This window comes from Arthrobacter sp. U41 (genome assembly GCF_007679325.1).
Taxonomy (GTDB): domain Bacteria; phylum Actinomycetota; class Actinomycetes; order Actinomycetales; family Micrococcaceae; genus Arthrobacter.
This window is the reverse complement of sequence record NZ_VEGI01000004.1, coordinates 1-324,254: the sequence shown is the minus strand read 5'-3', so window position 1 is coordinate 324,254 and position 324,254 is coordinate 1. Positions and strand designations below refer to the sequence as shown.

At 66.3% G+C, this 324,254-nt stretch carries 299 protein-coding genes, 3 tRNA genes, 3 pseudogenes and 3 riboswitches; of the genes and pseudogenes, 170 read left to right on the top strand and 135 right to left on the bottom strand.

The features are described from left to right. Nucleotides 1–171 precede the first annotated feature (171 nt). A complete protein-coding gene (locus tag FS787_RS14325; protein ID WP_144673296.1) occupies nucleotides 172–672 on the top strand; it encodes an SRPBCC domain-containing protein in 501 nt (166 codons plus the stop codon). Nucleotides 673–836: 164 nt separating this feature from the next. On the opposite strand, the gene FS787_RS14320 is transcribed toward FS787_RS14325, so the two are convergent. Then, a complete protein-coding gene (locus tag FS787_RS14320; RefSeq protein ID WP_144673294.1) occupies nucleotides 837–1,868 on the bottom strand; it encodes a LacI family DNA-binding transcriptional regulator in 1,032 nt (343 codons plus the stop codon). Between the two features lie 2 nt (nucleotides 1,869–1,870). Further along, on the bottom strand, nucleotides 1,871–3,652 hold the full coding sequence (locus FS787_RS14315) for an alpha-amylase family glycosyl hydrolase (RefSeq protein WP_144673292.1): 1,782 nt from the start codon (nucleotides 3,650–3,652) through the stop codon (nucleotides 1,871–1,873). 336 nt (nucleotides 3,653–3,988) lie between these two features. On the opposite strand from FS787_RS14315, the gene FS787_RS14310 reads away from it, so the two are divergent. The 5 genes from FS787_RS14310 to FS787_RS14290 all read left to right on the top strand — a co-directional run bounded on the left by FS787_RS14310 (nucleotide 3,989) and on the right by FS787_RS14290 (nucleotide 11,624). After that, a complete protein-coding gene (locus tag FS787_RS14310) occupies nucleotides 3,989–5,287 on the top strand; it encodes a maltose ABC transporter substrate-binding protein (RefSeq protein WP_144673290.1) in 1,299 nt (432 codons plus the stop codon). Between the two features lie 133 nt (nucleotides 5,288–5,420). Then, entirely contained in the window at nucleotides 5,421–7,079 is a 1,659-nt protein-coding gene (locus tag FS787_RS14305) for an ABC transporter permease subunit (RefSeq protein ID WP_144673288.1), read from the top strand. Further along, on the top strand, nucleotides 7,076–8,059 hold the full coding sequence (locus FS787_RS14300) for a sugar ABC transporter permease (protein ID WP_144673286.1): 984 nt from the start codon (nucleotides 7,076–7,078) through the stop codon (nucleotides 8,057–8,059). Before FS787_RS14305 ends, FS787_RS14300 begins: the two co-directional genes overlap by 4 nt. 2 nt (nucleotides 8,060–8,061) lie before the next feature. Further along, nucleotides 8,062–10,197: a glycoside hydrolase family 13 protein gene (locus FS787_RS14295; RefSeq protein WP_260982565.1), complete on the top strand. Its 2,136-nt coding sequence runs from the start codon at nucleotides 8,062–8,064 to the stop codon at nucleotides 10,195–10,197. 59 nt (nucleotides 10,198–10,256) lie between these two features. Further along, on the top strand, nucleotides 10,257–11,624 hold the full coding sequence (locus tag FS787_RS14290) for an FAD-binding oxidoreductase (protein WP_144673284.1): 1,368 nt from the start codon (nucleotides 10,257–10,259) through the stop codon (nucleotides 11,622–11,624). 66 nt (nucleotides 11,625–11,690) lie between these two features. On the opposite strand, the gene FS787_RS14285 is transcribed toward FS787_RS14290, so the two are convergent. From FS787_RS14285 to FS787_RS14270, 4 genes are all read right to left on the bottom strand, one after another. Then, nucleotides 11,691–13,127 carry a DUF4032 domain-containing protein gene (locus FS787_RS14285; RefSeq protein ID WP_144673282.1) on the bottom strand — a complete coding sequence of 479 codons (1,437 nt, stop codon included), beginning with the start codon at nucleotides 13,125–13,127 and terminating at the stop codon, nucleotides 11,691–11,693. Nucleotides 13,128–13,262: 135 nt separating this feature from the next. Beyond that, nucleotides 13,263–14,345 carry an ABC transporter ATP-binding protein gene (locus tag FS787_RS14280; RefSeq protein ID WP_144673280.1) on the bottom strand — a complete coding sequence of 361 codons (1,083 nt, stop codon included), beginning with the start codon at nucleotides 14,343–14,345 and terminating at the stop codon, nucleotides 13,263–13,265. Nucleotides 14,346–14,604: 259 nt separating this feature from the next. Next, the gene (gene otsB, locus FS787_RS14275) at nucleotides 14,605–15,417 is read right to left on the bottom strand and encodes a trehalose-phosphatase (protein WP_144673278.1); all 813 of its coding nucleotides are present in this window, start codon (nucleotides 15,415–15,417) and stop codon (nucleotides 14,605–14,607) included. After that, nucleotides 15,407–16,927 (bottom strand): trehalose-6-phosphate synthase, encoded by a 1,521-nt coding sequence (locus FS787_RS14270; RefSeq protein WP_144673276.1) that lies wholly within the window; start codon nucleotides 16,925–16,927, stop codon nucleotides 15,407–15,409. Before FS787_RS14270 ends, otsB begins: the two co-directional genes overlap by 11 nt. A 178-nt stretch (nucleotides 16,928–17,105) precedes the next feature. On the opposite strand from FS787_RS14270, the gene FS787_RS14265 reads away from it, so the two are divergent. From FS787_RS14265 to FS787_RS14225, 9 genes are all read left to right on the top strand, one after another. Next, nucleotides 17,106–17,996 (top strand): DsbA family protein, encoded by an 891-nt coding sequence (locus FS787_RS14265; RefSeq protein WP_144673274.1) that lies wholly within the window; start codon nucleotides 17,106–17,108, stop codon nucleotides 17,994–17,996. A gap of 153 nt (nucleotides 17,997–18,149) precedes the next feature. Beyond that, nucleotides 18,150–18,223 (top strand) — tRNA-Thr (locus FS787_RS14260). 251 nt (nucleotides 18,224–18,474) lie between these two features. Next, complete coding sequence (locus FS787_RS14255) at nucleotides 18,475–19,248, top strand: ATP-binding cassette domain-containing protein (RefSeq protein ID WP_186329202.1); 774 nt, start codon at nucleotides 18,475–18,477, stop codon at nucleotides 19,246–19,248. Then, nucleotides 19,245–20,036 carry an ABC transporter ATP-binding protein gene (locus FS787_RS14250; RefSeq protein WP_144673270.1) on the top strand — a complete coding sequence of 264 codons (792 nt, stop codon included), beginning with the start codon at nucleotides 19,245–19,247 and terminating at the stop codon, nucleotides 20,034–20,036. The genes FS787_RS14255 and FS787_RS14250 overlap by 4 nt, the downstream gene beginning before the upstream one ends. A gap of 220 nt (nucleotides 20,037–20,256) precedes the next feature. After that, nucleotides 20,257–21,783: an ABC transporter substrate-binding protein gene (locus FS787_RS14245; RefSeq protein WP_144673268.1), complete on the top strand. Its 1,527-nt coding sequence runs from the start codon at nucleotides 20,257–20,259 to the stop codon at nucleotides 21,781–21,783. Continuing rightward, nucleotides 21,780–23,552: an ABC transporter permease subunit gene (locus tag FS787_RS14240; protein WP_260982564.1), complete on the top strand. Its 1,773-nt coding sequence runs from the start codon at nucleotides 21,780–21,782 to the stop codon at nucleotides 23,550–23,552. The genes FS787_RS14245 and FS787_RS14240 overlap by 4 nt, the downstream gene beginning before the upstream one ends. 39 nt (nucleotides 23,553–23,591) lie before the next feature. Beyond that, the gene (locus FS787_RS14235; RefSeq protein WP_144673266.1) at nucleotides 23,592–24,083 is read left to right on the top strand and encodes a GyrI-like domain-containing protein; all 492 of its coding nucleotides are present in this window, start codon (nucleotides 23,592–23,594) and stop codon (nucleotides 24,081–24,083) included. A 142-nt stretch (nucleotides 24,084–24,225) separates the two neighbouring features. Beyond that, nucleotides 24,226–24,528, top strand: a complete 303-nt coding sequence (locus FS787_RS14230; protein ID WP_056741192.1) for a DUF4193 domain-containing protein — start codon at nucleotides 24,226–24,228, stop codon at nucleotides 24,526–24,528. 258 nt (nucleotides 24,529–24,786) lie between these two features. Continuing rightward, nucleotides 24,787–25,332 carry a hypothetical protein gene (locus FS787_RS14225; RefSeq protein WP_144673264.1) on the top strand — a complete coding sequence of 182 codons (546 nt, stop codon included), beginning with the start codon at nucleotides 24,787–24,789 and terminating at the stop codon, nucleotides 25,330–25,332. Between the two features lie 41 nt (nucleotides 25,333–25,373). On the opposite strand, the gene FS787_RS14220 is transcribed toward FS787_RS14225, so the two are convergent. From FS787_RS14220 to FS787_RS14205, 4 genes are read right to left on the bottom strand one after another with little or no spacing between them, the layout of a single operon-like run. Continuing rightward, nucleotides 25,374–25,781, bottom strand: a complete 408-nt coding sequence (locus tag FS787_RS14220) for a flagellar assembly protein FliW (protein WP_144673262.1) — start codon at nucleotides 25,779–25,781, stop codon at nucleotides 25,374–25,376. Then, nucleotides 25,778–26,701: a flagellar hook-associated protein FlgL gene (flgL, locus tag FS787_RS14215; RefSeq protein WP_144673260.1), complete on the bottom strand. Its 924-nt coding sequence runs from the start codon at nucleotides 26,699–26,701 to the stop codon at nucleotides 25,778–25,780. The genes FS787_RS14220 and flgL overlap by 4 nt, the downstream gene beginning before the upstream one ends. A gap of 4 nt (nucleotides 26,702–26,705) precedes the next feature. Next, nucleotides 26,706–28,118, bottom strand: a complete 1,413-nt coding sequence (flgK, locus tag FS787_RS14210; protein ID WP_144673258.1) for a flagellar hook-associated protein FlgK — start codon at nucleotides 28,116–28,118, stop codon at nucleotides 26,706–26,708. Nucleotides 28,119–28,128: 10 nt separating this feature from the next. Continuing rightward, nucleotides 28,129–28,611 carry a flagellar protein FlgN gene (locus FS787_RS14205; protein WP_144673256.1) on the bottom strand — a complete coding sequence of 161 codons (483 nt, stop codon included), beginning with the start codon at nucleotides 28,609–28,611 and terminating at the stop codon, nucleotides 28,129–28,131. 276 nt (nucleotides 28,612–28,887) lie between these two features. On the opposite strand from FS787_RS14205, the gene FS787_RS14200 reads away from it, so the two are divergent. The 16 genes from FS787_RS14200 (at nucleotide 28,888) to FS787_RS14125 (ending at nucleotide 42,550) form a co-directional block, all read left to right on the top strand. Next, nucleotides 28,888–29,718, top strand: coding sequence for a flagellin (locus tag FS787_RS14200; protein WP_144673254.1), 831 nt, complete (start codon nucleotides 28,888–28,890; stop codon nucleotides 29,716–29,718). Between the two features lie 188 nt (nucleotides 29,719–29,906). Next, nucleotides 29,907–31,244 carry a flagellar filament capping protein FliD gene (gene fliD / locus FS787_RS14195; protein WP_144673252.1) on the top strand — a complete coding sequence of 446 codons (1,338 nt, stop codon included), beginning with the start codon at nucleotides 29,907–29,909 and terminating at the stop codon, nucleotides 31,242–31,244. Next, entirely contained in the window at nucleotides 31,241–31,780 is a 540-nt protein-coding gene (gene fliS / locus FS787_RS14190; protein WP_144673250.1) for a flagellar export chaperone FliS, read from the top strand. Before fliD ends, fliS begins: the two co-directional genes overlap by 4 nt. Then, complete coding sequence (locus FS787_RS14185; protein ID WP_222124075.1) at nucleotides 31,773–32,192, top strand: hypothetical protein; 420 nt, start codon at nucleotides 31,773–31,775, stop codon at nucleotides 32,190–32,192. The genes fliS and FS787_RS14185 overlap by 8 nt, the downstream gene beginning before the upstream one ends. A gap of 176 nt (nucleotides 32,193–32,368) precedes the next feature. After that, nucleotides 32,369–32,710 (top strand): flagellar basal body rod protein FlgB, encoded by a 342-nt coding sequence (flgB, locus tag FS787_RS14180; RefSeq protein WP_056424328.1) that lies wholly within the window; start codon nucleotides 32,369–32,371, stop codon nucleotides 32,708–32,710. Next, nucleotides 32,710–33,102 (top strand): flagellar basal body rod protein FlgC, encoded by a 393-nt coding sequence (locus tag FS787_RS14175; protein WP_144673246.1) that lies wholly within the window; start codon nucleotides 32,710–32,712, stop codon nucleotides 33,100–33,102. Before flgB ends, FS787_RS14175 begins: the two co-directional genes overlap by 1 nt. Next, nucleotides 33,102–33,407, top strand: coding sequence for a flagellar hook-basal body complex protein FliE (fliE, locus tag FS787_RS14170; protein WP_144673244.1), 306 nt, complete (start codon nucleotides 33,102–33,104; stop codon nucleotides 33,405–33,407). The genes FS787_RS14175 and fliE overlap by 1 nt, the downstream gene beginning before the upstream one ends. Continuing rightward, nucleotides 33,407–35,014: a flagellar basal-body MS-ring/collar protein FliF gene (gene fliF / locus FS787_RS14165; protein WP_144673242.1), complete on the top strand. Its 1,608-nt coding sequence runs from the start codon at nucleotides 33,407–33,409 to the stop codon at nucleotides 35,012–35,014. Before fliE ends, fliF begins: the two co-directional genes overlap by 1 nt. Then, a complete protein-coding gene (gene fliG / locus FS787_RS14160) occupies nucleotides 35,011–36,027 on the top strand; it encodes a flagellar motor switch protein FliG (protein WP_144673240.1) in 1,017 nt (338 codons plus the stop codon). Before fliF ends, fliG begins: the two co-directional genes overlap by 4 nt. Further along, complete coding sequence (locus FS787_RS14155; RefSeq protein ID WP_144673238.1) at nucleotides 36,017–36,670, top strand: FliH/SctL family protein; 654 nt, start codon at nucleotides 36,017–36,019, stop codon at nucleotides 36,668–36,670. The genes fliG and FS787_RS14155 overlap by 11 nt, the downstream gene beginning before the upstream one ends. After that, nucleotides 36,667–37,995 carry a FliI/YscN family ATPase gene (locus tag FS787_RS14150; RefSeq protein ID WP_144673236.1) on the top strand — a complete coding sequence of 443 codons (1,329 nt, stop codon included), beginning with the start codon at nucleotides 36,667–36,669 and terminating at the stop codon, nucleotides 37,993–37,995. Before FS787_RS14155 ends, FS787_RS14150 begins: the two co-directional genes overlap by 4 nt. Continuing rightward, nucleotides 37,992–38,426 carry a flagellar FliJ family protein gene (locus tag FS787_RS14145; RefSeq protein WP_144673234.1) on the top strand — a complete coding sequence of 145 codons (435 nt, stop codon included), beginning with the start codon at nucleotides 37,992–37,994 and terminating at the stop codon, nucleotides 38,424–38,426. Before FS787_RS14150 ends, FS787_RS14145 begins: the two co-directional genes overlap by 4 nt. A 2-nt stretch (nucleotides 38,427–38,428) precedes the next feature. After that, complete coding sequence (locus FS787_RS14140) at nucleotides 38,429–39,118, top strand: C40 family peptidase (protein ID WP_260982570.1); 690 nt, start codon at nucleotides 38,429–38,431, stop codon at nucleotides 39,116–39,118. Further along, nucleotides 39,115–40,902, top strand: coding sequence for a flagellar hook-length control protein FliK (locus FS787_RS14135; RefSeq protein ID WP_144673230.1), 1,788 nt, complete (start codon nucleotides 39,115–39,117; stop codon nucleotides 40,900–40,902). Before FS787_RS14140 ends, FS787_RS14135 begins: the two co-directional genes overlap by 4 nt. Before the next feature lie 18 nt (nucleotides 40,903–40,920). Next, complete coding sequence (locus FS787_RS14130; RefSeq protein ID WP_144673228.1) at nucleotides 40,921–41,355, top strand: flagellar hook assembly protein FlgD; 435 nt, start codon at nucleotides 40,921–40,923, stop codon at nucleotides 41,353–41,355. A gap of 31 nt (nucleotides 41,356–41,386) precedes the next feature. Then, nucleotides 41,387–42,550 carry a flagellar hook protein FlgE gene (locus FS787_RS14125; RefSeq protein WP_144673226.1) on the top strand — a complete coding sequence of 388 codons (1,164 nt, stop codon included), beginning with the start codon at nucleotides 41,387–41,389 and terminating at the stop codon, nucleotides 42,548–42,550. An 81-nt stretch (nucleotides 42,551–42,631) separates the two neighbouring features. On the opposite strand, the gene arr is transcribed toward FS787_RS14125, so the two are convergent. Next, on the bottom strand, nucleotides 42,632–43,057 hold the full coding sequence (gene arr, locus FS787_RS14120) for an NAD(+)--rifampin ADP-ribosyltransferase (RefSeq protein WP_144673223.1): 426 nt from the start codon (nucleotides 43,055–43,057) through the stop codon (nucleotides 42,632–42,634). 61 nt (nucleotides 43,058–43,118) lie between these two features. Here arr and FS787_RS14115 point away from each other — a divergent pair, with 61 nt between their 5' ends. Beyond that, on the top strand, nucleotides 43,119–44,099 hold the full coding sequence (locus FS787_RS14115; protein WP_144673221.1) for a putative zinc-binding metallopeptidase: 981 nt from the start codon (nucleotides 43,119–43,121) through the stop codon (nucleotides 44,097–44,099). A gap of 33 nt (nucleotides 44,100–44,132) precedes the next feature. On the opposite strand, the gene FS787_RS14110 is transcribed toward FS787_RS14115, so the two are convergent. Further along, nucleotides 44,133–45,644, bottom strand: coding sequence for a GGDEF domain-containing protein (locus FS787_RS14110; protein WP_144673219.1), 1,512 nt, complete (start codon nucleotides 45,642–45,644; stop codon nucleotides 44,133–44,135). 217 nt (nucleotides 45,645–45,861) lie between these two features. Between FS787_RS14110 and FS787_RS14105 the strand changes: the two genes are divergently transcribed. The 13 genes from FS787_RS14105 (at nucleotide 45,862) to FS787_RS14045 (ending at nucleotide 56,552) form a co-directional block, all read left to right on the top strand. Then, nucleotides 45,862–46,152: a flagellar FlbD family protein gene (locus tag FS787_RS14105; protein WP_144673217.1), complete on the top strand. Its 291-nt coding sequence runs from the start codon at nucleotides 45,862–45,864 to the stop codon at nucleotides 46,150–46,152. A 3-nt stretch (nucleotides 46,153–46,155) separates the two neighbouring features. Next, entirely contained in the window at nucleotides 46,156–46,971 is an 816-nt protein-coding gene (locus FS787_RS14100; protein WP_144673215.1) for a motility protein A, read from the top strand. Next, the gene (locus FS787_RS14095) at nucleotides 46,968–47,795 is read left to right on the top strand and encodes a flagellar motor protein MotB (RefSeq protein WP_144673213.1); all 828 of its coding nucleotides are present in this window, start codon (nucleotides 46,968–46,970) and stop codon (nucleotides 47,793–47,795) included. The genes FS787_RS14100 and FS787_RS14095 overlap by 4 nt, the downstream gene beginning before the upstream one ends. A gap of 86 nt (nucleotides 47,796–47,881) precedes the next feature. Beyond that, nucleotides 47,882–48,778 carry a flagellar motor switch protein FliM gene (locus FS787_RS14090; RefSeq protein ID WP_260982563.1) on the top strand — a complete coding sequence of 299 codons (897 nt, stop codon included), beginning with the start codon at nucleotides 47,882–47,884 and terminating at the stop codon, nucleotides 48,776–48,778. Then, the gene (gene fliN / locus FS787_RS14085; protein WP_144673211.1) at nucleotides 48,775–49,503 is read left to right on the top strand and encodes a flagellar motor switch protein FliN; all 729 of its coding nucleotides are present in this window, start codon (nucleotides 48,775–48,777) and stop codon (nucleotides 49,501–49,503) included. Before FS787_RS14090 ends, fliN begins: the two co-directional genes overlap by 4 nt. After that, on the top strand, nucleotides 49,504–50,073 hold the full coding sequence (gene fliO, locus FS787_RS14080; RefSeq protein WP_144673209.1) for a flagellar biosynthetic protein FliO: 570 nt from the start codon (nucleotides 49,504–49,506) through the stop codon (nucleotides 50,071–50,073). After that, entirely contained in the window at nucleotides 50,070–50,936 is an 867-nt protein-coding gene (fliP, locus tag FS787_RS14075) for a flagellar type III secretion system pore protein FliP (RefSeq protein ID WP_395940352.1), read from the top strand. The genes fliO and fliP overlap by 4 nt, the downstream gene beginning before the upstream one ends. After that, nucleotides 50,933–51,208: a flagellar biosynthesis protein FliQ gene (gene fliQ / locus FS787_RS14070; protein WP_056424389.1), complete on the top strand. Its 276-nt coding sequence runs from the start codon at nucleotides 50,933–50,935 to the stop codon at nucleotides 51,206–51,208. Before fliP ends, fliQ begins: the two co-directional genes overlap by 4 nt. 1 nt (nucleotide 51,209) lies before the next feature. Beyond that, nucleotides 51,210–51,968: a flagellar biosynthetic protein FliR gene (locus FS787_RS14065; protein ID WP_144673207.1), complete on the top strand. Its 759-nt coding sequence runs from the start codon at nucleotides 51,210–51,212 to the stop codon at nucleotides 51,966–51,968. Further along, nucleotides 51,968–53,047, top strand: coding sequence for a flagellar biosynthesis protein FlhB (locus FS787_RS14060; RefSeq protein WP_144673205.1), 1,080 nt, complete (start codon nucleotides 51,968–51,970; stop codon nucleotides 53,045–53,047). Before FS787_RS14065 ends, FS787_RS14060 begins: the two co-directional genes overlap by 1 nt. A 37-nt stretch (nucleotides 53,048–53,084) precedes the next feature. Continuing rightward, nucleotides 53,085–55,133, top strand: coding sequence for a flagellar biosynthesis protein FlhA (locus tag FS787_RS14055; RefSeq protein WP_144673202.1), 2,049 nt, complete (start codon nucleotides 53,085–53,087; stop codon nucleotides 55,131–55,133). Continuing rightward, a complete protein-coding gene (locus FS787_RS18020) occupies nucleotides 55,111–56,187 on the top strand; it encodes a hypothetical protein (RefSeq protein ID WP_186329201.1) in 1,077 nt (358 codons plus the stop codon). The genes FS787_RS14055 and FS787_RS18020 overlap by 23 nt, the downstream gene beginning before the upstream one ends. 74 nt (nucleotides 56,188–56,261) lie before the next feature. Beyond that, nucleotides 56,262–56,552 carry a carbon storage regulator gene (locus tag FS787_RS14045; protein WP_144673200.1) on the top strand — a complete coding sequence of 97 codons (291 nt, stop codon included), beginning with the start codon at nucleotides 56,262–56,264 and terminating at the stop codon, nucleotides 56,550–56,552. A gap of 69 nt (nucleotides 56,553–56,621) precedes the next feature. Here FS787_RS14045 and flgN read toward each other — a convergent pair whose 3' ends face one another. Beyond that, the gene (gene flgN, locus FS787_RS14040) at nucleotides 56,622–57,197 is read right to left on the bottom strand and encodes a flagellar export chaperone FlgN (protein ID WP_144673198.1); all 576 of its coding nucleotides are present in this window, start codon (nucleotides 57,195–57,197) and stop codon (nucleotides 56,622–56,624) included. A gap of 225 nt (nucleotides 57,198–57,422) precedes the next feature. Here flgN and FS787_RS14035 point away from each other — a divergent pair, with 225 nt between their 5' ends. Both FS787_RS14035 and FS787_RS14030 read left to right on the top strand, forming a co-directional pair. After that, the gene (locus FS787_RS14035; protein WP_056424411.1) at nucleotides 57,423–58,241 is read left to right on the top strand and encodes a sigma-70 family RNA polymerase sigma factor; all 819 of its coding nucleotides are present in this window, start codon (nucleotides 57,423–57,425) and stop codon (nucleotides 58,239–58,241) included. A 213-nt stretch (nucleotides 58,242–58,454) separates the two neighbouring features. After that, nucleotides 58,455–58,934 (top strand): Dps family protein, encoded by a 480-nt coding sequence (locus FS787_RS14030; protein WP_144673196.1) that lies wholly within the window; start codon nucleotides 58,455–58,457, stop codon nucleotides 58,932–58,934. 74 nt (nucleotides 58,935–59,008) lie between these two features. Here the strand turns inward: FS787_RS14030 and FS787_RS14025 are convergent, their stop codons facing one another. Further along, nucleotides 59,009–60,550: an MFS transporter gene (locus FS787_RS14025; protein WP_395940355.1), complete on the bottom strand. Its 1,542-nt coding sequence runs from the start codon at nucleotides 60,548–60,550 to the stop codon at nucleotides 59,009–59,011. A 215-nt stretch (nucleotides 60,551–60,765) separates the two neighbouring features. Between FS787_RS14025 and FS787_RS14020 the strand changes: the two genes are divergently transcribed. From FS787_RS14020 to FS787_RS13995, 6 genes are all read left to right on the top strand, one after another. Beyond that, nucleotides 60,766–61,305 (top strand): TetR/AcrR family transcriptional regulator, encoded by a 540-nt coding sequence (locus FS787_RS14020; protein WP_144673192.1) that lies wholly within the window; start codon nucleotides 60,766–60,768, stop codon nucleotides 61,303–61,305. Nucleotides 61,306–61,515: 210 nt separating this feature from the next. Beyond that, nucleotides 61,516–61,614, top strand: a riboswitch (glycine riboswitch). Between the two features lie 158 nt (nucleotides 61,615–61,772). Continuing rightward, nucleotides 61,773–64,661: an aminomethyl-transferring glycine dehydrogenase gene (gene gcvP / locus FS787_RS14015; RefSeq protein WP_395940351.1), complete on the top strand. Its 2,889-nt coding sequence runs from the start codon at nucleotides 61,773–61,775 to the stop codon at nucleotides 64,659–64,661. Between the two features lie 12 nt (nucleotides 64,662–64,673). Further along, the gene (gene gcvT, locus FS787_RS14010) at nucleotides 64,674–65,822 is read left to right on the top strand and encodes a glycine cleavage system aminomethyltransferase GcvT (RefSeq protein WP_144673188.1); all 1,149 of its coding nucleotides are present in this window, start codon (nucleotides 64,674–64,676) and stop codon (nucleotides 65,820–65,822) included. A gap of 542 nt (nucleotides 65,823–66,364) precedes the next feature. Beyond that, a complete protein-coding gene (gene gcvH / locus FS787_RS14005) occupies nucleotides 66,365–66,748 on the top strand; it encodes a glycine cleavage system protein GcvH (RefSeq protein ID WP_144673186.1) in 384 nt (127 codons plus the stop codon). Then, on the top strand, nucleotides 66,745–68,064 hold the full coding sequence (gene glyA, locus FS787_RS14000; RefSeq protein WP_144673184.1) for a serine hydroxymethyltransferase: 1,320 nt from the start codon (nucleotides 66,745–66,747) through the stop codon (nucleotides 68,062–68,064). Before gcvH ends, glyA begins: the two co-directional genes overlap by 4 nt. 168 nt (nucleotides 68,065–68,232) lie before the next feature. Then, a complete protein-coding gene (locus FS787_RS13995) occupies nucleotides 68,233–69,645 on the top strand; it encodes an L-serine ammonia-lyase (protein WP_144673182.1) in 1,413 nt (470 codons plus the stop codon). 24 nt (nucleotides 69,646–69,669) lie between these two features. Here FS787_RS13995 and FS787_RS13990 read toward each other — a convergent pair whose 3' ends face one another. After that, entirely contained in the window at nucleotides 69,670–70,224 is a 555-nt protein-coding gene (locus FS787_RS13990; RefSeq protein WP_144673180.1) for a TspO/MBR family protein, read from the bottom strand. Nucleotides 70,225–70,339: 115 nt separating this feature from the next. Between FS787_RS13990 and FS787_RS13985 the strand changes: the two genes are divergently transcribed. Beyond that, the gene (locus FS787_RS13985) at nucleotides 70,340–71,413 is read left to right on the top strand and encodes a peptidoglycan bridge formation glycyltransferase FemA/FemB family protein (RefSeq protein WP_144673178.1); all 1,074 of its coding nucleotides are present in this window, start codon (nucleotides 70,340–70,342) and stop codon (nucleotides 71,411–71,413) included. A gap of 31 nt (nucleotides 71,414–71,444) precedes the next feature. Then, entirely contained in the window at nucleotides 71,445–72,941 is a 1,497-nt protein-coding gene (locus FS787_RS13980) for a threonine/serine exporter ThrE family protein (RefSeq protein WP_144673176.1), read from the top strand. Between the two features lie 34 nt (nucleotides 72,942–72,975). Here the strand turns inward: FS787_RS13980 and FS787_RS13975 are convergent, their stop codons facing one another. After that, nucleotides 72,976–73,815: a siderophore-interacting protein gene (locus FS787_RS13975; RefSeq protein ID WP_144673174.1), complete on the bottom strand. Its 840-nt coding sequence runs from the start codon at nucleotides 73,813–73,815 to the stop codon at nucleotides 72,976–72,978. 62 nt (nucleotides 73,816–73,877) lie between these two features. Then, the gene (locus FS787_RS13970; RefSeq protein WP_395940350.1) at nucleotides 73,878–74,663 is read right to left on the bottom strand and encodes a uracil-DNA glycosylase; all 786 of its coding nucleotides are present in this window, start codon (nucleotides 74,661–74,663) and stop codon (nucleotides 73,878–73,880) included. 123 nt (nucleotides 74,664–74,786) lie between these two features. On the opposite strand from FS787_RS13970, the gene FS787_RS13965 reads away from it, so the two are divergent. The 6 genes from FS787_RS13965 to FS787_RS13940 all read left to right on the top strand — a co-directional run bounded on the left by FS787_RS13965 (nucleotide 74,787) and on the right by FS787_RS13940 (nucleotide 80,896). After that, on the top strand, nucleotides 74,787–75,104 hold the full coding sequence (locus tag FS787_RS13965; RefSeq protein ID WP_144673170.1) for a DUF3263 domain-containing protein: 318 nt from the start codon (nucleotides 74,787–74,789) through the stop codon (nucleotides 75,102–75,104). Nucleotides 75,105–75,184: 80 nt separating this feature from the next. Then, nucleotides 75,185–75,823, top strand: coding sequence for a LytR C-terminal domain-containing protein (locus FS787_RS13960; protein WP_144673167.1), 639 nt, complete (start codon nucleotides 75,185–75,187; stop codon nucleotides 75,821–75,823). A gap of 231 nt (nucleotides 75,824–76,054) precedes the next feature. Beyond that, a complete protein-coding gene (locus tag FS787_RS13955; RefSeq protein ID WP_056426478.1) occupies nucleotides 76,055–76,258 on the top strand; it encodes a cold-shock protein in 204 nt (67 codons plus the stop codon). After that, the gene (locus tag FS787_RS13950; protein WP_260982561.1) at nucleotides 76,258–77,676 is read left to right on the top strand and encodes an ABC transporter substrate-binding protein; all 1,419 of its coding nucleotides are present in this window, start codon (nucleotides 76,258–76,260) and stop codon (nucleotides 77,674–77,676) included. Before FS787_RS13955 ends, FS787_RS13950 begins: the two co-directional genes overlap by 1 nt. A gap of 314 nt (nucleotides 77,677–77,990) precedes the next feature. After that, complete coding sequence (gene groL, locus FS787_RS13945) at nucleotides 77,991–79,628, top strand: chaperonin GroEL (protein WP_144673165.1); 1,638 nt, start codon at nucleotides 77,991–77,993, stop codon at nucleotides 79,626–79,628. Nucleotides 79,629–79,888: 260 nt separating this feature from the next. After that, nucleotides 79,889–80,896, top strand: a complete 1,008-nt coding sequence (locus FS787_RS13940) for a ribonuclease HI family protein (protein ID WP_144673163.1) — start codon at nucleotides 79,889–79,891, stop codon at nucleotides 80,894–80,896. Between the two features lie 27 nt (nucleotides 80,897–80,923). Here FS787_RS13940 and FS787_RS13935 read toward each other — a convergent pair whose 3' ends face one another. From FS787_RS13935 to FS787_RS13925, 3 genes are all read right to left on the bottom strand, one after another. After that, nucleotides 80,924–81,211 carry a WXG100 family type VII secretion target gene (locus FS787_RS13935; protein WP_144673161.1) on the bottom strand — a complete coding sequence of 96 codons (288 nt, stop codon included), beginning with the start codon at nucleotides 81,209–81,211 and terminating at the stop codon, nucleotides 80,924–80,926. Nucleotides 81,212–81,370: 159 nt separating this feature from the next. Beyond that, nucleotides 81,371–82,894: a cell wall metabolism sensor histidine kinase WalK gene (locus tag FS787_RS13930; protein WP_144673159.1), complete on the bottom strand. Its 1,524-nt coding sequence runs from the start codon at nucleotides 82,892–82,894 to the stop codon at nucleotides 81,371–81,373. A 6-nt stretch (nucleotides 82,895–82,900) separates the two neighbouring features. After that, nucleotides 82,901–83,611, bottom strand: coding sequence for a response regulator transcription factor (locus FS787_RS13925; protein WP_144673157.1), 711 nt, complete (start codon nucleotides 83,609–83,611; stop codon nucleotides 82,901–82,903). A 212-nt stretch (nucleotides 83,612–83,823) separates the two neighbouring features. On the opposite strand from FS787_RS13925, the gene FS787_RS13920 reads away from it, so the two are divergent. Together FS787_RS13920 and FS787_RS13915 are read left to right on the top strand one after the other, a co-directional pair. Continuing rightward, nucleotides 83,824–84,084: a hypothetical protein gene (locus FS787_RS13920; RefSeq protein WP_144673155.1), complete on the top strand. Its 261-nt coding sequence runs from the start codon at nucleotides 83,824–83,826 to the stop codon at nucleotides 84,082–84,084. 2 nt (nucleotides 84,085–84,086) lie between these two features. Next, the gene (locus tag FS787_RS13915) at nucleotides 84,087–84,962 is read left to right on the top strand and encodes an FHA domain-containing protein (RefSeq protein WP_144673153.1); all 876 of its coding nucleotides are present in this window, start codon (nucleotides 84,087–84,089) and stop codon (nucleotides 84,960–84,962) included. A gap of 47 nt (nucleotides 84,963–85,009) precedes the next feature. On the opposite strand, the gene FS787_RS13910 is transcribed toward FS787_RS13915, so the two are convergent. Genes FS787_RS13910 through FS787_RS13900 form a run of 3 tightly spaced genes read right to left on the bottom strand, consistent with a single transcriptional unit; the run spans nucleotide 85,010 to nucleotide 89,398 of the window. Further along, a complete protein-coding gene (locus tag FS787_RS13910; RefSeq protein WP_144673151.1) occupies nucleotides 85,010–86,665 on the bottom strand; it encodes a DNA repair helicase XPB in 1,656 nt (551 codons plus the stop codon). After that, nucleotides 86,662–89,154 carry a helicase-associated domain-containing protein gene (locus FS787_RS13905; RefSeq protein ID WP_144673149.1) on the bottom strand — a complete coding sequence of 831 codons (2,493 nt, stop codon included), beginning with the start codon at nucleotides 89,152–89,154 and terminating at the stop codon, nucleotides 86,662–86,664. Before FS787_RS13905 ends, FS787_RS13910 begins: the two co-directional genes overlap by 4 nt. Before the next feature lie 10 nt (nucleotides 89,155–89,164). Then, nucleotides 89,165–89,398, bottom strand: coding sequence for a hypothetical protein (locus tag FS787_RS13900; protein ID WP_144673147.1), 234 nt, complete (start codon nucleotides 89,396–89,398; stop codon nucleotides 89,165–89,167). Nucleotides 89,399–89,576: 178 nt separating this feature from the next. Between FS787_RS13900 and FS787_RS13895 the strand changes: the two genes are divergently transcribed. The 3 genes from FS787_RS13895 to FS787_RS13885 are packed head-to-tail and all read left to right on the top strand — an operon-like array spanning nucleotide 89,577 to nucleotide 92,044. Further along, a complete protein-coding gene (locus tag FS787_RS13895; RefSeq protein ID WP_056426482.1) occupies nucleotides 89,577–89,960 on the top strand; it encodes a cold-shock protein in 384 nt (127 codons plus the stop codon). A 9-nt stretch (nucleotides 89,961–89,969) separates the two neighbouring features. Next, nucleotides 89,970–90,677 carry a DUF3027 domain-containing protein gene (locus FS787_RS13890; protein ID WP_144673146.1) on the top strand — a complete coding sequence of 236 codons (708 nt, stop codon included), beginning with the start codon at nucleotides 89,970–89,972 and terminating at the stop codon, nucleotides 90,675–90,677. 41 nt (nucleotides 90,678–90,718) lie between these two features. After that, nucleotides 90,719–92,044 carry an MFS transporter gene (locus tag FS787_RS13885; protein ID WP_144673144.1) on the top strand — a complete coding sequence of 442 codons (1,326 nt, stop codon included), beginning with the start codon at nucleotides 90,719–90,721 and terminating at the stop codon, nucleotides 92,042–92,044. A gap of 49 nt (nucleotides 92,045–92,093) precedes the next feature. Here FS787_RS13885 and serC read toward each other — a convergent pair whose 3' ends face one another. Beyond that, nucleotides 92,094–93,221, bottom strand: coding sequence for a phosphoserine transaminase (gene serC, locus FS787_RS13880; protein WP_144673142.1), 1,128 nt, complete (start codon nucleotides 93,219–93,221; stop codon nucleotides 92,094–92,096). A gap of 263 nt (nucleotides 93,222–93,484) precedes the next feature. Between serC and FS787_RS13875 the strand changes: the two genes are divergently transcribed. The 8 genes from FS787_RS13875 to FS787_RS13835 all read left to right on the top strand — a co-directional run bounded on the left by FS787_RS13875 (nucleotide 93,485) and on the right by FS787_RS13835 (nucleotide 104,194). Further along, complete coding sequence (locus tag FS787_RS13875; RefSeq protein WP_144673140.1) at nucleotides 93,485–94,180, top strand: metal-dependent transcriptional regulator; 696 nt, start codon at nucleotides 93,485–93,487, stop codon at nucleotides 94,178–94,180. Nucleotides 94,181–94,300: 120 nt separating this feature from the next. Further along, nucleotides 94,301–94,539: riboswitch (cyclic di-AMP (ydaO/yuaA leader) on the top strand. A 4-nt stretch (nucleotides 94,540–94,543) separates the two neighbouring features. Next, complete coding sequence (locus tag FS787_RS13870; RefSeq protein WP_144673138.1) at nucleotides 94,544–95,365, top strand: M23 family metallopeptidase; 822 nt, start codon at nucleotides 94,544–94,546, stop codon at nucleotides 95,363–95,365. 122 nt (nucleotides 95,366–95,487) lie between these two features. Next, a riboswitch (cyclic di-AMP (ydaO/yuaA leader) is annotated at nucleotides 95,488–95,671 on the top strand. 309 nt (nucleotides 95,672–95,980) lie between these two features. Continuing rightward, on the top strand, nucleotides 95,981–96,781 hold the full coding sequence (locus FS787_RS13860; protein ID WP_144673136.1) for an NlpC/P60 family protein: 801 nt from the start codon (nucleotides 95,981–95,983) through the stop codon (nucleotides 96,779–96,781). Between the two features lie 222 nt (nucleotides 96,782–97,003). After that, nucleotides 97,004–97,504 (top strand): HNH endonuclease, encoded by a 501-nt coding sequence (locus FS787_RS13855; RefSeq protein ID WP_144673134.1) that lies wholly within the window; start codon nucleotides 97,004–97,006, stop codon nucleotides 97,502–97,504. A 105-nt stretch (nucleotides 97,505–97,609) separates the two neighbouring features. Beyond that, complete coding sequence (locus FS787_RS13850) at nucleotides 97,610–98,590, top strand: DUF6457 domain-containing protein (RefSeq protein WP_144673132.1); 981 nt, start codon at nucleotides 97,610–97,612, stop codon at nucleotides 98,588–98,590. Next, nucleotides 98,587–100,089, top strand: a complete 1,503-nt coding sequence (locus tag FS787_RS13845) for a molybdopterin-binding protein (RefSeq protein WP_144673130.1) — start codon at nucleotides 98,587–98,589, stop codon at nucleotides 100,087–100,089. The genes FS787_RS13850 and FS787_RS13845 overlap by 4 nt, the downstream gene beginning before the upstream one ends. Nucleotides 100,090–100,164: 75 nt before the next feature. Further along, nucleotides 100,165–101,037, top strand: a complete 873-nt coding sequence (gene fdhD, locus FS787_RS13840) for a formate dehydrogenase accessory sulfurtransferase FdhD (RefSeq protein ID WP_144673128.1) — start codon at nucleotides 100,165–100,167, stop codon at nucleotides 101,035–101,037. Nucleotides 101,038–101,170: 133 nt separating this feature from the next. Then, nucleotides 101,171–104,194, top strand: a complete 3,024-nt coding sequence (locus FS787_RS13835) for a glycoside hydrolase family 38 C-terminal domain-containing protein (protein ID WP_144673126.1) — start codon at nucleotides 101,171–101,173, stop codon at nucleotides 104,192–104,194. Nucleotides 104,195–104,459: 265 nt separating this feature from the next. On the opposite strand, the gene FS787_RS13830 is transcribed toward FS787_RS13835, so the two are convergent. Genes FS787_RS13830 through FS787_RS13820 form a run of 3 tightly spaced genes read right to left on the bottom strand, consistent with a single transcriptional unit; the run spans nucleotide 104,460 to nucleotide 106,659 of the window. Beyond that, nucleotides 104,460–105,194, bottom strand: a complete 735-nt coding sequence (locus FS787_RS13830; protein ID WP_144673124.1) for a hypothetical protein — start codon at nucleotides 105,192–105,194, stop codon at nucleotides 104,460–104,462. Further along, a complete protein-coding gene (locus FS787_RS13825; protein ID WP_144673122.1) occupies nucleotides 105,191–105,916 on the bottom strand; it encodes a hypothetical protein in 726 nt (241 codons plus the stop codon). The genes FS787_RS13830 and FS787_RS13825 overlap by 4 nt, the downstream gene beginning before the upstream one ends. Continuing rightward, nucleotides 105,913–106,659: a hypothetical protein gene (locus FS787_RS13820; RefSeq protein WP_144673120.1), complete on the bottom strand. Its 747-nt coding sequence runs from the start codon at nucleotides 106,657–106,659 to the stop codon at nucleotides 105,913–105,915. Before FS787_RS13820 ends, FS787_RS13825 begins: the two co-directional genes overlap by 4 nt. Before the next feature lie 228 nt (nucleotides 106,660–106,887). On the opposite strand from FS787_RS13820, the gene abc-f reads away from it, so the two are divergent. Next, nucleotides 106,888–108,558: a ribosomal protection-like ABC-F family protein gene (gene abc-f, locus FS787_RS13815; RefSeq protein WP_144673117.1), complete on the top strand. Its 1,671-nt coding sequence runs from the start codon at nucleotides 106,888–106,890 to the stop codon at nucleotides 108,556–108,558. After that, entirely contained in the window at nucleotides 108,555–110,468 is a 1,914-nt protein-coding gene (locus tag FS787_RS13810; RefSeq protein ID WP_144673115.1) for an ABC transporter ATP-binding protein, read from the top strand. The genes abc-f and FS787_RS13810 overlap by 4 nt, the downstream gene beginning before the upstream one ends. A 42-nt stretch (nucleotides 110,469–110,510) precedes the next feature. On the opposite strand, the gene FS787_RS13805 is transcribed toward FS787_RS13810, so the two are convergent. The 3 genes from FS787_RS13805 to FS787_RS13795 all read right to left on the bottom strand — a co-directional run bounded on the left by FS787_RS13805 (nucleotide 110,511) and on the right by FS787_RS13795 (nucleotide 111,510). Beyond that, complete coding sequence (locus FS787_RS13805) at nucleotides 110,511–110,930, bottom strand: NUDIX domain-containing protein (protein WP_144673113.1); 420 nt, start codon at nucleotides 110,928–110,930, stop codon at nucleotides 110,511–110,513. After that, nucleotides 110,927–111,436 (bottom strand): DUF6314 family protein, encoded by a 510-nt coding sequence (locus tag FS787_RS13800; RefSeq protein ID WP_222124074.1) that lies wholly within the window; start codon nucleotides 111,434–111,436, stop codon nucleotides 110,927–110,929. The genes FS787_RS13805 and FS787_RS13800 overlap by 4 nt, the downstream gene beginning before the upstream one ends. 1 nt (nucleotide 111,437) lies before the next feature. Beyond that, a tRNA-Arg gene (locus tag FS787_RS13795) sits at nucleotides 111,438–111,510 on the bottom strand. A gap of 86 nt (nucleotides 111,511–111,596) precedes the next feature. Between FS787_RS13795 and FS787_RS13790 the strand changes: the two genes are divergently transcribed. Continuing rightward, a complete protein-coding gene (locus tag FS787_RS13790) occupies nucleotides 111,597–112,364 on the top strand; it encodes a DUF998 domain-containing protein (protein WP_144673111.1) in 768 nt (255 codons plus the stop codon). Nucleotides 112,365–112,392: 28 nt separating this feature from the next. Here FS787_RS13790 and FS787_RS13785 read toward each other — a convergent pair whose 3' ends face one another. The 4 genes from FS787_RS13785 to FS787_RS13770 all read right to left on the bottom strand — a co-directional run bounded on the left by FS787_RS13785 (nucleotide 112,393) and on the right by FS787_RS13770 (nucleotide 116,913). Next, the gene (locus FS787_RS13785; protein WP_144673109.1) at nucleotides 112,393–112,797 is read right to left on the bottom strand and encodes a hypothetical protein; all 405 of its coding nucleotides are present in this window, start codon (nucleotides 112,795–112,797) and stop codon (nucleotides 112,393–112,395) included. A 9-nt stretch (nucleotides 112,798–112,806) separates the two neighbouring features. Beyond that, nucleotides 112,807–114,312, bottom strand: a complete 1,506-nt coding sequence (locus FS787_RS13780; RefSeq protein WP_144673107.1) for a hypothetical protein — start codon at nucleotides 114,310–114,312, stop codon at nucleotides 112,807–112,809. Further along, on the bottom strand, nucleotides 114,309–115,241 hold the full coding sequence (locus FS787_RS13775; RefSeq protein WP_144673105.1) for a hypothetical protein: 933 nt from the start codon (nucleotides 115,239–115,241) through the stop codon (nucleotides 114,309–114,311). The genes FS787_RS13780 and FS787_RS13775 overlap by 4 nt, the downstream gene beginning before the upstream one ends. Before the next feature lie 148 nt (nucleotides 115,242–115,389). Then, complete coding sequence (locus FS787_RS13770) at nucleotides 115,390–116,913, bottom strand: chitinase (protein ID WP_260982560.1); 1,524 nt, start codon at nucleotides 116,911–116,913, stop codon at nucleotides 115,390–115,392. A 269-nt stretch (nucleotides 116,914–117,182) separates the two neighbouring features. On the opposite strand from FS787_RS13770, the gene FS787_RS13765 reads away from it, so the two are divergent. From FS787_RS13765 to FS787_RS13755, 3 genes are read left to right on the top strand one after another with little or no spacing between them, the layout of a single operon-like run. Further along, on the top strand, nucleotides 117,183–119,528 hold the full coding sequence (locus FS787_RS13765) for a glycosyltransferase family 2 protein (RefSeq protein WP_144673103.1): 2,346 nt from the start codon (nucleotides 117,183–117,185) through the stop codon (nucleotides 119,526–119,528). Next, a complete protein-coding gene (locus FS787_RS13760) occupies nucleotides 119,525–119,977 on the top strand; it encodes a hypothetical protein (protein WP_144673101.1) in 453 nt (150 codons plus the stop codon). The genes FS787_RS13765 and FS787_RS13760 overlap by 4 nt, the downstream gene beginning before the upstream one ends. Beyond that, nucleotides 119,967–121,502 carry a bifunctional diguanylate cyclase/phosphodiesterase gene (locus FS787_RS13755; protein WP_144673099.1) on the top strand — a complete coding sequence of 512 codons (1,536 nt, stop codon included), beginning with the start codon at nucleotides 119,967–119,969 and terminating at the stop codon, nucleotides 121,500–121,502. The genes FS787_RS13760 and FS787_RS13755 overlap by 11 nt, the downstream gene beginning before the upstream one ends. An 81-nt stretch (nucleotides 121,503–121,583) precedes the next feature. Here FS787_RS13755 and FS787_RS13750 read toward each other — a convergent pair whose 3' ends face one another. Then, nucleotides 121,584–121,769 (bottom strand): hypothetical protein, encoded by a 186-nt coding sequence (locus FS787_RS13750; protein WP_144673097.1) that lies wholly within the window; start codon nucleotides 121,767–121,769, stop codon nucleotides 121,584–121,586. A gap of 210 nt (nucleotides 121,770–121,979) precedes the next feature. Here FS787_RS13750 and FS787_RS13745 point away from each other — a divergent pair, with 210 nt between their 5' ends. Beyond that, nucleotides 121,980–122,999 carry a hypothetical protein gene (locus tag FS787_RS13745; protein ID WP_144673095.1) on the top strand — a complete coding sequence of 340 codons (1,020 nt, stop codon included), beginning with the start codon at nucleotides 121,980–121,982 and terminating at the stop codon, nucleotides 122,997–122,999. A gap of 207 nt (nucleotides 123,000–123,206) precedes the next feature. Here the strand turns inward: FS787_RS13745 and FS787_RS13740 are convergent, their stop codons facing one another. Beyond that, nucleotides 123,207–123,860 carry a hypothetical protein gene (locus tag FS787_RS13740; RefSeq protein WP_144673093.1) on the bottom strand — a complete coding sequence of 218 codons (654 nt, stop codon included), beginning with the start codon at nucleotides 123,858–123,860 and terminating at the stop codon, nucleotides 123,207–123,209. 104 nt (nucleotides 123,861–123,964) lie between these two features. Here FS787_RS13740 and FS787_RS13735 point away from each other — a divergent pair, with 104 nt between their 5' ends. From FS787_RS13735 to sucD, 5 genes are all read left to right on the top strand, one after another. After that, complete coding sequence (locus tag FS787_RS13735) at nucleotides 123,965–124,822, top strand: inositol monophosphatase family protein (RefSeq protein ID WP_144673091.1); 858 nt, start codon at nucleotides 123,965–123,967, stop codon at nucleotides 124,820–124,822. A gap of 335 nt (nucleotides 124,823–125,157) precedes the next feature. Beyond that, nucleotides 125,158–127,686, top strand: a complete 2,529-nt coding sequence (gene pcrA, locus FS787_RS13730; protein ID WP_395940354.1) for a DNA helicase PcrA — start codon at nucleotides 125,158–125,160, stop codon at nucleotides 127,684–127,686. A 127-nt stretch (nucleotides 127,687–127,813) separates the two neighbouring features. Then, nucleotides 127,814–128,521: a hypothetical protein gene (locus tag FS787_RS13725; protein ID WP_144673087.1), complete on the top strand. Its 708-nt coding sequence runs from the start codon at nucleotides 127,814–127,816 to the stop codon at nucleotides 128,519–128,521. 224 nt (nucleotides 128,522–128,745) lie between these two features. Continuing rightward, nucleotides 128,746–129,915 (top strand): ADP-forming succinate--CoA ligase subunit beta, encoded by a 1,170-nt coding sequence (sucC, locus tag FS787_RS13720; RefSeq protein ID WP_144673085.1) that lies wholly within the window; start codon nucleotides 128,746–128,748, stop codon nucleotides 129,913–129,915. Nucleotides 129,916–129,927: 12 nt separating this feature from the next. Next, entirely contained in the window at nucleotides 129,928–130,830 is a 903-nt protein-coding gene (gene sucD, locus FS787_RS13715) for a succinate--CoA ligase subunit alpha (RefSeq protein WP_144673083.1), read from the top strand. Nucleotides 130,831–131,081: 251 nt separating this feature from the next. Here the strand turns inward: sucD and FS787_RS13710 are convergent, their stop codons facing one another. Then, the gene (locus FS787_RS13710) at nucleotides 131,082–131,564 is read right to left on the bottom strand and encodes an SRPBCC family protein (RefSeq protein WP_144673081.1); all 483 of its coding nucleotides are present in this window, start codon (nucleotides 131,562–131,564) and stop codon (nucleotides 131,082–131,084) included. Continuing rightward, nucleotides 131,561–131,956 (bottom strand): helix-turn-helix transcriptional regulator, encoded by a 396-nt coding sequence (locus FS787_RS13705; protein ID WP_144673079.1) that lies wholly within the window; start codon nucleotides 131,954–131,956, stop codon nucleotides 131,561–131,563. The genes FS787_RS13710 and FS787_RS13705 overlap by 4 nt, the downstream gene beginning before the upstream one ends. A 252-nt stretch (nucleotides 131,957–132,208) precedes the next feature. Here FS787_RS13705 and FS787_RS13700 point away from each other — a divergent pair, with 252 nt between their 5' ends. The 9 genes from FS787_RS13700 (at nucleotide 132,209) to FS787_RS13660 (ending at nucleotide 142,736) form a co-directional block, all read left to right on the top strand. Beyond that, the gene (locus tag FS787_RS13700) at nucleotides 132,209–132,613 is read left to right on the top strand and encodes a tautomerase family protein (RefSeq protein ID WP_144673077.1); all 405 of its coding nucleotides are present in this window, start codon (nucleotides 132,209–132,211) and stop codon (nucleotides 132,611–132,613) included. Between the two features lie 242 nt (nucleotides 132,614–132,855). After that, entirely contained in the window at nucleotides 132,856–133,857 is a 1,002-nt protein-coding gene (iolC, locus tag FS787_RS13695; RefSeq protein WP_144673075.1) for a 5-dehydro-2-deoxygluconokinase, read from the top strand. Nucleotides 133,858–133,886: 29 nt separating this feature from the next. After that, nucleotides 133,887–134,831 carry a deoxyribose-phosphate aldolase gene (locus tag FS787_RS13690; protein ID WP_144673334.1) on the top strand — a complete coding sequence of 315 codons (945 nt, stop codon included), beginning with the start codon at nucleotides 133,887–133,889 and terminating at the stop codon, nucleotides 134,829–134,831. A gap of 39 nt (nucleotides 134,832–134,870) precedes the next feature. Continuing rightward, complete coding sequence (iolD, locus tag FS787_RS13685) at nucleotides 134,871–136,799, top strand: 3D-(3,5/4)-trihydroxycyclohexane-1,2-dione acylhydrolase (decyclizing) (RefSeq protein ID WP_144673073.1); 1,929 nt, start codon at nucleotides 134,871–134,873, stop codon at nucleotides 136,797–136,799. A gap of 57 nt (nucleotides 136,800–136,856) precedes the next feature. Continuing rightward, nucleotides 136,857–138,371, top strand: coding sequence for a CoA-acylating methylmalonate-semialdehyde dehydrogenase (locus FS787_RS13680; RefSeq protein ID WP_144673071.1), 1,515 nt, complete (start codon nucleotides 136,857–136,859; stop codon nucleotides 138,369–138,371). 31 nt (nucleotides 138,372–138,402) lie between these two features. Next, a complete protein-coding gene (locus tag FS787_RS13675; protein WP_144673069.1) occupies nucleotides 138,403–139,314 on the top strand; it encodes a sugar phosphate isomerase/epimerase in 912 nt (303 codons plus the stop codon). 28 nt (nucleotides 139,315–139,342) lie between these two features. Next, the gene (locus FS787_RS13670; RefSeq protein WP_144673066.1) at nucleotides 139,343–140,356 is read left to right on the top strand and encodes a Gfo/Idh/MocA family protein; all 1,014 of its coding nucleotides are present in this window, start codon (nucleotides 139,343–139,345) and stop codon (nucleotides 140,354–140,356) included. Nucleotides 140,357–140,439: 83 nt separating this feature from the next. After that, nucleotides 140,440–141,315 (top strand): sugar phosphate isomerase/epimerase family protein, encoded by an 876-nt coding sequence (locus FS787_RS13665; protein ID WP_144673064.1) that lies wholly within the window; start codon nucleotides 140,440–140,442, stop codon nucleotides 141,313–141,315. Continuing rightward, nucleotides 141,312–142,736 (top strand): sugar porter family MFS transporter, encoded by a 1,425-nt coding sequence (locus FS787_RS13660; RefSeq protein WP_144673062.1) that lies wholly within the window; start codon nucleotides 141,312–141,314, stop codon nucleotides 142,734–142,736. The genes FS787_RS13665 and FS787_RS13660 overlap by 4 nt, the downstream gene beginning before the upstream one ends. Nucleotides 142,737–142,786: 50 nt before the next feature. On the opposite strand, the gene FS787_RS13655 is transcribed toward FS787_RS13660, so the two are convergent. Beyond that, a complete protein-coding gene (locus FS787_RS13655) occupies nucleotides 142,787–143,236 on the bottom strand; it encodes a MarR family winged helix-turn-helix transcriptional regulator (protein WP_144673060.1) in 450 nt (149 codons plus the stop codon). A 170-nt stretch (nucleotides 143,237–143,406) separates the two neighbouring features. Here FS787_RS13655 and FS787_RS13650 point away from each other — a divergent pair, with 170 nt between their 5' ends. The 7 genes from FS787_RS13650 to FS787_RS13620 all read left to right on the top strand — a co-directional run bounded on the left by FS787_RS13650 (nucleotide 143,407) and on the right by FS787_RS13620 (nucleotide 150,945). Continuing rightward, nucleotides 143,407–144,648 carry an MFS transporter gene (locus tag FS787_RS13650; RefSeq protein ID WP_144673058.1) on the top strand — a complete coding sequence of 414 codons (1,242 nt, stop codon included), beginning with the start codon at nucleotides 143,407–143,409 and terminating at the stop codon, nucleotides 144,646–144,648. A gap of 272 nt (nucleotides 144,649–144,920) precedes the next feature. After that, nucleotides 144,921–145,916 (top strand): substrate-binding domain-containing protein, encoded by a 996-nt coding sequence (locus FS787_RS13645; protein WP_144673056.1) that lies wholly within the window; start codon nucleotides 144,921–144,923, stop codon nucleotides 145,914–145,916. Between the two features lie 52 nt (nucleotides 145,917–145,968). Continuing rightward, complete coding sequence (locus FS787_RS13640; RefSeq protein ID WP_144673054.1) at nucleotides 145,969–147,024, top strand: ABC transporter permease; 1,056 nt, start codon at nucleotides 145,969–145,971, stop codon at nucleotides 147,022–147,024. 15 nt (nucleotides 147,025–147,039) lie between these two features. After that, nucleotides 147,040–147,957, top strand: coding sequence for an ATP-binding cassette domain-containing protein (locus FS787_RS13635; RefSeq protein WP_144673052.1), 918 nt, complete (start codon nucleotides 147,040–147,042; stop codon nucleotides 147,955–147,957). Between the two features lie 32 nt (nucleotides 147,958–147,989). Beyond that, nucleotides 147,990–149,120 (top strand): Gfo/Idh/MocA family oxidoreductase, encoded by a 1,131-nt coding sequence (locus FS787_RS13630; protein ID WP_144673050.1) that lies wholly within the window; start codon nucleotides 147,990–147,992, stop codon nucleotides 149,118–149,120. Next, nucleotides 149,120–149,914: a TIM barrel protein gene (locus tag FS787_RS13625; RefSeq protein WP_144673048.1), complete on the top strand. Its 795-nt coding sequence runs from the start codon at nucleotides 149,120–149,122 to the stop codon at nucleotides 149,912–149,914. Before FS787_RS13630 ends, FS787_RS13625 begins: the two co-directional genes overlap by 1 nt. Continuing rightward, on the top strand, nucleotides 149,911–150,945 hold the full coding sequence (locus FS787_RS13620) for a Gfo/Idh/MocA family oxidoreductase (RefSeq protein WP_144673046.1): 1,035 nt from the start codon (nucleotides 149,911–149,913) through the stop codon (nucleotides 150,943–150,945). The genes FS787_RS13625 and FS787_RS13620 overlap by 4 nt, the downstream gene beginning before the upstream one ends. Before the next feature lie 118 nt (nucleotides 150,946–151,063). Here the strand turns inward: FS787_RS13620 and iolB are convergent, their stop codons facing one another. The 3 genes from iolB to FS787_RS13605 form a co-directional block, all read right to left on the bottom strand. Then, on the bottom strand, nucleotides 151,064–151,960 hold the full coding sequence (gene iolB / locus FS787_RS13615; protein ID WP_144673044.1) for a 5-deoxy-glucuronate isomerase: 897 nt from the start codon (nucleotides 151,958–151,960) through the stop codon (nucleotides 151,064–151,066). Nucleotides 151,961–151,985: 25 nt separating this feature from the next. After that, complete coding sequence (locus FS787_RS13610) at nucleotides 151,986–152,726, bottom strand: GntR family transcriptional regulator (RefSeq protein WP_144673042.1); 741 nt, start codon at nucleotides 152,724–152,726, stop codon at nucleotides 151,986–151,988. A 139-nt stretch (nucleotides 152,727–152,865) separates the two neighbouring features. Further along, on the bottom strand, nucleotides 152,866–153,702 hold the full coding sequence (locus tag FS787_RS13605; protein WP_144673040.1) for a gamma-glutamyl-gamma-aminobutyrate hydrolase family protein: 837 nt from the start codon (nucleotides 153,700–153,702) through the stop codon (nucleotides 152,866–152,868). Nucleotides 153,703–153,754: 52 nt separating this feature from the next. Between FS787_RS13605 and FS787_RS13600 the strand changes: the two genes are divergently transcribed. Both FS787_RS13600 and FS787_RS13595 read left to right on the top strand, forming a co-directional pair. After that, nucleotides 153,755–154,249 carry an SRPBCC family protein gene (locus FS787_RS13600; protein ID WP_144673038.1) on the top strand — a complete coding sequence of 165 codons (495 nt, stop codon included), beginning with the start codon at nucleotides 153,755–153,757 and terminating at the stop codon, nucleotides 154,247–154,249. 9 nt (nucleotides 154,250–154,258) lie between these two features. Continuing rightward, on the top strand, nucleotides 154,259–155,392 hold the full coding sequence (locus FS787_RS13595) for an LOG family protein (RefSeq protein ID WP_144673036.1): 1,134 nt from the start codon (nucleotides 154,259–154,261) through the stop codon (nucleotides 155,390–155,392). A gap of 4 nt (nucleotides 155,393–155,396) precedes the next feature. On the opposite strand, the gene FS787_RS13590 is transcribed toward FS787_RS13595, so the two are convergent. After that, the gene (locus FS787_RS13590) at nucleotides 155,397–156,305 is read right to left on the bottom strand and encodes a matrixin family metalloprotease (protein ID WP_260982559.1); all 909 of its coding nucleotides are present in this window, start codon (nucleotides 156,303–156,305) and stop codon (nucleotides 155,397–155,399) included. Continuing rightward, a complete protein-coding gene (locus FS787_RS13585) occupies nucleotides 156,305–157,516 on the bottom strand; it encodes a VIT1/CCC1 transporter family protein (protein ID WP_260982558.1) in 1,212 nt (403 codons plus the stop codon). The genes FS787_RS13590 and FS787_RS13585 overlap by 1 nt, the downstream gene beginning before the upstream one ends. Before the next feature lie 263 nt (nucleotides 157,517–157,779). Here FS787_RS13585 and FS787_RS13580 point away from each other — a divergent pair, with 263 nt between their 5' ends. Then, on the top strand, nucleotides 157,780–158,016 hold the full coding sequence (locus tag FS787_RS13580) for a hypothetical protein (protein WP_144673032.1): 237 nt from the start codon (nucleotides 157,780–157,782) through the stop codon (nucleotides 158,014–158,016). 140 nt (nucleotides 158,017–158,156) lie between these two features. Here FS787_RS13580 and FS787_RS13575 read toward each other — a convergent pair whose 3' ends face one another. Continuing rightward, complete coding sequence (locus tag FS787_RS13575; protein WP_144673030.1) at nucleotides 158,157–159,680, bottom strand: sodium:solute symporter; 1,524 nt, start codon at nucleotides 159,678–159,680, stop codon at nucleotides 158,157–158,159. Nucleotides 159,681–159,990: 310 nt separating this feature from the next. Here FS787_RS13575 and FS787_RS13570 point away from each other — a divergent pair, with 310 nt between their 5' ends. From FS787_RS13570 to FS787_RS13520, 11 genes are all read left to right on the top strand, one after another. Then, the gene (locus FS787_RS13570; RefSeq protein ID WP_056424651.1) at nucleotides 159,991–160,566 is read left to right on the top strand and encodes a helix-turn-helix domain-containing protein; all 576 of its coding nucleotides are present in this window, start codon (nucleotides 159,991–159,993) and stop codon (nucleotides 160,564–160,566) included. Nucleotides 160,567–160,721: 155 nt separating this feature from the next. Continuing rightward, nucleotides 160,722–161,810, top strand: coding sequence for an agmatinase (gene speB, locus FS787_RS13565; protein WP_144673028.1), 1,089 nt, complete (start codon nucleotides 160,722–160,724; stop codon nucleotides 161,808–161,810). Further along, nucleotides 161,807–163,471 carry a thiamine pyrophosphate-binding protein gene (locus FS787_RS13560; protein ID WP_144673026.1) on the top strand — a complete coding sequence of 555 codons (1,665 nt, stop codon included), beginning with the start codon at nucleotides 161,807–161,809 and terminating at the stop codon, nucleotides 163,469–163,471. The genes speB and FS787_RS13560 overlap by 4 nt, the downstream gene beginning before the upstream one ends. 201 nt (nucleotides 163,472–163,672) lie before the next feature. Then, entirely contained in the window at nucleotides 163,673–164,152 is a 480-nt protein-coding gene (locus FS787_RS13555; protein WP_144673024.1) for a MarR family winged helix-turn-helix transcriptional regulator, read from the top strand. Nucleotides 164,153–164,162: 10 nt separating this feature from the next. Further along, a complete protein-coding gene (locus FS787_RS13550; RefSeq protein ID WP_144673022.1) occupies nucleotides 164,163–165,866 on the top strand; it encodes an MFS transporter in 1,704 nt (567 codons plus the stop codon). A 160-nt stretch (nucleotides 165,867–166,026) separates the two neighbouring features. Next, nucleotides 166,027–167,760, top strand: a complete 1,734-nt coding sequence (locus FS787_RS13545) for an ABC transporter ATP-binding protein (RefSeq protein ID WP_144673020.1) — start codon at nucleotides 166,027–166,029, stop codon at nucleotides 167,758–167,760. Continuing rightward, a complete protein-coding gene (locus tag FS787_RS13540; RefSeq protein ID WP_144673018.1) occupies nucleotides 167,757–169,838 on the top strand; it encodes an ABC transporter ATP-binding protein in 2,082 nt (693 codons plus the stop codon). The genes FS787_RS13545 and FS787_RS13540 overlap by 4 nt, the downstream gene beginning before the upstream one ends. An 80-nt stretch (nucleotides 169,839–169,918) precedes the next feature. Further along, complete coding sequence (locus tag FS787_RS13535) at nucleotides 169,919–170,347, top strand: thioesterase family protein (protein ID WP_144673330.1); 429 nt, start codon at nucleotides 169,919–169,921, stop codon at nucleotides 170,345–170,347. A gap of 137 nt (nucleotides 170,348–170,484) precedes the next feature. After that, nucleotides 170,485–170,742 carry a hypothetical protein gene (locus FS787_RS13530; protein WP_144673016.1) on the top strand — a complete coding sequence of 86 codons (258 nt, stop codon included), beginning with the start codon at nucleotides 170,485–170,487 and terminating at the stop codon, nucleotides 170,740–170,742. 76 nt (nucleotides 170,743–170,818) lie between these two features. Continuing rightward, on the top strand, nucleotides 170,819–173,050 hold the full coding sequence (locus FS787_RS13525; RefSeq protein ID WP_144673014.1) for an McrB family protein: 2,232 nt from the start codon (nucleotides 170,819–170,821) through the stop codon (nucleotides 173,048–173,050). After that, nucleotides 173,037–174,305, top strand: a complete 1,269-nt coding sequence (locus tag FS787_RS13520) for an McrC family protein (RefSeq protein WP_260982567.1) — start codon at nucleotides 173,037–173,039, stop codon at nucleotides 174,303–174,305. The genes FS787_RS13525 and FS787_RS13520 overlap by 14 nt, the downstream gene beginning before the upstream one ends. A gap of 21 nt (nucleotides 174,306–174,326) precedes the next feature. Here FS787_RS13520 and FS787_RS18210 read toward each other — a convergent pair whose 3' ends face one another. The 3 genes from FS787_RS18210 to FS787_RS13505 form a co-directional block, all read right to left on the bottom strand. Beyond that, nucleotides 174,327–174,620, bottom strand: coding sequence for a hypothetical protein (locus FS787_RS18210; protein WP_260982557.1), 294 nt, complete (start codon nucleotides 174,618–174,620; stop codon nucleotides 174,327–174,329). A gap of 115 nt (nucleotides 174,621–174,735) precedes the next feature. Further along, nucleotides 174,736–175,167: a very short patch repair endonuclease gene (locus tag FS787_RS13510; protein ID WP_144673012.1), complete on the bottom strand. Its 432-nt coding sequence runs from the start codon at nucleotides 175,165–175,167 to the stop codon at nucleotides 174,736–174,738. Nucleotides 175,168–175,228: 61 nt separating this feature from the next. Continuing rightward, entirely contained in the window at nucleotides 175,229–175,663 is a 435-nt protein-coding gene (locus tag FS787_RS13505; RefSeq protein ID WP_144673010.1) for a pyridoxamine 5'-phosphate oxidase family protein, read from the bottom strand. 203 nt (nucleotides 175,664–175,866) lie between these two features. Here FS787_RS13505 and FS787_RS18290 point away from each other — a divergent pair, with 203 nt between their 5' ends. Next, nucleotides 175,867–176,523 (top strand): DUF6318 family protein, encoded by a 657-nt coding sequence (locus FS787_RS18290; protein WP_222124073.1) that lies wholly within the window; start codon nucleotides 175,867–175,869, stop codon nucleotides 176,521–176,523. 331 nt (nucleotides 176,524–176,854) lie between these two features. Next, nucleotides 176,855–177,466: a hypothetical protein gene (locus FS787_RS13500; protein WP_260982556.1), complete on the top strand. Its 612-nt coding sequence runs from the start codon at nucleotides 176,855–176,857 to the stop codon at nucleotides 177,464–177,466. 28 nt (nucleotides 177,467–177,494) lie between these two features. On the opposite strand, the gene FS787_RS13495 is transcribed toward FS787_RS13500, so the two are convergent. After that, nucleotides 177,495–178,823 carry a helix-turn-helix domain-containing protein gene (locus FS787_RS13495; RefSeq protein ID WP_144673322.1) on the bottom strand — a complete coding sequence of 443 codons (1,329 nt, stop codon included), beginning with the start codon at nucleotides 178,821–178,823 and terminating at the stop codon, nucleotides 177,495–177,497. Nucleotides 178,824–179,023: 200 nt separating this feature from the next. Between FS787_RS13495 and FS787_RS13490 the strand changes: the two genes are divergently transcribed. The 3 genes from FS787_RS13490 (at nucleotide 179,024) to FS787_RS13480 (ending at nucleotide 183,173) form a co-directional block, all read left to right on the top strand. Further along, entirely contained in the window at nucleotides 179,024–180,814 is a 1,791-nt protein-coding gene (locus FS787_RS13490; protein WP_144673007.1) for an NAD(P)/FAD-dependent oxidoreductase, read from the top strand. 150 nt (nucleotides 180,815–180,964) lie between these two features. Further along, nucleotides 180,965–182,023 (top strand): 2,3-butanediol dehydrogenase, encoded by a 1,059-nt coding sequence (locus FS787_RS13485; protein ID WP_144673005.1) that lies wholly within the window; start codon nucleotides 180,965–180,967, stop codon nucleotides 182,021–182,023. A gap of 79 nt (nucleotides 182,024–182,102) precedes the next feature. Continuing rightward, nucleotides 182,103–183,173: an alkene reductase gene (locus tag FS787_RS13480; protein WP_144673003.1), complete on the top strand. Its 1,071-nt coding sequence runs from the start codon at nucleotides 182,103–182,105 to the stop codon at nucleotides 183,171–183,173. A 413-nt stretch (nucleotides 183,174–183,586) separates the two neighbouring features. Here FS787_RS13480 and FS787_RS13475 read toward each other — a convergent pair whose 3' ends face one another. Further along, nucleotides 183,587–187,210 carry a bifunctional RecB family nuclease/DEAD/DEAH box helicase gene (locus FS787_RS13475; RefSeq protein ID WP_144673001.1) on the bottom strand — a complete coding sequence of 1,208 codons (3,624 nt, stop codon included), beginning with the start codon at nucleotides 187,208–187,210 and terminating at the stop codon, nucleotides 183,587–183,589. Between the two features lie 171 nt (nucleotides 187,211–187,381). Here FS787_RS13475 and FS787_RS13470 point away from each other — a divergent pair, with 171 nt between their 5' ends. From FS787_RS13470 to FS787_RS13455, 5 genes are all read left to right on the top strand, one after another. Continuing rightward, nucleotides 187,382–187,987: a heme-binding protein gene (locus FS787_RS13470; RefSeq protein WP_144672999.1), complete on the top strand. Its 606-nt coding sequence runs from the start codon at nucleotides 187,382–187,384 to the stop codon at nucleotides 187,985–187,987. A gap of 152 nt (nucleotides 187,988–188,139) precedes the next feature. Further along, entirely contained in the window at nucleotides 188,140–190,593 is a 2,454-nt protein-coding gene (locus FS787_RS13465) for a Tex-like N-terminal domain-containing protein (RefSeq protein ID WP_260982566.1), read from the top strand. A 182-nt stretch (nucleotides 190,594–190,775) separates the two neighbouring features. Then, nucleotides 190,776–192,170, top strand: coding sequence for an OFA family MFS transporter (locus tag FS787_RS13460; protein WP_144672995.1), 1,395 nt, complete (start codon nucleotides 190,776–190,778; stop codon nucleotides 192,168–192,170). 1 nt (nucleotide 192,171) lies between these two features. Beyond that, a complete protein-coding gene (locus tag FS787_RS18015) occupies nucleotides 192,172–192,315 on the top strand; it encodes a hypothetical protein (RefSeq protein WP_186329200.1) in 144 nt (47 codons plus the stop codon). A 76-nt stretch (nucleotides 192,316–192,391) separates the two neighbouring features. Beyond that, nucleotides 192,392–194,155, top strand: a complete 1,764-nt coding sequence (locus FS787_RS13455; protein WP_144673320.1) for a gamma-glutamyltransferase family protein — start codon at nucleotides 192,392–192,394, stop codon at nucleotides 194,153–194,155. A 5-nt stretch (nucleotides 194,156–194,160) separates the two neighbouring features. Here the strand turns inward: FS787_RS13455 and FS787_RS13450 are convergent, their stop codons facing one another. From FS787_RS13450 to FS787_RS18010, 5 genes are all read right to left on the bottom strand, one after another. Continuing rightward, nucleotides 194,161–195,225, bottom strand: coding sequence for an alpha/beta hydrolase (locus FS787_RS13450; protein ID WP_260982554.1), 1,065 nt, complete (start codon nucleotides 195,223–195,225; stop codon nucleotides 194,161–194,163). A gap of 71 nt (nucleotides 195,226–195,296) precedes the next feature. Continuing rightward, nucleotides 195,297–197,009: an AarF/ABC1/UbiB kinase family protein gene (locus FS787_RS13445; RefSeq protein WP_144672993.1), complete on the bottom strand. Its 1,713-nt coding sequence runs from the start codon at nucleotides 197,007–197,009 to the stop codon at nucleotides 195,297–195,299. A gap of 5 nt (nucleotides 197,010–197,014) precedes the next feature. Next, nucleotides 197,015–197,557, bottom strand: a complete 543-nt coding sequence (locus FS787_RS13440) for a PadR family transcriptional regulator (RefSeq protein WP_144673316.1) — start codon at nucleotides 197,555–197,557, stop codon at nucleotides 197,015–197,017. Between the two features lie 160 nt (nucleotides 197,558–197,717). Then, nucleotides 197,718–198,059: a hypothetical protein gene (locus FS787_RS13435; protein ID WP_186329199.1), complete on the bottom strand. Its 342-nt coding sequence runs from the start codon at nucleotides 198,057–198,059 to the stop codon at nucleotides 197,718–197,720. A 30-nt stretch (nucleotides 198,060–198,089) separates the two neighbouring features. Further along, nucleotides 198,090–198,686: a hypothetical protein gene (locus tag FS787_RS18010; protein WP_186329211.1), complete on the bottom strand. Its 597-nt coding sequence runs from the start codon at nucleotides 198,684–198,686 to the stop codon at nucleotides 198,090–198,092. 45 nt (nucleotides 198,687–198,731) lie between these two features. Here FS787_RS18010 and FS787_RS13425 point away from each other — a divergent pair, with 45 nt between their 5' ends. Beyond that, entirely contained in the window at nucleotides 198,732–199,301 is a 570-nt protein-coding gene (locus tag FS787_RS13425) for a hypothetical protein (protein ID WP_260982553.1), read from the top strand. 20 nt (nucleotides 199,302–199,321) lie between these two features. On the opposite strand, the gene FS787_RS13420 is transcribed toward FS787_RS13425, so the two are convergent. The 4 genes from FS787_RS13420 to FS787_RS13405 all read right to left on the bottom strand — a co-directional run bounded on the left by FS787_RS13420 (nucleotide 199,322) and on the right by FS787_RS13405 (nucleotide 202,415). Beyond that, nucleotides 199,322–200,101 (bottom strand): YqjF family protein, encoded by a 780-nt coding sequence (locus FS787_RS13420; RefSeq protein WP_144672989.1) that lies wholly within the window; start codon nucleotides 200,099–200,101, stop codon nucleotides 199,322–199,324. Continuing rightward, nucleotides 200,101–200,505, bottom strand: coding sequence for a DUF1622 domain-containing protein (locus tag FS787_RS13415; protein WP_144672987.1), 405 nt, complete (start codon nucleotides 200,503–200,505; stop codon nucleotides 200,101–200,103). Before FS787_RS13415 ends, FS787_RS13420 begins: the two co-directional genes overlap by 1 nt. 45 nt (nucleotides 200,506–200,550) lie before the next feature. Then, nucleotides 200,551–201,432 carry an SDR family oxidoreductase gene (locus FS787_RS13410; RefSeq protein ID WP_144672985.1) on the bottom strand — a complete coding sequence of 294 codons (882 nt, stop codon included), beginning with the start codon at nucleotides 201,430–201,432 and terminating at the stop codon, nucleotides 200,551–200,553. 80 nt (nucleotides 201,433–201,512) lie between these two features. Next, a complete protein-coding gene (locus FS787_RS13405) occupies nucleotides 201,513–202,415 on the bottom strand; it encodes an MSMEG_6728 family protein (RefSeq protein WP_144672983.1) in 903 nt (300 codons plus the stop codon). A gap of 214 nt (nucleotides 202,416–202,629) precedes the next feature. Between FS787_RS13405 and FS787_RS13400 the strand changes: the two genes are divergently transcribed. Continuing rightward, a complete protein-coding gene (locus FS787_RS13400; protein WP_144672981.1) occupies nucleotides 202,630–203,157 on the top strand; it encodes a hypothetical protein in 528 nt (175 codons plus the stop codon). Between the two features lie 132 nt (nucleotides 203,158–203,289). Here FS787_RS13400 and FS787_RS13395 read toward each other — a convergent pair whose 3' ends face one another. Together FS787_RS13395 and FS787_RS13390 are read right to left on the bottom strand one after the other, a co-directional pair. Then, nucleotides 203,290–203,964, bottom strand: coding sequence for a transglycosylase family protein (locus FS787_RS13395; protein WP_144672979.1), 675 nt, complete (start codon nucleotides 203,962–203,964; stop codon nucleotides 203,290–203,292). Between the two features lie 272 nt (nucleotides 203,965–204,236). Beyond that, on the bottom strand, nucleotides 204,237–206,870 hold the full coding sequence (locus FS787_RS13390) for an excinuclease ABC subunit UvrA (RefSeq protein ID WP_144672977.1): 2,634 nt from the start codon (nucleotides 206,868–206,870) through the stop codon (nucleotides 204,237–204,239). A gap of 48 nt (nucleotides 206,871–206,918) precedes the next feature. Between FS787_RS13390 and FS787_RS13385 the strand changes: the two genes are divergently transcribed. Next, nucleotides 206,919–208,025, top strand: a complete 1,107-nt coding sequence (locus FS787_RS13385) for an adenosine deaminase (protein WP_260982552.1) — start codon at nucleotides 206,919–206,921, stop codon at nucleotides 208,023–208,025. 100 nt (nucleotides 208,026–208,125) lie between these two features. Here the strand turns inward: FS787_RS13385 and FS787_RS13380 are convergent, their stop codons facing one another. Together FS787_RS13380 and FS787_RS13375 are read right to left on the bottom strand one after the other, a co-directional pair. Then, nucleotides 208,126–208,500: a winged helix-turn-helix domain-containing protein gene (locus FS787_RS13380; RefSeq protein WP_144672975.1), complete on the bottom strand. Its 375-nt coding sequence runs from the start codon at nucleotides 208,498–208,500 to the stop codon at nucleotides 208,126–208,128. Nucleotides 208,501–208,509: 9 nt separating this feature from the next. Further along, entirely contained in the window at nucleotides 208,510–209,556 is a 1,047-nt protein-coding gene (locus FS787_RS13375) for a TerC family protein (protein ID WP_144672973.1), read from the bottom strand. A 260-nt stretch (nucleotides 209,557–209,816) separates the two neighbouring features. Between FS787_RS13375 and FS787_RS13370 the strand changes: the two genes are divergently transcribed. Further along, entirely contained in the window at nucleotides 209,817–211,550 is a 1,734-nt protein-coding gene (locus tag FS787_RS13370) for a SulP family inorganic anion transporter (RefSeq protein WP_144672971.1), read from the top strand. A gap of 20 nt (nucleotides 211,551–211,570) precedes the next feature. Here the strand turns inward: FS787_RS13370 and FS787_RS13365 are convergent, their stop codons facing one another. Genes FS787_RS13365 through FS787_RS13355 form a run of 3 tightly spaced genes read right to left on the bottom strand, consistent with a single transcriptional unit; the run spans nucleotide 211,571 to nucleotide 214,328 of the window. Beyond that, a complete protein-coding gene (locus FS787_RS13365; protein WP_144672969.1) occupies nucleotides 211,571–212,005 on the bottom strand; it encodes a DUF2177 family protein in 435 nt (144 codons plus the stop codon). Then, the gene (locus FS787_RS13360) at nucleotides 212,002–213,870 is read right to left on the bottom strand and encodes a long-chain fatty acid--CoA ligase (RefSeq protein ID WP_144672967.1); all 1,869 of its coding nucleotides are present in this window, start codon (nucleotides 213,868–213,870) and stop codon (nucleotides 212,002–212,004) included. The genes FS787_RS13365 and FS787_RS13360 overlap by 4 nt, the downstream gene beginning before the upstream one ends. Beyond that, entirely contained in the window at nucleotides 213,867–214,328 is a 462-nt protein-coding gene (locus tag FS787_RS13355; RefSeq protein ID WP_144672965.1) for a MarR family winged helix-turn-helix transcriptional regulator, read from the bottom strand. The genes FS787_RS13360 and FS787_RS13355 overlap by 4 nt, the downstream gene beginning before the upstream one ends. A 166-nt stretch (nucleotides 214,329–214,494) precedes the next feature. Here FS787_RS13355 and FS787_RS13350 point away from each other — a divergent pair, with 166 nt between their 5' ends. Both FS787_RS13350 and FS787_RS13345 read left to right on the top strand, forming a co-directional pair. Further along, entirely contained in the window at nucleotides 214,495–215,361 is an 867-nt protein-coding gene (locus tag FS787_RS13350) for a DUF1295 domain-containing protein (RefSeq protein WP_144672963.1), read from the top strand. A 201-nt stretch (nucleotides 215,362–215,562) separates the two neighbouring features. Continuing rightward, nucleotides 215,563–216,465, top strand: coding sequence for a glycosidase (locus FS787_RS13345; RefSeq protein ID WP_144672960.1), 903 nt, complete (start codon nucleotides 215,563–215,565; stop codon nucleotides 216,463–216,465). Nucleotides 216,466–216,977: 512 nt separating this feature from the next. Here FS787_RS13345 and FS787_RS13340 read toward each other — a convergent pair. Both FS787_RS13340 and FS787_RS13335 read right to left on the bottom strand, forming a co-directional pair. Next, the gene (locus tag FS787_RS13340; protein ID WP_144672958.1) at nucleotides 216,978–218,753 is read right to left on the bottom strand and encodes an alpha-glucosidase; all 1,776 of its coding nucleotides are present in this window, start codon (nucleotides 218,751–218,753) and stop codon (nucleotides 216,978–216,980) included. A gap of 202 nt (nucleotides 218,754–218,955) precedes the next feature. Next, the gene (locus FS787_RS13335) at nucleotides 218,956–220,248 is read right to left on the bottom strand and encodes a mechanosensitive ion channel family protein (protein WP_186329198.1); all 1,293 of its coding nucleotides are present in this window, start codon (nucleotides 220,246–220,248) and stop codon (nucleotides 218,956–218,958) included. 189 nt (nucleotides 220,249–220,437) lie between these two features. On the opposite strand from FS787_RS13335, the gene FS787_RS13330 reads away from it, so the two are divergent. After that, nucleotides 220,438–221,148, top strand: a complete 711-nt coding sequence (locus FS787_RS13330; protein WP_144672956.1) for a hypothetical protein — start codon at nucleotides 220,438–220,440, stop codon at nucleotides 221,146–221,148. Nucleotides 221,149–221,152: 4 nt separating this feature from the next. After that, a complete protein-coding gene (locus tag FS787_RS13325; RefSeq protein WP_260982551.1) occupies nucleotides 221,153–221,938 on the top strand; it encodes a hypothetical protein in 786 nt (261 codons plus the stop codon). 78 nt (nucleotides 221,939–222,016) lie between these two features. On the opposite strand, the gene FS787_RS13320 is transcribed toward FS787_RS13325, so the two are convergent. The 3 genes from FS787_RS13320 to FS787_RS13310 all read right to left on the bottom strand — a co-directional run bounded on the left by FS787_RS13320 (nucleotide 222,017) and on the right by FS787_RS13310 (nucleotide 223,987). Continuing rightward, the gene (locus FS787_RS13320) at nucleotides 222,017–222,391 is read right to left on the bottom strand and encodes a helix-turn-helix transcriptional regulator (protein WP_186329197.1); all 375 of its coding nucleotides are present in this window, start codon (nucleotides 222,389–222,391) and stop codon (nucleotides 222,017–222,019) included. Then, nucleotides 222,354–223,628: an MFS transporter gene (locus FS787_RS13315; protein WP_144672954.1), complete on the bottom strand. Its 1,275-nt coding sequence runs from the start codon at nucleotides 223,626–223,628 to the stop codon at nucleotides 222,354–222,356. Before FS787_RS13315 ends, FS787_RS13320 begins: the two co-directional genes overlap by 38 nt. 95 nt (nucleotides 223,629–223,723) lie before the next feature. Beyond that, nucleotides 223,724–223,987 carry a YegP family protein gene (locus tag FS787_RS13310; RefSeq protein WP_144672952.1) on the bottom strand — a complete coding sequence of 88 codons (264 nt, stop codon included), beginning with the start codon at nucleotides 223,985–223,987 and terminating at the stop codon, nucleotides 223,724–223,726. A gap of 201 nt (nucleotides 223,988–224,188) precedes the next feature. Here FS787_RS13310 and FS787_RS13305 point away from each other — a divergent pair, with 201 nt between their 5' ends. Next, nucleotides 224,189–224,494, top strand: coding sequence for an acylphosphatase (locus tag FS787_RS13305; protein WP_144672950.1), 306 nt, complete (start codon nucleotides 224,189–224,191; stop codon nucleotides 224,492–224,494). Nucleotides 224,495–224,502: 8 nt separating this feature from the next. On the opposite strand, the gene FS787_RS13300 is transcribed toward FS787_RS13305, so the two are convergent. Next, nucleotides 224,503–225,306: an alpha/beta fold hydrolase gene (locus tag FS787_RS13300; RefSeq protein WP_144672948.1), complete on the bottom strand. Its 804-nt coding sequence runs from the start codon at nucleotides 225,304–225,306 to the stop codon at nucleotides 224,503–224,505. Between the two features lie 125 nt (nucleotides 225,307–225,431). Here FS787_RS13300 and FS787_RS13295 point away from each other — a divergent pair, with 125 nt between their 5' ends. The 6 genes from FS787_RS13295 (at nucleotide 225,432) to FS787_RS13270 (ending at nucleotide 230,783) form a co-directional block, all read left to right on the top strand. Then, nucleotides 225,432–225,767, top strand: coding sequence for a cupin domain-containing protein (locus tag FS787_RS13295; protein ID WP_144672946.1), 336 nt, complete (start codon nucleotides 225,432–225,434; stop codon nucleotides 225,765–225,767). 84 nt (nucleotides 225,768–225,851) lie between these two features. After that, complete coding sequence (locus FS787_RS13290) at nucleotides 225,852–227,192, top strand: diacylglycerol kinase family protein (RefSeq protein WP_144672944.1); 1,341 nt, start codon at nucleotides 225,852–225,854, stop codon at nucleotides 227,190–227,192. A 193-nt stretch (nucleotides 227,193–227,385) separates the two neighbouring features. After that, the gene (locus FS787_RS13285; protein WP_144672942.1) at nucleotides 227,386–228,288 is read left to right on the top strand and encodes an ABC transporter substrate-binding protein; all 903 of its coding nucleotides are present in this window, start codon (nucleotides 227,386–227,388) and stop codon (nucleotides 228,286–228,288) included. A gap of 6 nt (nucleotides 228,289–228,294) precedes the next feature. Then, nucleotides 228,295–229,332 (top strand): amino acid ABC transporter permease, encoded by a 1,038-nt coding sequence (locus FS787_RS13280; RefSeq protein ID WP_144672940.1) that lies wholly within the window; start codon nucleotides 228,295–228,297, stop codon nucleotides 229,330–229,332. Continuing rightward, nucleotides 229,329–230,096 (top strand): amino acid ABC transporter ATP-binding protein, encoded by a 768-nt coding sequence (locus FS787_RS13275; RefSeq protein ID WP_144672938.1) that lies wholly within the window; start codon nucleotides 229,329–229,331, stop codon nucleotides 230,094–230,096. Before FS787_RS13280 ends, FS787_RS13275 begins: the two co-directional genes overlap by 4 nt. A gap of 84 nt (nucleotides 230,097–230,180) precedes the next feature. Further along, nucleotides 230,181–230,783 carry a trans-aconitate 2-methyltransferase gene (locus FS787_RS13270; RefSeq protein ID WP_144672936.1) on the top strand — a complete coding sequence of 201 codons (603 nt, stop codon included), beginning with the start codon at nucleotides 230,181–230,183 and terminating at the stop codon, nucleotides 230,781–230,783. Nucleotides 230,784–230,818: 35 nt separating this feature from the next. On the opposite strand, the gene FS787_RS13265 is transcribed toward FS787_RS13270, so the two are convergent. Genes FS787_RS13265 through FS787_RS13250 form a run of 5 tightly spaced genes read right to left on the bottom strand, consistent with a single transcriptional unit; the run spans nucleotide 230,819 to nucleotide 234,087 of the window. Beyond that, complete coding sequence (locus FS787_RS13265; protein WP_144672934.1) at nucleotides 230,819–231,715, bottom strand: dihydrodipicolinate synthase family protein; 897 nt, start codon at nucleotides 231,713–231,715, stop codon at nucleotides 230,819–230,821. Nucleotides 231,716–231,720: 5 nt separating this feature from the next. Continuing rightward, on the bottom strand, nucleotides 231,721–232,437 hold the full coding sequence (locus tag FS787_RS13260) for an EamA family transporter (RefSeq protein WP_395940349.1): 717 nt from the start codon (nucleotides 232,435–232,437) through the stop codon (nucleotides 231,721–231,723). A gap of 29 nt (nucleotides 232,438–232,466) precedes the next feature. Continuing rightward, nucleotides 232,467–232,688: a hypothetical protein gene (locus FS787_RS18285; protein WP_395940348.1), complete on the bottom strand. Its 222-nt coding sequence runs from the start codon at nucleotides 232,686–232,688 to the stop codon at nucleotides 232,467–232,469. A 60-nt stretch (nucleotides 232,689–232,748) separates the two neighbouring features. Then, on the bottom strand, nucleotides 232,749–233,489 hold the full coding sequence (locus FS787_RS13255) for a B3/4 domain-containing protein (RefSeq protein WP_144672932.1): 741 nt from the start codon (nucleotides 233,487–233,489) through the stop codon (nucleotides 232,749–232,751). Beyond that, the gene (locus tag FS787_RS13250; RefSeq protein WP_144672930.1) at nucleotides 233,482–234,087 is read right to left on the bottom strand and encodes a helix-turn-helix domain-containing protein; all 606 of its coding nucleotides are present in this window, start codon (nucleotides 234,085–234,087) and stop codon (nucleotides 233,482–233,484) included. The genes FS787_RS13255 and FS787_RS13250 overlap by 8 nt, the downstream gene beginning before the upstream one ends. 150 nt (nucleotides 234,088–234,237) lie before the next feature. On the opposite strand from FS787_RS13250, the gene FS787_RS13245 reads away from it, so the two are divergent. The 3 genes from FS787_RS13245 to FS787_RS13235 all read left to right on the top strand — a co-directional run bounded on the left by FS787_RS13245 (nucleotide 234,238) and on the right by FS787_RS13235 (nucleotide 236,694). Next, entirely contained in the window at nucleotides 234,238–235,596 is a 1,359-nt protein-coding gene (locus FS787_RS13245; RefSeq protein ID WP_144672928.1) for an MFS transporter, read from the top strand. 203 nt (nucleotides 235,597–235,799) lie between these two features. Beyond that, a complete protein-coding gene (locus FS787_RS13240; RefSeq protein WP_144672926.1) occupies nucleotides 235,800–236,213 on the top strand; it encodes an ester cyclase in 414 nt (137 codons plus the stop codon). A gap of 100 nt (nucleotides 236,214–236,313) precedes the next feature. Then, nucleotides 236,314–236,694, top strand: a complete 381-nt coding sequence (locus FS787_RS13235; protein ID WP_144672924.1) for a VOC family protein — start codon at nucleotides 236,314–236,316, stop codon at nucleotides 236,692–236,694. A gap of 133 nt (nucleotides 236,695–236,827) precedes the next feature. On the opposite strand, the gene FS787_RS13230 is transcribed toward FS787_RS13235, so the two are convergent. Next, nucleotides 236,828–237,910 carry a glycerophosphodiester phosphodiesterase family protein gene (locus FS787_RS13230; protein ID WP_144672922.1) on the bottom strand — a complete coding sequence of 361 codons (1,083 nt, stop codon included), beginning with the start codon at nucleotides 237,908–237,910 and terminating at the stop codon, nucleotides 236,828–236,830. A gap of 360 nt (nucleotides 237,911–238,270) precedes the next feature. Here FS787_RS13230 and FS787_RS13225 point away from each other — a divergent pair, with 360 nt between their 5' ends. Then, complete coding sequence (locus tag FS787_RS13225; RefSeq protein WP_144672920.1) at nucleotides 238,271–238,690, top strand: ester cyclase; 420 nt, start codon at nucleotides 238,271–238,273, stop codon at nucleotides 238,688–238,690. Nucleotides 238,691–238,742: 52 nt separating this feature from the next. Here the strand turns inward: FS787_RS13225 and FS787_RS13220 are convergent, their stop codons facing one another. The 23 genes from FS787_RS13220 to FS787_RS13110 form a co-directional block, all read right to left on the bottom strand. Then, nucleotides 238,743–239,501 carry a DinB family protein gene (locus FS787_RS13220; protein ID WP_144672918.1) on the bottom strand — a complete coding sequence of 253 codons (759 nt, stop codon included), beginning with the start codon at nucleotides 239,499–239,501 and terminating at the stop codon, nucleotides 238,743–238,745. 56 nt (nucleotides 239,502–239,557) lie between these two features. Then, nucleotides 239,558–239,956 carry a type II toxin-antitoxin system VapC family toxin gene (locus FS787_RS13215; protein WP_144672916.1) on the bottom strand — a complete coding sequence of 133 codons (399 nt, stop codon included), beginning with the start codon at nucleotides 239,954–239,956 and terminating at the stop codon, nucleotides 239,558–239,560. After that, entirely contained in the window at nucleotides 239,953–240,219 is a 267-nt protein-coding gene (locus FS787_RS13210) for a type II toxin-antitoxin system Phd/YefM family antitoxin (protein ID WP_144672914.1), read from the bottom strand. The genes FS787_RS13215 and FS787_RS13210 overlap by 4 nt, the downstream gene beginning before the upstream one ends. A gap of 41 nt (nucleotides 240,220–240,260) precedes the next feature. Next, a complete protein-coding gene (locus tag FS787_RS13205) occupies nucleotides 240,261–240,842 on the bottom strand; it encodes a histidine phosphatase family protein (RefSeq protein ID WP_144672912.1) in 582 nt (193 codons plus the stop codon). Between the two features lie 68 nt (nucleotides 240,843–240,910). Then, nucleotides 240,911–241,378, bottom strand: coding sequence for an SRPBCC domain-containing protein (locus tag FS787_RS13200; protein WP_144672910.1), 468 nt, complete (start codon nucleotides 241,376–241,378; stop codon nucleotides 240,911–240,913). Nucleotides 241,379–241,450: 72 nt separating this feature from the next. Next, nucleotides 241,451–242,611, bottom strand: coding sequence for an NAD(P)/FAD-dependent oxidoreductase (locus tag FS787_RS13195; RefSeq protein WP_144672908.1), 1,161 nt, complete (start codon nucleotides 242,609–242,611; stop codon nucleotides 241,451–241,453). 38 nt (nucleotides 242,612–242,649) lie between these two features. After that, a complete protein-coding gene (locus FS787_RS13190) occupies nucleotides 242,650–242,949 on the bottom strand; it encodes a hypothetical protein (protein ID WP_144672906.1) in 300 nt (99 codons plus the stop codon). A gap of 90 nt (nucleotides 242,950–243,039) precedes the next feature. Continuing rightward, on the bottom strand, nucleotides 243,040–244,743 hold the full coding sequence (locus FS787_RS13185) for a response regulator transcription factor (RefSeq protein ID WP_144672897.1): 1,704 nt from the start codon (nucleotides 244,741–244,743) through the stop codon (nucleotides 243,040–243,042). A 199-nt stretch (nucleotides 244,744–244,942) separates the two neighbouring features. Further along, the gene (locus FS787_RS13180) at nucleotides 244,943–245,692 is read right to left on the bottom strand and encodes an SRPBCC domain-containing protein (RefSeq protein WP_144672896.1); all 750 of its coding nucleotides are present in this window, start codon (nucleotides 245,690–245,692) and stop codon (nucleotides 244,943–244,945) included. A gap of 40 nt (nucleotides 245,693–245,732) precedes the next feature. After that, a complete protein-coding gene (locus FS787_RS13175; protein ID WP_144672895.1) occupies nucleotides 245,733–246,626 on the bottom strand; it encodes a potassium channel family protein in 894 nt (297 codons plus the stop codon). 95 nt (nucleotides 246,627–246,721) lie between these two features. Then, on the bottom strand, nucleotides 246,722–247,075 hold the full coding sequence (locus tag FS787_RS13170) for a hypothetical protein (RefSeq protein WP_144672894.1): 354 nt from the start codon (nucleotides 247,073–247,075) through the stop codon (nucleotides 246,722–246,724). A gap of 226 nt (nucleotides 247,076–247,301) precedes the next feature. Next, nucleotides 247,302–248,675: an MFS transporter gene (locus tag FS787_RS13165; RefSeq protein WP_144672893.1), complete on the bottom strand. Its 1,374-nt coding sequence runs from the start codon at nucleotides 248,673–248,675 to the stop codon at nucleotides 247,302–247,304. Nucleotides 248,676–248,714: 39 nt separating this feature from the next. Next, nucleotides 248,715–250,190 (bottom strand): NAD-dependent succinate-semialdehyde dehydrogenase, encoded by a 1,476-nt coding sequence (locus FS787_RS13160; protein WP_144672892.1) that lies wholly within the window; start codon nucleotides 250,188–250,190, stop codon nucleotides 248,715–248,717. A 19-nt stretch (nucleotides 250,191–250,209) separates the two neighbouring features. Beyond that, the gene (locus FS787_RS13155) at nucleotides 250,210–251,460 is read right to left on the bottom strand and encodes an iron-containing alcohol dehydrogenase (RefSeq protein ID WP_144672891.1); all 1,251 of its coding nucleotides are present in this window, start codon (nucleotides 251,458–251,460) and stop codon (nucleotides 250,210–250,212) included. Between the two features lie 166 nt (nucleotides 251,461–251,626). Continuing rightward, nucleotides 251,627–253,597, bottom strand: coding sequence for a GAF domain-containing protein (locus FS787_RS13150; RefSeq protein ID WP_144672890.1), 1,971 nt, complete (start codon nucleotides 253,595–253,597; stop codon nucleotides 251,627–251,629). An 89-nt stretch (nucleotides 253,598–253,686) separates the two neighbouring features. After that, on the bottom strand, nucleotides 253,687–255,027 hold the full coding sequence (locus tag FS787_RS13145; protein ID WP_144672889.1) for a NosD domain-containing protein: 1,341 nt from the start codon (nucleotides 255,025–255,027) through the stop codon (nucleotides 253,687–253,689). 82 nt (nucleotides 255,028–255,109) lie between these two features. Beyond that, nucleotides 255,110–256,060, bottom strand: a complete 951-nt coding sequence (locus FS787_RS13140) for a carbohydrate kinase (RefSeq protein WP_144672888.1) — start codon at nucleotides 256,058–256,060, stop codon at nucleotides 255,110–255,112. A 145-nt stretch (nucleotides 256,061–256,205) separates the two neighbouring features. Then, nucleotides 256,206–257,789 carry a glycoside hydrolase family 32 protein gene (locus FS787_RS13135; protein ID WP_144672887.1) on the bottom strand — a complete coding sequence of 528 codons (1,584 nt, stop codon included), beginning with the start codon at nucleotides 257,787–257,789 and terminating at the stop codon, nucleotides 256,206–256,208. 40 nt (nucleotides 257,790–257,829) lie between these two features. Continuing rightward, a complete protein-coding gene (locus FS787_RS13130) occupies nucleotides 257,830–258,873 on the bottom strand; it encodes a LacI family DNA-binding transcriptional regulator (protein ID WP_144672886.1) in 1,044 nt (347 codons plus the stop codon). Between the two features lie 265 nt (nucleotides 258,874–259,138). Continuing rightward, a complete protein-coding gene (locus tag FS787_RS13125; RefSeq protein ID WP_260982550.1) occupies nucleotides 259,139–260,128 on the bottom strand; it encodes a carbohydrate ABC transporter permease in 990 nt (329 codons plus the stop codon). Continuing rightward, nucleotides 260,128–261,015 carry a carbohydrate ABC transporter permease gene (locus FS787_RS13120; RefSeq protein WP_144672885.1) on the bottom strand — a complete coding sequence of 296 codons (888 nt, stop codon included), beginning with the start codon at nucleotides 261,013–261,015 and terminating at the stop codon, nucleotides 260,128–260,130. The genes FS787_RS13125 and FS787_RS13120 overlap by 1 nt, the downstream gene beginning before the upstream one ends. A gap of 83 nt (nucleotides 261,016–261,098) precedes the next feature. Next, complete coding sequence (locus tag FS787_RS13115; protein WP_144672884.1) at nucleotides 261,099–262,379, bottom strand: extracellular solute-binding protein; 1,281 nt, start codon at nucleotides 262,377–262,379, stop codon at nucleotides 261,099–261,101. Nucleotides 262,380–262,749: 370 nt separating this feature from the next. Beyond that, a complete protein-coding gene (locus FS787_RS13110) occupies nucleotides 262,750–263,646 on the bottom strand; it encodes a serine hydrolase (RefSeq protein ID WP_144672883.1) in 897 nt (298 codons plus the stop codon). 232 nt (nucleotides 263,647–263,878) lie between these two features. On the opposite strand from FS787_RS13110, the gene FS787_RS13105 reads away from it, so the two are divergent. Together FS787_RS13105 and FS787_RS13100 are read left to right on the top strand one after the other, a co-directional pair. Continuing rightward, a complete protein-coding gene (locus FS787_RS13105; protein ID WP_144672882.1) occupies nucleotides 263,879–264,424 on the top strand; it encodes a hypothetical protein in 546 nt (181 codons plus the stop codon). Beyond that, nucleotides 264,408–264,818 carry a hypothetical protein gene (locus FS787_RS13100; protein WP_144672881.1) on the top strand — a complete coding sequence of 137 codons (411 nt, stop codon included), beginning with the start codon at nucleotides 264,408–264,410 and terminating at the stop codon, nucleotides 264,816–264,818. Before FS787_RS13105 ends, FS787_RS13100 begins: the two co-directional genes overlap by 17 nt. A 79-nt stretch (nucleotides 264,819–264,897) precedes the next feature. On the opposite strand, the gene FS787_RS13095 is transcribed toward FS787_RS13100, so the two are convergent. The 7 genes from FS787_RS13095 to FS787_RS13065 all read right to left on the bottom strand — a co-directional run bounded on the left by FS787_RS13095 (nucleotide 264,898) and on the right by FS787_RS13065 (nucleotide 273,540). Next, nucleotides 264,898–265,761 (bottom strand): TIR domain-containing protein, encoded by an 864-nt coding sequence (locus tag FS787_RS13095; RefSeq protein WP_144672880.1) that lies wholly within the window; start codon nucleotides 265,759–265,761, stop codon nucleotides 264,898–264,900. 458 nt (nucleotides 265,762–266,219) lie between these two features. Continuing rightward, the gene (locus FS787_RS13090; RefSeq protein WP_144672879.1) at nucleotides 266,220–267,857 is read right to left on the bottom strand and encodes an alpha-amylase family glycosyl hydrolase; all 1,638 of its coding nucleotides are present in this window, start codon (nucleotides 267,855–267,857) and stop codon (nucleotides 266,220–266,222) included. Then, a complete protein-coding gene (locus tag FS787_RS13085; RefSeq protein ID WP_260982549.1) occupies nucleotides 267,854–268,789 on the bottom strand; it encodes a carbohydrate ABC transporter permease in 936 nt (311 codons plus the stop codon). Before FS787_RS13085 ends, FS787_RS13090 begins: the two co-directional genes overlap by 4 nt. Continuing rightward, nucleotides 268,786–269,883 (bottom strand): carbohydrate ABC transporter permease, encoded by a 1,098-nt coding sequence (locus tag FS787_RS13080; protein ID WP_260982548.1) that lies wholly within the window; start codon nucleotides 269,881–269,883, stop codon nucleotides 268,786–268,788. The genes FS787_RS13085 and FS787_RS13080 overlap by 4 nt, the downstream gene beginning before the upstream one ends. Before the next feature lie 90 nt (nucleotides 269,884–269,973). Continuing rightward, entirely contained in the window at nucleotides 269,974–271,293 is a 1,320-nt protein-coding gene (locus FS787_RS13075; protein ID WP_144672878.1) for an ABC transporter substrate-binding protein, read from the bottom strand. Between the two features lie 134 nt (nucleotides 271,294–271,427). Continuing rightward, nucleotides 271,428–272,435: a substrate-binding domain-containing protein gene (locus FS787_RS13070; protein WP_144672877.1), complete on the bottom strand. Its 1,008-nt coding sequence runs from the start codon at nucleotides 272,433–272,435 to the stop codon at nucleotides 271,428–271,430. Between the two features lie 151 nt (nucleotides 272,436–272,586). Continuing rightward, entirely contained in the window at nucleotides 272,587–273,540 is a 954-nt protein-coding gene (locus tag FS787_RS13065) for a lipid kinase (protein WP_144672876.1), read from the bottom strand. Nucleotides 273,541–273,814: 274 nt separating this feature from the next. Between FS787_RS13065 and FS787_RS13060 the strand changes: the two genes are divergently transcribed. Then, nucleotides 273,815–274,102 carry a hypothetical protein gene (locus tag FS787_RS13060; protein WP_144672875.1) on the top strand — a complete coding sequence of 96 codons (288 nt, stop codon included), beginning with the start codon at nucleotides 273,815–273,817 and terminating at the stop codon, nucleotides 274,100–274,102. A gap of 103 nt (nucleotides 274,103–274,205) precedes the next feature. Here FS787_RS13060 and FS787_RS13055 read toward each other — a convergent pair whose 3' ends face one another. After that, nucleotides 274,206–275,879, bottom strand: coding sequence for a thiamine pyrophosphate-binding protein (locus FS787_RS13055; RefSeq protein ID WP_144672874.1), 1,674 nt, complete (start codon nucleotides 275,877–275,879; stop codon nucleotides 274,206–274,208). Nucleotides 275,880–275,999: 120 nt separating this feature from the next. Beyond that, complete coding sequence (locus FS787_RS13050) at nucleotides 276,000–276,503, bottom strand: Lrp/AsnC family transcriptional regulator (RefSeq protein WP_144672873.1); 504 nt, start codon at nucleotides 276,501–276,503, stop codon at nucleotides 276,000–276,002. A 93-nt stretch (nucleotides 276,504–276,596) separates the two neighbouring features. On the opposite strand from FS787_RS13050, the gene hisC reads away from it, so the two are divergent. The 6 genes from hisC to FS787_RS13020 all read left to right on the top strand — a co-directional run bounded on the left by hisC (nucleotide 276,597) and on the right by FS787_RS13020 (nucleotide 282,636). Continuing rightward, nucleotides 276,597–277,694 carry a histidinol-phosphate transaminase gene (gene hisC / locus FS787_RS13045; RefSeq protein WP_144672872.1) on the top strand — a complete coding sequence of 366 codons (1,098 nt, stop codon included), beginning with the start codon at nucleotides 276,597–276,599 and terminating at the stop codon, nucleotides 277,692–277,694. Nucleotides 277,695–277,744: 50 nt separating this feature from the next. Beyond that, the gene (locus FS787_RS13040) at nucleotides 277,745–279,157 is read left to right on the top strand and encodes an amino acid permease (RefSeq protein WP_144672871.1); all 1,413 of its coding nucleotides are present in this window, start codon (nucleotides 277,745–277,747) and stop codon (nucleotides 279,155–279,157) included. Nucleotides 279,158–279,417: 260 nt separating this feature from the next. Beyond that, nucleotides 279,418–280,065, top strand: coding sequence for a DUF4230 domain-containing protein (locus FS787_RS13035; protein WP_144672870.1), 648 nt, complete (start codon nucleotides 279,418–279,420; stop codon nucleotides 280,063–280,065). Nucleotides 280,066–280,235: 170 nt separating this feature from the next. Further along, nucleotides 280,236–280,493, top strand: a complete 258-nt coding sequence (locus FS787_RS13030) for a hypothetical protein (protein WP_144672869.1) — start codon at nucleotides 280,236–280,238, stop codon at nucleotides 280,491–280,493. Nucleotides 280,494–281,122: 629 nt separating this feature from the next. Further along, nucleotides 281,123–282,295 (top strand): ATP/GTP-binding protein, encoded by a 1,173-nt coding sequence (locus tag FS787_RS13025; protein ID WP_144672868.1) that lies wholly within the window; start codon nucleotides 281,123–281,125, stop codon nucleotides 282,293–282,295. 59 nt (nucleotides 282,296–282,354) lie between these two features. Beyond that, on the top strand, nucleotides 282,355–282,636 hold the full coding sequence (locus tag FS787_RS13020) for a hypothetical protein (protein ID WP_260982547.1): 282 nt from the start codon (nucleotides 282,355–282,357) through the stop codon (nucleotides 282,634–282,636). A gap of 217 nt (nucleotides 282,637–282,853) precedes the next feature. Here FS787_RS13020 and FS787_RS18205 read toward each other — a convergent pair whose 3' ends face one another. After that, complete coding sequence (locus FS787_RS18205; RefSeq protein WP_260982546.1) at nucleotides 282,854–283,801, bottom strand: hypothetical protein; 948 nt, start codon at nucleotides 283,799–283,801, stop codon at nucleotides 282,854–282,856. Nucleotides 283,802–284,267: 466 nt separating this feature from the next. Further along, nucleotides 284,268–284,489: pseudogene (locus FS787_RS18200) on the bottom strand (nuclease-related domain-containing protein); the annotation flags it as partial. Nucleotides 284,490–284,866: 377 nt separating this feature from the next. Here FS787_RS18200 and FS787_RS18005 point away from each other — a divergent pair. After that, the gene (locus tag FS787_RS18005) at nucleotides 284,867–285,115 is read left to right on the top strand and encodes a hypothetical protein (RefSeq protein WP_222124072.1); all 249 of its coding nucleotides are present in this window, start codon (nucleotides 284,867–284,869) and stop codon (nucleotides 285,113–285,115) included. Between the two features lie 106 nt (nucleotides 285,116–285,221). Here the strand turns inward: FS787_RS18005 and FS787_RS13005 are convergent, their stop codons facing one another. From FS787_RS13005 to FS787_RS12985, 5 genes are read right to left on the bottom strand one after another with little or no spacing between them, the layout of a single operon-like run. Beyond that, nucleotides 285,222–286,595: an RNA polymerase sigma factor gene (locus FS787_RS13005; RefSeq protein WP_260982545.1), complete on the bottom strand. Its 1,374-nt coding sequence runs from the start codon at nucleotides 286,593–286,595 to the stop codon at nucleotides 285,222–285,224. A gap of 29 nt (nucleotides 286,596–286,624) precedes the next feature. Then, nucleotides 286,625–287,356, bottom strand: coding sequence for a DUF4357 domain-containing protein (locus FS787_RS13000; RefSeq protein WP_144672866.1), 732 nt, complete (start codon nucleotides 287,354–287,356; stop codon nucleotides 286,625–286,627). Further along, a complete protein-coding gene (locus FS787_RS12995) occupies nucleotides 287,353–288,342 on the bottom strand; it encodes a PD-(D/E)XK motif protein (RefSeq protein WP_144672865.1) in 990 nt (329 codons plus the stop codon). Before FS787_RS12995 ends, FS787_RS13000 begins: the two co-directional genes overlap by 4 nt. A gap of 3 nt (nucleotides 288,343–288,345) precedes the next feature. After that, a complete protein-coding gene (locus tag FS787_RS12990) occupies nucleotides 288,346–291,081 on the bottom strand; it encodes a Z1 domain-containing protein (protein ID WP_144672864.1) in 2,736 nt (911 codons plus the stop codon). Further along, on the bottom strand, nucleotides 291,065–292,474 hold the full coding sequence (locus FS787_RS12985) for an ATP-binding protein (RefSeq protein WP_186329195.1): 1,410 nt from the start codon (nucleotides 292,472–292,474) through the stop codon (nucleotides 291,065–291,067). Before FS787_RS12985 ends, FS787_RS12990 begins: the two co-directional genes overlap by 17 nt. Before the next feature lie 178 nt (nucleotides 292,475–292,652). Between FS787_RS12985 and FS787_RS12980 the strand changes: the two genes are divergently transcribed. Together FS787_RS12980 and FS787_RS12970 are read left to right on the top strand one after the other, a co-directional pair. After that, nucleotides 292,653–293,474, top strand: coding sequence for a hypothetical protein (locus FS787_RS12980; RefSeq protein ID WP_144672862.1), 822 nt, complete (start codon nucleotides 292,653–292,655; stop codon nucleotides 293,472–293,474). Nucleotides 293,475–294,605: 1,131 nt separating this feature from the next. Further along, nucleotides 294,606–294,688, top strand: a tRNA-Leu gene (locus tag FS787_RS12970). 25 nt (nucleotides 294,689–294,713) lie between these two features. On the opposite strand, the gene FS787_RS18195 is transcribed toward FS787_RS12970, so the two are convergent. The 4 genes and pseudogenes from FS787_RS18195 to FS787_RS18275 all read right to left on the bottom strand — a co-directional run bounded on the left by FS787_RS18195 (nucleotide 294,714) and on the right by FS787_RS18275 (nucleotide 296,301). Then, on the bottom strand, nucleotides 294,714–294,863 hold the full coding sequence (locus FS787_RS18195; protein ID WP_260982544.1) for a hypothetical protein: 150 nt from the start codon (nucleotides 294,861–294,863) through the stop codon (nucleotides 294,714–294,716). 120 nt (nucleotides 294,864–294,983) lie between these two features. Continuing rightward, on the bottom strand, nucleotides 294,984–295,100 hold the full coding sequence (locus FS787_RS18190; RefSeq protein WP_260982543.1) for a transposase: 117 nt from the start codon (nucleotides 295,098–295,100) through the stop codon (nucleotides 294,984–294,986). A 565-nt stretch (nucleotides 295,101–295,665) separates the two neighbouring features. Continuing rightward, nucleotides 295,666–295,731, bottom strand: a pseudogene (locus FS787_RS18280) (hypothetical protein); the annotation flags it as partial. A 51-nt stretch (nucleotides 295,732–295,782) separates the two neighbouring features. Next, nucleotides 295,783–296,301, bottom strand: coding sequence for a helicase associated domain-containing protein (locus FS787_RS18275; protein ID WP_395940353.1), 519 nt, complete (start codon nucleotides 296,299–296,301; stop codon nucleotides 295,783–295,785). A gap of 516 nt (nucleotides 296,302–296,817) precedes the next feature. On the opposite strand from FS787_RS18275, the pseudogene FS787_RS18180 reads away from it, so the two are divergent. The 3 genes and pseudogenes from FS787_RS18180 to FS787_RS12940 all read left to right on the top strand — a co-directional run. Beyond that, nucleotides 296,818–297,409: pseudogene (locus FS787_RS18180) on the top strand (integrase core domain-containing protein); the annotation flags it as partial. A gap of 161 nt (nucleotides 297,410–297,570) precedes the next feature. Continuing rightward, on the top strand, nucleotides 297,571–299,247 hold the full coding sequence (locus FS787_RS12945; protein WP_144672858.1) for a restriction endonuclease FokI C-terminal domain-containing protein: 1,677 nt from the start codon (nucleotides 297,571–297,573) through the stop codon (nucleotides 299,245–299,247). Between the two features lie 332 nt (nucleotides 299,248–299,579). Further along, nucleotides 299,580–300,704 (top strand): DNA cytosine methyltransferase, encoded by a 1,125-nt coding sequence (locus FS787_RS12940; protein WP_260982542.1) that lies wholly within the window; start codon nucleotides 299,580–299,582, stop codon nucleotides 300,702–300,704. 726 nt (nucleotides 300,705–301,430) lie between these two features. Here the strand turns inward: FS787_RS12940 and FS787_RS12935 are convergent. Further along, on the bottom strand, nucleotides 301,431–304,034 hold the full coding sequence (locus FS787_RS12935; RefSeq protein ID WP_144672857.1) for a hypothetical protein: 2,604 nt from the start codon (nucleotides 304,032–304,034) through the stop codon (nucleotides 301,431–301,433). 28 nt (nucleotides 304,035–304,062) lie between these two features. After that, nucleotides 304,063–304,491, bottom strand: coding sequence for a hypothetical protein (locus FS787_RS12930; RefSeq protein ID WP_144672856.1), 429 nt, complete (start codon nucleotides 304,489–304,491; stop codon nucleotides 304,063–304,065). Between the two features lie 1,546 nt (nucleotides 304,492–306,037). Between FS787_RS12930 and FS787_RS18270 the strand changes: the two genes are divergently transcribed. Together FS787_RS18270 and FS787_RS12920 are read left to right on the top strand one after the other, a co-directional pair. Then, nucleotides 306,038–306,910, top strand: a complete 873-nt coding sequence (locus tag FS787_RS18270) for a uracil-DNA glycosylase family protein (protein ID WP_144672855.1) — start codon at nucleotides 306,038–306,040, stop codon at nucleotides 306,908–306,910. Nucleotides 306,911–306,949: 39 nt separating this feature from the next. Then, entirely contained in the window at nucleotides 306,950–307,717 is a 768-nt protein-coding gene (locus tag FS787_RS12920) for a hypothetical protein (protein WP_144672854.1), read from the top strand. 22 nt (nucleotides 307,718–307,739) lie between these two features. Here the strand turns inward: FS787_RS12920 and FS787_RS18175 are convergent, their stop codons facing one another. Together FS787_RS18175 and FS787_RS18170 are read right to left on the bottom strand one after the other, a co-directional pair. Further along, a complete protein-coding gene (locus tag FS787_RS18175) occupies nucleotides 307,740–307,877 on the bottom strand; it encodes a hypothetical protein (protein WP_260982541.1) in 138 nt (45 codons plus the stop codon). Next, a complete protein-coding gene (locus FS787_RS18170; RefSeq protein ID WP_260982540.1) occupies nucleotides 307,861–308,016 on the bottom strand; it encodes a hypothetical protein in 156 nt (51 codons plus the stop codon). The genes FS787_RS18175 and FS787_RS18170 overlap by 17 nt, the downstream gene beginning before the upstream one ends. A gap of 338 nt (nucleotides 308,017–308,354) precedes the next feature. On the opposite strand from FS787_RS18170, the gene FS787_RS12910 reads away from it, so the two are divergent. Continuing rightward, the gene (locus FS787_RS12910; protein WP_144672853.1) at nucleotides 308,355–309,203 is read left to right on the top strand and encodes a triacylglycerol lipase; all 849 of its coding nucleotides are present in this window, start codon (nucleotides 308,355–308,357) and stop codon (nucleotides 309,201–309,203) included. A gap of 31 nt (nucleotides 309,204–309,234) precedes the next feature. Here FS787_RS12910 and FS787_RS12905 read toward each other — a convergent pair whose 3' ends face one another. Together FS787_RS12905 and FS787_RS12900 are read right to left on the bottom strand one after the other, a co-directional pair. Continuing rightward, nucleotides 309,235–310,815, bottom strand: a complete 1,581-nt coding sequence (locus tag FS787_RS12905; RefSeq protein WP_144672852.1) for an alkaline phosphatase — start codon at nucleotides 310,813–310,815, stop codon at nucleotides 309,235–309,237. 152 nt (nucleotides 310,816–310,967) lie between these two features. After that, nucleotides 310,968–311,447: a hypothetical protein gene (locus FS787_RS12900; protein WP_144672851.1), complete on the bottom strand. Its 480-nt coding sequence runs from the start codon at nucleotides 311,445–311,447 to the stop codon at nucleotides 310,968–310,970. Between the two features lie 335 nt (nucleotides 311,448–311,782). Between FS787_RS12900 and FS787_RS12895 the strand changes: the two genes are divergently transcribed. Further along, nucleotides 311,783–312,988 carry an acyltransferase gene (locus tag FS787_RS12895; RefSeq protein ID WP_144672850.1) on the top strand — a complete coding sequence of 402 codons (1,206 nt, stop codon included), beginning with the start codon at nucleotides 311,783–311,785 and terminating at the stop codon, nucleotides 312,986–312,988. Between the two features lie 224 nt (nucleotides 312,989–313,212). Continuing rightward, nucleotides 313,213–314,256, top strand: a complete 1,044-nt coding sequence (locus FS787_RS12890) for a DUF6226 family protein (protein ID WP_144672849.1) — start codon at nucleotides 313,213–313,215, stop codon at nucleotides 314,254–314,256. 79 nt (nucleotides 314,257–314,335) lie between these two features. Here the strand turns inward: FS787_RS12890 and FS787_RS12885 are convergent, their stop codons facing one another. Together FS787_RS12885 and FS787_RS12880 are read right to left on the bottom strand one after the other, a co-directional pair. Beyond that, nucleotides 314,336–314,737, bottom strand: a complete 402-nt coding sequence (locus tag FS787_RS12885; protein WP_144672848.1) for a VOC family protein — start codon at nucleotides 314,735–314,737, stop codon at nucleotides 314,336–314,338. Nucleotides 314,738–314,775: 38 nt separating this feature from the next. After that, on the bottom strand, nucleotides 314,776–315,198 hold the full coding sequence (locus FS787_RS12880; protein ID WP_144672847.1) for a helix-turn-helix transcriptional regulator: 423 nt from the start codon (nucleotides 315,196–315,198) through the stop codon (nucleotides 314,776–314,778). Between the two features lie 267 nt (nucleotides 315,199–315,465). Between FS787_RS12880 and FS787_RS12875 the strand changes: the two genes are divergently transcribed. Continuing rightward, a complete protein-coding gene (locus FS787_RS12875; protein ID WP_024365339.1) occupies nucleotides 315,466–315,669 on the top strand; it encodes a cold-shock protein in 204 nt (67 codons plus the stop codon). A 112-nt stretch (nucleotides 315,670–315,781) separates the two neighbouring features. On the opposite strand, the gene FS787_RS12870 is transcribed toward FS787_RS12875, so the two are convergent. Both FS787_RS12870 and FS787_RS12865 read right to left on the bottom strand, forming a co-directional pair. Then, the gene (locus FS787_RS12870) at nucleotides 315,782–316,132 is read right to left on the bottom strand and encodes a DUF6176 family protein (RefSeq protein ID WP_144672846.1); all 351 of its coding nucleotides are present in this window, start codon (nucleotides 316,130–316,132) and stop codon (nucleotides 315,782–315,784) included. 144 nt (nucleotides 316,133–316,276) lie between these two features. Further along, complete coding sequence (locus tag FS787_RS12865) at nucleotides 316,277–318,097, bottom strand: SARP family transcriptional regulator (protein ID WP_144672845.1); 1,821 nt, start codon at nucleotides 318,095–318,097, stop codon at nucleotides 316,277–316,279. Between the two features lie 131 nt (nucleotides 318,098–318,228). Here FS787_RS12865 and FS787_RS12860 point away from each other — a divergent pair, with 131 nt between their 5' ends. Continuing rightward, nucleotides 318,229–318,423 (top strand): hypothetical protein, encoded by a 195-nt coding sequence (locus tag FS787_RS12860; protein WP_144672844.1) that lies wholly within the window; start codon nucleotides 318,229–318,231, stop codon nucleotides 318,421–318,423. A 211-nt stretch (nucleotides 318,424–318,634) separates the two neighbouring features. Then, entirely contained in the window at nucleotides 318,635–319,459 is an 825-nt protein-coding gene (locus FS787_RS12855) for an MBL fold metallo-hydrolase (RefSeq protein WP_144672843.1), read from the top strand. A 60-nt stretch (nucleotides 319,460–319,519) separates the two neighbouring features. Here the strand turns inward: FS787_RS12855 and FS787_RS12850 are convergent, their stop codons facing one another. Next, nucleotides 319,520–319,930 carry a hypothetical protein gene (locus FS787_RS12850; RefSeq protein ID WP_144672842.1) on the bottom strand — a complete coding sequence of 137 codons (411 nt, stop codon included), beginning with the start codon at nucleotides 319,928–319,930 and terminating at the stop codon, nucleotides 319,520–319,522. Between the two features lie 87 nt (nucleotides 319,931–320,017). Here FS787_RS12850 and FS787_RS12845 point away from each other — a divergent pair, with 87 nt between their 5' ends. After that, on the top strand, nucleotides 320,018–320,455 hold the full coding sequence (locus FS787_RS12845; RefSeq protein WP_144672841.1) for a VOC family protein: 438 nt from the start codon (nucleotides 320,018–320,020) through the stop codon (nucleotides 320,453–320,455). 116 nt (nucleotides 320,456–320,571) lie between these two features. On the opposite strand, the gene FS787_RS12840 is transcribed toward FS787_RS12845, so the two are convergent. The 3 genes from FS787_RS12840 to FS787_RS12830 all read right to left on the bottom strand — a co-directional run bounded on the left by FS787_RS12840 (nucleotide 320,572) and on the right by FS787_RS12830 (nucleotide 322,534). Next, nucleotides 320,572–321,129 carry a hypothetical protein gene (locus tag FS787_RS12840; protein WP_144672840.1) on the bottom strand — a complete coding sequence of 186 codons (558 nt, stop codon included), beginning with the start codon at nucleotides 321,127–321,129 and terminating at the stop codon, nucleotides 320,572–320,574. Between the two features lie 179 nt (nucleotides 321,130–321,308). Beyond that, nucleotides 321,309–321,491, bottom strand: a complete 183-nt coding sequence (locus tag FS787_RS12835) for a PspC domain-containing protein (protein ID WP_144672839.1) — start codon at nucleotides 321,489–321,491, stop codon at nucleotides 321,309–321,311. 149 nt (nucleotides 321,492–321,640) lie between these two features. Further along, nucleotides 321,641–322,534 carry a glucose 1-dehydrogenase gene (locus FS787_RS12830; protein WP_144672838.1) on the bottom strand — a complete coding sequence of 298 codons (894 nt, stop codon included), beginning with the start codon at nucleotides 322,532–322,534 and terminating at the stop codon, nucleotides 321,641–321,643. Nucleotides 322,535–322,734: 200 nt separating this feature from the next. Between FS787_RS12830 and FS787_RS12825 the strand changes: the two genes are divergently transcribed. After that, nucleotides 322,735–324,006 carry a plasmid pRiA4b ORF-3 family protein gene (locus tag FS787_RS12825; protein WP_186329193.1) on the top strand — a complete coding sequence of 424 codons (1,272 nt, stop codon included), beginning with the start codon at nucleotides 322,735–322,737 and terminating at the stop codon, nucleotides 324,004–324,006. The last annotated feature ends 248 nt before the right edge of the window (nucleotides 324,007–324,254 follow it).

Below are 324,254 nucleotides of genomic sequence, written 5' to 3'. Positions count from 1 at the left end.
GCCGATGGTACTGCACCCGGGAGGGTGTGGGAGAGTAGGTCACCGCCGGAACATCATTAAGGTCGAGGACCCCCAACAATGTTGGGGGTCCTCCCGCATTTAACCCACATTCCGGCACCGGCACCGGCCCTGAGCGGCCGCGCCGGCCGCCCGCGGGTAGAGTTGGTGCCCATGGATAACCTTTTCAGCCACGCACCCTCTGATGCCCCGGAGACGCCGGAACCGGCGCCGGGAGAGGGGCTGGACCCGTTCGTCCATACCGTCATTGTGCCGGGGGCCGTCGCCCGGGCCTTTGTCGGTTTCACCGAGCACACGCACCTCTGGTGGCCGCTGGAGGAGCACAGTGTGTTCGGGGCCGGCTCCTACGTGGAGTTCGAGGAGAACCTGATCCTGGAGAGCGCAGACGACGGCAGGACGGCCATCTGGGGATCCATCGACGACTGGCAGCCCCCGCTCTCCTTCCACGCGAGCTGGCACCCCGGATCATCCGCGGTGTGGTCCACGGAGCTGCGTGTGGCGTTCCGTGCCGTCGAGGGCGGTACGGAGCTGCGGCTGGTGCACAGCGGCTGGGAAGGCGCCGAGGACCCTGCGGCCACGCGGGCGGAGTACGCCGCCGGCTGGCCCGGGGTGCTGGACCGCTTTGTGCGCTTTATGGGCGGCGACGGCGCCTAGGAGCCACGCGCACAGTTGCGTGGCCGCGTTCCTGCCCGGTTGCTAAGCCGGCCGGTCCGCGGCAACCGGAGAACTCCCCGTCTTTCCGGGGGCTTCTGCCAGGACATCCGGGCTGAGGAAGAACTAACTGGGCAGGAAGGCGCCGCAGTGGGGAGCGTTAGCGCCTAGCGCGCCGGAGCCGGGTCCGCTGGCGGAACTGCCGTGCTGGAACGGATCACGAAGTGCGTCGGGAACTCGGTGTCGGCCGCCTCGGTGTCAGTACCGCCGTCGAGCCCGTCCAGCAGGCGCCGGACAGCCAGCGCACCCTGGCCGCGGGCGTCCTGGTCGATGGTGGTGAGCCCGAAGACTTCACCGAGTTCGTGGCCGTCAATGCCGATCACGGACAGGTCGTACGGCACGCGGAGCCCGAAGTCGCGGGCGGCCAGAATGGTGCCGATAGCCATTTCATCGGATGCGGCGAAGACCGCCGTGGGCCGCTCCACGGAGCTGCCCAGCAGGCACCGGGCGCTGGCGTAGGCACCCTGGATCGTGAAGTCGGCGGAGATCTGCCACTCGGGACGGACCGCCAGCCCCGCATCGTTCATGGCTTTCTTGAAACCGGCCTGCCGGGTGCCGGGAAGGCGGAAATCCTGCTCGTAGGCGGCATCGCCGGTCATATGGGCGATCTTGCTGTGGCCCAGCTGGATCAGGTGCCGCGCCGCGGCCTGGGCGATGCCGGAATCGTCGATCCGGATGGTCGAGGCCCCCGGCAGCGGACCGCCGATGCCGACGATGGGCCGATGGATGGCGAGCAGCTGCTGGATCTCGGCCTCGCTGAGTTCCAGCGACACCGCAATCACGGCATCCACCCGCTTGCGGAGCAGGAAGTCGTTGAGGACGCTGTGGCGGCGTTCCTGCCCCCCGCTGACGTTGTAGAGGGTGAGATCGTATCCCGCGTCCAGCAGGGTGGCCGAGACACCTTCCACCACCGACGAGAAGAACCAGCGGTGCACGGACGGAACCACCACGCCGACGTTGTGGTTCCGCCCGGAGGCCAGGCTGGAGGCGTGATAGGAGAGAACGAACCCGAGTTCGGCCGCGGCGTTCCGGGCGCGTTCACGGCTGCGGGCCGAGACGTTCCCTTTGCCGCTCAAGGCCCGCGAAACGGTGGCTATGGAGAGGCCAGCGCGCTCCGCGACGTCCTTGATGCCGGGCATTCTTAGCTCTCCGCGTCCTCGATGTAGATTTCCAGCCAAACAGTTTCTCCTGAGCCTAACCGATGCCCGGAGCCGGCCTCTCCAGATGACTCGGCCCTGTCCTCGGTGGCATCCTGGGAGCTGCGCAACAGCACCCGTCCGGCCGGAAGATCGACAGGTTCGTTCCCTGCGTTGACCACCACCAGGGTGGTGCCGTTCAGGAACGCCAGGCAGGTGTCCGTGCACCATTCCTCAGCCCAGGCGAGCGAACCCTGCCCGAGTCCCAGCTCGCGCCGCAGGGCAAGCATGCGCCGGTAGAGGTTAAGGTGCGACGACGGCGAGGCAGCCTGGGTGTCACGTGCCAGTTCCGCAAAGCTCGCCGGCTGCGGAAGCCAGGGCGCCGCGCCGTCGCCGAATCCGGCGTGGAGTTCGGCGGCGCGCCACGGCAGCGGCACGCGGCAGCCGTCACGGCCCAGCCGCTCGCCGCCCGTGCGGGCGAAGGTGGGGTCCTGCCGCTGGCTGTCCGGGATGTCGATCCCGTCGGGCAGGCCAAGCTCTTCGCCCTGGTACAGGTACGCGCCGCCGGGGAGTCCAAGCATGAACAGGGAGGCGGCCGCGGCCCGGGAGCGGCCCAAGGCCTCGTCCGGCTGCGGATCGAAGCTGCCGATTCCGTCGCCGTCGCGCGGGGCACGGCCGTCGTAGCCGAAGCGGGTGGCGTGCCGGACGACGTCGTGGTTGGACAAAACCCACGTGCTGGGTGCTCCGACGGAATCCAGCGCCGTCAGGGACTCCGTAATGACACCGCGCATGCGGTGGACGTCCAGTCCGACGTGCAGGTACGGGAAGTTGAATGCCTGATGCATTTCATCCGGCCGGACCCAGTCGGCCAGGCGGGGGAGCGGGTCCACGTTCGCCTCGGCGCACAGGATGCGGTCCGGGCCGTATTCAGCCAGGATCCGCCGCCACTTGCGGTAAATGTCGTGGAGGGCGGGCTGGCCGAACATCGGAGCGTCATGGCCCGGGAAGCCGTCGCAGCTGTTCCCGTCGGCGCGGCCGCCCCACTCGGGCAGGCCGGGAGCCTTGACGAGGGCATGCGCCACGTCCACGCGGAAACCGGACACGCCGCGGTCCAGCCAGAAGCGCAGGACACGCTCGAATTCCTCGTGCACGGCGTCGTTGTCCCAGTTGAAGTCCGGCTGGGAGGTGTCGAACAGGTGCAGGTACCACTGGCCGGGTGCGCCGTCCGGTTCGGTGATCCGGGTCCATGCCGGGCCGCCGAAGTGGGATTCCCAGTTGTTCGGGGGTTCTTCACCATAGGTGCCGCGGCCGTCGCGGAAGATGAACATGTCCCGTTCCGGGCTGCCGGCAGGAGCTGCCAGGGCTGCCTGGAAGGCGACGTGCTGGTCCGAGCAGTGGTTGGGCACGAGGTCCACGATCATCCGCAGGCCCAGCCGCGTGGCCTCGGCCATCATCGCGTCGAAGTCCGCGAGAGTGCCGAACAGGGGGTCGACGTCGCAGTAGTCGCTGACGTCATAGCCGGCATCGCGCTGCGGCGAACGGTAGAACGGGGAAAGCCAGACGGCGTCGATGTCCAGTTCGGCCAGTTGCGGAAGCTCGGCGGTGATGCCGGCGAGGTCGCCGATGCCGTCCCCGTTCAAGTCCCGGAAGGAGCGCGGGTAGACCTGGTAGATGACGGCTGAACGCCACCAGCCGGGAAGGTGATCGGCGGCGTGCACCGGTGTCAAGGGACCGGTCAGCGGCGCGGCTGCTACGGCGGGGGCGGTGAGTGCTGAGTCAACGGACATGCCGGTAATCGTAAGGCCGAACCGTGGAAAATGAAAACGCTTCCAGCTGGAATCGCCGCAAATCTTATTTAGCGTCACCGAGAGGCCGCGTGCCGCCCCGCGGCGCCAGCGCACTGAACTGCGGGTCCATCCCAGGGCACGGCTTCCGGGCGTTCAATTCGGCCGTATTCCATACTCGCCGGTAAGGTGACTTTCCAAAGTCATGTTCAGCATGTACCTTGGAAGCGCTTGCAGCTGTGAGCCACATCACCGACGATGCCACCAGGCCTCCGGAGTCTTCACCAGAGCCCGGACTCAGCCTTCAGCGTGGATGCAGGATTTATGAAAGGGACACCAATGAAGGTGCAGAACACCCTCACAACCGGGACCAGCCGCCGCGTATTCACGGCCGGCGCAATCTCCGTAGTTGCCGCGCTGGCGCTGAGCGCCTGCGGCGGCGCCGCAGCCACCGCCCCCGCCACGGCCACGGCCAAGCCGGACCTCAAGGCCTCCGGTGCCAGCACCATCACCATGTGGGTTGACGCCGAGCGCTCGCCCGCCCTGAAGGACATCACGGCGAAGTTCAAGGCTGAAACCGGAATCGACGTGAAGCTCGTGGTCAAGGACTTCGCGGCAGTCCGCGACGACTTCATCACCCAGGTTCCCACGGGCAAAGGCCCGGACCTGATCGTCGGCCCGCACGACTGGGTGGGCAAGTTCGTCCAGAACGGTGTGATCGCCCCGGTTGAGCTCGGCGACAAGACGGACTCCTTCCAGGATTCCTCGGTCAAGGCCATGACCTTCAACGGTTCCGTTTACGGCGTCCCGTACGCGATCGAAAACATCGCGCTGCTGCGCAACACGGCAATCGTGCCGGACGCCGCCAGCACCTTCGACGAAGTCATCGCCAACGGCAAGAAGGCCGTAGCCGACGGCAAGGCCAAGTTCCCGTTCCTGGTGGGCATGGACCCGAAGCAGGGCGACCCGTACCACCTGTACCCGCTGCAGGCCTCCATGGGCTCGCAGATCTTCGGCCAGAGCGCCGACGGCGGCTACGATCCCAAGCAGCTCCTCATCGGCGACGCCGCCGGCGTCGAGTTCGCCAAGAAGCTGGCCGCCTGGGGCGACGCCGGTGAGAAGATCATCAACTCCAACATCACCGGTGACATCGCCAAGGAGAAGTTCCTGGCCGGCGAGTCCCCGTACTACCTGACGGGCCCGTGGAACGTGCCGGACGTCCAGAAGAAGGGCATCAAGTTCGCTGTGGACGCGCTGCCGACCGCCGGCGACAAGCCGGCCCAGCCGTTCATCGGCGTCAACGGCTTCTTCATCAGCGCCAAGAGCGCCAACGCCCTGGCCACCAACGAGTTCGTGACCAACTACCTCACCTCCGAGGAAGCCCAGGACTCCATGTACAAGGCCGGAGGCCGTCCGCCGGCACTCAAGTCCTCGTTCGAGAAGGCCGCCAGCGACCCCGTCGTAGAAGCGTTCGGCAAGATCGGCGCAACCGGCGTCCCGATGCCGGCCATCCCGGAAATGAGCGCAGTCTGGGCTGACTGGGGAGCCACTGAGCTCGCCCTGATCAAGGGCCAGGGCAACCCGGCCGCCGACTGGGCCAAGATGGCCGCCAGCATCAAGACCAAAATCGCGGGTTAGTCCCCGCGCCGGATCCTGACGCTCCGATAATAATCCGGCACGCGTCACGAACCGGCACCGGGCCGGGCGGCAGCGATGCCGCCCGGCCCGTTCCTGCACCACCACCAGCTGCTCCCAAGGACTGTAGACAGCCATGACAGATACCGAACTCCGCCAGGCCGGCGACCAGGCCGCCGCAAAGGGCAGGGCAACAGCCCCGGACGGCGCCGCCGGGCGGCCCGCCCGTCCGGTCAAGAAGCGCCGACGCTTCGGCCCGGACACCACCAAGGGCACCGTCGCCAAGATCGTGCTGCTGGGCCTCGTGGACGCACTGGCCGTCTACGTCCTCATGATGCTTTTCCTGAGCGAGTCGTGGGGTGCGCTGGCAGTCTCCTCCGCCGTCGTGCTGGTGATCAACTGGATCTATCTGCGCACGGGCGGGCTCCCCGCCAAGTACCTGGCCCCCGGCGTCCTGTTCCTGCTGGTCTTCCAGGTCTTTGTGGTCATGTTCAGCGGCTACATCGCGTTCACCAACTACGGCGACGGGCACAACAGCACCAAGGATGATGCGATCGCCGCCATCCAGCTCACCGCGCAAAAGCGCGTCCCCGATTCCCCGGCCTACAAGGCCGCTGTCCTCGCCAAGGGCGATTCCTTCTACCTGCTGTTCACCGACCCGGACGGCAGGGTCTCGCTCGGCAACACGGAAACCCCCCTTGAGGAAATTTCCGACGCCGGCACGGATTCCACCGGCAAGGCCAACGCCGTTGACGGCTACCGGACCCTGAACTTCCAGGAGATCGTCGCGAACCAGCAGAGCATCCTGGCCATCACGGTCCCGGTCTCCGACGACCCCGCCGACGGGACACTCCGCACGGCGGACGGCAGCAACGCTTACCAGTTCAAGCCGGCCCTGACCTACGACGCCGCCGCGGACACCTTCACGGACACCGAATCCGGGACTGTCTACCAGGACAACGGCAAGGGCGCATTCGCGGCCAGCAACGGAGATACCCTGACCACCGGCTGGAAGATCGACGTCGGCATGGATAACTTCGCCCGCGCCTTCACCGATCCCAGCCTGCGCGGGCCGCTGCTGGGCGTCATCCTCTGGACCTTCACCTTCGCCGTCGCCTCCGTGGCGCTGACCTTCGCTATGGGCCTCTTCCTGGCGATGACCTTCAACCGGGAGGACCTGAAGGGCAAAAAGATCTACCGGATCCTGATGATCCTGCCCTACGCCTTCCCCGCCTTCCTCTCCGGGCTGGTCTGGTCCGGCATCCTCAACCCGCAGTTCGGCTGGCTCAACCAGACCCTGCTGGGCGGCGCCACCATCGGCTGGCTCACGGACCCCACCCTGGCCAAGATCAGCGTGCTGGTGGTCAACCTCTGGCTCGGCTTCCCCTACATGTTCCTTGTCTGCACCGGCGCACTGCAGTCGCTGCCCACGGAGCTGGACGAAGCCGCCCGGATGGACGGCGCCGGACCCTGGCGTGTGTTCCGCTCCATCAAGCTGCCGCTGCTGCTGGTCTCCATCGCGCCGCTGTTGATCTCCTCCTTCGCCTTCAACTTCAACAACTTCAACGTCATCTTCATGCTGACCGGCGGCGGCCCGCGCTTCGCGGACACCGACCGGGATATCGGAGCCACGGACATCCTGATCACGCTCGTGTACAAGGTGGCGTTCGGGCAGGGGACAGGGCGTGACTACGGCCTCGCCAGCGCCCTGGCCATCATCATCTTCATCATCGTGGCCACCGTTTCGGCCATCAGCTTCAAGCAGACCAAGGCACTCGAGGACGTGAACTCATGAACGGGTCAGCACCAGGCACCGTCAGCCCGGCGAAGGCTCCGGCCGCCGTCGACGACACCGCAACGGACCACACCGCAACGGGCCCTACAACGGCCCAGGACCTGAAGGCGCTGGCGCGCCGGCGTTCCTTCGGCGTCTGGTTCAAGGACAAAGGCTGGCGGCACCTCGTCGGCATCGCCGTAACCCTCTTCGCGATCTTCCCGCTGCTCTACGTCCTCTCCGCGGCGTTCAACTCCACCGGCACGCTGGTAGGCTCCAACGCGCTTTTCAGCCGGGTCGACTTCGGCAACTTCACCGCACTGTTCAACGACCCCTCGCGGCCCTACGCCCGCTGGTTCGTCAACACCATGGTGGTGGGCGTCGTAACGTCCGCGGCCACCGTGTTCCTCGGCGCCATGGCGGCGTACGCGTTCTCCCGGATGCGCTTCAAGGGCCGCCGGATCGGGCTGCTGAGCCTGCTCCTGCTGCAGATGTTCCCGCAGCTGCTCGCCGTCGTCGCCATCTTCCTCCTGCTCAGCGGCATCTCCGAGGTCATCCCGGCACTGGGCCTCGGCAGCCAGCTGGGCCTCATTATGGTCTACCTGGGCGGTGCCCTGGGCGTGAACACCTACCTGATGTACGGCTTCTTCAACACCGTCCCGCAGTCCCTCGACGAGGCAGCCAAGATCGACGGCGCCAGCCACACGCAAATCTTCTTCGGCATCATCATGCGCCTGGTCACGCCGATCCTGGCCGTTGTGGGCCTGCTGTCCTTCATCGGCATTTCCGGCGAGTTCGTGATCGCCAGCGTGGTGCTCACGGACCCGGACAGCCAGACACTCGCCGTCGGGCTCTATTCCTTCGTGGCGCAGCAGCGCTCCGAAAACTGGGGTGTCTTCGCCGCCGGCGCCGTGATCGCCGCGGTGCCCGTCATGGCACTCTTCCTCTTCCTGCAGCGCTACATCGTCAGCGGCCTCACCCAGGGCTCGGTGAAGGGCTAGGCATGACGGGGCTGGGCATGGCGATGCCGGGCATGCCAGGGCAGGGAATCGCAGGGCCGCTGCCGCACCACGACGGGTCCGGCCTGCACGCCCCGCAGCAGGTGGCACTCGGCGACGAGGCCCTGCTGCGGGTCCGGGTTCCCGCCGGCTGGGGACGCGCCACCCGGGTGTGGCTCCGCTCGATCCAGGACGGCGAACCCCGCTATGAGCCCTGCACGGAGTTGGGGGAGGCGGACGGCTGGGTCTGGTGGGAGGCGCCCATGACCGTCACCAACCCGGTGGCCCGGTACCGTTTCCTGCTGGAGGTGCCGGACGGGCACTTGGAGCCTGACGGCGGCGCGGCCGGCAACGCGGGCGGCGCGTCTGCTGCCGCGGCTTCCGGCGCTGCGGCCGGGGGGCTGCGCTACTGGAGCCTGAACGCACAGGGGATCTTCAGCCGGGACGTCTCCGACTACGCGGACTTCCGCCTCACCACGTTCCCGGCAGCACCGGAGTGGCTCCGCGGGGGCACGATGTACCAGATCTTCCCGGACCGCTTTGCCCGCTCCGCGGGGCCGGACGGGGGCGGTTCCCCGGAAGACCGGCGCGCGGAGCAGCCCGCTGGAGGCCACGGTTCCCCGGAAGACCGGGCCGCGGAGCAGCCAGCCGCGGACCAGGCAGTGCCGGACTGGGCGGTGCCGTGCAGCTGGGACACCACACCGGTGGAGGGCGCGGGCCCACGGACGCCGTACCAGTTCTACGGCGGGGACCTCGGCGGCATCATCGAAAAGCTCGACCATATCCAGCAGCTGGGCGCCGACGTCATCTATCTGACGCCGTTTTTCCCGGCGCGCTCCAACCACCGCTATGACGCCTCCACCTTTGCCTTCGTGGATCCGCTCCTCGGCGGCGATCAGGCTCTGGTGGAACTCGTTGAGGCGGCCCACGCCCGCGGCCTGAAAGTGATGGGAGACCTCACCGCCAACCACTCCGGCGACGCCCATGAATGGTTCCGGCGCGCCCTCGCCGACCCGGACTCCGAGGAGGCGGGCTACTACTACTTCAACGACGACCACACCGGGTACGAATCCTGGTACGGCGTCCCCTCGCTGCCCAAACTGAACTGGACCTCGGAGGGGCTCAGGGAAAGGTTCGTCCTGGCCGATGACTCTCCCGTGGCCCGCTGGCTCAAGCCTCCCTTCAACCTGGACGGCTGGCGGATCGACGTCGGGAACATGACCGGACGGCTCGGGGCCACGGATCTCAACCACGACGTTGCCCGGCTGATCGCTGACCGGGTCCGGGAGATCAACCCGGACGCGGCACTGCTGGCCGAGGCCACCAACGACGCCGCCCCGGACTTCAGCGGGGAACACTGGCACGGCGCCATGACGTATTCCAACTTCACCCGGCCGCTGTGGTCCTGGCTCGCCGGGGACGCCCCACACGTCAACTTCTTCGGCACCCCCTTGCCCGGCCCCAACCGGACCGGCGCAGAGGACTTCCTGGCCACCCACCTGGACCTGGCGGCCGCCTTCAGCTGGGACGTCCGGCAGCAGAACATGAACGCGCTGAACAGCCACGACACCGCCCGGGCCGCCACGGTCATGATCGACGGCGGCCAGCGGCTCGGCGCGGTGCTCATGTTCACCCTCCCCGGCGTCCCCGTGGTGTTCGCCGGCGACGAATTCGGGCTCAAGGGCCACAACGGCGAAGCCTCCCGGACGCCGATGCCATGGAACGATCCGGACCGGGTCCTGGCCGACCTCCGCGACGACTATGCCGCACTCGCCGGCCTGCGCCGGGACCAGCCCGCACTGACCGGCGGAGGCATCCGCTGGCTGTACGCACACGGGGACGCCCTCGCATTCGTGCGCGAGGCGGCAGGGAGCTCCGTGCTGGTGGTCGCCGCCCGCGACGCCGCGGAAGTGGCCCTGCCGGCGGGAACCCTCACCTGCGCCCAGCTCGAGGCCCTCGCGGAAGCCCCCGCATTCGCCACCGGTCTCATCGACACCGGCAGCGTCGACGCCGGTCTCGTGAACACCACTCCCGCCGCCAGCGGGCAGGTCACGGCGAATGGCGGAGCCCCATCCGCCCTGATCCGCACCCGCGGCCCCGCGGCAGGGGTGTGGGTGCTGCCCGGGACCGCCCTGCCCTAGCCCTTCGTTGGGGATCCGAGCCTTAGACTGAAGGCCGGATTCGACGAACTGGAGACCGCATGAGCATCATCGAAGAGCTCACCTCTGCCCTTGGCCCGGCGAAAGTAGCACTGGACGCGCCCACCCTGACCGCCTATGCCGTGGACCAGGCGCCGGTGCTGGACTACCAGCAGCCGCAGGCCGTAGTGCATGCCGAGTCGGTCGAAGACGTCCAGGCCACCGTCCGCGCCTGCGCCGCCCACGGCGTTCCGCTGGTGGCCCGCGGCGCCGGCACCGGCGTGTCAGGCGGCGCGCACGCCAGCAAGGGTTGTGTTGTGCTGAGCCTGGAACGGATGAACCGCATCCTGGACCTCAACCCGGATGATGAGACCGCCGTGGTGGAACCCGGGGTGGTCAACGCCGACCTCAACGCCGCCGCCGCGGTCCACGGCCTCATGTATGCTCCGGACCCTGCCAGCTTCCGGCAGTCCACCATCGGCGGCAATGTGGCCACGAACGCCGGCGGCCTGCGCTGCGCCAAGTACGGGGTGACCCGGGAGTCGGTGCTGGCGCTCGACGTCGTGCTGGCGGACGGCTCGGTCATCCACACCGGGCACCAGACGTTCAAGGGCGTCGCCGGCTACGACCTCACCGCGCTGTTCGTCGGCTCCGAGGGGACGCTGGGGATCGTTGTCGGCATCACCGTGCGGCTCAAGTACCTCCCGCAGGACGTGCACACGGTGGCCGCCTTCTACCCGGACTTCCGCAGCGCCGCGGCCGGTGTCCTCGCCGTGGGCAAGGCGCGCGTGCAGCCGGCCATCATGGAACTCCTCGACAGCGGCACCCTGGCCCAGCTCGATGAGATCCACGGCTCGGACCTCGCCGCGAGGGGGCAGTCGCTCCTGCTGATCCAGACCGACGGCTTCGGCGCGGCCGCGGAGGCGGCAGCCATCCGGCCCGTCCTGGCTGCAGGCGGGGCCGTGGTGACCATGGAGGCCAGCGCGGAGGCGGAGCAGCTGGTGGACCTGCGGCGCAACAGCCGGGGAGTGGAGGTCGACGACGAATACCGCGTGGGCGAGGACGTCGCCGTCCCGCGCTCCCGGCTGGTGGACTACGTCGCCGAGCTGGAGGCCATGGCGGCGGCGAACGGGGTCAAGCTCAAAGTGGTGGCGCACGCCGGCGACGGGAACCTGCACCCCACCTTCTGGGTGGACCGGGTGGACAACAGCGTCGACGCCGACGCCATGGAGCGGCTGGGCGCGGCACTGGACAAATCCATCACCGTGGCACTCGCGATGGGCGGCACCATCACGGGTGAGCACGGGATCGGACAGTTCAAGCTGCGCTGGCTCGGCCTGGAGCAGAAGGAGCCCGTTCGCGAACTGCAGCGCAGGATCAAAGAACTCTTCGACCCGGCCGGGATCCTGAACCCCGGCAAGGCGATCTAGCCCGGCACAGCGATCTAGCCCGGCTGTGCCAGAAACTTGCGGACCGGCGGACGGTCCGCTGGGAACCTAGTCGTCGGCGTCCGGGTATTCGTCGATGGATTCGTCGGCGCCGTAGCGCGACTCCTCGGTCTCGACTTCCAGGATCTTGAGCAGTCCCGTGTCCGGGTTCAGCATGATGGCCGCCTCGTCGCGGCGGTGGCGCAGCTCGGAGTCAATGTAGGACTGCACGGCTTCGGCCAGCGGGATGTGCCGGTTCTCCTTTTCGGACATGTACCAGCGGTGCTCCAGGATCTCGTGCACGGCCTCCGCCGGCTCCAGCTTCCCGGACAGGTCGCGGGGGATGGACCGGACAATCGGTTCGAAGATCTGGCTGACCCACAGGTGGGCGCTGTATTCCTCGTCCATTCCGGGGTTGTTGTCCGCCCGGAAGGAGTCCATGTCGTTCAGGAGCCGGCGGGCCTGGTTTTCCTGCGCATCCAGGCCGGTCAGGCGCAGCAGGCGGCGCTGGTGGTGGCCGGCGTCCACCACTTTGGGCTGGAGCTGGATGGTGGAGCCGTTCTGCGTCGTCTTGATTGCGTATTCCTCGACGTCGAAGCCAAGCTCGTTGAGCTTCCGGATGCGGGCCGCCACCCGCCAGCGCTCGCCGATCTCGAACGATTCCTTCTCGGTCAGCTCGGTCCAGAGGCGGCGGTAACTGTCCATGATGAGTTCGCTGGTGGCCACGGGGTCCACTTTTTCCTCGATGAGGCCGCCGTCGAGCAGGTCCATGAGTTCGCCGGCGATGTTAACGCGGGCGATTTCAAGATCGTATTCGCGCTGGCCCGTGGAAAGGTCCGGATACAGTTCGCCCGTTTCGGCATCCACGAGGTACGCGGCGAACGCGCCGGCGTCGCGGCGGAAGAGCGTATTCGACAGCGAAACGTCGCCCCAGTAGAAACCGATCAGGTGCAGGCGGACCAGCAGCAGGGCCTGGGCATCGATCAGGCGGGTGAGCGTGTCCTTGCGCAGCATCTGCGAGAAGAGCGCGCGGTACGGCATGGAGAACTTCAGGTGCCGGGTCACCAGCACCGGGTTCAACGGCCTCCCCTCCGGAGTGGTGCGCCCGGTGATAACGGCGACCGGTTCCACGCACGGGACGTCCAGCCGGGCGAGCTTGCGCAGCATGTGATACTCGTGGCGGGCCACGTGTTCGGAGGTTTCCTTGATGGCGATGACCGAGCCGCCCAGGTGGGCGAAGCGCACAATGTGGCGGGAGATGCCGCGGGGGAGGGCGGCGAGGTATTCCGCCGGCCAGTCCTCCAAGGCGATGTGCCACGGCAGGTCCAGGAGCTCCGGTTCGGTGGCGGCGGCCGTGATGCTCAGTGAACTTGAGGCCACGGAACCTTTGCTGTCATTGGCGCTGGCGGCCTCGAACCGGGGCAGCTTGCCGATCTGACCGTAGTCGGTGGGTTCGTCGTGCCACTGGGCGCCGTTGTCCTCGGTGCTGGAGTTTCGCTCGGTCATGTACCAATTCTTCCGTACTCAGGGCGCCGGCCCTAACGAAGGCGGGCAGCAGCGTCAGTTAACGCCCGACGGCGGCCCTCCAGTGAGGAGGACCGCCGTCGGATACATCACGCGGGGTAGGCCGGTGGGTGGGGATTAGTCGCCCAGGCGCAGACCCGTCTTGGTGTCGAACAGGTGAACGTGGCCTGACTGCGGGCGGACCCAGATGGACTCGCCCTTCATCGGGGGACGGCGGCCGTCGACGCGGGCCACGATGTCGTGGCTGGTGCCGTCCAGCGTGGTGTGGCCGTAGACGTAGGCGTCGGCGCCGAGTTCCTCGACGACGTCGACCTCAACCTGGAGGCCGTCGCCCTTGGCGACCTGCTCGAGGTCTTCCGGGCGGGAACCGAGCGTGACGGTCTTGCCGTGGGCCTCTTCGAGGACATTGCGCGGTACCGGGTACACGGTGCCGCCGAACTGCACGCCGCCGTCGACGACGGGCAGCTCAAGCAGGTTCATCGCGGGGGAGCCGATGAAGCCGGCCACGAAGACGTTCTTGGGCTTGTCGTACAGGTTGCGCGGGGTGTCGACCTGCATCAGCAGGCCGTCCTTCAGCACGGCGACGCGGTCGCCCATGGTCATGGCCTCGACCTGGTCGTGGGTCACGTAGACCGTGGTGACGCCCAGGCGGCGGGTCAGGGACGCGATCTGCGTGCGGGTCTGCACGCGGAGCTTGGCATCAAGGTTGGACAGCGGCTCATCCATGAGGAAGACCTGCGGGTTACGCACGATCGCGCGGCCCATGGCGACGCGCTGGCGCTGACCGCCGGAGAGTGCCTTCGGCTTGCGGTCCAGGTAGGGCTCCAGGTCCAGGAGCTTGGCGGCCTCGCGGACGCGCTCGGCGCGCTCTTCCTTGCTGACGCCGGCGATCTTCAGCGCGAAGCCCATGTTGTCCGCAACGGTCATGTGCGGGTACAGGGCGTAGTTCTGGAAAACCATGGCGATGTCGCGGTCCTTGGGGGGAACGTCAGTTACGTCGCGGTCGCCGATCAGGATCCGGCCGGCGTTGACGTCCTCGAGACCTGCAAGCATGCGCAGGGAGGTCGACTTTCCGCAGCCGGAGGGTCCAACGAGGACCAGGAATTCGCCGTCGGCGATTTCAATGTTGAGCTTGTCAACAGCGGGCTTTTCCGTGCCCGGGTACAGACGTGTTGCGTTATCAAAAGTAACTGTAGCCACAGTTATCAATCCCTTCACCGGCAGGTACGTGCCGGACGATCCGTAGTGAATGGTCTTATTGTTCAGTTGTTAATTCAGTTGTCAGCACCTGGTCGGGCGCATACTCCCCGGCCGAAGCCGAGGAGTATCCAATGACGCCGCACGGTACTTGTGCGCCACATCACAACCTAGAGTATGTCAGATTTTTGCCAAATGGGCCAAAATGTTGCAGATGTCACATGTGATTCGGCCAACTCCGGGCCCGGAATGAGTTATAGGGTCACACGCCGAGGGCGCGTTTCCGCTCCCGCAGCAGGGCCTCCAGCAGCTCGGCAACGTGCACCGGGGCCTCAATCCGGAACTGGGCCTGGGTGAAGTCCAGGCCCACCTTCACGCCGACGTCCCCGGGGAGCAGCCGGGCCAGGGCGTCCTCGTCAGTGGTGTCGTCGCCGGCGAAGATCGTGGCGGTCGCGCCGGCGGCCTGGCGCAGGAAGGCAATGCCCTCCCCCTTCGAGGCATGGATCACGGAGGTCTCCAGCACGCGGTTGCCGCTCTTCAGGAAAACGCCGGGCCGGTCCTGCAGGACGGCGCGGGCCGCCGCGACGGCGTCCGCGGCGACGGCGTCCGCGGCCAGCCGGGTGTGCAGTACGACGCCGGCAGGCTTGTCTTCCAGCAGGGTGCCCGGCGCCACGTCCACGATGCCCTCCAGCTCGCGCCGGACCTCTGCGAGCAGGGCTCGACGGTCGTCATCGAGTTCGAGCTCGGCGGACCCGGGGCCCATCCAGACCTCGGCGCCGTGGCTGCCGATCAACAGGGTCTTCTCAGGGGGAAAGGCGACCGCCCGCAGGCTGTCCAGCGCCCGGCCGGAGATGAGCGCCGTCGTCGTCCGCGGAAGTTCGGTGAGCGCGGCGAACGCCGCCGCCGAACGCGGAAGGGACCGCGCATCCCCGGCATGATCCACCAGCGGCGCCATGGTGCCGTCGAAATCCATCGCGACCAGCAGGTGCTCTGTCGCGGCGATGGCGCGGATGGCCGCCAGCAGGTCCGGGGACAGCGACAGGGGGGTCTGCTCCGGTGACAGCTCAGGAGTCATCGCGGATGACCTTTTCTTCCAGCGCGGTCAGGAAGTCGGAGGACCAAAGATCGACGTCGTGGTCCAGGATCTGCTTGCGCATGGAACGCATCCGGCGCGCGGCTTCCGCCGGCTGCATGTTCACGGCCTTCATGATGGTGTCCTTGAGGCCGTCGATGTCGTGCGGGTTCATCAGCAGGGCCTGCTTGAGCTGGTCCGCGGCGCCCGCGAATTCGCTCAGCACCAGGGCGCCGTCGTTGTTGGTCCGTGCCGTGACGTATTCCTTGGCCACCAGGTTCATCCCGTCCCGCAGGGCGGTGACCAGCATGACGTCCGCGGCCAGGTACAACGCCACCATCTCATCGATCGGGTAGTTGTGGTGCAGGTAGCGGACGGCGGTGTTCTGCAGGGTGTCGTACGTGCCGTTGATGTGGCCCACCGTGCCCTCAACCTCTTCGCGGAGCAGGCGGTACTGCTCCACCCGTTCGCGGCTGGGGCTGGCGACCTGGATGAGGGCGGCATCCTCCACCGAAACTTTGCCGTCCGCCAGGAGTTCCTCGTAGGCCTTGAGCCGGTGCCGGATGCCCTTGGTGTAGTCCAACCGGTCGACGCCGAGCAGGATCGTCTTGGGGTTGCCGAGGTCCTTGCGGATCTGCTTGGCGCGCTCGATGATTTCAGGCTTCCGGGCGAGTTCGCTGATCTGCTGGACGTCGATCGAGATGGGGAACGCCTGGGCGCGGGCGATATGGGTGGTTTCGCCGTCGCTGCCTTTGACGTGGACCTGCTGCTGCTTGACGCTGGCGCCGAGGAAACGGCGGGCGGAGCGCATGAAGTTGCCGGCGTCGCTGCTGCGCTGGAACCCCACCAGGTCGGCGCCGAGCAGCCCGTCGATGATGGCGCGCCGCCACGGCAGCTGCGCGAAGATCTCCGGCGGCGGGAAGGGAATGTGGTTGAAGAACCCGATCTTCAGGTCAGGGCGCGCCTCGCGCAGCATCTTGGGGACGAGCTGGAGCTGGTAGTCCTGGACCCAGACGGTGGCGCCGGGGCTGGCGTGGTGGATGACGGCGTCGGCGAACCGGCGGTTGACCTTCCGGTAGGAGTCCCACCAGGTCCGGTGGAACTCCGGCGGGGCGATCACGTCGTGATAGAGCGGCCAGAGCGTGGCGTTGGAGAAGCCCTCGTAGAAGAGTTCGATGTCACGCGTGCTCAGCTGGACCGGGACGAGGTCGATGCCGCCATGGCTGAAGGGCTGGACATGCTCATCGGGTGCGCCGTGCCAGCCGACCCAGGCGCCGTCGGTCTTGGTCATCATGGGTGCCAGGGCGGTGACCAGGCCGCCGGGGGAGCGGCGCCAGCCGTCCTCGCAACCTGGCTCGTCCGGGGAGCAGCGGTCCACCGGCAGGCGGTTGGACACCACCATGAAGTCATAATGCGCGTCCGGAGCGGTGTCGCTGCCGCCGCGTGCGGCAGTGCCGTGCGCGGATGCGCGTGCGGATTTTGGATCCGATTCGGCGTGTTTCGTGGCCTGCATTGGTGCCCCCTGGGGATTGCTCGTGGCTCTTCTCCACCCTAGCCGGGCGGAATCTTCTGTGCTATTCGTCCGTTGGGACGCGTGGGGGAAGGTTGAAAGCGCAACTTCCCAGTTTTCTCCCCTAAAATGATGAATTGCCACCCAGTGGATCCCACCGGCCGATCGACCCGAGGAACTAATGAGCCCCGCAAACGAACCCCGTCAGTCCAAATCAGAGCGAACTGCCGCGGCCCGCGAGAAAGCCCGTGAGATCCGCGAAGCGCAGCTGAAGAAGGACAAGCGCAACAAGCTGCTGATCGGCTGGGGCATTGTTGCCGCCGTCGTCGCCATCATTGTGGTGGTGGCACTGGTGGTCACCTCCAACATCCAGAACAACGCCCCGGTTGCGGACGAGGGACCCACCCCGGCCAACGGCAACGTGTACGGCGGCGTCACGCTACTGGCCAACACGGAAGTGGCGAAGACCGAACCGGCCACCGTCAACGTCGCCGACATTCCCGCCCCGGCAGCAACTCCGCCGGCGACGGTCACCGCGCCCGGTGCTGAAGCCGAGGCCGGCAAGCCGGTGAAGGTGGTCCTCTACATCGACTTCATCTGCCCCGTGTGCAAGAACTTCGAGACCCAGTACAACGAGACGCTGACGAGCCTTCGCAACGAAGGCAAAATCACCGTGGAGTACCGCCCGCTGGGCTTCCTGGACACCCGTTCCACCACTAACTACTCTTCCCGCGCGGCCAACGCGGCAGCCTGCGTCGTGAACGAATCGCCGGAGAAGTACGCCGACTTTGTCAATGTTCTCTTTGAGAAGCAGCCCGCAGAAGGCGGCGCCGGCATCTCCGATGACGACCTGAAGACGATGGCCACCGACGTCGGGGCCAAGAGCATCGAGACGTGCGTGGACGAGAAGACCTTCCGCCCGTGGGTGAAGTACACCACCCAGCAGGCTGCGTCCATCGGTATCACCGGGACGCCGACCGTGTTTGTTGAGGGCGAGCAGTGGGGCAAGGGCGAGAGCGCCCAGACCCCGTTCGAGGAATTCCTCCAGACGGCCATCGACGCCAAGAAGTAAGCGGCACACGACCCCTGCATAACCGCAGGCCCGGTTCCGGATACTCCCGGAGCCGGGCCTGTTTTTATCACCGGGCATCCGTGGGCTAACCTTATCTAGCGCCATGGCGCCGGGTCCCGCAACGTGGCCCGGTGACGGCCGGCGCCCAGGAATGCCTCCTTAGCTCAGTTGGCCAGAGCACCGCTCTTGTAAAGCGGGGGTCGTCGGTTCGAATCCGACAGGGGGCCCACATTGAACCGCGCCGCTACTGGGAATTATCCCGGTGGCGGCGCGGTTTTGTTTTGGCTGGACTCGGAGCCACGGGCCCGTCACCTACTGCCACGCCACGGTTGAGGCGCGCAAGATTGTTCTGCCCTCGCCGGGCGGATCACGGGCTAAGACGGAAGCTGACAGCCGATTCGACTCATTTTGAGAACCATGCTCATCATCAGTTACCCTTCATGAGAATGAGAATCGTTAGCAAATAGGGCGGTGCGTGGTGAGTCTTAACCTCAAGAGCCTTGCGGTCAGCATCAATGACCGCCCGGTGGTGAAAGATGTGTCGCTGTCGCTTGACCCCGGTGAAGTCGTGGCATTGGTCGGGGCCTCCGGTTCGGGCAAATCGCTGACGGCTTCGGCCCTCACGGGTTCGCTCCCGGGAAGCGCGAGGGCCAGCGGCTACCTGGAGGTTCAGGGTCAGGGCGTCCTTCTGGCGACGAGGATCCGCCCGGGTGTTGCCGCTGTCCGCCAGGATTCTCTGACGGCTCTTCACCCGCTGGTGCGCATCGACCGTCAGCTCATCCCTGTCCTTCTGCGATCGGGAGCGGCTGCGATCCGGGCGGCGGCTGCGACCCGGGCGGCGTCGATGCTTGAGGAGGTCGGGTTCGCTGATCCTCGGAGTGTCCTGCGGAGCTTCCCGATGGAACTCTCCGGTGGTCAAAGGCAACGGGTGTGCATCGTCCAGGCCCTTGCCTGCCGTGCGGCTTTCCTGATCGCGGACGAGCCGACGACGGCGCTCGATGTTGTCTCCCAGCAGCTTGTCCTAGCGGCTTTGCGCAGGGCCGCGGAGGCCGGCGCCGGCATCCTGCTGATCACGCACGACGTCGCTGCGGCGGCTACCCTGTGCTCCCGGGCTGTCGTCATCGATAACGGGACGGTGCTTGACCATGGTTCTTTTTCGCACCTTGCCGGTAGTAGCGCTCATGTTGATGCCCGTGCGCTGATGGAATCGGCACGGCATTCAGTCGCGCGTGGAAGGACCGCGACCGCATGACCTCAACCCTTACCGCCCGGGAAATAAGTCTTTCCCTGACGCGGCCCGGGCGGGCGTTCCGCCGCAGGGTGTCCACGGAAATTCTCCATGGTGTATCACTGGACGTTTCCCCCGGCAGCAGCCTTGGACTTGTTGGCAGTTCCGGATCCGGAAAGTCGACACTTCTGCGTACACTGCTGGCCCTCGAGACGCCGGACTCGGGTTCGGTGACCCTGCACGGCCGGATCATCCGCCCCGGCTCGCTGAAGTCATTGCGCTGGTTCCGGCGAGAGGTGCAATACGTGCCCCAGGACCCCGCAAGCAGCCTCGATCCACGGTTGACGGTCGAACAGCTCCTGCGCGAACCTCTCGTCTGCCTCGGCGTCGACGGACAGCACGCCGCACGGATCCGCGATGCGCTCGGCCGGGTGGAGCTCCCCGCGGCCGCCTCCGGTAGACGGCCGTTCGAGCTGTCCGGTGGCCAGAACCAGCGTGTGGCGATCGCCCGCGCCCTGGTGGTTTCCCCTGCGATCCTCCTCGCGGACGAGCTTGTGAGCGGACTGGACCTGCCGTTGCGCAACCAGGTGCTGGACGTCCTGCAGATGCTGATCAGTGAGCAGGGCCTGGGAGTGCTGTTTGTTTCCCACGACCTTGACGCCATTGCTGCCCTCTGCGCCAGGACCGCAGTGCTCGCCGACGGCCGGATCGTGGAAGAAGGACCGACCGGGCAGATCCTGAACAACCCGCAGCACGCGATGACACGCGAGCTTAATGCCGCACGGCTGGCCCAGGGCGCCGTCGTCCGATGATTGATACCGCTCCTCCGAGAAACGACGGTCTTCTTGCCAGTTGTGGCGGCGTCGCCGTGTTGCTGGGCAACAGTCTGATCGGAGTGCTGCGCGACACCCTTGGAAGCGGCTCCGGATGGATGCTCCTTGTCCTCCTTGCCGCCGCCGCAGCAGCATTCCTTCCCCGGTTCCTCCCCGTCCCACTTCTTTTTCCCGACCCCCTCTCTCGACAGGATCAGTCATGACCTACCGCCGCACTCCCGCCCTATTCGCCGTCTCGACCATCAGCTGCCTCGCACTGACGGGTTGCTTCTCGTCCGCATCGTCCGCGTCGGGTCCAGCCACGGGCAGGGACAGCGATGATCGTGTGTCCATCGCGATGCTCCAGCCACCCCGCTCGGGCCTCACCCCGTTGAGCGATGACGCTTTCAAACTCTCACGCTGGTCCACGGCGGAAACACTCGTCGTCCTCGATGAGCTCGGTGAGGCGCAGCCGGCGCTGGCAACGGAATGGGAGCAGACGGCACCGACGGAATGGACGTTCACCATCCGCGACGGGGTCAGCTTCCACGACGGGACCCCGCTGACTGCCGAGGACGTGGCACGCTCGCTCGCCGCGGCCGCAAAAGCGTCCCCTACTCCGCGGATCCTCGACGGCGTCGACCTGACCGCCGCCGCCACTGAGGAGATGACGGTAACTGTGACGACCGCTGTGGCGGATCCTCTCGTGCCGCAGCGCATGTCCAGCCCCCAGCTTTCCATCCTGGCTGCCAGGGCGTATGAAGGTGACGCGGTCGACCCTGTGGGCACCGGGACCGGCCCGTTCGTTCTCACCGCCATCGATGGCACGTCAGGGGCGACCCTGAACCGAAACGAGGACTACTGGGGTGCCTCCGCTGCCGCCGCCGGAATCGACGTCCAGTTCGTGCCGGACGGCACCGCCCGCGCCGCGGCACTGCGTACCGGGACCGCCGACGTCGTCGAAGCTATCCCTGTCAGCCAGGTGGCGCAGATCGATGAGGACCTCGTGTTCGAAGTGCCGATGCCACGCACGAACACCCTGTACCTCAATACAGAATCAGGGCCGTTCAAAGACCCCGCCGTGCGTGCCGCCGCCCGCGAGGCCATTGACCGGGCCACGATCGTGTCCAACGTGTACGAGGGACGGGCGGACGCCGCTGAAGGGCTCCTCGGCCCCGCACTGCCTTGGGCGTCGGCGCTACGCGACGACGACTACCAGGCCATCCTCGCGGAGCGGGCCGAACCGGCAGCGATCAGTGGGGCGCGGATCAGTCTGGGTACCTTTACCGACCGCGCAGAACTTCCCGAGGTCGCCGTGCAGCTCGAGCAGCAGCTCGAGGCGGCGGGCTTCATCGTCGAGCAGGACGTGCGCGAGTACCAGTTCATCGAGGCTGACGCCCTCGATGGTGCGTTCGATGCGTTTATCCTGTCCCGGGCCACAGTGCTCGACTCCGGTGATCCGGTGGCCTACATGTACAGCGATTTCGCGTGTGAGGGATCCTTCAACATCTCGCAGTTCTGCGATCCGGTGGTGGATGAGGCATTGCGGAGGGCGGCGGCACTGCCGGCAGGGGCCGAACGGCGGGAAGCGATCATCGCGGCCGAAGCGGAGATCCTCTCCCGCGACGCAGCTATCCCGATGCTGCACGAGCGTGTCATCCAGGGCGAGACGGCAGGCGTGGAGGGCGCCGCCCGCGACCCACGCGAGCGGACCCTCGTCACTGGCGACACCCGCGTCAAGCAGTGACGCGTCTTCCTGCCAGCGCCCTTCTGGTAGGCCTGTCACGGGCAGGGGCACTGCTGGCCGTCGTCGTGGTGATCGGCATGCTGCCCTGGCTGTCCGGACAACGCCCCGAGTACACGGTCCTCCGGGCCCGCTACGCCGACTTGGAAGCAACACCGGAAGCGCTGGCGATGGTCCGCGCCGAACTCGGTCTTGACCGGGGCCCGGTCCTGGTCTTCGTCGACTGGTTCTCCGGGGTCCTCACGGCAGACTTCGGCCGGTCCTGGATCTCCACCTCCCCTGTCCTGCCCGGAACACTCGCTGCGCTGGGTGTATCGGTGACGCTCATGATCTGCGCCGCCGCGGTGGCGCTCGCGGTCGCCGGGCTGTTCGCCCTACCTTCGTTGCTACGCGCCTCCAGGGGTGAGCGCCGCCGCGGAGCAGGACTGCTCGCGACGACGGCGACTTCCCTGCCTGAGTTCCTTCTGGCGTCTTTGTTCCTCGTCATCGGCGCGGCCTGGCTCGGCTGGTTCCCGCCGTCGGGGTGGTTGGGCCTGCACTACGCTGTCCTGCCGTCGTTGGCTATGGGACTGCCGGCCGGCGGGCTGATGGGCAAGCTGCTCGCCGACGCCGTCAGCTCAGCCGGCGACGAACAATGGGTCTCGGCATGGCTGTCCGCCCGCTTCACCCGCGGACAGATCGCCGTCGGACTCCTGCGACGGGCGTTACCTACCGTCTCCAGCCAGGCAGCCCTCGTCATCGTCGGACTTACCGGCGGCGCAGTGACCGTCGAGCGGGTCTTCGCCATCCCGGGAATTGGCCGGGCAACCCTCGGTGCCGCCACCTCGCAGGACATCCCCGTGCTGCAGGCCGGCGTCCTTGCCCTGCTCGTCCTGGCGATCCTGGCCGGGACGCTCGCGGCACTGGTCCGCCGGGCACTCCTGGGGCCTGCCGGGCGCCTGGGCGTCGTTCCCGTCGCCGTCGTGCCTCCCGCGTTCCACCGGCGCGAGCTCGCAGTGCCCCTCGGCGCCGCGCTGCTCCTCGGATTGATCACTCTTGCCGGTGTTCTTCGTGATCCCTTCGCCTCAGCGCATCCCCGCCTCGCGCCGCCGGGCTGGACCCTGCCCTTCGGGGCTGATGCCAGCGGACGTGATCTGCTGGCACGCGTGGGACACGGCACCGTCTCCACCGTGGGCACAGCCCTCGCCGTCGTCCTCGTATCGTTGGTGATCGGCATTCTGATCGGCTCACTGCCGCGCTTGGGAACAGGTCCCCTCGAGGTGGCCAACGCGGCGCCGCCCGTGATCACCGGGATCATCGTCGCGGCGATCTCCGGTGCATCCATCGGGGGTGCCGCCCTGGCCGTGGCGCTCGTGAGCTGGGCGCCTTTGGCCGCACACACCTCGGCCCTGACCCAACAGGCACGGACCCTGCCGTTCGTCGCGGTCCTGCCGGTTCTCGGCGTGGGACGGGCACGCATCCTGGTACGGCACATCCTGCCGCACATCATCGGACCTCTTTTCCGGCACGCGATGCTCCGCCTTCCTGGGACGGCCCTGGCCCTGGCAGCGCTGGGATTCCTCGGCCTGGGCGCGAACCCGCCCAGCCCCGACTGGGGGCTGGTCCTCGCTGAGGGAATGGCGTACGTCGAACGCGCCCCGTGGACCGTTTTCGCTCCGGCATCGGCGCTGACCCTCGCATCGGTCCTGGCCGTCTCCGTCTCCGGGCTCAGCATCCCACCAAAAACCAAGCGCCGACGGAAGACCGTGAAGGACGTGTCTGCGGGACGTTAGGCCCTAGACCGCGGAAACCGTGGAGCGGAGTGTGGGCTCATGACCGAAGCGAGTCCGGAAAAGACGCCGGAGATCAAATCCACCCAACTCGAGGAGCAACCGACGGCGGTGCTGCGCGAAACCGTGCCGATGAACGCACTGAAGGAGTTCTTCGGCCGCGCCTACCAGGCCGTGATGGCCGCGGCCGAGCAGCAGCAGGTCCAACTGGCCGGACCGCCTTTCGCTCTGTACCACGGCATGCCCACCGACGTCGTGGACGTGGAGGCGGGCTTTCCGGTGGCGGCGCCGCTTCCGTGGCCTGGCGACCACGGGGGAGTGACGGCGGGATCCCTGCCCGCCGGACGCGCCATGGAAGCCATGCACGTGGGGCCGTACGAGAAACTCCCCGAAACGTACAAAGCCATCACGGGGAAGATGCAGGCCGCGGGACTGACCCCGGGGAACGTGATGTGGGAGTACTACCTCACCGACCCGGCCGCCGAACCCGATCCGGGGGCCTGGAAGACACTGGTTGTCTGGCCGGTGGCGTGAGGCGCGCAGGCCGCAGGGCCCGGCCCAGTGACGCAAAGTGTCGGTTTCGCCACACTATTCTTCGGCCGCGTGCATAATGTCCTAAACTGCTTCACTGAGGTGCCTGAAATGGCGCTGCGCAGCAACGAAAGTGAACCCCCACATGGCTACCGATTACGACGCACCACGCAAGACAGAAGAAGAGTCTCCCGCTGAGTCGCTGGAGGCCCTTCAGGCGTCCCGTGGCGGCGGCGCGCAGACCGCCGTCATCGACGTCGACGAGAACGACACGGCAGAAGGCATCGACCTTCCCGGTGCCGATCTCTCCGGCGAAGAACTGACGGTCATTGTTGTTCCCGAGCAGTCCGACGAATTCACCTGCTCCTCCTGCTTCCTGGTCCGTCACCGGTCCCAGGTGGCCAAGGAAAAGAACGGCTTGAAGTACTGCCGCGACTGCGAAGGCTAGGGGACCTTCCACCGCGCGGCACCACTTCACAGTGCCACCACTTCGCAGCAATGCACCACGAAGCGCCGGAACCCGCAAGGGGTCCGGCGCTTCGCCGTTCCACGGCGCTTCCCGACAGGAGGACGACGGCGGCGCAACCGTCCCGTGACCGGGCGCGGCGCAGCCTAACGGTTGGGCGCCGATGCCGGATTGCCCCTCGATTCGGCGCGGGAACGCTCCTATTCTGGTGTTATCTCAACTCTTGAGGGGGCAGCCCACATGAAGAAGTTCCGGGTGTGGTTTATCGCAATCATGCTGGCGGTTGCATCCGGGCTCGTGGCGCCCGCTCCCGCATCGGCGGCTCCCTATTGCGGCCTCGTATGGGGATCGCTGGTCAAGGCGAAACCCGCCATGAGCCAGGCCCAAGTGACGAACGTGCGAACCGGCCAGCACTACTGCTTCGACCGGCTGGTCATCGACCTCAACGGGCGCGTTGGCGGTTATACAGTCCGCTACGTTCCGCAGGTGACGCAGGACGGCTCCGGCTTGCCGGTCCCGCTACGGGGCCAGGCCTTCATCCAGGTCACAGTCAACGCGCCGGCGTATGACCAGAACGGCAAGTCCACGTACAACCCGGCAAACCCTAAGGAACTGACCAACGTCACGGGCTACCAGACGTTCCGGCAGGTGGCCTGGGCAGGCAGTTTCGAAGGGTATTCCAGCCTGGGCATCGGGGTCCGGGCCCGGCTGCCGTTCCGCGTGTTCGCCCTGGCGGGACCGGGGGCGGGCTCACGTCTGGTGATCGACGTCGCGCATTTCTGGTGAGAGTCGCGCAATTCTGGTGAGGCCTGGCACCGGCGGGATCGCTAGAGGGAGTTGAGGTCCGCCCGGAGCGGGTACTCCCGGCCGTCCATGACCAGCTGGGCGCAGCGGCGGGTTGCCGGGTTCAGCACGATCGGGGCCATGAGGTTCACCGTGGTGGCTTTGGGGGAGTGGTTGAGCACCACCAGCACCTGGAGTTCTTGGTCCTGCTCGAGTTCCAGGGACTGCACTGTGGCCGCCGGAACCGGCGGCGCGTAGCCCGGCACAAACACGGCGGCGTCGGCGAGGAACAACCGGACCGGGCTGGGAGACGCAGCCTCAAGTGCGTAGAGGCCGCCGGCGCCTTCGACGCTGCGCAGCGTGAAGTCGTTGACGTTCTCCAGCCCCGGCATGGGCGCAGTGAACGTCACGGGGGTGCTGGTGACGGGGACATCGGCCACAGGCGTGTTCACCGCAGGAAGTCCATCAGCGTGGGCTGCAGGACCCGCGCCGTGGCGGCCAGGGCCACCTGGTAGTTGGTCTCCTGGAGCTTCAGGTCCATGATGACGCTGCCCAGGTCTGCCTTTTCAATGCCGGTCCGCTGGGCGTCCAAGGTGGCCTCCAAATCTGTGTTGACGGTGCCGGCGCGTTCCAGCTGCGCCTGGCGTGTTCCTATCTCAGCACGTCCGTTGACGATGTTCTTAAACGATGCCTCAAGGGGAGCAAGCTGCGAGGTGATGTCCCCGCCGCTGCGGAGCTGCGCGGCGATATTGGCCACCGTGGCGAAGACGGAGCCGGCATCGCTGCCGAAGATCGCTTCGCCGTCGGCGTCGACCCGGACTGTCTGGGTGGCGCTGATGCGCCGTTCCACCGGGCTGATCCCGGTTCCCTGGAAAACGGGCGGTGTGCCGGGGTCGGCCGGGTTGGCGGGGTCCCGCGCGGTGCCCGGCGTGAAGGCAGCGTCGGCATCGGAATTACCGGCAAAGATGTTCCGGCCCAGGTGCTTGCTGTTGGCGACCGAGACAAGGTCCTTGTTCAGAGCCTCCAGCTCGAGGGCGATGGCATCCTTGCCGGACTGGTTCAGCGAGCCGTTGCCGGCCAGCACGGTGAGGTCCTTGATGCGGTGCATCACGTTGGTGGCCTGCTCGAGTGCGGAGTCAGCAGCGGTGAGCCACGTGTTGCCGTCGTCGATGTTCCGGCCGTACTGCGCGGTGGCTGCGAGCAAGGAACGGGTTTCAAGCGCCTTGGCCGTAGCGGCGGGATCGTCCGAGGGACGGGAGATTTTGTTGAGCGTGGTGGCCTTGTCCTGCAACTCGGACAGCCGGGACTGTTGGGTCTGCAGCGTCCGCAGGGCGTTCGCGCTCATGGTGAGGTTTGTAACGCGGTTCAGCATGTGGCTACCTTCCTACCAATCCGGTGCGGTTGATCAGGACGTCCAGGGCTTCGTCGACGGCGGTCATCACGCGGGCCGCGGCCTGGTAGGCGTGCTGGTTGGTGAGCAGGCTGACGTTTTCCTCGTCCAGGCTCACGGATGACTGCGAGGCCCGGCTGGTCCGGGCGGAAGCCTGGGCGGCATCGGTGAGTGACTCGTGCTGCTGGGCTCCGCGGGACTGCACCCCAATGTCCGTGACGATCCCAGCCCAGACTTTGTCCGGCGAATTCGCACCGGTGCCGAGCTGCGAGATCTGGTCCGCGATGCTGGTGTCCAGGGCGCCGCCCGTTGAAGCTTTGAGGGCGATGGTGGTGGTACTGGTGGGGCCGGCGATGCTTAGCGCGGCTGGTCCGGTGCCGGTGGTGAAGAAGTCGACGTTGGTTGCGCCCGTGCCGGTGACACCATCCCGATGCACGGAGTTGACCGCCGTGGCGAGTGCGGTCGCAAACCTGTTGTACGACTCGGCTGCCTCAGCGATGGGGCCCCCGGATCCTCCGGAAGCGGGTGCCAGCACGGACAGGGCACCGGCGAGTTCGCCGCCGTCGAGGGCTGCCGTGCCGCCGGGGTTGGTCCATTCGACGCGCGGGGCGTCGGTTGCGGCGTCAGCCATGGCCGTCGCGCCGGCCAGCTTGAGCGTCCGGACGGAGCCGCCGGTGACGAGGGCGTTACCGCCCACCAGGACGTCCACGGTGCCATCGGGCTGTTCACGGACGGTGCCGCCGGCGAGACCGGCGATCTGGTCCGTGAGTTTCGCCCGGGCGTCGATCAGCTCGTTGGCCGATCCGCCGGCCGCCAGCGTGGAACGGATGGTGGTGTTGTAGGACGCTACCTGCGCGGCCGCCGCGTTGACGGCGGTGACCGCGTCCTGTGCTTCACTGCGCACACTGCTCCACTGCGAGTCGAGGGCCGTGTACGCGGAGGAAATCTTGTCCGTCACTGAGTTAGCGGCCGTCAGGAGCAGGCCCTTGGGTCCGGACTCGGTGGGCTGGTTGGCGGCGCCCTGCCACGCGGACCAGAAACCCTGCAGCGCGTTCGAAATACCATTGTCGCCCGGTTCCTGCAGGATGCCTTCGATGCCCTGCAGCGCCGAGGAGCGGACGGTGGCGTAGCCGGCCTGCGCGCCCGCCGAGCGGACCCCGGCGTCGAGGAAGCTGCTGCCGAGCCGTGAGATGGCGTTTACTGACACACCCTGGCCGGGCTGGAGCGCTCCGCCGCTGAAGAGTCCACGGGCGGGCGCTGCCAGGGAAGACTGATCGACGCGCTGCCGGGTGTAGCCCTCGGTGGCGGCGTTGGCGATGTTCTGGCCCGCCACGTTCATGCCCTGCTGGGCTGCGGTCAGCCCGCGGTAGGCGGTGTTCAGGGCGCCGAAGGTGCTCATGGTGGCTTCCTTAGAATTGCTTGTCGAAGATGCGGGAGCCAGCGGTGTCCCCGGTCTTGCCGTGTGCGTCGTAGGTGCCCGCGGCGGGGCGCAGATCGGCCAGCGACTCCTGGGTGGAGCGGACGGCGGTGCGCAGGTACTGCTCGTTGGAGTCGCGCAGTTCCTTGATGAGGGCGGTCTGGCGGGTCAGTGCGCTCAGGTGCGCGGTGAGGATCTCGGCCCAGGCGCCTTCCGGAGCCGCCGCGGCCAGTTCCGCCAGGGACGCGTCCGTGGGGAGGCCCCAGACCTCGGCGACGACGGCGGCCTCGATGGTACGCGCCAGGCTCGCCTGCGCCAGGTGCCCCAGGACCTGTTCAACTTCCCGGGTGCCGTGGGGCAGCCAGCGGGACTTGCCCGACGTGAGCAGCAGTTGCTCTTCCTCCAGCTTGAAGGTGAGAACGTCCAGGAGTTCACGCTCCCGCCACAGCAGGGCTGAAAGTTCGTGGATGGCCATGGTCCGGACGGCTCCCTCAAAGGTGACTAAAGCGGTGGTGCCGGGCATGCAGTACAAGGAGTCGGCTGCAGCCTTCAGCAGGGTTCGTAGAAACTATCGGCAGGGGACCGGGATCCGTTAGCGGGAATAAGGCTGATTACAGGCGGAATAGCTACTTAAAAGGTTCGGAAAAGAATTTCGCCATTTTCCTTACGTGTGTATCGGAAAGGGCGATAACTACTTCTGAAGGCCCACGGATGGGCCATCGCTTACAGTCCCACTCACGGAGGAAACATCATGGGCTTCCAGATCAACAACAACCTTGCGGCAAACAACTCTTACCGCAACCTCAACGCCACCCAGAACGATCTCTCCAAGTCCTTGGAGAAGCTGTCCACAGGCCTGCGCATCAACCGTGCAGCGGATGACGCAGCCGGCCTGTCCATCTCCGAAGGCCTGAAGTCGCAGGTCACCGGTTCGGCCCAGGCCGCCCGCAACGCCCAGGACGGCATCTCGGTCATCCAGACCGCTGAAGGCGCCCTGACCGAGGTCCACTCCATCCTGCAGCGTGTTCGTGACCTGGCTGTCCAGGCGGGTAACGACTCGAACAATGCTGATGCTCGCACGGCAATCCAGACTGAAGTAACCGCGCTGGGCGATGAGCTTACGCGCATCGGTGACGCCACAAACTTCAACGGCATCAAGCTGCTCGACGGCTCCGCCAGCCTCACCTTCCACATTGGTGCCGGCGATGACGCGAATGAGAACCAGATCACCGTTGCCCTGACCGCGGCCGATATCTCGACGTTGGGTGCGGATGTGAAGGCGCTGGCCTTCGATTCCGCAACGAGCGCTTCTGCCAGCATCCTGGCGCTGGATGGGAACATCAAGGACATCTCGACTGAGCGCTCGAAGCTCGGTGCAGCCCAGAACCGCCTTGAGCACACCATCAAGTCGCTGAACGTTGCCGGCGAAAACCTGCAGGCCGCTCAGTCCCGCATCGCCGACGTCGACATGGCTCAGGAAATGGTCAAGTTCACCAAGGCCAACATCCTGTCCCAGGCCGGCACCGCAATGCTGGCCCAGGCAAACCAGTCCAGCCAGGGTGTTCTTTCGCTCCTGCGCTAAACCGGTTTCCGGTAGCTCGGTAGTCCAGAAGTAGGGCTACCACCCTGATCGGACGAAGACTTAATCCCGATCAAGACACTGCGGAAGGGCCGGACGATGAGAGCAATCCATCGTCCGGCCCTTACGCGCAACATCTGAAGTTCCGAACACCAAGCACCAGCAGTCATGTGCGGCAATGAAAGGCAGCGATGGGAATCTCACTCGACGGACTAGCCAGCGGGCTCGATACCACTGCCCTCATCAGCTCCGTGATGCAGGTGGAGGCCATCCCGCAGACGCTGCTGAAGTACAAGTCCCAGGACCTCCAGTCCATGGTGTCCGCGCTGCAGGGACTCAACAGCAAGGTGGCCGCGCTCGCTACCCAGGCCACCGCCGCCGCCAAGCCCGGTGCGCTGGACCTCAACACCGCCACCACGACCAGTGACAAGGTCACTGCCACCACCACGGCAGCCGCCAAAGCCGGGTCCATCGACTTCCAGGTCACCAAGCTGGCCCAGACGCAGGTCACCGTCACACCCAAAGTGAACGCTGTGGTCGGCTGGCCCTACACCACCATGACCATCAACAGCGGCGGCCAGGCCTTCACGATCGAGCCGCTCACAAGCAACCTCGACGACGTCGTGACCGCTGTCAATGCGGCCGGAGCAGGCGTCACTGCCAGCAAGGTGGCCGTCGGCGCCGGGGAATACCGCCTGCAGTTCACCGCCACGAAGTCCGGCGAAGCCGGCGCCTTCACTATCAGCGATCCCGGCACCACGTTCACCGAGGTCAAGGCCGCGCAGGACGCCGAGATCGTGCTTTGGCCGACGAGCACACTCGCTGATCAGCAACCCATCAAGTCCGCGACGAATACCTTCACCGATCTGCTGCCAGGTGTCTCAGTCACCGCCAAGGAAGTAAGCGCCGCTCCCGTCACGCTCACCGTGGCCCGCGACGACGCCGGCATCACCAAGCTCGCCTCCAGCCTCGTGGAAGGCGTCAACGGCATCTTCTCCTACGTGGCCAGCAAGTCTGCCGTCACCAGCACCACCAACACGAGCGGCACCTCGACCACGGCCGGCATCTTCGCCGGCGACAGTGCGGTGCGCTCCGTGAACCAGAACATCCTCTCTGCCGCATCCCTGCCGGTGGGCACGCCGCCGCGGTCGCCGTCGGAAATCGGCATCAGCATCACCAAGACCGGCACCATGGAGTTTGACGAGAAGAAGTTCTCGGCAGCCCTCGCCGCGGACCCGGCAGGAACCGCCGCCAAGGTCCAGGAGATCGCCACGCGTGTGGCCGCGGCCGCGACCACCGCCTCGGACAAGTACGACGGCACGCTCACCAAGAAAATCACCGGCCAGCAATCCGAAGTCCGTGACCTGGCCGACCGGATCAGCGACTGGGACACCCGGCTCGAATCCCGCAAGGCCACACTGCAGCGCACCTACTCCGGTTTGGAAGTGGCCCTCAGCAACATGCAGGCGCAGCAGTCCTGGCTCACCGCCCAGCTGGGCGGCCTTTCTTCAGGAAGTAACTCAGCATGACCACCATGTCCTACGGCAATGGCTTCGGCAGTGCCGCCCAGCGGAACCAGTACCTCGCCGACTCCGTCCTCTCGGCGCCGCCGGCACGCCTCCTCACCATGCTCTACGACCGGCTCCTGCTGGACCTGGGCCGGGCCGAGACCGCGCAGCAGTCGGCCAACTGGCCGGTCGCGTCGGAGAACCTCCTCCACGGCCAGGCCATCATCGCCGAGCTGATCTCCTCGCTCAAGACGGACGCCTGGGACGGCGCCGACGGTCTCCTGGGCCTCTACAACTACGCCTTCACCGCCCTGGTCAACGCAAACATCCAGCGCGATCCGGCACTGACCCGCGAAGCCATCGAGCTTTTGGAGCCTTTGAGCCAGGCCTGGCATGAGGCTGCCGCCGCGGCTCCCGCGCCGTCGGCGGCCCCCGCAGCCACGGCAGCGGCCGGCTACGGACCCGCCGCAGCTTTCCCCGCCGCCACAGGGTTCTCCGCCGCCGGCGCCTGGAACACCCAGCCCGGAACAGGTGGCGGGAGTCTCGGTTTTGGGTAACCAGACGGATGTGGAGACCGGCTTAGGGGGAGCCGGCACCCAGCACTCCGAATCAACCCCGATGCCGCACACGGACACCGCCCTGGCGGCCTGGAATGCCATCCTGGATGTGCTGGAGATGGCCGTGGGCGCTGCCGAGCGCACCCTGAAAGACCCGCTGGGCCCGCTCTCCGTCGCGCCCCAAACAGGGGTGGAGCCCCTGCCCGAGAAGCGCTGGCAGCCGCCCGCGCCCCCGGGACCCCTTCCCGCCGGAGCCCGCCGCCGCGCGCTCGCGTTGTCCGCCGCGCAGGAGCGCGTCGCCAGGAAGCTCGAAGAAGCCCGGATGGACGTCGCCCGGCAGTTGCACGCGGTCTCTTCCGTTCCCGGCGTCGGGGATCCTTCCGGAGCCGTCTACCTCGACGTCAACGGCTGACCGCCCGGCAGGATGCCCGGCGAACGCCGGTAAAACACGCGGCGGAAAAACCTGCACAAAACCTTTCATATTTTCTGCTAACGCGCGGCTGACCAGTGCCGATAACCACTGATAGAGCACGGATCGCTCGTTTAACGGCCACGGATCGGCCACCCCACCATCCCAGGCAGGACTCTGTGCTCGAATCCGTGACTTCCGCCGCCTTGGCCAGCGCCATGGACGGCCTGGCGCTGCGCCAGCGCGCCATCGCGAACAACATCGCGAACGTCAACACGCCGAATTACCACGCTAAGCGTGTCAGTTTCGAGGCGGCCCTCGCGGACTCTGTCCGGTCCGGTGACGGCAGCGTGGGCGCCACCACGGGCACCTCGCTGGAGCCCACCGGGTTGAACGGCAACAACGTCAACCTGGACACCGAGACCCTGTCCAACATCGACACTGTGCTGCGCTTCCAGTTCGCCGCCCGGGCCATCGGCGGGGAATTCAATGCAGTCCGCGCCGCGATGAGGACCAACTAATGACGTTCGACGCAATCGGCATCGCCGGCTCGGCCCTGACCGTGCACCGCAAATGGCTCGACTCCGTTTCGGACAACCTTGCCAACATGAACAACGCCTCCCGCACCAACGGACCGGCGTTCCAGGCCAAGTACGTCGAGGCCGCAGAGGGCGCGGAAGGCTCCGGCGTCTACGTCAAGAGCACCCAGCTCGGCAACGGCGAGGGCCGGATCGTTCACCAGCCGGACCACCCCTTGGCGGACGCCGACGGCAACGTGAAGTACCCGGACATTGACATGGCCGAACAGATGGGCGCCCTCATCATCGCCCAGCGCGGCTACCAGGCAAACGCGCAGGTTGTGGACCGCGCCCGTGAAAGCTACCTGGCCGCCCTTGAGATTGGAAGATCCTGATGCCTGTTTCCCCGATCGCCCCCGTCCAGGGCGTTGTGCCCACCGACTATCTGTCCGGGGCGGGCGCCGCTACCGGCACTGACGGCTCCGCCTTCGGCGCGTCCCTCACCGGTGCGGTGGACAACCTCCAGCAGCTGCAGTCGGCGTCGAAAGAGCTCGCCGTCTCCGCTGTCACCGGCAACCTGGACGACATCCACAACGCCACCCTCGCGGCCAGCCGCGCGCAGATCACCCTTGAACTCGTGGCCACCATGCGCAACAAGGGCGTTGACGCCTTCAACGAGATTATGAGGATGCAGGCCTGATGCCTCCGCAGATTACCGTCTTCTTCCAGCGCTTCGGCGCCGGTCTCAAGGGCTTCACCGCCGGTCAGCGCACGATCGCCGCCATCGGCGCCGCGCTGCTGGTAGTGGGCATCATCGCGCTCTCGGCCTGGCTGTCCAAGCCTGCCCTGACGCCCCTGTTCTCCGGACTCAAGGACACCGACGCCAACGGCATCGTGGAGCAGCTGCGCGCGGACAATGTGCCGTATGAGCTCAGCGACGGCGGCTCCACCATCCTGGTGCCGCAGGACAGGGTCTACGACGAGCGCCTCAAGGCCGCCGCCGCCGGCTTGCCCACCGCGGCCGCCACCGGCTACTCCCTGCTGGACAAAATGGGAGTCACCTCGTCCGAGTTCCAGCAGTCCGTCACCTACAAGCGGGCCCTCGAAGGGGAACTCGCCAGCACCATTTCCGCGATGGACGGCGTGCAGACCGCCGCGGTCCGCCTCGCGATTCCGGAAAAGACCGTCTTCGTGTCCAAGACCCCGGACACTACCGCTTCCGTCTTCGTGGAGACGGCCCCCGGCTCCACCCTCTCCGGCGACAAAGTCCAGGCGATCGTGCACCTGACGTCGGCCGCCATCGAAAACCTCAAGCCCGCCAACGTCTCAGTTGTGGACTCGCAGGGCAATGTGCTGTCTTCCGTGGGCGGCGCCGCGGCGGGATCCGCGTCCAAGCAGGCCGCCGACTACCAGCAGCGCACCTCCGACGCCGTCAAGGCCGTGATGGACCGCGTCGTCGGCCCCGGCAACTCCACCGTGGCGGTGGCCGCGGACATCACAGGCGAATCCGCCCAGCAGAAAAGCGAAACCTTCACCAACGCCGAGGGCGCCCTGCCGCTCAGTGAGTCCACCAAAACCGAGAAGTACACCGGTACAGGAGGAGGTGCCGCGGGAGTCCTCGGCCCGGACAACATCGCCGTTCCCGGCGACACTGGCGGAAACGGCAGCTTCGACTCCTCCACCGAGACCAAGAACAACGCCGTCAACAAGATCACCGAGGACCGTGTGATCCCGGCCGGCGCCGTGAAACGGCAGACCATCTCCGTGGCCGTCGACCAGGCCGCCGCCGGCGGACTTAACGTCGCCTCGCTGACCTCGCTCGTCACCGCCGCCGCCGGAGTCGACGCCGCCCGCGGCGACGTCGTGACCGTCGAAGTGGTGCCGTTCAGCACCGCCGCGGCGGACCAGGCTGCCGCCTCCCTCGAAGCGGCCAAGGCCGAACTCGAAGCCCAGAAGCAGTCAGCGTTCTTCAGCACCCTCATCACGGCCGGCAGCATCCTGCTGGGACTGCTCATTCTGGCCCTCGTCATCGCCATCGTCCTGCGCCGCCGGCAGAAGCGCGAGCCGGTGGACCTCGGCGAACGCCTCGACCTGGAGATGATGCCGGTTATGCCCACCGTCACGGCGCTGCCCCCGGCACCCGCGACGTCGGCGATCCCGCTCACCGCGCTTCCCCCGATTGTGCCGCCGCCGGCCCAGGTGGAGGCCGAGCGCCGCCGCTTCGAGATCGACAGCATGGTGGCCTCCAATCCGGAGAAAGCGGCCGACTACCTGCGCGGCCTTATGGACGACAGGCAGCCGGTATGAAACTAGCCGATTCGACCCTCACCGGAACCCAACGTGCCGCCGTCGTTCTCATGCAGATGAGCCCGGACAACGCCGCCAAGGTGATGGCCCAGTTCAACGACGCCGAGGCCGAGGACATCGCCGCGGAAATCGTCCGCCTGCGGAAGGTGGATCCGGAAGTCGCCGAACAGATCATGAAGGACTTCCACGAAGCCGCGATGTCCAGCCCGCGGCAGGCCCGTGGCGGCCGCGAGCTGGCCGAGGGCCTCCTGGAGGCATCTTTCGGCTCGGAAAAGGCGGCCGGGCTGCTCAACCGGCTCACGGTCAACATGGCCGGCAAATCCTTTGAGTTCCTCGAGGACATTGAACCGGTCCAGATCCTGGCCCTGATCGACGGCGAACTGCCGCAGACCATCGCCCTGGTCCTGGCGCACCTGAGCCCCCGCAAGGCCTCGGCCGTGATGTCCGGGCTGCCCGGCTCGCTGCGGGCCGACGTCGCCCTGAGCATCGCGACCATGGGTTCGGGCGCGCCCGAGGCCATCGGGATTGTGGCCGACACCCTCAAACTGCGCGGCGGCGCGGCCGTCTCGCAGCAGGCGTCCAAGGTGGTGGGCGGCATCCAGCCGCTGCTGGAAATCATCAACCGGACCGACGCCGGCACGGAACGTTCCGTGCTGGACGGCCTGGACCTGCTGGATCCGGACCTCGCCGTGGAAATCCGCGCCCAGATGGTCACCTTCGATGACATCGTGAAGCTGGAACGCCGCGACGTGCAGCTGGTCCTCCGCGGCCTGGACGCGTCCGTGCTGGCCGTGGCCATGAAGGGCGCCTCGGAGCCGGTCCTGGAGACCATTACCACCAACGTTTCCGGCCGCAACCTCGAAATCCTCGAATCCGAGATCGCCGCCCTGGGCCCGCTGCGGGCTTCGCAGATCGAAGAAGCCCGTGCCGCCGTGGTGCGGTCCATCCGCGAGCTCGAAGCCGACGGCCAGATCACCATCCAGCGCGGGGACGAAGAGGACTATGTTTACTGACGGGGCCGCCACGGACAGCGCCCCGGCACGCATCGTCTTCCCCTCGCTCCGCGCGAGCGGACCCTCCAGCGAACAGGCCGGCTACACCGAAGGCCACGCCGCCGGCTATGCGGCCGGTGTCCGGGCCGCCGCCAAGGAACAGCGCCGCTGGCGCGACCGCATGTCCGCCGAGCAGGCCGCCTCGCTGGCCGCCGGGCAGCAGGACCTAGACCGGGCCGTCCGGGCCCTGGCCGTGGCGCGCACGGACTTCTCACACCGGAACGTCCAGGCACTGCACGACGCCGAGGAGGTCCTGGCCCGCACCGCGCTGGAACTCGCTGAGGCCATCCTGGGCTACGAACTGGCCGAGGGCAGCAGGACGGCCCGCGCCGCCCTGGACCGCGCCCTGTCCGGAAACGACGCTGCCACGGTACTGGCCATCCGGCTGAACCCGGCCGACATCGAGGTCCTCGCCAAGGAAGGCCAGGACCTGCCCGCTGGCCTGCCGCTGCTCGCTGACCCGTCGCTTAACCGCGGTGACGCCAAGGTGGAATATCAGCAGGGCTGGCTGGACGCGAGCCTCGGCAGCGCCCTGGCACGCGCCCGCGCAGCGCTTTTGGGCGACCAGGCCTGGGACCAGAATTTGCCGGGGGACCAGCGATGATCGCCGACTGGCGTCCCAAGGGACCCGACTACGCCGCGGCCCTGCGCGCCGCCGCCCCGCAACGCGTCGGCGTGGTGACCTCGGTCATGGGCCTTGGCCTTGAAGTGTCCGGACTGGACTGCGCCCTGGGCGATCTGGTGACCGTCGGCTCCAACCCGGGACTGGATGCCGAGGTGGTGGCTGCCCTGGACAGCTCCGTGCGCTGCATGCCGCTGGGCCGGCTGGCCGGCGTCGCTGCGGGCGATCCCGTCCGGGCCAAGGGCGGCACCGTCCTGGTCCCCACCGGAGCGGGGCTCTTCGGCCGCGTCATTGACGGCCTCGGCCGGCCCATCGACGGCAAGGGACCGCTCTCCAGCGGACCCCGCGTGCCGATCGACAACGAAGCCCCGAACGCCATGAAACGCGCCCGCATCAACACACCCCTGCAGACCGGCGTCCGGGTCCTGGACACCATGACCACCCTCGGCAAGGGCCAGCGCATGGGACTCTTCGCCGGTTCCGGCGTCGGAAAGTCCTCCCTGCTCTCCATGATCGCCCGCGGCACGGACGCGGAGGTTTCCGTGATCGCCCTCGTGGGGGAGCGCGGCCGTGAAGTCCGCGAGTTCCTCGAGGACGACCTCGGCCCGGCCGGGCTGGCCCGCTCCGTGGTCGTGGTCGCCACCTCGGACGAACCTGCCCTGATGCGCATGCGCGCCGCGTTCACCGCGACCCGGATCGCCGAGTCCTTCCGGGACAACGGCCAGGACGTGGTCCTGATGATGGATTCCCTCACCCGGGTAGCGATGGCGCAGCGGGAGATCGGCCTGTCCGCCGGCGAGCCCCCCGCGACCCGCGGCTATCCGCCGTCGACCTTTTCCATCCTGGCCCGGCTGCTGGAACGCGCCGGCACCGCCGAGACCGGCTCCGTCACGGGCATCTACACCGTGCTGGTGGACGGCGACGACCACAACGAACCGATCGCCGACGCAGCCCGCTCCATCCTGGACGGCCACGTGGTCCTGGACCGGAAGCTTGCCGTCACCGGGCACTTCCCCTCCGTGGACGTGCTCGGCTCGGTCTCCCGCGTCGCCACCAAGGTCAACGCCCGCCCGCACCTTGACGCGGCGGCGACCCTGCGGCGCGTCCTCGCGGCCCGCAAGGCCGCGCAGGACCTGATCGACGTCGGCGCCTACCAGGCGGGCACCAACCCGCTGGTGGACGCGGCCCTGAACCACGAGCAGGACATCAGCACCTTCCTGCAGCAGCCGATGGACGAATCCACCGCCCACCCCGAGTCCTGGCAACGGCTCACCCACCTCACCTCGATCCTGGGAGCAGCAGCATGAACCGCCAATTCCCCCTGGCAGGGCTCCTGCGCCTCCGCCAGCTCCAGCAAGACCAGGCTGCCACCGGGCTGGCCGGCGCACGCTCGCGCTCCAGCTCCGTGCGGGCCCGCGAAGCCGCGGCACGCCGTGATCTCGCCGAGGGGGATGCGCCCATTTCGAGCTCCGCCTCCCTGCGGGCAGTGGCCGCGGCGCGGTCCTCGTCCCACAGCATGCTCGCGGACCTGCAGAACCTCTCCAGGATCGCGGAGACCGAGGAGGCCACGGCGCGCCAGGAGTTCATCGCCGCCCGCACCCGGTCCGTTGGCTTGGAGAAGCTGCAGGCCCGCCACGACGCCGAGGTGCTCACTGCGGACCTGCGCGCCGAACAGTCGGCCCTGGACGAGATCGCTTCCACTGTCTGGCACCGCGAAGAGCAGGAGGTCAGGTCGTGAGTATGACCGAGGCCATTGGCCGGATGCAGGGCATCCAATCGATGATCGCTGAATTGTCACGCCCCGCAGGCTCGGAGGCCAACGCCTCCGCGCTGAAGTCGGCGGCGTCGACGTCGCTCGCCACCGGGACCGGAAACGGCGACGCCGGGTCCTTCACCGAGGCGCTGACCGCGGCCCTGGGTGGAACCAGCGCGACCAGCGGCCCCAGCGGGACCGACCTGTCCTCCCTCGCCAACAGCCTGGGCCTCGGCGGCACCGCCCCGATCGGTGCCCTGAAAGGCATCACGCCGCCGGCCACCGTTCCGGCATCCGGCGCCGCGACGGGCAACGACGTGGTGGCCGTGGCCAAGAAGTACATCGGCGTCCCCTACGTCTGGGGCGGAACCAACCCGGCCACCGGGATGGACTGCTCCGGCTTCACCCAGCGGGTCTTCAAGGACCTCGGCATTGAGATTCCCCGCGTGGTCAGTGACCAGATGCGCCAGGGTACTCCGGTGGCGTCCCTGGCCGAGGCAAAGCCCGGGGACCTGCTGGTCAGCTTCGGCGGGGACCACATCTCCATCTACCTGGGCAACGGCAAGGCCATCGACGCGCCGGTCCCCGGCAAAACCATCCAGATCCGCGATGCCTGGGAACAGCACTCCAACCTGACCTCCATCCGGCGCATCGTCCCGGCCGGGGCGGCGTCATGAAAGGCATGGATCTGGCTTCCGCGCTGGCCGCGCCGGTCCAGGGCCGCGCCCAGGAGGGCGCACGCTCGTCTTCCGACGGGAGCCCGAACACCACGGCGTTCGCGGCAATGCTCCAAGACGTTCAGGGTACGGCTGACGCCGCACAGGAACCCACCGCCGATGCCGGCAGTGCCGTGACCGACGGCGCCCAGATCAACACGCCGGCCGCCGCCGGTGCCGGGGGGCATGTCCAGCAGCCCGGCGGGGGAGCCGACGGCGGACCGGCCCCGGCGCAGGATCCGTCCGCCGTGACCACCGCCGCCGCCGACGCTGCTAACTCGGCGCCGCTCGCGGGCGCCCCCTACCTGGCAGCTGTCGGTCAACTGCCCGCCGCGGGCAGGGCCGGTCTGCCGCATGCCCTGCCGACTGTTCCCGGTGATACTTCCGTTCCCGGGGCTCCGGCGACCGGCAGCCGGGAGCACTCGCGGACGCTCGCCGCCGAGCCCGTGACGGCGACGCCGGCGCCGAAGTCCGGACTCGATCCCCGGTTTGCTTCCGTGGCGGGACAGCAGGCTGGAACCGTTCAGCCTGCAACTTCTCAGCCCGGGACCGTTCAGCCCGGAACCGTAGCACCCGGAACCGGGCAGACGGCAATGGCTGCTGCCGATGAGCTGGCCGGAGTACGCCCCGGCCAGCCACTTCCCGCTGCGGGTGGATCCGCTGCAGCTTCCGGCATGGGTGCCGTCGCTGGCGCAGGTGCCGCCGCCGGAGTGCCGGACGGCAGGACGGCAAGAGCTGCCATCCCGGCGCAGCAACCCGCCGGCACGCAGAACCGTTCTTCGGCTCCTTCCCATGCCCCAACGGCAGCGCCCGCGACACCTGCTCCGGTTCCGGGCACCACCGGCGCAGTCCGGGAGCCCTGGCCGGCGCAAACCGTTGCCCCCGCAGCTGCGGCACCTGCGGCAACTGCGGCCATCCCGGCCGGCACAACGGCCGCCACACCAGCGGCACCTGCGGGAACAGCAGCACCAGCGTCACCTGCCCCCGCCTCGGCACCGCCGACCGCCGTCGCGGCCACCGGCGCGGCCGCCAGCACCGCCGCATCTTTCCCGGGCGCCGGCCTCCCGGGCACTGCGCTCGCCGAGGGCGGCACGTCCGGCACCCGCACAGAAACCACCCCGGCAGCCGCTCCCGCCGCAGCATCGGCTGCTGCACCCGCGGCGGCTCCCGCCGACGCGCTCGCGGCAGCCGGAACCGCTGCCGCAGCACCGGTGAACCAGCCGACGTCGTCAGCCGCTGCCGCTCCACAACCTGCGGTTCCGGCCGCGCCCCAGCCGGGAGCGACGCTCCAGCCGCAGCTGGCGAAGCCGCTCTTCACCCTCGCCGGGGCGCCGCAGGGACAGCACATCATGACGCTGCAGGTGACCCCGGAGGACCTTGGCCCGATGACGGTCCGGGCGCAGATCGACGCCGCCGGGGTGCGAATCGAGCTCTTCGCCCCGGGCGACGCCGGGCGTGAGGCCATCCGCGGGATCCTGCCGGAACTCCGCAAGGAACTTGCTGATGCCGGATTCGGGGCAAGCCTGGACGTCTCCGAGCACAGCGGGCCGGGCAGCGCCGCACGGGACGGTACCGGCCAGGACTCCGGCACGGACGGGCGGAACTCCGGCTCCGCACCGGGTAACCGCAACGGCCCGGGCGATCAGCGCCCAGGCCACCGCTGGGACGCCCTGGCCGATGGCGCGGCACTGCGCAACGCCAGGATCCTGAACGGCCCCCAAACAACCCTCGACATTCTTGTCTGACACGAAGGAACGCGACTCATGACGATCCAGCCCATCGCCCCGCAGCCGGTCACAGCCGCGGGGGAGACCTCGCAGGCAGCCGCCGTGCGGGCACCCGTGCAGACCATGGATTCGGAGGTCTTTATGTCCCTCCTGGTAGCCCAGCTCAAGAACCAGAACCCGAGCGCACCCATGGACACCAACCAGATGATGAGCCAGACCATCCAGCTCTCCATGATGGAGAAGATGCAGGAACTGACCACCAACAGCCAGGAAGGGTTCTCCCTGCAGATGCGGCAGGCCGCAGCCCAGCTGGTGGGCCAGTCGGTTGACTACACGCTCGGTGACGGCACCACCGGCACGGGCATCGCCAGCTCCGTGTCCTACTCCGGAGCAGTTCCGACCGTCAAGGTCGGCGACCTCTCCATCCCTCTCGACTCCATCACCGGGCTCACCGCTCCGGCCGTTTCCTGACCAGTTTTCCACCCGTAGAAAGGCAGTTCCCATGCTCCGCTCGCTGTACTCCGGAATCTCCGGCCTCCGCGCCCACCAGACAATGCTGGACGTCACTGGCAACAACATCGCCAACGTCAACACGGCCGGCTTCAAGGCGTCGTCCACCCAGTTCCAGGACACCCTGTCCCAGATGACGCAGGGCGCCGCCGGCCCGCAGGCCGAAGCCGGCGGCAGCAACCCCGCGCAGATCGGCCTCGGCGTCCGCGTCGCCGGCGTCAGCACCAACTTCGCCCAGGGCTCCTCGCAGAGCACCGGCCGCGCCACGGACATGATGATCTCCGGCGACGGCTTCTTCGTCACCAGCAAGGGCGGCCAGCAGCTCTTCACCCGCGCCGGCGCCTTCAGTCCCGACGCCGCCGGGCAGCTGGTCAGCCCCGACGGCGGCATCCTGCAGGGCTGGACGGCCGTCAGCGGTGTGGTTAACACCGGCGGGCCGGTCGGTGACCTCGCCCTGAATGCCAACAACCTGGTGCCCGCAGTGTCCACGAACGCTGTCACCGTGGACGGCAACCTGCCGAGCGAGGGCGGCACGCTGGAACGCGTCGTCAAGGTCTACGACGCCACCGGCGCCGAGCGGAACCTCACCCTTACCTTCACCGGGTCGGGCAACAGCTGGAACGTGACCGGGGCGGACGAAAACGGCAGCACGGGAACGGCGACTCTGGGCTTCACCAACGGGAAGCTGACCAGCGGCGGCCCGCTGACGGTCGGCGGCATCACGGTCAACCTTCCCGAGGTCTCCTCCTTCGCCGGGATGACGTCCCTCGCGGTCAGCGGCCAGAACGGATCCGCCGCTGGCAAACTGGAGTCCTACACCCTCGGCAACGACGGCTCCGTGATCGGCTCCTTCAGCAACGGCGTGAAGCAGGTCCTCGCCAAGATCGCACTTGCCAATTTCACCAATCCCTCGGGTCTGGAGAAGACTGGCGGTTCCTCCTACGTCGCCACCGCCAACTCCGGTGGCGTGCAGCTGGGCGGAGCGGGCGACGCCGGCATCGGCAGCCTTTCCGGCGGGTCCCTGGAAATGTCCAACGTGGACCTTTCCCAGGAATTCACCAACCTGATCGTCGCCCAGCGAGGCTTCCAGGCCAACGCCCGCATCATCACCACCTCGGACGAGGTTCTGCAGGAGCTGGGCAACCTCAAGCGCTAACCGGCTGTCTCATGAGTGGCTCCGGCCCGAGTCTGCGGATCAATGTCCGCGGACTCGGGCCGGGTCGCGTTGCGCGGGGCTTCAGTTGATTGCCTCGATGCCGCGCCGCTTGAGTTCTTCCAGGTGGTTCCGCATGTTTTGAAGCGCCTCGGGGGAGTGCGGCTGCCAGTCCACCACCTCGTCAACCACCCGCAGCGGCTCCCTGGTGCGGTACGACCTCGTGGGGTTGCCCGGGAACTTCTTGTCCGTCAGATTGGGGTCATCCTCAAACGGGCCGGTGGGCTCCACCCGGTAGATTCTGCCGGGTCCCTCGCCCACTCCCAGTTCCGCGCCCCAGGTAGCGGCATCAAGGGTGGCGGTCAGATAGATGTAGTTGGCCGTCTTTCGCTCACCGAAATTCGAGCTATAGCCGGGCTCCAGCAAGTCCCCCGGCAACAGGCGAGCCTTCGTGCCGTGGAAAAAGGGCCCGGGGTCCCTGGCCTCGGACGGCAAAGAGTCGTTCTCCATGCACACCTCCTCGAAGTTGGCATCCACTCTAGCCCGGCGCAGGCAACGGTAGGATCGTGAGGTGAAAAAACAATCCTGCAGTGCCTGCGGCTCGGCCGTGTTCTTCGAAAATTCGGCCTGCCTGCGCTGCGGAACGAACCTCGGATACCATCGGGAGCTGCGCGCGATCGTCGCGGTGGACGGGCAAGGGCGGTACCGGGACTCCTCGGACACAGAGTGGTACATCTGCGCGAATCTCTTGCTCTCCGGTTGCACGTGGCTTGCCCCGACGGACGGCGGCCAGTGCTTCAGCTGCGACCTCACGCGTACCCGTCCCAACGACGGCGACGCCAAAGGCCTTTCGCAGTTCATGGTGGCTGAGCGGGCCAAGCGCCAGCTCATCTCCGAGCTGGCTGCGCTGGGCCTGCCGATCATCACCCGCGCGGAGGATCCTGACAAGGGCCTGGCGTTCGACCTGCTGTCCAGCGTCCACGAGAACGTGGTCATCGGCCATGCCGGCGGGATCATCACCATTGACCTCGCGGAGAGCGACGACGCCTACCGCGAAAGGATGCGCGCCCAGCTCGATGAGCCGTACCGCACCATGCTGGGTCATTTCCGGCACGAGGTGGGGCACTATTTTGAGGACGCTCTCGTCTTCAGCCATGACGAGCTGACCCGCGAGGCCCGGGATCTTTTCGGCGACGACACCAAGGACTACCAGGCAGAGATTGACCGCCACTACTCCGAAGGCGCCCCCGCGGACTGGGAACAGCGGTACATCTCGCGGTACGCCACCATGCACCCGTACGAGGATTTCGCCGAGTCCTTCGCCCACTATCTGCACATCTGCGACACCGTTGAGACCGCCCGGGAATTCGGCCTGATCCCGAAGGCACCGGAGGCTAACCAGTTCCGCGACCTCGTGGAAACCGAATGGTTGCCGCTCTCGGTTGCCCTGAACCAGGTCAACCGGAGCATGGGAAAGGACGATCTCTACCCGTTCGTCCTCCCAGACGGGGTGATCGACAAGCTTGAGTTCGTCCACGGGCTTCGCGCCTGACGATCCGCCAGCTCCCCGGCTTCAATCCGGCGGTCAGCTCGCGGCCGTAACGCCCAGAGGCCCGGTCTCCGCAGCGCTGCTGGTCTCCGGGTCCGTCACCGTACCCCGCAGTGCCTCCCAGAAGGACGTGGCCTCAGCCGGGCGCGGCACGTTGAGGATCTCCCGGAGGGTCAGCGAGTCGGTCCATTGCTGGACCAGTTCATGATGGAAGACGAACTCCTGAAGCGCAGTCCGCTCCGGAAGAAGCATTCCGGTGGGATGCGTGCCGGAGGGCAGCTGATCGATGGCGGCCAGCAGGGACTCCAGTGTCCGCCGTGCCGTCTCCGGCCCTCGGGTTTGTTCCGGCAGCCGGCCAACACGCTTGGCGGTGGCAATCTGGTCCCGCAGCCTCCTGGTGTACGCGGCCCAGGAACGGGCCTGGTCCGGCCGGACGCGCAGGGTGCAGCCGGAATCTGAAGTGCGCAGCCCGTCGTAGACGACATACCGACCCCTGCCGGCGTGCTTCGCCGCGTACATGGCCTGATCGGCCCACTCCAGCAGGTCCTCGATCTTTTCGGCGCCCGAGCCGAGCGCGACCCCCACGCTTGCTGTCATGTGGAGTTCCGTCCCGGCCACCTGGACCGGCTCCGCCACGGCCTTCATGACCCGACGGGCCATCCCCGCTGCCACGTTGCCGTCCGAACCAGGCAGCAGCAGGGTGAATTCGTCGCCGCCGGTCCGCGCCGCGGTGTCCCCGGCCCGGCAGCAGGCCTGGATGCGCCGTGCCAGCTCAAGCAACAGGGCATCACCGGCGGCATGGCCATAAGAATCATTCACGGGTTTGAACCCGTCGATGTCCACGGAGAGCACCAGCAGGGGCTCACCCCGGAGCGCGCCCGCTGCACTGGCGGCACTGAGCCGCTCGTGCAACAGCGTGCGGTTGGCCAGTCCGGTCAGCGGATCGTGCAGGGCCTGGCTGGCGAGCCGGTCCAGGAGGATGTTCTCCTCGGCCCGGGCCCGTTCGTGGATGGTCCAGTGCACAATGCTCGTGGCACAGATCGCGAGGAAGAGGGCACTGTGAATGAGCCCCCACGCCAGGGGATCCTGCAGCGCGGCAGGGTGGTTGTAGAGGTGGTGGGGTGCCAGAATCCCGACGACGCCGTGGTGGGCGAAGACCACCGCCGCGGCGGTGGCGAGCGGAGTCCAGTCCTCATAGAGGGCCACAATCGGCACCATGATGAAAAACAGAAAATGTGCTTCGATGGCGCCCGACGAGTGGACGGCACTGGCCGCGACCAGCATCAGTGCCACCGAGGTTAGGGAGGCACGGATCCGGCGGCCCCAGCGGGCGCTCCACGAAACGGCCGCCAACAGGACCGGCGCGGCCGCCTCCAGGAGCGCATGCCCGGGTTCGACGCCCTGGAACAAAGCAAAGACCGCGACGGCCAGGGAGGAGGCAAGGGCGAAAAGGACAATCATCCGGTGCCGGAAAGCCCACGCCCGCTGGGGCAGATTGGAGCCCCGCGGGACGAAGCTCCCGATCGCGCCAAGCCTCTGCGATGCCACGAAGACGCCCCCATGTTTCGGTAGTTTTGACGATTGTTCGAACCCGCATCGCCTGGTGTCGACAGCTTACTGTAGCCATCAGGCCCGAATGTGATGCGTATTACGGCACCAAGTCGCGTTTCCGGAGACGCAATCGGCCCACGCCTAACGGATATGCCCGGGATGCCGACAGTAACTACAAGAACACCGCCCCCTACTAACAGAGCAGAATCGGCCCATGATCGTCGTCACACGCCTCAACGGAACGCGCTTCGCGGTCAATCCGGATTTGATCGAGCGCATCCACGAGAGCCCGGACACCCATCTGGTGACCCTCGACGGCGCCGCGTACGTGGTGCTGGAAAGCCTCGCGGAGGTAGTCGAACTCATCGCCGACTACCGGGCGTACGTCCTGAGCAAGGCACGGGACTTTCCCGCCGTGACGGGATACCCGTTAAGCCTCGTGCCGCCGTCGGACCCTGACGACGGCGGCGGCCGCCGCCCCGCACCTGAGCCACCAAGAAAGTAATCCATGGATCCCGCAACAGTCATAGGACTGCTCCTCGCCTTTGGCTCCCTCATCGTGATGGTCCTGCTGGAAGGCGGCAGCCTCTCCTCGCTACTGCTCCCCGCCCCGATGATCCTCGTGTTCGGGGCCACCCTGGCCATCGGGCTGGCCGGGAACACCCTCAAAGACGTCATCCAGGCATTCAAGGCCGTGCCGGGAATGTTCATGGGGAAAACAGCGAAGCCGCAGGACAGCATCGACCAGATGGTCCGGTTCGCGGAAAAGGCGCGCAGCGAGGGCCTTCTGTCCCTCGAGGAAGAAGCGGCCAGCGTCAACGATCCCTTCCTGGCCCGGGCCCTGCAGAACATCGCCGACGGCACCGACGCCGAAGACCTCCGGATGCAGATGGAGGATGAGATCGACACAAAGGCGCGCAGCGACCATTCCGCGTCGAAGTTCTTCGCGTCCCTCGGCGGTTACGCCCCCACCGTCGGCATCGTCGGAACTGTCGTCTCCCTGACCCACGTCCTGGAAAACCTGTCCCAGCCGGACGAACTGGGGCACATGATTGCCGCCGCGTTCGTCGCCACGCTCTGGGGCCTGCTGTCCGCCAACTTCATCTGGCTGCCGTTCAGTTCCCGCCTGGCCCGGCTGTCCGAGCTGGACATTGAACGCCGGACGCTGCTGATGGAGGGCATGCTGGCCGTGCAGGCCGGCGCCCAGCCGCTGCTGCTTGCCGAACGTCTCCGCTCCATGGTTCCGGAGCACCAGCTCAAGAGCTCCGGAAGCGGCCGCAAGGCAACGGCCGGCGACGCCGAAACGATGGACAGCGCCGCGTGAGTGGCCGCCGTCGCCCCCGCAAGAAACCCGAAGAGCACCACGTCGACGAACGCTGGATGGCATCCTACATGGACATGGTCACGGTGCTTATGTGCCTGTTCATCGTCCTCTACGCCATGTCCACCGTGGATGCGAACAAATTCGAGAAGCTCCGCAATTCACTCGCCACCGGCTTTGGCGCGGTCGCGAGCGAAACCGTGGACACCGCCGAGGGCACGGTAGTCCCGCCGGAATTCGTGGACGAAAACCTTGAGGCCTTCGCCGCGCAGGCGGCGGCAAAGGAGACGCAAGCGCCCGACGCACTCGAAGCGGCCCTGAAGGAAGTGGACCGGCTGCGGGCACTTGAAGCGAAGATGAAGGCCGGCCTGGCCGCCGCCGGGCTCACCGAGAACGTTGAATTCCAGATCGACCAGCGCGGACTCACGGTCAAACTGGTCGGCTCGCAGACCTTTTTCGCACCGGACCGGCCGGAACTGACAGCGCGGGCCTCCCAGGTCCTGAAAATCATCTCGCCCATCCTCGGCCCGGCGGCCCTGGAGATCATGGTCGAAGGCCACGCCGCCAACGGGGTGACCGCCTACCCGTCAACCTGGGAGCTGTCCTCGGCCCGGGCCGTGAATGTGCTGCGCTTTATGGTCGATCGCGGCGGCATCGCCCCGTCAACCATCGGCGCCGTCGCCTTCGGCTCCGCTCGGCAGGTCAACGACGATTCCACGCCGGCGCTGATGGAGCGAAACCGCCGCGTGGACATCGTGATCATCTCGGACCAGCCCGACGTCGTCCGGGCACTGATCCCGGAAGTGCTCAAGCACAGCGAGAAATAGCGGCAGTTTTTGCCTGCTGTGTTTTGCCTGTTTTTGCCTGAGGCCAACTGCTTACGACGGCGGATCCCTTGCCGATAGTGGCAACCGTGAGTGTTTTGGATGAGCGGGAAGTGGCACGGGAGCGGACGGTCAGCGTCTACGACTTCCGGCGTCCCGCGACGCTCGCCCGCGAACACAGCCGCGTCCTGGAACTCGCGTTCGAAACCTACGCCCGGCAGTGGGGAACCCAGCTCACGGCCAAGGTCCGCGTTAAGTCCGTGGTGCGGCTCGAAGACGTCAGCATGCTCAGTTACGACGAATACGCCGCCTCCCTGCCCGCGGTCACCGCCATGGTGCTGTGCACGGTGGAGGGGCACGATTCCAAACTCGTGGTGCAGTTCCCCGCCCCGGCCGCCCTCGGCTGGGTCAACCGCATGCTGGGCGCCTCGAACGATGCGCCCATGCCGGACCGCAAGTTCACCCAGATCGAACAGGCCCTGGTCAAAGGCCTTATGGACGAGGCCCTTGAAGACCTCGGCTACTCCTTGGGGCCGCTGCTGAGCGAAACCATCCGCGTGGACACCATCCAGTACAACTCCCAGTTCGCCCAGGCCGCGGCCCCCAGCGAACTGATGATCGTCGCGGCGTTCACGATGAACGTCGGCGACATGAGCGCCCCCGCCACGCTGGCCGTCCCCGCCAGCATCCTGCTGGGCCGGCTCAAGAAGGTCAACCCGACGGACAACCGCGGGGACGCCGCGGCACGCGTCACGGCCCAGCTGGAACGGGTCCCGGTGGAATTGTCGGTCCGGCTGTCGACGTCGTTCGTCACCCCCAGCCAGGTCCTGGGCCTCGCCGTGGGCGACGTCCTGACCCTGCCGCACATGGAAAACCGCCCGTTTGACCTCACCCTGGACGGCACCCGGCTCGCCACTGCCGCCCCGGCCCGCAACGGGTCCCGCGCGGCCGCCGTCATTGTCACAATCGAGGAGAATCACCGATGAGCATCACCCTGACCAGGCACGAATCGTCGGCGGAACGGCTCGTTGAGGAACTGCCGAGCCCGGTAGCGCTCAAGGTGCTGGCCCTGGTGCCGGCCCGTGCCGCCGCGCCCTACGCCCGCCAGGCCGTCACCGCAACGTTCGTCGGCTCCGTCACCGCTGACCTCGCGCTGATGCTGAGCGACCGCACGTTCCTCGACGAAGCGGCCGGCGGCATGGCGGGGAGCCAGTCCGGCGTTGTTTCGGTGACCGACGTGCTGCGCCCGGCAATGGAAAGCGCCAGTTCCGTGTTCGGCGCCGGCGTCCTGAGCGACCTGCGCGAGTCCGACGCCTCCGGGCTGCTCTCAGACCCCGACACCGCTGTCTTCGAACTGTCCGACGGCGTCAACGCCGCCGCCTGGTTCGCCGTCCGTCTCCGGGAGCACAGCACCAACCAGGACCGTGCCGGCGATGTGTTCGCCGGCGGCGAGGCTGTTGCGGGACGGCTCGGGCGGATCAACAACATCGAAATGGCCCTGACCGTGGAGATCGGACGCACCCGCATGTCGGTGCGCGACGTCCTCTCGCTCGAACCGGGAAAAATCATTGAACTCGACCGCTCCGCCGGCGCCCCGGCGGACGTCCTGCTCAACGGCCGGCTGATTGCGCACGGCGAAGTGGTGGTGCTGGACCAGGACTACGCTGTCCGGATCACCCGCATCCTCGATGTTGCCGAGGGGCTCAGCTGAATGGACGCACTGATCCTCGGGCTGCGGGTATTCGTGGCCCTGGGCGCGGTGCTGGGCCTCATGTGGTTGCTGCAACGCCGGCTCGGCAAAGGCACGGGACGGCGGCGGGCTGACCGCGCGCTGACCATTGTCAGCCGGCAGAGCGTCGGCCAGAAAGCGTCCGTGGTGGTGGTCGACGCCGCCGGGCAGCGCTTCCTGCTGGGCGTCACGGAACACGCCGTCAACGTCCTGCACACCGGCGACATCCCGGCCGAGGCCGAAGAGCCGGCCGTGCAGGAAACCCGCCGCGGAGCAGGTGAATTCGCCCGGGTGCTGTCCGGCTTCGGCCCGCTGCACAGCGGGCAGTCCGCCTTCGAGGAGCTTCCCGTCGAGGGCAGCGACGAGTCCGCCGGCTCCGGCGGCGGAAACGCCCCGCTGTCCCGCCGCCGCACGCTGCACCGGGACTCCCATGCGCGGGGACCTGCGCTGCGCGGCAACGCGTCCGGCCACGCGCCCCTGCACGGTTCAATCCTGGCCGGCTCCACGTGGAAGCAGGCCGCCGCCGCTCTCAGGAGCGGACGCCGCAATTGACCCGCCCCCTCGCTTCCCGCTCCGCCTCCGCGCGCCCAGCCGCCGTCGGACCGGCCAGGACCATTGTCCTGGGCCTGGCCGCCGTCCTGTTCGCGGTGCTGCTGCTGTGGCTGAACGCCTCGGCCGGCCACGCCGCCCCCATCGACCCCATCCCGCCGGTCCCGCCGGCTGATCCGGCGAACCCCGGCGACGGAAGCGTCAACATCGAAATCAACGGACTGGACGGAAAACCGTCGACGGCGGTCCTGACCCTGATCGGCATCACCCTGCTCTCGGTGGCGCCGGCCCTGCTGCTGATGATGACGTCATTCACCAAGATCTTCGTGGTCCTGGCGATGACGCGCAACGCCCTGTCCCTACCGTCCATCCCGCCGAACCAGGTCCTCGCCGGGCTGGCCCTGTTCCTCTCGATTTTCGTTATGTGGCCGGTCATCAACGAGATGAACACGATCGGGATCCAGCCCTACCTCAACGGCACTCTGGACTTCAACGGTGCAGTCGGCGCTGCCAGCGGCCCGCTGCAGCAGTTCATGCTGGCCCACACCCGGGAAGAGGACATCGCCCTGATGTCCCGGGCCGCTGCCGCGGAGAACCCGGCCACCCCCGAGGCCGTCCCCATGCAGACCCTCATTCCCGCCTTTATGATTTCGGAACTGCGTGCCGCGTTCATCATCGGCTTCGTCATCTTCATCCCGTTCCTGGTGATCGACCTCGTGGTGTCCGCGGCCCTGATGTCCATGGGCATGATGATGCTCCCGCCGGTGATGATTTCGCTGCCCTTCAAGATCCTGCTCTTCGTCCTCGTGGACGGCTGGGGCCTGATCATCACCTCGCTCATCCAAAGCTACGCAGGCACCGGATGAACGCCAACGCCGTCCTGGATATCTGCCTCCAGGCAATGATCGTCGCTGCCAAGCTCTCCGCGCCCGTACTGGTGACAGCACTCGTGGTGGGGTTGGCCATCGCGCTGCTGCAGTCCATCACCCAACTGCAGGAAGCCACCCTCTCCTTCGTGCCCAAGGCCGCGGCCGTGGCGGTGGCCCTGCTGATCTGCGGACACTGGATGATCTCGGAGATGGTGGCCTTCACCAACGATCTCTTCGACAAGATCCCGGCCCTGCTCGGAGGCCTGTGAGGTGGGCATACCGATCGACCCGACGTGGCTGGAAGCGGTTCTGCTGGCCACCGTCCGGATGACGGCATTCCTGATCGTGGCACCGCCCTTCGCGTACCAGGCGTTCCCCGGCCGCGTGAAAGCCATGCTCGGGCTGGGGCTCGGCCTGGCGGTCTCCCAGTGGGTGTCCGCCGGCTACACGCCGCGCGATACGGCCGGTTTCCTCACGGGAGTGGTCCTGGAACTGGTCACCGGGCTGGCTCTCGGCTTCCTGGTGCTGGTGATCTTCTCTGCCGTCCAGTCCGCCGGCAGCCTGATCGACCTCTTCAGCGGGTTCCAGCTGGCGCAGAGCTTTGACCCCCAGATGAACGTCAACGGCGCACAGTTCACCCGGCTGATGCAGATGGCCGCCCTGGCGCTGCTGTTCGCCTCCGACGGCTACCAGCTGGTCATCACCGGACTCACGGGCAGCTTTGTGGCCCTGCCCCTGGCCGGCGGCATCGATCTGGCCCAGCCGGTCCAGGCCATGACCTCGGCGGTGACCGGCATGTTCCTCGCCGCCGTCCAGATTGCCGGTCCGCTGGTGGTGGTGCTGTTCCTCGCCGACGTCGGACTGGGCCTGCTGACCCGCGTGGCCCCGGCGCTGAACGCCTTCTCGCTCGGCTTTCCGCTCAAAATTCTCATGACGCTGATGCTGGCCGGATTCATGTTCCTGGCGCTGCCCAGGATCGTCTCCAGCCTCGCCAACCAGGCCGCCAAGACAGTGCTGGGGGTGGGCTGATGTCGGATTCACAGGAAAAAACCGAGGAAGCAACCGACAAGCGCATGAAGGAGGTCCGCTCCAAGGGCCAGCTTTCCCGCTCCCAGGACCTCACCGCGTGGGTGGGTGTCGGCGCCGCCGCCATCATGCTTCCGGCCACCATCGAACGGGCCTCCAGCGCCGCCACGGACCAGCTCTTCAGTGTCCGCGGCATCGTTGCCGCCCCGGAGCCGGGGAAGGCCGTGAAAGCCCTGGAGGACGGACTCGCCGCCATCGCCGGGATCATCGGGCCCATGCTGATTGTGGTCTTCATTGTGGTCCTCGCCGGGGCCGCGCTGCAGGGCGGCGTGCACATGAAGAAGTTCAAGTTGGACTTCGAGCACTTCAAACTGATCAGCGGCCTGAAACGCGTCTTTGGCACCCAGGCGATCTGGGGCGGCGTCAAGGCGCTGCTGAAGGCCACTGTGGTGGGCCTGGTCCTCTACAGCGTGGTGCAGGGACTGGTTCCGGTGCTCCTGACGGCCGGAGGAATGCCGGTCTCCGGGGTGGTGCAGGCCGCGGGCGGCGGGATCGCCTCGCTGGTCCAGTTCGCCGTGGCGGCCGGCATCGTGCTGGCGGCGGCAGACTTCTTCGTTGTTATGCGCCGCAACCGCAAGAAGACCCGGATGTCCAAAAAGGAAGTCCAGGACGAGAACAAGAGCAGCGAGGGCGACCCGCTGATCCGTTCGCAGCGCCGGGCGCGGCAGATGGCGATGAGCCGGAACCGCATGATCGCGGCGATCGGTGACGCCGACGTCGTGCTGGTCAACCCAACACACTTCGCCGTGGCGCTCAAGTACGAACCGGGAAAGTCCGCACCCCGCGTGGTGGCCAAGGGCTCCGGCCACATCGCCGCCAGGATCAGGGACGAGGCCGAGGCGAAAAACGTGCCGATGGTCCAGGACATTCCGCTGACCCGGGCGCTGCACAGCGCCTGCGAGCTCGGCCAGGAAATCCCGGTGGACTTCTACCGCGCGGTGGCAGGGGTCCTCGCCTTCGTCATGTCGCTCAAAGCCCGCGGCGCCGCCCGCGGCATGCACCGGATGGCCACCGCCTTATGACCACGTCTCCAGCCAACGTCTGTGAAAGGACCGCACCATGAAGAACAAGCTCGGTCCGCTGACAGTGCCCATCGGCATTGTCGGCATTGTGCTGCTGCTGGTTGTTCCGGTGCCGTCGCCGCTGCTGGACGTCCTTATTGTCTGCAACATTTTGCTGGCGCTGCTGGTGCTGCTGACCAGCATGTTCGTAAAGAAGCCGCTGGACTTCTCCGTCTTCCCGTCGCTCCTGCTGGTGGCCACCCTGTTCAGGCTGGGCCTGAACGTCGCCTCCACCAGGCTGGTGCTGGGGGAGGGGTACGCCGGGCAGGTCATCGAAGCCTTCGGCCACGTGACGGTGGGCGGGTCCATGATCATCGGCGCCGTCGTATTCCTTATCCTCATCGTCATCCAGTTCGTGGTGGTCACCAAGGGCGCCGAGCGCGTGGCCGAAGTCGGGGCCCGCTTCACCCTCGACGCCATGCCGGGCAAGCAGATGGCCATCGACGCCGACCTCAACGCCGGGCTGATCACCGATACCCAGGCCCGCGAACGGCGCGCCGAAGTCTCAGCCGAGGCCGACTTCTATGGCGCCATGGACGGCGCCTCGAAGTTCGTCAAGGGTGACGCCATCGCCGGGCTCATCATCATCATCATCAACTTCGTCGGCGGCATCGCGATCGGCATGCTGCAGCGCGGCATGGAGATCGGCGAAGCCGTAAACACCTACGGCCTGCTGACCATGGGTGACGGCCTCGTGACCCAGATCCCGGCCCTGCTCATGGCCGTCTCCACGGGCATGATCGTGACCCGCTCCAACGCGGAATCGGACATGGGGACCACCTCGTCCACCCAGCTGATGCAGTCGCCCAGCGCCCTGATGATCGCCGGCGTGGCCGCCATCGCGATGGCCCTCATTCCGGGCATGCCGCCCCTGCCCTTCATCCTGGTCGGAGCGGGGCTGCTGTTCGCCTCGCGCCGGATCGCGGCCCAAAAGGCGCAGGCGGAGAAGGCCCGGGACGCCGAGGCCAGCGCCCTCAGCCACCCGGAAATGGACCCGAACGAGAAGCTGCTCGAGGACATGCGTGTCCACCCGGTGGAGATCCTGCTCGCCCCGGATCTCGTGGACATGGTGTCCGGTGCCTCCGATGACCTGCTGGCCCGGGTGAGGTCCCTGCGGCACAAGATCGCCATGGAACTGGGCCTGGTCATCCCTCCCGTCCGCACCAGGGACAGTGTGGACCTGCCCCCGGCAAGCTACTCGATCCGGATCGCCGGAGTCGAGGCGGGCAGCGGCACCGCCCCCAGCGGGCAGATGCTGGCCCTGGGCGACAGCCTCGACTCGCTCCCCGGCGTCGCAATGATCGAACCCGTGTTCGGCCTGGCCGGGAAATGGATCCCCGCGGAAATGCGCCACAACGCGGAGATGACCGGCGCCACCGTGATCGACCGCGTCTCCGTCCTGGTCACCCACCTGTCCTCGATCGTCACGGCCAACGCCGCCCGGCTGTTGTCCCGCGAAGACGTCCGTGTCCTCACCGAGGGTGTCCGGAAACAGAGCCCCTCCGCCGTCGACGAACTGACGCCCGCGCTGCTTTCCCTCGCAGAGCTGCAGCGCGTGCTCCAGGGTCTGCTGGACGAGCAGGTGCCCATCAACGACCTCGCCAGGATTTACGAGGCGCTCACCCTCCGCGCCAAGGTCTCCACCGACCCGGAATCACTGGTCGAATCCGCGCGGCAGGCCCTGGGCCCGGCGCTGACGGCCAAATTCATGGACGGCCCGGTGCTGAACGTGATCATGATCGACCCCCTCCTGGAGCAGCACATGCTCGAGGACATGCGCCCCGCCGAAGGCGGCAGCCAGATCGTGATGGGACAGGACAGGCTGGACGCCGTGCTCCGCTCGGTGCGTTCCGCCGTCGACTCCGCAGCCGCAGCCAACCGCCCGGCCGTGCTGGTCTGCGCCCCGGCGCTCCGGCCCGCCATCCGCAGACTCGTGGGAGCGCAGCCCGGCTCGGTGCCGGTGCTGTCCTACCGCGAAGTCACGTCAGCCAACGTCCGGATCGAAACAGTAGGAGTCGTTCGCCATGCAGAACCGCTTTCGGCTTAAAGGCGCCTCGCTCGAGGAGATCCGCCGCAAGGCGGAACAGCAGCACGGCCCCGCCGCGCGCATCGTTTCCGCCGAGCGCGTCATCAGCCCCGGGATCGCCGGACTCTTTGCCGGCGACCGTTACGAGGCCATCATCGAGGTGGTCACGGGGCATGAGGTGGTCACCGGTGAGGTGGTTCCCGAACCCGACATCCTGGCCGAGGCGGACGGCCCGGGCAGTCCACCCGCGGGGCCCGCGCCCACCCACGCATTGAAAGGCGCCGCGATCGCGGCCCTGCTGGAGGAGGCCGACGCCACCGAAATGAGCCTGCACCGGCCCGGCAGCCCCGGACTTTCCACGGAGTCCCCGGACTTCGCCGAACTGCTCCAGCAGCTCGGCGACGGGCTTCGCGGCCCTGCCGGCACCCCCGCCGTCGAAGCGCAGCCTGCTGCCGCTGCCGCGGCCGCGGGCGCTGGACCGGCGACGACGGCAGCGGCGCCGGCCGTAGCGCCGGCTTCACCGCCTACTCCTGCTACGCCGGCGGCTTCTGCTGCACCGGCCGTTCCCTCGATGCGGCTGCGGGAGTCCGTGCCTGTTCCGCTGAGCGGAACCGGTGATCTGGTGGTGCTCATCGGGCTGGGTGACGACGCGCTGGACACCGCCCTGGCCATGTCCACCGCAGTCGGCGGCGCCGACGTGCGGACAGCCGGGAAGTTGTCCGCCTACGGCCATCTGCACGTGGACGGACGCCAGGACGCGACGGCGGCCCGCGCCCACGCCGTGATGACGGATCAGACCGTGCTCGTGGCCTTCGGCCTCGGCAGGGCCCGCGACGCCCTGGCGCGGCTCCAGTCCGTCGCCGCCCTGTCCGCCGACCAGCTGTGGGTGGTGGTCGACGCCGGGCGCAAGCAGGAGGACTCCGCACGCTGGGTGGGTGTGCTCGCCGCGCAACTGGACATCGCCGCCGTCGCCGTTGTGGGGGCGGCCGACACCGCCACCCCGGAAACCATCAACACGCTGGGGCTGCCGGTGGGCTGGATCGACGCCGGCCAGGCCCGTTCGGCCAGGATCTAAGATGCGCGGCACGAACCAGGTACAGGTGGCGGGACTCGTCACCGGCTCCGCGCAGCGAAGGGTAGATTGAGAGGATGCTGGTACTTACACGCAAGCCGGGCGAACAGATCATGATCGGCGACGGGATCGTCATCACGGTTCTGGAAGGCCGCGGCGACGGTGTTCGGATAGGCATAGAGGCCCCCCGCGGGGTCCCGATCCAGCGCCGCGAGGTCATCGAGGCCATTGCCGCGGCGAACCTGGCGGCCGCTGAAGCCGGAGCCGAGGCCGGTCAGGACGCGGAGGACGCGCTGCGCGGACTCCTGCCGCCGGCACCCGCCCCGAAACCGGCCCCGGCCGCGAAGCCGGCCCCCGCCGCGGACTGAACTCAGGCGCTCAGCCGGGCCCGGCGCTGCCGGGCGCAGCCAGTCACGCTCACCCGCAGCCAGGCGCACTCACTCGCGGTTGCCGCCTAGGTATTGCTCCAGGAGGGGCTGGGCCGTACGGCGGACCAGCGCCAAGGCGCGCTCGATGTTTCCCGCCGTCGTCAGCTGGTCAATAACCCCCGCGGTGTCCGCGGGCAGGGGAGCGGCGGCTTCGTCTTTACCCTGTCCGCCAGACGGGCCAGGCGCGCCGGATGCGCCGGATGCCGCCGGTGGGCTGAGGTTGCGCAGCGTGTCCTCGTTGGCGGTGGCGGCATCGTTGAGCTGCCGGAGCAGCGCGTGCAGGCCGTCCAGATGATCCTGCAGGACCTCGGGCCAGGCGCCCGGCGGTGCTCCCGCGGCGAGTTCATTCAGGGTCGCCTGGGCGGGCAGACCCCACTCGGCCGCCACCGCGGCTGACTCGACACTCCGGGCCAACGCTTCAAAGCGCAGGCGGTCAAGGACGCTCTCCACCTCGGAGGCCGTGAAGCTCAACCACTGGACGTTGCCGGCCAGGACATGGAGCCGCTGCGTCTCCAGCCTGAATAACAGCAATTCCAGCTGACGGCGCTCCTGCCAGAGAGCTGCCGAAAGATCACCTGCACTCATGGGCCCCATTCCCCTTGCCGCCCCGGCCGAGAAGCCTTACCGCATTTTCAGCCAAGCTTTTCCCTGAGGTTACACGCAGAGCGAGGATCAGGTGATAGGTTTCGTCTTGGGTGCTGCGCCCGGGTTTTTAACACCGACTTCCATGGGGGGAGCACGGGGCCCATTTCGGGTGCGGCTCCCGGTCGTTTAAGGCTGCCGGATCCTGTCTCATGGGGGGACACTCTATTGAATCGCGTGGAACGCAACGAGATGGTCACACAGCATCTTCCGCTGGTGGGCTACCTCGTCTCAGACTTGTGCTCAAAGGCGTCACACCTTTCCCGCGATGACCTGGCGTCAGCGGGCGCCATTGCCCTGATCACCTCGGCGGACTCGTTCGACCCGGACCTCGGCGTGCCGTTCGGTGCCTTCGCGCGCCGGCGGATCCTGGGCGCGTTCGCCGACGAGATGCGCGCCAGCGACTGGGCCACCCGCTCGGCGCGGCGCCGGATCAAAGAAACCATGTCGGTCCAGGAAACCCTCGCCGCAGCCCTCGGACGCACCCCCAGCGTCGACGAGATCGCCGCGGCCCTGGGTGTGCAGCAGAGCGTCGTAGAGGCAGCCCTCGCGGACGCCTCCCGGACCCTGACGCCGCTGGATGAAGCCGTGGTCGACACGCTGGCCGCGGAGACCCTGACCCCCGAACATTCCGTGCTCGCGGACGAGCGGCTCCAGTACCTCCGCGCGGCGGTGAAGTCCCTCCCCGAGCGGATGCGTTACGTCGTCGAGGAGATCTACTTCGGCGACAGGACCGTCAAGGACCTGGCAGCGGAACTTGGATCCACCCACGCCGCGGTTTCCCAGCAGCGGGCCGAGGCCATTCGGCTCATGCGTGACGGCCTCACCGCGCACTACTCGGACGATCCCGGGCAGGGTTTTGAACCGCAGTCCCGGATCACCCCGAAGCGCCGCAACGACTACCTCGCCCAACTGGCAGAGACCACCACGGGCGGCTTCACGCGGGCCATCTTCCCGCAGGGGCCGGTACTGAACGAGGCGGTCTGAGCGGTCCCGATGTCCTTCCCGGCAGTCCTTCCCGCCAAGTAGTAAGCCAACTTAGTAAGCTGACCGAGAAATTCTTTCCGGAGCGTCGCCCTCCACCTATGCCCTGGGGTAGCGTCAGAAGCATCGAATCCAGCGGTATCGAACGCTTCATCCTCGGTTGGGACAGTAGTTTCAACGGACGCGCAACGGTATCGGACCTACTCAGGAGGACGCATGAAAGCATCACCAACGCTCACGACGAACCTGCAGGCAGTGCTCGTGGACCTGATCGAACTTCACGTCCAGGGCAAGCAGGCGCACTGGAACATCGTCGGGACGAACTTCCGGGACCTCCACCTGCAGCTGGATGAGATCATCGACGCGGCCCGCGCCTTCGCGGATGACCTGGCAGAGCGCATGCGCGCCCTGCACGCCCTGCCGGACGGCCGCAGCTCCACGGTGTCCAAGTCCACCTCGCTCGCCGAATTCCCGGCCGGCCTGATCAACACGAAGGACGCCATCGAGCGGATCGTCGCCGCCCTGGAGGCCGCCGTCGGCACCATGCGCAAGGTTCACGACGAAGTGGACGAAGAGGACCCCACGACGGCGGACCTGCTGCACGAGTTCATCGCCAAGTTCGAGCAGTACGCCTGGATGGTCAACGCCGAGACGATGCGGGCGAACGCCAGCGTCTCCACGGCGGACAGCAAGTAAAGTCTGCTGACGCTTTCAGCGCCCGGCGCCGGTTCTCACCGGCGTCGGGCGCTTTGGCATTTAACCCCTCCGGGTCACCGCGCCGTTGGCACTTTCCGGAGGACGACGGCGGCGAGGACTGACGCTCCCGCCATCAGGACGAGTGCGATGGCCGCCGTGATGTGGACGCCTGAGTCAAAGGCGGCCCGGGCGGCTGTCATCACCGCGTCGGCCACCGGTCCCGGCAGTCCCTGGGCCAGTTCGACGGCGCCCGCGAGCGTCTCGCCGGCCTGGGCGGAAGCTTCCGCGGAGGCGGCCTCGGTGGCGCCGGCGGGAAGCCGGAGGTTTCCCTGGTAGGAGGCCGTCAGGATGGAGCCCAGGATGGCGGTACCCAGCAGGGAACCGATCTCATAGCCGGTCTCTGAAATCGCGGCCGCGGCACCGGATTTCTCCGCGGGGGCGGCGCCGAGGATCAGATCGTTGGAGATGGTTTCCGCGGCGCCGACGCCGAGGCACAACACCAGCAGGGCCGCCAGCAGCAGCGCCGGGCCGTTGCCGTGGTCGCCGAAGGCCACCAGGAAGTAACCGGCGGCGCTCAGCAGCAGCCCACCGGCCACCACAAACCCGGGACGGACCTTCTTCACCAGCGGCACCACCATCAGGCCAGCCGCCACGGTCGCGATAAGGGCGGGGACCATGGCGACGCCTGATTCCGAGGGGGACTGTCCCTCCAGCAGCTGCAGGTGCTGGGCGAGGAACAGGATGAAGCCGTTGAAGGAGAACAGCGCCAGCACGTTCGCGATGATGGCGGTGCTGAAGACCCGGTTGCCGAAGAGGCTGATATCCAGCAGGGGAGCAGGGCGGGCCCGTACCCCGGTGGTGCTCTGTGCCGGGCTACTTTGTACCGTACTGCTCTCTGCCGGTGCTGCCGGCAGCAGGTGCCGCTGGCGCCGGATGAACACGTAGCCCATCAGCAGCCCAAAGCCGATGGCGGCCAGCGGTTCCGCGGCCGGTCCGTGGGTGGCCAGGATCTTGATGCCGTAGACGACCGGCACCATCACCAGCAGGGACAGGATGATGCTGGGCACGTCCACCCGTCCCGGGTTCGGGTCCCGGGATTCCGGGATCAGGGCCGGCCCGAGGATCAGCAGCGGGAGGATGATCGGCACGGCCACCAGCAGGACCGCGCCCCACCAGAAGTTCTCCACGAGCCAGCCGCCGAAAATCGGACCCAGTGCTGCGCCGCCGGAGAAGCCTGCGGCCCAGATGGCCACGGCCAGCCGCCGCCGGTTGGGCTCGGGGAAGATGTTGCGGATCAGGGACAGCGTGGAGGGCATCAGCATGGCGCCGAAGAAGCCCAGCCCGGCACGTCCGGCAATCAGCCATTCGGCGCTGGGGGCAAAAGCGGTGGCGGCCGAGACGGCGGCGAAGCCCGTGCTGCCGATGAAGAGCAGCCGGCGGCGGCCGATCCTGTCGCCGAGGCTGCCCATCGCCACGAGCAGCCCGGCGAGGACCAGGGGATAGGCGTCGACAATCCAGAGCAGCTCCACGCCCGTGGCGTCGAGGCTGCGCGCGATCGCCGGCAGGGCAAAGGTCAGGGCGGTGTTGTCGACGGCCACGAGCAGCACCGGGAACATCAGCAGCGACAGCGCCAGCCAGTCACGCCACGGCGCGCGCGGTGCCTGGTCGGATGGTGCCCGGTTGGGCGTTTTTCCGGCGGCGCTTGTGACAACGGCGCCGGTGCTGCGGGTGATGGAAGTGTTGCTCATAGACTTAACTATACCGTCTGGACGGTATAGTTAAGAAATGGGGCGTTCGAGCGACAGCTCCGGCACGGGGCATGATGGGACGCATGGCCAGAAAACCCGTTGCCCGCGAAGCCGTCCTTGATGCGTTCGAATCCCTGCTGATCGAAGAAGGGGAGCGGGCCGCGACCCTGGATGCCGTGGCCAGGCTGGCCGGCGTCTCCAAGGGCGGGCTGCTGTACCACTTTCCCAACAAGGAGGCGATGATTTCGGTCCTGCTGGAGCGGCTGGACCGGCTGCTGGCCGAGGACCTCGCTGCCATGGCGGCCGCCCCGGAAGGTGCCGCCGCGTTCTTCATCAAGTCCTCGGTCTGGGCGGACACGCCACTGGACCGGGTCTTTGTGGCCGCCACCCGGCTCGCCGAAGTGGCCCACCAGGAAACCCTGCGGCGAATGGCCGCCGTCCAGGCGTCCTGGCTGGAGCTGCTGGCAGCCGACGTCGGTCCCGCCATGGCCAAGCCGGTCCTCTACATGGGGGACGGGCTGTACTTCAATGCCATGCTGGCACGCGGCCCGGGCGGGGCGCGCCCGGAGGTCGGCGCCGACGTCGAAAGTCTGCTCACCGCCCTCGGGCGGCTCCGCGGCTGAGCGCGGCACGGGACCCCCGCCGTCGAACTCGCCGGACGCGTGCGGGCTCGCCGGAACGTTCCGGCGACTGCGCAGCGGTCCCGCGAATGCGCGTCCGACGGCGGCCCGGCGCGTAACGCTCGCACGGGCCCGGCTCGCTGGTTTGCGGACGCGGGCCGGGCGTAGGACAATAAGAGCTGTGACTGTTGTCACGCCAAGTTAATATGCCTTTGATCTGCGGCGGGAGAGTTCTGCTTGTAGGTACAAGCAGGCGCCGTAGGAGCAAACCCTCCCCAGGAATCTCTCAGGCCCATGTACCGCCGCGGCAAGGCAACTCTGGAAAGTAGCAGGCATGTCTTTTGACATGCTGTGCTCACCGAAGGTGCAAGCGGAGCCATGCGAGAGCACGGCTACGCGGAAACTCTCAGGTCCAATACAGAGCGGGGAGGAACCCGAATCAATGTGGCGTACCCTGCGCCGCCTTAGTTATGGAGTTCCTTGTGACTGTTACCTCAGCCTCCACGTCCTTCGTTGACCGGCACATCGGCGCGCGCCGCCAGGCCGATGTCGACGCCATGCTGAAGGCTGTCGGCTACGACACCGTCGACGCCCTCGTGGACACCGCCGTTCCGAAGGACATCCGCCAGGACTCCCCGCTCTCGCTCGGCGCGGCGCTCAGTGAAGTCGAGGTCCTGGCCGAGTTGCGTCAGCTTGCCGCGAAGAACAAGACCGCCGTCCAGATGATCGGCCAGGGCTACTATGACACCGTCACGCCGGCCGTCATCCGCCGTAACATCCTCGAGGCCCCGGCCTGGTACACGGCGTACACGCCGTACCAGCCGGAAATCTCCCAGGGCCGGCTCGAGGCGCTGCTGAACTTCCAGACCATGGTCCAGGACCTCGTGGGCCTGCCGATCGCCAACGCCTCGCTGCTGGACGAAGCCACCGCCGTCGCCGAGGCCGTGCTGATGATGCGCCGCGCCAACAAGAACAAAACGGCCCACGACGGCAAGACCGTCCTCGACGCCGACTGCCTGCCGCAGACCATCGCGATCGTCAAGGGCCGCGCCGAGGCCCTCGGCTTTGAGGTGGAGGTCGCGGACCTCTCCCAGGGACTGCCCGACGGCGTTATCAACGGCGTCGTCCTGCAGCAGCCCGGCGTCTCCGGCCGGGTGTTCGACCACACCGCCGTGATCGCCGAGGCCAAGGAACGCGGCGCGCTCGTCACCGTCGCGGCGGACCTCCTCTCCCTGACCCTCATCACGTCTCCGGGCGAGCAGGGCGCCGACATCGCAGTCGGCTCCGCCCAGCGTTTCGGCGTCCCGCTGTTCTTCGGCGGCCCGCACGCCGCCTATATGGCGGTCCAGAAGGGCCTGGAGCGGTCCATGCCCGGCCGCCTGGTGGGCGTGTCCAAGGACAACGCCGGCGTTCCGGCCTACCGGTTGGCCCTGCAGACCCGCGAGCAGCACATCCGCCGCGAGAAGGCCACGTCCAACATCTGCACCGCCCAGGCGCTGCTGGCCATCGTCTCGTCGTTCTACGCCGTCTACCACGGCCCGGACGGCCTCAAGGCAATCGCCGAGACCACCCACGGCCACGCCCGGACCATCGCCGCCTCGCTCAAGGCCGCCGGCCTGGACGTCCTGCACACCTCCTTCTTCGACACCGTCACCGTCTCGGTCCCCGGCAAGGCAGCGGAGATCGTCGCCGCCGCCGAGGCCAAGGGCATCAACCTGCGCGGCATCGACGCCGACACCGTCGGCGTCTCCACCGATGAAGCCACGACGGGGACAAACGTCGCCGACGTCGTCGCCGCCTTCGGGGCTACGGTGGCCGACTCAGTAGAGGGCTTCGCGCTGGATGCCGCCGTCGAGCGCACCTCCGACTACCTCCAGCACCCGGTCTTCAACACCCACCGCTCCGAGACGCAGTTGCTGCGCTACATCCGCCGCCTCTCCGACCGCGACCTTGCCCTGGACCGCACCATGATCCCGCTGGGCTCCTGCACCATGAAGCTGAACGCCACGGCCGAGATGGAAGCCATCTCCTGGCCGGAGTTCGCCTCCATCCACCCCTTCGCCCCCGAGTCCCAGACCGCCGGCTGGCGCGAACTGATCACGGACCTCGAAGCGCAGCTGACCGAGATCACCGGCTACGACCAGGTGTCCATCCAGCCCAACGCCGGATCCCAGGGAGAGCTCGCCGGCCTGCTGGCCATCCGCGGCTACCACCACTCCCGCGGTGACGAGCAGCGCAACATCTGCCTCATCCCGGCCTCCGCACACGGCACCAACGCGGCCTCCGCCGTACTCGCCGGCATGAAGGTGGTTGTCGTCGCCACCGCGCCGGACGGGACGATCGACCACGCGGACCTCACCGCCAAGATCGAGCAGCACCGGGACGCCCTGTCCTGCATCATGATCACCTACCCGTCCACCCATGGTGTGTACGACGCCGACGTCCGCGAAGTCTGCGACGCCATCCACGCCGCCGGCGGCCAGGTCTACATCGACGGCGCCAACCTCAACGCGCTCGTCGGGCTGGCCCAGCCGGGCCTGTTCGGCGGCGACGTCTCGCACCTGAACCTGCACAAGACCTTCTGCATCCCGCACGGAGGCGGCGGCCCCGGCGTCGGCCCGGTCGCGGCCAAGGCGCACCTGGCACCGTTTATGCCCGGCAACGCAGCAGATCCGGCCAACGGCGAAAGCGGCACGCCGATCTCCGCCTCCCGCTACGGCTCCGCCGGTGTGCTGCCGATCTCCTGGGCGTACGTGAAGCTCATGGGCGGCCAGGGCCTGACCGAGGCCACCAAGTCGGCCCTGCTCGCGGCCAACTACATCGCCTCCCGCCTGAACGACTTCTTCCCGGTGCTCTACACCGGTGAAGGGGGACTCGTGGCCCACGAGTGCATCCTGGACCTGCGCGAACTCACGGCCAAGACCGGCGTCACGGCCGAGGACGTCGCCAAGCGCCTGATCGACTACGGCTTCCACGCGCCCACCCTCGCGTTCCCGGTGGCCGGCACGCTGATGGTCGAACCCACGGAATCCGAGGACCTCGGCGAGATCGACCGGTTCATCACGGCGATGATCTCCATCCGCGCCGAGATCGACCAGGTGGCCCACGGCGAGTTCACCGTGGAGCACAGCCCGCTGCGCAACTCCCCGCACACCGCCGCTGCTGTCATCAGCACCGACTGGACCCGGGAATACCCGCGCGAACAGGCCGTCTTCCCGGTCCACACGCTCAAGCAGGACAAGTACTTCCCGCCGGTCGGCAGGATCGACGGCGCCGCGGGCGACCGCAACCTGATTTGCTCCTGCCCTCCCCTCGAAGCTTTTGAAGATCACACCGACGATTCCGCCTCTAACAACTAGGGACAGCCAACGATGACTGAGAACTACACGGCACTTTACGAAGAGCACAAGAAGCTCGGCGCCTCCTTCACGGACTTCGGCGGCTGGCAGATGCCGCTCAAGTACAGCTCCGAACTCGCCGAACACCACGCCGTCCGCAGGGCCGCGGGCCTCTTCGATCTCTCCCACATGGGCGAGGTCTGGGTCACCGGACCGGACGCCGCGGCGTTCCTCGACTACGCCCTGGTTGGCAAGATCTCCGCGATGGCGGTCGGCAAGGCCAAGTACTCGCTGATCTGCAACGAGGACGGCGGCATCATCGATGACCTCATCACCTACCGGCGTGACGACGAGAAGTTCCTCGTGGTTCCCAACGCGGGCAACGCCAAGGTAGTCGCCGCGGCCCTGGCCGAGCGGGCCGGTTCTGCCCAAGAAGGCGGCTTCAACGTCACCGTCCAGGATGCCTCCGCCGAGATCTCGCTGATCGCCGTGCAGGGACCCAAGGCCCAGGAGATCCTGCTGCGTCTGGTTCCCGCCGCGCAGCACGAGCTCGTCACCGGGCTGAAGTACTACGCCGCCGTCGAAGTTCCGTTGATGTTCGGTGGCACCAGCCAGGAGCTCCTGCTGGCCCGCACCGGCTACACCGGTGAAGACGGCTTCGAAATCTTCGTCGCGAACGACGACGCCGCCGCCCTCTGGCAGGCTCTCGTCGCCATCGCCGAGGACGGCGAACTGACCCCCGCCGGGCTGGCGTCCCGCGACTCTCTCCGCCTCGAGGCGGGCATGCCGCTCTACGGCAACGAACTCTCCCTCGACGGTGACCCGTACGCCGCCGGGCTGGGCCCGATCGTCGCGCTGTCCAAGGAAGGCGACTTCGTCGGCAAGGCCGCCTTGGCCGCCAAGAAGGAAGCCGGCGCCGGATCCACCACGGGCCGCAAGCTCGTCGGCCTCAAGGGCCTCGGCCGCCGGGCCGGCCGCGGCCACTACCCGGTCCTCAAGGACGGAAACGTCGTCGGCGAAGTCACCTCAGGCCAGCCCTCACCCACCCTGGGCTACCCGGTCGCCATGGCCTACGTCGACGTCGAGTTCACCGAACCCGGCACCGCCCTGGACATCGACCTCCGAGGCAAGGCAGAGTCGTTCGAAGTTGTGGCACTGCCTTTCTACAAGCGCCAAAAGTAGCCCAACGAGTACCTCAGCGGGACCGGGTGCCTCAGCGGTACCCGGCCCTGGGGCCGGCAGGCCCCAGTTTTCACGCGTGCTGCTCCTTCGTCGCTTTGACGCACGCTTTCGAAAACCGCGGCCAGCCGGCCCCTCGAGTGCAGCTCACCTCTTGGACAACCGACCACCAGAGGACCAACGGGAACCGGCGGCTTTGAAAGCCGAAGGTGCTGGGAGCTGAACCACCTACCGAGGGTCGGCTCTAGAAGAATATGAACGGCCACGGTTCCTTTCCGGAACCGGCCGTCGTTAGAAATTGTTGACTCCTGAAAACTGAACTGGGCACTAGCGGTGGGGGCGCGGCATCCGGAAGCGTGCGTCTAAGCGAGTGCCCCATCGTCCGGGTTCCCTGACCGAGCTTGCGAGGTTAGGGGGACGGTGGGGTGTACGAGCGAGCACGCGGAGGATGGCGAACCCCGCCGCGTAACCCGACCACGGTCATCACGTAACCCAGCAACAATAGATTTAGCACCAAGACCACTCCGAGACTTAGGAAAAATCACATGGCAAGAGTTGCCCCCGAATTGCAGTATTCCGACGAGCACGAGTGGGTTGCGCGGGAGGCCGGGAACGTTGTGTCCATCGGCATCTCCGCCGTGGCCACGGACGCCCTCGGCGACATCGTCTACGTGGACCTGCCCGAGGTCGGCGCCACGGTGACCGCGGGGGAGACCTGCGGCGAAGTCGAGTCGACCAAGTCCGTCTCCGACCTGTACGCCCCCGTCACGGGCGAGGTCACCGAAACCAACCCCGCCGTCGTCGAGGACCCCTCCCTGATCAACAGCGATCCGTACGGCGCCGGGTGGCTCTTCAAGGTGGCCGCCGAATCGGACGGCCCGCTGCTCTCCGCCCAGGAGTACGCGTCCAAGAACGGTGGCGAACTGTGAGCGCTGCGCAGGTAACTACGTTTGAGCAGGTCGTCTCCCCGAGCCTGGACGCGGACCTGTCCGCCCTGGACCCGGAGATCGCCGCGAAGATCGACGCCGAACTCACCCGCCAGCGAGACGGCCTGGAAATGATCGCCTCGGAGAACCACACCGCCAAGGCGGTTATGCAGGCGCAGGGCTCCGTGCTGACCAACAAGTACGCCGAAGGCTACCCGGGCAAGCGCTACTACGGCGGCTGCGAGCACGTGGACGTCATCGAACAGCTTGCCATCGACCGGGTCAAGGCCCTGTTCGGCGCCGAGTACGCCAACGTCCAGCCGCACTCCGGCGCCCAGGCCAACGCGTCCGTAATGCATGCCCTGATCCGTCCGGGCGACACCATCATGGGCCTGAACCTGGCGCACGGCGGCCACCTCACCCACGGCATGAAGATCAACTTCTCCGGCCGCCTGTACAACGTCATCCCGTACCAGGTCCGCGAAGAGGACCACCGGATCGACATGGCCGAGGTGGAGCGCCTCGCCCAGGAGCACAAGCCGCAGCTGATCGTGGCCGGCTGGTCCGCGTACGCCCGGCAGCTGGACTTCGCCGAGTTCCGCCGGATTGCGGACTCGGTCGGCGCCTACCTGATGGTGGACATGGCCCACTTCGCCGGGCTCGTCGCGGCCGGACTGCACCCCTCCCCGGTGCCGCACGCCCACGTCACCACCTCCACCACGCACAAGACCCTGGCCGGCCCGCGCGGCGGCATCATCCTCTCCAACGACGCCGACATCGCCAAAAAGATCAACTCGGCCGTGTTCCCCGGACAGCAGGGCGGGCCGCTGGAGCACGTTATCGCCGGCAAGGCCGTGGCCTTCAAAATCGCCGCGTCCCCCGAGTTCAAGGAACGCCAGGAACGTGTGCTGGCCGGCGCCCGGATCCTGGCCGAGCGGCTGGTCCAGCCGGACGTCACCGCGAAGGGGATCAACGTGATCTCCGGCGGCACCGACGTTCACCTGGTCCTCGTGGACCTGCGCAACTGCGAACTGAACGGTCAGCAGGCCGAGGACCGCCTCGCGGAAATCGACATCACGGTCAACCGCAACGCCGTCCCGTTCGACCCGCGCCCGCCGATGGTCACGTCAGGGCTGCGGATCGGCACGCCCGCGCTGGCCACCCGCGGTTTCGGCGAGGCGGCTTTCGCGGAGGTTGCGGATATCATCGCTGAGGCGCTGATCGCCGACGCCGGCGCCGACCTGTCCGGTCTGCGCTCCCGGGTGGAGGCCCTCGCCGCCGCCCACCCACTCTATCCCTCGGTTGATAACCTCGCCTAAGGGACGTATTACAGAAGTAGAAGCAGTGCAGATCACGACGCCGGGCCGCCGCCACAAGCTGCCGCCCGGCGTCGTGCATCCGGCGGCACGCACCGCCAACCGGCGGCCGCACCGCCTTCCGGCAGAACCCTCTGCCGGGCCACAGTTAGCGCTAGTTAGGAACCGACAATGGCCGTTGGAGTCTTCGACCTCTTTTCCATCGGAATAGGACCGTCCAGTTCACACACGGTGGGTCCCATGCGGGCCGCCGCCGTCTTCGCCGAGGAGCTCAAGGCCTCCGGGGACCTGGACAAGGTGGCATCGCTGCGCGTTGACCTGTACGGATCCCTCGCCGCCACCGGCCACGGCCACGGCACCATGACCGCGATCCTGCTCGGCCTGGAGGGCTTCCACCCCGAATTGATCCTCCCCGAGGAAGTCGAGGAACGGCTCGCCGCGATCGCTGAGACCGGGAAACTGCAGCTGGCCGGTTCCGTCCAGCTTCCCTACGGCGTCCAGGACATGATCCTGCGCCCCCTGACCATCCTGCCCCGGCACACCAACGGCATGACCTTCACGGTTTCCGACGCCAGCGGCGAAGTCCTGCACCGCGCCACCTTCTTCTCCGTCGGCGGCGGCTTCATCGTGCGCGAGGGCGAGGAGGACGCGGCGCTGAAGGAGCTCGACGAATCCAAGAAGGAACTGCCGCTGCCCTTCCGCACCGCCGCGGAGCTGCTGGGCCGTTGCCAGTCCAAGGGCCTCTCGATCGGCGACATCATGTTCGTCAACGAGCGTGCCTCCCGGACCGAGGAAGAGATCCGCGACGGGCTTCTGCACATCTACTCCGTTATGGAAGGGTGCGTTGCAGTGAGCCTCAAGCGCGAAGGGCTGCTGCCCGGCGGACTCAAGGTCCGCCGTCGCGCGCCCGACTGGCACAAACGGCTCATGAAGGAAACCCGCGGCCAGGACCCCGACTACCGGGACCCGAAGTACTGGCAGGAATGGGTCAACCTGATCGCCCTCGCCGTGAACGAGGAAAACGCCTCGGGCGGGCGTGTGGTCACTGCCCCCACCAACGGCGCCGCCGGGATCATCCCCGCCGTCCTCTACTACGCCCTGCACTTCGCCCCCGGCATGGACAAGGCCACCCAGCAGGACCGCGACGACGTTGTGGTCAAGTTCCTGCTGACCGCCGCGGCCATCGGGGTGCTGTACAAGGAACAGGCCTCGATCTCCGGCGCCGAGGTGGGCTGCCAGGGCGAGGTGGGCTCGGCGTCGTCGATGGCCGCCGCGGGCCTGGCCGAAGTGATGGGCGGCACACCACAGCAGGTGGAAAACGCCGCGGAAATCGCGATGGAGCACAATCTGGGCCTGACCTGCGACCCGATCGGCGGCCTCGTGCAGATTCCCTGCATCGAACGCAACGCCATCGCGGCCGCGAAGGCCATCAACGCCGCCAAGATGGCGCTGTGGGGCGACGGCTCGCACCGGGTGTCCCTCGACGAGGTCATTGTGACCATGCGGGAGACCGGCCGGGACATGAGCTCCAAGTACAAGGAGACTGCGATGGGCGGCCTCGCCGTGAACGTGGTGGAGTGCTGAGTTCGGAGTAGTGCCGGCAGGGGGTCAGTTGTGCAGCGCCATCCAGAGGTTCAGCGACGAAGCGAACACGATCCAGGCCAGGTAGGGCAGCAACAGCAGCCCGGCCGTGCGGCTGATCGGCCCGAAGCGGACAATGGTCACGGACACCGCAACGGCCAGGGCGACGATGATAACGAAGGCGATCCAGAGGGCGGGTGTGCCTAGCAGCGGGTACAGGCCGAAGAATGCCGGTGTCCACAGCAGGTTAAGCACCAGCTGGACGGCGTAAGCGGTGAGGGCTGGCCTGGTCCCTTCGGCCTGGCGGCGCCAGACCAGCCAGGCGGCCACGGCCATCGCGGTGTAAAGCAAGGTCCAGACCGGTCCGAACACCCAGTTCGGCGGTGACCAGGGGGCCTTGTCCGCCGTGGCGTACCAGCCGTCGACGTTGTTGCCGGTGGCCAGCCCGCCGAGTCCTGCAACCAGAGCGGAGGCCGCGAGGAAGGCCAGCAGTCCCAGGATCTGGGTGCCTACCCCGGGCTGCCCGGACGGGCGGGCACGGCTTGCGGATGCTGCAGCTGGGGAGTTCTGATCTGGCGGCATGCTTCCAGCGTAGCGGCTCCGGTCCGGGCGGGAACATGGGGTGTGGCGGATAGACTTGAACGTGCATGTCCGCATGCCGCCGAAACTCGTACAGCAATGATTGGATACCGCACCCTTGCGTGAATTCACCGCCCGTTTTGCCTCTGCCGAAGAGATCGCCAACTGGGATGCCCACGTAACCGCGAACCCCAATGGCGGCAATCTCTTGCAGTCGGAGGCGTTTGCCGAGGTCAAGCAGTACTTCGGCTGGAAGCCCCTCCACCTTGTCTACGAAACGGCCGACTACACGAGCTACAACCTGGTCCTGGAGAAGTCGTTCCCGCTCCTGGGCAAGCTTTGGTACCTCATCAAGGGCCCTGATGTGGCCGCCGTTGAGGATATCCCGGGTATCGCTGCCGCCAACGCCGAGTTCGTCAAACGCGCCCGGCTGGGGGTCTTCGCCATCAAGATCGAGCCGGACATCGTGCTCTCCGAGTCCGCCAAGAGCGTCATCGAAGCTGCCGGCCTGGTTAAGACCCACAACCTGCAGCCCAACGACTCGACGGCCCTGCTGGACATTTCCCCGGAGGAGAACCAGCTGCTGCGCAACCTGCACTCCCGGGGCCGGAACGCCGTCCGCCGCGCCATCCGCGAAGGCGTGGAGGTGCGCAACGTGGAGCCCACCGAGGAAAACTTCCGTGCCATGTACGCCCTCATGACCACCACCGTGGAAGCCAAGTCCCAGGTGCGCGTCCGCGACTACGAGTACTACCAGCAGTTCTGGACCAACTTCATCAAGCGGGACCAGGGGCGGCTCCTGTTCGTCTACGAGAACGGCGTCCCCTCGGTGGGCGCCTTCGTGATCAACTACGGCCGCAAGGGCACCTATAAAGACGGCGGCTCGCTGCAGAAGCGCGGCCAGTACGGCGACTCCCACCTCGTGCAGTGGCGGGCCATCAACCAGCTCAAGGAACTCGGCTGCACCGAATACGATTTCTGCGGCACGCCGCCCAGCGACCAGCTCAAGGACACGTCCAACCCGTTCCACGGCCTGGGCCTGTTCAAGACCAGCTTCAGCAAGACCGTGACCGACTTCGTCGGTTGCTACGACCAAGTGCTGAACCCGTTGAAGTACAAGGCCTGGATGGCTGCGGGGGAGCGCATAGCACGCCAGCTCTACACGCGCCGCACCGGCCAGCAGTTCTACTAAACCGGCAGGCACGGACATCAAGGAAGCCGGAATGACCAAGGAATCCGACGGCCGCCGGAGGCCGCCCACGGACGCACTGCCCAAGACCGAACCGATGTCGGCCACGCAGGTGCGGCAGAACGTCGCCGCCAAGCGCATGCTCCGCCGGCTGGTCCAGGGGGAGAACCCGCCCACCGCCCCGATGAGCATCGTGGACCGCCTCGCAGGCAGCCCCTACGCGAACCCCATGATCCAGGTGGGCGGGGTGGACACCTCTGCCCGCAAGACCATCGACTTCGCGCTTCACCTGGCCGAGTCCATGTTCCGGTATGGTGCCGGCGCCCTTGAAGTGGAAACCAGCATCATCGCCGTGACGGCCGCGCTGGGTCTTAAACACATCGAGGTGGACATCACCAACCAGTCGGTGGCCATCAACTACGCGCCCAAGGATCAGACGCCCATCTCGCTGCTGCGTGTGGTCCGGTCGTGGACGAACAACTACGCCGGTCTCTCCGAGGTTCACCAACTGGTCACCGAGATTGTTGCCGGCGGTGTGGGCCGCGATGAGGCCGTGCGCCGGCTGGAGGAGATCACCCGCAGGTCCAAGCCCTTCCCGCGCTGGATGGTCACCGTGGCGTTCGGGGTCTTCTCCGCGGTCTTCGTCGGTGTCCTGGGCGGCGGTCCCGGCGCCTCCGCGGTGGCGTTTGTGTCCAACCTGCTGGTCAGCCTGCTGGCCCGGCAGCTGGGCCGCTGGCGCACCCCGGATTTTTTCATCACCGCCTCATGTTCCTTCCTGGTGACCTTCATCGCCCTCCTGCTGTGGCGGTTCGGCGGCCTCGTGGGGATCCAGATCGCCCCTGAGATCGTGGTGGTGGGCGGCATCCTGCTGCTCCTGCCGACCGGGCGGCTGGTCTCCTCGGTCCAGGACGCCATCAACGGCTTCCCGGTCACTGCGGCCGGCCGGTTCCTCTCGACAATGCTGACTTTCGGTGCTCTTGTGGCCGGCATCGCCGTGGGCTTTGTGGTGGTGGCGATGACAGGCATGGAGCCGATCGACGTCACTAAAACATTCCCGCCGGCGTATCCCTTGTGGGTGGTGGTCATCCTGATCGCCATCGCGGTGCTGATGATCGGCATCACCGAACAGACCGGCTGGACGCTCCTGCTGCCGACCGCGGCTGTGGGTGTCGTGGGCTACCTGGTCCTGATCGGGGCAGAGGCCGCGGGCATCGGGATGCGCTTTTCACCGGCGCTCGCCGCCGTCGTGATCGGACTTCTGGCCCGGGTGGTGGCCCTCCGGATGGGTGCTCCGCAGCTGGTGGTGGCAGTTCCGGCCGCGTTGATCCTGCTGCCCGGACTCACCATATTCCGTTCCATGTATGTATTGACGATTGAGGAATCGGAAATCCTGCTGGGCGCGGGGGGCATGCTCAATGCCGGTGCCATCGTGATGGGCGTCGCGGCCGGCATCGTGCTCGGTGACACCCTGGCCCGGCCCTTGACCCGCGGCCTGGCCAGCAACGAACGACGCCGGGCTCGCCGCCGCTAGCCCTCGTTTGCGGCACGCGGCCTGGATGTTGCTGTTAGATCTTCCCGATAGGGAGCTTCTTCTCGGCCTGGAAGTCATCCTCCACGCGGCCCTTGGCCCAGTAGCCGGACAGCGACACCTGGGAGCGATCCAGCCCGTGCTGCACGTAGAGCACATCGCGCAGGCTCTTCATGTAGCCCCGCTCGCCGTGCGCGAAGACCTGCACCCGCCCCTCAGGCCAGGCGGCGTCGCGCACTGCGGCGACCAGCAGTTCGCTGGCACCGGCCGGAACGCCGCCGCGTCGCAGCCAGCGCAGTTCGACGCCGGCCGGCGCGGCGATTGCCTGGATATCGGCGTCGCCGTCCACCTCGAGGAACGCCAGGCCGCGGGCGTCCTGCGGCAGCGATTCGATCGAGGCGCTGATGGCCGGCAACGCGGATTCGTCGCCCGCGAACAGGTACCAGTCCGCGGCCGGGTCCGGGTTGTAGCCGCCGCCCGGGCCGGTGAAAATGAGGGTGTCGCCGGGCCGGGCGGACGCGGCCCAGGGCCCCGCGAGGCCCTCGTCGCCGTGGATCACGAAGTCGATGGCGAGTTCCCCGGCGGCCTCGTCGACCCAGCGGACGGTGTAGGTCCGGGTATGCGGCCACTGATCCCGGGGCATGGTGTCCCGGATCTCCCAGAGGTCCAGCGGTTCCGGATAGGTGACCCCGGGCTGCGGAAACACGATCTTGACGTACCGGTCCACGAAGGCGTTGTTCACATAGCCGGCGAAGCCCGGGCCGCCGGCAACGATCCGGACCATGTGCGGGGAGAGCTGCTCGCGGCGCAGGACGGTGAGGTTGGTCTGCGGGCGGGATTTCCGGGTGGCCGAAGTGGCGGCGGGCACTGATGTCATGAGGCCAAGCCTAGCCAAGAAACCAGCCAAGACGGCCGGGCGGTCCCGGTCTGTGAAGCAGGCTACGGGAGTGGCGGCAGTTCCCAGTCCACAGTGCCGTCGCCCTGTTCCTGGAGCAGCGCATTGGCGTGGCTGAACGGCTTGGAGCCGAAAAATCCCCGAGCGGCCGAGAGCGGGCTCGGATGGGCGCTGGTGATCGCCGGCGTCGAACCCAGCATGGGCCGGACAGCTTCGGCATCCTTGCCCCACAGGATCGCCACGAGCGGAGCCGGCCCGCCGTCAGCGGTGATGCGGTTCGCCAGTGCGCTGATCGCCGCCGCAGTGATGGCTTCCCAGCCTTTGCCCCGGTGCGAGCCCGCCTCCCCGGCACGGACGCTGAGGACCCTGTTCAGCAACAGCACACCCTGGTCCGCCCACCGGCTGAGGTCCCCGTGGATCCGGGGCGGCAGTCCCAGGTCGGCGTCGAGTTCCTTGTAGATGTTTGCCAGGCTGCGCGGGATGGGCCGGGTGGAGCCGTCCACGGCGAAAGACAGCCCGACGGCGTGGCCCGGCGTCGGATACGGGTCTTGGCCCACAATGAGCACCCTGACATCCGCCAGCGGCTGCCGGAACGCCCGCAGGAGGTCCGACGGCGGCGGCAGGACCGCATGGCCGCCGGCATCTTCCCGGCCGAGGAATTCCAGGACGTCGCGCAACTGCCCCTCGACCGGCGCCAGGGCCTCGGCCCAGTCGGGGGCCACCAGCTCCTTCAGCGGCAGGCTAGCCAGCTCGGCGAAGCCGACGGCCCCGGCCGGGCCGGCCTCCAGTTCGAACAGGGCATCGGAGTCAAGGGAATCTGAGTTCGGCACAAGGCCCATTCTCGCAGGATGGCAAATGACAACCTTGTTATTCGCCCGTAGCATGGGGGAAGACTTTTCACCGGATCCGTCCGTAGCGGAACAATCCTCACCGTAACAAGCAGGGAGTGTGCAGTGGCCGAACAAGCGCAAGAGCACCTTTCGACGGCGGATTCGGTCGCCGCCGGCACCAGCCCCGCGTCGTCCCTGAGCAGCAGGGACCAGCAGATGCTGGCGCTGGAACGGCAGTGGTGGAAGTACGCCGGCGCCAAGGAGCAGGCCATCCGGGAGCTGTTCGACCTTTCCGCAACGCATTATTACCAGATCCTCAACGCGCTCATCGATACCGAGGCTGCGCTGGCCCACGATCCGATGTTGGTCAAGAGATTGCGTAGACTACGTACGTCACGCCAACGTGCGCGCACTGCCCGCCGCTTGGGCTCAGACGCGTAAAACACAGCCGGATGCGCGGATTCCCGCGCGACAGCCGGCGTCGACAATTCGTCAGAAATCAGCAAGGACGTCGTTTTACCATGACCAAATACGCTCGGGATGAATTTGATCGGGTCCCGGAGACCTCCACGCGACAGGGTGTCCACCGGGCCGTCGCGGAATCCCGCCGCCGCCGTCTGGCACCCATCCTGGCGGTCGGCGCCGCAGCCCTGGCCGTCGGCCTCGTGGCGTTCCTGATCCTGCCGAAGCTCGGGCTCTCCACCGGCGGAAACACCGCTGCGGTCTCGGCTGAACAGGGCGCCGGCAGCGCCCCCGCGGCCACAGCCTCCACTCCGGCCTCGCCCAGCGCGGCACCGCCCAGCCCGGCATCTCCCAGCGCAGCAGCCAGTGAGACGCCCGCCGCGTCCGCCACCCCCTCCGCCACGCCGACGCCGACTGCCGCCGTCGACAAGACCCAGCCGGTGGCGATCTTTAACGGCACCGCCACCGCCGGACTGGCGACCCGCGTGGGCGGCACAGTCTCCACCGCCGGCTGGACACTGGGCGAGCTGGGGAACTGGGGCGGCGTGCCTCAGCAGCGCTCGGTGGTCTTCTACAGCGGTGCTGCGCAGAAAGACAACGCGGAAGCACTCGGCCAGCTCCTTGGCATCGAGACCGTGGTGGACTCGGCCGAGTTCCAGGTGCCGCTGGTCGTTGTGCTGGCTCCCGGCTTCCAATAGCCGTTCCGGTTACGCCTGAATAACTATTCGGGGCCGAACCGGACCGCGCCGGCCGCTCCGGCCGGAGGCTGTGGGTACAGTATTTGCGGACTGTTTGTGCATCCGGCGGCCCGCAGCTGTCGCGCCTCCTGCATTCTGCATCCTGCGTAGCGCATTCTGCATTCTGCGCAGCGCATTCCGCGGCCCACATTGTGGTGGACCGCCCGCAAGCCAACTGAAAGTGTGGACACCATGGCATTGGGAACCGTGAAGTGGTTCAACGCCGAAAAGGGCTACGGCTTCATCACCGTGGACGATTCCGGCGCCGACGTCTTCGTGCATTGGTCCGCCATCGCCGGGGAGGGCTACCGTGCCCTGGACGAAGGACAGCGCGTGGAACTCGAAGTCGGCGAAGGCGAAAAGGGCCCGCAGGCCGAAAGCGTCCGGCCCGCCTAGTGACCTTCGCCGCAGCCGCAGCAGGGCAGGACCCGGCAGGAACCAGCCCCGCCGGAATGGACCCCGCCGGAATGGACCCGGCCGGAACGGGCCCTGCCGGAAAGAAACCCGGCCCTAAGGCCGCCGGCAGCACCGCACGACGGCGGACTGTGGCCCTGCGCCGGGGCAGGACCGTAGCGGTGCTGGCCGCTGCCGCGCTGACCACCACGGCGTGCCTGGGACCGGCGGGCGGTGCCCGCGTGGAGCAGGCCGACGCGAGCGGCGACGGAACCCTGCGGATCGGGCTGATCCTCGACAACACGGGCGCTCAGAGCTTCCTCAACGCCCCCCAACTTGCCGCCGCGAAACTTGCCGTCAAGGAAATCAACGCCGCGGGAGGCCACAAGGGCAAACCCGTGGAATTGCTGCCTGAGACCGTCAGCGGAGACACCGCAGTGCAGGCCAAAGCGCTGGTTGACGCCAAAGCAGACGTCGTCATCGGCCCGACCGACTCCAGCCGCGCGCCCGCCGCGATTGACGTCCTTTCCAACGCCAAAGTAGCCATGATTTCCCCCGCGAACACTGCCAGCGGACTCAGCGGTTATGAGAGCAACGGCTACTATTTCCGCACCTCAGCCGCCGACATTGCGCAGGCCCCCGTTCTGGTCAAGCTCGCCAAGGACGGCGGCGCGGCGACCATTGCCGTTGTGTACGAGGAAGGCAGTTACGGCAAGGACGTGTCCAACGCGGTGGCGGCCGCGGCGAAGGAGGCCGGGCTGGGGCCTGTTGCCGTCGCCGGGTTCGCCCCGGGCCAGGCGCAGCAGGCGGTTGCTGCCGCGAAGGCGGCGGCTCCCGACGCCGTCGTGCTGGTTTCCCGCGACGGTGCCCAGGGTGCCATCGCCGAACTGAACAACGCCGGGCTGTCCGGCAAGAAGCTCATCCTCAGCGACGGGGCTGTCAACCAGTACGGTTCCGGCCTGGGGTCCCGGGCACTGGACGGTGCGCGGGGGATCCTGCCGGGGACCTTTGCCTCTGCGCACTTCCAGGGCGAGCTGGTCTCTGTGGACCCGGAGCTGAAGGACATGACGTTTGCCGCCGAAACATACGACGCCGTCAACCTTGCCGCCATCGCGGCCGCCGCAGCGCAGGACGACGCCGGAACGTCCATTGCCGCCAGCCTGATCGCCGTCTCGGGCGGCAACGTGCAGACCCCAGGCAACGGCGGGCCCTCCGGCGAAGCCACGGTCTGCAAGACCTACCAGGAGTGCCTCGACGCCCTCCGGGCCGGCAACCGGCCCGACTATGACGGGGAATCCGGGCCGGTCGGCTTCGATTCCAACGGCGACGTCAGCTCCGCGAACTATGTCGTCTACACCTACGGTCCGGACAACACGGCCACCATGAGCGGCAACGAAACTGCCCGCACCAACGGGAGTTAATCGCCCGTAGCGTATTGAGCCGTGCTGGAGTGCGCCAGTACGCCGATGCAGGGCCCCTTCGGCCCATGCACTGCTTGCACTCTCCCCGGGGGAGTGCTAATTATTGATTTAGCACTCCCGCGTATTGACTGCTAAAACGACGCCCGGTTCACCGGCCGCGAAGTTGAAGCCGCCGATCCAGGAGCGAAGAAACACCTGGCTGAGGTGAGGTCCGGGTTCAGTGGCATACAGAGGCCACAGGGCCGGGATCGTCCGTCGCGGGCACCGCAGCAAGGTTCATTCTTAACGACTGTCCCGAAAGGACTACTGCCGTTATGGCCAAGATCATTGCATTTGATGAAGAGGCACGCCGCGGTCTTGAGCGGGGCCTGAACATCCTCGCCGACGCCGTCAAGGTCACCCTCGGCCCGCGTGGACGCAACGTCGTCCTCGAAAAGAAGTGGGGCGCCCCCACGATCACCAACGATGGTGTTTCCATCGCCAAGGAGATCGAGCTGGACGATCCTTACGAGAAGATCGGCGCCGAGCTGGTCAAGGAAGTTGCCAAGAAGACGGATGACGTCGCTGGCGACGGAACCACCACCGCCACCGTGCTGGCCCAGGCCCTGGTCAAGGAAGGCCTGCGCAACGTCGCGGCCGGCGCTGATCCCCTGTCCCTCAAGCGCGGCATCGAGAAGGCCGTCGAAGCGGTCACCCGCGAGCTCCTGGCCTCCGCCAAGGAAATCGAAACCAAGGAAGAAATTGCCGCCACCGCGTCCATTTCTGCCGGTGACAACGAGATTGGCGCCCTGATTGCCGAGGCCCTGGATAAGGTCGGCAAGGAAGGCGTCATCACCGTCGAGGAGTCGAACACCTTCGGCCTGGAGCTGGAACTCACCGAAGGCATGCGCTTCGACAAGGGCTACATCTCCGCTTACTTCGTCACCGACGCCGAGCGCCAGGAAACGGTCCTTGAGGATCCGTACATCCTGATCGTCAACTCCAAGATCTCCAACGTCAAGGAACTGGTTGCTGTCCTCGAAAAGGTCATGCAGTCCTCCAAGCCGCTGCTGATCATTGCCGAAGACATCGAGGGCGAGGCCCTGGCCACGCTGATCGTCAACAAGATCCGCGGCACGTTCAAGTCCGTCGCCGTCAAGGCTCCGGGCTTCGGCGACCGCCGCAAGGCGCAGCTCGCGGACATCGCCATCCTCACCGGTGGCCAGGTCATCTCCGAGGAAGTCGGCCTCAAGCTTGAGACCGCCGGACTCGAACTCCTGGGCCGCGCCCGCAAGGTGGTTGTCACCAAGGACGAGACCACCATCGTCGAGGGTGCAGGCGACGCTGACCAGATCGCTGGCCGCGTTTCCCAGATCCGTGCCGAGATCGAGAACTCCGATTCGGACTACGACCGCGAGAAGCTGCAGGAACGCCTGGCCAAGCTGGCCGGCGGCGTTGCAGTCATCAAGGCCGGTGCCGCAACCGAAGTTGAGCTCAAGGAACGCAAGCACCGCATTGAGGACGCTGTCCGCAACGCGAAGGCTGCTGTCGAAGAGGGCATCGTCGCTGGCGGTGGCGTGGCCCTGATCCAGGCCGGTGCCAAGGCATTCGCCAACCTGCAGCTCGCGGGCGACGAGGCAACGGGCGCGAACATCGTCCGCGTTGCCATCGACGCGCCGCTGAAGCAGATCGCCTTCAACGCCGGCCTCGAGCCCGGTGTTGTGGTCGACAAGGTCCGCGGCCTGCCCGCAGGACACGGCCTGAACGCAGCCACCGGCGAGTACGTCGACCTGCTGGCTGCCGGCATCAACGACCCGGTCAAGGTCACCCGCTCTGCCCTGCAGAACGCGGCGTCCATTGCCGGTCTGTTCCTCACCACCGAGGCCGTTGTGGCCGACAAGCCCGAGAAGGCCGGCGCCCCGATGGGCGGCGGCGACGACATGGGCGGCATGGGCGGCATGGGCGGTTTCTAACCACCCTGCTCCAGTGCTGCTCAACCAGCGTTGAACATGCAGTAAACAACGACGGCGGTCCCTCCTTCGGGTGGGGCCGCCGTCGGCGTTAACCGCGACCCAACACGCTCCCTCAGTTGTTGCAGCCCTTTGGCCGACGCTCCCTCACTTGAATCCGGACGTGCGGGAGCGTTGGGTGGTTTGGGGCCGGAGGTGCGGGAGCGTTTGATGGGCGGAGGTGCGGGGCGCCGGGCGGGGCGGAGGTCTGGCAGGATGGTGCAGTGACGATTACAGCAGCTGCCGACGGTTCGGCTCTAGGGAATCCCGGTCCGGCCGGATGGGCATGGTACGTGGACGACGACTGCTGGCGGGCCGGCGGATGGCCGCACGGCACCAACAACATGGGCGAGCTCATGGCCGTGCTGGATCTGTTCCGCTCCACTGCGCACCTGCCGGGCGAGGACCTGCACATCCTCTGCGACAGCCAGTACGTCATCAACTCCGTGACCAAGTGGATGCCGGGCTGGAAGCGCAAAGGGTGGCGTAAATCCGACGGCAAGCCGGTGATGAACGTTGAGCTGCTCAAGGAAATCGACCAGGCGCTGGTCGGCCGCAAGTACACCTTCGAATGGGTGCGCGGCCACGCGGGGCATGACCTCAACGAGGCGGCGGATGATCGCGCCAGGGCCGCTGCCACTGCCTTCCAGCAGGGCGTTGCCGTACGCCAGGGTCCCGGGTTCGGCGCGGCTGCCGAGGCCGCCATGGAGGCGGCCATGGAAGCCGTCGCTCCGGCAGCCCAGGCAACGCCCGCGGCGACGCGGGCAGGGTCCATGCCGGCACCGGCGGAGACCGGCCGGCGGCCGGCGTTCGGTGAACCGTCGCTCTTCGACGAACCGGATCTTTTCAGCGTTCTGGACGAGGACCCGACGCCCGCGCCGGGCACTGACGCGAGCCCGGAGGCCATCGTCGAGGCCCTGGAGCGGGAGCTCCTCCTGCCGGAGACGCGCTCCGACCTGGGACGTACCGGAGTGCTGCTGCACCCTGACTTCACCGAAATCGGGACCTCAGGCCGGATCTGGACCCGCGATGCCATGATGATGTCGCTGGAAGACAATCCAAGCGGCCCCACCGAGCTGGAAATACTGGGCGCTGACCGGCTGGGCGAGCAGACCATCCTCCTGACATACCGCAGCCACGCCCGGGCAGGGACGGCCCTGCGCAGCTCCCTGTGGGTCCATGACGGCGCCCAATGGCGGCTCCGCTTCCACCAGGGCACGCCCGAGGCCTGAGCCTCCCTGTGGCGCGCAGGAGGCCGGTCAGCTGAACCGTTGTGTGTTGGTCAGTTCGGCCTGGGCGTAACTGGCCGCAGCGGAGTTCAGTGCCAGGTTGATGGAGGCGAGCGATGCCTCCACCTTGCCCTGCGTCAGCGTCCATTCGGCGATAAGGGCCTGGAAGTTGGTGGCGGCCGAGCCGCGCCACGTGGCCTGCAACTCGTCCAGCCCCCGTTTCATCGCCTGGACGTCCGCGCCGATCCGGTCGACCGTGGCCTTGACGGTTGCTGACTTGAGCTGGAGGAGTTCCGTGTCGACGGAGATGATGCTCATGGGATGGCCTCTCGACAGTGCCTGCTCCGGGATTTCCGGACACTGCGAGCGTAGGCAGGTCGTGGGGGAACGGGGTTAGCCCGGCCACGGTATGTGGAAAAAGCGGCCGGACCTCCGGCGCATTACTCTCCCGGGGCCGCGATACTTCCCCGGGGCCCGTTACTTACCGGAGGCGCTGTCCGGGCCGGTCCCGGTCTTCTTGCCCGCAGCGGAGCCCGCACCGGCACTGGACGCGGTCTCCTCCGTGGCCGTGGACTCGTCCAGGAACGGAAGGCTGACCACCAGGGTGGCGCCGCCGCCGTCGGTTTCCTCCACCCGGACGGTGCCGGCATGCGAGCCGACGATGGCCGCGACGATCGCCAGTCCCAGCCCGCTGCCGCCGGTCTCCCGGGTGCGGGAGGTGTCCGCCCGGTAGAACCGCTCGAAGATCCGCGCCGCTTCCTCCGCCGGGACGCCGGGGCCGTGGTCGCGGACCTCGATAACGGACAGCCGGTTCCCGTCCTCCGCGGTGCGGGCGCCGACGGCGATTTCGATGGGCGTGCCCTCGGGGGTGTAGCGCAGGGCGTTGCCCACCAGGTTCCCAACCACCTGCCGCAGCTTGGCCTCGTCGCCCAGGACCGGCGCCGGTGCGGGCGCACCGCCGTCGAGCCCGGTCAGCGAGATGACACGGCCGCGGTCGCTCGCCTGGGTGTCCACCACCGCGTCGTTGGCGATCAACAGCAGATCGGCGGGTTTCTGCTGGAGCGGCCGTTGCTCATCGATCCTGGCCAGCAGCAGCAGGTCCTCCACCATGGCACCCATCCGCTTGGCTTCGCTTTCGATCCGGCCCATAGCGGTGGCCACGTCCTCCGGGGTGGACAACGCGCCCTGCCGGTACAGCTCGGAGAAACCGCGGATCGTCACCAGCGGCGTGCGCAGTTCATGCGAGGCGTCCGCGGCGAAGCGGCGCATCCGTTCCTCGGAAGCCATCCGGGCGGCGAAGGCCGTCTCGATGTGGGCCAGCATGGCATTGAGTGAACTGCCCAGCCGGCCCACCTCCGTATTGGGGTTTTCGATTTCGACGCGCCGGGACAGATCGCCCGCCGCGATCGCCGCCGCGGTCTTTTCAACCCGTGCCAGCGGCCGAAAGGACCGGGAAATGCTCCAGGTGGCGATGAAGAACGCCAGGACAAGGGTCAGCAGCCCGACGCCGACCACCACCAGGACGGCGTGTTCCATCACCGAATCGACCGGCCACAGTGGCAGCCCGATGACCACAACGGAGCTGCGCTCCTTGCTGTCTACAACGTTCAGGGCGACCACCCTCCAGTTCCGTCCGTCCGTGCCCCGGACCTGGAAAGGGGCCTGTTCGCGGGCAGAGACTTCCTCGGAGGTGATGCTGGGGATATCGGGGTGGAGTACCTTGTTGCCGCCGAACGGCACCGCCGGCTGCCCCGGCGCGAACAGCATCAGCGAATAGTCGGTGGGAACGCTCTGCGGTTGGTCCTGCAGCTGGCTGAACGACTGCTGCTGGCGCACCGAGGCAATCGCTGCCCGCAGCTTGTCGTCGACCTGCCCCTGCAGATAGCTGTGCAGCAGCGTCAGGGTCCCGGCGCCGGTGGCCGTGAGGGCCACCAGCATCAGTGCGGTCATAATCGCGACGAGCTGGGACCTCAGCGACGCCGACTTCCAACGGAGCAGCAACGGAGGTCAGCGCTTCTCGGCCGTCCGCAGCACGTAGCCGACGCCCCGTTTGGTCTGGATCAGGGCCGGGGCGTCCGGGTCAATGTCGACTTTGCGGCGCAGGTAGGAGATGTAGGACTCCACGATCGAGGCATCTCCGTTGAAGTCGTACTCCCAGACGTGGTCCAGGATCTGGGCCTTGGACAGCACCCGGTTGGGATTCAGCATGAGGTAGCGCAGGAGCTTGAATTCGGTGGGGGAGAGCTCGATCACCGTGCCTCCGCGGCGCACCTCGTGGGCATCGTCGTCGAGCTCGAGGTCATCGACGCGGATGACGGCGTCGTCATCCTGGAGCGGCTGCGTGCGGCGCAGCACGGCGCGGATGCGTGCCACGACCTCATCGAGGCTGAAGGGCTTGGTGACGTAGTCATCGCCGCCCACCGTCAAGCCCATGACTTTGTCTTCGGTGTCATCCTTGGCTGTCAGGAAGAGAACGGGGAAGTGCTTGCCCGCGGCGCGCAGCCGGCGGGTGACGGTGAAGCCGTCCATATCCGGCAGCATGACGTCCAGGACGGCCAGATCGGGGGAATGGAGATCGGCCGCCGCCAGGGCCTCGCGCCCGTTGGCCGCGGAGACGACTTCGAAGCCGGCGAAGCGCAGGGACGTGGACAGCAGCTCGCGGATGTTCGGCTCATCATCGACGACGAGCAGCTTGGCTTCGGGACCGTTCTTTTTCATGACTCCCATGATGCTCCCAGATTCTGGGAGTTTTCTGTACGAAAAATGTACGTTTGGTGGGTTCGGCTGCCTTCGGCGCTTATCTGGAGCTGTGCTGGCGCAAGTGGCTCGCCCAAGGCATTCCCCTCCGCGGGTACCGACATTAGAGTTGCCATATTGATCCACTCCACCGCACCGGCAGAAATGCCGGCAGCCAAGACAGAGGACATAACGTGACGACTGAAAGCAACGCAGCTAGCAGTGCAGGCGCCGCCGACCGAAGCATCCGCGACTGGGCGGACCTGGCTGAGGAGATGTGGTCTTACCTGACCGGCAAAGGCGCCGCGATCAACTACAACTTCATCGACATGACCATCGAAGTTCCCCGTGACATTGGCCCGGACGCGCCCCGCGCCACCTGGAAACTGAACGGAAGTCTCCGCGTGACCACCAGTGACAAGGACGCCTCCGGTTCCGACGAGAACAGGGCCTGACCATGCCCCCGCGGTTCAGGGCCGACATCGACCTGGACTTCTCCCTCCAAGAGGCTACCGGCGAGGAGGCCCGCGGGTCGGTGAAGGCATCCGGTACCGAAGTGGTCGTCTCGCTGGACCGCCTCGACGCTCTGCAGTCGCGGAGGCTTCCCTCCCTGGGCGACCTCAGGCCCCTCGCCAGGACACTCTCGGACCAAGGGCTCACCGTGGTGGTGGACGGCCCGGACGGAAGAATCATCAGCCTGGGCAACGTCGAGGCACCGGCCTCGCAGCGGATAATTACCAGGTCACCCCATATCAAGCTGGGTAAGCTGGGCGCGTTGGCGCCCATGCTCAAACGGGGTCGCCGCACGCCGGCACGGGAATTCAGCCTGCTGCCGCCCGGAACCCTCTTTCCGCTGTTGCCCACGGTCAAACGCAGAATTCCCCGGCGTATCACCACTACCCACTACACGAGCGGCGGCGGACGGCCGCGGTTGATTTTCGTCCAGGACTCGAAAACCTGGAACGGACAGTTACCGCGCGAGTTCAATCTCACGGCCGAGCGGATGAGTATCGGCAGCGATGAATCCGCTGACCTGCGGCTTGCAGGCCTGGACGGTGTTCACGCGGAGATTGTCCACAACGACCGGGATGAATATGTCCTGGTGCGGCACGGCAAAGTCAGCGGCAGCTTCGGCCCCGGGTCGGCGTCGGTCCTGCGTACTGGTTCCCGCCTGCAGATGGGCCAGTGGTGCCTGGCGTTCTTCCGGGAAGAATTTGCCGACCATGGTCGCCCTTTCGGCGGCCGCAGCGGTGGCGAGTTCGCCTACCAGCGCCCGCAGCGCGATCCGCGCACCGGTGCCTTGGAAACGGACGGTTCCACGTACACCCGGTAGCCCTCGGAGCGGGCGGCCCGGGCGCCCCGCCCGGGGTGTGCAGCCGATCAGTCGGTGGGCGAGCTGGTCCCGACGTCCTTGGCATCCATGATCCGGTAGGCGTACCCCTGTTCGGCGAGGAAGCGCTGGCGCTTGGCCGCGAAGTCCTGATCCAGCGTGTCCCTGGCCACCAGTGAGTAGAAGCGTGCGGCGCGGCCGTCTTTCTTGGGCCGCAAAAGCCGGCCGAGGCGCTGCGCCTCTTCCTGCCGGGAGCCGAAGGAGCCCGAGACCTGGATCGCGACAGAGGCTTCGGGCAGGTCGATGGAGAAGTTCGCGACCTTGGACACCACCAGTGTCTGCACGTCGCCGGCGCGGAAAGCATCAAAGAGCTTCTGGCGTTCCTTGACGGAGGTGTCGCCCTTGATCACCGGCGCCTGCAGGCGCTCGCCGATCTCGTCCAGCTGGTCGATGTACTGGCCGATCACCAGCAGCTGCTCGCCCGCGTGCTCGGCGACGAGCTGTTCCACCACCAGGGTCTTGGACTCTGACGTGGCGCACAGCCGGTATTTGTCCGCGTCCTCGGCCATCGCGTAGGCCACGCGTTCGTCGCGGGGCAGGTCGATGCGGACCTCGACGCAGTCGGCCGGCGCGATGTAGCCCTGCGCCTCGATGTCCTTCCACGGCGCGTCGTAGCGCTTCGGCCCGATCAGGCTGAAGACCTCGCCCTCGCGGCCGTCTTCACGGACCAGCGTGGCGGTGAGGCCGAGCCGGCGGCGCGCCTGCAAATCCGCGGTCATCCGGAAGATCGGCGCGGGCAGGAGATGGACCTCGTCATAGATGATGAGCCCCCAGTCGTTGCCGTCCACCAGCTCCAGATGGGGGTAGAGCCCGCCTCGTTTGGTGGTCAGGACCTGGTAGGTGGCGATCGTGACGGGCCGGACCTCTTTGACGGAGCCGGAGTATTCGCCGATCTCCTCCTCGGTGAGGGAAGTCCGCTTAAGCAGTTCGTCCTTCCACTGCCGGGCGGACACCGTGTTGGTCACCAGGATCAGCGTCGTGGTGGAGCTGGTGGCCATCGCGGCGGCACCCACCAGGGTTTTGCCGGCACCGCAGGGGAGCACGACGACGCCGCTGCCGCCGGCCCAGAAGTTCTCCATCGCCAGCTGCTGGTAGGGGCGGAGCTTCCAGCCGGACTCGTCGAGCATGATGGGGTGCGGCGTGCCGTCGACGTAGCCGGCCAGGTCCTCGGCCGGCCAGCCGATTTTCAGCAGCAGCTGCTTGAGCTGGCCGCGCTGGGAGGAGTGCACCACCACGGTCTCGCCGTCGATCCTTGGGCCCAGCAAGGGGGCGATTTTCTTGGCGCGGCTGACTTCCTCCAGGACCGGATAGTCGGAGGTGCGCATGACCAGGCCGTGCTGGGGGTCTTTTTCGAGCCGGAGCCGGCCGTACCGGGACATGGTCTCTTCGACGTCGATCAGCAGGGAATGCGGCACGGGGAATCGGGAGTACTTCAGCAGCGTATCCAGCACTTTTTCGGCGTCGAGCCCGGCGGCCCGGGCGTTCCAGAGGCCCAGCGGCGTCAGCCGGTAGCTGTGCACGTGCTCGGGGGCGCGTTCCAGTTCGGCGAACGCGGCGATGGCATGGCGTGCTTCGGTGGCCAGTTCGTGGTCAACTTCGAGCAGGATGGTTTTGTCACTCTGGACGATCAGCGGTCCGTCGGTCACTGGAGCAATTCCTCTGCGGCTTCTACGTCGATAATCCGGTGGATGGACAGGACGCGTTCGGTTTCCTTGTCCGGATCGAACACCCGGACCCGCCCACCGTTCACAGCTACCGGAACAACCGTCTCCCGCACGGCATTCCCCAGGCCGTCGACGACGTTCATCACCACACGCTGTTTGAGCCGTATCGCCTTCTGCAGGGTTTCCAGTCCCAGCTGGGTGGCCTCCTCGCTGCCGGGTGCCGCGGCGGGATGCCCGACGGCGGCGCCCGCGGCGGGCCGTTCGCTGCGCAGCACGGCCAGCTGGGCGTCGACGTCGGCGTCCGGAGGGGCCGTGCGCGGGGCGCTGTAGACCGGCCGGGCGCTGCCGGGCACCGCTGTGGTGCGGCGCAGCCGGATGCCGCCGGCCTCGGACTCCTCCACTGACGGGGACAACCCCAGGCTCCGGAGGACGTGAGCCGTGTCGCGCGGGGCCGCGTGCGAGACCAGCACGGTGGGTGCAAGCCGGACCAGGCCCAGGCCGGAGGCGCCGGGAGTGTTGAGCAGTTCGAGCAGGGCCGATTCGTCGTCGCTCTGGATGAAGCTCGCGGCAGCGCCCACCCGCAGCCTGGCATGGCGGGCGGCGGTGTCCTCGATCAGGTATTTCAGCGGCTGGGGGATGGCCGTTGCCGAGTGCAGGCCCAGGAACTCCAGCATGGCTTGGGCATCCTGGCCCGCGTCGAGCGCGCGCCGGACCGAGGCGGTCGAGAACCGGTAGATCGTGGCGGGGCCCTGGCCTTCGGCGTCGGCCATGGTGAGGAGCTTTTCGGTCAGGTCCGGTGCGAGGTAGCCGGGGGCCACGGCCGTGAGGTCCGCCTGGAGCAGCACGTGGTTCAGGGCTGCCGGCAGGTGTTCGCCCAGGATTCCCATCGCCTCGTCGGGCTGCTCGTCGGCAATCGCCGCCCCGATCTGGCTGAGCGCGCCCGAGCCGATCAGCCCCAGCATCTCGGCCTCGGCCAGGACTCCCCGGATGAGGGAACTGAAACGCCGGGCCATCCTCGGCTGGGTCCAGTCGGCCCGCTCCAACACGGCCGCGGCGTCCAGGACCGGCGCCTGCCCGTCCGCGGCGGCGGCCTCCCGGGTCAGTTCAGCCAGGATTTCGAGGATCCGTTTCCGGACCACCGGAGCGTCCGGGCGCTGGGCTTCGGCCGAGAGCGCGTTGATGGTGCTGACCGCAGCGCCGCGGTGGACGGCAGGGACGGTGGCCTGGCCGTTGACCGGCTGCCCGACGAGGGAGGGCGCCCGCTCGCTGGCGAGCCAGGCGTTGACCAGCCAGAGCCACTGCTCCTGCCGGGGAAGCGTCAGCCACTCCAGCTGCGGGGGCTGGACCCAGGCGGAACTGTCCACGTCCAGGCGGATGAGCCCGGCCAGGGCGCACATTTCCGCCAGCACACCGGCGTCGTGCACCTCGAGCCGGAGCCCCTCCGCCAGGCGCTTCAACTCCCGGACGCCCACGCCGCCGCTGCGCAGGGTGACGAGGGGCTGTTCCTGGACCACATGGAGCAGTTCTCCGACCAGCCGCAGGGTCTCCGCGATCGCGCCCAGGGCGGCGTTGCGGCGCAGCGCCGCAGAAGTGGACCCCAGCCGCGGGACCGGGGGAGTCAGGGCGAACTTCTCGATGACAAAGCCGCCGCGCAGGGAAACGCCGACGCTGTGCGGCAGCTCCACGTGGGCGGCGTCCAGCGGAACCAGCAGTCCGCGGGCGAGGAGCCAGTCCACCGGCCCGACGTCGGCGGCCTCGTGCAGCACGGACGCGCGGCGCTGGGCCTGGGGAACGGCGCCCATGGCCCAGTTCCCGAACCGTGCCAGGAGCGCTGCGGTGCGCTCCGGGGCGGTGTCCAAAATCTGCCGGAGGGATTCCGGCGTGGCCGTCCAGTGCTGCAGCGACAGGGCGGCCTCCATCGGCGTTGTCGCGGGTGAGACCGCCGCGCCACTGCGGTGCAGTTCGCCGACCAGCTGGACGACGCGCTGCGCAAAGGCCGGCTGGAGCCGCACAAGCTCGGTGTAGCTGCGTCCCAGCCCGGCCGGATAGATGCCGATCACGTCTTTGAGGCTGCCGACCGGCAGGTAATACCGCTGCTTCGGGCCGGCGGCCGGGGCGCCGTGCGGGGGTTCCGCCCGGTGGACCAGCGCCAGTTCCTGCAGGGACTGCAGCATCTTTTCAATCGAGGCCAGCGTGGAGCCGTTGATCAGCTTCTTCAGCATTGCCGCGGAGGCACTGTGCCCGGTGTCCGTGTTGGTGCAAAGGTGCAGGGTCTCAAGGACCTGCATTTCCGGGCGGTTGAGCCGTTCCAAAGCGCGCTGCACGCTGACCCGGCCGCTGGCCCGCGCGGCGAGGGCTGCGAAGTCCGGCACGCCGGGGCTCATGAGGTCCGGCCGCGCGGTGAACAAGGCCCGCAACGAATCATCGCTGCGTGCCTGCAGTTCCTTGCTGAGCGCGCGGATAAGGGACATCAGTGCAAGGCTACCTTTCGTCCGGGCCCCGCGTCCGGCGGCGTGCTGCCACGCCGTCGATCACGAGCAACAGCATCAGCAGGAACGCCACGGGCAGCCCATAGAGGGCCGTGGAGGTGATCCACACCGGCGACACGGCATTGTTGAAGGCCATTGCCATCACGACGCCGACGGCCGCGAGGGACAGTACGGCGGCCACGGCCGCGACGATCAGCAGCGGCCGCCGGAAGCGCAATGGAGTCATGGAGCTAACGCTAACAGTCCGGCTTGGTCCGCGCCCCAAACGGTCAAAATGGGCAAGGCAGGATAACCTTGAGGGAACAGACCAACACGGTCCGGGCAGTCATACCCTGAACCCGCATATCAATGCGGATGCGGTGACCGCCGGCTGTGTCACCAGCAGAACGAAGAGGGTTGATTACGTGCCTACCGGCAAGGTCAAGTGGTATGACAAGGACAAGGGCTTCGGATTCCTCGCGGGCGAGGACGGTCAGGAAGTCTTCCTGCCGAAGTCCGCGCTGCCGGAAGGCGTAACCGAGCTCAAAGCCGGCACCCGCGTTGAATTCGGTGTGGCCGACGGCCGCAAGGGCGCCCAGGCCCTGGGCCTGCGCGTGCTGGACAAAACACCGTCCATCGCCAAGGCCAAGCGGCCCAGCGCGAAGGACCTGGCACCGCTGGTGCAGGACCTCGTCACCGTACTGGACAACCTGTCCGGAACGCTGTCCGCGGGCAAGTACCCGGAAGGCAACAAGGGCAAGGCGATCGCCGTCGCCCTGCGTAAGGTTGCCGACGAGCTGGACGCGTAAGGCTCCCTGATGACTCCGGAGACTGATCAGACCGAGCCCACAGCCGTGGGAAGCAGCGCCGCCGGGGACAAGAAAGCCGGAACCAAGCGGGGCCCCAAGCCGCGCGCCGGGGTCCCCGTCTGGCGTACCGGCAAGCCGGATGCCTTCCTGGCTGCCGCCGTCGACGTCGCGCGTGCCGCCATTGAGGGCATCGCCCCCGCGGAGCAGATCGGCCGGCACCTGGCGGCCAAGAGCGAAGGCGACCGCCTGGTCACACACCTTTTCGAGTCAAAGCTGCCCGGCTACGGCGGATGGCAGTGGTACGCCGTGCTGACCCGGAACTCGAGGTCCAAGGAGGTTACGGTCGACGAGCTGGGTCTGCTGCCCTCCGAAGACTCGATCCTGGCGCCCGAATGGATTCCGTGGGCAGAACGGGTCCGCCCCGGCGATGAACAGGGCGACGAGGAACTCCAGGCCGCCGCAGGCGCAGCTCCCCGGGAGGCCGCGAGTGATGCAGCCGGAACGGAGAACGACGCCGACAACGCCGCCGCAGCGGCGTCCACCGACGCTGACGACGCAGCGGCGTCCACCGACGCTGACGACGCACCGGAAGACGACTCCGACGACGCCGACGGCAACGCGGATGGTGCCGGCGCCGAGTACGACGCCGACGATGTCGATGACGCCGGCACCGGAGATGCTCCGGAAGGCGAGCCGACCGCAACGGAGGCTGACTAGCGGTTGGAACCATCAGGGGCGTTGCAGAATGAGGGCTGGTCATGACGTCCACCTTCAGATCCCTGCACATCCTGAACTACCGGATCTGGTTCATCGGCGCGATCATTTCCAACATCGGAACCTGGATGCAGCGCACTGCCCAGGACTGGCTGGTCTTTGACCACCTGACCGAACACGACGCCGGGGCCATGGGCATCACCATGGCCCTGCAGCTTGGCCCCCAGCTCTTCCTGGCTCCTGTGGCCGGACTGGTTGCCGACCGGTACAACCGCAAGCACCTGCTGGTCATGACCCAGTCCGCGATGGCGGTGCTGAGTGCAGCCCTCGGCATCCTGGTGGTTACCGGGGCCGCGCAACTGTGGCATGTTTACGCATTCGCGCTGCTGCTGGGCGTTGTTTCCGCCCTGGATGCCCCCGTGCGCCAGACCTTCGTCTCCGAATTGGTCCGCGACGACTACCTGCCCAACGCGGTGGCCCTCAACAGCGCCTCCTTCAACGTGGCCCGCATGATCGGCCCCGCGGTTGCGGGCATCCTCACCGTCGCGGTGGGTCCCGGCTGGGTCTTCCTGATCAACACCCTGACCTTCGTGGCGCTGCTGCTGAGCCTGTGGAAAATTCCGACTGCCTCGTTGCGCAGCCTGCCCCGGGCACCGGCCGGGAAGGGCAGGATCCGCGAGGGGCTGCGCTATGTGCGGTTCCGGCCCGACATCGTGGTGGTGCTGGTCGCGGTCTTCATCGTGGGCACCCTGGGCCTGAACTTCGTCCTGTTCATTGCGGCCATGGTGGGAACGGAATTCGGCCTGGATGCCAGCGCCTTCGGGCTGATGAACTCCATTATGGCCATCGGCTCCGTGGCCGGCGCGCTGCTGTCCGCCGGCCGCCAGAAACCCAGGCTGCGGATCATCTTCGGGGCTGCCGGGGCCTTCGGCGTGGCCTCCGGCATCGCGGCGCTGGCCCCCAGCTACTTCTGGTTCGGCGTGGCGCTGGTCCCGGTGGGACTCTTCGCCATCACGATGATGACCAGCGCCAACGGCTACGTCCAGACGACCACAGATCCCGTGATGCGCGGCCGGGTGATGGCGCTCTACATGGCGATCTTCATGGGCGGCACGCCCATCGGGGCGCCGTTCGTGGGATGGGTCGCGAACGTTGCGGGCCCCCGCTGGTCCATGAGCGTTGCGGCGGCTGCCGGCCTGATCGCTGCCCTGATCGGACTGGTGTGGATCATCCGGGCCAAGCAGCTGCGGATTCGGTTCGACCGCCGCGCCCGCGGGCTGCGGCACTTCCGCGTGGTGTCCGCCGGCCCGGGCGGACCCATCGGACCGGGCGGAGCCGGCCCCGACGCAGACGGCGCCGCCCGGGATTAACACCGGGCGACGCCGTCAAGCGCTGACGCTGCAGCGCCAGCGCAGGAAGCTACTTCTTCAGCTCGCCCACCACGAAGTCAATGCATTCCAGCAGCGCCGAGACATCATCGGGTTCGATCGCGACGAACGTTGCGATGCGGAGCTGGTTGCGGCCCAGCTTGCGGTAGGGCTCGGTGTCCACGATGCCGTTGGCACGGAGCACCTTGGCGATCGCCGCCGCGTCAATGGAGTCGTCGAAGTCGATCGTCGCGATGACGTTGGAGCGGTCCTCGGCCTGTGCCACGAACGGGGTGGCGTACTCCGAGGCCTCGGCCCAGCGGTAGATCCGGCCCGCCGAGTCCGCGGTCCGGGCCGAGGCGAAGTCCAGGCCGCCATTGCCGTTCAGCCACTGCACCTGGGCATCGAGGGTGACGAGCGTTGCCAGTGCGGGGGTGTTATAGGTCTGGTTCAGCCGCGAGTTGTCGATGGCCGTCTGGAGGTCCAGGAAGTCCGGGATCCAGCGCCCGCTGGCCTTGATCCGTGCGGCGCGTTCCAGCGCTGCCGGGGAGAACAGGCCAAGCCACAGGCCGCCGTCGGAGGCGAAGTTCTTCTGCGGTGCAAAGTAGTAGACGTCCGCCTCAGCGACGTCGACGTCCAGCCCGCCGGCAGCCGAGGTGGCATCAACCAGGACCAGGGAACCGGCGTCGGCGCCCGCCACACGCCGGACCGGAGCGGCCACGCCGGTGGACGTTTCGTTCTGCGGCCAGGCGTAGACGTCGACGCCGGCCTCAGCCCGGGCTACCGGCCGGGTTCCCGGCTCGGACGTGATGATGGAGGAGTCCGCGAGGAACGGCGCCTTGTTGGTGGCGGAGGCGAATTTTGAGCCAAACTCGCCGAAGGACAAATGCTGTGCCTTGTCCTCGACCAGTCCGAAGCTGGCAACGTCCCAGAACGCGGTGGACCCGCCCACGCCAAGGATGACCTCATAGCCATCGGGCGCGCGGAAGAACTGGCTAAGCCCGGTCCGGACCGATCCCACAAGGTTCTTCACCGGCGCCTGGCGGTGCGACGTTCCCAGCAGCCCCGAAGCCGCGGCGAGGGCTTCCATCTGTTCCGGGCGGACCTTGGACGGCCCGGCGCCGAAGCGGCCATCCTTCGGAAGGAGGTTTGCGGGAATCGTGACGCTGGTGTCGCTCACAGGGGCTCCAATTTTCGGCTGGTACAGGTGGTGGCTCGGGAAGCGGCCCGGCAGGGTGGCCGCCGCTGAGCCTGTCGTTTCATTCTGCCTGACCGCCCGGTGGTGGAGGCAAAAGCGGCCGTCATAGTCCGGTCAGTGAGATTATCCGGAGTAATTCAAAATAGGCTAAGCTGACCTGCGAACGTACGGGGGACCCCGCCGGGGCGCAGGCAACACGCGGTACGGTGGGAATACGCAAGACGGCGCTCGAGGAGCTGAGCTGAATGACGGACCTGATCGATACAACCGAAATGTATCTCCGGACCATTCTGGAACTTGAAGAAGAAAACATCGTCGCCCTCCGCGCCCGCATCGCCGAACGGCTGCGCCACTCGGGTCCCACTGTTTCCCAGACCGTCGGCCGTATGGAGCGCGACGGCCTGGTGGTTGTTTCCGGTGACCGGCACCTTGAACTGACGGAAACCGGCCGTAAACGTGCCATTGAAGTCATGCGCAAGCACCGGCTCGCCGAGCGGTTGCTGGCGGACGTCATCGGCCTGGACTGGGCCTATGTGCATGAGGAAGCCTGCCGCTGGGAACACGTGATGAGCGAGCGGGTGGAACGTCGGATCTTCGAACTGCTCAATCACCCCACCGTGTCACCCTACGGCAACCCGATTCCGGGCCTTGCGGAACTGGGCGGCCTGCCTTCCCGGCCTTATGCGGACGGCGTGGTGAACCTGCTCGAAGCCATGGCCGGCTACGGCCCGGAGTCGCGGGTCAGGGTCAACCGGCTTGCCGAGCCCATTCAGGTGGAGCCCGAACTGCTGGTCCAGCTCGATGAAGGCGGCATCCGTCCCGGCGCTTTGGTGTCGCTGGAACGGGTGGGGGAGTACATCTCAGTCCGGGTGCCGGATATCGAAGGCGCCCTGGAGCTCCCGCCCGAGGTTGCGGCCCACGTCTTTGTTACGGTCGGTTAATCCGCCCTAAGCGGGCTGCTCGTCGGACGTCCCACGAGTTGTGCACAGTCCGATAACGGATTTATCTCTGGATGGCTTAATCGCCTATAGTTAAACACTAGTACCGATACCAAAGCGTTATCTGATCCGAAGCCGAGCTCTGCCAGCGGATCAGTAGCAGCGTCACCTCCTGGCAGGGGCGGGGGAACCACTTCCGGCTGTTATGCAGCCTTGGGGTGAAGTCCGTCAGCGGCAAGCACACACCACGAGGGACCTCTTTGGATGCCCCTGTGTCTGGATGCTTGCTACGGCGGACCGGGTCTTTGATCTCTCTGACCCGAATCCGACAGCTAACTTCGCAGGCTCTCCAGAGAGGAACCGTTCTTGACCACCCAGACCGCCAGGGGCCGCCGCCGTGCGACCGGTCCCGCTCCGGAGCCGCGTCCGGCCGTCGCCGTTATGGCAGACCGCCCGCGTGACGCGCACCGTGACGAACGCAGAGGCCGCCGCAGCCCGTTCCGCCAGGTGACAGACTTTGCCGCCGCCAGTGGCGTGGGGCAAAAGGCCGGCATCGCCTTGGCCTCCGCGGGCCTGGTCCTCACCGTGACCGTCCCCGCCACGGGTCCCGTCATGGCCACAGACACCGGAACCCCTTCCGGACCCGTCCCGGCAGCAGTGCAGCCGGACGTCACGGCCTCCGAAGCAAAAATCGACTTCAACCGAACGGCCGTCACCACCAAGGGTGACCCGGACGGAAAGCTCAAGCAGTTGCTGAGCGCCCAGTCCGTGGATTCGATCAGCCGGGCCGCCTCCGCAGGCAGCCTGGGCGCACCGCTGGCGCAGCTGAAAACCGCCTCGCCGTTCGGGTACCGCGTCAGCCCCATCACCGGCGGCTCCGGCGAATTCCACCGCGGCCAGGACTACTCCGCCCAGTGCGGCACCGGCGTCCTTGCAGCGGCCAGCGGTACCGTGACCTTCACCGGCTGGCACCCCTACGGTGGCGGCAACCGCGTGGTGATCGACCACGGCAACGGCCTGGAGACCACGTACAACCACTTGTCTTCAGCCAGCGTGAGCGTGGGCCAGCAGGTCTCCCGCGGCGATGTCGTCGCCATGAGCGGCACCACCGGCGCCTCCACGGGCTGTCACCTCCACTTCGAGGTCATGGTCAACGGCGAAGTCGTTGACCCCACCGGCTGGCTCTAACAAAGCTGATCGGACGCTCTCGCATTCTTGTGACACGCCGTGATCTGAATGTGACATTGAGCCCCATCTGCTGTACGTTTGTCCTACGCCAACTTTTCCGAAGTTGGCGCTCTTGAGTGGATTGCCTAGCTCTGCCACCGCTCAAGGTCCGTTCGCATTACATCGTCTGGCAGGGGCGGGGGAACCAATTTTGGTCTTCGCAAGAAGACCTAGGGGTTAAGTCGCAAAGCTTCCCAGGAAGCAGCGCGGCCGGGTGACTCCCATCCGAATCCGACAGCTCACCTCGCAGGCATTGGGAGAGGCTACTTTCGTGTCTTCACGCCACAATGCTGCGCGCCACCGCGCTTGCGCGGCTCTTTCGAGCCCGCTGAAATCCGACTCCCGGGCTGCCCTTGCCGGCGCCCGGAACGGATCTCACACCGCCGTCTCAATCACTACTGAGTCCGGCCCGCAGGCCATGCACCTGCACGCAGTTCCCGCTTTTGGCGCGTCTTCGCAGTACACCCTTCGCTAAGTAACCCATTTCGGGGCGATCCGGCGTACCCCCAAGATGCCGGAGCGTCCTCAGCCCGCGCCTGAAAAGCGCGGACCCAGGATCACGAAAGAGAGAACTTAATGACTACTCGTGCAATCGCACGGCACCGCGCCGAGGTCACCAAGACCAACTCGCTGGCCGTTATTGCCAAGGCTGTCGGCGACAACGCCGGCGGCATGGGCCGCCAGGCCGCAGTTATCGCTGCAGCTTCCGGCCTCGTCCTGACCAGCGGTATCGCAGCCAACGCTGCTGAGGCCAACGTTCAGCGCGAATCCACCTCCGCTTCCACGCTCGAAGTCCAGTCGGCCGCCCCCGCGACCATCTCGGCTGCTTCGACCATCGCGATCTCCTACGAGAAGCCGGCCGTCACCACCACCGCGGCCCCCGTCGTCGAGGCCCCGAAGCCCGTCGTGAAGGTCCAGGAAACCCCCGAAGCTCCCGAAGCCGCCCCCGCGGCCGCTGAAGCCAAGGTTGGCGTCGCCGCGACCTCCAACGGCACCGCCGCAACCGCAACCGCAGCTGTCGCCACCAAGGCGCCGGCTGTCGCCAGCGGCATGGGCGCCACGATCGCCGCTGCTGCCTACGCCCAGATCGGCGTTGGCCAGGACTGCACCGCACTCGCCACGAACGCGCTGGCCGCTGCGGGCATCAACTACCACGGCTGGCCGGCAGGTTACCTGTCCCTCGGCCGCACCGTCAGCGCCGCCGAAGCACAGCCGGGCGACCTGGCGTACTACCAGAATGGTGGCTCGGGCCTGGCCCACATCGCCGTTTACGTCGGCAACGGCATGGCCGTTCACGGCGGCTGGAACGGCGGGACCACCTCCCTCCAGAGCGTGAACGTCGGCTCCGGCCCCGTCTTCATCCGCGTCGGCGGCTAAAGACACCAGCTCTTAGCACCACAAAGGACCCCTGCCGCCCGGCAGGGGTCCTTTGCGTTGCCGCGACATGAACTCCTGCCGACACGGGCGGCGGCCGGCAAAAAAAATTCGGTGAAACGGCACCTTGGTGTTTACTCTTGTTTTGTCGATCCATAGCCCGACCATGCAGAGGGCAGCCGGCCCTCGTGCCCCTGGCGGGTGCGGCCGTGAAGAGGTATGCGGATGCGCACTCTCGTTCTGAATGCTGGATATGAACCGCTGGCGGTTGTGACCTTCCGCCGGGCGCTGGTCCTTGTGCTGACTGGTAAAGCCAGTGTCGTGGCGGAGGGCGACGATCCTGTCGTCGGTCCGCAGGCCGTCCTTGGCCGGCCGTCGGTGATTCTCCTGAATCGCTACATCAGGCCCCGGTACAACACGATCACCGCGGTCAGCCGCCGTGGAGTGCTCCGCCGTGACGGGCACCGCTGCGCCTACTGCGGCAAGGCGGCGCACACCATCGATCATGTCCAGCCCAAATCTAGGGGCGGTGCGGACTCCTGGGAAAACCTCGTCGCAGCCTGCCTGCGGTGCAACAACGCCAAGGGCGACCATACCCCGGGCGAAATGGGGTGGAAGCTCAGCTTCAGCCCCGCGCCGCCCAAGGGCACCACGTGGCAGATCAAGGAGCTGGAGAAGCCGACGCCGGCCTGGGACCCCTTCCTGCTGCCGGAATCTGCCGCCTGAACCTGTCCGGGCCGGGCTCCTCAACACCTGACGTCCGGTGCTGAGGAGCCCGGCGCCTGATGCCCGGTGCCAGATGTTCGATGCAGGCCGCGCTAGGCTGGGCCGGTGGAATTCGATGCTGTCATTCTTTCCGGGGGCCGCTCCTCCCGGCTGGGGGGAGTGCCCAAGTCAGGGTTGGTGCACGACGGCGCCACCCTCCTTGAACGCTCGCTGCAGGCCGCGGCCGGTGCGGCGGCCGTGGCCGTCGTCGGCCCCGATCCGGGGACGCTGCCGGAAGGCGTCCTGAGCTGCCGGGAGGATCCGCCCTTCGCCGGACCGGCCGCGGCGATCGCGGCGGGGCTCGCCGCGCTGGAGCGGCACCGGCGAGGGGACTCCCGTCCCCGGCCTGCGCCTCCGTTCACCCTGGTTCTCGCCTGCGACATGCCCCGGGCGGGCGCCGCCGTCCGGGCGCTGCTGGACGCGGCCGCCGGAGCCCCGCCCGGTGACGGGCTGATGGCTGTATCCACTGACGGCCGCCGGCAGCCGCTCGTGGGCTTATATGGCACAGCCGCGCTACAAAGGAGCGTCGCTGACGCTGAGCAGGGTGGCTCCCTTGAAAATGCCTCGGCGTTCACCCTTCTTGCTAGGCTGGAGTTGCGGGAAGTCAGCGTGCCCGGGGGATCCACGGATGATGTGGATACCTGGGACGATGCCTCCGCCTTGGGGGTGACGGTCCCGCCCGCCAGCCATGACCGCGTCAGCCATGATTCGGGCATCCGGCCCGGGGCTCCCCAGCTGAATTCGACTTTGGAGGCAACGGTGAAAAGCCAGGACGAAACACTCGAAGACTGGTGCCGTGCCCTGCTTCAGGCCCTGGAGCTGGAGGACGTCGACGTGGACGTGAACGAGGTGCTGGCCCTCGCCGGAGTGGCTGCCCACTCGGTGGTCCGTCCGGCAGCTCCTTTGACGACGTTCATCGCCGGCTTTGCGGCAGGCCTGGCGTCAGGGTCCGGCCAAGCCACGGATGCCGTCTCGATGCAGGCCGCCATGGGCGTGGCCCGCAAGCTCGCCAAGGATTACGCAGCCAACGAAGCATCCGGCGCATGACACCTGCACCCCCTCACGGCAGTGCAGCTGCCGCCGGGGACGAGCATGCGTTCGGCACCGCCGCTGCTAGCCGTGCCGAAGCAACTCCGGAGGACCCCGAGGACCGCTCCGCCGACGCTGTCCCGGACGCGGAACCCGGGCCGGCGCACCGGCACGCCGCGCACACCTGGCAAGAAGCACGGCAGCTTGCCTTCGACTGCGCGACTCCCATCCCTGCTGCACCCGTTGCCCTGAAGGATGCCCTGGGGCGGCAGCTCGCGGCCGACGTGGAAGCGGTGCTGGATATGCCGCATTACGCCTCGTCAGCCATGGACGGCTGGGCCGTCAACGGCAGCGGACCCTGGATCCTCGCCGAACCGGGCCAGCGGCTTGCCCCCCACCAGGCGAGCCCGATCGTCACGGGCGGACTGATCCCGCCCGGCGCGAAGGCTGTACTGCGCAGTGAAAGCGGCGAGATCGCCGCCGACGAGGACGGACTCCCGGTCCTGAAACTCGGCGGGGCCGCCAAACCCGGAGAGCCCCGAAACGGCGAACATATCCGAAAAGCAGCCGAGGAAGCAGCCGCCGGCGAGGTCCTGATCAAGCGCGGCACCCTGCTCAACCCCGCGCATCTGGCCCTGGCGGCCCTCGCCGGCCACGACACCCTTCCGGTCCTGGGCAAAGCGCTGGTCCGGCTGGTGTTCACCGGCTCCGAGGTGGTCACCGCCGGGGTCCCGCAGCCGGGCGAGGTGCGCGACACGTTCGGCCCCCAGCTCGCCGGCGTGGTGGATATGCTCGGCGGGATCTGCGCCGGCGAAACGAAAATCGGCGACAGTTACGCCGAATGGCTCGCGGCGCTCGAGGATACGGACCCGGCAGAGGCCTTCAACGAAAGTGACGCCGGGCAGCTTTCCGGGAGCCCGGTGGCAGAACTGCTGCCCGCCGACGTCGTCATCACCACGGGTGGCACCGGCCGGTCCGGGACCGACCACCTGCGGCGTTCCGTGGCCGAACTCGGCGGACGCCTGCTGGTCGACGGCATCGCCATGCGGCCAGGCCACCCCGCCGTGCTGGCTGAACTGCCCGACGGCAGGTTCATCATCGGGCTCCCGGGCAACCCCCTCGCGGCCATGATGGCACTGTCAACCCTCGGCGCTCCGCTCCTCGCGGCGCTGGGACACCGGACGTTGCCGCCCGTCACCGAGGTGCCCTGCGGCTCCACGATCGACCCTGACCCCGGCAGGACCCGCCTGATGCCTTTCCGGCTGGTCTACGGCATGGCGTCTCCCGCGCAACACGCCGGACCGGGCATGATGCGCGGGCTGGCCGCCGCCGACGGTGTGCTGGTGGTCCCGCCGCACGGTGTGCAGCTGGGGGAACCGGTTCCCGCCTTCGCGCTTCCCTGGGGCCCGGCCCTTCCGGAGCCGGTGGCGCCGAAAGACAAGCCTGTCCCCAAACGGGCGGCACGGAAGCCTGCCGGCACCGGCGGCCCCGTCGACTGGAGCGGCCTGCTGGGGTAGCCCCGTTCTTGAACGCGCGCTGGCCACCCGGCCCGGCGCTTGCCATGATGGAAATATGTTGGTTAGGAGTGCCTGATGGGCCGCGTCACGCAGCGCCGCAAGGTGCACAAATATGTCCTGGACGGGTCGCCACAGGCCCTCGAATTCCCGGTCCGCCACCGGGAGGACGTGCTCGCCGTGGAAGAGCCGCTGGAAATCCGGATCGGTAACCTGTCCTTTTCCGTGACCATGCGGACCCCCGGAAACGACTTTGACCTCGTGGCGGGCTTCCTCGTGTCCGAGGGTGTCATCTGGAGTCCCGACCAGCTAGTCTCCCTGCGGTTCTGCGCCGGGGAAGACGAGGACGGCGTCCAGACGTTCAACGTGGTGGAAGCGCAGCTACGGCCCGACGTCGTCCGTCCTGACACCGGGCGGAACGTCTTTACGTCCAGCTCGTGCGGCATCTGCGGCACGGATTCCATCGAGGCCGTGCACAAGTCCTCCCATTTCACCCCGGCGGCGGACCCGTTGACAGTGCCCGTGGCCACCCTCGCGGCGCTGCCGGACCGGTTGCGGGAAGCCCAGGCGGTTTTCGACGTCACGGGCGGCGTCCACGCCGCCGGTCTGTTCCGGATCGCCGAGGACGGCTCGGCCGAACTGCTGTGCCTGCGCGAGGACGTGGGGCGCCACAATGCCGTGGACAAGGTGGTGGGCTGGGCGCTCCGCGAGGGCCTGCTGCCGCTCCGCGGAACCGTGCTCCAGGTTTCCGGGCGGGCGTCGTTCGAACTGGTGCAGAAGGCCGCCCTGGCCGGCATTCCCGTCCTGGCCGCGGTGAGCGCCCCGTCCAGCCTGGCCGTCGAACTTGCCGAGGCGAGCGGGATGACCCTGGCCGGGTTCAGCCGCGGCACGTCACTGAACGTTTATGCGGGCGCCCACCGCGTGCCCGAGCCCGCGCCCGTTACCGGGTGAGGTCCGCGCACAGATCCTTGGCTTGCGGCCACCTTGGCTCACGGCACCTTGGCTTGCGGCCACCGGCAACGTAAGTTATATCCATCGATTGGATGCACTTCAGCGTCATCCACGCAGCGCTAAGAGGATCACATTGCACGACGACCGTCGTCTCACGGAAGTCCGGCTGGACCGCTTTGTTCGCGAACGCCTCGCCCCCGCGGTGTATCCGCGCAGCGTTCCGCTGACACTGAGCAGTTGGGATGTCCCGGATGAGCCGGTCCCTGCCCTGGAGGCCCTCCGGCAGGAGTTCACACCCCAGGAGCACGGAGCGGCCTGGGGCCGGCCGTGGAGCACCAAATGGCTGCGCCTCGAGGGGCAGGTTCCGGACGGCTGGGGCACGGCGGCGGACACCTCGGTGGAGATCATCGTGGACCTGGGCTTCAGCAGCGACCTGCCCGGCTTCCAGTGTGAAGGCATCGCGTGGCGCCCGGACGGAACCATCATCAAGGCGATCTCGCCGCGGAACCAGTACGTTCCGCTGAAGCTCCTGGGCAGCGGGATGGCCGTCGATTTCTACGTCGAGGCGGCCGCCAACCCCGACCTGTCGCAGGGGTGGACCTTCGCGGCCACCCCCTACGGGGACAAAGCGACCTCGGGCGATGAACCGAAGTACCGGCTGGGCAGGATCGCCATCGCCGAACTCCACCAGACGGTCTGGGAGCTTCACCAGGATGTGTGGACCCTCAGCGGCCTGATGCACGAACTGCCGATGGAGCTGCCCCGCCGTCATGAAATCCTCCGCGCCCTCGAACGCATGCTGGACGTTATGGACCCGGAGGATGTCCCGGGCACGGCGGCCGCGGGCCGGGAGGCCCTCGCCGGGGTCCTGGCCAGGCCTGCCTACGCCTCGGCGCACCATCTGACCGCCACGGGCCATGCGCACATCGACTCCGCCTGGCTCTGGCCCGTCCGGGAAACCATCCGCAAATGCGCCCGCACCTTCTCCAACGTGGTGGCGCTGATGGACGAAGACCCCGGATTCGTGTTTTCCTGCTCCTCGGCCCAGCAGCTGGCCTGGATCAAAGAGCTGTATCCGGAGCTTTTCGGGCGGATCCGGGAGAAGGTCAAGACCGGCCAGTTCATCCCCGTTGGCGGCATGTGGGTCGAATCCGACACCAACATGCCGGGCGGCGAGGCCATGGCCCGCCAGTTCCTGGAGGGCAAGAGCTTCTTCCTGGCCGAATTCGGGGTGGAATGCGAGGAGGCATGGCTTCCCGACACCTTCGGGTATTCGGCCGCCATGCCGCAGATTGTCAAAGCCGCCGGCAGCAAGTGGTTCCTGACCCAAAAAATCTCCTGGAACCAGGTCAACCGGATGCCGCACCACACCTTCAACTGGGAGGGAATCGACGGCACCCGGCTCTTCACGCACTTCCCGCCGGTGGACAGCTACAACTCGGAACTTAGCGGGCGGGAACTCGCCCACGCCGAGCGGAACTACCGGGACCACGGCCGGGGCACCACGTCACTGGTCCCGTTTGGATACGGCGACGGCGGCGGGGGCCCCACCCGCGAGATGCTGGCAGCGGCGCGCCGCACCGCGGACCTTGAGGGATCGCCAAGGGTGGAGCTCGGATCGGCCGCCAGCTTCTTCGCCAGGGCCCAGGCCGAATATGAAACACTTCCCGTCTGGGTCGGCGAGTTGTACCTCGAGCTGCACCGCGGCACCTACACAACCCAAGCCAAGACAAAACTGGGCAACCGGCGCAGCGAGCACCTGCTGCGCGAAGCCGAACTGTGGTGCGCCACGGCCGCCGTGCGTGCCGGGTACAGCTATCCGGCCGCGGAACTCAAGCGCCTCTGGCGGTTGGTGCTGCTGCAGCAGTTCCACGACATTCTCCCCGGCAGCTCCATTGCGTGGGTGCATCAGGATGCCGAGCGGAACTACGCCGCCGTCGGGAAGCAGCTGGAGGCGATCATCGCCGACGCCGCCGGGGCACTGCTGGGCTCCGGGGACTCGGACTTCCTGCTCAACGCCGCTCCGCACGGACGCCACGGTGTGGCCGCGCTGGCCGCTGCCGAGCCGGTCCCTGCCGGGGAGCCGGGGCTGGTCACTGACGCGGCCGGCGGCTACATCCTGGACAACGGGGTCATCCGGGCGGTCATCAACGCTGACGGCCTGCTCGTGTCCCTAGCGGACCACGCGAGCGGGCGCGACGCGATCGCGCCCGGGCAGTTCGGGAACCTGCTGGAGTTGCACCGGGACACGCCCAACGAATGGGATGCCTGGGATATCGACGCGTTCTACCGCCGCAACGTTGTTGAGTTGACCGGCGTCCGCTCCCTGTCGGTGGAACACCCGGGCCGGGACGCCGTCGTCGTGGTGGAACGCCTGGCCGGCACCTCGGCGGTGACGCAGCGGATCTCGCTGGGACCGGGAGCGGAGTCGTTGACGATCACCACGGCCGTGGACTGGCAGGAACGCGAAAAGCTGCTGAAGCTGGGGTTCGCCCTCGATGTCCGCGCGGACCGCTCGGCCGCGGAGACCCAGTTCGGCCACGTCTTCCGCCCGACGCACCTCAACACCTCCTGGGAGGCCGCGAAGTTCGAGATCTGCGCCCACCGGTGGATCCACGTCGCCGAGCCCGGCTACGGGGTGGCCATCTCCAACTCGTCGACCTACGGCCACGACGTCACCCGTACCATCCGGGAGGACGACGGCGGGACCACCACCACCGTGCGCCTCTCGCTGCTGCGCGCTCCCAAGTTTCCGGATCCCGGTGCGGACCGCGGCCGGCATGAATTGACCGTCACGATCCGGCCCGGCGCCAGCATCGCCGACGCCGTGCAGGAGGGCTACCGCACGAACCTGGCGCCGCGGGTGGTCAAGGGCGCCCACGGCGCGCTCCCGCTGGTGACCGTCTCCAACCCGGCACTGGTTGTTGAAGCCGTGAAGCTGGCCGAGGATGGCTCGGGCGACGTGATCGTGCGGGTCTACGAATCGCTGGGCGAGCGGTCCGCAGGGGTCGTGGCGGCCAACTTCGACGCCAGCGGCGTCCGCACCGTCGACCTGCTGGAGCGGCCCGCGGCTGCAGCGGGGGTGACGCCGCACGGGGATTCGGCGGAGCTGGCGCTCCGGCCCTTCCAGCTGGTGACGTTGCGGTTTGTGCGCTGAGTGTTGGCCCCGGGCGGCTGGCAGGGAGGGCCGTTAAACAGGCTGAGTGGGAGCGGTCCAGCTGGACCGCTACCACTCATCCCCCCAATGGCGCTTGGGCGGCTGCCTCGGCTCCGCACGGATTGTCCCCGTTCACGAAGCGTATGCCGCTTTCACACATTCATGATTCTCTCACGGTCTAATGATTTTGTGAATGCCAAGTCGCAGTTATTGCTGAATGTTGCCTTAGCGTTACCTGATGTGGTTGCCGCTGGCGACACGATGGCTATCCGGTGGCGTCCGTTTCCATCTCCCGCGTCCGCATAGCCAGTGCCTTAGAAAGCCAGAATGTGGCCAGCCCCACGATGATGCAAAGAATCGCGGTGTAGTTGATGACGAAGCGGAGATAGGCCAACGACGCTGGTATTACCGGGAACAGGAGGCTCAGCGTGATGGCCACGGAGCCGACCGCCAGCAACGCCGCGCCCACCCGCACGAGGCCGGGAAGCCTGCTGCCGACCGTCCGCAGCATGGCCGGCAGGAGGGCCAGCATGACGTATGCGGGATAGAGCCGGCCAGCAGCGCCGTAGTACTCCACAAGCACTGCATTGCGGGCGCTTTTGGCATGGACCTCGACGAGGCCCGCGGACGAACCCGCGGTGTCCATCATCAGGAAGGACACCACCACTGCCACCGATGCCGCCGCCGCGACCGCAATGCCGACGGGGCCCGTGAGGAATCGAAGGGCGTCCTCGGCGCCGAAGCCCCGGGCGATCCTGAGCCCGAGGGCGAAGATGGCGCCAAAAACGATGAACCGCAGAACCACGTTGGCCAGGTTCAGGCCGCCGAGAGCCTGATCGATGGCGACGTAAGGTGCATCGATGCTCAAGAGTATGGCCACAGTGAGGAGCAGGTAGACGGCGAACAAGGACCGGTTCTCGCCCCGGAGGGCACTCGGGACCCGCGCAACCGCAGCAAGGGCGCAGACCGCCAACGTGGTCCACTGCAGGATCGCGATCATGTGAGGCTCCGGCTGGATTCGCGCTTGGCCATCAGGCTGGAGATCCACACCAAGGCGAGTCCGAGCGCAAGACACAGCACCGCAGTGTAGTTGATGATGGCTTTGAGATACCCGGCTACGCGGGGGATCAGAGGGAAGAAGGCCCCCGCGGCCATGGCCGCGAAGGCCACCGTCAGCAGCAGCGCGCCGGCACGGACTCCACGCGGCAGCCGCCGGCTGATGGCCAGATAGGTGGCGGGAAGGATGCACGCAGCGACGAACGCCGGGTACAGGCGGCCCGCCGCCGCATACCACTCGATGAGCACGGCATTCGCCGGGCTTCGCGACGGGAGCATGGCCAGCCCCGTGGCGGACCCTGCAGTGTCGGCCAACAGAAAGAGGACCACGGTCGCGACGCCGACAATTGTCAGAACTGCCCTGCCTGCGGGCCCCGTAATGAACCGAATGCTCTTCGACGCGTCAAAGGCTTTCGCGATCCGGTATCCGGCCAGCAGCACAGTGCAGTACACGACAAAACGTAGAATCAGGTTCGCGTAGTTTTGGGATCCGAGCCATGCATCGATGGCCCGATAGCTCACATCAATGCTGAGCAAGACGGCCACCGTGGCGAGTACGAAGATGCCGAAAATCGACCGGTTCTCACCCCGGAGGGCACTCGGAATCCGCGCGATCGCCACGATGGCGCAGACCGCCAACGTGGTCCACTGCAGGATCGCGATCATCCGAGGTTCTCCCATATTTTTTGTGTCTGTTCGTGTTCGTGCTCCTGGCGGCGCAGGGTCCTGCCAAGGGACTGCAGGCGCTCGCCGGCCAGGGCCGTGAGTTCGCCGTCGGAGAGGGCGTCCAGGGCGGCCTGCTTGGCGGCAGGGGTCCAGCCGGCCTCGGCTTCTGTCAGAAGGCCGGTAGCGACCAGTCCGCCCGTGAAGCCTACGCCTGCCGCCCGGGAGGTCGCGACCGCCAACTCCGGGGAGAGCCTGTTGGCGGTCAACTGTGCTGAATAGTTCTGCGGCGCGACGCCGGTGGCGGCTGATACCCGGTGCCGCAATTCGCCGTCGTCGATCGCGTCCACCCAGTTGCGGACGGACGTGGCGTGCGGGGCGGCGCTGAGCGGGGGAGTCAGGGAGCTGCTGCTGTCTCCGAAACCGCCATACGCCGGGGACGAGCGGGAAATGACCGCGCGGAGCAGGTCCATGGTGGCAATCTGGCTCACGAGTTCGGCAGGAGTGGGCGGCTGCGGCTGCTCCGCAAGGCCCGCAAAGCTGTCAAAGGAGGCGAGGTCGTCCAGGGGGCTGCGTTTCAGGGCGCGGCTGATGCTGACCAGCGTGGATTCCGAGACCTTCCCCCGGACCAGCTGCTGGGCGAGGGTTGTGCGCTTGATCCCGGAAATCCTGCAGATATCGGCCGTGCTGGCCGTCGGAGCAACGCCATGGAGCCAGAGTTGAAACGCCTTGGCGGGTAGTGGCATCTATGGCTTCCTGCGGAGTCGAATGTAGGGGGTGCTTCTGACGTTCGGTAGAGCAGTGACTGCATTGATTTTACGGGAGGAGCTGATTCAACTATGCTAAATGCTCGAACCCGCTGGTCCGTACACCCCCCAAGTCCGGACCAGCGGGTTCTTTCATGCCCGGCGGCGATTGGCCGCCTGGAGCGCCCGTCGGCGGGCTGTTTTGGGCCGCGGTGAGAGGATGGACTAATGACTGCAACCCTTGTTGCCAAGGACCTTTCCGGTGGCCATGACCACCGCACACTTTTCTCCAAACTCTCCCTGACCGTCGCGCCGGGCGACGTCGTCGGCGTCGTGGGGGCCAACGGCGCGGGCAAGTCCACCCTGCTCCGGCTCCTGGCCGGGGTGGACGAGCCGCAGGAAGGCACCATCAGCCTTGCCCCGGCAGACGCCTTCGTGGGCTGGCTGCCCCAGGAACACGAACGGGTCGCCGGCGAAACGGTGGCCGGCTACATCGCGCGGCGCACCGGCTGCGCCCAGGCCACCCTGGAGATGGAATCCGCCGCGGACGCCCTGGGCAGTGGCGCCCCGGGCGCCGACGACGCCTACTCCCTGGCGTTCGACCGCTGGATGGCCTCCGGCGCCGCCGACCTGGAGGACCGCATCCCGGCCGTGCTGGCGGACCTCGGACTCGATGTGGGACCCGACGCCGACATGACCGGGCTCTCCGGCGGCCAGGCAGCCCGCGTGGCGCTCGCAGCACTGCTGCTCAGCCGCTTCGACATCGTGCTCCTGGACGAGCCCACGAACGACCTGGACCTCAACGGACTCGCGAAGCTGGAGGCATTCGTGCAGGGCCTGCGCGGCGGCGTTGTGCTGGTTTCCCACGACCGCGAGTTCCTGGCGCGCTGCGTGACCACCATTGTGGAACTGGATCTGGCGCAAAACTCCGTGGCCGTGTACGACGGCGGCTACGAGGCCTACCTGGAGGAACGCGCCGTGGCCCGCCGGCATGCCCGCGAACGGTACGAGGAGTTCGCCAACACCAAGGCAGACCTGGTCTCCCGCGCCCGCACGCAGCGCGAATGGAGCTCCCAGGGTGTCCGGAACGCGATGAAGAAGAACCCGGACAATGACAAGATCCGCCGGGCGGCCAGCACCGAGTCCTCCGAGAAGCAGGGGCAGAAGGTCCGGCAGATGGAATCCCGCATCGCCCGGCTCGAGGAGGTCGAAGAGCCCCGCAAGGAATGGCAGCTGCAGTTCAGCATCGGCCAGGCGCCGCGGTCCAGCGCGGTGGTTGCCACGCTCCGCGACGCCGTGGTCCGCCAGGGCGGCTTCACGCTGGGACCGGTGAACCTGCAGCTCAACGCCGGGGAACGGATTGGCATCACCGGCCCCAACGGCGCCGGCAAATCCACCCTGCTCCGGCTGCTGCTGGGTATTCAGCGCCCGGATACCGGCGACGCCTCGATGGGCGCGTCGGTGGCGGTCGGCGAGATTGACCAGGCCCGCGGGCTGCTGGCCGGCGGGCTGAAACTGGCAGACGCCGTCGAAGCCGTCCTGACGGACCAGTCCCCGGCGGAAGTCCGGACGCTGCTGGCCAAGTTCGGCCTCAAAGCGGACCACACTTCCCGCCCGGTGGACTCCCTGTCGCCGGGGGAACGGACCCGGGCTGCGCTGGCGCTGCTGCAGGCACGCGGCGTGAACCTGCTGGTGCTGGACGAGCCCACCAACCACCTGGACCTCCCGGCGATCGAACAGCTTGAAGAGGCCCTCGAAAGCTACGACGGCGCCCTGCTGCTGGTCACCCACGACCGCCGGCTGCTGGAAAACGTGCGCCTCGACGCGCGCTGGAACGTGGCCGACGGCGTCGTCACCGAACTCCTGGGCCACACCGCCCCGAAAGGCAGCACCACATGAGCATGGACCGGGTCGCCTGGAGCTCCCTCTACAACATCACCCGCGCCTCGAGCGGCTCGAAGCCATTCTCGAAGGAAACACTCAAGCGGGTGTTCAGCTTCGCCCGTCCGCACAAGGGCAAGCTGATTTCCTTCGTCCTGCTGTCGATCGTGATGGCCGTCCTGGCCGTCGCCACCCCGGTCCTCGCCGGGCAGGTGGTGGATGCCATCATCGCCGGCGCGGCCACCGACGTCGTGGTCTGGCTGGCCGTCCTGATCGCCATTGTGGCGGTCGCCGAGGCAGGGCTGGGACTTGTCACCCGCTGGCTGTCCTCCACCATCGGCGAAGGCGTGATTGTGGACCTCCGCACCAAAGTCTTCGACCACGTGCAGAAGATGCCGATCGCCTTTTTCACGCGCACCCGCACCGGCGCGCTGGTGAGCCGGCTGAACAATGACGTGATCGGCGCGCAGTCGGCCTTCGCCGGGACCCTGTCCGGCGTCGTCAGCAACGTGGTGGCCCTCGCCCTGACCCTGGTGGTGATGCTGGGCAAGTCCTGGCTGGTGACCGTGCTCGCCATGATCCTGCTGCCGATCTTCCTGATCCCGGCCCGCCGGATGGGCTCCAAACTGGCCGATCTGCGCCGAGAGGCCGCGGAGCACAACGCGTCCATGGGCACCCAGATGACGGAGCGCTTTTCCGCCCCCGGCGCCACCCTCGTGAAGCTGTTCGGCCGCCCCGACGAGGAATCCCGGGAATTCGCGGCCCGCGCCGGACGCGTGCGGGACATCGGCGTCCGCACCGCGATGCTGCAGTTCACCTTCGTGACGGCCCTGACCCTGGTCTCGGCGCTGGCCCTCGCCCTGGTCTACGGACTGGGCGGCTTCCTGGCGCTGCAGGGGCAGCTCGCCGCCGGCGACGTTGTGGTGCTGGCCCTGCTGCTCACCCGCCTCTACGCCCCGCTCACCGCGCTCTCCAACGCCCGGGTGGAGATCATGAGCGCCCTGGTCAGTTTCGAGCGGGTCTTCGAGATCCTGGACCTCAAACCGCTTATCCAGCAGAAACCCGACGCCGTGTCCCCGCCGCCCGGGCCGCTGTCCGTGGAGTTCGACGACGTCCGCTTCTCCTACCCGTCGGCGGACAAGGTCTCGCTCGCCTCGCTGGAGGACGTGTCCACCCTCGACACCCGCGGCGGCGAAGAGGTGCTGCACGGCATCAGCTTCCGGGTGGAACCCGGCCAGACCGTCGCCCTGGTGGGCTCCTCGGGCGCCGGCAAGTCCACCATCGCGCAGCTGCTTTCGCGCCTGTACGACGTCGATTCCGGGGCCGTGCGCTTCGGCGGCACCGTCCCGGGCACCGGCGTGGACGTCCGGGACCTGTCCTTCGACTCCATGCGGCACACCCTCGGCATGGTGACCCAGGACGGGCACCTGTTCCACGAGAGCATCGCCTCCAACTTGCGCCTGGCCCGCCCGGACGCCAGCGACGAGCTCATGTGGGATGTGCTGCGCCAGGCCCGCCTGGAAGACATGATCCGCTCCCTGCCTGATGGCCTGAACACCGTGGTGGGGGAACGTGGCTACCGGCTCTCGGGCGGCGAACGCCAGCGCCTCACCATCGCCCGGCTGCTGATTGCCCAGCCGCGCGTCGTCATCCTGGACGAGGCCACCGCGGCCCTGGACTCCACTAATGAGGCAGCGGTGCAGGAGGCGCTCGGCGCCGCGCTCGAGGGCCGCACCGCCGTCGTGATTGCCCACCGGTTGTCGACCATCCGGGCCGCCGACGCCATCCTGGTGGTGGAGGACGGCCGGATCGTGGAACGCGGCACGCACACCGAGCTGCTGGCCGCCGAGGGCCGCTACGCGGAGCTCTACCGGACCCAGTTCGCCGAGGCCAGTGCCGTGGCGGAAGAGGCCGTTCCCGGACTGTAGTGTTACAGGTTTAGCCGCTCCGGGCCTTAGCCAGTACGGGCGTTAGCCCGGCTGGACCCACAGGGCCGGCAGGACGTGGTCGGTGAGCAGCGGGGCGAGGTCGTCCGGGAGCTCTCCGGCCAGGTCCAGCCAGCGGATCTCGGCGATCTCCGCGGAAGGATGGGCGTGCCAGGCGCCCGGGGCGGTGAAGACCGTGGCCCGGATCTGCGTCGCGGCCTCGTTGGCGGCGTCGGCCAGCCAGATTCCCAGCGGCACCAGCTCCTCCGCCGCGAGGACGATCCCCACTTCTTCGGCCAGTTCCCGCGCGGCCGCCTGGGCGGCTGTCTCGCCCGCCTCCGGCTTTCCGCCGGGATGCATGAACTTCTCCGTGCCCCGTTTGCGGACGGTCAGGAGGCGCCCTGCTTCGTCGAAGACACAGACGGCGGAGACCACGATCAGAGGGTTGGTGTTCAGCGAGTTCATGCGGCGGCGTCCGTGGTCCGGCGCAGCACGGACGTGAGCAGCTGGTCCTTCGCCGGGCCCGTGACATCCCATTCGTAGCGGAATTCGTCCGGCCCGGTTCTGGTGTAGTTCACGCGGTAGCTGTCGGGATCGCACCAGTGCTGGTCCCGGTGGCTCTGCGGTCCGAAGCCCATGCGGTGGAACGGCCGGCCGTCGGGGAAGAACATGTCCATCGTGTCCGGTGTTCCGGTGGGCCGCAGCAGGTATTCCCGGCTGGCCGTTCCGGTGAACGGGGTGCCTTCCGGCGCGCCGGGGGCGGACGCCCACGCGACGGTGCCCTCTTCGCGGAAGCGGAGGCCGCCGTCGTCGGCTGTTTCAGTGACGCGGACGAGGCCGGTGAAGGACCCGCGGGTGCCGGCGGACCGGTCCAGCAGGGTTCGCTCCACGGTCCAGGTGCCCAGCAGGTAGGCGCGGAGATTGAAGTGCTGTTCCACTTCTTGGGCGGTGTCCGGGGACTGGGGGTTCAAGTGCCCTCGATTGGAATCGAACCAACGACACCGGCTTTAGGAGAGCCGTGCTCTATCCACTGAGCTACGAGGGCGGGCATCCGTTCCGGACGGCCGCGGGCCGGCCCGTGCGGACACGCCTATAAGCATACAAGGTGACGGGCCGTACTACGCTCTTGGCATGGCTGCACCCGCTGACTCGACGTCCCAAGGCATCATTTATATCCCGCATCTGCCGTCCACCCGGTTCTATGCCGGCGCGCTGGCGCTGCTGAGCGTGCTGCAGTATTTCGTGGCCGAGGCGGCCGTGATCGGCGCCTGGGCGGGACAGCAGCCGTACAGCCGCCGGACCGGTTACATCAGCGACCTCGGCGCCACGGTCTGCGGGGTCTTCGACGGACGGGACGTCTGCTCGCCGGCACACGTGCTGATGAACGCCTCCTTTGTGGTCCAGGGCATCGGCATGATGGTGGGCGCGCTGCTGCTGAGCGCGGCGGTGTTCTGCACGGCGGCCCGGCCCGGGGCGCAGTTCACCCTGGGCCCGGCCAGCCGGACGGTGTGGGTAGCCGCGATCTCCGCGCGGGTCCTGACCGCCGCCGCCGGTGCAGGCACCGTCCTGGTGGGGCTGGTCCCTGAGGACGCGGGCTCCGTGTGGCATGCAGTCGGCGCCATTATGTATTTCGCGGCCGGGGGACTGGCCCTGGTGCTGCTGGGCTGGGTCTGGCTGCGGCACACACCGCTGAGCTGGCTGATTCTGGCGTGCGGGCTCGTGTCCCTGGTGGCTCTGATCATGGGCGGCGTGACGGGGATGGAGGTGGCGGAGCCCGGCACCCTGGAGCGGTTCATGGGATACCCGATCACCATCGGGACCGCTGCGGTGGGCCTGGTGGTCGCGCAGCGGGTGGGGGAGCAGCGGGCCGCTGTGAAGCGGGCCCGGGCGGCAGTCTGACCGCCGCCGGGGTCGGCGCGACCGGCGCTTACTTGCCGAGGAACTGCCGGTAGCTGGTCAACGACCCGGTCCCGGAGTACCCCAGATCGGCGGGCGAGACGGCGGATGCCCCGTCGGCGGAAATGACCTGGATGGCCAGATTTACTTCAGGGTCGCCGGCTCCGGCGTCCACAACCGCCGGGAATGCCTCCCGGAGGACCCCCAGCATGGTTTCCCGGTCCGAGGTGTCGGCGTGCAGGAAAACGTCCCCGCTGCGGCCCATGCCGCCGGCGGACTTGTAGCTGGCGTCCACTGTGGCCACGTGGGCCAGTGGCTCCACCGCCGCTTTGTACTTGGCGGCGTACTCCGAGTCCGAGGTTCCCGGGCTTGCCCCGCAACCCGCCAGGACCATGGCCAGCAGACCGGCGGTCAGCACAGTGAAGATTTTTCGCATGTTCCGACTCTATTCTTTCCGGCCGATGCCGGACGTTGTCGACGTGACCTGGCGGGGGTCTTCCGTGATGAACGCTTGCGTGGACGGGTGGTTCCGGTAGGCCGCGAGGTCACCGGACGACTCGTTGGCCTCGACGGAGGCGACGTACGCGTTGTAGTCGTGATTGCCCGCAACGTCGCTCATTCCGGCGCCGGCCGGGCTGGGAAGGGTGACCACCGTGGCGCCGTTGCTGCTCTCCCAGCCCACCAGACCGGGCCCGCCGGGTTTGGAGTTTCCGAGGTCCAGGCGGGGAACGACGTCGAACGGGTGCTGCAGGGCGAGCGTGTTCACGCCGCCGGGAATGGGGGTCGAATCGATGGGGGAGCCGTAGGTCATCACGTTGGTGACGTTGAAGTGGCCGCGGAACTCCGCATTTGCCGCAAGATTCGCGGCGGTCATGCCGCCCTGCGAGTGCCCCACCAGCATCACCGGCGCGTCACCGGGGATCCCCGCCTGCTGCATCGCCAACTGGACCGCCTCCGAAGCCGTGGACAGGTTCCCTGACGCGGAGGAGAGGTTGCCCACGGTATCCATGGGGTTGGAACCGGACCGGACGTTCCATTCGGACGTGCCCGGGATGGTCACGATGTACGCCGGCCCGCTGCCTTTGTCCACGGCGGTGATTCGAATTGCCGCGTCGGGAGTCCCGGACTTGCCGCCGTCGTCGTAGGCCGCCGTAACTCCGCCCATGATCTGCGCGAGGCTGCTCGGAACGGGAGTGCTGCGGTGGCCGTTCTGCGCCGGGTCCGACCCGACGCCCACGGTGTGCGGGTCACCGGCCACCGGCGATCCGTCGTCGAGCAGGTGCGGGTGCACGAGCCCGGCGGTGGACAGCGCGGCGCTCGCGTTCACCCCCCCGGCGGCCAGCAGCACCGTTCCGCCGGAGACCAGTTCGGTGACCGACGGCGGCTCTCCGGTGCTGAGGAAGTCCCAGCCGAGGCCGCCGACGTCGCGCAGCCCGCCCAGCACATCGGTGCCTGCGTCAGCCAGATTGGACGTGGCCCCGGATGCCTGGCCTCCGAGCCAGCCCAGGCCATCGCTTATTGTGCCGCCCACAGTTTCGCCCACAGTGTCGATGAACTCGCCGGTTCCGTCCCAGAGGTCTTCGGCCGCACCGCCGGCACCCGTGATCAGGTTGTCCAACAGGGTCGTCGCCGTGCTGCCGGACTGGCTGATGCCGGACTGGCTGGTGCCGGCCTGACCGTCACCCGTGCGTCCGGAACTGGCGTCCTGCTGCTGGCGGACGTTTTCCCGCATAGCGTTCGAGGCGGCCCGCAGGGCCTCCGAGGTGGCCAGCAGCATCCTGCTGTGGGTTTTCCAGTCGCTGCGGAACTGCTCGCCGTCGGGCCCGCGCCAGGGGCTGGCGGTGATGACCGGTGTCAGTTGCCCGCTCAGTTGCGCGAAGCGCCGGCTCGCGCGGGAGAGCTCCTTCGCGAGGAGCTCGCCCTGTTCCAGGTCCATGCCGTGCACGCTCATGATGCCGACTCCGCGGGGGTTCCGGCGGACAGGAAATCGCGGGCACCGAGCACGTGCCACACAAGCTGGCGGGCGATGTCGCCGGCCGGGGCTTCAACCATTGCCAGGCTGCGCGCCGAGGCAGGACCGGTGGTGCGGACGGAATACAACCTGTCGGACAAAGCCCAGACTCCGGCGCCGTGATACTGCACCCCGCTGCCGGCTGCACGGGACTGGACTTCGAGGTAGACCGTGGCGTTGGCCGCAGCCACTGCGGCTGCGACGCCGGCTGTGACGCCGGCCGTGCCGCGGTCGGCGATGCCGGCGGCCGTGCCGCCGGCGAGCGCGGCAACGTCTGCCGCCGAGAGGGTGGTCTTGCGGCCGTCCCGGCCGGGTGCCGGGCCGGAGGCCCCGGGGACGGTGTCCGGACGTTCCGCCCCGACCGTCAGGTCGGGGAACTGCGGCATCGACCTGGCCATAACCGGCCACAGCACCGCTTCCGAAAGCAGCGTGACGGTGACGACGTCGGCGACGCTGACCGCCGTCACCCGGCCATCCGCCGCAGTGGCCACCGGTCGCGTGAATTCGACGGCGAGGCCTTTGCCGTCGAAGAGGTTGACCCGGCAATGCGTCGAGAAGCCGCCCCAGCGTGACACCAGGCCCACCTGGACCGGAGCAACTGCACCCTGTCTGAGCGCACGCAGCCACTGGGGCCGGATGGCTCCCGCGTCGTCCGTGATCCCGGCGGTGGCCAGCTCGCGGGCGACGGCGGACCGGGTCGGTTCGTCCAGCCCCGCCAGGGAGACCGCGACGGCCGGGGCCGGGAGCCCCGTCGGGTCAGGGCCCGCGCCGGCCCCCAGCGTCTCCGTAGCGGTCTGCACGGCCACGGCCCAGGCGAGGCTGGTCATGCGGAATGTGGTGGTCGCAGGTATCACTGCGGGATCTGGCATGGCTGGGACCTTCGGTGGGGAACTGGTCGGAAGCGCGATGAGGCGTGATGGGCAATGCATGGCACGCTAACGCACTGCCTCGCCCGGAGCCATGGGGACAACTTCCCTGCCGTGGCCGCCGGCGCACCGGCGCGGTGTGGGCTGGCCCCTACGGGGTTGGCTTGGGGGTGGCTGATGGCGTTGCCATCAGCTTCAACAGTTCCTCATCGCGCAGCTTGGCCCACGGCGATTCCGGCGCACCCTGTTGGGCGGCTTCGGGGCTGTCCGTCTGGGTCCACCACTTCGCTTCATAGACCCTGCCCTCGAAGAGCACGCGGTCGCCCTTGCGGTACACGGTGGCCGGCACCCACTTCGGCGCGGTCCCGGCGGGGGCGGTGAGCTGCGGGGTCGGTTTGTCTCCGGGCAATACCGGGCCGATGATGCGCCACGGCGTTGCCGCACCCTGGAGTACCGGGTCATCCGGGGTGTCGGCGCGGGTCCACCACTTGGCCTCGTAGACATTCGAGTGCCAGACGATCCGCTCGCCGCTGGTGTAGGCGGTGGTTTCGTTCCACACCGGGTACGGACTCTTGGACGGATCGTCGGTAACGACGGGCGCCTTGGAGGGCTGCGGGGAAGCTGCCGGGACTGCCGGGCTACCCGCGCCGCCGGACAGGCCGCTGACGCCGGCTCCAAGGATCGTGGCAAAAGTGGCTGAACCCTGTTCGACGCCGCTGCAGCCGTCGGAAACCTGCTTGACGTCGGGATAGTTGGGGCTGCAGGTCCGGTCACGGTTAAGGGACCACATGGACAGGCGGCCGACGCCCTTGGCGCTCGCGTAGGCGCTGAGTTCCTCCGCATCCTTGAGGGTGAAAATTTCGCCTTGGATGTCGTTCTGGCCGATCATCGGGGTCAAACCGATCTTGCGCCAGACGGTCTCGCTGCCCAGCTCGCTGCCGGCATCACGGTACAGACCCGTGAGCTGCCGGTGGGCGGCCTCCGCAGCCGATACGGCATTCTCATACATCGAACGGTCCGCCAGCCTGCTTCCGCCGTAGTCCATGGTCATGATGTTCACTCCGGCCAGGTCAGTCCCCGCGGCGATCATCCGGCGGACGGCGTCGCTGCCCGCCGTCGTCAATCCGTTGGGATCCGCCGGCAGCGTCAGCCAGACGGTGAGGTCCTTGCCGTTCCCGCGGCGGTCCTGCTGCAGTGCCGCCACGGCAGCTGCCCGCCGGTCCAGGGAGGCGATGTCGTTGAGGGCCTCACCTTCGATGTCCAGATCAATGCTGCTGACGTTGTACCGGTCCACCACGGCGCGGTAGGCCGCCTCGAGTTGGCCGGCGTCGGTGCAGCTGATGGCCAGCTCGTCGTTGATCAGGCCGCCGAAGGATACGGAAACGGTCCCGCCCAACTGCTGGAGGCGGGCCACCCTGCGGTCAAGGTCCAGGGCGGATCCGGCGTCGTCGAGGGAGTAGGCGGCGCCCCAGGTAGGAGTGCATGCATTCGCCCGGTCCGCCACGATGAAGGACAGCAGGACGTTCTCTGCCTCCTTGGAGACCGGGTCCTCGAAGGCATACCGGGGTGTGGCCGTGACGTCCACATAACCGGCGAAAACGGAAGGAATTGCTTCGGCAGCCCGTCCATCCTGGAAATTGCCCCACGCGGTCGCCCCGCCGGCCGTGATCGCCATGACGACGCCGGTGAGAATACTCAGCCGAACCAGCGATAATTTGCGGCCTGGGAATCTTGCGGACACAGGGCCCCCCTTATGTCTTGAGTGAATCGCCGCGCACGTGCCGGCCATCGGGGTCAGTTCGTAAATATTCCGGGGTGTCTGATGTCCGGCAGCGGTCTGACCTTGCATTATCATAAGGGCACTCACTGGAACATTCCGGTGCACCGGGCGCGATTTGACGTCAGCGCACGCCAAAATGCCGATTTTGCAGTCTATGGGGACCAATGTCTGATCAGCTAGTCTTGCCGCGCCCTGACGTAGAAAACGTCTCCAGCGAGCAGAAAGGTGGAGCGCGACGCCGTCAATGGGGCGCCGAAAAGCGCTCCGAGCCGCTGTCCATTGTTCACCCCCGGCCCAGCCGCCGGAAGATAATCCTGGGCCGGCTGGGAATTCTCACCACACTCCTCGCCTGGGTCACCTACGTCATTTCGACAATCCTGCGGGAGCTGGCCAACAACCCGAATGCCGGCTTTAGGTTTCAATTCGAGACAGTCTCGTATCTGATCGTCGTAACATTCCTGACTTTTTCAGCGCTAATGTACCTGATGGCCCGTCAGGGTGCCCTTTATCGCTTCCGGGACCATTCGCGCGTTCCGCGCGGCGAATTGGACCGCCATTTCACCGACTACGCCGAAGGCATTACGGTGCTGGTGCCTTCCTACGCCGAAGAACCCCAGGTTGTGCGGGCAACGCTGTGGTCCGCCGCGCTGCAGGAATTTCCGGATCTCAAAGTTGTCCTGCTGCTTGACGATCCGCCCAATCCGAGCGACCCGGCGGACCTCGCCAAGCTGGAACGGACGCGGGGCCTGGCCGCCGAAATTTCCGCTGCCATGAGCGTTCCCGCGGCGCGCTTCAATGCCGCCTCGGCGGAATTCCGTCGCCGCTCAAAGACTGCTGTTCCCAACGATTCCGCAGAACTGGCGCTGCTTATCGCCGAATACGAGGCGGCCGCCGACTGGCTGGAGACCATGGCGGCAGGCGAGCAGGTCGAAGACCATGTGGACGAATTCTTCGTGGACCTGGTCTTGATGGGGCTTGCCCGCGAACTGAGGCTGGTCCTCGTGGGCCTGAACGCCGCCTTCGTGCAGCACACCTCGCCGCCCTGGTCCCGGCTCGATGAGCTGTACCTGCGGCTGACTTGGATCTTCAACGTCTCGACTGAGACGTTCGAGCGCAAGAAGTACGCCAGTCTCTCGCACGAGGCCAACAAGGCCATGAACCTCAATGCCTACATTTCCCTGATGGGGCATTCCTGGCGGGAAGAGGCAACCGCCGACGGCGTGGTCCTCCGCAAGGTCCAGGGCGACCCGGAGCTCGAAGGCCAGGGGCGGATCCTGGACTTCCCGGACACCACCTACCTCCTGACCCTCGACGCCGACTCGCTTCTGCTGCGCGACTACTGCCTTCGCCTGGTGTACTTCCTCGAATCGGCAGGCAACGAGCGTGTGGCCGTGACCCAGACGCCGTACTCGTCCTTCCGCGGCGCTCCCACCCGGATCGAACGCGTGGCAGGGGCGACGACCGACCTGCAGCACATCCTCCACCAGGGCATGACCTACTTCGGCGCCACGTTCTGGGTCGGAGCCAACGCCATCATCCGGAAGAGGGCCCTCGAAGACATCGTGGAGGTTGAAGCCCGCGGGGCCTTCGAGATCCGCACGTACATCCAGGACCGCACGGTCATTGAGGACACCGAATCCAGCATCGACTTGGGCCAGCACGGCTGGACCCTGGTGAACTACCCGGAGCGGCTGAGCTACAGCGCCACACCGCCGGACTTCGGTTCACTGGTTGTCCAGCGGCGCCGCTGGGCCAACGGCGGACTGCTGATCCTTCCCAAGCTGTGGGCCCAGCTTCGCCAGAGCCGCTCGGACCGACGCAAAATCCTGGTTCGCGAGGTGCTCCTGCGCGTGAACTACATGGCGTCCATCGCATGGGCGAGCTTCGGCCTGATTTTCCTGCTGGCCTACCCCTACGACAGCCGGCTGCTGAGCCCCATCGTGTTCATCGCCGCCCTGCCCTATTTCCTGGCGATGGGCAGCGACCTGCGCGACTGCGGGCACCGCTTCAGCGACATCCTCCGCATTTATGGGTTCAACCTCGTGCTGCTACCGGTGAACCTGGCCGGCGTGCTCAAATCACTCCAGCAGGCTGTCACTGGCGACAAGATTCCGTTTGTCCGCACACCCAAGGTCAAAGACCGTACCGCAGCCCCTGCGATCTACGTCCTGACGCCGTACGCGATCGTCGCCTTCTCCCTGCTGACGGTCTGGCGCGATGCCCAACTGGGCAACTGGGGCAACGTGGCCTTCGCCTCGCTTAACGCGATCCTGGCGGCCGGGGCAATTCGGGCCTACATCGGAGTGTTCAACTCGGTGGTGGATGTGTTCCTCGGTATGGTCAACTGGCTGTATGTCAGTCCCCGACCGAAGAAAATGAAGGAGAGCCTCGTGGTTGAGAAGACAGCCGAAGAGGTCGACTGGGAGACCATTCTTTACCATGGCGACCGCCGGCTGAACCGGGATCTCCGCGGGTCAACCGACCGTCGTCGTCGGATTGCTGTCCGGTGAGCGTCGAAGCGCCGGCCGGCCCGGCTGAACGCGTCCCCGGGGAGTCCCCGGACGCCGATGTCCCGGGCCTGACTGCCACACCATCCGGTGCCCCGATCGGCGTCCGGATGCTCGACGGCGGCATCATCGAAGTTGCGCTCCCGGCCAACGAGGAAATCGAGGGGCCCGCGGCGCGCGTCGCCGGCGCCACCGTCCGCGCCATGGCCGACGGCCGGCGGATGCCGGTGTTGCTTGTTATTACCGGAGTGGTCGGCGTGAGCGTCGAAGCCCGGCAGGTTTACGCCGGGTCCATCGCCGCTTCAGCATTTGCCCTCGTCGGTGAGAGCCCCGTTGACCGCGTGATCGCGCACTACCTGCTGCGCTCCAAGACCGAAACGATCCCGGCGCAGTTCTTCACGTCCGAGGCCGAGGCTATCGACTGGTTAGGGCAATACACGAGTGAAGACTGATCCGCCGGACCCCAGGTTGCACGCCCTCGTCGAAGGCATCGTCCGTATCGCAGGCGGCGACCTGACCACCAGGATTCCCCATTCCGGTGCAAGGGACGACGTCGCTGCGGTCATCGCCGGGATCAACCTGATGGCCGACGATCTGCAGACCATCTACCAGGAGCTTGAGGAACGCGTCGAAAGCCGGACGGCGATGCTGCGCGAGGCCCAGGTGGAGCTTGAGCGGATGGCCCTCACGGACCCGCTGACCCAGCTGGCCAACAGGACGGCGCTCAACTCGGTCCTGAGCCACGCCCTGGCCGAGACGTCGCGGGGCGAAATGCCGCCGGCCCTGCTGGTCCTCGACCTGGACTCCTTCAAGGGCATCAATGACACGCTGGGACACAGCGCCGGCGACGATGTCCTACGGGTGATCTCGCGGCGGCTCCAGGACGCTGTCAGGGAGACCGACACTGTCGCCCGCCTCGGCGGCGACGAATTCGCCGTTATGCTGCCGAAGTCCAACCTGGTCCGGGCCAGGCGCGTCGCCAACAGGATCCTCAAGGCCCTCGGCGAGAGCCTGGAAATCGGGGACCTGCGAATCACGTGCGGCACCAGCATCGGGCTGCGGGTCGCGGAACCGGGCCAGTCGGTGGACGACCTGGTCATGGAAGCGGACACCGCGATGTACGCGGCAAAAGCCCAGCCGCACAGCAGCATCAAGGTGTTCGAACCTGCCCTGCTCTACGCGCGCAGGCTGCAGAGCGTCATGATCACGGAAATGCGCGAGGCGATCCTCCAGGACCAGCTCACCCTGCACTACCAGCCGGTGGTAGAACTGGCCACCGGCAGGATTGAGGGCGTTGAGGCGCTGGTGCGCTGGAACCACCCGGAGCGCGGCCTGCTGATGCCCGATTCCTTCATTCCGCTCGCCGAGGAGACCGGGATGATCGTTGACCTCGGCCACTGGGTGCTGCGGAATGCGGTGCGCCAGCTGCGCCGCTGGCAACAGGACCTGAAGGTGGACAGCGACTTCAACGTGCGGGTCAATATCTCCACCACCGAGCTGCAGAACCTCGACCTGATCGAACACGTCCGCGACATCCTCCGCGAAACAGGGGTGGACGCCGCCAACCTCATTGTTGAATTGACGGAGTCCATGGCCGTCAACGGCGGGGACGTCGACAGGTACTCGCTCAGCGGGCTGCGGCGGCTGGGTGTGCAGCTGGAAATCGACGACTTTGGCACCGGCTATTCGTCCATCAGCTATCTGCGGAAGCTGCCGGTCAACGTGGTGAAGATCGATAAGAGCCTGATTGACGGCCTGGGCTCTGATGCTGATGAGAGCAAATTCGTGGAGGCCGTACTGCACCTCATCCACGCGTGCGGGCTCAAAGCAGTCGCCGAGGGTATCGAGACACAGGAACAGGCTGCTGAACTGGTCCGGCTGGGCTGTTCGAGCGGCCAGGGCTACTTCTTCGGCAGGCCCGTCCCGGCGTCGGACATTGAGGCGATGATGGGGCAGGGGAAGCTGGAGCAGCGGTAGGCGCCGAACGGTGCTGATCGGACATATGAAGAACGGCGGGTACCGGAAGTCGCCTTCCAGTACCCGCCGTTTTTGCCAGCCTTAGACGCTCGGCGTGGCGTCCGGCCACCAGTTGACGGTCGGCTTGACGGTGTCCGGCCACCAGTTGACGGCTTCTACGGAGCCCTGTCCGGCGTTTCCACCGGTTGCCGAGACTGCTGTGGCCGCGGAAACGCCTGCGACCGCCAGCGCGCCAGCGACAAGGAGTGTTGCGAGGGTCTTCTTCATGTAGGACTCCTGATACGTGAGGGGCTGATGTGACTCATGTGATGCGAGTTCAGTATAAGCGCATTCGACACGCCGTGCCCGAACAATTCTTCCGGGCAAGACAAACCTTGTGTTATCACGCGCCTCTGTGCAACTACTGCGCTAATACTGCGGCAGCATCGCTTGCGAGTTTGGTCCTATTTCACTCGCGGGACAACGGATAATTGGATCATGCAACAAAATCCAGTTTCCGCGACGTATGCCGCCGCTGAGCTCCGGGCGAGAGACTCCTGGGATAGTCACGACTTTGACGAGGCCGCCCGGTGGGCCCGAAATGCTGCGGAAATTGCCTTGACTGACGGACACGCCGAGGCCTGGTGGAGCATGACCTTTCTCTATGCGGAGTGTCTACTTGCGGCGGGAGAATTCGCGGCGAGTGCCGAAATCGGCAGCGCCCTTGTCGCTCCCGGCTCCACCACGCCACAATTTCAGGCGCAGGCTCACATTCTGAGGGCCAAGGCTTACCAAGGTGCAGGTTCGCTGGATGCTGCAGCGGCAGAGGCAAGGGCCGCAGCAGCGCTGGTGCCGGATGAAGCAGACATTGAAGTGAGCGTGACAGCGGGGCTTGCCCTCATCTCCGCGCTAGGCGACAGCGGCAAGCTTGATGAAGCCTGGACTGAAAGCCTAAGTCTGGCCAATATGATATCGGCGGAAGTCGATGAACAGTTACTCGGCAAGACCTACTGGGTGATAGGCAATGTTGCCTTCCTCTGCGGCAAAGTGACCGAGGGTCTGCTCTACCACAATCTTGCAGCCGAAACTTTCTCTCCGACGCGAAACCTTGACGTCTGGGCTAAGTTCAATAAGGCTTCGGCGGCAATGCGGCTTGCTGCCGACGTGTCAGATGCTGACACGCTCCGTTGCATCGAGCGGGCAGAACTGGCCACGGACGTCATTGGCGGCAGCGCAAACGACTACCTACTACTGAAGCTCAACCGGGGTCATTGGAGCTTTCTGGCAGGCGACCACGCCGCAGCCGTGGATTTGCTCGAGAGTATTTTTGCCGAAGCCGAAAGGCCCTCGCCGCAGATTCTGGGGGAGGCCGGTCTCTTGCTGGGTCGGGCGAAGGCTGCAAGCGGAGATCTGGAAGCAGCCCAGGAGCACCTCTTGAAAGCCGCGGAGCACTTCGAAACGGCAGGCGCACTGCAACGTGCTGAACAGGCCCGGGAGTACCTCGCAGCCCAAGCCTGAGGCCGCTGATGGTTTCCCTTGGCTCGTGGCACGGACACCCACTGAGCATGCCCTCCGGGGTTTCCCTCGGGTGCACATAGGGGGACTATGTCCAGTGGTGGCGGCTAAGGCTGAGCATGTCCCGTGGCCCCATGGCGCGCCGCGTTGAGCATGCCCTCCAGGTGCGGCCAGGGACGGACATACTGGGACTATGTCCAGTGGTCGCGGCTAAGGCTGAGCATGTCCCGTGGTGGGCGCGGTGGGGGAGGCAGGCTTGCGACCCAGGAAGACTGCGGCGCCGCCAACCAGCAGGCTCAGCACCAGCAGCACCCACCCGGCGACAGTGAGGCCCGACGCGAGGGCCACCTGGCCGGCGTCGACGGTTTCGGCGGACATCATCGAATCGATGGCCGCGTTGCCCCACAACCTCACGCCCGCGAACAGCAGGGGCACGGCCCACAGTGCCCAGCGCAGGCCCTTGCGAGCCACGTTCGTCCCAATAAGCAGTAGCCAGGTGAAGCCGAAGATCAGCGGGAAGAGTGTGCCGGCTGTCTTGTGGATGTAGTTGAGCTGCCCGCGGGCGTCCTCGTCCATCGCGGTGCGCAGCTGCTCCACGAAGGTTTGGTCGAAGCCTCCAACCAGGGAATCCGGCATGGCAAGGCCACCGCTGAGCTGGGTGAGCTGGTTTAGGGTGAGGAGGTGGAGGTACCAGAACAGGAACAGGCTGGCCACGACACCGGCAATCAGGATCAGGTTGCTGTTGCTCTGGGCCTTCTGCGGAGTACGGCTGGTGCTGGGGTTGATCACCGCCGGCAACTGGTGCTGGGGGACGGCAGCGTTCGCGCCGTGTTTCTTGATCCGCTGTGCGGGTGTCTTGGCCATGGCTCCATTATCGCCCGTCCCGACCGGGAGGCCGGGCGCGGGCCGGGGCGGCGCAGCGCGCGGGCGCCTGTTCACTGCCGGCGAGCGCCGATAGGCTGGAGCGCGTGACCGAAATAGGAAAGCACCGGCTCGGCCGGCACAGCACTGCTGAACTCAACCCCGCCCTGGATGATTACCAGCTCGCCGAGGCCCTTGTGCGTGAGGCCGGGACACTGGCGCTCCTCATGCGGCAGGCCGGGCTGGAGGGCCGGCAAAAGACCTCGGTTTCCGACGTCGTCACCGCCGCAGACCACGCCGCCGAGGCCTATGTGTTGGAGCAGCTCCAGCGCTGCCGGCCCGACGACGGCATCCTGGGCGAAGAGGGCACAGCCGTGGACGGCACCAGCGGCCGGACCTGGGTGATCGACCCGGTCGACGGGACCTACAATTTCCTACACGGCTCCACGTACTGGTGCTCCGCCATTGCCCTCAAGGATTCTTCCGGTGTGGTGCTCGGCGCGATCTTCCAGCCCGAGGAGGACAAACTCTGGCTCGGCGGAACAGCCCGCCCGGCAACCCTCAACGGCGAACGGCTGACCACCTACGGCGATGCCGGGGTCGAGGGCTCCGCTCGTTCGGACACGCCTCTGTCCGAGCTCGGTGCTGCGACCTACATCCACCCCACCTGGCTCGCCGACCCGCTGTGCGCGATGCCGTGGCACGCCGCCGCGACCTCCGCCGCCGCGCTGCGCATGTTCGGCTCGGGTTCCTGCGACCTGAGCCGGGTGGCCGACGGCGAACTGGGCTGCTGGTTCCAGCACAGCTGCCCGGAATGGGACTGGCTGCCAGGGAAAGCCATTGTCCTCGCAGCCGGGGGAGCGGCCGACGTCGTGCGGGTCAACGGACTCGACTGGTTCGTCGCAGGCGGCTCGACGGCGGTCCGCCAGCTCCGGGCCGCCCTCGAATCCGGCTCCGTGGCCTAGGCCTGGGCGTTCGATTCCCTCCGGCCGGTGGACATGCTCAGTCCTGACGCACACGACTGGACTGGACACCCGCACTACCCGCTTCCCCCGGCGACTGGACATGCTCGTTCTCGGCCGCGGGGAGTGGGCATATGGGCAGTATGTCCCGTGGTTGCGGCTGCGGGAGGGCATGTCCCTCCGGAGGTTCTGGACGGCCCGGGGGACATGCTCATTCTTGGCCGCGGGGAGTGGGCATAGGGGCAGTATGTCCAGTGGTTGCGGCTGAGGGAGGGCATGTCCCGAGGGGGCGGAGCTGACTGTCAGCGGCACCGCCTAGACTTGTTAACACCATGGATATGTTGTTTGACCCTTACGCCGACGGATCTTTTCAAGCTGCCTCGAAGACGGCAGCGCGCACCAAAACGCCTGCCGGCAACGGGATGACGGCCCTGGATTCCGCCCCGAATCCAGCCCCGGGCGTCGGTCCGGACGGCAGCCACGGGGACCACCCCGCCCGGGATAGGGACCACCACCGGCTCCCAGGCGCGGCCGAGCTCCTCGAGGGGCTCAACCCCCAGCAGGAAGAGGCCGTCAAACACGCCGGCAGCGCCCTGCTGATCGTCGCCGGCGCCGGCTCGGGCAAGACCCGCGTGCTCAGCAACCGCATTGGCTACCTGATCGCCACCCGGCGGGCACACCACGGCGAGATCCTGGCCATCACCTTCACCAACAAAGCCGCCGCCGAAATGCGGGAGCGGGTCGAAGCCCTGGTGGGCGCCCGGGCCAAGACTATGTGGGTCTCCACGTTCCACTCCTCCTGCGTCCGCATCCTGCGCCGCGAGGCCAAGAACGTCGGCCTGAACTCCAACTTCTCCATCTACGACTCCGCGGACTCGCTGCGCCTCATCACCCTCGTGGCCAAGAGCCTGGACCTCGACCCGAAGCGGTTCGCCCCCAAGGCAATCCAGCACAAAATCTCCGCGCTCAAGAACGAGCTGATCGACGCTGACAGCTACTCCTCCAGCGCCAACTACAACGACCCCTTCGAACAGGCCGTCGCCGAGGTCTTCAAGGGCTACACGCAACGGCTGCGCCAGGCCAACGCCATGGACTTCGATGACCTGATCGCCGAGACGGTCTACATGTTCCGGGCCTTCCCCGCGCTCGCCGAATCCTACCGGCGCCGCTTCCGGCACGTCCTGGTCGACGAGTACCAGGACACCAACCACGCCCAGTACGCGCTGGTGCGCGAGATCGTGGGCGAGGGTGAGGGCGCGGCTGAACTCACCGTCGTCGGCGACTCCGACCAGTCGATCTACGCCTTCCGCGGCGCCGACATCCGGAACATCGTGGAGTTCGAGAAGGACTACCCGGACGCCCGCACCATCAAACTCGAGCAGAACTACCGCTCCACCCAGACCATCCTCAGCGCCGCCAACTCGGTCATCTCCCGCAACCCCAACCGGCCGGAGAAGCGGCTGTGGACAGCGGAGGGCGACGGCGAGAAGATCGTCGGCTACGTCGGCGAGAACGAACACGACGAAGCACAGTTCATTGCCAAGGAGATCGACCGGCTGCAGGACGAAGGCGATCTCCGTCCCGGCGACGTCGCCATCTTCTACCGCACCAACGCCCAGTCCCGCTCCATCGAGGATGTTCTGGTCCGCGTCGGGCTTCCGTACAAGGTGGTCGGCGGGACCCGCTTCTACGAGCGCAAGGAAATCAAGGATGCACTCGCGTACCTGCGCGTGCTGGTCAACCCGGACGACGACGTCAACCTCCGCCGCATCCTGAACGAGCCCAAACGCGGCATCGGCGACCGGGCCGAGGGTGCGGTGGCCTCGCTCGCGCAGCGCGACCGGATCTCCTTCATGGCGGCAGCCCGCCGCGCCGACGAGGCCCCAGGCATGGCCACCCGGTCCGTTAATGCCGTCCAGGGCTTCGTGAAGCTGCTCGACGACCTCGCCGAGGTGGCTTCCGGATCCGGCGCGGCCGCCGCCCTGGAGGCCGTCCTCGAACAGACCGGCTACCTCGCCACCCTCCGGTCCAGCACCGACCCGCAGGACGAGTCCCGGGTGGAGAACCTCGCCGAGCTGGTCGCCGTCGTCAGGGAATACGAACGAGACAACCCGGAGGGTTCACTGGGCGCCTTCCTGGAAGGCGTCTCCCTGGTGGCCGACGCCGACCAGATCCCGGACGCGCCGGAAGGGTCCGCCGACGAACTGGCGGCCGCCGTCGCCGAAGCCAAGCGGCTGGGTGTGGTGACCCTGATGACCCTGCACACCGCCAAGGGACTCGAATTTCCGGTGGTATTCCTGACCGGCATGGAGCACGGCCTGTTCCCGCACCAGCGCTCCGCCACCGACCCCAAGGAACTGGCCGAGGAGCGCCGGCTGGCGTACGTCGGCCTGACCCGGGCCCGGAAGCGCCTCTACCTGACCCGCTCCGAGGTCCGCAGCATGTGGGGCCAGAGCCAGTACAACCCGGCCAGCCAGTTCATCGAGGAAATCCCGGCCGACCTCGTGGAGTGGAAGCGTGAAGGCTCCACCCGCCAGGCCGGAGGCTGGGGGAACGGGTCCTCCATCGGCTCGAGCCGCTACAGCGGATCGTTCTGGGGAGCCGGCACCGCCCGCGGCGCCGAAGCCAGCCCCACGGCCGGCTTTAACGCCGACGTCCCGGCAGCCATCGCCAAGAACCGGGTGCAGCCGCAGAAAGAGGTGGTCGCCGTCAGCGTGGGAGACAAGGTCAACCACACGAGCTTCGGCAACGGCACCGTGCTGGCCGTCGAGGGCGCGGGCGACAAAACCGTCGCCAAGGTCAAGTTCAGCGTCGGCGAGAAGCGGCTCCTGCTCCGCTACGCCCCGCTGACAAAACTCGACGCCTAGCAGGCACCGCGGGACGCGCGCGGCACCGAGTCAGGCACCGCCACGAGGCCGGACGCCGCACCTTCCGTGCCGCACCTTACGTGCCGCGCGCCCGGCTGCGCCCGGCCAGCCGGATCAGGCAGGCATAATGGAGCCCATGCGACGGACACTGCTGGGGACCCTGGCCGCCCTCACCCTGCTGGCGTCCACGGCATGCACCGTCACGCAGAAGGACCCGGACTACGTTCCGCCCGCGCCGCTGCCGCCGCTGGAGCAGCTCACGCAGGCGCCCCTGACGGATGCTGCGAAGTACGCGGCGGGCCAGGATGTCCTCAGCTTCGCGACCGCGGACCGGAACGTAGTCTGCTCCCTGACGTCAGCCAAAGGCCGGCACGTGAACCTCCCGTATGAGCAGAACGGCTTCTCGGACTCCAACAACAACAAACTGGCCACCGTCCCCGTGGCGCACTGCGAACTCGCGGCCTATCCCAAGCCCGCCCCCACGGACATCACGGACGACTGCGGCGGAACGGGCCTCGGCTACCTCGGCGGCGTCGCACTGCTCACCCCGAAAACGGCCGCATACGGCGAATGCCGTTCAGGAGTCACACAGCAGGAGGCCGAATTCGGGCCCGACGGCAGCCGCAAGGGCCCCATTTCGCAGCTGCCCGTCCTCGACGACGGCCAGAACCTCGAGCGCAACGGCCTGCGCTGCTCGGCCTACAACGGCGGTGTCGCCTGCGGAAACGTCTCCGCCGGCGTCGCTTTCTTCGTGTCGCGGGATCATTACGAGCTGATCCCGGCGGCCGGCAAACAAGCCTCCCAGACCGCCTCGGACGCCCCAAAAACCCCGTAATCTAGCGGTTTTTCTACACTCCATAGAATAGTGTCCTTACTCACATAACGGGTACTCTGGGACGGGCTGGTCCGCAGAAAGGACTAGAGTTCCGAAAGGAGCATTGCGCCGTGTGGCTTGTTTCCAAGCTAGTCGCAGGGTGCGTTTATTCCGCAGCCCGGTAACCGCGATAACGTGGGGTCCGGCTGTACAGAAACTACTTCGACGTAGAAGGACACTAAACCGTGGACCTGTTTGAATACCAGGCGCGCGATATGTTCGAGGCGCACGGTGTACCCGTGCTTGCTGGCATCGTGGCGCACACCCCTGAAGAAGCAAAGGCAGCTGCCGAAAAAATCGGCGGGGTAACTGTCGTAAAGGCGCAGGTCAAGGCCGGAGGCCGCGGCAAAGCCGGCGGCGTCAAGGTCGCCAAGACCGCTGACGAGGCGTTTGAACACTCCACCAACATCCTCGGCATGGACATCAAGGGCCACACCGTCCACCGCGTGATGATCGCCCAGGGTGCAGACATCGCCGAGGAATACTACTTCTCCGTTCTCCTGGACCGGGCCAACCGCAACTACCTGGCCATGTGCTCGGTTGAAGGCGGCATGGAAATCGAGCAGCTCGCCGTTGAGCGCCCCGATGCCCTGGCCAAGATCGCGATCGATCCGGCCGTCGGCATCGACCAGGCCAAGGCCGACGAAATCGTCGCCGCCGCAGGCTTCGCCGAGGAACTGCGCGGCAAGGTCGCCGGCGTCATCCTGAAGCTCTGGGACGTTTTCAAGAAGGAAGACGCCACCCTCGTGGAGGTCAACCCGCTGGTCCTGACCGGCGCCGGCGACATCGTTGCCCTCGACGGCAAGGTCTCCCTCGACGAGAACGCCGATTTCCGTCACCCCAAGCACGCGCACCTTGAAGACAAGGACGCTGCTGACCCGCTCGAGGCCAAGGCCAAGGCGCAGGACCTCAACTACGTCAAGCTGGACGGCGAAGTGGGCATCATCGGTAACGGTGCCGGCCTGGTCATGTCCACCCTCGACGTCGTTGCCTACGCCGGCGAGAACCACGGCAACGTCAAGCCCGCCAACTTCCTGGACATCGGCGGTGGAGCTTCCGCCGAGGTCATGGCCGCAGGCCTCGACGTCATCCTGGGCGACCCGCAGGTCAAGTCCGTCTTCGTCAACGTCTTCGGCGGCATCACCGCCTGTGACGCCGTCGCCAAGGGCATCGTCGGTGCACTGGCCGAGCTGGGCCACTCCGCGAACAAGCCGCTGGTAGTCCGCCTCGACGGCAACAACGTTGAGGAAGGCCGCCGCATCCTGGCCGAGGCCAACCACCCGCTGGTTACCCTGGCCGCCACCATGGACGAGGGCGCCGACAAGGCTGCCGAGCTCGCCAACGCAGCGAAGTAAAGGGACTCGACTATGTCTATTTATCTGAACAAGGACTCCAAGGTCATCGTCCAGGGCATCACCGGCGGCGAAGGCACCAAGCACACCGCCCTGATGCTGAAAGCCGGCACCAACGTTGTTGGCGGCGTCAACGCCCGCAAGGCCGGCAGCACCGTCCTCCACGGCGACACCGAGATCACCGTCTTCGGCACCGTCAAGGAAGCCATGGCTGAGACCGGCGCTGACGTTTCCATCGTCTTCGTACCGCCGGCCTTCACCAAGGACGCCGTCGTTGAAGCCATCGAGGCCGGCATCGGCCTGGTGGTTGTCATCACCGAAGGCGTGCCGGTCCAGGACTCCGCCGAGTTCTGGGCACTGGCCCAGTCCAAGGTGGACGCCAACGGCAAGCAGGTCACCCGCATCATCGGACCGAACTGCCCCGGCATCATCACCCCGGGCGAGGCCCTCGTTGGCATCACCCCGGCCAACATCACCGGCAAGGGCCCCATCGGCCTCGTCTCCAAGTCAGGCACCCTGACCTACCAGATGATGTACGAACTGCGTGACCTCGGCTTCTCCACCGCCATCGGCATCGGCGGCGACCCGGTCATCGGCACCACCCACATCGATGCGCTAGAAGCGTTCGAGGCTGACCCGGAGACCAAGGCGATCGTTATGATCGGCGAAATCGGCGGTGACGCCGAAGAGCGTGCCGCGGACTACATCAAGGCACACGTCACCAAGCCGGTTGTCGGCTACGTGGCCGGCTTCACCGCTCCGGAGGGCAAGACCATGGGCCACGCAGGCGCCATCGTCTCGGGCTCCGCGGGCACCGCCCAGGCCAAGAAGGAAGCCCTCGAGGCTGCCGGCGTCAAGGTCGGCAAGACGCCGTCCGAGACCGCCACGCTGCTGCGCGAAGTCTTCGCAGCCCTCTAGGCTGACAGCACCACCAAACGCGGGGTCACCGCCGGCCCGTCCCACTCGCTGGGATGGACCGGAGGTGACCCCGCGTTGTGCATTAAGGAAAGCACGACGGCGGCGGGTCACCATCCCCACGGAGGCGGCCCGCCGCCGTCGTGCGCCGGTATTCAGGAACGCTGGTATTCAGGAATGCTGCTGTTCAGGAACCTGTCCGTTCAGGAACACGGCCGGTCAGGGGCGGTGCCGTTCAGGAACCGTGCCGCCGCTCAGACTTTCGCGCCGGCCAGGAGTTCGTCGAGCCGCTCGTAGCCTTCGGTCAACCCGCCTTCCATGCCGGACTGCGCCATGCCGTCGCGGGCTTCCAGGCTGGGGTATACAGAGTGGCCGCGGAGTCTGCACCTGCCGCCGCCGAGGTCCTCGAAGGTCATGAACTCCAAGCTCACCACGTCTGGATAACCGCCAAACTCGAAGGTCTGCAGGGCGAACTCGTTCTCCCGGACGGTGTGGAAGATGCCCCGGAACTCATAGGGAATGCCTTCGGGCCCGGTATGGAGGTACCGGTAGCTCCCGCCAGTCCGGAAGTCATAATGGTCCATCTCCATCTTCATCCGCCGCGGGCCCAGCCATTGGACAACGAGGTCCGGCTCCTTGTGTGCCTTGAAGACATCGGCGACGGGATAGTCGAATTCGCGCTCGTAGTCAATGAAGGGGACACCTTCGGGGACCGAGAGTTTCAAAGAATTACTCATGATGCGTCCTTTGCCTTGGCGCCGGTGTTCCCGGCGCCGGATAGGAGCACGGCGTCAAGGCTGCGGAACTGCTCCTCGCGGACCAGCCGGTACTGGTCGATCCATGCGGTGAGCGCCTCCAGCCGTGCGGGGTTCAGGTGGACGGGCCGGCGCTGGGCGTCACGGGTGCGCGTGACCAGCTGCGCCTGCTCGAGGACCTGGATGTGTTTCGAGACCGCCTGCTTGGTGATCGCGAAAGGTTCCGCCAGTTCATTCACGGTGGCCGGGCCCCGGCTGAGCCGGGCAATGATGCGGCGACGGACGGGGTCGGCGAGGGCCAGGAAGGCTAAGTCGAGCATCTCGTCGTCGCGGAGCTGCACTTGGTTCCCCACCTCCTCGCCGCCGGTAGCCATCCGTCTGCCGTTCAGTCGTCAATCGGTAATCACCCGATCGTTAATCAACCAGACCATTGATCAATCTCTTGGTTGTTTAAGGCTACTCCTGGCGTCCGGACGCGCGCAATACCCCAGCGCGCAGTCACTTCCCGTCCGTCCCGCGCCCCGGGATGGGCCGGAAGTGACCCTGCGTTGCTGTGTCGCTGCGACCCTTGCAGCACTCTCGCTACCTTGTTAGTATGTCAGGACAAACTATCGAAGGAGCAAAGAGTGCCTCTCGTGCGCATTGACGTCAACCAGGGCCACGGGCCCGAGCGGCTCCGGCAGATCAGCCAAGGTATCCACGACGCCATCCTGGCCGAATACGGCATTCCGGAGCGGGACTATTTCCACGTGCTGACCGAGCATCCGCAGGGGCAGATCGTTGCCCAGGATGCGGGGCTGGGGTTTGAGCGGACGCCGGATGTTGTGATGATCCAGATCTTTACCCAGGCGGGGCGCAGCCAGGAGGCCAAGCAGTCCCTGTTCGCGGCGATCGCCGCAAACCTGGCGGCCGCCGGAATTGCCGGCAGGGACGTGTTTATTGGCTACGTCGAAAACACTGCGGGGGACTGGTCATTCGGCTTTGGCCGCGCCCAGTATGTGACCGGCGAACTCGCCACCCCGGGGCGGTAGTCCCAGCCCCGGCCCCGGATGCCGAAGGGGGCACCAAGGGTCGCGAGCTGAGAAGATTCCGCCTCCGTGTCATGTTGTAAATATGTCAGTACAAACCTTTGACAGTACATGGATTCTAGGGCAGAGTAGTCGATGTGGCCCCGCTCACGGCGGGGCATCCGGAGCCCCTCCGGGCCACACATACTGACATGCAGCCGCTGTGTAAAGGTACAGAGTTCACACCAGAAAGGTCCACGATCACCGTGACCCACGAACTGCTCACGATCGGGCGCATCAGCGTTGATATCTACCCGAATGACATCGGGGTGGATCTGGAGGATGTCACGTCCTTTGGAAAGTACCTGGGCGGCTCCCCGTCCAATGTGGCCGTGGCCGCGGCCCGCCACGGCCGCCGCACGGCCGTCATCACCCGAACCGGCGACGATGCCTTCGGCAGATACCTGCACCGCGAACTGCGCAAGTTCAACGTGGACGATTCCTTCGTCACCCCCGTCCAAGTGTGGCCCACCGCGGTGACGTTCTGCGCGATCAAACCCCCGGAGGACTTCCCGCTGTACTTCTACGGACGGTTCCCGACGGCGCCCGACCTGCAGATCACGGCGGGGGAGCTGGACCTCGGCGCCATCCGGGACGCCGGCATTTTCTGGTCCACCGTGACGGGCCTCTGCCAGGAGCCCAGCCGGGCTGCGCACCTCGCCGCCCACGAGGCACGGCCCCGCACGGGACTGAAGCCGGGCCAGTTCACCATCCTGGACCTTGACTACCGGCCGATGTTTTGGGCTTCTGAAGCGGAAGCCCGGGAGCAGGTCGCCAGGATCCTCCCGCACGTCACCGTCGCGATCGGCAATGACAAGGAATGTGCCGTGGCCGTCGGCGAAGGCACCCCGGACGAGCAGGCGGACCGGCTGCTGGCAGCCGGCGTCGAGATCGCCGTCGTGAAGCTTGGCCCGGAAGGCGTGATGGCCAAGACCCGCACCGAGCGTGTGGTGTCCGCTCCGGTCCCGGTGGAGACCGTCAACGGCCTCGGCGCCGGGGACTCCTTCGGCGGGGCCTTCTGCCACGGACTGCTGTCCGGCTGGCCGCTCGCCCAGGTCCTCGACTTCGCCAACGCCGCAGGCGCCCTGGTGGCCTCCCGGCTGTCCTGCGCGGACGCCATGCCGACGCCGGAGGAAGTCACCTCCCTGCTCGCCGACCGCGGCCGCATGGTACCGGGGCCCCACGCCCCCGAAGGAGCAACGCTGTGAGCCTCAATCCCGCAACCGCCATCACCGCCATGGACGACGATCCCCGCCGCTACGAGCACCTGAGCGCCATCCGGCTCGAGGACCCGGATGCGATCGCCCGCGCCGCGAAGGCGCGCCGCCGCCACCCGGGCCCGAAATCCGGCACGCAGAACTTCATTGTCGCCGCAGACCACCCGGCCCGCGGCGCCCTCGCGGTCGGCAACGACCCCGTGGCGATGGCGGACCGCCGCCAGCTCCTGGACCGGCTGCAGATCGCGCTCGCCAACCCGGACGTGGACGGCATCCTCGCCTCCCCGGACATCATGGACGACCTGCTCCTGCTGGGGGCGCTGGACGGCAAGCTGCTCTTCGGCTCGATGAACCGCGGCGGGCTCTCCGGCCTCGTCAACGAGTTCGATGACCGCTTCACCGGCCACACGGCCGCCGCGCTGGAAGCGCTGGGGGCCGACGGCGGCAAGATGCTCACCCGCATCTGCCTGGGCGACCCGGACACCGTGGCCACCCTGGAAGCCACCGCCAAAACCATCGATTCGCTCGCCGAACGCAAGCTCATCGCCATGGTGGAACCCTTCCTGTCCGTCCGCGAGCACGGCAAGGTCCGCAACGATCTCTCCACCAATGCCGTGATCAAGTCGGTGGCCATCGCCGAGGGGCTCGGCTCCACCAGCGCGTACACCTGGATGAAGCTCCCGGTCGTGGCCGGGATGGAACGCGTCATGGCGGCCACCACCATGCCCACCGTGCTGCTCGGCGGAGATCCGGACAGCAGCCAGGACGACGTCTTTGCGAGCTGGGAAGCAGCCCTCGCGCTGCCCGGCGTCCAGGGACTCACCGTGGGACGGACCCTGCTGTACCCGCATGACGGCGACGTCGCCGGCGCCGTGGCCACCGCGGCCTCCCTGCTGAACCGGTCTGCCCAGCGCACCCTGTCCACCCGCCCCGCATCCACCCGCACCGCAGAAGTATCGGAGTAACGTCCCATGGGAATCAGATCTGCCTCAGGAACACGCAGAATGACGGTCGCCCAGGCCGTCGTCGAATACCTGTCCAAGCAGTACACCGTCGACTCGATCGGCGGCCAGGATTACCGCGAGCGGCTGATTCCGGGCACTTTCGGGATCTTCGGCCACGGCAACGTCGCGGGCGTCGGACAGGCCCTCAAGCAGTATCAGCAGCTCGACCCGACCATCATGCCGTACCACCAGGGCCGGAACGAACAGGCCCAGGCGCACCAGGCCGTGGGCTACGCCCGGCATACCCGGCGGCGCCAGACGTTCGCGATCAGCACCTCGATCGGCCCGGGTTCCTCGAACCTGCTCACCGGCGCGGCGCTGGCCACCACCAACCGGCTCCCCGTGCTGCTGCTGCCCAGCGACACCTTCGCCACGCGGGCCGCCGACCCCGTGCTGCAGCAGCTCGAGCAGCCGTACGCCTACGACATCACCGTCAACGACGCGTTCCGGCCGCTGTCCAAGTACTTTGACCGGGTCTCCCGGCCCGAGCAGCTGTTCTCCGCGTTCCACCACGGGCTGCGCGTCCTGACGGACCCGGCCGAGACCGGCGCGGTCACCATCTCGCTTCCCCAGGACGTCCAGGCCGAAGCCTTCGACGTGCCCGAGGAATTCCTCGCCGAACGCGAATGGCGGATCCGCCGTCCCGACGCCGACGACGAGGACATCCGACGCGCCGCGGACGCGATCCGCGCCGCGAAGCGTCCGCTCATCATCGCCGGCGGCGGTGTGCTCTACGCCTACGCCAACGAGGAACTCGCCCGGTTCGTGGAGCTGACCGGCATCCCGGTCGGCAACACCCAGGCAGGCGTCGGCGTCCTGCCCTGGGACCACAGGTTCTCCCTCGGCGCCATCGGCTCCACCGGCACGACGGCGGCTAACACCATCGCTGCCGAGGCCGACCTGATCATCGGCATCGGCACCCGCTATGAGGATTTCACCACCGCGTCCCGGACCGCGTTCCAGAACCCGGACGTGAAATTCATCAACATCAACGTCGCCGCGATCGACGCCTACAAGCACGGCAGCTCCCTGCCGATCGTCGCGGACGCCCGCAAGGCTCTCATCAAACTGAACCAGGCCCTCGACGGCTACCGGATCGGCGCGGACCTGGAACAGCAGATCGCGGCCGAGAAGACCCGCTGGAACACCACGGTGGACGCGGCGTTCGACACCCGCTTCACCCCGTTGCCGGCCCAGAACGAGATCATCGGCGCCACCAGCCGCGCCATGGACGCCCAGGACGTGGTCATCTGCGCGGCCGGGTCCCTTCCCGGGGACCTGCACAAGATGTGGCGCGTCCGGGACCCGTTCGGCTACCACGTCGAATATGCCTACTCCTGCATGGGCTACGAAATCCCCGGCGGGCTCGGCGTCAAGCGCGCGGCGCTGGCCGAAGCCGCGAAGGGCGGAGCCCAGCGCGACGTCGTGGTCATGGTGGGGGACGGTTCATACCTGATGATGCACACCGAACTGGTCACCGCCGTCGCCGAACGGATCAAGCTGATTGTGGTCCTGATCCAGAACCACGGCTACGCCTCGATCGGCTCGCTCTCCGAGTCCCTCGGCTCGCAGCGCTTCGGCACCCAGTACCGCGCACTGGACGAGGAACACCACAGCTTCGACGAGGGCGAGCGGCTCCCCGTGGACCTGGCCCTGAACGCCGAAAGCCTCGGAGTGAAGGTGATCCGGATCGAACCGGGGGAGAAGGCCATTGCCGAACTCGAGCAGGCCGTCCGTGATGCCAAAGCTGCCCCCGAACGCGGCGGCCCGATCTTGATCCACGTTGAATCCGACCCGTTGCTGGACGCCCCCGCTTCCGAGTCCTGGTGGGACGTTCCGGTGTCCCAGGTCTCCGAGCTCGACTCCACCCAACAGGCCTTCCAGACCTACGTCGGCCACAAGAGCCGCCAGCGCAAGCTGCTGGGCTGAAGCCCGCCACCCGTCCCAGCCACACCGCATAGCCACACACCAAGGAAGTCCATCACCATGTCAACGACGACCGTCACCACCAAAACCATCCACCACTTCATCAACGGCGCAGAAACCGCCGGCGAAGGCACCCGCACCCAGCCCGTCTACAACCCGGCCACCGGCGCCGTCACCGCGGAGCTGCGGCTGGCCAACCGGGCGGACCTGGATGCCGCGGTGGCCACCGCCCGCGCCGCCGCCGATACCTGGGGCGACTTCTCCCTGGCCAAGCGCACTGCCGTGTTGTTCAAGTTCCGCGAACTCGTCGCCGCGCACGTGGACCACCTCGCCGAGCTGATCACCGCCGAGCACGGCAAGGTCCTTTCCGACGCCAAGGGCGAAATCGGCCGCGGCCTCGAGGTCATCGAGTATGCCTGCGGCATCCCGACACTGCTCAAGGGCGACTACTCGGACCAGGTCTCCACCGGCATCGACGTCTTCTCCTACCGCGAGCCGCTCGGCGTCGTCGCCGGCATCACCCCGTTCAACTTCCCGGTAATGGTGCCGCTGTGGATGGCTCCCATGGCGATCGCCACGGGCAACGCCTTCATCCTGAAGCCCTCCGAACGGGACCCCTCGGCCTCGATGCTGCTGGCCAAGCTGTGGAAGGACGCGGGCCTGCCCGACGGCGTCTTCCAGGTCCTGCACGGCGACAAGGAAACGGTCGACGGCCTCCTGACCCATCCGGATGTGGACGGGATCTCCTTCGTCGGCTCCACCCCGATCGCCAAGTATGTCCACGAGACCGCCACCCAGCACGGCAAGCGCGTCCAGGCCCTCGGCGGTGCCAAGAACCACGCCATCATCCTGCCCGACGCCGATCTCGACAACGCCGCGGACCACCTCGCCGCTGCCGCTTTCGGCTCCGCCGGTGAGCGCTGCATGGCCATCTCGGTTGCCGTCGCCGTCGGTGATGCCGCCGAGCTGCTGGTCGAGAAGGTCCAGGAGCGCGCCCTGGCCGTCAAGGTCAACAACGGCACCGCGCCCGGCGCCGAAATGGGCCCGGTCATCACCCCGGCCTCCAAGGAGCGCATCGTCCGGATCGTCACCGAAGCCGAGGCCGCGGGAGCGGCGATGGTGGTGGACGGCCGGGACCTCGTGGTCGCCGGCCACGAGGACGGCTTCTGGGTGGGCCCCACCGTCATCGACCACGTCAAGACCGAAATGACCGCCTACAGCGAGGAAATCTTCGGACCCGTCCTGGTCGTCGTCCGGGTGGAGGACCTGGACGCCGGCATTGCCCTGATCAACTCCAACCCCTACGGCAACGGCACCGCCATCTTCACCTCCTCCGGCGCCAACGCCCGCAAGTTCCAGCGCTCCGTCACCGTGGGCATGATCGGCATCAACGTGCCGCTGCCCGTGCCGGTGGCTCACCACTCCTTCGGCGGCTGGAAGGCCTCGCTCTTCGGCGACAAGCACATCTACGGCCCCGAAGGCGTCTCCTTCTACACCCGCGGCAAGGTGGTCACGTCCCGCTGGCCCGAACCCACCCACGCCTCGGGCGCCTCCTACAACTTCCCCTCCAACTAGTCCCGGCCCGGCCAAGAAGGACAACGCTGTAATGACTGAGAACAAGCTGATCATCGGCACCGCGCCGGACTCCTGGGGCGTCTGGTTTCCGGATGACCCCAAGCAGACTCCGTGGGAACGCTTCCTCGACGAGGTGGCCGAATCCGGCTACAAGTGGATCGAACTGGGCCCCTACGGCTACCTCCCCACTGACCCCGCACGGCTCGCCAAGGAGCTCAAGGCCCGCGACCTGCGGATCTCGGCCGGCACCGTGTTCACCGCCTTCCACCGCGGCCTGGACCAGTGGGACACCGCGTGGGAACCGGCCCGCAAAGTCGCCGAACTCACCGCCGAGATGGGCGGCGAGCACATGGTGGTCATCCCCGCGATGTGGCGCGACGACGTCACCGGCGAGGCGGTGGAAAGCGGCGAGCTCACCGAAAAGGCCTGGGCCGACCTGTTCGCCGGACACAACCGCCTCGGCAAGACCCTGCTGGAGGACTTCGGCCTGAAGCAGCAGTTCCACTCCCACGCGGACTCCCACGTCGGCGCGCAGGAGGACATCGAGACCCTGCTCGCCGCCACGGAGGGCCAGTACCTCAACCTGTGCCTGGACACCGGGCACGCCGAGTACTGCGGTGCCTCCAGCCTGGAGCTGATCAAGAACTACCCGGACCGGATCGGCTACCTGCACCTGAAGCAGATCAACCCGGACATCCTCAAAAAGGTCAACCAGGAAAATATGACCTGGGCCGCTGCCAACCTGGCCGGCGTCATGACTGAACCGCCGAACGGCCTGCCGGACCTGCGCGCCGTCATCGAGGCCGTCGAGGCGCTGAACCGTCCGATCTTTGGCATCGTGGAACAGGACATGTACCCCGTAGCCTTCGATGTGCCGATGCCGATCGCCAAGCGCACCCGCAATTACCTGCTCTCCTGCGGCTCCCGCACCGCCGTCAACTAGACCTCACCGAGAACGAAGGACCAGAACCATGACCAAGACCCTCCGTGTAGCTGTCATCGGCGCCGGCCGTATGGGCGCAGACCACATCCAGCGGCTCAACACCCGCATCCACGGCGCGGAAGTTGCCGCCGTCGTCGACGTCGACCTGGCCCGCGCCCAGGCCGCCATCGAGGGAATCCCGGGCGCCGTCGCCCTGGCCGACGCCGACGAGGCGCTGGGCAACGGCGACGTCAACGCCGTGCTGATCGCCACGCCCGGATTCCTGCACGAGGACATCCTGCTCAAGGCGATCGCCAAGGACATCCCGATCCTCTGCGAGAAGCCGCTCACCCCGGACGCCGCCTCCGCCTGGAAGATCGTCCAGGCGGAGGAACAGCTGGGCCGCCAGCGCATCCAGGTCGGCTTTATGCGCCGCTTCGACGCCGAATACGCCGCCCTGGGCGACATCATCCGGAGCTCCGAACTCGGCGAGCTGCTGATGCTGCACCACCAGCACCGCAACCCGACCACCCCGGCCGGTTTCACCAACGAGATGCTGATCAACGACTCCGTGGTGCACGAGTTCGACGCCATTCGGTTCTTCACCGGCGAGGAGATCACCTCCGTCCAGGTCCGCCTCGGCAAGGCCACCAGGAACGCCCCGGCAGGCCAGCACGACCCGCAGCACGTGCTGATCGAAACCGAATCCGGCGTCCTGGCCGATGTCGAGATCTTCGTCAACGCCAAGTTCGGCTACGAGGTGGCCACCCAGGCCTCCTTCGAGGACGGTATCGTCAGCATCGGCGGCGACAAGGGCCCCTACACGCGCACTGTTGGCCGCTGGGGCGGAAACATCACCCCCGGCTTCGAGGAGCGCTTCGGCGCCGCCTACGACGTCGAAATCCAGTCCTGGGTGGACGCCGCCGTCCGCGGTGAAATCGGCGGACCGACGGCCTGGGACGGGTACGCCACCGCCGCCTGCTGCGAGGCCGGCGTCGAGGCGCAGAAGAACGGCGAAAAGGTCGCCGTGAAGCTCAACGCCAAGCCCGCGCTCTACCGTTAGGAGGAACGGGAGGGGGCCGCGGCCCCCTCCCGTTCCGCCGGTCCCACGCTCAACCCGCCAGTTCCACCATGGAGTGTTCCGAAGTGAAAATCGCACTTGATCCCACGCCGTTCCACCACAGCCACGGGCTCCTGGAGTTCCCGCGCGTCGTCGCCGACCTAGGCTATGAGTACATGCAGATGACCCCGCACCCCGACTTCATCCCGTTCTTCAACCACCCGAAGGCCGACGACGAACTGGTGGGCCAGCTGAAGGCGGCCTGCAAGGACGCCGGGATCGAAATCGCCTCCGTGCTGCCGGTCCTCCGCTGGTCCGGGCCGGATGAGGAAGCCCGCGAAGCCGCCGTCCGCTACTGGAAGCGCGCCATCCAGATCGCCGTGGACCTGGGCGTCAGCACCATGAACACCGAGTTCAGCGGACGCCCGGAGAAGGCCGAGGAATCCGAGCGTGCGTTCTACCGCTCCATGGAGGAACTGCTGCCGATCATCGAACGCGAAGGAATCGACCTCCTGATCGACCCGCACCCGGACGACTTCGTCGAGGAGGGACTCGCCGCGATCCGGGTGATCCGCGGCCTGAACTCCAAGAATGTGGGCCTGGTCTACGTGGCCTCGCACAGTTTCCACATGAAGGACGCGCCGCTGGACATCATGCGCGCGGCGGGGGACAAGCTCCGCCTGGTCCACGTCGCCGACACCATGGACCACCACGCCTCGCACGGGCTGCGCTACATCACCAACCCGCCCGGCAACCCGGCCCGGGTGCACCAGCACCTGAAAATCGGCGACGGCGACGTCAACTGGGACGAGTTTTTCGGCGGCCTGAAGGAAATCGGGTTCCTCGACCGGGAGGACACCGTGATGGTCTCCAGCGTGTTCGCCGAGGACGACGACGCCGAAGAGGTCTCCCGCTACCAGCTGGACACGATGAAGCAGCAGATCCAGAAGGTGAGCGTATGACGCCGACGGCAACCGCCCAACAGCGGAAGGCGCCGCCCGCCAACCACAAAAAGGCCCTGCGCACCGCCACCATCATCTCCACCTTCGGCGGCCTGCTCTTCGGCTATGACACCGGCGTCATCAACGGTGCCCTGCCGTACATGCAGGAGGACCTGGGCCTTACGCCGCTCACCGAAGGACTGGTGACCTCCTCCCTGCTCTTTGGCGCCGCCTTCGGCGCCCTTTTCGGCGGGCGCCTCGCGGACCGCAACGGACGGCGCAAGATGATTATGGTGCTGGCCGTGATCTTCCTGGTGGGCACCCTGGCCTGCACCTTTGCCCCGAACACCGAGGTCATGATCCTGGCCCGCTTCGTCCTGGGACTCGCCGTCGGCGGCGCGTCCGTCACCGTGCCCGTTTACCTCGCCGAGGTCTCCCCGAGCGCCCGGCGCGGCCGGATCGTCACCCAGAACGAGCTGATGATCGTCACGGGCCAGCTGCTGGCCTTCATCTTCAACGCCTACCTCGGCAACACCTTTGGCGAATCCGGCGGCATCTGGCGCTGGATGCTGGTCATCGCCACCCTGCCGGCGATCGCGCTCTGGATCGGCATGAACTTCATGCCCGAAAGCCCGCGCTGGCTCGCCTCGATGGGCAGCTTCGGCGAGACCCTCAGCGTGCTGCAACGGATCCGCTCCCAGTCCGAGGCCCGGGCCGAGTTCGAGGAAGTCAAGGCCATGGCCGTGGAGGACTACAAGTCCAAAATGGGTTCCTGGCGGGACCTCGGTGTGCCCTGGCTGCGCCGCATCTTCGTGGTGGGCATCGGCCTGGCCGTCATCCAGCAGATCACCGGCGTGAACTCGATCATGTACTACGGCACGCAGATCCTGGCTGAATCCGGCTTCGGCCGCGAAGCCGCGCTGACGGCCAACATCGCCAACGGCGTCATCTCCGTTGCGGCCACCTTCGTGGGGATCTGGCTGCTGGGCAAGGTGGGCCGGCGCAGGATGCTCATCACCGGCCAGATCGGCACGACGGCGGCGCTGCTGCTGATCGGCTTCTTCTCCCTGGTCCTGCCCGAAGGCACCGCCCGCGGCTTCGTGATCCTGGCCCTGACCGTGACGTTCCTTGCCTTCCAGCAGGGCGCGATCTCCCCGGTCACCTGGCTGATGCTGTCCGAGATCTTCCCGTTGAAAATCCGGGGCCTGGGCATGGGCGCCTCAGCCTTTGTGCTGTGGACGGTGAACTTCCTGGTTGGCTTCGGCTTCCCGCAGCTCCTCGCCGCGATCGGGCTCTCCAACACGTTCTTCGTCTTTGCCGTGCTGGGCGTCGGCGCCATCGCGTTCGCCGCGAAGTACATCCCGGAAACCAAGGACAAGAGCCTGGAAGACCTGGAGCACCACTTCAAGCAACTGGCCGCCAAACAACCCGTCGCCGCGTAGCCTGCCCAGACGCAAGCCCCGCCCCGCCACCGCGGGATGGAGCTAGACGGTTACGCGTGCGCGTGCAGCTTCGGGAGCGCATCGACCAGGGGCGCCAGCTCCGGTACCTCCTGCGCCTCGGCCAGCGCACGCTCCAGCGTGGCGTCGTGGCTGGGCCGGGCCTCGTCCAGCAGCTTGATGCCGCCCGGGGTGAGCTCGGTGTAGATCCCGCGGCGGTCATCGGCGCACAGGATCCGGGTCAGCAGGCCGCGGTCCTCCAGCCGGTTGACCAGCCGTGTGGTGGCGCTCGCGCTCAACGCGGTGGCGCGGGCCAGCTGCTGCATGCGCATGTGCCAGCCGTCCTGGCGGCTCAGCGCATCCAGCACGGTGTACTCCACGACGGACAGCTGGGCCACCGCCTGCAGCGCGCGTTCCAGCTCCGCCTCGATCAGTCCGTGCAGGGCCGCCAGGGTCCGCCAGCCTTGCGCCCGGACCTCCACGGCGTCGTCCTTGATGCCCATCAGTTCTTCCCTTCAGATCAGCCTGCCTGCCCCGCAAGTACCGGAACGGTGGCAGCCCACAAATTAGTTGCTTGCGCGGCATACTTGCTTGTGCAACAATAAATAACGCGTCTGCAACTAATAGCTTACGCTTCGCAATTCTTTCCGTACAGTTTTGAAGGAGCTCCTCCATGCCAATCGGCCTGATAGCACTCGCCCTCGGCGGGTTCGGTATCGGACTCACCGAGTTCGTCATCATGGGCCTGCTGCCCGAAGTGGCCGCGGACTTCCGCGTCAGCGAGGCCACGGCCGGCTGGCTGATCTCCGGCTACGCGCTCGCCGTCGTGGTCGGGGCCCTGATCCTGACCGCCGCCGTAACGCGCTTCGAGCGCAAGCCGGTCCTGGCCGTGCTGATGGTGCTGTTCATCGCCGGCAACCTGATCTCGGCCGTCGCGCCGGACTACTCGCTGATGATGGTCGGCCGCATCATCGCGGCGCTGGCACACGGCGCCTTCTTCGGCATCGGCGCGGTGGTGGCCGCCAGTATGGTCGCCCCCACCAAAAAAGCCGGGGCCATCGCCATCATGTTCACCGGCCTGACGGCGGCCAATGTCCTGGGCGTGCCGTTCGGCACCATGCTGGGCCAGGCCGCCGGCTGGCGCTCCACCTTCTGGGCGATCACCGCCATCGGCGTGCTGGCGCTGGCCGGCATCCTCGCCCTGGTTCCAAAAACCGGCGCGGGCCAGGCCGGCGGACTGCGCGGGGAGCTCCGGGCCTTCCGGTCCGGCCAGGTCTGGCTCTCCATCCTGGTCACCATCCTCGGCTACGGCGGCATGTTCGGCGCCTTCACGTACATCGCCTTCACACTCACCGAAGTCACCGGATTCTCCGCCTCCACCGTGCCGTGGCTGCTGATTCTCTTCGGCGTGGGCCTGCTCATCGGCAACACCGCGGGCGGCAAGGCGGCCGACCGGAACGTGGACCGCACGTTGCTCGTGGCCCTCTCCGCCCTGGTTGTGGTCCTCGTGGTCTTCGCCCTCACGGCCGGACACCAGCCCATGACCATCGCCTCCATGGTGCTGCTGGGCGGCTTCGGCTTCGCCACGGTCCCCGGACTTCAGATGCGCGTCATGAAGTACGCCACAACCGCCCCCACCCTGGCCTCCGGCGCCAACATCGGTGCCTTCAATGTGGGCAACGCCCTCGGCGCGTGGTTGGGCGGCGTGACCATCACGGCCGGCCTCGGCTACACCTCGCCCATCTGGGCCGGCACCGGGATCACTCTGCTGGGCCTGGCCGTGATGGTGGTCGCCGCAACTGCCGCGAAGCGGCGCGGCGGCGGACAGAGCGGCGGACGCGACGGCGCTCCCGCCGCGGCCGGCCTCGCCGGTCCGGACAGCGAGCGGGAGGGCGCGGAACTCCAGCGGGCCTAGCGTCTTCAACTACATTTTCGGACATCGCGACGACGGCGGCGGCCTTGGGCTGCCGCCGTCGCCGGCGTTTTCCGGCAGCAGGGCGCGGCGCGGAGGGGCCCGGGAATCCGGTTGTCCTTTACGGGCCACAAGTCAATCGTTACGTGATTACATCCTAATGTCAGGACAAACTATTGACATGCGTGAGGTAAATCACCATGATCAGTTGTAGGTGGCTCATGGACTGCCGCAAAGAAGCGGTCGGCGGGGCCCGGAATCAAAGGAGATTAATCGTGACCAAGTTCTCGTGGCGGAAGACGGCCCTCGTGGCGGCCGTGGTACCCATGCTGGCCCTGAGCGCGTGTTCCAGCACCGGCGGCAAGCCCGCAGACTCCGGCGACGCGGCCGCCGGCGGCCAGGTCGCCTCCACGGAGCGGATGAAGATTGCCTTGATCACCCACGCCGCTGCAGGTGACACCTTCTGGGACATCGTCCGGAAGGGGGCCGAGGAGGCGTCCGCGAAGGACAACGTTGAGCTCCTCTATACGTCCGATCCCGAAGCCGGGCGCCAGGCCCAGCTCATCCAGCAGGCTATCGACCAGAAGGTCGACGGCATCGCGGTCACGCTTGCGAAGCCCGAAGCCCTCAAAGACGTCCTGAAGAAAGCCACCGACGCCGGAATCCCGGTGGTGAGCCTGAACGCCGGCGAGGGCGTCTCGGCGCAGTTGGGGGCCTTCACCCACTTTGGCTCGAACGAAAATCTTGCCGGTGAAGCAGTCGGCACCCGGCTCGCGGCGGAGAACTTCAAGAAACCGGTCTGCGTGATCCAGGAACAGGGCCACGTCGGACTTGAAGCACGGTGCGCCGGCGTCAAGGCGAAGGTGCCCGCAACGGAGATCCTGTACGTCGACGGAAAAGACATGACCTCCGTCCAGTCCACGGCGACGGCCAAGCTCCAGGCTTCAACGGACGCCGACGTCATCATCGGCCTCGGCGCCCCCATCACCCTGACCCTCCTCAAGTCGGTCACGGACGCCGGCAGCTCGGCCAAGGTTGCAAGCTTCGACCTGAACGCAGATCTCGCCCAGAAGATCGTCGATGGTGCAGTGCTGTTCACCGTGGACCAGCAGCCGTGGCTGCAGGGCTACGGCGCCATTGACGCGCTGTGGCAGAACAAGCGCGGCGGCTTCACCATTGGCGGGGGCCAGTCGGTTCTTACCGGCCCGAGCCTGGTCGACAAATCCAATGCAGCCGATGTCCTGACCTTCGCCCAGCAGGGCATCCGCTAACAGTCCGCTGGCCGGGCCGGCTCACGTCGGCCCGGCAGCAAGGAGAGCTACCATGACCATCACCCAGACAAAGACAAAGGCAGGGTCGGCTGCGGCCGACGAGCGTGTCGCCAAACGCAGTCCGTTCCAGAAGTTGCTAGGCCGGCCCGAGATTGGCGCCCTGGTGGGTGCGATCGTCCTGTTTGTCTTCTTCGCGTTGGTATCGCCGACGTTTACCCAGCCGAATGCCTTCGCGACCGTGCTGTACGGTTCCTCCACCATCGGGATCATGGCGGTGGGGGTGTCCTTGCTGATGATCGGCGGGGAGTTCGACCTGTCCACCGGTGTCGCCGTGATCTCCTCGGCGCTGACGGCGTCGATGTTCAGCTGGTACTTCAGCACGAACGTCTGGGTCGGCGTTGGCCTGGCCTTGCTGGTGTCCCTGGGCATCGGCTACGTCAACGGCTGGATCCTGATGAAGACCAAGCTGCCCAGCTTTATCGTCACCCTGGCCACGTTCCTGATGCTGACCGGCCTGAACCTGGGCCTGACCCGCCTGATCGGCGGCGGCGTGTCATCGCCCTCGATTTCGAACATGGAGGGCTTCGACTCCGCCCGGGCCGTGTTCGCGTCCTCGGTGAACATCGCCGGCGTCGACGTCAAAATCACGGTGTTCATCTGGATAGCGCTCGTCGCGGTGGCCACCTGGGTGCTGATGCGGACCCGGGTGGGCAACTGGATCTTCGCGGTAGGCGGCGATGCGAACGCGGCCCGCGCCGTGGGTGTCCCGGTCAAGGCCACCAAGATCGGCCTGTTCATGGGCGTTGGCTTCTGCGGCTGGATCCTGGGCATGCACAACCTCTTCGCCTTCGACACCGTGCAGTCCGGTGAGGGCGTGGGCAACGAGTTCCTCTACATCATCGCCGCGGTGATCGGCGGCTGCCTCCTGACCGGCGGCTACGGCTCGGCGATCGGCGGCGCGATCGGTGCGTTCATCTTCGGCATGGCCAACAAGGGCATCGTCTACGCGCAGTGGAACCCCGACTGGTTCAAGTTCTTCCTCGGCCTGATGCTGCTGCTGGCCACCATTGTCAACCTCATCGTCAAGCGCCGCGCGGAACTCAAGTAAAAGGGGCTTAGAGAAATGAATGCCAACGACATCGACCAGCAAACGCTGCTCCAGAACGAAAAAGATCCCCTCACCCACACCCCCGTCCACCTGCTCTCCCTTGAGGGCGTCGGCAAGCACTACGGCAACATCATCGCCCTGTCCGACGTCACCATGGCCGTGGACAACGGCCGCGTCACCTGCGTCCTGGGGGACAACGGCGCCGGCAAGTCCACGCTGATCAAGATCATCGCCGGACTGCACCAGCACGACGCCGGGGTCCTGAACGTCATGGGCGAGGAACGGAAGTTCGATTCCCCCCGGGACGCCCTGGACGCCGGCATCGCCACCGTCTACCAGGACCTCGCCGTGGTGCCCCTGATGCCGATCTGGCGGAACTTCTTCCTCGGCTCCGAGCTCACGTCCGGCTTCGGCCCGTTCAAGAGCATGGACGTGGAGAAGATGAAGGAGATCACGCTCAAGGAACTCGCCGCGATGGGCATTGACCTCCGCGACGTGGAACAGCCCATCGGCCAGCTCTCCGGCGGTGAACGCCAGTGCGTCGCGATCGCCCGGGCCGTGTACTTCGGCGCGAAGGTCCTGATCCTGGACGAGCCCACCGCGGCCCTGGGTGTGAAGCAGTCCGGCGTGGTACTCCGCTACATCCTGCAGGCCCGCGACCGGGGCCTCGGGGTCATCTTCATCACCCACAACCCCCACCACGCCTTCCCCGTCGGTGACCGGTTCCTGCTGCTCAAGCGCGGCAAGTCGATCGGCTACTACGACAAAAAGGACATCACCCTCGACGAGCTCACTGCCCAAATGGCCGGCGGCGCCGAACTCGCCGAACTGGCCCACGAACTCGAACAACTCGGCGGCCACGGCGACATCGTCAAGGAAGTCAAGGGCGAAGTGGCCGACGTGACCCAGACAACCGGCAAAACCTACGGGTAACCTGCCGTCCCGATTCTTGAAAGGACAAGCCTTTGGCTTACCTGAACCGCACCCCGTCCGGCGCAACCCAGCCGGTGACGATCGGACTGATCGGCTCCGGCTGGATGGGCGCTTTCCACGCCGAGAGCATCGCACGCCGGGTCCCCGGCGCCGAGCTCGCCGCCATCGCGGACCCCAATGTTGAGTCTGCCACGGCTCTGGCCTCCGTCCTGGGTGCCAGCAAGGTGACGGCGGACGCCGCCGACATTCTGGCCGACCCGGAGATCGACGCCGTGATCATCGCGAGCCCGGCGCGCTTCCATTCGACCCTGATCGCCCAGGCCGCCGCCGCCGGTAAACATGTGTTCTGTGAGAAGCCGGCCGGGCTGGGCCTGGACGAGCTCGACGCCGCCTTGGCCGCCGTGGAGGCGGCCGGTGTGCACTTCCAGGTCGGCTTCAACCGCCGGTACGCTGCCGACTTCCAGGCCGCCAAGAAGGACCTCGCCGCGGGAACAGCCGGAACGCCGCAGCTGCTGCGCTCGCTGACCCGGGATCCCGGCACCGGAAGCATTCCCCACGCGGCCAGGGTCCCGGCCTGGACCGTCTTCCTGGAAACCCTGATCCACGACTTCGATACCCTGAATTGGTTCAACGAACGCGCGGAGCCGGTGGAGGTCTACGCCATCGCCGATGCGCTCGTGGAACCGGGACTGCGGGGCCAGGGTTTCCTGGACACGGCGGTGGTGACCATCCGCTACAGCAACGGTGCCATCGCCGTGGCCGAGGCAAGCTTCAGCGCCCTTTACGGCTACGACATCCGCGGGGAAGTCTTCGGTTCCAAGGGCATGGTGCAGGCGGGGCGGGCCACGGAAACCGTCGCCCGCCGCTACACCGCCGACGGCATGTCGGCGGACACCCCACGGCTGAACGTCGAGCTCTTCCGCCAGGCCTACACGGACGAACTCGCCGACTTCGCCGACGCCGTGCGGGCACGGCGGGACGGCAGCAGCGACGATGCGGCGCCGTCGTCGGCCGCGTACTCACTTACGCCCGGGGGAGCGGACGCCCGGCGCGCGCTGGCCATGGCGCTGGCCTGCATCGAATCGGTCAAGGCCGGCACCCCCGTGAGGGTCAATACAGCGGCGGTCAACACAGCGGCCGTCAACGAGACGGCAGTCCTCTGATGCGGCTTGCCGTCTGCGCCGAGATGGTCTTCACCGACCTCCCGTTCACGGAGCGGGTGCGCCGGATCCATGAGGCCGGCTTCGACGTCGAACTCTGGGACTCCCGGACCAAGGACATCGGCGCGCTCAAGGCCACCGGGGCGGTGTTTTCCTCCATGACGGGCTACACCGCCGGCAGCCTGGTTGACCCGGGCACGGCCGACGACGTGGTGCGGACGGCGGAGACGCTCATCCCCACCGCCCTGGAGCTCGGTGTGAGCCGACTGGTGGTGCACCCGGCTGAACTCATCGACGGCCAGGCGGCCCGTCCGGTCTACCGGTCCAGCGGCCACATGTGGACCACGGGGGCGCGGACCCTGGAGCGGCTGGGCCGGCTCGGCGAGAAGTACGGGGTGACCTTCTGCCTTGAGAACCTCAACACCATCCTGGACCACCCCGGCATCCCGCTGGCCCGCGCCAAGGACACCCTGGCGCTGGTCCAGGCGGCCGGGCACCCCAACGCCAGGCTCATGCTGGACCTCTATCACGCCCAAATGGGGGAGGGGAACCTGATCGAGCTCGTCCGGAACGCCCTGCCCTACCTCGGCGAAATCCAGGTGGCCGATGTTCCCGGGCGCTGCGAACCCGGCACCGGGGAAATCAACTACGCCGCCGTCGCCAGGGCGCTCGCGGAGGCCGGCTACGACGGAACCGTGGGCATGGAAGCCTGGGCCAGCGGTGACAGCTACGCGGCCCTGGAGGCCTTTCGGGCAGCATTCGCCGTGCCCGCACTACACGCGGAAGCAGGAGCATGAAGGACGTAATCCTCGGACTGGTCGGCGTCGGCCGGATCGGCGTGATGCACGCCAACAACATCGCAGCGCTCAACGAGGTGCTGCATCCGCAGGGCATCAACGTCCGGCTCCGGCTCACCGACGTCGCCGCCGACCACGCCCGGGCCGTCGCCGCCGGGCTCGGTGCCGAGTTCCTGCCCTCGGTGCAGGCGCTCCTCGCCTCCGGGCTGGACGGACTGGTCATCGCCACGGGAACCGGGACCCATCCAGAGCTGATCAAGGCGGGCGTGGACGCCGGGATCCCAGTCTTTTGCGAGAAGCCCGTGGCCCTGAACGTGGCGGATGCCCTGCCCGTGCTCGATTACATCCGCGAACGGCAGGGCGTGGTCCAGATCGGCCACCAGCGGCGCTTCGACGCAGGCTACCAGGAGGCCCGGCGGGCCTACCAGGCCGGGGAACTGGGCTGGATCCACTCGTTGCGCGCTGTCACGTGTGACATGGCGCCGCCGCCGGTCGAGTTCCTGGCCAGCTCCGGCGGATTGTTCCGGGACTGCTCGGTGCACGATTTCGACATCCTGCGCTGGCTCACCGGCCGGGAAATCGTCGAGGTCTATGCCAGGGGTTCCAACAACGGGGACCCGGCCATCGGTGCGGCCGGCGATGTGGACACAGCCCTCGCGCTGGTGACGTTCGACGACGGCACGGTCGGGACGGTTTCGGCCACGCGGTACAACGGCGCCGGCCACGACGTGCGCCTGGAGATCCAGGGTTCCCGCAGTTCGCTCATGGTGGGCCTGGATGACAAAACCGCGCTGGCGTCCGCCGAAGCCGGGGTCACGTTCCCAGCGGGGGAGCCCCACCACACGTTCGCCGAGCGGTTCGACCAGGCCTACCGCTCCGAGATGGCGGCCTTCGTCGAGCTGATCCTGGGCCGCCGCGACAACCCCTGCACCCCCGAGGACGCGGTTGCAGCCTCCCGGGTGGCCGACGCCGCGCAGGAATCCCTCGCGACCGGGGTGCCGGTCCGCGTGGTCCAGACCGTGGCCCGCTAAGCCGGCGCTCCACCCCGGTTCCGTCACCGGGGTGCAGCGCCAGAGACGAAAGAACCCCGGAGCCTGGTGGCTCCGGGGTTCTTTGCGCTGCAAGCTCGCGTGGATAGGTAGTTCAGGTTCAGGCGCCGAACGGCAGCCGCGGGTCCAGGTCCTGGCCTTCCCAGGTCTGGCGGATCCAGCCGTGGTGCGGGTCGTCGCTGATGAGCCAGTCGCGGACCGGGCCGGGGCCCGCCATCACGTTGAGGTAGTACAGGTCGTAGCCCGGGGCTGCCATGGCCGGACCGTGCCAGCCGTAGGGCACCAGGACGACGTCACCTGTCCGCACTTCCGCGGAGACGTCGATGGGCCGCTCGTCTGAGGCGTAGACACGCTGGTAGCCGATCGCGTCGTCCGCTCCCGGCCGCGCCGGCGCGCCGGCGGAGACCCGGGTCTCAAAGTAGTAGATCTCCTCGAGGCTGGTCTCGCCGTCCTTCTCCTCATCGTGCTTGTGCGGAGGGTAGGAGGACCAGTTGCCGGCCGGCGTGAGGACCTCGCAGACGATGAAGCGGTCCGCCTCCAGCGCAGCGGGGGTGCCGAAATTGTGGACCTGGCGGGAGCAGTTACCGGCACCGCGCAGTTCCACCGGCGTCTCGGCGGCCGTGATGAGGCGCGTCGGGTACGAGGATTTGGCCGGGGCAGTGGCCACGGCAACGCGTCCGCCGTCGGACGAACTGATGGTCACCGCCTTGCCCGTTCCGGTGTAAAGGACGTCGCTGGGGCCGCTGAAGACGCTGTCCCGGCCGGCCAGCCGATACTCGTCGCCGTCGACGGACACCGTAAAGGCGCCGTTGAGCGGGACCACGATGCGTTCCTCGTCCGCGGCGGGAAGTTCGACGGCGGCCGCGGCCGCCAGTGTGGCGACCTTCAGGCCGGTGTGGGTCCAGCCCGACACCTCCAGCGTGGAATCGGACGTTCCCAGGGAGACGTCCCAGGTGCCTTGGGCGGCGGTGCCGAGCGGATAGACCCAGTTGGCCATAAGTGGTGCCCTTTCGTTGTCGCGTCTAGCGTTGGACGAGCGTCATTTCGAAGCTGTAGGAATCAGCGCGGTAGACGTGGTGCCCGGTCTCCACCTGGCGTCCGGTGTCATCGACGGCGGTGCGTTCCATGGTGACGAGGGCTGAACCGGGGGTGGTGTCCAGCAGCGACGCCTGGTAGTCGTTGGCGATCATGGCCCCGATGCGCTGCGAGGCGAGGCGGAAGTTCACCCCGCCGTTGCGGAGGATCCCGTAGAGGCCCTGCGCGCCGAGAAGTGCCTCGTCGATGGACGTGATGTCATCGCGGACCCAGTTCTCCATCAGTGCCAGCGGTTTTCCGCCGACCTTCCGGAGCCGGGTGAAGTGGTAGACCTTCGCGCCGGCGGGAAGCTGGAGCGCCGCCCGGGTGGCGGCGTCGGCCTCGTCGTGGGAGAAGCTCAGCACCTCGGTGGTGGGCTTGCTGCCGTTGTTGCTGAGGTCATCGAAGAGGCTGGACAGCTCCAGCGGGCGCCGGACCTGGCTGGAGACCACCTGCGTGCCGACTCCGCGCTTGCGCACCAGCAGGCCTGAGCGGACCAGTTCGTCCATGGCCTTGCGCATGGTGGGGCGGGAAAGGTTCAGCTGGGCGGCAAGGTCGATTTCGTTGTCGAGGCGGCTGCCCGGGGGAAGCACTCCGCCATGGATCGCGGCTTCAATACCCTGAACCACCTGGTGGTAAAGCGGCACCGGGGAAGACCGGTCGATGTTGAGATTAAGTTGATTCGCCACTTTTTGCATAGCCACTGTTGAAGCGCTCCCTTGTGCCCCCGACCGGAACCCGGTGCGGCCGCCAGATATGTGTCCGGCATATGTTCGCTTGATAGGACATACTGCCTAAGCCGATAGTAGCAGGGGACAGCCGGGGATGTCAGGACACCATACGGCCGTGCTGCCGACGGCTGCAGATCCCCACAAAGGCGCGGAACGGGGCGAGCCGTTCTTCGGCCGGGAGTTCCAGGGCCTCGGGATGCCACTGCACGGATGCCACCCAGCGCTCCGGATCCTCCAGTGCCTCGACGGTGCCGTCCCCGGCCACAGCTGTCACCACCAGCCCATCGGCGACCCGCGCCACGGCCTGATGGTGGCCGGAGGCAATCTTGACCGTGACGCCGGTGCTGTCCGTCCGGCCGTTACTCCCCGGGCCGCCGTTCCCGAATCCGCCGTTCCCGAATCCGCCGTTCCCGAGACCACCGTAGAGTCCAGCCACCTTGCTTCCCCCGTGCACATCAACCTCGTGCCAGGCCCATGGCCCGGCGCCGTGCGCAGGTGCGGGTTCCCGGTGCGCCACGGCGCCAGGGTCCATGTCCTGGATCAGGGTTCCGCCGTAGAGGACGTTGAGTAGCTGGTGCCCCCGGCAGATGCCGAGCAGCGGCAGCCCGGCGTCGATCGACCGCCGCGCAACGGCCAGGTCCAACTCGTCCTGGGCATGGCTGACGTCGTAGCAGGCGACGCCGGGTTCCTCGCCGTAGAGCCGGGGATCCAGGTCGCCACCGCCCGGAAGAACGACGCCGTCGAGCGCTTCAAGCGGCTCATCTGGCGACGCAAGCAGCACCGGTTCGCCGCCGCCGTCGCGCACCAGGTCCACGATGTAGTCAAAGAGCTGGTTGGCCTCCGCCACGCGCGGATCCGGGTCAGTAGAGCTGCTGAGCCGGACGGGAATTCCGATGCGGGGCCGGCAGCTGCCGGGGAGGGGCGGAGTCTGCATGGTTTATTCTGCAACACATTTCCGTGGCACAGCGCAGGGCTAGGATTGCCGGATGACGAACAGATATCTTGTGTCCCGCAGCCGTTTCATCGCCGCCACGCCGGTTGCCATCTTCGAGGTGCTGGCCACGCCTGCGCTGCACAGCGTGATCGACGGCTCGGACACCGTGAAAGGTGCCCAGCCGCGCGGCCCCGAACGGCTGTCCCTGGGTGCAAAGTTCGGCATGGAAATGAACATGAAAATGGACTACAAGATCCTCAACACGGTGTGCGAGTTCGAGGAGGGCCGGCGGATCGCGTGGCGGCACTTCGGCGGCCACGTGTGGCGCTACCTGCTGGAGCCCGCCGCGGATTCCGACGGAAAGCCGGGCACTCTAGTCACCGAACAGTGGGATGCCCGGGATGTACGCGCCAGAATCCTCCTGCGCCTGGCCGGCTACCTCCGCCGGCACCCGGCCAACATCGAGCAGACCCTCGCCAAGCTTGACGCATACATGAGCTCCGAAGCAGCCTCCGGCACGGGGTCCACCCCGGACCGCCAGCACTAGGCATACCGCATGAGCGCCGCCCGCAGCCTGCACCCCAGCCCCCGCACGCTGGAGGTCGAATCCCTCGACAGCTTCGACCGGCTGGCCGCGGCCGGGGCCAAAACCATGCAGGGCTGGCATGTCCAGTCGCTGGACCTGCGCGGCCGGACGGCACAGCTCGCCGCACTGCACGCGGAGGGCGGGATCTTCCTCGGATGCACCTTTGACGCCGGCGTGGAGGAGTCGCTGCGCAGCCGCGGCGCCCTGATCTTCCCCAAGCTGGAGGCGGTACCGTTCAACCCGTACCGCGGGCGGCTTTATACCCCGCAGGAGCTCTACGCGGGGATCTCCGACTCGCGCTATGAGGACACCTCGGACGCCAGGGTGTACCAGTGGAGCATCCAGCCGGGCCAGCGCCACCGGCTGGACTCCACCCTGGCCGCCGCCCTGCACGACCATTCGATCGGCGATGCCCTCGATGAACTGACCCGCTCGGAACTCTGCGCCGGGCGGACCATGGTGGGCGTAATGGGCGGGCATGCCGCGAGCCGCGGCTCCGCAGTATTCGAGGAGGCCGCGCAGCTGGGGCGGCTGCTGGCCAGGGATGGGCGGGTGGTTGCCACCGGCGGCGGCCCCGGCTCGATGGAGGCTGCCAACCTGGGCGCCTACCTGAGCGAGGCCCCGGAGCAGGACTTCCGGCGGGCCTTGGACGACCTCGCAGCGGTTCCCGGGTTCCTGCCCTCCGTGTCGGAGTGGGCACGGTCCGCTGCCGCCGTCGTCGAACGCCATCCGGACGGCACGCCGTCGCTGGGGATCCCCACCTGGTTCTACGGGCACGAGCCCCCGAATTTCTTCGCCACGCACATCGCCAAGTACTTCGCGAACGCCATCCGCGAGGCCATCCTCCTGGAACTGTGCAACGGCGGCATTGTCTTCCTGCCCGGCTCCGGCGGCACCGTGCAAGAGATCTTCCAGGATGCCTGCGAGAACTACTACGGCACCCCGGAGACCATCATGCCGATGGTGCTAGTGGGGCAGGAGCACTGGCTCCGGCGCTACCCGGCCTGGCCCCTGCTGCAGAGCCTCGCGGCCGGACGGCACATGGAGAACCGGATATTCCTGGTGGACACCGTGGAGGAAGCGCTCGCCGTTCTGGACCGCTGACCGGTCAGAGATCCTTGCGGCACGCCGCCTTGCCCAGCTGGTACAGGCCGTTCAGGTCGCCGGCGGCCAGGCCGTCCGGGGCGCCGATCTCCGGGTACATCAGCTGCACCGGGTCATCCACATGTTCCAGCCCCATGACATGGCCGAGTTCGTGGAGGATCACCGCGGTGGCATACGCGGAACCGTCCCGCTGGCCGAGGTCCTCGGCGATCTGCGGGGCGTCGAGTTCCAGGCTGCCCGTGACAAAGCTCTTGGGGCCGTCGCCGAAGCTGAAGTGGGTGCTGCCGCCGGTGCCAATCACCGGACCCTTCAGCTGCGGCGCCTGGTCCGGGGTGGTCCACGCGATCAGCAGCGGCGCCCAGCGCTCCCCGTAGACGTCCTGCTGATACGGCATCCGGGCCTGCGACGGCGCCTCGGTGGTGGGACCGTCGTCGACGAACTGGATGCCGGTGGCCCGGGAGATCGTCCTGATCGCGTCCTCGACCAGGCGCTCGGCGCCTTCCGGAGCCAGCGCCGCGTTCACCACGTAGTGCAGTGGCCGGCACGGCGAGTAACCCACCGGGGTGCCGTCGCCGTTTGTGGCCAGGAACTTGTATGAATCACTGGCGACGTCCGGTTTCTGCGGGTATCCCAGCGGCTGGTCCTGTTCTTCGACGCCGGGCGGGGGCGTGTCCGTCCCGACCGGCTCAGCAACAGCCGGCTGCCCGGGCTGGCCCGCCATCGCCGTGCCCGGACCGGATCCGCGGTTGACTTCGAAGAGTCCCGAGAAGCGCGGATCCCCGTAGATGAAGCCTGCGGCCAGGAACGCGGCCCCGGCAATCACCACAGCGGCGGCGAGGCCGCGGAACATCCGCCAGGTGGTGCGGGGACGGCTGTGCCGCGGTGACCGGTCCCGGAACTCAGGACCGACCACTAGGCCACCACGGCGCCAAAGGCCATACCCAGCAGGTACGTCACACCGGCCGCGCCCATGCCGATCGCCAGCTGACGGAGCCCGCGGGTGGCGGGGGAAGTGCCGGAAAGGAGCCCGACGACGCCGCCGGTGAACAGGAGTGCCAGGCCCACCAGAGCCGCGGACACCACGAGCGCCGCGACGCCGGTCATACCCAGGACAAAGGGGAGGATGGGCACGATGGCGCCGGAAGCGAAGAAACAGAAGCTCGACGCCGCCGCGCTCCAGGCGGTGCCGACTGCTTCGTGTTCGTCACGGGATTCCGGGACCTCAGGCTGCAGGGAGAGGCTGGGATCGCAGTCGCAGTCGCGCAGGCCCATCCGCTCCGCGACGCGGTGTTCGGCAGCCTCCCGCGACATGCCGCGGGCCAGGTAGACCAGCAGGAGCTCGTTGTGGGCGATGTCCAGCGACGGTGCGGCGGCCAGGGTGATCTGGGTTGGGAGCGTAGCGGCCAGGAGTTCGCGCTGAGAGCGCACGGAAATAAATTCGCCCGCTCCCATGGACAGAGCCCCGGCCAGCAGACCGGCGACACCGCTGAGCAGGACCACGGAACTGCCCACGCCGGAGGCGGCCATGCCCATGACCAGGGACAAGTTGCTGACCAGTCCGTCATTGGCCCCGAAGACGGCCGCGCGGAACGTGCCGGCAAGCCGGTTGCGGCCCCGGGTCGCGAGCCCGCGGACCACCTCCTCGTGGATCTGTTCGTCGGCGACCATGGCCGGCGTGGCGGAGGGTTCGGTGGCGTACGGGGACCGGCTTTCGGCCCGCTGGGCGAGGGCCAGCACAAACACCGAGCCGAAGTGGCGTGCCAGGAAACCCAGGAACTGGCTGCGGAGTGAGGCGGGGCGGGGGCGGCCGGCCTGGTCGCCGAGAAGTTGGAGCCAGTGCGCCTCGTGGCGGCCTTCGGCTTCGGCCAGGGCGAGGAGGATCTCGCGCTCTTCGCCGTGGCGGTTCTGGGCCAGGTCCCGGTAGACAGAGGCTTCGGCGCGTTCGTCGGCGAGGTACTGCCGCCACCGCTTGATGTCCGCTGCGCTGGGTGCCGCGGCAGGTGTTGCGGCGGGCGGAGTTGCGTTGCCGGGGGCAGCGGGGGCTGTTGCGGGGGGTGCGTCCTCGAAGGGTTCCGGGCGGCGGGGGTCCGGGTCGAACGGATCAGATGTGGCGTGCTGAGACACGGAAGCTCCTGGGCTTAAGCGGGCATGGTTCGGCCCCATTGCGTTTCCAGCGTACCCCGTATTTCCGCGTTTTTTCGGCTGGCGTTCCTCAGCGGGGAGTTTAGGCAAACCGTAAAAATCCCGGTGCCGCGCGGACGTTTGCGGCTGCCGCGGCCGGCGTCGGCGGGAGGTCTTGACCGGCCGGGTTCCCGGTGTTCGAATGAAAATCCAGGGTGTGCTCTTCGGAGCCGCTGCCGCCACCCCAGTCACACGGAGGTTGCTTCATGGACAACATCGGTTCACGTCCTATCCAGCCGGCCCGGGATTCCCTCGAGTCGGATCCCGCCTACGACTACGCCGAGGACGCGCCCGTGAGTGACGCCGCGGAAACGGAAGAGGAAGAGCTTTTCGAAGAGGCCGACCTGATCGTGCCCTTGGACGAAGAGGACTTCCTGGGCGACGAGAAACCGGTGGTGGCCCGTGATGGGGAAGAATTCCTTGAGCCTGAGGAAAATGAATGATGCCCAGCGGTTTGAGTGTCACCGGGTTGTAGGTTCAGCTTAAAAGTTCGACGGCGGCGCCCCCTCAGGGGGAGCGCCGCCGTCGAACGTTAACTCGTTGCCAGGACCCTGGTGGGCCAGAACCTTAGCGGGCCAGGACCCTAGTGGGTCAGGACGGGGACCTGTTCCTCCTCGGCGGCGCCGCCGGCGACGCGGCGGTGCCAGTTGGCCATGACCGCGGGGTCCGTCGGCTTGGTCAGCAGGGACACCGCAATGTAGACCACCGCGGAGGCCAGCAGGCCGAAGTAGATCGGCTCATTGGCGTAGATGCCGTCCAGCGGGACCTCGGCGTTGATCTCCAGGACGATCATGGTCCCGAGGGTGACAACCGAGCCCACCGCCATGGAGGCGGCGGCTGCCACACCGGTGCCGCGCTTCCAGACCAGGCCGCCGAGGATGGCGACGAGGAGGCCGCCGACCAGGATGTCGTACGCGATGGTGAGGGCCGCGACGACGTCCTTGGTGATGATGGCGATGACGATCGCGACGATCCCGAGGCCCAGGACCCACATGCGGTTGGCCCTGACGTCGTGCTCCGGGTTGTCCGTGTCTTCAGTGTTGATGTCCTTGCCGAACCAGCTGGCGACGAACGGCAGGACGTCGGCGCGGGCCACGGTGGCGGCGGCGATCAGGGCGCCGGAGGCCGTGGACATCATGGCGGCGACGGCGGCGGCGAGCACCAGGCCGCCGATGCCGATCGGCAGCAGGTTGGTGGCGACCTCGGCGTAGACAACGTCCTTGCCGAGGGCCTTGACGTCGATGTCCGGCAGTGCAACGCGGGCGCCAAGGCCGATCAGGGCGCCGGCCGCACCATAGAGGATGCAGTAGATGCCGGCCGTGGCGCCGCCCCAGCGGGCCACCGAGGGGGTCTTGGCGGTGAAGACGCGCTGCCAGATGTCCTGGCCGATCAGCAGGCCCAGGGTGTAGACGACGAAGTACGTGATGATCGTCTGGACGCCGATGCCGTCAATCTGGAAGAAGCTGGCATCCACGCGGGCCCGGATGCCCTCGAAGCCGCCGGCTGCGTTGAGCGTGAACGGCAGCATCAGGAGGAAGATGCCGACCGTCTTGATGACGAACTGGACCTGGTCGGCCAGGGTGATGGACCACATGCCGCCGATGGTCGAGTACACGAGGACAATCGCGCCGCCGATGGCGATCGCGAGGGCGCGGTCCCAGCCGAAGAGCACCACGAAGATGGTGGCGTAGGCGCCGGTGGAGGTGGCGCAGAGCATCAGCGTGTAGGCCAGCATCACAATGCCCGACGTCTGGGTGGCGTTGCTGCCGTAGCGCAGGCTCAGCATCTGGGACACGGTGTAGATCTTGAGTTTCTGGATGGTGCCGGCGAAGAGCAGGCTGAGCAGCAGCACGCCGGCGCCGATCGCGACCACGAGCCACATGCCGGAGATGCCGAACTTGTAGCCCAGGCCGACGCCACCGACAGTGGAGGCGCCACCGAGCACGACGGCGGCCATGGTTCCGGTGTAGAGGAACGGGCCGAGGCGGCGGCCGGCCACCAGGAAGTCGCTGTTGTTCTTGGTGCGGGACTTACCCCACCACCCGAACGCCAGCATGGCGACCAGGTACACCACCACAATGGCGATGTTGACGAAACTTGCGTCCATTAAGGGCTCCTCAGAGCTGTTCGGAGCACGGCTGAACCCTCCGGCGCGCAACAGGGCGGCGGGGCTCAGGTGCTTCTTGACGGGTACGGTGACGGTCTGCCGGCGGAAGTGTCCCTGGGTAAGGTACTCCGCCGTGCCTTTTGGCATCTATTGCCTAATAGGCAACACTTGTTGCCAAACAGTATGTTGTGACCCCGGTAACAGTCAAGACGCATTGCGCGGCGTGGGCGGATCCGGCCTCCAGGGGATGCCGTCCCGCTAGTATTGCTCCAACAATGGGGCCGTGCGGCCGGCCGTGAAAGGTTCCTACATGAAGGCTCTACCAGTTGAACCGAGCAACGTTCCCGTCGCCATCGGTTCCCGGATCCGCGCCGCGAGGCAGTCGCAGCGGCTCACCATCGAGCAGGTGGCCGATGCCACCGGGCTGACCAAAGGTTTCCTCAGCCGGGTGGAACGCGACCTCACGTCACCGTCGGTGGCGTCCCTGGTGACGCTGTGCCAGGTGCTCTCCATCTCGATCGGCGATCTCTTCGCCGCCCCGGAAACGCATCTCACCAAGAAGAACGAGGGCCCGCGGATCTCGCTGGGCGGCGAGGGAATCGTGGAACGGCTGCTGACCGCACGCTCGGAGCGCCGCGTGCAGATCATCCAGGCCGTGATCGAGCCCCGCGGCCGCGGCGAATCGGAACTCTATGCGGTGGACTGCGACGTCGATGTCCTCCACGTGGTCAAAGGCAGCATCCGGCTGATCCTCACCAACGAGGAATTCGAACTGCACACGGGCGACACCGTGACGTTCCCCGGCCGCGAGCCGCACACCTGGGTGAACCCGACGGATGACGCCGTCGAGGTTCTCTGGGTGCTGGTCCCCGCCGCGAGCCGTTAGGGCGCCGGTCGGCTGCCGGGGCAAGCAACCGGGCAGGGACGTCGGGACCCACCCCCGCCAAGGAGCTTCAGTAAACATTTGATGCACAAGAGGCAACTTCGAGTGTATGATGGCTGTCACACCCGTCGGTCAATCCTCGAAGGAGAGGCTTTCTTTTGGAAGAGCTGCGCATCGAGGCCAATGGCAACCTTGGCCCCATCGATTCATCCCGCATTCCGCGCTACGCGGGCGCCGCCACCTATGCGCGCCTGCCGCGGCTGGACCAGGTCGCGAAGGCGGACGTCACCCTGGTTGGCGTGCCCTTCGACTCGGGCGTCTCCTACCGCCCCGGCGCCCGCTTCGGGTCCAACCACATCCGCGAGGCCAGCCGCCTGCTGCGTCCGTACAACCCGGCCTGGGACGTCAGCCCCTTCGAAAACATCCAGGTGGCCGATGCCGGCGACATGGCCGTCAATCCCTTCAACATCAACGAGGCGATCGAGACCATCCAGCAGAACGCCCTGGACCTAACCGCGTCCGGCAGCAAGCTGGTCACCCTCGGCGGTGACCACACCATAGCGCTGCCGCTGCTGCGCGCCGCCGCGGAACGCGCCGGAGAGCCCGTCGCCATGCTGCACTTCGACGCGCACCTGGACACCTGGGACACCTACTTCGGCGCCGAATACACGCACGGCACCCCGTTCCGCCGCGCTGTCGAGGAAGGCATCCTGGATACCGAGGCCATCAGCCACATCGGCACCCGCGGCCCGCTCTACGGCAAGAAGGACCTCGACGACGATCACCGTTTCGGCTTCGGCATCGTCACCTCCGCCGACGTCTACTACCAGGGTGTGCTGGAAACAGTCGCCAAGGTCCGCGACCGGATCGGCAACCGTCCGCTCTACATCTCGGTGGACATCGACGTGCTGGATCCCGCCCACGCGCCCGGCACCGGAACCCCGGAAGCCGGCGGCATCACCAGCCGCGAGCTGCTGGAAATCATCCGCGGCTTCCGCGGCATGAACCTGGTGGGGGCCGACGTCGTCGAGGTCGCCCCCGCGTACGACCACGCGGACATCACCGGTGTCGCTGCCAGCCACGTGGCCTACGAACTGGTCACGCTGATGGCGGACCGCGCGGTGGAAGGCGACCGGTTCGGGGCGGCCAACGGCTACGCCGCCCAGGCCCTCGGCCAGGAATCCCGCCGTCCGGCCGGCTTCGCGACTCCGGCGTCACAGCGCGTCGAGAGCGGGGTCTCCCAGTGACCGGCGTACGCAACGGCGGCGACCTCGTCGTCGAGACCCTCGAAGCGCTCGGCGCCAAGACCGTCTTCGGCATCCCGGGCCAGCACGCCCTGGGCCTCTTCGACGCGATGGGCCGCGGAAACCTGCACTTCGTCTCCTCCCGGGTGGAGAACAACTCGGCCTTCGCCGCTGACGGCTACTCCCGCGCCACCGGCGAAGTGGGTGTCCTCTTCCTGTCCACCGGCCCCGGCGCCCTGACCTCCCTGGCCGGGCTGCAGGAAGCCTACGCCACCGGTGTTCCCATGGTGGTCGTCGCGAGCCAGATCCCGCTCGAAGGCCTCGGCGCGCGCCGCAAGGGCATGCTGCACCAGCTCGATGACCAGAAGGCTTCGGCCGCGAACGTCACCAAGAGCCAGCGGCTGATCCAGCACGCTTCCGGCATCCCCTCCGCCATCCAGGACGCCTGGACCGAGGCGATCTCCTCGCCGCAGGGACCCGTATGGCTGGAAATCCCGCAGAACGTCCTGCTGGACCCCATCATGGTTCCCCCGGTGGAGGACGCCCTCGCCGAGGCCGCCGACAACCCGCCCCGCGTGGAACTGGTCCGCGAAGCCGTGAAATGGCTTTCGACGGCGGAACGTCCCGCCATCATCGCCGGCGGCGGCACGCGCCGCGGCCGGGCCGAGAAATCGCTGCTCTCGATCGCCGAGAAGCTGCGGGCTCCGGTCATCTGCACCCCCGGCGGCAACGGCGCGTTCCCGTGGAACCACGAGCTCTCGCTGCAGTCCTGGATCGAGGACCAGCACATGACGGAGCTGCTCGAAGACGCCGACGTGCTGATCGTCATCGGCTCCTCGCTGGGTGAAGTGACCTCCAACTACTTCACCTTTGAGCCGCGCGGCCGGATCATCCAGATCGACGCCGAACCGCGCGTGCTGGAGTCCAACCGCCCCGGCCTGGGCATCCGGGCCGACGCCGGCCAGGCGCTCGCAGCGCTCGATGCGGCCCTGACGGAACCGCATGGGGAACGTGCGGACTGGCACGGCACCTCGCCCGAAGCCCTGGTCAAGGAAACCCTGGCCAAGGTGAAAGACCGGCTCGAATCCCAGGACCTCGGCAAGGAACTGAAGTTCATGGCGGACATCCGCGAGGCCGTCCCCTCTGACATGCAGACGTTCTGGGACATGACCATCTCCGCCTACTGGGCCTGGAGCTGCTGGGACGCCCGCGAAGGCCAGTTCCACTCCGCCCAGGGCGCCGGCGGGCTGGGCTTCGGTTTCCCCGCGGCGATTGGCGGCGCCGTCGGCCTGGAAACCACCGGCAGGCCCGGCGGTTCGGCCCGTGTGCTCGCCGTGTCCGGCGACGGTTCGGCGATGTACTCCATCTCCGAACTGGCCACGGCCAAGCAGCACAACGTTCCGGTCACCTGGCTGATCGTGGACGACGGCGGCTACGGCATCCTGCGTGAATACATGGTGGGCGCCTTCGGCAAGGCCACCGCCACCGAACTCGCCCGTCCCGACTTCGTGAAGCTGGCGGAGGCATTCGGGGTTCCGGCAGTCCGCGTTGCCCCCGAGGACGTCGGGGAGGCGCTCAAGGCTGGATTCGCCGCCGACGGACCCAACGTCGTCGTCGTCGAAACCCTGCTCAAGATGTTCGCCCCCACCCACCTGGAGGCATAAGCACCTGAACGCCTGAGGTCGTTCCACACCCCTACGCGGACAAACAAACGCGGACCGGCAGCACTGCTGCCGGTCCGCGCTTGGCATTTAAGCCGCAGCGCCCCCAGTAACAGGGTTAGTTTCCCGAAGTAACTAATTCTCTGCTATATTTGTTGCCTTAGGCAAGCAAAACCAGCGAAGAGAAGAAACTAGGGAGCCGTTATGGCCGTCGCGCCGGACACCGCCGCCAAGCTCGTCCACCAGATCTTCGACCTGCAACGCGCTGTTCGGTGCGTCGCCGCGGTCAAACTCCGCGGGGAGGACACCGGTGTGGCCCTGCAGGGTGTGCTGCGTTTCGTGGGGGAGGGGGAGTCCCGCGCCACCGCACTGGCGGAACGGCTCGGCGTCAGCGCCCCCGTCCTCAGCCGGCACATCGCCGAACTGGAGGAACAGGGCTACGTGGTCCGCCGGCCCGACCCCCTGGACGGGCGGGCGCAACTGATCGCGCTCTCCGCCTCGGGGGCCGAAAAACTCCGCGCCATCGAGGACCAGCGCGCCGCCACCCTTCTCGGTTTCCTGCAGGACTGGAGCGAGCAGGACGTTGAGGAAACCACCAATACCCTGCAGAAACTTGCTGAGTCCCTCAGGACATCAGCCCGGGCAACGACGGCCGGAGCCACCACCACGACCGACATTGTTTGAGGAGCACCCCATGGCAGTAACCACAGAAAAGCCACCCGCCCCGGGGGCGGTGATGACCCACCGCCAGATCCTGGAAGCCCTCACGGGCCTGCTGGCCGCGTTCTTCACCGCAATTATCAGCAGCACGATCGTCGCGAACGCCCTGCCCACGATCATGTCCGAGCTCCACGGAACCCAGACGGACTTCGCCTGGGTCATCACCGCGGCCCTGCTGGCCAACGCCGCCACCACGCCTATCTGGGGCAAACTCGCCGACCTCTTTAACAAGAAGCTACTGGTACAGCTCAGCATCGTGATCTTTGTGGCCGGGTCCGTCATGGCGGGCCTGTCCGAGACCATCCCGCTGCTGCTCACCGCACGCGTCATCCAGGGCATCGCCATGGGCGGGCTCACCGCACTGGCCATGGCGATCATCGGCTCCATCATCCCGCCGCGCGACCGCGGCAAGTACTCCGGCTACATGGGCGCCGTGATGGCCGTGGGTACCGCCGGGGGACCGCTGCTCGGCGGATTCATCGTGGACAGCCCGCTCGGCTGGCGCTGGACCTTCTTCGTGTGCGTCCCGCTCGCCGTGATCGCCCTGGTCCTGCTGCAGGTCACCCTGAAACTGCCGCACGTCCGGCGTCCCGCGAAGATCGACTGGCTGGGCTCCATCCTGCTGACCTCGGGCGTGAGCCTGCTGCTGATCTGGGTGTCGTTCGCCGGCAACCCGGATTACTACGACTGGTGGTCCTGGCAGAGCGTAGCCATGGTGGGCGGCGGCGTCGTCCTGCTGGCCCTCTTGGTCCTGGTGGAATCCAAGGTGCCGCAGCCGATCATTCCGCTGAAGATCATTTCGCAGCGCACCACCGCCCTCTCCATCCTTGCCTCGATCGCCGTCGGCGTCGGGATGTTCGGCTCCTCCGCGTTCCTGGGCCAGTACTTCCAGGTGGCACGCGGCGCATCACCCACCGAGGCAGGACTCCTGACCCTGCCGATGATCGCCGGCAACCTGATCGGTTCCGTCGTCTCCGGCCAGCGGATCAGCCGGACCGGAAAGTGGAAGAGGTACCTGGTGGCGGGCGCCGTCCTGCTCATCAGCGGTCTCGGGCTGACCGGAACCATCGATCACACCACCGATCTCTGGCTGACCGGTGTCTACACCGCGATCCTCGGCCTCGGCCTGGGCCTGCTGATGCAGAACCTCGTCCTGGCCGTGCAGAACACCGTGCGGGCACGCGACATCGGAACCGCCAGCGCCTCCGTCGCGTTCTTCCGCTCGGTGGGCGGCGCCATCGGCGTCTCCGTCCTCGGCGCCATCATGGCCAACAGGGTCAAGGAACTCGCCGCCGAGGGATTCGCCGCAGCGGGGATTCCCCCCAGCGGCGGCGCCGGCGCCAGCCTGGACCTCCAGGACATGCCCGGACCCGTCCGCGAGATCATGCGGGCCGCTTACGGTGACGCCACGGCGCAGATCTTTATGGTCTCGGCGATCGTCGGGGTGGTTGCCCTGATCGCGATCCTCTTCATCAAGGAGGAGCCGTTGCGGCGCACGGTGGACATCGCCGGCCCCGCCGCCGCTACTGCCACGTCCGACGGCGGCCCGGTCACCAGTGCCGCAGCCTCTGACGCCGGCCCGGTCACCGGCCCGGTCACCGGCCCGGGCGAACACGGCAGCGGCGTCCGCGGCAGTTCCAGCGGCAGCTTGTTGACGAAAAGTACGCCGTTTGGATGATTTTCGGCCGCCGATGTTCCACCCGGGCTGGTCGTTTCGTAGAGTTGGATGGCTATGGCTGTCGGCCCCCTCTGCTACTACTAAGAGCATCCGGTTGATGTTCCCCCACCAGACTCTTCTCCAGCCTCATTCATTCGGTATCTCCTAAGGACTCGTGGGCATGCTTGTCACTCTTATACGGCGCTACTCGAAGCCGTATTTGCCCTACATCTGGGCAGTCATCTTCTTCCAGCTGGCCTCCACCATTGCGGCGCTGTACCTGCCCAGCCTGAACGCCCAGATCATTGACGAGGGCGTATCCCGCGGCGATACGGACTACATCTGGCGCACCGGCGGGGTGATGCTGGGCGTTGCCCTCATCCAGGTCGCCACCGCGATCGCCGGGGTGTACTTCGGGTCCAAAGCCGCCATGGCGTTCGGCCGTGACCTGCGCCGCGGCGTGTTCCGCCAGGTCACCAGCTTCTCCGCGAAGGACGTCAACGTTTTCGGCGCCCCCACCCTGATCACGCGCGGCACCAACGATGTCCAGCAGGTGCAGATGCTCATGCTGATGGGCCTGAACTTTATGGTGGCCACCCCCATCATGTGCATCGGCGGCATCATTATGGCGCTCCGCGAGGACCTCAACCTGTCCTGGCTGGTCTGGGTTTCCGTTCCGGTGCTCATCGTCGTGGTGGGCTACTTGGTGGTCCGCCTGATGCCGCTGTTCCGTTCCATGCAGACGAAGATCGACCGGCTCAACGGCGTCCTCCGCGAACAGATCATCGGCATCCGAGTCGTCCGTGCGTTCGTCCGCGAACCCCACGAGGCCGAGCGCTTCGGCGCGGCCAACAAGGACCTGACCGACGTGTCACTGAAAATCGGTGCGCTCTTCGTACTCATGTTCCCGGCCATCGGCATGATCCTGCACATCTCCACCGCGGCCGTGCTGTGGTTCGGCGGTCAGCGGGTCGACGCCGGCGAAATGCAGGTCGGCGCACTCACGGCCTTCCTCCAGTACCTGCTGCAAATTTTGATGGCGGTCATGATGGGCACCTTTATGGCCATGATGATTCCGCGCGCCTCGGTGTGCGCGGACCGCATCGGTGAGGTGCTCGACGTCGAACCCTCCATCCACGAAGCACTCACCCCCGTGACGCCGGCTGAGAAGGCCGGCCGGGTTGAATTCCGGAACGTGTCCTTCGCTTACCCCGGCGCCGAAGCGCCGGTGCTCAGCGACATCAGCTTCACCGCCGAGCCGGGGCAGACCGTGGCGATCATCGGCTCCACCGGCGCTGGCAAGTCCAGCCTGCTGGCGCTGCTGCCCCGCCTCTACGACGCTGCGTCGGGGGAGGTGCTGCTCGACGGCGTCCCGGTCACCGACCTGGACCGGGCGGAAATCACCCAGCGCGTCGCCATGGTGCCGCAGCGGCCGTACCTGTTCTCGGGGACCATCGAGCACAACCTGCGCTTCGGCAAGCCTGATGCCACGGACGAGCAGCTCTGGGACGCCCTGACCGTGGCCCAGGCAGCGGACTTTGTGCGCGAGAAGAAAAACGGGCTCGGTTCACGGATCGCCCAGGGCGGCACCAACGTCTCGGGCGGCCAGCGCCAGCGGCTCTGCATCGCCCGCGCCCTCGTCACCGAACCCAAGGTCTTCCTGTTCGACGACTCCTTCTCCGCCCTCGACGTCGCCACGGACGCCCGGCTCCGACGGGCCCTCAAGGCGAAAACCGCGGACGCCACCGTGATCATCGTGGGCCAGCGCGTCTCCACCATCGCCGACGCTGACCAGATCCTGGTGCTCGACAACGGCCGGATCGTGGACCGCGGCACGCACGACGAATTGCTGGAGAGTTCCAGCACCTATCAGGAAATTGTCGAATCCCAGCTGACCGCGGAGGCAGTGGCATGAGCACCAAAGAGAACGTCACGCCACACTCGGGCAGGCCCGCTGCCGCCACCGAACCCGACTCGCGGCTCGCCGCGACGGAGCCGGACGACGACTTCTATGAGGAGGAATACAAGCCCGGCGAAGCCGACGGCGGCATGTTCGGTGACATTCCGGCCAAAAAAGCCCAGCACTTCTGGCCCTCCGCGAAGCGGCTGATGGGCCTGCTCAAGCCCGAGCGGGCCGGCATCATCGCCGTGCTCGCGATGGTGACGGTCGCCGTCGTCCTCAACGTTGTTGCCCCCCGGATTCTCGGCCAGGCGATGGACGTGATCTTCGCCGGTGTCATGGGCAAGCAACTGCCGGCCGGCGGCACCAAAGAGCAGTACGTCGAAGGCCTCCGTGCCCAGGGCCAGGACAACTTCGCGGACATGCTCGCCAGGATGGACGTGATCCCGGGTGTCGGTATCGACTTCCAGGAACTCGCTTACCTGATCAGCGTGGTGCTGGTGATGTACTTCGTCGCCAACATCTTCCTGTGGCTGCAGGGCTACGTCCTGAACATCCTGGTCATGCGGGTGGTCCGCCAACTCCGCGACGACACCGAGAGGAAGCTCAACCGGCTCCCGCTGAACTATTTCGACACCCGCCAGCGCGGCGACATCCTCTCGCGGGTCACCAACGACGTGGACAACATCCAGCAGGCGCTGCAGCAGGCCTTCGCACAGCTGGTGAACTCGGCACTGACGGTGATCGGCATCGTCATCATGATGTTCATCGTGTCCTGGCAGCTGGCGCTGATTGCCCTCGTTGCGCTGCCGCTTTCGGCTGTCGCCGCCGGCATCATCGGCTCCCGCAGCCAGAAGCTCTTTGCCTCCCAGTGGAAGAACACCGGCGAACTCAACGGCCAGATCGAGGAATCCTTCTCCGGCCACGACCTCGTCCGGGTCTTCGGCCGCGACGCCGACATGCTGGAGCGCTTCGACGAGCGGAACGAGGCCCTCTACAAGGCCAGCTTCGGCGCGCAGTTCGTCTCCGGCATGATCATGCCGGTCATGCAGTTCGTGTCCTACCTCAGCTACGTGGGAATCGCCGTCGTCGGCGGCCTCCGCGTCGCGTCCGGCGGGATGAGCCTGGGCGACGCCACCGCGTTCATCCAGTACTCGCGCGAGTTCACCCAGCCGCTGGGACAGATGGCGGGCATGGCCAACATGCTGCAGTCCGGTGTCGCCTCCGCGGAACGGGTCTTTGAATTCCTCGACGCCGAGGAGCAGGACGCCGAGACCGCCACCGAACAGCTTCCGGCCAAGACCGACGGCCACGTCGAGTTCCGGCACGTGTCCTTCAGCTATACCCCGGACAAGCCGCTGATCGAGGACCTGTCCTTCACCGCGGAACCCGGGCACACCGTGGCGATCGTCGGCCCCACCGGGGCCGGCAAGACCACCCTGGTGAACCTCGTCATGCGTTTCTATGAACTCCAGGACGGCAGCATCACCCTGGACGGAGTGGACATCACCCACCTGAGCCGTGCGGAACTGCGCGCCAAGGTGGGTATGGTGCTCCAGGATGCCTGGCTTTTCAGCGGAACCATCTACGACAACATCCGCTACGGCAAGCTGGACGCCACCGAGGAACAGGTGATGGAGGCAGCGAAAGCCACCTTCGTGGACCGCTTCGTCCGCGCCCTCCCGGACGGCTACAACACCGTCATTGACGAGGAAGGAAACAACGTCAGCGCCGGCGAGAAGCAGCTAATCACCATTGCCCGGGCCTTCGTGGCCAATCCCTCGCTCCTGATCCTGGACGAGGCCACCAGCTCGGTGGACACCCGCACCGAGGTGCTCGTCCAGAAGGCCATGGCCGCACTCCGCACCGAGCGCACCAGCTTCGTGATCGCCCACCGCCTCTCGACCATCCGCGACGCCGACACCATCCTGGTGATGGAGGCCGGCCGGATCGTGGAGCAGGGCGCCCACGCTCAGCTGCTGGACCTCAAGGGCGCCTACTACCGGCTCTACATGTCCCAGTTCGCCGGTGAAGACGCGGAAACGGCCTTTTCGGAAAGCACGGCAAACGACGCGACGGCGGTGCACAGTTGAGCGCCGCCGGCCCCCCGGCAGCGTCCGGAAAACCAGAGTCCGCTGAGTCAATGTCCCGGCGCATCGAGGTGCAGATCCCGATGCGCTGGGGCGACATGGACGCCTACGGCCACATCAACAACGTCCAGATCGTCCGGATCCTCGAGGAAGCCCGCATCGCGGCCTTCGGGCCGCCCCGGGGCTCCGGGCTGCCGGGCGTCGAGCCCCCGGTGCCTCTCTTCAACGAGGTCCCGGAGGGGACCCTGGCGCTGATCGTGGAACACAAGATCCGTTACGTCCGGACCCTCGAGTACCGCAACGTGCCGGCTCTGGTGCAGCTCTGGATCGGCGCGGTGAAGGGTGCCAGCTTCGACATCCACTACCTCGTGCAGGATCCCGTCACCCGTGAGGACTGTGTCCGGGCCACAAGCCATCTGGCGTTTGTGGACGAGGCCACCGGCCGGGTGCTCAGGCTGACGCCGGAGCAGAAGGAGAAGATCGCCCGGTTCACCCCGGTCCACGGCGGGTGAGCCCATCCCGGGCCAGCCACGGGGTGCCGCATGTCCGGCAAATCCGGCCCCTTGGACCCTACCTCGCTCCACGGAACGTCCCTAGAATGAACCAATCCGCGGGCAGCCCGCCCCGAAGCCAAGGAGCGAAGATCATAATGACCAAACGAGCACGCAAGAGGAACGCCCGGAAAAAGACCTGGAAGGAACTCTCGCCGATGGCGAAGTTCGGAACGATTTCCGCCGCACTCGTCCAGCTCTCGATGCTGGTCGCCGCGCAGCGGGACATCACACGCCGCCCGGCTGAACAGATCCGCGGCAGCAAGACGTTGTGGCGGATGGCGACTTTGGTCAACTTCGTCGGCCCAGGCAGCTACTTCACATTCGGCGTCAAGCGCGGCCGCGCCGCCAAGTAACGAAACGCGCTACCGCTCAGTAACTTGGGGCGGGACCGTGATGCGGGCTGTCAGCTTAAGCCTGTAAATTGAAAGCATGACCCCAACCAAAAAGCCTGCCATGCACCGCGCCCTCGGCATCTCCAAAGAGATCGAAGACGCGGCGTGGTTCGTTTTGGGGCCAGGGTTGCACGGTAAACCGTCGGCCCTGGACGGACGCACCAAGACGTGGTCTGTGCAGGCTGCAGCGGAGCTCCTGGACCGCCTCGAACGCGGGGTGCCGGATCCCAAAGCTCCCATGATGACCAACCTGCGGCAGAACCTTCAGGACGCTACCCGGGGCGCCAAGCAGTTGGCGGTTGAGCTGCTCTTCCTGCAGTCCCTGCCGCTGGCGCACGAGGTGAAATCCCTCAAGGTCAAGCGTGCCCGGGTGGCCGAGGCCGCGTCCTGGCTCGAGCCGCCGCTGGAGCTGCCGGACGAGCTGTACGCCGGCATGACGGATCACGGCGTCATCCGCGACCGCACGGCCGAGTTCAACTGGACCATCTGGGACCACCTGAAGTGGCTCTGCCGGTTTGTGCAGCACGTCGCCCAGCGACCGGCGGGCGCCGTCGCGGCGGCCGTCAAGGATCCGCTGGCGTTCCACCAGCTGGTGGCCGGCACCCCGGATGACCAGCCGGCTATTCGCCGCAGCATCGAATTCCTGGTCTGGCCCAGCTACTTCGAACCGGTCGTGGCCGACGTCGAACGCCAGGAGATCCGCGACGCTTTTGCCTCCTTGGTGGGCGGGGCGAAGGGCGACAGCGACGAGGAAGTTTCCGCGGACATCCACCGCATCCGGCTGCACCTCGATGAGCAGGCCGGCCAACGCATCGACTGGTACTCCCGGCAGCTGGTGAGCCAGTGGCGGAAGGTGGGCGACCCCGGCCGGCGCGCCTGGCTGCTGCGCACCCACCACGACAACGCCGAACTGCTCGGCACCTGGCAGGCCGAGGAATCGGTGACGCTCGACGTCGAGCACCTCCGCCTGCTGGACCCCGGCGTCACCGCCGGGCTGGTCCAGCATGCCGTGGACGAGGACTACAAACACCTCGGCTACGTGGAACGCGAGGACACTAAAACCGCGGTCTTCGCCTTCCTGACCGTGATGAAGCCCGGCGACCTGACCCTGTACCAGAGCTCGGGCACTGTCCGTGTGGGCGTGGTCCTCGGTGAGCCTGAGCACCACGAAGACAACCGCCGGCTCCGCCGCAAGGTCCGCTGGTTCGACGAAACCCACAACATGACCGAGCTGCCCCGCCACGTGCAGCGCCAGCTGGCTACCTCCGGCATCGTCGTGGACGTCACGCGCGTCATCCAGGCCCTGGAGGCCCTGCTGCCCGCCGAGGCGGAAGCCGAGCCCGACGACGGCACGGAGCCGGCCGCCGTCGTCGAACCCGCCTGTGAAGGGTTCCGGCCCCTGACGCCGGAGTTCGCCGCGTCCCTGCACATGGACCTGGAACCCCTGCAGGAGATCGCCGAACTGCTGGAGGAGAACCGCCAGCTGGTGCTCTACGGCCCGCCCGGAACGGGCAAGACGTACCTGGCCAAGCACCTGGCGGCCCAGCTCGCCGGCGACACCACCGACGAACGCGTCAAACTGGTGCAGTTCCACCCCTCCTACGCCTACGAGGACTTCTTCGAGGGCTTCCGGCCGGACAAAACCGAGGAAGGCCAGGTGTCCTTCAAACTGGTCGCCGGGCCGTTGCGGCGGATCGCCGAGGAAGCTGCCAAGCCGGGGAACGAGAGCAAGCCGTACTTCCTGATTATTGATGAGATGAACCGGGCGAACCTCGCGAAGGTTTTCGGCGAGCTGTACTTCCTGCTCGAATACCGCGACGACCGGATCTACCTGCAGTACAGCCCCAATGAGCCGTTCACGCTGCCGGACAACCTCTACATCATCGGCACCATGAACACCGCGGACCGGTCCATTGCGATGATGGACGCCGCCATCCGCCGCCGGTTCTCCTTCATCGAGCTGCACCCCAAGACGGAGCCGGTGAAGGGCTCGCTGCTGCGGTTCCTGCAGGCCCGCGACCTGGATACGACGCCGGCGCTGCTCATGGACGCGCTCAATGACGCCATTGACGAGTGGGACCGTGACCTGATGATCGGCCCGTCCTATTTCATGAAGCAGTCCGCCCAGACGCCCAAGGGCCTGCGCCGGATCTGGAAGTACGAGCTGATGCCGCTCCTGGAGGAGCACTACCACGGGCAGTTGAACCGGGCCCAGCTGGAGGAGCGGTTCGGCCTGGACCAGCTTCTTGACCGCCTTGCGCGCGTCTAGCCAGCCGAGGCCGGCCGGCCACGGCGCACCGGGATCGCAGCGGGTCCGCCGGATCGTCCTTGACGAGCTCTCCGGCGGCGTCGTCGACAGGCTCGACCCCGCCAGTGCCGCCTTTGTCAATGGCAGCGGCCTGGCCAACGCCTCGCCCATGGGCATGGGTCTGTATCGGATCGAGCCGGTGGGGAAGGTCGGCTCGGTGCGCACGCCGTCGGTGCAGCTCGAGGTGCGGCCCAAGGACCGGCTGGGCCTGGACCGGCTCCTGTTCCTACTCGGCTACGCCGGCGACCAAGGCTTCCGGGAGGACTCCGTGGCCGCGGTCGAGGAGGCGGATCTGTGGAGCGCGCTGGCCGAATCGCTGGCCCAGCTCGCCGACCGCGCATTGAGCCGCGGGGTCCTGCAGGGCTACCTCAACGTCGACGAGTCACTCCGGACGGTCAAAGGCCGGATCCGCATTTCGGACCAGATTTCGCGGCGGCCCGGCATGCTGGTGCCGCTTGAGGTCTCCTACGACGAGTTCACCGAGGACATTGCGGAGAACCGCATCCTGCGGGCGGCCCTGGAACGGATGTCCCAGGTCCCGGGGGTGCGGCCGGTGGTGCTGAGCCGGCTCCGCCAGCTCAAGGGCAAGCTCGCCGCCGTGACCCGCCTGCAGTCCGGCGCGCCCTTGCCGGTGTGGCGGGCCAGCCGGATGAACACCCGCTACCAGGCCGCGCTGCGGCTCGCCGAGGTGATCCTGCGCCACGCTTCGGCGGAGGCCGGCGACGGCACGCAACAGTCGGCGTCGTTTGTGGTGGACATGTCTGTAGTGTTCGAGGACTTCGTCGGCACGGCGCTCCGCGAGGCCATGGCCGCGTACCCGGGGGAGATGCGGCTCCGGTACAACGCCCTGCTCAATGAGGCTGTGCGCGACTCGGACCGGATCGTGGTGCAGCCCGGCGCCGTCCACCTGCTGGGAGGGCGGCCGGTGATGGTCTACGACGCCAAGTATCAGGCCGCGGCCGACGCCGGTGCCTCCCTGTCGGGGGATCACTACAGGATGCTGGCGTACTGCACGTCCCTCCGGGTGCCGACGGCCTGGCTGGTCTACCCGGGCGCGGGGGAGATCAAGCTGCGCCGGATTCTCAACACGGACATCGACGTGGTGGAGTTTCCGCTGGACCTGTCGCGGCCGCCGTCGGAAATCCTGGCTTCCGTGGCGGACCTCGCACAGCAGTCGTGGGGCGAAGTGGTGCGCCAGGCGACCATCAGCCGCTGACGCCGTCGTTCGGAAGCGCCGCTAGCTGGCTTCTTGCTCCACGGAAACAGACAAAAGATGGTTCAAGAGCGCCTTCTCAGGCTGGCCCGGGCAGTTGGCGAGATGCCAGCGGAGTTTCTCCCGCACCGGTGCCTCTTCCGGCCTGGTGTCCGAGAGAATCGCATCAATGATCGCGGATACCTGCAGACGCAGGGGCTCCAGATCCTCATCGACCTCGGGTGACCGCCGGACTTCCTGCGGCCGGGAATCGGGTGACGACTTCGAGGGCCGGGGTACGGTCCTCAGCGACGTGGTGGACCTCAGCAAGTGCGGCATCTGGCGCTCTCCCGTGGAGTAGAAAAGTTCGAGTAATTGCGGGCCCGGTAGGGTCCTGGTCCCCGAGTTCGCATGTTACCTGAGTCACACCGGTATGTCGCCTCTGGCGCGACGATTATTTTTGTGGCGTGTCCAGGAACTCGTCCAGCCGCTGCTCCAGCGCAGAGGCGTCTTTGAGCTCGCACTCCCAGACGGTGAGGACGTCCCAACCCGAGTGCTCCAGCAGAAGGCGCTGCTCGGCGTCGCGGTTCCGCGTCCGGGTGCGTTTGGTTTCCCAGAACTCGGCGTTGGCCTTGGGGGCGTGCTGCCCCACCCGGCAGTCATGGAAGTGCCAGAAACACCCGTTGACGAAGATGACTTTGTGGCGGCCGGCGAAGACCAGATCCGGGTTGCCCGGGAGGCGGCCCCCGCGGGAGGTGCCGTGCAGGCGGTAGCGGTAACCCTTTGCGTGAAGCAGTTTCCGGACCAGCAGTTCAGGCTTGGTGTTCTTGCCGCGGATCCGGGACATGTTCCAGCTGCGCCGTTCGGGGGTCAGCTTGTCCGCCATGAATTAAGTCTAGGCGGCGCCGGCCGGCCGATTCGGCGGCGCCGCCGACATCGAACTGTTGCTAGATGTCCCGCTCCGGGTGCTCGCCAAACTGGAAGTGGCGCCCGCTGACCTTGGTCGGCTCGATCTCGACGTAGAAGTCCTTCAGGGTGGGCACCCACGGCTTGAGCCCCAAAGCCTCAGCCGCCGCGATGTCGGCGGATTTGTCCAGCACCCGGGCCGTGCCGCGCAGGACAACCGACCATGCCTCGTCGGAGAGGATGCCGTCCGTCTCGAACAGCACCTTAGCGTTGATGGTCAGTTCCGCCAGCTTGTTGCCGGGGGCCGTCCGGAGGTAGAGCTTCCGGGCGCTCACGGCGTAGTTCACCGGGAAAATATCGGGTTCGCCGCCCACGATGACCACGAGCCTGCCGTGTTGGGTGCCCTCTATCAGCTTCCAGCTTTGATCGTCAGTGAGCACGAGGATGGGGTTGTCGTCTGGATGTTCGAAGATCATGGGTTCATTGTTCTGGCCGGTGTACAAAAGCGCCAGAGGCTTGTGCGGGTAAATAGGTGTGAGCCGAAGCACTTATGCCCGGGTGGGGAGGGGACAATCAAGCCCTGTGGATAACCTTGAGGCCCAGAATGTGACGTCGGTTACCCTTAAGGCATTGTTTGGCTGCACGCGTCTTGATTTTCTATCGGGGGGAATAGCTGACCATGACATCCCGCACTTCATCGTTAGCCCGCAGCAGGCGGGTTTGCGCCGTCCTGGTTGCGCTTAGCGTGTTGCCAGTTGCAGCATGCACTGGCGGAGGAAGCACACCAGGTGCAACAGCCGCCCCCGCGACATCGAGCCCGACGGCGACGCCGACACCCACTGCCACCCCCACGCCGACGGCCAGCTACAAACCCGCGGACGCCTCAGGCAGGGCGCAGAACGTCCCGGTTCCGGTGCTGCCGGAAGCGGCGAAGGCGGAGACGAAGGAAGGGCTAGAGGCGTTCGCGCGGTACTGGTTCCAATTGCTTAACTACGGATATGAGACCGGCGACGTTTCGCGGTTAGTGGCGATCACGAGTCCTTCTTGCAGAGCATGCGATCGGGCGACGACAGTCATGACAGGTTGGCATGAGGCAGGGCGGTGGATTGTCGGAGGAAAGACTAAAACTCCGTCGGTCAGCACGTCTTTCATCATTGCGCCCGATGGGAACTACCAAGTTGCTATCCAAGTTTCGCAATCGCCCCTCTCTTACTACAACGCGGATGGGACATTGCATCAAGCTGATCCAAAGCCCGAGGATACGGGCAATCTCATGCTCGCGGTCTTCCGCGACGGGGCATGGTACGTGAACAATATTCAGCCAATAGTCGGCTAGCCAAGTGAAATCCTCATGGCGGATCAGGGTGACTTTTGCGGCAGTGGTTACCGCGCTTCTGGCTTTACAACCCCTCCCCGCGTTTGGCGAAAATGACCTGCCTCCAATTACCGGGGACTGGGGTGAGGACACAGTTGATGTCGGAGGCTGGGTGGTCGACGCAGGCACTGGGCAGTTCGTATGGGCGGAGCCCGGCACTGTTGCCACTGATCCCCACCAATACAAATACGAACTGCAGTGCCACCTAGGTGCCGGCGACTTCGACACGGACTGCCTCGCTGATGTCGTGGATTGCCAGAACGGCCCCGACGGCCAGGACGGAATTCCAGTCGTGTGGCTGAAAGCACCGGCCGGAGTTCCGAATCCCACGTGGAGCTTCCACTCCGGGCCGACGTGTCTATTCGATCCGAGACCGGAGGACCTGCTACCCAGGATCGCCGCAATAATCCAAACGGAATTCCAGAGACTGCCGGTCGCCGCTGGATCCGTCACTGCCCAGCCGAGCCCGCACACACTCAGGGGAGCCGAGACCAACTTCTTCGCGGAAGCGGCCGAGCAGCAATTCGACATCACCATACTGGCCCAGAAGGTCCATGTGGTCGCCAAACCCGTCCAGTACACCTGGAGCTACGGCGACGGCTCCTCCCTTGGGCCGCAGACTGCGGCCGGGGGACCCCTCCCGCAGGACCGCTGGGGCGAAAAGACCGCCACCAGCCACGTCTACACGGCGACAGGCGATTTCCGGGTGGTGCTGACGACTCACTTCCAGGGGACCTACTCAGTCAACGGTGGCCCGCCGCTGCCCATCCCGGGCCAAGGGCAATTCAGTTCAGCGCCGCAGACTGTCAGCGTCTGGCGCTCCATCACACGCAACTACGCGGACGATTGCCTCCGCAACCCGCAAGGCCAAGGGTGCCCCGGCGTCGCGCCGCCGGCTCCCTAATTGTGAGGCCGTCGATCAGGCGCCGCAGTTACGCCCGCAGCTCCCGGTCGAGCCGTTCCATCCGGGCGCTCACCAGCTGACACCGCGGATCCTGCGGTCCCAACAGTGCGACGGCGGTTGCTGCGGCGGCCGTGTCCCCTGACCCCATGTCGCTGGTGTACCACTGCAGCATCAACTGTGCATCGCCGCTGGCCCGGACGGAGGCGGCAACGGCTTCGTTCAGTTCGTCCCGCATGAATCCGATGGCGAGGTTGACTGAACGGTTGAGGAGTTTGGCCGGATAGGCAGCCAGCGCCTGACGGACCCTGCCATCGCGCAGATGCGCGGCCACGCGGGCGGCATCCGTCACCAGCCTGACGGTTGGCGAGAAACGGTAGGGGTTTGCTTCCACCACATCGCCCAGGACGCTGCGGACCCGGTGCATCTCCGTCCGGATCGCCGCGGAGGTGCCCGCATCGCCATGGACCTCGTAAGCCAGTTCATCGGCGCTCCAGCCCCGGGTCCGGGAAGCCAGCAGGGCCAGGATCTCGGCACGCCGTAACGTCAGCGGCCGGTTGGGGCCGCCGTCGAGCGCCGCGGACGGCGCGTCACCCAGCAGCCGCAGCGCCAGCTGCGTCTGGCCCCCAGCGACGGGACGTCCCGTAGCCAACCCCTCTGCCTCGTCGGGCCTTCCGTCGGGGCCGGCGCCGGCAGATTTCAACAGCTCCTCGGCCAGCCGCACACCACACCGCACCAGGCGAAGACTGTCCGGCGTGACAGATTCGAAGGGGCCGGAAACATCCAGGACGCCCACCACCTCACCCGTCAACGGGTCACGAATCGGGGACGCGGTGCAGGCCCAATCGTGATGCGTCCGCACGAGGTGTTCGGCCGAGAAAAGCTGGGCCGGGCCGCCGGTCACCAGGGCCTCGCTGATGGCGTTCGTGCCCACCCCGGACTCGGACCAATCGGCTCCCTCCACGAACTCCAGCGAGTCGGCGAGTTTCAACGCCTGCTTGCTGCCCACGCGCCATAGCACCTCGCCCTCATGATCAGTGACGATCAGCAGGTGGCGCCCGGTCGCTGTCTCATCGGCCAGCAATTGTGACAGCGCGGGCATCACGGCGGCCAGCCGGTGGCCGGCGCTCAGGGAGCGGGCCTCGGACACTTCGTGCCGGTGGACGGGGCGGTGCTGGTCCGGATTGATGCCCAATGCGAGGGAACGCTGCCAGGACTTGATGAGCGACGGCGAGAGATGCTGACTCGGATTGCCGGAGATGGTGGCCTCGTGGGCCTTCCGGAGTGCCCGGGCGTACTCGGCTGGCGCGGACGACCTCAGGTCCGCGAGCTGCGTGATGGAGCGACCGCCCTGCCGCATGCTCATTCTCCCAACTCGCCTTCGAATCGTCGCACCCGGACCGCGCCCCGGCTCTGGCCTGCGTATGAGCTGGCCAGAGCCGGGAGAGTCGCGTGTAACCCGATTGTAACCCTCCGCAACCTTTACTTGTGATGCGGGTCACCGCGCGGTCCGGACGCCGCGCACGGAACGGCCCACAGCAAGCAACGGAAAGAGGAATCATGCCTGAGACACCAAACGGCGTGGTCGAGGTGTGGCTGGCGCAGTTCGATGAGGCACTGCGCAACCACAACACGGACGACGTGCTGGAACTGTTCGACGACGATTCGTACTGGCGCGACTTCGTCTCGTTCACCTGGAACCTCAAGACCCTTGAGGGCAAAGAGGACATCCGGCGCATGCTCAACGCGACCCTGGACAACGTCCAGCCGCACAACTGGGCCCTGGCCGAGGACGCCACCGGGGATGCCGGCAACACCGAGGCCTGGATCAATTTCGACACCGCCCAGGCGCGGGGCCACGCCCACCTGCGCCTCCGCAATGGAAAGTGCTGGACCCTGCTGACCACGATGCAGGAGCTCAAGGGCTTTGAGGAAAAGAAGGGGCCGCGCCGGGACAAAGGTGTCGCCCACCAGATCACGCGGGGCCGCAAATCCTGGCTGGAGCTTAAGGAGGAACAGGAGGCCCGGCTCGGCTACGAAGACCAGCCCTACACCGTCATCATCGGCGGCGGCCAGGGCGGGATCGGGCTGGGGGCGCGGCTGCGCAGGCTGGGCGTGCCCACCATCATCATCGAAAAGAATGACCGCCCGGGCGACTCGTGGCGGAACCGCTACAAGTCGCTTCACCTCCACGATCCGGTCTGGTACGACCACCTGCCCTACATGAAGTTCCCCGACGACTGGCCGGTGTTCGCCGCGAAGGACAAGATCGGGGACTGGCTGGAGCACTACACGCGGATCATGGAGCTGAACTACTGGTCCAAGACCAAATGCACCAACGCGCGTTTCGACGAAGCGTCCCGCGAGTGGGTGGTGGAGGTAGTGCGCGACGGCGAACCGGTCACCTTGCGTCCCAAACAGCTCGTCTTCGCCTTGGGCGTCTCGGGCTACCCCAGCGTCCCGGTGTTCGACGGCGCCGACTCCTTCCTGGGCGAGCAGTACCACTCGTCCAAGCACCCGGGCGGCGGAGACTGGACCGGGAAAAAGGCCGTGGTGATCGGCTCCAACAATTCGGCCCACGATATCTGCGCCGACCTTTGGGAACACGGCGCCGACGTCACCATGGTCCAGCGGTCCTCTACACACATTGCCCGCAGCGAATCCCTCATGGACCTCGCCCTGGGCGGGCTGTATTCCGAGGAAGCGCTGGCCAACGGCGTCACCACGGAGAAGGCCGACCTGCTCTTCGCGTCCCTGCCCTACCGCATCCTGCCCGAAGCCCAGATCCCGGTCTATGCCGAGATGGCCAAGCGGGACGCCGACTTCTACTCCCAGTTGGAGGCCGCGGGCTTCGACCTGGACTTCGGGGTTGACGGCTCCGGCCTCTTCCTCAAGTACCTGAGGCGCGGATCCGGCTACTACATCGACGTCGGCGCCTCGCAGCTCATCATCGACGGCCGGGTCAAACTCGCCAGCGGGGAAGTCGACAAGATCACCGGCAACGCCGTCGTGATGGCCAATGGGACGGAGCTGGAAGCGGACGCCATCATTTACGCCACCGGCTACGGGTCCATGAACGGCTGGCTGGCCGACCTCGTCTCACCCGAGGTGGCCGACGCCGTCGGCAAGTGCTGGGGCTTCGGCTCGGACACCCCCAAGGACCCCGGCCCCTGGGAAGGCGAACTGCGCAACATGTGGAAACCCACCAACGTGGAGAACCTCTGGATCCACGGCGGAAACCTTCACCAGAGCCGCCATTATTCCAACTATCTGGCGCTGCAGCTCAAGGCACGGATGGAGGGACTGCCGACGCCGGTCTTCGAGCTCCAGCCCACGCACCACACTCGGTAACCCGGGGGCAGTGACAATCCCACGCCCGGGATCCAGACTGGGGCGGCGGCCACTTTCCCTGAATAGCCACTTTCCCTGACTAGCCAACGACCTGCCGTGGATGCGCTTAACCGGCGCATCCACGGCCCCGTCATACGAAGGATGAAAACCATGAAAGCAGCACGTTTCCACGCCCGTGAAGACCTCCGGATCGAAGATGTGCCGGAGCCTGAGCTGCGTCCCGGGACGGTGAAAATCGCCGTCGCCTGGTGCGGGATCTGCGGGACGGACCTCCACGAGTTCCTTGAGGGGCCCATCTTCACGCCGCCGCCCGGGAACCCCCACGTGCTGTCCCATGAGGCGGCCCCGGTCACACTGGGGCATGAGTTCTCCGGCACGGTCGAGGAACTGGGGGAAGGTGTGACGGGGCTCGCGGTTGGGGACAGTGTGGTGGTGGAACCCTATATCGTCTGCAACGAATGCGGTCCCTGCCTCAGCGGTCACTACAACCTGTGCACCAAGCTGGGCTTCATCGGGTTGGCGGGCGGTGGTGGTGGCCTGAGCGAGAAGGTCGTCGTTGACACCCGTTGGGTGCACCCCGTGGGCGACATCCCGCTTGACGAGGCCGCCCTCATTGAACCCCTCGCGGTGGCGTATCACGCCGTCGGCCGGAGCGGCCTCAAAGCCGGGGACGTCGCCGTCGTCGGCGGTGCCGGACCGATCGGCCTGCTCACCGCGGCGGTCCTCAAGGGCATCGGCATCACCACGATCGTTACCGAGCTCTCCGCCGCCCGCAAGGACAAGGCCGTCTCGTCAGGGGTCGCGGACCACGTCCTCGACCCGAGCTCGGACGACGTCAAGGCGCGCGTGCTGGAGCTGACGAACGGCGCCGGGGCCGACGGGGCGTTTGAATGCGCGGGGGTGAACGCGGTGCTGGATACCATGCTCGACGTCGTGCGGCCCGCGGGCGTCGTGGTCAACGTGTCGATCTGGGGGCACCCGGCCACCGTCGACATGCAAAAAGTCGTCCTGAAGGAAATCGATCTGCGCGGCACCATCGCGTACTGCGGCGACCACGCGGCCGCGATCAAGCTGGTCCAGGAGGGCAAAGTCGATCTGAAACCCTTCATTACGGGAAGGATCGCCCTGGCTGACCTGGTGGACAAGGGCTTTGACACGCTCATCAACCACAACGACACCGCGGTCAAAATCATCGTCCACCCGTCGTGATCCGAGTCTCACCTGGAATAGTTGCAGGCGCCGCGCAGTTGCTGCCAGAGAACCCAATCTCTGGTGAAAGGAACTGCGCATGCTGTTTTCCCCGATGACCCTCGGCGAGCTGGAACTGCCCAACCGACTCGTGATGGCGCCGCTGACGCGCGTCCGCTCCGGCAAGGACGGCGTCCCCGGTCCGCTGCTGGTGGAGCACTACCGGCAGCGGGCGTCGCTCGGCCTGATCGTCAGCGAGGGCACCTACCCCAGCCGCGCCGGCCAAGGCTTCCCCGGCCAGCCGGGTCTGGTGACCGAAGAGCAGCTCCGGGGCTGGTCCGACGTCACGGCCGCGGTGCACGCCGAGGGCGGCAGGATCTTCGCCCAGGTCATGCACGCCGGACGCGTCACGCATGAGGACACCAACGGCGGCCACGAGGTGGTCGCTCCCAGCGCCATCGCGATCGACGGCGAGACCCGCACCTACGAAGGCAAGAAGCCCTTCCCGGTTCCCCGCGCACTGTCCACCACGGAGCTGCCGGGGATCGTCCAGGAGTTCGTCACTGCCTCCCGGAACGCGATCGGTGCTGGGTTCGACGGCGTCGAGCTGCACTCCGCCAACGGCTACCTGCTGCACGAATTCCTGTCACCGTCCGCCAACCAGCGCGACGACGTCTACGGCGGCTCGCCCGCGAACCGTGCACGCTTCGTCATTGAGGTGGCGCAGGCCGTGGCAGACGCCGTCGGCGCGGACCGGGTTGGTATCAGGATCTCACCGGAACACAACGTCCAGGGAGCGCTTGAGGTCGACGCGGCAGATGTCAATGAGACCTACACCGCCCTGGTGGATGCCCTGGCGCCCCTGAAGCTCGCCTACCTCAGCGTGCTGCACAAGGAACCCGCCAGCGAGCTGGTTCAGGATCTGCGCGCCCGCTTCGGCGGAACCTTCCTGCTGAACTCGGGCTTCGGCGTCATCACCACCCGCGAGGAGGCCGTCGCGATTATTGAAGATGGCCACGCTGACGCCGTCGTCGTCGGCCGCCCCGCGATCGCTAACCCGGATCTGGTCCGCCGCTGGCGTGAAGGACTTCCGACCAACGAGCCGGACCCGTCCACCTTCTACACGGACGGCGCCAAGGGCTACACCGACTACCCGGCGTACCAAAACTAAGGCGCACGCAGCCGGCAGCACGCTCGGGGCTGGCAGCACGCGCGCCGCTGGACATGTGCCTCGTTAGTCATGACTAGTGTACATGTCCCCGCGGCCGCTACGCCCGCCGATGGACATGTCCCCGCGGCAGCTACGCCCGCCGATGGACATGTCCCCGCGGCAGCTACGCCCGCCGATGGACATGTCCCGCGGGACCCAAGACCAGTGGACAGAATGCCATTCTGCCCACTGGTCTTGGCCACGAATGAGGATGTCCGGCGGGAGCCAACGTTCGCTGCTGGACGTGTCCAGCGGGACTCACGAGCAGTGGGCAGAATGCCATTGTGCTCACTGGGTACGGCCAAGAATGGGCATGTGCCCCCCTGAATGCGGTGGCGAGGAATGGGCATGTCCCGCGGGCTGGCGGGCAAAGCTCAGGCAGCCACCGACCGCTGGCACAGCCCGATGAACCCGCCCAGCTGCTCCAGGCCCTCGGGGTGCGCGGGGAGGTAGTTGGTCAGCTCGGGTGCCCGGATGACGACGGCGCGCCATTGGCCGCGGGAGACCGCCACGTTGATCCGGTTGCGCGAAAGCAGGAACTCCATGCCGCGCGGCGCCTCGGCCACCGCCGAGCACGCCATGGACACAATCACGACGGCGGCTTCCTGGCCCTGGAATTTGTCCACCGTTCCCACCCGGACGCCGGCGAGGCCCGCGGCTTCCAGGGCGTCGCGGATGACGTTGACCTGGGCGTTGTAGGCCGCCACCACCAGGATGTCGGCGGCGTCGAGAGGCCGGGTACCCTGCTCCGCATGCCAGCTCAGCCCCAGGTGGCGCCGCACCTGGCGGACCACCTCGGCGGCTTCCTCGGTGGAGGACGTGATGTTGCCGCTGTGCTCCACCATGACGGTTTCGATCCCGGCCGGAACCCCATCAAGCCGCCGGAGGTCAGCGGCCGGGGCCGAGCGCAGCCTGCCCTCATAAGAGAGTTCGGAGACGGCCCGGCACAGCTCCGACGTCATCCGCCACGAGTCGGCCAGGAAATAGCCAAGTTCCGGCGGAAGCGTGGCATGACCGGCGGAAACCCAGCCCAAGGCCGACTCGTCCACGGGTTCGGGGTGTGCACCCTGGCTGACCTGCGGCAACTGCTGCGGATCACCCAGCAACAGCAGCCGGCTGCTGGCCTGGGCCACGGCCAGGGTATTAGCCAGGGAAAATTGGCCGGCTTCGTCGATCACCAGCAGATCCAGCGACCCGGGCGGGACATTGGACCCCGTCATCGTCCACGCCGTGCCGCCGATCAGCGCCCCGCCGGGCGAGCCGAGCAGGCGCGCCACATCCTTCACCGAGCGCTGCTCCCACGGAAGGGGCTCCGAGTGTTTCACTTCCTTGGCGACCCGGGTGGGATCGACGCCGGCCTTGGCCACCGCCGTCTTCAGCAGATTCTCCACCACGGCATGCGACTGGCCGACAACGCCGACTTTCCATCCGCGGGCCACCAGCCGGGCGATGACGTGCGATCCCACGTGGGTCTTGCCGGTCCCGGGAGGACCCTGCACCGCGACGTACGAATGGTCCAAGGCACCGACAGCCTCCGTGATCGCGTCAATGAACCGGTCCGGACCTTCACCGGGGGCGGGCAGCCGCGCCCCTGCGGCAAGGCGCGGCGGAACCCGGCGGACCAGATCCAGGGCCGGATGGTGCGGAAAAGCGGACGGGCTGCCGCGCAACGCGGCGGTGACGCCGGAGGCCAGGGCCGCCAGGGCGTCCTCGAGGCTCTTCGTGGCGAGCGGCTGGTCCTCGGTCAGCGCAACGGGCAGGTCGTTGTGGGGCTGAATCTTCCGGTGCAGCCGGTCCTGGATGATGACGGTGTCCTTGCCGTCCTCATGTCCCAACTCCAAGACCTCGGTGCCGAACCATCCATTCCGTCCTTTTCCGTCCTTGCCGGTCCCCTCCAGCCCGACGGGAAGCGGGGGCGCGTACATGCGGAACCATTTGCTGCCCTCGCGGAGGTCCGACCCGGGACTCACGGTTCCGGTGAGCTTGACCCGTCGCTCCGGCAGCTTGTTGCCAATCTGCTGCCAGTCGTCGATGAACTCGGCGGACTCAACCAGGAAGACGTTGCGGTCCTGCTGGTGATGCGTGTCGGGGCCGTTCTCGCAGCGGTCGAAGTGCGCCCACCAGAACGCCTTGCGCTCCCGGCGGTGATAGCTGACCGCCGCCGCCAGCATGGACACCGCCTTGCGGTCGTCCTCGGAGAGCCCGACGCCGGACCCCGCCAGTTCGGCCAGCGCCGCTTCCAGCGGGTCCACGTCAGCGGAATCCGCTCCGGAATCCGCTCCCGCGCCGGCCGCCGTCGTCGCGGATGCCCTGTGGCTGCCCGTCTCCATCGCGCCGCCCGGCCGGATGCCGCGGGCACGGGCCAGGCCCAGGAGCCAGTTCCGGAGCTCCAGCGTGGAGAGGCAGTCGTATTCGTTGTAGTCGGAGATCCCGGCGAGGATGGCGGCGGCTTCCTCGGCCCGGCCGTCGTCGCGCGCGTCGCAGTAATGGGCGTAGGCAACCACCGAGGCGCCGGCGTCCTTCACGTCCCCGGAGCGCAGGTTGGTCCCCATGTAGAGCGGCTCGAGCTTCTTGATGCTGTAGGAGTTCTCCGAAATCCGGATGCTGTTCCGGACGGTCTGGTACAGATCCACCAGGAGTCCGTCCCGCAGCCACCCGTCGACGATGTCCTCGCCGGCCACGTGCATCACGGAGAGCTTCCGGAGCGCCGTCTTCTCGTAGGCGGCATAGTGGTAGACGTGCATGTCCGGGTAGTCCTGCCGGCGCTTCTGCACATACTCGAGGAAGTCGAGGAAGGCCTGCTTCTCCGCCTCCCGGTCATGGGCCCAGAACGGTTTGAACACTCCGGGGACGCCGGGTCCCGTCGGCGCTTCGATGACGCCGAACAGATACTCCAGCCCCCAGACCCCGGTGGCGGACTCCTGCCACAGCGGATCGCCCTCGAAGTCGAAGAAGATGTCGCCGTCGCTGGGCGGGGGAAGCTCGGCCAACGTGTTGTTCGGAATCACGCCGAAGCGGATGCTGTGCTCTTCGCCGTCCTTGAGGAAGCGGACCTCACCGTCCGCTGCGCCGACGCCGCTCTGCATTCGGGCCTGCTCCTGCAGGCGCAACAGCGAGGAGTTGGGACTGGCCAGGGTGGCTTCCGCGAACTCCCGGACCGTGCGGATACCGTCGGCACGGAGCTTCTTGCGCTGGGCCGAGTTCATCCGCGCCACGAGGAGCAGGTCATCGGTGGCGGCGACCTGTTCCTGGCAGTAGTCGCAGCGGCCGCAGGCGGTGAGCCCGGGCGCCTCCCACTCAACGGGGCCGGGCTGCGCCATATGCGATGAGGTCAGCGCCAGGAAGCGGTCCCGCCGCTCGCGGAAGACCGGCAGGATGTCCGAAAGTTTGTGGTGGCTGCGGACGTAGTCGAAGCCACCTTCAGGGAGCTGAACCGTCGCACCCAGGACAAGCGTCACCATCGGGTCCGGGGTGATCCCGGCCTGCAGCAACTGGTCGCCGTAGGCGGCCAGCTGGAGCAGTGCAGTCACTTTGGCGTGGCGGGCCAGCTTGGTGTCGAACACGGCGTAGCTGCCGTCGGCCTGGCGGACCAGGAAGTCCGAGCGGCCATGGAACCGGCCGTCGAAGAACGCGGCCTGGAACACCACGTCGGCGCCGGAACGCAGGGCATCAATGGACTCCCGGTGCTTGGCCAGCAAAGTGGCGCGGTCCGTGGCCGCAGCCGGGACGACGTCGTAGACGCCGCGTCCGGCGGCCGGATCCCAAGGGCCGAACTCCTCGACGAAACCCTCGAGGACCTTGCGCTCGTGACGGTCGCCCAGCACGGCGGCGTGCCGGAGCATCTCGTCGTCGTCGAAGACAGCCTTGGGGGACCGGCCCAGCTTCTCGTCGAGCTTCCGGAGCAGCTGGTACTCGCAGCCGGCCGCGATGACGAGGTCGCTCGCGGAAAAGACCAGGTCCCGTGCGGAACTCGGCACTTCCGGTTCAAGAAAAAACACTGTGCCCCCGATGCTTACTGCCGTGATGGAAGGTTCTGCCGCCTGGGACGTGCAGTCAGCGCAGCCTCGCCGTATGTTCTTCAAGCTATCAAAGCCCTCCGACAATCCGTCGACCACAGCGGCCGGAGAGGGCTGGTTCTTGTCGGAGGCCCGGCGTATGGTCTGAGGACCATGACCGAACAGCAGCCCTATGAGCTGGTCCAGCGCTTCGCGCACTTCGAGCTGCGCCGCTATCCCGCGTCCGTTGTGGCCGAAATACAGGTCACCACGACGTTTGACCGGGCCGGGAACGCTGCCTTCCGGGCCCTGTTCAACTACATCAGCGGCAGCAACAACGCACGACAGAAGCTGGCAATGACGGCCCCGGTGCTCCAAGAGCCCGGTCCTTCGCAGAAGCTGGCCATGACCGCCCCGGTGCTCCAGAGCGGTCCGCTGCCGGGAAGCGACGATACCGCTGACTTCGTGGTCGCTTTCGTGCTCCCCGCTGACGTGACGGCGGAGACGGCCCCGGTCCCGGTGAACTCCCAGGTCCAGATCCGGACCGTCCCGGGGTCCCTGACGGCTGCCCTTCGGTTCTCGGGGAGCGGCTCGGAAGCTGCCTTTGAACGGCGCAACGAGGGCCTCCAAGCGGCCCTGGTGCTGGCCGGGCTGACGGCCGTGGGACCGCCCCGGTTCGCCCGCTTTGATCCGCCGTTCAAACCGTGGTTCCTCCGCCGCAACGAGGTCCTTCAGGACGTGCAGGAGCCTCCTCCACCTCCGGGCGAGCCCGGCCCCTGACCCCGGTAAGGCAAAATGGCTGGGTGACCCAACTCCCGCAGCGCCCCTCCCCGCCAGCCTCCGCAACGCCCGCCACGAGCCAGCCCGCCCGGCCCCAGGCGTCTCAGGCCCCGTCGCCCAAAACCAAAGCGCCGCAGACCCAGGAGTCCGGCATCGCCGCCCAGATTGCCGCTGAACTGGGCGTTCAGGCCTGGCAGGTCAAGGCCGCCGTGGACCTGCTCGACGCCGGGTCCACCGTTCCCTTCATCGCCCGGTACCGCAAGGAAGCCACCGGGACGCTCGATGACACCCAGCTCCGCGATCTCGAGGAGCGACTGCGCTACCTGCGCGAGCTGGAGGACCGCCGCCGGACCGTCCTGGAAGCGATCGCCGCGCAGGGCGCGCTGACTCCGGAACTGCAGGCCGCCGTCGTCGGCGCCGACACGAAGTCGCGGCTGGAGGACATCTACCTGCCGTTCAAGACCAAGCGGCGGACCAAGGCGCAGATCGCCCGCGAGGCCGGGCTGGAGCCGCTTGCCGACGCGCTGCTGAAGCGGCCCGAGCTGGACCCCGAGCGTGAAGCCGCCAAGTACCTCAATGCGGAACACTCCATCGGGGACGCCGCCGCGGCGCTCGCCGGCGCGCGCTCCATCCTGGTGGAACGCGTCGCCCAGGACGCCGACCTCGCCGCCACCCTGCGGGAACGGCTTTGGACGCAGGGCCGGATGGTGTCCCGCGTGAAGAAGGGCAAGGACGCCGAGGGGCAGAAGTTCAAGGACTACTTCGAGTTCTCCCAGCGGCCTTCGGCGATGCCCTCGCACCGCGTCCTGGCGCTGCTGCGCGGCGAAAAGGACGGTGTGCTGGAGCTGGACCTCGCCGAGGCTGAACCGAACGACGACGCCGCCCTCACCGCCGCGCGCGGCCGCTACGAAGCCGCCGTGGCACGCTTCCTCGGGGTCGCCGACCGCGGCCGGCCCGCCGACGCCTGGCTGCTCCAGACCGCACAGCTCGCCTGGCGCTCGCGGGTGCTGGCCCGGCTGACCGCGGATCTGCGGAGCCGGATGTTCGCAGCCGCCGAAGACGAGGCCGTGCGGGTCTTCGCCGCCAACCTCCGGGACGTGCTCCTCGCGGCGCCCGCGGGAAACCGTGCCACCCTGGGCCTGGACCCGGGACTGCGCACCGGGGTCAAGGTCGCCGTGGTGGACGGCACGGGCAAAGTGGTGGCGACGGACACCATCTACCCGCACGCCCCGGCCCGGAAATGGGACGAGGCGCTACGGGTACTCGTCGCCTTGGCCCGGAAGCACGGCGTCGAACTCGTGGCGATCGGCAACGGCACAGCGTCGCGGGAGACGGACAAACTCGCCGCTGAACTGCTCAAGCAGCTCGCCGCCGGCCAGGACCCTGCGAACCAGGGCGGCATGCCGCAGAAAATCGTGGTGTCCGAGGCCGGCGCCTCAGTGTATTCGGCCTCGGCACTCGCCGCGGCCGAGCTGCCCGGCATGGACGTGTCCCTGCGCGGCGCCGTGTCCATTGCCCGGCGCCTGCAGGATCCGCTGGCGGAACTCGTGAAGATCGAGCCGAAGTCGATCGGCGTCGGGCAGTACCAGCACGATGTCACCGCGGCCAAGCTGGACCGCAGCCTCGACGCCGTGGTCGAGGACTGCGTGAACGCCGTGGGTGTCGACGTGAACACCGCCTCGCCGGCGCTGCTGAGCCGGGTGGCCGGCGTCGGACCGCTGCTGAGCGAAAACATCGTGGCGTACCGGAACGAACACGGCCCGTTCAGCAAGCGCACCGAGCTGAAAAAGGTGCCGCGATTGGGCGCGAAGGCGTTCGAGCAGTGCGCCGGGTTCCTGCGCATCACCGGGGGAGCCGAACCTTTGGATGCCTCCAGTGTGCACCCCGAGGCGTACCCGGTGGCGCGGAAAATCAAGGCTGCTGCCGGCGGGAAGGGGGAGGCCGCAGGAAGCTACGCCACGCTCAATCCGCAGGACTTTGTCGACGGCTCCTTCGGCCTGCCCACCGTGCAGGACATCATCGCCGAGCTCGAGAAGCCCGGCCGTGACCCGCGTCCGGCCTTCGCGGCGGCGACGTTCTCGGAGGGCATCGAGAAGATCTCCGACCTCCGTCCCGGGATGGTGCTGGAAGGGACGGTGACCAACGTGGCGGCGTTCGGCGCGTTTGTCGACGTCGGGGTGCACCAGGACGGCCTGGTCCACGTCTCCGCGCTGGCCAACCGCTTCGTATCCGATCCCCGCGACGTGGTCAAGTCCGGCCAGGTGGTGCGGGTCAAGGTGCTGGAGGCCGATCCGGAACGCAAGCGCATCTCCCTGACGCTACGGCTCGACGACGAACCGGCCGCGCCGGGCGGGCGTGCGGCGCCGCGCCCGGACCGTTCGAGGCGGGAGGCACCGGCCAGGCAGGCGGCAACGCAGGCGCCGGCTAAGCAGGCGGGGCCGGCTAATCAAGAGCCGAGGCAGAACGCGGGTCAGCCGTCCGGGAAGGCATCGGGGAAGCCGGCGCCAGACCGGCGGACGCCGGCCAAGCAGGCGCAGAAGCCGGCGCCCGCGCCGGCCAACACGGCGATGGCCGAGGCGCTCCGGAGGGCCGGGCTCGGGAAGTAGGCTCCGGGGAAACCCGACTAGGCCAGCGCCACCGCTCATCGCGGAATTCCTACCGTTCGTCGCACAAGTAGTACGTTTGCTGTCGATCTGCACCATGATTGCCGGAGGCAACGGCCCAATCTGGGGTCTTTCGCCTCTATGCGCTGGGACACCGACGTCTTCGACAAGCAAGAGGAGCACTTATGGGCTGGCTGGACCGTGAACGAACGATCGCCCCGCCGGGATTCAACAGGTGGCTGGTGCCGCCCGCGGCGCTCGCCGTGCACCTGTGCATCGGCCAGGCGTACGCCACAAGTGTCTACAAGACCGCGCTCGTGAAGCACTTCGGCGCCAGCCTGACCGAAATCGGCGTGATCTTCTCGATCGCGATCGTGATGCTGGGACTCTCCGCCGCGATCATGGGCACGTGGGTGGACAAAAACGGTCCGCGCAAGGCGATGTTCGCCTCGGCCGTGTTCTGGGCCAGCGGCTTCCTGATCGGCTCGCTGGGGATCTTCAGCGGCCAGCTGTGGCTGGTGTACCTGGGCTATGGATTCATCGGCGGCATTGGCCTGGGCATCGGCTACATCTCTCCGGTCTCCACCCTCATCAAATGGTTCCCCGACCGGCCGGGCCTCGCCACCGGGATGGCCATCATGGGCTTCGGCGGTGGCGCCCTCATCGCCAGCCCGGTCTCCACCGCATTGCTGAAAATGTACGACCCCAACTCCGGCGCTCAGGGCTGGGTGGCCAGCGGCGACTCCGTCGGCAAGCTCTTCCTGACCCTCGCCCTCGTGTACCTCGCGTACATGATGTTCGGCGCGTTCACCATCAAGGTCCCGGCCGAAGGCTGGAAGCCGGCCGGTTTCGATCCCGCCAAGGTCAAGGCCGCCACATTGGTCACCACGGACAACGTGTCCGCCCGGAACGCTGTGAAGACCAAGCAGTTCTGGCTCGTCTGGATCGCCCTGTTCTGCAATGTGACAGCGGGAATCGGCATCCTGGAGCAAGCCGCACCGATGATCCAGGACTTCTTCCGCCAGTCCGACGGCGTGTCCCTGGTGAGCGCCGCCGTCGCCGCCGGCTTCGTGGGGCTGCTCTCGATCGGCAACATGTCCGGCCGCTTCGCCTGGTCAGCCACCTCGGACGTGACCGGCCGCAAGCGCATCTACATGATGTACCTCGGCGTCGGCGCCGTGCTGTACACGGTGCTGGCACTGGCCGGCTCCAGCAGCACCTTCCTCTACGTGGCCCTCGCGTTCGTCATCATCTCCTTCTACGGCGGCGGCTTCGCGACCGTCCCGGCCTACCTGCGGGACCTGTTCGGCACCTTCCAGGTCGGAGCGATCCACGGCCGGCTCCTGACGGCGTGGTCCGCGGCCGGCATCGCCGGACCCTTGATCGTCAACGCGTTCCTGGACGCCCAGGGGAAACCCGGCCAATTGACCGCAGCGTCCTACCAGCCCGCGCTGCTGACCATGGTGGGGCTGCTGGTGATCGGCTTTGCGGCGAACCTGCTGGTCAAGCCGGTCGACGCCCGCTTCCACGAACCACGCCCCGACCGTGTCCGCTCCGAAGAACCTGCCATGGAGGCCTGAGATGAGTACTGCGCAGACAACTGCGAACCCGACACCTGTAAACCCGTCGACCGGGAAGCTGGTGGTCGCCTGGGCGCTGGTGGGAGTGCCGCTGGGCTACGGCGTCTACGAGACCCTGACCCGCGTGGCGGCCCTCTTTGGCTGACATCGCCGCCGGTTCCCCGGCATTCACCCGGCCCGACACGTTCACCACCCGGCCCACGCTGCAGGGCACCTTCGGGATGAGCGCCTCCACACACTGGCTCGCGACGGCGGCCGCCCAGGCGGTGCTGGAGCGCGGCGGCAATGCGTTCGACGCCGCGACAGCGGGGGCTTTCGTGCTGCACGTTGTCGAGCCGCACCTGAACGGGCCCGGCGGGGACATGACCGGCGTCTTCGTCACCGCGGAGGAGCCCGGCAGGCCTGTCGTCCTCATGGGGCAGGGTCCGGCTCCGGCCGGAGCCAAGGTGGAGCACTACCTGGCGGAGGGCCTGGATCTGGTGCCCGGCTCGGGCGCGCTGGCAGCGGCGGTTCCCGCCGCCGTCGACGCCTGGCTTCTGCTGTTGCGGGACCACGGGACCTGGGAACTGGGGGACGTGCTCGACTTCGCGATCGGCTATGCCCGCGACGGGCACCCGATGCTGGGCCGGGTGGGGACCACCATCGCCGCTGTGGCGGAGCTGTTCCAGACCCACTGGCCCACATCGGCTGAGCTGTGGATGCCCGGAGGCAGGATCCCGGCGGAAGGGGAGTTGGTCCACAATCCTGCGTACGCCCGGACGCTGCAGCGGCTGGCCGACGTCGGGACCGCCGGACCGGCTGGGCATTCCCGCGAGGGCCGGATCGACGCCGCCCGCCGCGAGTGGAGCGAGGGCTTCGTGGCCAAGGCCATGGTGGAGTCGGTCCAGACTCCGCACCGGCATTCCTCAGGTACGGATCACCGGGGAGTCCTCGCGCTGGAGGATCTCTCAGAATTCCAAGCAGGCTACGAGGACGCCGCCACGGTAGAGTTCCGCGGACACACCATCGCCAAGACCGGGCCGTGGGGGCAGGGTCCCGCACTGCTCCAGACGCTCGCCATTCTTGAGGGGTTCGACGACGAGTACCTCGATCCGTCCACCGAACTCGGCGCGCACACCATCCTGGAAGCCCAGAAGCTGGCGCTCGCGGACCGGGAAGCGTACTACGGCGACACGGATGTGCCCTTGGACCAGCTCCTGTCCGCCGAGTACTGCGCCGGCCGCCGGGCGCTGATCGGAGAGCAGGCCTCGCACGAATTCCGGCCCGGCTCGGTCCCCGGATATGAGCCGTATGTGCCCGAGCTGCGGACCCACTACACACCGCCGACGGGTGCGGGCTCAGCGGGTTCGGCCGGGCTGGGCGTGGGGGAACCCACCGTTGCGCCCAGCGGGGAGACCCGCGGCGACACCTGCCATATCGACGTCGTGGACCGCTGGGGGAACATGGTCTCGGCCACGCCGTCGGGCGGCTGGCTGCAGTCCTCGCCCGCTGTCCCGGAACTGGGGTTCTGCCTCGGTACCCGGCTGCAGATGACCTGGCTGGAGCCGGGAACGCCCTCTACCCTGACCCCGGGGAGGCGGCCGCGAACCACCCTCACGCCAACTCTCGTGCTGCGGGACGGCAAGGCCGTGACCGCCCTGGGGTCGCCGGGCGGTGACCAACAGGATCAATGGCAGCTGCCATACCTGCTGCGCACAATCGTGGGCGGATACTCACCGCAGCAGGCCATCGACGCCCCCACCTTCCATACGACGTCAATGCCAGGATCGTTCTGGCCGCGCACCTGGGAGCCCGGCGGCGCTGTTGTCGAGGACCGGCTGGGGGAGGACGTTATCGCGGGACTTGAACGCCGTGGTCATGCCGTCACAGTCGTGGGCGGGTGGACGCTGGGACGCCTGTCCGCCGTCGTGCGTGATCCCGCGACCGGGGTCCTGCAGGCGGCGGCGAATCCGCGCGGCGCGCAGGGGTACGCTGCGGGGCGGTAACGGCACTATCCGCGAGGGCCGGACCCGAGCCCGTCCATAAACCGGGTCGACTCCGCGGCGATCTGCTGCTGGGCCTCTTGGCGGGAGATGCCTGGCTCGCCGTCCCCGGGTTGTTCGCCGTAGTCCCCGAAAAACGCGTGCACCCCGCCCTCCACCGTCGCGAAACCGGTGGCCGGCGGCAGTAGGGCCTTCGACGCCGAGATCTTGTCCGGAGTGGTGAGTCCGTCGTTGGAGCCGGAGATGGACAGCACCGAGAGGTCGGTGGCGTCCGCCATGCTCTCGGCGGGGTACGAGGCAAACAACACAAGCCCCGAGACGTCCGTGTTCGCCTTCGCGAAGGAGGACGCGCTGACTCCTCCCAGCGAATGGCCGCCGACAGCCCAGGAAGTGACCTCGGGGTGTTCATTCATCGCGCCGCGGGCCTGGCTGATGTCCAGCAAGGGGATGCCCAGGGGTACTTTCAGAATGACAACGAGATAACCGGCGTTCGCGAGCGGACCAAGGAAGTCCTGATACGCGCGCGCATCAACCCGTGCCCCTGGGTAAAAGACGAGTCCCGCGCGGGCCTTTCCTTCCGGGACGAGGGTAACGGTGGTGGCCCCTTCGATGGTGGTCCCCGTGGTCTGGCCGTCCGCACCGCTGGGCTGGTGGGGGAACGGATTGAGCCACGCGAACCCCGCCACGAGAGCCAGGGCGGCCAGCCTGCCTGCGAGGCCCCGGACCAGTTGCCAGTGTGAAACTGTGCGCCGGTTGGGCTGGCGGTTTGTCGGACCCTGCTGTTTGCTGCGAGACCAACCCTCGAGCAGGGTGCTGCGCTTGACCAGCATGAACGCCCAGAGAAGACCCGCTGCGGCAGCAACAAACAGCAGGACAGGCAGCGCCGGGTGGCCGCCGAGGACAGCGCTGTTGCTCAGCAGCATCCAGAGCGGAACCAGGATCAGCGCACCCGCGGCGAGGGCGCCGCCCCAGTTCAGGATCGAGGACCTCCAGGAAGTGGGATTGGGCCCTGTGGGGATGGGACCGGTCGTTTCGGTGGGGTTCGCAGGACGAAAAGGCAGGCCTTCGTTCACAGCTTGATGATATCCCCCGGCAGCGGAACCCTGTGGTGTCCGGCCACGGGAAGACCCCGTCACCGGCTCGATCAGAGGCCGCCGCGCCCCGCCCACAATCCATGCAGCAGCGGAACCGCCGACGCGATCATCAGGAGATTGCCAAGCACGGTGTCGTCCGCCCGGACCACGGAACCGGCAATGAGCAGGGCACCGAAGATCAGCGCCGACGCCGATCGCTGCATCGTGCGGTCAATCCGCCTAACCTGTTGCTCAAGACGCGGATTGGCAACCGACAGTGAACCGTCCTCAAGCCGGGTGAGCAGCCCGTCCAGGCGTTTCGGCAGACCCAGCGCCGTCCCGGCGGCATCGAGCGCCTGCTGGGCAACGTCCTGCACGATGTTGCCGCGCTCGTCGCGCAGCAGCTGCGCCGCGTAGGGTTCCACCGAGTCCCACAGATTGAACCGGGGGTCCAGGGAGCTGCACACACCCGATGTCAGTGACATCGCGCGGATAATGAGAAGGAAGTTCTCCGGCATCTGGAACGGCAACGAGCGCACCACGTCGCCGAACTCGACCGCAAAGTCCCGGAACTCCCGGGGGTCCACCTCGCGAAGCTCTGCGAAGCCCATCCCGCCAAAGCGGGCAAAGAGGTGCGTCATCGCCCGCTCAAGCTCGACCGTGTCGGCCGAGGGCACCAATACCCCCACGTCGCTGATCGCGGACATCAACCCCTTGCCGTCACGCGAAGCGGCCGCGATGAGCAGCTTCCGCAGACCGCTGCGCGTGCTCGCCGGAACCTCGCCCATCATGCCGAAGTCGATGAAGGTCAGCTTCCATGGGCGCTCCGCGGATGTATCGGTAACCGGCGTGACAAATATGTTCCCCGGGTGCGGATCGGCATGAAAAAAGCCGTTCGCAAAAATCTGGTCGAACATGACCGAGGCAAATCCAGGTGCAACCTGGGCCGGATCGATGTCCGCCGCCAGCAGAGCCTCCGAGTCCGTGATCTTGATCGCCGTGACGTCTTCGAGGGTGAGGACGCGGCGGGTGCTCCGTTCCCAGACGACGTCGGGCACTTCCACCCGGCCGTCGTCGGCGAAGTCAGCAGCGAACCGTCCCGAATTCGCTGCTTCATTCAGGTAGTCGATCTCCTCAAGACTGGTCTGCGCAAACTCCTCGACCAGGGCGGGCATGTCGGCACGATCGGACACCAGGCGCACGTGGCTGAGCCAGCCGCCGACCTTGCGCAGGGCCGCCAGGTCGACGTCGACAATGGCGTTGATGCCCGGCCGCTGTACCTTCAGCACCACGCGGTCGAGCCCGGTGTCGGCGGCGTCGCCCGGGCGAAGCCGCGCCCGGTGCGCCTGCCCGAGGGACGCTGCTGCGATCGGTGTCTCCTCGACCGAGGCGAATAACTGCTCCAGCGTCGCGCCCAGCTCAGCTTCGGCGAGGGTGCGGATCGCCGAGAAAGGGACCGGGGGCACCTCATCCTGCAGCCCCTCAAGTTCCTGGGTGATCTCGGGCGGCAGGACGTCCAGCCTGGTGGACAGGAACTGACCGACTTTGATCATGAGACCGCCGAGATCGACAGCCAGCACATGGAAGCTCTGCGCGAACCGCTGCATCCTTTTGGTCCTGGTGCGCTCGGCCAGCCGCGCCAGTCCGAGGCGAGGGAGGAGCAGCTCAAACCACCATGTCACCGCAAGATGCCATGCGGCGAAGCGCAGGATGCGGCGGTACCGGGCACGGTGCTCCCCGGCGCCGGGTACCGGATCTGCGCGGTCCCGGCGAACCGACGTCACTCCCGTCAGCCCTGGGCGAGGATCGCATACAGCCGGCGGCGAGCGTCGTCGAGCACGGCCACGGCCTCCTGCACCTGCTCCGGCGTGCCGGTGCGGCCCACCTGAGATGCGGCTTGTGCGAGCTCGACGCCTGCCTTGGGTAGCGCCGTGAAGCCCGTCCCCGCCGCCGGTGCCGTCGAGTCCCAGGGCGCTGACATGCCGGCACCCGCCATCTCCTCGCGGCCCGCGTCCGTCAGGGAATAAATCTTGCGGCCGTTGGATTCCTCCGCACGGATAAGGCCCTCGTCGGCCAACAGTTGAAGCGTGGGATAGACGGAGCCCGCGCTGGGCTTCCAGGTGCCGCCGGTGCGCTCCTCGATTTCACGAATAATCTGATAGCCGTGCATCGGGCGCTCGGCGAGAAGGGCCAGCACAGCCGAGCGCACCTCGCCACGCCCCGCCCGGGCACCCGGGCGCTTCTCGAACCTCGAACGCAACTCCTCTACGGCCTGCCACATGCTGTCTACATTGCTGCCGCGAAATCCGCCTGCCGGGTAAGAACTGCGCATCATGCTCTCCTCTGGAAAACCGTGAACGATATACAACGATAGTCAACGATACGCTTGTAAATGTGCGAAACCAAGAGGGGCGGCGACTTGCATCAACGGCCTAAAACAGGCCCCTGCAGCAAATATCAGTGAATGACGATTCCTGGTGACCCTCGTTGCCCTAACGTGAACCGGCAGCGTCTTTTCCATATGCTTTCCTCGCATGCTGCCAGGCCAGTCCTGCCTGAGTGCCCGAAATAAACCCACCGAACCAGGCGATTCCGGCTGGGCCCAACACCAAACAGAGGACGAGGGACAGCACCAAAACCAGCATGGCAAGCCATCGCCAGGGCGGCGAGAAACGCAGCAGCCACACACCGACGGCCAGACCCGCGAGTAATGCAACGACCTCCTGTGGCACGTGGTCCTGAGGCCCTGCCACAATCACCGCGACCGTGGCACTGAACAGCACGCCGCTCAGGACCAGAGCAACCCTCACCGGATGCTCAGCTTTTCTTCCCACAACAACCAACCCTTTCTAGGCCTGTTTTGCTCACCATCCGAGTGCGCTTTGCAGTTGGTCGCCACCGAAGCCGACACTGCCGCCTCCAAAGGCGCCTCCCCACAGTCCCACGGTATTCGTCTGGTTGTAGTTGAACATGCCGTTCGCAGTCCGACGCGCAAAGTACGGCATCTGCCTTAGCGTGCTCACACCTGTCTGGTTGAACGCCGGTATACGCCCCACAGGTATCGCGGCAGCACCCGCTCCAAACAGGCCTGTCGCCCCAGCCTTCACGGGGTCAATCGGATCCCCGGCGATGACGTTCTCCAGCATCGAACCTGTTCCCGCACCAGCGCCACTGATGGCCATCGTTCCGGCCCTGGCAACCATGCCGGTCGACGACAATGACATCCCTCTGGCGAGGCTACCACCGGCCGGTCCCGCCAGGCCGCCTACGGCACCGGCGAAGCCACCACCTGCGATCTTGCCAGCAAAGTCCCAGCCGCTATTGATACGCCATCCGTTCTGATGAAGGTAGCTGGCGGCGCCGGCACCCGCACCGACGACCCCGTTGGCGCCAGCACTGACTCCGAAAGCGGCCGCGGCTTGGCCTGCCGGGGCACCCGCAATAATGCTCTTGGTCCACATGGCTGCACCTCCACGTGCCCGGCGGTCACGTGGGACGGGGCCTCGGTGAGCCGGAATCAGGCCTCGATCACCGGCCTGGACGTCGGGTGCGGCTGGAAGGTCTCGGGGTTGGAGGTCCCGGCGGGAGGCTCAGTCCAGGCAACCGCGACGGTGTCGGTGTCACCTGCGGACCAGGATGCACTCGACGCGTGGCTGCGGGCCGGGTCCGAGGCGACGACGGCCGCCACGCAGGACCCTGACGTCAAGGGCACGGTTTATGCCGTGCAGCGCCTGAAGGGAGTGGAGGTGCGCACCCCGGCGCGCGTCGTGACGCCCAGCCCTCTGAAGATCACCCTGGTGCCAGTGTGGGCCGGCGGCGCCGACGAGCTGAACCCGCTCTATGTCAGTCCAGCGTCGGGCAAGCCCTCGCAGATGCTCGCCGCGGTAAGCGGCGGCGAGAAGGGGGTACGGTTCTCCGACGGCTGCGGCGGGGCGCTCGCAGTGGACAGCGCGGGGCTCACCGTGACGGCCCTGCAGATCACGCCCCAGTGCACCGTGCGCGCCAGCGTCGGGAACTTCACCGAGCTGCAGTCGCCGAGCTTCGGGATCACATCCCGCGAGAACTCGTCAGACTGAGATGCACCGCGCCGCAATCGTCAGGAGGCTCCGTGGGGACTCAGGGCTCGCGCTCCAAGCGCCCGCGGCCGGCCAAACTGGGTGCGGACCCCGGGTGAGAAAAGCACTGATTCGGGCGGACCCGCGACGCTGATGCCGGCCGCGGCAACCAGCTGATCCTCACAACGAGTCAGCTGCGCCCGGTACAGCGGCCACGGGCTGTGGGTGTTGGGGACGTACAGGGTCCGGCCCCGGAAACGTGTGTGCAGACCGAACCGGGCAGTGAGGTGGACGGACAGCGGGTCGGTTGCTTCGGCGTCGGGCTCCGGCGCAGGCACAGCCGCAACCGCAAAGTCGCTCCGCGCGCCGCCGCGAAACCGCCGTACCCAGTACCCGGCAGATGGGCACACCGGACCATCCAGAGCACCCGCACCCCGAAAGCCCGCCCGCGACCACACATAAGGAATCCCGGCCGCCCGAGCAGCCAGCACCACGGCCAGCCGCGTCGCATCCAGGCTGAGGAAAACCACACCCCGGGTGCCGTCCGGCTCGCGGGAGTAGAGGCGGACGTTGATCTCGGTGAAGCTCCCGAAGTACGGAATCCCGGGCCCCCTGCCCAGGCCGGCGCCCTGCATACGGAAGCCGATCAGCCCCACCCACGCGGAGCCGTCGAAGTTGTCCGGAGCCACACCGGGAGGCATAAACGGGGCCGCCACCGCATCAGGGATCCGCCAATGCAGAAACACCGCATCCGTCCACTCCTGATCCATGATGACCGGGGCCGGAAGTTCGGGGGCGCCGGGCCAAGGGTCAAGACCCATCAGAGGGTCCGCCGCACCGCGGGCGAAGCCGCGGAGGGGCCGCCGTCGGGCTCCTTCTGCCAAGGCCAGCGGCCGGTGATTTCGAGTTCGAGGGAGAAGCTCAGGAACGTCCGGATCAGCACAATAATGGCGAGCACGCCCACGCTTTCGTACGTGGGTGCGACGGCCACCGTCCTGATGATGTCCGCCGCCACGAGCAGTTCCAGCCCGAGCAGGATGGAGCGGCCCAGGAGTTGCCGGTAGGAACGGTAGACGGAGAGCGGTTCGGAACCCGCAGGCTGGCCCCGCGGCCGGAATCCGCGCAACGCCAGAGGGATGGACACCACGGCGCCGATCACCATCACGGCCACACCGGCCAGATCCATGTAGCGGCCGGCGGCTTCAATAATCTCCGGAAGTTCCATAGTCCTCCTCATTCGGAGCTGCGCGGTGACGGGAGCGGTGCATCCTTAGGGGTACCGTACGCCCACTCCGGCGAGAATGTCCCGGTATCCCTCCCGGAAGCTTGGGTAGGTGAACTCGAATCCGGTGCTCCGCAGGAGTGCGTTGCTGCAGCGTTTATTGCCGCCGCGGGACGGCTCGCCGCTCTGCCCGCCCCCTTCAGAGGCGCCCGACGGCGGCTGGGGAAGTCCCAGCTCGGCGGCCAGGAAACTAAGCACCTCACCCATCTCGGCCGGCTCGTTGTCCACGCCCAGATACACCGGTGCCGGGACAGGGTCCATGGTGCACAGGTGGACGATCGCGGCGGCGGCGTCGTCCCGGTGGATGCGGTTGGTGAAGCGCGGCTCCGCCGGAATGACCGCGGAGCCGCCGCGCACCTGGTCAATCAACCGGGTCCGGCCCGGGCCGTAGATGCCGCCGAGCCGCAGCACCACCGGGGTGATCCCGGTGCCGTCCAGCCGGCTGATAAGCAGATCCTCCGCCTCGCGGATGATGCGGCCGGAGAACCCGCCGGGCTCCGGCGTGGTGGTTTCATCAATCCAGTCCCCGCCGGCGTCACCGTAGACGGCGGTGGAGGAGACAAAGAGCACCCGCCGGACGGGGGCACCCGAGCGCACGACGGCGTCGAGCACGTTGGAAAGCCCGTCCACATACGCGGCACGGTACGCATCTTCGGTGGGGGAATCCGCCGCAACCGCGACGACGACGGCGGTGGTGTCCGCCGGGACAGGCGGCAGTTCGCCCGAGCTCAGGTCAGCCGTTGCGCCTTCGATGGCGGCGGGCAGTTTCTCCGGCGACCGCCGCCAGCCCACCACGCGGTGGCCCGCCGCGGCGAAACGCAGCCCGGCTTCAGTGCCCAGATCGCCGCAACCGGCCATAAGTAGAGTCATAACGGCAAGTCTGCCATTATCGGCGGCCCGGCGTCGGACCCCGCCCGGCGTCGGACCCGGCCCGGCGTCGGACTCGCGGGCTACCGCGCCGGGATCGGGAAGAAGACCCGCGGATCCTGCAGCAGCGCCGGGTAGTCAAAGGCCGAGCGGGCCAGAATTTCGTCCACCTTGAAGTTGCGCGCGAAGCGGCCCTCCACGGTGATCGGACGGCCCAGGACCTTGCCGACGGCGAAGGACGCGCCGCCGTCGAACGGAATGGCGACGGTCGAGTTGCCGGGAAGCGTGTTGAACGCCTCTTCCTGCTGCTGGCGCTTGCGGGTGGGCTTCTTGACGAGCTGCTTCGGCGGGAGTTTGCGCACCTTGGGACGGCGGGAACCGGAATCGGCGTACACGAACTGGTAATCGTCGTCGCTGGCAGCCGCGGCGGCCTTGGCCTTGCCCACGAGGGGCAGGCTGACGGTGTCCAGCTTTTCCGGCTCTGTGTCACCGAGCGGGAGGCGCAACACCCACATGCGGTCCCCGGACGGGTCCTCCGGTACCAGTTCATGCTTGGGCTCGGGCCAGACGTATTCCAGGTCAGGCTCCGTGTCCGGGAACAGCTCCGTGTAGAACCGCGGGTCCTTGGCGATCAGCCGGGAGCGGTGGCTGAGGTGCAGTTCGGGGGCGCCAAGCCACGGCGGCATCGGGATCTTGGCGGCATAGTCCGGGTGGGCCGCCTGGGGTGCGAATTCCATGATCTTCTCGCGTGTGGTGTCCTCGCCGCCGCGGGCCGTCCACTCGTCCACCATGGTCAGGCCGTAGAGGGTCAGCGCGGGAACGTACCCCATCCACATCCGGATGGCCGGGTGCGACTGCCAGCCGTACTCCGGGATCACCAGCGCACGCAGGGTCTGCAGCGCTTCAACGCGCTGCTTGCCGAGCCGTGCGCGGTCCAAAGCCGCGGCGCTCTGCTGGAAATCGGGGAAGGGGAGAAAAGTCTGCATCTCTCCAGTTTGAGGCCACGGAGCCAATGCACCAATTGCGGGCGGCCGCGGGTGAGCGTGTTCACATTTCGGAAGGGAACAGACAGCCCCCTTGGTCGGCGCGTAAACTAGCACAAACCATCCCTGCGCCGCGGAGGGCACGCCAATGTCGACGAATTTAGTAACTGCACCTGCGGCGCCGCCTGCGGCCGCGCCATTGCCCAAATACGGGCAAATGCTGAGCCCTGAAGCGCATGGAATCCTGGTCCTGGAAGAGTTCACGATCGATCCTGCGGCGGCCCGCAAGGAGCAGCACGGCTTCCGGACGGCGCTGGCCTCCGTGGCGCTGACCATGCGGCGGCTGCTGGCGCTCAGGCTGTTCATCGCGGTGGTGGCCATCGCCAACCTTCCCCTGTTCCTGCTTTCAAGCGGCTGGGAGATCTACGTCATTTCGTTGACCGTCGTGGTGGCGGTCCATGCTGCGGTGTCGTGGCTGAACCGGCACGAGCCGAAGATCAAACAGCGGCGCATGCTGGAACTGCACCTCCACCGCGAAAAGAGCGACAACTACCGCAAGGTCCGCGACGCCGTGAAGTACGTCATCGACGCCCCGGCCCGCATGAACGAGAGTCTTTATCTCGAACTGCTCGCCGCCAAGCGGGTGGCCCTGCACCTCGCCATGGGCACGGTGGCCCTGTTGGACACCAGCGACGACACCGCCTGGAAAGTGCGGATCGTCCGCGAAATTCCGATGGCTGCCTAGCCGCCAGGCCGGCCCACCCTGATCCGCAGGAGCCAGCACAAACTAAACCACGACGCCGGAGGGTCCCCTGATAGGGAACGCTCCGGCGTCGTACTTTAAGCGCCTTGCGGGTTGCGGTCAGAGCGGACCAGGCTAGGCCGGCAGCTGCAGCACCTGGCCCGGGAACACCACATCAGGATCGCTGATGGTGGCCGTGTTGGCGTCGGCCAGCAGCTGCCAGCCTCCGGCGATGTCGAGCTTCTCGGCGACCTTGCTCAAGGTGTCGCCGCTCTGGATCGTGTAGCTCTCGCCACTCAAGGGAACCGCCGCCAGGTGGCGCGCGGCGGGAGCCGCTACCGCGGGCGCAGCGGTCCGGACGGGCGCCTGGACAGCCGCCTGGGCCGGTGCCTGGGCAGGCGCCGGAACTGAGGCGGGTGCAAGTGACGTGCTCTGCGGAGCTACTGCGCCGCCAGTGAGGCCCAGCTTGGCGGCGCAGGCAGGCCACGCTCCCCAGCCCTGGCCGGCCTGCACCTTTTCGGCAACGGCGATCTGCTGCTCCCGGCTGGCATTGGCCGCCGACCCCGTTCCGCCGTAGGCGGCCCAGGTGCTCGGACTGAACTGCAGCCCGCCCGAGTAACCGTTTCCTGTGTTGATGCCCCAGTTGCCGCCGCTTTCGCACTGGGCCAGGGAATCCCAGGTGGAGGCGGGGGCTGCGGTGCTGGGGACAGCTGCGTTGGCAGCTGAAGCGGAAAGTGCGACCCCGGCGATCGAGACGGCCGCAAGAGTGGCGCCGCGGCGCGCGGCAGTGATGTAGGTTGATTTTTTCATGGGAGTGATGCTCCTGAGGGCCACCGGTGCTCGGTCCGTCCCCGGACGTTGGCGCACTACTGCCCGCCCCTGACAATAGAGGTCATTACGGTGTCTACCGGTCGGGCAGTATCTGGTGGTGGCAGCACCGGGCATTCATGCCCGGTCTTCGGGCATGTCCACAAGGCTAAGTCAGGCCGGCGCCGTTATCAAGACGTTATTTTCCGCAAGTTCCCCTCTAAAATGGGTCGGCCATCTTCAGGGGCGCCTGACCCTTGCGTCAGACCACCCCGTCAGCCGCCCAGTACTGCGGCGAGGTACGGGGCCGTCCGGCTCTTTTTGGAACGCGCGACGACGTCCGGCGTTCCCACCGCGATGATCTTGCCGCCGGCGTCGCCGCCGGCCGGGCCTAGGTCGATCACCCAGTCTGCTGCGGCCACCACATCCATCTCGTGTTCCACCACAATCACGGTGTTGCCGGCGTCCACCAGCCGGTGCAGCTGCGCCATCAGAAGTTCGACGTCGGCCGGGTGCAGTCCCGTGGTGGGCTCGTCCAGCAGGTACAGCGAATGCCCGCGCTGGGCACGCTGCAGTTCTGTGGCGAGCTTGATGCGCTGGGCCTCGCCGCCGGAGAGTTCCGTGGCGGGCTGGCCCAGCCGGAGGTAGCCCAGTCCCACCTCGCGCAGGGTCTGCAGGCTTCGGGCGGCGGCGGGGACTTCGTCCAGGAACTCGGCGGCGGCGTTGACCGTCATGCCGAGGACCTCCGCTACATTCTTGCCGCGGTAGGTGACCTCGAGGGTTTCCGGGTTGTAGCGCGAGCCGTGGCATTCCGGGCAGGGGCCGTAGCTGCCGGGCAGGAACAGCAGTTCGACGGCGACGAAGCCCTCGCCCTGGCAGGTCTCGCAGCGGCCGCCCGCGACGTTGAAGGAAAAGCGTCCTGCGCCGAATCCGCGGGCCCGGGCCTCGTCCGTGGCCGCGAATTCCTTGCGGACGGCGTCGAACAGCCCGGTGTACGTGGCCAGGTTGGACCGCGGGGTGCGGCCGATGGGCTTCTGGTCCACCTTGACCAGCCGGTCCAGCTGGTCCAGGCCGGAGACCGGGCCCACGCTGAGCGGCGCGGCGGCCGCGGCCTCGGCGGTCTCCAGGTCATCCGTGGCTTGCGCCGCGGCGTCGGCTTCAGGGTGCAGCCGGGCGCCCACCACCTCGGCGAGGACCTGGCTGACCAGGGTCGACTTGCCGGAGCCGGAGACACCGGTGACTGCGGTCAGGACGCCGAGCGGGAAGTCGGCGTCGAGTCCCTGCAGGTTGTGCCGGCTGATGTCGCGCAGCTCCAGCCAGCCGGCAGCGTCCCGGCGGGTAGGGGTACCGCCTGCTGCGGAGGAACCACCGCCGGCCGCGCCGCGGCGGTGAGTGCCGCCGTCGTCCGCGGTTCCGGAGCCGTCGGCGGTTCCTGACCCGTCCGGGAACAGGAACGGGCGGGTCACGGACTCATCCACTTCGGCGAGCCCGGCAACCGGGCCGCTGTAGAGCACCTCGCCGCCGCCTTCCCCGGCGCGCGGGCCCACATCCACCAGCCAGTCGGCGTGGCGGACGATGTCCATGTTGTGTTCCACCACAAATACGGAGTTGCCGGAGGACTTGAGCTGGTCCAGCACCGCCAGGAGGGGCTCGGCGTCAGCCGGGTGCAGGCCGGCGGAGGGCTCGTCCAGCACGTAGATCACCCCGAAGAGGCCGGACCGGAGCTGGGTGGCGATCCGGAGCCGCTGCATTTCGCCGGGGGAGAGGGTGGGGGTGGACCGGCCCAGGGCGAGGTAGCCCAGGCCCAGATCCAGCAGCACAGTGACGCGCTGCAGCAGGTCCCGCGTGATGGCGACGGCTACTTCGTTGCCCTCGCCGGAGGTCTGCTTGCGGGAGGCCGTGCCTGCCTCCGTGAGTTCCGCGGTGGGGCGGAGGATCCCGGCCAGTTCGCTCATGGGCAAGGCGTTGAGCTCCGCGATGGTGCGGCCGGCGAACGTCACGGCTAGGGCAGCCGGGGTCAGTCCGCTGCCGCTGCAGACCGGGCACGGGCCGGTTTCCATAAAGCGCAGCACCCGGTCACGCATGGTGGTGCTCTTGGAGTCGGCCAGGGTGTGCAGCACGTAGCTCTTGGCGCTCCAGAAGCGCCCCTTGTAAGGCTTGGCCACCCGGTCGCGCTGCGGCGTCACCTCCACTACGGGCTGTTCCTCGGTGAAGAGGATCCAGTCGCGGTGCTTTTTGGGCAGTTTGCGCCAGGGGGTATCGACGTCGTGGCCCAGGTGGGTGAGGATGTCGCGCAGGTTTTTGCCCTGCCAGGCGCCGGGCCAGGCGGCGATCGCGCCGTCGCGGATGCTGAGGGAGGTGTCCGGGACCAGCGAGGACTCGGTGACGGTGTGGGCGATGCCGAGGCCGTGGCACTCCGGGCACGCGCCGGCGGCGGTGTTGGGCGAGAACGCGTCCGAGTCGAGTTGGCTGGCGCCGTCCGGGTAGCTGCCGGCGCGGGAGAAGAGCATCCGCAGCGAGTTGGAGAGCGTGGTCACGGTGCCGACGGTGGAGCGGGAGCTGGGGGTGCCACGGCGCTGTTGGAGCGCGACGGCGGGCGGCAGCCCGGTAATCATTTCCACTTTGGGGTTGTGGCCCTGCTGGATCAGCCGCCGGGCGTAGGGCGCCACGGACTCGAAGTAGCGGCGTTGGGCCTCGGCGTAGATGGTGCCGAAGGCCAGCGAGGACTTGCCGGAGCCGGAGACCCCGGTGAACGCGACGATCGCGTCGCGGGGCACGTCCACGTCCACGTTCCGCAGGTTATTCTCCCGGGCGCCGCGCACCCGGACAAAGCCGTCGGTGGAGTGGCTGGAATCCAGCCCTGGAATGGCCGGGCCGGACACATCGGAAGCATGCTGATCACTGTGCATTCCATCGACTCTATCCGCGCCGGACACCTACGGGCATATCCTTACCGAATGGAAACTAACGACGGCGTCGCTGCCACCGGGGGCGCTGGCCCGGAAAGTCCAGCACAGGACAGCCCAGCACCCGCCACCCCCGTGGTACCCGAATTCGCCGAGGTTCCCGAGGAAGTGCACGGTCCGCTGCCGGTCGCGGAACTCCACCTCCACATCGAGGGCACCCTGGAGCCCGAGCTGATCTTCGCCCTGGCGGAGCGCAACGGGATCCGGCTGCCTTACGCGGACCTGGCCGAGCTGCGCTCCCGCTATGAGTTCACCGACCTGCAGTCGTTCCTGGACCTGTACTACGCCAACATGGCCGTGCTGCAGACCGAGCAGGACTTCGCGGACATGACCCGGGCGTACCTGTCCCGGGCTGCGCTCGCCGGGGTGCGGCATGCCGAGATCATGCTGGATCCCCAGGCCCACGTGTCCCGCGGAGTTGCCCTGGAGACATGTGTGAACGGCGTGGCATCGGTGCTGGCTGGGTCGGAGCAGGAATTCGGTATCTCCACCCTGCTAATTGCCGCCTTCCTGCGGGACCTGTCCGAGGACTCCGCCCTGGAGGTGCTGGAACAGCTGCTGGCCATGGATGCGCCGATCGCGGGCATCGGGCTCGACTCGGCCGAGGTGGGCAACCCGCCCGCCAAGTTCCAGCGGTTGTTCGCCCGGGCCAAGGACGCCGGGCTGCGCCGGATCGCGCACGCCGGCGAGGAGGGCCCGCCGTCGTACATCATTGACGCGCTGGATCTCCTGGAGGCGGAGCGGATTGATCACGGCATCCGTTGCATGGAGGATCCCGAGCTGGTGGAGCGGCTGGTGCACCAGCTCACGCCGCTGACCGTCTGCCCGCTGTCCAACGTCCGGCTCCGGGCCGTGGACACCCTGAAGGAACACCCCCTGCCGGCCATGCTCGCCGCCGGGCTGAACGTGAGCGTGAACTCGGACGACCCCGCGTATTTCGGCGGCTACGTGGACGACAACTTCGCGCAGCTGAAATCGGTGATCGGCCTGTCCGAGTTCGACTGCGTCCGGATGGCGGCGAACTCGATCCGCTCCTCGTTTGCGAGCGACGAGCGCAAGGCCGAACTCCTGGCCGATCTGGCCGCGTCCGGGCACTAACTTCCCACGCCGCACTTGCCCGGATTTCCCCGGTTGACCTATCAGTTCAGGTTGCCAAAACCGGCCGATGGGAGCAAGAACTGATAGGTCAACGCGGGGGCTACGGCACCTCCTTGGGTGGCGGTACTTCGGGCGAAGGCGCAGGGCCTGAGAAGAGGCCGATCAGGCCGTCGATTTCCTGGTTTGCGGTGGCGGGGTGACGGAAGTGACGGTGGGGTTCAATGGCGTAGCGGGTCCGCCGTCCTGCCCGGACCCGGTGAAGGTATCCTCCGTCCTCCAGATCCTTGAGGATCTGGAGCGTTGAGCGTGGAGTGATGCCGACCCTCGCGGCGATGTCGGTAATGCGGGCTTGAGGGTCGGCGGCCACCGAAAGAAGAACGTGCCCGTGGTTCGTGAGGAAGGTCCATGCGGGACGGCGGGGTACCGGTGGTGGGGCGGCTTCCGGATCCTTTTCCGGTACCGGGGAGTCTGGCATGGTTGGTCCTTACTGACGTTTCGACGACGACGGCGACGCTTGCTTGTCGCGGCGCCCGCGCCACAGCGGTTCCAGAGCGGCGATCTCCTCGGCCGACGCGGTCCCGAACGGGGAGTGCGCCGGGCCCGCCGGTTCCTTGCGGCCCTGTCCGCGGGTGGCCCATAGGCTGACGCCGATGGACACCCCAAGGATGGTGGCGATGACCGCCAGGGACACCGGGGTGGGGATGTAGTAGATGTCGATCTTGAGGAGCATTTTGATGCCCACCCAGATCAGGACAAGCGCGAGTCCGATCTTGAGGTAGATGAAGCGGTGGATCAGGTCAGCGAGCAGGAAGTACATGGCGCGCAGGCCCAGGATGGCGAAGGCGTTGGCGGTGAAGACCAGGAACACCTCGTCGGTGACGGCGAAGATTGCCGGGATGGAGTCGACAGCGAAGATGATGTCGGTGACCTCGATGAGGACCAGCACTGCGAGCAGCGGGGTGGCGAGCAGGACGCCGTTTTTGCGGATCAGGAATCGCTGGCCGTGGAAGTCGTCTGTCATGGGCACGCGCTGGCGGAAGAGTTTCAGGGCCCGGGACTTTTCCGGGTCAAGCATTTCGTTGCGGTGGCGGATCATCCGGTAGCCGGTGATGAGCAGGAACGCCGCGAAGATGTACAGCACCCATCCGGCGCTGGCGATGATGGCGGAACCGGCCGCGATAAAGATGCCGCGGAAGACCAGTGCGCCCAGGACGCCGAAAAACAGCACCCGGTGCTGGTATTCGCGCGGCACCGCGAAGTACGTGAAGATGATTGCCCAGATAAACACGTTGTCTACGGCAAGGGATTTTTCGATCAGGTATCCGGCGAAGTATTGCTGGCCAAACTCCGCGCCGTAGATCCGCCAGATCAAAGCGCCAAAGCCAAGGCCGAAAGCGACCCAGACGGCGGACCATACCGCGGCTTCCCGGACGCGGATGACGTGCGCTTTGCGGTGCGCAAACAGGTCAACGGCCAGCATCAAAACAATAAAAGCAACAACGGCCAACCAGGCCCAGAGAGGAACATTCATCAGGGAACACCCGTTTCCAGTCAGTTCAACCAACTGGAGGTCTTTCCCGGTCCGAGGGGGACCTGTCCCGCCGGGCCGCTCAGGGGCGGCCGTACTGACGACGGTACATTCAGGGGATACTCCCCTCCGTCCAATAAGTGAAACATATTTCACCTATCGAGACAAGGGTGACGGCCCGGCAGCGTGCAGCGGCGCCCGGCTGATCCGGTTCACCCTCGGCGGAGGATGCACGGGAAGCCAACGCCCGGCAGAGTGCCCCTATGACCGAGATCCCACAGCGGCGGAAGGGCCGGCTGCGTCAGCTGATGCCCGGATTCGACGTCGCCGCGACCTACCAAAAGAGCTGGTTCGGCAAGGACATAGTCGCCGGCATTGTCTTGTCGACCTTGCTGGTGCCCCAGGGCATGGCCTACGCGGAGCTGGCGGGACTGCCCCCGATTACCGGGCTGTACACCACTGTCCTGTGCCTGCTCGCGTACGCGGTTTTCGGCCCGTCCCGCATCCTGGTGCTGGGGCCGGACTCGTCCCTCGGACCGATGATCGCGGCGACGGTCCTGCCGCTCGTGGCCTCCGACGGCGACCCGCAGAAAGCGGTGGTCCTCGCGTCGATGCTCGCGCTGATGGTCGGCGTCATCATGGTCCTGGCATCCGTCGCGAAACTTGGCTTCATCGCGGACCTCATCTCCAAGCCCACAATGATCGGCTACATGAACGGGCTCGCCATCACTATCCTTGTCGGCCAGCTCCCGAAGCTCTTCGGCTTCTCGGTGAGCGCCGAGGGCTTCATCGGAGACCTCGTCGGCTTCTTCCAAGGGCTGGCCGGGGGCGAGGCGGTGACAGCCGCGGCCGCCGTCGGGATCTCCGGGATTGTGCTGATCCTCGCCCTGCAACGGTGGCTGCCCAAGGTCCCGTCGGTGCTGGTTATGGTGGTTCTCGCGATCGCAGCGACGTCGCTCTTCGGACTTGCGGACCGCGGTGTCTCACTCGTGGGGGAGCTGCCGCAAGGCTTCCCTCCGTTCACCATCCCGTACCTGGAGTTCTCGGACTTCGCCCTGATGTTCGCCGGTGCGCTCGGGATTGCGCTGGTGTCCTTGACGGACACGATCTCGACGGCGTCGTCGTTCGCCGCCCGAACGGGCCAGGAGATCCGGGGCAACCAGGAAATGATCGGCATCGGCGCCGCGAACCTGGCCGCGGGACTGTTCCAGGGCTTCCCCGTAAGCACCAGCGGCTCCCGGACCGCGGTCGCGGAACGTTCCGGTTCGAAGACCCAGCTCACGGGCGTGACGGGTGCCGTGCTGATCCTGCTGATGCTGTTGCTGCTGCCGGGGCTGTTCCGGAACCTGCCCCAGCCGGCGCTGGCGGCCATTGTGATCACCGCGTCAATATCCCTCGCCGACATCCCCGGCACCGTGCGGCTCTGGCGTCAGCGCAAGACGGAATTCAACCTTTCCATCGCGGCCTTCCTCGGCGTCACGCTCCTGGGCGTCCTGCCCGGCATCGCCATCGCGGTGGGATTATCCGTTCTCAACATCTTCCGCCGGGCCTGGTGGCCCTACGAGACGGTGATCGGGCGGGTGCCCGGCGTCGAAGGGTTCCACGACGTGCACTTTCACCCGGACGCGAAGCACCTGCCCGGCCTGGTGATCTACCGGTTCGACGCGCCGCTGTTCTTCGCCAACGTGCGGCCGTTCCGCGAAAACATCCGGCGGCTAGCCCGGACGGAACCCAAACCGCGGTGGATCGTCATCGCGGCCGAACCCATCACGGACGTGGACACCACGGCCTCGGACGTGCTCCTCGAGCTGGACGTCGAGCTGAACGCGCAGGGCACGTCCCTGGTGTTCGCGGAGCTCAAGCACGGCGTCCGGGAAAAGATCGAACGCTACGAACTGACAGGCCAAATCGATCCGCGGCACTTCTTCCGCACCATCGATGCCGCCGTGGCCGCGTACATGGCCGAGACCGGCGCTGAGTGGAGCTCCGGGGAGTAACGCCCACACCAACGCGGGCGTTATTTCAAGGTGCCGGCCCGCGCGAACATACGCCGCAGCAGGGTGGCCGTGAGCCACGTGACAATGCTGCACACCGCCACGCCCCAGGCGATATCGGTCAAGGCCACAACGACGGGGAAGTCCTTCAGGACGGCGAGGGCGGTCAAAGCCCACGTGGCGTAGGTGAAGAAGCCGAACAGGGCGGCGCCCGTCACCCGCTCCCGCATGGTGGCATTCCGGTGGCTGGGCCGGATGCCGTAATGCACGATCCCCACGACATATACAAGGTAGAAGGCCACGGCGCCCGCGAGGTTGACGCTGGGTGCCAGCAGGTCACCGATCTGGCTTTCGTACTGGTTGTTCGCCACGGTGCCGATCCAGACGACGTCGACGGCGGCGAAGATCACGGCGGCGACGGCGTAGGAAATCAGCCACCTTCTGACCTGGACGTTCATGCTTGGCTCCTTGGGTCGGTGTAGAGGGTTTCGACGATATGGCGCGTGCGTTCGGTGAAGGCGCCGCGTTTGAGTTTCATCGTGGGGGTCACAATGCCGTTGGCCTCGCTGAGATCGGTGAGCAGCAGCACGAAACGGCGCACCTGCTCGGACCGCGCGATCTTGGCGTTGGCGGCGCTGACGGCCTTGCCGATCGCTGTGAGGAGCCGCGCGTCGTCGATCTGGACGGCGCCGCCGTCGTCCGGGATGCGCAGGCCGGCCAGATCGGCGATGCCCTCGCGCTCTGCCCAGACCGCGACTGATTCGGGGTCCAGCAGCACCAGCCCGCCCAGGAATGGTTTGCCTTCTCCCACCATGACGGCATGCGCCACGAGCGGGTCGCCCTCCACGTAGCCTTCCCAGATGGCGGGGGACACGGTCTTGCCGCCGGCGGTGACGATGACGTCCTTGATCCGGCCCTTGAGCGTGAGCCGTCCCTGCTCATCGAGCTCGCCGAGGTCGCCGGTGCGGAAGAACCCGTCCACGAACGCGTCAGCGTTGTCGGCCGGTCTGCGGTAGCCGGCAAAGACCCCCACGCCGCGGGCCAGCACCTCGCCCCGCTCCGAGATGCGCAGGGTTGTTCCCGGCATCGGGACACCCACCGACCCGGCCCGGATCGAGCCGGGCATGTTCCCGGTCAGCGGGGCGGTCGTTTCGGTGAGGCCGTAGCCCTCGATGACCGGAAGGCCCAGGCCGCGGAAAAAGAGGGAGAGCTCGGCGTCGAGCGCGGCCGCGCCGGAGAGCAAATAGTCCAGACGGCCGCCCATCAGCGTCCGGAGCCGGGCGTAGAAGAGGCGATCGAACACAGCATGCCTCACGCGCAGGCCCGGCGCCGCTTTGGCCGCGGGATCGGCGTCGCGCATTTCGGCGAACCGGCCCCACGCCACCGCGGTGCGCTGCGCCGACGCCCAGACCGGGCCGAGGCGCTTCTTCGCCGCGGCAGCTGCGGCGGACGCCTGGATCTTCTGCAGTACGCGGGGGACCACCACGAGGAAGGTGGGCTTCAGGACGCCGAGGGCGGGCACCACGTCCCGGGGGTCGGACAGGTGGGCGATGCGCATGCCGTTGGCCAGGCAGGTCAGCTGCAGTCCGCGGGCCAGCACATGGGCCATCGGAAGGAAAATGATGGTGTTGCCGTCCTCGCGGACCACGCCTGTGTACGCGGCGGCCACGTTGAGCACCTGGCCCACGAAGTTGCCGTGCGTGATGAGGGCGCCTTTGGGCGCGGCGGTGGTGCCGGAGGTGTAGACGATGGTTGCCACCGCGTCGAGGTCAGCGAGCAGGCGCCGCTCCTCGACGTCGCTGTCCGAGACCCCGGCGCCGCGGAGTACGAGGCTGGCCAGGTCCGCTCCGGGGCGGGCGTCCATGGTCCAGACTCCCAGGGCGCGGATCCCGGCCTGCTCGAAACCCTGCTCCAGCAGGAGGGCATGCTCAGCGGTGCCGGCAATCGCCAGACGCACCTCAGCGTCGGCGAGGATGGCAGTCACCTGGGGCGCGGCCGACGTCTCGTAGATAGGAACGACGACGGCGCCGGCGAACCACGCTGCCATGTCCGCCAGCGTCCACTCGTATCGGGTGGGGGACATGATGGCGAGTGATTCGCCGGGCTGTAGGCCGGCGGCGATGAAGCCCTTGGCGAGGGCCCTGACCTCGTCGACGAACTGCCCGGTGGTCACTTGGCGCCAGGGATCCGTGATCGCGGCGTTCGACGCCCTGACCTCGAAAGCAATGTGTTCCGGAGAGGTCCGGTACCGGTCCATAAGCAGCCCGGTCGCGTTCCTGTAGCCGGACGCGTCAGCCAGCAGCGGGGAGGAAGATTCTTTCATCGGGGGTCCTTCTCCGAAAGTGTGTGCAGGTGGTCCCGCATCAGGTGCTGGGCGACGTCGAGGAAGTCCGCGACGACGCTCTGGTGCGCCGCGGGCAAGGACTTGAGGTGCTCATTGGTTGCGGTCATCAGGGGCCGCATCAGGTCCATGATTTCGCGGCTGGCTTCCGGGGTGACGCTCACCTGGACCTGGCGGCGGTCCTCGGTGTCCCGGTGCCGTGCCATGTAGCCGCGGGCTTCCATCCGGCTCACAATCGCGGTGGCGGTAGCCGGCGTCGCTCCCAGATCCTCGGCGAGCTTGCCCACCGTGACCGGTCCCGACTGGGCGAGCGTCGACAGGGCACGGTAATCGGTGAGGTTTAGCCCGAGTCTCCGGGCGACTTCACGCTCGGTCTCGTTGGCGAGTGAGAACAGTCCCTGCAGGGCCAACGCGGCCGGGTGCTGCGGCGAGGCGGTCATGGTGCCTCCTTCGGCTCCGGATTCCGACAATTTCCAGTCTTGTTAGATAGTCTATTATTCAATCTTATTTGATCATCTACTAGGATTGCCAAAAACGTTGATGTTCGGCGGTACCTCTTGGGTTGTGCCAGCCTGGGCCGGCTCCGTGTGTGAAAGGAACTTCCTGATGAAGGAAACAGACCGCAAGGCGCTCATCGCCCTCCCCGTGGTGGTGTTGCTCGGAGCACTCGTCGCCGTCGCCGGCAGCCAGGGCGGGGCCACCCTGGGCGGGATCCCCGTCTTCGCGATGGCCGTCGGGGCCGCGTTCGTCATTCAGTGGCTGGTGTTCATCCCGTCCTTCATGGCCCAGACCGAGAAGTTCTATGACCTGACCGGCACCCTGACCTACACCGCCATCACACTGCTGCTGGTTTTGCTCACCCCGGGAATCGACGCCCGGGCGCTGCTGCTGGCCGCCATGGTGCTCGCCTGGACGCTGAGGCTTGGCACGTTCCTGTTCCGGCGCATCAGCAAGGCCGGCAAAGATGACCGCTTTGACGAGATCAAGCCCTCCTTTATCCGGTTCCTCAACGTGTGGACCATCCAGGGACTGTGGGTGGTGTTCACCGCAGCCGCGGCATGGGTGGCCATTACTTCGGCCACAAGGGTGGCACTGGACTGGATCGCGCTGGTCGGTTTCCTGATGTGGGCCGTCGGCTTCGGCATCGAAGTGGTGGCCGACCAGCAGAAGGCCCGGTTCAACTCCGACCCCGCCAACAAGGGCAAATTCATTTCGACGGGGCTGTGGGCCAAGTCCCGCCACCCGAACTACTTTGGCGAGATCCTGCTCTGGATCGGTGTGGCAATCGTCGCCCTCCCGGCGCTGGAGGGGTGGCAGCGGGTGGCTTTGATCTCACCGGTTTTTGTCACCTTGCTGTTGACCAAGGTCAGCGGCGTGCCGCTTCTTGAGAAAAAGTCCGACAGCAAGTGGGGCGGCCAGGAGGATTACGAGGCGTACAAGAAGAACACCCCCGTTCTGGTCCCCAAGTTCTAGCAGCAGTCTCTGGCGCCCCGGGGCCGGGTTTTCCGCGACGATCAAGAAACTACTCACGAGTATCCCTGTCTGGGGCCCCCGCGCCCGCCGGAATGGGGTGTAATAGTGGGTCACGACACACAGAGTTAACAGTTTCTACTCGCGGAAACGCATCCAACCTTGGCAAAATACAGGTGGATCAATTGCTTCTAGAGGAGACCCATGGGCGCGAACACTGCCGAAAACACCACCCTTCGACTGAAGGCCGTACTGGACGTTCTGGCCGAGGGGGTGTGGACCGACCAGAAGCTGAACGCCGGAGCAGTGCTGGGCGAGGCCATCGCACGCGTTCCGCTCAACGAATTCGAGCGCGAGCTGCTGAGCGGCGGAATTCCTCGCGGCCACAAGACGCTCACCACGGCCACCGCGAAGCTGGTCAAGGCCGGCTGGCTGGTCAAGGGACGTTCGGGTTGGACCATCACGGAGGACGGCCAGCGCGCCACCGTGGCGTTCGCTGACCCTGCCGCTTTCGCCGCAGCGCTCGACGCCGGAACTCCCGTTCCCGCCGACACCCCGCTGCCGGCGGCGCCCGCCGTAAAGCCGGCCGCGACGGCGGCGGAGAAGCCTTCAAAGACCGCGCCGAAGGCTGCCAAGGTTGCCGGGAAGGTCGCCGACAAGGCTGCCAAGCTGGTCGAAGAGGCGGTTGCTCCGGTGGCCAAAGCGGTCCGCAAGCGCAAGTCAGCCGACAAAGCTCCCGCCGCTGAGGCACCAGCCGCTGCAACTCCTGACGCCACGGAAACGCCGGCCGTCAGCGTCGAGACCATCGAGCAGCCGGAAGCGGTTGCCGTGGCAGGAGACTTCAACGTCCTGCTGGGCGCACCGGCCAACTGGGCGCCGGAGTACGACGAATCCCAGATGGAACTGGACGTCGTTGACCAGCTCTGGAAGCTCGCGGCGGATCTTCCTGCCGGCACCTACAGCTTTAAGATCGCGCTCAACCGCTCCTGGGACGAGAACTTTGGTGCCTTTGGTGCGTTCGACGGCGCCAACCACGAGGTGCACCACGGCGGCGGCCAGCTGGTCATCCACTACGACCACCGGACCCGCGACATCGTCTTCGCGTAGGGCGGCGCCCCCAAGCCCTCCAGGGAACGCGCCGCCGACGCGCTTTCGCCCCGGCGACGCGCATCCTTCCCGCCGACGCGGGTTCGCCCCGCCGACGCGCGCTCTTCCGGCCGACACGCATAAGACCCCTGGACACCCGAATTCGGGTGTCGAGGGGTCTTATGCGTAGCGCAGGCGGCTTAGCGCATCGTGAACGCGGGTGCAGGAGGCCTTGGTCGCCGCTAGAACCGCGTCGGGTCCGGCCGCGGCGGGACCGGGCCGGGGTCGGGGATCGGCAGCGGTCCGGGCGTGGGGAACGGGCCGGGCGTTGGCGAAGGACCAGGCTCCGGAATCGGCGGCGGGGGAGTGACCGGACCCGGTTCCGGCGGGAAGGGATCCCCGGGCTGCGGCTCAGGGGTGGTGGGCCCGGGTTCCGGCGGAAACGGATCAGGTTCGTGCGGCGGCGGAATGGTCATGCCAGGCTCCCTCACTCGTGTTGGATCGCAGAATTTCCGGAATGTTCGGCCAACGGGCTACCCGTCAGACCGGGCTGCCCCGGCGCGGAAGACCTTCAGCTCCCACGGACGGAGATGCAGGCGGGGCACCGCGGGCTCGGCAGGATAGTTGCCCAGGACCAGCTCCGCGCTGCCCCACGCGACCGGAACGTCGGCGTCGTCGAGCGTCACCTCCTGGTCCTGCCCGGAGAAGTTGCCCAGCACCAGCAACTGCGTGCCCGGAATCGAGCGGACGAAAGCGTAGACGTGCTCGTCCCGCGGCAGGAGCATGGTGAAATCTCCGTGCGAGACCACGGGCTCGGCGTGCCGCAGCGCGATCACTTTCCGGTAGAAGCTGTACACGGAGTCCGGGTCGTCCACCTGCGCGGCGGCGTTGATGTGGTTGGCATTCGGGTTGACCGCGATCCAGGGCGAACCGGTGGTGAAGCCGGCGTGCCGGGAGGCGTCCCACTGGACCGGGGTGCGGGCGTTGTCGCGGTTGAGCGGCGCCAGCGCGGCGAGTACATCGGCATCGGTGTGGCCCAGATGGGTGGTGGCTTCGCGGTGGTGGTTGAGGACCTCGATGTCGCGGTAGTCGCTGATCGCACCGAAGGTCATGTTGGTCATGCCGAGTTCCTCGCCCTGGTAGACGTAGGGCGTGCCGCGGTGCAGGTGCAGGATCCCGGCGAGCATTTTTGCGGAGAGCTCACGGTACCGGCCGTCGTCGCCAAAGCGGGACACAGCCCGGGCTTGATCGTGGTTGCCCCAGTACAGGCTGTTCCAGCCGCGCTCCGCCAGCCCGGTCTGCCAGTGCCCCAGGGACCTCTTGAGATCGGTGAGTTTGAGTTTCTTGGGCCGCCACTTGTTGCCGTCCTCCTGGTCCAGGGCCACGTGCTCGAACTGGAAGACCATGTCCACCTCCGCCCGCGCGGGATCAGTGAACAGGACGGCTTCGTCCACGGTGACACCGGGCATTTCGCCGACGGTGAGCAGCGGCCCGGTGCGTCCGGCGAAGACCTCCCGGTGCATCTCCTGCAGGAACTCGTGGATCCGCGGGCCGCCGATGTAGAACGGGGTGCCGTCGCCGTAGAGCTTGCCGGCGGCGATGGGCCCGTCCGGCAGCGCGGTGTCCTTGGAGATGAAATTGATGACGTCCATCCGGAAGCCGTCCACGCCCCGGTCCAGCCACCAGTTCATCATCTCGTAGACCGCCGCCCGGACCTGCGGGTTTTCCCAGTTCAGGTCCGGCTGCTTCCTGGAGAAGATGTGGAGGTAGTACTCGCCGGTGGCCTGGTCGAACTCCCACGCCGGGCCGGAGAACGCCGACCCCCAGTTGTTGGGCGCCGCACCCGGGCCCCCGGCGGCGCCGCCGGTATCCTCGCGCGGCGGCCGCCACCAGTACCAGTCCCGCTTGGGGTTGTCCTTCGAGGACCGTGATTCGATAAACCAGGGGTGCTCGTCCGAGGTGTGGTTGACCACCAGGTCCATCACCAGCTTCATGCCCCGGGCGTGAAGCCCGTCCGTCAGTTCCCGCAGGTCCTCGAGGGTGCCGAAGATCGGGTCCACGTTGCGGTAGTCGCTGATGTCGTAGCCGTTGTCGTCCTGCGGGGACGTGTAGATCGGGGATAGCCAGACGACGTCGACGCCCAGCCGGTGCAGGTAGTCCAGCTTGCTGATGACGCCGCGCAGGTCCCCGATGCCGTCCCCGTTGGAATCGGCAAAGCTGCGCGGATAGATCTGATAGACGACGGCGCTCTGGAACCAATCGCGGGCAGGAGCCTCAGCGGATGCTTCAGTGGGCTGTTCTACCGTCATCGGGTCTCCTCAGCTGGTCCAGCAGGCTCGGCGGTCAGCACCGGCGCTGACTCACCAACGTCTGATTATTGAACAGTTCCCGCGGGCAGGGAAGACCCCTTCGGCGCTATGTGGACGACGCCGGACGACGCCGGGCGGCACCGGACAGTGCCGGACAGTGTCGGACGACGACGACGACGACGGCGGCGCCGCCCACAGCGCGTCAGTTCTGCGCGGCGATGCTCTTGTCCCGCTCTTCGAATACTTCCTCGCCGGGGCCGGTGAACGCCTTGGAGCGCTGGATCGCCTCGATGGAGCCCGTGAACAGCTGGGAGTCGTGGGGATCGGCCGGGTGCCGGCCGGGCTCGGCCGCCGCGGAGACCTTGCCGGGCCGCTTCGACGCGGAAGGACCGGGGGTGCGGGCCGGACCCGCCGTATTGGAGGCCCCGGGCGTTCCGGCCCCCAGCGAAACGGCGCCGAGCGATTCGAGCCGGACGTGGGGGAGCGCCGTCGGGTGTTCCTGCTGCAGGAAGAGCACCAGCTCCTCGCGGATGAGGCAGCGCAGGTCAAAGAGCTGGGCGCTGTCCGCGGCGCTGACCAGGATCCGGACCCGGACGAAGCCGGCGGTCGCGTCGGTGATCTGCAGGATGCCCACCCGCTCGTCCCAGAGTTCGGTGGTGGCCAGAACCCTCTTGAGCTCGGCGCGCATGTCTTCCACCGGGGCGCGCCAGTCGAGGTCGAACTCCACCGTGCCCATGACTTCGGACTGCCGCCGTGTCCAGTTTTCGAACGGGGTGGTGGTGAAGTACGTGGAGGGCAGGATCAGCCGGCGGTCGTCCCAGATGTGGACCACCACGTAGGTCAGGGTGATCTCCTCGATCCGGCCCCATTCCTTCTGCACCACCACTACGTCGTCCACACGGATCGCGTCCGTGAAGGCGAGCTGGATGCCGGCGAAAACGTTCACCAGGGAGGTCTGCGCGGCGAGGCCGGCCACGATCGAGATCACGCCGGCGGAGGCCAGCAAGCCGGCGCCGAGGGCCTGGATCGCGGGGAACGTCAGCATGGCGACGCCGAGCGCCACGATGGCGATCAGGGCGACACCGATCCGCCGGGCCAGGATCACCTGCGTGCGGAGCCTGCGGGCCCGGCGGTTGTCCGCCACGTCCACCCGGTAGCGGGTGAGCACCAAGGTCTCGATGATGAGCAGCACGGCGATGGCCAGCCAGGCGAGCGATCCGATCAGCGCGATCTGCAGCGCGTGGTCCAGGTTGCGGCGCCACTCGGCGTCCTCGGTGGTGAGGCCCAGGGCGATCCGCACGCCGATCAGGCAGAGGGCCAGGCGCAGCGGCAGCCGTGCCACCCGGGAGGTCTCGCGGAGCGCTTCCTGCTTGCGGTTGAGGCGGAGCACCACCCGGCGCACCAGCCAGGAGGCGAGGAGGCCGCCGGCCACGGCGAGCGCGACCGCGAGGATGGGAATCAGGAAGGGCATGGCGGGATCGAGGACGTCTTGCATTACTTAAGCTCTAGCAAGCTTCCGCGGCCAACTGAAATCAGGAGGCACTCAACGTGGGAAGCATCACGGCCGGAAGTATCGGTGAAGCCACGATCCGCACGCCGGGACACTTAGGGCCCAAAGGCCCTAGTTTCCCCGCTGAAACCCCCCAGAATGGTCCAATCACTGAATATTTCCAGGGAGGGTGTCATGCGCCCAGCCGCATCGTTGGCCACAGTCATTTCCGCTGTTTGCGCGGCAGCCGTCCTCGCGGGTTGCGGGACACCGTCGGCAGCCCCGTCCACCAGCCCCCCGGCCACCAGCGCCGCTGCCAGCGCCCCGCCCTCGACGCCCGTTTCACCTTCCGTCACGGTCCCGGCTGGCTGGAAGACGTTCACGACGTCGGACGGCACGCTCGCGTTCGACTACCCGGAGGCGTGGACCATCGTGGACCCGGCCGGGCCGCCGGCAGAAGGCGGTGTGTTTGTGGCCCTGGTGAGTGACTACGGCAAGACGATGGCCACCCTGCGGACCGGCATGGTCGCCGGCGCCGAGTGCCCGGAGACGCTCCCCTTTATGGTGTACGACACCGAGCCGGTCCCGGCGCTGGCCCAGGACGGGGTGACCCCCAGGTTCGTGTACGAGGGGCGGACTGACCCGGCGTCGAGCGATCCGTCGAAGTCTTTGACCCTGGGCTACGGCATCACCTCCGAACCGGAAGCCGTTGGGGACAAGGCCTGTCCCATCTCCCACTACTTCACCTGGCCGCCCAACCGCGCCATGTTCAGCGGCGTCTATGACCCGTTCGACACCACCCCGGGCGCTCCCAAGAACGTGGACACCCCCGAGGTGTACATGGACACCACCGAGTACAAAGACGTCAAGCAGGCCATCATGTCACTGCGGCCGGCCGGAAAGTAGGGATGTGAGGAAACCGGCCGGACGCCCCGGCGCCGCCTGGGGCGCCACTGTTGGCGCCATCGGGGCGGCCTTTCTGCTGGCGTCCTGCGGCCTGGTGCCGGAACCAGCTCCTCCCGCAAGTCAGACGCCAAGCAGCACCACAGCACCGTCACCCACGACGCCGTCCGGGTCGCCGTCCGAGGAGGGGACGCCGTCGTCCGGCTGGAAGACGTTTACGACGACGGACGGGGGACTGTCGTTCGACTACCCCGCGGGCTGGACGGTCAAGGACCCCGGCGGGGCGCTGGGCGGAGAGTTCGTGGACGTGCTCAACGCTGACGGGAAAACGATGGCCGGCCTGCGGACCAACATTGTCACCGGCGCGGAGTGCGTCGGGAAGACCCCTTACGAGGTCTACGATTCGGAGCCGATGGTGGCCCTCGCCGAGGGAGGAGGCGCCGACGGCGGCGTGCCCCGCTACGTGTTCGAGTCCCGGGGCGACGACCCGGACCCGGTGTCCACGCAATCCACTATCGCCGCCTACGGCATCACCATGATCCCCGAGGAGCCCGGCGAGCTGGCGTGCCCCATGTTCCACCTGTTCCTCTGGCCGCCGAGCGGCGCGTTCTTCGGCGGCACCTACAACCCGGAGAGCAACACAACGCCCGGCGACCCCAAGCTGCCGTATCTGGAGAAGGCCAAGCTGTACGCGTCGACGCCGGAGTACCAGGACGTCCGGAAAATGATCACGTCCCTGCGCCCGGCCGATGCGCCGACCGGCAGCGCCGCGCCGTCGGGGGACTCCCCATAGAGGACCGCCGTCGGCGGACTCCCCATAGAGGACCGCCGTCGGCGGACTCCCCATAGAGGACCGCCGTCGGGGGACCCGCTAGTCGTGGACGGGTTCGCCGGTGATCTTGTGGTCGGCGTGGTTGATGGTTTCCTGGATGAGTCGGATGAGATGGCCGTCGTGCAGGGAATAGATGACGTGCCGGCCGTCCTTGCGGGTGTCAACGATGCCGCTGAGCCTGAGCTTGGCCAGATGCTGGCTGACCACGGTGCGGGGCGCCTGGGCCGCCGTCGTGAGCTCGGTGACGGTTTTCGGGCCCTGGGCGAGCTGCCAGAGCAGGTGCAGGCGGGTTGGTTCGGCCAGCATCCGCAAAGTTCCGGCGGCGGTTTCCAGCAGCTCCGTTCCGGGCGCTACCGCATGGACGAGCGAGGGTTCCTCAGCGGCGCGCGGCGGTAGGTTCGGCTGGCTGCTCAACGGTCTCCTCCTCGCGGGCTTCTGCTCCCCGGATGCGTCCGGGCCAGGACAGGAATGCTCCTGCACTGCCTAGTATCGCAAGAATTGTCAGCAAGAGTGCCGCCCAGCCCAGCCCTGCTGCGGCGCCGGCCCACCCGGCCAGCGGGTAGGCGACGATGTAGCAGGCGTGGGACAGGGAGAACTGGGCCGTGAACACGTACGGGCGGGTGGCATCGGTGGACGCGTCACGCAGCAGCCGGGCGGACGGCGTCAGGATGGTGGAATTCCCCGCCCCCAGTACGAACCACAGCCCCAGCAGCAGCCACCACCCGGTGCCGGGCGGGGCCAGGAACATGGCCGCGGTGGCGCCGCCGAGGGCCACTGGAATCACGACGGCGCCGGTCAGCATCACCGCCCGGTCCCCGAACCGCTCCAGGACCCGGGGCGCGAACACCGCCACCAGCATGGAGCCGATACCGAAGCAGGCTAGGGCCAGTGCCAGATCCGTGTCCGGGCGGCCGAGCACATCGCGGACATAGACCACGGTGTTGACCAGCACCAGGGCAGTTGGTGCCGCGACCACCAGGTTCAGCGCCAGCAGGGACCGCAGGCGACTGTTGCGCCAGAAAATGCGGGCCCCCAGGGTGGTCCGGTGCCATATGGACATCGCGGGCCCGGTCAGTGCCTCGACCCGGGGCAGCGCGGTGATCACCACCATCAAGGCGGAGAACAGGAACCCGGCCACCGTGCCCAGGAACAGGTTGTTGTAGCTCAGGACGGTCAGCAGCAGAGCGGCCGCAGCCGGGCTGACCAGCGCTTCCATGTCATAGGCCAGCCGGGACAGCGACAGTGCACGGGTGTAATCCCGCTCGTCCTTGAGCACTGTCGGGATCAACGACTGGAATGCGGGCGTGAAAGTTGCCGAGGCGGACTGCAGCAGGAAAATGACCACGTAGATCTGCCAGGCCTCCGTGATGAACGGCAGGCACACCGCCATCGCCGCACGCACCAGGTCCGCGCCGATCAGCACCGGCTTCTTCGGCAACTTGGCCACCAGGGCATTGACCACGGGAGCGAAGCCCACATAGGCCAGCATCTTGATCAGCAGGGCCGTGCCCAGCACGGCCCCGGCGTCGCTGCCCGCGAGGTCAAACGCGAGGAGACCCAGCGCGACAGTCAACAGGCCGGTGCCGAGCAGTGCCACAACCTGTGCGGCGAACAGCCGCCGGTAAGTACCGTCTTTGAGAACCGAGAGCATGGACCCATTATAGATGCATATGTGCACGAGTATGCACATATGCGGCGGCCCGGAAGGTTGCTGCTTCGCCGCTTAGACGGCGGGTCTTCGGTTTTCTAAACGGCGGGGATATGCCGGTGCCGGCGTTGCGCCGGTTTCGGCAGGCCTGCCCGGGTGGTGCCGGTGCCGCCCCAGGCGTTGGAGCGGGCTTCCTTGATCAGGCCGGTGCCGGCGCACTCGCGGACTGCCATGATGCCCTCAGCGGCGGCCCGCTTGTCCTCGAAGGCCTTGGATATCGCCAAGACCGTTCCGTCGGCGCCGAGGAGCCGGAAACGGACGTTCGCCTCAGCGTCCGTGAAGATTTCGAATTGTCCTGCCATCGTCTTTGTCCTCTCGGGCAATGCCACGCGGCGGGAGGTTAAGACACGTCCATGTGCCATGCCATTTTCTCGACACGTCCCCGCAGCGCACCCGACCATCATTCCTACTGCGGTCTGCGGAACGTAAGGGGCGAAGGTCCCTATGTGGAAAGTGCGCCAGTCCTCTGGCGGTGGTCTCCGTGAGGGGCGTTAGATTGGGGCATGGCTGAGTTTCGGAAGGGCGATTCCGGCGAGTGGGTCCGGCTGACGGCGCGGGTGGACGGTGTGGTGCAGGCCGTCGGCTTCCGCTACTGGACCGTGCGCAAGGCCGAGGAGCTGGGGCTGACCGGCACGGTCAGGAACAACTCCGACGGCACGGTGGGCATCGCCGCGGAGGGGCCCCAGTCGGTGGTGCTGGAGTTCCGGCGCTGGCTGCGCTCGCCGGACGCGCCGGGACGGGTGGACACCGTGGACGAGTCGATCTCCCGGGCCACGGGGGCTTTCAGTAATTTCCGCGTGGTGTATTAGGCCTTGGTTTAGGCGCCGGTGAAGCGGCCCAGGAACTCCAGCACCGCGGGGTGGGCGGGGTTGATGAGGTGGCCGCCGGGAACCAGAACGCTCTCGGCCGCGGGCAGAAGCTCCGACAGGCGTGAATTGACTGTCCGCAGCACCGCGGGTGAGTCCTCCGCGGACACCAGCAGGGTCGGCAGGCCGACCGTGGCCAGCTCCTCCGGCCCCAGGGCGGGCGGGTTCGCGCTGAGGTCCAGGCCGTCGCCCCTGATCTCAGCCAGCACGGCCGGACTGGTGGCGGCGAACATTTCCCGGAGCTCCCGGGGCAGCGTGTCCCAGATCTGGTCTCCCAAGGCGTCGCGGATGACTGTGGCGGCCGCGGAGTCCGGGTCCTGTGCCGCGGCTTCCAGGACTGTGTTCCGGAGCCGGCCCGCCCAGGCCTGGGCCCCCGGATCCAGCCAGAACACGGCGGGCTCCAGCAGGACCAGGGCCGTGACCTTCTCCGGGTGCCGGTGTGCCAGGGCCAGGGCGATCTCCCCGCCGGTGCTGCGGCCGATAACCACCGCCGGTGTTGCGGAAAGGGCATCCAGCAGGGCGGCGGCATCGTCCACATGGTCTACCAGATCCACGGATTCGAACGGCACCGGGCGCTCGCTGCGGTGAAAGCCCCTGCGGTCGTAGATGAGGCAGCGGCAGATCCTGGCCAGCTCGGCGGCTGCTTCCTCCCACAGCACTGCGGAGCTGGGCGTCCCGTGAATACCCAGGACGGGCAGCCCGGCGCCGTGCTCTTCGTAGTACAGCTCAATGCCGTTGACGCTCACGCGGGGCATGGATTAAGCGTAGAACGGCCGCAGGTTGAGGTCGAGAGTGGGGAAGGAAGGTATGCCGTCCGGGTCCAGCCAGAACGGGGCTAAGGACCCTCGGCAGGGAGCCTGTTTCTGAGTAGGGTGGCCCCATGCAGAAGATATCGCTGGATGCCCTTGCGCGGCAGCAGATTGCGGCTGCGGTGGCGGCACCCAGCGGACGTGCAGCGGACACTGCGTTTGGCGGGCATGAGAAGACCCTCCGCCAAACGGTGATGGCGTTCCGGGCGGGGACGCAGCTGAGCGAGCACCAGAATCCGGGCGAAGCCACCGTGTTCGTTCTCCGCGGCTGCGTCCGGATGCGTGCGGGCAAGGAATCCTGGCAGGGCAAGACCGGGGACCTGCTGATCGTGCCGGACGGGCTGCACAGCCTGGAAGCGGAAGAGGACTCGGCGATCCTGATGACCGTCGCGAAAATCAAAACCTGACGGCACAACCGCAGGCGGGACCGGGCGAAGCGATCAGCCAGGCGAGGCGCTCGGCCGGGGCCGGAAAACCGCAAGGAGCAGGATATGACTGTCATCCCTTTCGAAGAGGTCCCACAGACCCGGCGGTGGTGGGCGAGGGCCGCATATGTCGCGCTGTTCTGCGCGGCGGTGGTTCCGCTGGTGGCGGCAGGCGTGGCGGGCACGGTTGCCCTGCTCCTGACCGGGGCCGGCGGCGTTGTTGTGACGGTGGCCTGTATCTATTGGTTCCTCATCAGCCGCGGTTTTCTGCGCTGGTGTGCCTTGGCAGTGGCGGTGCTGGCCCCGCTGGTGGTCGTGTTCCTGTATGTCCAGGCGGGCCTGCTGTTGGAGGTCCTGATCTCCGTCGGGCTGGTGTTCGTGGCGGTGGTGTGCGCCCGGGCCGCCCTCCGGGAGCCCCGGGCGGGATCGAAGATGACCGAGTACCCCGCTCCGGCATGGCGGCATCCCTTTGTGGTGATGAACCCGCGGTCCGGCGGGGGCAAGGTGGTGAAGTTCGATCTGCAGCGCAAAGCGGAGGAGCTGGGTGCCGAGGTGGCGCTCCTGGAGGGGCCGGGGCAGGTGGACGTGGACGCATTGGCCCGGGACGCCGTGGAACGGGGTGCCGATCTGCTCGGCGTCGCCGGGGGTGACGGAACCCAAGCGCTGGTGGCCGGCATCGCGTCCGAGCACAACCTCCCTTTCCTGGTGATCAGCGCCGGCACCCGCAATCATTTCGCGCTGGATCTCGGCCTGGACCGGGAGGACCCCACGGGCTGCCTGGATGCCCTCCGCGACGGGGTGGAGCTTCATGTCGACCTGGGCAAGATCAACGGCCGCACCTTCGTCAACAACTCCTCCTTCGGGGTCTACGCCGAGGTGGTGCAAAGCCCCGAGTACCGCGACGACAAGACCGGCACCGTCCTGCAGATGCTCCCGGACCTCATCAAAGGCGACAAGGGCGCCCGGCTGCACGCCAAGATCGACGGCACCACCGTGGACGGGCCGCAGGCGGTGCTGGTAAGCAACGGTCCGTACGGCAGCCACGACCTCGCGGGCTTGGGCCGCCGCACCCGGCTCGACCGCGGCGTGCTCGGTGCGGTGGCGCTCTCCGCCTCCAGCACCCGTGAAGCCGTGGGCCTGCTGCGCCGGGCGACGAAGCGCGGCTTGATCCAGCGCACCGCAGTGGAGGTGATGGTCGACGCCGATGTGCCCGAGATCCCGGTGGGCGTGGACGGGGAGGCGCTGATGCTTGCCACCCCGGTGCGGTGCACCATCGAACCCGCCGCCCTGCGAGTCATCGTTCCCCGGAAGCGTCCGGGCGTTCCGCCCGCCCAGCCGGCGCTGGACCTGATCCGGCTCCGCGAACTGGCGTGGGGGCGCCGGACGGCGGCGCACGCCGCGGCCTAGCGGCGGTTCCACCATTTCGAAGTTGCAAGCTCGGGGCGGGGAAATTCTGCGGGACATTTGTCGATTTCGAGGAATCCTTGAAGCAACACCGTCGGGCAACACGCATTGACGAGTTCTGAGCTTGCAGGCACGCAGTGCCCTCCTCCCGCAGACTTGCGGGAACCTAGTGATTCTCTGAACAACTAAGGAAACCATGCGCACCCGATACGTTCTCCCCGTCCTCACCATTGCTACAGCGCTCGCGCTCTCCGGCTGCGTCAACAACAGCGAACCGGCCGCCACCGGCGGGGCATCCGGAACCGCGGACGCCATCGAGGTGAAAAAGAATGACTCCATTGCCGCGATGCTCCCGGAGAAAATCAAGAGCGCAGGCGTGCTGAACGTCGGCATGGCAAACAACTATCCGCCCAACGAGTTCAAGGACGACAACGGTGCGCCGGCAGGCTGGTCAGTGGACCTCACCAATGCCCTGGGCCAGGTCATGGGTTTGAAGGTCAACTTCGACATCGGCACGTTCGACAACATCCTTCCGGCGGTGAAGGCAGGAAAGGATGACATGGGCATGTCCTCCTTCACGGACACCCTGGAACGCGAAAAGCAGGTCGATTTCGTCAATTACTACTCCGCGGGGATCCAGTGGGCCGCCCCCAAGGGGAAGACCGTAGACCCCAACAACGCCTGCGGACTCAAGGTTGCTGTCCAAGCAACCACCTATGAGGACACCCATGAGGTACCCGCAAAGTCGAAGGCCTGCACCGACGCCGGCAAACCCGCTATCACCATTTTCAAGTACGACGCCCAGGACCAGGCCACCAACGCTTTGGTAGTCGGACAGGTCGACGCGATGAGCGCCGATTCGCCCGTTACCCTCTACGCGATCTCCAAGACCAAGGAGAAGCTGCAGACCGCCGGCGACGCCTTCGAAGTGGCACCCTACGGCATCCCCGTGGCCAAGGGCAGCGAATTTACGCCGGTCCTCCAGAAGGCCCTCCAGTCGTTGATCGACGACGGCACTTACAACAAGATCCTGTCCAAGTGGGGCGTGGAAGCCGGCGGAGTCAAGACGGCGGACCTCAACGTGGCAGCCAAAGGGTGATCGCACATGAGCGAGCCGGAATCCGACCGGATGATTGAGGCGGAACCCGGGGGAAACCGGGAGTCCGGCAGGAAGCCGCGGGCCGGCAGAGGACGGGACGCGGACGACGCGCCGCCTGAGGCCATCGTCGCAATCCCGCTGAGGCACCCGTGGCGGAACGTGGTGGCGGTGCTCCTCGTCCTCGGGCTGGCAGTCTTTGTGCTGGATGCGGCCCAGCGCTCCGACTATGGCTGGTCGGACGTGGGCAAGTACATCTTCGATCGCCGGATCAGCCAGGCTGCGTGGGTGACGTTATGGCTGACGATCTACGCGATGATTGGCGCGATCGTCATCGGACTGTTGCTGGCCATCATGCGGCTTTCGCCGAACCCGGTGCTGAAAAGCATTGCCTGGCTGTACATCTGGATCTTCCGGGGAACCCCGGTCTACGTGCAGCTGGTTTTCTGGGGCATTGTGTCCTTGATATATCCCGTGTTCACGCTGGGCATTCCGTTCATGGAGCCGTGGGTCACCATCCCGAATGAAGTATTCACCAACCTATTCATCACCGCCGTGATCGGGCTGGCACTCAACGAGGCTGCCTACATGTCCGAGATCGTGCGGGCCGGCCTGCTCTCAGTCGATGAGGGTCAGGAAGAGGCCTCGACGGCGCTGGCGATGTCCTGGGGGCAGACGATGCGGTACGTCGTGGTTCCGCAGGCGATGAAGATCATCATTCCGCCTACCGGCAACGAGGTGATCTCGATGCTCAAGACCACCTCGCTGGTGGCCGCGATCCCGTTGAGCATTGACCTCTACGGGGTGTCCCGCGGTATTTCCGCCGTGACGTTCACTCCGGTGCCGCTGCTGATCGTGGCTTCGCTCTGGTACCTGCTCTTCACCTCCGTCCTGATGGTCGGCCAGCACTTTATTGAAAAGCGGTTCTCGCGGGGAACCGGGAGGCTCAAGGCGGGCAAGGAGCCGGTGACGCCGGGACCTGCGCCGACGGCGGTCCCCGGTACGCCCGCCCCACCGCTCGGCACAGACTTTGGAGGAAAAGGATGACGGACGCGCCGATGGTGCTTGCGGAACGGGTTTCCAAGAATTTCGGCACTAACAAGGTGCTGCGCGGGATCAGCCTCGAGGTCGACCCCGGGGAGGTGCTCTGCATTGTGGGGCCCAGCGGTTCCGGTAAATCGACGTTCCTGCGGTGCATCAACCACCTGGAACGGGTTGATGGCGGCCGCCTTTCGGTCGACGGACAGCTGGTTGGCTACCGTCAAAAGGGAGACAAGCTCTACGAACTGAAGCTCAAGGAAGCAGCCTTCCAGCGCCAGGAGATCGGGATGGTCTTCCAGCGGTTCAACCTCTTTCCGCACCTGACCGCCGTGGAAAACATCATCCTCGCCCCCATGCGGGTGAAGGGGCTTTCCAAGGCCAAAGCCACCGAACGGGCCAAGGAACTGCTGGAGCGTGTGGGCCTGGGGGACAAGGGGGACGCCTATCCGGCACACCTGTCGGGCGGTCAGCAGCAGCGCGTGGCCATCGCCCGTGCTCTGGCCATGGACCCGAAGCTGATGCTCTTTGATGAGCCGACCAGTGCCCTGGACCCGGAACTGGTGGGCGAGGTGCTCGACGTCATGAAGGAATTGGCCAAGAGCGGCATGACCATGATCGTGGTGACCCACGAGATGGGTTTCGCCCGCGAAGTGGCGGACACGCTGGTGTTCATGGACGAAGGCGTGGTGGTGGAGGCCGGCCCACCCCGGCAGATCCTCAGCGATCCGCAGCACGACCGGACCAAAGCGTTTCTCTCCAAGGTTCTCTGACATGGACATCTGACCGCGCGGCGGCGGGCTTGGGCGCAGCCGGGGCCTGTGGCTTCGCCGCCGCGCGAGTGGAAAAATGAACCTGTGGACGGCCTCGCGGGCACCAAGGTCTGGGCTGACTACAACGCGGCCCAGGCGACCCGTCCCGTGCGCTCCCTCTGCCTCGACGCCATGGCGCTCGCCGGTCCGGGCGGCGGCCGCCAGGCCATAGATCTCGGCTGCGGCGCGGGCAAGGAAACGCTGGCACTGCTGAACGGCGGCTGGCGCGTGCACGCCGTCGACTCCCTTCCGGACACCAAGGAACGGCTGTTGGGGATCGTCCCGGCGGACGCGGACGGCCGGCTAAGTGTCGAGGTCCGGGCCTTCCAAGAACTGCGCGTGCTTCCGCCGGCCCACCTCATGTTCGCCGGCTATTCGCTGCCGTTCATCCACCCGGATCGTTTCCCAACATTCTGGACCTTGATGCTGGGCGCACTGGGCCGCGGCGGCGTCGTGGCCGTTAATTTGTTCGGTGACCGGGACTCCTGGGCCGACGTCCCGGAATGGAACTTTCACACCGAAGCCGCGGCACGTCAGCTCTTCGACGGGTTGCAGATCCTGAAGTTTGAGGTGTACGACGACGACGGGCAGTCCTTCCGGGGGCCGAAACACTGGCACATTTACGACGTCGTCGCCCGGAGGCCGTGAAGGCGGAGCCGGACTATCGAACGACGAGATTAGCGCTACGGGGTGAGCCCGAGCTCATCGACAACCCTGCCAACGTGGGCACGCTGCGTCTCGGTCAATCCTTGGATGGGAAGCGGCAGGCACGGTTTCGCGGCCAGTCCCAGCTGTTCCGCTATTGCCGCCATAACACGAAGACTCCCGCCAAACTCGGCAAACAACTGCCACAACGGCGCAAGCCGTTCGGACTCGGCCGAAGCGTCGGAGACCCGCCCTTCGAGGGCGGACCGGGTGATCCGCATCGCTAGGGCAGGCAGCGTGCCGCCGATGACGGAGTACCAGGCGTCACATCCAGCAGCCAGTCCCGCGGCGGCCTTGGCGTCACCGGACACACCGATGGTGACATGGGCCGGGACAGCCGCCCGGATTTCCTGAACCAGCGCTTTCGCTTGCTCCGGGGCGGCCGGTACGCCGGGGATTTTGATGGAAGCGATACCGGGCAGTTCCGCGATGCGTCCGTAGAGTTCGGTCGTGAAGGTGAAGTGCGTGGTGGCCGGGTTGTCATAGACGATGACGGGGAGCGACGAGCACGCGGTGACGGTTCGGAAGAGTTCGAACACGTCATCGTCGGTGAGGGGCTGATAGGTCATGGGAGCCAACAGGAGCCCGGCAGCTCCCGCCTGCGCTGCCTGTCTAACGTTCTCGAGTATCTGTGAGGTCCGCAGGGCCCCGACGCCGATGAACACGGGTGTCCCGCCCGCGTGCTCGACAGCAAGACGGGTGACACGGCTGCGTTCCTGGTTGCTCAGGTACGCGTAGGAGCCAGTGGATCCGAGCGCTGTGATGGAGTCAACCTGCGCCTCCGAGAGCCGTTCGATTAGGTGAACGAAAGCGCGCTCGTCAACAGCATCGTTTGCCAGCGGGGTAAGGGGGAAAGCGCTCAAGCCGGTGAACATGGTTACTAGCTCCTTGGTTGAATCTGAGGGACCCGCTCAGCTGGAGGACTGTCGACTACTTCGCTCCCGGCCGATGAGGTCGGCGCCGGTGCGGGGCCGGCATGTTCGCGGGAGCGCGGTTGGCGTCGGCCGCCGCGTTGCGCGGCGGCGCCGGCGAGGACAACGAGCGTGATGCCGCCGAATTGGGTGAGTGAGGGCTGCTGGTGCAGCACGAGCAGGCCGAGGAGCACGCCGATGGCGGGTTCGACTGCCATGAGGGTACCGAATGCGGTGGGCGTCATCCGGCGCAGGGCGAGCATCTCGAGCGCGAACGGCAGCACCGGCATCAAGATGCCCAGTCCGACGGCGGCGGCAAGAATACCGAGGTTGAGGTGTCCGGCGGACTGCGGGATGCCAACGACCGCTGCCGTGGCGGCGGCCACGGGAACGGTGAGTGAGAGCGCACCGATGCCCGTGAAGCGGTCACCGACCCGTTGGGTGAGCAGGATGTAGCCGGCCCACCCGATGGCCGCGAGTCCAGCGAACCCGATACCGGCCAGGTCAATTTGCCCGTGCCAGGGTTCGGTGAGCAGGACGACTCCGAGCAGTGCCAGGGCCGGCCAAATGAGGGCCCTCGCGCTGTGGCTGCGCACCGCGGCGACGGTCAACGGACCGAGGAACTCGATCGCGACCGCGGTGCCGAGCGGAATAAGCTCGATCGAGGCGAGGAAAGCGATGGTCATCAATCCCGTGGCGACGCCCAGCCCCAGAATCACGGGGACGTCGTGGCGGCGTACCTTGCGCAGGGGGGGGGGCGGGCGATGGCCAGGAAGAGGAGTGTGCCCACGCTGAGCCTAAGCCAGGCGGTTCCGGCCGGCCCCACCGCCGCTATCAGATCCACCGACAGGGCCGAACTCAGCTGGACCGAGAGCATGGCCGCCACAGCCAGCCCCCACGGGGGCACGGCAACATTGTTGAGGGCGCGTGTGCTCACGGCTGGCCCCTTCGGGCCGGCCGGTCACCGAACGCGCTTTTCCGGGAATGGAAGAGCATGTCAGCCTCCCTCAGTGGACGTCGGGCCGGGGGTTATCAGGCGGCGGGCGACGCTGACTCCGGGACCGAGCCGGGTCAGCCGGGCGACCAGGTCCTCGGCGGCGGTGTGGAGCGCCTCGTCGGTTATGGGTCCGAGCGCGTCGAGGATGAACAGAGCGGAGGTGGTGTCCTCGCGGAGCTGGGTACGGCGTGCCTGGCGCCAGTTCCAGCGCCGGCAGGTCACGCCGTCGTCGTCGCACCACACCACCTCGCCGGGTTCCGGGTGTTCGATCACCGTGGCGCCGCCGGCGGCGGTATCGAAGGGCTCCTGGCCGGTGGCGCGGACCAGTCGCGGCGCACCGCCGTAGCGGGTCAGGTCCTCCCCGCCCAGCGGGATCTGGTGGAGCACGGAGATCGCGTTGTAGAGGTCGGTGAGACGGTTTACCCGGGGCAGCCCGGACACCGCACGGCGCAGGAGCGCCTCCAGGCTGTTGCGGGTGCGGCTCGGTTTGGCTCCGAAGCCCTGGTAAGCCTCGCGCCATGCCGCCACGTGCGGGAGCTGTTCGACCGGCCGGTCGCTGAGCAGTTCGCCGGCCGCGGTCTCCGCCGCCTGGAGCAGCTCGTCGCTGGCCTGGTCGCTCGGGCCCGGTACGAGTCCGTCAACGGCCAGCAGCAAGGCACGGTAGTCGGGCCGCAGCGCGAATACGGCGGCGTCAACGTGGCCGCCGTCGAGGAATTCCTGAAGCCTGTTCATCTCAGTCATTGGATGCCTCCGGCCGGTGTCCTGTCCCCACACCGGGCTCGAAGACGGCCAGGGAGAACCTCGCACGCTCCGTGCCCGGATTGGCGTAAGAATGTGCCACGTCGCCCGGGAACGTCACGGCATCGCCGGCATCGAGGGTAAGCGATTGGGCTGCGACCTCCACCGTGACCGTGCCCTGCTGGACCTGCAAGAGCTCCTTAGTGCCCGACGTGTGGGCCTCGCTCACGTGATGGTCACCAGGGCCCAAGGTCCAGTCCCACAGTTCAACCACGTCCGGCGACTCGGTGCCGGCCACCAATACCCCGCGGCCGCCGGATTCGCCGCTCCACAAAGCAGCGCCCTCACCACTGCGCGTGACCTTCACCGGCTTCGGCCGAGGGGGCTCGACCAATGCCGGCAGTCCTACACCGAGCGCGTCGCTGATCCTGAGCAGGGTTCCCACGCTGGGATTGGCGGCACCCTGCTCCACGTTGACTACCATCCGGCGGCTTACCCCCGCAGACTGCGCCAGCTGATCAAGCGTCCAGCCCCGCGACTGCCTCTCCTGCTTCACCCGGGCGCCGATGGCTAACGCCAAAGAACTTGTACTCTCATCCACAAGTGCATCATACTGCACTTTTAGTGCACTGCGCTATGCGGTCAGTCGTGCGTCAAGGAGCCGGGCAGCTTCCGGCCTCAACCGGACAAGTCCCGCCGGCATGTGTCCTCCGGTTCGATTTTGGCAGGCACTCTGGGACAGACTGTTGCCGTGAGCAACTCTCCCCGGACGGGTCTGGCCGTCGCAGGACTCAGCCTGGGCACGGCGCTGAACCCGTTGAACTCCTCGATGATCGCCGTCGCCCTGGTGGTGCTGCGTGAGGATTTCGGGCTCGACGTCGCCACGGTCACCTGGGTGATCACCTCCTTCTACCTCACCTCCGCGGCGGGGCAGCCGCTTATGGGCCGGCTGGCGGACCGGTTCGGACCGCGGCGCCTGTTTGAGCTGGGCATGGTCCTGGTGGCCGTGACCTGCGCGCTGGCCCCGTTGTCGCCGAACTTCGCGGTGCTTTGTGTGGCCCGCGCCGTCATGGCCCTGGGCACGGCGGCCGCGTACCCGTGCGCTGTCGTGATGGTCGGGGCCCTGGCGAAGCAGGCGAATGTGAAGTCCAGCCGCCCGCTGGGCCGGATCCAGATGGCCAACACCTCCGCGGCCGCCGTCGGGCCGGTGGTGGGCGGGCTGCTGGTGGGCTTCGTCGGCTGGCAGGCGCTGTTCCTGCTCAACGTCCCGCTGGCCCTGGCCGCGGTCCTCCTGGTCCGGCGGTTCGCTCCCACGGACGGGGCCCGGGAGCGCGGCTCGGCGTCGGAACTGCTGCGGGACTCGGACATTCCGGGCATTCTGGCCTTCATCGGCTCCATGGTCCTGGTGATGATGGCGCTGCTGAACGTCGTGCCGGGCTACCGGTGGTGGCTGCTCGGCGGGGGCACGCTGCTGGCCGTGCTCTTCGTGTGGCGCGAGCTGCGCTTCGCCCCGCCGTTCCTAGACCTGCGGCTGCTGGGCAGGAATCGGCCGCTGCTGCTGGTCTACCTGGGCTTCGCCCTCTTCAGCTGCGTCTACTACTTCGCGTTCTTCGGCCTGCCGCAGCTGCTGCAGGAAGCAGGCGGCTACGATCCCCGCGTGGTGGGACTCCTGGTGCTGCCGCTGGCCGCGGTCTCGGTGGTGTCGACGCCGGTGGCTGTCCGGGCGATGGACCGGTTCGGGGTCAAGCGTGTGCTGGTCGCCGGCGTCGTGATGCTTATGGCGGCGTCCGCCGCGATGTGGCTGCTGACCGCCTCGTTTGCCATCCCGCTGGTGATTGCGCTGACCGCACTGCTGGGTGTGCCGTACGGGGTGGCCAGCATCGCGTACAACCAGGGCATGTACCTCTCCACGCGGCCGGAGGAGCGCGGCGTGGCCGCCGGGATTTTCCAGACCTGCCGGTACGTCGGGGCGATTATGGCGACGGTCCTGATCGGGATTTTCTACGGTACAGGGGTGAACCAGGCCAACTGGGGGCTCGTGGTCACGGTGATGCTGGGGCTCGGCGGCGTGGTGTTGGTGGTGTCGCTGCTGTGGCGGGAACAGCGCTAGTCACGGCGTCTTGACACGCCCGAAGCCCCGGAATATGTTCGGCCTTAACACGGCATTTCGCCCGGTTTTCACTGCTTTTCACGGTATTCAGCGGCGTCCCGCGGGCGCTGCCCGACGGGCACCCGGATGGGTCTGGGTCTGCGCGTCATGGCAGTGCAACGCGTCTGGGGGTCCCATTCGGTCTCGCCTGCAAGGAGTCGGAAATGGCTGAAGGAACTGGATTGATCAAGCGGTTCTACACGGAGGTTGTCGGGGACGGGAATCTCGCCCTGATCGATGAATTGGTGAGCGATGACTTTGTTGATCACGATCCCCTTCCCGGGCAATCGCCTTCCAAGGACGGTGTCGGGTTCTTCGTCAACACGATGCGGGCGGCATTCCCGGATCTCAGGGCCACAACAAGCGAACCGGCGCTTGTCGATGGAAATCTGGAGGCGCTGTATGTGGTCCTGACCGGCACGCACCAGGGTGAACTGATGGGTATCGAGCCCACCGGCCGCAGCGTCGAATTCAGCGGTATCGACATCATCCGTGTCGACGGCGGCAAGGTCGTCGAGCACTGGGGAGCTACGGACATGATGGCCCTCATGCAACAGATCGGCGCGGTGCCTACGTAGGCCGCGGCACCATGGTGCAGCAAGGGGCCCTTCCGCTGGCCCAGAACCGGGGGGAGCATCGCCATCGCTGCGACACATCAATGCACACAAGGAGATCATCATGCTGAAGGATTCAAACATCATGGCTGTCCTCCCCGCGAAGGACATCAATCGGGCGAAGGAGTTCTACCGGGACAAGCTGGGCATCGAACCCGCCGAGTCCATGGAGGCCGATAGCGTGATGTACCGCTGCGGCAACGGAACGGGCTTCCTCATTTACCAGACCGAAAATGCAGGTTCAGCCAAGAACACCCAGATGGGCTGGGAAACGGACAACCTCGACCGCGAGATGGAGGAACTGCGGGGCCGTGGCGTCGTCTTTGAAGACTACGATTTTCCCGGTCTGAAGACGGAGAACGGCGTTGCCACCGCTGACTGGGGCAGATCCGCCTGGTTCCTGGACAGCGAGGGCAACATTCTCAACATCGCCCAGCGCACGTAGGCCGGAGGCTGGCGCCGATCCGCTACGCCAGGCCTTGCTGCGGCCAGCAACGAAACCGGCCCCCACCTTCAAGGAGGGAGCCGGTTTCAGCATGGATGCCAGCGGTAACGACGCGGCCCCCGGACGTCAGGGATCAGCCCTTGAGTTCGTAGGCCTTCGGAAGCTTCAGACCGCGGTCTTCCATCACGGTGCGGAGGCGGCTGGGGTAATCGGTGATGATGCCGTCCACGCCGAGGTCCATCAGCCGTGTCATGTCCGCCGTGGTGTTGACGGTCCAGGGGACCACCGGCAGGCCGAGCTCGTGCGCCTCCGTGATCATCCCGGGGGTGACGGAGCGGAAGGCGGGGGAGACGGCGTCGTAGCCCTGGGCGGCCGCGGCCTTGGCGAGGGATCCGCCGTAGGTGTCGATGTCGATGCCGCCGAGGTTGGCGCTGGCTCCCGGCTGGCCGACCTCGAGCCAGGCGTCGCCGCTGGACAGGGCAACGAGCGGCAGCTCGGGGGCGATCTCCTTGGTCAGGTTCAGCGATGACCAGTCGAACGACTGCACGGTGGTGCGGTCCGCCATGCCGGACGCCTGGATCTCCGCGACCACGGCAGTGGTCAGGGCCACCATGCCCTCGCCACCGGACTTCCCGTCCTCCACCTTGGTCTCGACGTTGAAGCGGACCTTCTTGGCGCCGGCGTCGCGCACCAGCTGGAACACGTCCTTGAGCTCGGCGATCCGGTTGCCCTCGATTACGTCCTGCTCCGGGTACCCCTTGAGCTGAGTGAAGCCGCAGTCCAGCGTCTTGATCTGGGCAAGCGACAGCTCGGCAACCCGGTCGCCGACATACGGGAAAGCGGCGTCGCCGGGCGCGGCCGGCGCGGTGTCCTGGCACTTGTCGGCCTGGATCGTGTCGTCGTGCCAGACGATGACCTTCCCGTCGGCAGTCAGGTGGGTGTCGAGTTCCAGCGTGGTCACGCCGAGTTTCAGCGAGTTGGAAAAGGCGGCCAGGGATTCCTCGGTCCACTCGCCGCGGCCTCCCCGGTGGGACTGCAGGTCAAAGGATCCATTACTCTCGTTGGTTTTGATACCGGCCATTGCCTCTGCGGCAGCGGTCTCGCCAGCGTTCGACGACGGCACGGAGCCAGCTTCGGGGTGTGAAGCGGCGACGGCGGGGCTCGCCAGGGAGGCGATGATCGCGGCGGCGGCCGCGGCAGTCAGGACTGTGCGCATGGTGATGATTCCTCCTGGGTGACAGTTGCCGGCGGTCCGCCGGCGACCCGACCACCCTAGGGAGGCGAGGTGGACGGCCGTGTTCGGGGAACTGGATCCCGGGTGAACAGTTCAGCGCCGGGGCAGGGCGGGACCCCTCAAGGCGGTAGCCTCGGCATCTTGACACACCCAAACCGCCGGAATATGTTCGGCCTTAATGGAGCGTTTCGCCCGTTTCACAGTTCTTTTTCACAGTCTTTCTCGGCGCTCCGCGCGGTGCCCACTGCCCGGCATGGCGGCCTGGCGGCGCGCGCTGTGCGGCGTGCCCCGAACAGCGCGCTGGGGGATCCAATTCGGTCTCTCGCCTATAAGGAGTCGGAAATGTCGGAAGGTATTGGACTGATTGAGCGGTTTTACAAGGATGTGATGGAGGACGGAAACCTCGCCCTGGTCGATGAGTTGGCGACGGACACCTACGTCGATCACGAAGAGGGCCTCCCGGGGCAACCCGCCGGCCGGGACGGCGTGAAATACTTCGTGACCACGATGCGGTCGGCTTTCCCGGACATCAAGGTCAAGGAGATCGCGCCCTCGCTGAGCGCCGGAAACATGGAGGCGTGCCACGTGATCCTGACGGGCACCCACCGTGGAGAACTGGCCGGCATCCCGGCCACCGGCAAGAGCGTCGAGTTCGACTGCACGGACATCATCCGCGTCGAGGACGGGAAGGTTGCCGAGCACTGGGGCACAACTGACAACATGAAGCTCATGCAGCAGATCGGCGCCATGGCTATGGCCTGAGTAAAACTGAAGCACGACGGCGGCCGGACGGACCGCCGTCGGGCGTCACGCCTTAACCGTCGAGTCCCGCCTCGATCGCGTCCAGATCACGGACGGCGTAGCGGTGGTGTTCCCACTCCTCGTCAAGGATTGTGTGCAGGCACGACAGGATAGCCACCTCATGGTCGGGGCCCCAGGGATTCTTGCGCACGCCAGCCAGGTCAGCCGGTGTGACGGTGGCGAGGAAATCGCGCACCATGGCTACCCGGCCCGCCCGGACCTCGAGCACTTCGGCATACGACGGGGCCGGCATCGAAAAGACGGACATGTCATAACCGTCGGGTTCGTACTCAAAGTTTGGCTGGCCCACGGGGTGATACGGCTGCTCGATCTCCAGAATGGCCCGGCCCAGCCACGTGTCGGTGGCCATGACCAGGTGACGCAGCGTCTGGGCGAATGACCACTCGCCATCCACGGAGATATCGACCGTGCCGGCCGGCAGGGCCGCGGCGCGCTCGAGCGTCGCCGCCCACGTCCGCTCCAACACGGCCCAGGCGGCACGAAGCCCATCCGGATCGCCTGCGCGTCGTTCGGCGCGGCCGGGAAAGCGGCGGTTCAGTTCGGCCTCCACGAAAGGGGCCACATCGACGCCGTTGACGCGCAGGACGTTCCCGCCGTCGAACAGCCACGGCGCGTCGATGTCCGCTCCGCCGACGTCCACGCCGCGCATCACCGCGCCGGAGAGGTCAGACCGGACGAACCGGGCCCCGTGCAGGTTCACGTCGACGAATACTGCACCACGGAGGTCGTCGGACTGATTGAAAGCTGCCATGGCGAAAACTGTCCCACGATTTTCCTGCGGACGCACGAGGAACCGGCTGGATTCCGCTACAGATTCATCCCCGGTGACTGGGTCCGGAGCCCGGCTTCCGTCGCTGCGGTGACGAGTTCGACGTCGTACGCCACCAAGACGTCTGTCTGCAACCGGATAGCTGTGGCGAGGTGGATGGCGTCGGCGCTTCGCAGCTTTCCCGGCATAGCGGCGGCGTACATAAGATCCGAACGCGCTAAGTCCACGAGGTTGATTCCGTCCAATACCGTCGTGATCAAATCGACCGGCAACCCCCTGCGGTGGCCCGCGCAGTGGAGTTCCGTGTAGAGCAGCATGGAGGCCACTAGCTGGTCGCCCCGATGCGCGGCTGTTGACAGGTATTGCGCCGCAGCAGCGGACTCGGTCTCCTCCACCACCAGCTTGAGGGCGGCAGAAGCATCAACGTAGATGATCAACGGTCGCCGCGCAGTTCGGACAGGATTTCTGCGCTGCCGGTGCCGCTGCTGACGCGGCGAAGGATCTGGAAGTCCACTGGCTCAGATGCGGCGCGACGCACGCTTCCGGACAGCAGGAGCCGCTCGAACGGAGAGACTGCAGGCGGGATCAAGGTGGCGGCCACTTCGCCATTGTTGGTGACGTCGATGGTCTCGCCGTTCTTCACACGCTCAAGGATTTTGCTGCTCTGATTGCGGAGCTCGCGGTGCGGGATGGTTGTCATGACTGCCTCCGTAGCAATCGTAGCACCCGGGTTCGTTGGGGTCAGCCGACGCCGGCGGTCAGCCGCTCGCCGTTGAAATATTCGAGGTTCCAGCCGTCCGCGGGGTGGTGGTGGGCCAGGTTGAGCACGGCGTTGTCGACGCTCGGCAGGGTGCGGCCGACCGCGCGGCTGAGGCTAACCCGGAGGAGCGAGCCGTGGGTGACCACCAGGACGCGGCCGCCGCGGAACTCCTCCGCCAGCGCCTCCAGTGCGGCAAGCCCGCGGCCCGCGGCCTCGTCCTCGCCTTCGGCGCCGCGGAAACCGCCGGGGGTGCGCAGGGCATCGAGCTCGGGACCGTGCTGCATGCCCTCCGCGGGGCCGAAGCTGCGCTCGGTGAGGTCCGGGACGCGCCGGGCCACGGTGAGCCCCAGCCCGGCGGCGATCAGGTCGGCGGTTTCCGCGGCGCGGCTCAGCGGTGACGACACGACGGCGTCCCACCCGTGCCCGGCCAAGGCTTCGACGGCGCCCCGCGCCTGGTCACGGCCGACGTCGTTCAGCGGAATGTCGGTGGATCCCTGCAGCCGGCGCTGCGCATTCCAGTCGGTCTGGCCGTGGCGGATGAGCGCGAAGGTTGTAACGGTCATGCTTCCAGTCTGCCTTGGCGGGCGACGGAACCGGACATCGCGCGAAGGCGGCTCGGGGCCGGGCCGCCTCAGGTGCGGCTGTTTAGTACCGCCTGCAATTTCTCGAACGACTCGGTCCATCCGTTGCGGTGCAGGTCCACACGCTCTTCCGTCAGGAACGGTCCCTGCGAGAGCGCCAGGCGCGTGGCCTCGCCGGTACTCCCGAGTGAGAGGTCGACGACGGTTTCCCGGTCGTCCGGCGTCGGCTCCTCCCAGAGGAAGGTGTACACCAGGTGCCAGGGAGGATCGATCTCCAGGAACTCGCCGGAGAGATGGAACGGTTCGCCGTCCGGTGGCGCCATGCGGAACCGGTAGCGGCCGCCTTCCGTGAGGCTCAGTTCGGCAGCCGGGATGGTGAAGTCCTGCGGACCCCACCACTTCACCAGTTCCGTCGATTCCGTCAGCATCCTGAAGACTTCCTCCGGGGGAGCATCGAGCGTGCACTCCAGATTCAGGACCAGCCCGCCAGTTTCCTCATTCCCGGTTACCTCATTCATTACTCAACTCTGGCACCCTGCGGACGCTGACGGAAGCGGATCGGGCCGCCAACCGGCTGTTGGATTACTGCGTTATGCCGCCAGCCTGCTCTGCACCTCCGCTGCGTGCTGCGGAGCCCGGGTGGCGGCGAGCTGCTTCGCCAGGTATTTGGCGTCCCGGCCCACGCCCGGGAGGGTTTCCGATGCTTCTGCGAAGATGAGCTCCTTCCCCAGCAGGTACAGGCCCGGCAGGGCATCCACAATCCCGCGGTGCTGCTGCTCCCGCCAGTTCAGAGGCAGCGCCGGGATGTCCAGCCACGGGTAGGCCTCGGTGAAGCCGGTGCACCAGATGACGTTTGCCACCGGAAGGCGCCGGCCGTCGTCGAGCACTATTTCGCCGTCCTCAACTCCGGTGACCCGCGGCACCAAGTGGACGCCGGCGGCGCGCAGGTCCGCGACCTTGGTGCGGATCAGCGGCCTGGCCATGGCAGCAATCTTGGGCAGCGCCCTGCGTCCGACCGGCGTGCTGGTGGTCAGCACATGAAGCCCGGCGAAGCGGACCACCGGGAACACGAAGCGCGCCGCCGTCCGGCCGTGCCGGAACGGGAGCTCGGCACTCGGCTTGCCGGCCAGCCAGGTTTCATGCGTGCGGCTGGTCTCCAGGGCGATCTCCGCCCCGGAGTTGCCCACCCCCACCACCAGGACGGGGCCGGGCTTCAGCTGGGCCGGGTTCTTGTAGTGGCGGGAGTGGAGTTGCACGACGTCGGACGGCAGGTCCGCCGCAAAGCCCGGCGTCCTGGGCAGCTGGCAGGCGCCGGTGGCGAGGACGACGTTCGCCGCCGTCCAGCGCCGCGTCCCGGCCGTGACCTGGAACCGCTGCCCGTCGTGGCTCAGCCGGGTGACGGCCGTGCTGGGCCGGACCGGCAGGTGGAACCGGGAGGCGTAGTCCTCCAGATAGTCCGCCTGCTCGTCCTTGGTGGGGAAGGCGAGGGGGTCGCCCGGGAAGGGCAGGCCGGGCAGGCCGTTGTACTTGGCGGGGGTAAAAAGCCGCAACGAGTCCCAGCGGCTCCGCCACGCCTCGCCAACCCGGGTGCCGGCGTCGAGAATGACAAAGTCCCGGCGCTGCTGCGCCAGGTAGTAGCCCAGCGCCAGGCCGGACTGACCGGCGCCGATGATGACGGTGTCGACGGCGCCAATGCCGACTATGCCAGGGCCGACGACGCCGCCGGTGTCAGCTGCTGGGGTGGTGTTCATGGTGGTGCCTCCTTGGTGTTGCATGTGCAGTGGGGTGGTCATGAACGCTGTGCCTGCTGCGGCGCCGGGTGGCCTGCGGGTCCGGACCGGAAGCGCAGGTACCAGATGAGCAGCAGCGCGGAGGCGACGACGTAGAAGCAGTGCAGCAGCCAGATCGGCCCCAGCGGGAGGCTGAAGACGTACACGGAGTGCACTGCGTTGGCGACGTTGCTCAGCGCGAGGTAGCCGAGGCTGTAGGAGTCAAGGTTCCTCGTGTGGAGGGCCTTGAGCAGCATGGGCAGGTAGCTCACCGCGAAGAGGCCGGTGGAAACCATTCCTGCGAGCACTGAAACGTTCATGCCATTAACGCTATTTTTCGTCGGGTCGCGGCGAATCGGGCGAATCACCCATTTTCTTACGGGCAGGGGAGAACCCGGGAATGGGTACTTTTATGCAGTGCGGGAGGTCAGGGCGAGTCCGTGCTGGTAGGCGTAGGCCGTGACCGCGGCCCGGGAGGTCAGGCCCAGTTTGGTGAAGATATTGCTCAGGTGCCGGGCCACCGTTTTTTCGCTGATGAACAGCTCAGCGGCGATGTTGCGGTTGCTCAGTCCGGCGGAAACCAGCCGGACCACCTCGGTTTCGCGGGCGGTGAGCGGCCCGGCGTCGGTGGCGTGATGAGCGCCCTTCCCGGTGGTGGGCGCCGGGGCTGTCCGGGCGTCCGGCGTAACGGGCGCCGATGGCTCAAGGCCCGCCAGTTCCAGCTCCGCCAGCGCTGGCGCGGCGCCCAGCTCGGAAAAGACTGCACGGGCTGCCTCGCGCTCCAGCCGGGCGGATTCCTCGTCGCCGAGCGCGGCGCACAGTCTGGCCAGGAGGGCGCGGCAGCGGGCCGCCTCGAACGGTGCGTCGAGGCTGAGCCAGCGGGACCACGCGCGGCGCAGCGTGACCAGGGCAGCCCCGGGGTCGCCGTCGTGGAACAGGACAGCGGCTTGGGATTGCTCGGCGAGGGCGTGCAGCAGGGGCATGTCGATCGAGGCGCACAGCGAGTCCAGCTCCTCCACGGCGGCCCGTGCTGCCGGTGCGTCGCCTGCTGCCAGTTCGATCTCCACCCGGGCGGCGAGCATCAGGCGCCGGTAGGCGGGGTCGATGCCGTCCATGGCCTGCCGGAGCAGGGACTGGGCCTGGTCCGGCCTGCCTTGGGCCAGTCGCAGGAGGGCTAGCCCGGGCTGCGCCGGGAATCCGGTGTCCTGGGCGTGCAGGTAGGCGGCCTCGGCGTCGTCGAAGTCGCCCCGGAGCCGGTGGATTTCGGCCTGCTGGTAGAAGCCGCCGTAGGTGGCCATTCGGTCGCCGCGGAAGGCGAGGTCCTGCGCCGTTTTGGCGGCGTCGATCGCCTCGGTCCAGGCGCCGTGCAGCCGGTAGAGCTCGGCCCGGTGCATCTGGCACTGGCCGCTGAACGCCACCAGCTTCTGCTGAGCGTCGCACCACCGGTCCAAAGCCCGCGTCCACTCGTGGGCGCGGCGCAGATCGAAGGCCAGATGGCAGGTTTCAATCACTGCGCAGTAGATGATCCCGGCGGGGATCGGGGAGATTTCTCCGACAGTGACGGCCACCATGGCTTCGTCGAGCAGGGCCAGGCCGTCGTCCACCTCGCCCAGCATGATCTTTGCCTGGCCCAGGCCCAGCGTCCCGAGGGCCGCCGAGTCAGCGTCGCCGCGTGCCCGCCCGAGGTCGGCGGCCCGGGTGAAGGCGTCCGCGGCGGTGGCGCCGTCGCCCTGGTAGAGGGCGCCCAGCCCGACAGGGACGGACAGCAGGCCCTCGAAGGGGCAGGGCTCGGGCAGGTCCTCGACGATCCGGCGGGCGCGGGCCAGCCAGCCGGCGCTGCGGGCCGGTTCGCCCAGCAGAATGAGGTTCATTCCGGTCCAGACGGCGCAGCGGGCGGCCGCGGGGTAGTCGCCGTCTGCGAGGTACTTCAGGTGCGCCCGGGACAGGATGTCCACTCCCTCGGAGCCCCGGCCGGTGAGGATGACGGAGATGGCCAGCTGTTCCAGGTCGCCGGCGGGAAGTTCCTCGTCGTGGTCGGCGGCGGTGTACTGCCCGACGGCGTCCGGCCAGCGCCGTGCGGCGTAGGCTTCCCGGCCGCCTGCGAGTGTAGACATCGCGCCTCCCCGTTCCCGGTGGCGGGTCTGAGCTTGTGGGCACTGCCCGCCCGGCCCTCCCGGAACCGGTGGTGGGCGGCGTGGCCCGTCATCTGCTTTTCAGGCTACCGCCGGGGTTTAGGGGCGGCAAGATGCGGGCCGAAGCGCCAACAGGACCGGGACTACGACGGCGGCGCCCGGCTGGCGCTCGCGCGCCGCCTCAGGTGTACATGAGGGAGCCGGGGGTGGTGAGGAGTTCGCCGGTTTCCAGCCAGGTCTTCAGGCCGGAGAGGATCATCGGCCAGCCGCCGTAGAGCTGGTCGTTGGCGCCTTCGCGGAGCTGGTCGTGGGTGACGGTCAGGCGGCAGGAATCGCCCACCGGTTCGATCTCCCAGGTGACCCGGGACGTGCCTTCGGCCTTGACATCCTCGCCCCAGAGCGCGCGCATGCTCTGGACGAGCCGGCGGGGCGGGTCCACCTCCAGGTTCTCGCCCTCGCCCAGGGGTTCCCCGCCCTTGGGCGCCATCTGGAACCGAGATCCCGGCGTCCAGTCCGAGGTGATCACGGACCCGAACTGGTACTTGCTGCGGATCTCACCGTCCGTGATGGCCTCCCAGAGCCGCTCCGGAGTGGTCTTGATATAGATTTCGAAGATCTTTTCCATGGGACTTTCCAATCTGGTTTTGAGGTCGCTGAGGCCAGCGGCCCATGGTTCGGCATATTTGCTCACCCAGCGGTCGTGGACCAGCCGGATGGGCACCGGATTCAGGAAGTGGAGTTTCTCGCGCCCCCGACGGCGGGTCACCACCAGGCCGGCGTCCTCCAGGACCCTGAGGTGCTTCATCACGCCGTAGCGGGTCATCTCGAAACGGGCCCCAAGGCCGTGGAGGGTCTGCCCGTCGTTCCTGAAAAGTTCATCCAGGAGATCGCGGCGGGTGGCGTCGGCCAGGGCCTTGAATACGGCGTCCACAGCACCAGAATAGGTGACTGTTTAGTCACATGTCTAGGGTCTAGTTCGTGTCCGGTTTCCCGCGCCGCAGGTGCCGGTGGTGCAACTCGTAACTGTCGAACACATCGGACGACGTGGCTCCCGAATGGCCGAATTTGCCGCGAAGGACCTCCGCGAGGGCGTCCAGCGACGCATGGAGCATCCGTCCGGCGAACTGGAGCTCAGGGCTGTCGCTGCGCTGGGACTGGGACGCCAGGTCCTGGGCGTAGGCCACCGTGGCCGGCAAGGAGCCGCGCTGCTCAATTTCACGGAAGTAATAGGTTTCATGGAACGCAAGCAGATCGATGCTCACCGACGCCACGCTTCCGGCCATTGATTCCAGCAGCCCGGCAGCATGCCCGGGATCCAGCGACAAAACACCCGACGGACCTGCAGCTTCCCTGAACAGGTTCAGCTGGTGGGCAAGGGTCCGGCGGCGGTTCAGGGCCGGGTACGTCTGAAGGATCCACGTGACCGTCGCCGTTAACAACCCGAAACCGGTGACGGCCTGGAGGGCCACAACCAGCCTGAGCAACGGATCCGCCGGCACGATGTCGCCGAACCCCAAAGTGGAAAGAGTGACGAGGGAGATGTAGAGCGCTTCCGCAAAGTCGCCCCGCAGTGGAACTCCGGGTCCGTGAACAAAGCCGGCCGGCAGATGGGGCAGATAGAGCAGGGCCCAGCCGATGGCCGCCAGGCTTGCCCAGGCTCCAATCACAGCGGCCATGGCCAAAGGTGCCGCGATGAAGGAGCCCCGGCCCCGCAGTTTTCTGGACACCAGCCAGAATCCGCGCATGATCGCCCGGCCCAGAGGACCAGACCCATGCGGGTAGAGGAGCGTCCGAAAGACATCAATGAGCATCAGCAGAACCAGCCCGGCCCCCAAAACCGTCCAGAGCGTGCCTTCTAAGTCCATTGCCTCATCTTAGGGGCGGTGCCCTGGGCGCAGTGACAAACAGAGGAACCCCGCAGTGCCGGGCACCGCGGGGTTCCTCGCTGGCTGGATCCAGGTTACTCGGAACCGGGTTTCTGTTCCCGGTCCCGGAGGTTCTTCTTGATCTCGTCGAACTTCTCCTTGATGACCCGTTCCGCCTCCGAGAGGGTTTTGCTGGCACTGCTCAGGGGATCCATCTGAACGTAGACGTTGTGGCTGACAGGCAAGTCGTACTCGTCTTTCAGATGGGTGCCGCCGCCCACGCCCTGAAGAGACAGGTACACCATGGCGTCCGTCCGGGCAACGCCGGAGAGTGTTCCGAAGACAACTGTGAAGTCGTTAGGTTCAAAGCTCACAGTCTGACCGATATGGCTGCGGTCCAGGTCACCGGCTGCGACCGGCTTCTCGGACGGACTTCCGCTGTAGCTCATGAACTTCTCCTAATAGTCGAGGGACACGTACCCGAGCAGTCTATATACGAAGCCCGTGAAGGTCCGGCGGTTCCGCTGCCCCGCAACGGTGCTTTGTCATGCCCGGCAAGACACAGCGATGCCGTCAGGACTCCAGTTCCGACGGCAAGGAGTAGAGGCGCAGAAAGAAGGGCGCCGTCCAGGTCTGCCTTTGACCCGGACGACGCCCGCCTTACTTCAGGGAGTATCAGTTAGCGTCGACGCGTTCCTCTGCAATCCGTGCGTTCTTCTCGTCCGACTCCTGGGCGGCCGTGATGCGCCGGTCCAGCTTTGCGAGCGTTTCCGGTGCGAGGATGGTCGCCACAACCGTGATGACGCCAATCACGCTGAAGTAGAGGATCACCCAACCGGGATCGCCGTTTCCGGCGTTCAGGAGCGCCACCGCGACCAGCGGCGCAATGCCGCCAGCGAGAACCGAGCCGAACTGGTAGCCCATAGACGCGCCGCTGTAGCGCAGCTTGGTGGAGAACAGCTCGGAGAAGAAGGCAGCCTGGGGGCCGTACATCGAGTTGTGGAAGACGGCGAGGCCGATGATGATGGCGAGCGTTGCCAGCAGCGCGCTGCCGGTGTCTGTCATGACGAAGTAGAGCGGGAAGAAGAGGAGCCCGCCAATAGAGCCGAACAGGTACAGCGGCTTGCGCCCGATCTTGTCCGAGAGGATGGCCCAGAGCGGCACCGCGAAGACACCGATAGCTGAGGCGATCAGGACCGACAAGGTCCCCTGATTGGCGCGCTCGGCTCCGAACGTCCGCATGATGTAGACCACCGAGAACGTGGTGTACAGGTAGAACGCGGAGTTCTCCGCCAGGCGCATGCCGACAACGAGCCAGATGCCCTTGGATTCCTTCTTCATGGCTTCGCCCAGCGGCTTCTTCGAGGTCTGCTTCGTCGCAAGAAGTTCTTTGAAGTCGTCTGAGTCCTCGAGCTTGGCCCGAACGATCAGGCCGATGACGATCAGCACCACGCTGAGCAGGAACGGTACGCGCCACGCCCAGGCATCAAAGACCTCTGCGGGCACTGCGGACTTGACGATCAGAACGCTCGAGTTAGCGAGCAGCATGCCTGCCGGGACGCCCATCTGCGTGAAGCTTCCGAAGAATCCGCTGCGGCCGGGAGGAGCGTGTTCGATAGAGATGACGGCCGCACCGGCCCACTCAGCTCCGGCGCCGAAGCCCTGCATCAGGCGCAACACCGTCAGCAGGATGGGAGCCCAGACTCCGATCTGGGCGTAGGTGGGAAGCAGCCCCATGGCCAGGGTGGCAAAGCCCATGATGAGCAGCGACAGCACCAGCATGGGTTTGCGGCCGATTTTGTCGCCGAAGTGGCCGGCGAACATGCCGCCGAAGGGGCGTGCGACGAAGCCGACGGCGTAGGTGACGAAGGCTAGGAGGAGCCCCGTCGCCGGGTCCTGTTCGGGGAAGTACAGCCGGCTGAAGACGCCGGTCGCGGCGAGCAGGCCAAAGATGTAGTAGTCATACCACTCGATGGTGGTGCCCGCGAAGCTGGCGAGCGGTACGCGCCAGGCTGCTTTCGGCTTGGCTTTGGTAGTGGAGATCGTCATTGGTCTTTTCTTTCGGATGGAATCGTCGGGAGCGGCTAGCTACCAGTCGAGGGCGATGTATTTGGTTTCGGTGAAGTCCAGCAGGCCCTGGTGGGCACCTTCGCGGCCGAGGCCGCTCTGCTTGACTCCGCCGAAGGGCGCTGCGGGGTCGGAAACGAGTCCTCGGTTGAGGGCCACCATGCCGCTTTCGATGCGTTCAGAGACCCTGAGTCCGCGGCGAAGGTCCTCTGTGAAAACGTAGGCGGCGAGGCCGTACTCGGAATCGTTGGCGGCGGCGATGACTTCCTCTTCGGTGTCGAAGGGGATGACCGAGGCCACCGGCCCGAAGATTTCCTCGCTGACCATGCGGGCCTGGAGCGGCACGTTGGTCACGACGGTGGGCGGGTAGTAATACCCGGCGCCGTCGATGGCCGTGCCGCCGGCCAGGAGCCTGGCGCCCTGGCTGACCGCGTCCCGGACCAGCGAGTCGACTTTGCGGACGCTGGCCTCGTCCACAAGCGGACCGACCTCGGTGTCGGCGTCGGTGCCCGGGCCCACGCGCATGGCGCCCATGCGTTCGGCCAGCCGGCGGGCGAACTCGTCGTGGATGCCGCGCTGGACGTAGATCCGGTTGGCGGCGGTGCAGGCCTGGCCGCCGTTGCGCATCTTGGCAATCATGGCGCCGTCGAGGGCCAGGTCAAGGTCCGCGTCGTCGAAGACCAGGAACGGAGCGTTGCCGCCGAGTTCCATGGAGCACTTGAGTACGTTGTCGGCCGCCTGCCGCAGCAGGTGGCGTCCGACGCTGGTGGAACCGGTGAAGGACAGCTTGCGGACCCGGGGGTCGGCAAGGATCGGGGTCATGACGTCGCTGGTTTTGCTCGTGGTGATGATGTTGACCACGCCGGCCGGGACGCCGGCGTCGATCATGAGCTGGGCGATCGCCAGGGTGGTCAGCGGCGTGAGGGTGGCGGGCTTCAGCACGGCGGTGCAGCCGGCGGCCAGCGCCGGCGCCAGCTTCCGGGTGGCCATGGCCGCCGGGAAGTTCCACGGGGTGATCAGCACGCAGACACCGATCGGCATGTGCTGGACTAGGATCCGGTTGGAGCCCGACGGCGACACTGACACATCTCCGATGATCCGGACCGCTTCCTCCGCGTACCAGCGGAAGAATTCGGCGGCGTACGCCACTTCTCCGCGGGCGTCGGCCAGGGCCTTGCCGTTTTCGAGGGAGATGAGGTGGGCGATTTGCTCGCTGCGCTCGGTCATCAGGTCGAAGCAGCGGCTCAGGATTTCGGCGCGACGTCGCGGGGGCGTCGCGGCCCACTCCGGGAGGGCTGCTGCTGCGGCGTCGACGGCGGCGAGCCCGTCCTCGACGTCGGCGTCGGCGATGCCGGTGATGGCGGAAGCGTCGGAGGGGTTGATCACCTCGACGGTGCCACCGCTGCTGGCGTCCTGCCAGTTCCCGGCGATCAGCAGCTGGCGGGGCACCGCCAGCCCGTCGACGTCGAGCGGTTCAGAGGTTGAAAGGAGAGTCATCAGTGGTCCTTATTGCTGATTAGCGGATGGTGCGGTCGCCGGCGTAGGCGGCGTGAACGATGGAGGTGACGGCGTCGAGATCAAGCGGCACGGGGTTGTTGTCGATGAGCCGCTTGGAGTTCAACGACAGTTTGGCGATCTGGTCGAGATCGCTTTCCTGCACGTCAAGGGCCTGCAGCGTCGGCGGAAGCTCGATGGCCGCGATGACCTCGTCGATTGCCTCGACGCCTGCGACGGCGGCGGCGCGCTCGTCGAGCCCGCGGATATCGCGCCCCAGGGCCTCTGCGATCTGCGCCAGCTGCGGCTGGATCGCCTGGAAGTTGTGGCGAACGACATAGGGGAGCAGGAGGCCGACGCCCACCCCGTGCGGGGTGTGGGTAAGTGCGCCTACCGGGTACTGGATGGCGTGGGCCGCGGCGGTTCCGGCGTTGCTGAGGACCATCCCGCCGTAGAGTGCCGCCAGCATCATCCCGCCACGGGCCTCGGTGTTTTCCGGGTCCTTGTAGGCGGTGACCAAGCTGCGGCCCACCAGCCCAATGCCGTTCAAGGCAATTGAGTCCGTCAGGATGTTCTTGCCCACGAAAACCCGTTCGGAGGCCAGGGTGGAGGTCGGCTCCCGGGTGATGGCTGTGAAGGACTCCACCAGGTGCACGAAGGTATCAGCACCGGTGGCGGCCGTCAGGGACGGCGGGCAGGAGTAGGTGAGCTCGGGATCGCACACCGCGGCGAACGGGATGATGTGGGGGCTGGAGATGCCCATCTTCATGCCCAGATCAGGATCGGAGACGACGGCGATTGCGGTCGCTTCGGACCCTGTGCCCGCCGTGGTGGGCAGTGCGATGACAGGCTTGGTGGGGCCGGGAACGGCGAATTCGCCGTAGTAGTCGCTCGGCTTGCCGCCGTGGGTGAGCAACACGGACACGACCTTCGCCATGTCCATGCAGCTGCCGCCGCCAAAACCGATGATGACGTCGATCTCCTGGCCCTTGAGCTCCTCAACGCAAGCGATGATCCCCGGCACTGGAAGCTCGGCCTGGGTGTCCCCGTAGACCTGCACGGTCAGGTTCCGGTCCTCAAGGCTCCGGACCAGGGCCTGAAGTTCCTCTGAGACGGCCAGCCGCGGATCGGTGCAGACCAGGACGTTGGTCCCGAATTCGGCTGCGATATTGGCGACGGCGAAGCGCTGCTGGGCGCCGACGACGACGCTCCGCGGCAGGCGGAGGACGCCGAAAGTTGCGGGACGGATTCCCGCTGCATGCGCACACGACATTGTGAATGACTCCTAGAAATGGGATGGGCGGGCTACCTGAAAGGTGCCGCAGATCCCAGCTTTCCAGAACCACGTGACGCTCACCATGTGGCTTCGTGCCATATAAAGCCCCTGCGCATGTGTGCCTGCGCCATGTGCTTCAGGTCGTGGAAAGCGGTTCCTTTGTTCAGGAGCCGCCGGAGCTGACGCCAGCTGTCTTCAGCCGCCATAGGCGCAGCGCCACTTGCACGTCCAGGGAACGGCTTCCCCGGCGCCACGGGGCACCGATCAGGGCGTCGATCCGGTCCAGGCGTTGCCGCAGGGTATTGGAGTGGATGTGCAGGGAGTCGGCGGCTTCCTGGAGGGCTCCGCCGTTTTCGTGGAACGTCCACGCTGTGAGGACCAGCTGTGTTCCCCGCCGCTCGTCGTAGCTCAGAAGTGGCCCCAGCTGTGCAGTCAGTAGCTGTCCAGCGAAGGGGCTGTCCATCGCTCCGAGCAACATTCCTGCGGTACCCAAGGCGGCCCGGTTCGCTGCTTCCCCGTTGCGCGAGAGGGCCTGCAGGGCACGGAGGACGGCGTGGGCTTCGGTGTGAGCAGCGGACAGACGGGCAAAGCCGGTCACTGGCTCCGACGTCCCCACGCTGGCCGTGATGCGGCGTCGTTTCAGTTCGTCAACGATGGACTGGCCGGTGTGTGCGGCACCGCGGACTTCGTTCGGGCGGCTGTCGCGTCGTTCGAAGGGTTCGATGATGCATAGGTGTGATTCGTGCAGGGCGATGATTCCCGGAGTCCCTTCGGGCCGATGCCTCAGCACGGAGAGCGCCCGTTGGCGCTGGTCGTCGCTGACCCCCACCACCCGCACTACGAGCTGGAGGTGGTTCGCCAGACCGAACTGACCGGCCCGGCGGCCAAGCGCCGCCGCGTGTTCAGAGCGGGGGCTGAGCAGGTCATCGATAAGTTCCAGCTGCAGACGGTATTGCGCGTCCTGGAAAGTGCGTTCGAACAGCAGCGACACACTGAGCACCAGGGCGCTGCGTTCCAGGACCGCGAGCCGGGCCGGGCTGAGTTGCTCGGCGACGATGAGGGAGGCGAGGTGCTGGTCGCCCGCTACTGCGGACATGACGGTGTACTTCTTGCCCTTGACCTCAAAACGTACCGCCGCCCTCCTGGCCGCAGACTCCTCAGCGGCGCTCAGGGCCGACAGGCTGCCGAACTCTCCCTCGGATTCGAGCCCTGCCAGCGGCTCGCCCATGGGAGAGACCAAAAAGACGGGAGTGTCCAGGGACTCGGTCAGCAGGTTGAGGAGGTGCGGAAGGCTGCCGGTTGAGGCCAGCGTCTCCATAAGCCGCCGGTCCAGGGTTGAGAGTTCTTCCAGGGCCCGCACGTGGGCCAGGTTCTGCTGCTGTGCCTGGTCGAGTCGGCTGAGGGCACCGGCCATTTCACTGATGTGCCGGGCGTTCTCCAGCGCGACCGCTGCGTGTGTACCAATGGATTCCATCAAGGCCACGTCATCACTGCTGAACTGGTGCGCATGCCTGTCAGCGACCAGGAGCGCGCCGATCACTTTGCCCGCTGCGCGAAGGGGGACGCCCATGATCGCCCGGACACCCTCCGCTGCCACAGCAGTGTCGCTGGACTCCAGATGCGATTTAGACTCGTCCGCTAAGTAGTCGGGGCTCTGGGCGGGCGCCTCGCCGGTCGCCACGGCGCCGAGCACTCCTTCGCCGAGGGGCATGCGGATGTTGCGGAAGAGAGCGGTGGTTGCGCCGTCGGTCACCCGGACGTAGGACTCGCCGCTGTCGTAGTCGTTCAGGCTCAAGTAGGCGATGTCGCTGCCGATCAGGGACCGGGTGCGGCGGACGATGGCCTTGAGCACCGCCTCGACGTCGCGTATGCCGGTCAGATCAGTGGCCGTATCGTAAAGGACGCGCAGCAGGCCCTCCCGGCGGCTCGCCTCCCACAACTGGGCGTTCAACCGGCGTGCCGCCGCCGCGGTGGACTGGTCAATGGCCCCGGCTTCCAGCCAGGCGGACAACGTGGTCTCCAAATCAGCCGCGGAAACACCCTGGTCAAGCATGGCCATGAGTTGGCCGGCGCCCTTGGTGCCGGCTGAGGGGCCGCCACCGATGTGAAGTGCAGAACTGTCATTGGCGCCCATGCACCTAATGCTAGTCCGGGGCCACGCTGCCAGAGTTGGGCGCCCCGCAGTAATGCAGCCTTCGCGGAAATGGTCAGTGTATGTGCTGCCTAGGAACCGACCGTGGGTGTGGCCCTAACGGCGTTAACTGCCCTATCTGCGATGACTTGGGCGTCACTTCCGGAATCAAGGATCGTATTCCGAGCTGATTCGGAATCGACCATGACGGTCGTAACAGCGAGGCCGTCCGAAGCCTCGGTCGTCAACAGAGCGTCCACCTGAGCCGAGAAGCAGGAGTCACTTGACGTGGAGCGGACGTCCATCGCCACCACATGGTTGTTGGAGACGAAGTTGCCAACCCCCGCCATCAGCCGGATGATGACCGGCGTCGCACCTGTCGGCCGGATGCTCTGTGAGTCGATGATCTCCGAGAAGTGGTTGCCGACGACAGAGTTGTTGCTGCCGCTGACACAGAGAAGTCCGTTGAGGTCGTCCAGGCCGTTGTCGACTCCCAGGAAGGGCGTCCAGGGCTCATGGTCACGCAGGAAGTGATTGGTGGCCACGAGGTTTTCCGAGCTGTTCCCTGCGAGATTCAGCATCCCAGGATAGAACGAATGCAAGCGGTTGTTGGTGACGCTTGACCGCGTGACGCCGTCGAGATGGACGCTGCTCGCACCACGGGGGAAGACGTTGTTCGCGGTGATCAGGAGCCCGCCATGATTCTCGGCGTAGATCGAGTGACCCTTGAAGCCTGCTCCGACCAAGTTGTCGGTGACCTTTGAAGCCTGGCCCCAACCGCGCAGCTCGATGCAGCTTCCGCATTCAGCGATGAAGTTGTCGTGAACGGACAGCGCGTCCGCGTTGTAGATAGTGAGGGCGTTCTCAAGGTAGACGAACCCCATGCCGGTTACGCGGAATGAGTCATTGGCGTTCGCGACGTAGATACCGGTCTTGCCGTTGACGTAGGTGTTCTCCGGATGCATCCCGGAGCCATCCGAAGTGAAGTGCAACCCGTCGATGCAGAAGTTGGAGAACTCGACCGAGCTGATCCGCGGGCTCCCGCTTCGCTCAACGTAGAAGGCGGCTCCCTTGGATTCCTCCCCGTCTCCGCCGAGCGGAATGTCGACGAGAATGCGGCTCCCTCCGGGCCACAGCTCATGCAGGTCGGGCCATTCTTCTTCGGGAACGTTGAACCGGATGCTCGACGACGTAAAGCCGTGTCCCGAGCCATGGATCCTGAGGAAGCTGACGTCGATCACCACTTGCGTACGAAGGGGGTAGTCCCCGGGCGGAATGTAGATCACCGCGCCTGGTTTTCCTCCATTGTTCGCATCGGTGACGGTCTGCCGGTCCTTGATGTCAGCGATGATGCTGTTGATTACTTCACCGACGTCCTCGGACGGATTGCCGACGGGCCACGTGGTCACGTCGTAGCAGTTGTTGCTTGACATAGGTTTTTCCCTTTGTGTTGTGGTTTCTCAGCCCTTGACGGCGCCGAGAGTCAGGCCAGCCACGATGTGGCGTTGCAGGGCTTCATTGGGCCACCGGTTGATGCTCCGGGAGTTCCGCTCGTAGTTCCTCTGACGTTGGAGGTTGAGCGCCTGGGCGGCGGACGGTGATAGCCGCTGCTTTAGATGCCATGCGGCCCAGCGACTCCAGCACCGACGGTGCCAGCCCATCTGCTCCGCGCATGAGGAGTCCGTAGATCAGGGCAGACATATACGCGTCCCCGGCCCCAATGGTGTCGACCACGGCGGACTTAACCGAGGGAACAACTACCCGCGTGCCTCCCGTTGTGAGCAGGGATCCCTCCGCTCCCATGGTGACGGCGACGAGTCCGGCCCCAAGTGCAAGGATACGTTTTGGGATGTCTTCCAGGGATAACCGCGGATAGAGCCACCGGGCGTCCTCGTCGCTGAGTTTAACTACCTCTGTGAACGGGACGAGCTCCTCGAAAATGGTTCTTGCCTCCAAGTGGCTGCCGAGCAGGGCAGGGCGGATGTTGGGATCGTAGGTGACGACGCAGCGCTTATGTGATTGCTCGAGAAGCTCTCTTACTACTGCCGCTCCCGGCGCTAGGAAGGTGGCTATCGAACCGGTGTGCAGGACTTTGGGAAGGGCCGCCGGAGCGATCCGCGGGAGGTCCCACCGGATATCGAAGTCATAATGTGCTGAACCATCGGAAGCCAGAACCGCAGTCGCCGTAGCGGTTCGGCCACGGCCCTTGGAACCGGGCAAGAGATTAACGCCGGCACTTTGCAGGTGCTTCTCGATAGCGGCGCCATAGTGGTCGTCGCCGATCGAGGTCAACAAGGCGGTGTCCACACCCAGCCTGCCGAGCCCGTAGGCAACGTTTGCGGGTGACCCGCCGGGGTGCTCCACGGTGCCTTGGGGAGAGACAACTATGTCCACGAGGGCTTCACCGACTACAACGACATCAATGCTCGGTGTGGGGTCCTCGTCGGTGTGCTGGACTGTTGGCATTCTGGACCTTTCTTGGAGTCACCCAAGGTGGATTCAGCGCGAAGCGCGCGGTTCTTCCGGGCATCGGGCTGGGGTGGATATTGTTGTGAGGGTATGAGGGAGCTTCTCGGAGGCTCATCCCTCCGTCGTTACCTCCATTCTTTGGTCAGGTGAGAGTTGAGACCGCGAGCTTCAGTATTGTCGCTGGACCTCCCTCAGCGGATAGCCAGTTCTCCTGGTTTTCGGTTTCGGGGAAGATGAGATCAGTCAGGACAACCTTGCCGCCCTGGACAAATACTTCGACCGAGCAGTGGTCCACGACGATGAGTAATTTGAGTACACCGTTTTCAAGGTCAACTGGTGCTGACTCGACCGAAGCGAATTTCGCGTGGAAGCAGGTGTCTCCTGATTGCCTGCGGTCAAGGATGAGTTGGGCGCTGGCCGTGTTGTAGCTAAGTAGGGTGCCCCTGCTCCCGTCACTGCTTCCGAAGAGTCGGAAATCAAGACGTTCGGCGTTGCCGGGCAGTATCTCCGCCTCGATGATTTGGGCGCTACCGGGTACCGCGTCCGGCAATCGGACTGCTGAGTTTCGGAGTTCATAGGTGTCTGTGTTCATGTGGTCCTTGGCAGTAGGCAGCTCTTCTCCTGCGCCGAGGTCGGCCAGGACCGGTTGCTGGATCAGACGGGCGGAGCCGTTGACTGCTATGAGGCGCACTTCGCGGGCGAGGGTCATCGAGGACCGCCAGGGGGAGGTGGGCAGTTCGTTGGCGTAGTCCCAGTTGTTCATCCAGCCGATGATGATGCGCCGGTCATCCGGGGCGTTGCTAAAGGATACGGAGGCGTAGCAGTCGCGTCCCCAGTCCAGCCACAGGCATTGCTGCAAGGCTGCCGAGCCTGCCTTGGCGTCGGGGAGGGACGCCAGCCCTGCTGGCGCCGCGAGTGAACCGGCGTCCGGGAGGAACCGGGCGCCGTCGAAGTGCCCGATGAAGTATTGGCCCCCGGAACCTCCTGCCACTGCGCCGGGGTTAATGTTAACGATCAGTACCCATTTGATGTTGTCCGGTTCCCCGTCCACCGCCAGGGGAAAGAGGTCGGGGCACTCCCATTCGCCGGCGTCGGCGTTGGCCGGGCCAAAGTCGCTCAGAAAGTCCCAGGATTTGAGGTCTTCCGAACGATAGAAGACCACCTTCTGGTGCTGCGCTTCGACGGCGACCATGACCCAGCAGGCACCTTGGTCCCCCTGATAGCGGAAGACTTTGGGATCGCGGAAGTTCGCAGAGTCTCTGGTGAGGACAGGGTTTCCTTCGTATTTTCGCCACGTCATTCCTGCGTCTGTGCTGTAGGCCAGAGACTGGGCTTGCGTGCCGCTGTGCTCGGACGCGGCTTTGTAGGCACTGGTGTAAATGGCTACGAGGGCAGGTGCGTCCGCCGTGCCGAAACCGGACGTGTTGCCGTGGTCGACTACGACACTGCCTGAGAAGATGTCCTCTGTCTCGTCGCAGGCAATGGCAACAGGGTGTTCCGTCCAGTGCAGCAAATCACGGGAGGTGGCGTGGCCCCAGGACATGTTGCCCCAGACGTTGCCGTACGGGTTGTTCTGGAAGAAGAGGTGGTACAGGCCGTCGTGGAAAACCAGGCCATTGGGATCGTTCAGCCAGGTATCCTGTGCCGTGAAGTGGATGGCCGGCCGGAACCTGGAGGTTCCGGCCGGGGCTGTTTTCGGGCGTGCGGTATCAAGGCGACTGGACATGTCTGGCATTCCTCTTGGGACGTGGAAGGGGGCTGGCTGCCTATGGCCGGGGAGCCGTGATGGAATCGCGGCGCACGAGGGGGCAGCTCAGAATGGTCGGGTGAAGTGCCATGAGGGTAAGGTCGGTCTTCCCCTCGACGGCGTCAATCAGGTGCTCGGTGGCCCAAGCCCCCATCTCGTAGTGAGGCAGGGCCACGGTGGTGAGGCCCGGGTGAAGGTTGGCGGCGATCAGTTCCTGGTCATCGAAGCCTACGACTGAAAGGTCAGCGGGGATTGTGAGTCCCAGCTCCGCAGCGGCGCGGTAGGCTCCCATCGCCATCCGGTCGTTGTAGCAGAACAAACCGGTGGGCGCGTCCTCGCGTGTCAGGATCCGCCGGGCCGCCTCATAGCCGCCTTGCACCTCGGAGACCTCGGACTCGACAGGTGCCGCGTCGCCGTCGAGCCCTGCTTCAGTAAGCGTGGCCCGGAAGGCCTGGAGCCGCTGACGGGTTGCGGGGACATCATCGGTGTTGTTGAGGAAGCCCACCCGGGTATGGCCGGCTTCGAGGAGCGCGCCCACGGCGGCGCGTGCACCGCCTTCTTCGTCCGGGATCACGGCTGTGATGTTCCCGCCGGTGGCCACCGAGTCGACCAGGACGGAGGGCACGCTGCCGAGGTTGGCCGGCAGCTCCACGTTGCGGTGGTACATGGTGGCGTAGAGGATTCCATCCACCCGGCGTTCCAGGAGGGCCTCGACGTCGGCCTGCCGGGATTCGAGGCTGGCCGAGCCGGAGGTGTTGATGATCATGAGGTTGTACCCCCGGGCTTTGGCGGCCTCCTCAGCGCCGAGGATGATCCGGCCGGCGTGGGGCGTGGTGGCGATATCCTCACTGACCAGACCCAGCATGCCGGTCCTCTGGGTGCGAAGGGCCTGGGCAAGGCGGTTGGGTCCATAGCCTAGTTGCTCCGCAATGGTCCTGACCTTGTCCCTGGTTTCGGGGCTGATTCGGGCGTAGGAAACCTCGTTGAGGACGTGGGAGACAGTTGTCACGGAGACGCCGGCGGCGACCGCCACGTCCTTGATACCGATGTTCCTGTTGCTCATCTGTCTCCCACGTCCTTATGGTTGGTCATGCTCTTGAGGGCCCGGGTTTACTCGGCCCAGTATCCGTGTTCGATGCCGCTCCTCGACCGGCGGCAGCACTTCGGGGTGCGCGTACTTGCCGGCCTAGTACCAGTAGGCTACCGAGGATTTGTCGTGGCCCTTGTGCCAAGCCGCTGAGCGGGATAAGTGGCTGCTCAGGTTCCATGTTCTCGTGCCTACCTTTCCGATTCCCGTCCTGGTGTTGTTCATTTTCGTTGTTGGTGGTCTAGCCCTTGACGGCGCCGAGCGTCATGCCCGCGACGATGTGGCGCTGCAAGAGAAGCGTGAGGAGGATGACCGGAATCGAGAACACGGCCGCCAGCGCGGTCATGGATCCCCAGTCCAGGCCGAACTGGGTCTGGAAGTTGGCGATAACCACGGGTGTGGTCTGCGAACGGACAGCTGTCATCAGGAGGGCGAAGAGGAACTCGTTCCAGGAGGCGAGGAACGCGAAGATCGCGGTCACTGCGATGCCGCCGGAGACCACGGGGATAACCACCCGCCAGAGTGCTCCGAGCCGGCTGCACCCGTCAACCGTGGCCGCTTCCTCCAGGTCCCGGGGGACAGCTTCGAAGAAGCTGGCCATCAACCAGATGGACAGTGGCAGCGAGATCGTGGTGTGCGCGATGGCCAGGGCGATGGGGGTGTCGGCCAGGCCGACGGCGGACATCATGGACGCCAGCGGAATCCCGATGGCAACCGGAGGGACCATGCGGGTGACTAGGGCCGCCATGATGAAGACCTGTCCGCTCGGTGTCTTGTAACGCGTAATGCCGTAGGCCGCCGGCACCGCCAGAACCAGGGAGAGCAGGGTACTGACGATGGCTGTCTGGACGCTGTTGATCATGGAGGCCAGCACGCCGCTGCGACCCAGTGCGGAGGTGTAGTTCTCCAGCGTCCATTCGCTGGGCAGGATGGTCGGCGGGACAGCGATCGTATCGATCGGGGTCTTGAATGAGGTCAGGACCAGATACACGAACGGGAACCCGTAGATCACCAGGGCCGCGGCGAGGACGATCCAGAGAAGGGTCCGGGTGCTGCGTTTCCCGGCCTCGAGTCCTTCCCGGTTTCGGCCCTTGCGTCGGGGCAGCCGTGGGACCGGAATCCGGCCGGTGCTCGCACCAACGGATGCGGACGCGGCGACGCCGGAATGGCCGGGGCGGTACTCGGGCGTTTGCTGCTTGAGGTCTGACTTGCTGGTTTCCAGGGAACTCATCAGCTGTCCTTTCCGGGGCGCCAGATGGTGGTGACGGCTACGAAGGCCACGGCCAGCATGGCGATCAGATAAATGGTGCCCATGGCGCTGGCCAGCCCGGGATCCCCAAAGCGGATCATGGTCCGGTAGATCAGCAGGCTCATGGTCTCGGATGCGGAATCCGGGCCGCCGTTGGTCTGAATGAGGATGACGTCGAAGGCGCGGGCGGCGTCGATCCCGCGGACGACGAGTGCGACGGCGATGACCGGGCGCAGCAGCGGAAGAATGATCCGGAACAGCAGCGCCGGTGCCCTGGCCCCGTCGAGGCGGGCCGCCTCGATCAGGTCCCCGGGAATGTTTTGCAGACCGGCGAACAGCACCAGACACATGAATGATGTAGTCAGCCAGATGTCCGGGATGGCCACGGAGAACAGGACAATGGACGGATCGGACAGCCAGCCGATCTGATTGGGATCCGACACGAGGCCCGCCCGGTGCAGCACAGTCCCGACAAGGCCGAAGTTGTCGATCATCAGGAACTTCCACAGCAGTCCGGCAACAATGGGCGCGATCATGAGGGGATAAAGGAAGACGGTGCGCCAGATCTGGGACCGTTTGCCCAGGGCGGTGAACAGCAGGGCCATACCCAGTCCGAGCGAAAACTCGAGTGTCACCACAATGAGGGTGTAGGCAAGAGTCCGCCAGCCGGCGCCCATGAACGCCTCCGAGGTGAAAGCCTCGGCATAGTTGGCAAGTCCGATGAACTCCCGTGAGCCTCCGGCCAGAGGGGAAATCTTGTAGAAACTGTCGGCGACAAGCCGGAGCAGCGGGTAAGCGACGAACACGGCGAGGAACAGTGCCGCCGGGGTCATCAGGTACAGAGCGAAGCGGCGATCGGAGAGACGCACGGGATTGCCTTCTGTTGAGTCGAACTTTCTTCGGTGGAGCTTCGCGGCCGGTACAGCTCCAGGCTGCGCCGGCCGCGAAGGGGCTACTTGATCAGGGCCTGGACCTTGGTCTTGGCCTCGGCGAGCAGGGCGGTGGTGTCTCCGCCGGCCACTGCCTTCTGAAGCGTCGGGACCAGAACCGTGTCGACAATCTGCTGCCACTTCTCGGTCGACGGGCGCGTGGCGGTGGCGTCCGCGTTGAGGGTAGCGATTAGCGGCTCGAAGCTTTCGTAGCCGGGCTTGTCCTGGTACTTCTCGAAGGCGGAGATCCGCGCGGCCAGGCCCAGTGAGGATTCCAGTCCGAGGTCGTTGTGGTCGTAGGCGCACTTAATGAACTTCTTGGCGTTCTCTGCGTTCTTGCTGGCCTTGGGGACCGAAAGGTACCAGGGGCCGGGAACACCGGCGACTCCCGCGGATCCGCCGATCATGGGGGCGGTTCCGACCTTGCCGAAGACGGGGGAGTCCTCGGGGATCTGGCGGTAGGCGTGGGCCCAGAACCGGGTCATGGCCGTCTTGCCCTGATTGAACAGGTTTTGCGCGGCAGCCCAGTCCACCTGCGCTGCGCCGGTCGGAGCCGAGTTGACCAAGCTGACGTAAAAGTCGAGGGCTTCCTTGTGCGCGGCGTTGTCGATGATGACGTTGTTGTCGGCGTCAAGGACCATGGGAGAACCGGCTTGGAGGACGTGAGCCATCCACTCGGTCTCCACGGCGCCCTTGACGTCAGTTCCGAACATGCCGTCCTTCGTGAAGAACTCGGAGACTTCCTGATACTGCTTCCAGGTTGTGGGGGCGGCCAGCGCGTAGCCGTACTTCGCCTCGAAGTCAGCCTTGTTTTTGGCGTCCTCAAACAGGTCCTTACGGAAGAGGATGATTTCCGCGTTGGTCCACGCCGGCATGCCGATGAAATGGCCGTCAACCTGAGCTTCCTTCACCAGGGCGGGGAAGATGTCCTTCTTGGCCTCGTCGGTGAAGAGTTCATCGATCGGCTGGACCGCGTCTTTGAAGTTCGGCAGCCAGACCGAGTCCAGGGCGGCGACATCGAAGGACACGCTGCCCGAGGAGAACTCGCTCGAGAGCCGGTTGAAAAGCCCCTCGTAGGGAAGCTCAACAAAGGTGGCGTCCACGCCGGTCTCGGCCTTGCAGGTCTCGGCGACCTTGGTGAGTTCCGCCTTGCCGCCTGCCTCGACGAGGACGGTGACCGCGTTGCTGGCATCACCGGAGGCGGCCGGTGCGCCGCCGGCGCCGCACCCGGTCGCCACGAGCGCCACGGTGGTGCAGAGGCCGCCCAGGGCGGCAAAACTAAAGAATTTGTTTCGAGTGGACATCGCTGTCGACTCACTTTCTCTCGAACGGAATGGCGAGAAGGAGCAAGGTGAAGAATCGTTTTGCCAAAACGACTTGGCATCACAATATGGCCTTCTTCAGGATTGTGTCAACCATCACTTTCGACATTTCTTTTGCTCTTGACGGAACGGCGTGACGCTGCGTAGCTTGGTGGACAAATCGTTTTTTCGCGCGCGGCAGCGGCACGCGGGCGCCGTCGCGGCAGACGCCGTCGCGTGCCTTTGCCCACATCCGGTAGCGACCGGAGCGTAGTAGTAGCCGCTAAGGAGTAGCACTAGCCATGAAGTTCGACGGCGGCACTCTGGTGGGGGTGCCTCCGTTGCCTGCCGCGACCCAGGAATTTCGGTCCCTTTAGGGTGCTGCCCGCGAGGCCCGCATCGCCAGCATCAGCCACACTGTTCGCGGGACCGGCCACAGGATTGCCAGCGCGAGAACCGGCACCAGGGAGATGCCGACGTCGGGAAACTGGCGGACGATGACGGACAGGCTGGTGTCGAACCGGGCGGGGGCGTAGACGAGGCACAACCACAGCGCGAACCCGTCGAGGGCAAGGGCCGCGGCCGCCCAGGCCAGGAGAACCGGCCGCTTTCCGGCAGGGGCAGGTCCCCGCGGCACCAGGAACCGGAGCACCAGCCACAGGCTCAGAACGTCCGCCAGCAACAGTCCGAACGCGACCGCCCAGCTGTAGCGCTGCAGCCAGTCCTCGTGCACCACCGCAGGCACCGGCGCCTGGCCGTGGAGAATCCGCAGGAGGTTGGTGTCGATCGCCTTCAGCCGTGACGGGGCAGCGGTGTCATTGCCGTTGATGACCAGGGCGACGCCAAGACGGGCGGACGGAACCATGGCCAGGTAGGTATGGCTGTTGCCCCATTCCCCCTGATGCTCCACGAGAAGAGGCAACGTCCCCTCCGGGACCGGCGGCGCTGCGGGATCGGCGGACTCCACCAGCGGCCGGGTGAACCACCCCATGGCGTAGCCCTTGGACCCGTCCACCTGCACCCGTGGCTCGAACATCGCCTCAACGCTCCCGGGCTGGAGGATCCGGGCGTCGCCGTACCGGCCGCCGTCGAGCAGGGCCGCCAGTTCCTGGCTCAGGTCCTCGGCCGATGAGTACATCGTGGAGGACGTCGTTCCGGTGGTGGGAGCGGGGACTTCGGTCTGTCGCAGCCACGCGCCAAACCACCGCGAATAGCCAGCGGCCGCGTTGTCTGCGCGGGCAGCAGCCCGCGTCGGATGGCTGTCAGCCATCTCCAGGGGCCTGAAGACGTGCTGCTGTAGGGGTCGAGGCTACGCTCGACTGAGCGATGGTCCGCGCGCTCCAACGGAGCGGGCCGGTCCCTGCCTTAGGGTCGCGCATGTGCAGGTTAGCGGGGTCGGGGACGGACCCCGCGTGTTCGCTGATTCCGTCACCCTCAACTCCCCCGTTCTGCGATGTGTGTATTATCGAGTTCGCAAAGAGATCTGGGGGAGAATGGCGGGGATGAACCTAAGCGACTGGATCGACACGAGCAATGCGCCTTCGCTGATCGACTGGATAAGCCTCTTAGGTGTCGTAGTCTCTGCTCTTGCGGCCCTGAGCGCGCGCCGTAAGGCGAAAGCAGTACAAGACTCAATCGCGGCTACCAAAAAGAAAATTGCCACCGCGCATCTCGGTAATGGTCTCGACGCCCTAAAGCGTCTCCATATTTCTTTAGACCAGGCCATCCAGGATGACGATGCCAAGGGCGCGAGATACGTCCTTCTTTGGATTACGCAAGAGAGCGCTCGCTGTTCAGCTCTGATCCGCGCGGTGGACGTGGCGAATGTTTCCAGTTCGGACTCGGCTGAGACCCTTACCGAACTGCTGGGTAGAATCTCTACAGGGGCGTCGGAGGCGAAATCGAAGACGATTACGAGCCCCAAGACCAAGGTGGCTACCATAACCAGATCTCTGAAGGCCGACTTGGACGCGTTGGCGTTTGACCTCGAGGGTGTTATAACTCAAATCGGATACGGAATGGAAGGCGACCTTGTTCACGCAGACTGAATGGCTGTCCCTGATAGACACTCTGGTGGAAAAGACGGCCAAAGAAGAAATCTCTTGGTTCCTCAATAAGCATGGTGCTTACCAGTACAGGCTGGACCCAGAAATAGCTCTGACGCTGAAGAGCATAGATGGCGACGACAGGGAGCCGTTTTCCCTGGTTATTTGGCGCCCGGAGGAATCTGCAGAGCGAAACTTGAAAGCGTACGCCGCTCTAAAGACAGGGGACCTGCAGGGTGAATGGGGGCCGATAGATCGCTTGGATGAGCTTTTCAAAACAGTGGAGCGGCAAGTACATGGGGCCTCTTCTGTCTTTAAGTCAATGATGGATAAGTTGGGAACTCCTAAGGGCGGGGAGAATGCCTCGTCCAGCGCTGACGACTTACCCCCGAGCTAGCAGGAGCTAGGACCGGTAGCGCATTGTCGCTAGTATTGCCGCCGGGCGTGGCGCAGTCTTATGAATGGCGTGGAGCAGATCACCGGCGGTCGCCGAACTCGCGACGAAGTGTGGCGAGGATTTCCCCGAACGTAGACTTCACGTTGCCCTTGTCGTATCTAATCTGCTGGACGCCGTCGAGGTTGCTAAAGACCTCGACTCCATTCTCGACGACTGCGATGGCGCGGTTGAATCCAAGTTTGCCTTGGAATAATCCAGCCTCGTGGACGACGTTTTGCCTTGCCCGCGCGTCCCCGTCGGACGTCTCGTCTTCCCCGGTCATGATGAGGAGCGCAAAGCTGCTCGCCGCCAGCATGCTGTCAAGCACGTCACGGATGGAGTGCCCAGCGCGGGCACCCACTTCGTAGGCCTCGATTGTGTAGTGGTGGCTATCGCGAAGATGATCTTTGATGTCCCGCCAATCCAAACTCCGACCATGTCCCATGAACACGACAACTGGCAACCTGGGCGGCTCGGGAATGGCCACTTCGGGCAACTTGCTGTCGGCCTCGGCGAGGTCGAAGAACCGCATAAGGCGGGCGACTTTGTCGTTGCTAGGCGCTGTCACGCTGACGACTGTGCCCCAGCTCGCGTGCCCCACCCTCAGGCTGAACCGTGATTGACCAACGGTGAGGTCCGCAGTTTCCGCGCCCCGATCATAAGACGCGTACCACTCATCGATGCTGTCGAATTCCCAAGACTCGTTACCATGGCCCGTTCGGAAGCTACTGTGGCAGTAACCCGGCTGGTAGGTCATAGGGAACTCTTCGCCCACCTGCTTCGACTCGTGCTCGGCTCTCGCCAGAGCCTCTGCCTCGGCGCCCAGCTTTTCTAGTTCTTCCAGAGCGTGACTGATTACGCCGCTCGCGAACCGAGTTCGCGTGAAGGTCTTCTCTAGTTCCAATTTTGACTTCCTCTGATCAAGACTCAGCGCCGACTATAGCGCACCGCCGTACACGGGGCGGGCGCCTCGGTAGTGTACGGCGTCTCAGTAATGTCTGGGCTGCCCGGAATGTGCACTCTGCATTGGAACTCTGCAGATGACGCCATCATAGGGTGCCTGGGATAGCCTGCCGAATCAAGGACTGCTGCGCTCCGGCAGCTTAGAAGTGATGTTCCTGCTCACGGTGGAAAACTTGTCTGGACCACGCCAGTCTTAGGGCACTTATGGGCCTGTGAAATCGTCGTCGTCGGTGTGTCCGATGCTGATTGACTTCACCGTAACGACCGACAAATGTCGAACCGCTTAGCCGGCGTTTCTGGCCCTCGGAAATGTCTACCCACCACTCCATTAGCACCGTGCGCTCTGATCGACTTCCTCAGAACCTCGCCATTCTCCACACATTTCGGACCACTGGACCTTCAGCCCCTCAGAACCCACACAGCGTTGTTCGGCTGCAGCCAGCCGTCCTCGGCCAGCGGTGCGGCGCTGAGCAGCACGGAACCGGCCGGCAGCTGCACCGGTTCGGTACCCATCGCCACGGCGACGAAGAAGTCCGTGCTGCGTTCGCAGATCAGCAGGCTCCCGTCCTCGATGCGCCATGTGCCGCCGTCGTTCGGTCCGAAGACCTCGTTCTTCCACAGCAGCCGGCGCAGCTCCAGCGCCTTGGCCACCAGCGCCAGCGGGGACTCCGGGTCCTGCTGCTGGAGTTCGACCGCGTGCGTGCCCCAGCCCTCGGGCTGAGGCAGCCACGGCTCTGATGCCTGAACCGCGGGCGCTGCTTCAGCCAGCGAGAAGCCGTGGCTCAACGCATCGTGGGCGGTCCACGGCAGCGGGACGCGGGCGCCATCGCGGCAGACACCGCCGCGGGCCCACATCGGATCCACCCGGGACTCGAGGGGGACGTCGACCTCGGGCAGCCCGAGCTCCTGGCCCTGATAGAGGTATGCCGGGCCCGGCAGACCCAGCAAAGCGACCATCGCGGCTCTGGCCCGCAGTGCGCCGACCTCTCCGCCGCCGAACCGGGTCACGGAGCGGACGATGTCGTGGTTCTCCAGAGCCCACGTCGGTGTGGCGCCGTGAAGCTGCCGCGCGGCTTCTAGCTCGTTCCCGACGGCGGCCCACGCCGCCGGGTCCCAGCCGAGCTTCACGAACGCGAAGGCGAAGGCCTGCTGCATCTCGTCCGCGCGGGTGTAACGGGCGGCGCGGGCCGGTTCCAGATTGACCTCGCCCACCAGCAGGCGGTGCGGCTCATACTTCTCCGCCAGCGTGCGCCAGCGGCGGTACACCTCGTGGACTTCCTCCTGGTCCGAGACCTGCGGATTGGACCGCAGCCCGTCCACCACCCCGCCCGCGGAGGGCGAGTCGGGCAGGCCGTCGGCCTTGAACAGGGCATGCGCGACGTCGATCCGCAGGCCGTCCACACCCTTGTCGAACCAGAACCGCAGCACACCGTCGAAGTATTCGCCGACGGCGGGATTGCGCCAGTTCCAGTCCGGCTGCTCGGGGGAGAAGAGGTGCAGGTACCAGTCCTTGTCCGTCGGCGAACCCGGATTGGCACGGCTCCAGGCACGGCCGCCGAAGACGCTCTGCCAGTTGTTCGGCGGGACACCGCCGTCGGACATGTCCACCGAGCCTTCAACAAAGTGGAACATGTCCCGTTCCGCCGACCCCGGCCCGGCCGCCAAAGCCGCCTGGAACAGCGGGTGCTCCGAGGAGCAGTGGTTGGGGACGACGTCGAGCAGGACCCGCAGGCCCAGCGCGTGCGCGTCAGAAAGCAGCGCATCGAACTGCTCCATGGTGCCGAACAGCGGATCCACACCGCAGTAGTCGCTCACGTCGTAGCCCTGGTCCACCTGCGGGGAGGGCTGGAACGGCGTCATCCAGATGCCGTCGACCCCGAGCGAGGCGATGTACGGCAGCCGGGCGGTCAGCCCGGCGAGATCGCCCACGCCGTCGCCGTCGCCGTCCGCGAACGAGCGCGGATAGACCTGGTAGATGACGGCGGACTGCCACCACTCAGCGGCGGGCGCGAGGGCGGTTTCCTCCACAGGGCTCATTTGCTGGCGCCGGCGGTGAGGCCTTCGACGATCCGGCGCTGGAAGACCAGCACCATGATCACCAGCGGGACGGTGACGATCACGCCGGCGGCCATCTGCTCGCCGAAGGGCGCCTGGAATTCGGTGGCGCCGGTGAACTTGGAGATCGCCACCGTGGCGGTCTGGATCTTGGGATCGTTGATCATGGACAGCGCGATGATGAATTCGTTCCAGCTGTGGATGAAGGTCAGGATTGCGGTGGTGAAGACGCCCGGCGCGGCGAGCGGCAGCAGGACGCGGCGGAACGCCTGCCACTTGGTGCAGCCGTCGATCATGGCGGCCTCTTCGAGGTCGAACGGCAGGGCCTTCATAAAGGTGGTGAGGTTCCAGACCGCCAGCGGGATCGCGAAGGACAGGTTCGGCACGATCATCGCCTGGTAGGTGTTGATCCAGCCGATGTCCGTGAAGAGGCGCAGCAGCGGGACCACCACGGAGATGCCGGGGAACATCGACGTCGCGATGATGACGCCCAGGATCCGCGACTTGAAGCGGAAGTTCAGCCGGGAGATGGCGTAGGCGGCGAACACGCCCAGGACCAGCGCGAACGTGGTGGTGGTGCCGGCGACGATCAGGGAGTTGAGCAGCGCCTGGCCGAACATGGTGGAGCCGTCGAACACCTTGGCGTAGTTCTCCAGCGAGAACGGGGCCGGCAGCAGGGTGTTGTCGAAGATGTCCGCGGTGCGGCGGAGGCTGGAGACCAGCATCCAGTAGAACGGCGCCAGACAGTAGGCGAAGATCAGGGCCAGGCCGGCGTAGACGCTGTAGGAGCGCCAGGTGCGCTTGGCTTTCGGCTTGCCGGTTTTCGAGGAGCCGGGGACGACGGCGGCACTCGCCTTGGGCGCGTCCGGGGCGCCGGAGTCGGCGGCGGCGTTGCGGAGGTCGGAGATGGTCATCGGGTGGCCTCGGCCTTCTTCTGTTGGGAGTTCGCCAGGTCAGTCTGTTCAGCGTTCGACGCCGCCTGCGCGGCGAGGCGGTTCTTCCGGGCGGTCTTCTTCGACAGCAGCTTCAGTTCCTTGGCGCCGGTGACGTCGGCGCCCAGGACCTTCACGAAGACGATCGCGACGACGGCGACGTACAGGAAGAGCATGACGGCGAACGCGGAGGCGGAGCCGTAGCGAAGCTGGTTGGATTCGTCCCAGGCCAGCATGGAGAGGGTTTCCACGGATTCCTTGCCGGGGCCGATCAGCACGAACGGCAGGTCGAACATCCGGAGGGCGTCGAGCATGCGGAACAGCACGGCCACCAGCAGGGTGGGCTTGACCAGCGGGAGGGTGATGGAGCCGAGCTGGCGCCACCAGCCGGCGCCGTCGATCCGGGCGGCTTCGTAGACTTCGCCGGGGATGACCTGCATCCCGGCGAGGACCAGCAAGCCGATGAACGGGGCGGTCTTCCAGACCTCGGCGATGATGACGGCAACCTTGGAGGCGTTGCCTTCGGCGGTCCAGAGGATTTCGGAGCCGAGCATGGTGTTGGCGATGCCGTCGGATTGGAAGATCCAGCGCCACAGCAGGCCGGAGACGGCGGTGGGGACGGCCCACGGGACCAGGATGCTGGCGCGCAGGAAGGACCGGCCGCGGAAGGCGCGGTTCATGGCCAGGGCCAGGCAGAGGCCCAGGACGGTTTCGAGGAACACCGTGGTGACGGTGAAGAAGGTGGTGTTGGCGAAGGCGTTGAGGAAGCGCCGGCCGGATTCGCCGACGAAGAGGTCGGCGTAGTTGGCCAGTCCCACGAAGGATTCGACGTCGGAGACGAAGCCGTCCGCGTCCAGGCCGGATTCGGCGCGGAACAGGGACTGGTGCACCGCGGACAGCAGCGGGTACACAATCACCAGGGCCAGCACCAGGAGGGTGGGGGAGAGCAGCATCGCGGCCATGCGGCCTTCACCGGGGGAGCGTTTGCCGCGTCTGCGGGGGCTGTCTGGCTGGGACGTGCCTGGTTGGGGCGTGCCGGTCTGCGCGCCGGCGGGCGGGGCGGTCGTCGTCGTCATGCGGGGTACCTAACTGGAGTTGCAGCTGCCTGGCCGGCCGGGGTGGACCGGCCGGCCAGGCGTGGGGTCTGAACTGCGGGGGTTACGGAATTACTTGGACAGCTCGGTGAGCTTGGCCTGCATGTCGTTCAGGGCCGTGTCCGTGTCCTTCTTGCCGGTGATGGCCGCGTAGGCCTCTTCCTGGATCGCCTTGGTGGTGGCGCCGTACTGGACCACCTTGGGGCGCGGCTGGGCGTTGTTCAGCGAAGTCAGCAGGGTGGGGAAGAACGGGCGCTTGGCGACGACGGCGGGATCCTCGAACAGCGAGGCGTACACCGGGGCGCGGGAGGACAGGGCCAGGCGCTTCTGGGCCTGCTCCTCGCTGGTGAAGAACTTGACGAACTCCAGTGCCGTGGCCTTGTTCGGGGTGAACGGGGAGATGGCGAGGCTGCGGCCGCCCAGGGTGGAGACGCCGGGGCCGTCGGTGCCGGGGATGGACGTGATATCGAACTTGCCGGCCACCTTGCTGGAGCCGTCCGTGGCGCTCAGGGAGGCGTGCAGGAAGGGCCAGTTGCGCATAAAGACCAGCTTGCCGTCCTGGAACGCGCGGCGGCCCTGCTCTTCGAGGTAGGTGATGGCGTCGGACGGGAACGTGCCGTCCTTGAAGCCGTCCACCAGCAGGTTCAGGCCGGCCTTTGCTTCGGGGGTGTTGACGGTGGGCTTGCCGTCGGCGTCGACGATTGATCCGCCGGCGGAGGCCACAGCCTCGGAGAAGTTGACCGTGAGGGCCTCGTTCTTGTCGAACTGGCCGGTGTAGCAGGACATGCCAGCGGCCTCGGGGAGCGCCAGGATGGTCTTGCAGGCGGTCTTCATTTCGTCCCAGGTCTTGGGCGGGGCGGCGATGCCGGCGGCCTTGAGCAGGTCGGAGCGGAAGTAGAACAGGGCGCCGTCGGTGTAGTACGGCGCGCCCACCAGGGTGTCGCGGTACGTCGCGGCGTTGACCGTGGCGGGGATCATCTTGTCGGTGGGGACGGCGTCCGCGGGCAGCGGCAGGATCCACTTGTTGGCGGCGAACTCGGAGGTCCAGACGACGTCCAGGTTCAGCACGCTGAAGGTGTCCGACTTGATCTGCGCGTTCTGGATGAGCTGCTGGCGCTGCTGGTCCGCGGAGTCGGGCAGTTCGATGAACGTGACCTTCTCCTCCGGGTGGGCGGCGTTCCATTCCTCGATGGTCTTGTTCGCGGCGCCGGAGGCATCGCGGTTGGAGACGTAGTTGATGGGGCCCTTGCCCTCGAAGGACGCGGCGGCGGCCTTCGGGGCGCTCTGCGCGTCCGTGGACGTCCCGCCGCAGCCGGTGAGGGCGACGGCGGCGACGGTCAGGGATGCGGTGGTGGCGAGAAGAGTCTGCCAGGTGCGGCGGCGCTGCCTCATGTGTTGCTCCTTGTGTTTGGGGTGGTGCGAGTTCATTGGGGTGGTGCGGGTGGTTTGGTGCATGCGGAACTGCGGCGGCTGGCCGGTTGGTGGCACGGGGGAGTGCCGGCTGCCGCCGTTGGTTTTGTGAGGGGCTAGCTGGTGGGTTCTGGCGTTCCCGGCGGAGCTGGGCTGGGCGGCGCGGTGGAGCCGCGCTCGATCAGCCGGTGCGGCATGATCTTCGGCCCCAGGTCGCGGGAGCGGAGCAGCTTCTTCACGGCCATCCGTCCCATTTCCTCGAGCGGCTGCGCCATGGTGCTCAGCGGCGGGTTCACGTGCAGGGAGGTGGAGGTGTTGTCAAAGCCCAGGACGGAGACGTCTTCCGGCACCCGGAGCCCGCGCCGCTGCAGTTCATTGACGACGGCGGCTCCCATCTCGTCGCTCATCGCGAAGATGGCGGTGAGGCCGGGTTCCTGCTGCAGCAGTTCGTCGACGCCGGGAGCGCCGCTTTCGTAGAAGAAGCTGCCGGTGGCGGTGACCGGTGTGCAGCCGGCTTCGGTCATGGCGCGGAGGTAGCCGCGTTTCCGGGGCTGGGCGACGTAGATTGACGCCGGGTCGCCGGTCAGGAGGCCGATGCGGCGGTGGCCGAGCCGCAGCAGGTGACGGGTCGCGTCGTAGGCTGCCTGCTCGTCGTCGATGGCCACGCTGGGGGAGCCGGACTTGTCGCTGATGGCGACGGAGATGATGGGGACGTTGGGCCCCAGCAGCTGCCTCGTTTCCGGCGTGATCACCGCGGAGATGAGGATGACGCCGGCGGCCCGGTAGGTGCGCAGCGTCCGCAGGTAGCCGGCGATGTAAGCGGATTTGGCGCCGGTGCGGCCGAGCATCACGGCGTAGCCGCGTTCCTGGGCTTCCTCTTCCACGCCCTGCATGACCTGGGAGGCGAGGGCGTCGGAGACCATGGGCGCGAGGAGCCCGATCACGGAGGTCTGCCGGGTTTTGAGGCCGCGGGCGAGGTAGTCCGTTTCGTAGCTGAGGCTCTTGACCGCGGTCTCGACGCGTGCCCGAGTTTCGTCGGAGTAGCCGACGAGCCCGTTGACAACCCGGGAGACGGTGGCCGGGGAGACTCCGGCGTGCTTGGCGACATCGCGGATGGTGACCACTGTTCCTCCTCCCTGAGGGTGCCTTTGCTGCGTGCTGACCGCGCTACGTAATCGGTTTCGGAAAACGGTTTACGTAAACGGTTTCGTTGCGTGCAGGATCAACAGTAAGGGGAGATGTGCCGGAGGCGTGACTGTTTAGGAAACAACGCCCTCAGGAGGGCCGGTTCGCGGTGCCCGGCCCGTCGAACAGCGCGCTGGTGCTGCTCTGCGGCACCATCACGTGGACGGCGTTGCGCTGGATGGTGAAGTCGGCCGGCGTGGTGGTGGCGATCTCGCCGTCGAGGTTCACCGGCAGCGGCTGGTCGGTGACCAGCCGGACACGTCTGGCGGTCAGGTGGTACACGCGGTCGTGTTTGATGAAGCTTCCGTCCTTGAGCAGCCGCGCGATACTCACGTGCTCCCGGACGGGCCCGGCCAGGATGGCGTAGATGTCAAGGGTGTGGTCGTCGATCCCTGCGGTGGGGGAGACCGTGTTGCCGCCGCCGTAATGCCGGCCGTTGCCGACGGCCACTTGAAGCAGGTCCTCGAGCTCCAGCGGCTCGTGGTCGCCCTCCGGGAACTCGAGGCGGGCCCGGAACGGCTTGTGCCGGGCATAAGCCGTCAGCGTGGCGATGCTGTACGCCAACGGCCCGATGTGCCGCTTCAGGCGGGGGCTGAGTGCTTCGGTGACAGACACCGACAGGCCCACGGACGCGACGTTGAGGAAAGGCTCGCCGTTGGCCTGGCCGAGGTCGATGTCCACCACCTTCCCTTCGGCGATGGTGGCGCACGCCTCGGCAAGATTGTTGGGTATCTCCAGCGTGCGGGCGAAGTCGTTGGCGGTGCCCAGCGGAAGAACGCCGAGCACCACGTTGGTGCCGGCAACACGGCCGGCGGCGTAGGACACCGTCCCGTCGCCGCCGCCGACAACGACTAAATCGTGCCCGTCCGCAAGCACCCGGTCAAGCGTCCCGGCCAGGTCTGCCCCGGACAGCACATGGTGCACGGCGGAGATGGGTACGCCTGCCTTGCGCATCGTGTCCATCGCTAGTTCGTGGGCCGCCCCTCGGCGTGATCCGGCGTTGATGACAACGGCGGCAGAGCGTGCGTCCCGGGCAGCCTTCATGTGGGCCACGTTAGGCGGTGGACCTGTGAATCAGCCCGCCACCGCCGTACGAAGCCATCCGTAGCCGCCTTGCGTAAACGTGAGTCCTCCCACCTTATTCTGAGTAGCTCACGATAAGCCTGTAAAGTTGGGTACAGGCCACCGTAGCCCTTGAGTACCGCACCGGTGAACATACCCGGGCCAGCGGGGCAAGCGACACAACGCGAAACCGCCCTCCTGCTTGAGCGGCACAAGAACCTGTATGGCCCTCATCCCGAAACCCCACGGAGAACCCATGACTTTGCTGACCGAACGCCCCGCATCCTCCTCCGCCACCACCGAAACCACCCTCAACGCCGCTACCGCTAACACTGTCGCCGACACCGCAGTGCGCGGCGGCAGCTACGCGACTCTCCCCGCCGGCAGCGTCCCCGTCGGCGTTGAGGGCAGCTATGTCACCGTCGCTGGCGCCCGAAGCCTGCCCCCCGTCACCCGTGGCAGCTATGTCACAGTAGACGGCACTCCCGTTGTTGCCGCCAGCGTCATCGAGGGCAGCTACGTAACGCTTCCAACGGCGGCCTAGGGTCCAGGGTCCTGCGGGGGATAGCACCTCCGCCGGACATAAAAGGAGGCCGACGGCGACACTGGGTGTCGTCGTCGGCCTCCTTTTTCGTGCCAGCCGGCAGCTACCCTGCAACCGCCGCCTTCGCCGCCCGCGAGGCTTCCATCCATTCGCTCAGCCACGGGGCCCGGACGCTGGAGGTGATCCGGCAGTCGGCCACGAAGGTTCCCCGTGCGCCGGCGTCGATCCAGTCGGTGAGCGCGGAGAGGTCCGCCAGCGAGCGGATGATCGCCGATTCAGCACCAAGCGCCCGGGCGACGCCGCTGAAGTCCACCTCGGGGATCAGCATGGGCTTCTCGGTCAGGCCCTGGGAGCCGTACTGGTGGATTTCGGCTCCGTAGGCGGCATCGTTGTAGATCACGACGACGGCGCTGCTGGCCGCGCCAATCAGCGATTCGAGGTCGGACAGGCCCATCAGGAAACCGCCGTCGCCCGAGGCCAGCACCAGGGTCCGGCCGTCCTCCACCGCGCGGGCTGCCCCGACGGCGCTGGCAAGGCCCAGCCCGATGGTCTGGTAGGCCGTTCCCACCATGACCAGGTCCTGCGGCCGCGGGATGCGCCAGTACATGGGTGCCCAGCCGACGAAGTGCCCTCCATCCTGGACCACCGTGCGGCGCTCCGGCAGCACCGCATCCAGTGCCGCAGCGAGGGAGCGCGGGTCCAGCCGGCCGTCCGGCGTCTCCGCGAAGCCGGGGTGGTGGGCCGGTCCCTCGGCCAGGCGCTGGCGGGCTTCCGCGCGCCAGGCTCCGGCGGGGCTGGCGGCCGGCGAGGCCGGGCCATCCAGCAATCCCAGGATGCGTCCCGCGGCAGACTTCACGTCCGCGCTGACGAACGTATCCACCCGGGGGTGCGTCGGCTGCAGGGCGGCGTCGATCTGGATGACCGTGCTGTCCGGGCCGAGCAGGTGCCCGAACCGCATGGTGAAGGGGCTCAGGCTTGCCCCGGCCACGAGGACCACATCGGCCTCGCCCATGAGCCCGGCCGCGGTGTCCGTACCGAAGCCGCCCGCGACGCCGAGGTATCCGTCGCCTTCGAGGAGGTTGAGCGCCAGGGCGGTTCCGGCGGTCACGGCGCCCAGGCGGTCAGCGAGCTCCCGAAGCTCCGGGCCGGCGCCGGCGAGATGCGCACCGCGGCCGGCGAGGATCAGCGGCCGCTTCGCCCCGGCGAGCAGGCGGGCTACCTGCCCCAGGCCGCCGTCGACGTCGTCACTCACCGCCGGTGCCAGCGGCGCGGGAAGCTCTTCGTCCGCAGCCTCGAGTGCCGCGAGGTCGTAGGGAATGGCAATCACGACGGCGGTCCGCTTGGTGAGCGCGTACTCCACCGCCTGCTGCGTGATGGAGGCCGCGGCGTCGCGGGTGACGGTGAAGGTGGCCGCGCCGAGGCCTGCGGCGATCGCCGCCTGGTCCACGTCCTGGGGCCGGGCGCCGCTGCTCGGGGCGTCCCCGGTGACCAGCACCACGGGGATTTGCGCCTGCACCGCCTCTGCGAGGGCGGTGAGTGCGTTGGTGTAGCCGGGGCCGTAGGTGGTGGTGCCCGCGGCGAGGCGGCCTGACGTCCGGTAGTAGGCGTCTGCCGCGGCGATGGCGGCGCCCTCATGGCGGACGGCGGAGAAGCGGAGGCCCAGCTTTTCCGCGGCGTCCAGGAAGTAGACGTTTCCGTTGCCCATCACACCGAAGACATCGCTGAGGTAGCTGCTGAGAACCTGCGCCACGCGGCCGGAGACAGTGAGTGAAGTCATGCAGGAATCATGTGTCCTGGTTCACAGATAGGCAAGAGAGTGGAGTTCGCTTGGGATATTTGGCAGTAAGACGCGGTCGGAACTGAAAATCTGCGCACTTGTGGCCTGCATCACCCCAACTTAGGCGGAGGGGCGGGATTCCTGCTCGGAGAGCCGGCTCAGGAGGCCGTCGTAGCGGGGCGGCATGAGTTCCAGTACGGAAATGGCGGTGCTGGTCCGTTGGATCCCCTCGATTTCCAGGATCTCGTTGGTGATGCGGTAGAGGTCGGCCGTACTGCGGGCCACCACCTTGGCCATGAGGTCCGCGTCCCCGGTGGTGGCGTGCACTTCGATGACCTCCGGGATCGCGGCGAGCCCGTCTTCTACCGCGCCTGTTCGCGTCTGGCTGATGGACAGCGAGAGGAAGGCCATCAGGTCATAGCCCAGCGCGGCGGGATCCAGCCTCCGGCTGAAGGAGCGGAGGGCGCCGCTGCGCTCGAGCCGCGCCAGCCGGGCGTGGACCGTGTTCCGTGCGACGCCGAGCGTCCGCGAGAGGGCCAGGGCACTGGCTTCCGGATCCTTGTCGAGGGCCAGGATGATCCTGCCGTCGAGTGAATCCAGGGTGCGGGGGTTCGGGATGGTCATATTTTCACCACAGACAGTAGATATTGAGCAGAAGTCCCAATGGTTTGAGGGTATCTTGCATTGTGGGCGCGGTCACAATCATGATCGTTGCTCATGACCAGTGATCAGCTCCTGACCGCACCGGACACCGCGCTTCCCACCCTTCGTGGCGCTGTGGCCGGACTTCCGCCCTACGTCCCGGGCCGGCGCAGCGCCGGCCTCGACGTTGCAGCGCTCGCCAGCAACGAAAGCCACTACGCTCCGCTGCCGGCTGCCGCCGCTGCGGTGGCCGAAGCGGCAGGAACCATGAACCGCTACCCGGACAGTGCCGCCGTCGAACTCCGCGAACGGCTCGCCCGGCACCTTGGCGTCACCGCCGGGGAGGTCGCGGTGGGACCCGGCAGCGTCGGCGTCCTGCAGCAGATAATCACCGGACTGTGCGACGCCGGCGATGAGGTGATCTTCGCGTGGCGCTCGTTCGAGGCCTACCCCATCCTGGTGGAGCTGGCAGGCGCCCGGCCGGTCCGCATTCCGCTGGACGAGGCTGAAGGCCACGACCTGGAAGCGATGGCCGCGGCCGTCACCGACCGCACCAAGGTGATCCTGCTCTGCACCCCCAACAACCCCACGGGCGTGCCGCTCAGCCACGAGCGCATCGAGGCCTTTCTGCGGTCCGTCCGGTCCGACATCCTCGTGGTGGTCGATGAGGCCTACGTGGAGTACGCCGACGCGGGCAGCGGCCCCGATTCCCTGTCGCTCTACCGCCAGTACCCGAACGTGTGCATCCTGCGCACCTTCTCGAAGGCCTACGGACTCGCCGGCCTGCGCGTGGGCTACGCCGTGGCGGCGCCGGCCATCGCCGAGGGACTGCGCCGCACCGCCCTTCCCTTCTCGGTGAGCGCGCTGGCCCAGAAGGCGGCCATCGCGTCGCTGGACGCCGGGGACCAGATGGAAGCGCGGGTGGCAGCCGTCAAACAGGAGCGCGCCCGGATGGCCTCGCAGCTGGAGGCGCAGGGCTGGACACTGCAGCCAAGCCAGGGCAATTTCCTGTGGATCCGTGCGGATGACAGCCTCCGGGCCCGGCTGGTGGAGGCGTTCGACCGCGCAGACATCCTGGTCCGCGGATACCAGGGCGACGGCGTGCGGATCACCGTTGCCGATCCCGCCTCCAACGACCGCGTGCTCCGGCTTTTGGAAACCCACGCCGCCTAGAAACCACTGACCTTTACCAACCCGCTCCACCAACAACCAGAGGACTCCCCATGGAACAACAGACAAAGACGTCTGGCCGCGCACTGGGCGCCGCACTCAAACCCCGCCAGCTCACCATGATGGGCCTCGGAAGCGCCATCGGCGCCGGCCTCTTTATCGGCTCCGGCGCCGGCATCCAGGCTGCCGGCCCGGCCGTGCTGATCTCCTACCTCGTGGCCGGCACGCTGATCATCCTGGTGATGTGGGCGCTCGGCGAGATGGCCGCCGCCAACCCGGACAGCGGCGCCTTCTCGGTCTATACCGCGAAGGCGTACGGGCCGGTGGCCGGCGCCACGGTGGGCTGGCTGTGGTGGGTGCAGCTGGTGGTGGTCATCGCGGCCGAGGCGCTCGGTGCCGCAGCCCTGTTGGCCACCATCTTCCCCGCCCTGCCGGTGTGGCTGATGGCTTTTGTGTTCATCGTGGTGCTCACCGCCGTGAACCTCACCAGCGTGAAGAACTTCGGCGAGTTCGAGTTCTGGTTTGCCCTGCTCAAGGTGGCGGCAATCGTCGGGTTCCTGCTGGTGGGCTTTGCGCTGCTCTTCGGCTGGCTGCCGGGCGTGCAGTCGCCGGGCCTGTCCAACTTCATGGGCGAGGGGTTCGCGCCCAGCGGCTTTGCCGGGATTGCGACGGCGCTTTTTGTGGTGGCGTTCGCGTTCGGCGGCACCGAGATTGTCTCCGTGGCCGCAGCTGAGACCGCCGAGCCTGCCCGCAGCGTGAAGACGGCAGTCCGCACGGTGCTGTGGCGCATCCTGGTCTTCTACATCGGCGCGATCTTCATCATCGCGGCCGTGGTTCCGGTGGGATCGGCCGGGCTGAAGAGCCCGTTCGCTGCCGTGTTGGAGGCCGCCGGCATGCCCGGCGCAGCCACCGCCATCACCCTGGTGGCCGTCGCAGCGCTGCTCTCGGCCCTCAACGCCAACCTCTACGGTGCGTCACGGATGGCGTACTCCCTCGCGGAGCGGGGGGAAGCGCCCCGTCTGCTGGCCTCCGTGTCCAAGGCGCGGGTCCCGGTTATCGCCGTCCTGGCCAGCGTCGCGTTCGGCGTTGTCACGGTGGTGCTGGAGCTGGCCTTCCCCGAGATGGTTCTTCCCGTCCTGCTCAACATCGTGGGGTCGACGTGCCTGCTGGTGTGGACGTCCGCCCTCCTGGCCCAGCTGGCACTGCGCCTCCGCGCCGACCGTGAGGGCACGGAGCTCCCCCTGCGGATGCCCGGCTTCCCGGGGCTCACGGTGTTTGGCCTGGTGATTCTCGCGGCGATCTTCACGGTGGGCTTCATCGGCGAGGAATCCCGTCCCCAACTGTTGAGCACGTTCGCACTCGTGGCGCTTCTTGCGGTGGGTTGCTGGCTGAACCAGCGGAACCGGAAGGTTGCGCCGGTTAGGGAAGCCTCGGAAGACGCCAAGGAGCCGGTGTTGATCGACTGATTCAGGGGACGCTGAACCGCCTCGCGGGTTCTGCGCAAGCGGGGGCGCGTCCGGTCAGACCGGGCGCGCCCTTCCTGCTTTTCCGAGCTGGCCATGCAGGGCATGAAATCGGCTTGGTGACGGGGCGCGCCATAATCTGCCGCTCCCTGCTTTCATATATCGTACGAACGTACTCGACGATTCGATGTGTTGTGGCCGGTAACCAGCGCTGAGTTCCGAGGCAAATTTGACGTCAAACTTGAGCTGGAGATCGAATCACCGTGAACTTCCTTAAAGCCATCCTGAACTTTTTCAAAGTACGGGTTCTGCTCTGGCAGGTCTTGCTGCTCGTCGTGGTGCTGGTTGGGGGAGCGGCCGCCGCATTCGCATCCGGTGGACTCAACGCCCTCGCCCTGAAGTCACTGTTCAGCAGCAGCTCCAGCGAGCGTGATTCGCAAGTGGTCCAGGCAGTCACGCGCGTGCAAGAGGTCGCCCTGCTCAGCCTTCACATGGAGGGCCTCAATAGGTACGAAAGCAACAGGGAGATTTTCGGCGTGGCCATACCCGCGAGCGAGAAGACGACGCTGATTCAGTACGAGTTTGACGCCAAATTAGGCGTCGACGGGTCGCAGGTGAAGATCGAACCCACCGGCCCGAAATCGTATCGCGTGACCATGCCTCAATTCACTGGCATCGGCTTTGACAACCCCGACTTCAAAGACCCGATTGAGAGCAACAACACTCTTGGCTGGTTGGCCGAGCCAGCCGTCCAAACGCGGATGGTCAACAACATCCTCAGTGATGAGAACAAGCAGAAGTACATCTCCCAAAATGAAGAAGCGCTGAAAGAGCAGGCCAAGGTGTTTTACTCCGGAATCATCAAAAGCGTTGATCCCGAAATCACCGTCGACTTTGAGTTCGCAGAGTAAATACCTGCAACGCCAAGTCCTCGCGCAGAATCCGCGGGTTGGTGGCTGCTACGTCCGGAGCGATGACTGTTACCCAGAGTGGGCCGGTGAGCCGGCTGGACGGGAACCAACCGCCCTCGCCACAGCATAAGATGCATCTTCCTGTCAGACCGTCCGCTTACAGTTCTTCCATGAATTCCGATGGAACAACCGCAGAGCAGACGACGAAACGCACTGCCACGCGCGGGTGCCCGATTTGCGGCAGCGAGGCCTGGCGAATTGCCTACGGAATGGTCATGCCTTCAGCGCGACAGGCGATGCCGAATACCGAGTTTGCAGGCTGCGTCGTCGTGGACGAAATGCGTGTTTATCCCGCCACCGGGAAAGTTGAATTTGGCACACCCGAGTGGGCGTGCCAGAACCCGGAGTGCCGGCACCGCTGGTGGTGACGCCCAGCTGATCCGGAACATCTTCCCCAGCGCCGGCGTGTGGTTCAGCGTTTTCAACGACGGGCCGCCCGGTGATTGACTCGATCGCTTCGGCATACCCACGCATCTGGCCGATGTAATTGTCCTTAATACGGACAACGGGTCCGTGCCCGTATAGGAATTGTGGTCCACCAGCACGTACCCGTCAGGCGCCTCCAGCAGGAGGTCGATCCAGCCCTCCATGAGCTGGTTGCCAGCACTCCGCCACGCAACCGACTGCTCGGTGGCGACCGGCGCGCCAGGATAGTGCTGGGGCAGGCAGGCCAGGCGAGCATCCGCTCATCTGCCTCCACCACGACACCGGCTCGACGGTGGAGGCCGCACCCCAGCGGTCCAGCACCCGTTGCGCCGCACTGAGCCGGCCGGAGACCGACTGACACGTCAGCCGACGTCTAGTTCTAGTCTGGCCTGTAGCGGGCGATTCTTTGGTCGGGCGCGGCGGCCACGACGCCTAGTCGGGTCGTTCCGGCCGCGGCCCTCAGCCTAGTGAGGTGTGGTTTCCAGGGAGACGGACAAGGACGTGAAGGACACGGCGATCGCAGGGTTGTGGGACGGGGGTTGCAGGTTTCAAGTTCGCGTAAGCTCCTCATATGCCAGTAAAGAGAGCGGGAGAGCAGCACATTGCGGTGTTTGGGGAGAGCGGAAGTGGTAAGACCGTCTTGATCTCCTCGTTCTACGGAGCAACGCAAGAGTCTCCGTACCTGCAGAAGAGTCTGTTCCACGTAGTGCCGGACGATATCGGCCAGGGTAATCGGCTGCATAAAAACTACCTGGGTATGAAAAATTCGGCGCGACCGCCTGAGATCACCCGTTTGGCTGCCACCTCATACTCTTTCAAAATCAAGCTGAAGGATGGGGCCGATGTCAGGCAGAGGCAGAGGAGGGCCACCCCTATCGATGCCCTGCGCCTCGTCTGGCACGACTACCCAGGGGAGTGGTTCGAGGAGGACGTGAACGGGCCGGAGGCCCAACGCAAGGTCGACGCGTTCAAGTCCCTGCTGGGTTCGGACGTCGCTCTCTTGCTGGTGGACGGTCAGCGGCTGCTCGACCATTCCGGCGAGGAGGAGAAGTACCTGAAGTCCGTGTTGACCAATTTCCGCAACGGACTGCTGTCGCTAAAGGATGACTTGTTAGATGGCGCGCCTCTCGCCGTGTTCCCTCGTATCTGGATAATAGCGCTGTCCAAGTCTGATCTGCTGCCGGACCTGGACGTGTTCAAGTTCAGGGATCTCCTCATAGAGAAGGCCTCCGATGACATAGACGAACTTCGCAAAGTCCTTGCTGGGCTGGTGGAAGATAACGAAGCGCTGTCAGTTGGTGAGGACTTTGTGCTGTTTTCGTCGGCGAAGTTCGACGAAGGCAAAATTGAGGTGACCAAACGCGTTGGCTTGGAGCTGATTTTGCCGCTGTCAGTCATGCTCCCGTTCGAACGATACGCCCGGTGGGCCCAATCGAAGCAGACCCGGGGAAAAGTAGTAGAGAATCTCCTTGTCGCCACCGAATCTTTGGCGGCCGTGCTGATCGAGAACGAGGGCCGCCTGCCTGGCCCGTTAGGCCATCTGCTGAACCGTTTCGATCCCAAACAGGTGAAAGATGTGGCCAAGCGTACTAGCGATGCTGCAAGGCTGGCAGGCGACAAACTCAGAGATATCAATTCCGAAGCGCGGGCCAAGCAGGACAATCTGAAAGCTACGCTGTCCGGCTTCCGGATGGACCTGGAAAAGGGCGAACTGGAGCAAACCCTCCTGAGGAGTCGTAGGTGAAGCTCATCTGGGCCACTCGCGGGCGTACGTGGGGTTTTCGGTTTCTCCGTGACGGGGGAGTGAAGGATTTGCTCTCGGTCTACGACGAGGTCTTCTCGGGTGTTGGGGATGAGCGAGAAGTTTGCCGCCGCGTCGGCAGGATGGTGGCGCTTCGTTTCCCGGATCCTGAACGGCGGCAAGACAGGGCAGGCAGGGTCATCCCGCACGATTTCGTCGTTTTCGAGCCCTTGGCCGATAAGCTGCACTCGGTGGATGACGGCCGCCAGCTGATCTGGCCCGAGGTTGCCGACGAATTCGCGCGGGTCTGGGAGCGGACCGAGCCGCCCTCGACTAGTGGATGAATTCAGCGGAGTAACCACCCGCCAGCACGACCAAGGCTGCCAATTGATCCGACCCGGCGGGGGAATCCGTGCTTTCTGAAAAATCAGAAGGCCCAGAAGTCTATCCCTAAGAACTAGGAACGCTTCGAGGTTCAAGAAGCAAGACTGCCCTACCGACAACGAGATGCCGGGGCGATTCTTGTTGGGTCAAGGGCGGCATAGTAGAAGACCACTCACTTCAGCGGTCGACGGGCGTTGCCGGCGCCCAAGCCTGAGCGCGTGAAAGAGCCGTTTTGAGATCCCGCCCACCGGCCTCCTCCAGCAGATCAGAGTCGCCGACAACCACGAGGAGACTTCGAGCCCGGGACAGGCCAACATAAAGCTGCTCCGCTGCCCGGCTCAGGTCTTTGAAGCCGTTGACACACAGGACAATCACCGACCGTTCCAGGCCCTTGAAGCCGAGAACGTGACCGTAGAACTCGCTTTCGTTTGCATGGAACTCGCGCCAGTATTCGGCGGTGGCCTCCCGGTCAAAGTAACCCTGATGGATGGGATGCCGATCCTTGGTGGTGAGCATCGCGATCTGGTTGTTCGCCCAGCCCTCCTCGATCAGGGCATCGATGCAGTCACCCGCAACGTCGAGGTCGTCTTCGGTGGCGCATTGAACTCGCCGAACGGGCAGACCCGTGCTGCCTCTGGGGGTGAAATGCTCACCTGCAAAGGACTTGAAGGTTTCGGCGATCTTCCGGGTGTTGCGGAGGTTTTCGTCGATGTGGATTGTCACCAGATCTTCGAGGGGGCTCGAGCCATCAGTGGACGGGCTGCCCCAGCGCCGGTAGACGTCCTGGTGATCATCCAGGAAGGCGTAGATCTCGGCGTCGTCCGTGCTGGTGGCAAGCAGCGCTTCCCACCATAGCGGGGCGAAATCCTGGGCTTCATCGACGATGACGGCATCCAGCCGTTGGTTCGGCTGCAGGTCGACCGCGAGATCCTTGAGCAGCTGAGGCAGTTCTTCCTCGAAATAGGAGGAACCCTTCCCGTCCGGCACCCCGAGCCGGCGGGCGTAGTCGTGGAATTCGCCGGTGAAAGCCGGCTTGAGATGGTGCCAGCCCGACACACGATCCTGCAAGTACTGGCTGAGACCCTTGTTGTAGCTGAAGAGGCCACACGCTTGCCCTGCTTGCACAGCATCCGTGCCTTTTCCACGGCCAGCCACGTCTTACCGCTACCGGCGCCGCCTGTGAATCTGATCCGGGGGAGTGACCGAGTAGCCTGCAACAGGATGGACTGCCGCTGGGTGAGATGGTCCTGAGCGTCTTCCAGTTCCTTGGGGTCGCGTGACCCCTCGGAACCGGAGCTGAGGGTACCTTCCAACCGGCGGACAACGCGTTCCATATACGCCGGGGCCAGCGGCGAGGCGCCGCCGCCTTCGCGCTCAATCGCAGACTGGACCAAATCAGCAGGAGATACGATGTCGTTCTGGTCGAGGACCAGCGTGCGAGGGCAACCCGCCATCTCCCAGTCTTGTGGCACCGGGGTGTAGGGAGAGCGGCCATATAGGCGAAGCGGCTGGTCAGCGGGGTGCCGAGCTGGTTGCTAACCCAGTTCTTGAAGGCATGCAGCGAACCCTGGGATTGAACCACGGGACTCAGAATCTTGCGTCTACCGGACTTGTCCGACTGGAACCACTGGCCGTTGTCGACGCTGACCAGGCCGCCCTTTACCTCGATGGCGGCCATGCCGACGCCGGGCCATAGGACCAAGATGTCGATCTCATGTTCCGCGCGTCCGTTCCGAACCTGAACCGAGTGGGCCAAGACCGAGTCATCAGGAAGGCTTTTCTTTAGCGCCTCCCAGAGAATCTTCTCGGCCATCTGCCCATCGTTGAATTCAGGTTCCTCCGGAATGCACTTCACAGTTGCCCCTTACTGCCGCGTCGAAAACGCGTCGAATAGATCCCCAATTTTGGCCCAATCTTATGACGCGCCAGTGTTGTTGCTGAGGACTTCCATGAAGAACGCCTTGGGCCGCGCCCCGGGGAGCACCCGCCGCACATCTTCCAGCGCACGCAAGGGAAAACCCGCCTCCGCCCGAGCCCCGTACAGCGCGGCCACGGCCGGTGTCCGGAACTCCGCGCGGACGCAGTGCGGCTGCACCGTTTTCCCCCCCGGCACGGAAGCGTTCGACGGCGGCTGCCGCAGCCCGGAGTGAAAACCCGGCGTGGGGGTTGTCATCCGCGACGGGGGAATCGATGATCCAGAACGTGGCGTGGTCTTCCGGTGCAACCGCGGGCGCATCCGCAGTTCCCGGCCGGCACAACGAGACGACGGCGTCGATCCCCAGCGCCTGGAATTCGGTGGCGACGGTGAATTTGGAGATTGCGACCGTGGCGGTCTGGATCTTGGGGTCGTTGATCATGGAGAGCGCGATGATGAATTCGTTCCAGCTGTGGATGAAGGTCAGGATCGCGGTGGTGAAGACGCCCGGCGGACCCAACTGAGGGAGCTTCAGCTCGAGGAATCTTGGCGTCCGGCACAGATGGGGTCGAACTGTTAATGACCCCGTAGCTGAGCTTTCTGGAGAGCATAGCAATTTTTCTCCCGGCTTCAGTCTAGGTAGTCCATCAATGCATTTGATCGCGAAGGGTCGCGCAACTTTTCCATGGTTTTTGTCTCTATCTGGCGAATCCGCTCTCGTGTAAGGCCGTAGACGTTGCCTATTTCTTCCAGTGTCTTTGGCTGTCCGTCTGTCAAGCCGAAGCGCAAGGCAACAACGCCGGCTTCACGCTCGGACAACGTGTCCAGCACCGAGTGCAGCTGCTCCTGCAGCAGCGTGAAGCTGACGGCGTCGGCCGGGACCAGGGCGTCGGAGTCCTCGATGATGTCGCCAAGCTCGGTCTCGCGTTCATCGACGATCAGGTGTAGGGAGATCGGCTCGCGGCCGTACTTCTGGACCTCCACGACCTTTTCCGGAGTCATATCCAGCTCGAGGGCCAACTCTTCCGGCGTGGGTTCGCGGCCGAGGTCCTGCAGCATCTGGCGCTGGACGCGAGCCAGCTTGTTGATGACTTCCACCATGTGCACCGGGATACGGATGGTGCGGGCCTGGTCTGCCATGGCGCGGGTGATCGCCTGGCGGATCCACCAGGTGGCATAAGTGGAGAACTTGAAGCCTTGGGCGTAGTCGAACTTCTCGACCGCACGGATCAGCCCCAGGTTGCCTTCCTGGATCAGGTCCAGAAAGAGCATGCCGCGGCCGGTGTAGCGCTTGGCCAGCGAGACGACGAGGCGGAGGTTGGCCTCCAGCAGGTGATTCTTGGCGCGTTTGCCGTCGTAGACGATAAACATAAGCTCACGCTTGGACTTCCGGTCCATGGTTCCGTCGTCGGTTGTTATCTTGTGTTCGGCCAACAAGCCGGCCTCAATACGTAACGCGAGGTCCACTTCATGCTCGGCCTCTAACAGCACAAACTTGCCGATCTGCTTCAGGTAGTACCTGAGAGGGTCGGCGGTGGCGCCGGCCGACATGATCTGCTCAGCGGGCGAATCATCGTCATTCGCATCAGAATAAGTGAACCAGTCCCCTCCGGGTCCTCGCGTTTCGTGAACGTCCACATGCTGGTCGCCGTCGACTGTAAAGTGCGGTGCGGGCTCATGAATCTTTACTGGTTTGAGGCAGTTGTCGGCGTTCTGGGGAACTTCTTCGGTGAGACTAGCACCGACATGCGAAGAGCGTTTCACGAACCCGGGTTGCTTCGAGTCGAGCAGCCACCTTTCGATTCTGAATGCCATTGACTCGGAGGGCGCGGCGCTAGCCGTCGACACGGGTTCGTCGCCCGGAGCTTGGGCCAATTCCTCCCGTGCGCTTGGTGGGACGTTGCCTGCATTGCGCCCCGCCCACACTCGGTCGCTTTCAAGGAGAGAAGAGACAAGCCTGAGTGAATCTTCGAAATCACTAGCTTGGTCGAAGACAACGCCCACGGCAGCGGAGCCCAAATTGACTCTCTGCGTCAATTTAGATCGCCGAGATTTCTGAGAGTAGTACCGGCCTGGTCGACCCACATGTCGAAGCCGTTCGTCGGAGAACCACACAGAACACTCGCCGCTTGCAACGGTGACGGGAAAAACATATGTCGGTTGACGACATACTGATCGTCGTTCAAAGGCTCCCACATTTCCCACTCGACCATTCGCTCGCGGAGAGTTTTGAGAGTGGTGCTGAGAGACGAAGCCGTCACCGTGCTCGCCCTTGAGCCCGCCAGAACTACGATTCCGGTTGCGTTTATCAGTGCGTTCGCATCGGCGTTCTTGGTCGAAAGCCTAAAACGGGTCGCGCCGGCGAATCCAGCTCCGCTCGTCATCTGGTACCCCTTAGTTGGGTACCAGTGTCCCTCCCGTACCAATCCTGCAATCATTTGCCTTAGGGACCAAATGACAGCTCCGGCTTCGTCTAAGTTGACGTTCAGGGAAAGAGGTAGGGAGTCCTCGTTGGCAAAGGCGACCAAGATTCTCATCAGATTCTTCCGAGGGATCGCCTCGATAGTGGGCTCATCGATTTCGGTGAAAGTCGACACGACGGAGAAAATATGGAGGACTCGCCGCAAAGGGAGCTGCCCGGTCCATGCCCCGACGTAGGTTCCCGACCGCCCTTCAATCAGGGCAAGCCCGTCAGGCCACATAGACAGTTTCCAGTTGTCGTATGCGTCTTCTAGGTCGAATACGAGACTTTCTATGAGCATCATCCAGCATCCTGCGTCGGAGCAAGTCGCCCGGCAGCGAATCCGGACGGGGCACTGGCCTTCAGCCAGTCTGAGCACGCAGCTAGATCCAGTGCGTAGTTAACGTCGTCCACCCCGGAAGGCAAAGGGACAGAGAAAGAGCTACGCGTCAGCCGAGGAAAACCAGGCTCCACTTGGTACAGACGCTCAGTCAGTACTCTGAAAGAGGCTCCGGTCAAGCTGCCTTCTCGGTAACCAGTGAATGTGAGGCGGCGTCTAAAATCGGCGCGGGCGAGTTGCTGTTGCCCAAGCATTTGCTCGATTTCGGTGACTAGTGATTCTACCGACAAAACAGATTCGGGATCTGACGCAAGTTGCATGCTGAATAAGTAGAGGTCGGCATCCGCCACGTCATCTAGCTGATCCAAACTCGAAATCCGATGCGTCGGAAATCCGTCAGATCGGCTCAGCGTCGCTTTCACTTCAACGGCCGTGTTGGGCCAGCGGAAATCGTGAATGGCCATTTCTGGGCCCGTCCACGAATCAATGGGAGCCGTCATACCCATCCAATGGCGGATGAACCACAGCTCGGCGAATAGCCCTGCTTCCTGTTGTAACGACAGGCTACTCTTTTCTGCTTCCCAGAATGCCTTCCATGACTGCAGTACTTGCAATGCACTTGTAAATGCATCACTACCCGTTTCTATGCGTGACGCCAGATCGAAAGCAAGACTTGAAAAGGCCTCATGCTGTGAGGGGTCGAGTGATTCAATGTCGATCCACACCATAGCGTTCTCTGAGGCAATCCGCAGTTCCCGGGTTGTGGCCCGAACCGCCTTCGTCTGCAGCAACGCCATCCCAGCCTCGCTCGAGGTGGTCGAAACCAGGATGTGGCGTTGGGAGCCCTGGTCGACGGCCAACCATACGAGACGATTCAGTGGGTGTCGTTTGGCTTTCAGAGCGGCGGTGGGAGTCACTATTTCTGACCAGATTTCACCTTCAATACTCATGATCTAGCTCTGCAGACTAGACGGGACTCGTGAGCTGGGCCTACCAACTACGTAGTCGATGGACAAGTCATTGCTCGAGGTAGGGAAGGACAACGCCATTCCAACGACGGTAGGAAATCCATCGGGGTTGTCGAACAGTGGCGCACGATTGTCTCTCTTCTCGGAAGGGCGCGAGTATGGGCTGATCGGATAAATCACAAGCAAGCCCTGACTCGGTGATCTGCTTAGGCGCACCGCCGCGCCGACCTTCATGACCTTTCCGCCGTCGAGAAGAGACTGCGCCTTGTCCAACTGTGCTTGGTCCATTCCCCAGGCCTCGACGTAGTTGCCTAAACGTCTCCCACTTGCCCCGGTGACGAGCGCACCCACCGAGTGACTCGCTTTGTTCAAGCGGGTACGACTGATCCGGTTCACACGAAGCAACGGGTTCCCTCCGAAACCCTCAGTACCCAAATAAGGGTCCGGATTGGCATTCCCAGCGATGGCAACCGTCCAGTTAGTCAACTCATCGGCCCTCTGCGCCTGCAGGAGAACGTAATTTGACAGGTTTGCCATGTCAAAGCCTTCATTGCCCTGCGCAGCTTGAAAGCGCTGAAGGAACGGAACGATGTAACTAGCGGGGACGTTGACCCATAAGGGCCGCCCATCCTGGATCGTGCTAGGTGCATCCAAGTGGTTAAAGAATTGGCTAGTCAGCGATAGATTCTGGTCCAAGAGTTCCGCACTGTCCAAATCAAAATGGATCGTCTGGATTAGTTGCCCAGAGTAGGAAAGTTTCACATGGGATCCTGTCCCCATCCTGTTACGTGCCGTCACCAGCATTGCCGGGTGGGCGCGAATTTTCGGGGCCATATCCAGAGGAGTCAATCCCCGAGCTGCGTAAGTGCCTATTTCGTCTCGCAAGTCATCTTCTACTAGGGATAGGTGCTTGAATTTTTCGAATATTTCTTCGCTGGTCCACAAGCGAGTCAGATCAGCGTATTTTCCGCGATATCCGAACCATCGCCCCATTTGCAGCAGGGTGTCATAAGCGGCGCTGGACCGGACATAGAAACTTACCAGCAGGTTCTCGAGAGTTAGACCGCGACTCAATCGATTTCCTCCGACTAGGATCAGCTTCTGGTGAGGGTCGGCGTCGTAGTCCAGCATGTCCTGGGAGGAGCTATTCAGAGCTAGCACCTTGACTGGCGTTCGGGATCCAAGTAGGTGATCGATTCCAGGGAGCAACGCGTCATAGGAGATTGGGGGAAACCTGTTGAAATCAGCAGAAGTAGGCACGAAGTCCTCCTCCCACATCAGACGTAGCGTCTGCGACAATTTCTCACGTGAGTACGTCCACTCGTTAACGAGTTCAGCGAACTGGCCTACAAGTGCCGTCTTCAAATCGTTCTGCTTTTGAATGCTTGAACTGGTATGTATCAGCATACTGCTTAGCTGGGTGCCATTTCGGTAATCGTTGGCAGCCGACGCAAGAATCCAGTTCAGAAGGGCCGCCATCAGGGAGGCAGAGACCGTGGGTTTCCATAGTCTGGCCATAGATGGTGGCGGGGCCAACGATGCCACCTCGTTATCTGGAATGAAACGAATTACATTGAGCTTGGATTGCCCGTTGCTTTCTTCGCCATTTCCAAAGAAACGTGATGCTCCGAAATAAGTGGCCGGCCTACTCAAGCTAATTATGAACTCGCTTGGGAACAAGTCTCGCCCGTGCGCGGCAGTACTGGCGTCAGGATCTATAAGTACGTTAGCAAACGGTGTCGCGGTATATGCGACGTAGGAAACCCGTCGGAATTTGTTAGTGATCTCACGAATAAGGCCGTTGATGGTTGACGGGTCTATTTCGTTGGCATCACTTGTTTCGTCGACGTCGTCGGCGGTCAAGTCGGTCTGCTCGGTGAGGGGCGTACTCGTGTTGATTGAAGCTTGATCCGCTTCGTCGTCGATGATCAGAGTAGGAGTGTCGGCCGGCACTCGTTCCAGCCACTTCGCTAGCCGACGAAGCACAGTCGCGTTCTTCTTCACCACCATGAGGCCACGGGAGCCCTGAGCCAACGGTCCCGGGTTGGTTGCGGGTTTGAAGTCACCGCCTTCTTCGGAAGATGTTATGCCCCACCACTCTTGAGCCGGCATCGGATAGCCAACGCTGTCCGGCCCGTCAACCAAGCCGAGCTCTCGGTCCAATCGAATCTGCGTCTGTTGGCGCAGGCTATTGTGGATGCCCGAAAGGACGATAACAAGTTTGTACCCCCGGTCAGCGGCTTTCGCGACAACCGCAGTGAAGTTGGCGGTCTTGCCGGACTGGACATATCCCAGCACCAACCCCCGCACGTCAAACGGAGCGGGTTTTCCCGTGGGATCAATGAGTAGAGGATCCTCTATGTGGCTGAGTACTAGGTCGGACTCCTTGTGTAACGAATTGACTTCGTCGAGGGACCGTCCTTTCTTGTCAATCAAGAAGGTCCGAAGTCGGCCCCAATAGTAGCCCTCGGAAGACTCGTAGTCTTTGAACCAGGGACGGGCCCCCCCACCGCGGGGCACCAGAGAGATCGGTTCCAGGAATTCGGCCTCGTCGTCGCCAGTGCCCAAAGGGTCCTCGAACCTGCGTTTGAGATCAGCGTGGGTATTCGTCGGGGCAAGGTGTAGATGATCGGAATAGGTTCCGCCAAACGTGTCTGTGTGTACCGTAATGACACGTTGCCATTTATCCAGGGTCTCCTGGAATTCACCAACCGAGTTCACGTGCCGTCCTCTCGTCAGACGATGCCAGGGCCTTCAGGATTGCTTCTAGGGCTGACTCATGCCCCGTGACCTTCGCAGCAGTTTCGAGGGCAAACCGTCGACGGGATTGTTCAGTCTCTCGAAGAGTCGCAACTGGCCAAGGCGCGAACGGTCCGAGCCCGCCTTGTTGCGCCGTACCCGACGTAGTTCGGGGGACGGCGACTCCGGGCCGTTTCGGCGGCGTCAACGGGGGCGGTGTTGAGCCGGGACCCAGCGCGGGGAGCTTGTTTCGTTCTTTGGCGTTGTAAGCAAGGTCCGCAGCCTTCCGGATGGGCCCAACGAAGGCCTTGACTTCGTCCTTTAGCTGAGCTGGCAGTGTCACCCTCATCTTAGCGATGTTGATGCCGAATGCATTGTCTAGTTGCGGCGGGAAGTCTACCGTCACTCTAGCCAGTTTGTAGTGTTCGTTAGGCGTCAGAAGCCCGCACCAGCCACCCGACTGAATCATCCGGTTTGCCCGATATATGTAGAACCCCTGCTGATTGTTCCACTTCTTAGGACCAGACAGCAGTTCGTGTTCTTTGGGGTCGTTGAATTGTTCTTTTGCCGGCAAAATGTACGGTTGCATCTCCACGATGCCACCCCACCCCACACCAGCTAGCGGGAAGTCCTGAGCAGTCAAGGTCTGCGTTTTCTCATGCCAAGTTGCGAAGGGATCCCAAGGGTCCAGTTCCAGTCCATTGAGGACGATGCGGAATTCGGCAGGATGTTGATGCTTCGTTCGCTCGTCTCCGGACAGAAAGCGATGGAAAACCATGGCGAGATGCAAGCCAAGACCTCTGTGGTGATCGAAGAAAGCATTGCGCGCTTTATCCATATTGTTGGTACCTCCCAGCAGTCGATCCAGGTTCGACCACACGATCACCGTTCCGTGCGTCTCGGCCAGCCAGTCGCTGGCAATGGTCGGTAACGTCTCAGTCCCCTGCCGGATGACTTCCCAATTGTTCGTCGTTTCGATGTGGTCAATATCGAACCGGAGAACATCCACTGCGTGCCCAATGCCGCGAGGCCTTGAACCTACTTGCAGAACTTTGCACTGGGAGATGCTGGCTGTCTTAAGGCCAAGGCCGAACTTGCCCAGATCGTCCGAATCATAGTCTTGATCGGAACCCAATCTCATTGCCTCTTCAAGTTGAGCCCGGGTCATTCCGTCGCCGTTGTCGGAAATCACCAAGTAGCTGTGGTGGCTATCCCACACCATGTCGATTCGGACTTCAGTTGCTTGGGCAGCAATCGAGTTGTCAACTAGATCAGCGACGGCCCCGTTGAACGTGTAACCGATGTCTCGATACCCCTGAACCAACCGCTTCGCGTTCGGAACGATTTGAACGACCTCTTGCTGCAAAATTTTCATCCCCGATCTCATGCTGAAGGCCCCAGAAAGCGGTCCCGCAGACTCTTGCTCTCCGGCACATGATAGTCAGCGTCGGCTTCCATGTGCTGCTGCTGGCGCGCGACGCGCCCGCTAGCGTCCTGGTTGGAGCCCATTGCGTCGTAGACATCTGACAGAATCACTGTCTGAAGGGGGCATCATGACCGAAAGCCAGTGTCTCAACGTGGAGCGAACATCAGAGCGCCTGGAGCCAGGACACGGATACACCCGGAGGCAACTTCGGGATGAGTTCTCTGTTCCCCGCTCGGTGGTCATAACGGCGAGTTTCCTCCCAAGCGGATTCAGCTCCATTTGGATATTTCTTGCTGAGCAAGATGCTGCCAACGGATTGGAGATTCCCTGCTCGATTGCTGAAACTTCCGTACAACTTCGGACCACGCTCGCCGCTGACACTGCGCGGCTGCTGGCTCAGCACCAGGCCCGCGGGTTGGAGCTGCTTGCGTTTCTTAGAAAGAGATTGGACTCAGCGCGTCCAGTGTATGAGTATTTGGGAACGCACACTTTCTCGTCAGAAGGCGGGTTGAGTCTCGTCCCAACAGCTTTGAAGGTCGGCGTCGTTGAGGGGCAAGGGAGGGGGCAAGAGCCGCATTCCATGGAAGTGGAAAGCGGGGGTGAACGAGGTGCCATGGTCCCGTTGGGTATCTATCAGATGCTTACGCCAGAATGCGCAATCACGGGGTCCAAGGTTGATTTTGTCCTCGTGGCAACGCCTATTGAACCGACTTTGCCAGCAAAACTCGAAGATGGGCTCAACGTGCTGATGTTGCGCACGGACATAGCCGAACTGTTCAAGCGAAATCTAGTTGCGATCGACCCCGGTTCAATGACAGTGCGAGTAGGCAGTGCGCTGGGCCGGTCCGAGTACGCTCTGCTCAGTGCCGCGACGGTGTCCGGCAACTCACAAAGCGCTCCGAGCCGAATCGCGCTCGCGGCGCATCTAGCCAAGTTTATGGATACCTGAGCATCCCTGTCCCCACTTCCGAACTCGGCGCTCGGGGCATACATTCGGGCGCGACTCAGACTGGCTGGGGGAGCACGTGAGCACAGAACACCTCGTCGTCTACGGAGAACTTTCCTTAGATTTAACCAGGCTTGCACCATCAGCGTATTTCGTCGATTTCTCCGTCCCCATCTGTTCCGCTACGTGGAATTACGCCATCCCCGAGCCTGACTCATCGGTGACAGCGGACGGCCATCGGTAAGTCATCATAATGAGGTCTACGAGTTGCCAGGCAACGGTTTGATCTAACTGGATCACTTGGCTGACCTTCGGCTCAGACTGCCGCGAATCAGAACCGTAAGTGGCCAAGTGAATTAGTGCACCCCGGGAATCTGATTCAACGACTTGGTATTTGCAGTCGACCTCAGTGAGGTTTTCCCGTGCGTTTCCGTCGCCCGGGACAAGTGATCTAATGATTGCCATTTGCCCAGGATAGGCTATGCGGAATTTTCCGACGGAACAATAATCCGTACATGCGGAACTGAGGGCGATGAACGAAGCCGGACCGGCGAAGGCAAACTCGTTCGGTGTGGCTCAGCTCCATCGCACCATCGGGACGCTGTCGACAGGGTACGCCTTCAACCTTGCAGTGCATGGCTTCGAACCCGAACTTCTCCCGATCTGATCCGGCTTCAGCCGCCAGAAATACTGCTCCTCCAGCAAAAGGAGCAGCTCGTACTTCCAGGTCTCTTCCAGGCCCTCGTCGGTTCCGCGCGCGGCCTCATGAAGTACGACGGGCCGATCATGAGATCGCGATTCGTATCTTCGATCTCGTTGTTCAGTCGAGTGCCAGGTCCCGATATCTGACGCCCCGAATCAACAATGCATATGCGAGGCCGACGGTAGCCATGCAGGCAGAGCCTAGGTGTCCTTTCAAAGTTGCATACTTTTACTCGACCCAAGTTGCAGTGACCCGAGTCCGTCCTTCCACTAGTGACAGCCGGAAGCCGGGCTGTTCCTTTGGCGCAACCCGACGACGCGGTCCCGGGCTACTGGCGAAGACTCATGAAGTTCATGCTAAGGTCTTATGGTCTTGCTTTGGAGGGAGCCGAACGCCGAAGGGCGGGTTGTGCGCTCCCCGAATTATCACTCGCGCGGGTGGCGGAATGGCAGACGCGCTAGCTTGAGGTGCTAGTCCCCGAAAGGGGGTGGGGGTTCAAGTCCCCCTTCGCGCACCGGTGTGAAGTCTCGGGACATCGACTACAGATCTGCCGAGACATCGCTGACACCCCCGGTCTTCGGACCGGGGGTGTTTTGTCTTTTCGTCCGGTAGCCGACAGTGGGGTCGATGGTGGATTCGGCGAGGATTTCACCGGTGCCGTGCTCGACGTCGGCGTCCAGGAAGAGCAAGATAATGCGCTTGTGCTTAAGGGTTCGGCCTATGCCGATGTGCCGGAGGTGTCCGGCATGACGGAGGGTGACCTTCCCGTCCGCGTCGACGCGGTCGGTGCGGATCCGCCAGTGTTCGCCTTAGGCGGCGATGCTGGGCGCGGCCTTGGGGGTTGCTTCGTAGGCTTCGGAGGGTGTGCGGCGTTTGAGGGCCCGGTGCGGCCGTTCGTGGTTGTAGATGTGGCGGAATTTGGCCAAGGCCTCGTCCGAGTCGGCGATCGTGTGGGCGCCGGGAGGGTCTGGTGGAAGCGCTCGATCTTGCCCTGGTTTGGAGGTGCCTGGGGCGGCCGTTCTTTTGGGTGATGCACAGGGATGCGATGAGGGTTTCGAAGGCGTCGCGTCCTGCGTCCGCCGGCGAGGCGGGTGGTGTAGACCAAGCCGTTGTCGGTAAACGCGGAGGCGGGCAGGCCGTGCTCATGCGAGGTGTCCAGGAACGCATCGACCACGGCCGTTCCGGTGACCTTGGGATGGGCGGTGAGGTGGAGCAATAGCGGGAGCGGTCGTCGATATAGTCCAGGATCTCCACCCCGGTGCCGTCGGCCAGGGCCCAGTTGGTGAAGTCGGACGGCCACATCTCATTGGGCTGGGCCATGGTGAAGCGGCGCAGCGAGGACCCGGGTCGCTTGTGCAGTTCCGGGACCACGGTGCCTGCGGCGCGCAGGGCAAGGATGCGGGCCTGCACGGCCCCGGTCGTGGCCAGCGGGTTGGTGCGCGGCCGGCGGGAGCGGGGCTCGAGGCCCGCGTCGCCCTCGGCCGGGTATCTGGCAAGGAGTTCGTGGACCAACTGGCGGCCGACGCCGTACCGGCGGGCCGCCTCTGATTTGGACATTCCGGCATCGAGTAGGGCCAGGACGATGACCTTGTTTTTCGACATGGCCCGTCAACGGCCGGGGTGTCGCCGCTGTCCCGGGACACGAGCTGGGGCCACCGTCGTCCGATCCCTCGAGGCTGCCGTGGGGCCGGACGCCGCCGGTCCAGTCCCCGTAGGTGGATCACCCACCACAAAAGCATCCTGCTGGACAGGCATCACGGCAGCGTCCCCAGAACCGTCGTTGAGCTTTTTCACCCGCCAGGCGTTCCATCCCGGTACGGTCGAGTCCAACTGTGAGAGTGCCTCCGTCTGCAGCTGGCCCGCGCCGAAAGTCTGACGCTGAGCATGGAGCCACACTCCAAGGACACGCTCGCTCTCGGGCACTGGCCGGCGGAACTGCGGCCAGCGACCCTCGGAAGCCCGGAAGGCCCGTAGCTCCTCGAGGCGCCGATTCCACCGCTCCGCGTCCGACCTCGACCTTGGGCTGTCCTCCCAGCCTGGCAGGACAGCCAGCAACTGCCGCTCTGCTTCGTTCAAATCACCGGCACGGGCCGCACGGCGTCGGATGGATAGCCAGTTGGCCAGCATCCGGTTGGCCGGGTCTGGGTCCCGCGAGGTCGGATACTTTTGGTGCCCGTCCCAGAAGGCCATTAAGGCATCAATTTTGGGTTGCCAGCTCCGCCCGATGGTGCGGTGCCCCTTGGCGGGGCGATGAGCCAGATGCTCGACTTCCATGCCAGGGTACTGGGCCCGCTGAACTCTGATGTGCCTGCTAACGGTCTGCGGTACGACATTGCACAAGGTGGCTATTCGTCCCACGGTCAAACCCTTGCGGTACATCAAATCCCACTCCGGATGACGAGACTCGCCCCGCCAGAAGGCTCCGCCAGAATCCATGACAACAGAGTAGGTGATGGCGGACCCCTGTCCAGAACCAGAGCAACACAAACACGATCAAACGGCTCGATCCGCAACGAACCGATCGGCGCCGACTCACGGTGCGAAGCTCACCGTGTCACGCCCCTGCAACGCGGTAACGCGCATCTCAGTGGCGGGACGACGCCGGACGTTCAACTCTCGGCTACTCACTTGATATGACGAAATCCGCTGGCGATGATCCACGTCGACGTGAAAAAACTCGGCAACATCCCGAACGGGGCGGCTGGCGCTACGTAGGGCGGCATCAGGGAGACCGGAACCGGGCGCAGACGCCGGACAACCCGCGCAGCCTGAACCGCCACGCCGGGATCGGGACGGCGTACGTGCACACGGTCATAGACGACCACTCCAGGGTCGCCGACGCCGAGATCCACGGCGATGAAACACCGGCCACCGCAGCGGGAGGGCTCAGGCGTGCAGTGTCGTGGTTCGCCGCCCGCGGCGTCACCGTTGAGCGGGTCCTCTCCGACAACGGGCCGGCCTACAAATGCCATCTCTGGCGGGACACCTGCCGGTAGCTGGACATGAAGGCCAAGAAGACCCGGTCCTACCGGCCCAAGACCAACGGCAAGATCGAACGCTTCCACCGCACCCTCGCCGACGGATGAGTATTCCAACGCTTCTACGCCACAGAATCAGCCCGCAGAAACGCCCTCCCGGCATGGCTGCGCCACTACAATCACCACAGGCCTCCACCGCAATCGGAGGCCACCCGCCCATCAGCCGATTAACTAACCTGCCTGGGCAGTACATCTAGGGGCTCAGGGGCCGAAGGTGCTACGTTGCTGGGAGCCGCAGAACTCGGTGAAGTGGACCGCGACCATCGAAGACATGCACCACCAGACTAAGACATTGGGGGAAGTCTGCTCGATAGGATGGTCCAGTATGCATTCACCTCGATGACCACGGAGATCAGACATGCCCGCGCTTCCCTACTGGTGGATGACCCGACCGCACCGCAAGCTGATCCGCATACCTAAGGCGCTGGCGGCGTTCGCCGGAGTGGGGGCGGGCCAGGAGTGGACCGGCAACAGGGATCTTCAAATCGAGTTCGAGACTCTGCTGGAGCAACTGGACCTCAAGCGCCGCGGGGATCACACCGAGCGAGCGGTCGGTCGAGGCGGCAGCGGTGGCAGGACCCACGCCAATTTGCTGTACTCTCTGGGCCTGTTCTTCTACCACCGGGAGACAGCTGGGGCGGACGAAGAGGTGCACCTGACGCTGGCGGGCCAGGCGCTGGTGGATCAGGAGGATGCTCTGCCGATCCTGCGGAAGCAGGTGCTCGCATACCAGTTCCCCTCTGCATTCTCGGTCTCCCGAAGCGTCGACGTGGACCGGAAGTTCCGGCTTCGCCCCTTCGTGATGCTCCTGAAGCTGTTGAAGCACCCTGACCTTGGCGGCTACCTCACCGACCGCGAGATCGCCACGTGCGTCATCGGCTACGCCGTATCGCACTCCGACCGCGAGGCCGCCAAGATTGCCGAGCGCATTCTCCGCTACAGGGCCTACGGCGCTTTGTCTCTGGATTCGGACTTCGCCCAGACGATGAAGCCTCCGAGGAGCCGGGCGCAAAGGAGCGCAGAGGAGCTGGTCAACACATCCTTGAAGGACATCGCCAACACCGCCGCACAGTGGATCCGGTACACCGGGTTCGCGACTCTCGCCTCGGGAGAGGACTACGGCGCGGAAGAGAGGACGGTCACCGCGCTCAACCCCGCCATGGAGAAGGAGATCGACGCGGCGATCGAGGAGTGGTCCTCGAAGCCCTTGCTGAAGATGCATGAGCCGGAGGGCGACAAATTCGCCGCCCAGGAGGCTGCCAAGGCGTTCCAACGCACTTACGGTGTGAAGGTCGGCATGGTGAAGGACCAGCGTGCGATCCGAGACATCCGCGGCAAGTCCGCAGCAGATAGGACGTTGGGTCTGGTATCGGCATCTTTGACGCACCTGTACGCGACCCAGATCGTCACCGAGCCGACCGGTGAGGTCATCGACGCCGTCGTCAACCATACGGGCCTGGACCGCCAGACTGTGGTGAAAGCGCTGTCCGGTCTCATCAGCAGCCCAGCCGCCGGCGTCAGCGCGTTCCTCGACCGATACGAGCAGATGGCATTTTCCGGTACCGAGGAGGCGATCAACTTCGAGAAGGCCACGGCGCACGTCCTTGTTCAGACTTTCGGCCTGGGCTCCCGCCATGTCGGACAGACCGGCACCGTGCCCGATGTGGAGGTCTGGTCCGAGACCTGGGGTGGCATCATCGACACCAAGGCCTATGCCGCCTACGACCTACCGCACGACCATCAGTTGCGGATGCACGCCGACTACGTGCCAGACTACGCCGGCGGGGTCCAGGGCAAGCCGCTGGAGTTCTTCCTGTACGTCTCAGGCGGATTCACACCCAACTTCAACGCGAAGCTGCGCAACGTTATCGCTAGAGCGGGAACCGCAGGATCGGGAATCGCTATCCAGCCCTGGCGTCAGCTCATCAGCGGCTACCCCGACAGCAACCTTACCCACGAGGATCTGCGCAAACTCTGGTCGATCGGGCGAGAGATCACCTCCGCGGACGTCGCGGAATACTTCTCCAGCTCATAAGCACCCGCTGCCCAGGCAGTCAATATGCTGGACGCGCACCGGCAGCGGGTACGCACCCCGGGGCCTCACCTACCCGATCCTTAAATGCCCACAACCCGATGCCCCTGCCGCCGCTCCAGAGACCTTAGGCGCCTTCCAAGTGGCGAATCGGTCGCACGTGAGTCACCGACGTGCTGAACATCATAACGATCCCAGGGATGGCGCGAGACCGCCTCTTTGCCTTCGACGGTGATGCCACAAGAGGCGATTTTCCCTACTCAGCCGGAAAGGGATGATACCGGCCGGGGACTGCGAAGCTGCGAGAAGGCAATCGCGCAGATAGGATGGGACCTGTGACCATCGCACCCGAAACCTCCACCAAAACCACCGCAGAGACGTCCATGAGCACTGAGGCCAGAATTTTCCGGTTCGGCGAGCTCTTCTCCGGTCCGGGCGGGCTCGGACTGGCAGCGAAGCTGGCATCCCGACCCGGATTCAAGATCGTCCACCAGTGGGCCACCGACTACGACGCCGACACCTGTCGCACCTATGCCCACAACATCTGCGGCGACCCCGACGACGAGTCCGTAGTCCACGCCGACATCCGGAAACTGGACTACGAGGTGCTCGAAAAGCTCGGCGGGATCGACGGCCTAGCCTTCGGCTTCCCCTGCAACGACTTTAGCCTCGTGGGCGAGCGGAAAGGCTTCGACGGCGAGTACGGCCCGCTATATACATACGGTATCAAGGCTCTAAAGAAGTTCAGGCCCGACTGGTTCCTTGCCGAGAACGTCGGCGGCATTCGTGCCGACGGCGGAGTCGCACTCAAGCGCATCTTCTCAGACATGGTTGATGCGGGCTACCGCATCTATCCGCATTACTACCGGTTCGAGCAGTATGGGGTCCCTCAGGCTCGACACCGCATGATCGTCATCGGCATCAAGAAGGAGCTGGACGTCGAGTTCAAGGTGCCCAGCCCGAATCCGTACGCAGATCGAGACGTCAGCGCCAAAAAAGCTCTTAAGGGCATTCCTAAGTGGGCCACCAACCAGGAGCCGACGAAGCAGTCAGACAACGTCATCGAGCGACTGGGGCACATCCCGGCCGGAGGCAACGCCTGGCACGCTGACATCCCTGAACACCTTCAGATCAAGACCAACACAAAGCTGTCCTCGATCTACCGGCGACTGCACCCTGAAAAGCCCGCTTACACGGTCACTGGTTCCGGAGGCGGCGGAACCCACATCTATCATTGGTCGGAACCCCGAGCCCTGACCAACCGCGAACGCGCCCGCCTTCAGACATTTCCGGACAAGTTCATCTTCCACGGCTCCAAGGAGTCCGTACGAAAGCAGATCGGAATGGCCGTACCGGCCGAAGGGGCTCGGGTGATATTTGAGGCTCTGCTCGACAGCTTCGCAGGCGTCGAGTATGAGTCTGTCGAGCCGTCGCTGGCTGATCTCCTCCCTGAGGTGTGAGGGCCGTCCAGGGGAAACTCCCCGCGGTGTCTGCTAAAAGACGAACCCGAATCTGCGGCACGCCGGCTGGACCCTAACTAGATCGGTGTCTGACGCTGGTCCTTGAGGAGTGCGCTTGTCCGCCCGGCGGCTGGCCGGGGCGTTGAAAGAGGTCCCCAGCTGTCCGGTCCATGAAACTGCCTTCGGGATCACTTTCTGGGGGAGGAAGGCGTCCGGCTCGGGACCGTCGCACGTCAGCCCCGGCAGCATGAACTAGAGGTTGGGGTGTCCACGTAGAACGAGTCCCACCGGTCCTGCCACTCCCCGCCGGAGCCCATCCCGCCGCTCCAGCACCTGATGCTCCACGCTGTGCGGGACCAGCCGGTAGCTCGTGACCGGCACCGCTGCCCTGCCCCGATCGCCAGGGTGGGAACTCGCGGCGGAGCCTGACGCCGGGCGGCTGCGTCGAGGATTGCAGGAAGGGCCGCGCACGGAAGCGGAGCGGGGCGGCCGACTTTAGTGCAGAACGTCCGGTTCTTCCGAAAGCGCGGGACACTGGAAGTCCCGAGCCACGAAAGGGGGCCACCTTGACTGGTCTCCAGCACGATGCCGACGGCTTCATCCGGTTGATTCCATGGCCGGTCTTCAAATCTGCAACTGGGCTGACCGCGCCGGCGTCGCGGATCGCCGCGGTGGAGTCGTGGTGGACGCCGTGCAGTACAGGTGGTGAAGATCGTGTCGGGGAGCTCAAGGCAGCAGCGGGGCTGGGCCGGCCATGTTCCATTTATCCAGTGCTCGCTCGGCCTCGGGGAATGGCAGCCAAGGGCGAGCGACCCGCTGCTTGCCGCTCGAATACGAGTCGTCATAGCGCCGCTGATTGGCAAACGCGGCGGGTGACATATGGGGCGCGAGCCGGAAATGCTTCCAGATCGGCTTAGGACCTTGGCCGTCCGCGATGATGAGGTTGGGACGCTCCCATATGCACATGCACCAGTTTCCATTCTGGCTGATGGCCCAGACTGGTGGAGGATCGGCTCGATCAATCCAGCCGGCGACGGTGATGGCAGTCAACTCCGGGTTTGTGAATTTGCCCTGCACAAAGACCCTGGTTCCACCTTGGCTCAGGAAATCCCACCCGGCTTGCACTGACGCCGCACGAGCCTCTCTGAACTCATCACCGGTCAGATCACTCTCGATTACATGCTGCACATGGTCAAGACGCAGTGTCTGAGAGTCGCGACCGACTAGCGTTCGACAGTATTCCGAAGCCAAGTCTTCGTCGAAGTGCCCAAGCTGAGTAGCCGCGCTGTCCAAAATGCTTCGATATATGATCGTTGATTCGCTTGTAGTCCGGAGGTCAGTTGCGCCCCGCATTAATGCGCAACTTACGAGAGTCATGCTGGAAACGGAGGCCTGAAGTTCGTCGGGAATCCGTTCTCCGGCCAGGTGCCGGATGAGGGTACTCATGAGCCGCAGAGGCTCTACATCCGACGAATCCCAATTGCCGGCGCTAAAGAAACTCGTGACTATACGAAGCATGGCGAGCTGAACGAACGGGGGCTGATCATCGATGCCTGCCACCCATTGGGCACATCGTTTTCTACGTCGTCGTCGATCCGCTTCCGGAGATTTGGAATGGTCCGGGGCTGGCGCTTCCGTATCCGAAACCTCCGTGATGACATCGGCGACCGTATCATCGTGTTCGTCGTCGAGGACAGCCTCGTTGTCGTCCACTAGGACGTCGGCCCATCGGGGTGGCGCTACCACCTCGTCACTCGAAGAGGGGGCAGGAGCTAAACCCAACACGAACGCAGTCAAGAGCGGGCCCTGAATGCGTGATGCAGCTTCAAGATCCCATAGCCACGGACTTTCGACGTTCACTTTCTTTTCAGCGGGGAGGGGCTGACTGGGCCCCGCGCCTTCTCCAACCGCTGTCGGCTTTGGACTAATAGAGCGCAGTGATACTTCCCGAAGCGCCGCGAAATCTTTGTCCAAGAAATCGAGAGCGCGCCCGGCATCCTGCCATAGCTCACCCGGCGTGGGCGATTTGTACGATTTTGCGCTCGACGGGACCCTGGGAGCGGCGCTGATCTTGAGTGGGTCCATGACGAACACGAGCGGTCCGCTGATTTTCGTCCCTGCTTCATGCCAAAAAAGCCGGACCCTGCTCACGGCACTGATCCCACCGGCAAACCGGACTTCTACTTGCCCTGCTTCGATCGATCCGAGCAGTCGCCATTGTTCAGGAGGGTCCCTGAACTCGGACGCTTCCAATCCCAAAATTGTCGCCGACGGGCCAGACAGCGCAATCGTCAAATCACCATCTACGGCTCGGGCTGACCTGATTGAAGGCCCCATCAGTAGTGAGGGGTAAGCCGTTGCAGTACTTGCCGGACTCACGGTGGTTGCATCGGTCGAGCGTCCATCTGGAATGGTGAGGGAGGAAGCAGGTCCCATAACTGCCGTCTCGTAGTTCCCGCCAGATGACCAAGCTTTTAATAACGCAGCGCCTGAAAGGTTTGGACTGCCGACAAGAGCTTGAGGAACTCCGTCGGAGGTCCACCAAACTACTTTTCCGTGACGGTACTTGTTCTTGAGGTTGCCTTCCTGGACCTGGACGTCAATTCCAAATTTGTCCGCACACTTTTGTACTTCGGCAGGGTCGAAGACCGTCAGACCAGGTTGGAGAAGTAAGGATGACTTCTGAGGCGCTAACCTTTCGTGCAACTTTGAAATCGCAGCCATGGCACGGTCCAGGAACGGTGCGTGCATGCGCAGTTCCGACACTGGGCCAGATGGGAGGCTAAGAAGAATCGGTTTCTCGGCGGAAGTAATGAGCGTGTGGCCCGTATCAACTGTCGCGCCATGATCGAGGAGGCGTTGTAGAAGTACGGACGTTCTGCGAACCGAATCGCTTGAGTCGGCGTCGAGCCACCGGAATTCCGCGAACCCCCCGAGCCACTCGGCAATCTGATGGAATATCGCCGGATGCGAAGTCTTGTCACCGGTAAATTGGATCCAGACCTCATCGTTATATTGCCATCCGCCTAGCGTCAGGTTGCCCGAGCCTATGGCTACCTGAACTCTCTCCTGGCCTGCAAGGATGACAACCTTGGGGTGAAATGCAGCGCGTCCTGTAATGAGGCCTACGCTATACGAGCGCCCCGCGTGTCGCACCGCCCGCGGATCGGGCGCCCAGACGTTTCCATCTGCGATGACGGACACTCGCGCACCCGTGGCCAGACAGGTGCCAAGGACTTGGGCCTCGAAGAAGGCAAGATCAACGTTGAACGTCAGGAAAAGGGCCTCCCTCGCCTGAACCTGGCCAGTCCGTTCCTCCTCCAGAAGCATCGGAAAAGGGTTTGGAATCTGTTGATAACTATCCGCCAAGTGCCTCAGCTCCTCGATCGGTGATCTGCCAGTGCTCGTTTTCGTCGCGGATGGTCAGATCGATGCCGGAGAGAATGTGCACGAGCGGGGCCCACCGGAGGGAGACGTTGCCGCCGCCCTCGTTCGAGACTTTGAAGACTAGGTCGTCCCTGAAGAAGATCCGAGTCGGAATCTTGACGGTTCCCAGCGATGCGTCGAACCTCGCCTTCCTCAGCGAGAGCCTGTTCGCCCTATGCAGGAGCAGTTCCACGACATGTTGTGCGAAGTCCCGCAGCGGGCGCCCGTCCCACTCGCGAACTCGGGCTGACAGCCAAGTCGGCGATAGCTCTTGGAGTGAGTCACTCTTCGACTCGAAATAGGGTCTGACATGGATGGGAATCCCTGCAAGGCGCATTGAACCGACGAAAAGCGTGGCCACGTGTGCTTCCATTGCTGTCTCGGATGCAGCGGACTGGTCCAGTTCCGCGGGGAGAGCTGTTCCATCGGGTGCCCAGACCGGGGGAAACGAGCGAACGTACTGCCCGACTGAGACGTTTGGTAGGACGTCGACCAACGGGGAAGAGAACTCAGATCGATGGCAAAGCCCCGGGACGGCTGCTACGAGGCCGGCCCACAGTCCTCGCCACGCTCCGACGGAGCGGTTCCGAAGTGTCACCCCCTGCCAGGCCTCTACTGCATCAAGTTGAGAAAGCAGCTCATCCTGACCGACCAAGGGGGAGAAATTCAGTGCGTCAGTCAATTCGGAATTGATGTTGGAGGGCGAACTCATTTGTATCAGCCGGAGCATCATCCGCACGGTTTGTCGCCGTTTGTCGTGATCGCTCCCCGGGTCCGCTTCATTTGCTAACAGCAACTCTCTGAGCAGAGGCCCATCTGACTCGGTTCGGGAGCCGCAGACACAGAGGTGGCTGTTCGTTCGCAGTTGTCCTTCACTTATATGATCTTGGCGCGTAATCTCAAAAAGTCCACGGAACCCGTGGTCCATGCGGCTCGCATCGAATGCCGTAGTTTGCTCGTTGCTGCCAGTAGGCATAAGCCCCAAGAGAGCTTCGGAGGCCTGATATTGACCTTTGTAGCCAATGGAACGCCCTGCATATGCACCTGGCTGAGATAGCCGATCAAGGTCGAGTCCGTCCTTGATCCTGCCTTCCAGGTATTCCGCCCCGTGGGGTCGCGGGAGCCATGCATGTTGCCCCTCATGAAGTATGGAGATCGCGGCCACCACCGTTTCCGAGCGGCGAAGAAATTCTAGTGATTCCATCTCTGTGAATCCTCGTGCCAACGCCTGATACGCGACGTAACTATGCAAACTGTAGTACCGCGCATTCCTAGTTACGGTGGTGACGCCGGGCATAAGCTCACCCACAGAACGCAGAACGTGGCGCTCTACGGATAACGGGTACCTCCCCGGATATCGCCCGTCGAGCCCTCCGCCCCAAACTGGACCTTTCACAAGTTGCATTAAATTCCTTGACTCTGATCAACCAGTTCTTGTTACGTAACTTACAGCAGATGACACTTGCACTGGGTGGACCTGACCAGGACCCTGGCGCCAGTGCTCGAATGGGCAACGACCCGGGCTGGAGCCGGTCGGAGATCCAACGCGCACCTTGCAACTTTGCCCCGGTCAGGACGGTCTCGTGGAACCTCTCACGGGCCACACCTTAACAACTTCGGAGTACCTCTAGGGCCAACTGGAAAAAATTAAGTACGGACGAGGCACGGAGCAGGAGAAATTCTTTGTGGCGCCTCGCGCCGCCGCCGTGCCTCGGCCAAGCACGCCGAGGGCTCGCCTCTGTGGGCGACATGGGCCGACGGACTTTGACTAGGCCCTCAATGGCCGCGCACCTCACTGCTCGACCATCGGTCGCGACTCCGTCGAGGCCGGCCTTTCAATCCGTGAATCGACCGGGCGCCGGTGTGGAACTGTCGCGAGAGGTAAGGAGCCGCGCGATACTTGCGAAATGAACATGCCTACCGATGAAGGAAGGGAAACGACAGGTCTTATTGGCCACCAAAAAAGGGAGCTCTGGATGGGAGGGGAGTGCCTTACGCTGGCGGACCTATGGCCGAAAAATCCGCGAGCAGTTCTCGTAGGAATCAATCCCGCTGCTACCAGCGTGGAAGTCGGGCACTACTATCAGGGGCTGGCCGGCCGGCGTATGTTTGGAATGCTTCGCGATACCGGAATCCTTGGATCGCCACGTGAGGGGCACGTAACCGGTCTTCATGATGACGACCTGGCACTGTTCCAAGGCATTGGCTTCACCGATTTGGTAAAGCGCCCGACTCCAAATGCTCGGAATCTCGAACGCGCTGAACTCGATTACGGCGCTCGACTACTGGAGAAAAAGTTAAGCGCAAACGCTTCGCCTCTCGTCATATTCGTTTTCAAGAAAACGGCACGAACACTCTTCGGCAGGTTTGAGGGTATTGGACTTTTGAAGGGTATTGAAATAGGAGGGCACGCTACTTTGTCATGCCCCACAACTGAGCGCACGTTCCGCTCAGAGAATCAACTCTTGCAAATCAAAAGAACTTGTGGGAGGAGACTTAGCACCCGCCGGTCCACATCCGCCCAGATCAGCACAGCGGCGGCGGGAGGCTCTACGCCCGGTGCACCAGCCCGGAGCCCGGCCTGCCTGCCCGACCCCGATCACCAAGGTGTTGACTCTATGCGGTCGCGGTCCCCGGTGTCGGGCGGATGCTTCCGGGCTTCCAGGAAGGGCCCCGCACCGAGGCCACGCGGGCTGGTCGACGCTAGCGCCAAGGTCCGGTTCCCCCAAAGTGCGGGACAATGGAAGTCCCGAGCCACGAAAGCGGTCCACCTTGATTAGTCTCCAGTACGATGCCGACGGTTTCATCCGGCTGACTCCATGGGATTAAGCCGTGCCGGCGGCGCCGGCCATCTCGATCCGCTGCTGTATCCGTGGGACCCGCCGGTGGCCTCGGGTGTCATGGACGGCGAGGAATTCCGGCCCCTTGAGCTTTCGGCCGGACTGGATGAAGCCCTCGCGCAAGCCGGCGCGGCACCGCTGGAGGACCGCTCCCGGGTGGTCTCCATCGGCTCGAATTCGAGCGCCGACGTGATGCGGCGGAAATTCGCCAACTACCACCGGCCTGTCAGCGCGGTCCTGCCGCTGGTCCGGGGGCAGCTCCACAACGTCGCCGTTGGCCACTCCGCCCACGTGAGCAAGGCCGGGTACATCGCCGCCGCCCCGTATCCGCTGTTGGGAGAGTGCACAGCGGTCTGGCTTTCTTGGCTGGACGATGTCCAACTGATGGCCCTCGACGACACGGAGCCCAACTACCGGCGGATCCGGCTCGACGGCGAGGCCTGCCCGCTCGTGGCGGACCACGGGGACCGTCCGGAGGAGTTTTCGCTGTTCACCTCGCGCTGGGGCGTGCTGACCGACGGCGACGGCGGGAAGCTTCCCTTCCTCGACCAGCCTGCCCTCTTCGGGCTCCTCGCCGGCAGCGGCACCGGTGACCTCTTGGAGGAGGGGAAGTCCGTATTCGACGGGCCGCCGGAGCTTGTTGCCGAGCAACTCGCGATGACCTCGGTCCAGGCATGGGCCACAGAATGGTTCAGCTCGGCCGGCCTCGCCGCACCAGTGGACTTCGCCGGGCATCGCGCCGGGTAGCCACCCCTCTGGAACGTCGCCTTCACCGGGCGGCGATGTCCCCGGCGATGTGCTGCGCAATGTACTTGGCATCGCGGCCCACGCCCGCCACGATGGACGAGCCGTGCCCGGTCAACCACGGCAACCCGACGGCAATGTAGCTGTCAGACGTCGGCTTCATCCGGGTAGAACGCCGATTCCACCAGGGCCAGGCGTTCCGGAAGGTCATCGCTGAAGGCGAGATCGCCGTCGTCGGCTGCTTCCAACTGGCCGTACGGCGGGACGCTGCGCCGAGTTCGTGTGCAGCTATGCGTATTCACGCGGCCAGAGCGCGAGCACTCATCGGAATGCCCGGCTCCTGTTCGCCGAATGATTTTCCCTGCAATGAACGTTTGTGCAGGCGCGGTTGGCAGTTTTCCCAGGCCACCCTCCGGCGAAAAGAAGCTACTGACCAGTAGCTTTGGGTCGCGGGGGAGCATCATCTCGCGGCGGACAGGGTTCGCCCGCGGAACCGGCTTTCGTGCACATCCGTGCAAATCCATGGCCGGACCGGGCTGCGGGCTGCCTACGTTTGAGTATCCGGGCAATCCTGGCTGACTCGCAGCACAGGGATTACTGCTGGCCCGCTGCCCGCTGACACACGAACAAAGAGGTTTCTATATCACTGCTCACCAAAGTCCTGTCCACTGCTGCCGCTGCCGTCCTGGCCGGTTCCCTGGCCGTGGCTCCCGCCCATGCGGGAACTGTTGAGCTGTCCCCGCCGGGTGCCAATGACTGGTCCTGCAAACCCAGCGCTGAGCATCCGTATCCGGTCATCCTGGTGCCCGGAACCTTTGAGAGCATGGCCAAGAACTGGTCCACCCTCTCGCCATACCTCAAGAGCGCCGGGTACTGCGTCTTCGCCCTCAACTACGGGGAGACTAACGGCGTGTTTGCCACCGCACCGGTCGCGGACTCGGCGCAGCAGCTCGCGCCGTTCGTGGATAAGGTGCGTTCCGCCACAGGCGCCAAGAAGGTGGATCTGGTGGGCCACAGCCAGGGCGGCATGATGCCCCGCTACTACATGGGCTTTCTCGGCGGCGCCAAGAATGTCAATCAGCTCATCGGTATCGCACCTTCCAACCACGGCACTGAAGGTGTGATCGTCCCGCAGCCGGGCGCCGTCCCGGATCCCGACTACACCGGTCTGGGCTGTGCCGCCTGCGCAGACCAGCAGGCAGGGTCGGCTTTTATGCAGAAGCTCAACGCCATCGGCGATACGGTTGCGGGACCCTCCTATACCGTCATCTCCACGGTGTACGACGAAGTGGTCATTCCCTACAACAGCCAGTTCCTCAACGGGCCGGCGCGGCAGGTCACCAACATCACCATTCAGGACAAATGCCCGGCCGACGCCTTCGAACATGACCAGACGCCGAACGACCCCGTGGTGCACCAGATTGTGGCCCACGCACTGGGCAAGGTGTCCGGGCCCGCTGACCCGGCATACCAGCCCAAATGCATCTAGCAGTGAGTGGCGACGGCCCGGGGGAGTGGCGCTACTGCAGCCCCGGCACCCCGTCCCGAATCTCAAACGACGCCTTCGTGGAAACCGGCGCTCCCGGCGTTGTGACGTAGTCCAGCGTCCGGAAGTCCGCGGTCATCGCGTCCTTGGTAATGCGGGTGTTCACGTAGCCGCGGTTGTCGTTGTAGAACTTCAGGTGCGGGTTCCAGGCCATCACCGGATCCGTGGTGGAGCCTGAGCCGTTGCCGGTGGACGTGATGGATGTGCACACCAGCTCCGAACCCACCACCGGAGAGGCCGGGTCCTTGTAGTCCACCTTGACGTCGTTGGCCCAGTTGCGGTGCACGTCTCCGGTCAGGACCACGGCGTTGCGCACGTTCGCGTCCACCCAGCCCTGCGTGATGCGGCGGCGCGACGCGGCGTAGCCGTCCCACCCGTCCATGGAGACGTCGTCGATCTCCGGCGCCTGGTTCCGGTCCCGCTCGGTGAAGAACACCTGCTGGCCCAGGATGTCCCAGCGCTGGGTGGAGTTCCGGAAGCCGTCCAGCAGCCATTTCTCCTGCTCCGCGCCGGTAATGGTGCGGTCCTCGGCCATGCGCTCGGCCACGTTCTTCTTCCAGCCGTCGCCGGCGAGCTGGTCGTCGCGGTACTGCCGGGTGTCCATCATGTGGAAGTTGGCCAGCTGGCCCCACTGGATGGTGCGGTAGATCTTCATGTCGAACCCGGCCGGCACGGACGAGCGCCGCAGCGGCATGTTCTCGTAGTAGGCCTGGAACGCGGCGGCGCGGCGCTGCCGGAAGTGCTCCGTGGTGTCGTTCAGCTGCCCGGCGTCGGTGTTCTCCGGGACCTCGTCCGCCCAGTTGTTGTCCACCTCGTGGTCATCCCACACCACCAGCCACGGCGCCACCGCGTGCGCGGCCTGCAGGTCGGCGTCGGACTTGTACTGGGCGTGCCGCTGCCGGTAGCCGGCCAGGCTGGTGGTCTCGGGACCTTCGTGGTCGCGCGGGTTGCCGCCGCCGATCACGTAGCTGTCCTTCTTGTACTCGTAGAGGTAGTCGCCCAGGTGCAGCACCAGGTCCGGGTGGTCCTGCGCCAGCCGGGCGTAGGCGGTGAAGTAGCCGTGCTCGTACTGCGCGCAGCTGGCGAACGACATGGCCAGCGCCGCCGGCGTCTCGTGCAGCGCCGGGCTGGTGAGGGTGCGGCCCACCGGGCTGACGTGCCGGCCGGTGCGGAACCGGTAGAAGTATTCGCGTCCCGGCCGCAGGCCCCGCAGCTCCACGTGCACCGAGTGCGCGGTCTCGATCCGGGCCTGCTCGACGCCGCGGGCCACTACCGTGCGCATCCCGGAGTCCTCCGCCACTTCCCACGCCACCGCCACGTTGCGGGACGGCATGCCGCCCAGGCCGTCCCCGGCAATGGGGTCCAGCGCCAGCCGGGTCCAGATCACGAAGCCGTCCGGCCACGGTTCGCCGGAGGCGACGCCCAGCAGGAACGGATCGGCGCGGAGGCCGGCGTCGTCTGCAGTGGAAACGGCGACGGCGGCACCCGGCCAAGCGGCGACGAGCCCGGCCCCAAGGCCGGCGGAGAGGACTGACCTGCGTGAAATGTTGTCCATGCCGTCGACCGTACGGCGCCCGGTTGGACAGGTTGCAAGTGCGATGTGAATGAGCGGTTAACTACGTGACAAGAACTGTCGATTGGGTTTCGGCGAACTCGGTTTCATCAGGCATCCGCGGGTATTCGATTCGTCAAGCCCGCGGCGCGCACCTACCGGTACCAGCCCACCGCGCGGTCGTAGCTGCACTCCAGTGCACCCGTTCCGGGGGCAACCCCGCCGCCGGAGGGGAAGTATATGGCACCGAAGTCCGCGCCATCGGCGTCGATCCGGCCTTGGGCCCAGATCTGGGCGGCTTCCAGGTCCTTCTCGGGGATGGATTCGCGGGTGCTGTGACCCCCGCCGAAGTGAATGTCCAGCTGATACGTCCCTGGTTGGGAGGCCCCGGCGTGATGGGCCGGATCCTGCTCATCGCGCCTGCTGATGAGGACTTGGGCCGAGGCATGGAGGATGGAGGGCTCGCTGGCCTGATTTCCGTGCTCCTGCTGTTTCATCCGCAGCCCCGAGACGACGCTTTCCACGGTGTCTTCCTCCGTGACGACGTAGGCGGAACCGTTGGCGTCGGCCTCTGAGCCGCCGACACTTTTCAGATGCTGCCCGAATTGTTCGGAGCTGGACTGGCTGGAAGTCATGCACCCTCCCTGAGGGTTTTCGCGGCGGGCGCCGACCGTCTCACCCTAAGCCCACGGGGAGCATGCAGCCCGGTGATGCGGGACTATTTCTCGGGGAGGTCCACCTCGAGGGGGCATTGGCATCCGAACGACCCTCGGCAGCGCACGACGCCGACTCCCCGCGGGCGGCCCCGACGTCGGACAGCGCTGGCCCGCTGTGGTGGGGAATGGGCCTTGGCGGATTGCTGGCAGCGGCCGGCGGAGTGTTCGTGCTCCTGCGGCGCAGGGCTTTCCGGCGGAACGTGAGCTAGCCAGTCGCCTCGAGGCAAATGTAACGAACTGGTAACATGAGGTGAATGCGCTCTAAGTCTGCCCCTTCAAGAGTCACGCAGCTGGACGGCCTCAGGGGGATTGCCGCCCTGGTGGTTGTCGCCTGCCACGTGGTGTCGACCCTCCCTGGAATCGGGACCGCTGTGAACGACGACCGCTCCGCGGACCTCACCACCGCGGAGGCGTGGGCTGTCTTCTCCCCGCTGCATGTCCTTTGGAACGGCACGCCCGCCGTCCACGTGTTCTTTGTGCTCTCCGGCTTCGTGCTGGTCCTGCCGTTTACCAGGCCGGGGGCGGCGAGGAGCTGGGCCCAGTACTACGCCAAGCGCTTTTTCCGCCTGTACCTACCGGCGTGGGCGTCCCTGGCGGTGGCCGTTGCGTTGATTGTCCTCATTCCCCGGTCGGCGTCGCCGCTGCAGAGCTCCTGGGCGGATATGTTCGTGATCGAGCCCAGCGTGGGCCAGGTACTCAAGGACGGCCTGCTCCTGCTGAGCGCGAGTACCATCAACACGCCGCTGTGGTCGCTCAAGTGGGAGGTCGCGTTCTCCCTCCTGCTCCCGGTCTATGTCCTCATCGCCCTCCGCTGGCGGCGGTTCTGGCCCGTGAAAATCGGCATTGCCCTCCTGCTGGCTGTGATTGGAGCCGTGCAGGACGTGGAGTGGCTGTCCTATCTGCCGATCTTCGCCATCGGGGCGGTCCTGGGCGCCGAGCGTGAGCGGATCGGTGAACTGACCCGGTCCGTGCCCCGATTCGTCTGGTCCTTCGTGGCCGCCGCGGGCATCTTCCTGGCCAACGCGGAATGGATCAGCCCCGAACAGCCGGTCCCCGGCGTCGAGGCCGTTGTGACGGTGGGCGCGGTGCTGATCGTCCTGCTGTTTATCTCCTGGGACCCGGCCAAGCGGCTCGGTGACACGGCCGCGGCGCAATGGCTGGGACGGGTGTCCTTCAGCCTCTACCTGGTGCACCTGCCCATCATCCTGGCCGCCGTCACCCTGCTCCGATCCGTGTCGCTGCCGCTGGCGCTCGCCGTTTCCGTGGCCGCCTCGTTGGTGGCCGCGGAACTGTTCTACCGCTACGTGGAGCAGCCTTCCCACCGGCTCTCGACGGCCGCCGGGCGCGCCGTGGGACGCCGAACCAGCGCAGCGCCCCGGTTAGCCCCGGCGGAATCCCCGGTCGCGCCGGCCAGCCGGCCCGTCCGGGCAATGGCCGGCGCAACGTCGGGACAGCGCTAGGGAACCTCAGGTGCCTCAGTGGCGCACCAGGTACGTGCGGGCGTGCGGGTCGGTGTCCGGCCGGGCGACCACCGTGTGGCAACACCCACGGTTCCGCGGACTACGATCGCGGTATGGGGACGACAGGGGACTTGTTCGAAGGACCACCCGCCGGATTGCCGGCGCCAATGTCACGCGGCAGCGCGCGGTACCGGGAAGGGCCTGGCCCAGCGGTTGTCCGCCATGTGGGAGGCTATGCCCCGTTCGTTGAATTCTGCGCGGCGCATGGAGCGCGGGCCGACGAACTGGCCGCTGACCCCGAACGGCTCATCTGGTTCCTGCGCACGGTCGGCTCACAGTTGGCGGAGGACGCCAGGCTCAGTGCGGCTGCTGCGGTCTTCGCCGGGAACACCATCGCCCGGCTGCGGCCGGACGCGCAGTGGACCGCCTACGAAGGGGCCCCGCCCACGGTGGGAAACCGGGAGAAGGGGATCGAGGTGGACCGCCTGCTGGAAGGTCTGCGCAGCGCGGACGACGCTGAGGTGCGCGGGCTCGTTTCCATGCTGTTGGACTGGGCCGGGGACGAGCTGGATGCGCCCACGGCACTGCCGCCCCGCCCGGCACCCCCGGCGGCTGGGCAGCCCCGCTACGTCCGGCCGGACCTTCCCACGGAGACCTACTACTCCCACGCGGGGGAGCCCATTCCCTATGGCAGGCAATGGGGCGCCGACGGGCCCGACCCGGATTCCTACAGCGTGGACAGCCACCCCGAGCGTTTCGCCGGGCTCCACCTCGTCGCCCGCGCACTGATCGACCACCTGACGGCGGTGTACGACGTCGACGTCCAGGACGATCCGGTCCATGCCGGGGAGCTCCTGATGGAGGGCAAGGGCGTTCTGCGGGCTGTCAAGGTCACCCCGCGGGATCCCGAGGAGGCGCCACTGACGTTTGTGCTGACCGGATATCCGGGAGTCATGGTGCACGCCGGCGTGCTGCACGACTTCCCGTTTCCGGTGTGCGGCTGCGATGCGTGCGACGAGACGGCCGAGACAGTGGCGGACCGATTGGAGATGCTGGTGCTCACGGTCGCGGCCGGCGGCTACAGCGAACGCTACCCGGTGGGCCGCAAGCGGTGGAGCGAATACGCACTGGCCGCGTTCGACGGCTCCGGCTCGGAAAGCGGACAAGGCGAACCCGCTTGCGTCAACGCGGCCCGCCTTCACGACGCCGAGGTCAGGCTGCGGGAGGTGACCGGCGCGTGGAAGCCCTGGCCGCTGCGCCGGAGCTGACGCCGGAAGCCCGGACCGGCATCGCGGCGGTTCCGCGGAACCGCGGCGCCATCGGCGGCGCCGGTCGCCGCCGTTCCCGTCAGGCCTGGTTAAACCGGACCATGTTGCCGGACGGGTCGCGGAAAGCGCAGTCGCGCGGGCCCCAGGGCTGGACGATGGGTTCCTGGAGGACCTCCGCGCCGGAGGCCCGGACCGTCTCGAACGTGGCGTCCAGATCGTCCGTGCGGAACACAAGGATGGGGAGGGCGCCCTTGACAAGCAGTTGCTGGAGGGCGTCGCCGTCGTCCTGGGAGCGGCCGGCGTGCGGCTCGGACAGCACCAGCTCCAGATCCGGCTGGGCCGCGCTGCCGAGGGTGACCCAGCGCTGCCCGTCCGAGCCGACGTCGTTGCGGACTTCCAGGCCGAGGACGTCCCGGTAGAAGGCGAGCGACTCGTCGAGGTCATTGACGGTGATTTGTGAGTACTGCAGTGAAATGTTCATGTCTTCCACGCTAGGGCTGCGGCTGCCGGAGCGCTTCTTCAATCCTGCTCGGCTTGCACAGCCTGCTTCCGGGGCGGCCGGGTGCGCAGCCGGGCAATGCACGGCGGCATCGCGTTCACCGCGTGGTGCTCCCGCGACCGGTACTCGCTGGGCGGCATGCCCACCATCTCGGTGAACCGCGAGCTGAACGATCCCAGCGACGTACAGCCCACCTCCATACACGCATCCGTCACGCTGGAACCGGCCCGCAGCAACGCCATGGCGCGTTCGATCCGCCGGGTCATGAGGTAGTTGTACGGCGTTTCGCCGTAGGCCGCCTTGAACTGGCGGGAGAAGTGCGCCGGGGACATCAGCGCACCCGCAGCCATGGTGGGCACATCCAGCGGCCGGGCGTAGTCACGGTCGATCAGGTCCCGGGCCCGGCGCAGGTGCACCAGGTTAGCCAGCTCCTGTGGTGTCATGCCGCCATTCTAGATCGAGCGACGTCCCGGCGGGGGCCTGAATGGGGGCGGCGGGGGCCCCGCCGTCGTCCCGTGAAAACCGTTTGGTAAGCCGCCCCGCGAAACTCCTGTAGTGTTGATCCTGTTGTTGTGTTTATGCAGTTCGTAGTTCAGGCAGTACGCAAGGTTGCAAGACCTTGTTCTTCTGAAGCAGCGGTTTTGAGCACCCCACACCGGAGGACCCGAAAGTCGGGACTTTTCCTCCACCTTCACGAAGGACAAAAAATAATGGCTACTGGTACCGTCAAATGGTTTAACGCTGAAAAGGGCTTCGGCTTCATTTCCCCCGATGACTCCTCACAGGACGTCTTCGCACACTACTCCGCGATCGCTTCCTCCGGCTTCCGCTCCCTCGAAGAGAACCAGAAGGTCTCCTTCGAAACCGAGCAGGGCCCCAAGGGTCCCCAGGCCGTAAACATCCAGGCTCTCTAAGACTTAGCTTTCAGCTAACTCTTCTGAGTCCGGAACCTTACAGGTTTCGAGCAGGGTCCGTCTTTGACGGGCCCTGCTTTTGTTTAACCCGGGTGTGCTTCGTCAGCCGCCCTCAGCCGTCGGCGCGGTAGTCGAAGAACAGCGTGGCCGGGATGGGCCCGGCCAGCATCTCCGCCGTCAGCCCGTGCACGCTGACCAGATGCTCGCGGAACCACACATCGTAGGGATCATCCGAGGCGGCGAGCGTCTGGAAGGCCTTCGCAAGATCCTCGGCCTCATGGAACAGGCTGACGAAATCCCCCTGCGGGGTCTGCACCAGGCTGGCGACTTCCCGCGTGACGCCCATGCGCTTCCTCGAGCGGGCATGTTCCTCCCGGCGCGGGCCGTTCATCTCCGCGTCGAGCGACTTCCACTCCTCCAGTTTCCCGGGCAGAATCGGCGCGAACCACGTAATGCATTCCATGACAAATGTCCTTCCACGCAGTAGTGAGCACGGTGGCAATTCCATCGGTACAGCTGCATGGTAGTCCCGTGTTCGACGGCGGGACAGGGCTTCCGGAACCGGCTCCGGACCCGCTGAACGGCGGCTAACTCACCGCCGGCCTTCTCAATGCGCGACGACGTGACGCCCGGCCAGGAACGCGGTCAGCGCCGGGTTGTCGATCTCCTTCGCGAGCCAGGGCACCGACTGGGCCGCGGCCTCGTCACCGAGGGCCGCCCGGTGCGACTGCGCCCGGACCACAAACTCCCGCATGCCGCTCTTGCTGGCCAGCGCGGCCAGCCGGTCCACGAACCCGGCGGCCCGCGGGGAGCCTGCGGCGAGGGTGACTTCCGCCGCGGTGTCCAGCAGCCGGGCCGTGTACCAGAGGTACCACGGCTTGGGTTCCAGGCCCCGGTCGATCCAGTGCTCGGCGGCGGCCAAATCGCCGTGCGCCAGGAACAGCCGGGCTTCCGCCCCGGCCGCCAGGGCCATGTAGCAGTGGTCGCCGGCCAGTTCGGCCATCACCCAGGACCGGTCAATCAGGGCCGCAGCCTCTTCCAGCCGCCCGGCGGCCAGGTACGTCTCGCCGCGGACCCCGGCGACAAACGGTTCGAACGCCGTCCAGTGTTCCGCCGCCACCGACTCCAGCGCCCGGTCCAGGGCGGCGGCCGCCAGTTCCAGGTCGCCGCGCAGCAGGTGCACGCGGCCCAACAGCGCCTCGCTGAACGCCAGCTGCCGGCGGTTCCGGACCGCCCGGGCCAGCCTCCGGGATTCCGCGAAGGCAGCCACGGCATCCCCATAATGCGCTGTGTCCGAGGCCAGCATGCCCTGGATCGCCAGGATCCGGGCCTGCTCCTCCGGGATTCCCTGCGCCGCCTGCATCGCCCGGTCCAGCCAGCCGGCCGCCCGGTCCGGCACTCCGCGCTGGACGGACAGGTAGCCCAGCTCGCGGTAGGCCGCAGCGGCAGTCCGGGAGACGCCGTCGGGCGCTTCCGCCGACAACGCGCGGTGCAGGAAGTCGGCCACCTCGGCGCCGCGGCCGCCGGCCTGGTGGATGAGCGCCCCGGCCAGTGTCACCAGCGATTCGGCCACGAGGTGCCGGTCGGGGTTTGGTAGCCCAGCGCGCTGGGCCAGGACGACGGCGAGGCGCAGCTGGTCGAGTCCGCGGTCGACGGCGCCCGCCGACAGGGAGGCGCTGCCGGCGTCGAGATAGGACCGGACGGTGGCCACGTTGGCGTGGAGCTCGGGGTCGGCCACCGGCGCGGAGTCGGACAGGGCGCGCCGGACCTCGGCCGGCAGCGGCAGGCCCAGCTCGCGGTGGTACAGCTCCGCGCACTTGCTGACCTCCTCCCGCGCCCGCCGGTGTTCGCCGAGGGCAACGAGCGCCTTCACCAGGACGGCGGTGCAGTCCGCGTGGAACGCGTCCCGGCGCAGTGCCAGCGAGGCGAGTTCGACGGCGTCGGCCGGAGCGCCCGCGGCGAGGGCGGCCAGCGACGCTTCGTACAGCAGCGACTGGACGCAGTTCTCCAGCCGGTACCGCTGGTCCGCCAGCCAGGAATCGAAGACGGCGTTGTCCGCGAAGGAGAGCCCCTCCAGCAGCTGGCCGTTAGCCGTCCGCGGGTCCAGGCCGTGGCCGTTGGCCGAGCCCACCAGCTCCACGGCATCGCAATGCCAGAGCGGCAAGAGGGTCAGCCGCAGCGGGTCGCCGGTGATGGAGACGCCGTCGAGGGTCCGGCGCAGCTCGGACAGGTTCCAGCGCAGGGCGCCCAGCGGATCCGCGGCGTCCGGGAAGAGCAGCATGGCGGTCCGGGAACGGCTGACGCCGTCCGGCTGCAGGGCGAGGTAGGCCAGCACAGCCCAGGCTTTGCGGCCTTTGGGCTGTGGGGGAGCGGCGCCTGCGGACTCGATCTTTGGCGGACCGAGGAGCCGAATCCACGTCTCGGCCATAGGAACAATTTTACGCCCCGGGGCCCGTCGGCGTCCCGGGAATCCAGTCCCGGGGGACTCACACGGTTGCTCACACGGAGGGTTCCGACACTGGAGTCATCCAATCCGCTCTCCACCCGAGGAATCAAAAAATGGAACTGTTCGTAGTCCTGCTGTTCGGACTCGTGATTGTCGCCGGCACCGCCACGGTCCGCGCCGTACTCAAGGACGGGCACGGCCACCACCCCGTGGTGCGGTCCACCGAGTTCTGGAGCGCCGGGAACCTGCCCAGCGAACCCTTCACGTCGTCGCTGGCCTGGTACCTGCCGGGGTCGAGGGTCCAGTAGTTGCTGACTTTGACGATCGCCGGGGATTCTTACGGGGCGGCGGGCCGGGGCCCGCCGCCCCTCTTTGTGCCTGGCTAGGGGAGGTCGGGCTTCGTGGCGGCGTTCCGCGTTCGCCTTCTCGACGGCGGCTCGTCCGCTGGTGCTTGCGATATGCCACCGGCAGGCAATACCGTCTCGACCAGCGGTGCACACCACAAGCGGAAGGCGTTTCATGCTGAAGCAAGTCGCAGAGGGCGTTCTGGTTCACGAGAGCGAGTTCATCCAGAGCAACTCCGTAGTGGTGCAGGGCCGGGCCGGTGTGCTGCTCATCGACCCAGGCATAACGGGCGGCGAAATGGCCGGCATCGCGAACGACCTGCGCGAGTTGGGCCAGCCCGTCGTGGCAGGGTTCTCGACGCATCCTGATTGGGACCACGTGCTCTGGCACCCGGACTTCGGCGACGCGCCCCGGTACGGTACAGCCCGTTGCGCGGCCTCCATCCACGATGTGCTGTCGCAGGAGGACTGGAAGGCCCGCGTGGCCGAGGGGCTCCCGCCGGAGTACGCCGAGGAGATCCCGATGGACATGCTCGGTCTTATTACCGGGCTGCCCGCCGGAGCTGCGCAGATTCCTTGGGACGGCCCCACAGTCCGCGTCATCGAGCACCAGGCCCATGCCCCGGGCCATGCAGCGCTGCTGATCGAGGAGCGCGGCATCCTGGCCGCCGGCGACATGCTGTCCGACATCCTGATGCCGTTCCTCGACTTAGAGGCCGCGGGCCCGATCGAGGACTACCTCGCCGCGCTGCTGCTCTTCGAGGGTGTGGCCAGCGACGTTGTCGCCGTCATCCCCGGTCACGGCTCAGTCGGCGGAGCCGGGCAGCTGCGGGCACGAATCAACCAGGACCGCGCGTACGTGGCGGCCCTGCGCGACGGCGGTGTTCCCGACGACCCGCGGGTCGACCCGTCGGCCCCTTTGGAGTGGCTGCCCGACGTGCATCGATGGCAACTACAGCGGCTCGCCCAAAGAAGCGGGCGCGATGGAATGCCCGCCTAATGGCCTCGCACCGGACACTGCGGGCTGTCCCGCCCAAGTCTCCCTGGTGGTGGTCTGCGCCTATCGCCGCTTGTAGGGTTCCACTCCGTGATCCAGTCGTGCCCACAGGGAGTCACGCTCGGCGCCGGTAACTAGGGTCGCGTCGAGACCTACCATGAGGCCGGTTCGAGAATCGAAAGTGTCAAAGTGCCCGGCCCGCAGATCCTCCGCGACAGGCCAGTCGGGTCCGTAGTCCTCTTCCAGGTACTCGTGCTCGCCGTCGAGCCAGTGCATCTGAGTCCACATCCGCTCCTGCTTGACCCAGAGGAGGGGAAACGACCGCATGGGGCTGACCGAGGCGGTCACCCAACCCTTGGCCTCGCCGTTCAGCGACAGCCCCCACACCGCATCTCGGAACAGATCCAAGCTCGGGTCCTTCGGCCAGTCCGTTTCGTCGAACCACTTGTCGAGCTTCTTGTCGAGCCATCCCATGGATCAGTTGTAGCAGCCCGGAACGAATCCGGAGCGCCGACGCCCTCGCCCCTGGAGGTAATCGGTCCGCGTTGGTAGCTTCAACGCATGGCCATCAAACTTGAGAACGTCGGCATCGCCGTCCGCGACCTCGAAGCAGCAATCGCCTTTTTCACCGATCTCGGTCTTACTGTCATCGGCCGTGACACGGTCAGCGGCGAGTGGACCGACACCGCCGTCGGACTTGATGGCAACCACGCCAACATCGCGATACTTCAGACGCCGGACGGTCACGGTCGGCTGGAGCTCTTCGAATACATCCACCCCGAAGCGATCGAGACGCACCTGACCCGTCCCAACGACATCGGCATGCACCGCGTGGCCTTCTCGGTCGACGACATCGACAAGGCCCTTGAGGTAGCTGCGAAGCACGGATGCAATCCGCTGCGCGGCGTGGCGACCTACAAGGACGTCTACAAACTCACGTACCTCCGCGGGCCCAGCGGAATCCTCGTGATGCTCGCCGAGAAACTGAAGGAAGACTGACACCCATCGGATTTGAGACAAAAAACCGCGGCCTTGGCCGGATACGACGCCAGCAACCCCAGCCGTGAACTAAACCTTCGGCCGTCCCAACCGTTCCACGGGGCCGCTGTGCTGCCCTACCTGGTGACGGATCCAAGGCCCAACAGGCGGAGTCCAGCCCTAACCGGTTGAGGCATGAGAGCCCGCTTTTTATAGTGCTCTCGCAGGTCGCGTAGAAGTTGCTCATATTCGGACCGGTCAAAAGTAAAGGAGCGCTCCGGGAATGGCTGAGGCTCGTCGTCGTCGGCGTCGCCCTGCCAGCCGAAATTCTGCCACGTTACTGTCTGCGGCGACAGGGTCAATTCCATGCTGAGCGCCCCGCACCACAGGTCTCCGCAGACCGGGCAGAGCAGGACAGAAACGCGCCCGTCGTCGTAGTCTGCCGGCAAGATTCCAAGCAGGCGGTCAAGGTAGTCCATCACTGCCTTGGGCCGCCAATCATCGCGCAGGGCTGTGGTTTCGTACAGCGGCTTCTGCTCCCAGTCCTCAGGGACATCCAGCAAATCCCGCAAGGGCCGATCGTTTACGAGGAAGTCAAGAAATGGCAGCGGGCGCTCACGTTCGTCATCGCCCTTGGACTCAATCCAGCTCGACGTCGAAGGCGCAACGGTGAGTCGGGATACTGCGTTTTCCATCCATCCAGTATCCCGCCCTGACGTTGCAGTCGGCTGGAATGCTCCCGGACTCGCCGTATGCGGAGCGAGCGGCAGGGCTCAGCGCGCGAACGAGAACCTCAACGAGGGTGTGCCGCAATCTGGTCCCAGCCCCGGGCGTCGCACGCCGGCTGTCCGGCGGCCGCCTTCGTACCCGGTTGTTAGCGGGACTTGGGGATGATGATCCACAGCACGATGTAGACGATCTCGCCGACGCCGAACAGGCCGAAGAACACGAAACCGATGCGGACCAGTGTCCGGGAGATACCAAAGCGGTCGGCGAGGGCCGCGCAGACTCCGGCGATGATTTTGCGGTTCCGTGGCCTAACGAGTGATCGTTCCATCCAGCCAACGTAGCAGTGTGGGCCGGTCATGAGAACATCCCCGGCCCACGAACGACAAAACGCCAGCGGGCCTCCTCCGGCGGCAAATGCCGCACCGGAAGGGCCCGCTGGCGTTCCGTCCGCGCCGGGACGGCGCCGTGAAGCCGCGCCTATGGCGTTGGCATGCCGCCGTTGACGTTGAGCGTCTCGCCGATCACGTAGCTGGACTCGGCCGAGGCCAGGAACACGTAGGCGGGGGCGAGTTCGGCCGGCTGGCCGGCGCGTCCCAGTGGCGTCTCCTTGCCAAACTCCGGCAGATCCTGGGTGAGCTGCCCGCCGCTGGGCTGGAGCGGAGTCCAGATGGGGCCGGGCGCCACCGCGTTGACCCTGATGCCCTTGGGTGCCAGCTGCTGCGCCAGACCCTTGGTGAAGTTGTTGATGGCACCTTTAGTGGAGGCGTAGTCCACCAGTGTCTCCGACGGGCTGTACGCCTGGATGGACGTCGTGTTGATGATGCTCGACCCCGCCGGAAGGTGCGGCAGCGCCTCCTTGGTCAGCCAGAACATCGCGTACACATTGGTCTTGTAGGTGTGGTCAAACTCGACGTCGGTGATGTCGCCCAGCGCTTCCTGCGCCACCTGCTTGCCAGCGTTGTTCACCAGGATGTCCAAACCGCCCAGCTCGCGCACGGCGGTCTCCACCAGCTGGCGGCACATCGCCGAGTCCTTGAGATCGCCGGGAACCTTGACGGCCTTCCGCCCGGCCTTTTCAATCAGCTCCGCGATCCGGGCCGCGTCCTCTTCCTCCTCCGGAAGGTAGGACATAACGACGTCGGCGCCCTCGCGGGCGAAGGCGATCGCCGTTGCGGCGCCGATCCCGGAGTCCGCGCCGGTGATGAGTGCCTTCCGGCCCTCGAGCCGGCCGGTGCCGCGGTAGGTGTCCTCGCCCAAGTCGGCCTTGGGCATCATCTTGGAGTCCAGGCCGGGTTCCGGCTGGCTCTGCTCGGGCGGCTCGATCTGCTCGTACGCCGTGACGGGGTTCCTGAACGTGTACTGGTCAGTCATGGTGCTCCTCGGGATCGTCTTGGCGCGGACGGCTCACACCGCCGCACGCATGCTAAGCATGCTTACCATCTACCCTAGTCACGACGGGGGCAGGCTCGCAACGGGGCGGGTCCGCGGCGGGGGAGGGCGCGGTGGGGGCGGGCCCGTCGCGCGGCCCGGCGCGGGGGCCTCGGCGCAGCCGTTCTGGCACAATGTCCAGCATGCACACCACGGGCACGGCCATCCCCAGCGCAGTTCCCGCTTACGATCTTCGCGTCAGCATCCAGGACACCGAACCCGAGATCTGGCGGCGCCTGCTGGTGCCTGAAACCATCACCGTGACGGAACTGCACCGGGTCCTCCAGGCGGCCTTCGGCTGGGAGAACCGGCACCTCTTTGGTATCCGGGGTGTGGACCGGCACGGCCAGCCCCGCGTCATCATCGGCCCGGACGACGCGGCCGAGGAGATGGGCGACGAGCCGGCGTCCGGCGTCGTGCTCTTTGAACTCTTGGACGCACAGCAGGCCGGGCCGGCCACGTTCGAATACGAGTACGACTTCGGCGATGCGTGGACACACCTCTTCCAGGTGATGGGGCCGGCCGAACTGCCAGCCGGCACCGTGCGCTGCATCGGCGGCGCCAACCGGGGTCCGGTGGAGGACGCCGGCGGGACCTCCGGCTACTCGCGCCTTATCGAAGCGCTGGCCGACCCGGCTGATGAGGACCACCAGGACCTCTCCGACTGGTACACGTTCGCGACGGGCCAGGACGCCGGTACCTTTGCGCCGTACGCGTTCGACGCCGATGCACTCAACCTCCGCCTCGACGCGCTGGCGAAACGCCTCTGGCCGGAACCGCCCACGGACGAGGAGGTCGACGCCGTCGTCCGCCCCGTGCAGTGGCTGCTCACGCAGGCGGGCGCGGACGGACTGCAGTTAACCCAGGACGGCTACCTCAAACCCGCCGTGGTGCGCCAGACGGTCAGCGAGCTGGGGTGGGACTACCGCTGGCCCGGAGCGGCGAACCGCGAAAGCCAGACCCTGCCCGTTCTGGTGCTCCGGCAGCAGCTCCAAGCCTGGAAACTGCTGCGGAAGAGCAAGGACCGGCTGGTCCTGTCGCCGGCGGGCCGCAAGATGCACGACGGCGGCCGCCCCCTCTGGGATTACCTCGCCACTGTCGTGGCTTTCCCGGCGGAAGCGGCGACGGCCCTGGTGACCCGCATCGTGGTGCACTGGCTGCTTGAGGGCTCCACCCCGTCCTGGGACGAGCGGGAACGGATCATCGCGGACATGCTGAACGCGGCCGGCTTCCGGGTGGACAACGGGAAGCCGGTGCTGCTGGCCGATGCCCGGGAGCTCTATTCGGACGTGCGCTGGACGTTGGACTGCCTGCAGCTGAAAGTCCCGGAACGCACCTTCAGTGACGTGGCGGCCCTGACCGACGGCGGACGAAAGTTCCTGATGCAAGTTCAGGAGCTGCTCGAGGGCAGGTGAGAGCTGGCCTGCTGTGTGCGGGGGCCCTGCGTTGAGGGTGTGAGCCAGTACACATAACCCCGATTTCGCCGGCTTGGCCGGGGAGGGCCGCCTGGTGGCCTGATTGCCGCGGCATTCCGGGGTTTTTGGGGTGTGGGTGGGGGTGTGGTGGGTGGATTTGTGCCGGGTGCGGGTGGCGTGTATTGTTGTTCGAGTCGCCGCCGCTGATGCGGAAAGATAGCGACCGACCCCCTTCTGAATGGCCTGAA

What these genes read in the sequence shown, in the direction of transcription:
- FS787_RS13280 (WP_144672940.1), top strand. Translation starts at nt 228,295, where the DNA reads ATGAGCGAGCCGGAATCCGACCGGATGATTGAGGCGGAACCCGGGGGA.
- FS787_RS14315 (WP_144673292.1), bottom strand. Translation starts at nt 3,652, where the DNA reads ATGTCCGTTGACTCAGCACTCACCGCCCCCGCCGTAGCAGCCGCGCCG.
- FS787_RS14250 (WP_144673270.1), top strand. Translation starts at nt 19,245, where the DNA reads ATGACCTCAACCCTTACCGCCCGGGAAATAAGTCTTTCCCTGACGCGG.
- FS787_RS13350 (WP_144672963.1), top strand. Translation starts at nt 214,495, where the DNA reads ATGAAGGAAACAGACCGCAAGGCGCTCATCGCCCTCCCCGTGGTGGTG.
- pcrA (WP_395940354.1), top strand. Translation starts at nt 125,158, where the DNA reads ATGTTGTTTGACCCTTACGCCGACGGATCTTTTCAAGCTGCCTCGAAG.
- FS787_RS12845 (WP_144672841.1), top strand. Translation starts at nt 320,018, where the DNA reads ATGGCCATCAAACTTGAGAACGTCGGCATCGCCGTCCGCGACCTCGAA.
- FS787_RS13055 (WP_144672874.1), bottom strand. Translation starts at nt 275,879, where the DNA reads ATGACTTCACTCACTGTCTCCGGCCGCGTGGCGCAGGTTCTCAGCAGC.
- FS787_RS13650 (WP_144673058.1), top strand. Translation starts at nt 143,407, where the DNA reads ATGCCAATCGGCCTGATAGCACTCGCCCTCGGCGGGTTCGGTATCGGA.
- FS787_RS13900 (WP_144673147.1), bottom strand. Translation starts at nt 89,398, where the DNA reads ATGACTCCATTGCGCTTCCGGCGGCCGCTGCTGATCGTCGCGGCCGTG.
- FS787_RS13975 (WP_144673174.1), bottom strand. Translation starts at nt 73,815, where the DNA reads ATGACATCAGTGCCCGCCGCCACTTCGGCCACCCGGAAATCCCGCCCG.
- FS787_RS12900 (WP_144672851.1), bottom strand. Translation starts at nt 311,447, where the DNA reads ATGACTTCCAGCCAGTCCAGCTCCGAACAATTCGGGCAGCATCTGAAA.
- FS787_RS13025 (WP_144672868.1), top strand. Translation starts at nt 281,123, where the DNA reads ATGCCAGTAAAGAGAGCGGGAGAGCAGCACATTGCGGTGTTTGGGGAG.
- FS787_RS13375 (WP_144672973.1), bottom strand. Translation starts at nt 209,556, where the DNA reads ATGAATGTTCCTCTCTGGGCCTGGTTGGCCGTTGTTGCTTTTATTGTT.
- FS787_RS18010 (WP_186329211.1), bottom strand. Translation starts at nt 198,686, where the DNA reads ATGTGGACCAAGAGCATTATTGCGGGTGCCCCGGCAGGCCAAGCCGCG.
- FS787_RS13765 (WP_144673103.1), top strand. Translation starts at nt 117,183, where the DNA reads ATGTCTGATCAGCTAGTCTTGCCGCGCCCTGACGTAGAAAACGTCTCC.
- FS787_RS13225 (WP_144672920.1), top strand. Translation starts at nt 238,271, where the DNA reads ATGTCGGAAGGTATTGGACTGATTGAGCGGTTTTACAAGGATGTGATG.
- FS787_RS13145 (WP_144672889.1), bottom strand. Translation starts at nt 255,027, where the DNA reads ATGTCAAGCAACAACTGCTACGACGTGACCACGTGGCCCGTCGGCAAT.
- FS787_RS13415 (WP_144672987.1), bottom strand. Translation starts at nt 200,505, where the DNA reads ATGGAACTTCCGGAGATTATTGAAGCCGCCGGCCGCTACATGGATCTG.
- FS787_RS13300 (WP_144672948.1), bottom strand. Translation starts at nt 225,306, where the DNA reads ATGCCCCGCGTGAGCGTCAACGGCATTGAGCTGTACTACGAAGAGCAC.
- FS787_RS13370 (WP_144672971.1), top strand. Translation starts at nt 209,817, where the DNA reads ATGACCGAGATCCCACAGCGGCGGAAGGGCCGGCTGCGTCAGCTGATG.
- FS787_RS13185 (WP_144672897.1), bottom strand. Translation starts at nt 244,743, where the DNA reads ATGTCTACACTCGCAGGCGGCCGGGAAGCCTACGCCGCACGGCGCTGG.
- FS787_RS13190 (WP_144672906.1), bottom strand. Translation starts at nt 242,949, where the DNA reads ATGAACGTTTCAGTGCTCGCAGGAATGGTTTCCACCGGCCTCTTCGCG.
- FS787_RS13310 (WP_144672952.1), bottom strand. Translation starts at nt 223,987, where the DNA reads ATGGCAGGACAATTCGAAATCTTCACGGACGCTGAGGCGAACGTCCGT.
- FS787_RS13470 (WP_144672999.1), top strand. Translation starts at nt 187,382, where the DNA reads ATGACCGAACAGCAGCCCTATGAGCTGGTCCAGCGCTTCGCGCACTTC.
- groL (WP_144673165.1), top strand. Translation starts at nt 77,991, where the DNA reads ATGGCCAAGATCATTGCATTTGATGAAGAGGCACGCCGCGGTCTTGAG.
- sucD (WP_144673083.1), top strand. Translation starts at nt 129,928, where the DNA reads ATGTCTATTTATCTGAACAAGGACTCCAAGGTCATCGTCCAGGGCATC.
- FS787_RS18175 (WP_260982541.1), bottom strand. Translation starts at nt 307,877, where the DNA reads ATGAAGCCGACGTCTGACAGCTACATTGCCGTCGGGTTGCCGTGGTTG.
- fliS (WP_144673250.1), top strand. Translation starts at nt 31,241, where the DNA reads ATGACCACCATGTCCTACGGCAATGGCTTCGGCAGTGCCGCCCAGCGG.
- FS787_RS14295 (WP_260982565.1), top strand. Translation starts at nt 8,062, where the DNA reads ATGACGGGGCTGGGCATGGCGATGCCGGGCATGCCAGGGCAGGGAATC.
- FS787_RS13240 (WP_144672926.1), top strand. Translation starts at nt 235,800, where the DNA reads ATGGCTGAAGGAACTGGATTGATCAAGCGGTTCTACACGGAGGTTGTC.
- FS787_RS14245 (WP_144673268.1), top strand. Translation starts at nt 20,257, where the DNA reads ATGACCTACCGCCGCACTCCCGCCCTATTCGCCGTCTCGACCATCAGC.
- otsB (WP_144673278.1), bottom strand. Translation starts at nt 15,417, where the DNA reads ATGACTCCTGAGCTGTCACCGGAGCAGACCCCCCTGTCGCTGTCCCCG.
- FS787_RS14030 (WP_144673196.1), top strand. Translation starts at nt 58,455, where the DNA reads ATGAAAGCATCACCAACGCTCACGACGAACCTGCAGGCAGTGCTCGTG.
- FS787_RS13210 (WP_144672914.1), bottom strand. Translation starts at nt 240,219, where the DNA reads ATGACAACCATCCCGCACCGCGAGCTCCGCAATCAGAGCAGCAAAATC.
- FS787_RS13155 (WP_144672891.1), bottom strand. Translation starts at nt 251,460, where the DNA reads ATGTCGTGTGCGCATGCAGCGGGAATCCGTCCCGCAACTTTCGGCGTC.
- fdhD (WP_144673128.1), top strand. Translation starts at nt 100,165, where the DNA reads ATGGGCCGCGTCACGCAGCGCCGCAAGGTGCACAAATATGTCCTGGAC.
- FS787_RS13125 (WP_260982550.1), bottom strand. Translation starts at nt 260,128, where the DNA reads ATGAGTTCCCTGGAAACCAGCAAGTCAGACCTCAAGCAGCAAACGCCC.
- FS787_RS14060 (WP_144673205.1), top strand. Translation starts at nt 51,968, where the DNA reads ATGTCGGATTCACAGGAAAAAACCGAGGAAGCAACCGACAAGCGCATG.
- FS787_RS12850 (WP_144672842.1), bottom strand. Translation starts at nt 319,930, where the DNA reads ATGGGATGGCTCGACAAGAAGCTCGACAAGTGGTTCGACGAAACGGAC.
- FS787_RS18005 (WP_222124072.1), top strand. Translation starts at nt 284,867, where the DNA reads ATGATCCAGAACGTGGCGTGGTCTTCCGGTGCAACCGCGGGCGCATCC.
- FS787_RS12995 (WP_144672865.1), bottom strand. Translation starts at nt 288,342, where the DNA reads ATGAGTATTGAAGGTGAAATCTGGTCAGAAATAGTGACTCCCACCGCC.
- FS787_RS13085 (WP_260982549.1), bottom strand. Translation starts at nt 268,789, where the DNA reads ATGACCATCTCCGACCTCCGCAACGCCGCCGCCGACTCCGGCGCCCCG.
- FS787_RS14225 (WP_144673264.1), top strand. Translation starts at nt 24,787, where the DNA reads ATGAAGAAGTTCCGGGTGTGGTTTATCGCAATCATGCTGGCGGTTGCA.
- FS787_RS13955 (WP_056426478.1), top strand. Translation starts at nt 76,055, where the DNA reads ATGGCATTGGGAACCGTGAAGTGGTTCAACGCCGAAAAGGGCTACGGC.
- FS787_RS13820 (WP_144673120.1), bottom strand. Translation starts at nt 106,659, where the DNA reads ATGCCACTACCCGCCAAGGCGTTTCAACTCTGGCTCCATGGCGTTGCT.
- FS787_RS13625 (WP_144673048.1), top strand. Translation starts at nt 149,120, where the DNA reads ATGCGGCTTGCCGTCTGCGCCGAGATGGTCTTCACCGACCTCCCGTTC.
- FS787_RS13810 (WP_144673115.1), top strand. Translation starts at nt 108,555, where the DNA reads ATGAGCATGGACCGGGTCGCCTGGAGCTCCCTCTACAACATCACCCGC.
- FS787_RS13495 (WP_144673322.1), bottom strand. Translation starts at nt 178,823, where the DNA reads ATGCGGCAGGGCGGTCGCTCCATCACGCAGCTCGCGGACCTGAGGTCG.
- FS787_RS12855 (WP_144672843.1), top strand. Translation starts at nt 318,635, where the DNA reads ATGCTGAAGCAAGTCGCAGAGGGCGTTCTGGTTCACGAGAGCGAGTTC.
- FS787_RS13740 (WP_144673093.1), bottom strand. Translation starts at nt 123,860, where the DNA reads ATGGCCAAGACACCCGCACAGCGGATCAAGAAACACGGCGCGAACGCT.
- FS787_RS13690 (WP_144673334.1), top strand. Translation starts at nt 133,887, where the DNA reads ATGGACGACGATCCCCGCCGCTACGAGCACCTGAGCGCCATCCGGCTC.
- FS787_RS13885 (WP_144673144.1), top strand. Translation starts at nt 90,719, where the DNA reads ATGACGTCCACCTTCAGATCCCTGCACATCCTGAACTACCGGATCTGG.
- FS787_RS13875 (WP_144673140.1), top strand. Translation starts at nt 93,485, where the DNA reads ATGACGGACCTGATCGATACAACCGAAATGTATCTCCGGACCATTCTG.
- FS787_RS13030 (WP_144672869.1), top strand. Translation starts at nt 280,236, where the DNA reads ATGAATTCCGATGGAACAACCGCAGAGCAGACGACGAAACGCACTGCC.
- FS787_RS18015 (WP_186329200.1), top strand. Translation starts at nt 192,172, where the DNA reads ATGAGTACTGCGCAGACAACTGCGAACCCGACACCTGTAAACCCGTCG.
- FS787_RS13090 (WP_144672879.1), bottom strand. Translation starts at nt 267,857, where the DNA reads ATGAGCCCTGTGGAGGAAACCGCCCTCGCGCCCGCCGCTGAGTGGTGG.
- FS787_RS14135 (WP_144673230.1), top strand. Translation starts at nt 39,115, where the DNA reads ATGAAAGGCATGGATCTGGCTTCCGCGCTGGCCGCGCCGGTCCAGGGC.
- FS787_RS13140 (WP_144672888.1), bottom strand. Translation starts at nt 256,060, where the DNA reads ATGCCAACAGTCCAGCACACCGACGAGGACCCCACACCGAGCATTGAT.
- FS787_RS13400 (WP_144672981.1), top strand. Translation starts at nt 202,630, where the DNA reads ATGCTGAGCCCTGAAGCGCATGGAATCCTGGTCCTGGAAGAGTTCACG.
- FS787_RS13160 (WP_144672892.1), bottom strand. Translation starts at nt 250,190, where the DNA reads ATGACTCTCCTTTCAACCTCTGAACCGCTCGACGTCGACGGGCTGGCG.
- FS787_RS13075 (WP_144672878.1), bottom strand. Translation starts at nt 271,293, where the DNA reads ATGAGGCAGCGCCGCCGCACCTGGCAGACTCTTCTCGCCACCACCGCA.
- FS787_RS13710 (WP_144673081.1), bottom strand. Translation starts at nt 131,564, where the DNA reads ATGAGTAATTCTTTGAAACTCTCGGTCCCCGAAGGTGTCCCCTTCATT.
- FS787_RS13490 (WP_144673007.1), top strand. Translation starts at nt 179,024, where the DNA reads ATGCCTGAGACACCAAACGGCGTGGTCGAGGTGTGGCTGGCGCAGTTC.
- FS787_RS13255 (WP_144672932.1), bottom strand. Translation starts at nt 233,489, where the DNA reads ATGACTGAGATGAACAGGCTTCAGGAATTCCTCGACGGCGGCCACGTT.
- FS787_RS13780 (WP_144673107.1), bottom strand. Translation starts at nt 114,312, where the DNA reads ATGAGCGTGCACGGCATGGACCTGGAACAGGGCGAGCTCCTCGCGAAG.
- FS787_RS14200 (WP_144673254.1), top strand. Translation starts at nt 28,888, where the DNA reads ATGGGCTTCCAGATCAACAACAACCTTGCGGCAAACAACTCTTACCGC.
- FS787_RS13855 (WP_144673134.1), top strand. Translation starts at nt 97,004, where the DNA reads ATGCGCACTCTCGTTCTGAATGCTGGATATGAACCGCTGGCGGTTGTG.
- FS787_RS13275 (WP_144672938.1), top strand. Translation starts at nt 229,329, where the DNA reads ATGACGGACGCGCCGATGGTGCTTGCGGAACGGGTTTCCAAGAATTTC.
- FS787_RS14100 (WP_144673215.1), top strand. Translation starts at nt 46,156, where the DNA reads ATGGATCCCGCAACAGTCATAGGACTGCTCCTCGCCTTTGGCTCCCTC.
- FS787_RS13330 (WP_144672956.1), top strand. Translation starts at nt 220,438, where the DNA reads ATGCGCCCAGCCGCATCGTTGGCCACAGTCATTTCCGCTGTTTGCGCG.
- FS787_RS14125 (WP_144673226.1), top strand. Translation starts at nt 41,387, where the DNA reads ATGCTCCGCTCGCTGTACTCCGGAATCTCCGGCCTCCGCGCCCACCAG.
- FS787_RS12935 (WP_144672857.1), bottom strand. Translation starts at nt 304,034, where the DNA reads ATGCTTCTGGAGGAGGAACGGACTGGCCAGGTTCAGGCGAGGGAGGCC.
- FS787_RS12870 (WP_144672846.1), bottom strand. Translation starts at nt 316,132, where the DNA reads ATGGAATGCATTACGTGGTTCGCGCCGATTCTGCCCGGGAAACTGGAG.
- FS787_RS13385 (WP_260982552.1), top strand. Translation starts at nt 206,919, where the DNA reads ATGGAAACTAACGACGGCGTCGCTGCCACCGGGGGCGCTGGCCCGGAA.
- FS787_RS13195 (WP_144672908.1), bottom strand. Translation starts at nt 242,611, where the DNA reads ATGAACACCACCCCAGCAGCTGACACCGGCGGCGTCGTCGGCCCTGGC.
- fliG (WP_144673240.1), top strand. Translation starts at nt 35,011, where the DNA reads ATGAAACTAGCCGATTCGACCCTCACCGGAACCCAACGTGCCGCCGTC.
- FS787_RS14305 (WP_144673288.1), top strand. Translation starts at nt 5,421, where the DNA reads ATGACAGATACCGAACTCCGCCAGGCCGGCGACCAGGCCGCCGCAAAG.
- FS787_RS13285 (WP_144672942.1), top strand. Translation starts at nt 227,386, where the DNA reads ATGCGCACCCGATACGTTCTCCCCGTCCTCACCATTGCTACAGCGCTC.
- fliF (WP_144673242.1), top strand. Translation starts at nt 33,407, where the DNA reads ATGCCTCCGCAGATTACCGTCTTCTTCCAGCGCTTCGGCGCCGGTCTC.
- flgL (WP_144673260.1), bottom strand. Translation starts at nt 26,701, where the DNA reads ATGCTGAACCGCGTTACAAACCTCACCATGAGCGCGAACGCCCTGCGG.
- FS787_RS12980 (WP_144672862.1), top strand. Translation starts at nt 292,653, where the DNA reads ATGACCGAAAGCCAGTGTCTCAACGTGGAGCGAACATCAGAGCGCCTG.
- FS787_RS13890 (WP_144673146.1), top strand. Translation starts at nt 89,970, where the DNA reads ATGACTCCGGAGACTGATCAGACCGAGCCCACAGCCGTGGGAAGCAGC.
- FS787_RS13295 (WP_144672946.1), top strand. Translation starts at nt 225,432, where the DNA reads ATGCAGAAGATATCGCTGGATGCCCTTGCGCGGCAGCAGATTGCGGCT.
- fliN (WP_144673211.1), top strand. Translation starts at nt 48,775, where the DNA reads ATGAGCATCACCCTGACCAGGCACGAATCGTCGGCGGAACGGCTCGTT.
- FS787_RS13130 (WP_144672886.1), bottom strand. Translation starts at nt 258,873, where the DNA reads ATGAGCAACAGGAACATCGGTATCAAGGACGTGGCGGTCGCCGCCGGC.
- FS787_RS18210 (WP_260982557.1), bottom strand. Translation starts at nt 174,620, where the DNA reads ATGCCGCACTTGCTGAGGTCCACCACGTCGCTGAGGACCGTACCCCGG.
- FS787_RS13485 (WP_144673005.1), top strand. Translation starts at nt 180,965, where the DNA reads ATGAAAGCAGCACGTTTCCACGCCCGTGAAGACCTCCGGATCGAAGAT.
- fliQ (WP_056424389.1), top strand. Translation starts at nt 50,933, where the DNA reads ATGAACGCCAACGCCGTCCTGGATATCTGCCTCCAGGCAATGATCGTC.
- FS787_RS13290 (WP_144672944.1), top strand. Translation starts at nt 225,852, where the DNA reads ATGACTGTCATCCCTTTCGAAGAGGTCCCACAGACCCGGCGGTGGTGG.
- FS787_RS13510 (WP_144673012.1), bottom strand. Translation starts at nt 175,167, where the DNA reads ATGGCGGACAAGCTGACCCCCGAACGGCGCAGCTGGAACATGTCCCGG.
- FS787_RS13545 (WP_144673020.1), top strand. Translation starts at nt 166,027, where the DNA reads ATGCTTGTCACTCTTATACGGCGCTACTCGAAGCCGTATTTGCCCTAC.
- FS787_RS13110 (WP_144672883.1), bottom strand. Translation starts at nt 263,646, where the DNA reads ATGGCTGACAGCCATCCGACGCGGGCTGCTGCCCGCGCAGACAACGCG.
- FS787_RS14205 (WP_144673256.1), bottom strand. Translation starts at nt 28,611, where the DNA reads ATGGCCATCCACGAACTTTCAGCCCTGCTGTGGCGGGAGCGTGAACTC.
- flgN (WP_144673198.1), bottom strand. Translation starts at nt 57,197, where the DNA reads ATGAGTGCAGGTGATCTTTCGGCAGCTCTCTGGCAGGAGCGCCGTCAG.
- FS787_RS13265 (WP_144672934.1), bottom strand. Translation starts at nt 231,715, where the DNA reads ATGTTCACCGGCTTGAGCGCTTTCCCCCTTACCCCGCTGGCAAACGAT.
- FS787_RS13530 (WP_144673016.1), top strand. Translation starts at nt 170,485, where the DNA reads ATGACCAAACGAGCACGCAAGAGGAACGCCCGGAAAAAGACCTGGAAG.
- FS787_RS13535 (WP_144673330.1), top strand. Translation starts at nt 169,919, where the DNA reads ATGCGCTGGGGCGACATGGACGCCTACGGCCACATCAACAACGTCCAG.
- FS787_RS13150 (WP_144672890.1), bottom strand. Translation starts at nt 253,597, where the DNA reads ATGGGCGCCAATGACAGTTCTGCACTTCACATCGGTGGCGGCCCCTCA.
- FS787_RS13420 (WP_144672989.1), bottom strand. Translation starts at nt 200,101, where the DNA reads ATGGGTCTTGACCCTTGGCCCGGCGCCCCCGAACTTCCGGCCCCGGTC.
- FS787_RS13825 (WP_144673122.1), bottom strand. Translation starts at nt 105,916, where the DNA reads ATGATCGCGATCCTGCAGTGGACCACGTTGGCGGTCTGCGCCATCGTG.
- iolB (WP_144673044.1), bottom strand. Translation starts at nt 151,960, where the DNA reads ATGGCCAACTGGGTCTATCCGCTCGGCACCGCCGCCCAAGGCACCTGG.
- FS787_RS13360 (WP_144672967.1), bottom strand. Translation starts at nt 213,870, where the DNA reads ATGAAAGAATCTTCCTCCCCGCTGCTGGCTGACGCGTCCGGCTACAGG.
- fliO (WP_144673209.1), top strand. Translation starts at nt 49,504, where the DNA reads ATGGACGCACTGATCCTCGGGCTGCGGGTATTCGTGGCCCTGGGCGCG.
- FS787_RS12875 (WP_024365339.1), top strand. Translation starts at nt 315,466, where the DNA reads ATGGCTACTGGTACCGTCAAATGGTTTAACGCTGAAAAGGGCTTCGGC.
- FS787_RS13790 (WP_144673111.1), top strand. Translation starts at nt 111,597, where the DNA reads ATGGCTGCACCCGCTGACTCGACGTCCCAAGGCATCATTTATATCCCG.
- FS787_RS14230 (WP_056741192.1), top strand. Translation starts at nt 24,226, where the DNA reads ATGGCTACCGATTACGACGCACCACGCAAGACAGAAGAAGAGTCTCCC.
- FS787_RS13390 (WP_144672977.1), bottom strand. Translation starts at nt 206,870, where the DNA reads ATGCACAGTGATCAGCATGCTTCCGATGTGTCCGGCCCGGCCATTCCA.
- FS787_RS13480 (WP_144673003.1), top strand. Translation starts at nt 182,103, where the DNA reads ATGCTGTTTTCCCCGATGACCCTCGGCGAGCTGGAACTGCCCAACCGA.
- FS787_RS12835 (WP_144672839.1), bottom strand. Translation starts at nt 321,491, where the DNA reads ATGGAACGATCACTCGTTAGGCCACGGAACCGCAAAATCATCGCCGGA.
- FS787_RS13040 (WP_144672871.1), top strand. Translation starts at nt 277,745, where the DNA reads ATGGAACAACAGACAAAGACGTCTGGCCGCGCACTGGGCGCCGCACTC.
- FS787_RS13600 (WP_144673038.1), top strand. Translation starts at nt 153,755, where the DNA reads ATGACGAACAGATATCTTGTGTCCCGCAGCCGTTTCATCGCCGCCACG.
- FS787_RS14290 (WP_144673284.1), top strand. Translation starts at nt 10,257, where the DNA reads ATGAGCATCATCGAAGAGCTCACCTCTGCCCTTGGCCCGGCGAAAGTA.
- FS787_RS13785 (WP_144673109.1), bottom strand. Translation starts at nt 112,797, where the DNA reads ATGCGAAAAATCTTCACTGTGCTGACCGCCGGTCTGCTGGCCATGGTC.
- FS787_RS13080 (WP_260982548.1), bottom strand. Translation starts at nt 269,883, where the DNA reads ATGACGACGACGACCGCCCCGCCCGCCGGCGCGCAGACCGGCACGCCC.
- FS787_RS12945 (WP_144672858.1), top strand. Translation starts at nt 297,571, where the DNA reads ATGCCCGCGCTTCCCTACTGGTGGATGACCCGACCGCACCGCAAGCTG.
- FS787_RS18275 (WP_395940353.1), bottom strand. Translation starts at nt 296,301, where the DNA reads ATGCTGGCCAACTGGCTATCCATCCGACGCCGTGCGGCCCGTGCCGGT.
- FS787_RS18020 (WP_186329201.1), top strand. Translation starts at nt 55,111, where the DNA reads ATGCAGAACCGCTTTCGGCTTAAAGGCGCCTCGCTCGAGGAGATCCGC.
- FS787_RS13925 (WP_144673157.1), bottom strand. Translation starts at nt 83,611, where the DNA reads ATGAAAAAGAACGGTCCCGAAGCCAAGCTGCTCGTCGTCGATGATGAG.
- FS787_RS12880 (WP_144672847.1), bottom strand. Translation starts at nt 315,198, where the DNA reads ATGACACCACAGGAGCTGGCTAACCTGGTGCACCTGCGCCGGGCCCGG.
- FS787_RS14265 (WP_144673274.1), top strand. Translation starts at nt 17,106, where the DNA reads ATGAGCCCCGCAAACGAACCCCGTCAGTCCAAATCAGAGCGAACTGCC.
- FS787_RS14270 (WP_144673276.1), bottom strand. Translation starts at nt 16,927, where the DNA reads ATGCAGGCCACGAAACACGCCGAATCGGATCCAAAATCCGCACGCGCA.
- FS787_RS13680 (WP_144673071.1), top strand. Translation starts at nt 136,857, where the DNA reads ATGTCAACGACGACCGTCACCACCAAAACCATCCACCACTTCATCAAC.
- FS787_RS18270 (WP_144672855.1), top strand. Translation starts at nt 306,038, where the DNA reads ATGAACATGCCTACCGATGAAGGAAGGGAAACGACAGGTCTTATTGGC.
- FS787_RS13655 (WP_144673060.1), bottom strand. Translation starts at nt 143,236, where the DNA reads ATGGGCATCAAGGACGACGCCGTGGAGGTCCGGGCGCAAGGCTGGCGG.
- FS787_RS12860 (WP_144672844.1), top strand. Translation starts at nt 318,229, where the DNA reads ATGGAACTGTTCGTAGTCCTGCTGTTCGGACTCGTGATTGTCGCCGGC.
- FS787_RS13050 (WP_144672873.1), bottom strand. Translation starts at nt 276,503, where the DNA reads ATGACCATCCCGAACCCCCGCACCCTGGATTCACTCGACGGCAGGATC.
- FS787_RS13455 (WP_144673320.1), top strand. Translation starts at nt 192,392, where the DNA reads ATGAGCGCCTCCACACACTGGCTCGCGACGGCGGCCGCCCAGGCGGTG.
- FS787_RS13960 (WP_144673167.1), top strand. Translation starts at nt 75,185, where the DNA reads ATGACCAAATACGCTCGGGATGAATTTGATCGGGTCCCGGAGACCTCC.
- abc-f (WP_144673117.1), top strand. Translation starts at nt 106,888, where the DNA reads ATGACTGCAACCCTTGTTGCCAAGGACCTTTCCGGTGGCCATGACCAC.
- FS787_RS18290 (WP_222124073.1), top strand. Translation starts at nt 175,867, where the DNA reads ATGACATCCCGCACTTCATCGTTAGCCCGCAGCAGGCGGGTTTGCGCC.
- FS787_RS13135 (WP_144672887.1), bottom strand. Translation starts at nt 257,789, where the DNA reads ATGTCCAGTCGCCTTGATACCGCACGCCCGAAAACAGCCCCGGCCGGA.
- FS787_RS14045 (WP_144673200.1), top strand. Translation starts at nt 56,262, where the DNA reads ATGCTGGTACTTACACGCAAGCCGGGCGAACAGATCATGATCGGCGAC.
- FS787_RS13525 (WP_144673014.1), top strand. Translation starts at nt 170,819, where the DNA reads ATGACCCCAACCAAAAAGCCTGCCATGCACCGCGCCCTCGGCATCTCC.
- FS787_RS13235 (WP_144672924.1), top strand. Translation starts at nt 236,314, where the DNA reads ATGCTGAAGGATTCAAACATCATGGCTGTCCTCCCCGCGAAGGACATC.
- FS787_RS13595 (WP_144673036.1), top strand. Translation starts at nt 154,259, where the DNA reads ATGAGCGCCGCCCGCAGCCTGCACCCCAGCCCCCGCACGCTGGAGGTC.
- FS787_RS13205 (WP_144672912.1), bottom strand. Translation starts at nt 240,842, where the DNA reads ATGACCGTTACAACCTTCGCGCTCATCCGCCACGGCCAGACCGACTGG.
- gcvH (WP_144673186.1), top strand. Translation starts at nt 66,365, where the DNA reads ATGGCAAGAGTTGCCCCCGAATTGCAGTATTCCGACGAGCACGAGTGG.
- FS787_RS13230 (WP_144672922.1), bottom strand. Translation starts at nt 237,910, where the DNA reads ATGCGCACAGTCCTGACTGCCGCGGCCGCCGCCGCGATCATCGCCTCC.
- FS787_RS14310 (WP_144673290.1), top strand. Translation starts at nt 3,989, where the DNA reads ATGAAGGTGCAGAACACCCTCACAACCGGGACCAGCCGCCGCGTATTC.
- gcvP (WP_395940351.1), top strand. Translation starts at nt 61,773, where the DNA reads ATGGAGTTCCTTGTGACTGTTACCTCAGCCTCCACGTCCTTCGTTGAC.
- fliE (WP_144673244.1), top strand. Translation starts at nt 33,102, where the DNA reads ATGCCTGTTTCCCCGATCGCCCCCGTCCAGGGCGTTGTGCCCACCGAC.
- FS787_RS13460 (WP_144672995.1), top strand. Translation starts at nt 190,776, where the DNA reads ATGGGCTGGCTGGACCGTGAACGAACGATCGCCCCGCCGGGATTCAAC.
- FS787_RS14155 (WP_144673238.1), top strand. Translation starts at nt 36,017, where the DNA reads ATGTTTACTGACGGGGCCGCCACGGACAGCGCCCCGGCACGCATCGTC.
- FS787_RS13440 (WP_144673316.1), bottom strand. Translation starts at nt 197,557, where the DNA reads ATGCGCAGTTCTTACCCGGCAGGCGGATTTCGCGGCAGCAATGTAGAC.
- FS787_RS13395 (WP_144672979.1), bottom strand. Translation starts at nt 203,964, where the DNA reads ATGAAAAAATCAACCTACATCACTGCCGCGCGCCGCGGCGCCACTCTT.
- FS787_RS14055 (WP_144673202.1), top strand. Translation starts at nt 53,085, where the DNA reads ATGAAGAACAAGCTCGGTCCGCTGACAGTGCCCATCGGCATTGTCGGC.
- fliD (WP_144673252.1), top strand. Translation starts at nt 29,907, where the DNA reads ATGGGAATCTCACTCGACGGACTAGCCAGCGGGCTCGATACCACTGCC.
- FS787_RS13580 (WP_144673032.1), top strand. Translation starts at nt 157,780, where the DNA reads ATGGACAACATCGGTTCACGTCCTATCCAGCCGGCCCGGGATTCCCTC.
- FS787_RS13980 (WP_144673176.1), top strand. Translation starts at nt 71,445, where the DNA reads ATGACCAAGGAATCCGACGGCCGCCGGAGGCCGCCCACGGACGCACTG.
- FS787_RS14320 (WP_144673294.1), bottom strand. Translation starts at nt 1,868, where the DNA reads ATGCCCGGCATCAAGGACGTCGCGGAGCGCGCTGGCCTCTCCATAGCC.
- FS787_RS14150 (WP_144673236.1), top strand. Translation starts at nt 36,667, where the DNA reads ATGATCGCCGACTGGCGTCCCAAGGGACCCGACTACGCCGCGGCCCTG.
- FS787_RS13605 (WP_144673040.1), bottom strand. Translation starts at nt 153,702, where the DNA reads ATGCAGACTCCGCCCCTCCCCGGCAGCTGCCGGCCCCGCATCGGAATT.
- FS787_RS13805 (WP_144673113.1), bottom strand. Translation starts at nt 110,930, where the DNA reads ATGAACTCGCTGAACACCAACCCTCTGATCGTGGTCTCCGCCGTCTGT.
- FS787_RS14145 (WP_144673234.1), top strand. Translation starts at nt 37,992, where the DNA reads ATGAACCGCCAATTCCCCCTGGCAGGGCTCCTGCGCCTCCGCCAGCTC.
- FS787_RS13505 (WP_144673010.1), bottom strand. Translation starts at nt 175,663, where the DNA reads ATGATCTTCGAACATCCAGACGACAACCCCATCCTCGTGCTCACTGAC.
- FS787_RS13345 (WP_144672960.1), top strand. Translation starts at nt 215,563, where the DNA reads ATGGGCGCGAACACTGCCGAAAACACCACCCTTCGACTGAAGGCCGTA.
- FS787_RS14285 (WP_144673282.1), bottom strand. Translation starts at nt 13,127, where the DNA reads ATGACCGAGCGAAACTCCAGCACCGAGGACAACGGCGCCCAGTGGCAC.
- FS787_RS14325 (WP_144673296.1), top strand. Translation starts at nt 172, where the DNA reads ATGGATAACCTTTTCAGCCACGCACCCTCTGATGCCCCGGAGACGCCG.
- FS787_RS13640 (WP_144673054.1), top strand. Translation starts at nt 145,969, where the DNA reads ATGACCATCACCCAGACAAAGACAAAGGCAGGGTCGGCTGCGGCCGAC.
- FS787_RS13410 (WP_144672985.1), bottom strand. Translation starts at nt 201,432, where the DNA reads ATGACTCTACTTATGGCCGGTTGCGGCGATCTGGGCACTGAAGCCGGG.
- FS787_RS13770 (WP_260982560.1), bottom strand. Translation starts at nt 116,913, where the DNA reads ATGGCGATCACGGCCGGCGGGGCGACCGCGTGGGGCAATTTCCAGGAT.
- FS787_RS13115 (WP_144672884.1), bottom strand. Translation starts at nt 262,379, where the DNA reads ATGTCCACTCGAAACAAATTCTTTAGTTTTGCCGCCCTGGGCGGCCTC.
- FS787_RS13200 (WP_144672910.1), bottom strand. Translation starts at nt 241,378, where the DNA reads ATGAATGAGGTAACCGGGAATGAGGAAACTGGCGGGCTGGTCCTGAAT.
- FS787_RS14300 (WP_144673286.1), top strand. Translation starts at nt 7,076, where the DNA reads ATGAACGGGTCAGCACCAGGCACCGTCAGCCCGGCGAAGGCTCCGGCC.
- FS787_RS13165 (WP_144672893.1), bottom strand. Translation starts at nt 248,675, where the DNA reads ATGACGATCTCCACTACCAAAGCCAAGCCGAAAGCAGCCTGGCGCGTA.
- FS787_RS12985 (WP_186329195.1), bottom strand. Translation starts at nt 292,474, where the DNA reads ATGAAAATTTTGCAGCAAGAGGTCGTTCAAATCGTTCCGAACGCGAAG.
- FS787_RS12830 (WP_144672838.1), bottom strand. Translation starts at nt 322,534, where the DNA reads ATGACTGACCAGTACACGTTCAGGAACCCCGTCACGGCGTACGAGCAG.
- gcvT (WP_144673188.1), top strand. Translation starts at nt 64,674, where the DNA reads ATGACTGAGAACTACACGGCACTTTACGAAGAGCACAAGAAGCTCGGC.
- flgK (WP_144673258.1), bottom strand. Translation starts at nt 28,118, where the DNA reads ATGAGCACCTTCGGCGCCCTGAACACCGCCTACCGCGGGCTGACCGCA.
- FS787_RS12865 (WP_144672845.1), bottom strand. Translation starts at nt 318,097, where the DNA reads ATGGCCGAGACGTGGATTCGGCTCCTCGGTCCGCCAAAGATCGAGTCC.
- FS787_RS12920 (WP_144672854.1), top strand. Translation starts at nt 306,950, where the DNA reads ATGGGATTAAGCCGTGCCGGCGGCGCCGGCCATCTCGATCCGCTGCTG.
- FS787_RS13990 (WP_144673180.1), bottom strand. Translation starts at nt 70,224, where the DNA reads ATGCCGCCAGATCAGAACTCCCCAGCTGCAGCATCCGCAAGCCGTGCC.
- FS787_RS13405 (WP_144672983.1), bottom strand. Translation starts at nt 202,415, where the DNA reads ATGCAGACTTTTCTCCCCTTCCCCGATTTCCAGCAGAGCGCCGCGGCT.
- FS787_RS13725 (WP_144673087.1), top strand. Translation starts at nt 127,814, where the DNA reads ATGGAGCCCATGCGACGGACACTGCTGGGGACCCTGGCCGCCCTCACC.
- FS787_RS13635 (WP_144673052.1), top strand. Translation starts at nt 147,040, where the DNA reads ATGAATGCCAACGACATCGACCAGCAAACGCTGCTCCAGAACGAAAAA.
- FS787_RS13620 (WP_144673046.1), top strand. Translation starts at nt 149,911, where the DNA reads ATGAAGGACGTAATCCTCGGACTGGTCGGCGTCGGCCGGATCGGCGTG.
- FS787_RS13750 (WP_144673097.1), bottom strand. Translation starts at nt 121,769, where the DNA reads ATGAAGAAGACCCTCGCAACACTCCTTGTCGCTGGCGCGCTGGCGGTC.
- FS787_RS13540 (WP_144673018.1), top strand. Translation starts at nt 167,757, where the DNA reads ATGAGCACCAAAGAGAACGTCACGCCACACTCGGGCAGGCCCGCTGCC.
- arr (WP_144673223.1), bottom strand. Translation starts at nt 43,057, where the DNA reads ATGGAGAACGACTCTTTGCCGTCCGAGGCCAGGGACCCCGGGCCCTTT.
- FS787_RS13915 (WP_144673153.1), top strand. Translation starts at nt 84,087, where the DNA reads ATGCCCCCGCGGTTCAGGGCCGACATCGACCTGGACTTCTCCCTCCAA.
- FS787_RS13065 (WP_144672876.1), bottom strand. Translation starts at nt 273,540, where the DNA reads ATGAAGGCTGCCCGGGACGCACGCTCTGCCGCCGTTGTCATCAACGCC.
- FS787_RS13220 (WP_144672918.1), bottom strand. Translation starts at nt 239,501, where the DNA reads ATGGCAGCTTTCAATCAGTCCGACGACCTCCGTGGTGCAGTATTCGTC.
- FS787_RS13340 (WP_144672958.1), bottom strand. Translation starts at nt 218,753, where the DNA reads ATGACGGTAGAACAGCCCACTGAAGCATCCGCTGAGGCTCCTGCCCGC.
- FS787_RS13105 (WP_144672882.1), top strand. Translation starts at nt 263,879, where the DNA reads ATGAACCTAAGCGACTGGATCGACACGAGCAATGCGCCTTCGCTGATC.
- FS787_RS13575 (WP_144673030.1), bottom strand. Translation starts at nt 159,680, where the DNA reads ATGGACGCAAGTTTCGTCAACATCGCCATTGTGGTGGTGTACCTGGTC.
- FS787_RS13555 (WP_144673024.1), top strand. Translation starts at nt 163,673, where the DNA reads ATGGCCGTCGCGCCGGACACCGCCGCCAAGCTCGTCCACCAGATCTTC.
- FS787_RS13380 (WP_144672975.1), bottom strand. Translation starts at nt 208,500, where the DNA reads ATGCCAGACTCCCCGGTACCGGAAAAGGATCCGGAAGCCGCCCCACCA.
- FS787_RS13745 (WP_144673095.1), top strand. Translation starts at nt 121,980, where the DNA reads ATGCAACAAAATCCAGTTTCCGCGACGTATGCCGCCGCTGAGCTCCGG.
- FS787_RS13860 (WP_144673136.1), top strand. Translation starts at nt 95,981, where the DNA reads ATGACTACTCGTGCAATCGCACGGCACCGCGCCGAGGTCACCAAGACC.
- FS787_RS13260 (WP_395940349.1), bottom strand. Translation starts at nt 232,437, where the DNA reads ATGACCATCGCTTTCCTCGCCTCGATCGAGCTTATTCCGCTCGGCACC.
- FS787_RS13905 (WP_144673149.1), bottom strand. Translation starts at nt 89,154, where the DNA reads ATGTCCCTTATCCGCGCGCTCAGCAAGGAACTGCAGGCACGCAGCGAT.
- hisC (WP_144672872.1), top strand. Translation starts at nt 276,597, where the DNA reads ATGACCAGTGATCAGCTCCTGACCGCACCGGACACCGCGCTTCCCACC.
- FS787_RS12905 (WP_144672852.1), bottom strand. Translation starts at nt 310,815, where the DNA reads ATGGACAACATTTCACGCAGGTCAGTCCTCTCCGCCGGCCTTGGGGCC.
- FS787_RS14105 (WP_144673217.1), top strand. Translation starts at nt 45,862, where the DNA reads ATGATCGTCGTCACACGCCTCAACGGAACGCGCTTCGCGGTCAATCCG.
- FS787_RS13675 (WP_144673069.1), top strand. Translation starts at nt 138,403, where the DNA reads ATGACTGAGAACAAGCTGATCATCGGCACCGCGCCGGACTCCTGGGGC.
- FS787_RS14025 (WP_395940355.1), bottom strand. Translation starts at nt 60,550, where the DNA reads ATGTTCCCGGTGCTGCTCGTGGCCGTCGACAACACCGCCCTGACCTTT.
- FS787_RS13935 (WP_144673161.1), bottom strand. Translation starts at nt 81,211, where the DNA reads ATGAGCATCATCTCCGTCGACACGGAACTCCTCCAGCTCAAGTCAGCA.
- FS787_RS12895 (WP_144672850.1), top strand. Translation starts at nt 311,783, where the DNA reads ATGCGCTCTAAGTCTGCCCCTTCAAGAGTCACGCAGCTGGACGGCCTC.
- FS787_RS13670 (WP_144673066.1), top strand. Translation starts at nt 139,343, where the DNA reads ATGACCAAGACCCTCCGTGTAGCTGTCATCGGCGCCGGCCGTATGGGC.
- FS787_RS13355 (WP_144672965.1), bottom strand. Translation starts at nt 214,328, where the DNA reads ATGACCGCCTCGCCGCAGCACCCGGCCGCGTTGGCCCTGCAGGGACTG.
- FS787_RS13060 (WP_144672875.1), top strand. Translation starts at nt 273,815, where the DNA reads ATGACTTTGCTGACCGAACGCCCCGCATCCTCCTCCGCCACCACCGAA.
- FS787_RS12885 (WP_144672848.1), bottom strand. Translation starts at nt 314,737, where the DNA reads ATGAACATTTCACTGCAGTACTCACAAATCACCGTCAATGACCTCGAC.
- FS787_RS13315 (WP_144672954.1), bottom strand. Translation starts at nt 223,628, where the DNA reads ATGCTCTCGGTTCTCAAAGACGGTACTTACCGGCGGCTGTTCGCCGCA.
- FS787_RS13000 (WP_144672866.1), bottom strand. Translation starts at nt 287,356, where the DNA reads ATGATGCTCATAGAAAGTCTCGTATTCGACCTAGAAGACGCATACGAC.
- FS787_RS13705 (WP_144673079.1), bottom strand. Translation starts at nt 131,956, where the DNA reads ATGGCTACCGGCGGCGAGGAGGTGGGGAACCAAGTGCAGCTCCGCGAC.
- FS787_RS14140 (WP_260982570.1), top strand. Translation starts at nt 38,429, where the DNA reads ATGACCGAGGCCATTGGCCGGATGCAGGGCATCCAATCGATGATCGCT.
- FS787_RS13335 (WP_186329198.1), bottom strand. Translation starts at nt 220,248, where the DNA reads ATGCAAGACGTCCTCGATCCCGCCATGCCCTTCCTGATTCCCATCCTC.
- FS787_RS14020 (WP_144673192.1), top strand. Translation starts at nt 60,766, where the DNA reads ATGGCCAGAAAACCCGTTGCCCGCGAAGCCGTCCTTGATGCGTTCGAA.
- FS787_RS13170 (WP_144672894.1), bottom strand. Translation starts at nt 247,075, where the DNA reads ATGAGCTACAGCGGAAGTCCGTCCGAGAAGCCGGTCGCAGCCGGTGAC.
- FS787_RS13365 (WP_144672969.1), bottom strand. Translation starts at nt 212,005, where the DNA reads ATGAACGTCCAGGTCAGAAGGTGGCTGATTTCCTACGCCGTCGCCGCC.
- FS787_RS13175 (WP_144672895.1), bottom strand. Translation starts at nt 246,626, where the DNA reads ATGGACTTAGAAGGCACGCTCTGGACGGTTTTGGGGGCCGGGCTGGTT.
- FS787_RS13550 (WP_144673022.1), top strand. Translation starts at nt 164,163, where the DNA reads ATGGCAGTAACCACAGAAAAGCCACCCGCCCCGGGGGCGGTGATGACC.
- FS787_RS14175 (WP_144673246.1), top strand. Translation starts at nt 32,710, where the DNA reads ATGACGTTCGACGCAATCGGCATCGCCGGCTCGGCCCTGACCGTGCAC.
- FS787_RS13660 (WP_144673062.1), top strand. Translation starts at nt 141,312, where the DNA reads ATGACGCCGACGGCAACCGCCCAACAGCGGAAGGCGCCGCCCGCCAAC.
- FS787_RS13570 (WP_056424651.1), top strand. Translation starts at nt 159,991, where the DNA reads ATGAAGGCTCTACCAGTTGAACCGAGCAACGTTCCCGTCGCCATCGGT.
- FS787_RS13830 (WP_144673124.1), bottom strand. Translation starts at nt 105,194, where the DNA reads ATGATCGCGATCCTGCAGTGGACCACGTTGGCGGTCTGCGCCCTTGCT.
- FS787_RS14130 (WP_144673228.1), top strand. Translation starts at nt 40,921, where the DNA reads ATGACGATCCAGCCCATCGCCCCGCAGCCGGTCACAGCCGCGGGGGAG.
- FS787_RS13995 (WP_144673182.1), top strand. Translation starts at nt 68,233, where the DNA reads ATGGCCGTTGGAGTCTTCGACCTCTTTTCCATCGGAATAGGACCGTCC.
- FS787_RS12825 (WP_186329193.1), top strand. Translation starts at nt 322,735, where the DNA reads ATGCACACCACGGGCACGGCCATCCCCAGCGCAGTTCCCGCTTACGAT.
- FS787_RS14235 (WP_144673266.1), top strand. Translation starts at nt 23,592, where the DNA reads ATGACCGAAGCGAGTCCGGAAAAGACGCCGGAGATCAAATCCACCCAA.
- FS787_RS13775 (WP_144673105.1), bottom strand. Translation starts at nt 115,241, where the DNA reads ATGCCAGATCCCGCAGTGATACCTGCGACCACCACATTCCGCATGACC.
- iolD (WP_144673073.1), top strand. Translation starts at nt 134,871, where the DNA reads ATGACGGTCGCCCAGGCCGTCGTCGAATACCTGTCCAAGCAGTACACC.
- FS787_RS13845 (WP_144673130.1), top strand. Translation starts at nt 98,587, where the DNA reads ATGACACCTGCACCCCCTCACGGCAGTGCAGCTGCCGCCGGGGACGAG.
- FS787_RS12840 (WP_144672840.1), bottom strand. Translation starts at nt 321,129, where the DNA reads ATGGAAAACGCAGTATCCCGACTCACCGTTGCGCCTTCGACGTCGAGC.
- FS787_RS13305 (WP_144672950.1), top strand. Translation starts at nt 224,189, where the DNA reads ATGGCTGAGTTTCGGAAGGGCGATTCCGGCGAGTGGGTCCGGCTGACG.